Source organism: Syntrophobotulus glycolicus DSM 8271 (assembly GCF_000190635.1).
In the GTDB taxonomy this organism is placed as follows: domain Bacteria; phylum Bacillota; class Desulfitobacteriia; order Desulfitobacteriales; family Syntrophobotulaceae; genus Syntrophobotulus; species Syntrophobotulus glycolicus.
In genome coordinates, this window is the sequence record NC_015172.1 from 517,241 (window position 1) to 978,613 (window position 461,373).

General features: G+C 47.5%; 467 protein-coding genes, 12 pseudogenes, 1 CRISPR repeat array, 3 riboswitches and 1 other annotated feature (2 of these 484 only partly in view). Of the genes and pseudogenes, 406 read left to right on the forward strand and 73 right to left on the reverse strand.

Features of this window, described 5'->3' with window-relative positions; translation table 11 throughout:
- Both SGLY_RS02670 and SGLY_RS02675 read right to left on the reverse strand, forming a co-directional pair.
- On the reverse strand, nucleotides 1-955 hold the 5' portion of the coding sequence (locus SGLY_RS02670) for a 4Fe-4S binding protein (protein ID WP_013623750.1). 377 nt of this gene lie to the left of the window's left edge; the window shows 955 of its 1,332 coding nt (coding positions 1-955); it begins with the start codon at nucleotides 953-955; the stop codon falls past the left edge of the window.
- Entirely contained in the window at nucleotides 942-1,394 is a 453-nt protein-coding gene (locus SGLY_RS02675) for a hypothetical protein (protein WP_013623751.1), read from the reverse strand. The genes SGLY_RS02670 and SGLY_RS02675 overlap by 14 nt, the downstream gene beginning before the upstream one ends.
- A gap of 311 nt (nucleotides 1,395-1,705) precedes the next feature.
- On the opposite strand from SGLY_RS02675, the gene SGLY_RS02680 reads away from it, so the two are divergent.
- Both SGLY_RS02680 and hemA read left to right on the forward strand, forming a co-directional pair.
- Nucleotides 1,706-2,344 carry a precorrin-2 dehydrogenase/sirohydrochlorin ferrochelatase family protein gene (locus tag SGLY_RS02680; RefSeq protein ID WP_013623752.1) on the forward strand — a complete coding sequence of 213 codons (639 nt, stop codon included), beginning with the start codon at nucleotides 1,706-1,708 and terminating at the stop codon, nucleotides 2,342-2,344.
- Nucleotides 2,320-3,150: a glutamyl-tRNA reductase gene (gene hemA, locus SGLY_RS02685; RefSeq protein ID WP_013623753.1), complete on the forward strand. Its 831-nt coding sequence runs from the start codon at nucleotides 2,320-2,322 to the stop codon at nucleotides 3,148-3,150. The genes SGLY_RS02680 and hemA overlap by 25 nt, the downstream gene beginning before the upstream one ends.
- 632 nt (nucleotides 3,151-3,782) lie before the next feature.
- Here hemA and SGLY_RS16940 read toward each other — a convergent pair.
- Nucleotides 3,783-4,217 (reverse strand): helix-turn-helix domain-containing protein, encoded by a 435-nt coding sequence (locus SGLY_RS16940; RefSeq protein WP_013623754.1) that lies wholly within the window; start codon nucleotides 4,215-4,217, stop codon nucleotides 3,783-3,785.
- A gap of 154 nt (nucleotides 4,218-4,371) precedes the next feature.
- Here SGLY_RS16940 and SGLY_RS02695 point away from each other — a divergent pair, with 154 nt between their 5' ends.
- Nucleotides 4,372-4,614, forward strand: a complete 243-nt coding sequence (locus tag SGLY_RS02695) for a DUF6906 family protein (RefSeq protein WP_013623755.1) — start codon at nucleotides 4,372-4,374, stop codon at nucleotides 4,612-4,614.
- 197 nt (nucleotides 4,615-4,811) lie between these two features.
- Here SGLY_RS02695 and SGLY_RS17770 read toward each other — a convergent pair whose 3' ends face one another.
- On the reverse strand, nucleotides 4,812-4,994 hold the full coding sequence (locus SGLY_RS17770; protein WP_148228055.1) for a hypothetical protein: 183 nt from the start codon (nucleotides 4,992-4,994) through the stop codon (nucleotides 4,812-4,814).
- Nucleotides 4,995-5,124: 130 nt separating this feature from the next.
- Here SGLY_RS17770 and SGLY_RS02705 point away from each other — a divergent pair, with 130 nt between their 5' ends.
- From SGLY_RS02705 to SGLY_RS02840, 28 genes are all read left to right on the forward strand, one after another.
- Complete coding sequence (locus SGLY_RS02705; RefSeq protein WP_013623757.1) at nucleotides 5,125-5,343, forward strand: helix-turn-helix domain-containing protein; 219 nt, start codon at nucleotides 5,125-5,127, stop codon at nucleotides 5,341-5,343.
- A 13-nt stretch (nucleotides 5,344-5,356) separates the two neighbouring features.
- The gene (locus SGLY_RS02710) at nucleotides 5,357-5,668 is read left to right on the forward strand and encodes a hypothetical protein (protein ID WP_013623758.1); all 312 of its coding nucleotides are present in this window, start codon (nucleotides 5,357-5,359) and stop codon (nucleotides 5,666-5,668) included.
- Between the two features lie 158 nt (nucleotides 5,669-5,826).
- Nucleotides 5,827-7,911, forward strand: coding sequence for a Mu transposase C-terminal domain-containing protein (locus tag SGLY_RS02715; protein ID WP_013623759.1), 2,085 nt, complete (start codon nucleotides 5,827-5,829; stop codon nucleotides 7,909-7,911).
- 17 nt (nucleotides 7,912-7,928) lie between these two features.
- The gene (locus SGLY_RS02720) at nucleotides 7,929-8,903 is read left to right on the forward strand and encodes an AAA family ATPase (protein ID WP_041444955.1); all 975 of its coding nucleotides are present in this window, start codon (nucleotides 7,929-7,931) and stop codon (nucleotides 8,901-8,903) included.
- Between the two features lie 20 nt (nucleotides 8,904-8,923).
- On the forward strand, nucleotides 8,924-9,232 hold the full coding sequence (locus tag SGLY_RS02725; protein ID WP_013623761.1) for a hypothetical protein: 309 nt from the start codon (nucleotides 8,924-8,926) through the stop codon (nucleotides 9,230-9,232).
- Nucleotides 9,232-9,744 (forward strand): host-nuclease inhibitor Gam family protein, encoded by a 513-nt coding sequence (locus tag SGLY_RS02730; protein ID WP_013623762.1) that lies wholly within the window; start codon nucleotides 9,232-9,234, stop codon nucleotides 9,742-9,744. Before SGLY_RS02725 ends, SGLY_RS02730 begins: the two co-directional genes overlap by 1 nt.
- Nucleotides 9,745-9,755: 11 nt before the next feature.
- Nucleotides 9,756-10,226 (forward strand): regulatory protein GemA, encoded by a 471-nt coding sequence (locus tag SGLY_RS02735; protein ID WP_013623763.1) that lies wholly within the window; start codon nucleotides 9,756-9,758, stop codon nucleotides 10,224-10,226.
- Nucleotides 10,201-10,587 (forward strand): hypothetical protein, encoded by a 387-nt coding sequence (locus SGLY_RS02740; protein WP_013623764.1) that lies wholly within the window; start codon nucleotides 10,201-10,203, stop codon nucleotides 10,585-10,587. Before SGLY_RS02735 ends, SGLY_RS02740 begins: the two co-directional genes overlap by 26 nt.
- Before the next feature lie 12 nt (nucleotides 10,588-10,599).
- Nucleotides 10,600-12,090 carry an N-acetylmuramoyl-L-alanine amidase gene (locus SGLY_RS16945; RefSeq protein WP_013623765.1) on the forward strand — a complete coding sequence of 497 codons (1,491 nt, stop codon included), beginning with the start codon at nucleotides 10,600-10,602 and terminating at the stop codon, nucleotides 12,088-12,090.
- 18 nt (nucleotides 12,091-12,108) lie between these two features.
- A complete protein-coding gene (locus tag SGLY_RS02750; protein WP_013623766.1) occupies nucleotides 12,109-12,438 on the forward strand; it encodes a Mor transcription activator family protein in 330 nt (109 codons plus the stop codon).
- Nucleotides 12,439-12,558: 120 nt separating this feature from the next.
- Entirely contained in the window at nucleotides 12,559-12,993 is a 435-nt protein-coding gene (locus SGLY_RS02755; RefSeq protein WP_013623767.1) for a hypothetical protein, read from the forward strand.
- Between the two features lie 12 nt (nucleotides 12,994-13,005).
- A complete protein-coding gene (locus tag SGLY_RS02760; protein WP_013623768.1) occupies nucleotides 13,006-13,302 on the forward strand; it encodes a hypothetical protein in 297 nt (98 codons plus the stop codon).
- A gap of 4 nt (nucleotides 13,303-13,306) precedes the next feature.
- A complete protein-coding gene (locus tag SGLY_RS02765; RefSeq protein ID WP_013623769.1) occupies nucleotides 13,307-13,621 on the forward strand; it encodes a hypothetical protein in 315 nt (104 codons plus the stop codon).
- Nucleotides 13,621-14,181, forward strand: a complete 561-nt coding sequence (locus SGLY_RS02770; protein WP_013623770.1) for a DUF3486 family protein — start codon at nucleotides 13,621-13,623, stop codon at nucleotides 14,179-14,181. The genes SGLY_RS02765 and SGLY_RS02770 overlap by 1 nt, the downstream gene beginning before the upstream one ends.
- Nucleotides 14,174-15,934: a phage terminase large subunit gene (gene terL / locus SGLY_RS02775; RefSeq protein WP_013623771.1), complete on the forward strand. Its 1,761-nt coding sequence runs from the start codon at nucleotides 14,174-14,176 to the stop codon at nucleotides 15,932-15,934. The genes SGLY_RS02770 and terL overlap by 8 nt, the downstream gene beginning before the upstream one ends.
- Nucleotides 15,935-15,948: 14 nt before the next feature.
- Nucleotides 15,949-17,562, forward strand: a complete 1,614-nt coding sequence (locus SGLY_RS02780) for a DUF935 domain-containing protein (protein WP_013623772.1) — start codon at nucleotides 15,949-15,951, stop codon at nucleotides 17,560-17,562.
- On the forward strand, nucleotides 17,555-18,298 hold the full coding sequence (locus SGLY_RS02785) for a phage head morphogenesis protein (protein ID WP_013623773.1): 744 nt from the start codon (nucleotides 17,555-17,557) through the stop codon (nucleotides 18,296-18,298). The genes SGLY_RS02780 and SGLY_RS02785 overlap by 8 nt, the downstream gene beginning before the upstream one ends.
- Before the next feature lie 137 nt (nucleotides 18,299-18,435).
- On the forward strand, nucleotides 18,436-19,491 hold the full coding sequence (locus SGLY_RS02790) for a phage protease (protein WP_013623774.1): 1,056 nt from the start codon (nucleotides 18,436-18,438) through the stop codon (nucleotides 19,489-19,491).
- 1 nt (nucleotide 19,492) lies between these two features.
- Nucleotides 19,493-19,903, forward strand: coding sequence for a hypothetical protein (locus SGLY_RS02795; RefSeq protein ID WP_013623775.1), 411 nt, complete (start codon nucleotides 19,493-19,495; stop codon nucleotides 19,901-19,903).
- 27 nt (nucleotides 19,904-19,930) lie between these two features.
- Complete coding sequence (locus SGLY_RS02800; protein ID WP_013623776.1) at nucleotides 19,931-20,818, forward strand: Mu-like prophage major head subunit gpT family protein; 888 nt, start codon at nucleotides 19,931-19,933, stop codon at nucleotides 20,816-20,818.
- Nucleotides 20,819-20,832: 14 nt separating this feature from the next.
- Nucleotides 20,833-21,282: a gp436 family protein gene (locus SGLY_RS02805; RefSeq protein WP_013623777.1), complete on the forward strand. Its 450-nt coding sequence runs from the start codon at nucleotides 20,833-20,835 to the stop codon at nucleotides 21,280-21,282.
- The gene (locus SGLY_RS02810) at nucleotides 21,283-21,783 is read left to right on the forward strand and encodes a phage virion morphogenesis protein (RefSeq protein ID WP_013623778.1); all 501 of its coding nucleotides are present in this window, start codon (nucleotides 21,283-21,285) and stop codon (nucleotides 21,781-21,783) included.
- Nucleotides 21,784-21,785: 2 nt separating this feature from the next.
- A complete protein-coding gene (locus SGLY_RS02815; protein WP_013623779.1) occupies nucleotides 21,786-22,298 on the forward strand; it encodes a hypothetical protein in 513 nt (170 codons plus the stop codon).
- Nucleotides 22,288-22,506, forward strand: a complete 219-nt coding sequence (locus SGLY_RS02820; RefSeq protein ID WP_013623780.1) for a hypothetical protein — start codon at nucleotides 22,288-22,290, stop codon at nucleotides 22,504-22,506. The genes SGLY_RS02815 and SGLY_RS02820 overlap by 11 nt, the downstream gene beginning before the upstream one ends.
- Entirely contained in the window at nucleotides 22,507-23,937 is a 1,431-nt protein-coding gene (locus tag SGLY_RS02825) for a DUF2586 domain-containing protein (protein ID WP_013623781.1), read from the forward strand.
- A gap of 19 nt (nucleotides 23,938-23,956) precedes the next feature.
- Nucleotides 23,957-24,394, forward strand: coding sequence for a hypothetical protein (locus tag SGLY_RS02830; RefSeq protein WP_013623782.1), 438 nt, complete (start codon nucleotides 23,957-23,959; stop codon nucleotides 24,392-24,394).
- Between the two features lie 34 nt (nucleotides 24,395-24,428).
- Nucleotides 24,429-24,809, forward strand: a complete 381-nt coding sequence (locus SGLY_RS02835; RefSeq protein WP_013623783.1) for a DUF6848 family protein — start codon at nucleotides 24,429-24,431, stop codon at nucleotides 24,807-24,809.
- Between the two features lie 17 nt (nucleotides 24,810-24,826).
- Nucleotides 24,827-25,015, forward strand: a complete 189-nt coding sequence (locus tag SGLY_RS02840; protein ID WP_013623784.1) for a hypothetical protein — start codon at nucleotides 24,827-24,829, stop codon at nucleotides 25,013-25,015.
- A gap of 16 nt (nucleotides 25,016-25,031) precedes the next feature.
- Here the strand turns inward: SGLY_RS02840 and SGLY_RS02845 are convergent, their stop codons facing one another.
- Nucleotides 25,032-25,271: a hypothetical protein gene (locus SGLY_RS02845; RefSeq protein WP_013623785.1), complete on the reverse strand. Its 240-nt coding sequence runs from the start codon at nucleotides 25,269-25,271 to the stop codon at nucleotides 25,032-25,034.
- 87 nt (nucleotides 25,272-25,358) lie between these two features.
- Between SGLY_RS02845 and SGLY_RS02850 the strand changes: the two genes are divergently transcribed.
- From SGLY_RS02850 to SGLY_RS18045, 15 genes are all read left to right on the forward strand, one after another.
- Nucleotides 25,359-27,761, forward strand: a complete 2,403-nt coding sequence (locus tag SGLY_RS02850; RefSeq protein WP_242822953.1) for a phage tail tape measure protein — start codon at nucleotides 25,359-25,361, stop codon at nucleotides 27,759-27,761.
- Nucleotides 27,762-27,763: 2 nt separating this feature from the next.
- Nucleotides 27,764-28,357 carry a splicing factor 3b subunit 2 gene (locus SGLY_RS02855; protein WP_013623787.1) on the forward strand — a complete coding sequence of 198 codons (594 nt, stop codon included), beginning with the start codon at nucleotides 27,764-27,766 and terminating at the stop codon, nucleotides 28,355-28,357.
- Between the two features lie 16 nt (nucleotides 28,358-28,373).
- Entirely contained in the window at nucleotides 28,374-29,129 is a 756-nt protein-coding gene (locus SGLY_RS02860) for a serine/arginine repetitive matrix protein 2 (RefSeq protein ID WP_013623788.1), read from the forward strand.
- A gap of 17 nt (nucleotides 29,130-29,146) precedes the next feature.
- Nucleotides 29,147-29,431 (forward strand): hypothetical protein, encoded by a 285-nt coding sequence (locus SGLY_RS02865; RefSeq protein ID WP_013623789.1) that lies wholly within the window; start codon nucleotides 29,147-29,149, stop codon nucleotides 29,429-29,431.
- Nucleotides 29,431-29,844 (forward strand): hypothetical protein, encoded by a 414-nt coding sequence (locus SGLY_RS02870; RefSeq protein WP_013623790.1) that lies wholly within the window; start codon nucleotides 29,431-29,433, stop codon nucleotides 29,842-29,844. Before SGLY_RS02865 ends, SGLY_RS02870 begins: the two co-directional genes overlap by 1 nt.
- Entirely contained in the window at nucleotides 29,837-30,967 is a 1,131-nt protein-coding gene (locus SGLY_RS02875; protein ID WP_013623791.1) for a baseplate J/gp47 family protein, read from the forward strand. Before SGLY_RS02870 ends, SGLY_RS02875 begins: the two co-directional genes overlap by 8 nt.
- Nucleotides 30,968-30,971: 4 nt before the next feature.
- Nucleotides 30,972-31,811 carry a hypothetical protein gene (locus tag SGLY_RS18235; protein ID WP_013623792.1) on the forward strand — a complete coding sequence of 280 codons (840 nt, stop codon included), beginning with the start codon at nucleotides 30,972-30,974 and terminating at the stop codon, nucleotides 31,809-31,811.
- Nucleotides 31,812-31,813: 2 nt separating this feature from the next.
- Entirely contained in the window at nucleotides 31,814-32,137 is a 324-nt protein-coding gene (locus SGLY_RS02885) for a hypothetical protein (RefSeq protein WP_013623793.1), read from the forward strand.
- The gene (locus tag SGLY_RS02890) at nucleotides 32,121-32,435 is read left to right on the forward strand and encodes a hypothetical protein (protein ID WP_013623794.1); all 315 of its coding nucleotides are present in this window, start codon (nucleotides 32,121-32,123) and stop codon (nucleotides 32,433-32,435) included. Before SGLY_RS02885 ends, SGLY_RS02890 begins: the two co-directional genes overlap by 17 nt.
- A 31-nt stretch (nucleotides 32,436-32,466) precedes the next feature.
- A complete protein-coding gene (locus SGLY_RS02895) occupies nucleotides 32,467-32,697 on the forward strand; it encodes a PDZ domain-containing protein (RefSeq protein ID WP_013623795.1) in 231 nt (76 codons plus the stop codon).
- Nucleotides 32,678-33,013 carry a diversity-generating retroelement protein Avd gene (avd, locus tag SGLY_RS02900; protein WP_013623796.1) on the forward strand — a complete coding sequence of 112 codons (336 nt, stop codon included), beginning with the start codon at nucleotides 32,678-32,680 and terminating at the stop codon, nucleotides 33,011-33,013. The genes SGLY_RS02895 and avd overlap by 20 nt, the downstream gene beginning before the upstream one ends.
- 220 nt (nucleotides 33,014-33,233) lie before the next feature.
- Nucleotides 33,234-34,400, forward strand: a complete 1,167-nt coding sequence (locus SGLY_RS02905) for a reverse transcriptase/maturase family protein (RefSeq protein ID WP_013623797.1) — start codon at nucleotides 33,234-33,236, stop codon at nucleotides 34,398-34,400.
- Nucleotides 34,327-36,195, forward strand: a complete 1,869-nt coding sequence (locus SGLY_RS02910) for a hypothetical protein (protein WP_242822952.1) — start codon at nucleotides 34,327-34,329, stop codon at nucleotides 36,193-36,195. Before SGLY_RS02905 ends, SGLY_RS02910 begins: the two co-directional genes overlap by 74 nt.
- Nucleotides 36,195-36,383: a hypothetical protein gene (locus SGLY_RS02915; RefSeq protein WP_013623799.1), complete on the forward strand. Its 189-nt coding sequence runs from the start codon at nucleotides 36,195-36,197 to the stop codon at nucleotides 36,381-36,383. The genes SGLY_RS02910 and SGLY_RS02915 overlap by 1 nt, the downstream gene beginning before the upstream one ends.
- Entirely contained in the window at nucleotides 36,383-36,520 is a 138-nt protein-coding gene (locus SGLY_RS18045; RefSeq protein WP_013623800.1) for a CD1375 family protein, read from the forward strand. Before SGLY_RS02915 ends, SGLY_RS18045 begins: the two co-directional genes overlap by 1 nt.
- Before the next feature lie 201 nt (nucleotides 36,521-36,721).
- Here the strand turns inward: SGLY_RS18045 and SGLY_RS02920 are convergent, their stop codons facing one another.
- The 10 genes from SGLY_RS02920 to rfbG all read right to left on the reverse strand — a co-directional run bounded on the left by SGLY_RS02920 (nucleotide 36,722) and on the right by rfbG (nucleotide 48,639).
- Entirely contained in the window at nucleotides 36,722-37,180 is a 459-nt protein-coding gene (locus SGLY_RS02920) for a hypothetical protein (protein WP_041444568.1), read from the reverse strand.
- Between the two features lie 76 nt (nucleotides 37,181-37,256).
- Entirely contained in the window at nucleotides 37,257-39,065 is a 1,809-nt protein-coding gene (locus SGLY_RS02925; RefSeq protein ID WP_013623801.1) for a B12-binding domain-containing radical SAM protein, read from the reverse strand.
- Nucleotides 39,066-39,129: 64 nt separating this feature from the next.
- On the reverse strand, nucleotides 39,130-40,263 hold the full coding sequence (locus SGLY_RS02930) for an FkbM family methyltransferase (protein WP_013623802.1): 1,134 nt from the start codon (nucleotides 40,261-40,263) through the stop codon (nucleotides 39,130-39,132).
- A 52-nt stretch (nucleotides 40,264-40,315) separates the two neighbouring features.
- Nucleotides 40,316-41,452 carry an FkbM family methyltransferase gene (locus SGLY_RS02935; RefSeq protein ID WP_013623803.1) on the reverse strand — a complete coding sequence of 379 codons (1,137 nt, stop codon included), beginning with the start codon at nucleotides 41,450-41,452 and terminating at the stop codon, nucleotides 40,316-40,318.
- A 17-nt stretch (nucleotides 41,453-41,469) separates the two neighbouring features.
- Nucleotides 41,470-42,990: a glycosyltransferase family 2 protein gene (locus SGLY_RS02940; protein WP_013623804.1), complete on the reverse strand. Its 1,521-nt coding sequence runs from the start codon at nucleotides 42,988-42,990 to the stop codon at nucleotides 41,470-41,472.
- 6 nt (nucleotides 42,991-42,996) lie between these two features.
- Entirely contained in the window at nucleotides 42,997-44,034 is a 1,038-nt protein-coding gene (locus SGLY_RS02945; protein ID WP_013623805.1) for a radical SAM/SPASM domain-containing protein, read from the reverse strand.
- Between the two features lie 2 nt (nucleotides 44,035-44,036).
- On the reverse strand, nucleotides 44,037-45,038 hold the full coding sequence (locus tag SGLY_RS02950; RefSeq protein ID WP_013623806.1) for a radical SAM/SPASM domain-containing protein: 1,002 nt from the start codon (nucleotides 45,036-45,038) through the stop codon (nucleotides 44,037-44,039).
- Between the two features lie 9 nt (nucleotides 45,039-45,047).
- Nucleotides 45,048-46,073, reverse strand: a complete 1,026-nt coding sequence (locus tag SGLY_RS02955) for a radical SAM/SPASM domain-containing protein (RefSeq protein WP_013623807.1) — start codon at nucleotides 46,071-46,073, stop codon at nucleotides 45,048-45,050.
- 47 nt (nucleotides 46,074-46,120) lie between these two features.
- Nucleotides 46,121-47,458, reverse strand: a complete 1,338-nt coding sequence (locus SGLY_RS02960; protein ID WP_013623808.1) for a glycosyltransferase family 4 protein — start codon at nucleotides 47,456-47,458, stop codon at nucleotides 46,121-46,123.
- 80 nt (nucleotides 47,459-47,538) lie between these two features.
- Nucleotides 47,539-48,639 carry a CDP-glucose 4,6-dehydratase gene (rfbG, locus tag SGLY_RS02965; protein WP_013623809.1) on the reverse strand — a complete coding sequence of 367 codons (1,101 nt, stop codon included), beginning with the start codon at nucleotides 48,637-48,639 and terminating at the stop codon, nucleotides 47,539-47,541.
- Between the two features lie 341 nt (nucleotides 48,640-48,980).
- Here rfbG and flgM point away from each other — a divergent pair, with 341 nt between their 5' ends.
- The 7 genes from flgM (at nucleotide 48,981) to csrA (ending at nucleotide 53,549) form a co-directional block, all read left to right on the forward strand.
- The gene (gene flgM / locus SGLY_RS02970; RefSeq protein ID WP_013623810.1) at nucleotides 48,981-49,268 is read left to right on the forward strand and encodes a flagellar biosynthesis anti-sigma factor FlgM; all 288 of its coding nucleotides are present in this window, start codon (nucleotides 48,981-48,983) and stop codon (nucleotides 49,266-49,268) included.
- On the forward strand, nucleotides 49,269-49,748 hold the full coding sequence (locus tag SGLY_RS02975) for a flagellar protein FlgN (protein WP_013623811.1): 480 nt from the start codon (nucleotides 49,269-49,271) through the stop codon (nucleotides 49,746-49,748). It begins immediately after the preceding gene.
- A gap of 79 nt (nucleotides 49,749-49,827) precedes the next feature.
- The gene (flgK, locus tag SGLY_RS02980; protein ID WP_013623812.1) at nucleotides 49,828-51,309 is read left to right on the forward strand and encodes a flagellar hook-associated protein FlgK; all 1,482 of its coding nucleotides are present in this window, start codon (nucleotides 49,828-49,830) and stop codon (nucleotides 51,307-51,309) included.
- A gap of 61 nt (nucleotides 51,310-51,370) precedes the next feature.
- Nucleotides 51,371-52,285 carry a flagellar hook-associated protein FlgL gene (gene flgL / locus SGLY_RS02985; protein WP_013623813.1) on the forward strand — a complete coding sequence of 305 codons (915 nt, stop codon included), beginning with the start codon at nucleotides 51,371-51,373 and terminating at the stop codon, nucleotides 52,283-52,285.
- Nucleotides 52,286-52,300: 15 nt separating this feature from the next.
- Nucleotides 52,301-52,858 (forward strand): DUF6470 family protein, encoded by a 558-nt coding sequence (locus SGLY_RS02990; protein WP_013623814.1) that lies wholly within the window; start codon nucleotides 52,301-52,303, stop codon nucleotides 52,856-52,858.
- Between the two features lie 14 nt (nucleotides 52,859-52,872).
- Nucleotides 52,873-53,304, forward strand: coding sequence for a flagellar assembly protein FliW (locus tag SGLY_RS02995; RefSeq protein WP_013623815.1), 432 nt, complete (start codon nucleotides 52,873-52,875; stop codon nucleotides 53,302-53,304).
- Nucleotides 53,280-53,549: a carbon storage regulator CsrA gene (gene csrA, locus SGLY_RS03000; protein WP_242822969.1), complete on the forward strand. Its 270-nt coding sequence runs from the start codon at nucleotides 53,280-53,282 to the stop codon at nucleotides 53,547-53,549. Before SGLY_RS02995 ends, csrA begins: the two co-directional genes overlap by 25 nt.
- An 83-nt stretch (nucleotides 53,550-53,632) precedes the next feature.
- On the opposite strand, the pseudogene SGLY_RS18590 reads toward csrA, so the two are convergent.
- Nucleotides 53,633-53,779 (reverse strand): annotated as a pseudogene (locus SGLY_RS18590) (IS3 family transposase); the annotation flags it as partial.
- 25 nt (nucleotides 53,780-53,804) lie between these two features.
- Here SGLY_RS18590 and SGLY_RS03005 point away from each other — a divergent pair.
- From SGLY_RS03005 to SGLY_RS18485, 85 genes and pseudogenes are all read left to right on the forward strand, one after another.
- Nucleotides 53,805-54,416: pseudogene (locus tag SGLY_RS03005) on the forward strand (transposase); the annotation flags it as partial.
- Nucleotides 54,417-54,493: 77 nt separating this feature from the next.
- A complete protein-coding gene (rfbF, locus tag SGLY_RS03010) occupies nucleotides 54,494-55,270 on the forward strand; it encodes a glucose-1-phosphate cytidylyltransferase (protein ID WP_013623817.1) in 777 nt (258 codons plus the stop codon).
- A 21-nt stretch (nucleotides 55,271-55,291) separates the two neighbouring features.
- Complete coding sequence (locus tag SGLY_RS03015) at nucleotides 55,292-57,604, forward strand: glycosyltransferase (protein ID WP_013623818.1); 2,313 nt, start codon at nucleotides 55,292-55,294, stop codon at nucleotides 57,602-57,604.
- 205 nt (nucleotides 57,605-57,809) lie between these two features.
- Nucleotides 57,810-58,631, forward strand: coding sequence for a flagellin N-terminal helical domain-containing protein (locus tag SGLY_RS03020; protein ID WP_013623819.1), 822 nt, complete (start codon nucleotides 57,810-57,812; stop codon nucleotides 58,629-58,631).
- Nucleotides 58,632-58,739: 108 nt separating this feature from the next.
- On the forward strand, nucleotides 58,740-59,111 hold the full coding sequence (locus tag SGLY_RS03025) for a flagellar protein FlaG (protein ID WP_013623820.1): 372 nt from the start codon (nucleotides 58,740-58,742) through the stop codon (nucleotides 59,109-59,111).
- A gap of 18 nt (nucleotides 59,112-59,129) precedes the next feature.
- Nucleotides 59,130-60,629, forward strand: a complete 1,500-nt coding sequence (gene fliD / locus SGLY_RS03030) for a flagellar filament capping protein FliD (protein WP_013623821.1) — start codon at nucleotides 59,130-59,132, stop codon at nucleotides 60,627-60,629.
- A 156-nt stretch (nucleotides 60,630-60,785) separates the two neighbouring features.
- Entirely contained in the window at nucleotides 60,786-61,196 is a 411-nt protein-coding gene (fliS, locus tag SGLY_RS03035) for a flagellar export chaperone FliS (RefSeq protein WP_013623822.1), read from the forward strand.
- On the forward strand, nucleotides 61,196-61,690 hold the full coding sequence (locus SGLY_RS03040; RefSeq protein ID WP_013623823.1) for a hypothetical protein: 495 nt from the start codon (nucleotides 61,196-61,198) through the stop codon (nucleotides 61,688-61,690). Before fliS ends, SGLY_RS03040 begins: the two co-directional genes overlap by 1 nt.
- Nucleotides 61,691-61,935: 245 nt before the next feature.
- Entirely contained in the window at nucleotides 61,936-64,197 is a 2,262-nt protein-coding gene (locus SGLY_RS03045) for a chemotaxis protein CheA (protein ID WP_013623824.1), read from the forward strand.
- Between the two features lie 81 nt (nucleotides 64,198-64,278).
- On the forward strand, nucleotides 64,279-64,725 hold the full coding sequence (locus tag SGLY_RS03050; protein ID WP_013623825.1) for a chemotaxis protein CheW: 447 nt from the start codon (nucleotides 64,279-64,281) through the stop codon (nucleotides 64,723-64,725).
- Nucleotides 64,709-65,845, forward strand: a complete 1,137-nt coding sequence (locus tag SGLY_RS03055; protein WP_013623826.1) for a protein-glutamate methylesterase/protein-glutamine glutaminase — start codon at nucleotides 64,709-64,711, stop codon at nucleotides 65,843-65,845. The genes SGLY_RS03050 and SGLY_RS03055 overlap by 17 nt, the downstream gene beginning before the upstream one ends.
- 2 nt (nucleotides 65,846-65,847) lie before the next feature.
- Nucleotides 65,848-66,330 carry a flagellar basal body rod protein FlgC gene (gene flgC, locus SGLY_RS03060; protein ID WP_013623827.1) on the forward strand — a complete coding sequence of 161 codons (483 nt, stop codon included), beginning with the start codon at nucleotides 65,848-65,850 and terminating at the stop codon, nucleotides 66,328-66,330.
- Nucleotides 66,331-66,336: 6 nt separating this feature from the next.
- Nucleotides 66,337-66,660 carry a flagellar hook-basal body complex protein FliE gene (gene fliE / locus SGLY_RS03065; RefSeq protein ID WP_013623828.1) on the forward strand — a complete coding sequence of 108 codons (324 nt, stop codon included), beginning with the start codon at nucleotides 66,337-66,339 and terminating at the stop codon, nucleotides 66,658-66,660.
- 20 nt (nucleotides 66,661-66,680) lie between these two features.
- Nucleotides 66,681-68,285 (forward strand): flagellar basal-body MS-ring/collar protein FliF, encoded by a 1,605-nt coding sequence (gene fliF, locus SGLY_RS03070; protein ID WP_013623829.1) that lies wholly within the window; start codon nucleotides 66,681-66,683, stop codon nucleotides 68,283-68,285.
- Complete coding sequence (gene fliG, locus SGLY_RS03075; RefSeq protein ID WP_013623830.1) at nucleotides 68,286-69,287, forward strand: flagellar motor switch protein FliG; 1,002 nt, start codon at nucleotides 68,286-68,288, stop codon at nucleotides 69,285-69,287.
- On the forward strand, nucleotides 69,271-70,077 hold the full coding sequence (locus tag SGLY_RS03080) for a FliH/SctL family protein (RefSeq protein ID WP_013623831.1): 807 nt from the start codon (nucleotides 69,271-69,273) through the stop codon (nucleotides 70,075-70,077). Before fliG ends, SGLY_RS03080 begins: the two co-directional genes overlap by 17 nt.
- Nucleotides 70,049-71,362 carry a flagellar protein export ATPase FliI gene (fliI, locus tag SGLY_RS03085; protein WP_013623832.1) on the forward strand — a complete coding sequence of 438 codons (1,314 nt, stop codon included), beginning with the start codon at nucleotides 70,049-70,051 and terminating at the stop codon, nucleotides 71,360-71,362. Before SGLY_RS03080 ends, fliI begins: the two co-directional genes overlap by 29 nt.
- Nucleotides 71,359-71,811, forward strand: a complete 453-nt coding sequence (locus tag SGLY_RS03090) for a flagellar export protein FliJ (protein ID WP_052298592.1) — start codon at nucleotides 71,359-71,361, stop codon at nucleotides 71,809-71,811. Before fliI ends, SGLY_RS03090 begins: the two co-directional genes overlap by 4 nt.
- Nucleotides 71,808-72,014, forward strand: coding sequence for a flagellar FlbD family protein (locus SGLY_RS03095; protein ID WP_013623834.1), 207 nt, complete (start codon nucleotides 71,808-71,810; stop codon nucleotides 72,012-72,014). The genes SGLY_RS03090 and SGLY_RS03095 overlap by 4 nt, the downstream gene beginning before the upstream one ends.
- On the forward strand, nucleotides 72,011-72,448 hold the full coding sequence (locus SGLY_RS03100; RefSeq protein ID WP_013623835.1) for a flagellar basal body-associated FliL family protein: 438 nt from the start codon (nucleotides 72,011-72,013) through the stop codon (nucleotides 72,446-72,448). The genes SGLY_RS03095 and SGLY_RS03100 overlap by 4 nt, the downstream gene beginning before the upstream one ends.
- Nucleotides 72,449-72,520: 72 nt before the next feature.
- Nucleotides 72,521-73,519: a flagellar motor switch protein FliM gene (gene fliM, locus SGLY_RS03105; RefSeq protein ID WP_013623836.1), complete on the forward strand. Its 999-nt coding sequence runs from the start codon at nucleotides 72,521-72,523 to the stop codon at nucleotides 73,517-73,519.
- Nucleotides 73,509-74,630, forward strand: a complete 1,122-nt coding sequence (gene fliY / locus SGLY_RS03110; RefSeq protein WP_013623837.1) for a flagellar motor switch phosphatase FliY — start codon at nucleotides 73,509-73,511, stop codon at nucleotides 74,628-74,630. Before fliM ends, fliY begins: the two co-directional genes overlap by 11 nt.
- A gap of 15 nt (nucleotides 74,631-74,645) precedes the next feature.
- A complete protein-coding gene (locus tag SGLY_RS03115; RefSeq protein ID WP_013623838.1) occupies nucleotides 74,646-75,008 on the forward strand; it encodes a response regulator in 363 nt (120 codons plus the stop codon).
- 1 nt (nucleotide 75,009) lies between these two features.
- Nucleotides 75,010-75,477, forward strand: coding sequence for a flagellar biosynthetic protein FliO (gene fliO, locus SGLY_RS03120; RefSeq protein WP_013623839.1), 468 nt, complete (start codon nucleotides 75,010-75,012; stop codon nucleotides 75,475-75,477).
- Nucleotides 75,474-76,226, forward strand: a complete 753-nt coding sequence (fliP, locus tag SGLY_RS03125) for a flagellar type III secretion system pore protein FliP (protein ID WP_013623840.1) — start codon at nucleotides 75,474-75,476, stop codon at nucleotides 76,224-76,226. Before fliO ends, fliP begins: the two co-directional genes overlap by 4 nt.
- A gap of 27 nt (nucleotides 76,227-76,253) precedes the next feature.
- The gene (fliQ, locus tag SGLY_RS03130) at nucleotides 76,254-76,526 is read left to right on the forward strand and encodes a flagellar biosynthesis protein FliQ (protein WP_013623841.1); all 273 of its coding nucleotides are present in this window, start codon (nucleotides 76,254-76,256) and stop codon (nucleotides 76,524-76,526) included.
- 14 nt (nucleotides 76,527-76,540) lie between these two features.
- A complete protein-coding gene (fliR, locus tag SGLY_RS03135) occupies nucleotides 76,541-77,320 on the forward strand; it encodes a flagellar biosynthetic protein FliR (protein WP_013623842.1) in 780 nt (259 codons plus the stop codon).
- Nucleotides 77,308-78,375 carry a flagellar biosynthesis protein FlhB gene (gene flhB / locus SGLY_RS03140; RefSeq protein WP_013623843.1) on the forward strand — a complete coding sequence of 356 codons (1,068 nt, stop codon included), beginning with the start codon at nucleotides 77,308-77,310 and terminating at the stop codon, nucleotides 78,373-78,375. Before fliR ends, flhB begins: the two co-directional genes overlap by 13 nt.
- A gap of 37 nt (nucleotides 78,376-78,412) precedes the next feature.
- On the forward strand, nucleotides 78,413-80,491 hold the full coding sequence (flhA, locus tag SGLY_RS03145; protein ID WP_013623844.1) for a flagellar biosynthesis protein FlhA: 2,079 nt from the start codon (nucleotides 78,413-78,415) through the stop codon (nucleotides 80,489-80,491).
- Nucleotides 80,481-81,671, forward strand: a complete 1,191-nt coding sequence (gene flhF, locus SGLY_RS03150) for a flagellar biosynthesis GTPase FlhF (protein ID WP_013623845.1) — start codon at nucleotides 80,481-80,483, stop codon at nucleotides 81,669-81,671. The genes flhA and flhF overlap by 11 nt, the downstream gene beginning before the upstream one ends.
- 4 nt (nucleotides 81,672-81,675) lie before the next feature.
- Nucleotides 81,676-82,539 carry a MinD/ParA family protein gene (locus SGLY_RS03155; RefSeq protein WP_013623846.1) on the forward strand — a complete coding sequence of 288 codons (864 nt, stop codon included), beginning with the start codon at nucleotides 81,676-81,678 and terminating at the stop codon, nucleotides 82,537-82,539.
- Between the two features lie 19 nt (nucleotides 82,540-82,558).
- Entirely contained in the window at nucleotides 82,559-83,200 is a 642-nt protein-coding gene (locus SGLY_RS03160) for a flagellar brake protein (protein ID WP_013623847.1), read from the forward strand.
- 1 nt (nucleotide 83,201) lies between these two features.
- Complete coding sequence (locus SGLY_RS03165) at nucleotides 83,202-83,798, forward strand: chemotaxis protein CheC (RefSeq protein WP_013623848.1); 597 nt, start codon at nucleotides 83,202-83,204, stop codon at nucleotides 83,796-83,798.
- Nucleotides 83,795-84,274 (forward strand): chemotaxis protein CheD, encoded by a 480-nt coding sequence (locus tag SGLY_RS03170; protein WP_013623849.1) that lies wholly within the window; start codon nucleotides 83,795-83,797, stop codon nucleotides 84,272-84,274. Before SGLY_RS03165 ends, SGLY_RS03170 begins: the two co-directional genes overlap by 4 nt.
- The gene (locus SGLY_RS03175) at nucleotides 84,274-84,678 is read left to right on the forward strand and encodes a hypothetical protein (protein ID WP_013623850.1); all 405 of its coding nucleotides are present in this window, start codon (nucleotides 84,274-84,276) and stop codon (nucleotides 84,676-84,678) included. Before SGLY_RS03170 ends, SGLY_RS03175 begins: the two co-directional genes overlap by 1 nt.
- On the forward strand, nucleotides 84,668-85,420 hold the full coding sequence (locus SGLY_RS03180; protein ID WP_041444572.1) for a FliA/WhiG family RNA polymerase sigma factor: 753 nt from the start codon (nucleotides 84,668-84,670) through the stop codon (nucleotides 85,418-85,420). Before SGLY_RS03175 ends, SGLY_RS03180 begins: the two co-directional genes overlap by 11 nt.
- 70 nt (nucleotides 85,421-85,490) lie before the next feature.
- Nucleotides 85,491-86,864 carry a flagellar hook-length control protein FliK gene (locus tag SGLY_RS03185; RefSeq protein WP_013623852.1) on the forward strand — a complete coding sequence of 458 codons (1,374 nt, stop codon included), beginning with the start codon at nucleotides 85,491-85,493 and terminating at the stop codon, nucleotides 86,862-86,864.
- A 26-nt stretch (nucleotides 86,865-86,890) separates the two neighbouring features.
- Nucleotides 86,891-87,325, forward strand: a complete 435-nt coding sequence (locus SGLY_RS03190; protein ID WP_013623853.1) for a flagellar hook capping FlgD N-terminal domain-containing protein — start codon at nucleotides 86,891-86,893, stop codon at nucleotides 87,323-87,325.
- An 87-nt stretch (nucleotides 87,326-87,412) separates the two neighbouring features.
- On the forward strand, nucleotides 87,413-88,312 hold the full coding sequence (locus SGLY_RS03195) for a flagellar hook-basal body protein (RefSeq protein WP_013623854.1): 900 nt from the start codon (nucleotides 87,413-87,415) through the stop codon (nucleotides 88,310-88,312).
- Nucleotides 88,313-88,406: 94 nt separating this feature from the next.
- A complete protein-coding gene (locus SGLY_RS03200; protein ID WP_013623855.1) occupies nucleotides 88,407-89,177 on the forward strand; it encodes a flagellar hook-basal body protein in 771 nt (256 codons plus the stop codon).
- 3 nt (nucleotides 89,178-89,180) lie between these two features.
- The gene (gene flgB / locus SGLY_RS03205) at nucleotides 89,181-89,579 is read left to right on the forward strand and encodes a flagellar basal body rod protein FlgB (protein ID WP_013623856.1); all 399 of its coding nucleotides are present in this window, start codon (nucleotides 89,181-89,183) and stop codon (nucleotides 89,577-89,579) included.
- Between the two features lie 31 nt (nucleotides 89,580-89,610).
- A complete protein-coding gene (locus tag SGLY_RS03210; RefSeq protein WP_013623857.1) occupies nucleotides 89,611-90,384 on the forward strand; it encodes a flagellar hook-basal body protein in 774 nt (257 codons plus the stop codon).
- A gap of 88 nt (nucleotides 90,385-90,472) precedes the next feature.
- Nucleotides 90,473-90,761: pseudogene (locus SGLY_RS03215) on the forward strand (chemotaxis protein CheW); the annotation flags it as partial.
- A 157-nt stretch (nucleotides 90,762-90,918) separates the two neighbouring features.
- The gene (locus tag SGLY_RS03220) at nucleotides 90,919-91,371 is read left to right on the forward strand and encodes a hypothetical protein (protein ID WP_013623858.1); all 453 of its coding nucleotides are present in this window, start codon (nucleotides 90,919-90,921) and stop codon (nucleotides 91,369-91,371) included.
- 165 nt (nucleotides 91,372-91,536) lie between these two features.
- A complete protein-coding gene (locus tag SGLY_RS03225; protein WP_013623859.1) occupies nucleotides 91,537-92,160 on the forward strand; it encodes an adaptor protein MecA in 624 nt (207 codons plus the stop codon).
- Nucleotides 92,161-92,745: 585 nt separating this feature from the next.
- Nucleotides 92,746-93,801 carry an LCP family protein gene (locus SGLY_RS03235; RefSeq protein WP_427916601.1) on the forward strand — a complete coding sequence of 352 codons (1,056 nt, stop codon included), beginning with the start codon at nucleotides 92,746-92,748 and terminating at the stop codon, nucleotides 93,799-93,801.
- A 92-nt stretch (nucleotides 93,802-93,893) separates the two neighbouring features.
- The gene (locus SGLY_RS03240; RefSeq protein ID WP_013623862.1) at nucleotides 93,894-95,828 is read left to right on the forward strand and encodes a FapA family protein; all 1,935 of its coding nucleotides are present in this window, start codon (nucleotides 93,894-93,896) and stop codon (nucleotides 95,826-95,828) included.
- A gap of 170 nt (nucleotides 95,829-95,998) precedes the next feature.
- A complete protein-coding gene (locus SGLY_RS03245) occupies nucleotides 95,999-97,498 on the forward strand; it encodes a TldD/PmbA family protein (protein ID WP_013623863.1) in 1,500 nt (499 codons plus the stop codon).
- Nucleotides 97,495-98,820: a metallopeptidase TldD-related protein gene (locus tag SGLY_RS03250; RefSeq protein WP_013623864.1), complete on the forward strand. Its 1,326-nt coding sequence runs from the start codon at nucleotides 97,495-97,497 to the stop codon at nucleotides 98,818-98,820. Before SGLY_RS03245 ends, SGLY_RS03250 begins: the two co-directional genes overlap by 4 nt.
- A 31-nt stretch (nucleotides 98,821-98,851) precedes the next feature.
- Nucleotides 98,852-99,610, forward strand: coding sequence for a histidinol-phosphatase (locus SGLY_RS03255; protein WP_013623865.1), 759 nt, complete (start codon nucleotides 98,852-98,854; stop codon nucleotides 99,608-99,610).
- A gap of 139 nt (nucleotides 99,611-99,749) precedes the next feature.
- Nucleotides 99,750-99,911: a hypothetical protein gene (locus SGLY_RS18050; protein ID WP_013623866.1), complete on the forward strand. Its 162-nt coding sequence runs from the start codon at nucleotides 99,750-99,752 to the stop codon at nucleotides 99,909-99,911.
- Between the two features lie 152 nt (nucleotides 99,912-100,063).
- Entirely contained in the window at nucleotides 100,064-100,234 is a 171-nt protein-coding gene (locus tag SGLY_RS03260) for a DUF362 domain-containing protein (RefSeq protein WP_013623867.1), read from the forward strand.
- Nucleotides 100,235-100,430: 196 nt separating this feature from the next.
- Nucleotides 100,431-100,847, forward strand: a complete 417-nt coding sequence (locus tag SGLY_RS03265) for a Fur family transcriptional regulator (RefSeq protein ID WP_013623868.1) — start codon at nucleotides 100,431-100,433, stop codon at nucleotides 100,845-100,847.
- A 61-nt stretch (nucleotides 100,848-100,908) separates the two neighbouring features.
- Nucleotides 100,909-103,032: a glycoside hydrolase family 2 protein gene (locus SGLY_RS03270; protein WP_013623869.1), complete on the forward strand. Its 2,124-nt coding sequence runs from the start codon at nucleotides 100,909-100,911 to the stop codon at nucleotides 103,030-103,032.
- Between the two features lie 108 nt (nucleotides 103,033-103,140).
- Nucleotides 103,141-103,338, forward strand: coding sequence for a DUF1858 domain-containing protein (locus SGLY_RS03275; RefSeq protein WP_013623870.1), 198 nt, complete (start codon nucleotides 103,141-103,143; stop codon nucleotides 103,336-103,338).
- A 142-nt stretch (nucleotides 103,339-103,480) separates the two neighbouring features.
- Nucleotides 103,481-104,755 carry a patatin-like phospholipase family protein gene (locus SGLY_RS03280; protein ID WP_013623871.1) on the forward strand — a complete coding sequence of 425 codons (1,275 nt, stop codon included), beginning with the start codon at nucleotides 103,481-103,483 and terminating at the stop codon, nucleotides 104,753-104,755.
- Nucleotides 104,756-104,912: 157 nt separating this feature from the next.
- The gene (gene mraZ, locus SGLY_RS03285; protein WP_174260708.1) at nucleotides 104,913-105,344 is read left to right on the forward strand and encodes a division/cell wall cluster transcriptional repressor MraZ; all 432 of its coding nucleotides are present in this window, start codon (nucleotides 104,913-104,915) and stop codon (nucleotides 105,342-105,344) included.
- A gap of 17 nt (nucleotides 105,345-105,361) precedes the next feature.
- Nucleotides 105,362-106,294 carry a 16S rRNA (cytosine(1402)-N(4))-methyltransferase RsmH gene (rsmH, locus tag SGLY_RS03290; RefSeq protein ID WP_013623873.1) on the forward strand — a complete coding sequence of 311 codons (933 nt, stop codon included), beginning with the start codon at nucleotides 105,362-105,364 and terminating at the stop codon, nucleotides 106,292-106,294.
- A 28-nt stretch (nucleotides 106,295-106,322) separates the two neighbouring features.
- Nucleotides 106,323-106,847 (forward strand): septum formation initiator family protein, encoded by a 525-nt coding sequence (locus SGLY_RS03295; RefSeq protein ID WP_013623874.1) that lies wholly within the window; start codon nucleotides 106,323-106,325, stop codon nucleotides 106,845-106,847.
- 42 nt (nucleotides 106,848-106,889) lie between these two features.
- On the forward strand, nucleotides 106,890-108,938 hold the full coding sequence (locus SGLY_RS03300; RefSeq protein WP_013623875.1) for a stage V sporulation protein D: 2,049 nt from the start codon (nucleotides 106,890-106,892) through the stop codon (nucleotides 108,936-108,938).
- A gap of 86 nt (nucleotides 108,939-109,024) precedes the next feature.
- On the forward strand, nucleotides 109,025-110,509 hold the full coding sequence (locus SGLY_RS03305) for a UDP-N-acetylmuramoyl-L-alanyl-D-glutamate--2,6-diaminopimelate ligase (protein WP_013623876.1): 1,485 nt from the start codon (nucleotides 109,025-109,027) through the stop codon (nucleotides 110,507-110,509).
- Nucleotides 110,499-111,914 (forward strand): UDP-N-acetylmuramoyl-tripeptide--D-alanyl-D-alanine ligase, encoded by a 1,416-nt coding sequence (locus SGLY_RS03310; RefSeq protein ID WP_013623877.1) that lies wholly within the window; start codon nucleotides 110,499-110,501, stop codon nucleotides 111,912-111,914. The genes SGLY_RS03305 and SGLY_RS03310 overlap by 11 nt, the downstream gene beginning before the upstream one ends.
- 14 nt (nucleotides 111,915-111,928) lie before the next feature.
- Nucleotides 111,929-112,930, forward strand: coding sequence for a phospho-N-acetylmuramoyl-pentapeptide-transferase (mraY, locus tag SGLY_RS03315; RefSeq protein ID WP_013623878.1), 1,002 nt, complete (start codon nucleotides 111,929-111,931; stop codon nucleotides 112,928-112,930).
- Between the two features lie 26 nt (nucleotides 112,931-112,956).
- Nucleotides 112,957-114,321, forward strand: a complete 1,365-nt coding sequence (gene murD / locus SGLY_RS03320; RefSeq protein ID WP_013623879.1) for a UDP-N-acetylmuramoyl-L-alanine--D-glutamate ligase — start codon at nucleotides 112,957-112,959, stop codon at nucleotides 114,319-114,321.
- 18 nt (nucleotides 114,322-114,339) lie between these two features.
- Nucleotides 114,340-115,446 (forward strand): putative lipid II flippase FtsW, encoded by a 1,107-nt coding sequence (gene ftsW / locus SGLY_RS03325; protein ID WP_013623880.1) that lies wholly within the window; start codon nucleotides 114,340-114,342, stop codon nucleotides 115,444-115,446.
- 11 nt (nucleotides 115,447-115,457) lie between these two features.
- Entirely contained in the window at nucleotides 115,458-116,567 is a 1,110-nt protein-coding gene (murG, locus tag SGLY_RS03330) for an undecaprenyldiphospho-muramoylpentapeptide beta-N-acetylglucosaminyltransferase (protein ID WP_013623881.1), read from the forward strand.
- A gap of 52 nt (nucleotides 116,568-116,619) precedes the next feature.
- The gene (gene murB / locus SGLY_RS03335) at nucleotides 116,620-117,507 is read left to right on the forward strand and encodes a UDP-N-acetylmuramate dehydrogenase (RefSeq protein WP_013623882.1); all 888 of its coding nucleotides are present in this window, start codon (nucleotides 116,620-116,622) and stop codon (nucleotides 117,505-117,507) included.
- An 18-nt stretch (nucleotides 117,508-117,525) separates the two neighbouring features.
- The gene (gene murA / locus SGLY_RS03340) at nucleotides 117,526-118,791 is read left to right on the forward strand and encodes a UDP-N-acetylglucosamine 1-carboxyvinyltransferase (protein WP_013623883.1); all 1,266 of its coding nucleotides are present in this window, start codon (nucleotides 117,526-117,528) and stop codon (nucleotides 118,789-118,791) included.
- Nucleotides 118,792-118,828: 37 nt separating this feature from the next.
- Complete coding sequence (locus tag SGLY_RS03345; protein ID WP_013623884.1) at nucleotides 118,829-119,548, forward strand: cell division protein FtsQ/DivIB; 720 nt, start codon at nucleotides 118,829-118,831, stop codon at nucleotides 119,546-119,548.
- A gap of 20 nt (nucleotides 119,549-119,568) precedes the next feature.
- Entirely contained in the window at nucleotides 119,569-119,898 is a 330-nt protein-coding gene (locus tag SGLY_RS03350) for a small basic family protein (protein WP_013623885.1), read from the forward strand.
- Nucleotides 119,899-120,103: 205 nt separating this feature from the next.
- A complete protein-coding gene (gene ftsZ, locus SGLY_RS03355; protein WP_013623886.1) occupies nucleotides 120,104-121,165 on the forward strand; it encodes a cell division protein FtsZ in 1,062 nt (353 codons plus the stop codon).
- 391 nt (nucleotides 121,166-121,556) lie between these two features.
- Entirely contained in the window at nucleotides 121,557-122,462 is a 906-nt protein-coding gene (locus SGLY_RS03360; protein ID WP_013623887.1) for a sigma-E processing peptidase SpoIIGA, read from the forward strand.
- Nucleotides 122,459-123,211, forward strand: coding sequence for an RNA polymerase sporulation sigma factor SigE (gene sigE / locus SGLY_RS03365; RefSeq protein WP_013623888.1), 753 nt, complete (start codon nucleotides 122,459-122,461; stop codon nucleotides 123,209-123,211). Before SGLY_RS03360 ends, sigE begins: the two co-directional genes overlap by 4 nt.
- A 57-nt stretch (nucleotides 123,212-123,268) precedes the next feature.
- Nucleotides 123,269-124,042: an RNA polymerase sporulation sigma factor SigG gene (sigG, locus tag SGLY_RS03370; RefSeq protein WP_013623889.1), complete on the forward strand. Its 774-nt coding sequence runs from the start codon at nucleotides 123,269-123,271 to the stop codon at nucleotides 124,040-124,042.
- A 44-nt stretch (nucleotides 124,043-124,086) separates the two neighbouring features.
- A complete protein-coding gene (locus SGLY_RS03375) occupies nucleotides 124,087-124,344 on the forward strand; it encodes a YlmC/YmxH family sporulation protein (protein ID WP_013623890.1) in 258 nt (85 codons plus the stop codon).
- Nucleotides 124,345-124,436: 92 nt separating this feature from the next.
- Nucleotides 124,437-125,258 carry a peptidoglycan editing factor PgeF gene (gene pgeF, locus SGLY_RS03380; RefSeq protein WP_013623891.1) on the forward strand — a complete coding sequence of 274 codons (822 nt, stop codon included), beginning with the start codon at nucleotides 124,437-124,439 and terminating at the stop codon, nucleotides 125,256-125,258.
- Nucleotides 125,259-125,347: 89 nt separating this feature from the next.
- Complete coding sequence (locus SGLY_RS03385; RefSeq protein WP_013623892.1) at nucleotides 125,348-126,274, forward strand: biotin/lipoyl attachment domain-containing protein; 927 nt, start codon at nucleotides 125,348-125,350, stop codon at nucleotides 126,272-126,274.
- Nucleotides 126,275-126,381: 107 nt separating this feature from the next.
- Nucleotides 126,382-127,071: a YggS family pyridoxal phosphate-dependent enzyme gene (locus SGLY_RS03390; protein WP_013623893.1), complete on the forward strand. Its 690-nt coding sequence runs from the start codon at nucleotides 126,382-126,384 to the stop codon at nucleotides 127,069-127,071.
- Between the two features lie 33 nt (nucleotides 127,072-127,104).
- A complete protein-coding gene (locus SGLY_RS03395; protein WP_013623894.1) occupies nucleotides 127,105-127,629 on the forward strand; it encodes a cell division protein SepF in 525 nt (174 codons plus the stop codon).
- A 40-nt stretch (nucleotides 127,630-127,669) separates the two neighbouring features.
- A complete protein-coding gene (locus SGLY_RS03400) occupies nucleotides 127,670-127,957 on the forward strand; it encodes a YggT family protein (protein WP_013623895.1) in 288 nt (95 codons plus the stop codon).
- A gap of 91 nt (nucleotides 127,958-128,048) precedes the next feature.
- Nucleotides 128,049-128,276 (forward strand) — a binding site (T-box leader).
- Nucleotides 128,277-128,335: 59 nt separating this feature from the next.
- Nucleotides 128,336-131,110, forward strand: a complete 2,775-nt coding sequence (gene ileS, locus SGLY_RS03405; RefSeq protein WP_013623896.1) for an isoleucine--tRNA ligase — start codon at nucleotides 128,336-128,338, stop codon at nucleotides 131,108-131,110.
- 158 nt (nucleotides 131,111-131,268) lie between these two features.
- Nucleotides 131,269-131,580 (forward strand): hypothetical protein, encoded by a 312-nt coding sequence (locus tag SGLY_RS03410; protein ID WP_013623897.1) that lies wholly within the window; start codon nucleotides 131,269-131,271, stop codon nucleotides 131,578-131,580.
- A 270-nt stretch (nucleotides 131,581-131,850) separates the two neighbouring features.
- Complete coding sequence (locus SGLY_RS03415) at nucleotides 131,851-132,174, forward strand: nucleotidyltransferase domain-containing protein (RefSeq protein WP_013623898.1); 324 nt, start codon at nucleotides 131,851-131,853, stop codon at nucleotides 132,172-132,174.
- Nucleotides 132,167-132,571 (forward strand): HEPN domain-containing protein, encoded by a 405-nt coding sequence (locus SGLY_RS03420; protein ID WP_013623899.1) that lies wholly within the window; start codon nucleotides 132,167-132,169, stop codon nucleotides 132,569-132,571. The genes SGLY_RS03415 and SGLY_RS03420 overlap by 8 nt, the downstream gene beginning before the upstream one ends.
- 293 nt (nucleotides 132,572-132,864) lie before the next feature.
- Nucleotides 132,865-133,725 (forward strand): methyl-accepting chemotaxis protein, encoded by an 861-nt coding sequence (locus SGLY_RS18485; RefSeq protein ID WP_013623900.1) that lies wholly within the window; start codon nucleotides 132,865-132,867, stop codon nucleotides 133,723-133,725.
- A gap of 15 nt (nucleotides 133,726-133,740) precedes the next feature.
- Here SGLY_RS18485 and aguB read toward each other — a convergent pair whose 3' ends face one another.
- The gene (aguB, locus tag SGLY_RS03430) at nucleotides 133,741-134,625 is read right to left on the reverse strand and encodes an N-carbamoylputrescine amidase (RefSeq protein ID WP_013623901.1); all 885 of its coding nucleotides are present in this window, start codon (nucleotides 134,623-134,625) and stop codon (nucleotides 133,741-133,743) included.
- Nucleotides 134,625-135,662, reverse strand: a complete 1,038-nt coding sequence (locus SGLY_RS03435) for an agmatine deiminase family protein (RefSeq protein ID WP_013623902.1) — start codon at nucleotides 135,660-135,662, stop codon at nucleotides 134,625-134,627. Before SGLY_RS03435 ends, aguB begins: the two co-directional genes overlap by 1 nt.
- Nucleotides 135,663-135,812: 150 nt before the next feature.
- Here SGLY_RS03435 and SGLY_RS03440 point away from each other — a divergent pair, with 150 nt between their 5' ends.
- The 13 genes from SGLY_RS03440 to pyrE all read left to right on the forward strand — a co-directional run bounded on the left by SGLY_RS03440 (nucleotide 135,813) and on the right by pyrE (nucleotide 149,166).
- Entirely contained in the window at nucleotides 135,813-136,544 is a 732-nt protein-coding gene (locus SGLY_RS03440; RefSeq protein ID WP_013623903.1) for a 2-phosphosulfolactate phosphatase, read from the forward strand.
- 58 nt (nucleotides 136,545-136,602) lie between these two features.
- Nucleotides 136,603-137,181 carry a phosphate propanoyltransferase gene (gene pduL / locus SGLY_RS03445; RefSeq protein ID WP_013623904.1) on the forward strand — a complete coding sequence of 193 codons (579 nt, stop codon included), beginning with the start codon at nucleotides 136,603-136,605 and terminating at the stop codon, nucleotides 137,179-137,181.
- 12 nt (nucleotides 137,182-137,193) lie between these two features.
- Entirely contained in the window at nucleotides 137,194-137,640 is a 447-nt protein-coding gene (gene lspA / locus SGLY_RS03450) for a signal peptidase II (RefSeq protein WP_013623905.1), read from the forward strand.
- On the forward strand, nucleotides 137,637-138,575 hold the full coding sequence (locus SGLY_RS03455; RefSeq protein ID WP_013623906.1) for an RluA family pseudouridine synthase: 939 nt from the start codon (nucleotides 137,637-137,639) through the stop codon (nucleotides 138,573-138,575). Before lspA ends, SGLY_RS03455 begins: the two co-directional genes overlap by 4 nt.
- 144 nt (nucleotides 138,576-138,719) lie before the next feature.
- A complete protein-coding gene (gene pyrR / locus SGLY_RS03460; protein ID WP_013623907.1) occupies nucleotides 138,720-139,265 on the forward strand; it encodes a bifunctional pyr operon transcriptional regulator/uracil phosphoribosyltransferase PyrR in 546 nt (181 codons plus the stop codon).
- A 146-nt stretch (nucleotides 139,266-139,411) separates the two neighbouring features.
- Nucleotides 139,412-140,350 (forward strand): aspartate carbamoyltransferase catalytic subunit, encoded by a 939-nt coding sequence (locus SGLY_RS03465; RefSeq protein WP_013623908.1) that lies wholly within the window; start codon nucleotides 139,412-139,414, stop codon nucleotides 140,348-140,350.
- Nucleotides 140,337-141,656 (forward strand): dihydroorotase, encoded by a 1,320-nt coding sequence (locus SGLY_RS03470; RefSeq protein ID WP_013623909.1) that lies wholly within the window; start codon nucleotides 140,337-140,339, stop codon nucleotides 141,654-141,656. Before SGLY_RS03465 ends, SGLY_RS03470 begins: the two co-directional genes overlap by 14 nt.
- 73 nt (nucleotides 141,657-141,729) lie before the next feature.
- A complete protein-coding gene (gene carA, locus SGLY_RS03475; RefSeq protein ID WP_013623910.1) occupies nucleotides 141,730-142,827 on the forward strand; it encodes a glutamine-hydrolyzing carbamoyl-phosphate synthase small subunit in 1,098 nt (365 codons plus the stop codon).
- On the forward strand, nucleotides 142,820-146,008 hold the full coding sequence (gene carB / locus SGLY_RS03480) for a carbamoyl-phosphate synthase large subunit (protein WP_013623911.1): 3,189 nt from the start codon (nucleotides 142,820-142,822) through the stop codon (nucleotides 146,006-146,008). Before carA ends, carB begins: the two co-directional genes overlap by 8 nt.
- A 20-nt stretch (nucleotides 146,009-146,028) precedes the next feature.
- On the forward strand, nucleotides 146,029-146,856 hold the full coding sequence (locus SGLY_RS03485) for a dihydroorotate dehydrogenase electron transfer subunit (protein ID WP_013623912.1): 828 nt from the start codon (nucleotides 146,029-146,031) through the stop codon (nucleotides 146,854-146,856).
- Complete coding sequence (locus SGLY_RS03490; RefSeq protein WP_013623913.1) at nucleotides 146,843-147,757, forward strand: dihydroorotate dehydrogenase; 915 nt, start codon at nucleotides 146,843-146,845, stop codon at nucleotides 147,755-147,757. The genes SGLY_RS03485 and SGLY_RS03490 overlap by 14 nt, the downstream gene beginning before the upstream one ends.
- A 69-nt stretch (nucleotides 147,758-147,826) precedes the next feature.
- On the forward strand, nucleotides 147,827-148,552 hold the full coding sequence (gene pyrF / locus SGLY_RS03495; protein ID WP_013623914.1) for an orotidine-5'-phosphate decarboxylase: 726 nt from the start codon (nucleotides 147,827-147,829) through the stop codon (nucleotides 148,550-148,552).
- A 35-nt stretch (nucleotides 148,553-148,587) separates the two neighbouring features.
- A complete protein-coding gene (gene pyrE / locus SGLY_RS03500) occupies nucleotides 148,588-149,166 on the forward strand; it encodes an orotate phosphoribosyltransferase (RefSeq protein ID WP_013623915.1) in 579 nt (192 codons plus the stop codon).
- 5 nt (nucleotides 149,167-149,171) lie between these two features.
- Here pyrE and SGLY_RS03505 read toward each other — a convergent pair whose 3' ends face one another.
- The 6 genes from SGLY_RS03505 to SGLY_RS03525 form a co-directional block, all read right to left on the reverse strand.
- Nucleotides 149,172-149,423 (reverse strand): hypothetical protein, encoded by a 252-nt coding sequence (locus SGLY_RS03505; RefSeq protein ID WP_013623916.1) that lies wholly within the window; start codon nucleotides 149,421-149,423, stop codon nucleotides 149,172-149,174.
- 209 nt (nucleotides 149,424-149,632) lie between these two features.
- On the reverse strand, nucleotides 149,633-149,755 hold the full coding sequence (locus tag SGLY_RS18490) for a cyclic lactone autoinducer peptide (protein WP_083811171.1): 123 nt from the start codon (nucleotides 149,753-149,755) through the stop codon (nucleotides 149,633-149,635).
- 2 nt (nucleotides 149,756-149,757) lie between these two features.
- On the reverse strand, nucleotides 149,758-150,315 hold the full coding sequence (locus tag SGLY_RS03510; protein ID WP_013623917.1) for an accessory gene regulator ArgB-like protein: 558 nt from the start codon (nucleotides 150,313-150,315) through the stop codon (nucleotides 149,758-149,760).
- The gene (locus SGLY_RS03515; protein WP_013623918.1) at nucleotides 150,293-150,790 is read right to left on the reverse strand and encodes a hypothetical protein; all 498 of its coding nucleotides are present in this window, start codon (nucleotides 150,788-150,790) and stop codon (nucleotides 150,293-150,295) included. The genes SGLY_RS03510 and SGLY_RS03515 overlap by 23 nt, the downstream gene beginning before the upstream one ends.
- 14 nt (nucleotides 150,791-150,804) lie before the next feature.
- Nucleotides 150,805-152,628 carry a two-component system sensor histidine kinase NtrB gene (locus SGLY_RS03520; protein WP_013623919.1) on the reverse strand — a complete coding sequence of 608 codons (1,824 nt, stop codon included), beginning with the start codon at nucleotides 152,626-152,628 and terminating at the stop codon, nucleotides 150,805-150,807.
- Between the two features lie 227 nt (nucleotides 152,629-152,855).
- Nucleotides 152,856-154,703 carry an Rqc2 family fibronectin-binding protein gene (locus SGLY_RS03525; protein ID WP_013623920.1) on the reverse strand — a complete coding sequence of 616 codons (1,848 nt, stop codon included), beginning with the start codon at nucleotides 154,701-154,703 and terminating at the stop codon, nucleotides 152,856-152,858.
- 115 nt (nucleotides 154,704-154,818) lie between these two features.
- Here SGLY_RS03525 and SGLY_RS03530 point away from each other — a divergent pair, with 115 nt between their 5' ends.
- From SGLY_RS03530 to SGLY_RS03610, 18 genes are all read left to right on the forward strand, one after another.
- Entirely contained in the window at nucleotides 154,819-157,545 is a 2,727-nt protein-coding gene (locus SGLY_RS03530; RefSeq protein ID WP_013623921.1) for a calcium-transporting P-type ATPase, PMR1-type, read from the forward strand.
- Nucleotides 157,546-157,620: 75 nt separating this feature from the next.
- A complete protein-coding gene (gene dapF / locus SGLY_RS03535; protein WP_013623922.1) occupies nucleotides 157,621-158,469 on the forward strand; it encodes a diaminopimelate epimerase in 849 nt (282 codons plus the stop codon).
- Between the two features lie 132 nt (nucleotides 158,470-158,601).
- Nucleotides 158,602-159,480 carry a YicC/YloC family endoribonuclease gene (locus SGLY_RS03540; protein ID WP_013623923.1) on the forward strand — a complete coding sequence of 293 codons (879 nt, stop codon included), beginning with the start codon at nucleotides 158,602-158,604 and terminating at the stop codon, nucleotides 159,478-159,480.
- A gap of 14 nt (nucleotides 159,481-159,494) precedes the next feature.
- On the forward strand, nucleotides 159,495-159,770 hold the full coding sequence (gene remA / locus SGLY_RS03545; RefSeq protein ID WP_013623924.1) for an extracellular matrix/biofilm regulator RemA: 276 nt from the start codon (nucleotides 159,495-159,497) through the stop codon (nucleotides 159,768-159,770).
- A 2-nt stretch (nucleotides 159,771-159,772) separates the two neighbouring features.
- Complete coding sequence (gmk, locus tag SGLY_RS03550) at nucleotides 159,773-160,372, forward strand: guanylate kinase (protein WP_013623925.1); 600 nt, start codon at nucleotides 159,773-159,775, stop codon at nucleotides 160,370-160,372.
- A 13-nt stretch (nucleotides 160,373-160,385) separates the two neighbouring features.
- On the forward strand, nucleotides 160,386-160,589 hold the full coding sequence (rpoZ, locus tag SGLY_RS03555) for a DNA-directed RNA polymerase subunit omega (RefSeq protein WP_013623926.1): 204 nt from the start codon (nucleotides 160,386-160,388) through the stop codon (nucleotides 160,587-160,589).
- On the forward strand, nucleotides 160,589-161,782 hold the full coding sequence (coaBC, locus tag SGLY_RS03560; RefSeq protein WP_013623927.1) for a bifunctional phosphopantothenoylcysteine decarboxylase/phosphopantothenate--cysteine ligase CoaBC: 1,194 nt from the start codon (nucleotides 160,589-160,591) through the stop codon (nucleotides 161,780-161,782). The genes rpoZ and coaBC overlap by 1 nt, the downstream gene beginning before the upstream one ends.
- Nucleotides 161,783-161,802: 20 nt before the next feature.
- On the forward strand, nucleotides 161,803-162,990 hold the full coding sequence (gene metK / locus SGLY_RS03565; protein WP_041444582.1) for a methionine adenosyltransferase: 1,188 nt from the start codon (nucleotides 161,803-161,805) through the stop codon (nucleotides 162,988-162,990).
- A gap of 24 nt (nucleotides 162,991-163,014) precedes the next feature.
- Nucleotides 163,015-164,280 (forward strand): phenylacetate--CoA ligase family protein, encoded by a 1,266-nt coding sequence (locus SGLY_RS03570; RefSeq protein WP_013623929.1) that lies wholly within the window; start codon nucleotides 163,015-163,017, stop codon nucleotides 164,278-164,280.
- A gap of 23 nt (nucleotides 164,281-164,303) precedes the next feature.
- Complete coding sequence (locus tag SGLY_RS03575) at nucleotides 164,304-164,705, forward strand: ACT domain-containing protein (protein WP_013623930.1); 402 nt, start codon at nucleotides 164,304-164,306, stop codon at nucleotides 164,703-164,705.
- Between the two features lie 253 nt (nucleotides 164,706-164,958).
- Nucleotides 164,959-165,513 carry a manganese catalase family protein gene (locus SGLY_RS03580; RefSeq protein ID WP_013623932.1) on the forward strand — a complete coding sequence of 185 codons (555 nt, stop codon included), beginning with the start codon at nucleotides 164,959-164,961 and terminating at the stop codon, nucleotides 165,511-165,513.
- A gap of 29 nt (nucleotides 165,514-165,542) precedes the next feature.
- Nucleotides 165,543-166,895: an aminotransferase class V-fold PLP-dependent enzyme gene (locus tag SGLY_RS03585; protein ID WP_013623933.1), complete on the forward strand. Its 1,353-nt coding sequence runs from the start codon at nucleotides 165,543-165,545 to the stop codon at nucleotides 166,893-166,895.
- Nucleotides 166,896-167,298: 403 nt separating this feature from the next.
- Nucleotides 167,299-167,823 carry a DsrE/DsrF/DrsH-like family protein gene (locus tag SGLY_RS03590; RefSeq protein ID WP_013623934.1) on the forward strand — a complete coding sequence of 175 codons (525 nt, stop codon included), beginning with the start codon at nucleotides 167,299-167,301 and terminating at the stop codon, nucleotides 167,821-167,823.
- A gap of 80 nt (nucleotides 167,824-167,903) precedes the next feature.
- A complete protein-coding gene (locus SGLY_RS03595; protein WP_013623935.1) occupies nucleotides 167,904-169,286 on the forward strand; it encodes a citrate/2-methylcitrate synthase in 1,383 nt (460 codons plus the stop codon).
- A 307-nt stretch (nucleotides 169,287-169,593) separates the two neighbouring features.
- Nucleotides 169,594-169,767 carry an oxoprolinase family protein gene (locus tag SGLY_RS17365; RefSeq protein ID WP_013623936.1) on the forward strand — a complete coding sequence of 58 codons (174 nt, stop codon included), beginning with the start codon at nucleotides 169,594-169,596 and terminating at the stop codon, nucleotides 169,765-169,767.
- Between the two features lie 498 nt (nucleotides 169,768-170,265).
- Nucleotides 170,266-172,062: a hypothetical protein gene (locus SGLY_RS16950; protein WP_052298594.1), complete on the forward strand. Its 1,797-nt coding sequence runs from the start codon at nucleotides 170,266-170,268 to the stop codon at nucleotides 172,060-172,062.
- A 61-nt stretch (nucleotides 172,063-172,123) separates the two neighbouring features.
- Nucleotides 172,124-172,954 (forward strand): PRC-barrel domain-containing protein, encoded by an 831-nt coding sequence (locus SGLY_RS03605; RefSeq protein WP_013623937.1) that lies wholly within the window; start codon nucleotides 172,124-172,126, stop codon nucleotides 172,952-172,954.
- An 8-nt stretch (nucleotides 172,955-172,962) separates the two neighbouring features.
- On the forward strand, nucleotides 172,963-174,078 hold the full coding sequence (locus tag SGLY_RS03610) for a VanW family protein (RefSeq protein WP_013623938.1): 1,116 nt from the start codon (nucleotides 172,963-172,965) through the stop codon (nucleotides 174,076-174,078).
- Between the two features lie 137 nt (nucleotides 174,079-174,215).
- Here the strand turns inward: SGLY_RS03610 and SGLY_RS03615 are convergent, their stop codons facing one another.
- A complete protein-coding gene (locus SGLY_RS03615) occupies nucleotides 174,216-174,773 on the reverse strand; it encodes a hypothetical protein (protein WP_013623939.1) in 558 nt (185 codons plus the stop codon).
- A gap of 200 nt (nucleotides 174,774-174,973) precedes the next feature.
- On the opposite strand from SGLY_RS03615, the gene SGLY_RS03620 reads away from it, so the two are divergent.
- From SGLY_RS03620 to glk, 15 genes are all read left to right on the forward strand, one after another.
- Nucleotides 174,974-175,345 (forward strand): YerC/YecD family TrpR-related protein, encoded by a 372-nt coding sequence (locus SGLY_RS03620; RefSeq protein ID WP_052298595.1) that lies wholly within the window; start codon nucleotides 174,974-174,976, stop codon nucleotides 175,343-175,345.
- A gap of 69 nt (nucleotides 175,346-175,414) precedes the next feature.
- On the forward strand, nucleotides 175,415-176,584 hold the full coding sequence (hisZ, locus tag SGLY_RS03625; RefSeq protein WP_013623941.1) for an ATP phosphoribosyltransferase regulatory subunit: 1,170 nt from the start codon (nucleotides 175,415-175,417) through the stop codon (nucleotides 176,582-176,584).
- 49 nt (nucleotides 176,585-176,633) lie between these two features.
- Entirely contained in the window at nucleotides 176,634-177,716 is a 1,083-nt protein-coding gene (locus tag SGLY_RS03630) for a 6-phosphofructokinase (protein WP_013623942.1), read from the forward strand.
- 195 nt (nucleotides 177,717-177,911) lie between these two features.
- Nucleotides 177,912-178,613 carry an ATP phosphoribosyltransferase gene (gene hisG, locus SGLY_RS03635; RefSeq protein ID WP_013623943.1) on the forward strand — a complete coding sequence of 234 codons (702 nt, stop codon included), beginning with the start codon at nucleotides 177,912-177,914 and terminating at the stop codon, nucleotides 178,611-178,613.
- Nucleotides 178,610-179,890, forward strand: coding sequence for a histidinol dehydrogenase (gene hisD, locus SGLY_RS03640; RefSeq protein WP_013623944.1), 1,281 nt, complete (start codon nucleotides 178,610-178,612; stop codon nucleotides 179,888-179,890). The genes hisG and hisD overlap by 4 nt, the downstream gene beginning before the upstream one ends.
- Nucleotides 179,887-180,951: a histidinol-phosphate transaminase gene (gene hisC, locus SGLY_RS03645; RefSeq protein WP_013623945.1), complete on the forward strand. Its 1,065-nt coding sequence runs from the start codon at nucleotides 179,887-179,889 to the stop codon at nucleotides 180,949-180,951. Before hisD ends, hisC begins: the two co-directional genes overlap by 4 nt.
- Nucleotides 180,952-180,963: 12 nt before the next feature.
- Nucleotides 180,964-181,548, forward strand: a complete 585-nt coding sequence (hisB, locus tag SGLY_RS03650) for an imidazoleglycerol-phosphate dehydratase HisB (protein WP_013623946.1) — start codon at nucleotides 180,964-180,966, stop codon at nucleotides 181,546-181,548.
- Between the two features lie 31 nt (nucleotides 181,549-181,579).
- Nucleotides 181,580-182,206 (forward strand): imidazole glycerol phosphate synthase subunit HisH, encoded by a 627-nt coding sequence (hisH, locus tag SGLY_RS03655; RefSeq protein WP_013623947.1) that lies wholly within the window; start codon nucleotides 181,580-181,582, stop codon nucleotides 182,204-182,206.
- Complete coding sequence (hisA, locus tag SGLY_RS03660) at nucleotides 182,184-182,933, forward strand: 1-(5-phosphoribosyl)-5-[(5-phosphoribosylamino)methylideneamino]imidazole-4-carboxamide isomerase (RefSeq protein WP_013623948.1); 750 nt, start codon at nucleotides 182,184-182,186, stop codon at nucleotides 182,931-182,933. Before hisH ends, hisA begins: the two co-directional genes overlap by 23 nt.
- Nucleotides 182,923-183,681 carry an imidazole glycerol phosphate synthase subunit HisF gene (gene hisF / locus SGLY_RS03665; RefSeq protein WP_013623949.1) on the forward strand — a complete coding sequence of 253 codons (759 nt, stop codon included), beginning with the start codon at nucleotides 182,923-182,925 and terminating at the stop codon, nucleotides 183,679-183,681. Before hisA ends, hisF begins: the two co-directional genes overlap by 11 nt.
- 164 nt (nucleotides 183,682-183,845) lie before the next feature.
- Complete coding sequence (gene hisIE, locus SGLY_RS03670; protein WP_427916606.1) at nucleotides 183,846-184,505, forward strand: bifunctional phosphoribosyl-AMP cyclohydrolase/phosphoribosyl-ATP diphosphatase HisIE; 660 nt, start codon at nucleotides 183,846-183,848, stop codon at nucleotides 184,503-184,505.
- 134 nt (nucleotides 184,506-184,639) lie between these two features.
- Nucleotides 184,640-184,957, forward strand: coding sequence for a MazG-like family protein (locus tag SGLY_RS03675; RefSeq protein WP_013623951.1), 318 nt, complete (start codon nucleotides 184,640-184,642; stop codon nucleotides 184,955-184,957).
- Between the two features lie 21 nt (nucleotides 184,958-184,978).
- Nucleotides 184,979-187,216, forward strand: coding sequence for a DNA helicase PcrA (pcrA, locus tag SGLY_RS03680; RefSeq protein WP_013623952.1), 2,238 nt, complete (start codon nucleotides 184,979-184,981; stop codon nucleotides 187,214-187,216).
- A 13-nt stretch (nucleotides 187,217-187,229) separates the two neighbouring features.
- Nucleotides 187,230-189,245, forward strand: coding sequence for an NAD-dependent DNA ligase LigA (gene ligA / locus SGLY_RS03685; protein WP_013623953.1), 2,016 nt, complete (start codon nucleotides 187,230-187,232; stop codon nucleotides 189,243-189,245).
- A gap of 69 nt (nucleotides 189,246-189,314) precedes the next feature.
- Nucleotides 189,315-190,301 carry a glucokinase gene (glk, locus tag SGLY_RS03690; RefSeq protein ID WP_013623954.1) on the forward strand — a complete coding sequence of 329 codons (987 nt, stop codon included), beginning with the start codon at nucleotides 189,315-189,317 and terminating at the stop codon, nucleotides 190,299-190,301.
- Here the strand turns inward: glk and pgmB are convergent.
- From pgmB to SGLY_RS03710, 4 genes are all read right to left on the reverse strand, one after another.
- A complete protein-coding gene (gene pgmB / locus SGLY_RS03695) occupies nucleotides 190,292-190,927 on the reverse strand; it encodes a beta-phosphoglucomutase (RefSeq protein WP_013623955.1) in 636 nt (211 codons plus the stop codon). The two genes, glk and pgmB, sit on opposite strands and share 10 nt — an antisense overlap.
- Nucleotides 190,923-193,250: a glycoside hydrolase family 65 protein gene (locus tag SGLY_RS03700; protein ID WP_013623956.1), complete on the reverse strand. Its 2,328-nt coding sequence runs from the start codon at nucleotides 193,248-193,250 to the stop codon at nucleotides 190,923-190,925. The genes pgmB and SGLY_RS03700 overlap by 5 nt, the downstream gene beginning before the upstream one ends.
- 31 nt (nucleotides 193,251-193,281) lie before the next feature.
- Nucleotides 193,282-195,495, reverse strand: coding sequence for a bifunctional alpha,alpha-trehalose-phosphate synthase (UDP-forming)/trehalose-phosphatase (locus tag SGLY_RS03705; RefSeq protein ID WP_013623957.1), 2,214 nt, complete (start codon nucleotides 195,493-195,495; stop codon nucleotides 193,282-193,284).
- Between the two features lie 139 nt (nucleotides 195,496-195,634).
- A complete protein-coding gene (locus tag SGLY_RS03710; RefSeq protein WP_013623958.1) occupies nucleotides 195,635-196,369 on the reverse strand; it encodes a hypothetical protein in 735 nt (244 codons plus the stop codon).
- A gap of 301 nt (nucleotides 196,370-196,670) precedes the next feature.
- Here SGLY_RS03710 and gatC point away from each other — a divergent pair, with 301 nt between their 5' ends.
- From gatC to SGLY_RS03770, 12 genes are all read left to right on the forward strand, one after another.
- The gene (gatC, locus tag SGLY_RS03715; RefSeq protein WP_013623959.1) at nucleotides 196,671-196,955 is read left to right on the forward strand and encodes an Asp-tRNA(Asn)/Glu-tRNA(Gln) amidotransferase subunit GatC; all 285 of its coding nucleotides are present in this window, start codon (nucleotides 196,671-196,673) and stop codon (nucleotides 196,953-196,955) included.
- Nucleotides 196,956-196,979: 24 nt separating this feature from the next.
- On the forward strand, nucleotides 196,980-198,446 hold the full coding sequence (gene gatA, locus SGLY_RS03720; RefSeq protein WP_013623960.1) for an Asp-tRNA(Asn)/Glu-tRNA(Gln) amidotransferase subunit GatA: 1,467 nt from the start codon (nucleotides 196,980-196,982) through the stop codon (nucleotides 198,444-198,446).
- Between the two features lies 1 nt (nucleotide 198,447).
- Nucleotides 198,448-199,896: an Asp-tRNA(Asn)/Glu-tRNA(Gln) amidotransferase subunit GatB gene (gene gatB / locus SGLY_RS03725; RefSeq protein WP_013623961.1), complete on the forward strand. Its 1,449-nt coding sequence runs from the start codon at nucleotides 198,448-198,450 to the stop codon at nucleotides 199,894-199,896.
- Between the two features lie 83 nt (nucleotides 199,897-199,979).
- Complete coding sequence (gene nifV / locus SGLY_RS03730; protein ID WP_041444586.1) at nucleotides 199,980-201,128, forward strand: homocitrate synthase; 1,149 nt, start codon at nucleotides 199,980-199,982, stop codon at nucleotides 201,126-201,128.
- Nucleotides 201,125-201,805, forward strand: a complete 681-nt coding sequence (locus SGLY_RS03735; RefSeq protein ID WP_013623963.1) for a CPBP family intramembrane glutamic endopeptidase — start codon at nucleotides 201,125-201,127, stop codon at nucleotides 201,803-201,805. Before nifV ends, SGLY_RS03735 begins: the two co-directional genes overlap by 4 nt.
- Nucleotides 201,806-202,094: 289 nt before the next feature.
- The gene (locus SGLY_RS03740) at nucleotides 202,095-203,651 is read left to right on the forward strand and encodes a class I SAM-dependent RNA methyltransferase (RefSeq protein WP_013623964.1); all 1,557 of its coding nucleotides are present in this window, start codon (nucleotides 202,095-202,097) and stop codon (nucleotides 203,649-203,651) included.
- Nucleotides 203,652-203,882: 231 nt separating this feature from the next.
- On the forward strand, nucleotides 203,883-204,872 hold the full coding sequence (locus SGLY_RS03745; RefSeq protein ID WP_013623965.1) for a nucleotidyltransferase family protein: 990 nt from the start codon (nucleotides 203,883-203,885) through the stop codon (nucleotides 204,870-204,872).
- A 293-nt stretch (nucleotides 204,873-205,165) separates the two neighbouring features.
- Nucleotides 205,166-206,290 carry an IS630 family transposase gene (locus SGLY_RS03750; RefSeq protein WP_013623966.1) on the forward strand — a complete coding sequence of 375 codons (1,125 nt, stop codon included), beginning with the start codon at nucleotides 205,166-205,168 and terminating at the stop codon, nucleotides 206,288-206,290.
- A 141-nt stretch (nucleotides 206,291-206,431) separates the two neighbouring features.
- Entirely contained in the window at nucleotides 206,432-207,433 is a 1,002-nt protein-coding gene (locus SGLY_RS03755; RefSeq protein WP_041444590.1) for an RHS repeat protein, read from the forward strand.
- Complete coding sequence (locus SGLY_RS16955) at nucleotides 207,405-208,670, forward strand: RHS repeat-associated core domain-containing protein (RefSeq protein ID WP_013623967.1); 1,266 nt, start codon at nucleotides 207,405-207,407, stop codon at nucleotides 208,668-208,670. The genes SGLY_RS03755 and SGLY_RS16955 overlap by 29 nt, the downstream gene beginning before the upstream one ends.
- Before the next feature lie 19 nt (nucleotides 208,671-208,689).
- The gene (locus SGLY_RS16960) at nucleotides 208,690-209,502 is read left to right on the forward strand and encodes a hypothetical protein (RefSeq protein ID WP_013623968.1); all 813 of its coding nucleotides are present in this window, start codon (nucleotides 208,690-208,692) and stop codon (nucleotides 209,500-209,502) included.
- 288 nt (nucleotides 209,503-209,790) lie between these two features.
- On the forward strand, nucleotides 209,791-211,026 hold the full coding sequence (locus SGLY_RS03770; RefSeq protein ID WP_013623969.1) for an IS256 family transposase: 1,236 nt from the start codon (nucleotides 209,791-209,793) through the stop codon (nucleotides 211,024-211,026).
- A gap of 178 nt (nucleotides 211,027-211,204) precedes the next feature.
- Here the strand turns inward: SGLY_RS03770 and SGLY_RS03775 are convergent.
- Nucleotides 211,205-212,168 (reverse strand): annotated as a pseudogene (locus tag SGLY_RS03775) (IS3 family transposase); the annotation flags it as partial.
- 45 nt (nucleotides 212,169-212,213) lie between these two features.
- On the opposite strand from SGLY_RS03775, the pseudogene SGLY_RS17790 reads away from it, so the two are divergent.
- The 3 genes and pseudogenes from SGLY_RS17790 to SGLY_RS03795 form a co-directional block, all read left to right on the forward strand.
- Nucleotides 212,214-212,793: pseudogene (locus tag SGLY_RS17790) on the forward strand (helix-hairpin-helix domain-containing protein); the annotation flags it as partial.
- 234 nt (nucleotides 212,794-213,027) lie between these two features.
- Complete coding sequence (locus SGLY_RS03790) at nucleotides 213,028-213,666, forward strand: sensor histidine kinase (protein WP_013623971.1); 639 nt, start codon at nucleotides 213,028-213,030, stop codon at nucleotides 213,664-213,666.
- A 267-nt stretch (nucleotides 213,667-213,933) separates the two neighbouring features.
- Entirely contained in the window at nucleotides 213,934-214,617 is a 684-nt protein-coding gene (locus tag SGLY_RS03795; protein ID WP_013623972.1) for a response regulator, read from the forward strand.
- Between the two features lie 39 nt (nucleotides 214,618-214,656).
- Here SGLY_RS03795 and SGLY_RS18305 read toward each other — a convergent pair whose 3' ends face one another.
- Nucleotides 214,657-214,770, reverse strand: a complete 114-nt coding sequence (locus SGLY_RS18305) for an ATP-binding protein (protein ID WP_345786554.1) — start codon at nucleotides 214,768-214,770, stop codon at nucleotides 214,657-214,659.
- 383 nt (nucleotides 214,771-215,153) lie between these two features.
- Between SGLY_RS18305 and SGLY_RS17375 the strand changes: the two are divergent.
- Nucleotides 215,154-215,869 (forward strand): annotated as a pseudogene (locus tag SGLY_RS17375) (transposase).
- Nucleotides 215,870-215,905: 36 nt separating this feature from the next.
- On the opposite strand, the pseudogene SGLY_RS03805 reads toward SGLY_RS17375, so the two are convergent.
- The 5 genes and pseudogenes from SGLY_RS03805 to SGLY_RS16975 all read right to left on the reverse strand — a co-directional run.
- Nucleotides 215,906-216,152: pseudogene (locus tag SGLY_RS03805) on the reverse strand (DDE-type integrase/transposase/recombinase); the annotation flags it as partial.
- A 110-nt stretch (nucleotides 216,153-216,262) separates the two neighbouring features.
- Nucleotides 216,263-216,487, reverse strand: a complete 225-nt coding sequence (locus SGLY_RS18595) for an HNH endonuclease (protein WP_427916607.1) — start codon at nucleotides 216,485-216,487, stop codon at nucleotides 216,263-216,265.
- 85 nt (nucleotides 216,488-216,572) lie between these two features.
- Nucleotides 216,573-216,818 (reverse strand): annotated as a pseudogene (locus SGLY_RS03810) (reverse transcriptase/maturase family protein); the annotation flags it as partial.
- Nucleotides 216,814-217,308: pseudogene (locus tag SGLY_RS18310) on the reverse strand (IS3 family transposase); the annotation flags it as partial. The pseudogenes SGLY_RS18310 and SGLY_RS03810, both read right to left, overlap by 5 nt.
- 625 nt (nucleotides 217,309-217,933) lie before the next feature.
- On the reverse strand, nucleotides 217,934-218,791 hold the full coding sequence (locus SGLY_RS16975; protein WP_052298601.1) for a helix-turn-helix domain-containing protein: 858 nt from the start codon (nucleotides 218,789-218,791) through the stop codon (nucleotides 217,934-217,936).
- Nucleotides 218,792-219,105: 314 nt separating this feature from the next.
- On the opposite strand from SGLY_RS16975, the gene SGLY_RS03830 reads away from it, so the two are divergent.
- The 32 genes from SGLY_RS03830 (at nucleotide 219,106) to SGLY_RS03980 (ending at nucleotide 239,828) form a co-directional block, all read left to right on the forward strand.
- Nucleotides 219,106-219,486 (forward strand): hypothetical protein, encoded by a 381-nt coding sequence (locus tag SGLY_RS03830; protein WP_013623975.1) that lies wholly within the window; start codon nucleotides 219,106-219,108, stop codon nucleotides 219,484-219,486.
- Between the two features lie 22 nt (nucleotides 219,487-219,508).
- Nucleotides 219,509-219,706: a hypothetical protein gene (locus SGLY_RS03835; RefSeq protein WP_013623976.1), complete on the forward strand. Its 198-nt coding sequence runs from the start codon at nucleotides 219,509-219,511 to the stop codon at nucleotides 219,704-219,706.
- 14 nt (nucleotides 219,707-219,720) lie between these two features.
- Complete coding sequence (locus SGLY_RS03840; protein WP_013623977.1) at nucleotides 219,721-220,032, forward strand: hypothetical protein; 312 nt, start codon at nucleotides 219,721-219,723, stop codon at nucleotides 220,030-220,032.
- A 68-nt stretch (nucleotides 220,033-220,100) separates the two neighbouring features.
- Nucleotides 220,101-222,152, forward strand: coding sequence for a Mu transposase C-terminal domain-containing protein (locus tag SGLY_RS03845; RefSeq protein ID WP_013623978.1), 2,052 nt, complete (start codon nucleotides 220,101-220,103; stop codon nucleotides 222,150-222,152).
- Nucleotides 222,153-222,167: 15 nt separating this feature from the next.
- The gene (locus tag SGLY_RS03850) at nucleotides 222,168-223,124 is read left to right on the forward strand and encodes an AAA family ATPase (protein ID WP_013623979.1); all 957 of its coding nucleotides are present in this window, start codon (nucleotides 222,168-222,170) and stop codon (nucleotides 223,122-223,124) included.
- 11 nt (nucleotides 223,125-223,135) lie between these two features.
- Nucleotides 223,136-223,291, forward strand: coding sequence for a DUF6906 family protein (locus SGLY_RS18055; protein ID WP_013623980.1), 156 nt, complete (start codon nucleotides 223,136-223,138; stop codon nucleotides 223,289-223,291).
- A complete protein-coding gene (locus tag SGLY_RS03855) occupies nucleotides 223,284-223,703 on the forward strand; it encodes a hypothetical protein (RefSeq protein WP_013623981.1) in 420 nt (139 codons plus the stop codon). Before SGLY_RS18055 ends, SGLY_RS03855 begins: the two co-directional genes overlap by 8 nt.
- Nucleotides 223,703-224,047 (forward strand): hypothetical protein, encoded by a 345-nt coding sequence (locus SGLY_RS03860; protein ID WP_013623982.1) that lies wholly within the window; start codon nucleotides 223,703-223,705, stop codon nucleotides 224,045-224,047. The genes SGLY_RS03855 and SGLY_RS03860 overlap by 1 nt, the downstream gene beginning before the upstream one ends.
- Before the next feature lie 294 nt (nucleotides 224,048-224,341).
- The gene (locus SGLY_RS16980; RefSeq protein ID WP_013623984.1) at nucleotides 224,342-225,220 is read left to right on the forward strand and encodes an N-acetylmuramoyl-L-alanine amidase; all 879 of its coding nucleotides are present in this window, start codon (nucleotides 224,342-224,344) and stop codon (nucleotides 225,218-225,220) included.
- Nucleotides 225,217-225,417, forward strand: a complete 201-nt coding sequence (locus SGLY_RS03875) for a hypothetical protein (RefSeq protein WP_013623985.1) — start codon at nucleotides 225,217-225,219, stop codon at nucleotides 225,415-225,417. The genes SGLY_RS16980 and SGLY_RS03875 overlap by 4 nt, the downstream gene beginning before the upstream one ends.
- A gap of 14 nt (nucleotides 225,418-225,431) precedes the next feature.
- Nucleotides 225,432-225,602, forward strand: a complete 171-nt coding sequence (locus SGLY_RS18060) for a hypothetical protein (protein ID WP_013623986.1) — start codon at nucleotides 225,432-225,434, stop codon at nucleotides 225,600-225,602.
- Nucleotides 225,586-225,846: an AbrB/MazE/SpoVT family DNA-binding domain-containing protein gene (locus SGLY_RS03880; RefSeq protein WP_013623987.1), complete on the forward strand. Its 261-nt coding sequence runs from the start codon at nucleotides 225,586-225,588 to the stop codon at nucleotides 225,844-225,846. Before SGLY_RS18060 ends, SGLY_RS03880 begins: the two co-directional genes overlap by 17 nt.
- Nucleotides 225,839-226,504, forward strand: coding sequence for a hypothetical protein (locus SGLY_RS03885; RefSeq protein ID WP_013623988.1), 666 nt, complete (start codon nucleotides 225,839-225,841; stop codon nucleotides 226,502-226,504). The genes SGLY_RS03880 and SGLY_RS03885 overlap by 8 nt, the downstream gene beginning before the upstream one ends.
- Before the next feature lie 55 nt (nucleotides 226,505-226,559).
- A complete protein-coding gene (locus SGLY_RS03890; RefSeq protein WP_169312006.1) occupies nucleotides 226,560-226,940 on the forward strand; it encodes a phage protein GemA/Gp16 family protein in 381 nt (126 codons plus the stop codon).
- A gap of 48 nt (nucleotides 226,941-226,988) precedes the next feature.
- Entirely contained in the window at nucleotides 226,989-227,300 is a 312-nt protein-coding gene (locus tag SGLY_RS03895) for a Mor transcription activator family protein (protein WP_013623990.1), read from the forward strand.
- Nucleotides 227,301-227,496: 196 nt separating this feature from the next.
- On the forward strand, nucleotides 227,497-227,946 hold the full coding sequence (locus tag SGLY_RS03900) for a hypothetical protein (RefSeq protein ID WP_013623991.1): 450 nt from the start codon (nucleotides 227,497-227,499) through the stop codon (nucleotides 227,944-227,946).
- 17 nt (nucleotides 227,947-227,963) lie between these two features.
- Nucleotides 227,964-228,287 carry a hypothetical protein gene (locus tag SGLY_RS03905; protein ID WP_041444608.1) on the forward strand — a complete coding sequence of 108 codons (324 nt, stop codon included), beginning with the start codon at nucleotides 227,964-227,966 and terminating at the stop codon, nucleotides 228,285-228,287.
- Between the two features lies 1 nt (nucleotide 228,288).
- Entirely contained in the window at nucleotides 228,289-228,582 is a 294-nt protein-coding gene (locus tag SGLY_RS03910) for a hypothetical protein (protein WP_013623993.1), read from the forward strand.
- 7 nt (nucleotides 228,583-228,589) lie between these two features.
- Nucleotides 228,590-229,150, forward strand: a complete 561-nt coding sequence (locus SGLY_RS03915; RefSeq protein ID WP_013623994.1) for a phage protein Gp27 family protein — start codon at nucleotides 228,590-228,592, stop codon at nucleotides 229,148-229,150.
- Nucleotides 229,143-230,798: a phage terminase large subunit family protein gene (locus tag SGLY_RS03920; protein WP_013623995.1), complete on the forward strand. Its 1,656-nt coding sequence runs from the start codon at nucleotides 229,143-229,145 to the stop codon at nucleotides 230,796-230,798. Before SGLY_RS03915 ends, SGLY_RS03920 begins: the two co-directional genes overlap by 8 nt.
- A 13-nt stretch (nucleotides 230,799-230,811) precedes the next feature.
- Nucleotides 230,812-232,071, forward strand: a complete 1,260-nt coding sequence (locus tag SGLY_RS03925) for a phage portal protein family protein (RefSeq protein WP_013623996.1) — start codon at nucleotides 230,812-230,814, stop codon at nucleotides 232,069-232,071.
- Nucleotides 232,061-232,888, forward strand: coding sequence for a minor capsid protein (locus SGLY_RS03930; RefSeq protein WP_013623997.1), 828 nt, complete (start codon nucleotides 232,061-232,063; stop codon nucleotides 232,886-232,888). Before SGLY_RS03925 ends, SGLY_RS03930 begins: the two co-directional genes overlap by 11 nt.
- Nucleotides 232,889-232,903: 15 nt before the next feature.
- Nucleotides 232,904-233,914: a hypothetical protein gene (locus tag SGLY_RS03935; RefSeq protein ID WP_427916602.1), complete on the forward strand. Its 1,011-nt coding sequence runs from the start codon at nucleotides 232,904-232,906 to the stop codon at nucleotides 233,912-233,914.
- A 13-nt stretch (nucleotides 233,915-233,927) separates the two neighbouring features.
- On the forward strand, nucleotides 233,928-234,299 hold the full coding sequence (locus SGLY_RS03940) for a hypothetical protein (protein ID WP_013623999.1): 372 nt from the start codon (nucleotides 233,928-233,930) through the stop codon (nucleotides 234,297-234,299).
- Nucleotides 234,300-234,458: 159 nt separating this feature from the next.
- Nucleotides 234,459-235,790 carry a major capsid protein gene (locus SGLY_RS03945; protein WP_013624000.1) on the forward strand — a complete coding sequence of 444 codons (1,332 nt, stop codon included), beginning with the start codon at nucleotides 234,459-234,461 and terminating at the stop codon, nucleotides 235,788-235,790.
- A 57-nt stretch (nucleotides 235,791-235,847) separates the two neighbouring features.
- Nucleotides 235,848-236,276, forward strand: coding sequence for a phage protein Gp36 family protein (locus SGLY_RS03950; protein WP_013624001.1), 429 nt, complete (start codon nucleotides 235,848-235,850; stop codon nucleotides 236,274-236,276).
- Nucleotides 236,273-236,869, forward strand: coding sequence for a phage virion morphogenesis protein (locus SGLY_RS03955; RefSeq protein ID WP_013624002.1), 597 nt, complete (start codon nucleotides 236,273-236,275; stop codon nucleotides 236,867-236,869). The genes SGLY_RS03950 and SGLY_RS03955 overlap by 4 nt, the downstream gene beginning before the upstream one ends.
- A 1-nt stretch (nucleotide 236,870) precedes the next feature.
- On the forward strand, nucleotides 236,871-237,344 hold the full coding sequence (locus SGLY_RS03960; RefSeq protein ID WP_013624003.1) for a hypothetical protein: 474 nt from the start codon (nucleotides 236,871-236,873) through the stop codon (nucleotides 237,342-237,344).
- A 21-nt stretch (nucleotides 237,345-237,365) separates the two neighbouring features.
- Nucleotides 237,366-238,775: a phage tail sheath C-terminal domain-containing protein gene (locus tag SGLY_RS03965; RefSeq protein WP_013624004.1), complete on the forward strand. Its 1,410-nt coding sequence runs from the start codon at nucleotides 237,366-237,368 to the stop codon at nucleotides 238,773-238,775.
- Between the two features lie 12 nt (nucleotides 238,776-238,787).
- On the forward strand, nucleotides 238,788-239,057 hold the full coding sequence (locus SGLY_RS03970) for a 4Fe-4S binding protein (RefSeq protein ID WP_013624005.1): 270 nt from the start codon (nucleotides 238,788-238,790) through the stop codon (nucleotides 239,055-239,057).
- The gene (locus tag SGLY_RS03975) at nucleotides 239,035-239,469 is read left to right on the forward strand and encodes a hypothetical protein (protein WP_013624006.1); all 435 of its coding nucleotides are present in this window, start codon (nucleotides 239,035-239,037) and stop codon (nucleotides 239,467-239,469) included. Before SGLY_RS03970 ends, SGLY_RS03975 begins: the two co-directional genes overlap by 23 nt.
- 20 nt (nucleotides 239,470-239,489) lie before the next feature.
- Nucleotides 239,490-239,828 (forward strand): hypothetical protein, encoded by a 339-nt coding sequence (locus SGLY_RS03980; protein WP_013624007.1) that lies wholly within the window; start codon nucleotides 239,490-239,492, stop codon nucleotides 239,826-239,828.
- 194 nt (nucleotides 239,829-240,022) lie between these two features.
- On the opposite strand, the gene SGLY_RS03985 is transcribed toward SGLY_RS03980, so the two are convergent.
- Complete coding sequence (locus SGLY_RS03985) at nucleotides 240,023-240,250, reverse strand: hypothetical protein (RefSeq protein ID WP_013624008.1); 228 nt, start codon at nucleotides 240,248-240,250, stop codon at nucleotides 240,023-240,025.
- A 70-nt stretch (nucleotides 240,251-240,320) separates the two neighbouring features.
- Here SGLY_RS03985 and SGLY_RS03990 point away from each other — a divergent pair, with 70 nt between their 5' ends.
- The 14 genes and pseudogenes from SGLY_RS03990 to SGLY_RS04045 all read left to right on the forward strand — a co-directional run bounded on the left by SGLY_RS03990 (nucleotide 240,321) and on the right by SGLY_RS04045 (nucleotide 249,950).
- The gene (locus tag SGLY_RS03990; protein ID WP_013624009.1) at nucleotides 240,321-242,387 is read left to right on the forward strand and encodes a phage tail tape measure protein; all 2,067 of its coding nucleotides are present in this window, start codon (nucleotides 240,321-240,323) and stop codon (nucleotides 242,385-242,387) included.
- A 22-nt stretch (nucleotides 242,388-242,409) separates the two neighbouring features.
- Nucleotides 242,410-242,979 (forward strand): LysM peptidoglycan-binding domain-containing protein, encoded by a 570-nt coding sequence (locus SGLY_RS03995; protein ID WP_013624010.1) that lies wholly within the window; start codon nucleotides 242,410-242,412, stop codon nucleotides 242,977-242,979.
- 11 nt (nucleotides 242,980-242,990) lie between these two features.
- Nucleotides 242,991-244,055, forward strand: a complete 1,065-nt coding sequence (locus SGLY_RS04000; protein ID WP_013624011.1) for a phage late control D family protein — start codon at nucleotides 242,991-242,993, stop codon at nucleotides 244,053-244,055.
- A gap of 23 nt (nucleotides 244,056-244,078) precedes the next feature.
- Nucleotides 244,079-244,342: a phage baseplate assembly protein V gene (locus SGLY_RS04005; RefSeq protein ID WP_013624012.1), complete on the forward strand. Its 264-nt coding sequence runs from the start codon at nucleotides 244,079-244,081 to the stop codon at nucleotides 244,340-244,342.
- 11 nt (nucleotides 244,343-244,353) lie between these two features.
- Nucleotides 244,354-244,755 (forward strand): GPW/gp25 family protein, encoded by a 402-nt coding sequence (locus SGLY_RS04010; RefSeq protein WP_013624013.1) that lies wholly within the window; start codon nucleotides 244,354-244,356, stop codon nucleotides 244,753-244,755.
- Entirely contained in the window at nucleotides 244,745-245,854 is a 1,110-nt protein-coding gene (locus SGLY_RS04015) for a baseplate J/gp47 family protein (RefSeq protein ID WP_013624014.1), read from the forward strand. Before SGLY_RS04010 ends, SGLY_RS04015 begins: the two co-directional genes overlap by 11 nt.
- Entirely contained in the window at nucleotides 245,847-246,392 is a 546-nt protein-coding gene (locus tag SGLY_RS04020; protein WP_013624015.1) for a putative phage tail protein, read from the forward strand. Before SGLY_RS04015 ends, SGLY_RS04020 begins: the two co-directional genes overlap by 8 nt.
- A gap of 5 nt (nucleotides 246,393-246,397) precedes the next feature.
- Nucleotides 246,398-247,945 (forward strand): Kelch repeat-containing protein, encoded by a 1,548-nt coding sequence (locus SGLY_RS04025; RefSeq protein WP_427916608.1) that lies wholly within the window; start codon nucleotides 246,398-246,400, stop codon nucleotides 247,943-247,945.
- Nucleotides 247,945-248,277: a hypothetical protein gene (locus SGLY_RS04030; protein ID WP_013624017.1), complete on the forward strand. Its 333-nt coding sequence runs from the start codon at nucleotides 247,945-247,947 to the stop codon at nucleotides 248,275-248,277. Before SGLY_RS04025 ends, SGLY_RS04030 begins: the two co-directional genes overlap by 1 nt.
- A complete protein-coding gene (locus tag SGLY_RS04035) occupies nucleotides 248,277-248,414 on the forward strand; it encodes an XkdX family protein (RefSeq protein ID WP_013624018.1) in 138 nt (45 codons plus the stop codon). The genes SGLY_RS04030 and SGLY_RS04035 overlap by 1 nt, the downstream gene beginning before the upstream one ends.
- A gap of 224 nt (nucleotides 248,415-248,638) precedes the next feature.
- A complete protein-coding gene (locus tag SGLY_RS18065; protein ID WP_013624019.1) occupies nucleotides 248,639-248,797 on the forward strand; it encodes a hypothetical protein in 159 nt (52 codons plus the stop codon).
- Between the two features lie 210 nt (nucleotides 248,798-249,007).
- Nucleotides 249,008-249,256 (forward strand): annotated as a pseudogene (locus tag SGLY_RS04040) (transposase); the annotation flags it as partial.
- Nucleotides 249,240-249,434 (forward strand): annotated as a pseudogene (locus SGLY_RS17385) (transposase); the annotation flags it as partial. The pseudogenes SGLY_RS04040 and SGLY_RS17385, both read left to right, overlap by 17 nt.
- A 72-nt stretch (nucleotides 249,435-249,506) precedes the next feature.
- Entirely contained in the window at nucleotides 249,507-249,950 is a 444-nt protein-coding gene (locus SGLY_RS04045; protein WP_013624020.1) for a GNAT family N-acetyltransferase, read from the forward strand.
- Between the two features lie 344 nt (nucleotides 249,951-250,294).
- On the opposite strand, the gene SGLY_RS04055 is transcribed toward SGLY_RS04045, so the two are convergent.
- The 3 genes from SGLY_RS04055 to SGLY_RS04065 all read right to left on the reverse strand — a co-directional run bounded on the left by SGLY_RS04055 (nucleotide 250,295) and on the right by SGLY_RS04065 (nucleotide 251,546).
- Nucleotides 250,295-250,576 carry a type II toxin-antitoxin system YafQ family toxin gene (locus SGLY_RS04055; RefSeq protein WP_013624021.1) on the reverse strand — a complete coding sequence of 94 codons (282 nt, stop codon included), beginning with the start codon at nucleotides 250,574-250,576 and terminating at the stop codon, nucleotides 250,295-250,297.
- Complete coding sequence (locus SGLY_RS04060; RefSeq protein ID WP_013624022.1) at nucleotides 250,573-250,851, reverse strand: type II toxin-antitoxin system RelB/DinJ family antitoxin; 279 nt, start codon at nucleotides 250,849-250,851, stop codon at nucleotides 250,573-250,575. Before SGLY_RS04060 ends, SGLY_RS04055 begins: the two co-directional genes overlap by 4 nt.
- A 278-nt stretch (nucleotides 250,852-251,129) precedes the next feature.
- Nucleotides 251,130-251,546, reverse strand: a complete 417-nt coding sequence (locus SGLY_RS04065; RefSeq protein ID WP_041444615.1) for an allophanate hydrolase-related protein — start codon at nucleotides 251,544-251,546, stop codon at nucleotides 251,130-251,132.
- A 107-nt stretch (nucleotides 251,547-251,653) separates the two neighbouring features.
- On the opposite strand from SGLY_RS04065, the gene SGLY_RS04070 reads away from it, so the two are divergent.
- From SGLY_RS04070 to SGLY_RS04165, 20 genes are all read left to right on the forward strand, one after another.
- Nucleotides 251,654-252,475 carry a MerR family transcriptional regulator gene (locus SGLY_RS04070; RefSeq protein ID WP_013624023.1) on the forward strand — a complete coding sequence of 274 codons (822 nt, stop codon included), beginning with the start codon at nucleotides 251,654-251,656 and terminating at the stop codon, nucleotides 252,473-252,475.
- A gap of 232 nt (nucleotides 252,476-252,707) precedes the next feature.
- Nucleotides 252,708-253,034, forward strand: a complete 327-nt coding sequence (locus tag SGLY_RS04075) for a P-II family nitrogen regulator (protein ID WP_013624024.1) — start codon at nucleotides 252,708-252,710, stop codon at nucleotides 253,032-253,034.
- 27 nt (nucleotides 253,035-253,061) lie between these two features.
- Entirely contained in the window at nucleotides 253,062-253,418 is a 357-nt protein-coding gene (locus SGLY_RS04080; protein WP_013624025.1) for a P-II family nitrogen regulator, read from the forward strand.
- A gap of 88 nt (nucleotides 253,419-253,506) precedes the next feature.
- Nucleotides 253,507-254,559, forward strand: a complete 1,053-nt coding sequence (locus tag SGLY_RS04085) for an ABC transporter substrate-binding protein (protein WP_013624026.1) — start codon at nucleotides 253,507-253,509, stop codon at nucleotides 254,557-254,559.
- Nucleotides 254,560-254,574: 15 nt separating this feature from the next.
- Entirely contained in the window at nucleotides 254,575-255,366 is a 792-nt protein-coding gene (locus tag SGLY_RS04090; protein ID WP_013624027.1) for an ABC transporter permease, read from the forward strand.
- Entirely contained in the window at nucleotides 255,367-256,206 is an 840-nt protein-coding gene (locus SGLY_RS04095) for an ABC transporter ATP-binding protein (protein WP_013624028.1), read from the forward strand.
- 15 nt (nucleotides 256,207-256,221) lie between these two features.
- A riboswitch (guanidine-I (ykkC/yxkD leader) is annotated at nucleotides 256,222-256,329 on the forward strand.
- Nucleotides 256,330-256,413: 84 nt separating this feature from the next.
- Nucleotides 256,414-257,130, forward strand: a complete 717-nt coding sequence (locus SGLY_RS04100; protein ID WP_041445023.1) for an urea amidolyase associated protein UAAP1 — start codon at nucleotides 256,414-256,416, stop codon at nucleotides 257,128-257,130.
- A gap of 90 nt (nucleotides 257,131-257,220) precedes the next feature.
- Nucleotides 257,221-257,874 carry an urea amidolyase associated protein UAAP2 gene (locus tag SGLY_RS04105; protein WP_013624030.1) on the forward strand — a complete coding sequence of 218 codons (654 nt, stop codon included), beginning with the start codon at nucleotides 257,221-257,223 and terminating at the stop codon, nucleotides 257,872-257,874.
- A gap of 13 nt (nucleotides 257,875-257,887) precedes the next feature.
- The gene (uca, locus tag SGLY_RS04110; RefSeq protein WP_013624031.1) at nucleotides 257,888-261,532 is read left to right on the forward strand and encodes an urea carboxylase; all 3,645 of its coding nucleotides are present in this window, start codon (nucleotides 257,888-257,890) and stop codon (nucleotides 261,530-261,532) included.
- A 41-nt stretch (nucleotides 261,533-261,573) separates the two neighbouring features.
- On the forward strand, nucleotides 261,574-262,917 hold the full coding sequence (locus SGLY_RS04115; protein WP_013624032.1) for an allophanate hydrolase: 1,344 nt from the start codon (nucleotides 261,574-261,576) through the stop codon (nucleotides 262,915-262,917).
- 83 nt (nucleotides 262,918-263,000) lie between these two features.
- On the forward strand, nucleotides 263,001-263,561 hold the full coding sequence (locus SGLY_RS04120) for a biotin transporter BioY (RefSeq protein WP_013624033.1): 561 nt from the start codon (nucleotides 263,001-263,003) through the stop codon (nucleotides 263,559-263,561).
- A 14-nt stretch (nucleotides 263,562-263,575) separates the two neighbouring features.
- The gene (locus tag SGLY_RS04125; RefSeq protein WP_013624034.1) at nucleotides 263,576-264,328 is read left to right on the forward strand and encodes an energy-coupling factor ABC transporter ATP-binding protein; all 753 of its coding nucleotides are present in this window, start codon (nucleotides 263,576-263,578) and stop codon (nucleotides 264,326-264,328) included.
- Complete coding sequence (locus SGLY_RS04130) at nucleotides 264,316-265,080, forward strand: energy-coupling factor transporter transmembrane component T family protein (protein WP_013624035.1); 765 nt, start codon at nucleotides 264,316-264,318, stop codon at nucleotides 265,078-265,080. Before SGLY_RS04125 ends, SGLY_RS04130 begins: the two co-directional genes overlap by 13 nt.
- An 11-nt stretch (nucleotides 265,081-265,091) precedes the next feature.
- Nucleotides 265,092-266,090 carry a biotin--[acetyl-CoA-carboxylase] ligase gene (locus SGLY_RS04135; RefSeq protein WP_013624036.1) on the forward strand — a complete coding sequence of 333 codons (999 nt, stop codon included), beginning with the start codon at nucleotides 265,092-265,094 and terminating at the stop codon, nucleotides 266,088-266,090.
- 83 nt (nucleotides 266,091-266,173) lie between these two features.
- On the forward strand, nucleotides 266,174-267,709 hold the full coding sequence (locus SGLY_RS16985) for an AAA family ATPase (protein WP_013624037.1): 1,536 nt from the start codon (nucleotides 266,174-266,176) through the stop codon (nucleotides 267,707-267,709).
- A 35-nt stretch (nucleotides 267,710-267,744) separates the two neighbouring features.
- Entirely contained in the window at nucleotides 267,745-269,628 is a 1,884-nt protein-coding gene (locus tag SGLY_RS04145; protein WP_148228063.1) for a vWA domain-containing protein, read from the forward strand.
- A gap of 261 nt (nucleotides 269,629-269,889) precedes the next feature.
- Nucleotides 269,890-271,362, forward strand: coding sequence for a DUF3375 domain-containing protein (locus tag SGLY_RS04150; RefSeq protein WP_013624040.1), 1,473 nt, complete (start codon nucleotides 269,890-269,892; stop codon nucleotides 271,360-271,362).
- A gap of 24 nt (nucleotides 271,363-271,386) precedes the next feature.
- Entirely contained in the window at nucleotides 271,387-271,995 is a 609-nt protein-coding gene (locus tag SGLY_RS04155) for a DUF4194 domain-containing protein (protein ID WP_013624041.1), read from the forward strand.
- Nucleotides 271,992-275,396, forward strand: coding sequence for an ATP-binding protein (locus SGLY_RS04160; RefSeq protein ID WP_013624042.1), 3,405 nt, complete (start codon nucleotides 271,992-271,994; stop codon nucleotides 275,394-275,396). Before SGLY_RS04155 ends, SGLY_RS04160 begins: the two co-directional genes overlap by 4 nt.
- Nucleotides 275,377-276,555 (forward strand): DUF3322 domain-containing protein, encoded by a 1,179-nt coding sequence (locus SGLY_RS04165; RefSeq protein WP_013624043.1) that lies wholly within the window; start codon nucleotides 275,377-275,379, stop codon nucleotides 276,553-276,555. Before SGLY_RS04160 ends, SGLY_RS04165 begins: the two co-directional genes overlap by 20 nt.
- Nucleotides 276,556-276,713: 158 nt before the next feature.
- On the opposite strand, the gene SGLY_RS18600 is transcribed toward SGLY_RS04165, so the two are convergent.
- Nucleotides 276,714-276,860: a hypothetical protein gene (locus SGLY_RS18600; RefSeq protein WP_427916609.1), complete on the reverse strand. Its 147-nt coding sequence runs from the start codon at nucleotides 276,858-276,860 to the stop codon at nucleotides 276,714-276,716.
- A gap of 75 nt (nucleotides 276,861-276,935) precedes the next feature.
- Here SGLY_RS18600 and SGLY_RS18315 point away from each other — a divergent pair, with 75 nt between their 5' ends.
- The 9 genes and pseudogenes from SGLY_RS18315 (at nucleotide 276,936) to SGLY_RS04210 (ending at nucleotide 283,870) form a co-directional block, all read left to right on the forward strand.
- Complete coding sequence (locus SGLY_RS18315; protein ID WP_242822971.1) at nucleotides 276,936-277,211, forward strand: TetR/AcrR family transcriptional regulator; 276 nt, start codon at nucleotides 276,936-276,938, stop codon at nucleotides 277,209-277,211.
- A 173-nt stretch (nucleotides 277,212-277,384) separates the two neighbouring features.
- The gene (locus SGLY_RS04180; RefSeq protein ID WP_013624045.1) at nucleotides 277,385-277,780 is read left to right on the forward strand and encodes an RNA polymerase sigma factor; all 396 of its coding nucleotides are present in this window, start codon (nucleotides 277,385-277,387) and stop codon (nucleotides 277,778-277,780) included.
- Between the two features lie 251 nt (nucleotides 277,781-278,031).
- A complete protein-coding gene (locus SGLY_RS04185) occupies nucleotides 278,032-278,424 on the forward strand; it encodes a hypothetical protein (protein WP_013624046.1) in 393 nt (130 codons plus the stop codon).
- 216 nt (nucleotides 278,425-278,640) lie between these two features.
- Nucleotides 278,641-279,924 (forward strand): 4Fe-4S dicluster domain-containing protein, encoded by a 1,284-nt coding sequence (locus SGLY_RS04190; RefSeq protein WP_013624047.1) that lies wholly within the window; start codon nucleotides 278,641-278,643, stop codon nucleotides 279,922-279,924.
- A 113-nt stretch (nucleotides 279,925-280,037) separates the two neighbouring features.
- Nucleotides 280,038-280,469, forward strand: coding sequence for a DUF4829 domain-containing protein (locus SGLY_RS17395; protein ID WP_013624048.1), 432 nt, complete (start codon nucleotides 280,038-280,040; stop codon nucleotides 280,467-280,469).
- Nucleotides 280,470-280,697: 228 nt separating this feature from the next.
- Nucleotides 280,698-280,784: pseudogene (locus tag SGLY_RS18605) on the forward strand (hypothetical protein); the annotation flags it as partial.
- Nucleotides 280,785-281,469: 685 nt separating this feature from the next.
- Complete coding sequence (locus SGLY_RS18325; protein WP_242822972.1) at nucleotides 281,470-282,183, forward strand: hypothetical protein; 714 nt, start codon at nucleotides 281,470-281,472, stop codon at nucleotides 282,181-282,183.
- 170 nt (nucleotides 282,184-282,353) lie between these two features.
- Entirely contained in the window at nucleotides 282,354-282,830 is a 477-nt protein-coding gene (locus SGLY_RS04205) for a hypothetical protein (protein ID WP_013624050.1), read from the forward strand.
- 413 nt (nucleotides 282,831-283,243) lie between these two features.
- Nucleotides 283,244-283,870, forward strand: coding sequence for a class I SAM-dependent methyltransferase (locus SGLY_RS04210; protein ID WP_013624051.1), 627 nt, complete (start codon nucleotides 283,244-283,246; stop codon nucleotides 283,868-283,870).
- A 240-nt stretch (nucleotides 283,871-284,110) separates the two neighbouring features.
- Here the strand turns inward: SGLY_RS04210 and SGLY_RS04215 are convergent, their stop codons facing one another.
- The 8 genes from SGLY_RS04215 to SGLY_RS04255 form a co-directional block, all read right to left on the reverse strand.
- A complete protein-coding gene (locus SGLY_RS04215; protein ID WP_013624052.1) occupies nucleotides 284,111-284,755 on the reverse strand; it encodes an ABC transporter ATP-binding protein in 645 nt (214 codons plus the stop codon).
- A 23-nt stretch (nucleotides 284,756-284,778) separates the two neighbouring features.
- Nucleotides 284,779-285,531 (reverse strand): hypothetical protein, encoded by a 753-nt coding sequence (locus tag SGLY_RS04220; RefSeq protein WP_013624053.1) that lies wholly within the window; start codon nucleotides 285,529-285,531, stop codon nucleotides 284,779-284,781.
- Between the two features lie 792 nt (nucleotides 285,532-286,323).
- Nucleotides 286,324-287,124 carry a hypothetical protein gene (locus SGLY_RS04230; RefSeq protein ID WP_013624055.1) on the reverse strand — a complete coding sequence of 267 codons (801 nt, stop codon included), beginning with the start codon at nucleotides 287,122-287,124 and terminating at the stop codon, nucleotides 286,324-286,326.
- Between the two features lie 768 nt (nucleotides 287,125-287,892).
- Nucleotides 287,893-288,300: a hypothetical protein gene (locus tag SGLY_RS04235; RefSeq protein WP_013624057.1), complete on the reverse strand. Its 408-nt coding sequence runs from the start codon at nucleotides 288,298-288,300 to the stop codon at nucleotides 287,893-287,895.
- A gap of 510 nt (nucleotides 288,301-288,810) precedes the next feature.
- Complete coding sequence (locus tag SGLY_RS04240) at nucleotides 288,811-289,461, reverse strand: response regulator transcription factor (protein ID WP_013624058.1); 651 nt, start codon at nucleotides 289,459-289,461, stop codon at nucleotides 288,811-288,813.
- A gap of 15 nt (nucleotides 289,462-289,476) precedes the next feature.
- A complete protein-coding gene (locus tag SGLY_RS04245) occupies nucleotides 289,477-291,819 on the reverse strand; it encodes an ATP-binding protein (RefSeq protein WP_013624059.1) in 2,343 nt (780 codons plus the stop codon).
- A gap of 61 nt (nucleotides 291,820-291,880) precedes the next feature.
- Entirely contained in the window at nucleotides 291,881-292,042 is a 162-nt protein-coding gene (comX, locus tag SGLY_RS04250; RefSeq protein ID WP_013624060.1) for a competence pheromone ComX, read from the reverse strand.
- A 110-nt stretch (nucleotides 292,043-292,152) separates the two neighbouring features.
- The gene (locus tag SGLY_RS04255) at nucleotides 292,153-293,067 is read right to left on the reverse strand and encodes a polyprenyl synthetase family protein (RefSeq protein WP_013624061.1); all 915 of its coding nucleotides are present in this window, start codon (nucleotides 293,065-293,067) and stop codon (nucleotides 292,153-292,155) included.
- A 182-nt stretch (nucleotides 293,068-293,249) separates the two neighbouring features.
- Here SGLY_RS04255 and SGLY_RS17400 point away from each other — a divergent pair, with 182 nt between their 5' ends.
- Nucleotides 293,250-293,381: a 4'-phosphopantetheinyl transferase superfamily protein gene (locus tag SGLY_RS17400; protein ID WP_083811178.1), complete on the forward strand. Its 132-nt coding sequence runs from the start codon at nucleotides 293,250-293,252 to the stop codon at nucleotides 293,379-293,381.
- Nucleotides 293,382-293,528: 147 nt separating this feature from the next.
- On the opposite strand, the gene SGLY_RS04260 is transcribed toward SGLY_RS17400, so the two are convergent.
- On the reverse strand, nucleotides 293,529-297,845 hold the full coding sequence (locus SGLY_RS04260) for a non-ribosomal peptide synthetase family protein (protein WP_013624062.1): 4,317 nt from the start codon (nucleotides 297,843-297,845) through the stop codon (nucleotides 293,529-293,531).
- A gap of 190 nt (nucleotides 297,846-298,035) precedes the next feature.
- Nucleotides 298,036-299,976 (reverse strand): ATP-binding response regulator, encoded by a 1,941-nt coding sequence (locus SGLY_RS16990; RefSeq protein ID WP_013624063.1) that lies wholly within the window; start codon nucleotides 299,974-299,976, stop codon nucleotides 298,036-298,038.
- 308 nt (nucleotides 299,977-300,284) lie between these two features.
- Here SGLY_RS16990 and SGLY_RS04275 point away from each other — a divergent pair, with 308 nt between their 5' ends.
- Entirely contained in the window at nucleotides 300,285-300,866 is a 582-nt protein-coding gene (locus tag SGLY_RS04275) for a hypothetical protein (protein ID WP_013624064.1), read from the forward strand.
- 192 nt (nucleotides 300,867-301,058) lie between these two features.
- On the opposite strand, the gene SGLY_RS18610 is transcribed toward SGLY_RS04275, so the two are convergent.
- The gene (locus tag SGLY_RS18610; protein WP_083811180.1) at nucleotides 301,059-301,175 is read right to left on the reverse strand and encodes a 4Fe-4S binding protein; all 117 of its coding nucleotides are present in this window, start codon (nucleotides 301,173-301,175) and stop codon (nucleotides 301,059-301,061) included.
- 495 nt (nucleotides 301,176-301,670) lie between these two features.
- Here SGLY_RS18610 and SGLY_RS04280 point away from each other — a divergent pair, with 495 nt between their 5' ends.
- The 31 genes from SGLY_RS04280 (at nucleotide 301,671) to SGLY_RS04435 (ending at nucleotide 338,786) form a co-directional block, all read left to right on the forward strand.
- The gene (locus SGLY_RS04280; RefSeq protein ID WP_013624065.1) at nucleotides 301,671-303,470 is read left to right on the forward strand and encodes a type I restriction-modification system subunit M; all 1,800 of its coding nucleotides are present in this window, start codon (nucleotides 301,671-301,673) and stop codon (nucleotides 303,468-303,470) included.
- Nucleotides 303,467-304,798 carry a restriction endonuclease subunit S gene (locus SGLY_RS16995; RefSeq protein ID WP_013624066.1) on the forward strand — a complete coding sequence of 444 codons (1,332 nt, stop codon included), beginning with the start codon at nucleotides 303,467-303,469 and terminating at the stop codon, nucleotides 304,796-304,798. Before SGLY_RS04280 ends, SGLY_RS16995 begins: the two co-directional genes overlap by 4 nt.
- Nucleotides 304,799-304,801: 3 nt before the next feature.
- A complete protein-coding gene (locus SGLY_RS04295) occupies nucleotides 304,802-305,818 on the forward strand; it encodes a hypothetical protein (RefSeq protein WP_013624067.1) in 1,017 nt (338 codons plus the stop codon).
- A complete protein-coding gene (locus SGLY_RS04300; RefSeq protein WP_013624068.1) occupies nucleotides 305,815-308,805 on the forward strand; it encodes a type I restriction endonuclease subunit R in 2,991 nt (996 codons plus the stop codon). Before SGLY_RS04295 ends, SGLY_RS04300 begins: the two co-directional genes overlap by 4 nt.
- A 714-nt stretch (nucleotides 308,806-309,519) precedes the next feature.
- Nucleotides 309,520-309,978, forward strand: a complete 459-nt coding sequence (locus SGLY_RS04305) for a helix-turn-helix domain-containing protein (protein WP_013624069.1) — start codon at nucleotides 309,520-309,522, stop codon at nucleotides 309,976-309,978.
- Nucleotides 309,979-310,053: 75 nt separating this feature from the next.
- Nucleotides 310,054-310,135, forward strand: a riboswitch (ZMP/ZTP riboswitch).
- Nucleotides 310,136-310,240: 105 nt separating this feature from the next.
- Nucleotides 310,241-311,131: a protein adenylyltransferase Fic gene (gene fic, locus SGLY_RS18540; protein ID WP_013624070.1), complete on the forward strand. Its 891-nt coding sequence runs from the start codon at nucleotides 310,241-310,243 to the stop codon at nucleotides 311,129-311,131.
- A gap of 375 nt (nucleotides 311,132-311,506) precedes the next feature.
- Nucleotides 311,507-311,683, forward strand: a complete 177-nt coding sequence (locus SGLY_RS18070; RefSeq protein ID WP_169312007.1) for a hypothetical protein — start codon at nucleotides 311,507-311,509, stop codon at nucleotides 311,681-311,683.
- A gap of 98 nt (nucleotides 311,684-311,781) precedes the next feature.
- Nucleotides 311,782-312,624: a DUF1616 domain-containing protein gene (locus tag SGLY_RS04320; RefSeq protein WP_013624071.1), complete on the forward strand. Its 843-nt coding sequence runs from the start codon at nucleotides 311,782-311,784 to the stop codon at nucleotides 312,622-312,624.
- Nucleotides 312,625-312,725: 101 nt separating this feature from the next.
- A riboswitch (cyclic di-GMP riboswitch) is annotated at nucleotides 312,726-312,832 on the forward strand.
- A 202-nt stretch (nucleotides 312,833-313,034) separates the two neighbouring features.
- Nucleotides 313,035-314,465: an ATP-binding protein gene (locus tag SGLY_RS04330; protein ID WP_013624072.1), complete on the forward strand. Its 1,431-nt coding sequence runs from the start codon at nucleotides 313,035-313,037 to the stop codon at nucleotides 314,463-314,465.
- Nucleotides 314,419-315,078 (forward strand): accessory gene regulator ArgB-like protein, encoded by a 660-nt coding sequence (locus SGLY_RS04335; RefSeq protein ID WP_013624073.1) that lies wholly within the window; start codon nucleotides 314,419-314,421, stop codon nucleotides 315,076-315,078. Before SGLY_RS04330 ends, SGLY_RS04335 begins: the two co-directional genes overlap by 47 nt.
- Nucleotides 315,062-315,193 (forward strand): cyclic lactone autoinducer peptide, encoded by a 132-nt coding sequence (locus SGLY_RS17410; protein WP_013624074.1) that lies wholly within the window; start codon nucleotides 315,062-315,064, stop codon nucleotides 315,191-315,193. The genes SGLY_RS04335 and SGLY_RS17410 overlap by 17 nt, the downstream gene beginning before the upstream one ends.
- Nucleotides 315,194-315,212: 19 nt before the next feature.
- On the forward strand, nucleotides 315,213-315,971 hold the full coding sequence (locus SGLY_RS04340; RefSeq protein WP_013624075.1) for a LytR/AlgR family response regulator transcription factor: 759 nt from the start codon (nucleotides 315,213-315,215) through the stop codon (nucleotides 315,969-315,971).
- A 338-nt stretch (nucleotides 315,972-316,309) separates the two neighbouring features.
- On the forward strand, nucleotides 316,310-317,503 hold the full coding sequence (locus SGLY_RS04350; RefSeq protein ID WP_013624076.1) for a geranylgeranyl reductase family protein: 1,194 nt from the start codon (nucleotides 316,310-316,312) through the stop codon (nucleotides 317,501-317,503).
- A 42-nt stretch (nucleotides 317,504-317,545) separates the two neighbouring features.
- Nucleotides 317,546-318,274: a glycosyltransferase family 2 protein gene (locus tag SGLY_RS04355; RefSeq protein ID WP_013624077.1), complete on the forward strand. Its 729-nt coding sequence runs from the start codon at nucleotides 317,546-317,548 to the stop codon at nucleotides 318,272-318,274.
- Nucleotides 318,275-318,303: 29 nt separating this feature from the next.
- Nucleotides 318,304-319,479: a glycosyltransferase family 4 protein gene (locus SGLY_RS04360; RefSeq protein ID WP_013624078.1), complete on the forward strand. Its 1,176-nt coding sequence runs from the start codon at nucleotides 318,304-318,306 to the stop codon at nucleotides 319,477-319,479.
- A 44-nt stretch (nucleotides 319,480-319,523) separates the two neighbouring features.
- Nucleotides 319,524-320,672 carry a radical SAM/SPASM domain-containing protein gene (locus SGLY_RS04365; RefSeq protein ID WP_013624079.1) on the forward strand — a complete coding sequence of 383 codons (1,149 nt, stop codon included), beginning with the start codon at nucleotides 319,524-319,526 and terminating at the stop codon, nucleotides 320,670-320,672.
- Nucleotides 320,673-320,693: 21 nt separating this feature from the next.
- Nucleotides 320,694-321,683 carry an NAD-dependent epimerase/dehydratase family protein gene (locus SGLY_RS04370; RefSeq protein WP_013624080.1) on the forward strand — a complete coding sequence of 330 codons (990 nt, stop codon included), beginning with the start codon at nucleotides 320,694-320,696 and terminating at the stop codon, nucleotides 321,681-321,683.
- Nucleotides 321,684-321,716: 33 nt separating this feature from the next.
- Entirely contained in the window at nucleotides 321,717-322,976 is a 1,260-nt protein-coding gene (locus SGLY_RS04375) for a polysaccharide pyruvyl transferase family protein (protein ID WP_013624081.1), read from the forward strand.
- Nucleotides 322,976-324,703, forward strand: coding sequence for a YccS family putative transporter (locus SGLY_RS04380; RefSeq protein WP_013624082.1), 1,728 nt, complete (start codon nucleotides 322,976-322,978; stop codon nucleotides 324,701-324,703). Before SGLY_RS04375 ends, SGLY_RS04380 begins: the two co-directional genes overlap by 1 nt.
- An 81-nt stretch (nucleotides 324,704-324,784) precedes the next feature.
- The gene (locus tag SGLY_RS04385; RefSeq protein ID WP_013624083.1) at nucleotides 324,785-326,095 is read left to right on the forward strand and encodes a lipopolysaccharide biosynthesis protein; all 1,311 of its coding nucleotides are present in this window, start codon (nucleotides 324,785-324,787) and stop codon (nucleotides 326,093-326,095) included.
- A gap of 49 nt (nucleotides 326,096-326,144) precedes the next feature.
- Nucleotides 326,145-326,690 (forward strand): metal-dependent hydrolase, encoded by a 546-nt coding sequence (locus SGLY_RS04390; RefSeq protein ID WP_013624084.1) that lies wholly within the window; start codon nucleotides 326,145-326,147, stop codon nucleotides 326,688-326,690.
- Nucleotides 326,691-326,721: 31 nt separating this feature from the next.
- A complete protein-coding gene (locus tag SGLY_RS04395; RefSeq protein WP_013624085.1) occupies nucleotides 326,722-327,795 on the forward strand; it encodes a mannose-1-phosphate guanylyltransferase in 1,074 nt (357 codons plus the stop codon).
- Between the two features lie 14 nt (nucleotides 327,796-327,809).
- Entirely contained in the window at nucleotides 327,810-329,207 is a 1,398-nt protein-coding gene (locus tag SGLY_RS04400; RefSeq protein WP_013624086.1) for a phosphomannomutase/phosphoglucomutase, read from the forward strand.
- Between the two features lie 36 nt (nucleotides 329,208-329,243).
- Complete coding sequence (locus SGLY_RS17000) at nucleotides 329,244-329,675, forward strand: type I phosphomannose isomerase catalytic subunit (RefSeq protein ID WP_052298604.1); 432 nt, start codon at nucleotides 329,244-329,246, stop codon at nucleotides 329,673-329,675.
- A 29-nt stretch (nucleotides 329,676-329,704) separates the two neighbouring features.
- Nucleotides 329,705-330,214, forward strand: coding sequence for a class I mannose-6-phosphate isomerase (locus SGLY_RS17005; RefSeq protein WP_148228065.1), 510 nt, complete (start codon nucleotides 329,705-329,707; stop codon nucleotides 330,212-330,214).
- A 31-nt stretch (nucleotides 330,215-330,245) separates the two neighbouring features.
- The gene (locus SGLY_RS04410; RefSeq protein ID WP_013624087.1) at nucleotides 330,246-331,433 is read left to right on the forward strand and encodes an ABC transporter permease; all 1,188 of its coding nucleotides are present in this window, start codon (nucleotides 330,246-330,248) and stop codon (nucleotides 331,431-331,433) included.
- A gap of 19 nt (nucleotides 331,434-331,452) precedes the next feature.
- A complete protein-coding gene (locus SGLY_RS04415; RefSeq protein ID WP_013624088.1) occupies nucleotides 331,453-332,121 on the forward strand; it encodes an ABC transporter ATP-binding protein in 669 nt (222 codons plus the stop codon).
- A 184-nt stretch (nucleotides 332,122-332,305) separates the two neighbouring features.
- Nucleotides 332,306-332,575: a hypothetical protein gene (locus SGLY_RS04420; protein ID WP_013624090.1), complete on the forward strand. Its 270-nt coding sequence runs from the start codon at nucleotides 332,306-332,308 to the stop codon at nucleotides 332,573-332,575.
- A 986-nt stretch (nucleotides 332,576-333,561) separates the two neighbouring features.
- On the forward strand, nucleotides 333,562-335,295 hold the full coding sequence (locus tag SGLY_RS04425; RefSeq protein ID WP_013624091.1) for a TerB N- and C- terminal domain-containing protein: 1,734 nt from the start codon (nucleotides 333,562-333,564) through the stop codon (nucleotides 335,293-335,295).
- Nucleotides 335,296-336,624, forward strand: a complete 1,329-nt coding sequence (locus SGLY_RS04430; protein ID WP_013624092.1) for an ATP-binding protein — start codon at nucleotides 335,296-335,298, stop codon at nucleotides 336,622-336,624.
- On the forward strand, nucleotides 336,621-338,786 hold the full coding sequence (locus SGLY_RS04435; protein WP_013624093.1) for a DEAD/DEAH box helicase: 2,166 nt from the start codon (nucleotides 336,621-336,623) through the stop codon (nucleotides 338,784-338,786). Before SGLY_RS04430 ends, SGLY_RS04435 begins: the two co-directional genes overlap by 4 nt.
- Before the next feature lie 412 nt (nucleotides 338,787-339,198).
- Here the strand turns inward: SGLY_RS04435 and SGLY_RS17010 are convergent, their stop codons facing one another.
- From SGLY_RS17010 to SGLY_RS04465, 6 genes are all read right to left on the reverse strand, one after another.
- Nucleotides 339,199-339,771, reverse strand: coding sequence for a hypothetical protein (locus tag SGLY_RS17010; protein WP_013624094.1), 573 nt, complete (start codon nucleotides 339,769-339,771; stop codon nucleotides 339,199-339,201).
- A gap of 353 nt (nucleotides 339,772-340,124) precedes the next feature.
- A complete protein-coding gene (locus SGLY_RS04445) occupies nucleotides 340,125-346,478 on the reverse strand; it encodes an S-layer homology domain-containing protein (protein WP_013624095.1) in 6,354 nt (2,117 codons plus the stop codon).
- 18 nt (nucleotides 346,479-346,496) lie between these two features.
- Nucleotides 346,497-346,859: a hypothetical protein gene (locus tag SGLY_RS04450; protein WP_013624096.1), complete on the reverse strand. Its 363-nt coding sequence runs from the start codon at nucleotides 346,857-346,859 to the stop codon at nucleotides 346,497-346,499.
- Nucleotides 346,860-347,009: 150 nt separating this feature from the next.
- Nucleotides 347,010-348,995 (reverse strand): sensor histidine kinase, encoded by a 1,986-nt coding sequence (locus tag SGLY_RS04455; RefSeq protein WP_013624097.1) that lies wholly within the window; start codon nucleotides 348,993-348,995, stop codon nucleotides 347,010-347,012.
- A complete protein-coding gene (locus SGLY_RS04460) occupies nucleotides 348,992-349,720 on the reverse strand; it encodes a LytR/AlgR family response regulator transcription factor (RefSeq protein WP_013624098.1) in 729 nt (242 codons plus the stop codon). The genes SGLY_RS04455 and SGLY_RS04460 overlap by 4 nt, the downstream gene beginning before the upstream one ends.
- A gap of 29 nt (nucleotides 349,721-349,749) precedes the next feature.
- The gene (locus SGLY_RS04465) at nucleotides 349,750-349,923 is read right to left on the reverse strand and encodes a helix-turn-helix domain-containing protein (protein ID WP_013624099.1); all 174 of its coding nucleotides are present in this window, start codon (nucleotides 349,921-349,923) and stop codon (nucleotides 349,750-349,752) included.
- A 247-nt stretch (nucleotides 349,924-350,170) separates the two neighbouring features.
- Between SGLY_RS04465 and SGLY_RS18495 the strand changes: the two genes are divergently transcribed.
- From SGLY_RS18495 to SGLY_RS04475, 3 genes are all read left to right on the forward strand, one after another.
- Nucleotides 350,171-350,296 (forward strand): hypothetical protein, encoded by a 126-nt coding sequence (locus tag SGLY_RS18495; RefSeq protein ID WP_282432413.1) that lies wholly within the window; start codon nucleotides 350,171-350,173, stop codon nucleotides 350,294-350,296.
- Between the two features lie 157 nt (nucleotides 350,297-350,453).
- Entirely contained in the window at nucleotides 350,454-351,131 is a 678-nt protein-coding gene (locus tag SGLY_RS04470; RefSeq protein ID WP_041445043.1) for a response regulator transcription factor, read from the forward strand.
- On the forward strand, nucleotides 351,128-352,234 hold the full coding sequence (locus SGLY_RS04475) for a sensor histidine kinase (protein ID WP_013624101.1): 1,107 nt from the start codon (nucleotides 351,128-351,130) through the stop codon (nucleotides 352,232-352,234). Before SGLY_RS04470 ends, SGLY_RS04475 begins: the two co-directional genes overlap by 4 nt.
- 286 nt (nucleotides 352,235-352,520) lie before the next feature.
- Here SGLY_RS04475 and SGLY_RS04480 read toward each other — a convergent pair whose 3' ends face one another.
- Nucleotides 352,521-354,347 carry an LTA synthase family protein gene (locus tag SGLY_RS04480; protein ID WP_041444629.1) on the reverse strand — a complete coding sequence of 609 codons (1,827 nt, stop codon included), beginning with the start codon at nucleotides 354,345-354,347 and terminating at the stop codon, nucleotides 352,521-352,523.
- Nucleotides 354,348-354,628: 281 nt separating this feature from the next.
- On the opposite strand from SGLY_RS04480, the gene SGLY_RS17425 reads away from it, so the two are divergent.
- From SGLY_RS17425 to SGLY_RS04510, 7 genes are all read left to right on the forward strand, one after another.
- Nucleotides 354,629-354,802 carry a type II toxin-antitoxin system HicA family toxin gene (locus SGLY_RS17425; protein WP_013624103.1) on the forward strand — a complete coding sequence of 58 codons (174 nt, stop codon included), beginning with the start codon at nucleotides 354,629-354,631 and terminating at the stop codon, nucleotides 354,800-354,802.
- Nucleotides 354,803-354,957: 155 nt separating this feature from the next.
- A complete protein-coding gene (locus tag SGLY_RS04485; RefSeq protein ID WP_013624104.1) occupies nucleotides 354,958-355,914 on the forward strand; it encodes an ATP-binding cassette domain-containing protein in 957 nt (318 codons plus the stop codon).
- On the forward strand, nucleotides 355,911-356,735 hold the full coding sequence (locus SGLY_RS04490) for an ABC transporter permease (RefSeq protein WP_013624105.1): 825 nt from the start codon (nucleotides 355,911-355,913) through the stop codon (nucleotides 356,733-356,735). The genes SGLY_RS04485 and SGLY_RS04490 overlap by 4 nt, the downstream gene beginning before the upstream one ends.
- Nucleotides 356,736-357,250: 515 nt before the next feature.
- Nucleotides 357,251-357,844, forward strand: a complete 594-nt coding sequence (locus tag SGLY_RS04495; protein WP_013624106.1) for an NAD(P)H-dependent oxidoreductase — start codon at nucleotides 357,251-357,253, stop codon at nucleotides 357,842-357,844.
- A gap of 465 nt (nucleotides 357,845-358,309) precedes the next feature.
- Nucleotides 358,310-358,792, forward strand: a complete 483-nt coding sequence (locus SGLY_RS04500; protein WP_013624108.1) for an RNA polymerase sigma factor — start codon at nucleotides 358,310-358,312, stop codon at nucleotides 358,790-358,792.
- Complete coding sequence (locus SGLY_RS04505; protein WP_013624109.1) at nucleotides 358,785-360,026, forward strand: hypothetical protein; 1,242 nt, start codon at nucleotides 358,785-358,787, stop codon at nucleotides 360,024-360,026. The genes SGLY_RS04500 and SGLY_RS04505 overlap by 8 nt, the downstream gene beginning before the upstream one ends.
- Nucleotides 360,027-360,172: 146 nt before the next feature.
- Nucleotides 360,173-360,889: an SIMPL domain-containing protein gene (locus SGLY_RS04510; protein WP_013624110.1), complete on the forward strand. Its 717-nt coding sequence runs from the start codon at nucleotides 360,173-360,175 to the stop codon at nucleotides 360,887-360,889.
- A gap of 448 nt (nucleotides 360,890-361,337) precedes the next feature.
- Here SGLY_RS04510 and SGLY_RS04515 read toward each other — a convergent pair whose 3' ends face one another.
- Both SGLY_RS04515 and SGLY_RS18340 read right to left on the reverse strand, forming a co-directional pair.
- On the reverse strand, nucleotides 361,338-362,570 hold the full coding sequence (locus SGLY_RS04515; RefSeq protein ID WP_013624111.1) for a multidrug effflux MFS transporter: 1,233 nt from the start codon (nucleotides 362,568-362,570) through the stop codon (nucleotides 361,338-361,340).
- A complete protein-coding gene (locus tag SGLY_RS18340) occupies nucleotides 362,567-362,734 on the reverse strand; it encodes a hypothetical protein (RefSeq protein ID WP_013624112.1) in 168 nt (55 codons plus the stop codon). The genes SGLY_RS04515 and SGLY_RS18340 overlap by 4 nt, the downstream gene beginning before the upstream one ends.
- A gap of 327 nt (nucleotides 362,735-363,061) precedes the next feature.
- On the opposite strand from SGLY_RS18340, the gene SGLY_RS04520 reads away from it, so the two are divergent.
- The 20 genes from SGLY_RS04520 (at nucleotide 363,062) to SGLY_RS04620 (ending at nucleotide 389,058) form a co-directional block, all read left to right on the forward strand.
- Nucleotides 363,062-363,706 carry a DNA alkylation repair protein gene (locus SGLY_RS04520; RefSeq protein ID WP_013624113.1) on the forward strand — a complete coding sequence of 215 codons (645 nt, stop codon included), beginning with the start codon at nucleotides 363,062-363,064 and terminating at the stop codon, nucleotides 363,704-363,706.
- A gap of 1,060 nt (nucleotides 363,707-364,766) precedes the next feature.
- Nucleotides 364,767-365,435, forward strand: a complete 669-nt coding sequence (locus tag SGLY_RS04525; protein ID WP_013624114.1) for an LPS-assembly lipoprotein LptE — start codon at nucleotides 364,767-364,769, stop codon at nucleotides 365,433-365,435.
- Between the two features lie 454 nt (nucleotides 365,436-365,889).
- A complete protein-coding gene (locus SGLY_RS04530; RefSeq protein ID WP_013624115.1) occupies nucleotides 365,890-366,597 on the forward strand; it encodes a GNAT family N-acetyltransferase in 708 nt (235 codons plus the stop codon).
- Nucleotides 366,598-366,676: 79 nt separating this feature from the next.
- Nucleotides 366,677-367,204 carry a hypothetical protein gene (locus SGLY_RS04535; RefSeq protein WP_052298606.1) on the forward strand — a complete coding sequence of 176 codons (528 nt, stop codon included), beginning with the start codon at nucleotides 366,677-366,679 and terminating at the stop codon, nucleotides 367,202-367,204.
- A gap of 641 nt (nucleotides 367,205-367,845) precedes the next feature.
- Nucleotides 367,846-368,847 (forward strand): helix-turn-helix transcriptional regulator, encoded by a 1,002-nt coding sequence (locus SGLY_RS04540; protein ID WP_013624116.1) that lies wholly within the window; start codon nucleotides 367,846-367,848, stop codon nucleotides 368,845-368,847.
- A 396-nt stretch (nucleotides 368,848-369,243) separates the two neighbouring features.
- Entirely contained in the window at nucleotides 369,244-371,760 is a 2,517-nt protein-coding gene (locus SGLY_RS04545; RefSeq protein WP_013624117.1) for a CRISPR-associated helicase/endonuclease Cas3, read from the forward strand.
- A 12-nt stretch (nucleotides 371,761-371,772) separates the two neighbouring features.
- Entirely contained in the window at nucleotides 371,773-372,492 is a 720-nt protein-coding gene (cas5c, locus tag SGLY_RS04550) for a type I-C CRISPR-associated protein Cas5c (RefSeq protein ID WP_013624118.1), read from the forward strand.
- Nucleotides 372,489-374,453: a type I-C CRISPR-associated protein Cas8c/Csd1 gene (gene cas8c, locus SGLY_RS04555; RefSeq protein WP_013624119.1), complete on the forward strand. Its 1,965-nt coding sequence runs from the start codon at nucleotides 372,489-372,491 to the stop codon at nucleotides 374,451-374,453. The genes cas5c and cas8c overlap by 4 nt, the downstream gene beginning before the upstream one ends.
- A 67-nt stretch (nucleotides 374,454-374,520) precedes the next feature.
- Nucleotides 374,521-375,387 carry a type I-C CRISPR-associated protein Cas7/Csd2 gene (cas7c, locus tag SGLY_RS04560; RefSeq protein ID WP_013624120.1) on the forward strand — a complete coding sequence of 289 codons (867 nt, stop codon included), beginning with the start codon at nucleotides 374,521-374,523 and terminating at the stop codon, nucleotides 375,385-375,387.
- Nucleotides 375,388-375,393: 6 nt separating this feature from the next.
- Nucleotides 375,394-376,086 (forward strand): CRISPR-associated protein Cas4, encoded by a 693-nt coding sequence (cas4, locus tag SGLY_RS04565; protein ID WP_013624121.1) that lies wholly within the window; start codon nucleotides 375,394-375,396, stop codon nucleotides 376,084-376,086.
- Nucleotides 376,083-377,114, forward strand: coding sequence for a type I-C CRISPR-associated endonuclease Cas1c (cas1c, locus tag SGLY_RS04570; protein ID WP_013624122.1), 1,032 nt, complete (start codon nucleotides 376,083-376,085; stop codon nucleotides 377,112-377,114). The genes cas4 and cas1c overlap by 4 nt, the downstream gene beginning before the upstream one ends.
- A gap of 10 nt (nucleotides 377,115-377,124) precedes the next feature.
- Nucleotides 377,125-377,430, forward strand: a complete 306-nt coding sequence (gene cas2, locus SGLY_RS04575; protein WP_013624123.1) for a CRISPR-associated endonuclease Cas2 — start codon at nucleotides 377,125-377,127, stop codon at nucleotides 377,428-377,430.
- Between the two features lie 151 nt (nucleotides 377,431-377,581).
- Nucleotides 377,582-380,622: a CRISPR direct-repeat array (repeat unit 32 nt; unit sequence GTCGCACCCCGCAGGGGTGCGTGGATTGAAAC).
- A gap of 717 nt (nucleotides 380,623-381,339) precedes the next feature.
- On the forward strand, nucleotides 381,340-382,617 hold the full coding sequence (locus tag SGLY_RS04585) for an O-acetylhomoserine aminocarboxypropyltransferase/cysteine synthase family protein (protein ID WP_013624125.1): 1,278 nt from the start codon (nucleotides 381,340-381,342) through the stop codon (nucleotides 382,615-382,617).
- Between the two features lie 245 nt (nucleotides 382,618-382,862).
- Nucleotides 382,863-383,312, forward strand: a complete 450-nt coding sequence (locus tag SGLY_RS04590; RefSeq protein ID WP_013624126.1) for a MarR family winged helix-turn-helix transcriptional regulator — start codon at nucleotides 382,863-382,865, stop codon at nucleotides 383,310-383,312.
- A gap of 124 nt (nucleotides 383,313-383,436) precedes the next feature.
- A complete protein-coding gene (locus SGLY_RS04595; RefSeq protein WP_148228067.1) occupies nucleotides 383,437-383,730 on the forward strand; it encodes a hypothetical protein in 294 nt (97 codons plus the stop codon).
- The gene (locus SGLY_RS18615) at nucleotides 383,640-383,831 is read left to right on the forward strand and encodes a DUF362 domain-containing protein (RefSeq protein WP_083811183.1); all 192 of its coding nucleotides are present in this window, start codon (nucleotides 383,640-383,642) and stop codon (nucleotides 383,829-383,831) included. The genes SGLY_RS04595 and SGLY_RS18615 overlap by 91 nt, the downstream gene beginning before the upstream one ends.
- A gap of 559 nt (nucleotides 383,832-384,390) precedes the next feature.
- Nucleotides 384,391-385,161, forward strand: coding sequence for a sulfite exporter TauE/SafE family protein (locus SGLY_RS04605; RefSeq protein WP_013624127.1), 771 nt, complete (start codon nucleotides 384,391-384,393; stop codon nucleotides 385,159-385,161).
- Nucleotides 385,162-385,432: 271 nt separating this feature from the next.
- Nucleotides 385,433-385,831 (forward strand): BlaI/MecI/CopY family transcriptional regulator, encoded by a 399-nt coding sequence (locus SGLY_RS04610; protein WP_013624128.1) that lies wholly within the window; start codon nucleotides 385,433-385,435, stop codon nucleotides 385,829-385,831.
- Complete coding sequence (locus SGLY_RS04615; RefSeq protein WP_013624129.1) at nucleotides 385,824-387,506, forward strand: M56 family metallopeptidase; 1,683 nt, start codon at nucleotides 385,824-385,826, stop codon at nucleotides 387,504-387,506. Before SGLY_RS04610 ends, SGLY_RS04615 begins: the two co-directional genes overlap by 8 nt.
- 271 nt (nucleotides 387,507-387,777) lie before the next feature.
- Nucleotides 387,778-389,058, forward strand: coding sequence for a M14 family metallopeptidase (locus SGLY_RS04620; protein ID WP_041445048.1), 1,281 nt, complete (start codon nucleotides 387,778-387,780; stop codon nucleotides 389,056-389,058).
- A gap of 292 nt (nucleotides 389,059-389,350) precedes the next feature.
- Here SGLY_RS04620 and SGLY_RS04625 read toward each other — a convergent pair whose 3' ends face one another.
- Together SGLY_RS04625 and SGLY_RS04630 are read right to left on the reverse strand one after the other, a co-directional pair.
- A complete protein-coding gene (locus tag SGLY_RS04625) occupies nucleotides 389,351-390,370 on the reverse strand; it encodes a D-alanine--D-alanine ligase family protein (protein ID WP_013624131.1) in 1,020 nt (339 codons plus the stop codon).
- A 337-nt stretch (nucleotides 390,371-390,707) separates the two neighbouring features.
- Nucleotides 390,708-391,271, reverse strand: coding sequence for a TetR/AcrR family transcriptional regulator (locus SGLY_RS04630; RefSeq protein WP_013624132.1), 564 nt, complete (start codon nucleotides 391,269-391,271; stop codon nucleotides 390,708-390,710).
- Nucleotides 391,272-391,472: 201 nt separating this feature from the next.
- On the opposite strand from SGLY_RS04630, the gene SGLY_RS04635 reads away from it, so the two are divergent.
- The 6 genes from SGLY_RS04635 to SGLY_RS04660 all read left to right on the forward strand — a co-directional run bounded on the left by SGLY_RS04635 (nucleotide 391,473) and on the right by SGLY_RS04660 (nucleotide 396,618).
- Nucleotides 391,473-392,165: a flavodoxin family protein gene (locus tag SGLY_RS04635; protein WP_013624133.1), complete on the forward strand. Its 693-nt coding sequence runs from the start codon at nucleotides 391,473-391,475 to the stop codon at nucleotides 392,163-392,165.
- A 510-nt stretch (nucleotides 392,166-392,675) separates the two neighbouring features.
- Entirely contained in the window at nucleotides 392,676-393,455 is a 780-nt protein-coding gene (locus tag SGLY_RS04640; RefSeq protein ID WP_013624134.1) for a DUF4368 domain-containing protein, read from the forward strand.
- A 276-nt stretch (nucleotides 393,456-393,731) separates the two neighbouring features.
- The gene (locus SGLY_RS04645; RefSeq protein WP_013624135.1) at nucleotides 393,732-394,232 is read left to right on the forward strand and encodes an HD domain-containing protein; all 501 of its coding nucleotides are present in this window, start codon (nucleotides 393,732-393,734) and stop codon (nucleotides 394,230-394,232) included.
- Between the two features lie 252 nt (nucleotides 394,233-394,484).
- Entirely contained in the window at nucleotides 394,485-395,018 is a 534-nt protein-coding gene (locus SGLY_RS04650) for a ferritin (protein WP_013624136.1), read from the forward strand.
- A gap of 383 nt (nucleotides 395,019-395,401) precedes the next feature.
- Nucleotides 395,402-395,956 (forward strand): nitroreductase family protein, encoded by a 555-nt coding sequence (locus tag SGLY_RS04655; RefSeq protein ID WP_013624137.1) that lies wholly within the window; start codon nucleotides 395,402-395,404, stop codon nucleotides 395,954-395,956.
- A gap of 50 nt (nucleotides 395,957-396,006) precedes the next feature.
- Nucleotides 396,007-396,618 carry a DNA-3-methyladenine glycosylase gene (locus SGLY_RS04660; protein ID WP_013624138.1) on the forward strand — a complete coding sequence of 204 codons (612 nt, stop codon included), beginning with the start codon at nucleotides 396,007-396,009 and terminating at the stop codon, nucleotides 396,616-396,618.
- Between the two features lie 52 nt (nucleotides 396,619-396,670).
- On the opposite strand, the gene SGLY_RS04665 is transcribed toward SGLY_RS04660, so the two are convergent.
- Entirely contained in the window at nucleotides 396,671-398,053 is a 1,383-nt protein-coding gene (locus SGLY_RS04665) for a glutamate-cysteine ligase family protein (protein ID WP_013624139.1), read from the reverse strand.
- A gap of 52 nt (nucleotides 398,054-398,105) precedes the next feature.
- On the reverse strand, nucleotides 398,106-399,290 hold the full coding sequence (locus SGLY_RS04670; protein WP_013624140.1) for a M20 metallopeptidase family protein: 1,185 nt from the start codon (nucleotides 399,288-399,290) through the stop codon (nucleotides 398,106-398,108).
- A 691-nt stretch (nucleotides 399,291-399,981) separates the two neighbouring features.
- Here SGLY_RS04670 and SGLY_RS04685 point away from each other — a divergent pair.
- Both SGLY_RS04685 and SGLY_RS18350 read left to right on the forward strand, forming a co-directional pair.
- Nucleotides 399,982-400,779 carry an NUDIX hydrolase gene (locus SGLY_RS04685; protein ID WP_013624141.1) on the forward strand — a complete coding sequence of 266 codons (798 nt, stop codon included), beginning with the start codon at nucleotides 399,982-399,984 and terminating at the stop codon, nucleotides 400,777-400,779.
- A gap of 249 nt (nucleotides 400,780-401,028) precedes the next feature.
- The gene (locus tag SGLY_RS18350) at nucleotides 401,029-401,283 is read left to right on the forward strand and encodes a GNAT family N-acetyltransferase (RefSeq protein WP_282432423.1); all 255 of its coding nucleotides are present in this window, start codon (nucleotides 401,029-401,031) and stop codon (nucleotides 401,281-401,283) included.
- An 82-nt stretch (nucleotides 401,284-401,365) separates the two neighbouring features.
- Here the strand turns inward: SGLY_RS18350 and SGLY_RS04695 are convergent, their stop codons facing one another.
- The gene (locus SGLY_RS04695) at nucleotides 401,366-402,559 is read right to left on the reverse strand and encodes a trans-sulfuration enzyme family protein (RefSeq protein ID WP_013624142.1); all 1,194 of its coding nucleotides are present in this window, start codon (nucleotides 402,557-402,559) and stop codon (nucleotides 401,366-401,368) included.
- 234 nt (nucleotides 402,560-402,793) lie between these two features.
- Here SGLY_RS04695 and SGLY_RS04700 point away from each other — a divergent pair, with 234 nt between their 5' ends.
- The 30 genes from SGLY_RS04700 (at nucleotide 402,794) to SGLY_RS04840 (ending at nucleotide 425,722) form a co-directional block, all read left to right on the forward strand.
- Nucleotides 402,794-403,171, forward strand: coding sequence for an MGMT family protein (locus SGLY_RS04700; RefSeq protein ID WP_242822974.1), 378 nt, complete (start codon nucleotides 402,794-402,796; stop codon nucleotides 403,169-403,171).
- An 85-nt stretch (nucleotides 403,172-403,256) separates the two neighbouring features.
- Nucleotides 403,257-404,045: a hypothetical protein gene (locus SGLY_RS04705; protein WP_013624144.1), complete on the forward strand. Its 789-nt coding sequence runs from the start codon at nucleotides 403,257-403,259 to the stop codon at nucleotides 404,043-404,045.
- Nucleotides 404,046-404,487: 442 nt separating this feature from the next.
- Nucleotides 404,488-405,369 carry a hypothetical protein gene (locus SGLY_RS04710; RefSeq protein ID WP_013624145.1) on the forward strand — a complete coding sequence of 294 codons (882 nt, stop codon included), beginning with the start codon at nucleotides 404,488-404,490 and terminating at the stop codon, nucleotides 405,367-405,369.
- 269 nt (nucleotides 405,370-405,638) lie between these two features.
- Nucleotides 405,639-406,457 carry a DNA (cytosine-5-)-methyltransferase gene (locus tag SGLY_RS04715; protein ID WP_013624146.1) on the forward strand — a complete coding sequence of 273 codons (819 nt, stop codon included), beginning with the start codon at nucleotides 405,639-405,641 and terminating at the stop codon, nucleotides 406,455-406,457.
- A 316-nt stretch (nucleotides 406,458-406,773) separates the two neighbouring features.
- Entirely contained in the window at nucleotides 406,774-407,289 is a 516-nt protein-coding gene (locus tag SGLY_RS04720) for a DUF5680 domain-containing protein (RefSeq protein ID WP_013624147.1), read from the forward strand.
- Nucleotides 407,290-407,308: 19 nt separating this feature from the next.
- Complete coding sequence (locus SGLY_RS04725) at nucleotides 407,309-407,488, forward strand: hypothetical protein (protein WP_041444636.1); 180 nt, start codon at nucleotides 407,309-407,311, stop codon at nucleotides 407,486-407,488.
- A 71-nt stretch (nucleotides 407,489-407,559) separates the two neighbouring features.
- Nucleotides 407,560-408,159, forward strand: a complete 600-nt coding sequence (locus tag SGLY_RS04730; RefSeq protein ID WP_013624148.1) for a transglutaminase domain-containing protein — start codon at nucleotides 407,560-407,562, stop codon at nucleotides 408,157-408,159.
- A 268-nt stretch (nucleotides 408,160-408,427) separates the two neighbouring features.
- Nucleotides 408,428-410,185 (forward strand): ABC transporter ATP-binding protein, encoded by a 1,758-nt coding sequence (locus tag SGLY_RS04735; protein WP_013624149.1) that lies wholly within the window; start codon nucleotides 408,428-408,430, stop codon nucleotides 410,183-410,185.
- Complete coding sequence (locus tag SGLY_RS04740; protein ID WP_013624150.1) at nucleotides 410,182-411,912, forward strand: ABC transporter ATP-binding protein; 1,731 nt, start codon at nucleotides 410,182-410,184, stop codon at nucleotides 411,910-411,912. Before SGLY_RS04735 ends, SGLY_RS04740 begins: the two co-directional genes overlap by 4 nt.
- Nucleotides 411,913-412,207: 295 nt before the next feature.
- On the forward strand, nucleotides 412,208-412,996 hold the full coding sequence (locus SGLY_RS04745; RefSeq protein WP_013624151.1) for an ABC transporter permease: 789 nt from the start codon (nucleotides 412,208-412,210) through the stop codon (nucleotides 412,994-412,996).
- A gap of 3 nt (nucleotides 412,997-412,999) precedes the next feature.
- On the forward strand, nucleotides 413,000-413,797 hold the full coding sequence (locus tag SGLY_RS04750) for an ABC transporter permease (protein WP_013624152.1): 798 nt from the start codon (nucleotides 413,000-413,002) through the stop codon (nucleotides 413,795-413,797).
- A 60-nt stretch (nucleotides 413,798-413,857) separates the two neighbouring features.
- Nucleotides 413,858-414,841, forward strand: coding sequence for an ABC transporter ATP-binding protein (locus SGLY_RS04755; RefSeq protein WP_013624153.1), 984 nt, complete (start codon nucleotides 413,858-413,860; stop codon nucleotides 414,839-414,841).
- 139 nt (nucleotides 414,842-414,980) lie between these two features.
- Nucleotides 414,981-415,235 carry a hypothetical protein gene (locus SGLY_RS18355; protein ID WP_242822975.1) on the forward strand — a complete coding sequence of 85 codons (255 nt, stop codon included), beginning with the start codon at nucleotides 414,981-414,983 and terminating at the stop codon, nucleotides 415,233-415,235.
- Nucleotides 415,236-415,253: 18 nt separating this feature from the next.
- Complete coding sequence (locus tag SGLY_RS18360; protein WP_242822976.1) at nucleotides 415,254-415,454, forward strand: hypothetical protein; 201 nt, start codon at nucleotides 415,254-415,256, stop codon at nucleotides 415,452-415,454.
- Between the two features lie 57 nt (nucleotides 415,455-415,511).
- Nucleotides 415,512-415,952: a GNAT family N-acetyltransferase gene (locus tag SGLY_RS04765; protein ID WP_013624154.1), complete on the forward strand. Its 441-nt coding sequence runs from the start codon at nucleotides 415,512-415,514 to the stop codon at nucleotides 415,950-415,952.
- A gap of 80 nt (nucleotides 415,953-416,032) precedes the next feature.
- Nucleotides 416,033-417,256 (forward strand): winged helix-turn-helix domain-containing protein, encoded by a 1,224-nt coding sequence (locus SGLY_RS04770; RefSeq protein WP_013624155.1) that lies wholly within the window; start codon nucleotides 416,033-416,035, stop codon nucleotides 417,254-417,256.
- A gap of 46 nt (nucleotides 417,257-417,302) precedes the next feature.
- Nucleotides 417,303-417,761: a GNAT family N-acetyltransferase gene (locus SGLY_RS04775; RefSeq protein WP_013624156.1), complete on the forward strand. Its 459-nt coding sequence runs from the start codon at nucleotides 417,303-417,305 to the stop codon at nucleotides 417,759-417,761.
- Between the two features lie 39 nt (nucleotides 417,762-417,800).
- Entirely contained in the window at nucleotides 417,801-418,256 is a 456-nt protein-coding gene (locus tag SGLY_RS04780) for an NUDIX hydrolase (RefSeq protein WP_013624157.1), read from the forward strand.
- Between the two features lie 161 nt (nucleotides 418,257-418,417).
- Nucleotides 418,418-418,549 (forward strand): hypothetical protein, encoded by a 132-nt coding sequence (locus SGLY_RS18500; protein ID WP_013624158.1) that lies wholly within the window; start codon nucleotides 418,418-418,420, stop codon nucleotides 418,547-418,549.
- Between the two features lies 1 nt (nucleotide 418,550).
- A complete protein-coding gene (locus SGLY_RS04785) occupies nucleotides 418,551-418,940 on the forward strand; it encodes a VOC family protein (RefSeq protein WP_013624159.1) in 390 nt (129 codons plus the stop codon).
- A gap of 440 nt (nucleotides 418,941-419,380) precedes the next feature.
- A complete protein-coding gene (locus tag SGLY_RS17435) occupies nucleotides 419,381-420,337 on the forward strand; it encodes a GNAT family N-acetyltransferase (RefSeq protein ID WP_013624160.1) in 957 nt (318 codons plus the stop codon).
- A gap of 172 nt (nucleotides 420,338-420,509) precedes the next feature.
- Nucleotides 420,510-421,046 carry a GrpB family protein gene (locus SGLY_RS04800; protein ID WP_052298607.1) on the forward strand — a complete coding sequence of 179 codons (537 nt, stop codon included), beginning with the start codon at nucleotides 420,510-420,512 and terminating at the stop codon, nucleotides 421,044-421,046.
- A 113-nt stretch (nucleotides 421,047-421,159) separates the two neighbouring features.
- On the forward strand, nucleotides 421,160-421,642 hold the full coding sequence (locus SGLY_RS04805) for a flavodoxin (RefSeq protein ID WP_013624162.1): 483 nt from the start codon (nucleotides 421,160-421,162) through the stop codon (nucleotides 421,640-421,642).
- A gap of 18 nt (nucleotides 421,643-421,660) precedes the next feature.
- Complete coding sequence (locus tag SGLY_RS04810; RefSeq protein WP_013624163.1) at nucleotides 421,661-422,089, forward strand: GNAT family N-acetyltransferase; 429 nt, start codon at nucleotides 421,661-421,663, stop codon at nucleotides 422,087-422,089.
- A 151-nt stretch (nucleotides 422,090-422,240) separates the two neighbouring features.
- The gene (locus SGLY_RS04815) at nucleotides 422,241-422,822 is read left to right on the forward strand and encodes an NUDIX hydrolase (RefSeq protein WP_013624164.1); all 582 of its coding nucleotides are present in this window, start codon (nucleotides 422,241-422,243) and stop codon (nucleotides 422,820-422,822) included.
- A 139-nt stretch (nucleotides 422,823-422,961) separates the two neighbouring features.
- Nucleotides 422,962-423,270, forward strand: a complete 309-nt coding sequence (locus tag SGLY_RS04820; protein ID WP_013624165.1) for a hypothetical protein — start codon at nucleotides 422,962-422,964, stop codon at nucleotides 423,268-423,270.
- Between the two features lie 10 nt (nucleotides 423,271-423,280).
- On the forward strand, nucleotides 423,281-423,811 hold the full coding sequence (locus SGLY_RS04825; protein WP_013624166.1) for an HD domain-containing protein: 531 nt from the start codon (nucleotides 423,281-423,283) through the stop codon (nucleotides 423,809-423,811).
- A 13-nt stretch (nucleotides 423,812-423,824) separates the two neighbouring features.
- Entirely contained in the window at nucleotides 423,825-424,040 is a 216-nt protein-coding gene (locus SGLY_RS04830; RefSeq protein WP_041444643.1) for a class I SAM-dependent methyltransferase, read from the forward strand.
- 3 nt (nucleotides 424,041-424,043) lie between these two features.
- Nucleotides 424,044-424,967 carry a S66 peptidase family protein gene (locus tag SGLY_RS04835; RefSeq protein WP_013624167.1) on the forward strand — a complete coding sequence of 308 codons (924 nt, stop codon included), beginning with the start codon at nucleotides 424,044-424,046 and terminating at the stop codon, nucleotides 424,965-424,967.
- 107 nt (nucleotides 424,968-425,074) lie between these two features.
- Complete coding sequence (locus tag SGLY_RS04840) at nucleotides 425,075-425,722, forward strand: HAD family hydrolase (protein WP_041444645.1); 648 nt, start codon at nucleotides 425,075-425,077, stop codon at nucleotides 425,720-425,722.
- Between the two features lie 14 nt (nucleotides 425,723-425,736).
- On the opposite strand, the gene SGLY_RS04845 is transcribed toward SGLY_RS04840, so the two are convergent.
- Complete coding sequence (locus tag SGLY_RS04845; protein ID WP_013624169.1) at nucleotides 425,737-426,858, reverse strand: MalY/PatB family protein; 1,122 nt, start codon at nucleotides 426,856-426,858, stop codon at nucleotides 425,737-425,739.
- A 280-nt stretch (nucleotides 426,859-427,138) separates the two neighbouring features.
- Between SGLY_RS04845 and SGLY_RS04850 the strand changes: the two genes are divergently transcribed.
- The 24 genes from SGLY_RS04850 (at nucleotide 427,139) to SGLY_RS04965 (ending at nucleotide 450,436) form a co-directional block, all read left to right on the forward strand.
- Nucleotides 427,139-428,137: a D-cysteine desulfhydrase family protein gene (locus tag SGLY_RS04850; protein ID WP_013624170.1), complete on the forward strand. Its 999-nt coding sequence runs from the start codon at nucleotides 427,139-427,141 to the stop codon at nucleotides 428,135-428,137.
- Between the two features lie 198 nt (nucleotides 428,138-428,335).
- On the forward strand, nucleotides 428,336-428,884 hold the full coding sequence (locus tag SGLY_RS04855) for an RNA polymerase sigma factor (RefSeq protein WP_052298608.1): 549 nt from the start codon (nucleotides 428,336-428,338) through the stop codon (nucleotides 428,882-428,884).
- Complete coding sequence (locus SGLY_RS04860; RefSeq protein ID WP_013624172.1) at nucleotides 428,877-429,827, forward strand: DUF4367 domain-containing protein; 951 nt, start codon at nucleotides 428,877-428,879, stop codon at nucleotides 429,825-429,827. Before SGLY_RS04855 ends, SGLY_RS04860 begins: the two co-directional genes overlap by 8 nt.
- 83 nt (nucleotides 429,828-429,910) lie before the next feature.
- Entirely contained in the window at nucleotides 429,911-430,570 is a 660-nt protein-coding gene (locus SGLY_RS04865; RefSeq protein WP_041444647.1) for a hypothetical protein, read from the forward strand.
- A 1,079-nt stretch (nucleotides 430,571-431,649) separates the two neighbouring features.
- A complete protein-coding gene (gene ligD / locus SGLY_RS04870) occupies nucleotides 431,650-434,091 on the forward strand; it encodes a DNA ligase D (protein WP_013624174.1) in 2,442 nt (813 codons plus the stop codon).
- 218 nt (nucleotides 434,092-434,309) lie between these two features.
- Complete coding sequence (locus tag SGLY_RS04875; protein ID WP_013624175.1) at nucleotides 434,310-435,344, forward strand: uroporphyrinogen decarboxylase family protein; 1,035 nt, start codon at nucleotides 434,310-434,312, stop codon at nucleotides 435,342-435,344.
- A 203-nt stretch (nucleotides 435,345-435,547) separates the two neighbouring features.
- Complete coding sequence (locus SGLY_RS04880; RefSeq protein ID WP_013624176.1) at nucleotides 435,548-435,985, forward strand: MarR family winged helix-turn-helix transcriptional regulator; 438 nt, start codon at nucleotides 435,548-435,550, stop codon at nucleotides 435,983-435,985.
- A 28-nt stretch (nucleotides 435,986-436,013) separates the two neighbouring features.
- The gene (locus SGLY_RS04885) at nucleotides 436,014-437,405 is read left to right on the forward strand and encodes an MFS transporter (protein ID WP_013624177.1); all 1,392 of its coding nucleotides are present in this window, start codon (nucleotides 436,014-436,016) and stop codon (nucleotides 437,403-437,405) included.
- Nucleotides 437,406-437,634: 229 nt separating this feature from the next.
- Entirely contained in the window at nucleotides 437,635-437,961 is a 327-nt protein-coding gene (locus tag SGLY_RS04890; RefSeq protein WP_013624178.1) for a P-II family nitrogen regulator, read from the forward strand.
- 17 nt (nucleotides 437,962-437,978) lie between these two features.
- A complete protein-coding gene (locus tag SGLY_RS04895; RefSeq protein WP_013624179.1) occupies nucleotides 437,979-438,335 on the forward strand; it encodes a P-II family nitrogen regulator in 357 nt (118 codons plus the stop codon).
- Nucleotides 438,336-438,348: 13 nt separating this feature from the next.
- Nucleotides 438,349-439,137: an ABC transporter permease gene (locus tag SGLY_RS04900; protein ID WP_013624180.1), complete on the forward strand. Its 789-nt coding sequence runs from the start codon at nucleotides 438,349-438,351 to the stop codon at nucleotides 439,135-439,137.
- Nucleotides 439,138-439,186: 49 nt separating this feature from the next.
- Nucleotides 439,187-440,035, forward strand: a complete 849-nt coding sequence (locus SGLY_RS04905) for an ABC transporter ATP-binding protein (protein ID WP_148228070.1) — start codon at nucleotides 439,187-439,189, stop codon at nucleotides 440,033-440,035.
- A 31-nt stretch (nucleotides 440,036-440,066) separates the two neighbouring features.
- The gene (locus tag SGLY_RS04910) at nucleotides 440,067-441,122 is read left to right on the forward strand and encodes an ABC transporter substrate-binding protein (RefSeq protein WP_041445059.1); all 1,056 of its coding nucleotides are present in this window, start codon (nucleotides 440,067-440,069) and stop codon (nucleotides 441,120-441,122) included.
- Nucleotides 441,123-441,155: 33 nt separating this feature from the next.
- Complete coding sequence (speB, locus tag SGLY_RS04915; protein WP_013624183.1) at nucleotides 441,156-442,169, forward strand: agmatinase; 1,014 nt, start codon at nucleotides 441,156-441,158, stop codon at nucleotides 442,167-442,169.
- 43 nt (nucleotides 442,170-442,212) lie between these two features.
- On the forward strand, nucleotides 442,213-442,518 hold the full coding sequence (locus SGLY_RS04920; RefSeq protein ID WP_013624184.1) for a P-II family nitrogen regulator: 306 nt from the start codon (nucleotides 442,213-442,215) through the stop codon (nucleotides 442,516-442,518).
- Nucleotides 442,519-442,567: 49 nt separating this feature from the next.
- Nucleotides 442,568-443,746: a helix-turn-helix domain-containing protein gene (locus SGLY_RS04925; protein ID WP_013624185.1), complete on the forward strand. Its 1,179-nt coding sequence runs from the start codon at nucleotides 442,568-442,570 to the stop codon at nucleotides 443,744-443,746.
- A 24-nt stretch (nucleotides 443,747-443,770) separates the two neighbouring features.
- Nucleotides 443,771-444,073, forward strand: coding sequence for an urease subunit gamma (gene ureA, locus SGLY_RS04930; RefSeq protein WP_013624186.1), 303 nt, complete (start codon nucleotides 443,771-443,773; stop codon nucleotides 444,071-444,073).
- Between the two features lie 13 nt (nucleotides 444,074-444,086).
- A complete protein-coding gene (locus SGLY_RS04935; RefSeq protein WP_013624187.1) occupies nucleotides 444,087-444,464 on the forward strand; it encodes an urease subunit beta in 378 nt (125 codons plus the stop codon).
- On the forward strand, nucleotides 444,461-446,176 hold the full coding sequence (gene ureC, locus SGLY_RS04940; protein WP_013624188.1) for an urease subunit alpha: 1,716 nt from the start codon (nucleotides 444,461-444,463) through the stop codon (nucleotides 446,174-446,176). The genes SGLY_RS04935 and ureC overlap by 4 nt, the downstream gene beginning before the upstream one ends.
- 14 nt (nucleotides 446,177-446,190) lie before the next feature.
- Complete coding sequence (locus SGLY_RS04945) at nucleotides 446,191-446,643, forward strand: urease accessory protein UreE (protein ID WP_052298610.1); 453 nt, start codon at nucleotides 446,191-446,193, stop codon at nucleotides 446,641-446,643.
- Nucleotides 446,622-447,326: an urease accessory protein UreF gene (locus tag SGLY_RS04950; protein ID WP_013624190.1), complete on the forward strand. Its 705-nt coding sequence runs from the start codon at nucleotides 446,622-446,624 to the stop codon at nucleotides 447,324-447,326. Before SGLY_RS04945 ends, SGLY_RS04950 begins: the two co-directional genes overlap by 22 nt.
- 60 nt (nucleotides 447,327-447,386) lie before the next feature.
- Nucleotides 447,387-447,995 (forward strand): urease accessory protein UreG, encoded by a 609-nt coding sequence (gene ureG, locus SGLY_RS04955; RefSeq protein WP_013624191.1) that lies wholly within the window; start codon nucleotides 447,387-447,389, stop codon nucleotides 447,993-447,995.
- Nucleotides 447,996-448,007: 12 nt separating this feature from the next.
- Nucleotides 448,008-448,775, forward strand: a complete 768-nt coding sequence (locus SGLY_RS04960; protein ID WP_013624192.1) for an urease accessory protein UreD — start codon at nucleotides 448,008-448,010, stop codon at nucleotides 448,773-448,775.
- Nucleotides 448,776-448,957: 182 nt separating this feature from the next.
- Nucleotides 448,958-450,436, forward strand: coding sequence for a methyl-accepting chemotaxis protein (locus tag SGLY_RS04965; RefSeq protein WP_013624193.1), 1,479 nt, complete (start codon nucleotides 448,958-448,960; stop codon nucleotides 450,434-450,436).
- A 125-nt stretch (nucleotides 450,437-450,561) separates the two neighbouring features.
- On the opposite strand, the gene SGLY_RS04970 is transcribed toward SGLY_RS04965, so the two are convergent.
- The 6 genes from SGLY_RS04970 to SGLY_RS04995 all read right to left on the reverse strand — a co-directional run bounded on the left by SGLY_RS04970 (nucleotide 450,562) and on the right by SGLY_RS04995 (nucleotide 456,723).
- Nucleotides 450,562-451,716, reverse strand: coding sequence for a S1C family serine protease (locus SGLY_RS04970; protein ID WP_013624194.1), 1,155 nt, complete (start codon nucleotides 451,714-451,716; stop codon nucleotides 450,562-450,564).
- A 56-nt stretch (nucleotides 451,717-451,772) separates the two neighbouring features.
- Nucleotides 451,773-452,927, reverse strand: coding sequence for an ABC transporter permease (locus tag SGLY_RS04975; protein ID WP_013624195.1), 1,155 nt, complete (start codon nucleotides 452,925-452,927; stop codon nucleotides 451,773-451,775).
- Nucleotides 452,928-452,934: 7 nt separating this feature from the next.
- A complete protein-coding gene (locus SGLY_RS04980) occupies nucleotides 452,935-453,606 on the reverse strand; it encodes an ABC transporter ATP-binding protein (RefSeq protein WP_013624196.1) in 672 nt (223 codons plus the stop codon).
- Between the two features lie 13 nt (nucleotides 453,607-453,619).
- Nucleotides 453,620-454,621, reverse strand: a complete 1,002-nt coding sequence (locus SGLY_RS04985; protein ID WP_013624197.1) for a permuted SH3 domain-containing protein — start codon at nucleotides 454,619-454,621, stop codon at nucleotides 453,620-453,622.
- 130 nt (nucleotides 454,622-454,751) lie between these two features.
- Nucleotides 454,752-456,044, reverse strand: coding sequence for a sensor histidine kinase (locus SGLY_RS04990; RefSeq protein WP_013624198.1), 1,293 nt, complete (start codon nucleotides 456,042-456,044; stop codon nucleotides 454,752-454,754).
- Nucleotides 456,037-456,723: a response regulator transcription factor gene (locus SGLY_RS04995; RefSeq protein WP_013624199.1), complete on the reverse strand. Its 687-nt coding sequence runs from the start codon at nucleotides 456,721-456,723 to the stop codon at nucleotides 456,037-456,039. Before SGLY_RS04995 ends, SGLY_RS04990 begins: the two co-directional genes overlap by 8 nt.
- A 282-nt stretch (nucleotides 456,724-457,005) precedes the next feature.
- Between SGLY_RS04995 and SGLY_RS05000 the strand changes: the two genes are divergently transcribed.
- The 6 genes from SGLY_RS05000 to SGLY_RS05025 all read left to right on the forward strand — a co-directional run.
- Nucleotides 457,006-457,347, forward strand: a complete 342-nt coding sequence (locus SGLY_RS05000; protein ID WP_013624200.1) for a cupin domain-containing protein — start codon at nucleotides 457,006-457,008, stop codon at nucleotides 457,345-457,347.
- Between the two features lie 56 nt (nucleotides 457,348-457,403).
- Nucleotides 457,404-457,760, forward strand: coding sequence for an arsenate reductase family protein (locus tag SGLY_RS05005; protein ID WP_013624201.1), 357 nt, complete (start codon nucleotides 457,404-457,406; stop codon nucleotides 457,758-457,760).
- A gap of 365 nt (nucleotides 457,761-458,125) precedes the next feature.
- A complete protein-coding gene (locus SGLY_RS05010; RefSeq protein WP_041444652.1) occupies nucleotides 458,126-458,491 on the forward strand; it encodes a PilZ domain-containing protein in 366 nt (121 codons plus the stop codon).
- A gap of 328 nt (nucleotides 458,492-458,819) precedes the next feature.
- Nucleotides 458,820-459,248: a DUF4395 domain-containing protein gene (locus SGLY_RS05015; RefSeq protein WP_013624203.1), complete on the forward strand. Its 429-nt coding sequence runs from the start codon at nucleotides 458,820-458,822 to the stop codon at nucleotides 459,246-459,248.
- Nucleotides 459,249-459,270: 22 nt separating this feature from the next.
- The gene (locus SGLY_RS05020; protein WP_013624204.1) at nucleotides 459,271-459,867 is read left to right on the forward strand and encodes a TatD family nuclease-associated radical SAM protein; all 597 of its coding nucleotides are present in this window, start codon (nucleotides 459,271-459,273) and stop codon (nucleotides 459,865-459,867) included.
- 199 nt (nucleotides 459,868-460,066) lie between these two features.
- Nucleotides 460,067-461,373, forward strand: the 5' portion of a protein-coding gene (locus tag SGLY_RS05025; RefSeq protein WP_013624205.1) for a nitrogenase component 1. Its footprint extends 154 nt past the window's final position; the window shows 1,307 of its 1,461 coding nt (coding positions 1-1,307); its start codon is at nucleotides 460,067-460,069; the stop codon falls past the right edge of the window.

Genomic DNA, 461,373 nt, shown 5'->3' on the forward strand with positions numbered 1-461,373 from the left:
GGAAACTGGAGAGAAATAGGGCCAAAATCGGGAGCCCCATGGCAATAATAAAGGTGATCGTAAAGGTGACAAAATAGTTTGTTGTTCCTGTAATCCTTTCCAATGTCTGGAGAAGCGGCTGCCAGATACTAAGCATGGTAATATTCTGGACGAAGACAATGCCCATAATGACGATCGCAAGGAAGGACTCTTCAAAGACCGGTTTTTTGATCCCCCAAAGCTCCTTTGTCGGAATACGCGTTTTGACCGTGATGCTGTCATTCGGACAAGTTTTCACACAATAACCGCACAAGTTGCATTTGGCGTTTGTGTCCATGGTTCTGGGAAATTCAAACATTGGACATCCGGGAGCCTTTTCATTGCCATGATAACAGCTGGCGCTTTTGCAGGCAGCGCATTTCTCAGGAGTAGCCCTTAATTCTAAAGCGCCGGAACGCGAATAGTTGCCTGAAAGTCCGCCTAAAAAGCAAAGATACCGGCACCAGGTACGTCTTTCAAAGAATGCTCCGCTGAATACGACGCCGACCACGATCAGCATCAGCAGGAAAGCAGAACCGCGGGGATTCTCCACGATACCGAAGACGTGATCAGACCAGGTAATCAAAATAAAAACTGCGTCTATGATCCAAATCCCATATTTTTTTAGAAATTTTGGAACGGGCTTATTGAGGCCGACAAATTTTTGAACAACATCGCTTAACGTGGCAAAAGGGCAGATACCGCACCATAAGCGGCCAAATAAGATAAATAAAAGAGGGAGTACCGGCCACCACAAGACCCAGGTCATCGCGGTTCCAAAATTATCATGAGCCAGGATAGGGCCAAAAGCCAGTACAAAAATAATATAGGCAAATAAAAGGAGAACAGGCCATTGAATGATTCCGGGATAAAGCGGGTGAGCCAAAATCTTTTTCAGGAGATTGCTTTTTTTTGAGCTGTCTTTATTTATTGACAAGATGATCTCCTCCTCGCTGTTTCCTTTTTAACACTGCCGCAATGATCAGAATTGCGGCAATAACCCCGCCGAAGGCTCCTATGATCAGCCAGTTAGGACCACTGTCGGCGGTTTTGTCAGGATCACCTGCGGCATGAGGGTTGCTTGCTCCATGATCCATCCCGTTCATATCCGCGCCGGAATCCATTTGGCTATGATCTGTGCCGGAATTGACCGTGCCATGATCCATATTGTGATGGTCCGGATCAGAGTCCGGCTGGGGATCACCTGTTGCTTTGTTTTCTCCTTCCATATTCATGCCATGATGAGCATCTGTACCCGCAGCAATTTTTATCGGGAAAGACAGAAAAGTCGATTCAGTTTTTTCGGCGGCCAGAGCAGTTGCTGAAGTGAAAATAACGAGCAGCAGACTGAGAATCACAGGAATAAGTTTTTTCATTTTGGTCGCTCCTTCCATCATCTTTTGATGGAGATATTGTACTATTTAAATTTGGAGACTCTGTGAACGAAATGTGAAAGATTTGTAAACTTCCTTAATGTTCACAAATCTTTTTAATCTTTTCTAAAATTATTGTTTACAAGCGCTTTTCAATCTGACTCCCTAAGGCATCGTTTGCCGCTTTGTCAGAGACGAAAGATTCATATATAATGGAAAACAGATCAGATATCATCGAAATAGATCAAAGGAATGGAATAGATGAAGTTAGCCCAATCGACAAGTGAATTGGCTGAAGAAGGTGACGTGAAGAAATGACCAGCTATTATCCGATCAGCGTAGACATAGGGAATAAACCGGTTCTGGTCGTAGGGGGCGGACCGGTGGCCTGTCGGAAAGTAACCACACTGCTGGAGTATGGTGCACAGATCAAAGTAGTTTCTCCGGAAATTTGTGAGGAGCTTCAAGCTTTGGTTGATCAAGGATATTGCAGCTGGGCTGCAAAAAGTTACACCATAGAGGATATTCAGGAAGAGGTTTTGGTTTTTTCCTGTACGGACATGGAGCAGGTGAATGAGCAAGTCGCCCGTGATGCCCGGGCAAATTTCCGGCCGGTCAATGTCGTGGATGATCCCGGGAAATGTTCTTTTTTTGTTCCGGCGGTTCTGCGCAGGGGGGACCTGACCATTGCCGTTTCCACAGGTGGCAGCAGTCCTTTGGTCGCCCGTCAAATCCGGATAGACCTGGAGAAAATCTATGGACCGGAAATGAAAGAGTATTTAGAGCTTTTACGTTTTTGGCGTCCCAAAATCAAGTCGGCCCTTGTACCGGCAAAGAGAATTGCGTTTTGGGCAAAGGTAACCAATGGGGAAGTATTGACACTGATTAAAAACGGTCGTCTGCCCAGAGCAAAAGAGGTGATCGAGACTTGTTTCCAGTCGTTGTTGGACTAAACCACCGGACAGCTCCTGTTGAAGTGCGGGAGAAATTAAGCTTTCACCACTCGGAGATCAGAGGGGCGCTTCAGGAGCTCTATCAAGACCCTGTTATTGAAGGGGCAGTACTGCTCAGCACCTGCAACCGCTTGGAAGTACATGCGGTTGTTGCGGAGCTGGACAGAGGGATACAATCTGTGAGGGAATTCCTGTGCAGGCACCACAGGGGAAAACCCGGTAATCCCGATCAGAGCACCAATATCGGGCCGTATTTGTTTGTCCATGTTCTATATCCGGCCATCAGGCACTTGTTCAGGGTGACCTCCGGGCTGGACTCCATGATCCTGGGAGAAACAGAAATACTGGGACAAGTAGCTAAAGCCTATGAAATTGCAGTTGCGGCAGGGGTGACCAATAGAACCATTAATGTTTCTTTTCAAAAAGCTTTAGCTGTTGGTAAAAAAATAAGGCTTGAGACAGGTATTGATCAAAATCCGACTTCAATCAGCCATATTGCCGTAGACTTAGCCAAACAACTGAACGGCAGTTTAAAGGATAAGAAGATCGTTGTTTTCGGAGCCGGGGAGATGAGCTCCCTGCTGATGAAGTACTTGGCCTCGGAAGGCGCCTCTCTGGCTATTGTGTCCAACCGTTCATTAACCAGGGCCAGGGAACTGGCCCTGGAATGCCGGGGGATTGCTGTTTCCTATACCGAAATGGAAAACCGGCTGGAAGATGCCGATATTGTTTTTACGGCGACATCGGCGCAAAACTATGTGCTCGGCAGGCTGTACTCAGACAAGATAATTGACAAAACGGGATAAGACGGGATGTGTCGGGAGACACCGAGAAAAGACAGTATTTATGCGGGTTTGTGAGGGATATGGAAGGAAATCCGTGACAGAAATATTGAGAACGGCATCGAGTGAATTGATGTCGTCTTTTTTATGCCTTGAGGGGGCGTGGTGGTCGTGGAGTTGTCGGGCATCGCGTCAATTATCAACTAATCAACGAGGCCGGAAAACCGCATAAAATAAGCATTTTTACAAAGTGTGAGCCACTCAGATAGTCCCGGAAGCCCCAGCAGCAAGGGGGATAAAGGACATCATCGCGGCTCATATTTGCATTATAACATCAAAGGACAATGAAGTCGAGACGGTCGGCGTGCTAACGGAGCGTTAGTGAGTGTTAAATGCAGCGGCGGGGCGTGCGAAGAAGTGCGAAAATACGGCATTTCTCAGGTGTCAGCGCGTTACTTTCCCCGTGCGCGCCCGTGCGGATAACCCTCAAAAAGAGGCAAAAAGGCGGCTCATTCAAAGTGACAAAGCTATGTAATCGCAAAAAAGCTGTCACATTGCCGTAATATCAAGGGTTTTCGGCACTTACATCGGCGCGTCAAAGGCGATTTTCAATGTGACAAAAACAGATAGATAAATCTATCAAAGAAGCACAAAAATTAAACAGCTTCACTTGCGGCTGCCTCTTCCCCTGTTCCTCCACTCATCGAGCCGGATAACGTTCCCTTTTTAACTGCTTTACTGTAAAGCATCTCAATAGTGCTATTAACATACTCCTTGTCGCGGTCGTCCAGCGCGCGAAACATAGCAATAAGGTCGGCCTCCTTTTTGGTTAGTTCCATTAAGCCCGCCCTCTCATTTGTTGTATTAACCCTCCCTTGTTTGTTCTCACCTGTTAGAATCCATTCCATCGAAACACCCAAAGAAGAAGCAATTTTATAAAGCGAGAGCGTGTCAGGCGTGCGCTTTCCTGTGACGTACTGACTGATAGCGTTGTTAGACATTCCAGTTGCTCGGCAAAGGTCGGCCTGTATTTGATTGAGCTCTGCGAGACGGGCCGCTATCCTTTCCCCTACCTTTTCAATTTCTATCATCGTTTATCCTCCCTTCTTACAACAAGTGAGAGATTTATGCTTGACTTCCTCTCAGTTGTTGTATAAAATAAGACTGATAGAGAAATATATCAAGGAAATCATACCACACCTGAGAGGAAGATTAAAGAAAATTGAACAGGAAGGAGGTAAAATTTTGAAACACGGAAAGCGTCCGACACGGGCTCAGAAGATACGCCTTAAAGAGGCCGGACTGAATTATGAGAACTGGCTCGTCGTGAAGGCGACGACCGAAGGGCTCGAAGTGGTACACAAATACTCGGGTAAGACAAGAACAATCCCCGCAACGCTCGGAAAACAGAGCGGCGGCGAAAGGAGGAAACGGAATGAAAACAATCCTTCAGTACCTCAAAGAACAGAAAGATATGGCATGGCATAACCGCCTTTGTTATTCCAAGACCTATGGCATGGATACCCCGAAGGAAGGCTATGAGAAGGAGTTCGCCGAGGCGGTCAGAGACTGCGAGATTGTCGAGGAGCTCATCGCATTGGTGCAAGTAAAAGAGACGCCTTCGGAACAGACGTCTCCTTGCGATTGCCCTTTCGAAAAAGACGGCGCGAAGTTGTTGAAGTTTCTCAAAGAGATTGAGAATTATGTTTTGGGTGACTCTCCCGCTCATGTTTCTCAATCGCCAGAGATGCGATAAGCGAAATTGCGCCGACCATTTGAGGAATTAACTCATTTTCTTCCTTGAAGTATTCAGGGTACATCTTTTTGAAGTCGGCAACCAATTCACGAGCAAAAGCTTTAGCATCCATTATTACCACCCCCTCTCTATGATATGGCCGCAATCTCATTATAGAGCCAAAAGGTGGAAGTAACTACTCGAAACACTTCACAAACTTTGAAACGGAAGTAATTCTAAGAGCGCAGGAAGGAGGATGCTTGATGCAGCGCAACAAGAGACAACTGACCGCCTTCGGCGTGTTGGTTAAGAAAACGCTCATAGAAAAAGGCATGACACAGGTGCAGCTCGCACAAGAGGTCGGAACAAGCAACAAGTACCTCAATCTCATCCTATACGGAGACAGGTCGGGGGATAAGTACCTCCAAGGTATCGCGAGGGTGCTTGATTTAGACCCGGAATCGTTTAAAAAAATAGCATGAAGGAGGAATAACTTTGAAGAATGTCAATGAATTTCTTTTTGAGCTGGAAAGTCTCAAGGCCGGGATGGGGATGAGCGGTAAGACGCTCACCGATGAGACCAAGCTCATCATTCTGGAAAGGAAGCAGAACGAGCTCAAGCGGCAAGCCGAGCAGGTTCAAAAGGAAATCCAGAAGGATATTGAGGACTTGTTCGATTGCATCAGCTTAAAACAGGCAAACATCGAAACCTTGAGCGACATAAACACCTATCTTCATGAGGAGCTCAGGAAGGTTGAGGAGCACATCGGCAAAATCAAGTCGGCAAAGGTGACAAAAAGTGCGTGACCGGGGGGATGGCATCATGAGGAATCAGGTCAAAAGGAAAGAGAGCCATACCGACACCACTCGAACAGGCTCTCTTACCAGAAGACTCACGAAAAATCTTCTCCTGCCATTATACCACGGCAGCGGACACGGTTCAATGTGAAAGGAGGGAGAGGGGTTTGCCGGAAACATTCGTCACACTGGAAACAGCGGCAGAGCTTGAAGGAATCAAGTACAACACATTAGTCCAAAGAATCAAGCGCAATCCAAAAGCGTTCAAGACATTAACGGAGCCGGGAGAGAACGGCGGCAAAGACCGGGTAACGGTCGCCCTGTCCTCCCTCTCCACCAAAGCAAGGAAGGCCCACAAGGCAGCAAAAAAAGTAGACGGGAGGGATGTTGTTATCGAACAGAAGGCACAAGAGGCCCCGTGGTATCTCGATATCGACCTCAATTGGTACATAGAGAGTCACAAGCGGGAATATTATGAGGCGGTCGAGCTCTCAAAGCAGATTCAGGAGTTCGTCGCTTATGGAGAAGGTGAGCGCACGGCTTTCGCCGAGGAGTTCGCCGCAAGGCTTGGAGTCAGTCAGCGGACGCTCTACCGCTACGCCGAGGGATACCTCGAAGCGAGCGCGTGGGCTCTGAAGCTTGAAAAGGAAGAGGGCCGGAATTTCGACTTCTTCAAGGTGCTCACCCTATGCCGGAAACCGAAGCAGTCGTACACCTTTCCAAGCTTGACGGACAAGCAGAAGGCTATTATTGAGAACATTTGGTTTAATAAGGACTTCGCACAGAATCAGGGCACGATTGAGATGCTTTACACGAAATTCGAGGAGGTCGCCAAGGAGAGCGGATGGGAAGGCTATCCCTCCATCAAGACAGTGGCCCGGTATATCAAGTACATCATGGACGAGCTCCGGGGACGCAACGCCCACTATCTCGCCGCCAACGGAATGAGAGAGTTCAAAAATGCCCGGATGCTCAAGGGTAAGCGTGACGCTTCGGCCCTCGCGGTCATGGAGTTCGTACAGGGCGACGGCCACACCTTCGACTGCTGGGTGCAGTACACAAGCCCGAACGGGAAAATCAAGGCAATCCGACCGAAGCTTGTTGCATGGGTTGACACACGGAGCCGCTGCATCATGGGCGATGTGATGTGTGTCGACGCCAACTCGCAGATACTCAAGGAAAGCCTCGTCAAGATGCTCTACTCCAATCCGGGCGGCGTGCCGAAACACCTGCACATTGACAACGGCAAGGACTACACAGCGGAGACCAACACAGGGCAAAACCGCAAGGAGCGCAAGATGCAGGAACTTGACTTCGACAGCGAAACAAAAGGCTTCTACCGCTCCATAGGGATTGAAGACTGGTCAAGGTCTCTCCCTTATGAGCCGTGGGGCAAGGCGCAAATGGAGCGTTTCTTCGGGACGGTGTGCAGTATGTTCACAAAATGGATGGCCTCCTATGTCGGCACACTCACCGGGTCGAAAACTTCGGGTAAGCGGAAGAAGGACATCCCCGGAATGCTTGAGCGCGGTGAGCTCCTCACAATGGAAGAGTTTTACGCACTCTGGACAAAGTGGAAGAACGAGAAGTACCACGTCCGGGAACACCGGGGCCTTAAAGATGCTCGCGAGAAATGGGTCACTCCGATTGAGCTCTTTGAGAACGCCGAGCGGTACGTCAAAGCAGCTCCTCTGAGGGAATATGCAGCGATGCTCCTAATGAAGGCCGACACCGCCCTCGTCCGCAATCAAGGGATTATCAAGTTCGGCACGCTCTACACGGATTATGAGCTCTGCCACTACATCGGGCAGACCGTCAACATCAAATGGGACATCGATGACGTCACCAAGCTCTATGTCTTTGACAAGAACGGCAAGAAGATTTGCGAGGCTGTCTCGGCTGAACTACTACAGTTCGCGCCCCGCATGTCACAGGCCACGCTCGAAGAGCACCTCAAGAAGCAAAAGCGGCAGATTCGCGAGACGAAAGAAGACCTTGAGTGGTATCAAACACCATACGAGCTCCGGGTGCAGGACGGACAAGGCACTCCCGCCGTGGTCGGCGGTTTAGACCTCGCGGTCAGGGCTAAGAGGAACGACAACCTTATCCAGCTCCCGGACGATAAGGAGTTCCGTGAGGAGCTCAAGGCCGGAAGTGTTTCTAAGAAGCAAAAGCAGCACAAGGACTCCGATGACGAGTTCTTCAATCAAAAGGCTCAATCAGTCCTTGAGAGACTGAGAGCACTCGGATAATGAAAGGGGATAACAAAATGGAAGCAACGGCAGCAAAAGCCTACACAGGCGAAATTAAAACTCTTGCAGACAAGGTCAACGAGTACATTAAACGCGAAGGCAAGACCATCACAGACCTCGCGAGCACCATCAACTATTCACGGACGACGGTCTCCCGGTATCTTTCCGGGAAATACGACAGCGACGCGACGGAGCTTGAAGCGAAGCTCACCGCCTTCCTCGCGGAGGTAACGGGTGAGGAGCTCGTTGCCGCAACTGCCGAAAGAGCGAAGGTCGTCAATTTCACAAAGCGGAAGAGCTTCTTTGAGAGCCGGGACGCGCAGAACATCATCGGCGTATGCAATTCCTGTCAGGAGTACATCGGGCTCGGCATCGTGGTCGGAAAGTCTGGCTTCGGCAAGACCCACGCCCTCAAGTATTACTCCAAGATGCCCCGGGTCGCCTATATCGAATGCGACGACACCATGAGCTCAAGAGACCTCGTGGAGTCCATCGAAAGGGCTCTCGGCATCCCTACCACCTACGGGACGATATGGAAGCGCGTTAACGGAATCAGGGAGTTCTTCAACGTCAATCGCGGTTATCTGCTTATTATCGACGAGGCGGACAAGCTCATCTCCAAGTACACACAAAAGAAGATGGAAATTCTCCGGGCCATATTCGACCAGTCCGATGTCGGCATGGTCATCGCGGGCGAGCCGAAGCTCGAAGCGCAGATAAAGTCCTACCTCACCCGCTTCGCGAATCGCGTCGACTTTTACGCAAGCCTCAAGGGGCTCTCCGGCAAGGAGGTCGATAACTTCCTCGAAGGTTACGAAGTCGAGGAGGACGCCCTTGCGGAGCTGAAGTCCCGGGCGTGCAACCATCAAACAGGCTGCTTCCGACTCCTCGACCGCACGCTCAACAACGTTTTCCGCATCATGAAGGAGCGCGGGGAGTCCAGAATCACGCTGACCATCATCAATCAAGCATCTAACATGATGATGCTTTAAGGACGGAAGGAGGATAAACAATGAGAAGCACAGCGGCATTAAAAATCGACGAGGCCGTAACGGTCGGCCTCACCTGCCTCGAACAAGGGCTCGACAGCAAGGCGACGGTCAAGCAGAACATTCTCACAGCGGTCTCGATGAACTGCCTCCCCATCAGGGAGGCTCAGTCCGTTGAGGAGCTCCCGGTCGAAGTCTTTGAACTGTTTCACAGGCAGCTCGGCCTCGGGTTCGAGGTTCGGGCCGGGAAGGTCGTCGGGGTGAGCTTCACTACCCCGGAAGGCAAACTCGCAACCGTCACACTATCAGACATCGAAAGAGGTGAAAAGTAATGGCAAGGACAAGAATCAAGGAGGCCCCGGTCTATAAGACATGGGAAGAGGTCGACGCCGCCCTCAAGGAAATCGCCGAGGCTGAGCTTGACCTCGTGGACATAGAGGGCGAAATGAACAAGCAGATTCAAGGCATTAAGCTCACGGCGGCGCAGGAGGCGAAACCTATTCAAGACCGCATCGCCGCTATCGGCAAGGACATCAAGGCGTTTGTTGAGGAGCACCGGGGAGAGCTCGACGGCAAGACAAAGACGCTGAACTTCGGAAAGACGGGCTTCCGCATGAGCACGAAGGTTATACTCCCGAAGGCGAAGGAAAAGCTCGCGGCAATCATCAAGAGCCTCAAGTCCCGCAAGATGAACGACTGCATCGTTGTTACCGAGACCATCAACAAGGACATACTCAAGAAGTACACCGAGGACGAAATCCTCCGGGTCGGAGCGTCGCTGAAAAAAGAAGACACCTTTTGGTATGAGACCGACCGGGAGAAGCTGCAAGCTTTACAGCGTTAGGAGGCGGTGTTATGGCAGGGAAAGCATATGGGGGGCGCAATCGCCCCCGCTATTCTATCCGCACCATTTGGGGGCTCGCGAAGTCCCCGGAGCTCTCCCTTGACGATGAAGACCTGTACGGCATCATCGGGCGGGAGACGGGCAAGGACAGCATGAGGAAGCTGACGCAGGGCGAAGTCGACAAGGTGTGCCGGGTACTCTCCAACATGAAGGACGATGTCAACCGGGCTGAGCGCGGCAAGCGGACGGACGAGGGCGGCAATCCTCAGACCGAGAAGCTCCGCCGCAAGATTTACGCCCTCACCGGGGAGCTCGGATGGAACAACAACAATGACCGAATCAACGGCTTTGTCAAAAAGATGTTCAAGGTCGACCGCATCGAATGGCTGACAGTTCCGCAGAGCCACAAGCTCATTGAGGCCCTCAAGAAGATGGTCGACAGGAAGGAGGAAGGCGATGCCGGGGAAAACAAAGAAACCTAAGAAAATGACCGCACGCGAGAAGGCGGCCCGGGCTGAGGCTAAAAAGAGACTTCAGGAAAAGGGCGTCATCCCTCCCGACAAGCCAAAGCTCAACCGCAAGAAGTTTGCAAAGGAAATCCTCACAGAGTGGGAGGCCGCCGAAGAAAAAGCAGACCTCGCATTCTACCTTTACCAGGCCGTCTTCAACATGGTCGGCAAGGACATGCGAGAGGTCACGCCGGAGCAGGTCGGAGTCCTCAAGGCCCTCAAGATTGCGCTTGAGACAAGGAAGTTCACGGAGGCCCTCAAAGCGGAGGGTCGCGCACAATACACCATCGGAGAGTATGTCGATAAGGTATTTGCTCCAATTATGAGATTATAAGGAGGAATCGGTATGAAAAAAGTAACCATCGACCCCGGCCACGCTCCGGGGAATGTGAATAAAGGCCCTACCGGGTATTATGAATATGCCGGGATGTGGAAGCTCTCAAACTTCCTCAGAAACGCCCTCATCAGGTGCGGGATTGATGCCAGTCTGACAAGGTCGGAAAACGAAGACCCGAGTCTTGATGAGCGCGGCAAGCGTGCCAAAGGGAGCGACGTCTTCATCAGCGAACACTCCAACGCCGCCAATGGTCAAGCCCGTGGAGTAGAGTGCTTCTATTCAGTCCGCATCGCCCAAGACAAGGCTTGGGCCGGAAAACTTTCGGCAGCGGTCTCAAAGGTCATGGGGAATAATGACCGGGGAGCCAAGACAAGAGAATCGGAGACAACCAAAGGATATGATTATTACGGAGTTATCCGTTCCGCCGTGGCTGCTGGCGTGCCGCACGTATTCCTGATTGAAAACGGGTTCCACGACAACGCAGTGGACGAGGCGTTCCTGAAGGTGGACGCTAACCTTGAAAGCATGGCTGAGGCTCAAGTAAAGGTCATTTGCGAGCTCCTCGGCGTGACGTACATTGAAAAGGGCGCAGTTCCCGCAGAGCAGCTCTACAGGGTGCGGAAAACTTGGGAGGATGCAAAGTCTCAGGTTGGAGCGTACAGAATCCTTGAGAATGCAAAGGTGGAATGCGACAAGAATCCGGGGTACAGCGTGTTTGATGAGAAGGGCCAAAAGGTTTATCCTCTTTCCTCCTCTGTACCGCAGCCGCCGAAGGAAGAGCCAAAGGAACAGGGGACGCTCATCATGGGCAAGACGGAGGCGACGGCGGCGCAGATGGCAGCCTACGCGCTGAAGGTAAATCCAAAACCTCTCCTTCCCTCCTGCACTATTGAGGAGCTGGCGAAGATATTCGTCGAGGAGGCAGAAGTTGAAGGTGTGAGGGCGGATGTTGCTTGGGCTCAGTCCCTCAAGGAGACAGGGTGCTTCAAATATGGCGGCATCGTCCTTCCTGAGCAAAACAATTACGCAGGTATCGGAGCCTTAAACGGAAACAGCCAAGGACAGGCCGCAAGCTTTGAGAGCCCGAGACTCGGAGCCAGGGCACAAATACAACACCTGAAGGCGTATGCCAGCACAGAAGCGTTAAAACAGGCGTGCGTCGACCCTCGCTTCGGTTTAGTCAAGAGAGGCTCCGCAATATATATTGAGTGGCTGGGAGCCGGAGACAATCCCAACGGGGCCGGATGGGCGTATCCGGGCAACGGCTACGGAGCCGACATCATCAAGATACTCAATGCCATATTGAAGGAGCCCGTTGTCCTCCCTCCTCCCCAAGAAACGCCGCAGGAGGAGTCAAGCGTTCCCCGGTGGCAGCGCGACGGCTTTGACAAGCTGGTCGCGGCGGGCGTCATCAGTAGCCCGGAATACTGGTCGGCCAAGCTCGGGGACACAATCACAATCGGGGAGGTCTTCGGGATACTCGGCAAAATGTGTAAATAAGATTCAGGAGGTCGCGGTATGGACGCATTAGCAAAAGAGCTCACGCTCGAACAGATTCCCGAGGGCCTTTACAGGGAAATAGCGGAAGCAATCGGCGTCGAGAATCTCGTCAAGCTCACACAGCTCGTCGGCGGTTCAACGATATACCTGCCGAAGACTGAAAGTGTCGTCCGCCCGGTCAGAGACGCGAGGATTAGAGAGGAGTTCAACGGGTACAATCACATGGAGCTCGCCAAGAAGTACGATGTAACCGAGCGATGGGTACGACAGTTATGCGGCGACGGCCACGCCGAAGGTCAGCTTTCCCTCTTTGATTTGCCCGGCCCGGGGGATGAAAAGGCCGTGTAATAAGAATCAATTCTCAGAAGTGCTACACATATAAACTTCACAAGGCATAAGGTAACATTAACCATAGGAGCTTCGCTCCTATGGTTATTTTATTCCCAAAATTGCAAAGGAGGAGTCAAGATGGAAACCATTCAGACAATGGCAAGCGATGTCGTCGTCACCCTCGTCCTCGCCCTCATCGGTCTTCTTGCGGCGTATGCTACATACGGCATCCGAAAGCTGACCGAAAAGGTGAAGGCGCAAACCGCGCAGCTCAAAGACGAGGAAGCGCGCCGCCTGCTCAACAACGCCCTTCAGGATGTCGAAGAGCTGACGACCGTCACCGTGGCCGCCATTGAGCAGACCACGGCAAAGAGTCTCAGGGAAGCCGTCAAAGACGGCAAGGTCGACCGTTCCGAGCTTGTCGCCCTGTCAAAACAGGCGGCGGAAGAAATCTCGGCGGCATTAAAGCCGGAGGCTCAAAAAATCATCGAGGAAAACCTCGGCAGCTTCAAGGACTATCTCTCCAAGCTCATTGAGGAGAAGGTGCTCGAACTGAAGGCGATGACGCAATAAAGGAGTGAGGGCATGGAAGCAAGTCAAATTTTCATGTTCGCGCTTCAGACCATCACGACGCTTGTCATCGCGCTCATTGGTTGGGCGGTCAAGACCGCAATCGGTGACATGAAGGACGCAATCAAGAAAAACTCGGATGACATTGAGAAGGTCAAGACCGAGCTTTCCGAGCTGAAGAGTGACCTCCCTCTTGTCTATGTCTTAAGGGAGGACTTCATCCGAACGCTCAACAACGTCGACAAGCAGATGGGCGACATGAACGCAAAGCTTGATAAGATACTGCACTACAAAGTAACAAAGGAGGGGTGACAACATGGATGAGATGAATGAGCTTGAGGTTAGCCGCAATAAGGCGATTCGCGGCTATATCATCAGGAGCCTCGTCAAGGGTCATCAAAACACGCTGCTCCTCCGGCAGATAACGAACGCACTCGTCGCGGACGGAATGATTGTCTCCCCGGACATCAGCAAGCATCTCGATTATCTGAAGGAGGGCGAATACATCGCTTTTGTCGACAGGTCGGTTAATGCGTACAACGCATACCGCAAGGATGCGGTCATCAAACTCACGAAAAAAGGAGTTGACCTCGTCGAAGGGACAATCGACGACCCGGGAGTTGATGTGTAATGGCCGAGAGAAGACGGACAAGGGTCAGCTCAAAAATCACACAGCTCCCGGACGACATCAAGGAGCAGCTCGACGCGCAGCTCCTCGACACGTCCAACACCTACGAAGAGATTGCAGCATGGCTCAAGTCGGAGGGTTACAACGTCAGCAAAAGCGCGGTCGGGCGGTATGCTATCCGTGCGAATCAGGCGGCGCAGCGTGTCGCCGAGACCCTTGAACGGACAAAAGCAATCGCCGCAGCCGTCGAGAAAAATCCCGACCTCGACTTCACAAAGGCGTCGAGGATGGTCTTGATGGACGGCTTGATGCAGAGGGTGTCAACGGCGGAGGATGACTTCGCGGAGATGCCGCTTGACAAGGCCGGGCGGCTCATCGCCTCCCTTTCCCGTGTGGGAGTTTATGAGCAGAAGGTCAAACGGGATTATAAAACTAAGATGGAGCTTGCTTTCGAGGCCCTTGAGGACGACCTGACAAAGGCAATCAAGTCAGACCCGCAGCTCACCCGAGAGCTGCACGCAGTCCTCCAAAAGGCCCGTGAGAAGATACTGACAGATGATTAACCTCAAGGAATACATCGAAAAACTTGAAGAGCCGGAAGACCGCGAGGAGGTCGCCAATAGGCAATATCAGCGGGAGCTTTTCGAGACATACGCGACACGGGAAGGCAAACACCAAAAGGAACGGGCGCAGCTCTTCAAGGAGTACCAAGACGGAGCCGAGCTCACAGGTGAGAAGGGACTGAGGAAACGCCTCGGGGCCTTCGACCTTGAATATTTTGGCCGGGCATACCTCCCCCACTATTTTGTCAGGGAGTCCCCGAAGTTTCACGGGGAGCTTGACGACATTTGGGAGGATGGCGTGATGAAGGGCAAGAACGCAATCCGGGACGCGAAAGAAATCTCCCGGGCGGAAGGATGCCGGAGAGCGATTGAGGCTCCCCGTGGTCACGCCAAGTCGACGACGTTCACCTTCAAGGACACCGTCCACGCTTCGGCCTACGGTTACAAGCATTACATCATCATCCTCTCGGACAGCTCCGAACAGGCCGAGGGGTTCCTCACCGACATCAAGACGGAGTATGAGGAAAACGCAGCTCTCCGGGAAGACTTCGGGGATATGCAGGGCAAGGTTTGGAAGGCCGGAGTCATCCTGCTTTCAAACGGCGTGAAGATTGAGGCTATCGGCAGCGGCAAGAAAATCCGTGGACGGCGTCACAAGCAATGGCGTCCTGACCTTATCCTTTGCGACGACCTCGAAAACGACGAGAACGTCAACACCCCGGAGCAACGGAAAAAGCTCCGCAATTGGTTTTATAAGGCCGTGTCGAAGGCGGGCGACACCTACACCGACATTGTATATATCGGGACGCTCCTCCACTTCGACGCGCTGCTCGCCAATGTTGCGAAGAATCCGCAGTACAAGACGGTCAAGTATAGGGGCGTCATCAGTTTTGCAAAGAATGAAAAGCTCTGGTCGGCATGGGAGGCAATTTATACCGACCTAAACAATGACGACAGGCAGGAAGACGCGAAGGCGTTCTTTGAGGCGAATCGCGAGGAGATGCTCGAAGGGACGGAGGTTTTGTGGGAAGCCAAGCTCTCTTATTACGACCTCATGGTTATCCGGGTATCTGAAGGCGAGAGCAGCTTCAACAGTGAAATCCAGAACGACCCTATCGACCCCGAAAGCTGTGCATTCAACGAGGAATGGTTCAGTTATTACAAAGACGACGAGGTCGACTTCTCGGATGGCCGCTTCCTCTTTGTGGGGGCGAATGACCCATCCCTCGGCAAGAACAAGAAGAGCGACACGTCGGCAATCATCGGCCTCGCGAAGGACACCCGCACGGGCTATATGTATGTGGTCGTCGCCTCTATTGAGAAGCGCAAGCCGGATGTCATCATCGAAGACGCAATCGAGACCTCAAAGCGGCTCCGGCGTGACTACAAAAAGCCCTTTGCCAAGTTCCGGGTCGAGACGGTGCAGTTTCAGCACTTTTTCAAGGACGTCATGGCGCAGCGCAGCGCGGAGGCCGGAGAGTACCTCCCGATTGAGGAGGTCAACAGCATCCAAAACAAGGACTTGAGAATTCAGTCCTTGCAGCCGTTCGTCAAGAACGGGTACATCAAATTCAACGAGAAGCACAAGACCCTCCTTCAGCAGATGAAGGAATACCCGATGGGCAAGAACGACGACGGGCCGGACGCTCTTGAGATGGCCGTGAGGGCCGCCCTTGAGCTGAAGGTCGGGACAAAGGTCGATTACAAGTCCGTCATCAGCCGGGCTCTCAAATTCAGAAACGGCTCGTATTAAGGAGGTGAGACGGATTGAGCAAAAAGAAACAAAGGCAGCAGCAGACGAAAGCTCCGGCCCTGAGAAGGCCCGACCTCACGGAAATCGCGGTCGCACAGGTACAGGACAAATATTCGGACTACCCGAGCAACGGCCTCACGCCCGTCAAGCTGGCAACCATCTTCAAGGAAGCGGACGCCGGGGATGTCCTCCGGCAGATGGAGCTCTTCGAGGAGATGGAGGAAAAAGACCCGCATCTCTTCTCGCAGCTTCAGACCCGCAAGAACGCCGTCACGGGCCTCGACTTTGAAGTTATCCCCTTTGATGCGGATGACGAGCGGGACAAGGAAATCGCCGAGTTCGTGGCGCAGGAAATCGAGAGCCTCGAAAACTTCGAGGACATGGCGATGGACTTGCTTGACGCAATCGGCAAAGGCATCGCGGTCTCTGAAATCATATGGGACTATGACGATGGCCGAGTCGTTGTCAAGGAAATCAAGAACAGACATCAGAAGCGTTTCTTTTGGGATGCGGAGGACAACTTCAAAGTCGTCACCAAGGAATACCCGAGCGGCATCATTGTCCCTGAGAACAAGTTTATAATCCACCGCTACAAGGCCCGCAGCGGACACCCGTCAAGGGCGGGCGTTCTGAGGGTCGTCGCGTGGATGTACCTCTTCAAAAACTACGACCTGAAGGATTGGGTCAGCTTTTGCGAGGTCTTCGGGATGCCCCTTCGCCTCGGCAAGTACGCCCAGGGCGCAAGCGAGGAAGACAAGGCCGCTCTCATGCGAGCCCTCGTTCAGATCGGCTCCGATGCGGCGGGCATCATCCCGGACGGGACGGAAATCGAGTTCAAGGAGTCCAGCAAGACATCAAGCCTCGACATATACGAACGGCTCGCCCGGTACTGTGACGAGCAGATGTCAAAAGCTATCCTTGGACAGACGCTCACCAGCGACTCCGGGGGCGGCAGCTACGCACAAAGCAAGACGCACAACGAAGTCCGTCACGACCTCACGGTCGCAGACTGCAAGGCTCTTGCCGCGACGCTCCGCCGTGACCTTATCCGACCCCTCGTCCTCTTCAATTTTGGCGAGGACAGGCGCATTCCGTACATCCGTTACGATTGCGAGGAGGCCGGAGACCTCAAGGAAACGGTCGACATCTATGAGAAACTGATTTGCAGTATTGGGCTCAAAGTCCCGACCTCTCACCTATATAAGAAGTTCTCCATCCCGAAGCCGGAAAACGGTGAGGAAGTGGCAGCTCCGAGCAAAGGCTCCGCCCTACCCATCCCGATGAAGGAGCAAACGGCGGAGGTCGTCACCAATGAAGCAACGGCAGCCGGAGCCGAAAAGGTCGAACTCAAGGGACAGGCAGCCGGAGAGCCGGGAACGCAGCAGCGCATCGACGGCCTCACGGCAGCGGCAATCAAACAGAGCTCGGGCCTGTTCAAGAAGCTTTTCGCTCCCGTTCTCAAGATGCTTGACAACACCGAAGACCTCGACGCTGTCAAGAAACTCTTTGAAAACGAGGAGCTCGTCGAGCGGCTTGCCGGGGAAATGGATGTCAAAGACATTGAGGAGCTCCTTCAAAAGGCGATGCTATATGCAGACCTTGAGGGGCGGGTGATACGGGATGAATGAAGTTGAGAGCGTTATCTCCCGGAACAAGGAGATAACCTTCGAGGAGGCGGTCGAATACTTCAGGGGTAAAATCCCTGTCACAGCGAAGCAGTTCTCGGAAATCGCGGCGGAGTATCAGTCCCTCGCCTTCACCGTCTCGGGCTATACAAAGGTTCAAGTTCTCAAGAAGTTTCACGACGAGCTCCTCCGGGCGATTGAGGAAGGAGAAACGATGCGGAGCTTCCGGGACAGAATGAACGGGTTCCTTGAGGCTCAAGGGTACGAAGGAATTACGAACTTCCAAGCGGACAATATCTTCAGGACGAACATTCAAACGGCGTATCAAGTCGGGCACTACAGGCAAATGACCGACCCGGATGTCCTGAAGCTCCGGCCTTATTGGATATATGACGCAGTGAACGACACGAGCACCCGTCCCTCACACCTTGCGATGGACGGAAGGGTCTTCCCGGCAGATTCCCCGGTATGGGACACATGGTATCCGCCGAACGGCTTCCGATGCCGCTGCACCGTGCGCTCGCTCTCCAAAAGACAGGTCGAGCAGCGGGGGCTCAAGGTGGAGACAGAGAATCCGAAGGCGGCAGAGCTCCGGGACGGACGCTTCGTGAACATCCTGCCCGACCCGAGCTTCTCGACGAATCCCGCGAAGGTGCAGTTTACACCCGACCTCAAGGGATACCCGGAAACCTTGAAGAAGGCATTTGAGAGGAGCGTGAAAGCCAAAGACAAACAATAAGCGTTAAAAGGCCCAATTTAGTAGTTTATCCATCGAGTAAGGCAAAATATACCTAAAAGAATTCTAACGGGCGTTATAACGCGTGCTAACGGGGTTAGAAGCGATTCTAAGAAGCAAGGTGATAGCGAGGTGAGCAAATGGCAAAATTATTCGCCTGTAGAGGCGGTCAGTCAGAAGTAAACGGAGCACCCGAGAAGGTGAAGCTCCTCCCCCTCGGACACGTCAAGAGTCAAAAGGGCGACTTCGACGTCGATGAGGAAAGCTTCCGTTTGATGAAGCAGACTTTTCTCGAACGGGGTAACGACATCGTGATTGACTATGAGCATCAGACGCTCAAAGATGTACAGGCTCCGGCGGGCGGATGGATTAAAGACCTATCCATTGAGGACGGAGCGATTGTGGCTAAAGTGGAATGGACTCCGCAGGGAAAGAAGTATCTCGAAAACCGGGAATACCGCTATCTCTCGCCCGTTGTCCTCGTCCGCAAGTCGGACGGCAAGGCAATAGTCCTACACTCGGCAGCATTGACGAACACACCCGCCATTGACGGGATGTTTCCGATAATCAATTCCATCAAACTTGATGATTATGAAGGAGGTAACGACATGGACATCATTAAAAAGCTCGCGGCTCTGCTCGGACTCGGTGAGGACGCAACCGAAGAGCAGGTCACGGAAGCCCTCAAGGCAGCCGTCGCGGATGCCAAGAAGTTCAAGGAGGGCACAGAGAACAAGAATCCTGAAGGCGGTTCGGAGGATGAAGGCAAGGTCGTCTCAAACAAGGTGATTTGCGAGATGCTCGGGCTGAAGGCCGGAGCCAAGACCGAAGACGTGGCCGCCGCAATCGTGGCGCTCACAAACAAGAAGCCGGAGGGCTCTGTTTCTGAGAAGGAGTTCAAAGAGCTCAAGGACAAAATCGCCCGCAGGGATGCAGACGACGCCGTCCTCATGGCCCTGAAGGCCGGGAAACTGACTCCGGCTCAAAAGGATTGGGCGACGCAGTACGCACTCAAAGACCCGGAGGGATTCAAGTCCTTCGTTGAGAAGGCCCCCCAGGGCGTCCCGATGGGCGAGCTTGACATCGAGACCAAGGCGAACAAAGAGGAAACCTTCGACGAGGCGACGCTGCTCATTTGCAAGCAGCTTGGCGTCAGCGAGGACGACCTCAAGAAGTACGGAAAGGATGTGAGATAACATGGCACTCACAGCAGGAAGGAACACGCCGGAGCTTGCAGAAGGCGGGAGAATTGTCGTCCTCCCGGTGGCGGCAGGTGCGGTCATTTATGACGGCGGGCTTGTCGTGCTCGATGCGAGCGGCAACGCAAAGGCCGCTGTCAAGGCCGAGGGCCTTACGGCAGCGGGCCGCGCCGAGGAATACGTCGACAACACGGGAGGCGCAGCCGGAGACAAGACCGTCAAGGTCAGAAGAGGCGTCTTCGTTTGGGACAATACCACGGTAGCAGCCAACAAAATAAAAGCCGAACACGTCCTCAAGGACTGCTATATCGTCGACGACTGCACCGTGACCGCATTGGCGACAGGCAGCTCCCGGGCAGGAAAAGTCATCGCAGTAACAGACGACGGCGTCGCCGTCGAAACCCTATAACAGGGAGAAAAGGAGGATTAAAGCACTATGATAGTTAATCAGCAAGCACTCCGGGGCATTTTTACCGGGTTCAAGACCATCTTTGCCAAAGCCTTTGACGAAACAAAGCCCCTCTATGACAGGGTGGCGACGGTCGTCCCTTCCGTTACAGGGGAAGAGAATTACAAATGGCTCGGCACTATCCCCATGATGCGGGAATGGATTGGAGACCGTCAGATTAAAAGTTTGACGGCATCCGATTACACCATCAAGAACAAGGACTTCGAGGTAACGGTCGGCGTTCCCCGCAACGACATCGAGGACGACCGTGTCGGGCTCTACACTCCGGCGATTCAGTCCCTCGGTCAGAGCGCGGCCCTGCATCCCGACGAGCTTGTCTTCGTACTGCTCCCGGGCGGATTCACAAACAAATGCTATGATGGGCTGCCGTTTTTCTCGGACGCCCACAAGGTCGGCAAAAAGACCTTCAGCAACAAGGGAACGGCCAAACTTTCGCCGGAATCCTATGCAGCGGCGAGGGCGGCAATCATGTCGGTAACGGACGAACACGGCAAGCCTCTCAAGATTGTCCCCGACCTTCTCGTCGTTGGCCCGGCCTTAGAGACCGAAGCGAGGAAGATTCTTCTCGCCGACCAGATTGACGGCACAACCAACATCCTGAAGGGAACGGCGGAGCCGCTGGTTGTTCCCGACCTGGCCGGAAATGATTCGATGTGGTTCCTGCTTTGCACCAAGAAGCCCATCAAGCCTCTCATTTACCAAGAGAGACAGAAGCCGAAGTTTGTGAGCCTGACCAACGAGACCGACGAGAACGTCTTCATGAGAAAAGAATTCCTCTACGGAGCCGACTCTCGCGGAAATTCCGGGTATGCCTTCTGGCAAATGGCCTACGGCAGCGACGGTACAGCACAGTAAAGGAGTGAGTCGGCGTGGCATATTGTGAGACCGCAGAAGTCCGCTCCATGATTAAGGATGATGCCCTCAACACCATCATCGGCAGCGACTACATAGAAGACGAGGCCGAGCGTGAGGCGAAAATCATCCCCATCATTGAAGGGGCAATCGCGGACGCAGGGGCGGAGATTGACGGATACCTCGCTAAGAGATACCCTCTCCCTCTCTCCCCTGTCCCACAGGTTATCAATAAGTTCGCAAAGGACATCGCCGTCTATAACCTGTATTCCCGCATCGGTATCGACGAGAGTGACAGAGAAAAGAACTACTTAAACCGCTACAAGGCGGCGATTCGGTTCTTTGAACTGCTGGCGGAGGGTAAGGTCGAAATCGGAGCCGTCGACACCACCACCGCAGCGCGAACAGGCTTCTCGGTCGCATCAAGTCCGCGCCTCTTCTCCCGCGACAAGCTGAAGGGGATGTAAATGTACAGCATCAGACTTGACGGCGACACAAGAAGCTTGATGAAAAGGCTCCGGCAGCTCGCGGACATCGACAAGAAAGGCATTAACGCCTCCATTGCCGAGGCTATCCGCGAGTCGACCGTCGAACGGTTCCGAACGGAAAAAGGCCCGGACGGGAAGAAATGGAAGCAATCCATCAGGGCGGCGCAGGAAGGCGGCGTCACGCTCGTCAAAAGCGCAGGGCTTAAGAATTCCATCAAGACTACGTCCGACGCCTCCGGGTTCGCGGTCGGCACGAACAAAATATATGCATCGACGCATCAGCTTGGGGCCAAGAACAGGAGAATCACCATCCGGGCCAAGACCTCGAAGGGCCTTGTCTTTCAAGTGGATGGCCGCTGGATACGGAAGAAGCAAGTCACCGTCAGAATCAACATCCCGGCCCGTCCCTTCCTCGGCCTCAGCGATGACGACATGCAGGAAATCAAGGGCACTCTTGAGGATTACTTCAGGGAGGATTAGAAATGTTTACGGAATGCAGGGAACACCTCATCGAAAAGCTGAAGGGAGCAGGAATCCGCTCGAAGCCCTACACAAGCATGAAAAAGCTCCGGGCATCACAGGAGGCCCATATCGGGGCCGTGCTCTTCGAGGAGGAAACCTTCGACCGAAGCGGCGCAAAAAAACTATACAGTGACCAAACAGGCGCGCAGCACAAGAGGCGAAAGGTTTTCTCCCGGGAGACGACCTTCAGCGTGATAATCGGAGACCCCGACCCCAAGAAGACGGAGGAGTTCTTTGAAGCGTTTCTCAGAGCCCTTGACAAAGGCATCTATATCGACGGGAACTATACCCCGATTGAGGTCGTGGAGGCGGAATGGGTTGACGAGGATGACAGCATCCTGAAGGCAAAAGTCGCCGTCAATGTCAAAGTCAAATTCATGGGCGGCGTTTATAAGGACACAGACTTCGCGAAGCTCACGGACGTCGAAGTCGAATCAGTTATCAAGGGAAAGGAGACTCAAGATGGCGAGTAAAAACCAACAGCCGGAAACGGCTGACACAGCAGCTCCGAAGCTATTTAGCATTGAGGAGCTCAAAGACAAGAAAAAAACGCCCGCCCCCATCTTCAGCGGTATGTGTGCCGCCCTCGGATGGAAGCCGGGCAAGATGGTCACGGAGGAAGACTTCGACGCAGCGGTCGGAAAATTCTCCGGCAGTCCCATCGGAAAGAAGGTGAAGTAAATGCTTAGAGATGTCACAACAAACATTACTGACGGATTGCTCGGACTGGCAACCGAAAAGGGCGAGGGTGTCCATGTGAAAATCGGTGTCTCCCCCGTTACGTCGGACACGCCTATCATCATTACGGGCAACATGACGGCGGCGAAAATCAAGGAACGCCTCGGCCTGAGCCCGCTTGCTGACAAGGTCATGGATTCGGTGGAGAACGGTTCCAACCGGATTTACTGCATCCCGGTCTCGGCATCCACGGCAGGAAGCCGGGGAATGGTCGAAAAGACAGGCACGGGCTCGGGTTCCCTAACCGCTGACGGGAGTCCTTACAATGCCTTTGACGTAATTGTCAGAATCACCGGGCAAGGCCGCAGAAATACCGCCCTGTTCGTGTATTCGATTGATGGCGGGTACAGCTATTCCGACGAGTCCACCGTGCCGCTGACGGGAGCCTTCGAAATCCCCCTGACGGGCCTGACTGTGACGTTTACGGAAGGTGCGCAGCCGAATGAGGAGACATCCTTCCTTGTGGGCGACGTCTTCCGTTTCAAGACAACGGCCCCCACCATGACCAACGCCGACGCGCTGGCGGCCATTGACAAGCTCAAGAACTTCAACGAGCCCTATGAATTGGTTCATATCGTCGGGGAATCGCAGAAAGCATTATGGTCGGCGGTATCGGAGCAGCAGCGGGAGCTCGCGGCAACCTATCACAAGCCCCTCCTCTTTGTGCTTGAGGCATACGTCCCGGACAACGAGGAGGATGTCGCCGACTACGCCTTGAGGCTTGAGGCCGACAAGAAGGACATCAAGAACACCGACATTCAGGTCGTGGCAGCGCGCTCCCTCTATGTCGGCATGGACGGCATCACAAGGGAAATCAACAACGCCGGAATCGTGTGCGGCCTGTACTCCAAGACCAAAGTTCATCAGAGTATCGGCAAGACCCGGGACACGGCGGGCATGGGAATCTCTAAAAGCAAGATGCTAGAGCTCCGGCCCGCGGGGATTGAGGAATATATCGAGCTGCTTGATGCCGCAAAATACCTCACCTTCCGGGAATACGACGGGCTTGAGGACTACTTTGTCACCAATGCTCGCGTGATGTCCCCGGACGGCTCGGATTACCGTTATGCCGAGGATGTCCGGGTCAAGAACAAAATCATCAAGGAAGTCCGCAAAGAGGGCCTTCAGCTCTTGCAGGACGACATCGACCTTGAAGATATGCAAAACGAGCTCGAAACAAGGGCGAAGTTCATGCAGACTCCTCTCGACGAGATGGTCAAGCTGAAGGAAATCTCCTCGGCCACAATCACAGTCCCGGAAGGACAGGACATCATCACGACCGAGAAAATGCCCGTCACCATCCGCTATGTGTCCAGAGGATACATCAGGGAAATCGAAGTCGACCTCGGCAGAACGAAGCCGAGCGCAAGCTAAGAAAGGAGGCTTGATTAGGATGTCATTGAAAGTAAACGGCAAAACATACGATTGGGCCGACGTCGATATTAAGCTCCCGGGTCTCACGATTGAGTTTCAGGAAATTTCCTACGACGACGAGCTGGAAAAGGAGCTCGCCTACGGCAAGGGTCAGAAACCGAGAGGCTACGGAGAAGGCAACTACAAGGCCGAAGGCAAGGTCAGCCTCCTCCGCGACGATTATGACGCGCTGCTTGACTACTGCAAAAGCAAAGGGACACCGCTCTTCAAGCTGGTCATCCCGAAGATTGTCGTCTCCTACGCCAACGAGGGAGACCGCACAAGGAGCGATGTGCTCAATACCGTCACGTTCACCAAACGCAGCAACAAGGCGGCGCAGGGAGACAAAAGCATCAAGGTTGACCTTGACATGCTTATCGTGGACGGAATCGAGAGCGACGGCGTTAAAGCCCTGTAATATCTCAAAATAAATGTCAAAGGAGGATTATGCAATGGAAGACAAGAGCATCAAAACCAACGAGGCCGAGGTTAAAAAAGGCGGGTCTGGAGCACTTAACACCGAGGAGCTCAAGACAAAACACGGCAAGGTTTATCAGCTTGATTTAACCCTCACCCCGGACGATGACACGGAGATTGAGGTCTCCTATATCTTCAAGAAGCCGACCACGGCGAGCTATGACCGTTATGTTAAGACGGCGGCCAACGGAATGACGAAGGCGCTCAAGACCTTCATGTTTGACAACATCATCCCTGAGCACCGCGACAGATTGGAGGCCGACCTTGAGGAATACCCGGCCCTTACCTTGAGCGCGGGCGAAAAGCTGCTCTCCATGCTCGGGCTGTCTAAGACCGCAAATTTAATGAAGCTGTAGAAGAGCAGCTCGGGAGGGTGAGGACGGACTTTGTTGAGGCGGCGACGCTTGAGATTTACAGGTTCGTCCCCCCTGCTCTTCTGCCGGATAATATCGGGGAGCTGCATTTTGATGAATTCCTTGCGCTCCTCGCCCGGGCAAGGTACATCGAAGAGGTTGAGGAGGACATTGTTGCGAGAGCTATCTCGAAGGTGTTCTCGGAATAAAAAACCGACCTCTTTATCAAAGGGTCGGTGTTTGTCTGGTAATCCATGCTTTATATAGTTTGGTCGCGTTCCTCCCGGCCTGGAAGATGCTCTCTTTGTCCTTGTCCTTCTGCCTTCCCATCGTGTTTTGATGGCCTACCCATAAGGCATAGGGAATCGTATAGACCATAAGCGGAACATATACAAGGACGGAGATGGCAGCTCCGGCGCACAGGGCGAATATGAGAACTTTGAGCATTACGATTATCAAGGTCATGGTAATCCCTCCTTTGCCTAATTATACCATACGAAAGGGGTGAGGAATAGTGTGAGCTTAGAATCCGTTTTCAAGCTGTCCCTCATTATGAACATGGTCGACCACCTGACAGGCCCGATGGGCCGTGTGCAGTCTTCGGTCGGCGGCTCTGTCTCGAAGCTTCAGAGCATGGAGCAGACCTTCGGCGACATGACCAAGACCGGGGCGGCGATGGCGGGTATCGGCGCACAGATAACCGCCTCAGCTCTCGCCCCGGTGGAGGCAACCTTCGCGACAAAAAGGGCTCTCGGTGAGCTTGCCTCGGTGGGCGTCAAAGACCTCGGCGTCCTTGAGGATGCGGCGCGCAGCTTCTCCGAACAGTGGGCCGGGACATCGAAAGCCGACTTCATCACGGCGGCCTATGACATCAAGAGCGGCATCTCCTCCCTTACGGATGCGGGCGTCGCCGGGTATACGGAGCTTGCAGGTATCACCGCGAAGGGAACAAAGTCCAGCATCGCGGAGATGACAAACCTCTTCGCCACGGGTTACGGCATATACAAGAACTTCTATTCCGACCTTTCGGATATGGAGTTCGGGGAAGTGTTCTCGGCGGGGATTGCGGCTTCGGTCAAGAACTTCAAGACCACGGGCTCAGGGATGGCACAAGCGATTCAGACCCTCGGGGCCTCGGCAACGACGGCCAACGTGCCCCTTGAGGAGCAGCTCTCTATATTGGGTATGCTTCAGGCCACAATGAGCGGAGCCGAGGCGGGAACGAAATACAAAGCTTTCCTCCGCTCGGCTGTCAAAGGCGGCGAGGAGCTCGGCCTCAAGTTCACGGACGCGAACAACCAGCTCCTCTCTATGCCGGAAATCCTCGGTAAACTCCGGGGCAAGTTCGGAGAGACGATGGACGCAGCCGAAAAAATGCAACTGCAAAAAGCTTTCGGTGATACGGAGGCGGTCGCCCTCATTGACCTCATGTACTCCAAGACGGGAGACTTGCAGAACAACATCCTCGGCCTTTACTCGTCGATGGGCGAAGGAGTCGGGGCCGCCCGGGAAATGGCGTCGGCTATCAACGACACGGAGCCCGAGAAGTACCAGCGGTTACAGCAACGCATCCAGAACGTCAAGGAGTCCATCGGCAACAGCCTCCTCCCCACCGTCAACGAACTGCTCGGCAGGGGCGAGGAAGTCCTGACAAAGGTTGGCTCATGGATTGAGAAGAATCAGGAGCTCGTCAAAGTCATCATGATTATTGTGCTCGCACTGGGAGGCTTCCTGATGGTGGCCGGGACGACAATCGCGGTCGTCGGCGGCGTGGGGCTTGTGTTCACCAAGACGGCGGGACTTGCGACAGGTTTTTACCGGGCGATACGGGGAATCCCCGACCTGCTTACAACTATCCAAATAAAGGCCCTGTATGCCGGGGACGGTCTAAAGAGAGGCTTCAGCGCGGTTAAGACCTTTGCCTCGTCGGCGGTTACTGGCATCAGAAACGTCGCCGTCAATATCGCAAGCATGGCGAGGACGGCAGCCATTAACGGGGTCACGGCATTAAAGAACATGGCCCTCGGCCTTGTGGGGATGGCAAAGCAAGCAATCACGACGGCGGTGACAGCGATGCCCGAGCTTATCGCCTCGGTGTGGAGCTTCACGGCGGCCCTGCTCGCGAATCCTATCACGTGGATTATTATAGGCATCGTCGCTTTAGTGGCCGCGATTATTCTACTCTGGCGGAATTGGGACTCGGTGGTCTCGTGGATACAAGGCGTTTGGAACGGCTTCGTCAACGGCATAAAGGCCGGGTTTGACTGGATTCGGAATCTCTTCTCGGGGATGCCGACCTGGCTGCAAATAGCAATCGCCGCATTCCTGCCGTTCATAGGGATTCCGATGCTCATTATCACGCATTGGGACTCAATAGTCGCCTTCTTCTCGAATATGTGGACCCGCATCAAGGAAGGCTTTGTCAACGGCATCAATGCAATCAAGGAATTCTTTATGGGTGTTCCGGCGTTCTTCAGGGAAAGCGGCGCGAGAATCATCGACACCCTCGTTGAAGGCATCAAGAGCGCGGCCATGAAGCCCGTCGAGGCGGTAAAAGGCATCTTCCAGAAGGTTAGAAAGCTTCTTCCGTTCTCGGATGCGAAGGAAGGGCCTCTCGCGGAGCTGACGCTTTCGGGGCACAGGACAATGTCCACGCTGGCGCAGGGCATCGAACAGGGTGCAGACCTCCCGGCTCAAGCCGTGGAGAAGGGGCTCGGCAAAATTGACACGACAGGAGGCCGGGAGCCTGTCAAGAAGGTCAACCTCAAGGAAATCTCCCGGGAGAAAGAAACATCGGAGACGACCACGGAAAGAGACAGGCGCATCATCATCGAGAAACTGCTCCTAAACGTGGACTTCTCCAAAATCAAAGAGCTCCCGCTGCTCCTCAAGCTCCTCAAGGAGATTGAGGACTACGTCAACAGCAACGGGCTCGTCGCTGAAGGGGAGGGATAATCTTGATATTTGTCGACGACAGTTCGATTAAAGTGAGCGGGGTTATCCTCCCCGGCCTCATCAAGAGTATAGAGGTCAGGGATGACGCTCTCATCGAAGAGCAGACAGTCGAAGGGAGCTCCGCGAAGGCGAAACAGGCAGAGGGGTACGAGGACGCAAAGGTGACGATTGAGCTCATCCTAGAAGACGGCCCCAACGCCACGAGGAAAGAGAAGCTCGACAAGATACAAAACCTTTTCAAAAAGGCAGGACAGGAGAAGCCTGTCGTTCATGAAATCATCAACGAGCACACGGCAGCGCGCCGGGTCAAGAAGGTCATCTTCAAGAGCCTCAGCTCGAAGGAGGAAAGCAAAAAGGAGCAGCTCACGGTGAGCCTTGAGTTCTGGTCGTACAATCCAATGACCATCACGGCGACAAAATCCAAGAGCGGCAGCTCGCAGACGAGCACCTCATCGGCGGTAAGCAAGCTCGACCCGGCATATCAAAGCTATTTGAGCGGCAGCCGGGGGACGGCTCCCAAGACCAACAACTCCCCCGCTGTGGATGACGTAAGCACGACGGCCTATGCGAACAGGCTCTCAATGATGCCGTACTAAGGAAGTGATTCTAAGAGTGGAAACGGCTGAATTATTCTATCCCGAAATCAGCGTAGAGCTCGGGAAATACACCTTCAGGGAAGGCGTAGAAATCGAGGTTTATTCAAGCAAAGACAGTTACTTTGATTGGGCGAAGGTGAGGTTTACCCGGCAGTTCAAAGAGAAGCTCACTCTCGACGTCAAAGAAAAGGCCCTCATCCAGCTCGGTTACAACGGGGTTTTCGACGATGTCTTCGAAGGATATATCACCAAGCCGTATGACAGCGGCGGTTACATGAACGAAATCCTCCTCAAGGACGACATGATTCTCCTTGAGGAAACGGCCATTAACAACACGTTTTTAGATGCGACGCCGCAGGAGATTATCTCCTTTTGCCTCGCAAAGGCCGGGGTTCAGAAGATGAAGCTTTCGGCGGCGGCACATCCGGCAAAGGCGCGAATCCCCATCTTTCAAAAGAACGTGGTCTCGGTCATTAACGAGATACACGCCGCATGGGGAATCGCTGAGAAGTTTTTCTTTTCGGGCGGAGTCTTCTATTGGGGAGAGAAGCCCGAACAAACAAAGGTTTTCTCGTTTGAGTACGGGACGAACATCATCACCCTCAACAGGCCGGGGGGCGTGTGGGAACTCGAAACGGTCTCCGCACCGTTCATCAAGCACTCGCACAAAATAAGCGTTTCACACCCGCAGGTGTCCGGCGAGTTCGAGGTCAAGAAGGTCGTCTTTACTACCAACGAGGCGGGGTTCATCCGCACCTACATCTATTTTTAACCGAAGGAGGGAGAGCAATGCTTGAGGAAATGGTCAAAAGTGTAATAGCAAAGCAGCTCGCCGCCGACTTCCCTCACTTGCAGCTCCCCGGCCTTATGCGTGCAAGGGTCACAAGAGCAGCGTCCACGGGCGAGTGGTACGAATACAGCCTCAAGATTCTTGACAAAACGGGCGAGATTGACGAACGCTTCCCGGAGATTCCCGGAGTGCTTTCCAAGGTAAACGTCGAGCTCGGGAAAACCGTCGCGGTCGGCCTTCTGTACGGTGAGCTCAATCCGTGCATTATCGGGGAGGTGGTTTGATGGCAGGGTTAAACGACACAGACATTAAGCTTGACCCCTCGTGGCAGCTCACCCAGGCGGCCACTGGCGACGCGCCTCTTGTGTCCGGGTTCGACTGCATCATGCAGGACATCCGGCTTGAGGCTATGACACAGGCGGGCGAGCTCTTCTATGATACTGAGTGGGGATGGTCGCTTCTCGACTTCGTGCAGAGCGAGGACGACGAGCTCACCATCATAGAGGTCGGGGAGCGCATAAGAGAAAAGCTTGAAAGAAGAGAAATCGTCGACTCTGAGACCATCTCAACCGAGGTAAAGCTTGAGGATGACGCGCTCAAGGTGTTCACTACCTTTTGCTTTATCGGGGATTCTCAGACCTACAGCGTGAGCGTCACGGTCGACAGGGTAAATGTGGAGGTGATTGAAATTGATTGATGAAAAGGTTCTTGACGAGATTCTTCCCGTCCCGGACATCGAGAAGCTCAAGGAGGAGACGGTCGCGCAGCTTAAAAGCGAGGGCTTCTCAATAACGAACTTCAGCTCGGGCGGCATCTTTTACACCCTCTTGATGATAGTCCTCCGCATCCGCATCGAGCTCATCAACCTCCTCCGCCGTGTGCTCAATAACATGTTTGTCGCTCATGCTGAGGGGATATGGCTCAAGCTCAAAGCGGCGGACTTCGGCAAGAAACAAAAGGAAGCCCTCAAAACGCAAGGCTATGTCACTGTGACAAGGGGAGAAGGCGCGGAGGCCGTTCGCATTGCCAAAGGGCACGTCTTCAAGACCATCAAGGACGTCAACGGCGAGGAGCTCCGATTCTTTGTCCTGAAGGATACCGTCCTTCAGAAGGGCGCGGAGACGGTCGGCGTCCTCGTGGAGGCCGAACGGGAGGGCTCAAGGTACAATGTACCACCCGGGCAGATAACGCGCTCCCTGACGCATTTAGAGGGCGGCTGCACGGTCTCCAATGGTTCTGACTGGATAGTCCGGGAAGGCAGCGACATTGAGGACGTTGAGAGCCTCCGGGAGCGCACCCTCCGCTCGTGGTCTGAGCTTGCCACAAGGCCCATCGCCGAGAAGTATCAAAACGCTTGTGAACAGGTTCCGGGCGTGCTCTTTGTCAAGGTGAACGATATGCACCCGAGAGGTCAAGGAACGGTCGACATCATCGTCACAGGGACGGCGGGAGAAGCGACGGAGGGCCTCCTTGCACAGGTGCGGGCCGAGGTCGACAAGATTATCGGCAACTATGACGACGTGCTCGTGAAGAGCTCTACGACCATAGAGCAGCCTGTCTCCGTAACCGTGACCATCCCGGACACCGTTTCGGATGACGGCATCGCCGACAGCGTGAAGGCTGCTATCTCGGAGCTGCTTCAGATACGGAAAAACCGGGAGCTCAACGAGCTCACTCACGCCGACATCGTCCACGCTGTCAAAAGCAAGGTCGCATCCGTCCGCAATGTCAAGGTTACGGTTCCAAGTGAGGACGTCTTCCTTGACAGCGACAAGGTCATCATCCTCGGTGAGGTATCGGTGACAGTGGAAAGGACGTGAGGCGATGGCGAGATTTGAGAGGTTCGGCGAGTACATGTTCAGCCTCCTCTTTACTCCGCTGAGGAAAGGGAAAAAGGCAGCGAATCAGTTCTATATCTTTTTCAAGGTCGTCGGGAAGCTGTTTGACGACACCAAGAGGGACATCTTCCGGGTGCGGGCCGAGTCAATGGTCATCAGCGCAAGCGAGGTCATGCTCCCGGAACACGGTAAAGACCGGGAAATGCCCCGGCTCAAGGGCGAGGATGCCGAAGCCTACAGGACACGGCTTTCCATGAAGGCCATTATCGCGGAGCAGGCCGGGACAAGGCCGGGCGTCCTCCTTGCCCTCAAGGCTCTCGGATATGAACAATCCTACATAGAGCCGTTTTATAAGACAGACCCGGAGAGATGGGCTGAGTTTATCATCTTCCTCCGGGGCAAGAATCCGAGTGGCGTCAATGACATCCGCATCATAGACGCCGAGGTGATGAAGGTCAAGGAAGCGAGTGCAAAGCCTAACTACGGTGTGGACAGCGGAAACGTCATCGGAATCCGTTCCAAGGAGCAGACGGGATTTTCCCGTTATCCCCTTTGCGGGACTATCGTGTGCGGCGTCTTCCCGATCGCGGTGTGTGTCGGCCATATGGTCGCCTCGGCGGGCGTGGCTCAGTCCCAAAGCGGCGGAGCTATCAAGGATTATCCTCTGACAGGCCGGACAATGACATCGCGGAGGATATACCACGAGGAGAATTGTTCGCTTTATTATGGCTTTGATTCCGTCTCGGAGGTCAAGTCTTCGGCCCGCGATGGTGAAGTGACTTATCCTCTCGCATCAGAGAAAACCATGACGAAAGGAGATGAATGACCATGAAGACATTGACGGGCATCGGCCTAAACAAACAGGCCCAAAGGTTCGCGAGCTCTATCCATCATGCGGCGTACAGCCTCAACGGAGCTCCGCAGACAAGGCCGATTTTCAAGTCTATCGTTGAAGGAGACGTCGTGAAGATTTACGTCTACTTTGACGATGCGGTTGTCGGCAGCGTCTCAAACGTGCAGCTCGTCGACAATGACGGCGATGTGGTCGCGCTGACCGACAGGGTCTTTACGAAACCACAAAGCAAGGGGCTCTATGTAGCCTTTAAGTACCGCTTTACAGAAATGGAGGTTGAAAGTGTTGAATCCTTATAGCAAAGTCGGATGGAAAGACCATGTCGTCGACGAGGAAACGGGCGAAGTCATCCAGAACGGGACGCCGCTGAGCGAGAACAATCTCGGTCATATGGACGACGGCATCCAGGCAGTCACCGCGCAGACCATAACTCAGGATGCCTCTATTGCACAGCTTCAGGCTGAGCTCAAGGTCGTCAAGGATGCAACCTTGAATAATATGACCAACAACGTGTTTATTGAGAACTTCAGCTCGCTCAGCAACATCAAGCTCAGCAACGGCATCTATGACCCGGTGGCGCGGAAAATCTATGTATAAAGTGGCGTGCCCGAGGAGGGAGCTGAGCTGCATGATAGGGAACTTGTTCAGTGAATTGGTTCCTTTATGCGACGGTGATTGCTCCGGCCTCAAGGATGATGACTTCATCATCTCCGGCATCATCACAGGGACAGACAAGAAAGCGACAATCAAGCTCACCGACTACGGATGCGAGTATTACGGAGACGTCCAAGAACTTGAGAGATTGCGGGAAAAGAGGTGTTTGATTCGTGGAGCCTTCCATGCTTCAGAAGAAAGCTGAAATCTTCCTTGACAGGATTTATCCCCTTTTGAGGAACTTCCCGCAGTCCGAGAAGTTTTGCCTCTGCCAAGAGATAAAACAGGCATGTTACAGGGTCATCCGAAACACTATGATGTACAGCGCACTCAAGACGGATGACCGCATCCATTACCTCCGGGAGGTGGACGCAGACCTGAAGCTCCTGCTCATTCATTTTGGGATGGCGAGGAATCAGAAGTACATCACCCAAAAGAAAGCCTATGAGCTGCAAGAGAAAATCTCCGAGCTCGGGCGCATATGCGGGGGTCTGATAAAGGCCCACTACGGGAAAAAGTAACTACTCACAGGGTTGTCCCTGTTTGACCGCTAACCGTGCGATTCGCGGCTACAATTCGGCCCGCTATTGGAACAACAATGGGCAGTCGAATCGCAACGACAACGTCGGCTGGCGGCCCGCCCTGTAAGTCTTTCGTCCGATGCGGTCACGGCTTCATCGGCGAGTCCTTGTTATACTTCAAGGGAGGGGCAATCCTTCACTGTGGAAACGGTGTAAACACATGAACAATGTCATAACTGCCAAGCCGCTTCATGAAAGGGATGCCATTATGACGAACACTACTAAAAGCCCGCTGTTTGACGCAGTTGTTGACTACGACAACATAGCGAAAGGATACCGTGAGACACAACGAGGAGCGCGGAAATTCCAAAAGGAAGCCGTCATCTTCGATATGTGCAGGGAGAGGAATCTCGTCCACTTGTGGCGAGACCTCAAGGATGAAGAATATGAGGTCGGGAAGTACATTCGATTCAAGGTTTTCGAGCCGAAAGAGAGAAATATCTCCGCTCCTCATATTCGGGACAAGACCGTGCAATTCGCGGTTCACAGCGTTCTCAAGGAAGTCTATAAGCCGGTATTTATCAAAGGCTCGTTTGCTTGCCAAGAGGACAAAGGGAATCACAGGGCGGTCGAACACCTTCAGCATAACATGAGGTTGTGCAAATGGAAGCACGGCGGAGGATGGATTCTCAAAATAGATGTCAAAAAGTTCTTTTACTCTATCGACAGGGACATCCTGAAGAGAATCCTTCAAAAGAAAATCAAGGACGAAAAACTTCTCCGGCTCCTTAACAAAATCATTGACTCAAGCCCGGAAGGAGAAAAAGGAATACCGCTCGGGAACGTGACCTCGCAGGACATGGCGAACATCTACCTCGACAAGCTCGACCAGTATTGCGTGAGGTTCCTCAAGGTGAAGTATTACACCCGGTACATGGACGATGTTTGCATCGTGACGCCAACGAAGGAACAGGCCCAGGAGTACCTCAAAAAAATCAAGACGTTCCTTGAGGAGCGACTCGGGCTTGAGACTAACCAAAAGACCAAGATTTTCCCGTTGGAGCAGGGCGTCAATGCCTATGGCTTCAAAATCTGGACGACTCACCGCCTATTGAGGGATAAATCAAAACAGGCGATGAAGCGACGCATTAAGCGTATGGACGAAAAGCAAAAGGCCGGGGAAATGACCAAGAAGGAAGTCGTTCAGGCCGTGAGCTCATGGCTCGGATATGCACGCTGGTCATGCAGCTTCAACCTCTGCAAGAAGATTTTCGCACCATACCCCTATATCAAAGTGGAAGGAGAGATTTATTTTGGCAGAATATCTCGGAACAATCAATCTCGGCGGCCTGTACAAGAGCGGAGTAATCCAACCTCGCCCCACTAAACCGTGGCGCATCAGCTCCGCGCCGACAGGTCAGAGTACAGTCGGAGACATTGCCGACTTTAACACCTTGACCACGATGTCAAGCTGGACTATCGGCAACACTCCGGGAACTGAAGCGAATCAGCTCAAATGGCACAAAATCAAGGACGGAGACAAGACCCTTCTTATTTGTGACAGGGTCATCCTGGCTAATGTGTCGTGGGACGACCTCAACGGCGACAATCGTATTTTTGGCAAAACCATCACTATTGACGGGGCCGAGTACAAGCTGAGAGCTCTGACGGGCGGCAGCAACTACAGGAGCGGAACGGACGCCTACTCCGGCGGTTCTCCGGCTACAAACGAGTGGGACAGATTCGTCACCCGCGAGGAGGTCATCACAGGGCTCCCTGCTCCCACTTCGGCAGACCTTGACTCTACCCTTGCAACGGCTGACTACACGAGCACTCATGGCGATTTTTGGCATTGGGCGGGTATGTATTCATGGTGTCAAGAGACCTACACAGGCAACACCGCTACCCGTGCGCTTCGCGGCTACATTTCGGCCCGCTATTGGAACAACAATGGGCAGTCGAATCGCACCGACATCGTCGGCTGGCGGCCCGTCCTTGAAGTACTGAATACTGCCCCATTGATTTCTGACATAGACCGAAATCTCGGGGACAAAAACGCGGACTTTGTAATCACCTACACGGTCAATGACACCGATGCGTCCGACGTGCTCACAGTAACGGAATACCGCGACGGCGTGCAGACAAACACCTTCACGAATGCAGTCCGGGGGCAAACATACAGCATCAACGTCCCGGTCACAAGCCTCAGCCTCGGCACTCATACCGTCTCCGTAACGGTCAATGACGGCAAGGGCGGCACGGCTACAAGAGTATGGACGTTCCAAAGAGTGAACGCAGCTCCGACCGTCTCGGGAAGTGACCAAAACCTCGGGGATAAAAACCTCGGCTTTCAGATTGAGTACACGGTTAATGACACGGACGGAGACACACTGACAGTTGTCGAGAAACTCAATACTGAAACGCTCAGAACGATAAACAACGCCCCGAAAGGACAGACGCTCACGCTTGAAATCACGAACGAAAAGCTCTTCAGCTTAGCTCTCAACTCGGTCAACACGGCTCGGATTGAGGTCAGCGACGGCAAGGGTGGCACGGCGTACAGGACATACACTTTCAAGCGCGTAAACGCCGCGCCGAGCATCTCGGGAGTGGATGAAGACCTCGGTCAACAGACGGGAGCCTTCTCAAAGACCTACATTGTGAACGACGTCGAAGGCGATGCGGTGATTATCACCGAAAAAATTGACGATACTGTCATCCGAGCATACACCGCAGAGCTCGGCACAGAGGCCACAATCACCCTCACGGAGGAAAAGTGGCTCATGCTGACAAACGGGTCACACTCCCTCAAGATTGAGGCTGTAGACACCAATTTTGCGACGTCGATTAGAGTCTTCAACTTCAGCAAGAACGAGACGGAAATCCTGTTCGAGTTCCCGACTCCGTTCGAGACCGATGCGATGGCAACCAAAGTCCTTGTCACTCCAACATGGCACATCGAGGGCGCGGAGGCCTACGTGTACGCTTGTAATAACGCTTTTGACGACAATCCGACATGGGAAGACATCACAGCGCAGGTCTTCATCAACCGAGTCTATAACTTCATCAATGCGGAGAAAACGGCGACAAGATGGGGCGTAAACATCCGCTTCCATATTGTCAAAAACCCCGGATATGAAGGCGAAGTCTCAATAAATGGATTTGGAGGTGCGTTTGAGTAATGCCTGAATTGTTAAATCCAAAGCCTCTCTCTGAAATCAAGAGGGAAAAGGTAGAAAAGGCCCAAGAACTAAATATCGACCTCTATGAGGCCGTGGCCGGACTGTTTGAGGAATTGCTTGAAGCAAATGCAAGGATTGCCGCGCTTGAAGAGCGTGTCAATACACTAACACAAGGAGGCGGGCAGTAATGGCAGCAGTCAAGAATTACATGATTCCCGTATACGCTGCACTCATTAAGAGGGAGAAAAGGGACATCGAGTCCCTCCCTGAAGAGTACATCGTCCCGGTGGCTGAGTATCTGGCGGCTGAAGTGGAAGGCGCATAGACCGCTTAAACCGGGCAAGACAAAAGGAGGGGCGGCCTCGCGGCTGCTCCCTCCCGGATGTCTTAAATGGCCTCGCTCTTTTGCATGAATCACCCCCTCCGGGGCGGTCGATGCAAGCGAACGATACCTCGGAAATACTTCTGAGAAACGGTGTAATTTTTGCCAAAAATCTTGTCCCTTTTTGCCAAAAATTTTGTCCGGCTACATAAATGCGCTTATATATTTGTTATATATAACAGCGCTCTCCCTATCTGAAAAAAATTCTTTGACCTTAGTTATTTTTTGTTGGACATTTTTATCCGAAGCCGAATAATTTTCAAAAATACGAACTGGAAAATATCTCAATATACTTTTGAATCCTGATTCAGTCAATAAATTTTCAATTTGGGCATAATCATTTTTTGTGCCGGCCAATGCAATGATTATTGTTATTTCCTCTTTTTCTGCTTTTGTAAATTTTTCTTCAAGCTGTTTTGGGGGTATTACAGGAATGTTATCGTACATTTTCCCTTCGAATGTGTTTTTATCGAAAAAGAATTTGACGTAAATGTGATTGTTTTTTAATATTTGATAAAGCTGTTTTCCCGCCCTGCCGTTGCCGTATATCACTACAGCCTTGCCAGATAGGCTTTCTATAAGATCACTACTATCCCCGTTCAATTTTCCCCATCTCCTGTTTCATTATTTTATGTCATATCAAATTTAAACCGAACAGTCTTAAAAGCTCTGCTCTATTTTATTCTATTGGTTTAATCAATTCGCCCGCAAAGTAAATATTTTGAACATTAGGATAGGTATGCTTTATAATATCGTAAATTTCACTTGCCACTGATGTAGATATGGGAATAATAACTGATTTTATATTCATTGAACGGATTACTTCGGGAGAGTAAACCTTTTTCCCAAATATCTCGTTACCTTGTTTAAACGGAGAAGAGTCTACTATGTAAGCATCAGTACTTTGCAATGAAGGAGCCTTTGCAAAAACATTTACAAGCGTGTACGTCACCGGCCAGACTGCAACCTTTCCTCTTTTCAAAAGGAGCTTTATATTATCATCAAATGTATTGTCAATATAATCTGCAACTAAAATGTTCATCACTTTTTTGCAGTCGCCGCAAACAATATTAGTCATAGGCCAGAACACGTCAAGATTAGTCCACTTGTTTTCACTTTCACAATTAGGGCATGAGCTTATGATATCCACCTTTCCATAACTTTTATAATGAATTTTGACATTGCTTTTGAAATTAATTCTGTTTGGAGAGATGGTATCAAGTTTTTGGGAAAGCTGTTTAAATTCGTCGTCAGACATTTTGGAAACATTAATATATGGGCACCCATCCTTGATATATTGAACTTTATCTTTAATTATGCCCTTTTCGCAAGCAACCTTATAAAGATATGAACCCGGATAAACCACAATCCAGTGCAGATGAATTTGATATTGTGGATGCGCCTCCCACCATCTTATGGTGTTGCTTGCCGTCTCAAGGGTTTCCTCAAGGTCACCAAAGATAAAATTACCCTGCGCGTTGAGCCCAACTTCATACAAAATAGATAATGCGTTGTCTATCTGTTCAATAGTAATATTTTTACGCATACTTTTTAATATCCGGTTATCCGCACTTTCAAGTCCGAGATTAACTGACAGGCAGCCACTATCCCTCAGCATTGTAGCTAGTTCCTTGCTCACAATATCAACTCGCAGGGAAACAATCCAACCAATGTTGTACTGTTTTATGCGTTTGCAAAATTCAGCCGCATATTCAAAATTCCGAGCAAAAAGTTCGTCGGTAATTGCCAAATTATTTATCGTATAATTGCTAATCAGATAATCAAGCTCGGTAAATACACTGTCAAGTGAGCGCTGACGATATTTTGAACCGCTTGGATGAAAGCAGAAGGTACAGTTATAAGGGCAAGATCTACCAAATGTCATGGTAAGTACATTACTGTCCATAAAAGAATAGATATCCGATGGTTTCTTTGAAAGAACTTCACCATACTCAAATCCCTCATAGTCCGGATATGGCAATGAGTCAAGATCCATAATTTCTTTTCTCGGTTTAGTAATAGACCACTCAGTGCCGTTATGAAATACGATTCCATCAACGAGAGTTAGGTCCGTATGATTCTCTAACACCCCTGCAAGCTCACACATGGTTATTTCTCCTTCTCCGATAACTCCATAATCGGCAGTCTCTAGTGCTTGCATCCCCGGAATAGGGTCGCTCGTAATAATCCCGCCGCCGACAATTGTGATAATGTCCGACTTGATAGATTTTGCGGTGTCTACTATTTCTTTAAGCATGTTATATTGCGAAGTCAGTCCACCAACTGTAATAACATCAATGTCATTATTGAGTATCGTCTGCTTTAAGATATCTAAGGGGGTCTCCTTATAATTAAGATTAAGCGTAGTAACATTGCGCCCGCTAGCTTTAAGGCTTGACGATACATAGGCTGTCCCTATAGGAAATATATAATACTGATCCTTTATTTGTGTAATTTGCGGCATTACAATTAAGTAATTTAAGTTCATGATATTCTCCTTAATTCTCCGTATCTTGCTTATTACCAAATTAATAACAAATTGCCAGCTTCAGTTAGCATGTAGCATAAAGGACGGTTTGAATTGTCGCTATGTAATGGCATCTCATATAGAGCTTATATTCTGGTACAATCTCGTGAATCATCAGGGGTATTCGCCATAAATCTGTTAAACGGTGATAAACGCAAATTGCTAAATCAGGCTTACTATTTTTTATGATATCTTTGCAACCCTTCAACGCATCAATTTCCGCACCCTCTATATCCATTTTTATCATTGTGGGGTTTACATTTATCAACAATTCGTCAAGCTTTACCACCAGAACGGTCTGCTTACCATCTTCACTCAAACTGCTTCTTGCATTTAGCTCGGCATCAAAGCTCGTATAAAAGGTTTTATCCCCTACGGCACATGGGTATAAAAATGCGACAGTATCCCCAGCTTCGTTCTTCACCGTGTCCAGTAGCCGCTTATATATTTCACCGCTGGGCTCGAACCCAATATAGGAATCCATGTTATGATGTTTCTTTATATCCTGAAAGGTGTCGCCAGTAAAAGCACCGCAATCAACAAAACGTGCAAAGCCCTTATTCAGGGTTAGCCCGGGCCTTACATAATCTATGCAGCCTTTGCTCATAAAGGTATGGTCAAATTCTGAGGTCGCATATGCACGCAGATAACTGCAAAACGCCTCCCTGCTATGGTCATCCTCTAAAAGTTCAAGCGCCTTGTTAATTTCCGATTCCTCTTGTTTTAGATCAACTATAGGTATGTTAAATGTGGTGTTGATATTGTAATAATTTGCCTTACATAAAAGATGGTTACTATAAATTACATCTTTAAAGCCAAGATCATTTAAATAAGAAACAATTTCATTTATATTGCATTTAAATCTATCCAGGGCAATTATTATTCTATGATCCTTATAACAGCGAGGTACTTTTTCACTATCTGCACAATGTACCGGCAAATCAAAAAGCATTTGAGCAGGTTTCGCCGCTCTGTCGAGAAACGCAACCACACTAATGCCTAAAAATCTGAGATAACTGTAGAACAGCTTTCCGTTCCCGCCTGCTCCGTAAATGATAATATTTTTACCTTGAGTAATATCTTCTTTCAATTGATAATTTGGAGCAGATTGCATTTGCATCGATTCTGAAATGTGATTCCTTGCTTCTGCAATATTCATGTTCTATATCCCTCTTAAATTATAAAAATATATCATGGTAAAAGTAATTATGTTAGTGTGTACCATACAGCACAGTCTCAAGAGTGGCTATACTATGGCATCTCATATAAAGCTTATATTCCGGCTCGAATTCGTGTATAAGCAGAGGAATTCGCCACAGGTCTGTCAAACGGTGATAAACACAAATCGCTAAATCAGGTTTGTTCTCTTTAATTATGCCCTTGCAGCCATTGAGCGCGTCTATCTCAGCACCCTCGACATCCATTTTTATCAGGGTGGGATTTGCGTTTTTGAGTACATCGTCCAGCTTCACCACCTGAACGGTCTGCTTGCCTTTTTCACTCAAGGTGCTTCCCCCGTTCAACTCGTCGTTAAAACTGGCGTAATAAGCCTTGTCTCCAACCGCGCAGGGGTATAGAAAAGCGGTCGTTTGATTGTCGTCACTGCTCTCTACAGTCTCTGTCAGCTTTTTAAAAATTTCTGCGTTTGGCTCAAAGCCAATATAAGTATTCACTTTGTAATATTTCTTTACTTCCTCATAGGTATCTCCCGTATAAGCGCCGCAATCGACAAAACAAGAGAAACCCTTGTTCAGGGTAATACCCGTTTTTACATAATCAACATAACCCGCACTGATGACCGTATTATCGAACTCCGAAGTGGCATAAGCACGCAGAAAGCTGCAAAACACATCCCTGCTCTGGTCGTCCCCCATCAGTTCAAGGGCCTGTAATATTTCTTTTTCTTCTTGTCTCAGATTGACTCCCGGGGTGTTGTACGTGTTGTTGAAATGGTAGTAATTGGACATACACATAACAGAGTGGCTGTATATAACATCTGTAAAACCGAGCTCGTTAAGATAGGCTGTAATATCCCCTATGCTGTACTTAAAGCGGTCAAGGGCTATGATTACCTTGAAATTCTTATATTCTTGAGGCATATTCATATCATCGGCCTTATATACCGGTAGGCCGTAAAGCAGCTGCCCGGGTGTTGCCGACCGATCAAGAAAGGCGGCGACAGGAGTTCCCAGAAACTTCAATATATTAAATACCAGCTTGCCGGTAATACCCGCACTGTAAATCAGAATCTTTTTACCCTGTGCTATATCTTCTTTTAAGTGATAATCAGGCGGAACCTGAATTTTTATGGACTCAGCTACATGATGCCTTGCTTCAATCAAATTCATTGGCTTACAACTCCTATTTATTTTTCAATGTAAAACAAGTAATCCTTTATTGTTAACCGGACAATCGATTCATTTGAGTCTGCTGCAAATTGAGCGCCCTCAATAAGAGCAGTTATCAAGTCTTCTATATTTTTGTCTATATTATGCATTTCAAAACCGGTTTGAACATTTGCGAATCTAAAGCTGCCAAGTATCTTGATAAAATCATCAATTAATATATCCACAGGAGTCTCGGTGTCACAGAGATCGTTTCTGCCTAATGTTGTAAACAGTTTGCGCACGTCATTGGTATTTCTGAGCTTAATAAGCAGTTTTCCACCCTTTTTTATCAAGGATAAAAGTTTCTTAATCAAATTCAAAGGGTTTGGATAAAGATTTACCGGCTCACCCAAAATCAGATAATCAAAAGATTCTGCCTCGAAGTGTTCCTGTATAGCATCAATCCGGTCACTATATACTTCACCGTCACAGATTGTCGCAAGTTCGGAATAATAGATGGCTTTTGTGGTGAAAGCGGAAGACCTTGTCTTTAAAACACCCGATTCACGAAGCTTGTTTTTAATCTCCAAAATCGGGGTGCCCATCCGGATATCGACGCCCAATATTTGAGGACAGTTATTTTGCGCGGACGGCTGGGGAAGCATATTTATAAGCGGTCTCTCAAAGTTATTTACATCGTCCCAGGCATCAAGACCGTGGTATTTGTCCTTATAATTCTGTCTGCCCATATTCAATGAATTTTGAAATTCAACCGGATCTTTATCCTCCATGTTTCGAAAATCATGGTCGTGATGAATATAAGTGTCTTCGCATAAGATTAATTTATAACCGGCACGTCTTATGCGAATAGCCAAATCATCCTCCGCAAAGTCATGAAAATAACCTGCATCTGTTTTGCCAACAATATCCAGTATCTCGCGAGAAAATATAACGATTGTGGTTATTAGTCGCATTCTTTCCTTCCATTTGAGAGAGTTAGAGTGATTATATTCTTTTGCCACTTCCTCCATTTCTTCAAGCGAGTCAAACCTCCAACCTGGGTCCTGCAAATTGCTCACGTTTGAAGACAACGGTATAACCATACCGATTCTAACGTCGGACTCAAAACAAGTCAGCAAATTGGACAACCAATGATGCGTGACAACGATGTCATTACTTACAATAACAAAATATTTGCCTTTAAAATTATTATACAAATAAAAACTGGGGAACGCTGCACCGACATTTTTGGTAACACGCACAATTTTTTTATCATGATAATCCACCGACTGAAAGAATTCATAAGTGCCGTCGGTTGAACCATTGTCAACCAGGATAAGCTCAAAGGAAACATCGGTTGTGTATTTCAAAATGTTTTCCACACATCTTTTTGTTTTGCCTAATCTGTTATAGGCCTGCACAATAATGGATGCGGTCGGGGCATTGGCGTCGAGCAGCTCATTGTAGACATTTTTTCTTGAAGTGTAAAGGTCATTTCCCACTTTGGGAGCTTCAATCGAATCCGTGTTCAGTATAATGGGTTCAACAAAAGTATTCACTGGAAGTTACCTCTTATTTCTAATTAATAGAGCCTGAAACAGTTTCTTCAGATGTTGTGCATTTTCATCAAGAACATCCTCTTCATACATACCGTAAATATATAAATTGCATTTCTCACAAACTCTGGAAGCGTTTTGATTGCCATCAAGCAATGCCAGCCTAAATTGATTAAAATTTTGGCCGTTCCAAATTCTCTCTACATTTTGCTTGTTTGTGTCGCCCATAACAATCGGGTATTCCATTGAGCAACACGGCACAACCTTGCCGTCGGCATTAATCTGCATCATATAAAACGGCTCGGGGCATATTTGAGAATCGAGCAGGCGCTCGGCATTTTGGGGCTTGTCGGTTTTCATTCCTCCGGATAGTGTATCATAATCAATTTCTTTGATGGTAGGGGTTAAATGTTCAACGCTAATCTGATCACAGATTGGAGAAAAAAGTTCAAAGAATCTTTGCCGGTCCTCAAGGTCCTGAACCATATAATCAATTATCTTTATATAAACCTGAGTCTCCTTGGCCTGCTCGTGGAAATAACGAATTTGCGAAACCATATTTTCAAAATTTACGGTTGCCTTGCTGTTTCTTTTATAATCTTGGTCGGAAAGGCCCTCAAGGGAAATCCGAAGTTTGGTAAGCCCTGCCGAGATGAGCGCATCTGACAAAGACTTGGTTAGTAACGAGGCGTTGGTAACAATATCAATACTTTGGGCAACCCCCGCCTGTTTGGAATAAGCCACCATTTCATCGATACGCGGATGAAGCAACGGTTCTCCGATCCCCGCAAACCGGATCATTTTAAGCGGACGATTAAAGTTTTTCATGTCGTCTATACACTTTTTATAAAGTTCAATATCCATAAAAGTCACATCGGAAATATAACCATGCTTTGATTTATCCAGAGCATAGATGCAATAGCCGCACCGGAAATTGCAGCCATAAACGGGAAAAATCTGAATCATAAACGGTGTTTTAAGAGGCAGTACTTCAGCAAGGTTTGTCCGTACGCCACCTGGTGTAGGCCCATTTTGAAGCGTTCCCATCGTTATAACCTCTCTAAAATTCTCGTCGCCTGCTCATCAAGCGCATCCTCGGGATGAGAAACATCGTCCGGCGCGCAACAAACCCCGCAGCTTTTATTCTCACAGCGTTTTTTCAAAAGCTGCCGCGTTCGGAATTCCCGGAGCTCCTTGCCCTGCCACATTGCCAGCAATTTTTGGTGATAGATATTCCCGAGTATAACGGGCTTATAGATGGCATCACACGGCTTAACATCGCCGTTAGGCAGTACGCCCATCATATAAAAACAAAGCGGGCAGACCATACGGGGAGGATGCTCGTGACCATACCGGTCAGCCGTTGTTTCAATATCTCTGGTCATTTCGACGCCGGAATAGACCGGCCGGCACTGCTCAATAAACATCCGGTCCGAGATATGCCCGAAAAGCTCATAAAATTTGTTTTCCTCGCCAGCTTCCAGCGCAACGTCCATGATTTTAACATAAAGTTTGCATTGTTGTTTGTTGTTAAAGAAATAGGATATGTTCTCCATTAAATGATCGAAATTTATTTGGTATCTGCAAATATGCGCATATTTGGCGGCTGAAAGGCCTTGCATAGAAATTCTCAGACAGTCAAGCCCGGCCGCGATAAGCCGATCCGATCGTTTTGGCGTTAGAAGGGAAGCGTTGGTAATAAATTCAATTCGCTCCGCTATATTGTTTTCCTTCGCGTAAGCAATCATTTCGGGAAGCTGAGGGTTCATAAGCGGCTCTCCATGCCCTGTAAGCGATAACACCTTAAAGCGCTCCGGGAATTCCTTCATCTGATCAACGACAGTCTTAAAGGTGGCAAGCGACATCTGCTCGGGCTCAAAATCATATTCTTCTTTCATTTTTTTATAACCGAGAGATTGTCCGCAATAGCTGCATTTGAAATTGCAGTAATTTGTTGGAAACACATAAATTGTAAAAGGGGTAGCCAAGGGTAAGACGTTACTTAATATTACACGATTTTCATCGCTTATCGGCTTTATTTCTGACAGCATGCTTACACCCTATTTCTTAAATTTCTTGAGCGCTTCGTCTATATGGTCATCAAGGTCTTCTGCGGGATCGGCTATACAAATGCAGGAGGAACATTCACGGCATTCCTCAATACTCATCCTGCCTTCTCGCAAATTTTTGCATATGAGTTCGTTGCGTGGCCTGTCATTCCAAATTTCAAGCAGGGACTTTTCTTTTGCGCAGCCCATTGAAAAACCATTCGGCAGCCCCGGAGTTGAGCAGGGAAAAGTCTGCCCGTCAATATTCACCTGCAGAAAATAGAACATAATACTGCATATCTTACGGGGCGCGACTAATTCATTATTTAGATTTCTTGTGAAATCAACCATCCCTTGGTGATCTCCCATTTGCTTTTGCATCACAACCAAATGCTCTATATAGATCGCGTCACATAGATTACCAAATAGTTCATAAAACTTTTTTTCGTCATTTTTATTCTTCAAAAGTGAATCAATTATTTTTATAAATACTGAAGCATTGCCTTTATGCTTGTAAAGATAGCTGATATTATCCAAGAGCGCCTTAAAGTCAATGTCAACCCCGCTGTTTTCTTGATAACCTTCCTTATTTACCGCCTGAATAGAAATCTGTATTCTTGAAATGCCTGCCGCCACTAACGCATCCGCCATCTTGGGCGTCAATAACACGCCATTGGTCAAAACGTCGATTCTGCCGGTGAACCCGGCATCTCGAAGTTCCTTTATCATATTAGGCAGATCTTTATTCATCAAAGGCTCCCCCAGACCGGAAAAAGCGATGCGTTTTGGCGGCTGAGGAAAAGCCATAATATCCTTAATTATTTTTGTGTATAATTCACCGCTCATATTCTCTATTCTAAAGCCTTCTCTGTCCAACTGGCCGCCGGCAACCCCTCTGGTGGCATGCATACAATAAAAACATTTGAAATTACATCTTCTTGTTGGTTCGATATACATTCCGAGCGGAGCCTCCAGCGGAATTATATCAAGAAGTTTTTGCCTTTTTTTATCATAACTGGGTTGAATTTCAGCCTTCATTTCTACCTCCACCATAGAACGTCATAATTTAAACCGCGGCATATCTCCTATTGCGATTGCACCATCCCTCTCCAGAAAGATAAAACATTGTCATTCGGATATGTTTCGGCAAATTGCAAAACAGAGCTTTTGCCTTGGCCTCTTAATATCGGGCGGCAATTTTGGATTGCGTCAATAATTTCAGTTTTTCGGTTGCGATTCGTCATTAGACCTTGGTCTAAGCTGTCGCAGAACATTTTTTTATCCTCTCCGAGGCAGGACAAAAACCATTCGTAAGGCTCAATTCCGAAAATAGAGTTAAAATCAAACAGACGCTTCGGTCTGCTTATTTCGTTATAAAATACCTTCCGCATTCCCTCAACATTTCTCTTGATGGAATATTTATTCAAAACGGTTTCTTTAGCGTTCTCGCCAATACGAACACGTTCGTCCGGAGAATAATACAAATACCGCATGAGCTTTACATATTCTTCTGCGTTATTTGCCAAAAGGCCGTCGGTCTTATGGGTAACAATATACTTTTCCGTACACTGGTTGAGCATCACAACGGGGAGACCTATAGACATTGCCTCAAGTACCACATTTTCAGTCGTACCGAAATGATAGGGATTGAGTGGATAACCGAAAACATCCAATGTTTCCAACTGTTCATCAACGCGGTCAGTGTAGCCCACAAACTCAAATCGCTCAGCAATCCCGTAATCTTGGATGTCCCTGAAAATCTTTTCGTTTCCGTTTAAATCACCAACCAAAATAAATCTGGATGACGGGATCTCCTTCAGGACTGCCTTGCAAAAAAGCGCAAACTCGGGATGTATTTTGCTCTCACTAAGAGTGCCGACATAACCTATGCGAAATTCTTCACCAGAACTGCGGAGCGTGACTGGCTTATGGGAGACTGCGTTTACGCCAAGCCCAAACAGGACCGTAGATTGCTCCTTTATTTTGTTCCTTTCTTCCGAGCTCCAAGCTGAGTTGTCATAGGAAAAAGCCGTCGTAAAAACCGTTTTATGCGGCAGCAAAGCCAATTCGGCCGGAAACGAAGGATATGTGCAGCCGGAAACGTGTACCCATAAGACTAGCCCAATCTCTATTGGGGGGAATTTTCTCAAAAAACCTGACATAACAGGATTGTGCCACCAGTGGAGGACGACCAAGTCTGCTTCTTTAAAATCATCATAAAAATTGGTGTTCTGATCTTTGATCAAGACATCAATGCCATTATTCTCGCAAATTTCAACAAACTGTTTTTTTTTCGGTTGTTCCAACAGTATTATTTTATGTTCAAACGGTGAACGGTGCGTTTTTTCGTAGATTAAGGTTTCCGACAGGAACTTGCCGATTCCTCCGCCCATATGTGTCGTAATATGCAGCACCTTTGGCATTGAATTCACCTCTTGCTTCATCATTTCCTGCAATGTTCAATATAATCTTTTTCCCTTATACAAAGCATACAGATTATTCGTTATCCCACTTCCAAATGAGCTTTATTCCTTTTTACCTCTTTAAATGCACTTAAGAAGGCTCTAAATTGCATCTGGGTCAACTTTTCAATTTCCTGCCCATTCGCCAAAGCTTTATACCAATCGCCGGTCATATTCAGCGCTTTTTTAATATTCCAGGTTGTCTCCCAATTTAGGAGCGATTTCGCTTTTGTAGAATCCAATCTCAGAAAAGAAGCTTCATAAGGACCGTTATCGTTAAGATTTTTCCACTTTTGTCCTTCACCCCACTGTTTACAGAACAGATCGACCAAAGTCGCTGTTGTTACACAATCCCTGGTATCAGGACCAAAATTATAGCTTCCTTCATATTTCTCTTTATTTTCATACTGTTTCTGAGCCAGAAGCAGATATCCTGACAAACATTCCAAAACATGTTGATAGGGTCTGATTGAATGGGGGTTCCTCACAACAATATCTTCATGTTTTTGCGCCGCCCGTACACAATCCGGTATAATCCGGTCGGGAGAAAAATCCCCTCCACCGATTACATTGCCTGAACGAGCTGTTGATATCGCTGTTGAATCATCATTGTTAAAAAAAGAATGGACGTAACTATAGGTAACGAGTTCGCTGCAGGATTTACTATTGGAATAGGGATCATGGCCACAAAGTCTGTCATTCTCTTTGTAGACCCTGTTTGATTCATCATTTTCATAAACCTTATCGGTTGTAACATTTACAAATGACCTTACCTTTCCATAAAGCCGGGTACATTCAAGAATGTTTACCGTTCCCATGATATTTGTGTCATAAGTATTTACGGGATTCCTATATGATTCTCTGACAAGCGGCTGGGCCGCCAAATGAAATACAATATCAGGACCCGCCTCAAAAAAGACCTTCTTTAACTTATCAAGATCACGGACATCACCTTGTATTGAATACATGTTCTTTGCTAATTTTAATAGTCCAAAAAGATTTGGCTTTGTTGGAGGAAACAGTGAGTAACCCGATACAAGTGCTCCTGCATCGAGTAATATACTAGCAAGCCATGATCCTTTGAATCCTGTATGACCTGTAATAAGTACTTTACGACCTTTCCAAAAACTAATGTCGAACATAAAAACTACCCTGCCCTTCCAGGATGCATTGACTATTTCCTAATCCGTTAGGAGAATGACTTTATCATAAGCGTGAAGTCTATAGATGCTTGATACTTCACAAAATCCATACTTACCTTATGCTTTAATTATAAACTTCTTTACATACAATATCGTATATAAATCGCAATGGCTAAAGAGCTTTAATTGATGGACATCATATTTTAATACTTATTGATAACCGCAGTACAAACAGTAGCAATAATGAAAGAACATAAAAAAATCAAGAAATTTCTTCAGAGTAGGATTGGTTTATACGATATAAATTATAGAATAAGAGCTTAAGGGTTAGGTGAGTTTAAATGAAGATTGATCCATTATCAGCAATCAAACCGGTGAGGAGTATTAGACCGACCGACCGTGACTCTGGAATCGGCGACAATGGGCAGGCTTCTCAATCGGACAAGATCGCAGTATCCGGCAATGCGCAGGTTTTTCAAAATTTGCTGCAAAAAGCCAAAGTCTTACCGGAAATCAGAGAAGAAAAAGTAAACCAGATTAAAACGCAGATTGAAAATGGGAAGTTCGATCTTGACGGCGTTTCTCTTGCTGAAAGTTTATTATCTCCTGAAAAAATGGAGGAGAATTAATTGTCCGAAGAGATTAAAAATTTTATAAACAATTTAAAAGAGCAATTAAACTTATATAAAGAGCTTCGGGAATTAGAACGGCAAAAAAAAGATGCTCTGATTTTAAATAATCTGAAAGAAATTGAGTTAATAACTTCAGCAGAAGAACAGGCTTTGCATAAGGTAAGTTCTTTGGAAGAAGAAAGACTGAAAGATGCTGAATTTTTTGGGACAAAATTAGGGAAAACAGCTGAGAAAATTACCGTGTCGGATATGATGGAGATCGAACCGTCATTAAAAGACATTTATAATGAACTGGAAAATGAGATTGCGGAAATTAGTAATCTTAATAAGATAAATACCAAGCTCTTAGAAAACGCCGTCAATATTGTGAAAGTTACCATGAACGCACTCACCGCAGAAAAAAAAATTACGTATAAGAGAACCTCGAATACAGAGGATTCTCAAAATAATGTTTTTTTTATCAACAAAAATGTCTGAACAATATACATCAAGTACGTCCTTAGTTTTCAGAATGATTGAATTTACGGGTTTCTTATGAGGTGAAGGAGGAAGGTAAATGGGATCAACTTTTGCGGGCTTGGAATTAGGAAAACGTGCTTTGTCTGCTCAGCAGCTCGCTCTTAATGCAGCAGGTCATAATATCTCAAATGCAAGCACCCAAGGATACACTAGACAGGTAGCAAACCTTGCGACGACCATACCGGACCAGCTTTATTTATTTGGTCACACTCAGAGTGTGGGAACCGGGGTAGCGGTTGCCACGATTATACGTGTGCGGGACAACTTTATAGATCGCCAGTACCGTTGGGAAACAGCAAGGCAGCAATATTGGACAGAAAGACAAAACAGTCTGCAACAGGTTGAAGGAATACTGAATGAAGACTCGGCGGACAGTCTGCATAATGATCTGGATAAATTTTGGGTAGCATGGAGCGATCTCTCGACCAGTTCTGAAACCTTAGGAGCCAAGGCGGTTGTCCGTGAACGGGCTATAGCCCTTACCGGAACGTTAAACCATATATCCAAACAGATTACGGATATGCAAAATGATCTGGACAATAAGGTTAATGTTCAAGTCGGGTTGATCAACAATATTGCCCAGCAAATAAAAGATCTCAATATGCAAATTAAATCGGCGGAGGTAGCCGGGGATAAACCCAATGATCTCTACGATGTACGAGATAATCTTGTGGATGAATTATCTAAAATTGTAAGTGTACGAGTAATCGAGTCGACAGATCCCATGTTTACGGACCGTCAAGTAGGGATTTACAAGGTTCAAATTGGCGATGAGGCAGCCGGGCAATTACTTGTTGATGATAGCCAAGTGACCGAGTTGGCTTGGATAGACTCAGTCACTAATACAACCCAAGATTTGGATACAACCCCTGATGGCATACCCGATGTTGAATTTGGTCCAGGTTCAGGGATTAAGCTTCAACTCGGTTCTCAAATGGGCTCTTTGCAATCCCTGATTGATACGCGTTATACTTATTTGCAGAATTTACAGGGTAAGCTGGATAATCTGGCGGCGGGAATAGTGACGGCAGTAAATTCTCTGCACCAGGATACAGACCCTGCTACCACTGACTACTTCTTTGATCCCACTAAGCTTACGGCTTCGGACATTACTTTGTACTCAGATATTGAGGACGATGCCGGCAGAATCATTACAGGGACCACTGGATCTGGCGACGGGGATGTGGCATCTAGTATCGCGGCGCTGGCGCACGGATGGTCTTCGGCCGCCACCCCAGCGGAGATGGGCTCGGCGGCATCTCTTGGCGATTACTACAATGGGAATATTGTTGCCGTTTTCGGCGTTGATGTCCAGCAAGCTCAACGGATGACGGCGGTAGAGGATGCCTTGATAAACCAGTTAAGCAATCGGAGAGATTCGGTTTCAGGAGTGTCTATTGATGAAGAAATGACGAATTTGATAAAATTTCAGACAGCGTATTCCGCGGCAGCGCGGATGGTCACAATTATGGATGATATGCTGGATAAAGTCGTTAACGGTATGGGTATCACGAGATAGGCTGTTTGACGGGCCAATTGAGTAACGAAACGGACAAGCCAATTCTAGCGAGGTAAAAAATATGCGAATGACGAATAATATGTTTTCACGGAATTTATTATTGAATCTTACAGCTGCCCAGGGGAAACTTGATAAGTTGCAAAATCAAATGTCCACCGGACTGCGTATCTTCAGACCTTCAGACGATCCGGTAGGGATTGAGAATGCCCTGCGCCTCAAAGGTAACCTCAGTATGGTTGCCCAGTATCAGAAAAATGCCGGCGAAGCTTTAAATTATATGAATACCACCGATTCAGTTTTGGGCGATCTAACAAAAATGATTCAAAGAGCTCAGGAATTGGTGCTCAGTGCCAATAACGGCACGAATTCCTTAAATGAAAGAAACGCCATTGCCCAGGAAATTAGTGAGATAAATGAGCAGGTTAAAGCATTGGCCAATACAAAAGTGGGCAATAAGTATTTATTTGCCGGCACAAAAACGGAACAAGCACCAATGTCCGGGGGGACTTGGTCAGGGAATACAGATTCGGTGCAATTTGATGTAGGTGAGAACATCAAAATTTCCATCATGGTAGATGGACAGCAGTTGTTCACAACACCAAACGGTACTTACAGCTTACTAAGCGCCACAATTACTACTCCTGCAGGAACTTCCGATGGTATCTTTGATCAGCTTTTGACCGAACTTGGCGGAAGTGATTCTATATCGGGAGAGGTCTTGGATTCTCTTGATCAGAATCTGCAAAATGTTACGGCTTTGCGGGCGGAACTCGGAGCCCGCACCAATAGACTGGAATCAATTCAGTCTCAGCTGGCTTCTATGAATTACAATTTGCAGGCGAATCTGTCAAATGTAGAAGATGTTGATATGGCCAAAGCCATCACTGATTTTACCAACCAGGTGAATGTTTATCAATCGGCTTTAGCCGTAGGGGCCAGGATTATTCAGCCCTCACTTGTTGATTTTATGAAATAAACCGGGGTAATCGTTATGATAGATCTACAAGTTCATCAGCAATTTGGACGTATTGGATTGCAAATTTCCCCTTATGAATTTAACCTCAAAATCAAACCCGCTGATTTTGAGGTTAAACAATATCCCGCCCAGATTGAAGTAGAGCAGCCGGCAGCGGTTTTGGACATTGACTATACGGCGTTTCGGGAATCATTAGGGTACCGGAACATTGAGGCACAAGCCGAATACTTCCGGCAGGATTCCCAACAGACTTGCGCACAAGGTATTATGCGCCGTGCCCAGCAGGGAGAGGAACTGAGCGATTTGAGCAAAAAAATCAGTATCGCTCAAATTGCTGAACAGTCAACCCAACCCAAAGAACGGAATTTGCAGCTGGTGAGACTGGAACCGGTTAAAATCAGTGTTACAACGAAAGATCTGCAGTGGAGAGTAGATGCCGGAGGGGTTGATATAGAGTTTACGCCGCCTGATATTCAGGCAGAATTTCGACAAGGTGATGTAAAGGTTTACATAGAGAAAGAGCCTTACATTAGATTCGAGGCAGTTGGCTCGAATCTGGATATTAAAAGATAAAAGGAGTTTAGGTTATGGAAGAGAAACAAATAAAAATAAAAATTCCTTTAGGAATTCCCGGTTTTGAAACTTATCATGAGTGGAACCTGATTTTGGAAAAGGATACTCATCTGGCCCAGCTTGTTGCCATAAACAGCGAGTATGTAGGGTTTGTTTTAACACATCCTGAAGTTTATTTTCCATTATATATAGAAGAAATTGAATTAGATTTTGAGGGTGAGCAAATACTTAGTGTTCAATGTGATACTAAGCTTGAGGTGTGGAATATTTTATGCTTGGACAATGATGTATTGAAAACTACAATTAATTTAAAAGCTCCAATAATTATTAATTTAGAAAAGCAATTAGGTTATCAGTTAATTTTGAATGAAGAAAAGTATAATTCGAAGGTATTGTTATTCTCACAAAAGGAAGAAAGAAATTGTTCAGAAGGGGTGACAGGTTAATGCTTGTTCTTTCCCGGAAGGTTAATGAAAGAATAAAAATCGGAGAAGGGGTTGAGATTACCGTTGTATCGATCTCTGGTGATACTGTAAAGATTGGTATTGATGCTTCAAAGGAAGTAAAAATACTGCGCAGTGAAGTTTATGAAGAGATCAGCCGTCAAAATCAAGCAGCAGCCGAAACAAGTGACTTAGAACAAAGTCTGGAAGCAATCAATGCCCTGCGGGCTAAAATGGTTAAAGAGTAACGACTAGTATAAGATCTTAAACAAAATATCGAGTCATAATAAGCTGAAAATCCAGAATGCGATTTATCGAGCTGATTTAGGATTTTTCTCATCCAATCAACTTCAACTGTCAATTGGCTGACTTTTCGCTCCAGGTCCGCGATGTGTCCATCTTCTTCAACTAGCTTTTTTCTGATTCAGACGGGCCCTTTCTTAAATATTTCAGCTGCTCTTTCCATAAACTCTGCTTTTCAGCGCCCACTCGTAAGTCATGAAATTTATCGGCAACAACATGAAATGTTCAAGAAGGGTAAGCACTCCATAGAGGATCGCATTGTCAGCCTGCATATGCCTTTTGTCAGACCCATTGTACGTGGCAAAGCGAGTGCCGATGTAGAATTTGGAGCAAAGCTTGCGATTAGTGTTGTCAAAGGGTTTAGTTTCATGGAGAATCTAAGCTTTGACGCTTTCAATGAGAGCAAAACATTGATGCAATCGGTTGAACACTACTACAAAAGGTATGGGTTTTATCCTGAAGCCGTGATGGCTGACAAGATCTATCGGAATAGAGACAACCTCAACTACTGCAAGAGGCTAGGCATTCGACTGAGCGGCCCACCACTCGGAAGACCATCCAAAGATCAAGGACTATTAAGAGAACAAAAGAAACAAGAACGTCTGGATGCTGGAATTCGAAATGCTGTTGAAGGAAAATTCGGAGAAGGAAAGCGGTTTTATGGGCTCGGACGTATCATGGCACGTCTTAAGGGAACCAGTGAAACTGTTATCGCCATGCAACTATTGGTGATGAACCTGGAGCGTAGACTCCGGATTCTTATACTCAATTTTATTGAAGGATATTTCAGACTGATCAGGTTAGCTTATTGAAAAAGCAGAGATCTGTTCAGCAATCTCTAAGTAATTTTAAAAGTGAATTCTAAAATTCTGAAAGGATGAAAGTACCTATGAAAACCGTTATTTTAGCCGGAGGATACGGTACACGTATAAGTGAAGAATCTCATTTAAAGCCTAAGCCCATGATTGAAATAGGAGAACGACCTATTTTATGGCATATTATGAAGCTTTATTCCCATTATCATTTTAATGACTTTATTATTTGTCTTGGTTATAAAGGTTATGTCATCAAAGAATATTTTGCTCAATATTTTTTACATGGCTCAGATGTCACGTTTGATTTGGCCCAGAACAAAATGAGCATCCATTCCAGCGAAGAAATAGAACCCTGGCAAGTCACCCTTGCCAATACAGGGATTGATACGTTAACCGGCGGGAGAATAAAAAGAGTCAGGCAGTACATAGGGAATGAAACGTTTATGCTTACTTATGGCGACGGAGTATCGAATGTTAATATAAAAGAACTATTAGCTTTTCATAAGGATCACGGTAAACTTGCTACGGTTACGGCGGTTCAGCCAAGCGGAAGATACGGTATACTTGGACTTAATGAAGACGTCAGCGTACTAGAATTTATTGAAAAGCCCAAGACCCTTGACGCTTGGGTCAATGGCGGTTTTTTTGTACTTGAACCTGAGGTGTTGGACTATATAGAAGGGGACAGCACAGCTTTTGAGGGAAGTCCTCTGATGAAATTAGCTGAAGCCGGGCAAATTATTGCTTATAAACATCCGGGTTTTTGGAAATGTATGGATACACAAAGGGACAAATATGTGCTGGAAAGTTTGTGGGAAAGCCAACAAGCCCCGTGGAAAGTGTGGAAATAAGTATACGTTAGGAGGCAGACGATGATATTAAGTATCTGTATGATGGTCAAAAATGAAGAACGAAATTTAAAAAGATGTCTTGACGGTCTCAAGCCTTTAATGAGAAATCTGGAATCAGAATTAATTATTGTGGATACCGGTTCCACTGACCATACAGTAGACATTGCCAAAACCTATACTGAACGGGTCTATCTTCATCCTTGGAACAATCATTTTTCCGAAATGAGAAATATCACGATCAGTTACGCCACGGGCGAGTGGATTCTGGTTATTGACGCAGATGAAGAGCTTACCGACGGCACCGATATGATAAGTTTTTTAAACGATCCGAAACAGAGAGTCGCTTATAACGGATGCGCGATTCAAATTGCCAGTTTTACAAACCTTGGTAACAAACAGGACAAAGTAATGATCGCTTTACCTCGTTTGTTTAAAAACGATGGATTTTTTCATTTTAAGGGTAAAATTCATGAACAGCCCCAGTGGAAAGATTCCCCCAATGGCATTTTTAATTTAAATTCCCTTTTTAAGCATTATGGCTATGATCATGCGGATAAAGGCTTAATGGAACTAAAATTTCAAAGATCAAGAAGATTACTTGAAGAGGAATTAACCAAAAACCCGGATAACATTTATTACCGCTACCAACTGAGCAATACCTATGGCATGTATGGGCAAACAGATAAAGCTTTAGAGGAAATACGGAAGACCTATCATTTAATGGCTAAGCAGAAACGGCATAGACGTTTATTAATAACCGTCTATGAAAGATATACCTCTTATGCCATTGATCAAAATCATTTAGAGGAAGCTGAAAAGATTTGTCTTGAAGGAATTGACCTGGAACCGGAATATGTTGATCTGCATTTTATTTTAGCCCGCTTATATGCTTCGCAGGGCCGAGATTCCGCCGCGATTAAATCCTATCAAGATTATTTAGAATTAATCGGGAGATATGATAGGCTTAAGATCGTCAATGATCCCTCGATTCCAATCTATTATTCTAATAAGTCAGATGAAGCCATGCTCGACTTGAGTAAATTATATTGCAGAACCGAAGATTATAACTCTTCTATGCAGATAACCGAGCAGTTAATTGGTGCGGGCAGTGATTTACCCACACCTGTACTGGAACAAGGTCTGGCGGTTTATGTTGAGGCCGCGTTAAAATCTAAAAAGTTTTCCAAACTGAAAGAATTATATTTAAGTTTAGCTAAGCTTGAGGGAAAAAAATATTTTCTGGAAAAGCTGGAGGTTTCTCGGATCGCTTTACCGGAGAACGAACAGACGGGTATTATAGACCTTTTTGCCCAAAGCGAAGGCATTTATGCCGATTTAAACAAAATTAGAGTTGCGTTTCGGGAAAAACGCTTACCTGAAAGCAAAGAGAAAATACAGAGGCTTGCGGCAGATCTGGACTTTAACTCCGAATCCGACTTCTATGCGGATTTGTTTTTCTTCCAAATATCCCTGAAACAATCTTTGCCGGATGTTTTCAATAGGCTTACCAAAGAAAAAGCCGATTCACTCTTTAAATATCTTTTGCAAACCCGGAAGTCTGTCAGCGGTCTTGTTCGAGATTATATTCTTGATTTAGCTGATTCTCAAGGGTTTGCAGAGCTGCGACTAAGCAGGTCATTACTCAAGCACACCTTGCTTTACGGCGAACTGAGCGATAATGACTACTCAGAACTGTTAAAAATGCTCATGCAAATAGGTGTAAAATACAGTAAAGCTTTATATAACCGGAGTGTAATGGAAACACAGCAATGGCAGTTTCTGGACAGAGAAGACGGATTCCTGCTCCAACTGACCCAAGCCAAGGAAGAAAAAGACCGGGGCAATTTCAGTCAAGCGCTTAAGCTCTTGAAAAATTCTCTGAAAACATATCCCGAGCTAAACCGGGGAGTTGAGATACTGACCAAGGAGTTGCAAAATTCTACAGATGCGCTCCGAGAGTATGCAGAATACGCGCGACAGATCAAAAAAAACATTGAAGACCTAATCAATAAGGATGAACTTGATTCAGCGGTTTCTTTACTTACTGAAGTTGAAAGGATCGTGGGCCGGGATTCGGAACTGGTCTCAATGAGAGCGGTGATCAACTTAAAACAAGGGCAATTAGAGGAGAACAAACAGCTTCTGCAGCAGGCCCTAAACAGAGATCCCAGGAATTTTGAGTTGCTTTATAACCTTGGCAACACTCATGAGCTTGACCAGAATTTTCCCGAGGCTTTGGACTATTATCAGAAGGCCAAGGAGTTCTGTCCCGATCAAGCCATGAGTGAAGCTATAGAGGAATATATTACAATTTTTAAGGATAAAACAGTTTGATAAATGTTAAAAGGATAAAAGAGTTAGAATAAACAAGAAAATTAAATAAAAATAGAAATAATGCGCTTTGTTAGTGGGATTTGAGTCTAAAGACTCTAAAATATCTTGACGATAAAGGAAGAGAAGAAGTAAAATCCTCTTGCCGGCAGAGGAAAAAAATGTACCACATGGATGTGGGCATAATGAAAAACATGGAGGGATAATCATGATTCTGAACACGAATATTGCGAGTTTGAATACTCAGCGCAATCTGTTCAACACCAACAATGCTATGCAGAAATCTTTGGAAAAGCTGTCTTCAGGCTACAGGATTAACCGCGCGGCCGACGATGCCGCGGGTCTGGCTATTTCCGAAACGATGAAGGCCCAGATTAATGGCCTGAATCAAGCTAAAAGGAATGCGCAGGACGGCATTTCTCTCATCCAGACGGCGGAAGGTGCTCTGAATGAGACGCATTCTATTCTTCAGAGGCTGAATGAACTGGCTAACCAAGCTGCCAACGGAACTTATGACTCAACCACAGACTTGGCAAACATTCAAAAAGAAGTAGATTCATTATTGACAGAAATTACTCATATTGCGACAAGCACAAAGTTTAATGGCAAGTCTTTGATTAGTTCAACGGGTGGTACGATCACCCTGCAAATTGGGGCAACCTCCGCTTCCGCCGATCAAATGGCTATTACCCTTACAAGTGCTGATGTGGGTGCCTTGTCAGTTTCTTCTCTCAGTCTTAGTACTCAAGCAAGTGCGCTCAGTGCCATTGATAAAATTAGCGACGGCATCAAATCGGTTTCAACTCAGAGAGCTGTACTCGGTGCCTATCAGAACCGCTTAGAGCATACCATCAATAATCTTGGCACGACTTCAGAAAACCTGTCTGCTGCTAATTCCCGTATCCGTGATGTGGATATGGCTGCGGAAATGTCTGAATTCACCAAGAGTCAGGTTCTCAATCAGGCTGGTGTCGCGATGCTGGCCCAGGCTAATCAGGCTCCACAATCGATTCTTAAATTATTGGGTTGATCTTAGCTTTCAAATCTGCAAGCCGGTCGGCATTCTGCCGGTCGGCTTGGATTTTAATAAGCTTATCTCCGATGTCATTGAGGTGAAGAAGCGAAGGAGGCTAAGGTGATGATCAGCCAAGTCCAGCCAAATGGCCAGCAGGTCCCTATTCTGCCTGTTGATGCCTATCCCGGCCAAAAACTGGAAGGGGCCCGGGAAATGCCGCGTCTTGTGGTTGACAGCAAAGAACAGGCTTCTGCGGCGAAAGAGGAAATCCCCAGAGAAGAAGTGGAGAAAGCAACTGATAAACTGAATCGGCTGATGGGTCTGATCGAAAAGAGACTCCGGTTTTCGATTCATGAAAAGAGCCAGCGGGTCATGGTCAAGGTCATTGATCAGGAGACCGGTGATGTGCTCCAGGAGATACCGCCCAAGAGAGTCCTGGATATGCTGAGCTCTCTGGCGGATCTGATCGGGGTATTTATTGATAAAAAGGTTTGAAAAGGGAGGGATTGAATAGTGGCAGTTTCCGGCATAAATTTGTCCGGTCTTTCCGGGTATGATTTCTCGGGAATCATTGAGGCCATGGTAAATTCCTATAAGATCCCCCAGGCCAGGATGGAGGATCAGAAAACTGAGCTGACAACCAAAAAATCAGCCTGGCAGGAGATCAATACAAAATTGTCCGCTGTGGATACAGCTCTGGATGCTCTGAAAAAATCAACGACCTGGAACGCAACGACAGCCACAACACCGGCGAATCAGACTTATTTTACGGTCTCCGGTTCAGGGGCGGGTGTACAGGGCTTGTATAATGTCAATATCAGTCAGATTGCCAAGTCGGAAACAGATGTCAGCAGGGAGCTTACTAATTCCTCCCTGGCGGCGTCCATGTATGCCGCGCTGGGAACCGCTTATTCAGATGACGGTACTGCGTCCAACTGGGATTTCACCTTAACTGTCAATGGGACAGAGAAAACGGTGCATGTACTGAAATCGGGCACAACAGGAGGGGCTGAGCCAACACTGCAGGATGTGGTCAATTCGATCAATCGTTCCGGTGCCGGGGTAAAAGCAAGCCTTATTCAAACCAGCAGCGGCAATTACCGTATCGCCTTCAATTCCACCCAGACGGGAGCGGAAAATGCGATCACCTTCGGCGATCCCAATAATTTCTTAACGGCCATAGGAGTTCTCAATGCCGGAGGAGAGGTTGACGATTATTCGGGGACAGGGCTTTCCGACCCCGCGCTGGGGGGCAAAATACAAAATGCTCAGGATGCGGCATTTACAGTCAACGGTCTCAGCGTAACCAGCGCGTCCAATACGGTGTCCACAGCCATTCAGGGCGTGACCTTGACGCTCAATGCGGCTGGGGAATCTACAGTTTCCGTGAATGCGGATTCCGATACTGCCTTAAAAGCTGTGAAGACGTTCATTGAAGCCTATAACGGCGCGCAGGATTTGATTGCCAAAAATCTTGCTTATGACGCCGATACGAAAACTAAGGGAACGTTGCTTGGTGATTCTATGCTGATGTCGATTCAATCCACTCTGAGACAAAAGGTAGGTTCGGCTTTAGGGACGGGAGCGTATAAATTTTTAAGCGAGATCGGGATCGGGACTTCAAGTGCAGATTACGGCAAAAGCGCAAGTTTGGTTCTTGATGAAACGAAATTTACCAATGCCCTGACCGCCGATCCGGAAGGTGTGGCCAATCTTTTTGGGGCCGCTTACGGTTCGGAATGGGGAACAGGGGGAGGACTGGCTGCCGAAATAGGCGATTATCTGGATCCCCTAACGAAATACGGCGGAGTCATTTTCGATAAGACAACCGGTTATAGTGACCAGATCAAATCTATTTCCGACAGAATCGCGGAGTTTGAAAAAAGAGCCGAGACTTACGAAGAAAACTTAACGAAAAAGTACGCTGCTTTAGAAGCGACCTTATCCGGACTGAATTCCCAATTAAGCTGGCTGACGGCGCAAACCAGTGCGTTATATTCGTCCTCTGATTGATGAAAACAGGATTAGTGGAGATTCAGGGAAAAAAGCAGTCAGGCGATAAACCGGATAACCGATCATAGAGCTTTTTTCCCTGAGCACCTTATATCAGGTCTGAAAAACAATCAGTACATTCTCTGGTTATTCATATACAGGAACAGGAGGAACATCATGAACACGCTGTCTAACCCCAGAATTTACGGCAATCCGCAGCAGGCTTACAGACAAACGGCCGTCGGGACGGCATCTCCGGAAAAACTGCTTATTATGCTTTATTCGGGAGCCGTGAAATATTTGCATTTAGGGAAAAAAGCGATTGAAGAGAAGAAATATGAAACCGCAAATGAAATCCTGGTCAGAGTCCAGGATATGATCATAGAGCTGAATACGACCTTGAATATGGAAGCCGGCGGGGAAATCGCGAAGAACCTGCGCCTGTTGTATGATTTTTATGAAGATGAGGTGATGAAGGCCAATCTGAAAAAAGACGCTGAGTTGCTCGTTCCGGTTATCCATTTTTTTGAATCGTTCCGGGATGTCTGGATTGAGGCGGCAAAACGAGCGCGTTCGGAGGCCAGATAATGTCCGGATTACTGGGGGATCTTGAAGAATATTATCTCAGGGATCTTGAAGACTATCGACAGTTATTAGAGTTTATGCGCACCTTTGAAGAGTTCTTGGATAAAGAGCAAAGCAGGAATACAGATGGTATTTCGTCTCAGGAAAGTGATGAGTCAGAAGAAACCCAGAGGATTGTCGAAATGTTAAGGGATTTCTCTCAAAAGCGTGAAGAGTGGTTTGCGGTAATTATGGCGAGAAGGCAGGATTCTGATCGGCTGAAAAATCAGCTTAAAAAAAAGGGAGAAAAACCGGATAAATTGTTTGATTCTACTGCACAATTAAATATTCTCACTAAAGAGATCTTAGCCATCGATGAAAGCGTGATTGCGAAAATCAAAATGGAGATGGAATTTGTTAAAAATGAGCTTAATCGCTTGCGATCGGGCAAGAAAGCAAAAAATGTCTATGGACAAAATCATGTTGCCGAAGCAAGATTTATTGATAAAATCAAATAGAAAACAAAAAAATTCTGATGTTCAGGATTTTTTTTTGCCCAAAAGTCCTAGTAATCCCGCTTGCAATTCGTTTACATAATAATTATATTAATGTAAAATAGAGGGAAAGGCTGGAAAATAGCATTATTTATGATATTTTGGAGGATTATAATAATAAATGGCGAATTGTATGTAGTAAAATATGGGTTTGTTGATAAACTGACGGATATGGAAGAAATACTTGGAAATAAGGAGCGCGAAGAAGCATGAGCCAGGATGATACCAAAAACAATGGATTTGATGTGGAAGAGTTCCTGGAATTTTTTTTGCAGGATTCCCAAGAACAGATAGAAAAGCTTGGCTCCGGTCTTTTGCAGTTGGAAAGGGAAGGGGAAAACTTGCCTCTGATTAACGAGCTTTTCCGCTGTGCGCACAGTCTCAAGGGTGCCTCGGGCACCATGGGATTTACCTCTATTGTGAAATTAACTCATGCGGCTGAAGACATTCTGGATAAATTGCGTCAGGGCAAAATCAATCCAAACCATGATGTGATTGATATTCTCCTGGCTGTCACCGATAAGGTGAAGGCTATGCTTGCCCAAGTCGAACAAAGACAGGAAATTTCTGGTGATTATGAGGATATTATTGAACAACTGAAAGCCCTGTCCGAAGCTCCCGCTGCGGATACCGCAGACTCGAGTGAACGGGAAGGCGACAAGGAACAAGATCGTGAGGAAAAGGAAAATCCTGAAGAGAACAGCGGCAAAGAAATTTCCGCGGAAGAGATGAAAGGACCGGAAAAGCAACAAACGTTTGCGCAAAAGGACTTCAGCTTAACCGGGGAAGAGAAGGCCGGTTTAACGGAAGCGGCTTACAGCGGAAAAAATATTTATCAAATCGATGCCGTATTTGTTCCCGATACCTTGATGAAAGCCGTAAGAGCCGTGATGGTTGTCCAAAGGCTGGAAAACATGGGCAAGGTTGTGAAAGTGCTTCCATCTCTTGATGAGCTGGAAAACGGTCAGGCGGAAAGCTTCTCAGCGCTGTTTTTTTCCAACGAGCCGGCTGATGAAGTCCTGGCTGAAATCATGCAGGTGTCCGAAATCGACAGTGTGAAGATCAATCACTATGGGATTGCCGATACCAAGGCGGTGAATGAGGTTCAGACGGAACTCGTTCAGCAAGAAGGAGTGCAAAAAGCGGAAGTTGGCGGGCAGCATGAACTTACAGAACATCGTCAACCGGATGCGGCTAAACCGGCAAGTCATGAAGGAACTGTTCGGGAGTCAGCCTATCCTCCTGCTGCCCCTAAACAGGAAGTGCGGCAGGATACCAAAAGCGCTCAGGTACATACAATAAGAGTGGAAACGGCAAGACTCGATAACCTGATTAATTTGGTCGGGGAAATGGTCATTACCAGAACCAGATTAGTAAAGATTAGTAATGATTTAAAGGATCACTACCAAGCGGATTCGATGATCGGTGATTTAAATGAAACAAATATCTATCTCGGCAGGCTGATGAGCGATTTGCAGGAAAGTGTAATGCGGCTGCGGATGGTTCCTGTCGGGACGGTATTCAGCAGGTTTCCCCGACTGATCAGGGATTTTTGCCGGAAGACCGGGAAAAAGATCGATCTGGTCATTAAAGGGGAAGAAACAGAGCTTGATAAAACAGTGATTGAACTGATCGGCGACCCTTTGACCCATCTATTGCGCAATTCCGTAGATCATGGACTGGAAACACCAGAAGCCCGAATTGCGGCCGGGAAAAAGGAAACGGGCACAATTACCCTGGATGCTTACCATGAGGGCAACCATATCGCCATTATTATTTCTGACGACGGCCAGGGACTTGATCTGGAGAAGATTTATCAGGTGGCCGTGAAAAAAGGATTAATCAGTACCAGGGACGAGCTGCCGGAAAGAGAAATCGCCAATCTGATTTTCCTTCCGGGCTTCAGCACTGCCGATAAAATCACGGATATCTCCGGCAGAGGAGTCGGGATGGATGTCGTGAAAAAGGCCTTAAACAGCCTTGGCGGTCTGATTGATATTAAGACCAGTAAAGGAGAAGGGACATCATTTATTATCAGATTGCCCCTGACCCTCGCCATAATCCAGGCTCTTCTGGTGGAAGTAAGCAATGAGGTTTATGCGGTGCCGCTTTCTTCTGTCCTGGAAACTTTGCTCATCAAAAGGGCCGATATTAAGTCGGTCGGCGGTATTCCGATGGTTCAGCTCAGAGGGAATACCCTGCCGCTGATTTCGCTTGCGGAAAAATTTAATCTCCGGGAAAAGGCAAACGGTCATGAAGAGACCTTTGTTGTCGTAGTAGGGCTGGGGGATAAGGCGATCGGCCTGATCGTTGATGAGCTGCAGGGACAGCAGGAAATTGTCATCAAATCTCTCGGTGACTTTCTGAACAATCTCCCGGGAATTGCCGGGGCCACGATACTGGGTGACGGGCAAGTGACCTTGATTTTGGATATTGGTTCCCTGATTCAGGATGTTTTAATCGCTTATTAAAAACAGAAAAATAAATGGAACGATCCTGGAATATGAGTACTTATGATCAAAAAACGATTGATGATTAAGGAGGAATCGATTATGGACGAAGAACAGCTGGTCACATTTTCGCTGGGGACCGAGGAATTTGGCGTCGATATCATGAAGGTACAGGAAATCATCAGGATTCCTTCGATTACCAGAGTGCCGAAGGCTCCGGAATATATTGAAGGAGTAATCAATTTGCGCGGAATCGTGATTCCCGTTGTCAACCTGCGGATCAGATTTGGCATGCCGACGGCTGAAGAAAGTGATCTCGGCAGAATTGTCGTGTTGCAGGTTGAGGGGAAAGTCTTCGGAGTGCGGGTAGATGGTGTCACCGAGGTGCTCAGATTAAACAGTGAATCCATTGAACCGCCGCCGCCGGTCGCCCTGGGGATGGATGCGTCCTTTATCCGCGGAGTGGGGAAAATCGGGGAAAGGCTGCTGATCCTGCTGAATATTGAACAGATTATGGGCGGTGAAGTATTAGATGAGCAAACCGCTTAACAGGCCAATCAGAGTGCTGATCATTGACGATTCCCCTTTTATCAGAATGACCCTGAAAACCATTCTCAGCCGTGATCCCGATATTCAGGTTGTTGATATGGCCCGGGACGGCAGTGAGGGTATTCTTAAACTGAAAGAGCACAGGCCGGATGTGATCACCTTGGATGTCGAGATGCCGGTCATGGATGGCCTGCAGGCCTTGAGAGAAATTATGCGCTGGCAGCCTACCCCGGCCATTATTGTCAGCTCCCTGACGACCGAGGAGGCGTCATTGACCATGAAGGCTTTTGATTTGGGGGCGGTTGATGTCGTCGCCAAACCGGTGGGTAACCGGGGAAATGATCTCAACACCCTGGCTAGTGATCTTATTCTTAAAGTCAAGTCAGTAGCTGAAATCGATCCCCGAAAATTATTCCGGGCCCGGACAGCCGGGCAGCAGACGATTTCAGCCGAAAGGTCCGCGGGAAAAAATTCTGAAAGACCACAGGAAAAAAGAAACGGCGGCGGTTATAGAGGCCCGGCAAAGGATATGCCCAAACACCGGATTGATATTGTGGCAATCGGCACATCTACGGGAGGCCCGTCCGCTTTGCAGACAGTGCTCGGCGGCCTTAGTGGCGATATACCCGTCCCGATTGTGGTGGCCCAGCATATGCCGCCGGGGTTTACAGCTTCCCTGGCAAACAGGCTGAATGGAATATGTGCCGTTTCGATTAAAGAAATTGAGAATGGGGAGCTGCTCAAACCGGGAATTGCCTATATCGGACAATCCGGAATGCAGATGATGATTGAACGCAGCGGAGGTGATCTAATTGCCCGGGTCAGTGATCAATCTCCCATTTCAACTTTATATAAACCCTCGGTGGATGTCATGTTCATGTCTTTAGCCAAAGCGGTGGGAGCGGGAGTATTGGGCGTGGTTTTAACGGGGATGGGCAATGACGGGAGAGCCGGGATGAAGGAGCTTAAGGCGGAGGGGGCTTACTCCATTGCTGAATCAGAGAAAACCTGTATTGTCTATGGTATGCCCCGGTCTATCGTGGATGCGGGGCTTGCGGATAGAGTCGAACTTCTTTCGGATATTTCTAAAATTATCATGGAATGTACAGCAAGGAGGTAACAATGAGTCTTTTTTCAGGAATGGATATCAGCGCATCAGGATTAACGGCACAGAGATTGAGGATGGACCTCATTTCCAGTAATATTGCGAATATGAACACCAATCATACGGAAGCAACCACAGCTGCCGGGAATCCCATCCCATACCGCAGACAGATGGCGGTATTTTCCACCAGAAATTCCCCCAATGATTTTCTTTCCGCTTTTCGCAGTGCCGGTGAGTCTGAAGTCGGGCAGGGGGTTTCTGTTACGCAAATATTGGAAGATGAATCTCCGTTTAAGATGGAATATGATCCTGAATCTCCGGAAGCGGCCAAGGTCGCTGAGGAGGGTGTGCCCGTTGGTTATGTAAGGCACCCTAATGTCAATATCGTACAGGAAATGATCGATATGCTTTCGGCCTCAAGGTCATATGAGGCCAATGTGACGGCGTTCAATGCCAGCAAGGCTATTGCCGCCAAAGCTTTGGAAATCGGAAAGGGGTAATTTTTCATGAGTGGTTTGGTCCCTATTACTGCGATATCTCCACTAACCCCCCTGCAAAGTATTGAGCCGATGAGGGGCGGGGATTCCGCTTCTGTTCAGTTTGGGAATTCTAGTGATTTTTCAGCTTTTCTGCAGAACGCGGTTGACAATCTTGAACAAACCCAGTCTGAGGCCTCGGTCGCCGTTGAAGGATTGACGACCGGAGCGATCAGTGACTTTCATGTTCCGGTCATCGCTCTGCAAAAAGCCGCTTTATCACTGGATTTGACTGTAAATGTCAGAAACAAAATTCTTGATGCCTATCATGAAATCATGCGTATGCAAATTTAAGGTCGGGGTGGAGGAGAAAATTGAATTTTTCTTTAGCTGAAATCATCAAATCAGTCCGGGGTTTTTGGGAGAAACTTTCCAAACCGCAGCGGGTTATTTTGATTGCCGCTCCGCTGGTCGTTTTAACAGCTCTTACCATCCTGATTGTTTGGGCGAGTACACCCAGCTATGCCGTGCTTTTTTCCAAACTGAGTTCGACCGAAGCGGGTGCGATTACAACCAAGCTGAAGGACTTGAATTATAGCTACAAGCTTGAAGAAAGTGGAGCGACAATTCAGGTTCCGGAAAGCCAGCTGGCACAGATCAGGCTCGATTTGGCCAATGCCGGACTTCCGCAGAAGAGCACTTTTAGTTTTGAAAATCTTAATGAGGTTCACCTCGGGGAAACGGATAAAGACAGGCAGCTCAGATATGTTCTCGGTCTTCAGAATGAACTGGAGACCACAATCCAGACCATGGATGGCATAGAATATGCCAGAGTGCATATTGTCATCCCGGAACAATCTCTTTTTACGGAAAAACAAACAGAATCAACGGCGGCGGTCACAGTGAAAAAGAACCCGGGAACTGAGCTGTCGGCGGATCAGGTCAGAGCAATCGCCAATTTGCTGGTCTATTCGGTTGAAGGCTTACAAATTGAAAAGGTGACCATTGTTGACACCAATGGCAATGTCCTTTCCGATGAACTGGGAAAAGACAAGACGAACCGTATGAGCGTGACAGATCTGCAATTGCAGCAGTCCGTTGAAAACAACATCCAAAAATCTGTGCAGACGATGCTGGACAAGGCGTTTGGGGCTGGGAAAACGATTGTCAGGACGAATGCCGCTCTCAATTTTGATCAGCAAAAAATTACCAGCCAGACCCATACCGATGGAGCGATAGAGAGCAGGCAGGAAACCTCGGAAAGAGTCAGCGACGGGCAGACCACCGGGGGGGTGCCGGGGACAGAGACCAATATCCCGACTTATCCGGCGGATGAGCAGACAGATCAAGGAACGATTTCCGAGAAATACACTTCGACGGAAAACTATCAGCCCAATGTCGTTCAAGAGGAAACCGTAGTCAGCCCCGGGCAGATCAAGCGCCTGACCATTTCCGTAATGGCGGACACAGACAGTATTACTGCCCAGCAGCTGAGCAATATTGAAGCAATTGTCGCTTCGGCGGCGGGTGTGGATCAAAACCGGGGAGACGTAATCCAGGTGGCCGGTTTGCCTTTTGATAAGACGACAACGCTCCAGGAACAGGCAGAGGCAGAGATCGCCGAACGCAATGCGAAAATCCTCCAATATGCGGAAATCGGCGTTGCCGTACTGGCCATTTTGTTGGTCGCCGTCATTTTATTGAGGAATAGAAGGGCCCGAAGGAGAATGTCCGGAGAGGAACAGGTGCTGGCTACTGCGGAAGATATGACTCTGTTAACGGTCGAAGAAGCGGAAAGAATGCTTGCTGACCAGCTTGATGCCGAACGGCAGGCGGAATTAAGGATAGCCAAGAAAAAAGTGAAAAGTCCCGATGAAATAGAAAGAGAAAAGATCAGAAAAGAAGTCGAAAAATATTCAAACGAAAATCCCAGTGAAGTTGCCAGATTGGTACGGACTTGGTTGGCGGAGGAACAATAAATGGCAGAGTATACAGGTATCCAAAAAGCGGCTATTTTATTGATTGCTCTTGGTTCAGAAAGGTCTGCGGAAATTGTGCGTTTTCTGAATGAACCGGAAATTGAGCAGCTCACTTTGGAAATGGCTGAGGTTCGTAAGGTATCTGAAGAAGAGAGAAATCTGGTGATCGAAGAATTTCATCAGATGTGTATTGCCAACAGCTATCTGACCCAGGGCGGGATTGATTATGCCAGGGATGTTCTGGAGAAAGCGCTTGGCGAGCAAAGAGCTTTTGATATCATCAACAGGCTGTCCCGTTCCCTGAAAATGCGCCCGTTCGACCTGGTCCGCAGATCAGATCCGAAGCAGCTTTTTTCCTTTATTCAGGGAGAGCATCCTCAAACAATCGCTTTAATCATGACTCATCTTCTATCAGATAAAGCGGCAATATTGTTATCCAATCTCCCCCATGACGTTCAGGCAGAGGTGACCAAACGCATCGCCCTGATGGGGAGGACAAGTCCTGAGGTTTTAAAAGAGATCGAGGGAGTTTTGGAGAATAAAATCTCAAACCTCGCTCCGGCCGATTATACGACAGCCGGCGGAATCCAGTCGGTGGTGGATATGCTGAACAGGGCCGACCCCGGCACCGTGAAATCCGTAATGGATATTTTAGATATGGATGACCCAGACCTGGCTGAACAGATTAAGAGAAAGATGTTTGTGTTTGAAGATATTGTGATGCTTGACGACAGGTCGATTCAGCTGGTATTGCGTGAGGTGGAAACCAAGGATTTGGCTCTTGCCCTAAAAGGCTCCAATGAAGAGGTCTCGGAAAAAATCCTGCGTAATATGTCAAGCCGTGCCGGTCAGATGCTGCAGGAAGACATCAAATTTATGGGTCCCGTCCGGCTGCGTGAAGTTGAAGATGCCCAGCAGAGCATTGTCAAGGTGATCCGCAAGCTGGAAGAAGCTGGTGCGATAGTTGTATCCAGAGGTGGTGCCGATGAAATTATTTATTAAGGATAAAGTATTAAAAAACTGTTCCATAGAAATCGTCGGTCCCAGAATCGTTGAATCTGTTTTCGAATTTCCCGAATCCGTCTTTCGAGCGGAGACCGAAGCCTGTTTCGAGGAGCTCCCGGGAGAAGAGCCGGATGATCATTTAAATGCAGTCATGGAAGAAACAGAGAGAATACTCGAACAGGCCAAAAAGGAAGCTCTGGATATCCTCACTGAAGCCAAGGAAAAAGCAAGGGCTGTTCTTGCCCGGGCGGAAGAACAGGGGGCGGAAATCAGGCTGAGAGTTCAGGAAGAGGTCCGCAGAGAGATCGTCCCGCAAATCAAGGCTGAAACAATCGCAGGGGCGGAGCAGGAAATTGCGGATACAAGGTTCCAGGCGCAGAGTTATTTTGATCTTGCCTGTAAGGCAATGGAAATTCAGTATGAGAAAGCCGAAAAGGACATCCTCAGTCTGGCCGTAAAGATAGCAGAGAAAATCATCGGTGTTTCCTTGAAAATAGAGCCTGGCAGGCTGCAAAAGATCATTCGGAGCTGTCCTCTTTTAAATATGGGCAAAGAAAACGTCAGAATCCATGTCTCTCTGCCCGATTTTGCCTGGTTGAACGATTTGCCTGAGGGGCAGAAATTACTCTATCCCTTTGTTGCGGATGAGAGTTTGCTCCCGGGAGACCTCTATATTGAAAGTGATGAAGGCGCTTTTGATCTCAGGATTGCTTCACAACTGGAAAAGCTGCAAAATGCGCTCATAGGAGAATTAACGAATGGCGGATTGGACAAACCTGGCCAATAAACTGAAGGATATGGAAACGGTTACGGCGCTGGGGCTGGTATCGAAAGTTACCGGTCTGCTGATTGAAGCCAATGGGCCAAAGGTAAGTGTCGGAAGATATTGCTGTATTGTATCTTCCAAATCGGAGATCCCCGCCGAGGTAGTCGGATTTAAAGATAATAAGACCCTGTTGATGCCTCTGGGGGAATTGGAGGGAGTATCCCCGGGCGACAAGGTGATTCCTCAGAAGGAGAAGCTTGCCGTTAAAGTGGGATCAGAGCTTTTGGGGCGCGTTCTTGACGGATTGGGAAACCCTCTGGAAGGAAGGCCCTTGAAATCAAATATTGATTATCCTCTGCAAAATGCTCCTCCGCATGCTTTGCTGAGACCTCGTGTCAGTGAACCGCTCAGTGTTGGGGTAAGATCGGTTGACGGTCTGCTGACAATAGGGAGAGGCCAGAGAATGGGCATATTTGCCGGTTCCGGTGTCGGGAAGAGTACCCTTCTGGGTATGATGGCCCGCAATACACAAGCGGATATTAATGTGATCGCTCTGGTGGGAGAACGGGGAAGAGAGCTTCGGGAATTCATTGAGAAGGATTTAGGTCCGGAGGGAATAAGCCGCTCAGTGATTGTGGTTGCCACATCTGACCAGCCGGCTTTAGTAAGGATCAAAGCGGCGTTTACTGCTACAGCTATTGCTGAATATTTTCGGGATACGGGAAAAAATGTCCTGCTAATGATGGATTCGGTCACACGCTTTGCCATGGCCCAGAGAGAAGTGGGCCTGACAATTGGAGAGCCGCCCGCAACAAGAGGATATCCCCCTTCAGTGTTCGCGATGCTCCCCAAGCTTTTGGAAAGAGCGGGGATGGCGGAAAAGGGCAGCATCACAGGTTTATATACCGTGCTGGTTGACGGAGATGATCACAATGAGCCGATCGCTGATGCGGTGAGAGGGATTTTAGACGGACATATCGTCTTATCCAGGGATCTTGCGGCAAGAAATCATTTTCCTTCTATTGATATTTTGCAATCTGTTTCCAGATGTATGAGTGATGTGGCGGAACCGGAGATGATCGGGCTGGCGGGAAAAGTACGCGAACTGCTGGCGGTTTATCAAGGAGCGAAAGACCTGATCGACATCGGGGCTTATGTCCGGGGAAGTAATGCCAAGATTGATACTGCTTTAAAATATATGGAAAAGATCACCCTGTTTTTATGCCAAAGTACGGATGAAAAATTTAATGGTATTGATATGGTTGCGGAAATCAAGAAAATTTTTACCGAAGAGGGTAGATCATGATGATTTTTCAATTCAGATTGGAGACCAGCCTGCGGATTTCCAAACAAATGATGGAAGCGGCCCAAGGCGTTTTAGCCGAAGCGATCAGGGAATTGCAGAAGCTTTCTGAAAAAAAAAGCATAGTGAATAATCAATACATAGAGGTGATTGAAAGGCAAAAAAAAGCCTGTCTCAGGGAGCCTCACCAATTAAATGACTGGCAGCGCTTTTCCAGCAGACAGAAAAAACAATTGGATGAGTTAGAGACTTTGGAAAAAGAACAAGAAATTACTGTAGCAAAACAAAGAGAAGAAGTCATCCGGCTTAGGGTAGAGCATGAGAAATACAATAAGCTGAAAGAAAAGCAGTATCAGGCTTTTTTGCGGGAAGAGCTGAGAAAAGAACAAAAGGTGATTGATGAAATCTCTCAGCGCAGTGCAGGGATAAAGGTACGGGAGGTTTTATCATGATTTTTGTGAGAAGGCTGAACAAGAAGGTTTTAGCAATCAACCCCGATCTGATCGAGACCGTGGAAGAGACCCCTGATACTGTAATCATGCTGACGAACGGCAATAAATATGTGGTAGCGGATACTGCAGAAGAAATCATCAATAGAATCGTAGAATTTCGCAAAAGATGTTATCCGGAGTATAAGGGGGATAAGAATGGATGAAATTTAATGTGGGCATCAGGAAAAGTTTGGTTTATGTGCTTGTAGGGCTGGTCTTTTTCGGGCTTGGTATCGGCAGCATGGTTCTTAAGGAAAAGCTTTACCCGTCAAACGAAAAAGTCGTGCTTGCTGATAATAAAAAAGGACCGCTTGTCGAGCTTGAGGAATTTACGGTTAATCTTGACGGAGGCGGGATACTCAGGGCCGAACTAACGGTGGAAACAGTAGATGAAAAGTCAAAGAAAGTGCTGGAGGAAGAGAAGGCCTTTTTAAGAGATAAGGCCCTGACCGTTCTGGCTGCCCAGAAAATCACTGACGTCAGTACCGAACTCGGCAGAGAAAAGCTGAGAAACACATTGCTGATGGAATTAAACAGTATAAGTAACAGTAAGATCAGGGACGTCTTATTTAAAAGTTATATGTATCAACCAAATTAGGAAAAAGCGGGCTCACAAATTGATCACTCCATCAAAAATATCATTTTGTTTTAGTTGGAAAGGGGGGATTGGATGGCTGAAGTATTATCACAATCTGAAATTGATGCGTTGCTGAATGCCTTGTCTGACGGTTCGGTTGACGAAGAGGCAATTGCGTTGTCCAACTCTCACAAAGTCCGGCTCTACGATTTTAAAAGGCCAAATAAATTTTCTAAAGGCCAGCTGAATTCGCTGAGAAATATCCATGAGAATTTCTGCCGGAACCTGGTGACTTATCTGGCCGGTGCGATGCATACTGTAATTGAAGCAAAGGTTCTTTCTACTGAGCAAGTTACCTATGATGAATATACAAGGTCGCTGCCTTATCCGTCAATTCTGGGTATCTATTCTATGGACCCTCTTGAGGGAAATGCCTTAATTGAATTAAGCCCCGGGCTGGGATTTCATATGGTCGACAGGCTTCTGGGCGGGTATGGCAAGGATGCGATGAAGAACAGAGATTTAACGGAAATCGAAAGAAGGATTGTCCAGGGCATGCTTCGTAAAATGATTTCGGTCATTGGCGAGGCTTGGAGTGAAATCTACACGATCACTCCTCAATATGTGGACATGGAGACAAATGTTCAGTTTATTCAAATTGTCGCTCCCAATGAAATGGTTGTCGTCGTGACCATGGAAGTGAAAATTGAAGATTCAATCGGCATGATCAACATTTGTCTGCCCTATATTGTAATGAAACCTATTTTGGACAAGCTAAATAATATCCTTTTATTTTCATCAGCAGGCAAAGCTCAAAACCCGGAAGATCAGAGAACAATCAGAAGGAAAATTGAAAGAGTACGGGTGCCGCTCAAGGTCTTTCTCGGCCAGACTCAAATTACGGTCAGGGAACTGCTGGGCTTGGAAAAGGGAGATGTGATTCCCCTGCAGCAACATATTCAGGAACCGCTGGACATTTATGTCGGGAAATTCAAAAAATTTGCCGGTATTCCCGGCCTGCATAGCAACCGTCTGGCTGTTCAGATATCCGGAGTATTAAATGAAGAGGGAGGGGATAATGATGGGGAGTGAGATGCTTTCGCAGGAGGAAATTAATGCTTTGCTTTCAGGTCCTGCCGACGACATGGAGCAAGAGGAGATCACACAAAAATTTCTGGAGGAGATAAGCTCGCTTGAAAGGGACGCCCTTGGCGAGATCGCCAATATTTCTATGGGAACGGCGGCGACGACCTTGTCCCAGCTGGTTGGGCGCAAGGTAGAAATAACGACGCCAAAAGTGGATATTACAACACCCAGGGAGGTATTGGATGAATATCCTGTTCCATATGTATTAATTGCGGTGAGCTACAAAAAAGGAATTACAGGATCAAATATGCTGATCTTATCCAGAAGCGACGGGTCAATTATCGTGGATCTGATGATGGGCGGTTCAGGACAAAGCCCTTATGAAGAGCTTACTGATTTGCAGGTCAGCGGGATATCCGAGGCGATGAACCAGATGATGGGATCGGCTGCCACCTCGATGTCCACAATGTTCAGTTCAACAGTGGATATTACACCTCCAAATGTGATTATTACTAAAGAAGGTGAAGAGGACGCCTTCCTGCAAACGGATATTGATCCCAATGAGCCGGTAGTCAAGATTTCCTTCAAGATGAATATCGAGGGGGTCTTAGACAGCACGTTGCTTCAGGTAATCCCGTTGAGCGTAGCCAAAAATATGACGGAGAGGCTTTTGAATAACCAGCCGGAACCGCAATCCGGGCCCGAGGCCAGGCAGGAGCGCGAGTATCATTCAGAGCCACCTTTATCCCCTCCGCCGGATATATTTTGGCAGCAGCAATCTTCGATGAGCTCGCAGTCCACGCCTGTTCAACCGGCTCAGTTTTCCCAGCTGGTGACAGGAAATCATCCGGCTATTCCCAATAATCTTGACCTGATTTTTGATGTGCCGCTTCAGGTTAGTGTAGAACTTGGCAAAGCCAATAAAACGATTAAGGATATTCTGGAATTGGGTCCGGGGTCGGTTGTTGAGCTTGACCGGATAGCGGGAGAGCCTGTAGACATGATCGTAAACGGAAAACTGATTGCCAAGTGTGAGGTTGTCGTCATTAACGAAACATTTGGAATCCGCATTACGGAAATTATCAATCAAGCCCAAAGAATGGAAACTTTAAAGTAACAAGGAGGAACAAACGTGTCACACAAAGTATTGTTGGTTGATGATGCAGCTTTTATGAGGATGATGCTCAAGGATATTTTATCGAATAATGGTTACCAGATTGTCGGGGAAGCAGAGAATGGGGCAGTTGCCATTGAAAAGTATGCAGAGCTGAAACCCGATATTGTTATCATGGACATTACAATGCCCGAAATGGACGGATTGCAGGCAATCAAGGAAATTAAGGCCAAGGACCCTCAGGCTAAGGTCATCATGTGCAGTGCCATGGGGCAGCAGGGTATGGTTATTGAAGCGATCCAATCAGGAGCAAAGGATTTCGTGGTAAAACCTTTCCAGCCGGACAGAGTATTGGAAGCGGTCGGCAAGGCCCTGAAATAAGATGAACGGGATAGAAAACCAGCCGGTCAATCTTACGGACCCAATTGTGACGGCCAACACCGGCAATCCTTACCCTACTGGAGGGTTGATTGCCACAATCATATTTTTCTTAGTGATATTGGCTGTATCCTTATGGATGATACGCAGACTGAACAAATATGCGTACAGGGGAATGCAGTCCCCCTGGGTCAGGGTGCTCGACCGCCAAACCTTGGGGGGCCAGCAGATGATCTATCTGGTGGAAGTAGCCGGAAAGATTTTTGTTCTGGCCGGAACCGACCATCACATAACTAAGATCGAGGAAGTTAATGATCCTGAAATCGCGGCGGAAATTCTGGAAGAGATTGCCAATAGGCCGGAGGAAAAGGTTGACAGATTGATGGGTCAGCTCCGAAATAAGCTGCCGCGGAGAAAAAAAAGGGATTTTTCGATTGAACTTGAGCGCTTGCTCAAGGAGGATGAGGGATGATCTTGCGAAAAAAAGAAAATATTTTGGCGGTATTCTTTATTTTGGTGAGCCTCTTGCTGCTCTTACCGCAGGGAGTCCGGGCGGCGGGGATTAACCTTGATCTTGGCAATACTCCTGTAGAACAAACCAGTTCCGCCATCCAGATATTTTTGATCATGACGGTGCTGTCACTGGTACCGGCCATCCTGGTACTCATGACTTCCTTCACCCGTATTATTGTGGTTCTCTCCTTTGTCCGCAATGCGATGGGTACTCAGCAGCTTCCTCCCAATCAGGTCATTATCGGTTTAGCGCTGATTTTAACCTTCTTTGTGATGGCCCCTACTTTTTCTCAGGTCAACACCAATGCCATAAAACCGTATATTGAGAATCAGATCAGCAGGGAAGAGGCTTTGACAAGGGCTGAGGCACCGCTGAGAGAATTTATGATCAAGCAGACCAGAGAGAAAGACCTGGCTCTATTTGTGGGACTGTCCCAGATTCCTCAGCCGAAGACTTATCGCGATATCCCTACTTATGTTCTGGTGCCGTCCTTTGTGATCAGTGAACTGAAAACCGCTTTCCAGATCGGTTTTGCTATTTTTATTCCTTTTATGATTATTGACATGATTGTCGCCAGTACGTTAATGTCGATGGGCATGATGATGCTGCCGCCAATGATGATCTCCCTTCCGTTTAAGATCTTATTGTTTGTTATTGTAGACGGATGGTATCTGATCGTGCAGTCCCTTGTTGCCAGCTTTAAGTGAAAATTATAGCAAATTTGAGGTAGTCTGATGACACAGAATCAAATCATATTCATGGCGAAAGAGGCAATGTGGACGGTGCTGCTTGTGGGAGGCCCTTTGTTGGCCTTGAGTTTGCTGATCGGACTGGTGGTCAGTATTTTTCAGGCCATGACGCAGATCCAGGAGCAGACCCTTTCCTTCATCCCCAAGCTCGTGGTCATTGCTGTTGCTTTGCTTCTTCTGGGACCGTGGATGCTGAATATTATGACGAGCTATACCGTCAATATTTTTCATAATTTAGTGACCTATGCCAGGTATTAGATGGAGGAAAAACGTTGAAACTAGCAGAACTCCTGCAATGGAATCTGACATTGTTCCTGCTCATATTCTGCCGCTGGGCGGGCATGGTCATGATTGCCCCTGTCTTTGGGGCAAGAGGGGTCCCGAATTTGGTCAAACTGGGGTTGGCAATGGCCTTATCCGTCGTGCTGTATCCCACTGTTCTCTCGATGACGGTGCAGGTTCCGGTCGATACTCTTCTTTATATTGGGCTCATTATTAAAGAAGTGACTGTAGGACTGGTGATCGGGCTGGTGATCAATTTATTGACCAGTGTCATGCAAACTGCCGGGGAATTGATTGACTATCAGATCGGGTTTACCCTTGGCAATACCATTGATCCGATCAATGGAATGCAAAGCCCGATGACCGGCAATTTTTTAATGGTTTTGACGACAATGCTTCTTCTGGCCATCAATGCCCATCATTTGATCATTGCCGCCATGGTAAAAAGCTATAGCTATATCCCGGTCAATACCGGAATTTTACCCAAAGGAATGACCTTTTATATTCAAATTGTGGGTCAGGTCATCGCTTTGGGGGCCCAAATTGCGATGCCCATATTCGGAGCTTTATTCCTGGCTGATGTAGGGGTAGGGCTTTTATCCAAAACTGTGCCGCAGCTAAATATTTTTTCCGTGATTTTTCCGGTCAAGATTATCTTTGGCCTGACGCTGTTGTTTCTATCCATCCCTTATTTAGGAAGCACGGTTTCTAATCTGACGGATATTGTGATGAACTGGGTATTCCAACTCTACAGGGGGTGGACGCCATAGCGGAAAAAAGATTTCCGGCCACGCCCAAACGAAAGCAGGAGGCGCGCAAGAAAGGACAGGTCCTGAAAAGTCAGGAGCTTACCTCATCAATCATGCTTTTGGCGATGATTGGAGTATTAAGGTTTTGGCTGCCCTCAGTCCTTGAAAGATTCGCTGATCTAATGAAATATGTTTATTCTCTGCCTACGGAATGGTCCAATATTTCTGTCGCCTCCTTAATGCTGAACATGACCTGGCAAGCGGCACAGATCCTGGCCCCCGTATTGCTTACCACAGTTGCGGTAGCCGTGGCAGTTAATTATATCCAGGTTGGTTCTTTGTTTTCCACTGAGGCGATCATGCCGAAACTTTCCAGACTCAGCCTCATTGAAGGGGCAAAACGAATGTTTGGGGTCAGGGCATGGATTCAGCTGGCAAAATCCCTGCTCAAAGTCATTGCCATCGGATACTTTCTGTATGCGGTGATCAGGGACCATCTGGAGATGTTTCCCGCTTTACAGCAAATCAATGCCCTTCAGGCCACAATGTTTCTGGGGGAAATTCTTTTTGAGCTTGCCTGGAAAATCGCAACCGCTTTTCTTCTGATCTCCATCTTGGATTTTTTGTATCAGTGGTGGGAATACGAGAAAAACCTGCGAATGTCTCATGAAGAAATTAAAGAAGAATATAAGCAGAATGAGGGCGACCCTCAGCTTAAAAATGAGATGAAAAAACGACAACGGGCCGTGGCTATGCGCCGGATGATGGAGGATCTGAAAAAGGCTGATGTCGTCATCACAAATCCTACCCATTATGCGGTAGCCTTGAAATATGATCCGCAAAAATTTGACGCCCCTTATGTGGTCGCCAAGGGGCAGGACCAGGTTGCCTTGAGAATAAAGGAAACGGCCAGGGAAAACCGAATTATCATGATGGAGAACAAACCTTTGGCCAGAACTCTTTACACTCAGGTGGAAATCGGACAGGCTGTACCTGCGGAATTGTATAAAGCAGTTGCGGAAGTGCTGGCATTTGTGATGAAGATGAACCGGAAAAAAAGATTTCATACGGCGTAAGTTCAAGACAGAGTATGGGAATCCAGGAGGGTAGCGGATGGCAATCTCGACGAAGAACGTACAGAGAAAAATATTGGGCAATACCGATGTCCTGGCGGCATTCGGCATAGTCGGAATTGTAATCATGATGGTTATCCCGGTCCCGACCACAGTCATGGATATTTTGATTGCCCTCAATATCACCGGCTCCGTGCTTATCCTGATGCTGGCTGTTTTCACCAAAGATCCTCTGGAGTTTTCCGTGTTGCCGGCCTTATTGCTGACCATGACTCTCTTTCGCCTGGCGCTGAACATCTCGACGGCACGTTTGATTCTGCTTGATGCCGATGCCGGAGATATTATTCAGCAGTTCGGCCTTTTTGTCATCAGGGATAACGCAGTGGTCGGTTTTATTGTATTTTGCATTTTGGTCATCGTTCAGTTTATCGTGATCACCAAGGGCGCGGAGCGCGTTTCGGAAGTAGCGGCCCGTTTTACTCTTGATGCCATGCCGGGAAAACAGATGAGTATTGATGCCGATCTGAACGCGGGAATGATCACGGATGAACAGGCCCGGACACGCAGGAGAGCAATCCAGCAGGAAGCTGATTTCTACGGCTCCATGGATGGGGCCAGTAAGTTTGTCAAAGGCGATGCCATTGCAGCGATCATTATTCTTTTTATCAATATTATCGGCGGTTTGATTACCGGGGTCGTGATGAAAGGCAATTCCATAACCGAGGCCCTGCATATCTACACGATTCTGACCATCGGGGATGGTCTTGTCACCCAGATTCCGGCCTTGCTGATCTCAACGGCGACAGGTCTTGTGGTGACCCGGGCGGCATCGGAAGCCAATTTCGGAGAAGAACTGGCCAAACAGCTTTTCCGTATCCCCAAGGCCCTTTATCTGACCGCCAGTGTCTTAGTTGTTCTTGCTGTTCTTGGTCTGCCCCGCTTTCCCATGTTTCTGCTGGCCGCTCTTTCCGCGGGGGCCGGTTATTATTTGCAAAAGAATACGACCGCGACAGCCGAACAGGAAACAGCGGCCGCAAAAGCTACCGAGATAGAAGAAATCAAAAAACCGGAAAATGTGATGAATGTTCTCCATGTTGATTGCATGGAGTTAGAAATCGGCTATGCGCTGATCCCTTTGGTTGATGCCGGTCAGGGCGGGGATATCCTTGATCGGATTGTCCTGATCCGCAGACAGGTGGCCAATGAACTGGGTTTCATTGTTCCCGTGGTTCGGGTCAGGGATAATATGAACCTGAAGCCCAATCAGTATCTGATCAAAATTAAGGGGGCGGAGGTGGCTTCCGGAGAATTATTGGCCGATCATTATATGTCGATCAGTTCCGGTATTGAAGATGATTCGATTCCGGGGACTCCGACGAAAGAGCCGGCTTTTGGGCTTGATGCCAAGTGGATCAATGCCTCATACAGGGAACAGGCCGAGATGTCCGGATATACCGTGGTGGACGCGCCCACGGTCCTGGCCACCCATCTTACCGAAGTGATTAAGTCCCATGCCTATGAGATTTTAAACAGACAAGATGTCAAAAAGCTCGTCGATCATATTAAAGAACAGGCTCCCGCCGTAGTGGAAGAGCTGATCCCCGATTTGCTCAGTCTTAGCCAGGTACATAAAGTTCTCTCAAATCTTCTGCGGGAAAGGGTATCGATCAAGGATTTGGCGACGGTGCTTGAGGCTCTGGCCGATAACTCCGCGCTGACCAAGGATATAGACCGCCTGACCGAGCATGTCAGACAAGCCCTGTCCCGGCAGATCGTCCAGCCATTATTGGATGAGCAGAAAAAGCTGAAAGTATTGACATTAGATCCGGTGATTGAACAAATGATCCTGGATCATTTAAAACCTTCGGATTATGGGGCATATGTCAATCTGGACCCGCAAGTGATTCAAAAGCTGATTCAAGTTATTGCGGTTCAGGTGGAAAAAATCATGCTTAAAGGCCATAGCCCGATTATTCTTTGTGCACCGGTTGTCAGGATCAATCTCAAGAGAATGATGGAAAGACAGCTTCCCCATATCGTATTTCTTTCTTATAATGAACTTGTACCGGGTATTGAAGTTGAGGCCTTAGGAATGGTGGTAATGAACAATGAGAGTTAAACGTTTTGTTGGGGAAAGCATCACCGATACCATGAACAAAGTGAAACGGGATTTGGGTGCCGATGCTGTCATTATCCAGACCAGAAAGATCAAAGAAGGCGGCTTTTTAGGGTTTTTCGCTAAAACAAAAGTAGAGATTACAGCAGTTTTGGAAGAAAAGAACAAAACATTGAAAAAAGAAAGCCACCGGGAGAACAAGCCTTTGGTCAGTGCGGGGTTAGTCAAAAGAGCGTATGAAACAGTTCAGGGAACAAAAAACGGTCCGGGACGAGAAACTCAAGGGCGAGAAACTCAAGGACAAGAAACAAATGCCCAGATGGAACTGAAACAGATGCGTACCATGCTGCAGGAGATCAGGGGCCATATTGTGAAGAATGACGGAGAAAAACAGCCGCTCCCTCTTCCCATGCAGAAGTATTACGGATTTTTGAAGGAAAAAGGGCTGAGCGAAGGAATGATCCAGTATCTTTGCGAAAACCTGTCCGCTTCATTAGGAGAAAAACAGCTCGAAAACAAAGAAGTCGTGCTTGATGTTTTGCGCAGGCAAATCATGAAAATCTGTTCCAACACGGATATCATCAAGCCAAAAAGTTCTGAAACAATGGTTGTGGCCTTAATCGGCCCGACCGGTGTAGGCAAGACAACGACGATCGGTAAGCTGGCGGCAGGGTTCAGCATCATTGACAGGCGTAAGGTAGCCCTGGTTACGGCAGATACATACAGAGTAGCGGCGGTTGAACAACTTCGGACCTTTGGAGAGATTATCGGTGTTCCGGTTGAAATCGCGATGACCCCTGATGACTTGCAAGAAGCCATTAAGAGGCATTCGGACAAAGAGCTGGTCTTTATCGATACGGCCGGACGCAGCCCCCATCACGAGGCCCATATGTCCGAGCTCCAGAAGTTTCTGGAAAAGGCGTCTCCTGATCTGACCATGCTGGTGATGAGTGTGACGACCAATGCTGATGATCAGGCCAAAGTCCTGGAAAAGTTTAAGAAATATTCGACTCATCTCATTTTGACCAAACTTGATGAGAGTACACATCTGGGCTCAATTCTTGATTTGGTTACAAAAACGCCGCTGCCTATTGCCTATTTGACGAATGGACAAAATGTTCCAGATGATATTGAAGCGGCGACTCCGGAAAAACTGGCTCAATCTATATTGGGGGAGGGCTAAGCTAATGAATGATCAGGCAAGCACTCTGCGCAGCATGGTCAGTCAGAGGGATGCCGGGACACACAATAACATGAGAGTTATTGCGGTCGGCAGCGGCAAAGGAGGAGTGGGCAAGACAAGCTTTGTTGTCAACCTTGCGATCGCGCTTTCTGAGCTCAATTACCGGGTCATTGTCTTAGATGGGGACCTGGGGCTGGCAAATGTGGATGTCGTATTTGGAATGACGGCAAAATATAGTATTCGACACTTGCTTTCCGGGGAAAAGAGAATTGAGGACATCTTGTGTCCTGTGAAAAGGGGAATCAAAGTGCTTCCCGGTGCCTCAGGCATGTTTGAGCTTGCCAACCTGGACCGGGGACAGCTGAAAAATGTGCTTGTCAATCTCGGACGGCTGGAAAAAATGGCCGATGTTCTGCTGATTGATACCGGAGCGGGATTAGGTCATACTGTGCTCAATTTTCTTTGCGCTTCGGATGAGGTTATCGTGATCACGACACCGGAGCCTCCGGCAATGGCTGATGCCTATGGACTGTTAAAGTCGTTGAAAGGACAGCAGGAACAGCTTAACCTCAAGATTGTGATCAACAGAATTCATCATGAATCTGAGGCTGAGATTTGTTTTGAGAAACTTGAACATGCCGCTAAAAAATTTTTAGGACTGAGGGTGAATCTTTTAGGCTGGATTTATGATGATCCTCTCATGGGGAAATCAATTATGGAGCAATATCCTTTAGGTCTGGCCAATCCCGAAAGTCTTGCTTACAAGTATATCCAATGGATCGCTGGAAATGTGACCGGGATGGATCAACGGCCGCCATCCTCAAGCGGGGGGATAAGGAAATTGATTTTTTCCATTCTGAAAAACTGAACAAATAGAGGTGGATTTGATGCTTTACGAAGAGAAAATCTATGAAGGACTGTCAATAGAGCTTTTTGTTGACAATGGTCCTTACCAGGGCAGGTACCGGACAAAAATTGAAGAGGTCGGAAAAGCAATTTTATCCATTGGTGTTCCTTTTTCTGATGGACAATACCTTCCTTTGCGCGAAGGGACAAAATTGGAAATCGAGTTTGTCGATCACATCAGTGCTTATCATTTTAGGTCAATCCTTCTAAGAAGATTTTTAGCACCGGTTCCCACACTAATGATTGAATACCCGAAGTCTATCAATAAGATTCAGAGAAGAAAGCATGTGCGGATCCCTGTAGTCAGTTCCATTACGTATCAAATCATCGGCAAAGAAGGCTTAAGTGAGGAAAATACCGGATATCTTATTGATTTGAGCGGGGGAGGGCTAAAGTTCGTTTCGGAAGAAAAGCTGGAGATGAATGATCTGTTATTGGCTAAAATCAAGACCTATCATGAGGAATTGGATTTGCCGGTCAAGGTCGTAAGGCTGATTGAGGAAGAGAGTAAGAAATATAAGATTTCAGTTGAATATCAGGAGATATCTGAAAAAACGAGGGATAAAATCATTGCCTATATTTTTGAGGTCCAAAGAGAATTGAGACGGAAAGGGCTAATATGAAATGGAGTTAACCGCTATCCAGTTTGAAGTACTGAAGGAAATAGGAAATATTGGTTCCGGGCATGCCGCGACTTCCCTCTCTGATCTGCTTCAAGCCAGAATTAACATGGAAGTGCCCAAGGTTTTGCTTGTCCCGCTGGAGAAGATCACAGAATTTCTGGGTGACGGAGATTCCGTATGTGTAGCGTTGTATCTGAGAATAGAGGGAGAAATTTCCGGTAAAGCGGTGTTTATCTTATCTGTGCAAGGCGCGGAGGAAATTGCGCGCAGACTGCTGAGCCTCTCCCGGCCTCCGGAACTTTTTCATGATGAAATCGCCCAGTCGGCGCTGAAAGAAGTCGGAAATATTTTAGTCAGCTCGTTTGTTATCGCGATTACCCAGTTTACCGGGGTAAAGCTTTTGCCTTCGGTTCCTGCGATAGCCATAGATATGACGGGCGCAATTTTGGATGCGATTTTGCTGGAAGAAGGGGAAATGGATGATTACACCCTGCTCATTGATACCAAGTTAACCGGACTTAAAGATATGGAAGGGAAGTTCTTATTTATTCCAAATCAAGGATCATTAGAAATATTATTGGGAGCCTTTGGAGTATGAGCATAACAATTGTTGTTGGGATGGCGGATTATAAAGTAGGCAGGTCTCCGGATAAGATCATGACGGCTGGCCTTGGCTCCTGTATCGGAATTTGTTTATACGATTCGATGTCTAAAATCGGAGGTATGGCCCATATCATGCTTCCAGAGTCCAAGAATATGAAAGGCTCACCGGCGAAATACGCCGATACTTGTATGGTCCTGTTACTGGAGGAGCTGATGAAGCAAGGAGCGTTGAAAAACCGGCTTAAGGCAAAGATTGCCGGCGGCGCCCAAATGTTTTCTTTTGCGGGGAAAGATCCGATCATGAAAATTGGAGAGAGAAATGCGCAAGCGGTGCAGAGATTATTGACTGAAATGCACATTCCTCTTTTGGCATCCGATGTCGGAGGAACCTTTGGACGGACAATCAACTTTGATATTCAGACCGGCAACCTCCATATTAAGACGATTAATTATGGTGAAAAGGTGATCTAATGCACTCTGAAAACGAGCAATTGGAAAAGTGGTTTTTCCGGCTTGCCGCGGCAAGTTTTTTAGCTGCGGGGTCAATCAGTATTCTGATCGGGGAAAAAATCAGCAAGGTTTTGCTGAGGGCGGTCGTTGCCTTTGCCGTGATTCTGATCTTATGTAAAGCTTTGCTTTTTGTCTGGAAAGCGATTTCTCCCAAGCAATCTGCGGAAGGTAAAGAAAAAAACTCTAGATTTGACATCATCGTGGGAGAAAACACTAGCATGGAACAGCTGGCGGCGACAGCTCTTCCCAAACAGGGAGTTGCCGGGCAGATTAACTTTGATGAGGAAACAGGGATGCCTGATCCGCAAACCCAGGCCGACATCATCAAGAAGATGGGATGGGGTGAAGAAGATCATGTACAATAATCAATACCATGCCATGGCCCGCGGTAATTTATCAGAAGAATATATTGATCAGTATTTGCCTCTGGTCAAACGGCTTGCAGGGAGACTGGCGATGTCACTGCCGTCTCATATTGAAGAGGAAGACCTGATCGGCTACGGTGTGTTCGGCTTAATCGATGCTTTGCAAAAGTATGAACCCTCAAGGGGAGTAAAATTTGAAACCTATGCCTCTCTGAGAATCCGGGGAGCGATGATTGACGGCCTGAGGTCGATGGATTGGGTGCCTCATTCGGCAAGGCAGAAGGTCAAAAAGGTCAGACAGGCCTACATAGACTTGGAGAACCTTCAGGGACGGACACCATCGATCGAAGAGGTGGCGGGCTTTTTAGAGATACAGTTAGAGGAATTGCACACCACTCTTCTGCACGGGCAGTACATGACACTGGTGTCCATGGATCAGCTGCTGGACGGCCATTCCGGTGATTCCGGCATTTCTCCCGTGGACTTAATTATTGATGCTGAGGCCCAGGAATCCTTTAATAATATAGAGAAAGAAGAGCAGAAGCAGATCTTGGCCCGGGAGATAGAAAAGCTGTCGGAAAAGGAGAAATTGGTTATCGCCATGTATTACCGCGAAGAAATGACCCTGAAAGAAATCGCCGCGGTGATGAACCTTTCGGAATCAAGAATTTCCCAGATCCATTCCCAGGCGATTTTAAGGCTGCGGGGATATTTAGGGAGACAAAAAAAGAATATTCTCTGAGATCATCCCTAAAGTATAGGGATGATTTTTTCGATATAGGGGTTAGATTGTCAACTGAGGGGGTGAATTAATGAATGCGGCGGAAGTTCTTTCGACATTGAGTGTGGACAGCGGTAAATCTGAGTATGGCCGGAAGCAAGGCGAAGGTTCAGGAATAGACGGAACGCTCTTTGCCATGCTTTTAGGCAGTCTGCTCACAAATCAGGGAGAGTTGAAAGAACAGAATGAAGATGTTCAGGGTTATGCTCTTGCGGGAGAGATGTTTGGAAACGGAGCATATTCTCAATTTCTTCAGCGTATTTCACCGGCGGGCATGGAGGCCGATTCCGGGAAAACCGGCCGGAATTCCATTCAGGATTATCTGACAAAGCTCACAGGAGAATTGCTTCTGAACCCGATTCAGTTTCAGGGAACCGAAGCAGACGGCGGAGCTCAGATAGTCGGCGATTCGAATTTCCTGGCCGGGTTAGCAGATGCCGTTAAAACAGGGAGTGTTGCAACGGGATCAGGAGAGGGAGTATCCCTCGATTTTTCGGAGTTGGAAAAATATATTGGTATCCTTAATCAGGTTGAAAAATTATCCGGGAAACTGGAACTGAAGGCAGGAGGAGAACCTCGGCAGAGCGCTCAAGCTCCGGTCAATAATCAAGATCAGTCCGGGGATTCCGCTTTTGCGACAGTGGCGATATTCTCCGGGGAAAAATCCGATGACCTGACGGTCAAAGGCAATCAAGCCCGGACAGACAACCAGGTTTGGACAGAGAATCAGGCTGGGACGGAGAATCAAGTCCGGGTAGAAAATCAGCTGCAGGCAGAAAGTCAGGTCCGGATGGATAAGCAAGCTTCGACAGGCGACAAAGACTGGACGGACAGCGACAGCCAGGCAGAGACGAATGACCAGGCAGGGACTGATCGGACACGGGCAGATCACCGGGTTCAGACGGATAATTCCGTTCAGATAAACAACCAGGCATTATTCAAACATAATGAAGCGGTACTTACGGCCTTAACCAATCCGGCCAAGCTTTGGGCGCAAGTCCTGGAAGCTGTTCATGCCCAAAGAGGCACAGGAAACAGGGAAGTCAATGAGATTTCTCTTCAATTGCAGCCGGAGGAATTAGGAAAGCTGCATGTTTCCATGAAAATGGAAAATGGGCAGCTCCATATGATCATCAATGCTTCGGAACAAGCGACCGGGGCTTTTATCCAGAACCACATGGCGGAGCTGAAGGAGAGCCTGTCGCAGGCAGGGATTGAATGCGGTGCTATGCAGATGGGGTTAGGCTCGGAAAACGATAAAAAACAGAATTGGAACGACGGCCAGAGCGGCGGCAGGCAGTTTAGGGCTGCCGAAGAACAGGAATCCGCCAGGACTTTCAGTATGATGGGATATGGGCTGTCTGCTCCCGTTCATGAACAGGGAAGCATAAATGTCAGTGTTTAGTAAGGTTACGGACTGGAGGCAAGACAATGAGCATGGTGAACGGAGCATATTCGATCGGGACGACAGGTTCCGGCGGCAGCGATACCGTCACAAGCACTGCTTCAAAGGATTTGGGAAAAAACGATTTTCTTCAGCTTCTTGTGGCACAGCTTAAATATCAGGACCCCATGTCGCCGATGGACAATACCCAATTTGTTTCGCAAATGGCCCAGTTCAGCGCTTTGGAACAGATGACCAATGTCGCCGATGCGATCGTCACTCTGACTTCCCTGTACAGCCAGTCCCTGCTGTATCAAGGTTCGGCCATGATCGGCAAGACGGCGGCTTACCAGGCCGGCAGTGAAGGCCAGGAGCTGACGACGGGCAAAGTGAATTCAATAAGGATTCAGGATAATGTCCTGCAGGTACAGGTCGACGATCAGTGGGTTGACCTGGGGAATATTTTGCAGGTCAGTGAATAGGCCGAGGTTGAGCAGATCAAAAGGTGAAAGACAAACAGTGATTGAGATCATTGCAAAAAAAGTTCTTTAGCGGGAGGAATACCAGAGATGATGCGTTCATTGTACTCAGCCATTTCAGGGCTGAAAAACGAACAGATCGCCATGGATGTGATCGGCAACAATATTGCCAATGTGAATACCGTAGGGTATAAGTACTCAAGGACAGGATTTTCCACCATGCTGTCCCAAAGCATGCGCGGAGCTTCGGCCCCGGATACGGCAGACCCTTCGACATATGGGGGGACAGACGGGATTCAGATCGGTTTGGGTTCAGCAATCGGTTCTATTGACCAGATCATGACCCAGGGCGGTTCTCAAAGCACGGGAAAAAATACGGATCTGATGCTTCAGGGAGAAGGATTCTTTATGCTGCAGGACAGCAACGGAAATGTCTACCTCTCCCGCAACGGGAATTTTAAAACAGATGGCGCCGGTAATCTTGTCGATGCTTCCACAGGGTTTATTGTACAGGGATATGAGAATGACGGATCCGATCCGTGGGATACTCTGGCAAATATTAATTTAGCGATTGGAAGGTCAGACCCGGAAGGCGGGACTAATACCTTATCCAGTTTTGAAATCAATTCCCAGGGGATCATCATGGGAACATTTACCGATTCTGACTCTACTGACGGTACTACAGATCCGGCTTATACCGTGCCTCTTTATCAAATTGCTGTCGCGACATGCAATAACCCTTCAGGCTTGACACCGGTAGGCAATAATTATTACCAGGAAAGTCCCAACTCAGGGGAGGTAAAGATCAATGTGGCCGGGGAAAACGGCAATAGATCGATTAGCACCGGCTGCTTGGAGATGTCAAATGTTAACCTTTCAGAGCAGTTTACGGACATGATTGTCACCCAGCGCGGTTTCCAAGCCAATTCCAGGGTTATTACCGTATCGGACAGCATGCTGCAGGAGCTTGTGGATCTCAAACGCCAGTAGGGTGTTGAAGGAGCTTTGTAAATCCTTTTGACTGCTGTTTGGCTGAAAAGAAGGATTTTGCTTCGAGAAGGAGAACAATTTAAGGAGTGCAATCATGCGCATATCTGCTGAATATATGAATCTTCTGCAAAGCCGCTTGGATATGGTCGGGAATAATTTGGCGAATGCCAATACCACGGCGTTTAAACAACAGCTCCTTTCTGAGGAGGAAGGGATGGACACCCAGGAGCTCAGCAAAAGCAGGGCCATGTACGGCGGTGTGGCGCCGGGGATTGCCGCAGACCAGACCGCCCTTCCGGTCTACAACGGGAATCGCTTTGATTTCTCCCAGGGGACGCTGGTTCAGTCTGATCAGCCTCAGAATATGGCGATCAGCGGGGAAGGCTTTTTTCAGGTGGCAGCGGCAAACGGCAGGACCGGCTATACAAGAGCGGGAAATTTCGGTCCTGACGGCAATGGCAGGATCGTCAATCCTCAGGGCCTATTGTTGGAGCTGGGAGCTGAAATCCCGGAAAATGCCTCCGATCTTTCCATCGGCAGTGACGGAAAAATCACGGCGGTAGTTGATGATGAGCTGACTGAGCTTGGTCAATTGACGCTGGCAAGATTTGAAAATCCTCACGGATTGCAGCAGGCCGGAGATGACATTTATTTGGAAACGGATCAATCCGGACCGCCTCTTACAGGAAATCCGGGAACGGAGGGTTTCGGGCAAATTCAAGGAGGTATGCTGGAACGGTCAAATACCGACACGGCCAAGGCCATGAGCAATATGATTGAAGCCCAGAGAGCGTACCAGATTGAAATCGGCATCACCAAAGATCAGGATCAAATGATCGCAGAGGCAATTGCGCTTAGGGGGTAAGTGATGAATAACTGGTTGGATACCAGGGTTTTAAATATTCTTGAAGGCGGACTGGATGGCTTGAGCCTGCGCAATAAAGTGCTGGCGGATAATATTGCCAATGTTGACACTCCGAACTTTAAAAAATCGGATGTCAATTTTGAGGCGGTTCTTCAGGAGGCCATCGGCGAGGATCAGGCTTTGCCGATGAAGATGTCACTCCCCGGGCACCTGCCGGGAGTAGGCGCTTCTGCGGGAACGGTCGTACTCCAGGATAACAGTACGACCATCCGCAATGACGGCAATAATGTGGACGTTGATTTGGAAATGTCCAAGGTAGCGGAAAATACCCTCCATTACAATGCCTTGGCTCAGGCCCTGATTTCCCAGTTCACGATGTTAAAACAGGCGATGAGGGAATAAAAAGGATCTCATAACAGAATGGTGGTAAAAGATGATCAGAGGGCTATATACGGCGGCAGCCGGAATGCTGGCAAATAATCAGCAGAGTGATACGATCGACCAAAATATTGAGAACCTGAAAACACCGGGGTACAGGCAGGCCAGTGAAAAATTGCAGGCCTTCCCCGCTATGCTGGTGGAAAGAATGGAACCTTCGTCAACAGAACCGGTTGTGATGGAAAGGACGCCGATCGGGAGTCTGGGGACCGGAGTTCAGATTGAAAGCGTGATGTATCAGGATGGCCCGGGGATGCTCAGGGAGACAGGAAATCAAACGGATGTGGCGATAACCGCGAGAGGCTATTTTGCTGTTTCCACGCCGGATGGAGAAAGATATACGCGCAGCGGCCATTTTCTTTTGGATTCCGCGGGTGGCCTGCGCACGCCCAGTGGTTGTCCCGTTTTGGGACAAAACGGTCCGGTAGGTCCAATACCGGAAAACTTTGAGATTCGTGAAGACGGAACGATGATCAATAAAGAAGACAATATGGAAGTGGATCGCTTGAGATTGGTGGATATCCCGACAGAGGCCCTGCAGCGGGAAGGAGATACTCTTCTTTTCAGTTCAAGCGAGGGTGTTGTGGATATTCCCGCGGGTGAGGTCAGATTAAAACAAGGATATGTGGAAGAATCAAATGTCAACCTTAATGCTCAGATCGTGAAAATGCTCGAAGTGGTCAGATCATATTCGGCAAATCAGAAAGTGGTTCAGACCAATGATTCACTTCTCCAGAAAGCAGTAAATGAAATCGGCAAACTGGCGTAATTGGAGTAAGGTAATGCGGTGGTCGTAAGGAGGTGCTGGTTTGTCCTATCAGGCAGTCATATTTTCATTGGGGCAGGAAGAGTACGGGGTGCCGATCGAATCCGTACAAGAGATCACCAGGTTAAATGAAATTCATCCTGTGCCGAGTTCCCGATTATATTTTAGGACTGGTCAGTCTCAGGGGAAGCGCTTTGCCTCTGATCGACATGCATCAGAAATTTGGTCATAGCCGGGATGATCGTCCCAAGTTCGCGATTGTCACGGAAATCAATCATAATCTGATTGGGATGGGGGTTGATGAGGTCAAAGAGGTAAGAGTATTCGAACAGATCGATCCTCCTCCGCCCCTGCTCACCGCTCCATTTATCGGCGGGATTATTAATCTGAAAGACAGAATGATTGTTCAGATTATCCCTGAGCGCATTTTTAATGAAGATGAGTTAGGCAAAATCAATACAATGAACGAATGAAGAAATTCCCCTTGATTAAGGGGTAATTTTTTATAAATGGACAGAAAGATATTGGGATGTGAAGATGATGGACCTGGTGAACTATTACCGGCAGTTGTTCTTAATCAGCTGGCCAGCCTTTTGTCTCTTTCTGTCAATCATGATTTTTTTTGTTTATCGGTTTGCTTTGAGGATGAAAGCTTACCGTACCGGAGGCAAAAAGACCAAAGCTCTGATCAGGATGTGGGTCATGACCCTGATCTCACTGGCTGTGATGATTGTTTTTGGAACCATGTTTCTGACTGAACACGGGGAATGGCTGGAAAAGCCGGGCTATATGAAAGGGAAAATCAAAGAGATCAACAGTTCGGGAGAAAAAGCTGTTTTGACGATAGACGGTGCACAAAGCACTTTGGATCTATTTGCCGAAAAAAGTATTCAGGAAAAGCTTAATAAGGGAGATATTGTTGAATTATTCTATATCCCTGGGAAAAAAGTAATATATCAATGCAATTTTTTGACCGAAAAATCCGATTAGCGCATATAATATGGCTATAATGGGCTAATGATATAGGATAAAGAGATTCAGGACAGGGCTCAGGAAAAAACAAAAAATGATGACTGAAATCATATTGACTGATTATGCTATAATGGAATAGAGCTTAACCTTAAAAAAAGCTCAACGAAAGGAGAGTGAAATATTATGCGGATTCTTAAGGTAAATGAGAACACAGTGAGGATTTTTATATCATTTAGCGAGCTTTCAGCAAGAAATATTTCACTTGCCGATTTTTTTCAGCGCTCAGAAAGAACCGAACAGTTCTTTTGGGAGATAATTGGCAAAGCAAGAGAAGAAGTTAATTTTAATCTGGATCAGCCTTTTTGGATACAGGCGACAGTGGCTTCGGATGATGAATTTGTCATTACGGTGATCAAACAGGATGAACAAATTGAGGCCGAAATTAATCATATTATTCAAAATAACTTTAATGACAAGAAAAGTACGCCTAAAGTTTCGGTAAAGACAGCCAATTCGGATTGGGTATATGTTTTTTCCGACTTCGAAGATGTGCTGAATTGTTTAAGCCTGATTCCTGATGTGCCGCAGCTTAGCTCGGCCCTATACAAGTATGAACAGGAATATTTCCTCAGCTTGGGTAAGATGACTTCCTCCAGAAAGAGAAAGATCATGGAAGCGATCCTGGACGAATATGGGGAAGCGATTTTGCTGTCCGATATTTTCCTCAAGGAGCATGGAGAAACCATCATTAGTGAAAATGCGATTTCCAAGCTGAAAAAGATCGTTGAGGACAAGACTGTTATCTAAGCTTTAAACAGTAAGCTATTCCATTGAGCAGCAAAAAAGAACCTCTGATCCTTTAACCGGGATCTGAGGTTCATTAATTTACTGCGACTTTTCAGCCGTTCTGGCAAAAATATCCTTCAATATAAAGTTGCCTGATGCTTTTCAGGCAGGTAAAGCAAATAGTTTGCTTTTTAAAAGAAATAAGGTGATTTTCCTTGCCGCAAAAAAGACATTTTTTTCTGGGGTCTGGTAGAGGAGTCTTGAGATGGACCAGGTTGAAAGCGGTATTTTCTTCAGGTGCTACCATTAATGCTGCCCTCCGATAATCTTGTGTAATATTCAATCTTGAATCTATCAATATATTAAATGATCTGCTATGTCGAAAGCATGAATTTTAAAGAGGATGAAAAAATTTTTCAAAAAGAAGCGTACTCAGTTATGGTATAATGCATTTATTGTGAAAAACAGAGAATAGAACAGGGATCAGGATGTCATACTATAAGGATGTTATTCCAGCTGATTTTTTTAGAACTTGGATATTTTTATGATGCTTTTGAATATGAAATTAATCATATAAACGGATCAAGATCGGAAGAATGAAGTGGAGTGGAACAATTGCGAAGAAAAACAATCAAAATTTTGGCAGTAGTTCTGATGATCCTTGTTGCAGCAGGTACGTTAGGTTACTATTTTGTGTTTACAAAGCAGGACAATAATTTAGATATCGCCGACGACGGTTTTTTAAACAACAGGGTTAGTTTTTTACTGATCGGAGCGGACAAAAGACCTCAGGATCCGGGCTTTAATGCCGATTCCATTATTATGGCCAGTGTTGATCCCCAAAGCAAGATCATTTCCATGCTTTCTATCCCCAGAGATACCAGGGTCCGGCTTTCTGAGGATAACTTTGTCAAGATGAATTCTGTGCCCATGCTGGAGAGTACTTCTGTCCTCATGGACAAAGTGACGGAATTGACCGGTGTGCCCCTGCAAGGGTATATCATGACCAATTTTAATGGCTTTAAATCGATCATTGATACTCTGGGCGGTATTGATCTTTATGTCGAAAAAGATATGTATTATGAAACAGGAGACAACGAGGACGGTTATATCAATCTGAAACAGGGAGAGCAAAGGCTTAATGGCGAGCAGGCTCTGCAATACGCCCGTTTCAGGCACGATGCTCTGGCGGATATTTCCAGGACAGCCAGGCAGCAAAAAGTGCTGAGGGCTGTGGCTGATCAGTTGCTGCAAGTCAAGACCATAACCAGGCTTCCGGCATTAATCGCCCAATTTAAGGCGGCTGTTGAAACCAATCTGAGTTTAACCGATTTGTTGAGGATGGCCAAAGCAGCGGCAGCCTTCGACAGTTCCAATATTGTCGCTCAGACTTTACCGGGAGCATTTCTGGACTATGACGGAATCAGCTATTGGGAGGTTAACCCGGAGCAAACCAAAATTACCGTCCAAAATCTATTCTTGGGGATTACATCGGACAAGGTCATAGATAATGAGGTCATTGATCTGCTTGATCCGGGGATAAAAGCCCATATCAAGGTTCCGGGCAACCCTCAGGACCCCAACAGCAAAAAATCTCCCTCATACCAGGATTTTTTAAAAAATTATCCGCTTCCAAGCGCCACTGAACGTAAAAATGACTGAACAGACGCAAATGAACTGAATAGTTTTTAGGAATATTACGATATAATATTAAGTTCAGTTTATGTTTTTGTTAAACAAGGGGGGAGAAAAACTTGAAAGAAATAATTGCCCATGGGAAGTCCCTGGATGAGATTCGTGCAGAATGGGCAGAAAAGTGGGAATGTCAACCGGAGGACCTTGAACTGGAAGTAAAAGCAAAGCCGGGAATTTTTCATAAAAGTTGGACAGTACGGGTTGTTCTGAACGAACAGGCAGCGGCTGCCCCCCAGGAAACAGAGATCACTTGGGACGGAGAAAAATATAAGATTATCCCCGGTAAAGAGGTCGAAACCATTTATCCGTTTACACCGGCCGGCAGACTAAATCACGAAAATCAGGAATTATTTGAGGAGTATACAGTAACCAGAGGAGATTCTTTGGAGTTTTACCCTTTGATGAGAGAAGGCGGCCTCAAATGGAATCTCCAGGTTTCCCCTGACGGCAGCATGGCCGTTGCTTTTGTCAAACATGACCATGCCGGCAAATATATTTTTGTTGAAGAGATTCCCAATGAATCACGTTTTTATCTTGAAAAATATCTGCGCTGGGAACCATCTGAGGATAGGGGAGAAGTATGGGATGAAGAAAAGCTCAAAGAGGAATTAAAAGAAAATCAGATCATTCACGGAATAAAGCCGGATGCCTGGGCCAGAGTTCTGGCCGTCGAAGGAGCGGCCCAAGTGGTTATTGCGGAAGAAACCCCGGCGGTACCTACGATACACGCAAAATTGGAGGATTATATCGGGAAATCCTCCGACCAAATCAATGATGATGAAAAGATCGACTATTTTGCTTCCAAACTGAAGGTTTGCCAGGAGGGGGATCTCTTGGCCAAAAAAATTCCCGGGCAGGAAGGGACGCCGGGGATGAATATATTTGGGGATATCAGGCCCGTTGAAAAAATGATTGATTTTCAGTTCAAGCGAAAACAAAAGCAGAACGTTTGTTTTTCCGAAGATGGGCTGGAAGTCAGGGCCGCCTGTACAGGCACCCCGAAAAAATCTGACAATTACACGTATCATGTAGAAAATGTTTATATTCTGAATAATGATGTTGATCTAACGACGGGAAGCGTAGATTTCCCCGGGAATGTGATGATTAACGGAAATGTGCAGGAAGGACTTCATGTTTGTTCAGGAGGGACAGTCAGCCTTCAGGGGTCGGCCTCTAATGCGGTGATCAAAGCAGGGAGCGGGCTTTTAGTGAAAAATAACATTATTGCCAGCAAGATCATTGTCGGGGAGAAATATGTTTCACGCTCTCAGTACATAAAATTACTCAAAGACCTGACTGAAGACCTGGAGGATTGCGTCACCCAGGTGGAACAAATTGAAAGCAGCGCGGCAGGCAGAAATGTGCCGATTGGGCAGTTATTAAAAATTGTGCTGGAAAAGAATTTCCGGACTCTTCCCAAAAAAGCGGAGGAAGCGGAAAAGAGCCTGGCTGCGCAGGATGAACAGATGTCCGATAAAGAACTTGATATTGCCATAAAATCGATCAAGCATTTTGTGGTGGGAACCGGGCCTTTGCAAATGAAAAGTTTAACTTTCCTCAAAAGCTCATTCAAAGTTGTGGAAAATTTTGTGAAAATGGTCACCGATGTTGTTGCGGAGAATATCGTTTGTGATGTCAATTACGTCCAAAACTCCGACCTGAAATGTGCAGGGGATTTTGTCTGCAGGAAAGGTGTATATAATTCTACAATTAATGCAGAGGGCAAAGTTGATATTTTAGGAGTTTGCAGGGGCGGGGAAATATTCTGCGGCCAGGATGCCTATTTTAAGGAGCTGGGCGGGTCAAACATCAGCGCGACAGTCATTCGGGCCAACAAACAGAGTAAAATCAATGTTGATTATTGCAATTCAAATGTGATTTTTTACAGCGGCAAAGAGATCATCAGAATAGATGAAGATGTTCAAAAATTAAGTATTTATCGAGAAAACGGACTGCTCAAAGCAGATAAGCTGAAATGGGACAAGCAATCGTAAAACCACTTTTACCGGAAGCAGCGGTGATTTTTGAATACCCGCTGCTCTTTTTTTTATCAAGGCAGGATCACAAAGCTGAGGGCCGGAAGGAATATTTACCTGTCTATTGAAAAATAATGAGATAAGGATAAAAGCAAACCAATCTCTCCGGAGAAAAAGGAGGAAAGCGTTTGAAGAACAACCATATTGCTCAGATTGTCCGAGAAACGGCAGTCCTTGCAGATCAGGGGTATTTGATCGTGAGAGCCCAGTCAAATCAAAAATGGAGTGTCAGGTTGAATAACGGAAAGATTGAGAAAATGACCGTAGATCACGATCAAGGAATGGGTGTGCAGGCATGGACAAAAAACGGAACCAGCGGCTTTGCCTGTGAAGACAGGATAACCCGGGAAACCGGGACGGTACTGGTGAGGAGGGCCTGGGAGCTTGCCGAGCAAAATGAAAGATATCAAGGAGAAAAAAATAAAAATATTTTCTTGGCCCCTTTGGTCAATGAGGGACTGGATGTTCATGGCGAAAGCGGTTTTGACAACATAACCCCTGAACAGATCATCGAAAAAACTTCCCAAATTCATCAAAATCTTTTAAACGGGACCTGTCTGAGCAAAGGAACGGTGTCCTGGCAAACAAATTATTTCCAGGTGGAAGACCACTGGTGGATAGGAAGATCCGACGGCAGTCTGGTCTCTTATACAGTGCCTCGTTCGGTCATCATCCATATAGGAACGGTCAAGGCAGATGGGCAGGTTCAAAGTATGCAGGTTCATCGCAGTGCTGCGGGACCGGATCTTTTGAGCTCTGAGCTTGACGATCGGATTTTGGAGAGAAGGGCGTATAACCGGGCGGAATTTGCTTTAAGGGTATTGCAGGCAGGCACAATTTCAGCGGGAAGCTATCCCCTGGTCATTGATTACGGTTTAGCGAAGGGACTGGCCCATGAAGCATTTGGTCATGCTGTGGAATCAGATCTTTTGCAGCAGTCGGTACTGGGAGAAAAGGGAAAGCTGCGCAAAAATCTGAAAATTGCCCCGGAAACTGTGGATATTGTTGATGGTCCGCTCCTTAATGATTGGGCTGATCAGCCTTATTCCGCCAATGGGATACCCAGAAAAAATGTCTATATTGTTCAAAAGGGCGTCCTCAGGGAGCAATTAGGAGATATTTTCAGCGGAGAAACCGGGGAAGGAATTGTCTCGGATGCCGCGAGGACGGAAGATTATGCTTCCATACCCTTGCCCCGCATGACGAATATCAGATTAATCATTAACAATACAGTTGAGCTGAAGCACAGTGAAGATCTCTTTGAGGAGATCAGATCATTGCAGGAAGTAATGCAGAAAAACAAGCTGCTGGAAGAAAAGGATCACCTGCTTCTTTTAGGCTACAGAGGCGGGCAGGTGAATACCAAAACAGGGGATTTTGTTTTCCAATGTGACGGAATCGTCAATCTGGCCGATCCCCGGCTGACCATATATAAGCCGACCATTTTCAGCGGCAGGATATTGTCGGCTTTAAAGGCACTGAAAGCGGGAGTGGGAGAAGAGGTATTCGATGCCATCGGAACCTGTGGTAAAGGCGGCCAGTCTGTTCCTTCAAGCGGGGGCAGCAGCAGTTATGTTCTGTTAAACCGTGATGAGCAGATCCGTCTGGGAGGTGACGCGAACAAATGACCAATAATCTCGTGAATCAATTGAACGATGTTCTTACTGCCGGGCAAAAACATTCGACAGGGCGCGGAGCAAGGATCAGGGAATGGAGAACGAATATCAGCGGGGAAATGGTCTTGTCTGCCGGAATAAAAAATAATATCCCGGGCAGTATTTATACTCCTCCTTCTTTAAAAAGCATCCAACGGGGAAATGTTTATATTGTCTGGAATGATGGCAAGTGCAGTTATGGGACCGTGGAAAGTATCTTTCAAAATAAAGGGTTTGACTGGGAAAAACAGCTTGATTACTGGAGAATGGCGGCATTTGAAGACATTTACATTGCGGGTGTGCCTCAGCCTCAACCCATACCGGAGGTCAAGGTAGAGAACAGATCAATTCGTGAGCTGATTGATGATGATCATGAACCTGTTTTTGCCAGGCTGCAGGAGATCCTGGACAGATGCCCGGCCGGTGTTCATCTCAATGCCAACATCATGTGTTCGGCAGGAATGAACTATGTTCAATCCTCAACAGGCCTGTCCGTTGCATATCCGGATACCGCATATGCTCTTTCCTGGTCCTTAGACAGTATTGTGGGGAACGGGTTTGCGCAAAGACGGCCGGTGACGGAAAAAGAAATAGCCGGCTTATGGGGAGACAGCATTCGGATGAACGAAGCCTTTCAAAGCAGAGGGAACCCGGTTGGAGTTGAGACAGCCGTCATCTTCACCCCTTCTGTAACAGGACAGTTTCTAGCCCAATATATTATGGCTAATTTTAACGGAGAAAGCGTTTTGGAAGGGCAAAGCAGGTTTTCCAGGGAACAGTTCAGGGCAGGGGAACAAGTTTTCAGCAGCGGCCTGGAGCTGGAGATCAATCCTCTTCTCCCGGAAAGATGGGGAAGCTATCCTCTGACATCCGAGGGTATTCCGGCATGCAGAACACCATTAATCCAGAACGGGGCTTTAAACTCTCCTTTTTTAACCGTGAAAAACGCCCAAAGATGGGGGACGGAGCCAACGGCATTACCGGCGGGAGGAGCAGGGCTTATCCTGAAGCACCGGCGGACAGGAACCTGGCAAGACGTCCTGAAAAAGATTGATGATGGGGTAATCGTCCATTCCATTTTAGGGCTGCACACCCAAAACCCTGTTACAGGGGAATACTCACTTTCTGCTCCCTGCAGTCTCAGAGTAATAAGGGGGGAGATTACCGGGAAGGTGGATATCAAGATCAGCGGCAGCTTCTGGGAGATCTTGAAGAGCGAAGAGACAGAAACGGCTTCTTCCGATCTTTACAATTATCCTTATCTGATCACGAAAACCGGAGCTGAAGCCTTGTAAGCAATTGGAATGAGGAAAAGAGGTATGGTCAGTGCTTGATTTGCATGTACATTTGTTAGGTCACCTGGAAAGAACAGGTTCTCAGGAAAACATTCGCGGTTTTTTAGATAAAGCGGTTGAAGCCGGCCTGTCTGAGATAGGCTTTACAGACCATGATGATTATTTTGATCATCTTGATTTTGGTCTGATCAGGGAAGTGGCGGCAGAGTATCCTCATCTGAGGGTCAAGGTTGGTTTGGAAGCGGATTATCGGGAAGGTGAGGAGGGACGGATAAAAAGTCTTTTATCCCGGTTTGATTTTGATTATGTGATCGGTTCGGTTCATGAAATCAGAGGATGGCTGTTTGATATGCCGCAAGAGGAGCAGGCACACTATATCAAGGAGCCGGACAGGATGTATAAAGACTATTTCCGGCTTCTTGAAAAAGCGGCCCGCAGCGGCTTATTCCAGATTATCGGCCACCTGGACCTGATCAAAATATTTGGGGTCAGGCCGAAAACAGATGTCAGGGAACTTGCCGCCGGAGTCTTGGATGCCGTGCAGGAATCGGGGTTAGCTGTGGAAATCAATACCAATGGCAGGTATAAGCCGGTAGGAGAATGGTATCCGGAACAGAAACTGATCGAGGAAGTGATCAGGAGGAATATTCCCCTTGCTCTAGGTTCAGATGCTCATGTCCCTGAAAATGTCGGCAGGGATATTCAAGAAGTCGCCGCTCTGCTCAGAAAAATGGGAGTGGGCCAAATCGTCAGCTTTGACCGGGAAAAAAAAATTCTGATCAATTTATAAAATGATTGCGGTTCCCTGTATAAAAAGAGCGCAAGAAGATCATAATAGAAAATGTGTTATTCTTACATAAATGAGGATTTCTTACTAGCTTGTTCGGAATAACACAAACGAAGAGATTTTCTTTAGGGAGATGCAAATCATGATTGAAAAATGCCGTTCCTGTGGATTTGAACATGGTGACCTGACGAGAGTTGTTTTTCGCCGGAATCATGTCAGCAACCGGATGCTGCCGTACTGTATGTGCTGTATGCGGAGGCTTTATAAAGTTCCTTACAGGCCGGACCGGGAATTGGATATTTAATTCCCCGAAAAGTTAAAGATCAGGCAGGATATTCAATAAAAATTGGAGTATTTATGAAAAAAAGGAGAATGAATAAAAAAATTATTCTTGCCTTTTCCTTTTCTCTTTGATATAGTTGCACTTGAAAAAGAGGAGAAAGGGAGGTTTTTGATATGGCATACGTAATTACAGACGATTGCATCAGCTGCGGGGCTTGTGTTGATGAATGTCCCGCCAACGCGATCAGCGAAGGTGACAGCAAATACGTTATTGATGCTGATTCTTGCGCAGATTGCGGCGTTTGTGTTGATGCATGTGCAGCTAACGCAATTGTTGAAGGTTAATTCAATTCTCCCTTGGGAAGGATCGTAGAGGATGCCTTCCCTTTTTTTGTGCAAAATTTGTTGACGGGTTAAGTGTAGAGGAATATAATTTATTAAGAATTAAAATAATTTTTAGAATAGAAGATCACAAGATAATAGTTATTATAATTAAATGTATTGATTCAGGCGGTATTTTAAGAACGGAGAAGGGATTTCTATGAATGCAGTTGAGATTCTTAAGGGATTAAAGAGCAGAGGAGTAAGGTTTACTCCCCAAAGGCAGGCGATATTGGAATATCTTCTTTCAACACATTCTCACCCTACTGCCGAGGAAATCTATAAAGAGGTCAAAGAGAAATTTCCGGGAGTGAGCCTGGGGACGATATACAATACCCTCAATATGCTCAAGGAACACAGGTTTATCCTGGAATTGCCCTGTGGCGATATGTCAAGCAGGTTTGACGGTAATCCGGTCAACCACTATCACGTGATGTGTTCTAACTGCGGAGTAGTGGTGGATTTTCACGTTTCCTTGATTGATATGGATGATCTGGTTTCCAGAGAAACCGGGTTTAAAGTCGATACCCATAACTTGGTGTTTTATGGGTTGTGCCCAGAATGCCGGAAAAAATAATGGTTTATTCTACATATTTCATGAAAGAGCCTGGCGGGCTTTTTATTTTTTGGTGGAACACATGTTTAAAAGATTAGTTTTAATCATCATTAGTCTATTTGCCTTATCCCTTTTTTCTTTATGTGTTTCATGGCATAATGACCCGGAAGTCGAGCTGTATTCAGACAGCGGTGTCAGTTCCTTTTCCAGACTGGCCCAGGATCTAAGCGGCAAATGGAGTAAATATTCAAGTATAAAAGAAGCTTTTCTGGCCCAAAACGATGCTGGTGATGAGAGCACTAACCTTATGGACAGGCTTTCCGGAGAGGATAGTATTGTCCTGCCTTCCAGCGGAGAATTCAAAGTTGTGGCTAAACAGTTTAAGGTAAACAGCAAATGGGGGGCCAGAAACTCTATTTTAGCTTTGGACGGGGTCTATGGTAAGGTAAGAGTTTACTTAAACGGAATTAACCATGTCAATGTCATTGGCGAGTTTGATGGATATGGTGAGACACATAATCTGGAGATTCAGCCCTCAAGGTTTGATTATGGAAAAACCAATACACTCTTTATTGAAACAATAAGAGGCGGCGCGGCAAATCATCAGGCTTTAGAAAGCATTTTTTCGCCAACGGCAAAGATCACGGGAAAAATTATCTTGGAGGCAGTTACGGAAACAAGTATAGATCTTGAACATACCTCAGTTGACTTTGAGCCGGGGAAAAAACAGCTCCTGGTCAATGCGATGTTATGGCATCATGAATCCTTGCAAAACGGCCCCTGGGTTTTAGAAGGAAAGCTGATCAGGGATAAGACTGTTGTTGCTCAATGCTTGCTGCCTTTGGCGTCCGACGGCAGTTACAGGCAAAAAGCAGGTCTTGTTTTTGATCTGCCTGAGGTTTCCCTGTGGAGTCCGCTTCAGCCGGAACTTTATGAGCTGGATCTGACAGTGTCCAATGCAATGGGAGATCAGGACAGCATCCAATTCCCGGTCGGCTTGAGAACGGCGGAAGAAAAAAACGGCAAGATTCTTTTAAATGGTTCTCTCTGGAATGTTCAGGGGATAGCCTTAACGCCTGGGCAGGAATCAGAGCTCCGGCACAGTAAAGGACAAAAGGCCTGGCTGGCCGAACAAAAGAAAAATGGGTTCAATATGATCTACTTTGTCGATCAGTTCCCCGATGAGAGCTGGCTTTCTTCCGCGGATCAGATCGGGATGGGAATATGGGCCGAACTGCCTGCGGGCCGGATTTTTTCCAAGCAAGAGCTTGAACAGGAAAGCCTGGAGATTTTTGTCGGCAGGGCTCGGCAGCATCCTTCCCTGCTTGCCTGGACAATCATCAAAGGGCTGGATGGTACCGAGGAAGAAAAAGACGGGATTAATGAGCGGAAACAACTTGTCGAGCCGGCGCCCGTCTTTGCTCTGGATTTTAGGGCCGGGGGGATGAGGCAGGAAGGGATTGAGACAGTGAACGCCGGAAATCAAACCTTGAGCGGGGCTTGGGGAAGTATTGCACCGGTGAAGGAAGCGGATCAGAAAAATCATTGGCCTCAGGAAAGGCTTACGGCGATAATCTGGGCTTTGATCAGTATTGTGGTTGCTTTTCAAGGCTTGCGCTCAGTGAATTGGAGATATAAGGAATTGGATAATGGGAATCCAAAAAGAAAATTGCGCAGGGCGTTTTTTTGGAGCGCAATCGGGTTTATCTGCAGGATGTTTACACTCGCCGCAGTGATGACTGATTTGATATTCAGAATTCCCCAGCCTTTAAATTTCTGGCTGCAGGAGGAATTTACTTTTATTGGAGCTTTGCAGTCTCAGCAGCCTTTATTGCTCATCTTGACCACAGGGCTGCTGCTGGCCTTGTGCCGGTTGCTGCAGGTTGGTGTCGCGGCTCCCGCTTTCCCGGGCAGCCCGGAGGCCCTGAGCCTTACCTGCTGGCTGGAACGAAGATATGTATGGTTCCCGTTGGTCGCTGTTTTATGGGTCCTGTTATTCTGGAATCTTCCCATCTATGTGCCGGCAGCGGTCTATGTGCTTCTGACCGTGATCGCATTCCCGATCAGATTTAGAGATTGCAGGCGGATTGGGGCCAAATACCGCTGTCTCTTCCTTGTTCCTTTACTCGGAATATTGTTGGCCATCTTTGGGGCGGCTTGGAACTATTCTGATTTCCTGTATCTTTACAGAATCTTCATGGGTTAAAAGTATTCAATATTATAGCGTATTGGGCCAGGCTGGCAGTTTGATTCTTATCAGGCCATAATCTATAATATAAGAATATGATCAAAACAACAGAGAAGGAGGATCATCATGATCACGAAGGAAATGGTTATCGGGCAGGTTCTTAGAGAATATCCTGAAACAGCTAGATTTTTCCTGGAACTTGGAATGCATTGCTTAGGCTGCCCTTCAGCAACAATGGAGAGTGTTGAAGGCGCTGCTTTGACTCATGGTAAAGACCCTGACGAATTGGTTGCCGAGCTGAACAAAGCTATAGCCGAGAACTAATCCGGACAGGAGTTAAGGCTCTTTTGAAATGTGAGAAAAGATTTTGCATTTTGAAGTACACCCCGAATAGCAGTTGGTTTTTATCCAATATTTGGGGTGGGCTTCATCTTGTGGACTCTTTTCTTTTTTGATCAGGATTGCTATGATTAAAGAGAGGAAAAACACAGGTAAAGAATCCGGGGTGATGATGTTGTACGGACTGGTCCTGGAGGGCGGCGGAGCGAGAGGTTCATATCAGATTGGGGCTTGCCGGGCTCTGAGCGAAATGGGATATGATTTTCAAGTTGTTGCAGGGACATCAATAGGCGCTTTGAACGGAGCAATGATTGTTCAGAATGAATTAGAGAAGGCTTATGAACTCTGGTATAATATCAGCCCTTCCCAGTTGTTTGATCTTGACGAAGAGAAACTGGAAAAGATTTTAAACAGGGAAATCACGCAAGACAGTCTTTTGTATGTGATGAAACAGGCCAGGGACATCATCTCCCAAAAAGGGCTGGATATCAGCCTGATTAAGGCTTTTTTGCAAGAGAATATTAATGAATCCAAATTGCGTTCTTCCAAGATAGAATTTGGCTTTGTCACGGTTTCTCTTTCCGATAAAAAGCCTCTGGAGCTGTATCTGGAGGATGTTCCCAAAGGCAAACTGACCGAATATTTATTTGCCAGCGCTTATTTGCCGGCGTTTAAACGGGAAATGATTGACGGAAAGCATTTTTTGGACGGAGCTTTTTATAACAATCTCCCGATCAGCATGGTAACCCGCAAAGGAATGAAGGATGTCATAGCCATCAAGACCAACTCGCTGGGGATTGTCCAAAAAAAAGAACTTGCCGGTCAACACATCGTTTACATCCAGGCTAATGAAAATCTGGGCCGGACTCTGGATTTCAGCAATGCCCGGGCCAGAGAAAACCTTCAACTGGGGTATTATGACGCCTATAGGACCATACGTGGTCTGGGCGGGAAAAAGTATTATCTGACCTTAAAAAATAACGAAAAATATTTTTTTGAATTTCTTTACGCCATCGAAGAAGAGAGTGTGGTCAGGGTAGGGGAAAGCCTGGGGCTGGCAGATATGCCTTACCGGAGGATTTTGTTTGAGCAGATTATTCCAAGGCTGGCCTATTTATTTGAGCTGAAAAAAGGATCGATGTATGAAGATATTGTGATCGCTGCAATGGAAGTTCTCGCTGAGGAATATGGATTGGAAAGATTCACGATTTACTCCTTTGCGGGAATGCTGGATGAGGTGAGAAGAGCTTACCGTCTGAGGCCTTTTAACGGCGATCTCCAGGAACTGAAAAAGGTTCCGCTCTTTTGGAAACAAGGAACAGTTTTGTCAAAGAAGATGAGAAATATGCTGATCCGGCAAATCGTATTCGGACTGTTTGAAGGACGACTGAAACAGGATTAGCTCATTCTTAAATACCAATACGCAAAAAAGCAGGACTAATTTCCTGTTTTTTTATTTTTTTTCAGCCGGAAGAAGGATTTAGCAAAAGAATAAAGAATATAGTGGTGACAAGTGGAGTAAAGTGGTTGGCAAATTGGCTTTAGTGGAGTGAGTAATGATGTTTATGGGGGAATACCTCCATACAATCGATAATAAAGGCAGACTGATTGTGCCTGTTAAATTTCGGGAGTCTTTGGGTGATCATTTTATTGCCACCAAAGGCTTGGATAATTGTTTGTTCATCTTCCCCCTGAAGGAATGGAAAAGCTTTGAGGAGAAGCTCAAACAACTGCCGATTTCCCGGCCCAATGCCAGATCCTTTGTCCGCTTCTTTTTTTCCGGGGCCGCAGAATGTGAATTGGATAAACAGGGCAGAATCTTATTGCCGGCAAACCTTCGTGAATATGCTTCTCTGGATAAAGATGTCATTTTGGCCGGGGTAATGAACAGGATTGAAATATGGGACAACAGCAGATGGAAGGATTACAGTTCCAATGCGGAGGATCATTATGCCGAAGCCGCCGAGTCTCTGGTGGACCTTGGTATTTGAGATAGGAGATGGCTGGCTTGGCCTTTGAGCATACAAGTGTTCTGCTGAAAGAAACCGTCGATTCTGTTTTGACAAAAGCAGATGGAACATATGTTGACTGTACATTCGGCGGTGGAGGCCATTCCCGGTTACTCCTGGAGAAACTGTCGGATCAGGCAAAATTGATTGCCTTTGATCAGGATGAAAAAGCATATTTAAATGCCCGGTGCAGATTTGCCGGGGACAAAAGAGTGATCTTTTTCCGCAGAAATTTTGTTCACATGGAAAATACTTTAGATACGGAAGGGCTCCTTCCGGTAACCGGAATCATGTTTGATCTTGGTGTTTCATCTCCTCAGCTTGATGAAGCTGAACGGGGATTCAGCTATAGGCATGACGCACCTTTGGATATGAGAATGGACAGATCGGCAGAATTCAGCGCCGCTGAACTCGTCAATGGCTGGGATGAAGCCGAGCTGACGAGGATAATCAGAGCCTATGGGGAAGAAAAATGGGCTTCCCGTATTTCCAAGTTTATTGTCGAAGCCAGAAAAGAACAAGAAATCAAGACAACCGGCAGGCTGGTGGAAATCATTAAAGCGGCTGTTCCGGCAGGCGCCAGGAAAGAAGGACCCCATCCGGCAAAAAGAACGTTTCAGGCGTTAAGAATTGCTGTGAACAGAGAATTGGACGTCCTTGCCGAGGCTCTCGATCAGGCGCTCAGATGTCTTGATTCGGGAGGCAGGCTGGCCGTGATCACTTTTCACTCTCTTGAGGACAGGACGGTAAAAGAAAAAATCCTGGAGTGGCTGGGCAGATGCACTTGTCCTCAAGGATTCCCGGTCTGTACATGCGGAGCCAGAGCTCAAGTGAAACAGATTACCCGAAAACCGGTCATTCCCTCAAATGAAGAGATAGAGAACAACCCTCGCTCACGCAGCGCAAAATTAAGGGTGGTGGAAAAAATTTGAGGTCTAAAGATAAGGGGAGAAGAATACCATGTTAATGGCACAGAGAAAATTTGAGTACAGCACTCCAAATGAATATCAGAGCTATCCTGAGGAGCTTTTTGATCTCAGGCCGAACCGGACCAAAAAGATAAAAAGCGCGCCGAAGAAAAAAGCCTCCACGGCTATTGGGCTTAAAAGCTTGTGCATGATGATTACCGTTGTGACGATCTTCGGATTAATCGGTGCCAAAACGATACATACAACTGTCGTTAAAGGGGCGGAATTAAAGGCGATTCAGAAAGAGATAGACACTCTGAGCGCGGAAAACACTATGCTGCAAATTGAAAAGGATAAGCTCAGCTCTGTATCGAGAATTGAAAAAGCGGCCTTGGCCATGGGGATGGAAAAGCCACAAGGTACAATTTTTATCGCGAGTAATCTGATTAAGCCTGCAAATACGGCAGGGGTAGAAAATACTCAGCAAAACATAGCAACCCCGGCACCTGAAGCACCTAATACCTTAGCAAGCATTTTCAAAGCCTTTACCAGCTTTTTCGCTATAACCCAGAGATAAGCTATTGAGTAAATCTACCCCGAAACAGGGGGTAGATTTTTTATGATCCAATACGTTCGTATGCATAAAAGAATAGTGTTCCTCTTTGCAATATGTTCGATATTTCTACTGGTGTTGGTTGTCAGACTTGGCATCGTTCAGTTAAGAGATGGGCCGTTTCTAAAGGGAATTGCAGATGACTATCACTTTCGGGGAGTGCCTGTTGCGCCGAAAAGAGGCAATATCGAAGACTGCAATGGCAATGTTCTGGCGATGAGTGTCAGCACTCAAACTGTTTATGCAATTCCGGCTGAAGTAAAAAAATCCGGCCGCGGTGATGAAATCGCAGATAAGCTTGCCAAAATTCTCGGGGAAAACAAGGAGGACATTTTAAAGAGGATCACCAAAAGATCTTCCTTGGAGTATGTAAAAAAGAAGATTCCTGCGGAAAACGCAGCTGAAATCAAGCAGGCCAACCTGCCCGGAATTGGGGTAGTCGAAGATAGCAGCAGGTATTATCCCAATCAGACCCTAGCCGCTCATATTTTAGGATTTGTCGGAATTGACAGTCAGGGACTTGAAGGGATAGAATTTTCTAGGAATAAAGAGCTGACCGGGATTGCCGGGAGTATTCTCACAGAGTATGAAGCAAACGGCATTGAGATGCCCAATGCTTTGCAGCAGTATGTGGACCCGATTCAGGGCAATACGGTAAAATTAACGATTGACAAAAATATTCAGGCTTTTGCCCAAAGAGAATTAGATCAGCTCATGTCCGGTCAGGGACAAAATATGGAAGGCAAAGTGCCCAAGAGTGCTTCGATTTTGGTGATGGAGCCCTCTACCGGAAGGATGCTGGCGATCGCAAGCGCACCCACTTTTGACCCGAATAACTACAAGGATGCCGACCAAAGCACCCGCAGAAATGCAGCCATTCAGAATGGCTATGAACCCGGCTCGACATTCAAGATTATCACCCTGGCAGCGGCTCTTGAAGAAAAGGTGATCAGTAAAGAGGAGCGTTTTTATGACTCGGGCTCTTATACTGTTCTGGGGAAGAATATCCACTGTTGGAAAAGCGGAGGACATGGCAGCCAGACCTTCACTGAGGTTGCGGAAAATTCCTGTAACCCGGGATTTATTGAAATGGGGCAAAGGCTGGGTACGGGTAAGTTTTATCAATATTTGACAGCGTTCGGTTTTGGAGAAAAAACGGGGATTGAAATGTCCGGCGAGGCAACCGGTATCCTCCGCAATAAAAAGAAAGCTACGGCCTTGGATCTGGCGACAATGTCCATCGGGCAGACCAATAATGTCACTCCGATCCAACTGCTGACCGCGGTAAGTGCGGTGGCCAACGGTGGAGTCCTGATGAAGCCTCAGCTTGTTCAGGAAATCATCAATCCACAGGGAGAGGTCGTCGTTCCTTTCGCCAAACAAGAGGTTCGGCGTGTAATCAGTAAAGATACCGCAAAATTGGAAAGAGAGATTCTGGAATCAGTAGTGACGAATGGAACCGGGCGCAGAGCTTTTTTGCCGGGATACAGAGTGGCGGGCAAGACAGGCACGGCGCAGAAAGTAGCGAATGGCTCCTATGTGCAGGGAGAATATATTGCCTCCTTTATCAGCTTTGCACCGGCGGATAATCCACGCTTGGCAATTCTGGCCGTTGTAGACGGGGTTTCATTTTATGGCGGTACGGTCGCTGCCCCGATCGTCCAGTCTGTGATGCTGGATTCTCTGAAATATTTGGGAGTAAAACCCGATATGGGCGCCCCTCTCACCCCAAAGCCTCTGTATGGGGTAGAGTTTCCTATCATTAAAAAAGCAGCTGAGGTTCCTTCTGTTTTAGGGCAGCCGCTGGCCGACGCCCAGGAAGCTTTGAAAAAAGCGGGGTTTCAGGTCATGACCGAAGGCAGCGGAAATACGGTGATCGATCAAATTCCTCATGCCGAGGCCAGTGTTGAACAAGGCTCCTCCATTCTTCTTTATCTGGGTACGGAGGCGGGGAAACAAACACTTGGCTCGTGGTGGCGGGAAATTGACGAAGATGTTGAAGCGATAGAATCAATCGGCCCAAGAATACCGCTCAATGAAAATGAGAATAAATAGAATGAGGACTAAAAAATGGAATCAAACCTCATGAATAGGATTGAACCCGGAATGAACGCGGGCATGGCCCCTAATAAGAAAGGATGATGAGGTTGCCGGAGAAAAACAATACTCTGCAGAGCATATCGGACCAAATTGCTGGAGCAACCTCCAGAGGAAATTTGCAGGTCGGGATAACCGGAGCAAAGATGGACTCCCGCAAGGTTATTCCGGGGGACATTTATATCTGTATTCCGGGTTTTCATGCTGACGGGCATGATTTTGCCGAGGCTGCGGTCAAGGCCGGGGCTGCCGCTTTAGCAGTGGAACGGTACTTGCCTCTGGATGTCCCCCAGATCAAGGTAAGGAATATCCGGCAGACGGCGGGCAAGATTGCCGCGGCGGTTTTCGGTTATCCTTCCCAAAAGCTTGAATTGATTGGGGTAACCGGAACAAACGGTAAGACCACGGTCACCCATCTCATCGAAAGCATTGCGCAAGAGAACGGCAAGAAAACCGGACTGATCGGAACTCTTGGTTCAAGAATCGGAAACAGGGGGATACCCGGGCAGCATACGACACCGGAGTCGGCAGAAATTCAAGATCTTTTGAACCAAATGGTTGAAGAGGGCGTGAATACCGCGGTCATGGAGGTTTCCTCACATGCCCTGGATTTAGGCAGAATTGTCGGCTGCCGGTTTGACACTGCGATTTTTACGAATCTGACGCAGGATCATCTGGACTATCATCAAAGCATGGAAGAATATCTCGCCGCCAAGGGGCTGCTTTTTGCGCAAATGAGCGGAGAAAAGCCCGGGCAGAAAGCCATACTCAATGCTGATGACCAGGCTTCGGAATATTTGATGACCAAAACATCCTGCAGGGTTGTGACATACGGCATCGAAAAAAAAGCAGATTACCAAGCAGAAAAGATCGTGCTTTCAGATAAAGGGATATATTTTGACTTGGTCTACAAGAAGATCCGGGAAAAAGTATTTTTCGCGACTCCCGGAAAGTTCAGCGTCTATAATGTCCTGGCTGCTTATGCCTGGGCTTTGGACAATGGCTATGAATCGGAAAAGGTTCAAAAGGCATTATGCAATTTGCAGGGTGTACCCGGTCGTTTTCAAAGTATACGGAAGGGTCAGCCTTTTTTGGTGATTATCGATTATGCCCATACCCCCGATGGGCTGGAGAATGTCCTTAGTACCGCCAGGGAAATTACGGGCCGAAGGCTGATTACTGTATTCGGCTGCGGAGGGGACCGGGACAGGGGCAAGAGGCCCCTCATGGCCGAAGCGGCATCCGGGTGGAGCGATTATGTGATTGTCACCTCAGATAACCCGAGAACCGAAGATCCGGAAAAAATTATCGGGGATATCCTGCCGGGAATGGGCAAGGTGGATTATGAGGTGATTGTTGACCGGCGCCGGGCGATTCACAGGGCCTGTACTATGGCCGGTGAAGGGGATACTGTACTTATTGCCGGAAAAGGGCATGAAGATTATCAGATTATCGGAACAAGCAAAATCCATTTCGATGACAAGGAAGAAGCAAGCGCGGCACTAAGGAGCAAGGGTTATGCTGGATAGCGCGAAGATCGCCGTACTGCTTAACGGCAGGCTTTACGGCTCGGAGAAAGCAGTGTTTCATCGCTGTACGGCGGACAGCCGTCAGGTTAAAGGCGGGGAAATGTTTATTGCTCTGGCCGGTGAAAAAACGGACGGGCATAAGTATATCGCGCGTGCTTTGCAAAGCGGGGCAGCTATTGTCCTTGCCGAAGAAAAACGCTTGCGGAGGGAAGGAGTCCCCGTTCTGCCGGAAAAGAGCTCCATCATCGCTGTCGAAGACTCTCTCAAAGGATTGCAGCAGTTGGCGGCAATATGGCTGAAGGAGATCGGGGCCAGAGTGATCGGGGTAACCGGCAGCAATGGAAAAACAACGACTAAGGATATGGTGGCCGCTGTTCTGGGAACAAAGTTCAGAGTACATAAAAATGCGGGCAACCTGAATACGGAGATCGGTTTGCCGATGACTGTTCTTGGAGCGCCAAGCGATACTGAGGTTATGGTCCTGGAGATGGGCATGCGCGGCCTGGGTCAAATCAAAACCCTTTGTGAAATCAGCTGCCCCTGTGCTGCGGTGATCACCAATATCGGCGCGACCCACCTTGAATTGCTTGGTTCCCGGGAAAATATAGCCCGGGCCAAGTGGGAAATCGTGGAGAGCCTGCCGGAAGAAGGAATCGCAATTCTCAACACGGAAGACAAAATCAGTATGGAAAAAGCTGCTTCTTATCACGGGAAAACACTGTTCTATGGAATTGAAGGCAAATTTGGCCGGCCGGACCTCTGGGCGGAAGAGATCATCCCAAGCGGGGATACCGGAACGACTTTCCGGGCCCGCTACAAGAAAGAGAATGTCCTTATCCGGCTGCCCCTGCCCGGCAAACACAATGTTTTGGACGCGCTGGCCGCTTTAGGGGCGGGACTCCTGAACGGGGTCAATTTAGAATCAGGCTCGCAAGCTTTGGAAGGACTTCAGATTTCAGCGATGCGCCTGGAAATCTTGCCCGGCTGTCATCAAAGTATCATCATCAATGATGTTTATAATGCCAATCCGGCCTCCGTGAAAGCCTCTCTGGCTGTGCTTAAGGAACGAGGCGGGGCAAAGACGGTCGCTGTTTTAGGTGAAATGTACGAGCTGGGGGCAGCCTCGCAGTCCGGGCACAGGGAAGTGGGAGTTGAGGCGGCCGGGCTGGGAGTGTTAGAATTGGTGACAGTAGGGAAACTGGCGGAAGAAATCGCGGCCGGGGCCCTGCAAAATGGTTTTCTCCCTTCCAGAATCCATATTTGTGAGGATTGTGCGGAGGCGGTCACCGCAACCAAAAAAATCATTGATTTGTTGGGGGCCGGCACATGGGTGTTGATAAAAGGTTCCCGGGGTATGCATATGGAAAAGATCAGCAATGAGCTGAAAACAGATAATAAGCTGTAAAGAGAGGAAAGATCATGCCGGAAAAGATCTTTTGGGCCGTGGGAATTGCCACCTTGGCCAGCCTGATTGCCGGGCCGTTTTTCATCCCGTTACTGCGAATCCTCAAATTTGGGCAGAGTATTCGTGATGAGGGGCCAAAATCCCATTTAAAAAAAGCCGGAACTCCAACAATCGGAGGTCTGATTTTCCTGGTGGGGATCACTGTTGCAGTCCTTATTGCGGCGGCAAAACCCATATCTCCTGTTATCTGGATATCTCTTCTGGCCATGCTGGGATTTGGCTTAATCGGATTTTTAGATGATTTCATTAAGGTGCTGAGACATAGAAACCTTGGTTTGCGCGCCTGGCAGAAGCTCGCGGCTCAGCTTATCCTTGCTTTGCTTCTTGCCTTTGCCTCAGTTTATCTGGGAAGGGGAACTGTGGTTGATTTTCCTTTTACATCATTGAAAATTGACTTTGGTGTTCTTTACTACCCCTTGATCGTCGTCTTAGTCCTGGCAGTCACGAATTCAGTCAATTTAACGGACGGCTTGGATGGTCTGGCTGCCGGCTGTACGATGTTTGCCGCAATAGGCTACCTTGTCATCACGATAGCGGCTGTCAATTACGAGACGGCAAGCGGCGGAGGGACAGCGGCCGATCTGCCCGTTTTTGCGGGCGCGCTGGCCGGAGGCTGCCTGGGTTTTCTGCGTTTCAATTTTTATCCCGCCCGTGTTTTTATGGGCGACTGCGGTTCCCTGGCTCTGGGGGGCGCGCTGGGCGCGCTGGCAATTCTCAGTAAAACTGAGCTGATCCTGATCATCATCGGCGGTGTTTTTGTGATTGAGACACTCTCAGTCATCATTCAGGTCATTTCGTTTAAAACCACCGGCAAAAGAGTTTTACGCATGGCGCCCCTGCACCACCATTTTGAGCTTGGTGGCTGGAGTGAAAAGAAGGTCGTGGGCGTATTCTGGTCAGCTTCGGCACTGTGCACACTTTTGGGGATTGGTGCTTATATCGGTATGTTCAGATAAAATTGATCATTTTGGAGGAAAACATCATGAATTGGCCTGAAATGAACGTTCTTGTTGTTGGGGCCGGTAAAAGCGGCAAAGCCGCGGTACAAAAGCTTTTGGATCTTGGGGCGGAGGTTTTTCTCACTGACAGGCAGCAAACAGATCAAATTGAGGGAATAAATGAGCTGGGATTGGCCGGAGACAGGCTGATCCTGGGGCGGGACCCGGATGTGACCGCGATCAAGCCGGACTTAATTGTCCTTTCTCCCGGAATTTCCCCCGAACTGGCTTTCATTCGGGAAGCCACAGAGAAGGGAATTCCTGTTTGGAGTGAAGTAGAGCTTGCTTTGCGGGATTGTCAAGCCTTAGTGGTGGGGATTACCGGAAGCAATGGCAAAACGACCACAACCACCCTGATTGGAGAACTGGCCAAGAAAACAGGGAGACCGGCAGTTGTCGCCGGGAATATCGGGACAGCGATCAGCGGCAAGGTTGAAGGCCTCGGCTCCCGCGGAATTGTAGTCGCGGAACTGTCCAGTTTTCAATTGGAGTTGATCGACCGGCTGAGAGTGAATATTGCGGTGCTCATTAATATTACACCTGACCACCTGGACAGACACGGTACACTGGAGAATTATGCCGCGGCCAAAGCCAGGATCTTTGAGAACCAGACCGGTAAAGATCTGGCTGTTTTAAGCTGGGATTATCCCATGGTCAGAGAATACGGAAAAATAACTCAGGCTCGTGTGACCTATATCAGTACGGAAGAATTATTGGCAGATGGGATCGGCTTATCAGGCAATGATCTCGTTTGGTCCCGGGATGGAAAGACAACGAAAATCATCGCGAGAAATGAACTGCAATTGAGAGGAAAGCATAACCTGGAAAATGTCATGTGCGGGATAGCGGTCGGGCTGGAAATGGGCTTATCCGGACCTCAGATTGCCGAGGTCCTCAGGGGATTTGCCCCTGTCGCCCACAGGCAGGAGGTTGTCGGCAGCTATGACGGCATATTATACATCAACGATTCCAAGGGAACCAATCCGGATTCGGCAATCAAAGCCTTGCAATCTTATGAGGAACCGATTGTCCTGATTGCCGGAGGCAAAAATAAGGGTTTAGATATGACGGAATTTCTGGAAGAAGCCAAAAAGAGGGTCAAGAGTCTGGTTTTAGTCGGCAAGGCGGCGGATGACCTGGAAATCATTGCTAAAAAAATCGGAATCAAAAACATCATCAAAGCAGTCGACTTTGAAGATTGTGTGGATAAAGCTATTGCTGAGGCTGCGAAAGGGGATGTTGTTTTACTGTCGCCTGCTTGTACAAGTTGGGATATGTTTAAAAGTTATGAAGAAAGAGGGGAATTGTTTAAGACGTTAGTGCGTAAGCATTATAGCAAGCCCATTTGATTTAGAGGGGGAGGTATAATGCTGAAAAGCCGTTTGAGGAGGATCGACAGGGTACTCCTGGGAGCAATTCTGTCCTTGCTGGCGATCGGAGTCATCATGACTTACAGTTCCAGTGCGGTCAAAGGATATCTTTATTATGATGACCCATACCATTTTTTTAAGGCGGAGTTATTATGGGTAACGCTTGGTTTGACAGTGATGGCTTTTGCCCTGGCAGTAGATTGGAAGTTGCTGTATAATTGGGCTAAACCGATATTATATGTTGCTTTATTTCTCCTGATTTTGGTTAAGGTGCCGGGGATAGGGCGTAATGTAAACGGGGCTGTGCGCTGGATTGGTCTTGGGCCTCTCTCCATTCAGCCCTCGGAAGTCATCAAGTTAGCAATGATCCTCATTGTTGCCCGCCTTCTCTCAGCTCATCCTCACCAAATCGGGAGGTTCAAAAATGGAATCATGCCGGTGCTCCTCCTTTTGGGTCTGGTTTGTCTGCTGATCATGCTGCAGCCGGACCTTGGGACTACCTTAGTGATTGCGGCGGCGACCTTCTTTATGTTGATTGCTGCCGGGGCCAGAGCCGGACATATTGCGGCTTTAGGGAGTGCCGGACTGCTCATGGTTGTGGCGGCGATTGCGGCGGCACCTTACCGGATGCGTCGTATTTTTGCCTTCATTGATCCCTGGGCCGATCCGTCCGGGAAAGGATATCAGACCATCCAGTCTTTACTGGCGCTGGGGCCCGGAGGCCTGTTCGGGCTGGGGCTCGGGCAAAGCAGGCAGAAATTCCTATATTTGCCTGAAAATCATACGGACTTTATATTTGCCATGATCGGTGAAGAATTGGGTTTTATCGGGGCAACAATCGTTGTGGGTCTATTTTTTATCGTCGTCTGGAGAGGGTTCAGGACAGCAATGTATGCGCCGAATCCATTTTTGGCTTTGATGGCGGTGGGGCTGACTTCATTGATCGGAATTCAGGCTATGATCAACATGGGGGTCGTGTCGGGAATTCTTCCTGTCACAGGGATTACACTTCCTTTTTTGAGTTATGGCGGGACTTCCCTGGTGTTCACTATGCTTGGAGCCGGGTTGTTATTGAACATTTCCTCGATCTGCAAAGAATCTTAGGGGGAATCGCAGTGCGTGTAATTGTAACCGGTGGCGGCACCGGCGGACATATTTATCCTGCTCTGGCCGTAGCGGAAGGACTGAAGGATAAAATCCCTGAAGTCAAAATTCTCTATGTAGGAAATAAAGACGGCATGGAAGCCAGGATTGTTCCCGAAAACGGAACTGACTTTAAAGGGATATCCGGCAGGGGGCTGCCGCGCAGGCTCAGCCCGGACATGCTTAAAGCAGGGGGAAGCAACCTAAAGGCTCTTTGGCAAGCCAAACAGATTTTGAAAGAGTTCCAGCCTGACCTTGTGGTCGGGACCGGGGGCTATGTTTCGGGTCCGGTCGTATTTGTCGCCGCTTTATTTGGGATTCCGGCTATCTTGCATGAGCAAAATGCCTTGGCCGGGGTAACCAACAAAATGCTGGGTAGGGTGGTCAAGAAAATCCTGCTGACTTTTGAAGAAAGCAGAAAATATTTTTCCCATCAGGAAAAAATCGATGTTGTCGGTCTGCCGGTGCGCAAAGAGATCGGAAGCATCAGCCGTCAGGCCGGAGCCGCGGCTCTGGGAATTGATCCCGCTAAAAGAACCCTTCTTGTGACCGGCGGCAGCAGGGGAGCGCTGAATATCAATAAGGCCATGCTGGAGGTAGCCGAAAAACTGCGAACCAGAGAGGATATCCAGTTGATCTGGGCAACCGGTACGGCAACATATGAGGAGATCAGCAAAGAACTTGAGATCAGGCAAATCGACCGGAGAAGAAGAGGCTGGAGGATGACCAGTTATATCAGAAATATGCCTGAGGCCCTGGCCTGTTCCGATCTTTGCATCTGCCGGGCCGGGGCGGGCACTCTGGCCGAGCTCTCGGCGGCCGGGAGGGCAAGCATTCTGATCCCTTATCCCTATGCCGCGGAGAATCATCAGGAACATAATGCCCGGGCCTTCGCCGACAAAGGTGCGGCGGTTGTGATCAAGGACAATGAATTAAGCGGGACCTTGCTTTGGGAACAGATAGAGGCTATTCTTTCCAACAGGTTTAAGTTTGAGGAAATGGGAGCGCGGGCCAGGGGAGTATTTCCGGCCGGGGCACTCAGCCGGATTGTGGAGTATTGCCGGGAGACAGCGTGGAAATAGCACATTGGGAGTTTCATCTGCATAACATAATGCAGGTGAAAGGAGGATTGACTTGGAGCCGCAAATCAGCGAACGAAATGTAAGAGGAAAAATAGAGCGTGACTTTTCTCTGAAAAAACTCAATACATGGCATATAGGCGGTAATGCTGAACTTGTTTTTTGGCCCGTAAGCTGCGAGGACTTACTAAAGGGCAGATCATGGTGTCAAAAGAATAAAGTGAAAATGCTGCTATTGGGCAGGGGGTCAAATATCCTTCTTCCTGATGAAGGAATAAAGGGAATGGTTATTGTGACCTCCATGCTTAAGAACATAACCTGGCAGGAAAAGAGGATTATGGTGGAAGCCGGATATCCGCTGAGCCAATTGGCACGACAGGCTGCCGACAAAGGATTGGAAGGATTGGAATTTGCCTGCGGTATTCCCGGAACGGTCGGGGGAGCCGTCATGGTCAATGCGGGGGCGCATGGAGCGGAGATTTCCGATTTAGTCCGGCAGGTGCGGGTTCTGGATCAAAAGGGCGAGATCATGACCCTTGATCGCGAGCAGATCGAATTTTCTTACCGGACCAGTTCTCTGCAGGGGAAGTACTGGATATTGGAATGTGTCCTGGAGCTTGTTCCCGGTGAACCTGCGGTACTGAAAGAAAAAATCAGGGTTTTTACAGAACAAAGAAAAAACGCCCAGCCACTGGAATACCCTAACGCCGGCAGTGTGTTCCGCAATCCTCCCCACTTATCGGCAGGAGCCCTGATTGAGCAGGCCGGCTGGAAGGGGAAAACTGTCGGCGGTGCACAGGTTTCCGCAAAGCACGCCAATTTTATTATTAATACGGGAAAGGCAACCGCTTTGGATGTAAAGACGTTAATCAATGCCATTACGGAAGATATAGAAGATAAATTCGGAATCCAGTTGAAGACAGAAGTACAAATATTTTCTTGACAGTTAGGAGGATCAGACATGGCGATGGATCGTTATGTCATAACAGGAAAGCAAAAGCTTGAAGGGGAAATCAGAACAAGCGGGGCGAAAAATGCCTCACTCCCCCTGATGGCGGCCGCTGTTCTCGCTGAAGGCAAAACAATTCTCAGGGGTATTCCTGATTTAACAGATATCAACAGTATGGGGGAAGTGCTTGAACGTCTGGGATGCAGTGTCAGCAGAACAGGTGAAGAGCTGGTCATTGATTCGGCCTCCTTAAATGACTGTACCGTTGATGAAGAGCTGATGCGTAAAATGAGGGCCTCCAATCTAATTCTCGGTCCGATGCTGGCGAAAAAAGGGAAAGTGAGAATTTCACGTCCGGGCGGCTGTGCGATCGGTTCACGGCCTATGGATCAGCATATTAAAGGGCTGCAGGATTTAGGCGTACGAATCAGGGAAAAACATGGGTACATAGAGGCTTATGCGGATAAGATGAGCGGAGCGGAGATTTATTTGGATGTTCCCAGTGTGGGAGCGACCGAAAATTTAGTCATGGCGGCTGTATTGGCCGCAGGGACCACGGTCGTCAATAATGCGGCAAGAGAACCTGAAATTGTTGATCTCCAGAACTTTCTCAATAAGATGGGGGCCCGAGTCCGGGGGGCGGGGACCAATGTCGTCAGAATCGACGGAGTCACCAAGCTTGCCCCCGCAGAATACACTGTGATCCCCGATAGGATAGAAGCCGGGACACATATGGTGGCAGCCGTCATGACAGAGGGGGATCTGGTCGTTGAAAATATCATCCCGGAACATGTCAGTTCCGTTATTGCCAAACTTAGACAGGCAGGAGCAGAGATCACGGTTTATCCTGACAGCGTAAGAGTGAAACAGGAGGGAAGGATTAAAGCTACGGACCTGAAAACTCTGGCTTATCCGGGATTCCCCACTGACCTGCAGCCTCAGTTTTTAGCAATGCTTTGTATGGCGAAAGGGACAAGTATCATTACAGAAACGATTTTTGAAAACAGATTTCAACATATCGCCGAACTGCGGAGGATGGGAGCAAGGATCACCACAGATGGAAGAACAGCAGTAATATGCGGGGTGAAGTCCCTGGAAGGAGCCTTTGTGGAAGCGACTGATCTCAGAGCGGGGGCCGCGTTGTTCCTTGCGGCGCTTGCTGCGGATGAAGGCACCGTGCTGGAAAGGATCGATCATATTGACAGGGGCTACGAAAACCTTGAACAGAAGTACAAAGCCGTAGGTGCCAAACTGCAAAGAGTTGTAAAAAGCTGCTGAAGTATTATAATAAAGAGATAAAGCCGGATGGAGGATTATGTTCAGGAAAAGAAGTGCAGCCCTAGTCTATTTATCATTATTGACCTGCCTGGTTGTCGTAGGAGGGTTTCTTTTCCTGCGTTCAGCCTTTTTTACAGTTCAGAAGATTGAAATTGACGGGCTGAACAGGATTGCCAATGAAGAAATCAGTAAGCTGATCGGAAATGTGAAAGGGGAAAACATTTTTACGATTGACACCGCGGATCTAGCCACTAAAATACAATTGCACCCATTTGTCGAGCAGGCGGCAGTGGAAAGAAAGCTGCCTTCCACCTTGAAAGTGGCGATTAAAGAACGGAAAGCCGCTGCCTTAATTGTGGCTGGGGAAAAGGTTGTTGAGGTGGATTTGTCCGGGATCGTTTTAAAGTATTATGAAGGATGGCCCAAAGAGGACAGCCCGGTTTTGACGGGTGTTTCCATCCCGGAGAGCACAGGTCCGGGTCAGAAGGTGTCCAGCCCGGAAATCGATGCTCTGATGAAGTTAGTTGGACAAGTTCCCCCGGAGTTATTGCCGAAAATCAGTGAGATCAGCTATAAGCCTTCCAAGCAGATCAACCTTTATCTCCTGAACGGGATTGAGGTCAGGCTGGGTTATTCCGGGGATTATGCGGAAAAAATCAAGCTGCTGAACGAACTGCTTAACAGCGCTGATTTTCAAGCAGTGGAAAAAAGTATCAAATATATTGATCTGACAGCCGGAAAACCGGTATTAGGATAAACAAACGGAGGTATTCTCACATGTGGCTGCCAATTTTCGGTTTGCTCATCGGGTTAATTATCGGCGCATTCACTCCTTTTACCATACCTGTTGAATATGCTAAATATCTTTCGGTTGCTATTGTTGTGGCGCTTGACACAGTAATGGGCGGGATCAGAGCCTATCAGGAAGAGAGTTTTGACAGCACGGTTTTTCTGAGCGGATTTGTTGTAAATATTATTGCCGCCAGTTTGCTGGCCTTTATTGGGGACCGCATGGGGGTTGACCTGTATCTTGCCGCCATAGTGGCCTTTGGTTCAAGATTATTTCAAAATATCAGCATTATCCGCCGCCATGTCATCAAAAAGTAAGATGCAGGCCGGAGAATGCCCGGGGCAGTAAATATTTTTTATTTCCTGCGGTAAAAAAAGAGGAATAACGGCTTTTAATCTAGAAATTCCTTAGTTAAGTTTTTTCTTTAAAAATAACAGTTGTATTGGAAAAACAGAAAGAATTGATCATAGAGAAGACCGAATCTAAATCATATGAGTCTAAAGAGAGGCAGGGTAAATTAAGATGCTGGAATTTGATACAGACAGTATGCAATTTGCGCGAATTAAAGTTATAGGTGTTGGCGGAGGGGGCAATAACGCTGTAAATAGGATGATTTCCGCCGATCTTAAAGGAGTAGAATTTATCGGTATTAATACAGATGCTCAGGCTTTGCAAATGTCCAGGGCTGCCGAAAAAATACAGATAGGAAACAAGCTGACAAAAGGACTCGGGGCTGGTGCCAATCCTGAGATTGGCCAGAATGCTGCGATCGAAAGCAAGGATGATTTGGCCCAGGTCCTGATGGGAGCAGATATGGTTTTTGTTGCCGCGGGAATGGGCGGAGGTACCGGGACGGGCGCAGCCCCTATTGTTGCCGAAATCGCCCGCAGTGTCGGGGCGCTGACAGTTGGGGTGGTCACAAGGCCGTTTTCTTTTGAAGGCAGGAAAAGGGCGCTTCAAGCCGAACGCGGGATATTGGAGCTGAAAGACAAGGTGGATACCTTGATTACGATTCCGAATGACCGTTTGCTTCAGGTGGTGGACAAGCATACGACGATTCAGGAGGCATTTAAGATTGCCGATGATATCCTTTTGCATGGGGTTCAGGGCATTTCAAATCTCATTACGATTCCGGGCCTGATCAATCTTGATTTTGCCGATGTCAAAACAATTATGTCCGATACAGGTTCGGCCCTGATGGGAATCGGGGTATCCACAGGTGACAACAGGGCGGTGGAAGCGGCCAGAAGGGCAATCTCCAGTCCTCTTTTGGAAACCTCTATCGAGGGAGCAAAAGGGGTCTTATTAAATATTACGGGCGGTTCCAATATGACCCTTTTAGAAGTCAACGAAGCTTCCGAGGTTGTCGGCGAGGCGGCCGATCAGGAAGCCAATATCATATTCGGGGCTGTTATTGACGAATCCCTTAAAGATGATGTCAGGGTTACGGTGATTGCTACCGGCTTTGACCAGAGAAGTACCCCCCAGCATAAAGGAACGACCAATTCCGATCCCATAGGGCAAAAGAACAATATCTTTTCAGATAATGTGGATATTCCTAATTTCCTGAAATTCAGAAAGTAACAGCGGACAGCCATTGGATCAAATCAGGGGAAAAGGATAACGGCTGTAATTTGTTTTCATTTGTAATGAAGGCGTACCGAAGCTTTGTGCTGCGTCTTCGTTTTGTTGTCTTTAAAATTTAATTTGAGACGGGACCAGACAGGCTTGTAAACAGAGAATGACGCATTCCAGGCAATATTCTACTGTTTATTTTTTTTGCTGTTCTTATTGATTTTCACAATGCCTGCTTATCCTACAGAAAACGGGCTTTCCGGCAAAAAATAGCCTGTTTTTACCTAACCAAAACCGACAGGATTTATTTCCCTTTAAAGGTATAATTTTTACATAAGATCCAAAATGGAAAGGGATACAGCCACAAGGATCACCCGGATGATTGAAGGGATACGGCCAAATGTATTACCTGGATATTGTTTTATTGATTAATGGGCTGATGGATGCCCTGATCCTCCTTTTTGCTTCCAAGCTTCTCCACCGCAGGATCTATCCCGCTTTCCTTATTTCAGGCGCTCTGCTCGGAGAAATCCCCATCCTGCTTGCATTGTTCCCGTACAATCCCCTGGTTCATTTAAGCAAAGTGATCATTCCTCTGGCCGTAGCGGGGATAGGCATGCGGGCAAGGTCCTGGGGCGATCTTTGGGAGTGCTTTCTCTATTTTACCGTTCTCACGGCCATGACCGGCGGAGCGGCTTACGCAGGAATCGTTTGGTTTGGATTAGCCGATACGGCTGCCGGCTTCAGCCTGACGCTCGATAATATCTGGCTGCTCCTGGCGCTGATCCTGGTGCTTTGCTTATGCTACAGGTTATGGGGGAAAAACAATGGTAAACAATCTTTTTTTAGTCAGGTGCTGTACCGGATCGAATTGGATTTCGGCGGCGGGTCTGTTCTGAAAACGACGGCTCTCCTCGATACCGGAAATGAGCTGAGGGATCCCCTGACAGATAAGCCGATGATATTGATTCAGGAAAATGTTTCCTTAACAGCTTTGCCCCGGCCAATTGCCGAATTTCTGCAATGTCCGTGGCGCGATCTGGCCGACCCCTGTTCTCTGCTCTGGAACAGCAGCAATAACATCGCGGAGAGGGTGACCTTCATTCGGGTAAAAGGAGTAAACGGCCAGAGCTGGCTGCCGGGTGTCAGATCAGTCCGGTTAAAAATAACAGAGGACGGTTCCGTCCGGGAAAAAACCGTAACAGCGGTGATTGTGCCGCAGTTATTGAGCTCGGATAACAAATTTGAAGCTCTTCTGCATCCCGATCATGTCTGCAGGGAAAAATACAGGGAGGAAATCGCATGATGATGTGGGGAAAGAATATCATTAATCTGTGGGGCAGAAAAACAGCAAACCTGTTTAGAAATGCTGCCGGCGCGGTGTTGAATAAAATCAGGAGAGTAAAAACTGTTTTCTATGTGGGAAGCAGTGAAGCACTGCCTCCGCCTCTAAGCTTTGATGAAGAAGAAGAACTGATCCTCAGACTGGAAAAGGGCGATCTGAGTGTGAAAGGGACATTAATCGAGAGGAATCTTCGTTTGGTCGTTTATATTTCCCGCAAATTTGAAAATACAGGGATCAGTATTGAAGACCTCGTTTCTATCGGCACAATAGGGCTGATTAAAGCAGTGAATACGTTTGACCCCACAAAGAAGATCAAACTGGCAACGTATGCTTCTCGCTGTATCGAGAATGAAATCCTGATGTATTTGCGCAGAAATAATAAAATCAGGTCGGAAGTCTCATTTGACGAACCGCTGAATATCGACTGGGACGGAAATGAATTGCTTCTTTCCGATGTATTGGGAACAGAGAATGATATCATCTCCAAGCCTATTGAAGAAGAGGTTGACAGACAGCTTCTGGCCCAGGCGATGTCTTCGCTGAGTGAGAGAGAACAGCTGATTATGGAACTCCGGTTCGGGATGGGCGGCAAAGAGGAAAAGACCCAGAAGGAAGTGGCGGATAAACTGGGAATTTCCCAATCCTATATTTCCCGTCTGGAAAAAAAAATCATCAAAAGACTGCGTAAAGAATTTGTGCGTTTGGAATAAACAAGAGGCTCTCAGGGTATACTCTCCAGAAGGATAACCGCACGGAGGGTATTTGATATGGTTTTGAACAAAGTGGAAATATGCGGAGTGAACACATCGAAACTGCCTGTCCTGAGTGGTGCAAAAATGAAAGAACTGTTTACAAAAATGCAAGCGGGCGACGGCACGATACGTGAGCAGTTGATTAAAGGCAACCTGCGCCTGGTTTTAAGTGTGATTCAGAGATTCAGCAACAGGGGAGAGCATGTCGACGATTTGTTTCAGGTAGGCTGTATCGGGCTCATGAAAGCAATTGATAATTTTGATCTCAGCCAGAATGTCAAATTTTCAACTTATGCTGTTCCTATGATCATCGGAGAGATCAGAAGATATTTAAGAGACAATAATTCGATCAGAGTCAGCAGGTCTTTAAGGGATATCGCTTATAAAGCCCTGCAGATCAGAGATAAATTGGCGACAGAATGCTCCCGGGAACCGACCATCCAGGAAATCGCGGCAAAATTGGAGACACCCCAGGAAGAAGTGATCTTGGCCCTGGATGCCATTCAGGAACCGGTTTCCTTATTTGAACCGATTTACCATGATGGCGGCGATCCGATCTATGTCATGGATCAGATCGGTGATCATAAGCAATCCGACCGGATCTGGCTGGAAAGTCTGTCAATCAAAGAAGGGATTGAGCGGCTGGGGGAACGGGAAAAAAGAATTATCTCTCTCCGGTTTTTTCAAGGCAAGACTCAAATGGAAGTAGCTGAAGAAATCGGGATATCCCAAGCCCAGGTATCGCGTTTGGAAAAAGCGGCCCTTAAGCACATGCGTAAACATGTATGACAGCCGTTTCTCTCTCATATGATAGAGGGAGAGGAGGGCTGGCAATGAAAGTGTCTGAAATGCGTATGCTGGATATTATCAATGTTGAAGATGGCCGCAGGCTGGGGCCCATACTTGATCTGGATATCGATCTGGAGAAAGGGATCATGAAAGGTCTTGTCGTTATGGTCACAGCCAAAGGCCGAAGCTTTTTTGGAAGCAACCGGGGAGGGGACGCCTTTATTCCCTGGGAGAGAGTGGTCAAGATCGGGGTTGATGTGATCCTGGTAGATGCTAAGGATATTGTCAGTTTAAACGGCTAGAGTTTAAAATAACTATAGAAATTGACTTTTTTCGACGATAATATACATAAATAACAAATAACAAAGAACAAAGTGATTGATCAGAGGTGAAAATGGGCTGGCAGTGGCAAAAAGGTAAAACATTAAATTATTTAATCATTGAGGAGTGGGCGGAAAAAGGTGTCACGGCTGCTTTTTCGTCGCGTAGCGGAGGGCTCAGCAACGGTCCCTATACGTCCCTCAATATCGGTCTTCATGTGGAGGACAAGCAAGAAACAGTCCTGGCCAACCGCAAAAGATTATTGGATGAATGGAGCATACCTTTTGAGGACTGTGTGGTGGCGGACCAGGTTCATGGCCGTCATATCCAGTTTATTACGGGTGAAGACAGAGGGAAAGGTATGGAAAGTACCGGGACGGCTATTCCTTCAACCGATGGGATGCTTACGAACAGCGGGATCGCTTTAATGGCTTTTTTCGCAGACTGTGTACCTGTGTTCTTCTTCCATCCAGATATCAGGATCATTGGTCTGGCTCATGCGGGCTGGAAAGGCACTGCGTCAGGAATTGCCGGCAAAATGATCGAAAAAATCAGCAGTTATGGCGGTCATCCGTCACGTTGCCTGGTCGGAATCGGTCCCTGCATCGGCAAGTGCTGTTATGAAGTCGATGAAAACGTGATTGAGGCGATTAATGAAAAAGTTCTCAATATCGCCCGTGTGGCAGCCCCCGTCGAAAAGAATGAATCAGCAAAGAAAAAATACAAGCTGGACTTGGCGGCGGCAAATAGAGAAATTCTTCTCGCTGGGGGAGTTCATCCCTCAAACATTTGGGAAAGCGGAATGTGTACTTCATGCCAGGAAGAAGATTTTTACTCATACCGAAGAGACAACGGCCGGACGGGCAGAATGGCCGGACTGATCAAGATGTGTTAATCAGATAAAAAACGGTTGACGAATTAAGCTGTGCTGATCAGGCAAAATGACCGGACTGGCTGTTGGGGCGGCCGGTAAGAGGTGGTTGAATGGCCGGTAAGAAAAAGGCCCGGGGTAAAATAAAATATTTTGTTTTGTTTGCGCTTGGCTGTACCTTGTTTTACTGGGCATATGATACAGCTTGGTTTCCCCGCAGCCTTCAATATGCCGTTGCTGAACAGGGAAACCTCAATCATGAAACGAAGACCAAAGCAACTTTTGCTAACCGGGAAACTGTTTTAACCGCTCCCATCGAAGGCCGGGTGACCTACCTCTGTGACGACGGCCAGCGTTTAAGCAAAGGGGAAGAGACCATGTCAATTCTGCCTGGAGGGGTAGATTACGGTGTCAAGTTACAGGCAGTCACGGTCAATGCACCTGTTACAGGCCTTTTTTCTCAAGAATGTGATGGCTTGGAGGAAATAATCACCCCGGAGAATTTAATCAATATGGATTTATCCAGGCTGTTATTGGAAATGAACAAATCAGGGCAGCCTCAAACGGAAAATAACAGCCTGATTCCGGTGAACAGCGCCGTTGGGAAAATTATTGACAATCTTTCACCAAGCTATGCCTTTATTGAGCTTCCTTCAATTCAAGGCTTAGCATTGAATCAAAGCATTAATCTGACAGTGGATCAGGAGGAGCATCTTTCCACAATCGTGAGACTGTCCGATCATCCGGTTGGTATTGTGGTCAAATGCGCCAGTTTTGTCAACGGGTCAATGAGGCCGAGAGTCAGGGAAATTACGGTCAGGACGCAGAAGGCATCGGATGGGACAATTGTTCCTTTATCCGCTCTGAGCACAAAGGGTCAGACCCAGGGAATTTATGTGGAAGAAAATGGAGTTGTCAGATTTAAAGAGGTGGAGATTATTGATCAAAATGAAACTGAGGTTTGTGTAAAGGGGATTTCAGCAAAAACCCAGGTTGTCGTAAACCCGCAGGAAGGGATCGAGGGGACATTAGTGAGATAAAACAGAAAAAAAGACTGATTTATTGTCAATTTTTCGCTGGCAGGAAGGGAAAACCTTAATCGTGTAGAACTTAAATTGAATAGGCTGAATGATTTGGAGTGATCGCTTTGTCAATTAAGCAAAATCTTTTGGATATCAGGGCAAGGATTGTCAGGGCAGCTGCAAATTCCGGACGCAGGATAGAGGACATTAAGCTTGTCGCCGTATCAAAGACAGTTGCCATAGAGGGTTTAGCGGAAGCATACGCGGAAAATCAAAAAGTATTCGGGGAAAACCGAGTTCAGGAATGGCAGGATAAATACGAACATCTTGCGGCAGATTGTGAATGGCATATCATTGGAAGCCTTCAGACAAACAAGGTAAAATATTTAAACAGCAGGATTGTCCTGATTCATTCTTTGGACAGGCTTCCCCTTCTGGAAAAGTTAAATTCCGAAGGAGAAAAAAAAGGCGGGGTGTGGAATGCTCTGGTTCAGGTCAATGTAGCCAGGGATGAAGCGAAGGCCGGTCTGGAAGTGAATGAAGTCAGGGACTTTATTGAAAATGCCGTTGCTTTTCCGAAAGTTAAAATTAAGGGACTGATGACCATAGGGGCACTGAATGCCACAGCCGGAGAAACCAGGGACTGTTTTCACCAGCTGCGGGAGCTTCGTAACAGTCTGCAAACAGTCAAATACCCGGAAAAGATTCAGGAGCTCTCGATGGGGATGAGTGATGATTTTGAAACGGCTATCGAAGAAGGAGCCACAATTGTCCGGATAGGAAGCAGAATTTTTGGACACCGGAGTGAGAAATAAAAAACGAATGAGATAATCATTGGGAGGTTTGAAATGGGAAACTTGCTGGACAAATTTATTGGAATTATGGGCTTTGGTGATGATCAGACAGATGATGAACTGGCAGCCGCCGAATTTGAAGAAGATTACGAAGATGAGGAACCGCGCTTTAAAACAAATACAACCCGGGACAATTTTGTCAGAGAATCGGCGCCGAGGGAAACAGCGCTCAGAGACGCAAAGGAAGTCAGACATAAATCTTCACCGGTCGTCAGTATTCATACCCAAAAACAAGTGCGTGTCATGATTGTGGAACCTTCTTCTTTCGAAGAAACACAAAATATCGCGGAGCATTTAAAATCACGCAGGGCGGTAGTGGTTAATCTCGAAAAGACAGATTCTTCAATTACTCAGAGAATTGTTGATTTCGTCTGTGGAACAACCTATGCTTTGGGTGGCAATATGCAGAAAATTGGCAATGGGATTTTCATGTTTGTACCCAATAATGTCGACATCAGCGGTGAAACGAGCTTTAAAATGACCGACAGGGAAATCATCTGGCCGAAAATGAATCATTAATATTTTCAAGCTAAAACATTAGGGAGGGTATTCATATTTTATGATCAGCACTTTATACAGTATTATCTATATGGCTTTGGAAATTTTACAATTGCTCATATTGGTATATTGTATCGTTTCATGGATACCGAGCATCTCGAATCATCCTATTGTCAGGACGCTGAATGACTTTATCGAGCCCTTGCTGAGGCCTTTCAGGAGAATCAAGTTTGGCGGGGCAGGGATGATGATTGATTTCGCACCTTTGCTTGCGCTTTTGTCTATCTGGGTGTTGCAGTCATTCGTCTTGAAATATTTATTTATCCTGCTGATGAATATTTCTTCTTAAGTGTCGTCCTTTCTTAGGATCAATCTTTGTTTTCTTTGCATTTTCAATTCTTTTATATATAATAGTAAAGTAAAAGAATAAAATATTGGTGCAGAAAGCATGGATGAGGACAGTACGTTTATCACCTTCCTCCAGCGAGCAGGGTATGGTGGAAGCCTGTGGAAGAAATATTCGGAAGATCACCTCGGAGCGGCAGACTGAAAGGTTAATCAGGGTAAGTCTGTCCGGATTGTCCCCGTTAAAAGACTTGGAGATGCCCGTGACGCAGTTTTGGAACGGGCAATTAAGGTGGTACCGCGAGACTAGACTCGCCCTTTGAGGGCGGGTTTTTGTTTTTCGGACAGGGATTCAGGAAGAATATGTTCAGGAGTGATGACAATGGATTACCGAGAAACATTAAATTTGCCTCAGACAGATTTTCCTATGCGCGGGAATCTGCCGCAGAGAGAACCGGATATTTTGCAAAAATGGGAAAACGGAGATATCTATGGTCAGGTTCAGGAGTCCCGCCGGGGACGCCGGAAGTTTATTCTTCATGACGGGCCTCCCTATGCCAATGGGGATATTCATCTCGGTCATGCTTTAAATAAAGTCCTTAAGGATATCATTATCCGTTTTAAGACGATGCAGGGATATGACGCTCCTTATGTTCCGGGCTGGGATACCCATGGCCTGCCGATCGAACAGCAAGTGATTAAAAAACTGGGGCTGAACAGACATGCCGTTTCCACCCTGGAATTCAGGGCCCGGTGCAGTGATTATGCCAAGGAGTACGTGGAAATCCAGAAAGCCGAGTTTAAAAGGCTTGGCGTACGTGGAAACTGGGACAATGCTTACTTGACCCTGCATAAAGAATATGAAGCGGCGCAAATCGGTGTTTTCGGAGAAATGGCCAAAAAAGGCTATATCTACAAGGGTTTAAAACCGGTATACTGGTGTCCTTCCTGTGAAACAGCCTTGGCCGAGGCAGAAATTGACTATGCCGATAAAAAATCCACGGCAATATTTGTGAAGTTCCCGGTCAAAGAAGATCAGGGTTTATTGGGAAAAGACAACACTTCTGTGGTGATTTGGACGACGACACCCTGGACATTGCCGGCTAATCTGGCGATTTCCGTCCATCCGGAATATGAATATGCTCTGGTCCGGGACGGGGAAGAATATTTGGTGGTTGCCAAGGAACTTATGGAAGCTCTGAACAAAACCTGGAACAGGGAGCTCACAGCGGTAAAAACCGTGAAAGGCAAAGAACTGGAAGGAATCGTTTGCCGCCATCCCCTGATGAGCCGGGATTCCGTATTGATCTGCGGTGAACATGTTACTCTGGAGCAAGGGACCGGCTGTGTCCATACTGCTCCGGGCCATGGCGAAGACGACTTTATTGTCGGCAGGCAATACGGCCTGGATGTCCTTTGTCCTGTTGACCATCAGGGCAAGTTCACCAAAGAAGGCGGGCAATATGAAGGAATGAAGGTGGAGCAGGCTAATGCAGTGATCCTCAAAGATTTGCAGGAAGCCGGCATGCTGATCCATCAGGATAAAATCAAGCATTCCTACCCCCATTGCTGGAGATGCAAGAACCCGATTATTTTCCGGGCCACTGAACAATGGTTTGCGTCTATAGATGGATTCCGGCAGGCAGCCCTTGAGGAAATTGATCGGGTGGAATGGATTCCGGCCTGGGGCAAGGATAGGATTTACAATATGATCGCCGACAGGGGAGACTGGTGTATATCCAGACAAAGAACCTGGGGTGTGCCGATTCCGATCTTTTACTGTGAAGATTGCGGAAAGGAAATCATCAACGAACAAACCATTGAGAAACTGCAGGAGATTTTCCGGCAGGAGGGTTCGGATGCCTGGTTTGCACACAGTGTCGAGGAGCTTCTGCCTGAAGGACTGAAATGTCAATGCGGGGGGACTGAATTCCGTAAAGAAACCGATATCATGGATGTTTGGTTTGATTCCGGAACCAGTCATGTCGGGGTTCTCAAGCTTAGACCGGAGTTAAGCTATCCTGCCGACATGTACCTGGAAGGGTCGGACCAGCACAGAGGGTGGTTCAATTCCTCTCTTTCAACCTCAGTGGCCGCTTATGGCCAGGCTCCCTACAAAACTGTTCTGACCCACGGTTTCCTGGTTGACGAGAAAGGACGCAAAATGTCCAAGTCTCAGGGTAACGGGGTAGATCCTCTCCAGGTGGTAAGGGACATGGGCGCGGATATTTTGAGACTATGGGTTTCTTCAGCGGATTACCGCAACGATGTAGCGGCATCTCCCCGCATTATGAACCAGATGGTTGAAGCGTACAGGAAAATCCGGAATACCCTGAGGTTCCTCTTAGGCAATCTCTATGACTTTAACCCCGAACAAGACAGGGTAGAGTACAGCAAGCTGCAGGAAATTGACCGTTGGGTGCTGACCAGGCTGGCCAGGGTCATAGAGAAAGTCATCAAAGCTTATGAAACCTATGAGTTCCATGTTGTTTATCATACGGTTCATAATTTCTGTACTGTTGAACTGAGCGCAATTTATCTGGATATTGTCAAGGACAGAGCGTATGTGGAAGGCAAAGAGTCCTTGCTCCGCCGTTCCGCCCAGACAGTGATGAATGAGATTCTGAATGCTTTGGTGAGACTGCTGGCTCCGATCCTGGTATTCACAGCAGATGAAATCTGGGCGTATATACCGGGAGCAGATCCCGAAAGCAATGTTCAAATCGAGGAAATGCCGAAAATCAAACCGGAATGGGTTAACGAAGCGTTAGCCGCTAAGTGGGAAAAGATCTTGGCGATCCGAAATGATATTACCAAGGCCTTGGAAACCGCCCGTCAGGAAAAACTGATCAATCATTCCCTGACAGCAAAGGTGGATGTCTATGTTGACCCTGAGCAATATGCCTTTGTCAGTGCCATACCCAATCTGGAGGAAATCGTCATCGTCTCCAGATTCATTGTGCACGAATTAAAGGACAATGTTCCTGAAGGGGCCTCAGCATCAGAATTTTTCCCCGGCCTGAAGATCCTTGTCTCCAATGCCCCCGGGAAAAAGTGTGAAAGATGCTGGATCTATTATGAAGATTCGGGTACAGATACGGAGTATCCTGATCTCTGTCCGCGTTGTGCCGCTGTTGTCCGCAGTATCGGAAAATAAAAAATGGACGATAGGATGAAGGGGAGCATTTTGCTCCTCTATTCTTTTGCCAGCACGGACAGATTTTTCTTTTTTCGTTCACCTCAAAGGATGAAGGGACATATATTGCTAGTGGGACGAGCAACCAGCTGGAAATATTGAAAAGAGGTTAGAATAAAATGATAAAACTTTATTTCACTTCTCCCTCAGCCTTAACTTTATATTCAATCGCGGGCATAAGTGCAATCAGTTTTTTGGTCAAAAAATACCCCCAGGTTAAACAATATACCGATATTGCTGTCCATTTGACATCCTATATTGGGGACAATTATACATCCTGGGGGATAAAAAGCAACGAAATCGTCAATTATTTCGTCAAAGATTTCATTAATAGGTATTACAATAATTTCGGAGTCATTTCAGTGCAGGAAATTCTTGTAAATGCGATGGGAATTGCTGAGATTCCGCAAATTAAAATTGTACCTTCGTGATGGATAGAGGTTGAATACAGATTGAAGCATATGATTCGGGGTTTGGTTTGATTGATGGGCAAACAGTCCTTTGCAGAATAGGTCAAACCATACCCCTTTTTGATTTCACTGATATTTCTCACCACATTGAAAATATGGCCGGATAGTACAGATCCCCAGCTGTTAGTTTAATTTAGAAAATTTTAACTGTTAAAGAGATTATGCTATAATGATAATAAACAATAAGACCTGAGAATAACCGGCTATGCTGGCAAAAAGGGAGTTATTGGTGTGGAAAAAAAAATACAGGATGAGTTAGATATCCTTAAAGATATCATATTAAACACAGTTCCTGTGGAGCAGATATTTCTGTTCGGCTCTTATGTATATGGTGAACAGCATACTGATTCGGATCTGGATATCTATGTGGTGATGGATGAAAATACGAAGATAAGAGAAATCGATGCAATAAGGTTGATTCGTAAAGCTATTCGTGATAAGAAAACAATGCCGGTGGATGTGGTTGTCCGTAAAAAAAATAAGTTTAATCAGCTTAAATACACCCCTTCGATTGAGCGGCAAATTGCTCAGGAAGGTGTGATGCTGTATGGGTAACCTAAAACAGGCACAGCAATGGCAGAGATTTGCTGCAATGGATTTAAAAAGTGCCGAGTACCTTCTCAGTATGCATCCTGTTCCGGTGGAAGTTATTTGTTATCATTGTCAGCAAGCTGCTGAAAAGTATCTTAAAGGCTATCTTGTTCTGAACGGAATGAATCCGCCTAAGATACATGATTTAGACGAATTGTGCAAGCATTGTTTGGAATTATCCAATATCTTTAACAATATAGCTGACCAATGCTCGGACCTGACAGCTTACGGCGTACAGCCGAGATATCCAATGGAGCCCATGTTGGAGGAACAAGATATGCAGCAGGCGTTGAATAGCGCGAAAACGGTTCGAGATTTAATTCTAAAGATTGCGCCAGAGATGGCTCATCAATCAATTTAGAAAATTATTTCATACAGTATTAACAATAAAAAATAGACGATAGGATAAGGGAGAGGATTTTGCTCTCCCCTATCCTTATTTTTTGCATTATCCCGTACCCTTGCCTTAATTTTTTTAATATTGAAAATATTTATAATATTAATAGACAGGTAAAATGATTAGTTGTAAAATAAAGGGCAAATATATTTTTAGGGATTCTTTTTACATCTTTCCTGGGATTATGGTTTATTTTAAAGGTCAATGAGAAGAAGTGATTCAAAGAACATCTTAATACATACCGGGGGGGAAATGAAATGAATATTGATAAGGGTATTGCCAATGAGATTGTCAATTTTATTTTCGAAACAACAGGTTATCACGGAATTATAAGCAATAGCAAATCAGGAACAATCATTGCCGATTCTTTCGGCAAAAGGGTCGGTGTTGTTCATGATGGGCACGTAAAGATCATGAACAGCGATCTCAAGGAGATCGCTGTCACGGTAGAAGACGAGATGGCGGCCAATCACAGACAGAAAGAGGGGTATAACCTGGCAATTGAGCTTGACGGAGAAAAAATAGGCTGTATCGGACTGGCCGGGCCGGTCGATATTGTCAAGAACCTCGGCAGGGTTGCGGCGGGAATGGTTGTGTCCAAGCTCCAGGCTGAAGAGTTGAAAAAGACTTTACAGGGTATGGTTTACAGGCTGAATGAGGCCATTGAGCATGCTGCCAGCGCGGTACAGGAGGTTGCGGCTTCTTCTCAGGAAGTGGCGGCGATCAGTGAAACGGTCTTAAAGGCGGTAGATGACGGGCGTGATCAGGTTAAGCAAACCTCCAGCATTCTCGAATTTATCCGCAGGGTGGCTAATCAGACCAACCTTTTAGGTCTGAATGCCGCGATTGAAGCTGCCCGGGCCGGGGAAATGGGCAGAGGCTTTTCCGTGGTGGCCGATGAAGTGCGGAAATTGGCTGTTGACAGCAACAGGTCTACAGATGAGATTGCAGAGATCTTGAAACAGTTTGAAAACGTGATTTTGAAAATCAGTGAAGGGGTCAAGCAAAATAATGAGATCATTCATGAACAAGCCAACGCAACCCAGGATATTACCAGAATAGTGGAGGATGTCCAGCAGGTAGGGCGTGAGCTTGATAAAATGGCGGCCAAGCTGTAGAAAACCGGACCTGTCTTAATGGTCTTTGATGATAAGCTCACCGTCAGAGGAGGTAATCACCCGGTATAAATCCGGCCTCCTGTCCCTGAAGATTCCCCATTCCAGCCTTTGAGTCGCCAATTGATCCAGATCAAAGTCGGCCACAAGAACGGTTTCTTCGGTACGGCCTGCTTCGGCAACCTTATTTCCTTGCGGGCCGGCAATAAAGGAAGAACCGTAGAACGTGATCCGGGAATCCTCGTCCGCTTCAACCCCGACCCGGTTGGAAGCGACGACAGGGAGGAGATTGGCGGCGGCATGGCCAAGCATACAGGCTTGCCAGTGCTCCTTGGAATCAATACTCTTATCCTGAGGTTCTGAACCGATGGCAGTGGGATAGAAGAGGATTTCCGCACCCATCAGGGCCATACACCTGGCCGCTTCCGGGTACCATTGGTCCCAGCAGATACCGACCCCGATTTTTCCATAGCGGGTATTCCAGACCCGAAAACCGGTATCTCCGGGATTAAAATAAAATTTCTCCTCATAGCCAGGTCCGTCCGGTATATGACTTTTCCGGTATTTTCCCAGGATTTCTCCTCCGGCATCAATGATGGCGACAGAATTATACCGGGCATAGTTTTTCTTCTCATAAAAACTGATTGGCAGAACGACCTGAAGCTCTCCGGCAACCTGTTTAAAATGGTTGACGGCTTTATTTTGTTCCAGCTCGGTTGCATAGACATCATAATCCGACTTCTCTTTTTGACAGAAGTACGGTGTTTCAAACAACTCCTGTAAAAGAATGATCTGAGCGCCTCCGGCAGCCGCCTGGCGAACCAGGCCGTCGGCTTTGGCGATGTTTTTGTCTATGCTCCCGGTGCAGCTCATCTGGGTTGCCGCTACTTTAACGTTTCTCATCACTTTTCCTTCTTTCCTGACGGCAGTTGCTGAGTTATGCAGTGAACATTGCCGCCCTCTCTGATCAGGCCCATCCCGTTGACGGTGCGGAGCTGTCTTTCAGGAAACAGTTCGCCCAAAACCCGGATCGCTGAATGATCGCTTTTCTCCGCCTGACCGCCGAAAACGGGTAAGATCAATCCCCCGTTGACAAAATAAAAATTCAGGTAGCTCAATGTTAACCGGCGGCCCCGGTCAGACATCTTTGGGGGCTGTTGGACAGGGATGATGTCCAGTTTCCTGTCCCTGGCATCGGTTGCTCCGGTTAAAACCTTGAGATTCTCTCTGGTGATCGCATAATTTTCATCTTCCGGATCATCGCATACCTGCAACAGGATTTTGCCCGGAGCGGCAAAACAGGCCACATTGTCCACATGGCCGTCGGTCTCGTCACCGGACAAGCCGCTTTTCAGCCAAATCACTTTCCTGATATTTAAATATTTTTTTAATTGGTCTTCAATTTGTTCCCTGGTGAGGCCCCTGTTGCGGTTGGGATTTAACAGGCATTCTTCCGTAGTAAGGACCGTGCCTTCCCCATCGACGTGAATTGAACCGCCCTCCAAAATCAGGGGGGAGTCAAACTGCTTCAGGGCAAAATGGTCAAGAATGGCGGGGGCAGCCTGATTATCCAAATCCCAGGGCGAGTATTTGCCGCCCCAGGCATTAAACTGCCAATTGACCCCGGCAACATCTCCCTGATCACTGACCAGAAATGTTGGTCCATTGTCCCTGAGCCAGGCATCATTGTGTTCAATAGGCAAATATTGAATCCGCCCCTCCTGAAAAAGAGAAGAAAACGTTGATAAATCAGGGGAATTGACCATAACCGTAACCGGTTCGAATTCTGCAATTGCCCGGATGATTTCAGCATAGGCCTGACAAACGGAAGCGTAATCTTCCGGATAACACATGGATTCCCGGACAGGCCAGGAAATCAAGGTTTGGGCATGTCCGTCCCATTCCGGGGGCATTCTATAATTTAGATCCTTGGGGTACATAACCGTCCCTTTCCAAAATCTTTATTATCACAAAATATGATTACTATTTTAGGTGAACTTGACTGATTTTACAAGGATAGGTATTGTTAAAGAAAAACGAATAAGCCGACCTGAATGAGGAAACACCATTTAAATCAGGAGGGGTTAACCATGTACATCGAAGTGATCCCCAGTGCCCAATCTCATTACCAGGGAAGCCTGGAGAACAAAATTGCCATTGTGATCGATGTTTTTCGGGCGACAAGTACGATGGCGACAGCGCTGGCCAATGGAGCGGCGGCTCTGATCCCGGCGGCTTCGGTTGAGGAGGCTTTAGCCAGGAAGCGGGAGAACCCTGAAGCTCTTTTGGGCGGGGAAAGGCAGGCTGTATTGATTGAAGGATTTGATCTGGGCAATTCCCCCGATGAGTATACAGTGGAGAAAGTAAAGGGGAAAAAAGTGATCATCACGACAACAAATGGGACCATGGCCATTAAAGCGGCAGCTCCGGCGGAAAAAGTCCGGATGCTTTCGTTTTTGAACATGGACAGTGTTGTACGGAAAGTGGATCAGGAAATCAGGGAATGCCCCGGTATTGACGGCATAATCATCGTCTGTTCCGGGACGGAGGAGCGTTTTGATTTGCCTGATACATTGTGCGCGGGGATGTTTATTGAACAGTTCGGCAGAGGGATAAACGTCAATGATCTTGGTTTAGCCGCTCAAATGTTGTACAATAGTTCAAAACCCAATCTTCTGGAAACCCTGAAAAATACCGAACATGGTCAGGTCTTGATTACACTGGGGTTTCAGAAGGATGTGGAGTATTGTTCCGCGGTCAATCGGTTGTCCGTTGTTCCGGTGCTTCGGAACGGGGAAATTGTTTGGCGGGAAGACAGATAACCCAGTGAGCAAAATGCGGAATTTTGGCAAAGAATTTAGATAAAGGGGTCTGATTTCCATGAAAACGTTCCATGTCTCTGTGGGAGTATCAAACCATCATGTTCATCTTACGGCCAAAGATATTGAAGCATTATTCGGGGCGGGCTATCAGCTCGCGGTGAAGAAAGAGCTCAGCCAGCCCGGAGAATTTGCCGCTGAAGAAACCGTTACTCTGGTCGGCCCCAGAGGACAGGTACCCGGTGTCCGGATTTTGGGCCCGGCCAGGAAAAATACTCAGGTCGAAATCACCATGGCGGATAACATTAAACTGGGTATTACCGCTCCTGTTCGTGATTCCGGTAATTTAGAGGGATCGGGGAGTGTGGTGATCGAGGCCAATGATCAAAGGATAAGCCTGAAAGAAGGGGTTATTGTGGCCGCGCGTCACCTTCATGCAAGCACCAGGGATGCCGCGGAATATGGCCTGCGGGACAGGGATGTCGTTCAGGCCAAAATCGACGGTCCCCGGGGCGGCATTTTGGAGAACATCCTGGTCCGCGTTTCGCCGACTTACAGCCTGGACTTGCATCTTGATATCGAAGAGGCGAATGCCATGGGGCTTAAAAATGGGGATAAAGTGACCATCCTGGCTGATTAGGAGGAAAACCATTTGTATATTTGGGTTACGGTGTTTGTGGTTCTGGCATTGGACCGCCTGAGTAAGATGATCATTCAGGCCAACTTGGATTTGGGACAAAGTATTCCGGTGATTCCCGGTTTTTTTGATCTTACTTATATCCTTAATTCAGGGGCGGCTTTTGGGATGCTTCAGGGCAAGACAGGATTTTTTATCCTGACCTCCCTGCTTGTCTTAGGGGGGATTTTCTTCTTTCAGCATAGATTGCCTAAAGAAGAAAAACTGATGAGGATATGTCTGGGCATGATTGCCGGGGGGGCGATCGGGAATCTGACCGACAGGCTCCTGACCGGCAAGGTGATTGATTTTCTGGATTTCAAAATTTGGTCTTATATTTTTAATGTGGCCGACAGCATGATCGTGGTCGGCGGATTGATCCTGGTTTATCTCATTTACAGATCGGAAAAGGAAGAAGCATGAGTATTTTTGAAGAAGAAGACTTCGCTTATGAGCAATGGCTTGCTGTTGAGGGTAAGCCTGAGGTGAGGCTGGATGTATGCCTGACGGAAAAAACCGGGACAAGCAGGAGCTTTATCCGGAATATGATTGAAGAAGGCCGTGTTCTGGTAAACGGAGAAACAAAGAAAGCCAATTACCGGATCAGGGCAGAGGATAAAATCGGGATTAACTTGCCCAAACCGCGGGAATTAAAGGTTGTTCCTCAACAGATTCCTTTGGAGATCATCTATGAGGATGATGATCTGCTTGTGGTGAACAAACCTCAGGGCATGGTCGTCCATCCGGCTCCCGGAGTCTGGGAAGGGACACTGGTCAATGCCCTTCTGTATCATTGCAGGGACCTTTCCGGGATAAACGGGATTATCCGGCCCGGTATTGTGCACCGGATTGATAAGGACACCTCTGGTCTGCTGGTTGTCGCTAAAAATGATGAGTCCCATAATCAGCTGGCAGGGCAGTTGAAGGAGCATAAAATGCAGAGAAAGTATCTGGCGGTCGTGCACGGGGTGCTTTCTGAGCCATCGGGGACAATCGACGCTCCCATTGGCCGCGATCCCAAAGACCGTAAAAAAATGGCCGTAGTGTTTAAACATTCCCGGCCTGCCGTCACCCATTATGAGGTTGAGGAACGGTTTATTGGCTATACAAAGATCAAGGCAGTTTTGGAAACGGGCAGGACACATCAGATCAGGGTGCATATGGCGTATATCCGGAACCCTGTTCTGGGCGACCCGCTTTATGGTCCGAAAAAAAATATTCTGGGGTTGACAGGTCAGGTTCTGCATGCGCATACACTGGCATTCCTGCATCCGCGCGGGGGAAAGCTGATGGAATTCAGCGCCGATCCGCCCCGGGAGTTCCTGGAGGCGGTTGACAAATTACGGGAGTTAACCTAAAATCAAAAGAGGTGAGAACATTGCCTTTAAAAATTGTCCGGAGAGACACTTAAGGCAGATCGGTTCATGAATGTATTTGTCATGTGCACTGTCTGCTTAAGCAGGCAGTTTTTTCATCCCCTTTAAACGAAAGGCGGGATTTCAATGAAAGGGATTCAAAAAAGCAAGATCATGGATGAAGATGGGATCCGCAGAGCGGTGACCAGGATAGCCCATGAGATCGTGGAAAAGAACAAGGGAACCCAGGGCCTGGCTCTAATCGGGATCAGAACCAGAGGAGTTCCGCTGGCCGAACGTATTCACGAGAAAATCTTGGAGTTCGAGAAGGTGGATATTCCACTCGGTTTGCTTGATATCACACTGTACAGGGATGACTTAAGTACGATAAATGTTCAGCCCATCGTGCACGAAACCAAAGTTCCTTTTACGATTGACGGCAAGACGGTGATTCTGGTGGATGATGTTTTATATACGGGACGCACGGTCAGGGCCGCCTTGGATGCGCTGATTGACCTGGGCAGACCGCAAAAAATTCAATTGGCGGTCCTGATTGACAGGGGCCACAGGGAATTGCCCATCCGGGCCGATTATGTAGGAAAAAATGTGCCGACATCAAACAGGGAAATCATCTCAGTTTGCTTAGGTGAGACAGATAAACGCGAAGAAGTTCTTCTTTTGGAAAAAACTTAATCAAGACAGATCATTCCATTGCACCTTTAAATGTTATCCTGTGAGATGGCCAAGGGAGAGACGGATTGAACAATCTCCTCCTGCCCATGGCCGGAGGTTTTTTGGTTTTACGGCAGAAATTGCGGCAATCAAGGAGGTGGCCCGTCATGAAATGGATGTATAAGGATCTTCTGGATATGGATAAGCTGGAAGGAAAAGAAATTGAACTGATTTTGGAAACCGCTGTTTCCATGAAGGAAATACTGGGACGCCCGATCAAAAAGCTGCCGACACTCCGGGGAAAGTCGGTTTTGCTCTTGTTTTATGAATCAAGTACCCGTACCCGGACATCTTTTGAAACAGCGGCCAAGATCCTCGGTGCGGATACCGGAAATATTGCCGTGGCCCAGAGCAGTGTGACAAAAGGGGAAAGCCTTTTGGACACGGCCCGGACCCTTCAGGCCATGAATGTTGATTTGGTTATTGTCCGGCATTCCGGCTCCGGGGCGGCCCAATTTCTGGCCGATGAGCTCAGTGCTTCGGTAATCAATGCCGGCGACGGCCAGCACGCGCATCCCACCCAGGCTCTTCTGGACTTTTTGACCATGAAGGAAAAATTGGGCGGTTTTCAGGACAGGAAAATTGTGATTGTCGGGGATATTCTGCATTCCCGGGTGGCCCGCAGCAATGCCATAGGCTTAAAAAAGCTGGGTGCTGAGGTTGTTCTGGTGGGACCGCCTACCCTCCTGCCCCCGGAAATGAGCTACCTTGGGGTTCAAACCTCCTACGATTTGGACAGTGTACTGGAGGGGGCGGATGCCGTGATGGCCTTGAGGCTTCAGCTGGAGCGCCAGCAAAGCGGCTTGTTTCCGTCGCTCAGAGAATACCGGGAGCTTTATTGCCTCACCCCGGAAAGGCTGAGAAAAACCGGCAAGGAGACGATTATTATGCATCCCGGACCGATGAACAGAGGAGTGGAAATCGCCGGAGAACTGGCGGACAGCCCTCTTTCAGTGATTGAAGAACAGGTCACAAACGGAGTAGCAGTGCGGATGGCTTTGATCTATCTGCTGATCGGAGGGGGAACAAACAGTGTGGTGGATTAAAAATGTTCATCTGGTAGACCCTGCCCAGGGAATATCGGGAATAAGAGATATTTTGGTCAAAGACGGGCTGGTAAGAGAAGTTTCTGAAGACATCCCGGCAAACAGGGCTCAGGAAATCCTGGGCGCGGATTCGCCTGAGGAGATCGGGCTTGTAGACGGTCAGGGAAAGTATTTGTTTCCCGGCCTGGTGGATGTCCATGTTCATTTGCGCGAGCCGGGATTTGAAGACAAGGAAGATATCGCAAGCGGCTCCCGGGCTGCCGTGCGGGGAGGCTTTACCTCAATTATGGCCATGGCCAATACTTCGCCGGTTGTAGATCACCGGGCTCTGGCTGAATTTGTGCTGCGGCAGGGCCAGAGAGCGGGAAAAGCCAGGGTCTATACGGCCGCAGCGGTGACCAAGGGACTGCGGGGAGAAGAGCTTGTGGAGATGATGGATCTCAAGGAAGGCGGAGTATCGGCTTTCTCTGATGACGGCAAGGGGATTCAGAGCGCGGAAATGATGAGGCTGGCCCTGGAGTATGCCAAGCTGACCGGGCTGCCGGTCGTTGCCCATTGTGAGGATGAATCACTGGCGGCCGGGGGAGCCATACGGAAAAGCGAGACAAGTGCGAGGCTGGGGTTTAAAGGAATTCCGGCCGGTTCGGAAAGTGTGATGGTGGTCCGGGATGTGATCCTGGCCGGGGAAACCGGCGGTAAATTGCATATTGCCCATGTTTCCACCAAAGAAAGTGTGGAGGCGATTCGGACAGGCAAGGCCCGGGGCTTGGATATTACGGCTGAGGTCAACCCTTATCACCTCATATTTACCTGTGAGGATGTGACCCTGACGGACACATCATATAAGGTTAACCCGCCCCTCCCTTCAAAAGAAGACCAGGAGGCCCTTTGGCAGGGTATCCTGGACGGGACGATCGATATGCTGGCGACTGACCATGCTCCCCATACCAGGGAGGAAAAGGCCCGGCCGTTTGGAGAAGCCCCTTTTGGCATCAATGGTTTGGAGACAGCTCTGGCGGCGGTATGGCAGGCCTTTGTAGCCAAAGGGATTCTTTCTGTGGAAAAATTGATTGAATTATGGTCTCTGAATCCGGCGCGCCGCTTTGGCTGGGAGGCAGGGACGTTGAAACCCGGACATCCTGCGGATATGGTGCTTTTTGATCCGGAGCGCAGGGAAGTGATCGATCCGGCCGGGATGGAATCCAGGAGCGTCAACACGCCGTATTTGGGCAGGGAAATGCGAGGTCTGCCCGAGATGACCTGGGTGGCGGGCAAGCTGGTGATGAAGGACCGCAGGGTCATTTAAATCAAGGTCATTGAAATTCAGAAAAGATCAAGATTGAACATGATGTAAAATCGGGCAGGAGAGGTGAGCAGTTATGGCATGGCTGGTTCTCAAGGATGGCAAGGCCTACGAGGGCGAAGCGTTTGGTTTTTGGAAGGACAGTGAGCCGGTAACCGGTGAGGTGGTTTTCAATACCTCCATGTGCGGTTACCAGGAAATGATCACTGATTTATCATATTCCGGTCAGATTCTGACCTTTACCCATCCGCAGATGGGCAATTACGGCTGGCATAATGAAGAAAGCGAAGCCGGCAAGGTGCTGATCAAAGGTGTGGCGGTCAAAGAATTGTCCGAAGGTGAAGGCAGCTTTCACGCGGACCGGAGCATGGAAGAATTTTGCCTGAATAACAAAATCCCCGGAATCAAGGATATTGATACCAGAGCCCTGACCAGACACATCAGACGAAATGGGACAATTTCCGGGGTGCTGGTGGCCGAGCTTGAGCAAGGAATCAAATTCTGGCAGGAACATTCCGAACAGGATATTCAGCCTGACCGGCATTGGGTATATCAGACGACAGTCAGTGAAGAATATGAGATACATGGCGAAGGACCCCTTCTGGCAGTTCTGGATATGGGGATCAAACGCAATATCCTGCGCTGCCTGCAGAAAAGAGGGTTCAGACTGCATGTTTTTCCGGCCTCAGCTTCCTGGGAGGAAATCCTCAATGTCAACCCGCAGGGACTGGTGCTGAGCAATGGCCCCGGAGACCCCGACGGTATTCCTGAGATTGCCCGCAATGTCGGCAATCTGATCCCCAAGCTGCCCGTTCTGGGCATTTGTATGGGCCACCAGATCATGGCCATGGCAGCGGGAGCTTCCACTTATAAGCTTCCGTTCGGGCACAGGGGGGGCAACCATCCTGTTCAGGATCTGGCCACAGGCAAGGTGACCATGACTTCCCAGAACCACGGTTATGCCGTCCGGGAAGAATCCTTGGAAGGGACAGGGTTTAAAGTCAAGTACGTTAACCTTAATGACGGGACCGTCGAAGGACTGATTCATGAGAAATATCCGATCATTACCGTGCAGTACCATCCGGAAGCCGCTCCGGGGCCTGAAGAAAATTCCGGAATATTTGATTGCTTCGCAGAATTTGTCAGTGGGAAGGGGATCAACAGACATGCCTAAAAAAGACTGGAAAAAGGTCATGGTGATCGGCTCCGGACCTATCGTCATCGGCCAGGCGGCGGAATTTGACTATGCCGGGACCCAGGCCTGCCGGGCATTGCGGGAGGAAGGACTGGAAACCGTTTTGGTGAACTCCAATCCGGCGACAATTATGACGGATGCTGAGGTCGCGGATAAGATCTATATTGAGCCTCTGACCATAGAATTTCTGGAAAGAATTATTGAGAAAGAGAAGCCGGACGGACTCTTGCCGACCATGGGCGGCCAAACCGGTCTCAATCTGGCCTTTCAGTTATCCCAAAGTGGTATCCTGCAGCGTTGTGGTGTAACGCTATTGGGTACTCCCCTGGACAGCATCAGCAAAGCTGAGGACAGGGAACATTTTCGCAACCTGATGCACGAAATCCGGCAGCCGATCCCGGAAAGCACGATTGTTTCCGAGGTCGGGGAGGCCGTCGCCTTTGCCGAAGAGATCGGCTATCCCCTGATTGTCAGGCCCGCCTTCACCCTGGGGGGAACCGGGGGCGGGATAGCGGGAGACAGGAAAACTCTGGAGGAAATTGCCGCCAGTGGGATCAATGCCAGTATGATCGGCCAAATCCTGATCGAGAGAAGTGTGGCCGGCTGGAAAGAAATTGAGTTCGAAGTGCTCAGGGACGGCATGGACAGCTGTATCGCGGTTTGTCATATGGAAAATATGGACCCTGTAGGTGTTCATACCGGAGACAGCATCGTCGTCGCCCCCTGCCAGACGCTGACGGATAAGGAAATCCAGATGCTGCGCACAGCGTCTTTCAATATCGTATCCGCTTTGGGGATTGAAGGGGGCTGTAATGTGCAGTTTGCTTTAAACCCGGTCAATGATGAATACTATGTAATCGAAGTGAACCCCCGTTTGAGCAGGTCCAGCGCCCTGGCGTCCAAAGCGACCGGTTATCCGATTGCCAAGATCGCCGCGAAGATCGGTATAGGCTATACGATGGCCGAACTGAAAAATTCGGTGACAGGCAAGACTTCGGCCTGCTTCGAGCCGGCTTTGGATTATGTGGTTGTCAAGATTCCCCGCTGGCCCTTTGATAAATTCTCTGATGCCGACCGCACTCTGGGGACCCAGATGAAGGCGACAGGCGAGGTTATGGGATTGGGCCGCAATTTGGAAACGGCCCTGCTGAAAGCGGTGCGCTCTCTGGAAACAAAGTCTTTCGGCATCCTGAACCCGGAAAATGAACGCCTGGCGGACCGGGAGCTGGAAGCAAAGTGCGCCCAGGCCAGTGACAATATGCTTTACCTGATTGCCGAGGGCTTTCGCCGGGGCTGGAGCGTGGAAAAAATCAACAGGATCAATCAATGGAACCCTTACTTCCTGAAAATAATTCAAAGAATTGTCGATTTCAGCGCGGAAATCAAAAACCATCCCTGGGATGGGGCAATCTTGAGAAAAGCCAAAAAGCTTGGGTTTGCCGATCAAAACATTGCCCGGCTTTGGGCGGCGGAGGAAGAAAAGGTTTTTGCTTTCCGCAGGGAAAACGGGCTCCTGCCTGTTTTCAAGATGGTGGATACCTGTGCCGGGGAATTTGACGCGATGACCCCCTATTTTTATTCCAGCTATGATCAGGAAGATGAAGGAGAAGTGACCTCCAGGCGTAAGGTTGTGGTGCTGGGATCAGGGCCGATCAGAATCGGCCAGGGGATAGAATTTGACTATTGCTCGGTTCACGCGGTCAAGGCCTTGCGCAAAGCCGGAGTGGAGAGCATCATCATCAATAATAATCCGGAAACAGTCTCCACCGATTTTGACACTTCCGACAGACTGTACTTTGAGCCCCTCACTCTGGAGGATGTCTCGGAGGTTCTGAATAAGGAAAAACCGGAAGGGGTCATTGTCCAGTTCGGAGGGCAAACGGCGATTGGTCTTTGCAAAGGCCTGGCAGCCAGAGGCTACCGTATTCTGGGGACGACCGTCGAAGATACGGACCGGGCTGAGGAGAGAGGAATCTTCGACCATGTGCTCCAGGAGCTGGGGGCGAAAAGACCTCAGGGAGGGTGCGTTTCTACGGTCGAGGAGGCCGAGAAGCTGTCCGAAAAAATCGGATTCCCCCTGATTGTCCGTCCGTCTTATGTGCTGGGAGGAAGGGCCATGCAGATCGTTTATGACCGGGCGGACATCAAAAGGATTGTTCAAAATGCCTTTGCCGAATTCCCGGGCCAGCAGATTTGGATGGACCAGTACCTGGAAGGAAAAGAAGTTGAGGTAGATGCCATCTCGGATGGGGAGACAGTATGTATTCCGGGAATTATGGAACACCTGGAACGGGCAGGGGTGCATTCCGGCGACTCCATTGCGGTCTACCCCCCGCAGACTCTTGCCCAGAAGATGGAAAACAGGATCAGCGATTTAACGGTTTCCATCGCCCGCAGTCTGAGGATCAAGGGACTTTTAAATATTCAATATGTAATCTACAAAGATGAGGTTTATGTTCTGGAGGTGAACCCGCGCTCCAGCCGCACAGTGCCTTTCCTAAGCAAGGTAACCGGAGTGCCTGTTGTCGATCTGGCCACAAGGGTAATCCTTGGCCAGTCCCTGGCGAGTATGGGTATCTCATCCGGGGTGTGGCCGAAGAGTTCTTACGTTGCCGTCAAAGCGCCGGTATTCTCCTTCTCCAAGCTGCTGATGGTTGAGCCTTCCCTGGGGCCGGAGATGAAATCGACCGGGGAAGTAATGGGCACGGACAGCACCTATGAAAAGGCCCTGCATAAAGCCTTGCTGGCCGCGGGGATGCATATCTCGGCCCACGGTACCCTTCTGGTCACCCTGGCCGACAGGGATAAGGCCGAAGGCTTGCAGCTGGTGCGCCGGTTCTATGATCTGGGGTTCCATATCGTCGCTACGGCAGGAACAGCCCGGGCCATAGAAAAGGAAGGCCTGGAAGTCGAAGAGGTCAGGAAAATCTATACAGGCTCCAATGAGATTACGGAGAAAATCAAAGGCGGACAGATTCAGTGTGTGCTCAATACAACCACCCATGCCAAAAATACAACCAGTGACGGTTTTGCCATCCGCAGGGCCGCGGTTGAGCAGGGAATCCCCTGCTTTACCAGCCTGGATACGGCACAAGCTCTGCTGCAGGTTCTGGAAGCCAATTCACCCAGCATAATTCCGCTGAATGAAAAGCGATTCTGAAAAAGGGAAGTAATACTGTTATGATGCTGATAAAGGAAAAGGTCATTGAAAATAAGCAGATCGGCAATCCCGAGCAGGGACTGTTCAGGCTGGTTTTACAGGGTGAGGCCGCCCTGGCGGCCAGACCGGGGCAGTTTGTCCATATCAGGGTCGGTGAAACCTATGATCCCCTTTTGCGCAGGCCGGTCAGTATAGCGGCGATGAACAGGGAACGGCGGGAACTGACTCTGTATTACAGGGTTAAAGGCAAGGGTACGGCGCTGTTAACCCAAATAAGGCCGGACGAGATGGTCAGTATTCTTGGACCGCTCGGCAATGGTTTCCAGCTCCCTTCCTCAGGTCGATTATTGCTGATCGGGGGAGGAATCGGAGTATTCCCCCTTTTCTCCATTCTGGAGGCAGTTGACCGGAAAAAAGTGGATGTGAAGCTTTTATGGGGCGGCGAAAATCAATGCTTTATGGAAAGCGCCGGACTGGATGGTCTGAAGAAGAGCGGGATTGATTATGAACTGGCCACCATGGATGGCAGTACAGGCTACAAAGGATTGGTGACAGACCTTCTGCGAACAGAGCTGGAGTCTCCTCAAAATAAGAGGGATTCGCCTGCAAAAACGCTTTTGGCCGCTTCCTGCGGGCCCGGCGGCATGATGAAGGCAGTGGCCGCGATCTGCCGGGAAGCAGGAGTACCTTTGCAGGTATCTCTGGAAGAGAGAATGGCTTGCGGGGTAGGGGCTTGTCTGGGCTGTGTCTGTACAGTCCGGGAAGCGGGCGTTCTTCAGCGGAAAAAGGTTTGCAAGGACGGGCCCGTTTTTGACGGAGAGGAGGTAGTCTGGGATGCCGAATGTTGACTTGCAGGTTGAGCTGGCGGGAATAACCCTGAAAAATCCGGTCATGACCGCTTCCGGGACCTATGGTTTCGGGGAAGAATATGCTCCCTTTTACGATCCCGCCCTGCTCGGCGCGATTACAGTCAAAGGGATCACCCCTTTGCCCCGCCTGGGCAATCCGGTCCCCCGGCTAGCGGAGACTCCGGCAGGTATCTTAAATTCCGTCGGCCTGGAAAATCCGGGCCTGGAGGTTTTCCTTCAGGAATACCTGCCCCGCCTGAAAAATCTGGATACAGCCGTCATTGTCAATATTTCCGGGTTCTCCCTGGAAGACTATATGATGATGGCTTCCGCCTTTCAGAAAGGGTGCGGAATAGCTGCTTTGGAAGTCAATATCTCCTGTCCGAATATCAAGCACGGGGGCATGGCTTTCGGTACAGATCCCCGCAGTGCCGAAGAGGTGATCGCGGCAGTGAGGAAAAATACCGGCCTGCCTTTAATTGCCAAGCTTTCCCCGAATGTGACAAGCATTGCGGATATGGCCAAAGCCGTGGAAAGCGGGGGAGCGGATGCGGTATCTTTAATCAATACTTTGCTGGGGATGAGCATTGACATTCATGCCCAAAAGCCCCTTTTGGCCAATAAAGTGGGAGGATTATCCGGACCCGCCGTCCGGCCTGTGGCCGTAAGAATGGTTTATCAGGTTTTTGAGGCGGTCAAAATACCGATCATCGGTATGGGAGGGATCATGACCTGGCAGGATGCTGTGGAATTTATGCTGGCCGGAGCCAGCGCGGTCAGTATCGGTACGGCAAATTTCACCGACCCTTTGGCCCCTTTGGACGTGATCAAAGGTCTGGAGGAATATGCTGAAAGCAGAAAATGCGCTTCAATCAGGGAAATTATCGGTGCCGCTCATTGAGGAGCATGGCAGAGAGTGCGCAAGGATGAAGAGACCGTAAAGGTTAAAAAGACGCAAGGAGGTCAAGAGATGCAAAGAGATCAAGGAGTGCCAGGAAGTCAAAGCAGCCCGGCAGATGAGAAAATTGCCAGGGTGATGGCAGCTTTGGATGTTGATTCAGCGGATAAAGCGGCAGAAATAGCAAAACAGCTGGCAGGCACCGGCTGTTGGTTAAAGATCGGTTTGGAGCTTTACGCTCTTTCAGGTCTCAGTCTTGTTCAGAAGTTCAAAGAAATGGGCTTTTCCATTTTTCTTGATCTCAAGCTTCATGATATCCCCAATACCGTTGCCAGAACGATGCAGGTTTTGGTGGATTCGGCAGTGGATATGATCAATGTTCACTGTGCGGGCGGATATGAGATGATGGCCAGGGCCGCCGAGATCGGCCGGAAGAGCGGCAAGAAAATCATCGGGGTTACCGTCCTGACCAGCATGGGGCAAGAGGAGCTGTCCGGAGTCGGGGTGAACCGCATGGTCGAGGATCAGGTGATTAATCTGGCCCTTTTGGCCCAAAAAGCCGGGCTGGACGGAGTGGTCGCTTCAGCCAGGGAAGTGGTTTCCCTCCGCAGGGAATGCGGTGCGGATTTCCTGTTGGTCACCCCGGGAATCAGGCCTGCAGGCAGTGAACAAAATGACCAGGTCAGAGTGCTGACCCCCAAGGAAGCGCTGGAAAACGGAAGCTCCTATCTGGTGGTGGGCAGACCGATTACTGCTGCGGTCAATCCCCGGGAAGCGCTCTTCAAACTCTTTGACTAAAATTTTGTGCAGAAAAACGATTGGAGGATAAAAAAATGAATGAAGATATCCTGAACGTATTTACGGATACGGGGGCACTGTTAAACGGCCATTTTCTTTTGACCTCAGGCAAACACAGTGCCCAGTACATGCAGTGTGCCCAAGTGCTTCAATATCCCGATAAAGCGGCTTTTCTTTGTGCGCTGCTGGCGGAGAAATTCGCCGGGGCCGGAGCGGAAACCGTGATCGGACCGGCGATGGGCGGGATTATTGTGGCCCATGAGGTAGGCAAAGCATTAGGGACCAGGGTCATTTTTACGGAAAGGCAAAATGGTGAAATGTGCCTGCGGCGCGGCTTTGAACTCCGGCCGGGTGAGAAAGTCCTGGTCGTGGAAGATGTCATCACAACCGGCGGGTCAGTCCGGGAAGTCATTGAAATCGTCCGGAAATGCGGGGCCGTCCCGGTCGGGGTGGGTGTACTGGTTGACCGCAGCGGCGGTAAGGCCGATTTTGGGGGATTGCCTCTGCAAAGTCTTGTACAGCTGCAAATTGAGACCTTTGAACCGGACAACTGTCCGCTTTGCGGCCGGGGAATCCCGGCAATCAAGCCCGGCAGCCGGGGCAGCGGCAAATAAGGATTTCAGCAGCCTTTCAGGGCTTCAATAATCTCTTCCCATTGAAAATCCTCACTTGATTTATATTCCTTGGCATAATAAACTTTGCCACAGCCTTTGCAAATGACCTTAATGCTATGCACAAAGTCTTCCATATAAAGTTTCCCGGCCAGTTTAGGCATGTTCAGGCTGGCTTCGCAGACGATCTGCGAACCACAGGCGGAACAGGCCAAATCCTTTTCCCGGTCATCATTGATCTGATCTTTTTCTGTATTCATAAGGGTCCTCCTGGTTATGACAATCTAAACATCTCGATAAGATAAGGTAATATCAAATATCCGGGGTTCCGGAGGTTAAACAGAACAGTCTTGAACAGGATAGTTTTCTTTACATAAGCGGACCCGGAGGAATGATTCCGGGTCCATTTGAATTCTGGCTTTCATGTTATGTGATCAGTACGAATTAATGAAACATGAAGCAGGAAACGTTAGCGCTGCAGAGACTTGGGAGTGTTGGGCTGATGAGAGAAAACAAAGCAAGCAAAAACAGAGCTGGCTGAGGCAAAGAGAAGTACAACTGAAGAGATAGCGGTGAAAAGTAGTCTTTTCATTTTTAGGACCCTCCCTTTCTTAGATTAAACAAAGGCAGCAGGGTCACAGTCTGATAGGCTATGCCCAGGGCCGCGCTTGTTCCGAGAATGATGTTTTGGGACAAGAAAACCAAAATGCTTGTCACGAGGACAAAAGCGATGGAGACCGATTTTAATTTTCGCCGGAAGCTCCGGGAATGGATGGGCTTGGCCGGACAGTCAACCGGGGCCAAAATGGCGACAACCGGGAGGCAGAGCAAGAGAATCACTAGATTCAAAGTTGAGCCGGCCAGGTTGTAAGCGATCAGGCTTTTGGCCGATAAGCCCAGAAAGGCGTAGACGACTGTTCCGATCGCCAGGCATTTGAAGGCGGAGCCGGCATGCGCCCCCCCAGAAAGCTTCCTTAAGCCCCCGCCGAAAAGGAGGGTCAAAGCTGTAAGAAGCAGAGTATCTAAAAAATAGGCCGCAAGGAGGATAGAAGCTGTACCGATGACGGCCAGAAAAATTAGTTCAAAGCCGTAGGTCAATTCTTCTTCTTTCTCTTCGTTTAAGTCCAGACTACTGCTTAAAAGATTGCTCATTTGTTTGCTCAAGTGAGTGATCATAGCGGATATCCTTTCTTTTTCGATAATATTTAATCAAGAAAGCAAAAAGAAACATCAATGAAACATGAGGCAGACCGGTAATAATTCTCAAAGACTGGCTCGACAGATAGCCTTGAGAAGAAAGGCCGAGAAGTTCAATAATATGTATACAAGCTGCTTCTGTCAGACAAAGTATGAGGAAACTTAGTAAAGTAGCAACAAGAGAAGTAAGGACACTGGCCCTGCCGACCTTGAACAGATAGAAAAAAAGAAAGGTAATCATGACAATGGTATGCAATCCAACATATACGGGATAAAATCTGATCAAATAAACAATCAAAATGGAAAAAAACGCTCCCACAATAATTTTCCGCCAATTGAGGTCGATTTTGGCCAGGACGAAGGCTAAAGTATAGATTGCGATTCCTTCGGGAACGCCTTGAAAGATCAGTACTATTAATGGGATACGCATGGGTTTTCCTCCTGTTAATCTGTTTGTGGTTCTTCTTTTTGTTCTTCATTGGATAAAGCAAAGCGGATATAAAAGGTGGTTCCCTTCTCCCCGGTATCGTATTTGATGGTCGCATTGTGCCTGTTCAGGATTCCGATGGAGATCGCCAAGCCAAGACCGGTCCCGTTTTCCTTGGTCGTCAGGAAAGGCGTACCGAAGCTGTCCCGGACCTTTTGGCAAAGGCCGTGCCCGGCATCCTTAATTTCCAGAACCAAAGTGTTTTCCTCAAGATATGTACTGATCTCCATAGAGGCGCCGGGAGGAGAGGCTTCCAGGCCATTGCGGATAAAGTTAAGCAAAACCTGTTTGATTTCCGATTCATTGAGCAGAATTTCCGGGACCTCGCTCAGCTTCAGGTCAATGTCCTTATTGGAGTTATAGGCATCGGCCCGGACCAGGGGAAAGATCCGTTCAATGATTTGGTTGATGTTTCTCAGTTCATGGTTCTGGGTGGAGGCTTTGGCCAGGGAGAGAAAATCGTTAATGATGGCGTTGGCCCGGTCGATTTCCGAAATCATCAGGGTGATGTCTTCCTGGAGCTCCTGGCAGGTAGGATTGACGAAGAAAATCTGCAGGAAGCCTTTTACGGTAGTCATGGGGTTTCTGACCTCGTGGCTGATCCCGGCGGCCATCTGTCCGATCAGGTTTAAGCGTTCCAGGCAGATCAGCTCCCTGGCCTGACGGTTGATGGCCGTGGTATCGCGGAAGAAGACCGATATCCCCTGAGAAAACGGATAGGCATTGAACTCAAATTCCCTGTTGTCCGGCAGGGTCGTTTCCCAGAACAGGGGTTTGTTGTTCTGGACCGTGCTTTGCAGGATGGTCTCCAGCTCAGGGAAGAGATCGTGGAAAACCGAGCCGCGAAAGTTGCGGCCGACAAACTCTTCTTCAAAGGTCTTTTTGATGGTGTCATTGACAAACCTGAAATTGAGGTCGCTGTCGAGGGAGAAGAAGCCGTCGGAAATGCCGTCCATAATGGTCAGAAGCTCGTCATGAAGATTTCTTAAGCTCACACTGTGGTCTTGAATCTGCCGGAAGACAGGGGCCAATTCAGGCAGCTTGTCCATGGCAAACTCATTTCTCTGATTTTCATTGGAGGTGATATTTTGGGAAAAGGCCACTAATTCACCTTTGATTTGGCTGATTAGCCTTCTGATCAACAAAAGAATCAAAATAAGCAGCAAAATACTTGATCCCAGCAGAACAGCAAGGTTCAATTGGGTGTGATAAAAAATATAGGCTGAATTAAGTTTGGCCCAAACATAACCGGCATTTTGATTTTCGATATTGAGAGCCAGGAGGTTGGCAATGCATTTATTGGCGGAAGAGTCGGTATAGTTGTATTCCATAAGGAACTCCTCCGGAGACGGTCTAACTCCGGGGAAGGAGGGATCATTTGCAATATCATTACTGATCCTTAAGCCTGTATCAAAATTAATATAGCCCAAATTGATCGTAGGATATTTCTGTGTGTATTCATCAAGGACAGGACTGATGAGAACAGAGATTTCCCGGTTTTTTTCCTCCAGGGTGAGATCCCGGTAGTGGTCGGAATCATAAAATTGATCCAACTCTTTTGATATTGTTTGGTGCAAATTAAAGGTGATATTGCTTAATTCCAGTTTTTTCTGGTACATTTCCCGATTCCAATAGCTGTTATACATAAACATATAGAGAAAGATAAAAATGAAAAATACAACCAGGGATACTTTGACCAGAGCGGATTCAACAATAGAGGTTCCTTTAGCCTTGCGGGGATTTACCGGTAAAAGGTTTCTTTTCTGTGTGAAAATATTCATTATCTATACTCCAATATTTCTTATAACCATTTTATACGATTTAAAGCAAAAAGGGTGTCGAAATATTTGCATAATGAAAAAATAAACTGAGAATTTTTTTACTTTTCGGCAACTTTTTATTTTTTTTGAAAAAAAAGCTGAAGATTAATCATAATCTTTATTGTAAATGAATAATCGTCATATGGAAACACTTCCGGCAAAGATATTGGGCAAATTCCGAAAGTTATTTAGGAAATCCCGCTGTCCAGCTCCGCACCGGTCTCTGTCGCCAGGAGGGCGTCAATGGTATCCTGACGGGGGGTGATCAATAGAGACCAGTTCTGTTCATAGACGACCATCCCCGGCTTGGCCCCGTTGGGCTTTTTGATCTGCCTGACATGGGTGTAGTCCACCGGGATATGGGAAGACCCTCTGGCCTGACTGAAATAGGCGGCAAGGGCGGCTGCTTCCAGAAGAGTGGTGTCATCGGGAAATTCTTCCCCTTCTTGCAGGGGGACAATGACATGGGAACCCGGGATTTGCTTGACATGAAGCCAGAGATCATGAGGGCGGGCCTCGCGCCAGGTCATCCGGTCATTTTGCTTATTGTTGCGCCCGACAATGATGGGGTGTCCGCTGCCGGAAGTGTAGACATGGGGCAGGGAAAGCTTTTCCGGTTGTTTTTTCTTGGTCCCATGCTTTTTGTCGGCTTTATTCCTGGCCGGAAGGTTTTTGCCCGCGATATATTTCTGTTCGATCAGTTCATTATGGATTTCCTTGAGCTCGTCCGGGGAGGAAGCCTGGTCCAGGCTTACCCGCAGTGAGGAGAGGTAATTGATTTCTGTTTGGGCTTCAGCTTGCAGGGGCTTGGTTTTGAGAATGGTTGCTTTGGCTTTGTTATACAGCTTGAAATATTTTTGGGCATTGCCTGTCGGGGTGAGACGGGGATCAAGCTCGATCCGGACAGCTTTCAGCTCAGGGTCGGTGTAATCTTCCAGCTCAACCTGTTTCGCTCCGGCGGGAATCCGGTAAATATTCGAGGTAATCAGCTCCCCGGACTTGCGGTAGGCCAGTCCTTTCTCAGCCCGTTCTATGGCATCCTCATAAATGTTCAGCTTTTTCACCATGTGAGCCAGGTGGTCCTGGACGATCTTGCGCAGGGAACCGCGCATGGCTTCGGTTGTATGGAAATCCTGTCTTTTTTGATGGTAAAGGCCGACCGCTTCATTTAAAGAAGGGTTTTTTTCCAGAGGATAGGGAGAGTACTGGGCATAAGGGATAAAGGTAAAGGCCTGGGCCAGAATTTTGGTCTGGTCCTGGAAATAAACACAAGGCTCCGGGGAAGCCCAGGCTTCATTTAAGGTGTCGATCAGAAAGAAGGAATAAGCCTGATATAAACGGCTGAGGTCAATATCGCCGCAGTGCTCCAGAACAGCGCCGTCATCCAGGCCCGCACGCAGAAGGATTTCTTTGGCCAGCTCCGGGCTGATGCCGTTGAAGGAGGCCACCAGGATAGTTTTGAGACTCTGTTCCAGGGGCTGCAATAGGATCAGTTCTTTAAATTTTTCCTCAGTCCTGACCGGCTCGTGCTTATTTTGAGAAGGGGGGGCGATGTAGATCCGGCCCGGTAAGACCTCGCGGTGCCTGCTGACAGAATGGGAATAGCGTTTTAACCCGTCAAGGATTGTCTGGGAGGCGGAATCGAGGAGGATCAGATTGCTGTGTTTGCCCATGATTTCCAGGATGAGCTCGAATGACTGCAAATCCCCCCGGTCATTGTAATTTTGGATGATGATCTTGACCACCCGTTCCAAACCCTGCTGATTGATCTCCAGGATTTTTCCGCCTTCCAGGTGTTTGCGCAGGATCATGCAAAACATGGGAGGGGAGAGGGGATTTTTTTTGTTCTCAGAAGTCAGGTGCAGTCTGGCATGATTGGAGCTGCAATTGAGCAGCAGTTTGAGAGGCCGGTTGTTGCGGATGATGATGTGGACTTCCTCTTTTTCCGGCTGGTGGATTTTATCTATGCGGCTTCCGGTAAGCAAAGGCCGGAGCTCATTGATCAGATGATGGAGGGTAATGCTGTCTAAAGCCATTTTAAGGCTCCTTTCAGGAGAATACTGAATCTTTAGTATAACATATTTTGGAGTAATTTTTTTCGGACGGAGCGAATAGCATGTACTAGCGGAGTATGTAGAGGAGGAACAGAGCATGGAGAGGCAAGTATGGCATATCCTTTCAGGAGAGGAGATATGCAGAACACTGAATGTCAATCCGGAAAAAGGACTCGGCGAAAAGGAAGTTGAGCGCAGGCTTTCGCATTTTGGACAAAATGTTCTGGCGGAAAAGAAGGGGGTTAACCCGGTTTTCTTGTTTTTGGGCCAGTTCAAGGATTTTATGGTGATGGTGCTGATGGTGGCCACCCTGATTTCCGGGCTCCTGGGAGAGGTTGCGGATGCCATTACAATCCTGGCGATTATTTTTCTCAATGCCGTCCTGGGCTTTGTTCAGGAATACAAGGCCGAAAGGTCGATGGAATCCCTGAGGTCTTTGACAGCCCCGGAGGCTTTGGTTGTACGGGAGGGGTTGGACATCAGGATACCGGCAGCCGACCTTGTTCCTGGTGATATCCTTATCCTGGAAGCGGGAGACCGTTTGCCGGCAGATATCCGGTGGCTGAAGACGGCCAATATCAGGGTTGATGAGGCGGCCCTGACCGGAGAGTCCCAAGCCGTGAACAAGACAAGCCGGTCTCTGGAGGATGAGCTGACCCCGATGGCTGACCGCAGAAATATGGGCTATATGGGCACGGTCATTGTCAGCGGCCATGGGACAGGAGCGGTGGTCGCGACAGGGATGAAGACGGAGATGGGGGATATCGCGGGAATGATCCAAAATGTCAAGGATGAAGAAACCCCTCTCCAAAAAAGGCTCGACCAGCTGGGAAAATGGTTGGTTACGATCAGTCTGGCTGTTTGTATCATCGTGGTGATCACAGGAACTTTACAAGGGGAAAGTTTCAGCAAAATGTTTTTTGCCGGGGTTTCTCTGGCGGTTGCGGCGATTCCTGAAGGGTTGCCGGCTATTGTAACGGTTTCTCTGGCCTTGGGGGTGCAGAGGATGGTCAAACGCAAGGCCATCATCAGAAAGCTGCCTGCTGTGGAGACTTTGGGCTGTGCCACGATAATCTGTTCGGACAAGACAGGGACGCTCACCCAGAATCAGATGACTGTCCGGCAGGTTTATTGTGAAGGGAAGACGGTCACGGTTACGGGAAATGGCTATGATCCCAAAGGGGATTTTATCGGAGAGGCGGATTTTCGGGAGAAGAGTGTTTTCCATGCCTTGTTTCGGGGAGCTGTTTTATGCAATAACGCTTTCTTAAGCAGAAAAGGGATCAAGGTAGCCGGGATTTTCCGGGGCAGGAATAAGAGCACAGCCTGGGGGATAGAAGGAGATCCGACAGAAGGGGCTTTGCTTGTAGCGGGAGCGAAAGCGGGAATCTGGCGGGAAACGATTGAGCGCAAAGAAGAAAGAGTAGGGGAAATCCCTTTTGATTCGGAAAGAAAAATGATGTCGGTCATTTATAAGAATAAGGAAGGTCTGAAGGCTTATGTGAAGGGGGCGCCGGACAGTATTTTAAGGCTATGCACCGCTGAGCTCACCAGGGAAGGGGTGATTGAGCTCACCCCCCAGCGAATAAAGGAAATCATTAAGGCCAATGACGCCATGGCCGGACAGGCTTTGAGGGTCCTGGCCGTCGCCGAAAGAAAATTAACTGACCTTCAAGAGGAAAGTGTGGAAAAAGAGCTGGTTTTTGTCGGGCTTCTGGGCATGATTGACCCGCCGAGGCCAAGCGCGGTCAAGGCAATTAAAATCTGCCGCCAGGCCGGGATTAAACCGGTCATGATTACCGGGGACCATAAGCTTACGGCTCAGGCGGTAGCCAGGGAGCTTGGCATGATTAAAGGAAGAAACCAGAGGGTGGTGACAGGACAGGAATTGGACAAAATGAGTGAGGAGGAACTGGGCAGGATCATCCTGGATATCTCGGTGTTTGCCCGGGTCGCCCCCAAGGATAAGCTGCGGATCGTCACAGCGTTGAAGAAGAAAGGGGAAATTGTGGCCATGACCGGGGACGGGGTCAACGACGCTCCGGCGGTTAAGGAGGCCGATATCGGAGTCGCCATGGGGATAGCGGGAACGGATGTGACCAAGGAGGCCTCTTCGATGATTATCTCTGATGATAATTTTGCGGCGATTGTGGCCGCCGTTGAGGAGGGAAGGGGCATATACGACAATATCAGAAAGTTTATCCGTTATTTGTTGTCCTGTAATCTGGGTGAAGTCCTGACCATGTTTATCGGCACCCTGGTCGGGCTGCCGCTGCCTTTACTGCCGATTCAGATTTTATGGGTGAATCTGGTGACAGATGGACTGCCGGCAATGGCTCTGGGTGTGGACCGGGCGGAACCTGACATTATGCGGCGTCCTCCCCGCAGAACTGATGAGAGTGTTTTTGCCAGGGGGCTGGGCCGGAAAATCGTCATTAATGGGACAATGATTGGTTTTGGGACACTGTTTGTTTTTATTTTCGGACTTTGGAGCGGCTGCGGACTGCCGACCGCCAGAACGATGGCTTTCACCACTTTAGTGATGGCCCAGCTGTTTCAGGTTTTTGACTGCAAATCAGAGACCAAGGGGATTTTTGAAATCAATATCTTCTCCAATCTCTTTCTGATCGCCGCCGTCCTGATTTCTTCCCTTATGCAGCTGGCGGTGATCTATCTGCCGCTGATGCAGGAGATTTTCCAGACTACGGCCCTGAACTCCTGGCAATGGCTTATTGTTCTGTTGGCCGCAGGCGGCCCGACAATGGTCCTGGGGGTTTTGAGATTGGTCCGTAACGTCGTATACAGCCGGGAGCAGTATGTTTAATCTTGACCCTTGTTGTCCGGCATAGTATTCTGGAAAAAAGGGAGAAACGGAAGCACGGAACAGGAGGCTGAGAACATGGACTTCATCAAAATGCATGGCTTGGGAAACGATTTTGTTTGTCTGGACCGTTTCCTTGATCCCGCAGAAAACAATCCGGCAGAGACGGACTATTCTGAATTGGCCCAACGCCTCTGTCACAGACAGCTGGGGATCGGAGGCGACGGGCTGCTCCTTATTCTGCCGTCTGAGAAGGCTGACGCCCGGATGCGGATCTTTAATGCCGACGGTTCGGAGCCTGAAATGTGCGGAAACGGCATTCGTTGTTTTGCCCGCTATATTTATGAACAAGGCTACGTGCAAAAGGACCAATTAACTGTGGAGACGCTGGCCGGGATTAAACCTATCCGGCTTCAGATGAAAGACGGCCGGGTTTACGGTGTGACTGTGGATATGGGCAAGCCTCGTCTGAGCGCGAAAGAAATTCCGGTTAACGATCATTCTGACCGGGTTGTCAATAAGAGGTTGGAGGTCCTGGGTAAAGAAATAGGGATTACGGCCGTTTCCGTGGGGAACCCTCACTGTGTGCTGTTTTTGGATGATTTTGCCGAAACGGATGTGCTGGCAGTGGGTGCGGCACTGGAGAAACATCCCTTTTTTCCCGCCAAGACAAATGTAGAATTTGTCCGGGTGGACAGCGGGGAAGAAATCACGGTCAAGGTCTGGGAAAGGGGTGTCGGCCCTACCCTGGCCTGTGGGACGGGGGCATGCGCCTCGGTGGTCGCCGCGGTTTTGAACGGCAGAACCGGCCGCCGGCTCACGGTTCATTTGCCGGGAGGGGATTTGCAGATTGAATATGCCGAGGAGGGCCGGATTTTGATGACCGGACCGGCTCAGTATGTATTCCGGGGCCAATTGATCGATTAGATTGCTTTTCCATGAATGATCTGGCATGATAAAACGGAGAAATTTTTCTCCGTTTCTTCTTTGTTCTCTCGGATAGTCGTCTTATGGCTATTCGTTTGTCTTATTGAATGATTAGATAGGGAGGTCTGACTTATGCCTGAAAGCATGACCGGATTTGGCCGGGGCAAGTCCGAAGGAGCGGGCTACCGTTTTGAAGTGGAGATGAAAGCGGTAAATCACAGGTACCTGGAGATCGTGATCAGAAATCCTCGCAGTTTTAGTTTCGCGGAGGATCCCATCAAAAAAATCATCCGGGAAAAGGTGTCCCGCAGCAGAATAGAAGTATATGTTAATGTTAAGCAAACGGAAGAAAAATTGAGATTGGTTAAGGTTGACAAAGATTTAGCCCTGTCGTATGATAAGTCTCTAAAGGAATTGGCAGAGGTCCTTCAAGCTGAATATATCTCCGATATTTACCGTCTGGCTTCTTTGCCCGAGGTTTTAGCGACCGATGAAGAAGAGACGGATGGCAAGGCTGTCTGGCCTGTCCTGGAGGCTGCTGTGCGGGAGGCCCTGACAGAGTTGTTGGAGATGAGGAAAAGAGAAGGGGACAAGTTAGTCCGGGACCTGGTGGAGAAGACTGGCGGAATGCGCGGAATCGCGGCTGAGATCGCGGCCAGGGCGCCGCAGGTGGTGGAGGAATACCGGCAAAAATTAAAGGACAGAATAGCCGCCCTGCTGGGAGATGTGACAGTGGATGAAACAAGGCTGGCCACAGAAGTGGCCCTTTTTGCGGACCGGGCGTCCATAGAAGAGGAACTGGTCCGGCTGAACAGTCACTTTGACCAATTTGAACATGCGCTGAGGCTTGCTGAACCTGTCGGCAGAAAACTGGATTTCTTAATTCAGGAAATGAACAGGGAAATCAATACGATTGGCTCAAAGGCCAATGATTTTTTGATTTCACGGGCAGTGGTGAATGGAAAGAGCGAGCTGGAAAAGATCAGGGAACAGGTTCAAAATATAGAATAACAGGAGGCACGGATATGGACATTAAGTTGATCAATATCGGCTTTGGTAACATTGTATCGGCAAACAGGATTATTGCGATTGTCAGTCCGGAATCGGCGCCGATCAAAAGAATTATTCAGGAAGCCCGTGATGAAGGGCTGCTGATTGACGCGACATATGGGAGACGGACCCGTGCGGTTGTCATTTGTGACAGCCATCATGTGATCTTATCGGCGGTCCAGCCGGAAACCGTGGCGCACAGGCTGAATGTGAAGGAAGCCAGTGTCAGCACTGAAGACCCGGCTGATTAAGAATGGGCATGTTGAAGAATGATCAGGGTATCCTTCTTGTGGTTTCCGGGCCTGCCGGAGTGGGAAAGGGAACGCTTTGCCGGGAGCTGATGGCCCAGGCCGGGGATCTGGAATATTCGGTATCGGTGACCACCAGGGCCCCAAGACCCAAGGAACAGGAAGGCCGGGAATATTATTTCCGGAGCAGAGAAGAATTTGAACGAATGATTGAGGGCAGGGAGCTTTTGGAATGGGCCGAGTTTTGCGGCAATTATTATGGGACCCCCCTTTTTCATGTCCAAAAGGTCCTTGCCGAGGGAAGAACCATTCTTCTGGAAATAGATATTCAGGGAGCCAAGCAGGTTAAACAGGTTTTCCCTCAGGGAGTATTTATTTTTATTGCGCCGCCTTCGTTTGAAACTCTTTCGGAAAGACTCCACAAGCGGGGCACCGAACCGGAAGAAGTGATTCAAAAAAGGCTGAAGACTGCTGAAGGGGAATTAAGGCAGATTCAGGCATATGATTATATTGTGGAAAATGACCGGATTGATTTAGCTGTGGAAAAGTTACGAAGTATCATCATCGCTGAAGGATGCCGGGTGAAAAATAATCTTATTGTTTGAGGAGGAATATCAGGTGAAACAACCTTCACTGGACATTTTGATGACCAAGGTGGACAGTAAATACACTTTGGTTGTTACGGCGGCCAAACGGGCCCGTGTGGTAATGGATAAATTTGATGCTGAAGAGCTGGATGAAAATAAACCGGTCAGTGTGGCGCTGGCGGAAATTGCCGGAGGCAAAATCAGCTATGAGTTAGTCCGCGAGGGAACAAAATAATGCTCCGGGGTAAAAGGATTCTTTTAGGGGTCAGCGGGGGCATTGCGGTCTATAAGGCTGTGGATCTGGTCAGCAGGCTGAAGAAAGCCGGAGCGGAAGTCTTTGTGGTCATGACAAAATCCGCTGCGGAATTTGTGAGTCCGATAACTTTCCGCAGCCTTTCTCATCATCCGGTTTATCTGAATCTGTTTGAAGAGCCAAGGATTTGGGATGTCGAACATATCGGGCTGGCGGAAAATGTGGATGCCGCGGTAGTGGCTCCGGCGACAGCCAATATCATCGCCAAAATGGCGGCAGGCCTGGCTGATGATTACCTGTCCACGGTTCTTTTGGCTGTCACACAGCCTATTTTTGCCGCCCCGGCAATGAACCACAAGATGTATCATCACCCGGCAACCCAGAAAAACCTGGAGGTCCTTCAGAAACGCGGGGTTCGGATCATCGGCCCCGGTTCGGGATTCCAGGCCTGCGGGACTTCCGGTGACGGCAGGATGAGTGAACCGGCGGAGATTGTCTCTGAACTGGAAAGGTTCTTTGTCCGCAGTAATGGATTGGCAGGAAAGAAGGTTCTGGTGACGGCCGGGGGAACAAAGGAGCCTTTGGACCCGGTTCGCTATCTTGGCAACCATAGCTCCGGAAAGATGGGGTTCGCCTTGGCCCAAGCCTGTGCGGAGGCCGGTGCGGAGGTCGTTCTTGTACATACACAGGTTGAATTGCCGCTTCCTTTGGGCGTCCGCTCTGTTTTCGTGCGGACGGCCGGAGAAATGTATGAGGAAGTCACCGGGAGGTTCCCGGAGACGGATATTGTGATCAAAGCGGCGGCGGTTGCTGATTACCGTCCTCTGACCTGTTCCGAACAGAAAATCAAAAAAAGCGGCAGTCACTTAACTCTGGAGCTGGTGCCCAACCCGGATATCCTTGCGGAGCTCGGGCGGAAAAAGCAGCATCAGTTTTTGGTCGGGTTTGCGGCCGAAACTGAAAATGCCGTAGATAATGCGTTCAGCAAATTACAACGTAAAAATGCCGATCTGCTTGTGGTAAACGATGTGACGAAACCCGGTGCGGGGTTCGGAACAGAGACGAATATTGTCAGTCTGATTTTTCCTGACGGCAGCAGAGAAGATCTTCCCCGGATGAGCAAATTGGATATCGCCCGGGAGATCGTCAGGGTCATTGTTTCTCGTCAATCTTGAGAGAGGAAGGGGTAATAGAGATGAGTTCTAAACTGTTTACGTCCGAATCGGTGACAGAGGGGCATCCGGATAAAATCTGCGATCAGATTTCCGATGCCATTTTAGACGCGATCCTCAAAGAGGACAGGAAAGCCAGGGTGGCCTGTGAAACTGTAGTCAAGACAGGTCTGGTCCTGGTTTGCGGGGAGATCACCACAAATTGTTATGTCGATATCCCTAAAGTCGTAAGGGAGACCATCCGCGATATCGGTTATACAAGGGCCAAATATGGCTTTGATGCCGATACGTGTGCGGTTTTGACCTCTATCGGAGAGCAGTCTCAGGATATTGCCGTGGGTGTTGATCAGGCTCTGGAGATCCGGGACGCAAAAGATACCGACAGTGAAGAAGAGATGGGGGCCGGGGACCAGGGCATGATGTTCGGATATGCGACAAATGAAACGGAGTCCTTCATGCCCATGCCGGTGGATTTGGCCAATAAATTGGCCCTGAGGCTCACCGAAGTGCGCAAAACGGGTGTCCTGGATTATTTGAGGCCTGATGGAAAAACTCAGGTGACAGTTCGCTATGTCGATCATCAGCCGGTAAGTGTGGACACGATTGTGATTTCTACTCAGCATCATCCGGACATTGCTCAAGAGCAGCTGCGCAGGGACTTGTTGGAGCATGTCGTGTCTCCGGTTATCCCGCCCGGGATGCTGAGTGATCAGACCAAATATTTTATTAATCCTACAGGCAGGTTTGTGATCGGGGGCCCTCAGGGGGATTCCGGGCTTACAGGCCGCAAGATTATTGTGGATACTTATGGCGGTATGGCCAGACATGGCGGCGGCGCTTTTTCCGGCAAAGATCCGACTAAGGTGGACCGTTCCGCCAGTTATGCGGCCCGTCATGTAGCCAAAAATGTTGTTGCCGCCGGATTGGCGGACCGTTGTGAAATTCAGATTGCCTATGCGATCGGAGTAGCACAGCCGGTCTCGGTTTCGGTAGAAACTTTTGGTACGGCAAAGATCAGTGAGGAAAAGATCGCTGAGCTGGTCAAGACCAGCTTTGATCTTCGCCCGTCCGGGATTATCAGGGAGCTTGACCTGCGCAGGCCAATTTACAGGCAGGTCGCCGCTTATGGGCATTTTGGCCGCAATGATCTTGACCTCCCGTGGGAACGTTTGGATAAAGCGGAAATCCTTCGTCAGCAGGCAGGACTATAGTAAGGCAGTATGGAGGAGAACAGGATGTCGAACGAGGAATTGCTGGCAGGACTGCGCAAAACGGTTGAGCAGGTGTTAAAAGCGCCTTACTATAAAAAGAAGCTGGCCGGGGTAGGGATTGATTATCCTGATGATATTCAAACACTGGATGATTTCAGAAAGATTCCGTTAACAGAAAAGGAAGATTTGCGTCAGAATTATCCTTTTGGCCTTTTGGCCGAGCCGATGGATAAGATTATCCGGATTCACGCGTCTTCCGGGACGACAGGAAAACCGACTGTCGTCGGTTATACCAAAGAAGATATCAAGCTTTGGGCCCGGATGGTCGCCAATGGATTAAGACGGGTCGGAGTCACGTCCAGCGATATTGTGCAGATTGCCTATGGTTATGGTCTGTTCACAGGCGGGATGGGCCTCCATTATGGCTGTGAAGAATTAGGGACGATTACCATCCCGATTTCCGGGGGAAATACGCAGCGTCAGCTGATGATTATGCGGGATTTCGGGGCAACGGTGTTATGCTGCACACCTTCTTACGCCTTAAACCTGGCGGAGAATCTCAAGGAAGCCGGTATTGCCAAAGATGAACTTAAGCTGAGGATCGGCGTCTTCGGCGCTGAGCCCTGGACTGACGGCATGAGGGCGGAAATCGAAGAGAGACTGGGGATCAGGGCTGTCGATATTTACGGTCTTAGTGAGATCATGGGGCCGGGCGTTTCGATGGAGTGTCTCAAATGCCGGGGGCTGCACATCGATGAGCATTTTTATCCGGAAGTCCTTGATGAAAACGGCAATCCCGTACCTGAAGGGAGCAAGGGGGAGCTGGTGATCACCAGCCTGAATAAGCAGGGGTTCCCAACACTAAGGTACAGGACAAAGGATATTTCCAGCATCAGATATGGCGACTGTGTCTGCGGGCACAGAGGCTGGACCATGGACCGGGTATCGGCAAGAGTGGATGATATGCTGATCATCAGAGGGGTGAATGTATTTCCAAGCCAGATCGAGGAAGCTATTCTGGCGGTCGGCGGCATTGAGCCTTTGTATCTGATCATGGTCGACAAGGAAGGAAACCTGGATACGATAGAGGTCCTGGTGGAAGTGAGCATTGACAGCTTTGATGATGAGATCCGGGAATTGGAAGATTTGCAGCTGAGACTGCAAAAGAAGATTGAGGACATCATCGGAATTTCCGTTAAGGTCAGGCTTGTCGAACCGAAGAGTATTCCGCGCAGCGAAGGCAAAGCCCAGCGCGTCATCGACAGGCGGAAGGAAAAAGGCGGAGCATAAGGAAAAATAAAGGGGGATAAGACATGCTTCAACTCTCAATATTTTTGGAAAATGCCAAAGGACGCCTGGCTCAGGTTTTGAATACCTTGTCCGAATTGGGTGTGAATATTAAAGCGTTGTCCCTGGCCGATACCAAGGATTATGGCGTCCTTCGAATTATTGTTGATCACCCCGAAAAGGTAGCGGCCCAATTGAAGGAACGCAACTTTGTGGTGAAGCTGACACCGGTCTGGGTTTTGGAGGTGTCCGACCAGCCGGGCGGCCTGGCTCAGGTCTTGAATAAGCTGGTTGATGAAGGTGTTATTGTGGAATACATGTATGCTTTTCTGGAAAAAGAGACCGGGCTTGTGCAGGTCGTGATGAGAGTTCGCGAGGAAGAGATCATGATTAAGGCTGTTGAGAAATACGGTTTTTCTAAAATGTGATGAAACGTCTCCAAAAAGAAATTGGGGAACAGTCCCGGACCACACTGGTTTATGCCAGAATGGTCCGGGATTTTTTAGTGAAGCAGAAAGTGGGAAGGATGTTAAACCAAGTGTTTTTGATAAAAGAGATAAAGGTGGCCAATGTCGATAAATGGAGAGTGATTTTTCATTGAGGAAATGGAGAGTGACCTTCCAGGCCTGACGGAAATATACTAGTGAGGAATAGCAAAAAGGATGAAAGGAGGAAGACAGGTTGTTCAGTTACCAAAGAAGGCTCTTTTTTCCTGTCGCCATTGAAAGAAAAGATCCCGATGCGGCAAATATCCTGCGGGAGAGTTATGGGGGGAAGTTCGGGGAATTATCCACCGCAATACAGTATCTCAATCATAAATCAAAGATGACCAATAACTACATCCGAGACTTAATGGGCATGATTGCTGCCGAAGAGCTGGGACATCTGGAGTTATTGGAAAATGTGATTTATAAACTAAGCGGAGAACACCCGGACTATCTTGACCGTCAAAAGACTGGCTGGGAAATGAACCATGTGATTCAGACGGGAAGCGAGGTGGAAATGCTGGAACATAATGAGGAGTCTGAGTTTTACGCCAAAAAGGAATACATGAACAGTATTGATTTGATTCAGGACCCCGCTGTACATAAAATTCTGTTTTTTCTGGTGAACAGGGAAGAGGTTCATCAAAGACTGATCAGGAAAGCTAAGCTTCTCTTGCTGCAGGGCGGGAGCAATGAAAAGTTTTCGGCATTAATTCATGAGTATAAAATGAGCATCAGAATTATTGAATAGCGGACAACCAAAAGCAAAGGAGGCTTGTCATGAGGCTTTTGATGTCGAAAGCAAGTTACAGAAACCTTGTCATCGGAGTTGATACCCTTGTTCCTTTACATAATGGTCAGCAGGTGACGGCAATCAATTTTGATAATGCGGCGACAACACCTCCTTTAGTAAGGGTCATGGAGGAGATCAACGCTTTTGCCCCTTATTATTCCTCAATACACCGGGGGGCCGGGTATAAATCGGCGCTGTCCTCTGAAAAGTTTGAAGAGGCCCGCCAAACGGTGCTGGATTTTGTCGGCGCCGACAGCCGCAAGGATACTGCGATCTTTGTCAAGAATGCGACTGAAGCAATTAATAAACTGGCTTTTCGGCTATGCTCCGGTTCTGATGAACAAAAGAGCAGGTTTTCCCCTGAAAAAAAGGGGGTTGTGCTGTCCACAAGCATGGAGCATCACTCCAATGATCTGCCCTGGCGGGGGAGGTTTGCGCTGGATTATGTGGAAATTGATCAATGGGGGAGGCTCCACTTAAGTGATTTAGAAAATAAGCTGCAGAAATACGCGGGCCGGGTAAAGCTGGTGACCGTATCGGGAGCCTCAAATGTCACCGGCTATGTGAATCCTGTACACAGAATAGCGGAGACGGCGCATAAATACGGGGCAAAAATCATGGTAGACGGCTCCCAGTTGATCCCGCACCTGCCGTTTGACATGCGGGAACACGGGTCTAAAAGGCATATAGACTACCTGGTCTTCTCCGCTCATAAAATGTACGCCCCATTTGGGACAGGGGTCCTGATCGGCCCCAAGGATACATTTGTTCCCGGGGACCCCGATATTACGGGAGGGGGAACGGTACAGGTCGTCACTCATGAGGATGTGATATGGAATCCCCCTCCGGCCAAGGAAGAGGCCGGAACACCAAATCTGATGGGAGTAGTGGCTTTGGACGCGGCAATAAAAACCCTCCGGGGGATCGGAATGGACAATATCGGCAGGCATGAAAAGGATTTGGCGGACTATTTGCTCAAAGGGATGAAAAGTATTCCCCATCTCGATATCTATGTTCGGGAGACAGGAGATGAACGGCTTGGGATCATTCCTTTCAATGTAAGAGGAATATTTCATGAAACAATGGCCGGAGTTATGGCCGGTGAAGCGGGGATAGCCATCCGCAACGGCTGCTTTTGCGCCCATCCTTATATCCATAGGCTGCTCAAAGTGCCGAACATGGATATCGTCAGAATGATCAACAGTCCGGGAGAACAGAAACCGGGGATGGTCAGGGTAAGCTTTGGCTTATATAACGAACGGAGAGAAGTGGATGTTCTCTTGTCCCTCCTGGAAAAGGTCAGCCGGAACAGAAGGATGTATTTGCGGAAGTACAGCTGATCAAGATAGAGCCGGAGACATCAACAGGATTCTTATAAGACTCTCCCATTGCCGAACGTCCAAGATGGATTTCTTACAATAATCTTACATAACGATAAGATGAAGATAACCTAAAAACACCGACAAGTTTTTTATTTTTAAACGATAGAAGGGTAAACAAATCCAATAACAACCCGAATAGATATAAGTAAAAAAAGAATACATTTAAAGAACTCAGCAAGAGGGCGGATTGGATTGTTGAGTTCTATTTTTGTCCGTGAATAGTGAACAACGCAGGGAGTATTTGGAGAAGAAAAATTTAGTCTGCTGAGTATAAACACCTGTTCAATAACCGAAACTAATTTCATGGAAATAGTCTGATTTAGAGATTATGCAGAAAACCAATTGGTTAGGCGGTGTTGAAATGGAAGAAAATGTGACAGGTCAGGTCAAAGAACAAGGACAGGCCGGAGAGAGAAAAAAATTGAGTCTCCTTCTTTTCAGCGGTGAATATGATAAGGCCCTGGCAGCCTTGATCCTCGCCAACTCAGCAAAAGAAATGGATATTGAGGTAAGTATTTTTTTTACTTTTTGGGGACTTTGCTTGATCCGCGATCCTCAGAAAATGCACATGGAAGATAAGAATACTTATGAAAAAATGTTTGGATTAATGGCCCCTGCCGGTCCTGAAGACCTGCCCTTATCCAACATGAATATGGCTGGTATGGGGAAAGCCATGCTCAAGCAGATGATGAAGGATAATGAGGCTCCGGTCTTGGGGGATTTTTTAAAGGGTGCCCAAAACAAGGGCATTAACTTCTACGCCTGCAAGTTGGCTATGGAGGTCATGGGACTGCAATTAGATGAGATGCTGCCCGATGTGAAGATCCTGACAGCTCAGGAATATCTGCGGGATGCGATGGAATCGGATGTCCAGCTTTTTATTTAAGACGGATTGACACCTATGATAAAATTGAATTACAATAATAATCCAGTATTGCTTAAAAACAAGATAAAGGAAGAATGAAAATGGAAAACGGTAAATTTCTGAAATTTGAAGAAAAATTACTGGACAATTTATGTAATATTGCGCAAAAACGGAATTATATCAAGCAGGATCTTTATAGTAAATATGACGTAAAAAGAGGGCTGAGGGATCAGGACGGGAGAGGGGTTCTGGTCGGACTGACGGAAATCGGGGATGTTCATTCCTATATTTTAGATGAAAATGAGATGGTTCCCGTACCAGGCAGGCTGCGGTACCGCGGTTATGATGTCAATGATCTCGTGCGCGGGTTTATGACCGACAAAAGATTCGGCTTTGAAGAAATTACTTATTTGCTGCTCTTCGGAGGTCTTCCGACAAAAGGAGAACTGGAGGAGTTCGTTTCCCTTTTGGCCAACTACCAAAGGCTACCTGAAGAGTTTGCCCGGGATATGATCCTGAAGGCCCCCAGCAAGGACATCATGAATGGGCTGGCCAGAAGTGTCCTGGCTTTGTATTCTTATGACGACAATCCTGAGGATACCTCAATTAGAAATGTCCTGCAGCAATGCCTGAAGCTGATTGCTCTATTTCCTTCAATCGTTGTCTATTGTTTCCAGGCGTTTTCCCATTATCATGGAAATAAAAGTCTTTATATTCACAGCCCCAATCCCCAGCTTTCCTTAGCGGAAAATATTCTTTATATGCTTAGGCCGGATATGCAGTACACTCCATTGGAAGCTGATCTTCTTGATTTGGCTTTGGTTTTGCATGCCGAGCATGGCGGTGGAAATAACTCTTCTTTTGTAACCCATGTTGTTACATCCACCGGAACGGATACCTATTCCGTAATCGCATCTGCTCTGGGCTCTTTAAAAGGCCCCAGACATGGGGGAGCAAATATTAAGGTCATCCAAATGATTGAAGATATTAAAGCAAATGTGGGAAATTGGGAGGATGATGAAGAGCTGACAAATTACCTCTCGAAGATTCTTTCCAAGGATACTTTTGATAAATCAGGGCTGATTTATGGAGTCGGACACGCCATTTACTCGATTTCCGATCCGCGGGCACTGATTCTTAAGGATTATGCAGGCAAGCTGGCCAGTGAAAAAGGACTTTCCAAGGAATATAACCTTTATGCGAGTATAGAGAGATTGGCGCCTCCGCTGGTCATCGCGAAAAACAATTTGGGCAGCAAGGTAGTCTGTGCCAATGTCGATTTTTATTCCGGTTTTGTTTATAAAATGCTGAATATTCCGGTGGAAATGTTTACTCCGATCTTTGCCATCGCGAGAATTTCCGGCTGGGGCGCGCACCGGATCGAAGAAATTGTCAACTCAGGCAAGATCATCAGACCGGCCTATAAGAGTGTAGCGCCTCGTCAGCAGTATATTCCGATCAATCAGCGGAATTGTGCAAAATAAGCTTTAATCATCTGATCAACCTAAATAGTCCTTAATAGGTTGTCGACAATCTGTTGACAATCTATTAAGGATTTCATTAGTTTAATGATTATTTTGTTGAAAAAAGTGATAGATTGTCTTTATATGTTCTGATATAATAAAATTGTTTATTTATAATATACAATTTTATTATTTCTTTCTGCTTCTTTTATCAAGGGATGAAAGAGAACAACAGTTAAATTTCTGGATTATTTAGGTCTTATATACTAAAAGGATTTTATGGCGCTTGCACGAAGAGAATTTTTGACAAAAAAGTGAGAATGTAATCATGAATATATTTAAAGAACTGGATAAAAGTCTTGCTATGCTGGATGAATTGAGAATTTTGGCCCAGGCTGAGCATATCATATACAGACAAAAAGGGGAAAGCCATACGGCAGACAGGTTTAAGCAGCTTGAAGAGAAGCTGCTGGAAGCGATACGGATATTGAGCCAGGAATAAGGAGAATATTCAAAAGAATCATTGTAGAGAACATGACATAGGAATACAGGACTGGAGCATAAGATTCCATAGGGAAGGATATCTTCCTGAAACTGAAAAGAATACCATCTGGACAGATGATGATTAAGAAAAAAACATGATATGTATGGGTATCATGTTTTTTAGGCAGAAACAAATAGGCAATATATGATTTTTCGCAGCAGCAGGAAAATCATATGTTGCCTTTATTTTATTCTTTAACTGGAAGGATGAGAGGCATATTTGAGAAGGATTTAAAATAAAAACCAATTTTTCTGATATGGCTGAATGACAGAAGAAGGAAAATAGATAATCTTGTCGAAACATTAACCCTACATAGCACTAAAACGGGATGAAAACCAAAAGTCAAAAGATATAGTTTGTGAAGAAAATATTTGATTACTGAGATGCGTATTTTCAAAACCGTTGATCTGAATCACCTCAAAATTATTCAATTTATATAGATTAAGGATGTCTGTAGTGCAAGTTTATATCATCACGGCAGTAATATGCAGCGTGCTTTTCCTGATTTGTTCATATTATATTTCTCACCGTTTAAAATTATCAGCTAAGGTTGTTATCACTTGTGATCTATTCATGTGTCTGGGGACTGTCCTGTTCCCGGTGTTTTTAATTAAGAATTTTGTTTGGCTTTGGGTTTTCGCGGTGATCAGTTATCTTGTGATCTTAAGTATGATCATTTATAAATACTATGGACAGAAGCAAACTGAAGCAATAGGGATAAGTCCACTTGACTTTGAAGATTTGACAAAAATGTTTGAGGAGAGAGAGTCGGCCGTACTCCCGGAAATAATGGCAGAGGAAATCAGGAAAGAGATAGAGGAACTCGGAGGGGAAACCGGGGAATCTGAGGAAGAGATCAAAGAGCTCGGAGGGGAAAAAGAGGAATCTGAGGAAGAGATCGAAGAGCATGGAGAAGAAACCGGGGAATCTGAGGAAGAGATCGAAGAGCTTGGAGAGGAAACCAAGGAATCTGAGGAAGAGATCGAAGAGCTCGGAGAGGAAACCGAGGAATCTGAGGAAGAGATAGAGGAACTCGGAGGGGAAACCGAGGAGTCCGAGGAAGAGACAGAAGAGCTCGGAGAGGAAACCGAGGAATCTGAGGAAGAGATCGAAGAGCTTGGGGAGGAAACCGAGGAGTCCGAGGAAGAGATCGAAGAGCTTGGGGAGGAAACCGGGGAATCTGAGGAAGAGATCGAAGAGCTTGGAGAGGAAACCGGGGAGTCCGAGGAAGAGATAGAAGAACTCGGAGAGGAAACCGGGGAGTCTGAGGAAGAGATAGAGGAACTCGGAGAAGAGGAAACTGAGGAGCCCGAGGAAGAGACAGAAGAGCTCGGAGAGGAAACTGAGGAGCCCGAGGAAGAGACAGAAGAGCTCGGAGAGGAAACCGGGGAGTCCGAGGAAGAGATCGAAGAGCTTGGAGAGGAAACCGGGGAGTCCGAGGAAGAGATAGAGGAACTCGGGGGGGAAACCGAGGAGTCCGAGGAAGAGATCGAAGAGCTTGGAGAGGAAACCGGGGAGTCTGAGGAAGAGATAGAAGAGCTTGGAGAGGAAACCGAGGAATCCGAGGAAGAGATAGAGGAGCTCGGAGGGGAAACCGGGGAGTCTGAGGAAGAGATAGAAGAGCTTGGAGAGGAAACCGAGGAATCCGAGGAAGAGATAGAGGAGCTCGGAGGGGAAACCGAGGAGTCCGAGGAAGAGATCGAGGAGCTTGGAGAGAAAACCGAGGAATCTGAGGAAGAGATCGAGGAGCTTGGAGAGAAAACCGAGGAATCTGAGGAAGAGACAGAAGAGTTCGGAGGGGAAACCGAGGAATCTGGGGAAGAGATAGAAGAGCTTGGAGAGGAAACCGAGGAATCTGAGGAAGAGATCGAAGAGCTTGGGGAGGAAACCGGGGAATCCAAGGAAGAGACAGAAGAGCTTGGAGAGGAAACCGAGGAGTCCGAGGAAGAGACGGAGGATGTCAAGGAACAAAGCACGAAGCCAGTGAATGTCGAGGATCTGATCGATTCAGGTTTTGCGGCTAAATCCAGAGGATCATTCCATGAAGCGGCAGAGCTGTTTGTTCAGGCTTTGGACTTAAGGCCTGCCCCGGATCTGGCCTATTATTTGATTATTGATGCCTATGACATGTGTGTGGCTGCGGGTGATCCCAATAGGATAATCAGGAGATTGAATCAATATTGTTTAGAATACAAAGATACCTTGCCCTCCGGCATGAAGGAAAACTTTGAAAAGTGGTTAAAAAAACCTTGAGTTTTTATAAAATAATATTATGAATACGATGTATATGATCAAACAAAGGAGGATTTTTGTTTTGAAATCGATTAAGGAAATTATAGGGTTGAAAATCATTAGTATTGCGGAAGGCACTCAGGTAGGTACAGTGAAAGACCTGGTTTTAAATCCGGCAGGCGGATTATTGGACTTTTTTATTATTGATAAACAGACCGATTCTATAGGAGCGCGCACAAAAGCGATTGCTTTTAAGGATATTCAAGGGTTGGGGGAATTTGCCATAACGATACCTGATCAAAAGGTGATTCAAAATATTATTTCTAACAGTCAAGTACTGGAATTGATCGATCAGAATGTAAAGGTGATCGGAGCTAAGGTCCTGACGATAAAAGGAACGATTATCGGTGAGGTGACTGAAATCTATTTTGATGAAGAAACCGGAAAGATCAATAAATGTGTTTATGAAGATAAGACCAAAGAACAGAAAGAGATTAATGCTGAGTCAATTGTTACGTACGGAGAAAATTTGCTGATTGTGAACGACGGATCAAGGCAAAATAAGTCTTTCGGGCAGGAAGCCGTCATTGAAGACAAATTGCCGCCCCAAATTCAGGCGCAGGAAGTGCAGGAGGTTCAGGAAGTGCAGGAAGAGCAGGAAATACCAGCTCCTCCGGGTATCACCGAAGCCGCAGCAACCAGCGACAGCGCCGAGAATAGTCCTAATGATGGGTTTAACCTGTTTGAACAGCGCCAGCTTCAGTATTTTGTCGGGAAAAAGGTCGTCAGAAATATCAAGCTTGATAATGGGGATATCCTGCCTATCGGTCAGATCATTACAAGCGATACAATAGGAAAAATAAAGACAAGAGCAACGTTGATGGAGGTTACTTCACATTTAGAAAAGGGATAATATAATTTATGCAAAAAAGGTATTTGCTGATCTTACTGTTTTTAGTTTTACAGATGACGATCACAGTCGGAATAGGCATTGCAACAGCTTATGCCTTTGATCATGAGCAAGCTCCTTATGGCGTCAGGGTCGGGCAGTTGAATCTGGAGGGCTATAGTAAGGATGAGGCCTGGGAGCAAATAGAAGCAATCATGCCGCAAGAAGTTGTTTATAACGGACAGGTGTACAAGCTATCCATAGTGGATTCAAGGGAAAATGCGAAGAGCTGGCTGGAAAAACAATACCGCTTTGAAGGATCTGTATGGCTGGAAAAGGTCGCTGAATATGTGAAAAAGCACACGGGAGAAAAAATCCTTCCTGATGTATTGTTGGGGGAAGAGATCATCCCGCAATTGGAAATGATTAAGAAAGAGATTGACCGGCCTGCTTTTCCCGCGCAGTTTATTGACGAGGGAGAACAGTCGGTCATCAAGCCGGAAGAAACAGGTTATGGACTTGATGTGGAAGGCTCATGGCAAAAGCTGAGAGCAAGTTATACCAACCGGCCGGTTTCTTTGGTTGTCGAGCCGCTCAATGTGCGTCCGACGAAACAGGAATTGGCATCAGTAAATGAAATCCTGGGTGATTTCACCACATTTTTTAATCCCGGTGATCTGAATAGAGCAAATAATTTGCGTTTAGCCGCTAATGCGCTGAACAATACATTGGTGGCACCCGGAGAAGAATTCTCCTTTAACCGGGTTGTGGGGGAACGAACTGAGGTAGCCGGTTATAAGAAGGCATATATCTATGTGAATAAGACAGTGCTGCTGGGTGACGGAGGGGGGATATGCCAGGATTCAAGTACTTTGTATCAGGCGGTCCTCCGGGCTAATTTGCCGATATTGGAAAGGCATACTCATACATTAGCGGTAAATTATGTGCCGACAGGGGAAGATGCGACAGTCGCCTATGGATTGCTGGATTTCCGTTTTAAAAACGATACAAGGGGCTATTTATTAATTAAGGCCAGGACCGGAGATAACTGGTTAAGAACGCAGCTCATCGGTTTGGCCGATTCCAATCATCCCGTGCAGGAATTTCCGGAAGGCTATCCGGCATCTTTGGCCAAATGGGAAAAATAACCGCCTGAACGGCCGGAGATTTTGCGCCGGAGATCGGATAAAAGCAGACTAAATATGGGGATGCCCCAAAAGCAAAAAAAGCTTTCCGGGCATCCTTTTCTGTGCGGTAGTGTCAGCTCCCGCAGATACGATATTTTTTACCTTAGATCAGACAAGGTGCTGACGATACCGGCTTCATCATAGACCTTGGCGTCCGAGATTTCCGTTTCTGTATCTATGACAAAAAGAAACGAATTTTTCTGGGTAAAATTTTCTCTTAAAACGGTGTTGTCTTGGAATGAAATTTCAATTCCTTTCAGATTAACATCAATTACCTGATCAGAGCTGGCAACCCACTTTGTATCCTTGTAATCCCCATAGACAATTGTTTTCCCGTCCAGAGTTACCTCGTACAATGAAAAACAGGGACTCATAACTGAGTCACCACTTGACACAAAAACAGCTTCTCCCTCGTCAATAATAAATAAATCTATTGGAAGATGTCCATCGCCTCTGTATTTCTCTGCAAGCACATATGTACGATGATCTTTTTCGTATACATTCAGGATATGCAATTGGCCCTTATTGTTTTTATCGTTTGTCGTGTAATAATTTTCTATAACGGCCTGGATATCTTGTGGAGAGGAGGAACAACCTGAACAAATCAACGGAAATAACAGGATAAAGATCAATTTTCCGATACGACCAGTTTTCATCGATAAACAACTCCTAAAAAATATTCACATTAATGATATCATGCAGTTCGGAAAATTCCATAAGATCACATGGCTTTGCTGTTAAAAAACACATAAGTAAACAAACAAGGGCAGGCATAAAAATGCGACAATCTCCATTTGTAAAAAAAATTCTGCCGATACAGACTTGACAGATCTTTCATACTTTAATAGATTAAAGTATGAAAGATATCTTTATTCTCAAGGAGGAAAGGACTGTGAGTCTGGACGAACGATTAAAGGACGGGCTTAATGATGCCTTGTTCGATGCGATTCTCCTTCTTCAAACCAAGGATGAGTGTTACAGGTTTTTTCATGACTTGGCGACAGTGGCCGAAATCCGGGCTCTCGCCCAGCGGCTGGAGGTAGCCAAGATGCTGCAGGAAAATGTGACTTATTCCAGAATCGCTGAGGTTACCGGAGCCAGCTCGGCCACAATCAGCAGGGTAAAAAGGTATCTGACTCTGGGAGCGGACGGTTATACCATGATTCTGGAAAGGCTGGGCGAGAAAGAAAAGAGCTCCGGAAAGACCGGACAGGAAAGAAAAGAGTAAGGATTGTGGAGAATTGAATACCGAAAAAATAGAACAAAATGAGATCAAGGACAAAAAGGAGTGTTCAGCATGGAGCGTTCAGCTTTGGGATTGAAGATACCGGAAGGGATGAGAGACAGGCTTCCCGAAGAGCTGGCTCTTTTAGAGGAATTGGAACTGAAGGGGATTGGCTTGCTGAAAAGCTGGTCATACAGAAAGGTGTTAACACCGGCCCTCGAATATAAGGCCTGTGTCGAGCCGGACCCCAATCAGCAGGATGATCTTTTTAAATTTTTTAATCAGGACGGGCAGATTATCGCTTTAAGGCCGGAATTTACAACTCCGATTGCCCGGATGCTGACAACCGGAAAAACGGAAGCTTTGCTTCCTCTGCGTCTCTGTTACAGCGGGGATGTTTTCAGGAATGATCCTTCACGCTACCGGGAATTCCGGCAGATCGGGGTGGAACTGGTCGGTTCCGGGGTTGACCTTGCGGATGCGGAGGTCATTGCACTTGCGATGGAGCTGATGAAGGCTCTGCAAGCCGGCGGGTTTCAGCTCAATCTCGGACATATGGGGATTTTCACCGGCCTGGTCGAGGAGTTTCAGATCGAGGATGAGCTGAGACTGGAGCTTGAGGATGGGATCGGACGCAAGGACATGGTCAAACTGGAGAAGACGGTTTCTCAGAGCAGCCTGCCTGATCTGTGCAAACAATTTATGTTATCCATGCCGCACTTAACCGGCAGAGAAGATGTTTTGGAAAAGCTGGAGGGCTGGTGCGCAATCCCGACAATCCGGAGAGCGGTGGAAACTTTGCGGACCATTTTTGTTTTTCTGCAGGAATTTGGGGTGCGCAATTCCGTCCAGCTTGATCTTGGTATTCTGAGAGGGTTTTCTTATTACACGGGGACAATTTTTGAAGGCTATATCCCGGGGATGGGGGTTCCGGTTTTGGAGGGGGGGCGCTATGACCGCCTGTACGCCGATTTTGGCCGTAATTTGCCGGCGACCGGTTTTGCCGTAAATCTGGATATGATTGCCGAACAGATTGAAGAATTTGAACTGGACAGTGTGGATGTCCTCGTTTTCGGACAGTCTCCAAGTGATGTGATCAAACGGACCCGTGAATTGCGCAAGGGCGGCAAAAAAGTGGAGATGGCCCTGGATTTTATCAGTGAACAGGATGCCTTAAGGGTGGCTTCCCAAAAAGGGATAGTTGATGTGGAGAATGTCAGTAAATTTCGGAAACGCGGTTAGAAATTGAAAGAAAAAGACGATGAACATAAGAAAGCAAGGGGGGCGGGAGATGAGTGAGAAGATCGCCGTACTGACCGGAGGGGGAGATTGCCCGGGTCTGAACGCTGTGATCCGGGCGGTAGTCCGGTCCGCGCATCACAAGGGCCTGGCTGTGGTCGGGGTCAGGGATGGCTTTAAAGGAGCAGTGGAGGGGGATTTTTTTCCGCTCGGGCTGAAAGATGTATCCGGTCTTTTGCCGCGCGGGGGAACGATTCTTGGCACGACCAACCGGGACAATCCATTTTCTTATTTCATAGAGGAAAACGGTAAAAAGGTCCAGAAAGACTGCTCCGGCCAGATTCTGAAAAATTTCTCCGACCGGGGGATCGACAGTCTGATCGCGATCGGGGGCGATGGCAGCTTAGCGATCGCCTCCCAGCTGACGGAACAGGGACTCCGGGTCATCGGGGTTCCCAAAACCATCGACAATGATCTTCGGGCAACGGATTTAACCTTTGGTTTTCAGACAGCGGTGGAGACGGCCCGGGACGCTTTGGACAAGCTGCATACAACGGCGGAATCCCACCACAGGGTCATGATCCTGGAGGTCATGGGACGCTATGCGGGATGGATCGCCCTTTACGCCGGAATAGCGGGCGGGGCGGACATTATTCTGCTTCCTGAAATCCCTTATGATTTGGCAAGGGTGGTGCAGGCTATACAAGACCGGGTGGCAAACCATAAAAAATTCAGTATTATTGTCGCTGCTGAAGGGGCGAGGTCACAAACCGGGGAAATGGTTATTGAACGCAGGCAGGAAGACCGCCCGGACCCGATCAGGCTGGGCGGTATCGGAGCTAAAGTCGCGGGCGATCTGGAATCTCTGATTGACCTGGAGACAAGAGTGACTGTACTGGGCCACCTGCAGAGGGGAGGTTCTCCCAATGCGTTTGACCGAATCCTGGCTACCCGTTATGGTGCGGCTGCGGTGCAGGCGGTGCTGGAGAAAAAGTTCAATACCATGGTGGCCTTAAAAGGGCAGGAGATCACAACTGTTCCTTTAAAAGAGGCGATCAGGGAGCTGAAGCGGGTGGACGCGGACAATCAGGTTCTCCTGGCAGCCCGGCAAATCGGGATCAAATTCGGGGACTGACGGAGAATTGGGATACAGGAGTATTTACAAAGGTGAATACTCCTGTTATACTTCAAAGTAGTTTAACGCTTTAATGTAGTAAAGTATCAATGAGGATTGAAGATCAGATCGAAAAGTCTGCTTCGATTCGGATTTTCGTTCAGAGAAAAAAGATTTTTATTGAGAGAAAAAAGAAGAAGAGAGGAGCTCCCGCCTGTGGCTCAAAATGATTTAACCATAGCCCTTCCGAAGGGCAAACTGCTGGTTGATTCCCTGAACCTGCTCCAGAAAGCCGGATTGCGCTGCGAACATGTCGGCGAGGATTCCCGGCAATTGACCTTTGACCTGCCCGAGGACGGGGCCAGGATCATCATCTGCCGTCCGACCGATATTCCCACCTATGTGGAATATGGCGCGGCGGATATCGGTTTTGTGGGGAAGGATACTCTGCTTGAACAAAATTGTGATGTGGCTGAGCTTCTTGATTTGAAATTTGGATTTTGCCGTTTTATGGTGGCGATGCCGGAAGAGTCTCTTCCGCCGAGGCTGGCGGACGGCAGCTACGATTTGAGCGGGCTGAACCATAAAAGGGTAGCCACCAAATTTCCGCGTGTCGCGCAAATGTTCTTCAGTGAAAAAGGGATGCAGGTGACACCGATCAAGCTGCACGGCAATATTGAGCTGGCTCCGAGAGTAGGCCTGGCGGAGATGATCATGGATATTGTCTCCACCGGCACGACCCTGAGACTGAACAGGCTGATTGAGGTCGCCCCAATCATGGAAGCAACCACCAGACTGATTGCCAACAGGGTTTCTTACCGGATGAACTATGAACGGATCCAGGGACTATGCACAAAGATCAGGGACTTGCTTGAAGATCTCGGCGATCCGGCCGCCGGAGGGGAGAAGGAGCAATGAAAACTATTTTAGAATACGAAAAGATTGATGTGAGAAGCCTGACTCAAAAATCTTATGGTGACGATCAGAAGCTGGAAGGCACGGTAGCCGGTATTCTCAGTGAAGTCAAACGGGATGGGGACAAGGCTCTCGCTGAGCTGACCCTGAAATTTGACGGCGTCGATCTTGCTCAATCAGGTCTCAGGGTAAAGCAAACGGAGATCGATGAGGCCTATACTCTGGTTTCGGAGGACTATATTGCCGCTGTTCGCCGGGCCCGGGACAATGTGCGGGCTTATCACGAAAAACAAAAACGCAATTCCTGGTTTTCCACGGCGGAGGACGGCAGTATTTTAGGTCAGATGATCCGGCCCCTGCAGAGAGTGGGCATTTATGTTCCGGGGGGGACGGCGGCCTATCCTTCTTCCGTTTTGATGAATGCTGTTCCGGCCGTGGTGGCCGGAGTGGAAGAGATTGTGATGGTTTCTCCCCCCCTGAAAAATGGCGGGCTCCTGCCGGAGGTCCTGGTAGCGGCAGCCGAATGCGGGGTGGCGGAGATCTATAAAATAGGGGGAGCTCAGGCAGTGGCCGCCCTGGCTTTCGGAACGCAGTCTGTGGCCAAGGTGGACAAAATTACCGGTCCGGGCAATATCTTTGTCACCTTAGCCAAAAAACAGGTTTACGGCCAGGTGGATATTGACATGCTGGCCGGACCGAGTGAGATTGTTATTCTGGCCGATGGCGGCGCTTCGCCGCGGGAGCTGGCGGCCGATCTTCTTTCACAGGCCGAGCATGACCGGCTGGCTTCGGCCATCCTGATCTCCCCGGACAGAAGCCTGTTGGAAGAAACTTCGCTGGAAGTGGAAAAGCAGCTGGGCCTTCTGCCGCGCCAGGAGATGGCCCGGGCTTCCTGGGAGGGATATGGGGCCTTGATTTCAGCGCCTGATCTGGAGAAGGGGATGGAGCTGGTGAATCTGATTGCGCCGGAACACTTTGAGCTCTGTGTGGAGGAGCCGTTTGCCTGGCTGGGCAGGGTAAAAAACGCCGGGGCCGTATTCTTAGGCAGATACACTCCCGAGCCTGTGGGGGATTATTTTGCGGGACCCAATCATGTTTTGCCCACGGGCGGTACGGCCCGCTTTTATTCGGTGCTGGATGTGGATGCTTTTGTCAAGAAAATCAGTGTGGTGAACTATTCGGAACAGGCCCTGAGGCGTGATGCCGAACAAATCATGCTCCTGGCCAGAAGGGAAGGGCTGGAGGCGCACGCCCGGGCAATCGAGGTGAGGGTAAAATGATGGAAAGGTTTTTACGCCCGGAAATCGCCGCCTTAAGGCCTTATGAATCGGTGGTTGTACCTGGGAATGTGAAGATGGATGCCAATGAGAACCCTTTTCCCTGGCCCCGGGGCATGAAGGAGGAGCTGCTGGCAGAGGTTGTGGAGTGGAACAGATATCCGGACGGGACAGCGGCGGAGCTGCGGGAACGGATCGCCGCCTATGCCGGGACGGAGAGGGAGAATATCTTGGTGGGCAATGGTTCGGACGAGCTGATTCAGATTTTGCTGCATACGTTTGCCGGACCGGGAAAGACCATGCTGATTCATCCTCCGACATTCAGTATGTATGCCGCCGCAGCGCGGATCACCGGGACAAGGGTGGCGGAAGTCCCCCTTTTGGGAGGAAGCCGGCTGGACCTGCCGCAAATGCTGAAAGCCTGTGCCGCAGACAGCAGCATAAAGCTCATTATTGTCTGCAATCCCAATAATCCCACAGGCGCCCAGTTCGCCAGGGAGGATGTCCTGGAACTGCTGAAGGAAACGGATGCGCTGGTGCTTGTGGATGAAGCATATGCCGAGTTTTCCGGTGAAAGTATGCTGCCGCTCATTGATACCTATCCCAAGCTCCTGGTTATGCGCACTTTTTCCAAGGCTTTCGGCATGGCGGCTTTAAGACTGGGCTACCTGGCGGCCAATCAGGAGCTGACCGGCTATTTGAACAGGGTGCGCCAGCCTTTTAATGTCAATTCTTTTTCCCAAAAGGCGGGGATCATTGCCCTCAAGTATCTTGATGAATATCAGGACCAGGTTGAAATCATCAAAAATGAGGTCAAACTGCTGTATAATGGGTTAAGGGAAATACCCCGGTTTTCGGTGTTGCCGACCAGGGCCAATTTTGTTCTTGTTCAGACTGAGGAGGCTCCGGTTATCGTGGGAAAGCTGGGTCAGGCCGGCTATTCGGTCCGCAATCTCGGCCGGTTGCCCGGACTGGGAGCCTGTTTTCGTTTAAGTCCGGCTTTGCCGCAGGAAAATGAACAGTTTTTGCGAACGATAAAACAATTGACCGGAACGAACCTTTGAGGGGGATGAAAAATGCGCAGCGGAAAAATTGAAAGAAAGACACTGGAGACAGAAGTAAACGTTGAGTTGGACCTGGATGGTCAGGGCAAGACTTCTCTGAACACAGGAATCGGTTTTTTTGATCATATGCTGGATTCTTTCTGCCGGTTTGCCCGCTTTGATTTGAACCTTTGGGTGCAAGGGGATTTGCGGGTTGACCAGCACCACACGGTTGAGGATTGCGGGATTGTCATGGGACAGGCTTTTGTCCGGGCCATAGGAGACAGAAAAGGAATCGAAAGGGTCGGGGACTGCTTATTTCCGATGGATGAAGCTTTGGTCCAGGCCGCGGTGGATATTTCCAACAGGGGATTTTTGGCCTGGCAGGTTGATCTGGCAGATGGAATGGTTGGTGATTTCCCAGTGGAAGTGGCCGAGGAATTTTTCCGGGCTTTTGCCGTCAATGCCGGATTGACAGTACATATCCGCCTGCTGGCCGGGAAAAACAGGCATCATGTACTGGAAGCGGTTTTTAAGGCTTTTGGCCGCGCTTTGGGCCTGGCCGCGGGAAAAAACCGTTTTGATCAGGATGTGCCGTCAACAAAAGGGGTTCTATGAAATGCAGGCAGACTCGGGAGGATATGCGAAGATGATTGGAATAGTCGATTATGGCCGGGGAAACCTGCGCAGTGTGGAAAAAGCCCTGGAAAAGCTGGGCTTTGAGGCCGGAATTTTACGGTCTCCGGATGAGCTGAAGAAGACAGATGGATTGATTCTTCCCGGAGTCGGCGCTTTTGCTGATGCGATGGAGGCGTTGAACCGGGAGGGCTGGGTTCAGCCTTTAAGGGACTATGCGGGGTCAGGCAGGCCTTTTCTGGGGATCTGCCTGGGTATGCAGCTTTTATTCGAGATGGGTGAAGAGCACGGGGAACATCCCGGTTTAGGGCTGCTGCCGGGCCGGGTAGTAAAGTTTCCCGCAGGCTTAAAGATTCCCCATATGGGCTGGAATACGCTGCGTTTGGTCAGGGAAAGCCCGCTGACCGCAGGGATTCCGGACAATTCCTATTTTTATTTTGTCCATTCCTACTACGCGCAGGCAGATGAGGACTGTATTGCCGGGGTCAGTGAATATGGGATCACCTTTCCGGCGTTTACCGGCAGGGACAATATCTGGGGGGCCCAGTTTCATCCGGAGAAATCCAGTCCCTGGGGTCTTGTGATGTTAAAGAATTTTGGAAAGTGGGTTGGGGAGCATGAACATATATCCGGCAATTGACCTGAAGGAGGGGAAAGTTGTCCGTCTTCTTCAGGGAATGATGGATAAGGCGACCGTCTATTCGGATGATCCTGTCCGCCAGGCCCAGTCTTTTGTCCGGGACGGGGCCCGGTTTTTGCATGTGGTCGATCTGGACGGGGCGTTTTCCGGCAGACCGGAAAATGACAAGATGATCAGGGCTATTGTGAACAGTGTGCCGCTGAAGGTCCAGGTGGGAGGCGGAATCAGGACAAGCGGGCGGATCGAGGAATTGCTGTCTCTGGGTGTCAGCAGGGTGATCCTGGGAACCGCGGCGGCCCGCAATCCGGAATTTGCGGCGGAAGCGGTGAAACAATACGGTGCGGATCAGGTGATAGTGGGGCTTGATGCCCGCAATGGCAAGGTTGCGGTGCAGGGATGGGCGGAAAGCACGGAACTGAATGCGGAGGAATTTGCGCTCAGGCTGCATGACAGTGGGGTGTCCACTGTGGTATATACGGACATTGCCAAAGACGGTATGCTGGCAGGGCCTAATCTCCCGGCTTCGGTAAAACTGGCCGAAAGCTCCGGCTTGCAGGTCATCGTATCCGGGGGGGTTTCTTCTCTTGCTGATATCCGGGCCATTAAGGCGGAAGCGGATAAGGGCAGGGGAATCGATGGAGCGATTGTCGGAAAGGCCATCTATGACGGGGCTTTGGCCCTGAAGGATGTTCTGGCCGTTACACGGGGGGAAGAAGATGCTGGCTAAAAGGATTATTCCCTGTCTTGATGTGCATGAGGGCAGGGTCGTGAAGGGTACGAATTTTGTTCAGCTGCGGGATGCCGGGGACCCTGTGGAGCTGGCGGCCCTCTATGATGCGGAAGGCGCGGATGAGCTGGTTTTCCTGGATATCACCGCCTCTTCTGACGGCAGAAAAACCATGGTGGATGTGGTGCACAGGACAGCTGAGCAGGTCTTTATCCCCTTCACGATTGGGGGGGGGCTGCGCAGTATTGAAGATATTCGGACGATGCTCCGGGCCGGAGCCGACAAGGTATCCCTGAATACCTCGGCTGTGCAGGACCCGGAATTGATCAGCCGGGGAGCGCATGCTTTCGGCAGTCAGTGTATTGTGGTGGCCATTGATGCCCGCAGAACAGGGGACGGCAGGTGGGAGGTCTACACTCACGGCGGGAGGACGCCTACCGGGATCGATGTGCTGGAATGGGCCCAAAAAGCCGAAGAACTGGGAGCCGGGGAGATTTTGCTGACCTCTATGGACAGGGACGGCACCAAAGAAGGCTATGATAATGAACTGAACAAAGCGGTCAGCCGGGCCGTATCCCTGCCGCTGATCGCCAGCGGCGGAGTGGGCGGTCTGGAGCATCTCAGTGACGGCTTGACCAAGGGTGAGGCCGACGCGGTCCTGGCGGCATCTATTTTTCACTACCGGGAATATTCCATTCAGGAAGCCAAGGAGTATCTCCGGGCCCGGGGGATTGCGGTAAGAAGGTAGTGGCTCAATCGTGTTTCAAGCCAGGGGAATCGTAATGAGTTCAGAATAAGGTCATGAATGTTTAATGTAAGATCATCTGGTGATCAGTTGGGAGGAACGGAAAAATGCCGGAGAAAAGACCGATAGCGGCTTGGCAGGTTTCTTTAGAGCAGGAGATGAGGAGTATGGAACAATCTGACCTGGAAAAGGTCGTCAGTGCGGTAAAGTGGAACAGTGACGGATTGGTTCCGGCAATTGCCCAGGATGTTGAAACAGGCGAGGTTTTGATGCTGGCCTATATGAATGAGGAAGCACTGGTCAGGACCCTGCGGGACAAGCTGGCCTGTTATTACAGCAGGAGCAGACAGTCTTTGTGGGTCAAGGGAGAGACTTCCGGGCATTACCAGCATGTTTTGGACATCAAGCTGGATTGTGACCGGGATGCGGTGCTTCTGCTGATCCGGCAGGACGGAGCGGCCTGTCATGAAGGAGATTATTCCTGTTTCCATTACGGACCGACAGGGGAAAAGACCGGCACAAATCCTGAAAAACCAGCCCTGCCTCTGGGGAGGACTTTGGAATTTCTTGCCGAATTAATTCAAAAGAGGCGTCACGAGCTTCCCGAGGGATCTTATACGACCTATCTTTTCACCAAGGGAATAGATAAAATCCTGAAGAAGGTCGGCGAAGAGTGTGCGGAAGTGATTATTGCGGCCAAAAACAATTCCGGGGATGAGTTGAGGTACGAAACCGCGGATTTGCTTTACCATTTGCTGGTCTTGCTTGCGGAACGGGGAGTGACGCTGGACGAGATATCTGCGGAACTGGAAAAGAGAAAGAAGTAAGGATAATCATTCTTCAGAGTATTGATGAGGCGCTGTTGGACATTATCTGGCAGTGCTTTTCTCTGGATTTTTACATAAACCGGCATGGGAGCTCTGGGATTTTGAGGAGAAGAAATGATAGGGGAAAGAGATTAATGAACGAAAAAGCATCCAAAACAATCACTTTGCCGCGCCTGAACAGGCTCAAGCCTTCTTTAGAAAGCACAGCCCTGAAGATTATGGAGGAATCCGGGGAATTGGCCCAGGCGATCGGTAAATTCAGGGGGTTAAGCGGAGAAAAGCTGACGGTAGAGGAAGCCGAAGCTATGCAGCTCGTCGCCATGGAACTGATGGATGTGGCCCAGACAGCGGTGACCATGATGTTTGTGCTGGAGGAACAGTACAGGATTGATCTGGAGGCCATTATTGAGGCCCACCTGACAAAGCTTCGGAATAAAGGCTATTGTGACTAAAAGAAAGGGGATTGGGACAGCATGTATTCTCTGGAGGATTTAAACCCTGTTCAGCGTGAAGCGGCAGAGTATTTGGACGGCCCCCTTCTTATTCTTGCGGGTGCCGGATCGGGTAAAACAAAGGCCCTGACTTACAGGATAGCCCATCTTATTGCTAAGGGAGTAAACTCCTGGAATATTCTGGCGATTACGTTTACGAATAAGGCTGCCAGGGAAATGCGGGAACGAGTGCTGGCCCTGGTTGGCAGCGAAGGGGAGGGACTCTGGATATCAACCTTCCATTCGGCCTGTGTCAAGATTTTGCGCCGGGAGATCGCTCATCTGGAGGGGTATTCCCGCAGTTTTGTCATTTATGATGCTTCGGACCAGCTTTCCCTGCTGCGCAGTTGTTATAAAGAACTGAATATGGATGAGAAGAAATTTAACATCAGGGCTGTGCAGGGGACAATCAGTGATGCGAAAAACAAGCTTTTGGATGTGAATGCTTTTGAAGCGGCGGCAACGGATTTTTTCAGCTCGGCTGCCGCTAAAGTTTACCGGCTTTATCAGAGAAAACTGAAAGACAACAATGGTCTGGACTTTGACGATATTATCATGCTGACCGTGCGGATTTTCCGGGAGCAGCCGGATGTGCTCGGCTATTATCAGGAAAAATTCAGATATATTCTGGTTGATGAGTACCAGGACACCAATCATGCGCAATATTTGCTGATTAATCTTTTGGCCAAGCGCCGGCGCAATCTTTGTGTGGTCGGGGATGACGACCAGTCTGTTTATGGGTGGCGGGGTGCCGATGTCCAGAATATCCTGGATTTTGAACGGGACTATCCTGAAGCGAAGGTGCTGAAGCTGGAGCAGAATTACCGCTCGACCGGGAAGATTCTGGAGGCGGCCAATGCCGTGGTGGATCACAATCGAAACAGAAAGAAGAAAGCTCTTTGGACGGAAAATCCGGTCGGGGAAGAGCTGGTCCTTTACCGGGCGGAAAATGAGCATGATGAGGCCCGGTTTGTTTGTCGCAGTATCAATCATTTAAAGGATACGGAAGGCCGCTCCAACAGCGATTTTACTGTGCTCTACCGGACAAATGCCCAGTCCAGGGTGCTGGAGGAGCACCTGATGAAGGAAGGTATCCCTTACCGGATTTTTTCAGGGACCAAATTTTATGAGCGCCTGGAAATTAAAGATATTCTTGCTTATCTGAGGCTGGTCTATAACCCTGCGGATACAGTAAGCTTTGCCCGGGTGGTCAATGTTCCCCGCAGGGGCATCGGGGCAGGTTCTCTGGAGAAAATCCTGGAATATGCCCAGGAACAGGGGATGCCGGTTCTGAACGCCTTAAGTGAGGCACAGTATATCCCCGGTCTGCAGACCAAGGGAGTGAAAGCCTTAGACGCTTTTTATCACTTGCTGGAGGATATTCGCCGCAAAGCGGGGGAAGGACTGACGGTCACGGAGCTGACCGAAAGCCTCCTGAGCGAGACGGGGTATTTGGCCGAGCTGCGGGCGGAAGACTCACCTGAAGCTAACGCCAGGCTGGAAAACCTCAATGAATTCCTGTCTGTGACCGAGGAATTTGATGCCAATCTGGAAGACGATACAGAAGAGGATAACGAAAATAACACCGGGGTCCAGGACCCCATGCCAAGGCTGGCCGGTTTTCTGGAGCAGGTTTCCCTTGTTGCGGAAATCGATCACTATGATGAAAATGAAGATGCGGTCAAGCTCATGACGATGCATAGTGCCAAAGGTCTGGAATTTCCCGTTGTGTTCACGGTCGGTCTGGAAGAAAATATTTTTCCCAGCAGCCGCAGCCTCCTGGAGGAATATTTGCTGGAGGAAGAAAGAAGACTATGCTATGTAGCGATTACCAGAGCCAGGGAAAAGCTCTTTTTAACGTATACCATTGAAAGAATGATCTATGGCCGGATTCAAAACAGTCTGCCTTCCCGTTTCTTAAAGGAGATCCCGGAACAGCTGATTTTTAACCAGTCCCCTGCCGCTGCCGGCCGGGAGAAGGAGGCTTCTGCGGCGGAAGGCAAGGTCAGGAGGGATTGGCGCAAGCAGGGCGCGATTATGGCCCAGGCCGATCCGGGCCGGTTTTTTGTCGGCGACCGGGTTGAACACCCCAGGTTTGGCCAGGGTATCGTGATGACGGTCAAGGGAGAGGGTCAGGAAGCGGAATTGACGGTCGTCTTTAACAGTGAGGTCAAGAAGCTGATTGCCGGATATGCCAGGCTGGTCAAAATCAAATCGTAAGGAGAGAACCTTCTTGAGTACCCCGAACAATAACACCGGACAGGGTCCGGAAAGACTGAACCAGCTGAAAACGCAGATTGAAGAGGCGGACTACCGTTATTATGTCCTGGATGATCCGCAGATCACGGACAAGGAATATGATCTGCTGATGCGGGAGCTGGTGGAGATTGAAGGCGCTCATCCTGAGTGGGTCAGTCCGGATTCTCCTTCCCAAAGAGTGGGGGGGGGCCCTTCCGCTCAATTTGCCAAGGTGCGTCATAGGGAGCCGCTTCTCAGTTTGGATAATGCGTTTGGCCGGGAAGAGCTGGCTGAGTTTGACCGCAGGGTGCGCGGTGTCGTGCCTGATGCGGAGTATGTGGTGGAATTGAAGATCGATGGGCTAACGGTTGCCCTGACTTATGAAGAGGGGATTTTGACCCGGGCGGCGACCAGAGGGGACGGGGAAACAGGAGAAGAGATTACCGCCAATGTCAGGACGATCAAGTCCGTTCCCTTGAGCCTGCGGTCCAGGCCGGCAGCCGGCAGGCTGGATATTCGGGGTGAGGGCTATCTGCCCAAAGAATCCTTTGTCCGGCTGAACAGGGAGCGGGAAGAAGAAGGCCAGCCTTTGTTTGCCAATCCCCGCAATGCGGGAGCCGGTTCTTTAAGACAGCTTGATTCCAGGATCACGGCCGGGAGAAAGCTGGGGTACTTTGCCTATCAGCTGATCCAGGCCGAGCAGATCGGCCTGAAAACCCAGGCGGAGGTTCTCCAAACTCTGAAGGAGTGGGGCTTTCAGGTAAATGACAGCTACAAAATCTTCTCTAAGATGGAGAAGGTCATGGAATATTGCCAGGAGATGACGGAAGAACGGCATCAGCTGCCCTATGAGATCGACGGGCTGGTGATCAAGGTGAACCGCTTTGACCAGCAGAGGGAACTGGGGTTTACCGCTAAAAGCCCGCGCTGGGCCATCGCGTATAAGTTTCCGGCAGAACAGGTGGAGACGGTAGTGAAAAGCATAGACATTAATGTCGGCCGGACAGGGGTGCTGACCCCGACCGCGATCATGCAGGAGGTATTTGTCGCGGGGTCAACCGTAGCCAGGGCAACTCTGCACAATCTGGACAATATCCGGGAAAAAGATATCCGGATCGGCGACCATGTCCTCCTGCACAAGGCCGGGGATGTGATTCCGGAAATCATCAAGTCCATTCCGGAGAAGAGAACAGGCCGGGAAATGATCTTCGCGATGCCCGAGTCCTGTCCGGCTTGTGACAGTCCGGTGGTCAGGCTGGAGGGGGAGGCTGCTTACCGCTGTCAGAATATCTCCTGTCCGGCCAGACAGAGAGAGGCGCTGTTCCATTTTGTCTCCCGGGATGCCATGAATATCGAGGGTCTGGGTCCGGCGATCATCGTCCAGCTTCTGGACAAGGGGCTGATTGATGATGCCGCCGGCTTGTACGATCTGAGGCATGAGCAGCTGGAAAACCTGGAGCGGATGGGCAAAAAATCCGCCGATAATCTGATTAAGGCAATCGAAGCCAGTAAGACCCGCGGTCTGGCCCCCCTGATCTTTGCCCTGGGCATCAGAAACGTGGGGATCAAAGCAGGCCGGGTATTGGCCCAGAAATACGGTTCCATGGAAAAGCTGCAGGAGGCCGGAGAGGATGAGCTCTGCGAGGTGCCTGATATTGGCGGCATTATGGCGGCAAGCATCACTTCTTTTTTTCGGGACCGGGCCAACCGGGATTTTATCAGAAGACTGCAGAAGGCCGGAGTTCGGATGACGGACAGCAGACAGGCTTCCTCGCGGCTCTTTGCCGGTCAAAGCATCGTAGTAACCGGAACTTTGCGCAGTTGGGACCGCCGGGAGATAGAGGAGCTCATTGAAACCAACGGGGGCAAGGCCTCCGCGAGTGTCAGCAAGAAGACCTCCTTTGTGCTCTGCGGGGAAAATCCCGGTTCCAAAGCGGATAAAGCGCAGGCACTGGGCGTACCGGTCTATTCGGAAGAGGAGTTCCTGGAGATGCTGGAGGAGAATCCTTGAGGGAAAGATACGAAAGAAAATTGCCTTGATCAAAAGCAAGGATTTTTATAAGAAACAGGATTAAGGGTGATGTGCATGATTTTAACCGGGGATATCGGGGGCACCAAAACAAAATTCGCCTTGTTTTCATGGGAGGATCAGCAATTTAAGCTGATTCACCAGGAAAGGGTTGAGAGCAAATCAATTTCTTCTCTGGAGGACGCGGTGGCAGGTTATCTCGCAGGGAATCATCCCGGACAGTCCGCGGGGATTGAAGCGGCCTGGTTCAGTCTGGCCGGGCCGATAGCAGGAAACAGCTGCCGGCTGACCAATCTTGACCTGACCGTTGATCTGCGTTCTTTGCAAAAGCGGCTGGACTTTATTCCGAGGGTCGGCTGGAGCAATGATCTTGTCGCGATGGGCTACGGGATTGCTGTTTTGCCGGAGGATGCCCTGCTCAGGCTGAACGGCCCGGGAAAACAGGAAGACGACAGAGGTGAGATCCTGAACAGAGCTGTTCTGGCGCCGGGGACAGGGCTGGGGGAAGCTCTGATGATCGGTGATCAGGTTTATCCGACGGAAGGGGCCCATACGGACTTTGCTCCCCATAATGAGGAAGACCTGGAGTTATGGCGGTATTTGCACAGACGCTACGGCCATGTCAGTTATGAGCGGATTCTCTCGGGGGCAGGCCTGAGCAATCTCTATCAGTTTTTGCGGGCGCAAAAAAAGAGCCCTGAGCAGCTTCCGGATCAGTTGCCTCCGGAGGAGATCAGTGCCAAGGGGCTGGCTCGAAGTTGTCCTGTCTGTACAAAGGCCCTGGATATGTTTGTCCGCCTTCTTGGGGCGGAGGCCGGCAATCTGGCTTTGAAATCTCTGGCTCTGGGCGGGGTCTACCTTGGCGGGGGCATACCGCCGAAGATCAGGGAAAAGCTGACGGATGGCACTTTGCTGGCTGCTTTTCTGGATAAAGGCAGGTTCAGCCGATTGCTCAAAGATATCCCTGTTGATGTGATCCTGGAGGAAAACACGCCGCTTTTGGGGGCGGCTTATTTGGCCCTGCAGGCTCAGAGATAAAGCAGAAGATCGGAAAAACGGGATAAGTGATAGGTGGCCTGCCGGTTTCCGGCGGCGTCTCCGATGGCGGCACTGTCCATTTTGGCGGCTGAGGCCGCTTCCAGGCCGGACAGGGCGTCTTCGATCACCAGACAGCGGCTGGGATCAATCCCCAGACAGGCGCTCGCTTTTAAATAAACTTCAGGATCAGGTTTGGAACGGGCAATGTCATTGCCGTCGGTGACGGCGTCAAAGTAGTTTTCCAGGCCGAGTTTCTGCAGAATCAGCTTGGCGTTTTTACTGGAAGAACCGATGGCCAGCTTAAGGCCTTTGGACCGGATCTGATCCAGGGTGGTTCTGACCTCGGGGCTGAGATCTGCCGGGGACATTTTTTGCAGGAATGCGCGGTAACAAAGGTTTTTTTCCTCGGCGTATTTTTTTTTGTCTTTTTCGGAGAAGCGGCCGCTGTGGGAGGACAGGAGGATCTCCAGGCTTTCCATCCGGCCGATGCCCCGGAGACGGTTATTCGCTTTTTCATCAAAATCAATCCCGATTTTGTCGGCGATTTTTTTCCAGGCTAAATAATGGTAAGCATCTGTGCTGCAGATGACCCCGTCCAAATCAAAAATAATGGCTTGATAGTTAATTTGTTTCCCCTCTCTTTCCTTTGCTGATCAAGGGCAGTGCCGGTCTGGCGATCTCAAGGGTATTTTCCAGCAGGTACTCTTGCCCGTATACGGTGATTTTTTTGGCAGTCCCGTTTTCCAGTTTGAACGTGCACCGGTCTGCCGTCACACGAACCAGCAGCCTGCTGTCCTCAAAATGGATTTTAAAGCTGTAAGCGCTCCATTGGCGGGGCAGAACAGGGGCAAGGGAGATGCCCTGCTCTTTGAGGCGAAAACCGCCGAAGCCGTAGACAATGCTCATATAATTGCCGCCCATATTGGCAATATGGAGTCCGTCCGCGGTGTTGTGATGTTTGTCCTGCAGGTCTAAACAGGCAGAGTGCTGAAAGTATTCAAAGGCTTTGTCCACCATGCCCAGCCGGGCGGCGACAATACTGAAGATGCAATAAGAAAGGGAGGAATCATGGGTGGTGATTTTTTCATAGTAGTGGAAGGAATTGAGGATGGTTTCTTCATCCTGGGCGTCTTCCAGGATGAAATGGGCCATCAGGGTATCGGCCTGTTTGCAGACCTGGTGACGATACAGGTAAAGGGGATGATAATGCAGGAGCAAGGGAAAGCGGTCTCTGGGGAGCGTCTCGATCTCTAATCTGCTTTTTTGTAAAAAAGAGTCGTCCTGGGGATTGATTTTCAATTCTTCATCATAGGGCAGATACATCTGATCGGCGGCTTTTTGGAACTCCAGGAGCTCTTCTTCTCTTAAATCGATTTTTTCCCGGAGGAGGGTGAAAGAAGGGAAGGTTTTCAGCAAATGATAGATTTTCACGGCCCAGGACAGGTGGTAGCGGGCGATCACATTGGTGTAATAGTTGTTGTTGACCAGACAGGTATATTCATCCGGGCCGGTGACGTTATTAATATGGAATTTTCCCTGATAAAAGTTACCGGTCTCTATCCATAAGCGGGCGGTTTCGAAAATGATCTCGGCTCCTTTTTCCTGAATGAAGGCCAGGTCTTTGGTGGCGAGGTAGTAGGCAATGATGGAGTAGGCGATATCGCCGTTGATATGGTACTGGGCGGTTCCGGCCGGAAAGTAGCCGGAGCATTCTCTGCCCATAATGGTGCGCCAGGGATAGAGGGCCCCCCTGTCATGGCCCAGGATGCGGGCATTTTCTCTGGCCATATCCAGGGTCGCGTAACGGTACTCGATCAGGTTTTTGGACAGGGCGGGATTGGTAATGGTAAAAAAGGGCTGGGCATACATCTCGGAATCCCAGAAAAAGTGACCCTCGTAGCCGTCTCCGCTCAAGCCTTTGGGGGCAATATTGCTGAACCGGTCCTTGCCGACGGACTGGATCAGTTGATACAAGCTGTACTGGATGGCCTGGTTGAACTGGTCATTGCCCTCAATCTCGATCCGGCAGTAATTCCAGAACTCGGAGAGGTATTCTTCCTGTTTACGGTAGAGCTCCGGCAGGGAAACGGCCAGGGCTTTTTTCAGTTCCAGGCCGCTTTGTTTTTTGCAGGAGGGGTAGCGGATGGAATCACAAAAAACACAATACTTGATGAACCTGATTGTTTCGCCCCGGAGGGCGTGAGTTTTATATTTGCTTATGGCATGATTATGGTCATTAATGCTGAATTCCTGCCGGCTTTTTTGCAATAAGACGTTTTTTACGCAGCTGCACACTTCCAGACCGGACGTTGAAGTCACAGAGGTGATATAAGAAGCTCCGTCTTTGATCTCGCAGCTGAGAGGGGTCAGGTACTGATGGCCTTCATTGGCCAGGCGGGGGTCGTTGGGATTAATATAGTTGAGGACATTGCCGTTATGGCTGGATTCAATCAGGACTCTGCCGGAAAAGTTCAGGGGCAGCACTTCGTATTCAATGGTGAAAAGGGAGAGCTGCTCAAAGGAGGTCATCCGGGTAATGGTGATTTCCGCTTCTTTGCCCTGGGGTGACCGCCAGACCACATGTCTGACCGTAACCCCTTTATCCATATGGAGAGTCAATCTGCTGGACAGGACAGTACCGCTGAACATGCTGAACGGTTCACCATCCAGATAGAGCCTGATGGATTGGGTATCGGCGATATTTAACATGGTCTGTTTTTCTGTGACAAAGCCGAAAAGCTTTTCGGCCTGTTTCATGGGGGTGAAATCATAAAAGCCGTTAATGTACTGACTGCGCACATAATGGTATTGTTCCGGGTAGCCCTCTTCAAAATCGAAGCGGGCTCCGATATATCCGTTGGCATTATGAAAAAGAGCTTCATTCAGGGACAGGTGATACTGGTCCAGCTGGAGATGTTTGATTTCATAAACCGCTTCTTTTTTGGACATAAAAACTCCCTTTCGGTGTGGAAATCGTCTTTCAGTCCCGGGGCAGGGCAGCACTGATCGCGGCGAATTTTTTCAGGATCACGCGCATGGATTTCCAGGATTTGAGGCGATATTTAGCAGAGGTGTTGCCTAAGCCGATTTTAACGGTAAAAGCATCATCGGGCAGAGCGGAAAATAAGTCTTCATCCGTGAAATCATCACCGGCCGCAAAGATAAAGTCATAATCCTGATTCTGAACGAAGGAGGAGGACCCGTATCCTTTGCTGACCCGGCTGTCTTTTACTTCCAGGACTTTATTTCCTTCCTGCAGACCCAGGGTTGTTGATTGAATCATGGATAAGAGGATTTCTCTGACCTCACTCAGCTTCACGGCGGCCATATCCGGATCACACTGTCTGTAATGCAGGGCGATAGAATAGTCCTTTTCTTCAAGCAGGGACCCCGGCATCCGGTCAGTGTATAATTCCAGGGTGTGCCGGATGGATTCAATCCAATCATCATCCAGGGACAGGTTCATGATCCATTCCTGCTGGCCGGAATAGCGGAGCCATAGGCCGTGAGAGGCAATGATATTCAAATCGAGATCCCCGAACCATTCGTCCAGGGTATACCGTTCTCTTCCGGAAATCAGGACAACAGTGTTGCGGGGATCATTGATCAGCTCCCGCAAAAGGCTTTTTAATTCTTCATCGGGTTTGGCCTGGCCGGGTATGGAGTTAAAACCGACTAAAGTCCCGTCGTAATCTAAAAAAAGTATTCTCTTTGCGGCCTTTTCATAAGCATATTCTATGTGATAGCTGTCTCTTTCAATCCCTCTCTGGTAGATGATTTCGGCTGATTCCAGGGAAAAACGGTTCAGCGTATTTAAGAACTCACTGGCCCAGAATCCGACGTGATAACGCTGGATTCTCCTGGACATCATCTTGTTGCGGGCGATTTTTTCCTCCCGGGGCATGGCAAGAGCCTTTTTCAGGCCGCGGGCAATCGCGTTGTAATCATTGGCATTGACAATAACGGCTTCACTGAGTTCACTGGCCGCGCCCGCCGTCTCGCTGATCACAACCATCCCTTCATAATCGGTCCGGGAGGCGATGTATTCTTTGGCCACCAGGTTCATCCCGTCTCTGAGAGGGGTAACGAGCAGGACATCGGAATGCCGGTATAACGTGATCAGGCTTTCCTGGGTAAAGGTCCGGAAGAAAAACCAGATGGGCATCCAGGTGAAGGTGCCGTACTTGCCGTTGATATCACTGACCAGTTCTTTAATTTCTTTTCTTAGCCGGTCATAGCTGTCGACATCAATCCGCGAGGGAGCGACAATCAAGTTCAGGCGAACTTTACCCCGGTACTCGGGGTTTTGGGCCAGGAAACGGCTGAATCCCTTGATGCGCTCCGGAATACCTTTGGTATAATCCAGACGGTCGATCGACAGAATCATTTTGATTCCTTTGGTCTTCTCGATAATTTCCCTGGTTTCCTCCTGTGAAGCGGGGGTTTCATGCTCCCGTGCAAAAAATTCATAATCAATGCCCATCGGAAAGGCGTCTACCTGAACATAGCGGTCTTCATAGCTTACCCGGTTGAAATTGGTTTCCAGATCCAGCAGGCGGCGGATGCTGCTTAAAAAGTGCCGCGCATATTCATAGGTGTGGAAACCGATCAGATCGGCCCCCAGTAAGCCCAGGAGGATTTCCTCGCGCCAGATCAGCAGCCGGAAAATTTCAAAGGAAGGAAAGGGGATATGGAGGAAAAAGCCGATTTGGGCGGCAGGATATTTTTCTTTAATCATTTGAGGCAAGAGCATCAAGTGGAAATCGTGAATCCAGATCACATCATCTTCCTCAATCACGGACTCTATGGTCTGGAAAAATTTCAGGTTCACCAATTTGTAGGCTTCCCAGGATTCCGCCTCATAAGTGGTCTTGCTGGTAAAATAGTGAAACAGGGGCCAGATCGTCCGATTGCAGAAGATATTATAGTAAAGGTCAACCTCTTCTTCTGTTAAAAAAACAGGGAGACATTGATGGTTCTCCAGCAGTTCTTTCTGAACTGCTTTTTTCTCTTCCCGGTTCATTTTTTCGTCCGCGATCCCGGGCCAGCCGACCCAGAGGCCGTTTGATTGCTCATGGTAGCTTTTTAAACCGGTGGCGAGTCCGCCGATGCTCTTTTGATAGGTGAAGCCTTCATTCGTATTTTTTTGTACAGTGACAGGTAAACGGTTGGAAGCAAAGATAATTTTACTCATTAGTATTCTCCTAAGATTAAAGTAATATAAAGTCTTCTTTCATTTCAGGAAAACATTTAATGAATGAAATGGCTATCCCCCAAGACTAAGGCAGACAGCCAATTGATTTTTTGATTGTGTATTCGGTTGAGCAGTTTTGTCAGATGTCCGATTTTCCGGATGAACAGCCAACCGCCTGCGAGCTGAGAAAAACATCTATTTTAGCAGAAGGGATATAATAAAACCCTTCTTTTTTCTGGCTTTCGTTTTCTTCGATCAGATTAATCAGGTATGAGGGATCCACATTCAGCCAATCGCTGAAGCTTTGCAGCCATTTTTCGGGTAAAGGGTTGACAATAAGCAGGTTGGAATTTTTCAGAAAAGATTTCGCCTTAGGTGAAACAGTTTTATAGGTTCCGAATACGGTCCAGATTTCCAGCGGATAATCTTGATGCAGAGTCTTGCTGATATAATAAAGCCTTGCCAGCTGGTCGACAAATTCAGTGATGCTCCAAAATTTTTCAGGGAAATCCAAAAATACCCTGACCGGACAGGTGAGATGTTTTTGCACGGCCCAGGTGGATAAACATTCCAGAAAGGTAATTACTCTGGGGGCGTAATCACAGGCGCAATAGCAGATGCCCGATTTTTGGGGGTTGGCAATCCAGCTGATGTCGGGATCATAGGGGTGAACGATTGTTGTCGGATGTTTGGAGGGTGTAGACCAAATTCGCTTTTCTGAATCTGTCAGGACAAAATTGAAAGATTCATGTTGAAAGAAATTTCCTGTCTGAAGGATGTCCCAAATAAGACGGGTTTTCCCTGAGCCTGCTTCTCCCACAATGAAATGGTTTCCGGGGAGAAAACCTGTAAATGGTTTGATTTGCTGCTCCATGGGCATTACTTCCTTTCTTAATCAAAGCATAAGATTCTCGTTAATGCTTGGTGCCAATCCGAACAATATGAAGCTGTAATTTTTTATGAAAAATTTGCTCATCATCCTTTCTCAGTAAAAATATGCGTAAATTTTCTGTTAAATGTGTTACTTTAAAGATTCTACAAAAAAAGTGTTTTCCCTTTTTGCATTTCTAAATATGTTTTTGCGGGGTTCAGCAAGGCTGAACAGGGATTTTATTGCCCGAAGCGGTCATTTTTGTTATATTTATGTATATGCTTGGGTTAAGGGTGGTGAAAAAATGAAATTATCCAGACAAGAAGTGGAACATGTCGCTTTATTGGCCAGACTTGAACTGAGTGAAGAGGAGATCGGCCGCTACACGGAACAGTTGAATTCTGTTCTTGGACATGCGGAAATGCTGCAGAAGCTGGACACAACGGGGATTATGCCAACTGCTCATGCCGTTGAATTATATAATGTTATGCGTGATGATGAGGTAAAAGCATCTATTGAACAGGAAAAAGCCCTGCAAAACGCCCCTGATTCTGAAGGCGGCTTTTTCCGCGTTCCGAGGATTGTTTAGCCATCATCCGAAAGGAGATTCGGTATGGATTTATTGACGAAATCACTTGATGAGCTGCATCTGATGCTGGTAAAGAGAGAAATCAGCTCCAAAGAACTGACGGAACGGTTCTTAAAGAGAGTGTGCTCAGTAGAGGCCGGGGTGCAGGCCTTTTTGCAGGTAAACAGGGAAGATGCCTTGGCCAGAGCCGAAGAGGCGGATCAGAAAATCGCGGCGGGAGCGGAAATCGGAATTCTGGAAGGAATCCCCATGGCTCTTAAGGATAATCTGTGTACGGCGGGAATCAAAACAACCTGTGGTTCAAAGATTCTGGAGAACTTTGTCCCTCCCTACAATGCAGAGGTAACGGAAAGGCTGGCGAAGGCGGGTGCTGTTCTGATCGGCAAGCTGAACATGGATGAATTCGCCATGGGGTCTTCCAATGAAAATTCCGGGTTTTACCCGGTCAAGAATCCCTGGGACCTTGAACGAGTGCCGGGCGGGTCCTCCGGAGGCTCGGCGGCTGCGGTTGCCGCCCGGGAAGTGGCGTATTCTCTCGGTTCGGATACGGGCGGGTCTATCCGCCAGCCGGCGTCCTTCTGCGGTGTGGTCGGGCTTAAGCCGACATATGGCGCGGTATCGCGATTTGGTCTGGTCGCTTTTGCTTCGTCGCTGGACCAGATCGGTCCCTTGACAAAGACGGTCAGGGACAATGCTCATGTTCTCAATGTCATTGCCGGGCATGATCCGAAGGATTCCACTTCTGTGCCGTATTCAAAGCCCGATTACACAGGGTTTATGATCAATTCCGTGCAAGGCCTGAGAATCGGAGTGCCGAAGGAATTTTTTGCGCAGGGCCTGAATCCGGAAGTGGAACAGGTGATCAGGAAGGCGTTAAGCACTTATGAAAAAATGGGGGCGGAAATCGGAGAGTGCTCCCTGCCCCATATGGAATATGCTCTGCCGGTCTACTATATCATTGCCACGGCTGAGGCCAGTTCCAACCTGGCCCGCTATGACGGGGTAAAGTACGGATTCCGGGCTGAGGCTGAGGATATGATTGAGATGTATAAAAGGACCAGGGCTCAGGGCTTTGGGGAAGAGGTCAAAAGACGGATTATGCTGGGTACATACGCCTTATCCTCAGGTTATTATGATGCCTATTATCTGAAGGCCCAAAAGGTCAGGACCCTGATCAGACAGGATTTTGCCAAAATATTTGAGGATTTTGATGTGATTATTTCTCCAACCGCCCCGACCGTGGCGTATAAGCTGGGGGAAAGATCGGACCCATTGGCGATGTATATGGGTGATGTCTATACCATTCCGGTTAATCTGGCCGGGCTGCCCAGTATTTCCGTTCCGGCCGGTTTTGCCGGCGGACTGCCTGTGGGATTGCAGATTATCGGCAGGCATTTTGACGAAGGAAGACTTTATCAGGCGGCATATGCATTTGAGCAAAGCACGGATTTCCACAAGGCAGTGCCTGCTTTGTCCGGGGAGGTATTGTGAGATGGGATGGAATGATACGTATGATATGGTCTGCGGTGTGGAAGTCCATGTCGAGATGGCCACGAAAACCAAGATTTTCTGCGGCTGTACCACGGAGTTCGGCGGGGAGGAAAATACTCATGTTTGTCCGGTTTGCCTGGGGCTGCCGGGTGTGCTGCCGGTACTGAACAGGGAGGTCGTTAATCTGGCCATCAAGGCCGGGCTGGCGTTGAACTGCCAAATCGCGGAGTACTCCAAATTTGACCGAAAAAACTATTATTATCCCGATCTGCCCAAGAACTATCAGACCTCCCAGTATGACCTGCCTGTTTGTCAGGACGGCTGGATCGAGATTGAAACAAGCGGCGGGATGAAAAGAATCGGCATCATCCGGGCCCATATGGAAGAGGATGCCGGTAAGCTTGTGCACAGTGGGGAAACGATTACCACCTCGGCCAGTTCCAATGTGGATTACAACAGAACGGGAGTTCCCCTTCTGGAAATCGTGTCGGCTCCGGATATGAATTCGATCGACGAGGTTATCGCTTATTTGGAAAGCCTGGTCCAGATTATTGATTATGCCGCAATATCCGATTGCAGGATGGAGCAGGGCTCGGTACGCTTTGATATTAATGTTTCCCTGAAGCCGCACGGCGGCGGGGAGCTGGGTATCAGGACGGAGATCAAGAATTTAAATTCTTTCAGCTCCGTAAGACGGTGTCTGGAATATGAGCTTGAGCGTCAGGCCGATGTTTTGGATGAGGGGGGAGCAGTGATCCAGGAAACCAGAACCTGGGACGAAGGCCGGGGAATGACCCTCTCTCTCCGATCAAAGGAGGAGGCCCATGATTACAGGTATTTCCCGGAGCCTGATCTGATGCCGATCGTGATTGACCGGGAATGGGTGGAAAACATCAGGCAGACCTTGCCGGAGCTTCCGGCTGCCAGGAGGGCCAGACTGGTTTCCCTGGGCTTGTCTGCTTATGATGCCGGGGTAATCACGGCCTCCAGGGAAATGGCGGTCTATTTCGATCAGGCCCTAAGGCATTTTGCTGATCCGAAAATGCTGGCTAACTGGGTGACGGGGGATTTGAGCGCCCTGTTGAAGGCCAATAATGCTGCCTTTGCCGCCAGTCCGGTTGCACCTGAGGGGCTGGCCGAAATGCTTTCCATGATTGCCGGGGGGGAAATCAGCGGCAAGATGGCCAAGGAAGTGCTTCAGGAGATGTATGCTACCGGTAAAACGGCAGGGGAAATTGTTCAGGCCAAGGGACTGGCTCAGATCAGTGATGAGGGCGCTTTAACCAGGATTATTGAGAATGTCCTGGCCGCCAACCCCAAATCTGTGGAAGAATTTAAGGCCGGCAAGGACAAGGTGATCGGCTTTCTGGTCGGTCAGGTGATGAAAGAAACCAAAGGCCAGGCCAATCCCGGCTTAGTGAATAAGATGCTGAAGGATATGATGTCCTGATCAGGGAGCAAACTGATCAGGGAACAAGCTGATCCGGAAAATATTGTTTGAATTTTAATCAGAGAGGTCAATTGGGTGAGCGCATGGCGAAAATACCGGATAGTGGTTTAGTGATTGTGGATACAACACTGCGGGATGGGGAACAAACCGCGGGGGTGGCATTCTCCAATAAGGAGAAAATCAGAATCGCCGAAATGCTGGATGACCTCGGGGTCCATCAGATTGAGGCCGGTATTCCTGTGATGGGCGGCTATGAGTCCGATACGATCTCCGCTATCTGCAAGCTCGGTCTGAAGGCCAGTATTATGGGCTGGAGCCGGGCCTTGATCCGGGATGTCGACGCTTCCCTGGCCTGTGGCTGTGATGCGGTCTCGGTCTCGATTTCTGTTTCGGATATTCATCTGAAGTATAAGCTCAAGACCTCGCGCGCCGCGGTTTTGGAGATGATGGCCAAAGCTGTGGGGCATGCCAAAAAACATGTCGATTATATTTCGGTCAATGCTGAGGATTCTTCCCGTTCCGAGATGGATTTTTTGACGGAGTTTGCCCGGGAAGCCAAGAGAGCGGGGGCGGACCGGATCTGTTATTGTGATACGGTGGGAATTCTTGATCCCTTTGCCGCCTATGAACAGGTGAAGAGCTTGAGAGAGGGGACCGGGATCGAGGTCGAAATGCACACCCACAATGATTTTGGAATGGCGACGGCCAATACGCTGGCCGGTGTCAGGGCAGGGGCCAGGTTTGTGGGGGTAACGGTCAATGGTCTGGGGGAAAGGGCCGGCAACGCTGCTCTGGAAGAGGTCGTGATGGCCCTGAAACACCTGCGGAAGGTAGATACCGGTATAAAGACTGAAAAATTTGTGGAGGTATCGGAATATGTGTCCAGAGCGGCAGGCCGCCTGCTCCCTTCTTGGAAGGCCATTGTGGGAAGTCATATGTTTGCTCATGAGTCCGGTGTTCATGCGGACGGCGCGTTAAAGAACCCGGTGACTTATGAGGTCTTTGAACCGCGGGAGGTTGGCCTGCAGCGCCAGATCATTATCGGCAAGCATTCCGGGACGGCTTCTCTGAAGGGCAAGTTCAGGGAATACGGGATAGAGCTTTCCGATGAACAGGCCGGAAAAATCCTGAAACATGTCCGATCCCTGGCCATAGACATGAAGCGTTCCCTTTTTGATAAAGAACTGATCTATATTTATGAGGATTTAATCCATAGGAAAAATGAAAAATGAAAGAAGCAAAGTGGAATTTCTGGCAGGCCTTATTTGTGATCCTGCTGATCTATGGGGCGGAAGTGTTTTTGGGCTGGATGAATCCTTCCCTCAATGTGGAAATTTTAACGGGGTTTTTGAAGTATTTCGGTATTGGTATCGGGGAAACTTTGCTTGTCCTTCTGGGGCTGTTCTTATTCATCAAAATCATCAGGGCTTCCTTTGCCGATCTTGGCTTAAGCTCCCTCAAACCTGTCCACCTGTTTACCGGTTTGACCGGGGGAATTTTTTTGTTCGCCATTACAGGGCTGCTGGGAACGTTCATTGCCAGTATCCTGGGGACTCCTTCTCCTCAGAGCTTTGCTATGGCGGTAAGCGGTGCGGACAGTATTTGGAAATATGTTTTTCTCTTCATTCTCGGGGGATTGCTGGCCCCTTTTCAGGAAGAGGTCATATTCAGGGGCCTGATTTATCCACCCTTGCGGGGGGATTACGGGAAGTGGAAGGGGATATTGCTGACCGCGACGTTTTTTGCGGCCATGCATTTTGACCTGATGCGTTTTATTCCCCTGCTGGCCGGCGGCATTGTCCTGACCTGGCTGTATGAGCAGAGCAAGAGCTTATGGCCGGCGGTCATCGCCCACTCAACCTGGAACATCTTGATGATCATCCTGATTATCGTGCAGAAGGGGTTATAGGGGCGGAAAGGCAAAAAATTAATTAAATGTAATGAAAAAAATACATGAATGATCAATACATAGAGATAAAAGCATAGAGATAAAAACATAAAGATCATACATCAAGATAAATGAACAGGGATAAAGATCGCAAAATGAGATATCCACAAAAAATATAGGGCCAAGAGATCGGGCAAGATAGCCGTAAAAGGATAAACAGGAAATTGACCGGGTAAGTTTAGATGAGCAGACGATATAGAGGGGTAAGTTTAGCCGGTGATCAGACGATATCCGGATAATAGGTAAAAAAGTGAGTAAAAAGACTGAGCCTGAAAGAAAAACTGAGGAAGTCGAAATCGTCCGCTTATCTTCGGAAGGAGCGGGGGTAGGGCAAATCAGGGGAAAGACAGTATTTGTCCCCGGGATGCTTCCGGGAGAAAAAGGAACTGTCACTGTAACCGAGGAGAAAAAGACCTACCTGCGGGGGAGGCTGGTGAAGCTTGAACGGATTTCCCCCGCCAGAAGGCTTCCTTCCTGTGCCGTTTTTGAACAATGCGGGGGCTGCAGTGTCCAGCATCTGAGCTATGAGGATACACTGCAATGGAAGCAGTCTGTAGTCCGGGACGCGCTCTTGAGAATCGGCAGGCTGGAGGTCGAGGTGCGTCCGGTTATCGGCATGGAAGATCCCTGGGAGTACAGGAATAAGGCCGTCTTGCATTGTGACCGCCGAGGCCGGCTTGGTTATTACGCCAAAAACAGCAATGACCTGGTGGAGTTCCCTCACTGCAAGCTGCTTCCGCAAACCATGAACGCAAAGATCAAGGCTCTCCGCCAGGTTTTGGGAGCCGGCAAATATGATGTTCAAGAGGTTGTTTTCCGGGAAAACAGCCGGCAGGAAACTTTGATCTGCCTGAAGGGCAAGATGACCGGAGAAGAGGCGGACAGGCTCAGCAGGGCAATCCGGCCTTCCTTTCAGGCTGCAGCGGATATCCGGGGAGAATGGCAGGCGGATACCGGGCTGCCGGATGAGAAATGTTCGATCATCATTCAGCAGGGTGACCGGGAAATGCCCGGTCAGGGCCGGCCATCTCTCAAGGGTGATCAGGGTGTGCCAAGCTTTGGCTTGCCGTTTCTGAAAGAAAACATCAACGGCCTGATGTTTAAGGTATCCTATAATGCTTTTCAGCAGGTCAATCTGAGACAGACTGAAGTGCTTTACAATACGGTCTTGCAGATGGCCGGGAGAAGCCAGGGGCAAGCGGACAAGGACAAGAGTAATCAGGAAACGCCTTCCGGTGTGGAGGGAACGGAACAGAGCAGTAAAACGGCGGACAAGGAAATAGCCGATGATAAAGTGGACGATCATACGGTCGTGAGGAAGAGAATAAAGCAGGTCTGGGACCTTTACTGTGGAATAGGGACCATTACACTCTTGCTGGCCGGGATGGCCGAGAATGTGACAGGTATGGAAGAAAATAGTCTGGCGATAGCCGATGCCGCTCAAAATGCCGCAGAAAATAAGATAAGCAATGTGAAGTTCATCGAGGGCAGGGTCGAGGACAGGATCGGGGAACAAAAGGACAGACCGGATCTGGTCGTGGTTGACCCGCCGAGGGCAGGAATGAATAAAAGAGTGATTGCGGCACTGCTGGACAGGAAACCCCAGAGTATCATCTATGTTTCCTGCGATCCCGCAACAATGGCCAGAGATGTCGGTATGCTGGCCAATGGGATGGAAATACCGGAGGGAAAGGGTGCCGGACTCAAGCGGCTAAAAGGGGCTTACCGGGTGGTCGAGGTTCAGCCGGTAGACATGTTTGGGTGGACGGAGAGCGTGGAGTGTGTCGTAAAGCTTGAAAGGCGATAAAAACCTAATTATATAAATAGTTTTAGCCATTGGATGTATGGGGCGCGGGCAAGCAGGTAGCCTGCCTGATCTATCGATCATTTTATCAAAGCATCCTTGTAACCAGCTGAATAAAGCATGTAAGGGCGGCAATTATCTGCCACCCTTTATGTATAAGTAATACGTAACCCGCCTGGACCATACCGCGTGAAAGAGGAATGTGAAAAACATACAGGAAAGGAAAGTGCATCTGTGAAAAAATTAAATGATTTTTTATACTCAGGCGATACCGTTCTTAAGATACTACAGAGATATGCTGAGGATTTGAAACAGTTGGCGAAAGAAACTCATAATCAGATTGATCTTTTGCACTGTAATTTTCTGCTTCAAATTGCGGAACTTTTGCAGCACAACGAATTCCTGACTTCGCAGTCTCAGCGGATTCGGGAATTCTATAAACTTATGGCAAATGAATATCCTTTTCTTGCATTTACCTTTAAGGGTCGAATTAAATCTCTGATACGCGCGGAAGCAAAATTTAACGGATATATCGTAGAATATATTTACGAGTATTATATTAAACATGGCAATTATCCGTCTCTTCCTGAACTGAAAAACTATTTAAACTGTTTTCGGGACCTGATTGCATACAGAATTGTGATTTCTCTTCCTAAATGTCATTTAAAGGAAGGTGAGATTTGCGAGGATGAAGAAAATAAATATTTATATGATGTTGCCAACAAGTTGCTTGGTTTCCTTGAGGAACGCGGATTTACCGCAGAACTGTCCTCATTTACGGGTCAGGAAAAATCTCCCTTGTTAAGAGAAAGCGTAAGCCCATACTATAGAGATTACGTTGCAAATCCAGAGTCTAGTGGCTATCGGTCGCTGCATATAACATTTTACGATAACATTGCCCGTTGTTATGTGGAAGTACAGCTTCGTACAAAAGAAATGGATGATTTTGCTGAAATTGGTCCTGCCAATCATTTGGGTTACGAAAAGCGACAGGAAAGTGAAAGAGTTAAACGAGATGCAATTCCAAAAGGCGAGAATATTTACTTTGATGATGCTTATGAAAGGGGTATCATGTTGCAGCAGCTTGAATTATCAAAGTTGGATGTAAATATGTTTTCAGCTGTGAATAATTCCCTTATCAACGATGGTTGCGGCCTCTACCGTGGAAGACTTATTCTTCCTTACGAGCATCTTTCAAAATTCCAAAATGACCTTATTGATTGAACAGGAGTAGTAAGAACAGATTAATAAAGCAAAAAGAGCAGTTTCACCGCTACCATAGTGAAATTGCTCTTTGCTTTCCCGATATAATCATTTAAAGGTCAGAAGCTGGCTGGGGTCTACATCAAGGGATTTTGCTATTCTATATAGGGCAATCATAGACTTCCGCTTGTCTATCTTGAGGCGACTCTGGGCCGCTAATCTTTATAGGACTAGTACAACATTCTCAAAATAACTACACAAAGATACTAAAATATGGTATGCTATTTATATCTTAGCAAATGAGGTATGGATAGATGGCAAGACCAAAACAAAATGTTGTTGAATTAACCGGAGATGAAATATCTGCATTGCAAAAAATAGTAAGGACTCATACTGCTGAAGCACGCACAGTCCAGCGGGCAAAAATACTTTTATATAGTGCCGATGGAATGAGCGATTCATCAATTGCTGAAAAGCTTGACATAAACCGGCGTTCTGTCTATAACTGCATTGCAAAATATATAGCAGCAGGAATGGAAGCCGCCCTTGAAGATTTAGCAAGGACAGGGCGCCCAGGAACTATTACTGACGAAGAGAAAGTATGGATTATAGATATTGCCTGTCAGAAACCTGCTTCATTTGGTTATCCACAGGAGTTATGGACAATGTCCAAACTACAGCAGCATATACGTGCGAATTGCCAGGCTGCTGGTTATTCCGGTCTTGAAAAAATAGCAGTTTCGAAAATATGGACAATCCTTAATGATGCCGAAATCAAGCCGCAGAAAATCCGGTACTATCTGGAAAAACGGGATCCGGAATTCAAGCAGAAAATGAATGAGGTGCTCATTGTCTATAAACAGCTTGAATTCCAATTTGAAACAAATGAAAATAACGGAACAATCACTATCTCCTATGATGAAAAACCTGGCATACAGGCCATTGCAAATACTGCAGAAGACCTGCTTCCTAATAGAGAACATGGATTTGTAGGACGGGACAGCGAATACAAACGGCTCGGAACGGTATCACTTTTGGCAGGAATGGATTTATATACAGGAGAGATTATTCCGTTAGTAAGTAATACGCACAAAAGTGCTGATTTTATAAATTTCCTTAAAATATTGGATGGAAAATATGATAAAGATTTGATAATAAGGATTGCCCTTGACAATCATAGTGCGCATACTTCGAAAGAAACCATGAAATACTTGGCTAGCAGACCAGGAAGGTTTGAATTTGTATTCACTCCAAAACACGGATCATGGCTAAACCTAATAGAAAGCTTCTTCGGAAAGTTAGCAAGGGTATGCCTGAAGGGCATCAGGGTAAAATCTAAGGAAGAACTCATCGATAGAATCTACCGATATCTGGATGAAGTTAATGAGGTTCCTGTCGTTTACCATTGGAAATATAAAATGGATGAAATTCAAATCTGATTTGCGCAACTAATTTAAGAATGTTGTACTAGCCCTACCGGTGAAGCAACCCAATTCGCCTACGATGGCCAGGAAAACCTGCGCACAGTCACAGATAACGCCGGAAACACCGCTACCTATACCCTAGATGGCAGCGGCAATGTGACAGATGTAGAAGTCAAGCAAAACGGAACAACTTCGGTCTATAAAAACACCTTTGAATACGATCAATCCGGCAATATGACCAAAGAGACCGCCAAACCCAACTTAAGTAATCCAGCAAACGATAAAACCACCCAATATCTCTATGACGAAGCAGGCAGGCTGACGGGGAAAGTCAACCCCGGCGACAGTACAAGTAACCCCAGCGTAAGTCTTGGCTATAAATACTTCGGCCTGGACTTCCTGAAAATCCTGAACGGACCAAAATATACCTTTGACTATAATCAGGAAGGCCAAACCACCAAAGAAGAACTCTTTAACAGCAGCGACACCAAAATAGGAGAGTTCGACTCCGAATATGACGCTCTGGGCCGGATGAATAAATTCACCGAAAAAGACGGCAGCGGCAATGAAATTGCCAGGTTTGAAAAACCGACCAAAGATTCATCCAAGATAGATATGTATGACCAAAGCGGTAACTTTAACGGATTTGACCTGATCTATAAAGGGCAAACCTCTAATTTCATCACCTACCTGTTCACCTATTTAAGCAACAATCTGGTTAAGACAATCACAGCTGCCGGTAAACAGTTCAATCTATACTTCGATGAAGGCGGGTTATTTACATCCAGAGTAAACCCTAACAATACGAGTGATGAATTCAAGTACAATGATGCCGGACAGGTCATTGAAAGCAAGACCAACAGCGTTGTTCCCAGCACGAATGGGAATACCACCACGACCAGTGTTTCTACCAAATGGTCCAGCCAGTACACTTATGACGCTGACGGCAGATTAACAAAGATCACCGATGGGGCTACAGGCAATTCAAGTGCTGTTTACACTTATAATAACGGAACGGAAAAGCTTAATCGATTAACAAAGGCCGTGCTGGCCAATGGCACTTACACCTTCGACTACTCCTATGATTCCAGGGGCAATATTCTAAACATGGATCTCTTAATCGGAGGAAGTGTCCAAGAACCAGACGTTCAGTTATAACGATGACAACCAGATCACCACATCGGGCTTCGTCTACGACAACAGCGGCAACCTGACGAGTGCTGTGGTCAAGGGAGTAACGTATAATTACGTCTACGATAAAGCCAACAGACTGATTGAAGTCAAAGACGGAAGCAATCAGACAATAGCAACTTACACTTACGATTCCCAGGGACAGAGACTGACCAAAACCACAGGCGGCAGCACGATCACTTACCACTATGGGAACGGCGGAGTTCTTTATGAAACCAAGAGCGGCGACGCCAACAATATCCTGCATGCCTTGTATATTAACTCACCACAAGGTAAACCGCTTGCTGTAAGCATGAACTATGATATTAGTAATCCTGGATCAAATATCTGGTACTATTATCATTACAATGCCCATGGGGATGTAGTGGCTGTAACGGACGGAAACGGCAATATATTCAGAGAGTATGCTTATGATCCGTACGGGAATATTATTAGTGCGAAGGATGGCGGCGGACAGACGGTAAATATTTCTACCGATACAGCTTTCGACCATGCTTACACTTACGCGGGTTACAGATACGACAGAGAAACTGGATTATATTACCTCAATGCTCGATACTACGAAGCAGGAATCGGCAGGTTTTTGACGAAGGACAATATTTATAATTTAAACCGTTATGCTTACTGCCTTGGAGATCCTGTAAATTACATTGACCCTAGTGGTGAAAATTCTATTACTTGGGATTCTTTTCGGGCAGGAGCCGGGGCGGCGGCATCAACAGGATTATCAATAACTGCAGGTATGATTAGTTGGGCTTTTGCTCTATCAATAGGTTTTATATTAGCAACTCCAACGTATACAGCCGATGAAAGTATATATATGACTCAGCCAACGTCTGGCGTGTCAAACGGTGATATTGAAGCTGGAGGTGACGGCGGAGGCGGAGGTGGTTCTACTCAACCTCCTAAAAAACCGAAAAAACCGACACATGGTCATCATGCCTACCCAATGGCATTAGGTGGTGCTGCAGCCCAAAAAGTTTATGAGATGCTTCCATCTGTTCATAGATATCTGCATGCGGCACTTTATCAATTTGAGAGAGGTTGGCTGGCACCTAAAAGAGGGTATACTGGTGAGATGATTCAAAGAATATATAGTGCAAAGGAAATTCAACAAGGGCTGATGAGGTTTTACAACAGTCATGAAGAGTTCAAAGTCCTCATTGACCCATTGATGAAAGCAATCGAATTTACAGGTAAGTAAATGTTAGAGGTGAATTACATTGAAGGAAAAAGTATGGGTTAATATACCGCTAAATTATCTGGAGGTACTAAGGGATTGGTCACAATTTTTCGCTTATGAATCTGAGGACGAAGAAAATGGCAAGCTAGTTGTTTATGAGTTTACTACGAATACAAAAGAATATTGTAATTTTGATCAGTTCTTAAAGGAAAACACGATTAAGCATTATATTTTCAGAAGAGTATATACTTTTACAAAGCGTGAAAAGGATAATGCCGAAATACTGTGGCTTTGGACAGATGATGACGCTAAAGAGTCTTATACTCCGGAGCTAATAAACCATGTATGTGATGCATGCGGAAAGAAAATACCGCACCTAGACAGGCATCTGCTTCATGTTGATTACAAAAAAATAAAAAAATATGATATTATGTCCACCTACCATGGGGATACAGAAACCATAGTATCAGAAAAAATAAAGCATTTATTTAATCAGGAGGGTATTACGGGCGTAGAATTTGAACCGATATATCAGATTGGCAAAGAAAATCAGGTGATTGAAGGATTTTATCATTTAATTCTCCGGGAAGGAATTGGAGATGTCGTAGAACCTTCTGAAATAATCAAAAAAGATTATTGTCCTGTATGCGGTTTTTATGATGACTTCAGATGTAAAACAACGCTTAACTTTAAGCGTAATACTTGGAAAGGGCTGGATATTTGCTATACAAAAAATTGGTTTGGCGGGCCTCCAAAATTTAAATCATTAATCATATCAAACAAATTATACAGGGTTTTGGAACAGAATAAGATTAAGCATGTATATTTTCAGCCGGCGTATTTAATCGATTAGTAAGCTCAGGCAAAGCCAAAAATTAGATTAATTCATTCTGCCATTGGTTTTTCGTTCGGCAGAAACAAATTCTAATCCATAATCAGCAGCCTCACACAGAATACGAAGTAAGCGTCAAGGGAAAGTAGCGTAAAGCGAACGAGAATCCGCAGCGTTAAGGCATGCCAACGGTTGACTTGCAGTAAGCCCAGAGGTTTTGGCATGTCAGCGAAGGAGAGACCGTTTCAGATTTTGTGTAAACCTTCATGATGATGTTAAGATAAGAGCATCACATGGAGGTTTTTGTTAATGGCAAAGAGGAGAATCACCCCCGAAAGAAGAGAACAGCGGAAAAAGTTACTGGAAATGCTGCAGGAAGCAGGGATCAACGACGTCTCAGGCGTACAGGACTTATTCAAAGAAATGGTCAGTACCGTCCTGGAAAACGGCCTGGAAGCAGAGATGGAAGACGAACTGGGTTACAGCAAATACGACTACCGGAATAAAGAAACAGACAACAGCCGCAATGGCTACAGCGAAAAAACCATCAAAACCAGCCTAGGAGATATGGATATTTCCGTTCCCCGTGACCGCAAAGGTCACTTCGAGCCGCAGATCATTAAAAAACAGCAGACCACACTCTCCGGAGACATCGAAGAGAAGATTCTGTCCATGTATGCCAAAGGCATGACCACAGGAGACATTGAATCCCATATTCGTGAAATTTACGGCATAGAAGTTTCAGACAGCACCATAAGCCGCGTCACCGACAAAATCCTGCCGGTAGTCAAAGAATGGCAAAGCCGCCCGTTGGAAAACATTTATGCCGTCGTTTTCATGGACGCAATTCATTTTCATGTACGCAGCGAAGGTCAAATTGTCAAGAAAGCAGTCTACATCGCCATTGGCATCCAAATGGATGGCATCAAAGACGTCCTGGGCATGTGGATCGGTGAGAACGAAAGCGCGAAATTCTGGCTTTCCGTGATGAATGGGATTAAAAACCGTGGCACAGAAGATATTCTTATTGCGTGTGTAGACGGCCTCACAGGTTTCACCAGTGCCATTGAAGCAGTGTTTCCCAAGACAGAAATTCAGCAATGCATCATCCACCAGATCCGGAACACAACAAGGTTTGTGTCCTATAAAGACATTAAAGCTCTTATGGCTGACCTGAAGAACGTTTACGCAGCTGTTGATGAACAAACCGCCCTTTATGAGCTGGATACCTTTGATGGAAGATGGGGAAACAAATACCCCAAAATAGCCCTGTCCTGGAAAGCCAACTGGGCTAATTTATCCACCTATTTCAAATATCCACAGGAAGTCCGAAAGCTGATTTATACCACCAACGCCATTGAAGGATTTAACCGTCAGCTCCGTAAAGTCACCAAAAGCAAATCCGTCTTTCCAACCGATGACAGCTTACTCAAAATGCTTTACCTGGCCATGATGGACATAACGAAAAAATGGACAGGCAGGCGGCAGGACTGGGGGCAGATTCATTCCCAGTTGCAGATTTTCTTCGGAGACCGGTTGGAATAATTGGACTAAAACTTTGCTACCCTCGCGCCGCGATTTTTGGGGTTGTCAATTGACAACCCCAAAAATACTTGTATAATGCAGACAAAAGGAGCAACAGCCACATAAATTCTATTGCTCCCATAAAATATTCGCCTTATCTTTCATCAATTTTGAAGTTTACACAGAGTTCGGGATACACCCGGGCATTATCAAGGCATTGCCCTCGGCCATCCATGGAAATTTTCACGCCGGCGCTTTCGAGCAGCAAAATATAATCTGGATTCGTGAAATGGCCCTCCTGGTCACTGTTGATAATTTCGGGCTTTCTATGACTCATGGCACGTTTTAAGCAACTCAGGACAAAAGATTTATCAAGCGTACTGGACAGTTCGTAGTCAACAATATAGCGGCTGTACCAATCGATAATGACGAATAGGTACATGAATCCTTTTTTCATTCGAATATATGTAATGTCTATCCCCCACACCTGATCCGGCCGGTTGATTTCCAGCTTGCGCAACAAGTACGGCCGGATGTATTGGGAATGGTACCGTTTGCTTAGATTGGGTTTCGGATAAATTGTGTAAATCCCCATATCCCGCAGGATGCGGCGAACTCGTTTTCTGTTGATAAGCAAGCCATAGTCTCTTCTCAGGATTGTTGTAATGGTTCGGTAGCCCCAGGTTGGCTCACCCGTGTGGATCTCATCGATCCGGCGCATCACAAATAATTCCGCATCGGAAAGGGTCTTCTGCTCAGAAATACGGCGGTAAACACTGCTGCGGTTAATGCTCAGCAATTGCGCCTGGCGCTTAACGCTAATTCGGGGATTGTCCCGGTCAACGAAACTTTTTCTGCCAGTCGGCTCCGACAATTTGCTCAGATTTTTTTTTGAGCCAGTCCACCTCGTAGGTGAGCTGACCAACCTTGCGTTCAAGTTCTGCTACGTGACGCTGCTGTTTATCAAGTTCTTTCTCGGCATCCGAAGGCCCTTTCTTAAATACCTCCGCGGCTCGTTCCAGAAACTCTTGCTTCCAGCGGCTGATAACAACAGGACTGATACCGTACTTTGCGGCAATTTCATTGACGGTGGAAGCCTCCTGTATTACCTCCAGGACTACCTTGGTTTTAAATTCGGCTGGATAATGGTTTCGCTTATTCATGTTTTCAGTATAACTTATTTTTCCCTGCTTTGTGTCTCATCCTATGGGAGCATTATATACCGCTGTCAGAATATCTCTTGTCCGGCCAGACAAAGAGAGGCCTTGTTTCATTTTGTCTCTAGGGATGCGATGAACATTGATGGGCTGGGTCCGGCAATCATTGTTCAGCTCATGGAAAACAGGCTGTTCCACGATGCTGCCGATTTTTTGTATTATCTCAAACAGGAACAGATGGAAAGTATGGAGCGCATGGAAAAAAATCCGCCGGCAATCTGATAGGAGCTATTGAAGCGAGTAAATCCCGCGGCTTAGCACCATTAATATTTGCACTTGGTATTCGTAATGTCGGAGTAAGGCTGGTAAGGTATTGGCTTAAAAATACGGGGCAATGGAAAAATTGGAACAGGCCCAAGAGGCTGAGCTGCAAGAAATACCTGATATCGGCGGTATTATGGCCGCAAGCATAGCTTCCTTTTTCCATGATCAGGCTAACAGGGAATTCATTCAAAGGCTGAAGGATGCCGGAGTTCAAATGACAGACAACAGACAAGCTTCATCCCAGCTTTTTATCGGCAAAAGCATTGTTGTTACTGGGACTCTCCAGAATTGGGACTACCGGTATATACGGAGGAAGAGTTTAGGCAGATGATTGAGGAATGATTGATAATGAATTATATCAAGGCTTTATTCACACAATTAAGATGCAAAAATTGAGCATTATAGTTACAGAATTTAACTGTTTTCGATTTTTTTAGAGAATATTCCCCTTGAATCTTAAATTGGAAAATACTAGAATTAAATTGTAAAATATACAAAAAAGGAGGGTGTTCTGTACTAAATACTTATGAGAAAGTCTAATTTGAACCATAAAATGATTGAAGAAAATAAAAAAGAAATAGCAAGAGAGATTCATGACGGACCGTTGCAAACTGGATTATATATTAGCAGAAGGTTAAAACAATTAAATGATTCAAAACAAAATACAGTCCGGAATGAGGAGATAACAGAAATTCAAGAGTTGATAAATAATTTAAATGATGAACTCAGGACAATATGCTTTGATCTACGAACGTCTATTTTAAAAAATAAAGGTCTAATTGATTCTATTAGTGTGTTAATGGAAGAAATAATGAAAAAAGAGTCTATAGTAATTTTCTTTGATGTAGAGGGGTTTTCCAATTCACTCAAATTAGAAGAAAAAATTGAAGTGACAATTTTTCGTATTATTCAGGAAGGTATTCGAAATATAGTTAGACACTCTGGTTCCAAAAAGGTTGAGATTAAACTTCGTCAAAAAACTAAATATATTGAAATTGAATTAAAAGACTTTGGTCAAGGTTTTGATATAACTATTCTTGAAAAGTATTTTTTAGAGCACAATCACTTTGGCCTTATTGGAATGAGGGAAAGGGTGCAAAATTTAGGTGGAGAATTTATAATTATGTCCCACCCAAGAGAAGGAACAGTTTTACAGGTAATTTTGCCTAATCAAAAATGAAAAATTACTCAATTATCTCCACCTATTCGAGAGTACCCTAAAAATTTATAAAAAGGAAACTGTTAAATTTTAAACAATTGTTGTGAATAGAAGGCATTGAAATTAGAGTAGACATAGCAGGGAGCTTTAGGGTAGAAACTAATGGGCATTGAAAGTTGACTATTAAAGAATTGGTATTCATGAGCAGTTTAATGAACATCTTAAAAAGATTTAATTTTATAAAAACAAGAGGTGAACAGAAAAATCATAGAATACGGAGGGATATAAGTGATAAATCCTAAAATTTTCATATTAATAGTTGATGACAATAGCCTTTTTGCCGAAGGGACAGCATCTTTATTATCTCTTGAATCAGAGATAGCTATAGCAGGTATTGCTAAAAATGCAACTGATTGTCTCCAACTTGTAATGAGCGTCCATCCTGATGTTGTTTTGTTGGATATTAATTTGCCAGATGCTTCAGGTATTAGTCTTATAAGCAAAATTAAAAGAGCTAAACCGAATACCTGTATCATTATGTTAACCGGTTATAGTTCAAATGAGTATATTGATGCTTCTCTTAAAGAAGGAGCATCAGGCTTTCTTTCGAAGGATTGTTCTAAACAAGATATTATGATTGCTATTAAACAAGGATTAATAGCTGAAAAATATCCTTCGCGTATCCTGTTGAAAAATTTAATGAAGACTAGTAGTAAAGATAAAAGTATTGAAGGTTCTGGATCGCTTGTTTTTCAAAAGTCAAATTCTAATATAATTAATGATACAACTTTACTAACTTCACGAGAAAAAGACTGCCTAAAACTGATTTGTGAAGGTCTTAGGAATAAGGAAATTGCCGAAGAATTAGGAATTACCAATCGTACAGTAGAGTATCACGTTGGTAATATTTTAGAAAAGTTAGGAGTAAAATCTCGTTTGGAAGCGTTATTAAAATATAAAAAGAACATATGATAATTTGTAATTTTTCACCAAAAACTATACAATATTTTATTACCGTGTAAGAGTCTTTTTATGTTGGAGTCTGTAGCTGTTGCCTGTCATGTTTATAATCTCACAGTGATGTATAAGTCCGTCTAAAATCGTAGTTATAATTGTAGCATCTATAAATTAGCCAATTCATCAAATTCCCTTATTTGAGGTAATAATGAGTGATGTTTTCACGGATATTGAGGACTCGAAACCGGGGAACAAGTTGGCTCCTGTAGTTTCAAGAAATAACTGGTACTGGTTGCGGAAATGTTGCTGCAGATTAGATTTCTTACGATGCCAGACTTCTGGGTGGCTATGGATCGCTGGTTTCTATGTAAGTCATTCTTTCAGTGGCTTGTATCGAAAGACTTTGATTGGGTTACAAAAGCCAAACGCAATACCACTTTGTTTATTAAATGAGTGTGAAAAATAATCTGTTCTTCCACCCTTTCCCCAATAGAATAAAGAGGAAAGGCAGTGTTGTACAAATGGCGGAGAAAAGAGAAAAACGTCAACCCATGTTCTCCAGAGAAGTCATGAAAGAATTCATCCGGGAGAACAACATTGTTACAGCGGAAGATGCTCAAATTTGTTCGCCGATACTCTCCAGGAGCTCCTGGAGGCCGAATTAGATCATAGCCTGGGCTATGAGAAGAACGATACCGAAACGAAAGAAACCTCCAATCGCCGCAACGGTCACAAGCAAAAAGACCGTACGCAGTGACTATGGTGAGCTGGAACTGGACATGCCGAGAGACCGGGACGGTGAGTTTGATCCGGTCATCGTCAAGAAACACCAGAAGAATGTTACCGGTATTGAAGATCAAATTCTTGCTCTTTATGCCAAAGGAATCAGTACTCGGGACATTCAGGATCATCTCCAGCAGCTTTACAGTATCGAGGTTTCTCCTACTCTTATCTCCAATGTCACCAACAAATCGTGCATTCCTGGCAGAATAACTGGGCTGAGATCTCCATCCTTTTCAAATATCCGCGGGAGATCCGCAAGATTATTTATACGACCAATATGATTGAAAGCTACCACCGGCAATTACGGAAGGTTACCAAGGGCAAGAGTATCTTTCCAACGGATGATGCCCTGCTAAAAATGCTCTACCTGGCCACTCAGGATGTCTTAAGAAAGTGGACGGGCCGGATCCAGAATTGGAGCCGGATTTTACTCCAATTGTCCATCTATTTCCCGGAAAAGGTAAAGTTGCATATCTACTCTTGAGCAACTGGCATGATGCACCGCAAGAGGCTGTAGATGTAATGCCTGACCTTTGCCATCAATAGAGATTTTCAGCTTTTTCCAGAAGCTTGATGTAGTCAGGATTCGTAAAGTGGCCCCCTTGATCACTATTAATTATCTCTGGCTTGCGCTTATTCAGCGCACGTTTTAAACAGTCCAGAATAAATGACTTTTCCAGGGTGCTCGAAAGCTCGTAATCGACAATGCGTCTGCTATACCAGTCAATAATGATAAACAAGTACATGAACCCCTTTTGCATTCGGAGTAGGATAAGCATTCAGCGCCTTGTTCATTTCTGAATAGGTTTCCGAACACTTTCCTCCGAACCGTACTTACACTTTTCAGTGTATACGGCTCTCCATCTACCATTTAATATCACGAAGCATGGATAATCTGACTGAAACAATGTTCACATACAGGGAGTGTTTTACGCCTCAAATTGATCATGCGAATATTCCACGGCGTATCTGCTATGAGACTGCTTAACTTACGCACATGGTGGATTAAGATTCTAACATTTACCGCATTACAGAGTTCACAGACACCCTGCTTGAGCTTGTACGCAGGGCCGTATCTGCCAAATGGGTATTTGTATTCGATTTTAACGTCATCACATAGTTTGTCTCACTCGCTTTATCTCTGCGGAAACCATTGTGATAATACAGCACGGCTCTTTCTACACCCTTTCCATCATGTATTTGTCTAGTTCATTCAGGTATATATTCGCTAGAATTGGACTGATGATCGACCCTTGGGCAGTGCCGCTGTATGTGGCGTAATACTGCCTGTCTTCCAAATAGCCTGCTTTGAGAAATTTTCGAATGAGTTGAATAAATCGTTCATCTTTTATTCGCTTGCGCAGTATTCTTACCAGAATGTCGTGATCAATGGTGTCAAAATAGGCCGAAATGTCACCTTCAATAAACCACTTTTCTAAGAAGATATGGGCGGATATACTGGGCATGATAACGTTTACTGAGATTGGGCTTGGGATAGATGGTATAAATGCCCATAAGCCGCATCATTCTTCGGATCTTTTTACGGTTAACCAGGATCTCGTCATCGCGTCGAATAATCTTCGTGATTGTTCTATAGCCCCAGGTGGGGTGAGTAGTGTGTATTTCGTCGATTCTGCGCATGATGAACAAGTCCTCGTCTGAAAGGGTCTTCTCTTTTGGAGGATTGCGGTATATACTGTTGCGATTGATGTTCAGCAATTCAGCCTGTCTGCTGATGGTCAGGCAGGGATCACTGAAATCAACGCATTCTTTTCTTCCAGTCAGGTCCGACGATTTGTGTAGATTTTTTTTCCAACCAGCCTACTCGTAGGTAAGCTGGCCCACTTTGCGCTCAAGTTCAGGGATATGCTCTTTACTTTTTTCGAGTTCCTTTTCGGCTTCAGAAGGTCCTTTCTTAAATATACTGACCCCAATGAGTTAAACACGGAACTTAAATGTTGATTAGCAGGAATATCTGCAATTAATAAATTAGATTTTATACCGAGATAAAACGGGAAGACCCTTGATAGTAAGGGATTACACGGGATTAATAAAGTTATTTCTTTTTGCGAGAAATTTTGATCATTATCGTTAGTCATTTTTAAAAAGAAAAAAGGCACTGAAACGCTGGAAGTAGCATGTTTAAAGGAACAGAGCGTTTTTTAATGCCTTTTTTTTATTTTAGCATATTCGTTTGAGGAAAATATACAACTTTGCCGTTAAAAATCAGCGTTAATGCGTTAGTAAGTGGTTAACACTAACGTGAGAAAACCTGATGCTTTCAAGCGTTAGAGCTATTTAACAGATGAAAATAAACGTTAATGTCCAGGCAAATTTATGGTCAAAACGTTAAAAAAGCAATGTGACAAAATGAATTTTTTCAAAAAAGCTGTCACATTGCCCGTATACCAACTGTTCCAGCGCTTTTTGGCATTAAAAATTGTCACATTGCAATATTACAAAAAATTAAAGAAGGCCAGCCCCAAAAGATTGAGGCTGGCTCTTATTATTTGCGGAATTAATTCCACTTTAGGGACTAAAAAAAAGTCTATTGATCTTCTTCTCCATTAAAATCTTGCCTCATCGTTATATTTGCTTCTTCCAGTGGGATTACCCCTACTACCTTACCAAGGACTTTCACTTTCGCCAGATCAGTGATAACAATATCTTTCATTTTATCATTAGCCGGCTTGAGTCTTACCTCATGATCGTATCGGTAAAACTTCTTTATTGTCACGTCACCGTCGACTTTTATTAGCGCCGACTCTCCTTGTTCTACTGTCGGCTGCGGGCTAATAATTATTAGGTCGCCGTCCCGGATACCAGCATCGATCATACTCTCTCCTTTTGCTCTCACAATATAAGTATTTTTTTTAATTTTCTTGGTCGGTACCGGAAGAAACCCTTCCAAAAATTCATCTGCCATGATTGGCATACCAGCGGCTACTGTTCCAAGAACCGGCAGGTATACTTTTTTCTCTTCCTTAATAATTTCTGTTTCATGTCCCGGATCTGAGGCTCGGGTCTTTTTTAATGTTTCTTCTAGAATATCAAGGTTCCTATTTTTTATCAAAAATGCTGTATAAGCCTTTAGTGCTTGCCGACTTTCACCATCTAAAAGATTATAAGCCTCAATCATTCTTTGTAGATCAGGCTCAATAGCAGCCTGATCTACTGCTGATGTCTCACCCGTAAGAACCCAGTCTGAAGAAACACCAAATTCCTCCTTAATAGATATCAAGGTAAAAAGACTAGGTAATGCTTTTCCTGATTCCCAATCACCTATATTACCTGATGATAACCCTAATTTTGCCCCGAATTTAGCCATTGAAAGTCCAGTTTTCTTTCGTAAATGTTTTATCCGATCACGAATGCCATTTGAATAAATATCTCTAAGTGAAGACAAAGTTCTTTCACCTCCAATCTCCACTCTGAATATCAGAGTGATGTTCTATAATATCGGTATAAGTCGACTCTTTATTTCAGTGTGAATCCCTTTACACGCTCTGCATTACAGTATATAATATCTCTATAGGGAATAAATTCCACGATACAAGCGTACCACAGACCCGACAATCTCTCAATGCAAATATTTGTCGGAAGACATGAAGAAAGGAGTAAAAAGAACCCTAATATCCATACGTCGAGGTTCAACGCTTGTCGAAAAATTCCTTTAAAGTAGATTTTTAATAAATAAGAATTTCGAAAGGAGGTAAGTCCGTGAAGCAAATAACTCCAGAGCAAATAGACAGCATTGAGGTAAACGTATTTAAAGAACACTGTATTCCAGCAGTTTTAGACGAAGTTGAAAGAGAATTGAAATTTAATGAAAGACTTTTTTTTCATAGTAAAACCCTATATAGCAGTTCGGAACAATGGAAAACAGTAAAGTCAGTTATATGCGGATGGACTAGTTACTGTTTTAAAAGAGTAAAAAAAGGGGAAGCAAGTGTTGCGGAATTTGCAACCTGTCAGGGATTATTGGAAGAAATACTGGCGGAGTATGGTCGTAAAATCTGGGGAGAAGAATCACAAGATGATTGCACAATTCGAAAAGAGCATGAAAGAGGCGAAAAAAGAAAGCCTCAAGCCTTTTCGTGACCAACATGGGAGGTGGTGAATTATGAGACTTAATGAGCTGACCCCGTTCGGTGTCAAAGTCAAACAGAGACTGCTTGAAGAACGGATGACTCAGGCTGAATTTTGTGAACAGCACAAAATACCAACGAACCGGTTCAGTGAAATTTTGTACGGTATCAGGCCCGGGGTTAAGTACCGGGAAATGATTGCAGATATTCTCAATATTGATGAAGCCGCTTAAGGAGGTGGGGAAACTTGACAAACCTGAACCGGGAATCTAATAGGGTATCGGAAATTAAGGTCCAGATCGCAAAGACAGATCTCCAGGTGGAGTGTTTAAAAGATGTAATCATCCAGAAGCAAGAGGAAGCACAGGCGATGGAAAACGAGATTGCTTTACTGCAAGGCAAATATGAAGGCGTTAGAGAGATCATGAATTTTGTGCAAAAAGAACTTGAGATTCAGTTGAATCTTTTAGTTCAATTACGGAAGAAAGGAGAAAGTCTTGAAAAAAAAGATACTGAGACGCTCGCAACGACTCAGTATCAAGAAGCAAAGTCGGTATAAACCGACACCTAACTTATTAATTTTACTACACAGAATAAGCATCGACAACCAGGGAAGGAGGAAAGAGTTTGCCTGAAGATATCTTTTTAATGATTGAAGACGCCGCTGAGCTGGAAGGGATAAAATATAACACCTTACTGCAAAGAATTTTGAGAAATCCAGAAAATTTCAAAACAAAGACTATGTCAGCATTAAGCGGCGGCAAAGATCGTGTCCTCGTCGGGCTGTCTTCCCTTAGTCCAAAAGCGCGTAAATTATATATTAAAAATCAGATGAACGAAATTATCCCGGGAATGGTTGAGGATAAAACCTTCGGTAGCATCATGCCTTGGTATATGGAAGTTGACGTAAACTGGTATATCGAGAACAACAAGCAGCAATTTTATGAGGCTGTGGAACTCTGCAACCGGATCAGTGAATTTATCTTGTACCGGGGCGCTAATAAAACAGAATTCGCAGAAAATCTTGCAAAAAGCCTGGAAATCAGCAAACGGTCATTGTATGACTACTGCAAAAAGTATACTGAGGCCAATTCCTGGGCTGAAAAGCAGGCTGCGAAAGACGGGCAAAGTTATGATTACTTCAAAGTCCTGGCGCTCTGCAGAAAGCCCAGCAAAAAATACAAGTTCCCGTCACTATCTACAGAGGTAAAAACCTTTATCAACGGGATCTGGTACAACGAAGACTTTTCACGTAATCAGGGTACCGTTGACATGGTCTATACTACCCTTGAGCGTCAGGCGGCGGAGAAAAGCTGGGAGATTCCGTCATACAGCACGGTGGCACGGTACATTAACTTTGAAATGAACGTCAACATGGGAGAACCGGTTAAATATTATCAGACTTTTGGCGAACGGGAATTTAAACGAGATAAGATGGTTAAGGCATCAAGAAATACAAAAGCGCTGCCGGTCATGGGGCTGATTCAGGGAGACGGCCATACTTTTGACTGCTGGGTTAAATACACGCATCCAAATGGAAAAGTATCAGCGGTCAAGCCGGTGCTGGTCGGTTGGGTGGATACCAGAACTAGAGTGATTGTCGGCAAAAGGATCTGTTATCACTCAAACGCACAGGTTATCAAACAGTCTCTGATCGACATGCTCTATACCTATGGAGTGCCGGAATACATGCTGATCGACAACGGGAAGGATTACACTGCTGAAAACATGACTGGCCGCAACCGAAAAGAGCGCATTAGTTTTGATAGTGAGACAGTCGGTTTTTACAAAAGCATTGGTATCAAGGACGATATCCGCAGCCTACCCTATCAGCCGTGGTCAAAAGCTCAGATAGAACGGTTCTTTGGAACGGTCTGCAGCCGGTTTACAAAATGGTTAAGCAGTTACACGGGTACACTGACAGGCCGGAAAACAGCTGCAAAGGTTAAAAAAGATATTCCAAATCTTTTAGAAAAGGATTTACTGCTCTCCATGGAGGAGTTCGCAGCTATCTTTGAAAAATGGGTGAAAGAAGAATATCACCAGCGTAATCATTCCGGACTGAAGAGAATGAAAGAAGCGTATATCAAGCCGCTGGAGCTATTTGAAAAAGCTGTTGAAAAGTATGTCAAAGCTCCACCGCCCAAGTCATATGCGGCAATGCTGATGATGAAGGCCGAACGAGTACATGTCTACAACATTGGAATCCGCAAATTTGGCTATGAGTACAGGGCCGCTGAACTTTGTGATTATATTGACAAGAAAGTAGATATCAAATGGGATGAAAACGATATCACCCGGCTCTATGTCTACAACCTGGACGGTCAGAAAATCTGCGAGGCAGAAAGCCAGGAACTGCTGCTGATTGCGCCTAAAATTCCGCAAAAGGCGTTGGAGGATCACATCAAAATGCAAAAACAACAGCTTAAGAGTATTCGCGACAGGGCAAATAAGTATACCACTCCGCTTGAGGAGCTGGCCGAGAATTACAGATCACATAAAAGTACATTCAGTCCATTGATCAGTAACGAACCTGTGAAAAATGTAGTAACCTTGCCGGTGGATAAGCAGTACCGCGAAGACATTACAGAAAAGAAAACGCGCAGGCAGCGCAAGGAAAACGAATATTTCAAAGAGCAGGCGGAAGAAGCCCTGCAAAAACTAAGAAATCTAAGTTAATGGAGGGAATTTAGGATGGAAGTAGCAACCATTTATCAAAAAAACAATGATCAGGAGTTAATTCAAAAGGCCAATGAGTATATCAAGGCTAGAGGAATGAATAAAGAAGAGTTTGCTAAAGAGATCAATTATTCGAGACCGGCTGTATCTCAGTTTTTAAATGGAAAATACGAGTCCAAATCTGGAGATATCCGGGAAAGAATAGCTAACCATCTAAACATCAGTCTGGACAATTCATTAAACCTGAAACCTGTTGAGATCAAGAAGCCCGTCTTTTTTGAGAGCCTGGATGCAGCAAATATTATTGGGGTTTGTAACTCCTGCCAAAAGTATGGCGGTCTGGGTGCAATCATCGGGAAAAGTGGATTTGGTAAAACTTTCACTCTCGAATATTATGGTAAATTGCCGAAGGTAGCCTATGTTGTGTGTAATGATGCCATGAATTCTAAGGATCTGCTGGCTACGATTGAGCGATCCATCGGACTGCCGATCGGCACGGGGACAAACTCTATGCGTGCTAATAAAATCTGCGAGTTCTTTGATATTAACCGGGGTTATTTGCTTATTATCGATGAGGCTGACAAGCTTCTGGGTAAATACACACAGAAAAAAATGGAGATCCTGCGCGGTATCTTCGACGGAGCAAAAGTCGGGATGATTGTCGCTGGCGAAGAACAGCTAGAAAGCATGATCAAATCCTATATCCCCCGCTTTGCTAACAGAATAGAATTTTATTACAAATTGAAAGGGCTTACAGCTGATGAAATCAGAAAATATTTAGGAAGCCTGGGGCTTCAATTCGCTGAAGAAGTAATCCAGGAGATCATCCGTCGCGGGACAAACATAAGAACAGGATGCTTCCGACTCTTTGATCGGACATTAAACAATATACTCAGGATCCTGGACGGAGACGCAAGCAAGCCCGTCACCCTGCAGGCGCTGGATAAAGCAAGTGAAATGATGATGCTATAGGAGGATTTGACATGAAACACGGCAAAAATCCTACCAGGAAGCAGAAAATCATGATAAAAAAAGTCGGATTGAACCCGGACAACTGGCTGGTGGTCAAAAATACCACCGACCAATTGTGCTTGATCAACCGGGAGAGCGGCAGGACGAAGGAGATTCCATATGGTTGAGAAGGCAATCACCGTCAGCAAGGACATTGAGCAGCTCAGGGACGGGATAGACCAGATCCTGAAGACCTGTGTCATGGACAAGGAAGAGCTTAATTACAAGGAAAAGGAGCTGCAGGATCTGCTCCACGAAATTGAATTCGCCGAAAGCCTTGACCGGAAATACCAGAAGAATTTTATATCAAAGCTTCAGTATCACCGGCGCGATCGGCGGCGGCTCAAGGATGAATTATTCCTCATAGAGCCGGTAGCAAGACTACTTAATGAAAAATATCCCAACCTGATCAATGACCTGAATAAAGCTCTGGGTAAGTGCCGGAAAGATGAAGAATCTCTTAAGAGCAGGATATATAAGCCTAGGACAACTGTTTTAAAGGAACTGCTGGAAAATGCTGAGGCGCGAGGAGGTCAATGATGAGAACCATATCGATTGATATTTCTGAACGGTTAGAAGAGCTACTGACTCAATTCCATCATACGGATACTTTGGCGACAAACAGACCCATTTTTATAGTCAGGGACAGATTGGACCATTGTGAAGAATGCGATGCGGATTGCGACGGAGAACGTTGTATAGAACATATCGACAAATCCTTTCATTTCTCTTTGAATGAGGCCAGAAAATACTTGGAATATCAAGGGCATAATCTTTCAGACCCGTATGTTTTTGGTCATTCTCCAGGCTATGCCAACGAAGGCGACTTTATCCCCTTTTATGATCTGCTCAAGAGCATTGCTGAAAAGCTTGAAAGAAGGTGAAGGTAGTGACCCGGAAAAAGAACAAGAAAGCCAAGACTCTGAATAAATTCCTGAGCAAACAAGAGCCGGTTCAGAATGTACCTCAAAACCGATATTCCAATCCAATTATCGGGTTAGCAAGGTTATTTGAATTTCTGGGAAGCTGCCAGAGCTTTCCTGTCAACGTGAGGACTGCAGCATGTGTTTCTGGGATTCCCGAAAATGAAGTCCGTAGAGTCTTACAAGGTTCCCTATATTACTTTGTTTGGAAAGATGATATTACAAAATGCCGAACGGCATAAGGAGGAAAAAAGAATGTTCAAAGTGTGTATTGATCCCGGTCATAACGAAACCGGAGCAGACCGAGGAGCTAGGTATAAGGATCTGGCTGAAGAGATCCTGACTCTCAAAATTGCCAAGCTGGTAAAGCAAGGGCTGGAGGCACAAGGTAATTTTACAGTGATCATGACCCGTGAAGGGCAGACCGTTAACGGCCCGGCCACTACACTGCTTGACTCTTTGCGTACAAGGTGCAGCATAGCAAACAATGCCGGTGCAGATCTGCTTGTATCTATTCATATTAATGCAGGTAAAGGCACCGGCTCTGAGGTGCTGGTCTATGGTACCGGAGGAAAGGCCGAGGTATGCGGCAAGATCATGGCTCCTCTGATCGCGGACGCTGGCTCTTGGACAAACCGTGGCGTTAAAGTCCAAAATATTCAAGTTTTGCGGGATACTACTATGCCGGCGATTCTGACAGAGAATGGCTTTATCGACAACGACAATGATTACCAGAAGTTGCTCAAAGACAGTGTCCTAAAGGATATCGCTGACGCGCATGTGTTAGGAATATGCAATTATTTTGGCGTCAAGTATAAAACTAGCCCGACAGTTCAGCCGGTCGCTACAACATCCCAGGCCGCTGCTTTGCCCTTCCTGATCATCTATTCCGGGGAAGTCGAATCAAGGATAATGCCTTATTTGCAGGAAAGCCTTAAGGCTCCGGCAATACCGCTTGCGGCTCTATCCGAAACAGTGGTCAATGCAGCTCAGAAGCTAATCGGAATCGGTGGCAAAGCTGAAGATTATGTGGTTGCTGGCAAAAAGCTGACCTTATACAAATTAATCGCCGGCAGTAACAGAATCGAAACGGCTGAAGCAGTTATTAAGGCTGTTAGGGGCGGGATAGCTTGAGCCGTAGGAGTCCGGGGGAACGGATCATTGAGATTCTAAACAGGTTCAAAGAAGACGAAGTGTCAAGGGCGGAAGCCCTGAATGATATCCTCCGGGTTCTGCGGTCAACCTGTGAGAACTGTAAACACCGTACAGAATCGAAAAAGCTTGAATATAAGCGTCAAGAGATATTAAAAGATATTCAGGACGGATTTTAAGGAGGGATTCAAATATGCAGACAGCAATTGCTGAAGAAACACAATATGATCCTAATCGTATCGGGGTCGGCACCTTGCGGGAAGCTTATAGATTAAATGGCATATACGCCTTAGTTGAAGATGGGAAAATTAAAGGTTTCTATTATGAAAAAATGGAGGATGATACGAATGCCGAGGCAAATTAGGAACAAAATCATATCCAAGAGCGGCGGGATTACGATCCCGTCCGACATTCGGCGGGAATATACCAGCTACCTTGGCGGAGAGGCCGTCGATCTAGAAATCCAGGACGGTAAGATCATTCTCTCTCCTCACGCCCCAAGGTGCATGTTCTGTGGCAGTATCGAAGATATCAGGAAATTTGAAGGCCGCCATATTTGCGGTATCTGCATTACCAGGATGGCAAAGGAGGCGAAGTCAAGTGACTGAAGATCAGAAAAAAATAAAGACTATGGTAGATGAAATCGCCAAATGGTCCAAGCTGGCGGATGATTGCAAGCAGCAATTAGAGCGCCTGAAAGGTGAGTTTCAAAAGTTAGGGGCTGCCGAGCTGGAGAATACAAAACTGAAACAGGTAGAATTTTGGGGAAACGGTGCGGCCAAAGTTGTAGTCACCCAGAGTGAAACGGTCAAGGTATTCTCTCACACCTTCCTGTTGCAAACACTGGATCAGCTACTGAAAGACTTCTCAAAGGAAAAGGTCACCTACGAATATACCGAACCGTTCAAACGGATTCTGTCTTCCGTTTGTCAGGGAAATTACAGCGAAGGATCTTTGGATGACGTGATTTCCCAGATAACCGGGGATGATAAAACCAGGAAGGCCTTGAAAAAGAAGCTGAAAGGCAACTGGGAAAAAGATATTCAAGTTCTGTTGAGCCTTACTGAAATGACTGAACAAGAAGCTAAACACTATGCCTACTTCGTCCAGGAAATTATCAACTGGGAAAAGATCGTCCATCTGTTAGAATCAGCCGGTCATCATAAAGATACTCAAAATTTTGATGTTGCGCTCAATGCGATTAAACATGCAGTCATTGTCGAAGAAGGCGTAAAGGTCGGAATAGAAACGGGCGAGGTGGCCTGATATGGCCAGAGCAGCATTAAAAGACCGTAACCACATGATCAGACAAATTTGGGGAATGGCTAAAGAACTGAGCATGACTGAAGATGAACTTCGAGCTGCCATGTATCAGGCAGCTGGTAAAGAAAGTATGCGGCTGTGCAGTGATAAGGATCTTTATCTGATTCTATGCCACCTGGGGCGGCTGAAAGATCTTAAGAAAACCCAGCTTGGATATGCTACTCCCCAGCAGCTCTGGAAGATCCGCGAGCTGGAGAAGCAACTTGGATGGACGGATAATTCCAAACGTCTGAGGAAATTCATGGAGAAATATTCGGAAATTCAAAAGCTGGAATGGCTTAAATTTAAGCAGGCTGGAGATCTCATCGAATCGCTAAAAAAGGTTTTGAAACGTGAACGCAGTAAAAAAGATTCGCAAGAAAAACTGCAAAAAGCATAAAAAGATTGAAATTATCCTGCAAATCCTGTATAAAGGAGGTGGTTGGTTTTGACCTATGAAGATTGGATGGATGAGATAAAAATCGAAGATCTGCCCTCATGTTACAGAGAAATGGTTGAAATGATCGGATTCTCAAATACCCTGAAGCTGGCCGACAAGTACCAGGGTACCGGATTTTACTTTCATAAGATGGACTCAGCCATTCAGGAAGCAAGGAATAAACGGATCAAGGCAGAGTTTGACGGAAGCAATCAAAGAAGCCTGGCTAGAAAGTATCGGCTCTCAGAGGTCTGGATCCGACAGATATTAGCCGGTCAGGGTTTTGACGAAAACCAGCTGACAATGTTTGAGTCCACTTAAGCTTATAAATTAAATTTCTAAACTACTTTTCTCGATCGCTTAACACCTTGAGATATACAATCCCAGTATAAGAACTGGGATTGTTTTTATTAGTCTTATATCTTTGTAGCTTAACCGGTTGGTTAGGGCGGGATTTGATATATTTGCAATCTCAGTAATTACTGAGATTTTTTGTATTTATTAAGGAGGATAACTTATGCAAACGGAAATCGCAACTACCGTTAATCAAGTTTTGACAAATTTGGCCATAGGAGTTTTGGCCCTGCTGGGAGCGCTGGCCTCTTTCTATGTGCAGAAAGGGATCAAAAAGCTGCAGGCCGAGACACGGAAAATTCAGGATGAAGCGACTAGAAACATTTTCGACACTGCGCTTACAAGGCTAAACGATGTTGCTTTAAAGACAGTCAATGCCATTGAGCAAACGGCGAAAAAAGACATTCTGCAGGCTATCACTGAGGGAACGGCTGATCGTGATCAGTTAAAAAATCTTGCCACTGAAGCATATGAAGAAATCGTGGCAACCCTTGAACCTGAATATATGAATCTCATTGAAGATTCAATGGGTGATGCCCAAGCCTATATCATGAACCTCATTGAAGATAAACTTGTTGAAGTCAAACAGAAATACACACAAATAAACAGCTAAGTAAAGGTGAGAACATGATGCCGGATGTAACTTGGGTAATACAAACCCTTACAATGTTAGCCCTGGCCGTTATTAGCTACTTTATAAAAGACCTCAAAAAAAGCATCCAGGAGGATATCGCTGATAACAAACAAAGAATCGAAGACACCAACTGTAAGGTAGAAAAATTAGAGGGCGAATTCAACAACTTTAAAGTTGAACAGGCTAAAGAAATCTCGGCTCAATTCAAAGATTATGTATCAAAAAGTGAATTTGTCCGGGTCACGGCCAATTATGAACGCAAACTGGATAAGATCTATGATGCCGTCATGACATTGAAAACCGGAAACAAGGAGAGCTAATATGGACGACATACAAACAACGAGAAACAAAATGTATCGGGGGCAGGTTATAAAAACGCTGGGTTTTTTCTATCCGGATCCCATGTCGGTCGAAGACCTTAAAGGGGCCTTAATAGCTAGGGGAATTACCATTACGGCCGATACGCTGAAGGTCCTTTATTATCTTGAGGATAAAGAATATATCCGTCTTAAAGATGGCTGTAAGGAATTCAGCGACGATGACATTGTGGAACTGACGGCCAAGGGAATTGATCTGCTGGAGTCCACAATCATAGATCCCGGCGTTATTCTGTGAGGCGCTTATGTCTAAGAAGCGCAGAACTAGAATTTTTTCAAAGATAGACGAGCTGCCGGCAGAACTTCGGGAAGAAGTCAACTGGATGCTGTACAGCCCGGCCTATACTTATTTGGATATCGCCCTATGGCTTCAAGAAAACAACTATGACATATCCAGATCAGCCGTGGGCAGATACGCCCTCCGGCAAAATGCGGTGGCTCAAAAGCTCAGAGAAGCACAGGAACAAACTAAGGCTTTAGTCAATGTCATTAAACAGAATCCGGAGGCCGATTATACCGAGGCCACCATGCAGATGCTCATGAGTGAGCTGACCAAAAAAATTGCCAGCGCACAAGAGGAATTTGACGAGATGGACCTGGACAAAGCCGGACGCCTGGTCGTAGCAATATCCCGCACTAAAGTTTACAAAGATCGGGTCAAGGCAGATTTAATGAAAAAGGTTGACCTGGCCTTTACTAAATTCAAAGACCAGATACCGCAGGTCATCAAGAATGATCCGGACTTAAGCCGGCGCATGGAAGAATTGCTGGAAGAAGCGAAAGCCCTGGTGTTGACCGATGAATGATTTGGAACAGTTTGCCGGGCAGTTTGGGAAAAGTCAGGCACTCTCCTTTCCGGAATATTGCCTGAAGCATATTATCCTGGATGACCTTACACCGTATGATGTCTACAATCGTCCATACATGGCGGAGATTGTAAAGACCAGCTTCAAACATCCGAACTCTGTCGTGTCCAAAGGAGCACAGACGGGTTTCAGTACTTATTATCTGGCGCGGGCTATGTATATGGTGGACGTACTGGGAGCTAATCTGATCTACTACCTTCCTACTGACAAACTCGCAATCCGATTTGGAGAAACCCGCTTTGATCCCTATGTTGACCGCAGTGAATATTTGAAGTCACGCCTTATGGGAACTGATAAGGCGGGTTTGAAACAAATAGGAACTCACTTCTTTTATATGTTAGGTTTGCACGGTAAAGGTGGGGCGATCTCCATTCCGGCAGATGAGATCTTATTTGATGAAGTTGCCTTGATCAACCGTGAAAACATGGATCTGGCCCAGGACAGGATCCTGGCTTCTAAACTCGGTTGGCAAAGATACTTCTCTGCCCCATTGTTCGAGGAAGACGGAATCGACGAACTGTACCGCCAGAGCGATATGCGGAAATGGCTGGTGAAATGCTCAGGCTGTAATCACTACTCAATTGTGGAAGAAGATTTTCCGGATAACATCCTGGAAACGAAAGATTCAGACAAAAGGTCTATTCGGATTATTTGTTCGAAGTGTGGCAAACCTCTGGATGTTGCCCAAGGAAAATGGGTCCCAGAACATCCGGATAAAACGGATGAGACTATAGGTTATCGGGTACCGCAGCTGATCATTCCAGACGCCAGGCTTGACCTTATCTGGAGCCGTTGGAAACGTGCCCAGGGGAAACCCAATAAGCTGGCCCTAGTCCGCAGGTCCGCGCTTGGGATTGCCGACAGCGGGAATATGCAGCCGATCAACTCCACAACATTGCAACTGGTGGAAGCCGCAGGAGATTACTACTTCCAAGACTCTTCTGAAGAAGCTTGCGGGATCGGGATCGACATGGGCGACGCCGCCCACGTTGCGGTGCTGGCTCCCTACAAAGAAGACGGGTTCCGGATTGTGGCCGCCTGGCATGTTGACGTGGAAGATCTGTTGGAGATGATCCCACACCTGGAAGAAACATATAATGTCGGCTGCCTGGTGATTGACGCCATGCCATACAAGACGGAGTCCAAACGGGTGGTCAGGATCCTACAGACAGCTACCGGTTACATCCAATACTTTAAACAGAATTACAAAGAATCGACCGAAGGTGAAGAAGAAAAACAGGTTAACGTCATTCAGGTGGATCGGGATGAGTCCCTGGATGAGACAACGGAACTTTTCGGCTGTAACCCACCCAGGGCACTGCTTTTTAAGCCCAGAAATATCGAGGAAGAGAACACCCTGGAAGAAATACGCCGACAATTGAAGAAGCTCCTGAAGGAAGAGATTATCGGAGCTGACAGCAACAAACGGATTAGTTATAAAAAGAACGTGGAAAATCACTTTGGTATGGCTATCAATTCCGGCCGGATTGCCTTGAATCAGATGGGTGTTCATGGGAAGAAAAAAGGCCCGGCGATAAGCGGCGGTCAGGTAATCGGGCGGAGCTTAGCCTCAGACATTCACTGGTAAACGAGGAGGAAATATGGACAGATCACTGCTCGGACAAACAGGATCACAACTACAGGCAATGATTTACGCATTTGACGGAGCTGTCTACAATCCGGAAGCTATCCGCCTGAAAGAATACGAGCGTATGTTAGATACGGATGAAACCGTAGGTATCGCCTTCGATTTCCTTTCTCTTTCGATCTTAAGCCTAATGGGTACCTATCATCATCCTGACGATAAAATAACTACTTTCATCCATGAATGCCTGGAAGGTATGCAGGACAGCCTACCGATCGCCGCTATGGACATTCTTTCGGCTCTCTGGGCAGGGTTTTCAGCCACTGAAATTGTCTGGAAGCCAGAAGGAAGACAGATTAAGCTTGACTACATGGCAACCTATCACCCTTCTACGATCACTTTTGTACTTAATAACCGGGGCCGCCTGAGTGGTGTGAAGCAGCGCTGGATATTCTCGGCTCTGGATACGGACATCCCGGTCGAAAAATGCCTGATCTATACGCACAATAAACGGTTCAACAACTATTACGGGATCTCTGCCTTTAAACGGCTGCGAAAAAATTGGCTTCTAAAAGACGCTTTTCTAAAGATGTGGGCGCGGGCTTTGGATAAATACGGGACCCCGCTCACCACAGCAATTGTCCCTGAAGGAAATGTAGTCGATCCAGAAACAAACGAAGAAATATCCCAGTTAGGATATGCGACTAAGCTACTGGCTAATCTGCAAAACGGCACCGCTTTGGCTTTATCGGCCAAAGGAGATAAAGATAACCGCCTGCCGGACATCAAAACGACTTTTCCCGGCAGCGGCGTCGGGGATTCTTTTAACCAGGCCGTCGGATACCTAAATAAAATGATCTGCCGGGGCCTCCTCATTCCCTCGCTGGTTCTGGATGAGGGCGCACGCAGCGGAAGTTATGCTTTGGGGGAAAGTCACTTTGACGCTTTTATGTTGGGGATCCGGACAATTTATGTGCAGGTGACAGACATTATCCTGGATCAACTCATTCGGCGTCTGGTTGAATATAACTTTGGACCGCAAGACGAGTATGGCACCTTTCAAGAAAAGCCGCCCGGATCGGACCAGATTAAAGTACTTTCAGAAGCTTTCCAGGCACTGACAAACGGCGGGTATATGGATCCCTCTGTTCAAGAAGATCTGAATTATGTCCGGGTTGCAACCGGCCTGCCGGAACGGGAAGTAAAAGAAGCAACTAAAGAGACAGTGAAAAAGAGTTATTCCCGGTATTTGAGAGGCGATGACAATGGACAGTAAAGCGCTTTTTTGGCAGCTGGATCAAGCGGAATCTCGGCAATTACAGCGTTGGGAATCCTGGATCAAGGCTGTAGAGCGCAGCATCCCCTGGCGGGAAATGGAACGCCTGGATAAAGCATCGGGAACGCAACTATCAAAACTGGCTCTCCTGCCGGAATTTCAGGTTAACATCACCGGCCTGGGAAAAATCATGGCTGACCATGGTGCAGAAATGATCGGCGCCGGCATGGCGCACGGTGACCTCCTTGTGGCCGAACTGCACAAAAAGTATCGTCCGCGCAAGCTCGCTGATCTGCCGGGATGGGATCCGGAGAAGGCAACACCAACGCCGGAAGAAGCAATCAGCGTCATGGAACGCAGATCTCTGGTGCTGTCCGGAGACGTCGGGCTACAAATGGAAGCCGATATCAAAAAAACCATGGTGGAATATTTGATCGGGACCTCGCGCGATGAGACGGAAAGCCGGATCGTGGATCTGTTGCAGGATACACAGGAACGAGCCTCGCTGATCACGACGACGGAAAGCACCTACGCCTATAACCGGGGCCGTCTCGTAAGCTTCAAGGAAAACGATGTGGATTATGTTCGCTTCAGTGCTATTCGGGACGGGCGAACGTCTGAGCAGTGTAACAGCCGCCACGGACTGATCATGCGCTTGGATGATCCAAGATTGGCTGACAATACGCCTCCTCTGCATGGCCGCTGCCGATCGGTTTTAGATCCGTTGTACAGCGAATATCAGCCAGAAATGCTGACAAAGGAAAATCAGGATTGGAGTAAGGTGGTAGCCCTGCCGAAAGGCTGGAGAGCTGCTTAACCTATAAAGGAGGTGATGGAATTGGATAGTGAAGATCAAAAAGGCAAGCTCAAAATCCCGTTTTTTAGACTTGGTGCCTGGGTACACCCCAAATATGGCCCCATTAACGGTACCCAAGAAATGTTTAATCAAATGGTACAAAACTTTAACCAGCATGTTCTTGGTCGCCCTGTCTTTATACGCCTTGGTCATTCAACCGCTGCGGCTCCGGTTTTTGGAAATGTTCCGGCTGAAGCCTGGGTAACGGATTTGAAACAAGATGGTCCCATACTTTACGCTTTGGCCATTCCGACCAATGAGGAAATTCAAGAGGCTGTGCGCAATAAACAATACCGGTTTGCCAGTGCCGAATATGAGCTGAATTATATTGACAAAGAAACAGGTACAAACCATGGAGCTGTTTTAAGTGCGATAGGACTGACAAATGAACCTTTCCTGACTAAGCTACCGGATACTGTGGTGTTATCAGAACAAAATCAAGATGTTTTCTATTTGGATTATAAGGAGGTAGAAAAATCAATGACTGAAGAAAATGTAAACAATCCATTTCAAAAGCTGGCGGAAACTCTCATCAATTTTTTTAAAACTGCCGACGGGACACCCAACATGGCTTTAGCACAAACACAGGTAAAGCCGCCTTTAACGGAGGAGCAGCAAACCCAGCTGGCAGAAGTCCCGAAACTCACTGAACAGTTAAAGCAGACTCAAGCTCTTTTAGAGGAACAGGTTGCAAAGACCCAGGAAGCTATTATCGATCACAAGCTGGCTGAACTGGTTGCTCAGGGAATCCCGCCTGTTATGACGGAAAAAATCCGTCCGATACTTTTAGCCCAGGGAGTTGAGGGCAAAATCAAGCTGGCGGATGGAACAGAAAAACCTCTTGCCGACGTCTTGCTGGAAACCCTGGCAGCTCTGCCGCAGGATCAAAGAGTAAAGCTTTCGCAGGCCGGCTATCAGAGCAGCCGAAAAAATGGCTTGACAGCTAAAGATCTCTATGGGGATATTGTTCCGGGATTAAAAGATTAAGTAGGTGGACCGGATGACTAAGAAGAAACGGCTCACACAGCGCGAGAAGCGTTTGATGGCCGAGGCAAAGAAGGAGCTCCAAAAGAGGGGCGTCCTTCCGCCCGACAAGGCTAGGCTCAACCGCAAGAAGTTCGCGGCGGAAGTTCTCGCCGAGTTTGACGAGTTCGGCGGCATAGAGGACACGCTTTATTTGCACAAGGCTATCTACTGCATGGTCGGCCCAGATATGAGAGAGGTTTCGTCCGAGCAAGTCGGCGTCCTCAAGCTACTCAAGATCGCGATCGAGACTAAAAAGTTCATGAAGGGGCTCTCCTCAGAGGGCCGCTCTCAATACACAATTGGGGAATATATCGACAAGGTCGTCCACCCCATCATGAGACTTTAATCTGAGTGCCAGATCCCCTGTAACAGCTTGCGTTAATACTGCGTTACTGCGCGTTATTTTGCGTTAGAAATCCTCGGAGATAGGAATACCTCAATCCAAACTTCAAACAGCTCTAAAGAGCCTTATAATGAAAATTCAATTAAAGGAGTGTGACCTAAAATGCCGGAAGATATTCAAAGCTTGGACGGTACGGTGTTAACTGAACTTGCTCAGACCTTTGAGAATCACAAAACTACGATTAGAACATTTTTTCCTGTGCGTGAAGTACCGGAGTCGAAGGTAACGGTTGAACGCGTTTACAGCGGTGCAGGGATGGCTCCGCCCGTGGAAAAAGGACAGCCTGATCCTCTGGGCGATGGAGATAGACAGGTAGATTCTCAAACATACGAGCCAGTTTACAGCCGGGAATCCTTTCCTGTCCCCACAGAGAAGCTGAACAATCTGCGTATGCCGGGGACTTTGAACGAAAAATACGGGCGCCAATACATTGCGGATGAAACCAAACGTTATGTATCCCGGAGTGATTTACTCTTTGATTTCTTAGGAACTCAGATGTTTCAAGGTCAAGTAAATTATACCGACCCGCGCACCAAAAAGACTGTAAACATTTCCGCCGGGATACCCTCTGCCCATGTGATCACGACTGTACCAACTAAGCCATGGACGGATCCCGACGCTACCATAATCGATGATATTGACGAGATGAAAAAACTCATTCGCAACAACGGGAAAGTGCCGGCGACTCACATTTTTATGACAACCGACATGTGCAGTATAATGGCCAGAAATAAACAGGTTATTTCCCGCGCGGAATCCGCCAGGGACACCGGGTTTGTTGTATTCAAAGATGGTGACTTGATCAAGATCTGCGGATTGGAAATTATTTTGCAGGATACCGTATATGAAGCTTTAGCGCTGGCAACCGCCCCGAGCGGCACGATTAAAGTTAACACACCGTCTCCGGCAGCTGGGACTGCTGTTGAACTCACGATCGGCGGCGTCAGCAGTGGAACATATACGGCTGTTGATGGCGATACCGCAACTAAGGTTGCTGCAAATCTTTGCAACTTTATTAATAGCAACCCGGTCATGCCGGTAACGGCCACCGTGTCTGGTACAACCATTACGGTGAAACCGAAAAATGAACGCCTTAATCAAGAGATCGAGTTTTCATCAACCGGCGATATTGTAATCCAGATCACCGGATCTCCATTAGAAGTGACAGGCAGCGGTCTGGTTAAAACGGTTACTAAGATGATTCCGGATCACAAGGTTGTGATCTGCTGCAAGGAATTTGCGGGAGAAACTGTCGGACGCACAGATTTTGTAATTGGTGAACATCCGGAGGGCAAACCGGGAATTTGGTCAAGAGCAGCTAATTCTATACCTCCTGCTGCTCCGGGAGTTATAGTACAAATTGGCCGGGCCGGGGCACCTTACCTCCTGCATCCGGATTGGGTTGTTGTCAGAACTGTTTATACTCCAGGTTAAGAAACGGAAAAGAGGTGAAACCGGCTGGATGGTAACTCCATCTAGCTGGGCTGCAAAATGTATTGTACCCCTGAAGATATCCGATCAGAAAACGAACTTTTGCGCGATACCGAAACTTTCCCTGATGGAACGATCCTGCCATATATAGAGCGGTCTCAGACTCGAATAGAAACAAAGCTATCTAAGCGGTACAGAGTTCCCTTAGCGGAACCTGTACCGGAGATTGTCAAAACCATTGCGGTGGAAATGGCCTGTGGGTTTGTCCTGATTGGGGAAACAGCCAGCCGGAGCATCCAAGAGATCATCAATCTCGGCAACAGCAAAATCAAGCGGGCAGACACTGATCTGGAAGAGCTGATTGAAAAAGGACTGATCGATTCCATTCCCGGCATTGTCATGGCGACCGCGCCGGGAAGTGACAACCGGCCCCAGATCGGCAGCACTACTCCGAACAAAAGCCCGATTGAAGGAGCGCTCGACTGGTGAAGTATGAAATCAAATCGGATGATATTGAACCCATTCAAAAAAAGATGGAGATTCTCCTTTCCAGGGGGCTGGACTTAAAGCCGATGATGAGGACAGCCGGAGAAATTATGCGCGCTTCAGCCGGCAGGAATTTTGAGGCTGAAGGCAGGCCATCCAGATGGAAACCATTATCATCGGCTACGAAAGAAATATATTCCGGTAAGCTCCTGGATGAATATTCCCAGACAAAAGGCTACCAGAACGCCAAACGGGAAAGCACTCGAAAAAAGCGCAGCCAGGCGCATGTGCAGGCAAGACTTGGGGGTCGAAAGCTCCTGCAAGGCGAAGGCGATCTGAAGAAGTCTATCGTGATCGGAGAAATCACTTCCAGCAGCGTCAAGGTTGGTTCCTCTCTTCCTTATGCCCGGATCCACCAGCTAGGCGGGACAATCAAGCCTAGACGGAAGAAAGTCCTAATGATTCCCCTGGGCGGCGGTAAGTTTATGTGGTTGAAAAAAGTTACAATACCTGCCAGACCGTATCTTCTCTTTCAAAGCGAGGACCAGACGGCGATCGTTCGGGCGTTGGATAGCTATTTTTTAAGGAGTTTGTAGCATGGCGGCAGTAAGCGATATTATTCGCAAAACGGTAGATGTGTTAAAAGCAGAATCCGGGCTGGCCGAAATCAAGGAATGGCAGGAAGTCAATAACTTAATTACTTTAAAGTCGCCTGGGATCTCAGTCGGATTAGAAAAAGAAACCTTTACGGCATATGACCGCAAAGTTGATAATGCTGAAGCCAATTTAAAGATCTATGTCTGGGTCAAAGATTCGGATCCCGCTAGAGGTGAGGCGGAAGTCAGAACACTGTCCCACATTGTCAGGCTTGCACTGGCAAAGGATCTATATCTCAGCGGGCTTGTTGATTCGGGCTTTGTTTCCGGAATTGAATACCTGACAGCGGATGCCGGAAAAGAAATCCTAATCCACCTGGCGGAGATCGATTACCAAGTAAGTTATCTGGCCGAACGGACCGAATATGCCCCAGCCCTGGATATCGGAGAAATCAAGATTGAAAACGATGATTAAATTTAGAAAGGAGTGTTAGAAATGGCGAATGAATATATTGAGCCCAGGATTGCTATTGATGAGTCGGATGTCGGATCCCAAATTCAACCGGAAGTCAGTTTATCCGGAATAGGTATCGTCGGAACTTTTGAAAAAGGGCCGGTAAATCAGGCTGTTTTCATACAAAGCGCCAATAAATTGAAGTCTGTATTCGGCTCAGACAAAGCTGGGCTAACCGGAATTAAAAGCGCACTAGGAGCGTTGAACCAGGGAGCTAGTGATCTGAAGATTGTCCGGATTGGGACGGCTTCCATCAAAGCCGCAGAGCGAATGTTAAAAGACAGCACTGATACCGACAGTGTTAAAGTTACAGCGGCATCGCCGGGAACTTGGGGCAATGAGATCAAGGTTGCCGTAGCTGAAGGAACTCTAGAGAATACCTTCAGAATCATTGTAGTCTACGGGTCAGAATCAGAAACCCTGGATAATCTCACCTTGAACAATTTGGGCAGTGTTGTTTCGCAGTATGTGACTCTGGACAAAGTTGAAGGTGCTGCCCAGAATCCTAAAAATGTTACCGCTGCTCCGTTGACCGACGGCGATGACGGGGCAACGACCACGGATAGTGATTACGTGGGAGCTGTGGATGAGAATGGGGCCGCATCCGGATTAAGAGTACTGGAGACTGCACAGGTCGGTCTGGTACTCTGTGCCCAACAATATGGCACTACGGTGCAGAACGCCATTATTGCGCATTGTGCCAATGCTTCGATCGGACAAGGGTTGAGGGTCGGGATTTTGAATACGAACAAAGGATTGACTCCCGGCACAGTAGCGGCTCTGACCGCATCCCTGGATTCTGACCGGGCCATTGTTACCTATCCATGGGTTGAACCCAGCGAGGCCGCCGGCGCCTATGTGGCGCCTGACGGTTATTATGCCGGACTCCTGGCAGTGCGCAATTCCAATACCAGTCCTTCCAACAAACCGATGCTTGGGATTAAATCCACGGAAAGAGATCTGACGGATGCGGACGTGAAAGCTTTGACTTTGGCCAGGATCAGCCCGATCACGTTAATGCCGCGCCGCGGCGGGTTTGTGGTCCGCAATGGAGTAACCCTGTCAGCCTCTGACGCCTGGAGCCAAACTTGTATCCGCCGGGCCGCCGATGAGATTAACATGGAAGCCTATGACGCTATTCAGTGGGCAATCAGTGCCGAAAACACACCGGAGCTGAGGGCAGCAGTGGCCGCTCAATTGGATGCCATGTTACTTACTAAAAAGCAAAAAGGCCGGATTTACGATTATCAGTCCACGATCTGTGATGATACAAATAATACAGCAGAATCAATTGCGGCCCGGATTCTCAATGCAGTTATCCGTCCCCGTTTTACTTATCCGGCGGACTATGTGAATCTCTTTGTTCAAAGACAAACCGGATCCGGAAGTTAGGAGGTTCATTAGATGACGATTAGGATACTTGATAACTGCCCGGCGTGCGGTGCCTGCCTGATGGTCTGCCCGGTAAAGGCACTCGCGATATCTGGCAGCAAATTGACTGTAAATGAAAGCTGTATTGAGTGCGGGTTATGTATTCAGCAATGCCCAGTGCAACAGCTGGTACTGCCGAAAGATACCCCTTCTCCCTCCCCTGCCGGCAAGGGGAAAGGAAAACGCTCGGAAGATATCCAGGCTAAGGAGGTGAAAAATAATGCCAAAGTTACAGGGGTTTGATGTTTCGGTGACGATTACCGGGGCAAACGGTCCTGATCTCGTTGGTGAATACCAGGAAGTAGAATTTACGATCAAAGAAGATTCAGAGAAATATTTAGCCTTGGGTGAGCGGATTGCTGAACTTCTGGATGGAGAGATCTCCATTGAGGGGAAACTTAAGCGCGGCCATACTCAGTTGGATATTATCAACCGTATTTGGGGCACAAAAACTCTGAAACGAGGAGAAAAGATACCTTCTTCACCACGTTTCACAATTTCGTTCAATATAAATGCAAAGGATAAAGGCTTTTCTGGAAGGTACCGCCTGCTATCAAGCAAAATTGATGAGCTTGCAATTAAAGCCCAGGCCGGCAAGGATGTAGTCTCGGAGGATTTAAGCTTTAAGTCCGAGGGAATTGAACCTGTTAAATAACTTGGAGGAGGTAAAACCGAATGGAAAACCGGATATTTGGCCCGCTTACCCTACCCAGCGGGAAAGAAATCAAATTTAGGGAGCCGCTGGGAATCGACAGAAGCAGCGTGATGCAGTTTGTAAATATCTCTGAAGACAACATAATCAATAATGCCTTGCTCATTGACGAATACGTATCCGCGAAGTGTATCACTGAGATCGATGGAGCGCCTACTACGGGCGAATATAAGACTCTTTTTGACAACTGGAAATCCAGCGATATTTTATTTTACAAACGGGTTTACGAAAAGTGCGTGGGGATAGGTACTGATCTACAAGAGGAGGCAGACAAGGCCGCAGATTTTTTGCTCAAAAATTAGACCTTTACCGCTGGAGCCAGCTCGCGAAAGCATTCAATGTTTCCCTGACTGAGTGGTTAAATATGACACAGCAAATGAAAAGTGCAGTTTGGCGATCGCTGGAATGGTATAGTGAGCAAATAAAAATAGCTTCTGAAAATAATTAAGCCACCCTGATGGGTGGCAATGAGTAAGGGGCGGTGTCCCCGCCCCTACTAAATTTCCTCTTTAGCTGCTATTTGTTTTGCTTTAATTTTCGCCCAGGTATGACGCATTTCAAAATAAAAAAGTATAAACAAAATAATGAACCATAGCCATAAAGGACCGCCGAAAAAAGCTTGAAATAATGGTGCCAGCACAATAAAGACAAGACCCATTATTATTAAACCAAAAACCAGATTAGGTATTTTATGAAAAAGAATGTCAAAAATTGAATCAAACATTTTAAACACCTCCCATAACTTAATGTGAATTATATACCAAATAAAGGGACTTTACAATAGGAGGATCTAAATGGCTAGTACTACTATGCAGGTGGCCTTAATCCTGACGGCAGTTAATAACTTAGGACCAAATATTAAATCGGCTAAGAATATGATTGTCGGTCTGGGGAAGACGGCGGCTGAAACCCAAAAACGCATCAATGATCTTCAAAACCTGAAGGCTTCCGGAGTGGCAGATATCCGTTCAGGGGCGGCTATGCTTGTGCCGCTTGAAGAGGCTCTTCGCAAAGCGGCCTTATTTGAAGATGTGATGAATGATGTAGGAATCGCCAATTATGATGCTTCTATTCCCTTAAATATGCAAAAAGAACAGTTAGAAGAATTGTCTGACCTGGCGTTAAAATTAGGCGCTGAAACCAAGTTCAACAATACGGATGCGGCTAACGCCCAAATGGAGTTGCTGAAAAACGGGATGGCCTATCAGGATGTTATGGAAGGCGGAGCCAAGGCTTCCATGTATCTTGGGCAAACGGCGAAAGCCGCACCTGAAACTGCGGCGGAAGCCGTCAGCCAGTTGACTAACATGTTTCAATTGAACGGCAACCAGCTGATGCAGGTGGCTGACGATATCAACCGGGCCGCTAACGCCAGTAGCGCCGGGGTACAGGCTATCATGAATGATATGCAGCAAACCGGAGGGACAGCGAAGCTGCTGGGGCTGACAGCCAAGGATACTTCCCTCATGCTGGGGACCCTGCACAACATGGGGTTAGGCGATTCATCCGGAAACTATCTAAATGATATGCTGCTTAACTTGAATAAGGCCACACCAAAGGCCCGCAAAGCACTAGAAGAAATGGGACTGCTCAAAGATGCTACGGTCACATATACGAAATCCGGAACAATGAAAGTCAGTGGCGGTCAAAACAGCGTTTTTAATTCGCAAGGTCAAATTAAAAACGCTCAGAGTCTCGTCGAAAGTTTACGCGCCTCTATGATTGGCGTCGATCTCAGCAGTTTGTATGACACCAACGGAAAGATGCTGCCGGATGATGAAATTGCGTCTATGGTGGAGTCGAGTAATAAGTTAAAAGCACTCCAAAACTTTAAGGATGTTTTCGGGATACAGGGGATGAGAGCAGCGATTGCCCTGGCGCAAACAGGTAAAGGCAGCTATGAAGAAATGGTTGGAAAAGCCGGTAACATGAAAAGCATCGAAGAGCAAGTTATCTCCCAACAAAGTACGCTGATCGGTAAACTTGAAACGTTGAAAGGATCCGCGGAAACGTTAATGACTTCATCAGGAACTCCCATGATCGAGGAATTGAAAAGTTATGCTGATACGGCAAATCAGATCGTAGATACTATCCAAGTATGGACAACAGCTCATCCGGAAGCGACAAAGGCGATAATGAAAACAGTTATAGCTTTAGGTGGGCTGCGTATTGGACTCGGTATTGGTAAGCTTCTTACGTCACAATTCGGATTTATGGGCATTGGTATAGGTAATGCTGCATCGAAGGTAATTGGCTTTGCCTCAACTTACAGCTATTTCCGCCAAGGATCAGGGATTTTTAGATCCCTCTGGAGCGCAATATCTTTCGGTAGTCCTGTTTTAACAAAAGCGGGATCAATCGTTGGAGGTTTTGGTGGTAAAGTACTGACCGCAGGCAGCCAGGCATTGATAGCCGGGGGCCGTATGGCGTTAGCCTGGGTAATCGGCTTAGGTCCTGTCGGTTGGATTGTAGGCGGTGTCACATTAGCTATCATTGCTGCAGTAGCCGCCTGGAAAACCAATTTCGGAGGGTTTCAAGACTGGGTAATTAAATGGGCAACTAAAGTGGTTGAAATCATCAATAAAGTGCGGAATTTTTTTGGGGCGTCTTCCTTGGAATATGACTGGATGGTCCAATCTAGCGACGGAAAAAATCTGCAGGCATTAAATAGCCCAAAGACAACCCCATTTTTGGGAGACGGAAGCAAAACAACCGACAACCGTCAGTTTAATTTCCAGATCCAAAGCACGGATCCCAAAGCAGCCGCTGGTGAAGTTAGTTCGATTTTAGGCGGCAAAGGCATGGATAAATACCAAATGTCCAGAGATCCGCGCTTTTCATCTGATCCGGTATATCCCTGATTTTTAGTAAGGAGGGAATGTTGTGGACGTATATCTGGATAGTTTTAAGTTTAGTCCTGCTCCGCGCCAGAAGATAAGCTATAACAATCCCAGGGTATTAGCGAAGCTGGACATTCCTGGGGCGGCCCCCTCCTATCAGGATATGGGAGAAGACGGGACAGTCGTCAGCTGGTCTGGAGTATTGACCGGTAATGCTTATGCCAGCGCAGTGCAGCTTGAAAACATGAAAAATACCGGTAAACCGGTACAGCTCAGAGTGACGGACTGCCCGGAGCTGAGTATCCCGGTACGGATCAGCAAATTCGAATGGGATTTTGTACGTAAAGATTATGTGTCCTACAGCATTGAATTGTTCGGCGAGCCTCCTGAGTCTCCCCTTGAACCGGTGATTGTATCGAAAAACACATCATCTGTTCAAAGTGTGACGGTAACACCAGTTAAAACATACACCGTGGTCGCAGGGGATACACTTTGGGCAATATCAAGCCGTTTTTTGAGTAAACCCACCCGCTGGACAGAAATTGCGAAGCTAAACGGAATTGCTGACGAAAGAAAGTTACAAATCGGTACCGTATTAAAAATACCCAGTTGAGGAGCAAGATCATGAAAGCACCAAGAGCAATTTTGGAAGTATCGGGGGTTAATGTTAGGTGGCAGGATATCCTGGATATCCGTTTAGAAAACACGCTCTATCTGGCAGCGGACAGTTTTGATGCCACACTTCGGAATGATCTCCTGCTTTCGGATTGGTTTCGGAAACAGCAGGAAGTCAAGATCTATTTTGGTTATGTAGAGAATCCACAGTCTTGGACCAAAGCAGATCTGAAGCATCTTTTTACTGGCCAGATCGATGGAATTAAACCGGAATGGTCCGGTAAAAAAATAGTCAGGCTGATTGGCCGGGACTATTCGTCCCCCCTGATTGACACGGAATACTCGATAGCTTTTGAAAATCAGACATCCAGCCAAATAGCCGGTATCCTGTCTAAAAAATACGGACTGAAGCCTGTGGTCACGAATACAAGCGCCGTAGCGGACAAAGAATTAATGGCCAATAAAAAAGAATGGGAAGTTCTGCAGGCCCTGGCAGATCTGGAAGGCTTTGTGTGCTATGTAACCAAAGATAAAGAATTGTACTTTGGCCCGCGCAAGGAAACAGATGAGGCTGTCATTGCAAAACTTTATAATAACGGTCCTGGTCAGGTCAACTGTACCTTAAACTTTGATGATTCGGCAGTCGGGATTGTGAATAAGGTGACTGTCAGGCATTGGCTGGGTGCAAACAAAAAACTGATCGAAGCATCAACTGTAAATCAAAGTCTGCTCTCCGCTATGGGGGGGCAGGTCAAGGAACGAATTGTCTATGAAAGTAAAGCCAAGACCGTTGCTCTGGCCAAGGAGTACGCCGAAAAAAGGTTAAAGGAATGGTCGCGAAATGTAGTCACAGCTGAAGGCTTCTGTGTCTTAAATTCAGAAATGGTTGCGGAGAAAAAAGTACTTTGTCAGGGGTTCGGTCGATTTACAGGTGAATATTATCTCAATCAAGTCACTCATTCCCTAGCCAAAAGTGACGGAGCAAAAACTGAGTTCAATTTGACAAATCTCCGGCCTGACGATGCGGAGCAGTATCGACAGGATCTGTATGATAACAATGAAAAGACAATGTGATGAAATGCATTGGAGGAAAATCTATGCAAGCTATGTTCCCTCAGCTGGGTGTTCTAACTTCGATTGGCGGTAATACCGCAAGGGTATATCTTCCTCTTTTCAAAGTCGAAACCGGTTGGATCCGGATCAGCTCCAATCTGCTTTATGAACTAGAGGTTACCCTGGCCGGACAGCCTGGGACTTTTGATAAGATCGCGTATGACACCCTGAAAATTGGGGATGAAGTTTTAGTGGTATTTGCCAACGGGGATATAAATCAAGGGATTATTACTGTTCGCGTAGGATAGGTGGGGTATTTATGGCAGATGAAATGGATGGCTTGGGCACATCATTGAGCTTCAGCCTGAATGAAAGTTTGAGAGTAAATTACTTAGGGCACTATGATCTGGTTTCCGGAAACGAAAATGTTCATCAGGCTGTGCAGCTGCGGCTTAATACTCCGGTGGGATCCTTGGTACTGCACCCGGAATATGGTAATGCGATATTTGATATTATCTCCGAACCAATGGATGATGATTTCCCAGTTAAAGCTGAACTGGCGGTAAGAGAGTGCCTGGCTACCGAAACACGGATAAATGTAGCTAGTGTGGCAGTCAAGATGCTTAATGAAAAAAGAACCGCACAAATCTTTATTAAATATTCCATAAATGAAGATGCGGAAATAACTGAGATCATGCTGGAGGTGCCATATGGAATTTAAGGATTATAAACAGGCTAGAGATGAAATGATTGCTAAAGCGGCAGACTCTTCCGATCTCACGGACTGGAGTCCTGGGACAGCAAATTTATCTTTAATGGAAGCCGTGGCAACCGGCTTGGCCGGAGGGTATCACACCATACAGCAATTGATGGAAACGCATTTTATCACTACCGCTGGGCTTGAATACTTAAAGCTTTATGCAGAGGAATTAGACGTTCCTTGGGATCCAGGAGTAGAAGCTGTCGGAGAGATTATTTTTTCAAGGACTTCACCGGCACCTTTCAGTGAAAACATTCCTGCCGGAACAACATTTCGCACTTTAGATGGAAAAATTGAAGTTGAAACGACAGCAGATTGTACATTGGCCCAGGGAGAAACGGAAGTGTCGGCGGCCGCCATGGCGACAATGGTCGGCACCACCGGAATGCTACAGACGGGTACCCAGATGAAGATCTTCGGGATCTCTGTCAGTCTGGTGGAAAGTGTCGTTGTAGCGTCTCCGGGATTTACAGGTGGCTGCGATCCAGAAACGGCGGAGCAACTTCGGCAGAGACTCTTAATCATTCGCCGTTCTCCGGGAACGTCAGGCAACAAGGCGCAGTATATAAAATGGGCGCTCAGCATTTCAGGGGTTGGCGGGGCTTATGTGGAGCCGCTATGGGCCGGGCCGGGAACGGTTAAGGTTTATTTAATTGACACGGCGAAGCAGCCGGCCTCCGCTGGACTGATAGAAATTGTGCAGAATTATATTGATCCACTTCCCCATGGTTCCGGATCCGGGCAGGCGCCGATCGGCGCGGTGGTGACTATCGTCGCGGCGCCGGCGGTGACGATAACCATCACAGCCACAGTGGCCCTTATTCCGGAAATGGACCTGGAAGAAGTCACAGAGAAATTCATTTCCGGTGTGCAAAGTTATTTGAGTGAAATTGCCTATTCCGCCGATCCAACAGTCCGCATTGCTAAGGTAGGCAATATTCTCCTGGACACTCCGGGCATCATTGATTATTCCGAGTTGAACATCAATAGCGGTACCGGAAATATAACAGTCGGTCCGGGATCTGTGGCTATTTTAGGGACGGTGAGCCTGAATGAATAGCACGGAGCAAATGCTGAATCTTTTGCCGGGTTACTACGCAACAGGAGAAAGCCGGGCAATGCTGGACGTTTTTGGAGATAAGCTGGAAGAGTTTCGGGACGGGATCTGGGACGTGGTTGATCAATTCTTTGTAAACACTTCCACCTGGGGACTTGATCAATGGGAAAAAGAGCTGGAGTTAAGCTCATATCTTGGAAAACCTGAAAGCGAGCGCAGGAGCCGGATCATTTCCAAGCTCCGGGGAGTCGGTACTGTAACGGTCAAGCTGATCCAGAACGTTGCCCAATCCTACGATGGTGGGCTGGTAACAGTAGCCGATCATCCTGAAGAAAGTTATTTCGTTATCAAGTTTGTAGATACAAAAGGGATCCCGCCCAACCTGGATGATCTCAAAGATGCGATCGAAGAAATAAAACCGGCGCATTTGGAAGCAGTCTATGAGTTTACCTATAACACCTATGATTATTTGAACCAGTTCACTTATGAGTATCTTGAAAGTTTCTCTTATAATCAGCTCAGAAATGAAAAATTATCTTGAAGGGAGTGATACCATTGGCCGATTATACATTGAACTATAATCTGAAAAAGCCAGCCGGGAATGAAAATTTTGATGTTGCCGACCAGAACGGGAACATGGGGCTGATCGATATAGCCCTTAAAGAAAATGCTGATGATATTGCCTCGGTTGCAGATGAGCTCGCGGCGCACAAGGCGGATGAAGCGACATTATTGGCTGATTACATTCGTCAACCAGGCTATGGTATAACATCCGGCGCAAATACCTACACGATAACGCTGTCTCCCGCTCCCATATCCCTGGATGATGGCATGTGTATAGCTGTTAAAATCGGTACAACCAACACAGGAGCGGCTACACTTAACCCTAATAGTCTTGGTGCAATAAGCCTTGTGAAATCAGACGGAAGCGCCTTTGCCGCAGGGGAACTTGTCTCAGGCAGGATTTACACCTTTCGCCATAGTGGCACATCTTTTATATTACAGGGTGAAGGAAGTGGATTAACTCAGGTTGATTACGTAGGCTTTAGCGGATTTTTAAAAAAATGTGAAAAAGTTTCAAATCCAACAGCCTTAAGCGCGGAACGAAGGGATTTAGCAGCCACAACTGTAGGTGGATATGCTCTTTTTGGCGGTGGGGGCACAGGCACCGTAGTAGACGCCTATGATGCTTCTCTTACTCGAAGCACACCAATAGCCTTAAGCGCGGCACGCCATAGCTTAGCAGCCACAACTGTAGGTGGGTACGCTCTTTTTGGCGGTGGGGGCGACAGCAGCGCCGTAGTAGACGCCTATGATGCTTCTCTTACTCGAAGCACACCAATAGCCTTAAGCGCGGCACGAGGGGATTTAGCAGCCACAACTGTAGGTGGATATGCTCTTTTTGGTGGAGGGTACGGCAGCGCCGTAGTAGACGCCTATGATGCTTCTCTTACTCGAAGCACACCAATAGCCTTAAGCGCGGCACGAAGGGATTTAGCAGCCACAACTGTAGGTGGATATGCTCTTTTTGGTGGAGGGTACGGCAGCGCCGTAGTAGACGCCTATGATGCTTCTCTTACTCGAAGCACACCAATAGCCTTAAGCGCGGCACGAGGGGATTTAGCAGCCACAACTGTAGGTGGATATGCTCTTTTTGGCGGTGGGGGCACAGGCGCCGTAGTAGACGCCTATGATGCTTCTCTTACTCGAAGCACACTAACGGAATTAAGCGCGGCACGCGCACGTTTAGCAGCCATAACCGTAGGTGGATATGCTCTTTTTGGCGGTGGGAGCAGCAGCGCCGTAGTAGACGCCTATGATGCTTCTCTTACTCGAAGCACACCAACGGAATTAAGCGCGGCACGCTATGGCTTAGCAGCCACAACTGTTGGTGGATATGCTCTTTTTGGCGGTGGGTACATCGGTAGTGCCAGTAATATCGTGGACGCTTACCTCAGTGTTATGGATATTCCCGTCACAATCGGCAGTAAATACAATTTCGGGAGCGGAGAACAGACGGCAGCAACAACCATAATAACAGCGCCAGCGCCGATAACCGGTTACATCAAATATAAGAAAGGAACGATAAACTAATGATAAAATTTAAGATTTGGGACAGACAAACGGATTTATACCCCTTGGTTGGAGGCAAGCTTACTCCCGAGCAGGTCTACGAAAAATGGGGATGGACACAGTCCCCCAGCGCAGTAGTACTCATTACAGAAGAAGGAGGGGTCCTTGGGAGTATTGACAATCTGGCTATCCTTAAAGCAAACCATGGAATTACCGCCGAAGATACTGAGCAGGCTATCGCCGAGATCGAAGCCATCATGAACACCCCGGCCCCGGAGCCTGTCGATCAGAATGAGGCGATTGTCGCACGGCTGGATTACATGATCATGATGAATGAGGAGGGAACTTTGTAATGTTAGACTTTAAAACCATTAATAGGTACTACAAGGAAAAATACTGGTCTAAAAAAATGATCTGGAATGCCGTAGTAAAGGGATATATCACCGCCGCCGAATATGAGGAAATCACCGGGGAATCGTACCAGGCGTAATGTCGCAGATGTCGCTTTTAGTAAAAAAATGTCCATATTGTAAAGGCAAAAATCTTTATCTTAAACGGACATGGCCTACAGAACAACATGGTTGCAGGGATTGCGAGAAGAAAATCGCTATCATGCGCAAAAATGGAATGAGTGAAGAGTTAATCAGGAAAGTATTTTCCGTGAGATAACGCTCTTTTACACAATAAAGATGAACAAATATAGGGATGGTTGATATGGTTCATAGATTTTCCAAAAAAATATTATTTCAAATAGAAGATATGAAAATTAAGGGCAATTCTATTAAACAGATAGCTAAAAAGCTTAAAATAACACCTACAGATGTGAAAAATGGGTTAAATAAAATATACGAGCAAGAATTTAGAGAAGGGTAAGATTAGTTCACATATGTTAGCAGAAGATTGGAGCATTGTTAGTTAATAATCATACCCAAGGGAAATTGATTTTTACCCTTGGGTATGATACACAAATGTAGGAAGGAAAAATTAATTTAAAAAAGTAATTTTTGCAGAATAGTTTGCGAATTTTTGCAAAAATTTTTGCAAAGCTACATTAAAAACTAAGTTATAAGCTATAATGAAGGCATGAGTAAAAAAAGAAGAAATCACCAACCAGAATTTAAAGCCCAGGTCGTCTTGGAGTTACTCCGAGAAGAAAAGACAGTGAATGAGCTTGCATCCGAGCACCAGATCAGCCCAGTGCTAATAAGCCGATGGAAAGCTGAGTTTATGGAACGTGCGGCTGAAATATTTAAGAAAGGACCGTCTGATACGGAAAAAGAGCTGGCAGAAAAAGAAGCGCATATCGCAGACTTAGAGAGATGCGGTGGAAGGAAAATTCGGCGAAGGAAAGCGGTTCTATGGACTTGGTCGGATCATGGCCCGTCTTAAGGAAACCAGCGAGACGGTAATCGCTATGCAGCTGTTGGTAATGAACCTGGAGCACAAGCTCCGGATTCTATTACTCAATTTTATGAAAGCCTATTTTAGGCTGAATAGATTGGCCTATTGAAAAATTAAATCTGTTCAGCAATCCCTAAATAAATGATTCGATGACTAAAAGCAAAAGATTGGATGGTGCATTTTGGAGATAAAAAGTATTTGCGAAAACAAAAAGCAGTTCCTGGATTTACTCTTGTTAGCTGATGAACAAGAATCCATGATAGACAAATATTTAGAGCGAGGAGATCTTTTTGCCTTATATGATAGCGACTTGAAAAGTGTGTGCATAGTTACACGGGAAAGTGATGATGTATGTGAGCTGAAAAACATAGCCACTTATGAAAAATGGCATGGTAATGGGTATGGCAGCAAACTTTTGCATCACATTTTTTCACACTACAAAGGCAAGTACACGACTATGATTGTGGGAACAGGTGACAGCCCATGGATATTACGGTTTTACGAAAAAAACGGTTTTAGGATTTCGCATCGGGTTAAGGACTTTTTCATAGACAATTATGACCACCCAATGTTTGATGACGGTATTCAATTAGTGGATATGATTTATTTGAGTAAGGCTCTATAACTTAGTCAACATTCTTACCCAAAGGACGAAGAAACGCAATTATCGTATGAAATTAGAAACGGGTCAATATATTTAGATGTTTTATTAATTAATACCCTCTTAAAATATTAATAATTTTCTGGATATTTGGCCCGGTTGCCGTTCGACTCCCTGTCCTCTCTGAAATTCAGGCCGCGCACAGTGCCGAGCCTTCCTTGTATAACGCTGCCATCCGGTATCTGGATGATCTGAAAGCGTCCGGCGAAGCCGTTACACCCAGGAAATGGCGGGCCGAGAAGGATCACCTGACCGCTGATAGGCAAAGCAAAACGCCGTACAGGGTTTCCCCGGTACGGTGTTTTGCTTCATCTTCCAAACAGATCGCTGTGGGTTCCGGTACGGGCCAGTGTCAGTACAAGAATATCATTATCCACGCGATACACAAGCAGCCAATCGCTTTGAATATGACATTCCCGATGGCTTATCCAATTCCCGGATAGCGTGTGGTCGCGGTTGGTTTCAGGTAGGGGCACGCCCTTGGCAAGCAGACGTATGATATCGTCCAGCAAATTGACATTTTGCCCGCGTTTCATCGCCAGCTTGTAGTCCTTCTTGAATTGGGATGTCCAGACAACGTCCAGTTTCATCTTTTTAGCTCCCTCAACGCTTCCTCTACATCGCTGTAGCGTTTCGCATTGGGGTCGCGGGCAATACGTTCGGCTTCCTGCATCGCCGCAATGGTTTCGGCATTGGGCTGATTGAGCGAAACATCAAAGGGAATCCGGCCTTCCCGAAGCGATTGGCGAACAAAAATATTGAACGCCGTGGAGAGGTTCATCCCCAATTCGTTAAACAGCGTGTCAGCCTGCGCTTTCAAGTCGGCATCCATGCGGATGCTGATGTTGGTAGTGGAGCCAGCCATACAATCATCTCCTTTCGTGCTGGTAGTTATATTATAGATGATCGCACGAAAAACACAACACAATGCACGAAAAATATTTTCATTAAGGAGCTGCGACGAGTTGGAGTTTGACCGCATGGGCGACAGGCGCACATCTTGTTTTTCTGTCTTTCCTGAATATGCCGGGTTAAACTGAACAGTTTGACCATTAAAATTGAACAGTGAGAACGAAAATGACCGTTAACCTTAGAGGGGCGATCATTTTGGTTTTATTGGATAAGAACTTTGTTTTAAACATCTCATCCCTCTATAGGAAGAATATTTCTCCAACCTCCTGCGGCTGTAATATCTTCTGCATCAGCACAAGCATAAGCCTCGCATAAAAACCCCGAAACCTCTGATCCATCCGACAGTTCAATTTTGCCGAACCCAAGAGGAGCAGGGATGGCGTCAACAAAGCTGCCAAACTGAGTGTGAGGCATTTCCCAGATTTCAACCTGGATTGACGCTCCTCCATGGCTTCTTTTCAGCAGGCCTGGTTTGGCCGGGTTTGTCGGCAGTTTAAATAATTGATATTTGGATGCTGTTGATGTCTCGCGGATAAAAAGGGCTTCATGTTCCAGCATCTGTTTTTCCAACGGCAGCCCGCGCATGTGCAAACCGCATACGGCAACAAAGATGTTGCCTTCTTTTGGTTCAAAATGTGTTATTTTCATCACGTTGTCTCACCTCTTTTTAAATTTACTAAGTTGGCTTCTTATTGTAAGATAGTCACATAGTAAACCTTATAGTAAGGATAAAGTCAATACTGGAGGCACTTAAAATGAACCCAAGTATACTAATTGGTGAAATGGCTCAGATACACGGGATATCTGCTCAAACATTGAGGTATTACGACAGGATTGATCTATTTAAACCTTCCTATACAAATGAAGAATCCGGTTACAGGTATTATGGGATTGAACAATTTGCCCATCTGGAATCCATTCTTTTTTTAAAGGGCATGGGAATGCCGCTTAAAGAGATTAAAAATTATTTTCAAAATCGGGGATTGAATTCCATGCTGGAATTATTGCAGAAAAGAATGGATTTTATTAATAACGAAATAGTTAAGTTAAGTAATAAAAAGAAAAAAATAGGTTCGATACTGGAAAAAGTAAATAATTATCTGGATAAGAATATTATGGGGAAATGCCGAATTCAACAGATGCCGCAAAGAGATATGCTGTTTTTTACTTTTGGGACCAGCGATATCTATGTTGAGCATGAGTTTGGCATTAAAAAACTGGGTATGGAGATCAAGAATATTGATGAACTTTACCTGAATCCGTTCGGGTCAGTTATTGACAAAAGCGAAATAGAAAAAGGCGGCAGTTCAAATTACAAAGGAATTACCATGGTATTCGAGAACGAAGTGCCTGATAACGTTGCTACCGTTCCTTTGCCGGAAGGTACCTATGCCGTAATGGCCTTTGCAGGAACATATAAAGATATTGATCTATATTTGCAGGAAATAATAAAGTGGATCAAGGAAAACGGCTGGCGGATCATAGGGGATGCACTGGTCTTGATTATTACAGACAAAGCCTATTCCGATTATGAATATGAGTACATCAGTGAAATACAAATACCTGTAAATAAATGAAAATTTGTAAAAATAAAACCTAAATATCAATAACATAATAAAAAGATCAATATTCGATTATTTTCTATTGACATTATAATTACTATAAGGTTTATATTAGTATCAGGTTATATAGCCAATGGATACGGAGCAAAGGTGCTGCTGGAAAAGCGGGCACCTCTGTTTTTTTTCGGGGACAGCCTGCGGATCAGGTCAGTCCCCGAATTTTATTTTTAGGAGAGGTGATGTAAAAATGGTCATGATCGAAGCATTTGTTAGGCCGGAGAAAACAGATTTTATCCTTGCCTGTTTACTTGAGCAGGGCTTTCCGGCAGTAACACGGGTCAGCGTTCTGGGAAGAGGAAAACAAAAAGGGTTAAAGGCTAACGCTGTTTACTATGGAGAACTGCCCAAAGAATTAATCATTATGATTGTGGAAGACAAGGATGAAGATAAGGTTGTCGAGGCTATGATGAAAAGCGCTAAGACCGGAGATGAAGGGGCTTACGGCGATGGAAAGATCTTTGTAACGCCGGTCAGTTCAGCTTACACAATCAGCAGCGGCAAGGCTGAATTATGATAGCGGCATTGCGGAATGGAGGTTAATATGAAAAAAGTGATGATCATAATCAGGCCGGAGAAATACCGCTATACTAAAGAAATTCTGGAACAAGAAGGTTTCGATGCTTATAGTGTGGTCAATGTCTTGGGCAGGGGCAAAAAACAGGTTGAGTTTTCTCTGGGTGATGAAATCCATAGTACCGGTGACAAAAACGATCATCGTTTAATCACAAAAAAATTAATCACCATTTACATTAACGACGAGGAAGAGGAGAAACTTTGCAGCACTGTCATAAGAAGCAACCAGACTGAACAGGCAGGCGACGGCAAAATATTTGTTGTACCCGTTAAGCGTAGTATCAGAGTAAGGACCGGCGAAGAGAATGAAAATGTCTTGATCTAGACGAAACATGGACCTTGGTCTGGACAGAACATGGACAAAAGACAATATAGTAAAAAAGAAAGAATTAAAATAAGGAAGGATAAAACTCATGAAAAAATTAATCTCTTTATTATTGGTCCTGGTATTGTCAATGATCGGCGGCTGTTCGTCTCAGCAGGAAGCCGGCAGCAATACACCGGCCGACAAGAAAATTACGATAGGAACTTCGCCTTATCCAGCATGGTATGTCTGGTATATAGCCAAAGAAGAGAACCTGTTTGCAAAATACGGACTGAATGTTGATCTGGTATATTTCCCAGTTTATAGTGATAGCTTACAGGCTTTTAACACAGGCAAACTTGACATGCTCAATATTGCCGCTTGTGATACGATAGCTCCTTATAATCAGGGCGTAAAATTCAAAATTATAGATATTAATGACAATTCCAACGGAGCAGATGGCTTGGTGGCTAAAAATAAATATAAAAATATTAAGGACCTCAAGGGCCAGCAGGTTGTTACAGAATATGGTACGATCGAGCATTTCTTTCTGTTGAAGGCTCTGGAATCGGTTGGAATGAAGGAAAATGATATCACTTATACAAATATGACAGTAAACGACAGCGGAATGGCTATGCTTTCAGGAAAAGTGGAAGCGGCTTGTGTTTGGGAACCCTCACTGTCACAAGCTCTTGCCGGCAAAGAAAACCACCTGATTTACAGTTCGGCCGATACACCTGGACTCATACCAGATTTGTTGATCGCCAGCGACGACTTGATCAAGAATAACCGCGAGGATGTATTGAATCTGATTAATGCCTATCTTGATGCCCTGGAGTTCTACAACGAGAATCCTGACAAAGCGGCAGCGGATATGGCCAAACAGGCTGGTGTCTCTGCGGATGAGATGAAACAAATGATGGCCGGATCAAAATTATTCTCTATTCAAGACAACATCTTGGCGATGACCGAAAAAAAGGACAGTTACTTATATTTGCCTTATACGTTGACCGAAACGGCAAAATTTCTTAAGAGTGTAAACATGATCGACAATATTCCGGCTAACCCTGAAGCGATGCTTGATACATCATTTTTAGAAGAAATCAGTAAGAACAGGCCGTCCTTTACTCCTCCGGATACCAGAGCTTTAGCGAAGAAATAAAGGGGGGGCTGTATCATGAGAAAGTTCTTTGCCATCCGTACAAAAATCAATTTGAAAATATTTAACGCTCTTGCGGCAGGTGTCTTTCTGCTGATCCTGATCCTCTGGATGGTGTTGAGTGAACAAGGATCAATCAGTCCCATATTTCTGCCAACGCCCCGGTCAGTTTTTGGATATCTTGCCAATGTAATGACTACCGGTCAAATCTGGTCCGATATCGGCATCAGCTTTTACCGCATCTTTATGGGATTTATTCTTGCCGCTGTCATAGGTATCCCCCTAGGCATTTTGGCCGGAACGTTCAATTTTGCGGAAGCATTGATTCAGCCGGTATCTGAATTTATCCGCTATATGCCAGTACCAGCCTTTGTTCCTTTAATCATGGTTTGGGTGGGGATTAATGAAAGTGCCAAGATTGCGGTAATATTCCTTGGTACACTATTTCAGCTTATTCCCATGGTTGCGGACAGTGTCAGGGCTGTTCCGGATGATCTTTTAAGTGCCGCGTACACCTTGGGGGCTAAGCCGCGTACGGTTATTTTAAAGGTTATTATACCGGCTATAGCCCCCAGGACGATGGATACCCTGCGTATCATGATGGGCTGGGCCTGGACATACCTGGTTGTTGCCGAGCTGGTGGCGGCCAATAGCGGTTTAGGTTATAGCATACTAAAAGCCCAGCGTTTTTTAAAAACAGATGCCATTTTTGGAGGAATTTTAATCATAGGCTTCCTGGGATTAATGACCGACAGACTCTTTGTGCTGGCGAACAGGAAATTGTTTCCCTGGGCGGAGGGAGGCAGCTAGATGTTTTGGAAAAAGAAGAATGTTGCACGTGGAAACAACACTGTGATCGAAGTGCGTGTGGCCTCTAGCAAGATCGTTGTTGACAATCTGAGGAAAGCCTATGGCAGCAAGGAAAAGCAAACGACTGCCATAGACAATGTCAGTATTGAAATCCTGGACAATGAATTTGTCAGTATAGTCGGGCCTTCGGGCTGCGGAAAATCTACTCTGCTCCGTATATTAGCCGGGTTGGATGAGGCAACCGGAGGGACTGCTACGGTTGATGACACTTTAATCGATAGACCAGGAGCGGACAGAGGAATGGTATTCCAGTCCTATACACTCTTTCCCTGGCTGACAGTAGAAGAAAATATTCAGTTTGGGCTGAAGATTAAAGGAATACCCAAAAAACAGGCTAATGAAATTGTTGACCGCTACCTTGACATTATTAAGCTGAAGCCTTTCCGTAAAAGTTATCCCAAGGAATTATCGGGGGGAATGAAGCAAAGAGTGGCGATTGCCAGGGCCCTGGCAAACAGCCCCAAAGTATTGCTGATGGACGAACCATTTGGAGCTTTGGATTCTCAGACTAAATCCGAGATGCAGCTTTTAATGAGACAGATTTGGCAGGTAGAAAAGCCAACCGTGGTTTTTATTACACACGACATTGAAGAAGCAGTGTTTCTCTCTACTCGGATTTATGTTATGAGCGGGCGGCCAAGTGGAATAAAGGCCAATATCCCTATCTATTTGCCATATCGCAGGTCAATCAGTCTTAAGGAAACGATGGAATTTATGGGATATAGACACAAGCTCACTGCTTTGCTGCAGGAAAAAGAAGAATCCATTGGGTTGGAATAAATAAAGTGAACAGCAGCGAATGCCTTCTAGGGTTCCGCGGAATGTATTGCTTACTTCCGGGCTGGTCCAAGAGGAGGCGCGTGCCGATCGGCGCGTACACGGAGGGAAAAAAACCCGGGAGGTCTGGATTTACAGCTTTCCCGGTTTATTTCTGTTCTGAAATCATTTGTTAAGGAGTTGATTAGCTTGACAAGCAATTTAGGGAATATGAATACAGGTTGGAAGACAACCCTGCGTTCCGGTGAAAAATGGTCGGGAATAGTTGGCAGAAACAAATTGTTAAAATTTACGGCGATGGAAGCAGGTGCCAATATTGCAATGCTGCTTTTTAACAGCAGGGATCTAACTGAAAAATATAGTATGCCGGATACGCTTAAAGCCCAGCATACGGCCCATCTTACCAGAGGAAACGTATTGATGAGCGATAATGGGCGTATCTTGGCAAGCCTGGTTGAGGATAGACTGGAATGGCATGATACCATTTCGGGTATCACTACGCGGGTTCAGACAGATGAGAAATATGGCAGGACGGATTATCAACAGAAAAAGAATATGTGGCTGCGCAGCGGCTATGAGAATTTCATGGTAGAGCTGGTTAGGAATGGGCTGCAGCCGCGCGACATGGCAGCTCCGGTTAATCTTTTTTCCAAAGTGCAATGTGATGATGAAGGAAATATGCGTTATATTGAAGGGCATTGCCAACAGGGAGATACGGTTGCCCTGCGTACGGAAATGGATGTTTTAATCATTTTATCCAACACCCCCAATCCGCTTGACGGGAGAACCGCCTACCCTTCCGTACCTGTGGCGATAGAAGTGCTGCCGGCCATACCGGCAGATTTCCAGGATTATTGTGTAAATAACTGTCCCGAGAACCGGAGAGCTTATGAGAATACTCGGGAGTACTATTTATTGCTCGAATGACTGATTGATAGGCTTCCGGTGAGTAACTGGATTAGCGCAGGAGAGATTTCAGTTAAGCTATAGGATGAGTATGATGAGGGAGGAATGAAAATGCAGGGTTCATTTAATAGAAAAGAAAGCAGCAGACGGGAAAAAGACGCCGTTTATACCAAGATTATTCCGGCTGGTGAAGGATGGCTGCATGAACTGGAACCGGAACAAGTATTAAGGATAGTGGACATGGAAGGCAACCAGGCTGTAGATACAATGTTTTATGATGCGGATAATCCGCAAGATCATTATAGTGTTACCCAAACCATAACCGGGCAGGCCAATATATTCCTGACGGCCGGTTCTGTGCTGCGAGCGGAGTCAGGCAAACCTCTCCTTACGATAATAGCCGATACTTGCGGCAGGCATGACACTCTGGGAGGAGCATGTTCCGCCCAAAGCAATACGGTAAGATATTCTCGTGATATCCAGTTCATGCACAATTGCCGGGATACGTTTATCAATGAACTTGCCAAGAGTAACGGTCTTTATCAAAAACGTGACTTAGCTCCCAATATCAATTTCTTTATGAATGTTCCGGTAACACCGGAAGGCGGACTGGAATTTGCCGACGGGGTATCAGCCTCCGGCTGTTACGTTGAATTGCGGGCCGAATGTCGGGTCAGTGTGCTTATCAGCAACTGCCCGCAGCTTAACAATCCTTGCAATGCTTATAATCCGACACCTATACAATTGCTGATTTGGAGTAACTAAAGGAGTTTTTAGGATGTTCACAAAAATTCTGATTGCCAACAGGGGAGCGATCGCTCACAGAATAGAACGGACCCTGCAAAAAATGAAGATAAAGTCCGTCGCTGTGTATACCAAGGCTGACCGTGACAGCCTGCATGTCAGCGGCGCTGATGAAGCCGTGCTCATCGGCGAAGGTCCTGCCAAAGACAGTTATTTAAATGCGGAGCTGATCCTTGAGACTGCCGTTGCCGCCGGTGTTCAGGCTATCCATCCGGGATACGGATTCTTAAGCGAAAATGTTGATTTTGCCAAGGCGTGCGCGGAAAAAGGCATGATATTTATCGGGCCGGCGCCAGAGCAGTTAGAGCTGTTCGGGCTTAAGCATTCTGCACGTGAGATGGCAGAAAAAGCAGGAGTTCCTTTGCCTAAAGGGACCGGTCTGTTGGCGAATTTAGAGGAAGCGCTTACCGCGGCAGGACAAATCGGCTATCCGGTCATGCTTAAAAGTACGGCAGGCGGCGGCGGCATAGGGATGAGAATTTGCCAGAATGCTGAAAGTCTATGTGCAGCATATGAATCGGTAAAATACCTGGCTAAAACCAACTTTAAAGACGATGGTATTTTTTTGGAAAGCTATATTGCCAGGGCCAGGCATATTGAGGTTCAGATTTTCGGCAGCCGTTCCGGTGAGATCATCGCTGTCGGCGAGAGGGACTGTTCTGTCCAAAGGAGGAACCAAAAGGTGCTGGAAGAGACCCCGGCACCAGGCCTTCCTCAGCATATCAGGAAGGAGATGCATGAAGCGGCAGTCAGACTGGCAAAATCAGCCGGTTACCAAAATGCGGGAACAGTTGAATTTCTATATGATACTCAGGCCCAGCAGTTTTATTTTTTGGAAGTGAATACTAGACTTCAGGTTGAACATGGGGTTACAGAAGAACTGTACGGGATCGATCTGGTAGAGTGGATGATCCGAGAAGCGGCCGGAGAGCTTGATCATCTGGCAGGCAGGCTAAACTGGCCGGATGGTCACAGCATCCAGGCCAGAATCTATGCTGAAGATTGCTGGAATAATTTTATGCCGAGCAGCGGCCGCTTAGATCAAGTAACTTTTTCTGAACAGGCAAGAACTGAGACTTGGATTCAGGATAATGTTGAGGTAACTACGCTGTATGACCCGATGCTGGCCAAGATCATCGTAAAAGGGAAGGACCGGAAGGATGCGCTGCAAAAATTAAAAGAGGCTCTTGCCGGTACGGGCATCTACGGGCTGACGAGCAATCTCCAATATATCGAATCTCTGTTGGAAAACGGTGATTATACCCTGGGCAGGCTTGATACGCATATGCTCGATGAATTCTGGCCTGAATCCCCGGCCCTTGAGGTCCTGGACGGGGGGATTCAGGCCACCGTCCAGGATTATCCCGGCCGCACAGGCTACTGGAATGTAGGGGTTCCCCCCTGCGGTCCTATGGATTCCCAGTCTTTTCGATTGGGGAACCTTTTGCTTGGTAACGATGAAGGACTCCCGGGTATTGAATTGACGCTTAAAGGGGGAAGTTACCGCTTCAGAAGCAGGGCCTGGTTTTGTTTGACAGGCGCCGACATGAAGGCAAAGCTTGACCATCAGGAGGTGCCAATGTATACGCCTGTTGAGGCTATGGCAGGGCAGACCCTGGCATTTGGTGAAGCAGAATGTGGAATAAGGACATATTTGCTGATTGGCGGAGGCTTTGATATTCCTGAGGTGTTAGGAAGTTCATCCACTTTTACGTTAGGCGGTTTCGGCGGGGTAAACGGCCGGGCATTGCGGAAAGGGGACGTCCTGCGGTATAAAGGGCTGAAACAGCAGCCGCTGATGAAGACAATACCTGCAGACAGCCGGCCCGGAATAAGGAATGATTGGACAATCGGTGTTATCCCCGGGCCTCATTGTACGGTTGAATTCCTGAAAGCCGGATTTTTAAGGGGACTGGTATCCACAGAATGGGAAGTCCATTTCAACAGCTCGCGTACCGGGGTGCGGCTCATCGGACCAGCGCCTGAATGGAACAGGCAAGATGGGGGGGAGGCCGGACTCCACCCTTCAAATATTCATGATACGGCTTATGCGGTCGGAACGCTGGATATGACGGGCGATATGCCGATTCTGCTTGGTCCTGACGGGCCAAGCCTGGGAGGGTTTATTTGTCCGGTCACAACCGCATCGGCAGAACTCTGGAAGATTGGTCAGCTTCATCCGGGAGACAAAGTGAGGTTTCAGTTGCTGACAATCGAGGAAGCGGAGCAGCTTTGGCGTGAACAGGAAATAACATTAGCCGGAATTGTTAAAGAGATCAAAACAATTCCTACAGGAAAGAAACCTGTGGCAAATCGTCTTCGAGAGGAACAGTTACAGGAGAAACAACTGCTGCCGGAGGACTATCCTGTTCTGTACAGCAACAGTAAGGACTTTCCACTGTCGGTTAAAATACGTTGTGCCGGAGATGCCTGCCTGCTTGTGGAATACGGAGAAATGGAACTGGATCTGCGCCTGAGGTTCCGTGTCCACTCGCTTATGCAGGCGATACAGGAGAAACAGGCCATTCCAGTAATAGATCTGACCCCTGGCATCCGATCTCTCCAGCTTCATATCGACATGAAAAAAACAAAGATCAGAGAAGCAGTTCAGAAAATTATAGAGATTGAGGGAGAACTTCCTCCCTTGGAATCGGTAAAACTGCCTTCGCGTATAGTGGAACTGCCGCTATCCTGGAATGATCCCGGGGCCAGAACTGCGATGCAGCGCTATCAGCAAAATGTAAGGCCGGATGCTCCGTGGTGCCCAGATAATATTGAATTTATCCGGAGAATCAACGGACTGGATCGTATGGATGCTGTTCAGCAGATTCTATTTGATGCGACGTATCTTGTTTTGGGCCTCGGCGATGTTTATCTGGGTGCGCCGGTAGCAGTTCCGCTTGATCCCAGGCACAGGCTGGTAACAACAAAATACAATCCTGCCAGGACCTGGACACCGGAAAATGCCGTAGGGATTGGCGGTGCTTACCTCTGCGTTTACGGTGTCGAGGGACCTGGGGGATACCAGCTTACCGGCAGAACAATCCAGATGTGGAACAGATTGCGTTCCACAGAGAGTTTTGAGAAAGGAAAACCTTGGCTGCTGAACTTTTTTGATCAAATAAGATTTTACCCGGTTTCTGCGGAAGAACTTCTCCAACTGCGGGAAGATTTTTTAAGAGGAAAATTTAATGTGAAAATAACGGAGACCACGTTTGATTTCGGTGAGTATCTTGGCTTTCTCGAAGGAATAAAACAGGAGGCGACTGCTTTTAAGAATCATCAGCAAGCGGCCTTTAATGCCGAGCGGGAGAGCTGGAAACAGCTTGGCTTAGCCGAATATGTTTCGGAACAACCGCCTGTCCCGGATGATGAGGCAAATGTGCTGCCTGAAGGTACGGAGGGAATATACGCCAATGTTCCCGGCAGTGTATGGAAGGTACTGGTCAGGGAAGGGGAACAGGTCAAAAAAGAGCAGCCGCTGGTCATCATGGAAAGCATGAAAATGGAGTTCGCCCAAAACGCTTCAAATGACGCAGCGATAGAAAAGGTATTTGTCAAACCGGGAGATATAGTAAATTCCGGTCAAATCTTAATATGGTTGAAGCCCAGCTGCTAAAAAAGAAAGCGGAAGGTAAAACGAAGAGGAAGTGAAGCAGAATGATTATCCTGCCTGAAAAACTTACGCTGTCCTGGTTAAGAGAGCATTATCTGCAAAGTAAAATTGACCCGGAACAGGTCATAGCTGAGATAAGCTTACGAGCGGAAGCGGCAGCGAATATGAGTATTTGGATCGTCCCTCCTGATCCTGAATGGATCAGGCCGTATTTGGACAGGTTATCTGAACTGGAAATAGACAGTCATCCGTTATGGGGAATCCCCTTTGCGATAAAGGACAATATAGACCTGGCGGGTGTGCTGACTACGGCTGCTTGCCCGGATTATGCCTATATGCCGGATCAAAACGCGGCCGTGGTTGACCGGCTGATCGAGGCAGGCGCGATTCCCGTAGGGAAAACAAATCTTGATCAGTTTGCAACCGGACTAGTGGGGACAAGAAGCCCGTTTGGAGCAGTGCCTAATGCTTTGCGGCAAGAATTGATAAGCGGAGGGTCGAGTGCAGGTTCGGCAGCATCTGTTGCCAAAGGACAGGCCGTTTTTGCCCTGGGAACGGATACAGCCGGTTCGGGGCGTGTTCCGGCAGCTTTAAATGGGCTGTACGGCTGGAAACCAAGCTGCGGCGCTTGGCCGCTGAGTGGTGTTGTTCCGGCCTGCGCCAGTCTTGACTGTGTTACGGTCTTTGCGAATTCCATAGATGATTGCCTGGTTGTCGATCATGCTGTACGCGGACGAGATGCGGAAGATCCCTGGTCACAAGAATATCCTTATCCGGAGCCCCAAAGGCCTGAAAGGATCTTTTTACCGGCAAAGGAACCTGAATTTTTCGGCCCATTTGCCGAAAATTATCAACTGGCCTGGCATAAGACTGTGGATAGAATCAGGAAAATCTGGCCGGAAACATCAACAATTGACGGTTCACTGCTGGAACGAGCTGCCGGCATATTGTACGAAGGCCCCTGGATTGCTGAAAGGTGGGCTGATTTAGGCCGGTTTGTGGAGACACACCCCGGCAGCGTATTGGATGTCACCGAGAAAATTTTGCGCAGTGGGATACATTTTGACGCAGCTTCTCTTTTTGAAGCAATCCATGAATTACAATCGATGAAAGCGCAGGTCAAAAAGCTGCTTCATGAGGCGGTTCTTATCTTACCAACTTGCGGGGGAACATGGACCAGGGAACAGGTAATCGAGGATCCTGTTAAGAAAAACAGCGCCCTCGGCAAGTATACGAATCATTGCAATCTCCTGGATCTGTGCGCGGTTGCAGTGCCTTCCGGCTGGGCGGCAGAAAACCTTCCTTTCGGGATCACTCTATTTGCGCTTGCGGGGAAGGAAGGTCTGCTTGCCGGATTCCTATCAAATGCAGGGAAGCACAAAGGATAGATTTGGATTGCAGCGCAGCCAAATCTATTGTAAACTAAAATATACAAAAATGTTTACAATAAGAGTTGAGGAGCAGTACAAAAATGAGTCAAAGTCAGACGCCTAATCTACGGATAATGGTTTTTGCATGTCTTTTTACGGCACTAATCATGATCGGAGGTTATCTGAGCTTTCCAATTCCGTTCAGTCCGGTCCCTATTGTACTGGCGGATTTCTTCATCATGCTTGCGGGTTTACTCTTAGGAGCATCCTGGGGTAGCGCCAGTGTAGGGTTGTTTCTTTTTTTAGGTGCGCTCGGGCTTCCGGTTTTTGCGGGCGGAAAAGCAGGATTGGCAGTTTTCTTTGGGCCGACAGGAGGGTTCCTGTTCGGATATTTGGCCGGGGTTTTTGTTATCGGGCTGATCGCTGGGAAAGGAAAATCTTCATTGATCAAAGATAGCGTTGCCTTAATTGTGGGCAACATGCTTTTGTACAGTATGGGCGTTACTTGGCTGAAGCTGGCTTTGAAAATTTCCTGGATAAAAGCATCGGCCTTGGGGTTTTTGCCCTTCGTACCAGGGATGATCATCAAAATTATTGTTGCCGCAGCCTTGATTAAACGATTAAGGCCCCTTCTTCAGTCGCTTATCACTGATCAAAGATAAAGAGGGAGGGTTAAATGAGCGGCATTCTTGAAACTCAACAGTTAACACATATTTTTCCAAACGGCAAAGCGGCAATTCAGGAGATCAACCTTTCCATAAAAGGGGGGGAGTTCGTGATTATTGCCGGTCCTAACGGTTCAGGAAAGACCGTTTTGATACGGCATTTTAATGGACTCTTCCTCCCTACGAAAGGGAAAGTATTATTGGAAGGGGAGCCGATCACGAAAGATCTGACTGAAGCAAGAAAAAAAATCGGCTTGATTTTTCAGAATTCGGATAGTCAAATCGTTGGTCAGACTGTTGCTGATGACGTGGCGTTTGGTCCGGAAAATCTCAATTTATCCCGTAAGGAAGTTGATCATCGCGTGAAAGAATCACTGGAAGCTGTAGGATTAAGCGATTTGGCTAACCAACAGCCGCATACTCTGTCCGGAGGTCAGAAAAAAAAGCTGACAGTGGCAGGTGTGCTTGCCATGAACCCCCAAATTATTGTTTTTGATGAACCATTTACTGGATTGGATTATCCGGGAGTACTTCAGGTATTAAAACAAATCGTTGGCCTGCACAAAAACGGGCATACGATTATTTTAGTAACCCATGAGCTGGAGAAAACGCTTGCCCATGCAGGCCGCTTGATTATTATGGAAAAGGGGCGTATTGTCAGGGATGGTGAACCCAGCCAGCTCATTAATGAGGTGGAGTTATACGGGATAAGGAGACCTTATGGACAAAATCGAAGTGTTGAGACGATGACATGGCTGAGTTGAATATTTTTCATTACATCCCCCGGGCATCAATTGTTCATTGCATGGATGGGCGAATAAAGCTGATATGTATGATCCTATTTACTTTGGCGGCAGGGATGGCCGCCAGGGTATTTGATTTGGCCATTTTAACGTCAGTATTGCTTATTACGCTGATAAGCTCCAGATTACCTCTCAGAAACTTATTCAGGGACATAAGGTATTTTCTTTTTTTAATCGGTATGATAATTGTTGTGAATTCCTTTAGCGTCCCGGGTACGCCGATTAAGAATATTCCGATTCACAGTTTTACTTGGGAGGGGCTTAATTCAGGCCTGTTATACGGATGGAGGCTTATGTTAATTATTCTATTATGTGTGATTTTAACAGGAAGCACTTCTATTTCATCATTAAAAAACGTTATTGAATGGTTTCTCGCTCCCATCCCTTTTGTCCCGGAAGCCAGGGTAGCTGCTATGTTCAGTTTGACCTTTGTTTTGATACCGCTCATTTTTGATCAAGCTTCCGAAATGCGGGAGGCCCAGAAAGCACGGTGTATTGATGAAAGAAAAAACCTGTTAAAACGGGTAAAATTATATCTCTATCCACTGTTGCTGCATACGTTTATGCGTGCCGATGAAATGGTACTGGCAATGGAATCAAGGTGCTATTCCGAAGTTCGGACTAAGGCAGTTTTTCAAACGAACAGTAAGGACTGGCTGCTTTTCACGCTTTCAATGCTGATTTGTTCGATGATCTTTTTTCATCGTTTTTAGGGGGGAAAATCATGTCTTTAAAACAATCTATTCTTCAAATATTAGAAGAAAACAGAGAAACAAGCATTTCTGGTCAGCAGCTTGCAAAAAGATTCTCGGTTTCCCGCGCAGCTGTATGGAAAGCCATTAATGCCCTAAAAACAGAAGGATATCAGATTGATTCGGTGACCAACAAAGGTTATCGGCTAGCGGAGGATTGTGATATTTTGTCGGCAGAGGGAATTTTACCATTTTTGAAATTAGAATACAAAGATACTGATCTCTATGTCAGTAAAACAGTTGAATCGACAAATCAAGAGGCAAAAAAATACTCTGCGAAGAAGACTAAGCAGAGGATTCTTATCGTTGCAAATGAGCAAACACTTGGCAAAGGCCGGTTTGGCAGGACCTTTTTTTCTCCTGAAAATAGCGGTATCTATATGAGCATCATTTTGCCATTAAATATCGAAGCGATAAATGCGGTGTTGATTACCACTGCCGCAGCGGTTGCGGTATGTCGCGCCATACAAAGTGTGGCAAATGTCCAGCCTCAGATCAAATGGGTAAATGATATCTTTCTGGAGGGCAAGAAGATATGCGGGATTCTTACCGAAGCCTTTACAAATGTTGAAAGCGGAATAGTGGAAAGCGTCGTAGTGGGAATTGGCGTAAATTTTAAAACAAAACCAGAACAATTTCCGGATGAGATAAAAGAGACCGCAGCTTCCCTTTTTTCTGGAAAGGCACCGAGTGTAACGCGGAATCACCTGATCGCGGAAATGACAAATCAGCTTTTAGAGATTTGCGGCGATTTAAATGATCGTCAATTTTTGGAGGAATACAAAGCGCGTTCAATGGTTTTAGGAGAGAAGATTCAATTTTTTAGGAATAACAGCTGGCACATTGCGAAAGTTTTAGATATTGATCCTAATGGCGGGCTGATCATCGAAGATGAGCAAGGCAAAATTCAAACACTGAATTCTGGAGAAATCAGCATACAATGGATTAAAACAGAGGAGAAGGAAAGGTAAACGGGCTTGCTGAAAAACGAGAAGATTCAGGATGACGGTGTGGCTGGGAGGAATGATTCCAGGATTTAGGGGGTAAAGCGTATATGAACATTTTCAAAGTCTCTTACAAGGTCGTTCGGGAAAACAATGACGAAATCTATAAAGGGTTTGGGTTCAAGCATCACTCCGATGCCACGCAATACTATGTCCACCCGAACAACCAGTCCTTCAAAGGGACAACCACGCTTTGCCAATCTATCGGCGAGGCTCTGGTGCTGTTTTCGCTTTTATGTAACGCCGTGGAAAAAGGCGGCGGGGAGTCAATCGGCGACTACTTCGTGAGCGACGACGGTAGTCAAGTATTTCTCTCTGTCAATGTTCCTGACGACTGGCGGCAAAATGGTGTGGTTGAGCCGAATGTCCATCGCTACGAGGCCCTTATTGACGATGACGAACTGACCGTTGCCGCTTACGACGCTATGGGGCGGTGGATTGACGGCAATATGGAGCATTTACACCGGCTCTATAAACTGCTGCCGTGCTTCTGCGTTTTACTTGCCCGTGAATGCCGTCAGAACAGCGACTACGGCACAATGCTTTTGAACTTCGCGGAAAATCCAGCCGCAGATACATTCGTGAACTTACACGAGGATTTCTATCAGGCACACAAGTTTGATGAATATGATGTCAACTACTCGAACCTAAGCGGTTATGACCGCGGGGGACTTTTGTCATTTTGCGAGAGTTTCGCTGTCATCGCCGAAAACAAGTCTCAAGCGAAAAAGGAGAGCGAGCGGGAAATCACAATCACAGCATTTGTAGAGGACGCTTTCCTGCCCGAATATCGCTCATTGATTCCGAATATGCCGCCGGAACTGGTTATTCCGAAAGCCGTGCGCGGCATTTGCAGTGCGGTTACCGGCGGGGATATCCGAGCCGTCCTCTTCCACGGACCCGCAGGCACGGGCAAAACCATCTCCTGCAAACTGGTGTGTCAGGAAATCGCTCTTCCGATTATGGATGTCATTAACTGCACGGAGAACTTAGACGAATTCGTGCTGGGCAAGTTTATTCCTGAAGAGGACAGGATTATCTTCAAAGAAAGCTATGTCACCAAGGCTATCCGTTCCGGCGGAGCGGTCGTGTTTGAGGAGATTAACTTCGCCAAGCCGCAGTACCTGGCTTTTCTTAACTCGCTCCTTGACGACAACGGCTTCGTCCGGCTCGACAACGGTGAAGTGGTAAGACGGCATCCGAGCTTCCGCTTCTTTGCCACAATGAACCTTGGCTACTTCGGCACGAAAGAACTGAATCAGGCTCTCTATAACCGCTTCAATGTTATTCTGGAACTTGCAGCGCTTTCCGACGAAGCCATCGCCAAGATGCTGACGACCCGTGTCCCAGAGTGTGCTGACAAGGTCGATAAGCTGCTTGGCGTGTACCATAAGCTGAAAAAGAAAATCGACAGCGAGGAACTCGACATCGTAATCTCGCCACGTAACCTTGAGAACTGGGTGCGGCTGGCAAAGTATGAGGGCTACCTTGCGGCCGCCGAAAGGACGATAATCCCAATCGCCAAGTGCGACAGGGCTATGGAGGAAACCATCCGCGGCATCTTGATGCTTTACAAATGGTTGTGAGGGATTGCTGATGGAGGAAGCGAGGTGAGTTGCCTGTGAATAAGGAAATGAAAAAGACGCTACGGCTCTTTCAATGCGATTTCAACCGCAGCATTGAGGAGAATTTCGCACAGGTTCTCACCGAAAACGAGAAGGTGCGCCTGTTTTTTATAAACGAAAACGAAGCTTTTACAGACGGTCGCAACATCGTGGTTGACCCTGCTGTCGGCGATGTATTTTCTGACATCAAGGCGCTCCGCCGTACGGAAGATTATTTGCATTTACGGCATACCATTTCCAATGACCCGTGGTACGCTTTGCGGATGATAACGCGAGGGCAGAATATTCACGAAAGCCTGCATATCCTCTATTCGACTTTCCCCCCGGCAGTAAGAACTGATACCCGTTCGACAACAAAGGCTCGCGCAAAGACGCTGGCTCTAATCTCGAACATTATTGAGGATGCCTTCATCGAAGCGGCGGGGTGCAGTATTTACGACAATTTGGAGTTGTACCTGAGTTTCCATCGAATTGCCCTCTTGTTTTGCAATGCGCCCGTTAACGGAACAGCTGAACGCGCTTTCAAAGAGGAAAACTCCGAAAAGCCCGAACCCCTGCCGATAACCGTTTACCTCAGCTATATGGGAACATTTCTGCTCTATCCGATGATAAAGCAGGAAGACCCGCCGGAAGCGATCGCCGAGTATGTGGAGCAGACAAAGCAGTTGTTTCTTGGCGGCAGCGTGTGCGGCGGGCCGAAAGAGCGATTCAGCTATTCCCAGCGCGTGTTTGACATCATCGAACCGCTGATCCCCGAATCCGAGGCGGACATCGATGACAGGCAACTTCAGAAAATGCTATCCGGCACGAAGACCCATAGTGGCGATGAAAACGCCATAACGAACATAGTGAGCAAAGGCAGAAACGCGTCTGTTTCACGCCGCCTTTTTACCGACCTTGACGGCAAGCCTCTACCCAACAAAGACTTCAACGAGCAAGTATTGGTCATCACCAATGATTTTGAGGACGACAAAAATGCCGCATTGAAAATCGTTCTCTTCCAGCCTGTGGTCGTGACTTGGAAAGGCTCGCAGTTCGATTGCCACAGCATTCATAAAGGTATCGAAATCGTTGAGACAAAACCGAAGCCAAGTTTGAATCTCCGCAAGGCGTACCAGAACATCTACAACAAGTACCATATAAACATAAACTCATATAACAGCCGTTTTACGCAGCTTCTGAAGACTCGCGTTCTGATGCGTGAGGAAAAGAAGCTGTTCGGAGCGGGTATTTCCTCTCGTAACCTTACGGATACAAAGAAGCGGTACTGGTATCGAAACAGCGAGGACTTCGGAGTACCCGACATAGCTGTTCTGCTGCTGATTGACGGTTCCGGCTCTATGGAAGGTTCACGCCGGGAAAGTGCGATGGTATCGAGTGTTATCCTGCACGAAGTGCTGAAAAAGCAAGGGATAAACCACGCCATTGTTGAACACAGGGCTATTTATAATGAGCCGAAGGTTGAGCATAACATTCTGATTGACTTCGACGGCAACGACGAGGAAAAATACAACATTCTTGCGCTCAATGCCGATGAGGGAACGCGGGAAGGGCTGTCACTGTTTTGGGCGGAGCGTTACATCACCAGCAAAACAACAGCGGAGCAACGACTGATTATCGTTTTGTCGGACGGCGTTCCGGCGCACAGCGTGAATGACGACAGTTGCTATGTGCCTCCGGTTTCTATTAAGGACACGGCAAACACTGCCGTTAAGATTATAAAACGCGGCACGGACATTATCGCCGTTGCCCTTGACGATGGCGAAGATTGCGATTGCTACGGACAGTTGTCAGGAATCTACCCGTCGGTGGTGGCTTGTACGGAATTGAAACGGCTGACCGGGCAGTTGCTCGGAATCATATCTAAACACTTGCAATGAGGAGGACATGGTTTGCGGAAAAGAGGTAAATATGGATAAGAAGTATACGCATATCCATCTTTATGTAAAAGAGTACGATAAATGCGAGCAATTCTTAGTCCTCGATTTTGTTGAGCGGATGGTGCGTGTTTCAAGTTTCGCGGAGGGAAAGGAATATCAGACAATCTGTCGAAACCTATAGTTAAATTGGCTTTAATGAACATCACATAAACATACATGAACCAAAGATGGCTGGAATTTGAACGGTTTGAAGGGAGCAGGATGGAGCAGAAAAAAAACGAGTTCTCGGAGCATATGTCCTTTGAATTCCTGGAATTATTGCGCAGGAAAAATCCGGCCTGGCGGTTATTGGCTTCACCTCAGGCACCCTTTGCCGCGGCCTTTCTCTATCAGGAATTCATCGCGGAAAACAGGCGGCTGGTCGCCGAACAGGAATTGATCAGCCGCCTGGAAAGTTTTATCGACCGGTTAAGTCAGGGACGGAGTGAGCGCCTTTTTCCGAGAACAGGGCGGGAATACCTGGATGATTGGGCGAATGACGAGCACGGCTGGCTGCGGAAGTTTTATCCGCCGGGCCAGGACGAGCCCCATTTTGATGTGACCTCTCTGGCCCAGAAGGCCATTGAATGGCTGTTGAGCCTGAGGCAGCAAACCTTTATCGGCACGGAATCACGCCTGATCACCGTATTTGAGCTCCTGCACCAGATTGTGGAGCGTTCCGAAACCGATCCCGGCCTGCGTCTGGCAGAGCTGGAACGACGCAAAGCGGAAATCGAGCAGGAAATCACCCGGGTGCAAAACGGACAGGTCGCCCTGCTGGATGAAACGCAAATCAAGGAGCGTTTCTGGCAGGCGATGACGATCGCCCGGGAGATTCTGGCCGATTTCCGAGCCGTGGAACAGAATTTTCGGGATCTGGACAGGGGCATGCGGGAAACAATTGCCACCTGGGACCGGGGAAAAGGAGAGTTATTGGAAGCCGTCTTTAATGAACAGGACGGGATTAGTCAGTCGGAACAAGGGAAAAGTTTCGCCGCTTTCTGGAAATTTCTGATGTCTTCCTCCTCCCAGGAGGATTTTCAGGAGACCTTGGACAAGGTCTTGCGGCTGAGCGCGGTGCACGATCTGGGTACGGGCCGGAATATCCGGCACATTCACCATGACTGGGTGAACGCCGGCGCCCATGTGCAAGAGACAGTGGCCGCGCTGTCCCAGCAGTTAAGACGGTATGTGGACGAGAATTTTTTGGAGGAGGAGCGCCGGATCAACCAGATTGTACGGGAGATTGAGGGGAAAGCCGTGGCCGTCCGCAATAACCCGCCCCGGCAATGGGAAATGGCAATTGACGGGGTCGCCCCGGAAATCTCCTTTCCTTTGGACAGGCCCCTGTTCACCCCTCCCCGGCGGCCGGAAATCCAAGACGACGCGATCGATGCCGGTGTGGAGGATGTGCCGGCGGAAGCGCTTTTTTCCCAGATTTATGTGGATAAGGAAAAACTAAAGGACCGGATCGGCTGTCTGCTGCAGACCCAGGACAGGATCACGCTGTCTCGGATCATCGAGCATTATCCGTTAGAATTGGGATTAAGCGAGCTCGTCATCTATCTGGTCATTGCCGGGGAGAGCCCGCAGGCTGTTTTCCAGCCGGAGGAGGTGGAGGAAGTTTCCTGGACCGATGAGACGGGAAAGAGAAGGGTGGCCAAGCTGGCCAGGATCATTTTTCAGCGGGCTTAAAAGCCGGTTTAGGGAGGGCAAGGCATGAATATTTCCGATGATTTGGCCTGTTCAAGGGCTCTGGTCGCTCTGTTGAAAAACGTTGTCTTTAAGGAGACGGACCCGGAACACTGGGAAGTGATCCTGGCCCGGAGATATCAGATTGAGGATTATGTGAGCAAAATCGGTCTCACCCTGATGGTCGACGAGATGGACGGTTACGGGTATCTGAAACAGCGTTCTTACGGGGAGGGCGAGGAGGAGATCCCCCGCCTGGTGCCCCGCCATGCGTTGAGTTATCCGGTCAGCCTGCTGCTGGTTCTGCTCCGGAAGCAATTGCTGGAGTTTGATTCAAGCACAGGGGACCAGCGGCTCATCGTCACCCGGCGGCAGATTGCCGAGCGGATGCGTTTGTTCCTGAAGGATACAACCAATGAAGCCAAAATGGTGGCGGACATTGACAGGCATATTGACCGGATCGAAAAAATGGGTTTCTTACGCCGCTTGCGGGGCAGTGAAGAGAGCTTCGAAGTGCAGCGTATCCTGCGCGGCTTTGTCAACGGGCAGTGGCTGCAGCATCTGAACGAGCGCCTGGACCTGTACCGGGTTTATGCCGGCGGCGCGGAGACAGGGGAAGGGGAGGAACAGGAATGAGTTTGTTTAACCTGGAGCGGGAAGAGCCGGGGATGCTTTTTGGAGCGACGCCCGGTTTCCGGCTGGCCAAGCTGGAAGTGTTCAATTGGGGGACGTTTGACGGGAAAGTCTGGACGTTTTCCCCCGGGGGGGAAACAGCGCTCTTGACCGGTGATGTGGGCTCGGGCAAGTCTACCCTGGTCGATGCGCTGACAACCCTTCTGGTCTCGCCGCGGAAGGTCGCCTATAATAAAGCGGCCGATGCCAGCGCCAAGGAACGTTCAGTTACGTCCTACGTCCGGGGTTACTTTGGGCAGAAAAGAAGCGCCGAAGGGACCAGACAGCCAGATTCCCTGCGGGATATCCATCATTATTCCGTCCTGCTGGCCACCTTTCAGGACCCCGGGCTGTCCCAGTCTGTCACCCTGGCGCAGTTTTTCTGGTATCAGGACGCCCAGAAACCGCCGGCCCGTTTTTATGCTGTGGCCGATCAGGAAATGTCGATTTCCCGGGACTTTTCCAAGTTTGAGAAGGACGTCCGGGTGCTGAAAAAACGCCTGAAAAACAGCGGTGTCCGGATATTTGAGGATTATACCCGCTATGCGGAAGTCTTCCGCGGTAAATTCGGGATCGAGCAGGAACGGGCTTTGGATTTGTTCCAGCAGACCATTTCCATGAAAAAGGTAGAAGCGCTTACGGAATTTGTACGGGTCAATATGCTGCAGATTCCCCATACGGAGCAGGAAGTCGAGAAGCTGAAAAATCATTTTCAGGATCTGAACAGTGCCCATGAGGCCGTCCTGAAAGCCAAGCGGCAGATTGAACTCCTGAGTCCAGTGGTGGAACAGGGGGAACGCTGCGGGCAGCTGGCCGGCCGGCAAAGCCTGCTGGAAAAGGCGCTTCGCGCCCTCAGTCCCTGGTTCGCGGAGAAAGCGGAGGCTTTGCTGAGCGCCGAAATCACCGGGCTGGAGCAGGAGCTGCGTCTGGCCGTAGGGGAGCGGGAACAGGCGGAAGCAAAGCAAAAGGAAATCGAAAAGAATATTGAGGAGATCCGGCGGGCGATTTACGCCAATGGCGGCGAGGCGCTGGAAGCCCTGAAAACGGAAATCAACAGCCTGCGGGAGATTCTCCAGCACACCCGCAAGGATCGGGCCGTTTATATGGTCCACGCCGAAAAGCTGAACTTACCGGCGGCGGACACCCCCGGCATATTCCTGGACAACCGGGCCCAATTGCCGGGATTGAAATCCGCCGAAGAAAGCCTGCAGGGCCGTCTGCACGAGGATTTTCGGACGGCCGCCGCGGAAGAGGACAGGGCGGGGAAAGAAGCGCGGAAAGTGGCGGACGAATTGGAATCGCTCCGCTCCCGTAAGACGAGTATTCCCCGGGAATACGTTGAGAAACGGAAGCAGCTCTGCCGGAACCTGGGGATTAAGGAAGAGGAACTGCCCTTTGCCGGCGAATTATTGGAAGTCCGGGAAGAAGAAGCGGCCTGGGAGGGCGCGATCGAGCGGCTCTTACATAATTTCGGCCTTTCGCTGCTGGTATCGGAAGAGCATTATCCGGCTGTTCAGCAGTGGGTGGACCGGACGTCGCTGGGGATGCGGCTGGTCTATTACCGGGTCCGGCCCGAAGCCCGGCCGTCCGTTTCCGGCCGGCCTCATCCTTCGGCCGTATCGGAGAAGCTGAAGATCAAACCGAGCACGCCCTTCGGCCTTTGGCTGACCAGGGAGCTCCGCCAGCGCTTCGCCCACGTGTGCTGCGCGAGCAGGGAGCAATTCAGCCGCGAAACCCTGGCCGTTACCCAAGCCGGCCAAATCAAGTCCAACGGCAACCGGCATGAAAAAGACGACCGCTATGCCATCGACGACCGGCGCCGTTACATTTTGGGGTTTTCCAACCGGAAAAAAATTGAGGCGCTGGCGGCCAACGAACGGGAGCTGCAAGAGGAAATCCGGTTTTACCGGGATGAAATTGAGGAGATTAAGCAAAAGCAGGCGGAAAGCCAGCGGCGCCTGAACGCCGTCGCCGGACTGGAAGGAATCACCGCTTTTGCCGATATCGATACCCGCTCCAGGGAAGAAGAAATTCGCGCGAAAGAAGAGAGACGAAGGAAACTGGAAGAGGGAAGCGATGTGCTGCAGGGGCTGCAGCGCCGGCTGGCCGAGCTGGAGGAAATAAAGAATACGCAAAAAGCAGTGTATGACGGGGCATTTACCCGCGAAATAACGTTACAAACCGGTTTGGCGCGTTTCAGCCGGGACAGGGAGCGCGCCGCCGCAACCGCCGGGGAAGCCGGGCCGGCCATGCGGGAAGCGGAATATCCTTTTTTAGAAAAGCACAGAGGAAGTGCGTTAAAAAATAAAAAACCGACCTTGGAAAACCTGACGACCCTGGAACGGGACTACCGGGATTGGATCGAGGAAGAACGCGGCACACTGGCAAGGGAGCTCAATCAGCTGAGAGGCAGAATCATCAAAGCCATGTCGGAATATAACAACCAGTATCCCGAGGAAACGCGGGAAACCGACCCGAGCATGGAAAGCCTCCCCGACTATGCCCGCATGCTGGCACAGCTGGAAAGCGATGGGCTGCCCCGTTTTGCAAAGCGGTTTAAACAATTGCTGCATGAGAATACCATCAACCAGATTGCCCTGTTCCAGGCCAAATTAAAACAGGAGCAGGACACCATCAAAAGCCGGATTGAGCAGATCAACGGTTCCTTAAGCGCCATTGACTATAATGAAGGCCGGTACATCCGCCTGGAATATGATGAAACCTATGATAACGAGATTAAGGATTTTCGGGTGCAGCTCAAAGCCTGCACGGAAGGGGCCCTGACCGGCTCCGGAGACGAACAATACGCGGAGACGAAGTTTTTGCAGGTAAAAGCCCTTATTGAGCGTTTCCGGGGCAGGCCGGGCGAGACGGAAAGTGATGCCCGCTGGACCAAGAAGGTGATTGACGTGCGCAACTGGTTCTTATTTGCCGCTTCGGAAAGATGGCGCGAAACCGGTGAAGAATACGAGCATTATACGGATTCCGGGGGAAAATCGGGCGGCCAGAAGGAAAAACTGGCGTATACGATTCTCGCGGCCGGCCTGGTCTACCATTTCGGCCTGGAAGGTCAGGATGCCCGGCCTCAATCCTTTCGCTTTGTCGTCATTGACGAGGCTTTTCTGAAAAGCTCGGATGAGTCGGCGCGGTTCGGGCTGGAGCTGTTTAAAAAGCTGGATTTGCAGCTGCTGATTGTCACGCCGCTCCTGAAGATCCCGACCATCGCCCAGTTTATCGCCCATGTGGGTTTTGTGCACCATGACGATATCCAGCATCGGTCCATGCTGCGCAATATCTCCATTGAGGAATACGAGCGGGAGCGGAAGGCCCGGGAGGCGGCGCGCTATGTGCACCAGGTGGTCTGAGCCGCAGTGGATCCGGGAGGAATTAAGGCGGAGATGGGACTCCGGCAGGATTCTGCGGGCGCTGCTGACAGCGGATGATTTGTTTCCGCTCCGTTTGCCGCTGAAACGACCGAAAAGTAACGAGGTCAATGCAAACTTTGCTGAGATTTCCCATTGGATTAAACGGCTCAGAGATCAGAGCAGACAAGGGATTGGTTTTGGCTATGAACTGATCGAAAAGGAAATGGCGCATCGCCAGTCCGGCCGGAATCTTCTGCCGACCCATGCCGTTATTCCGACAGTGCGGGATGCCCTGCGCCTGCTGAAAAAGGAACGGGAAGCGGATAAATTCCTGGAGATTGCCGGGACAGTGGCGGCGGACTGGCCTCCTTTACGGGAATGGGCCGGAAGGTACCCCCATAAAGTTCTGGCCTCCGGAGATGACTGGAACGGAATACTGGCGGTTTTGCGATGGTTTTTCGCTCATCCCCGTTGCGGGCTATACCTGCGCCAGCTGGATATTCCCGGGGTTGACACCAAATTTATTGAACATCGCAAAGGGATTTTAACGGAACTGTTGACGATTATTTTGCCGGAGGAGACGATTGACAGCAGTGCCTTGTCCTTCGAGCAGCGATTCGGATTGCGGGCCAAGCCGGTCCAGGTAAGAATGCGGCTGCTGGATCAGGCGCAATATCTTCAGGGTCTTTCCGATCTGACCATTCCGGTGGAGCAATTGAAAAATTGGAGTCCTGCGGCAGAGCGGGTCTTTATTACCGAGAATGAGATCAACGGGTTATGCTTTCCTGATACAGGGACCAGTCTGGTGATCTTCGGGCTGGGTTACAGTGTGGATATCTTGAAAGAGGTCGCCTGGTTAAAAGAGAAGAACATTTATTATTGGGGTGATCTCGATACCCATGGGTTTGCCATGCTGGACCAGGTCCGAAGCTTTCTGCCGCAGACCTGTTCGATGCTCATGGACGAAAGCACCTTGTTCAGGCAGCGCCAGCTTTGGAGCGTGGAAGACCAGCCTTTCGGGGGACAGTTGACCCGGTTGACTCCGGAAGAGCACCGGCTGCTCTGTTCACTGCAGGACAATACGTGGGGCAAGGGTGTCCGGCTGGAGCAGGAGCGGATTTCTTTTCAGCAAGTGAAGCAATTTCTTTCAGCGCTTTAGTCGAAAAATTAAGATGAGGGCGGAAATATGGACGGCTATCCCTCTCATGTTCATTAATCAAACACCGCGATCAGACAAGAGACGATCAAGTTCGGTTTTCAGGTTATGTGTCGGCAGAGTCGGAGGCATTGAAGCGGCCTTCGGCTTTATTAATTTGGTCATCGCGCTGATTTTTGCCTCCGGCTCTTTGGGGGCCCGTCATTTTCCTGAAGGGCCTGGGTGTAGGTCAAATTCGTCACCGGTGACGAATTTGGACTGGCGGCGGCGCCGGGGAACTCCGGTCCATACGCTTCGCAGAGCCGCATCAGGCTGTCGGTGGTTTGCCGGGAATCGTTCACCGCTTCTTTCAGCCGCAATGACCAGCGGGGTGCGTTCGGGGGTTGGATTACTCATTCTGTTCGTCCGTCCTTTCGTTCGTGACTGTCGTTACAGAATATGTGGACGAGCTTTTGATGGTGAAAGCCAAATATATTGATCTGATAGGTAAAATGATATGTAATATTATTGACCTGAGACGGAATGCGATATTAAATGCGGCATTTAAAGAATTTGCCGAAAGAGGATTTGATGAGGCGTCAACAAACGTAATTGCCAAAGAATCCGGGATTTCCAAGGGGTTAATGTTTCATTATGTCAATAGCAAAAAAGACCTTTGATGAATCTAAATTCAGAAAGGGTCTTGACATTGCAAGGTGCAAACAGCCGATCATGGGTTGCCCGGATTGGGGCAACGATTTATAGAAAAACGTCCTATTTATCCGGGGGGAGCCTAGTGAGAATTGTAACGAATTCTCCCTTTTATGGATATATGGTTTGAGGAGGTGAACGGATGCCGGATATGGAGAGGCTGTATCAGGAATATGCGCGGCAGGTCTATAAATACATATTCAGTCTTTGCCATCACGAACAAACCGCCGAAGAACTGGTGCAGGAGACCTTTTACCGCGCTTTTAAGTCTCTGAACCGCTATGATGGGGCCTGCAAAATCTATGTCTGGCTTTGTCAGATCGCCAAACATCTCTGGTACCAGACCCTTGCCCAGGGCAGCAAGGCTCAGGTCACGGAGCTTTCCCCGGAGATTCCGGCCCCAGGGCATTCGCCGGAGGAACAGCTGATCCTGCGGGACGGGAAGATGACCTTATTCAAAGAATTGCACCTGCTGCCGGAGCCGATGCGGGAAGTCATGTATCTCAGGCTGACGGGGGGATTCAGTATTATAATTTAATATTGACTATTACATTATTAAAGTGCATGCTTAATATAGTTAAATATGGAAGGGGTTTACGTATTGCCAATTGAAGTTATCCCAGAGTGGATGCTAAATTTAGATGACGAAGACGTCTCGTTCGTAAAGAAATTCAGCAAACGAACCATATCTATCATTCATCAAACGATTAGCTGTAAATGGAAAATTTGATTTTGACGCTGCGAAGGTTCTAATTTCCGAGTATAAAAAACATAAAGAGGAATGTTGATATGAGCTCTATAGTTATCATGTTATCTAGCCTTATCCTTTTGGCAATATTTGTTGGAATTGTATTCTTGCAAAAACTTCTTACAAAAAAGCACATATTGTTGGGGCTCATATTTCCTTTAATTTCCTTATTCAATTCGATGATTATTGACATAGAAATCATATCGATGATAAATAATTTCTATTCAGGGCCAAGAACGATGGAGAAATATCAAAACGGGACACTAATTCAAAAGAGTACGATTACCACAAATATTGACATTCCAAACACCATTTTGGTTTTAGCGATTTCTAATATTTCCACAATCGTTCTATTTGTAATGTTTTTTGTTGACCGTAAAAAAATAAAGCGCCAAAAAGAGCTTGCCAAAATGAATATTAGCGATTTAGAATAGACAGTTGGTTTTTTTCTGTCCTCTTTATTACTCCTTACCCATAGTTTGCAAGACCAATGTTTATATTTTGTAAAGATATCCAGCCTTGAAAACAAAAAATTGCAAACAAAAAAGAGGAATGTTGAAAAAACACATTTCTCTTTTTCAGCCGCGCCTGCTGTCTGCGAGATAAACGGGAAACCCCCAATTTGAACGTAATATAAGGACGGTGAATCCATGGGACATATTACAAGCAAAGACGCCTATAAGAATTTAGAAGAAAGAATCAATTGGTTTACCCAGGGGGCGCCGCCATCGGAGAGCCTGTATCATATTTTGCAAGTTCTCTATACAGAAACGGAAGCCAAATGGGTCGCGCGTTTGCCGGTCCGCCCGTTTACCGCCCAAAAAGCGGCAAAAATCTGGAAGACCAGTGAAGGGAAAGCGGAAGCTTTTTTAGAGCAGCTTTGTGAGAAGGCGCTGCTCGTGGATTCCTTTTATAACGGGGTCCGTCAATTTGTCATGCCGCCGCCGATGGCAGGGTTTATTGAATTTGCCCTGATGCGGACAAGAGGCGACATTGATCAGAAATATTTAAGTGAATTGTATTATCAATATATGAATGTCGAAGAAGATTTTGTTAAGGATCTATTTTTCGCCACAGAGACCCGTCTGGGGCGGGTTTATGTGCAGGAGCCGGTTTTGACGAATGATAACACCATTCATATTCTGGATTATGAAAGAGCAAGCCATATCATTGCGGAAGCAACGCATATCGGCCTTGGAACTTGTTATTGCAGGCATAAGATGTACCATGCGGGCCACCCCTGTGAAATAAATGCCCCCTTGGATGTTTGCCTCACCCTTGGAGATGTTGCCCGTTCTCTCGCGGAACATGGGCAGCACGCCAGATTAATTGATAAAAAAGAGGCAATGGAAGTATTGGAACGCTCTTACGCAGCCAATCTGGTGCAAATTGGCGAAAATGTCCGTGAAGACCCGGCATTTATTTGCAATTGCTGCGGTTGTTGCTGTGAAGCCTTGCAGGCGGCAAGAAAATTTAGCCCAATGCAGCCGGTGGCCACGACAAATTACATCCCTAAGATTTCCCAAGAATGCGTAGGGTGCGGGAAATGTGCAGAGGTATGTCCGGTCTTGGCAATTTCCAGGCCAGACAACAAAGAGGGTAGGACGGCAGTTCAAGTAGATCATGAGGTATGTCTTGGTTGTGGGGTATGCGTGCGCAGTTGTCCGAAAAATGCCGTTGAATTTGTGCGCAGAGAGATTCAAGTCATCACACCGGTGAATAGTACCCATCGGTTTGTCCTGCAGGCCATCGAAAAAGGAACCCTTCAAAATCTCGTATTTGATAACCGGGCCTTTGCCAATCATCGTGCGATGGCGGCAGTCCTTGGCGTTATTCTTAAATTGCCGCCGTTCAAGCAGATGCTGGCCAGTAAACAGTTTAAATCCATCTATTTGGATAGATTATTGTCAAAGGAAAAGGAGAAAGGGCTGTAAATTTCTGCGGATAGGCTGAGGAGCCGGAGAAGGGGATTCTTCGGAAGTAAGAACGATTAAGCGATAGGAGCCGCAACAAAGCCGGAAAGTAAGACAAACAGGAGGAAACCCTGATGAAGAAATTCATACCAATAGCTTGTGTAGGATGTTTGGTGGTTTTCGGTTATTTTTTATTGAACCTAAACGCTAAAGGTAATCCCAGTATTGATATTGGAAAATCCACAAAGTTCAGCCAAGAAGAAATACAAGCAGCAGTAGACTGTGTAATTGTAAATTTTAAAGAAGATTTTAAGGGGTGCAATCTCAAAAAAATATGGTATGACGAAGGAGAATCGGATTCTGAAATTGGAACTTATATGATTTTTGGAAGAGGTTCGGTCAATGGAGTTAAAGAGGAAAATGTGATTGTTTTGTTCTCAAACTTTGATGTTGGTACTGGTGCGGATGCCAGTTTAAATCCGAATTCAACGTATAAGGACTGGAATTGGATACTTATCAGAGAGGATAAGACAGGCAATTGGAAAATAGATGATTGGGGATACTAAAGTATTTTTGCGAGGATAGCCACATTTGACTCAATGGCGGAGAACACTTAGCCGGAGTGATTCTTAATGCCGTCAAGCAGCAATTCAAAATGGACAATAAAGGGGTTTTCGCCGATCTGGCAAAGAGACAGCTGGCTTGATTGTAATCCCTCACACTGCAACCCGATCAAAGGCCATTTCAGAATGCCTGAATATATGGCATAATATTCTTATTAATATTGGTACGATAATAATTATATGTACATGATATCCTCAACTTTAAACAAAGAGAGGGTTTTGGATATCGCTAAAAGTAGCAAACCCTATCAAAAGTAAAATATAATGTTCAAATCTTGTCCGGTTTTTACTGTCTGTGATTAAAGGAAGTCTATAAGCTCATCCTAAATTTGTTTTTTAGAAAAAAATTTTCAAAGTAACCAAATCATGTCACAAAATCCTCCTTTAATTTGTTCTATTGTTATAGAAATAAAAATCGTTCCACTAAAAGCCAAGTGTGTGTAACTGACGGATCATACACTTATACCTATCTTCGATATGGCTAAAATAAATATGAAAAATAATGGAGAGGCTGGTGAAGTGATTGAGAAGAGTGCTTATTCTGTTTATACTCATTGCATTATTATTCTATTCGGGTTGTAATAGCACTCCTGTCGAACAACAGGTTTCAACTGATCAAACTGTTAATCAGGCGGCGATCCGAACATTTAGCAACGAATTTATTTTGGAGAACAAAAGTATTCCCGAACTTAAGGATCAATCTTTCAATTACATAACGAAAGAATTTAATGGTATCCAGGGAGTGATTTGGAATCCTATATGTTTCCTGGACAATGATCGGTTTCTTTATTTGGTTACCAATATGGATTATACGGATCCGTGGGTCTATTGCTATAACCTTAAAACGAATAAAGCGGATAAACTCTATCCATCCGAGGGCGGTTTTCAAAATGTATTTATTCAAAATAGCGATAGCTTTTCAATGGTGGACAGTACCGCTCTAGTGTCAGTAGAAAAAAATCAGGTTAAAAATAAGACTCTATTTGAAGATTGGAAACAGAAATACAAACAATATGAATCCTGTGATGTCATTGCCAATCCCCGAACCGGAAAAGTTGTTCTCGTGGACAATCATACAAAAAAATGTACATTAACTGATTTGAATCTGCAAAAGGCAGTGGAGCTGCCTTTAACGGGAGTGTATAGTGCCTGCTGGATCGATGACAACAACATCATCCTGGGAGCCTTTGATCATTTTAAGGAGCGTCAGGGCAGTGCTGTCATTACATATAATATTAAAAACGAAACGACAACAAAAACCTATCTTGGGGAGCGGTTTTTTGTTGGCCCCAGCCGAGACTCCGATGAGTATTGCGGATTTGCGTATTTAGATGATGACCGCGGCCCTCTGAATACTTTTGGGGTGATCGATTATACCAGGAATAAAATAATTTTTCTGGATTTTCAAAATACATCTGATATCAAATTTCAAAGTCATTGGGTCATTACGGCAACAACTGAGAAGCCAATCGATTGGGAAGCGTGGGAAAAGACGACTGAGGGAACGGTACAATTGTGCGTTTATGATGTAGCCGCCAATTCCTATATTATCAGGGACAAGGCTTTACCCCGTCAGGCAGGAATGATCATTTCACCAGACGGCAGGACAATCGTTTATAAAACCTTTGAGAAAAATTATATCAACTGGGAGAAATAATACTATCTTATGATTTAATGATATAGTCAGCCGGACCGGATGATCTTGAGTGGTTGAAGTCGGCAGCTCTTCTTTAGGATATAGATGAAGTATTTTTTGTGTCCAAAGACAGAAATGAATTTTATTTTCAAAATTTGCGCAGGTAATCTGTTTTTAGAGGAATGTGAGAATTGAAAGAGTTTTTAAATCAATGCAGGAAAAGTAACGCCAAAAAAAATCTTAATTCTGAGATAGTAAACACTTTATTGATTTTAATTCTTGGAATTGCCTTAGGGATATTTGCAAAAATCATTGATAACATATCGATAAATGATGAGATTTTATGGCAAAGAATACTTGAAGAAATATCGTTAAGAAATGTACTGTCAAGCTTATCGGGATGGGCATTTCTCGCTCTGATTATTGCTGTTTACAGTAAACGAGCAGGGAGAGCGAGTATAAATGTATTTGGTTTTTTCACAGGTATGTTAATCGGGTATTATTACATTACAATAAACAGTATCTGGATTCTTCCCGAGGACAACTATGCTTTATTGGGGTATCATTACATTAATTACTCCTGTGGCAGCCTTTTTTACTTGGTATTCCAAAGGGGAGGGAATATTTTCCATTCTTTGCTCGGCAATAATCCTAAGTATCTTTTTTGATCAGGCTTTTTCTTTCGGGATCTGGTATATCAATGTTTCTTATTATACAGAATTGATTATTCTGTTTTTATCAATCGCACTGTTATATAGGGACAAAAAGCAGATAAGTTTTTCACTAATTGGAGCGCTGGTTATCGCACCTTTTGTTCAGTTTTGCTCATCATTTATTTTTGGTGAATTGTAAGAATGCATAGGCATTTTTGATGGATTCCCGTTGGTTTAATAAAAATCATCGCTATGCGGCTGCTGGTCATGAACATGGAGCAGAGACTCCGGATTCTTATACTCAATTTCATCGAAGGGTATTTCAGACTGTTCAGACTTGCTTGATTGATCAAGTTTTAATCTGTTCAGCAATCCCTAAGTATCGAAGATGAACTGCGCCAGATTTCAGGTTAAGGGAGTAACTGACTATGCGCGACAACAAAAAATTTTGGGACCGGTATTCCGGGCTGTATGATTTCCAGATTAACCGGTTTAATAAAGCGGCATACGAAGAAATGTACAATTTGATGTCGGAAGTGCTGAAAGCTGATATGCGGGTTTTGGAGGTCGCCACCGGAACCGGTTTAATCGCGCTTGGCATAGCCAAATTTGTCCGGCAAGTTGAGGCGACGGACTTTTCCCCTAAGATGATTGAAACCGCAAAAAAGAAAATTGTTCCGTCAAATGTGAAATTTTCTATCGAAGATGCTACAGCCTTATCCTTTGCGCATGACTCGTTTGATGCGGTCATCATTTCCAATGCGTTGCATATTATGCCGGACCCTGAAGCGGCGCTGGGGAGTATCCGCAGGGTACTGAAACCTGGTGGATTACTGATCGCACCGACCTTTGCACATGGGCACCTAAAAAACTCCACCTGGAATCTGAACGCCAAAATACTGAAACTCATCGGGTTTGAAACTTACTCGAAGTGGACACCGGAGGAATATACCCGGTTTATTGAGAAAAATGGTTTTTCTGTTGGCCGGCGGAAAGGATTAAGAGCCGCATTTCCGCTTGTCTATCTTGAGGCGACTAAAGTCTGTCAATCTTGATGGAATGAGGATACTTTACGCCATGATATACCCGGCCAAGGAAAGCCCTTATTTTGGTTCGCGGGCCGGCAGAAGTCGCAAGCTCATCCCAGCCAAACCTAAGATCTTCCGCTATTTAAGTTACAAGTGGCAATAAATCATAGAAGTTTGTCTTAATAAAGTAATCCTCAAGGCTCAGCTTTCGCCTCTGGGGTTCATTATATAGGCCGGTAACACGGTATACGAAACCTAGATAACTGGTTATACGCTTTTACTCAAAACTCCATTTTCCATACTATATACATAATCACATATCTCGTTTATATCTTCACTGTTATGACTTGCTAATAGAATTGTAACAGATTTAGATTTAAGTTCTAAAAGAAGTTCTCTAATTTTCTTTACACCTTCTGAGTCAAGACCATTCATTGGTTCATCAAGTATTAATAGTTTAGGTTCTTCCATAAGCGCTTGTGCAATACCTAATCTTTGTTTCATACCTAAAGAGTATTTTCTTACTGGTTTTTTATTGTTAGGATCTAATCCAACTAAAGCAATGGTTTCATTTATTTTTTCATCGCTTATTGTATTATTTATACTAGCTAGTATCTTTAAGTTTTTGAAAGCAGAATATTGAAGTAGGAACCCTGGGTTTTCAATGATTATGCCTGTGCTATCAGGGAAGCTGCCATTCTTAATAGGCTTATCAAATACCTTTATTTCACCTTCAGTTATGTTAATTAAGCCACAAACAGCTTTAAAAAGCATACTCTTACCAGAGCCATTTCTACCAACTATTCCATATGCCTTACCACTTTCAAGACCTAAACTAACGTTATTAAGTACCTTTGTGCCTTTTATATCTTTTGTTAAGTTGGAAATTTCTACAACTTTTATATTCTCCATATTTATTTACCTCCAATATTTAATTAATGTAGTATTTGAAATAAATCTCTTTTAACTATAATTCTATTGATAAAAATTAAATTTACAATTATTATAAGGGCTAAAAATAGGAATGACCATTGATAACTGAAATTAGAAATTATATGTTTTGACAGTATTCCTTGATTGAAAGGAAGGTATTTATCAATTTTAAGAATATCTCCAAGTGTAATCGATAAAAAAAGTGTCATTATTAGAACTAAAAATGATTGATTGTGTTTTCTGCTAACTAAACTAATAAAAATATATAAAGTTATCAAGTAATAACTTGAGAGTGATAGTAACCCAATAATTTTAAAAATTTCACTTATTCCATTTAAATTAAAGTTTATATTAATTACGCTAGCACATATAAACATAATAGAAGTTCCAAAAATAAAATATATAATGCAAACTGAAAAAGAAGTAATTTGTAAGCAGATATGCCAATATATTTTATTTCCGAGCCTTGGTAACGTATAAATGCTTCTTCTATCAAGTTCTTTGAAAAAGAAATTACCGATTATATAGATTAAAAAGAATTGATAAAGCCCCCATGTAAATACTTCAATAAGGTTATCATTATTAGATGGCCCACGAAATATTATATTAATAATTTCACTAAAACTATGACCATCACTGATGGAATTAAATTTTACTACAAATATATAAATAAAAATAATAACTGTGCAACATAAACTACCTATTGAAAAAACTGAGCGCAAGTTATTTTTTATGATCCTTAAATATCTTTTCATAACTATTCCCCATAACTACAATCTTTCTTCTTTGTTAATTTATTTCCTATGATATATATTAATACGATTAAGATGAACCAATAAGCTAGTTTTGATATTATATAAGTACCATTAGTAACTTCATTTACTCTAGAGTTCATTATATAAATATTATTGGTGAATGAAAACCTTGATAGATTTCCAGCATCAAAGGCCATGCTTAAAGCATTTAATATAATTACTAATGCAAAAGAGACTGCCCTTTTCTTGAAAATAATATTACATACAATAAAAAACATAGATATGAAAAACAGGTATAACATAGTAAGAAAACTAGTTATCAATACAAGTAATATAGGAGTTATTTCTTGTGTGATCAGCTTAATAACTTCGTTATCATACGACAAATTCACTTTACCGGTCATTGTATAAAAGAAATATGGACTCCATGAGTTAACAAAGCTCATAAAACTTCCCATTATGATACATATAATATTTATAAAAACAACAATTCCTATAGAAAAAACAAATGCAGATAATACATTTGCTCTATAAACTTCTTGCTTTGAACTAAATCTAGTATTTAAGTAATTATAAAAATTTTTTTTATCAAAAATATTGTATATAATAACCAGAAAAAACAAATCTATACTATAGAACAATGATAGATATGAAAAATTATTAATAATAAAGTCATAAATATTATATTTATGACTACTAGAAATTAAGTTTAATAGCAAAGAGAATTGATAAATAACTAATAAAGCAGAAAATATAAATAGTTTGGTTGTTGAAATTTTGAATTGTAGATAATTACAAATTCTTTTCATTTTTTACTATCACTCCTGAATAAAATAAGCCAAACCCCAATATCATTAATAATATTAGATAAATAAATACATGAGATGTACTTACTATTCGATTTAAAGCATAAACTTGTGCCAAATTAAAATTAAAAACTCTATTTATTCCCAATATTTCTACCAATGTCCCACAAAGCATATAATAAAAAAACGGAATTATTAAAACTAAATATCTATTTTTTATCCAAGCTGAAAGCCCCATTGCTAATGCTGCAATAACCATATAACATAAACCAGTAATTAAAATACATATAAGACCATATCCTAATTTATTTGAATAAAATAAACTACTAAACGGTCCCCCTACTGTTACTATATTAGATATTCTATTTCCAATTCCATATGTAGAAATCAAAAATATAAGCATCATAAAACTTGCTGCACTTCCTACTAATGCACTAGAAAGGGCATTTACTATAAATTTTATCCAAACATATTTTTTTATGGACATTCTTGAATATATAAACTTTGCAAATCCAGTTTCTTTTTCTAATAGGTATGAATCTGAATGGATAATTGTTGCTAATAAGGGAAATATTACAACGAGAAATGCAGCCGGTGAAGTACTCCTTATTCTTGTAAAAACATCAATTGCATCAAAATGTTCTTTTGATTCTTTAATCCCATAATGAGGAAAATTGATAAACACTAATAATGGTATAATTAATGCTACTAATGCAATCAAAAAAGAAATCAGAGCATTTTTCCCAAATAAAGCTCTTTTCATTTCGTTTTTAATATAATGTTTCACGTTAAAACCTATCCCTTCATAGCTTGCTTATATAATTAGTGAACCGTCTCTGGTTTGATGGACAAGAAACTGAGATAATATTTTTTTGGAGGTGTCCATTTTTAGTGACAAGGGTAAACGGTATAATCAAGAATTTAAGTTGTAAATAGTCAAAATGATTGTAGAAAAGGGGGCGAAGTGTCCCTAGTGCTTCTGCTGACGTGGGATATCTGAGCAAACCCTATATCGATGGGTAAATCAATATCGAAGAGATTTAAAAGATGCACCGGGTAGTAGAAAACTGTAACCTTCCGACGAAGAAATTCGTCAAATAAAACGCTGTTCCCTCGGAGAGGAAGATGCCATTCTAAAAAGGCAACGGTATCTTCATAAACTACCGGAAGTAAGATTTCCAGTTCATTGATGAATGGCTTCAAGTTCCGGATGGAGAAGATGTGCCAAGTTCTTAAGGTTTCGAGGGTATTTTATGCATGAGTGCAATAGGTCAAAAATTAAACGTCAAGAAGATGAAGATAGGCTTGCGGCAGAGCCCCAAGAAGGTAAGGAATTCAATGAATTAATCGGAAGTCACAGTTTTGCCTGTCTATTTTATCGGGGACAGCTCATTGCTTATCTAAGCTGATGTTACAATCTTTAGTTAATAATTATAATAATGACTCAACTAGCAACCAAAGCAAGTTGAGCCACTATTAACCTATATCAATACATAATTCATTTATGCCTAAGTTTGCTAGAGCTGTATTGATGCTATTATATTCACAATATATCTTATGGATAAATCTTTCCTTCTACATTACACGCATGCCATGTCGAGGAATCTGTTTTCATTGTAGCACCAATCGATTGATTTTTCAGAGTGGTTTCTGATACAATATAGTCAGCTCTTGTATTACCAGTTCCTGCAAAATTTGCTATTTCAGAAACTCTTGATCCATTGTGAGTCATCCAAAAATCTATGCCTGAACCGGCCCAACCTAAATATGAAACGTAGTTCTCCGCATAGCTGTCAGTATTAGTCTTAACTACAACTCCAGTGTTAAGAGAACCAGTGGCTGGCAACTTAAAATTATATTTGATAGCTTCCTGTGCAAGAGTACCTGCAAAAGCAACTTGTCCCATTAAAGAAATTGCCAATGCTGCAAATACGGTAAGACCTATTTTTTTCATTTTATTCATTTTTTTCCTCCCTACATAGATTTGATTTTCCTTGGTTTTTCTCTTGTTTTTATAGAATTGCTAATTTGCCAAAAGAATTTTGAAAAAATTTCCTCCTTCTTCTAAATCTCCCTTCACAAATATCCCCAGCAGGTGTACTATAAAAACACCTACAATTTTGTGTAGGGGCAAACGCTTTCAGATCATTTGGTACTTTGCCGGTATAGATGATCTGGGGGCGTCTTTATTTAAATGCGGTAGCATTTAAATACAATAGTAGAGATAAAGATTTCACATATCAGTTTCTAAATTAAACTTTTTTGGATGTTTATGCAAATAGATTTCCACCAATTTAGACCTCATTTGGGATATTAAACCTTATATCTAATAATTATTTTACTATAATCAAAATACTTTTGCACCGAAAAAATGTTGCAGGATACCACAATTATTTTTGCGGTAAACTACAATCGTATATGTAAGCGCTGCATTTAAAAAGAGCCTCGCGGCTCTTGAATATTTTTTCGTAATCTATATCAGGTCCTCATTTGGAATAACCCCCAGTCTTCTAGCTTCAAATATCGCTTCTGATCTTGAGCGAACATTCAATTTCCCAAAAATCCTAGTCAAATTATATTCAACAACACGCTGACTTATTAACAAATAATCCGCAATTTCCTTATTGCTCTTACCTCTGGCAACTTCTTTAAGAATCGATAGCTCCTTTTCATCGAACGATACTCCTTTTTCGTTATTTCCCGATGCTTTAATCTGTAAATCTTGACGCCTTAGTTGACGTAACAGGGATACGGGGATAACCGTTTCACCACGCAAAGCACATCGAATCGCAGTGACAAGTTGCTCTCTGGAAGCAGTCTTACTGATAAATCCTGAGGCTTGTGCTTCTACTAATATATTAAAGTAAGGTGTAATCTCATATCCTGTATAAATGATTATGGGCGTATTCGAATCGATTTCAGTAACTCTACGAGTTAATTCTAATCCATTGATCTCGGGCAAGTTCAAATCAAACATCAGCACATCAAAAGTCTGACTTTTCAATATCGCTAGGGCTTCCGAACTTGAAGTGACAATCGTTACTTTCATATCTTCTTGTTCAATCATGCTTTTGGTACCTTCACCGACAGAAGGATGATCATCGACTAATAATATGTGAATCATCTTTATCTTTCCTCTCTAAATCACTTGTTCTGTTGCCACGAAATTCGTGTCAAGATCCATCCATATTGAAACTTCAAAGCTTTCACCTAAAGTTGAATAAATACGTGTCTCGCCTCCAAGGCTCGAAACTCGCTCTTTGATTCCGGATAAGCCCATATGATTAGATGTGAATTCCATGGATTGGAGATCCATACCAATACCGTTATCGTGGTAATTTAACGCTAATAGACCATTACTATTATCTAATGTAATATTAATTTCTGTTGCTTTTGAATGTTTTGCTGCATTTGCCAGGAGCTCTTGTACAATTCGATAAATAGCCAGTATATGTTCATAATCTAAATCCAAGCTAAAATCCGTGGCATTGAAATTCACAACATAATCCGTTCGCAACTGAGCATCAGCGATTAAATTCCTTATCGCATCTACGATCCTTGACTCATTTAGTAAAGATGGAAATAGATCATTGCACGTGATCCGAATTTCATGGGTTACATCAAGCAGCCCTTCGGCGATCTTATTTAATTCTTCCCTTAGATCTATAGGTAATCGATCATCCGACGATATTATTTGTAGTTTGCGATACCACAATATTTGCTCTTGAAGTACAGAATCGTGCAGGTCTGATGCAAGTCGGCGTCTTTCCTTTTCCGATAAGCTAAAGAGAAGGCGGGAAACCCAAGGACGTGCAGTGTCTTTTTGGCTGACCGCCTCCTCTAATTTATCGATTAAACCCTCAATCATATGTAGGTTTTCATAAACAACGCTAACATAAAAAGAGATGGTTTTAAGCCATACCCTTTCGTCTTGGTTATAATGGGTTCTATTTATTTTTCCTCTAATCCATAGAAAGTGATATTTGTTCTTCTCTTGACTGACTGTTAGTAAGACCCCATTGTCTATATCTATCAAATCTCCTACCGAAATTAAGTGGACATTGTTTTCTAACCATTCAAGGATAGTTAGTTTTGGCACATCCTGAGTTCCTGTTTTTATTAATAATGAGTAGTCCGAGTCCGTTAAATCCAGTTCCAATAAGGAAATAGATTTGACGGATAAAACTTCTCTTACTTCCGTTATTAATTGTTCTTCTAAATCGGATACTTTCATTACCTTAGTAATATTCTGAGAAAATCGATTTAAACTCGCTTGAAAGTTAAATTTTTCTCTAAATAGTTTAGAACGAAGGCTCAAATCAAGTTCTTCTTTGGCATAAAGAAAGGCTATAATTCCAATATAAGTTACAATACCAACCTGAACTCTCTGGACAAACGTAAATCTCTTGGCAAGGTAGAATAAGAACCAAAGGTAACCTGAAGTGGGTATGAGGCTTATAATGCAATAATACCGTATCCGATTAATGATAAAGTCAATATCGAATAGACTGTTTGCAGTGATTAAATAGAAAAATACAATGGGAATAAAAACTATAAAAACTGCCCCTAAAGCTCCAGGTATAAGTTCTATACCAAAAACAAGGCTCGGGAGACCAACTAAGAAGATAAATGGAAAAAAAGCAAGTATTACACCGACAATAATGATGGCAAAAACCGATCCATGTATAGTATTCCTATAACGAATGTAACGGGTTGTTAAGATGTGAAGACAAAGGAACGTCTCTATTATAAAGTTAGCAAGGAAACAATACCTAATATCTAATAAATATAAACCGAAGATTTGAAAAAACAAGTTAATACTAAAAAGCAACCCATTACCTATGTAAAATATATACAAATATTTTCTATTATATAAAATGAATCCATATCTTTTAAAATAAGCAATTAAAAATTCCACAAATAAAAGGGGTATTAATGAGAATGTAATCCTATTGATGGATATTCCCACAATGTCCATTCTTGAGGATGCTCCAGCACTAATATAACTTAATCCAATAGTAAGGAAAAAAAGAATAAGTATACGTGAGGATTCATCATTACCTTTTTTAAGATACAGGAAAAAAGAAAAGGAGGACAATATACCAAACAAAAATAATGGTATTACTATATCATACTGAACTTGCTTAGGAGTCATATTATTTGACACATTAAATACCATAGATTCATGGTTTTTACTTATAACTAATGTTTTTGCTCGTTCAATAGCATTATACTGTAATACGGTTGGATAATTACTTGGTTGGATTTCATCAATTAATGAAACAATATCTCCAGTTTTGATGCCATGCTGTTCTGCCCATCCTAGTTTATCCACATTAGTTATCTGCCATATACCTGTTTGATTCTTTTTGACACATATCCCAATATATGGGATATTTATTATTACCGACAGCAAGTAGTAAAGCGAAAATAGTATCATTGCAGAAGCTGAGAACGCAAAAACCCTTTTCAAGTCTCCCATTGTAAAATTCCTTCCTAAAAAAGAGTCAGGAGCTATCCTGACTCTTCGTGAAATCATTTATTTACCAATACAATAATGGTGAGATAACATCTGGACTTTGGAGAACATCCAGGACTGCCTTTTGTTCTACTTTCGTTAAGCCGATTAAGTTTAGTTTACCCTCAATTAATTTTTCTTTTTCATCAGGATTTTGTACTAGATATTCAACGACCTTTTGTAACAATACTTTTTCCCCCTTTGTAAATTTATCCAAATAATAACACAAAATTTACGTTTTAACACCGTAAATATAATGCAGCTTACCGCAATTATTTTGCGGTAAACCGCAACTATTTAAAAGTAGTGTAATAATTTATTTTTCCATTCTTTTTGGACACTCATTTTATCGATCAGCTCAATCGCCTGAAGCTGATTTATCCTAATAATGATTTGAGCATATTCAAGAACACCTGATTTCCTAATTATCTCTTCAAGTTCTGCACGATCGTTTAGTAATTCTTTTTTTATAGTCTTTCCGTCAAAATAGTCCCTGACAAACTGATACTGGGGTTGTTGTAAATTTAGCAAATACAAAGTAAGGAGAGTTTTTCTTTTATTAAGCAGATCATTTTTGGGGTCCAATCGAAAGATATCATTGATATCGTTTTTAATTTGAGCGATAATTCCTAAATGCTCTGCATATTTGTTCACAACATCATGATGATTTTCACTTGCTAAAGCCGTTCCTACGAGACATGCAGAAGCCATGAGAGAGCCTGACTTTGATCTTACCATTTCAATATAATCCTTCTCAGATTCAATCAAATTCAAAAGATCAATATGTTGTCCATTAATTGCTTTTATTACACACGAATTGAGGTAATTGGTCCCCATTGCTTTTTTATTTGGTTCAAATGAAGTATGTTCTAGACTTTTTGTACTTAGCATTAATAGACCCGTAGCTATGTTCATAACTATTGCATGATCAATATTATTCCAGGGTACAGAAAAATTGTCATTATCCTGCAAATCGTCAAATATATCCAGTGAAAGAATCATTAGCTCCACCGCAGCTGCGGCTCGAAAAATATCTGTTGACTGACCATCAAACATCTGATAATGCAAAATAACAAGCTGACCGAAAGGAAAGTGACCTTCCATTTTGTATCTAACGAATTCTGACATATACTTTTTAAGTTCTTGAGTTGGGAAATAGTCATGTATTAACTGTAGCATCATTTGTTCGATCATGGCCCAATTATCTTGCAAAAAAGCTACCTCCTAATTCTCGCAAAAGTGAAAATAACCAAGCGCAAGCAGTATTACAATGGATTAATATCCGATTAGCTTTGACAGCCTTTTAAGGATTTGGCTATTTTTCAACACAACCTACTATATCCTTACAGATCAAGTGCGCAGTTTATATTCAGAGATGCTGATACGAACTATTCTTGTACAAATTTAAAATATGGACTCGAAAAGAAAGCTACATTAAAGCTGTTGGTATAGGACTTTCTTTGGGCGTAGAGACCTTCTCAGTATTGGAAGATACCATGGAAAATCAGAAAACCCATGAAACTTAGCATATCAGATCCGTGGATTTACAGGCTAGGTGTCAGGTGGCCGTGTGTACTTCCAAACCCTTTGAATGGGTCCGCATGATAACCTGAATGCTTGCCTGAGCCGGATTGTTATTTGAGGTGATATGAGATTAGGTTATACCCTTCCCGTTATTGCGTTTCTGAGATGCTGCGAAGGAAGTGTTTTTGCAGAAATCCCGCAGCTTCCATGTGATTGATAACCTTTAAGATATATTCTTTATCAATATCAGGCCATTGGAAACCAACCTGACATAAATACTGCAGAGTTGCGGACGAATCAATCTCCAGGTTAGAATCAAAGCCAATCGTGCCGCCAGCATTGAGCGTAGAAATAATACCGCTCAGAATCTCCTTGCCATGGCTAGTCACAGAAAAAGATGTTAACAGATCAGCAAACGAGCTGCGCGGCAAAACCTTGATCTTGATTCCGCTGGTTTTTAAGAATTGAAGCATTTGATTTACCCCAATCATTCGGTGATTAAAGAGATGATAAACCGGGACAGCCTCCTTAATTGCCTGCAATTTCACGATAGCTTTCGCACAATAATCTACCGGGGTAAATTCCAAAGACTTTTTAAGATAATCCTCCGGTACGGATTCCAATAAGAAAATGGCTTTTAAGTGCCGGTAAAAGGCATTTTGTTGGATGTTTATCTGGAACTGACCGTCAGTATGTCTCCCAGTCAATACCCCTACCCGAAAAATAGTGGCATTCAGTCCATTTTCAGCAGCTTTTAAAATGAGATTTTCCGCCTCAAATTTAGACCTGACATAAACATTGGCTTGATAATCCTGCCCGATATAAAAGTCCCATTCGGTAAACTTTTGGTTTAGATGATCATAATTCCTATAGTTGCCAGCCACACTGATTGTCGAGATGTGGTTCAGCTTCTTGGCGTGATTCAAGCAAAATTTCATCACCTCCTCAGTTCCTTTTACATTGACTCGAAAATAGGAATCATAATCACCGTAGTGATTCACCAATGCCGCCGAATGAATCACTCTGTCAATGTTTTTGATCAAATCACTATAGGCCTTCCCCGAGAGCCCAAAGTTCTCAAGGCCAACATCCCCATAGACGACGATGAGTTTGCCAGGCAAGCGTTTCCGAGAGAAAGCCGGAAAGTAATAATCCAGCAGCCGATACAGTTTCTTCTCCGATTCTTCACCGCGAATTAAGCAGTAAATGGTCTCGCCGGTCGTAGAAAGCAGCTCATAGAGGATATGCATTCCTAAAAACCCGGTTGCCCCTGTCAAGAGAATATTCCCAGTGTTCCTAGCGGACAAGTTCGATTCAAAGCCCGACGGTTTGGGAAATATTTGCTCGGTTATCTGTCCAAATACAGGAGCAGAAGGATAACCTGTCATTTTTTCTGAAAGCTTTCGGATCGTTGGGAAATCATAGAAATCCTGGGCGGAAAACCCCCAATCATTTGGATAAAGGCCGGATAGGACCTCTAATACGGACAGGGAATCGCCGCCCAGCGCCAAAAAATCATCGTCGATTCCCACTTGCGTTATTTTCAGCGCCTCCTGCCAGAGAAAGGCCAGTTTCCATTCCAATTCATTCCGCGGGGGAACATAGGCAGGCTTGGGTTCGATTGCAAGATCCGGTTCGGGCAACGCTTTTCGATCAAGCTTTCCGTTTGAATTCAGGGGAAAGCGGTCAAGGATAAGAAAATGCGCCGGAATCATATAAGTGGGAAGAGACTTTGCCAAATGCTCCTTTAAATCAGAGCTTGACGGGCAATTTTGACCATGTTTGGTGACGTAGGCGTAAAGGGACTTTTTATGATGACGGTCTTCGTTGCATAAGACAATGGCTTCTTTCACCTTTTCATGCTGTTGCAAGGCACTTTCGATTTCCCCCAGCTCAATCCTCAGCCCTCTTATTTTCACTTGACGATCGTTGCGGCCCAGGTATTCGATTTCGCCATTGTTCAGCCAGCGGGCCAGATCCCCCGTCTTATACATTTTACGGCCGGGAATAAAAGGATGCGCAATGAACCTTTCTCCGGTTAATTCCTCGTTGTTGAGATATCCCCGTGCCACCCCGTCGCCGCTGATAAAAATTTCTCCCGTTACTCCGATCGGAACGGGTTTCAGACTTTCGTCCAAAATGTAGATTTGGGTATTGCCTATAGGTCTGCCAATGCTGATGGATTCCTGTTCATTGAGGTATTTCACAGTCACATAAATCGTCGTTTCCGTTGGTCCGTAACCGTTGAAGATTTGGGCCTGCGTGACTTTTTTCAGTTCGCTTAACAGGTGTTCCGGAAAACACTCTCCGCCAAGAACAATTGTTGTCAGAGAACCCAGCTTATTTGCATTTGGGTCATGAAGGATTAATTTCATAAGGGAAGGGGTTGTCTGCAGAAAATCAACTTGGTATGTTGTGATGAGATTAAGCAGCAAATAAGGAACAGCAGCTTCTTGCCGGTTCGCCAGGATAATACGCATTCCTTTGACCAGGGGCAAAATTGTTTCGACAAAGAAAATATCAAACGAAAATGAAGTAATCGCTAAAACCGTCCCATCGGAACAGTTTATTGCTCTTGCAAAAGAATGGATCAGATTGTTTAAACTCCGGTGTTCGATCATTACCCCTTTGGGCGTCCCGGTTGAGCCGGAGGTATAAATGATATAGGCCAGATCAGCCGGCTCCGGTCCATCATCCAGCTTCGCTATGTCTTCTTTGAATAGTTCCTGGCCGTGAAGGTTAAAGACAGGCGAGTTCAAGATCAGGTCAGGATTATTGCTGGTATAGGTCAATACCAGCTGGCAATGACTATTCTCCAGCATGTAATTGATTCTATCCGGCGGATAAACCGGATCAACCGGCACGTAGGCCCCTCCGGCCTTCAAAACAGCCAGGATAGCGACAAGCATCTCAACAGATCGCTCCATGACCAGACCAATGATCGCGCCTTTTTCTACTCCCTGGGCCCGTAATGCCCCGGCCAGTTGATTGGACCGCCGGTCCAGTTCCAAGTAAGTTACCGCCCTATTCTCAAAAATCACCGCGATTTTTTCAGGGGTTAACCGCACTTGCTTTTCAAATAGAGTGACGATGGTTTCTTCCCTCGGGTAGTCCTGTTGGGTAGCGTTAAATTTCCAGAGCAAATCAGCTTCCTGCGCGGAAGACAACATCCTGACATCTGAAAGCGGCAAATGCGGATTGTCCATAGCATGACGAAGAAGCGTCACAAAGTATTCATGCAGCCGGTGAATATCAGGTTCCGAGAAGACACCGGTTAAATAATCATAGTCCATCGTGTAGTTTCCGCTGTCTTCACGGTCACTGATGTGGAGCGTCAGGGAATCAAGCTGCGCCCCATTGAATAGCCATTTTTGATCATAATTAATATTGCAGACGTCTAATTTAGCATTCTGAAAAGATAATGAAAGATCAAATAGCTTATCCTGTATGACATGGGCTTCACGAAGATCTTTCAATATCTGTTCCAAAGGGTATTTTTGATGTCTTAGCAATGTTCCCCATCTTTGGATAACCTTTTTAACCAAAGATAGAAAATCAAGATCATTCTTCAATTCGATACGAAAAGGAATCGTACTGATGAACATCCCCATCGTATTCTTTTCTTTTATCCCGCTGCGGTTAAGGACGGGAGTCCCGATAACGAGATCTTTCGTAGAAGTCAATTTCCAAATCATGATTGCTAAGATGGAATAAAAAATACAAAAGGGGGAGACGTTTTCCGCACTGCTGAATTCTTTTACCATAGAGGTCAGGTCCCCCGGCAAAATAAAGGTTTTCCGTTCAGCAGCCGTAGGATTGGAAACGGCTTTATTACTGAAAATCGTGCATTCCGGGGAATCAGAAAATAATTCAGTCCAAAAGGCTCTGTGCTTTTGATATCTTTCCGAGCCATGAAATTTTATTTCAGTCTGAATATAATCTCGATAAGAAGGTCTTTTCGCACACCCGGCTTCTTCATTGTCCCGTAATTTACAGTAGTTCTGCAGGACTTGACTAGCCAGATCCGTTATACTCCAGGCATCAGTCACGATGTGATGAACCTTACCGAAAAAAGCGCCTTCGTGACTGCTCGTCCTGATCATCACAAAGTCATAGAGGTCAGAATCCAATAACTTAAACTGTTCACGGCTTCTTTTCTTTTCCCAACGACTTCGTTCTTCCCGGCCATTGGCATGGTTAAAATCCAGAAACTCAAATTGCTGCTCCAGATATTCGGCAAAATACTGCTGAGGCTCTTTGCCCTTTTCCACGAGACGTATGCGCAGCGCATCATTATTCTGAATGACAAGATTGATCGCTTGATTTAACAAAAGGTAATCGACACATTCTTTGAGGTCTACAATAAAAGAGAGATTGACAAAGGTTGTAGCAGGATGAAACTTCTCAATCAGCCAAATGGATTTTTGAGCATTGGTAAGAGGATATAACGTCATCTTGGACACCATAAACATCCCCCGATCGCAGTTGATTTGTGGGTTAGGGCGATAGGCTGATCAACCCTGACTTTTATAAACGCATCAAAATAGTGATATTCCCCCTTTCTTGCTTTCTTGAGGCAAAGGAATACTCTTTTCGCGGATTGGCCGCAGAGAAACAGCAATGAAACCGGATTGGTCTTTTGTTCAATCTGAAGGCCTATGCCTGAATACACTCTATTTGAATCTCTTCCTCCAAGATTTGTTCTAATTTAACTAAATCCACGGGCTTGGCCACGTGCAGATCAAAGCCGGCTTCTTTGGAGCGTTCCATATCCTCCGGCTGGGCGTATCCCGATAAGGCGATCAGATAGACGTCTTTCAAGCGCTCATCCCTCCGTAAATTGCGTGCCACTTCATATCCGTTCATACCGGGCAACCCGATATCGCAAAATATTACATCAGGCTGAAATTCTTTTGCCCTGGCTAATCCCTTGATTCCATTCGGAGCGGAAATAACTTCATGGCCTAAGTGACCCAGCAGGGAACACAGAATCTCCGCCACATCCGGAATATCGTCAATAATCAGGATCCGCCGTCTGCCGGAATTCTTCCTGCCTTTTTGTTGCGTAAAGCTTTTTTGAGGCTCTTGATTAACCTCCAGAGGAAGCTGGATGATAAACTGAGCTCCTTTTCCTAAACCATCGCTCTTGGCGAAAACTTTCCCGCCGTGTAATTCTACCATCCCTTTGACAATAGCCAAGCCCAGACCGATCCCTCCGCTGCTGTGGGCCAGAGTAAGATCTGCTTGGACAAACGGCAGGAACAAATCTTCCAACAACTCTTGCTTAATGCCCATCCCGTTGTCCTTAACCTGAATAATGGCTGCGGATTTGTCTTCATCTTTAGAAACGATAACCCGAACTTCCCCGCCTGTGTTTGTAAATTTCAGAGCGTTATACAACAGGTTTTCAATAATCTGTATCAGCCTGGCTGAATCAGCAAGGACGTATACCGGCTGAACATAATCTTCGACTTCCAGACTCAGTCCTTTTTCCGTAAACATTTGTTTATAGTTTTTCACTGTCCGCTGGACCAAGCTATTGAGCTCGACTAAGCCTGTATTAAGTTTGATCTTGTTCTGGGTGATGCGGGTTACTTCCAACAAGTCATCCACTAATCTGGAGAGCTGAATCGTCTGCCGTTCGAAGATCTCCATAGCCTGTGCCGCCTGCGGGGAGTCCGGGGCGGCAAGTTTAAAAAGAGAAAGACTCATCATCATTGAGGCTAAGGGGTTCCTCAGTTCATGGGACAGACTGCTGAGAAACCGGTTTTTCTGATAGTCTGCCTTTTTGAGATCTTCGACCAGGGCCAAAGCCCGCTGCTCACTGTGCTGAAGAGCTTTCTCCGCCATGAAGTCCTTTTTTTTCGCGTAATAAAAAAAGTAAGAGATAAACCAGGCTAAGATGATAACAATGGTGCTATTGAAATAATAACCGCGCAAGAGAAGGGGGTTAGTCTGTAATTGGCTTATTCCCACAATGAAGATGATATGAGTTGGAAGATAGATCCACAGGCTCCGTACCGGATGGTGGTAATTCACGATGGCAATCAGGTATGCCCCAAAGAGATAAAGCGTTATTTCCCCGTCAATCCGCTGATCGTTAACTGAAAATAATGCACAGATAATTGCAAGAATAAAATTAAATAGAAAAGCGAGCAGATGATCACGCCTGGTGAACGCGGAAGCTTGGGGCCTGAGTTTGAACCATGAAATACCAAAGAAAACAAGCATAAGTAATAATGTGGATAAATGCAAAAAGAAAAGTACCTTGTATTCATTGCCAACAGAATTGAGGCCATTCCGCATGATTGGCAGATCAAGAGTAAACAAAAGAATAATAATAAAAACGATAATGATTATGCTTAAATTACGAATTCTGTAATAATTGGTACGGATGAGTTCCTGACTAAACTCCTCCGTTTCTTCGGAAGTCAGTTTTCTGCCTTTTGTAAATATAGCCGTATTCACCTCCTCTCGCGAAACAGGTGCGGTAAATTCCAAGGCGCCCCTCAACATTTTGCGCGTGATGTTCATATTGATGACGATCAGAAGGTTTGCCTGAATCAGCATATTGCATCTGTCAGATATATTCAGCAACGCCAGGCCGCTACTTCGCCAGGCCGCGGCAGGGCTGGTTCATCCCCAATCCTGTCCTCATTATGGCATAAAATGCCTGACGAATTCGCGCGAAATCTGTCAAACATAAAAATACTTTTATAGAAATTAGAGGAAGACAAAAAAGTAAAATAAACCACATTCCTTTACGCCTTTTTGAACTTACCTGAAAGGTCAACCTCAGTTCAGCGCAAAACTGATTGAAGATAAACCTTGTAAAAAATAGATTCTTTTAAGCGTCGGCTGTATAATAAGATCATATTTAGAAAAATTTGCGGGAGAAATCATATTTGAATAAGTTAACAAGTAGTCTGTTATTATTGATAGGGATAATGATGATCTTTACGGCAGCATGCGGCAGCATAAAACAAAACGATTCATCGCCGGGTTCTCCGGTCAATGCCCAACAAAATTTTCCTGAAAACAATACAAATGAAACGAACGATGTTCTTCCTCCTTCTGAGAATGTTCATTCTATTAATGGAAGCCCCGCTTCTATAGAACCGCCCTATTTTGGGGTATGGGTCATTGATAGAGTGGTACCAACCAGCAATGTTACAGCTTTAACGACAGAAAAAGCTAATAGCTATATCGGGAAAAAGATTATCGTAAATGAAAAACAAATCGTCACAAACAAAGGAACCATAGAAAATCCGATATATAAGGAAAACATATTGACCGATGATGATTTTTACATGAATTGCAGAATCCATTTCAGCAGCTTGGAAGTTACCGATAATACAATAACCGAAATTGACGTCTCAAATTATCAGAATGAAACAGAAGACGGAATAGGGTCGAATTTAATTCTAACAAACGATGACCGATTGTATACGATTATCGGCGGGGCTTTGTTTAGATTAAGCAAATAGAGGACTATTTAAAAAAGGGCCGGGTATCTTAAGTGACTCCCGGCCCTTTTGGCATTTAAAAATTTGTTCTCACATAATCGGCATAAAGAATCCAAAGGCATCAGGACTCGAAAGTAATACCGGCAAAGAAGCCATCAAGCTGCTTTGCCGGTATTGAAAAGTTATAAATGTATTGAATTAAGAAATACAACCCTATCTCCAGCTTCTTTTAAGAGCATGGACTTGACATGAGTTTATACATTCTCCGCATTGAACGCATTCATTGTAGTTCCAGTTATTGTTTTTATCAATATCAAAATTGAATAGCATCGCCTCTTCAGCGGGGTCGAGCAAAGTACGTCGATGACTTAACGCTCAGTGAAAAAAGTACTAATAGTTTTCTGAAAATTTAATTGAGTAAAAAGGCTTTTAACAAGTTCTTCGAGAATCTTTGATATAATTATATCTATAATTGGAGGTTATATTAGACGAGAGTTTGAGGGGGTAGTCTAAAGCAAAAATTACCGAAATAACATTCGCGCGGATTATTGAAAGACTAATTAGTGAAGATCACCCCATAACTTTATCGTGTTGATAACTCGAATATTAAGAAGCATTGCACTTATAAGTTTAACAGAAGATTGATAAGGACATTATATTTTATTGAAAAGCTAAGAATTACATAAATGTTTCTTGAATAGCGATTGGGAGTCTACCATCTTTCTGTTATGATACATGTGTGAATAAATTAAAGAAAAACTTGCCTATTAAGATGCCCAAAGTCCATGTTGGGTATGGGGAACCTGAAGAAAAGGACGAGCATAAATGAAGAATTTTAAAGAAAAAGCAGACCTGATTTGGAAAGTAGCAGATCTACTTCGAGGTGATTACAAACAGTCAGACTATGGAAAAGTCATACTTCCAATGACTGTGCTTAGACGGCTAGATTGTGTACTCGAGCCAACCAAGCAGAAAGTTTTGGATTACTTGCCAAAAGTGGAGTCACTGAAAGAAAGTGCCAAAGATATAGCTCTCAATAAAATTGCGGGGTTTAACTTTCACAACAGAAGTCAATTAAATTTTGATAAATTAATTGCCGACCCCAATAATGTTTCTGTAAATCTTAGAAACTACATCAACGGTTTTTCCAGTAGTGCAAGGGAAATAATTGAATATTTCAACTTTGACGACCATATTGACCGTATGGATGATCCTAAAACTGATATCCTTTTTAGAGTACTTAAAGCATTTCAAGAGATTGGCCTGACTGATATGGACTCTATGGAAATGGGTTATGTGTTTGAAGATTTAATCAGAAGATTTGCTGAACAATCCAACGAAACAGCTGGGGAGCATTTTACGCCAAGAGAAGTCATTCGTTTGATGGTAAACTTGTTGTTCATAGAAGATAAAGATATTCTCACTCAAGAAGGTATTGTTAAGACACTATATGACCCTGCTTGCGGTACAGGAGGTATGCTTTCTGTAGGCGAACAGTATGTTAAAGAACTTAACCCTAAAGCGGAGCTAAAAGTATTCGGTCAGGAAATTAATCCTGAGTCTTATGCTATTTGTAAATCTGATATGTTGATTAAGGGGCAAAATCCCAGCAACATCAAGTTTGGTAACACTTTTACTGTTGATGGTCTGGAAGAAGAAAAGTTTGATTACATGCTTTCTAATCCTCCCTTTGGTGTGGACTGGAAAAAGGCTGAAAAAATAATTAAGGCTGAAGCGGACAACAAAGGCATGAATGGCCGCTTTGGTGCGGGTTTACCAAGAATTAATGATGGTTCTTTGCTTTTTTTACAACACATGATCTCTAAAATGAAATTAAGTGGCACACGAATTGGGATTGTATTCAATGGCTCACCACTGTTTACAGGAGCTGCTGAAAGTGGTGAAAGTAATATTAGAAAGTGGATTATTGAAAATGACTGGCTGGAAGCAGTTATTGCTTTACCCGACCAACTTTTCTATAACACAGGCATCAGTACTTACATCTGGATTATAAACAACAGCAAAAGTGAAGAACGCAAAGGTAAAGTACAGCTCATTAACGCCACAGGTGCAAAAGACGAAGAACTGACCAAAGAAGGCAAATTAGACTTTAATCGTTTTTGGCAAAAGATGGATAGAAGCCTGGGCGACAAGCGCAAGAAAATTGCTGAAAACGGCAACACCAAAGGTATCGGCTTTATTACCCAGCTTTACGGTAATTTTGAAGAAAATGAATTTGTTAAAATATACCCCAACGAATTTTTTGGCTATTGGCGAATTACCGTTGAACAGCCAATGAAAGAAAATAGCAAAGTGGTAAAAAGCAAAGGACAACCTAAACCGGATACTTCATTAAGAGATTATGAGAATATTCCTTTCTTAAAAAAGGGTTCCGATGGTAATCTTATCCCTCAAACCATTGAGGAATACTTTGAAACCGAAGTAAAACCACACCTTCTAGAAGCATGGATTGACCACAGTAAAACCAAAATTGGCTATGAAATTAACTTTACCAAGTATTTCTATGAGTTTAAGCCATTGAGAGCATTGGCAGATATTAAAGCTGATATTTTAGCTTTGGAAGAGAAGACTTTGGAAACGGAAAAAACGGTGCTAGAATCATGAAAAAATACAATTCATATAAAGACAGTGGTATTGAATGGATTGGAGAGATCCCGGGGCATTGGGAAGTTAAGAAATTCGGCTATATTTCCTATATGAAAGGAAGAATAGGTTGGCAAGGGCTGAAGCAAGCCGAATTTACAAGTAATCCTGAAGACCCATTCTTAATTACGGGTATGAATTTTCATGATGGGAAAATAAGATGGGATGAAGTATATCATATTCTAGAAGAAAGGTATAATGAAGCACCAGAAATTCAGTTGAAAGAATCAGATGTTTTATTCACAAAAGACGGAACCATCGGTAAATTGCTTTATGTAGATTCAATTCCATACCCACACAAGGCATCACTAAACAGTCATCTACTTGTACTACGCCCATTAAATAATTTTTATAACCCTCGCTTTATATATTATCAACTAAAAGGGCTTCCTTTTAAGCATCATGTTGAACTTACAAAAACAGGCACAACATTTTATGGAATAACTCAGGAGGCGATGGGACAATACAAAGCATTATTACCCTCCCTACCTGAACAAACCGCCATTGCTAACTACCTCGACCGCAAAACAGCAGAGATAGACGAACTGATTGCTGACAAAAAACGCCTGCTTGAACTCTACGAAGAGGAAAAAACCGCCATCATCAACCAGGCCGTTACCAAAGGCATTAATCCTGATGCACCTATGAAAGATTCAGGCATTGAATGGCTGGGAGAAATTCCGGAGCATTGGGAAGTTAAGAGGTTGAAATATGTAGCAAATATCGTGCTAGGTAAAATGTTAACAACGGAAGATAAAGGCGAGTACTACCTAAAACCATATTTGCGTGCTGCTAATTTAAATTGGCTCAGTGTTAATGTAGATGATGTAAAAGAAATGTGGTTTTCTGAAAGAGAGTTAAATAAGTATCGTTTGAATAGAAATGATCTTTTAGTAAGTGAAGGTGGAGAAGTTGGGAGAACTTGTATATGGAAAGAAGAGCTTGAAGAATGCTATATTCAAAATTCTGTTCATAAAGTTACACTGAATGATAATTCTGACTCAAATTATTTTTTGCAACTATTTTATTTGTATGGTAAAAAAGGAGCATTTGATTTAATTGTCAATAAAATAAGTATTGCTCATTTGACTGTAGAAAAACTAAAGGAAATTAAATTTATTACACCCCCTTTCGAAGAACAACAATCCATTGTCCACCATATAAAAACCGAATGTGCCAGTATAGATGCCAAAAAATTCAGAAATGAAAAATTGATAGAATTCTTAACCGAATACCGCACAGCTTTGATCAGCGAAGTGGTAACAGGAAAAATAAAGGTGGTGGACTAGATTATGACATTATGTACAGCATGGATACGACAAGCAAACGATACCGAAGAATTGATATTCGCTACTGATAGCTGCTTAACAGGTGGAGAAAAATGGAAGCACGGTATTAAACTGTTTGAACTACCAAGAAAAGATTGCCTGCTTAGCTTTGCAGGTAGTACCATGCGAGCATATCCCCTAGTCCTAAATCTTGTCTCGGCTATTCATTTTGACGATTATTTACAATCTCCATTTGCTAAACTTAATGAAGTATTGGTTTATATTTCTGATTTATTCACTGAATTAGTAAAAAAAATAATATCAGAAATACCGAATGAAGACATTAACGATTTAAGAGGTGGGGCTAAATTCCTTTTTGGTGGCTGGGATTGGGAGAAAGGTAGTTTTCGAGTATGGAAGCTTCATTATTCTTCAGAAGTGGAAGGTTTTATTTTTGATGAACTGAACGGTAATTTAAGTAAAAAAAGATTTTATACTTTTTTGGGAGATCCTTCTCCGGAAATAGGAGAAGAAGCCTTCAAAGCCTATAAAAAGATGGTTTATGATGAAGACAAGCAAGATGACCCCATTGATATGGAACCGCTAAAGATTCTTCGTGATTTTTCTTTAAATAAAGATATTCGTGAAGTAGATGGCAGCTTACAGATTGCAAAAATATACAAATCTAACCGTACAGAGTTTTTTGGAGTCTATTGGGCTTCAAGCAAAGGAAAGCCATGCTTTCAAGGCAGAGAGTACAACGAAGTCAATAAACCATTGGTGCGTTATTTCAATCCTGATACTTTTGAAATCATAGAATCAGACTTACCGGCAAGACTAGCCAATATTACCGAAGAAATATATCAAGATAATTGTGAGTTCATACAAGAATGCTTCGATGAATCAGGTTTTCTGAAAGATAGCTTATCGGAAAAAGCTAAACACGAGCTAAGATTGATTTTTAAAGACGTTGCTTATCGACAGTTTCTTTGCAGACTTGAAGCAGAGCAAAGGCTATTGGATGAAGGTGAAGAAGCATGAGCATAACAACAGAAAATACATTTGAAAGCGCATTAGTACAATCCCTTGTTGAACAGGGTGGTTACACAGAAGGAAATGCCCCCGATTATAGTCCTGAACTTGGTATGTTTAAATATGAAGTGATTAAGTTTTTACAGGAATCCCAACCAAAACGGTGGGATAAAATTTATTCCATTCACGGAGAGGATGCTAATAATCGCGTCATTCAAAGATTATACAAGGAACTGGACTTAAGAGGCAGTCTGGATGTGCTTCGCAATGGCTTTGTTGATTACGGTGTGCGTTTTCAAATGGCCTTTTTTCAGCCTGCTTCGGGTTTAAACCCTGATGCAATTGATCTGTACAATAAAAACAGCCTGAAAGTCTATCGTCAAATTTTTTATAGCACCAAAAATAAAAACAGTTTAGATGTATTGCTTTCGCTCAACGGTATTCCTGTAGCTACTTTTGAACTTAAAAATCAATTTACAGGTCAGGATGTGGGCAATGCTTTAAAACAATACGCCAGCACCAGAGATAACAGAGAAATTCTTTTTGCTTTCAGGAAAAGATCTTTAGTGCATTTTGCTGTTGACCAGGATGAAGTATTTATGACCACCAAACTTGATGGGAGTAAAACCTATTGGCTACCATTCAACAAAGGCGCAAACAGCGGTAAGGGCAATCCCTTAAATCCCAATGGATACCGCACGGCTTACTTGTGGGAAAATATTTTGCAAAAAGATAGTTGGATGGAAATAATTCAACGCTTTGTGCATTTGCAAACAGAAGAAATTGAAGTGGAAGGAAAAGTTTATAAAAAAGAGAAATTGATATTTCCACGATATCATCAATTAGATGCAGTTAGGAGGATAAGCGAAAAGGTATTGGAAGTAGGGACTGGTAAAAACTATCTGATTCAACACTCCGCAGGTTCGGGAAAGAGTAACTCTATTGCTTGGTTGGTTTATCGTTTATCGAGTTTGCACAACGCTACAGATGAACGGATTTTTGATTCTGTAATCGTTGTTACCGATAGAAAAGTTCTTGATCAACAGTTGCAAAACACTATTTATCAATTTGAACACAAAACAGGTGTAGTTCAAAAAATCGATAAAGACAGCTCGCAGTTAGCTTCTGCCTTGGGTTATGGGACGAACATCATCATTACTACTTTGCAAAAATTCCCTTTTGTAGTAGACAAGGTTGGAGAATTACCGGATAGAAAATATGCCGTAATTATCGATGAAGCCCACAGCTCTCAAGGTGGCGAAGCAAGTAAAAAACTAAAAGAAGTACTGGCTGAAAAATCATTGGAAAAAGCAGAAACAGAGGATACAGATGATTATAATGGTGATGATTTTGTAAGAGAGCAAATTGAAAGGACGGCCGCATCAAGGGGGCAACAGCCTAATATTTCATTTTTTGCCTTTACCGCAACACCGAAATATAAAACCCTGCAAGTCTTTGGAGATAAGGATTCCGAGGGCAAACCAAAGCCATTCCATTTGTATTCCATGCGTCAAGCCATAGAGGAAGGTTTTATTTTAGATGTATTGCATTATTACGTCACTTATGAACTCTACTTTAAATTGACTAAAGCAATAAAAGAAGATCCGAATCTAAATAAGAAAAGAGCTGCCAAAGCAATTGGTAAATTCGTTTCCCTGCATCCTCACAACTTAGCTCAGAAGACCGAAATCATAATAGAGCATTTCAGAGAAATTGTTTCCAAAAAAATAGGAGGCAAAGCCAAAGCCATGTTGGTTTGTGGGTCAAGGCTTCACGCCAAACGTTATTTTGAGGAATTTAATAGATATATAAAGACCAAAGGGTATGCAAACGAAATAAAAATTTTGGTAGCCTTTTCAGGTAAAGTGACTGATGACAACTATCCTGATGGAGTTTCTGAACCTCAAATGACAGGATATGGAGAAAAAGAACTTCCAGCCATTTTTGATAAAGACGAATATAGAATATTAATAGTTGCAGACAAGTATCAAACCGGTTTTGACCAGCCCTTACTTCATACTATGTACGTTGACAAAAAGCTATCAGGTGTAAAAGCCGTTCAGACCTTATCAAGGCTCAACAGAATACACCCCGGCAAAGAAGATACCTTCGTGCTTGATTTTGCCAATGATAGGCAAACCATTTTGGATTCATTTCAGCCTTACTATGAGATCACTTCCGTAATAGAAGAAACTGATGTCAACCACTTATATGACCTTAAGGCCAGATTGGATGAATTCAAAATATACTGGAAAGAAGAAATAGAAGCATTTGCTAATATATATTTTGACCCAAAAACTAAACTAAACAATTCAAAACAACAAAAGCTTTTATACGCCTTTACTGATCCAGCTGTAGATAGATACAAAGACATTCCAGAACATGAAAGGCAAGATGAGTTCAAAAAAGGTTTACGTTCCTGGACAAATTTATACGCGTTCCTTTCTCAAATAATGCCCTTTTTTGATGCTGAATCTGAGAAGTTTTATGCTTATGCCAAGCTCTTACAAACAAGACTTCCAAGAAGAGGGCTCTCAGAATCATTGCAATTAGATGATGAAGTCGCTTTAGAATATTATCGTTTGCAAAAGATAAAGGAAGGTTCTATTGAACTTCAAAAAGGTGAAGAAGGCGAATTAAGTGGAACATCAGAAGCAGGACTGAAAAGAGCTAAAGAGGAAAAAGCCTTGCTTTCCGAAATTATTAATATGCTTAATGAACAATTCGGAACAGAATTTGATGAAGCCGATAATTTATTCTTTGATCAAATTGAAGCTGAATTAATGGAAGATGAAACCTTACAGACACAAGCAAAAGTTAATAAGATAGACACTTTTAAATTTGCTTTCGATGATAAGTTTATAGATAAATTAATCGGAAGAATGGATCAGAATCAGGAAATCTTTGAAAAAATACTGGAGGATAAAGCCTTTGGTGATTTAGTTAAACAATTAATGATGAAAAAAATCTATAGGCGAATGAATGAACTGGTTTAGGGGAATCAGCTTCCGCACGTCCTGAAACAACCAAGGGGACAGAAACCATGAAGCATGATTACGCAATGCAAGCTTTACAAAGAGTTTTATTCTCCCAACACGTATTCAATAATGAAGCATGATGACAAAAAGCATTGAGAATTGGATTTATGATGATATATGTCTTCGTCCAGATGAAGTACTTAATGAAAATTTGTGGCTAATGCTGTCCGATAATGCCCAGTTGATGAAGATTTAAGGGAGCTGAATGTGTGCTCACGGATCTGTGGGCATAGTTATCTGTACAGCGTTTTTTTATTAATGGATAGTGAAATTGGATCAAATAAAGCTTTCGAGGGTTAACATGCTTTTGAGGGTTTTACTGCTTACAATTTAGTATGATTGTAAGCAGTAAGCAGGTGGTTAAATCGCTAAAAAATTACTAATATAGGCTGACTATTTCTGAAATATAGGCTGTCGCCAAGGGGATACTAGAGGGATAAAACATCTTTTTTGTCTCCTCAAGGCAGGTGGACAATCCTTGTTCAATTGATGTGACGGATAAGGTAAAATAACTGTATGGAATATGAAGAACTTTATCAAAAATATCAAGCTACTGGAAGAAAACAATAGGCTGAAGATTTCAAAAATCGGCTTGGCTTGACACTGTTTCTGTGCTGTAGCCTTCCTTGATCATGTATCGGAATACCGATATAATGAAGGTGGGTGATAAAAATGACAATACAACAGCTTTTGCAGGATAGGCAAATGTCCCGTTATCGTTTATCGAAAATCAGCGGGATTCCATGGGCAACTCTTGCAGATATTTATTCCGGGAAAACCCATCTGGACCGATGCGGCGCGGGGACGCTTTCCAAATTGTCCAAGGCACTTGGTTTGTCCATTGAGGAACTGCTGGCTCTGGAAGCAGGACCGGAAAAACACACAGCTGCCGGGAACACAAACAAAAAAACTTACTTGGAGACCGGGTTATCGCAGAGTGTCCAAAAAGCAATAAAAGACTATTTACAAGGCGAAAAGGAGCAGGTGGGATATCTTGATTGCTTGTGGAATGAGTTATATGGAGCCATTAATGCTGATCTTTGGGCTGGCTTAATTGCTGAGGAACAGGCAAGTTATCTGCGCGTAAAATATCTTGGGACAGAGAGAAAGGAGGATGACATGACTGATTGATTTTACGCTGTGTGAAATCAATAAATTCAGGGCCTACCGCCTTTATCTATGAAGTAAATTATGGTATATTTGAAATAGAAACTGCGTAACTGACGGAAGTGGAAGAAACCACGGGGAGCGCAGTAGGAGTTGTAAGCCGACCGTCTGGGTAACCGTTTGAGGTTTCCAGGCGGTTTTTTCATTTTTATATCAGTTAAGGGAGATATAATAGATGAAGGAATTGCCGATTGATTAAAAGAAAACAGAGAAGGAGGTTTTCTAAATGAATAAAATATCGATTCGCTTTTTTGACGATGCGGAAGTTCGTGCTGTATGGGACGACGCAAATTCTAAATGGTGGTTTTCCGTGCTTGACATAGTCGGGGTTTTGCGCGGCGAAAGTGATTATGAAAAAAACCGAAATTACTGGAAATACCTCAAAGCAAAGTTAAAGCGTGAAAACAGTCAACTGGGTAGTGTGACTACCCAGTTCAAATTCACGGCGCCAGATGGAAAAAAACGTGCGGCGAATGTTCTTGATTATGACGGCATCATTGCGCTTGCCAAGAATTTTCCAAGCAAAAAAGCAAATCGTTTCATTGAATGGTTCGCATATAGCGACGAAACAATCGACGGCAAAAGCAAGAGCAAGGCATATGCGCTTTTTGACAGTTCCCTGCTTGAGACATTAGAGGTCGGGACGGTTAAAGGCTTGCAGCAGATTCATGGCTATCTGTTCGGCGGGCTTTATGATTTTGCCGGGCAAATCAGAACGCTCAACATAGCAAAAAGCGGATTCCAGTTTGCGATGGCGCGGTTCCTGCCTGAAACGCTGAAGAGCATAGAAAAAATGTCCGAAAGCACCTTTGACGAAATTGCGGACAAATATGTGGAGATGAACGTCGCTCACCCGTTTATGGAGGGCAACGGCAGAAGCACGAGGATTTGGCTTGACCTGATGCTGAAGAAGAACCATAAACTCTGCGTTGATTGGAGTAAAATCAACAAGAAAGACTACCTCGCCGCCATGGAAAAAAGCGTTTCAAATCCGGTACAAATAAAGGACTTATTAAAATCGGCTTTAACCGATAAGATTAACGACCGCGAGGTCTTTATGAAAGGCGTGGATTATTCCTACTACTATGAGCAGGAAGACATTATTTCAGAAGAATAAACCTGTATCCTGACTTACCTGAGAACAGACGAAAACAATGGAACTGTTTCCTCGAACAGATAGCCCCCAAAAAACTACCGTTGACCTATTCCCTTGAACGGGAAAATGGCAAAATACATACCTGACATCAACCTGATGTCATCGTTCCATGTGGAATGGATAAAAATGATGACGGATGTACGGTCAGGAGGAGATAAAGGCGCACCTATAGACCACAAGATGCCGTGGTTTTGAAGCAAAGGAATAAGCAAAGAATAAGCAAAGAATAAGCAAAGGAATAAGAAAAGAACAGGCAAAAACCGGGCCTGAAAACCAAGTTGAATAAGGGGCTGCCGCATCATCGAATTAATCAATTCGCCCGCGGCGGCCTCATTTTTGCGGCTTAAGACAGAAACGAGAGACGGTTTTTTTTCTCAAATCGCGGCGGATTTACATCAGGCTGCTGAGGCGGAGGAAAATGCAAATCCAAACAGGATTTTAGCAGAATTAGACACGATTTTGCTGCTTTATGACAATAAAGATAGACAATCACCTTTGATCTTGCTAACTTAAGGATTACGGAAAAACAGTGAAAACCTTAAACACAACGGACAGGGCCGGAAAGCAGCGCCGTCACCTTTTCGCTTCAGTTTGTTAAAGGGGTTGAATTTTTGTTGAGGATAGAAATAAAAAACGAGTTTCCCTTCATCCTATCTCTTTCTGTTATTCTGGTCGTGTTGATTGGGATGGATGGAAGCGGAACCGGGCGGGTTGTGTTAGGTTTGCCTTTTGTCCTGTTTTTTCCCGGGTATACCTTAATCGCAGCTCTGTTTCCGGCCAGGGGCGATCTCGACGGGATTGAACGGCTTGCCTTGAGCTTTGGTCTGAGTATAGCCGTGGTGCCGCTTCTAGGTGTCATCCTGAACTGCGTCCCGTGGGGAATAGGGCTTTACCCTATCCTGGTGACGCTTTTGGTTTTCACGATCCTGCTGTCCGCTATCGCGATCTGCCGAAGAAAAAAACTTTCTTTGGAAAACCGTTTTGGGCTTTCTTTAAACGTGAAACCAATCAAATGGGGCAGCCTTTCCAGGCTGGACAAAATTCTCGCGGCGGTACTGGCGGCAGTGATTATTTTGGCGATAGGAAGCCTGTATTATACCGCGGCGATACCAGCAGCTGGTGAGAAGTTCACAGAGTTTTATCTTTTGGGTTCGGACGGGAAGGCAGAGGGCTACCCCCGGGTGATGAAAACGGGTGAGACCAAGGAAGTGATCCTGGGAACCGTGAATCACGAAGGCCGCCAGGTCTCCTATACCGTCCAAGTGCGAATGGACGGGGAGGTGAAGAGGCAGCTGGGGCCTTTTCAGGCGGACAATGAGGAAAAAAAGGAAGAGTCCGTCAGCTTCAGGATAAATGAGCCTCATGAAAATCTGAAGGTAGAGTTTTTACTGTTTAAAGATGGGGAGAGCGTTCCCTATCGCTCCTTGCATTTGTGGGTAAACGTTCAGGAGTAGATGACAAATACATATCCAAAAAAATTTTTCCGCGACCCCTCAAAAAGGAAGGGGGGGAGCGTATTAATCATTAAGGGAGTTTCTGCAAGGAAACTGACTGTGAACTGAAAAGGCAAACTTGCCGAAAGGCAAGGACGCAAAGCTACGGGTCTAAAGCCCGGCATTTTCTTGAGAAAAAATGCCGGGCCAGGACCGCCGGGCCGCCGAACGAAAAGCTGATGCTTTCTTTAGATAAAGGAAAGGTTCCGTTTCCGGCGATCCGGAAACGGTTTTTTTTATGCGGAACCTGGGCATTGGCAAATTCGGGCAAGATAATGGAACATTTAGACAAGATAATGGAACTTTTCGACATGACGGGCAGGAACCGGTTTCTTTTTACATAAATACATCTGAGTAAGGGAGGTGACACGTTGGAGAGGCTGACTTCCTTTTCCCTGCTGATCGTATCGTTTCCTGAATCGATCCTGGTGGCGATCCTGGGGTTTCTCATGGTAGGGCTCAAACCTCGGTGGCGCGATTTACTGATGATTGGATTTTTGCAGGCGGCGGTTTCTTATCTCATTCAGCGATCCCCGGTGCCCTTTGGGCTCCACTCCATCCTTGAAACACTCTTATTCATTTTCAATATTCGTCTGGTTACCCGCCTGCCCTGCAGGATAGTGCTGCTGGCGTCTTTACTTGGCCTGATTTTTTACGGCTCAGTTGAAACGATCGCAATACAGCTCATGTTGCATCTCAAAGGGGTTTCCCTGACTGATGTTTGGAATAATAACGCGATGAGAATCTTCTTCTTCCTCCCGCAGGCCCTGGTCATGCTGATCTTTATCGCGGCGTGTAAAATTTTTCATTTCTCTTTGATGGGTTATGCTCAAGAATATAGCCGTTCGGGATATTTATCCAAAAAGGAAATTCAAGACAAGTTAAAGGCAGACATTGTGAACAAACATAATCTTTTTATCTCTGTAGTCGTTCTCCTCCCCTTACTTTTACTGGTCATATTAAACACCGCCTTTGAGGCTGCCATGTTAAACATTTTTCCGGGAGAGCATTTTATTATCTTTAACGGGTTCATGGGAATGTTCATTATTATTTTAACGGTACTCTCCACTGTCGCCGTCAAAAAAATCGGACAAGAGATCGAAAAGGAATACGAGGCGAAAAGAGCGGAGGAAAACTTCAAACAGATCAAACAATTGCTGGACTCTTCCAGAAAGCAGAGACATGATTTCCACCACCAGCTGCAGACGATTTACGGACTGCTGGAAAGCGGCTCCTATGAGAGAGCGCGGGATTACATCAGCAGGGCGTTCGGTGAGATATCCAAAACCGCGGAACTGATAAAAATTGACGATTATAGCATCAGCGCCCTTCTCCACACCAAAATAGGCTTGGCTGAAGCCAGAAAAATCAAAATGGAAATCGCCGTTGAAGGCAGCCTCAAAGATCTCCCGTTAACTCCGCATGAAGCCGGCTCCTTGCTGGGAAACCTGATTGACAACGCGCTTGAGGCCGTAGAAGCTGAAGCCGGTGAAGGCAGGCAGGTAAACGTAAAAATAGCCCGTGAACATGGAGCGTACGTATTCATGGTCAGCAATACAGGGGACCCTATCGTCCCCAGAATCAGAGAAACAATGTTCAAATCTGACTTCACGACAAAAAAAGATCACAGCGGTTTGGGCCTGGCAATTGTCAAAGATATCGTCACCAAACACCGGGGCAACATCGCGATCAGCAGCGACCCTGAAGAAACAGCTTTTACCATTACAATCCCGCTGAAAAAGGAGGCGAAGTTGAATGAATCTAAGTCAAATGGCTGGAGGAGCCGCAAACTACCTGTCTAAAGAACTGGCCCTGGATACCGGCAAAATCGATACGTTGCGTTTCGGCTTAGAAATGATCCTGGCGACGCTCATTAAAGGGGGGATTCTGATCACCCTGGCCTATTTCCTTGGAATACTTCCTGAGGTGATGTTTGCAATGGCCTGCGGGGCGATTTACCGGCTGTTCAGCGGCGGAGCCCACTGCAGCGGATACTGGAGATGCCTTACCCTGGGACTGATCAGTTATCTCACAGCCGGAGAAACAGGATTATATCTGGGAAGCCGTTTATCAGCAGACTTCCTGAGCTATTCCCTGCTGGCCGGATATTTCCTGTCCGTTCTCTGCGTGATCGCCTGGGTGCCGGGGGAAGTACCGTTTAAAAAGATTACAAGCGCTTCTGAAAGAATCCTGTTTAAAATTCTTTCATTGGCCTATCTTTGCTTATGGTTAGGGATCAGTGTCATTATGGTTCACTTTGGCCACGCATCGTTTGCGGCTGCCGGGCTTTTTGCTGTCATGATCCAGACAATCAGTTTTTCTCCGCCGGGTTACAAGGTTATCCACAAAGCGGATGACTTTTTAATACGATTATCCAGAGAAAGGAGGTGTTCAGCTCATGCTGCAAAAGATTAAAAAACTCATGGTGACCCCTGTTGTGATGGCTGCTTTCTTAGTCGCCGCCGTCGGTGTCAAGCCAGCGTGTTTCTTTTGGTTTTATCAGCCTGCTCCTCCCGTAAAATCAGAATAAAAGGAGGGGAGAATTTCGTATGAAGATAACGGTCTTCATTGCTGAAGATGATCCTGACATGCGTCATGTGCTCAAAAAAGTGGTGGAAGAGGTTGAGGATGTTGAGGTCATAGGGGCGGCCGGAAATGGGCTGGAGGCAATAAGGTTAATTCAAGAATTGTCGCCGCAAGTGGTTTTTGCAGATATCGACCTACCGGGAAAGGACGGTGTTGAACTGGCCCAAGAGGTCTTTGACATCAATCCCTTGACGTTTATCGTATTTGCGACAGCTTTCAGCGAATTCAGAGAAAAAGCCTTTGACCTCTATGCTTTCGACTATCTGGTGAAGCCCTTTAAAATGAACCGGGTCCGTCAGACCATGGAGAGGATCAAAGCAGTGTTGTCAGAAAAAGCTTTTGCCAGGACAAGGCCTTACTTTCATGAAAAGGTAAGCAGAAAACAGTTTTTCAGATGTGACAGCAAACTTATTTATTTGAATCTCGACGACATCATCTATGTCACCAGGGAAGGCCGCAAGTCCATGATTTATTTTATTGGCGGACAAATTCAAACCAACAATAAGCTTTCTGTTCTGGAAGCGCAATTGGAAGGATATCCATTTTTCAGAAGCCATAGCGGGTTCATTATCAATTTAAAGATGGTCAAGGAACTGATTCCGGTCAGCAGAAGCAGCTATGAACTGGTTATGGAAAATACAAAGAACAGGCCTTTAATCACAGTTGAAAAATTTAAGGAGCTTGAAGAACTGACAAACGCAAAAGTTCCAAAAATCAGTTAAAGGGTTTGATGTGCTCTGCTCAGACTTGTTTGGCGCTGCTTTGCAGCGCCTTTTTGTTTTGAGCTGATTGATCCGAAAATTCCCTGTGCAAAGTTCCCAAGAGCAAAGGAAGGGTTCTCCATGAAGCCTTCTTTTTTTTGCTGAAATGACAAATCCAGACACGATCTTGCTACTTTTAGACAAATTGCATAGACAATCAAATTTAATCTTGCTACTTTTGGATTGACCAATATCTGAAAATTTTCCTGGAGAGGTGAATCCGATGGATCCAGTCAACTGTTCATCCTGTTGGTGAGGGAAACCAAGGAGGGCACTGATCTTGAAAGGAGGGATTCGGCATGAACTATGACGCGATAGTCATTGGCGGGGGCCCGGCGGGCTGTGAGACAGCCCGGCTTATGGCGAAAAAAGGTTATCAGGTGATGGTAGCCGAGGAGCACCGGAAAATTGGCGAGCCCATACAGTGTGCGGGGCTCGTCAGCCGCAGAACCTTGCAAGCCGCAGCCATACCGGCCGGCCTGATCATGAACCAAATCAATGGCGCTTTCGTCCACTCTCCCGGCGGGGAAGTGCTCTCGATCAAGGACAAAGAAGCATACGCCTTTGTGATCGACCGCTCGGAATTTGACCGTAAGTTGTCAAAACGGGCCCAAGCTGCCGGGGCAGAAATCCTGACCGGGTGCAGGGCCAGTGTAAGCGGGCTTTCCCCGGAAGGGGCCAGGGTAAGGTTAAGATCTGGCGGCACAGAGACGACAGTCCGGACCCGTTTGCTGATCGGGGCCGACGGGGCCAACTCTCAGGTTGCCCGCCGGATCAACGCTCCCGCAGCGGATGGCGTGGTGGCGATGTGCGCGGCTGAAGTGGAATTAAAGTGCCGGGAAAAAGAGATGGTTCACATTTTCCTGGGCAGGGGCATCGCCCCAGGCTGGTTTGGCTGGGTCATACCGGTAGACGAAACGCGCGCCAGGGTGGGGATCGGTGTAAGCGGGAGGGGCAAAAACCCGGCGTATTACTTTCAACATATGGTGGATACCTGGCCGGGACTGTTTCAAGGGATGAAGATTATCCGCAACACGGGCGGAGCAGTGCCCATCGGTTTGCTTTCCAGAATCTATGCCGAAAGAACAATGCTGGTAGGGGATGCCGCCTGCCAAACCAAGCCCATCTCAGGGGGAGGGCTGTATCTTGGACTGCTCGGCGCGGGGCTCTGCGCCAAAGTGGCAGTGCAAGCCCTCTCCCAGGGAAATCTATCTGCCGAGTTCCTTGCAGAGTACCAGCGGTTATGGGAGAAGGAGATGGGGGACGAAATCCAAGCGGCCCTCGGGTACAGGAAGATTTTCCTGACGATGTCGGACCGGGAAATGGACACCTTGATTCGCTTTTTCAGGCATCCCTTATGGCAGGGGATCATATCCAGATACGGCGATATCGATTATCCGTCGAGGTTGGCAGGCAGACTGTCCTTCGCCGGGCCCTGGGCGGAGAAATTTTTAAGGGCGGGATTGAAGAAGGTCTTGGACCTGTGCCAGTAGCCCGGTCCATTGTGGTTGATCTTTATGGGGAGAGTGGTTTGCGTGAAAAACAAACAAGAAAAAAGTTTTACCGGGGAAATCAAATACAGCTTGATTATCCCTGCTTACAACGAGGAAGAAGGATTGCCTGTTGTTCTCAATGATGTCTTCCGGCTGCTGAACGAAAGTTTTGAAATCCTTGTTGTGGATGACGGTTCGACAGACAGGACCAGAGAGGTGGCGCAAGGGTTTCCCTGCCGGGTCATTTCTCACGAACAGAACGCTGGGAAAGGCGCTGCCATGAAAACCGGCATACGGGAGGCCGGCGGAGAAAATATTATTTTTATCGACGCGGACAATACCTACCCTCCGGAAGGAATTCTGGAAGTCGCCAAGGCTCTGGATAGCTTTGACATGGCCTTAGCCTCGCGCAAGACGGGGCAGGGGAATATTCCCGTTTTCAACAGGCTCGGCAATGCCATCTTCAGAAACAGTATCCGGTATATCTATGGTTTTAAAGGCTATGACCCCTTGACCGGTCTATATGGCCTGAAGAAAGCCTACATTGAGAGCATGAATCTGGAATCCAAAGGCTTTGGCATCGAGTCTGAAATATGCATCAAGGCCGCCAGAATGGGCCTGAAAGTCAAGGACATCCACATCAGCTACAGGGACAGGATTGGTAAGGCAAAGCTGAACGGACTGAAAGACGGGTACAGGATTATGATGACCATCATGAAGTATTTCCCGCTCGTCTTCCAGCGGATTGAAAAACCGGGCTTACATGGCTAAAATCAGTTCGCGCAAGAGAGGGATGTTCAATGAGAATATGTGTGATCGGCTCTTCCAAAAAGTTCTTTAGCGGGATTTCCGCCTATACCATAGTGATGGCCAACGCCTTTGCCGAACAGGGACATCAGGTATCGGTCGTTTTGCTGCGCAACCTGGTGCCTTTGTTTTTATACCCCGGCCGGGAGCGTGTCGGCAAGGGGGAATATATCATGGACTTCCGCCCTGACGTAACGGTTTATAACGGGATGGACTGGAACGCGCCCGCATCCTGGTTCAAGGCCCGGCGTTTCCTGGCAAGGCAGAACCCGGAGGTGATCATCATGCACTGGTGGACCTCCTCTGTCGTCCACATGCAGCTGGTATTGGCGGCCTGCCGGCGCCTGAATGGCCTGAGGTCCAAGCTTATCCTGGAAATGCATGAGGTGGTGGATACCCTGGAGGAAAAAATATTACCGATCCGGGTTTATTCCAGGGTGGGAGGAAGAGCGCTGCTCAGGGGATGCGATGGGTATACCGCTCACTCTGAGGAGGCCAGGCAAGCAATGATCCGGACGTATCAGCTCGCTGAGGACAAAATCGATGTCATTCCCCATGGGCCGTATGAGATATATGGAACACCGGACAGGGGGCTTGCCAGAAAGGAAATGGACCTTGACGGGTTTACTGTCCTTTGTTTCGGCTTGATCCGCCAGTACAAGGGAGTGTCCCTGCTGGTCAGGGCGTTCAATACCATACCTCCGGGGTACGCGGCCAATATGCACCTGGTTATTGCCGGGGAAGACTGGGGGGACGATACGGAACTCAGGCCGGAGCTAGAAAGGTCGCCCTACCGGGACAGGATCATCTTCAGGCCGGAGTTCATCCCTGATGAACGTGTCCCGAAATTATTTGCGGCTTCCGATGTGGTGGCCTTACCTTACCTGCGCACCTGTGGCAGCGGTGTCATCCATATTGCCGTGGCCCAGGGCAAACCGGTAATTACGGCGGATCTCGATACGATGAGCGAATGCCTCCAGGATTACGGCGGAGCCCGTTTCTTTCCGGCAGGAAACGTTGACGCTCTGCGGGACAGGCTTCTGGAGGCTTATCACAATTGGGTTGTGAATGGAGTTCAGACCTACCAGTTCACAGGGATGTCCTGGGAAGCCATCGTGAAAAAATACGAAGACATCATCGAAGAGATGGATCAACGTCAGCTTGGCTAATCAGACAGGATAAATTTGCGGCACAGAAGAAAGGATTCAAAACTATGTTAAAAATCGGCTTGATCTCGGATGTGGGCCAGCGCCTGGCAGGGTATAAGGCCCAAAGCTTGCTGGGCTTTCCGCAAACCCGGCCCCTAAGCCTTACGGTCAGCATTACCCAAAAATGCAATAGTCAGTGCAAGACCTGCAATATCTGGAAGGACCCCAGGAATGCTCAGCCCAGTACAGAGCTGACCCTCGAGGAATACGACAAAATCTTCCGGAGCATCGGTTCCTCCATCATCTGGTATACCCTGAGCGGAGGGGAGCCTTTTCTGAGGAAGGATATTGCTGAGATTGTGAGTTTGATCATCAAACATTCCAGGCCAAAGGTCCTCATTATTCCGACAAATGGGCTTTTGAGCAAAAGGACGGTCAGGGAAACCGAGCGGATATTAAAAATGCTGCCGGCGAATGCAACCTTAATTGTCAACCTGTCCCTGGACGGGATTGGGGAGGAGCATGACGAAATCAGGGGCATCCCCGGTAACTTCAAGCGCTTCCTGGAGACGTTCGCGGCGTTAAAAGAACTGAAAAAAGCCTATCCGCATTCCTTTGAGCTTGGGGTGCACAGCGTTGTTTCCAGATTTAATGTGGAAAATATATTAGAGTTGTTTGACTATGTGAAGAATCAATTGGTTCCGGATTCTTATATATGCGAAATCGCGGAAAACAGGGAAGAATTGCTGAATGTTACAGATTCGATCACTCCGTCAATCCATCTTTATGAAAAAACAATCCGGCCTTTGCAGAACGAGATCAGGGAAAGCCTGCTTCATCATAAAGGGATTACAAGCCTGATCCAGGCGTTCAGATTAAAATATTACGATTATGTCATCACGGAAATGAGAGAAAAAAGAAGAATCATCCCCTGCTACGCGGGCCGTGTCTCAGCCCAGATCTCACCCTGGGGAGATGTCTGGCCCTGCTGCATTTTGGCCTATCAGGCCGATATGGGCAATCTGAGGGATTTTGAACTGGACTTTAACAAGCTCTGGTACGCGGAAAAGGCGGCCAGGGTAAGGAACCAGGTGTTTAAGGGAGACTGCTACTGTCCCATGGCCAATGTTCACTACACAAACATGACGCTTACGCCAAAAGCAATGATGGGCGTGATGGGCAATTATCTTGGGGCCAGAATGAAGATGAAATAATGGATTGCTGAGGTTTTGACAATGGAAATTTTGGTTACCGGAGCAACCGGCTTTATTGGCGCCAGGCTGGTAGAAGAGCTGTTGGACAGTGGCTACCGGGTAAGAGTGTTCATGAGAAAGCCAATCGAACATTACCCCAATATGGCCTGGGGGGGAAAAGTTACCGCCGCTGTGGGCGATTTGAAGGACCGGGACTCTATCAAAAAGGCTGTTCAGGGAGTGGATGTGGTTGTCCACCTGGCGGCCCAATTGGGCTCCTGGCGGGCAAAGCAGGAAGATTTTACTGAGGTCAATGACAATGGCACAAAGTTCTTCGTAGAAGAGTCTGAAATGGCGGGGATCAAGCACTTTTTATACATCAGCACCGCGGGGGTATTCGGCAGGTTAAAACAAATTCCGGCTGATGAAACACACCCTTGCAGTCCGCGCTACCCTTATGAACAGACAAAGTTCCGGGCAGAACAATATATTTCCCAAAAAATACGCGAGGGTTTTCCGGCGACCATTATCCGTCCGTCCCATATCTATGGTCCAGGTGATTTAAATATGGTGCCGCTGCTGAAAATATTGCTCAAATTTCACCTGTTCCCGTTAATCGGCGGCGGCAAATCCTTTTTCCAGCCCTTATATATCGACGACCTGCTGAAAGGACTTATTCTGGTGATCGGCCATCGCAATACGGTGTGCGGGAAGCTATACGTGCTTGCCGGCAAAGAGGCCACGACCTTTAGGCAGTATATTCAACTCTCTGCAAAGCTCATGGGAATTCAGGCCCTGATGCCGCGATTTCCCTATGCTTTAGCCAGATTTACAGCGGCGTCCAATGAAGGACTGGCAAAGGTATTCAAGATTGAGCCGGTTCTCACGAGGTTCAGAGTGGATTTTTTGGGCGGACACCAGCGTTATGATATCACACGCTCTCAATATGACTTTGGCTTTCATCCGGAAGTCGGCCTGGAGCAGGGGATGGAAAAGGCCATAGACTGGTATCGTTATCGCAGACTGATTTAAAAATCTGATGAGCTTAGAGGTTAGGTAACTATCATGGGTGGGAAGCAAAAAACAAGAATCGTCCTGTGGAACATGAACTATATCATAGATGCCGGGTCTCCCAATATTGGCGACAAGGCCTTGATGGCTTCCATTATCCATTCGATTAAGGAAACGGGAAGGGAGGTTGAGATCATTGTTTTTGCCAGCGATCCGGATATCGTTCGGCGGGAGTTTGATGTCCGCGGGGTGAAATACAGACCCCGCCAGTTCCAAAGGATCCTTTCCGAGCTGTGGCATTGTGATCTGTTTGTGTTTGCCGGCGGTGAAGTTGTGGTTGACAGGGGCTCCGCTTTATATACTCCGTTTATGCTTCACGCCGCGTTTTTGGTCAAGTTATTCCAAAAAAAGATTATGGGATATGGGATCGGGATTGGGGAACAGCAGGAGATCTCCGGGTTGGGGAAAATTTTGGCGCGCCTCGTTTTCCGCAACACGACCGTAAGTGTCCGGGATAGGAAATCTCAAGAGTCCCTGCTGGCCATCGCCAAACCCAAGCTCGTGCATTGTACTGCCGACCCGGTGATGAACTTGAAACCGGCCGCCAAGGAAGAAATAGAAAGTTATTTGGCCAAGATCGGCGTGGCGAAAAGCGACAGGACCTTAGTGGCTGTTGTCCCAAGGCAGCTTTTAATGCCCCTGAATCAATTTTCTGACCGTGTCTCTAACATTATCCCGATCAAGTTAAGAGAAAAAATCAAATTGACACCGAAAAATTTTCAGGAGAAGATCGCGGCTTTTCAAAAAAACATGGCCGACATCGGTGATTATCTGGTTGACCAATACAAGGCCGAAATCCTGTTTGTGCCCATGTTCAGCGGCTTCATGTCCTATAATGACGATCTCATGTGCAAGGATATCATCAAAAAAATGAAATGGAGCACGAAGGCCAGGGTGGTTGAGAGCAACCTGACAGCGGGTGCCTATAAAGCCCTGTTCGGCAGGATGGATCTTGTGATCGGGTTTCCCTTGCATTCCCTGATTTTCTCTACATCAATGGGCGTACCGGTAATTTCTTTTTCCTATGAATCCAAGGTTGAACGTTATATGAAAACTTTAAAGTTAGAGAGATTTAACTTTGAGGTCAAAGATCTGAACCAGGAAATCCATTTTACTGATGTTGTGGATGCCATCGAAGATGTCATGAAGAACAGGGACAGGATAAAAAGAGAAATCATGCACAACATCACGGCGCTTCAGGAGATTGAACGGGAAAATATCAGATTGTTGCTGCAAGCAGGGGAATTGGAGTAATGTTCAAAAACAAATACGCGAAGATCTTCGCAATCATCACATATTTTATCTTCTCTGTTTTATATTTAGACTATTTGTTATTCCTTAAGAAAGGAATCAGCCTGAATATCGCCTGTTTTTGGGTCATTGTGACCGTGTTAATCGTTACTTTAATTTACCAGATCGTTCAGTTTGATGGAACACACAGGTCGGAGCTTCTGGTTTTACTTGAAGTTGTGATGATGTCGACGGGATTATTGCTGCTGTATGCGATGCCTCATACCGGTCTGTTCAGTCATGACCCCCACTGGGATTATTCTGTCGTCGAGGCCATTTCGGAATATGGCTGGCCCCTGCCCAGTGCCGCTCCAATCATTGAGAGAACGCGCAATCTTGCACAATGGCCTTTGCTGCATATGTTCACGATGATCTTTTCGGAAATCCTTGGAGTGGATTCTAGCGTTGTGGCAAAATATCTGCCCGTTCTTCTGACATCGTTAACCACAATCTTTTTTTACTTCATGATAAAAAACTTGTATCAGAATTTGGTGGCGGCCCTGTTAGGGACATATGTATTCTGCTCTCTTTTCTGGCACGCGTTTTTTCACGCTCTTTTTATCAGAGAAACGATGGCTTATCTGTTTTTCATGATGATTATTTATATTCTGAGTAAACGTCAGGATCTATCCACCAAAATAATATTTATGATTGCGATCTTAGCGGTGACATTTTCTCATCATTTAACCTGCCTGATCTTGATGGTCTTTTCGTTTATTTTGATGATGCTGAAATATTTATTTCCTAAACTGAGCGGCATCAAGATTTTCATGAAATACCAAAAAGATTTTCAGGATAATCATCTCATCAAGTCAAGCAATGCCACTCTTTTGTTTATTACGACATTCATCCTGGCCTATTGGATCTACATCGGTGATTTTACGTTTAAGGTGCTGGGGATTTTACAGAAGGATTTATTCAACCGTTCATACGGCAGTTACAATTTACATCATTACTTTACGGCCAGTACCAGAATGATCCTTGGTTCTTACGGAAACGTTTTGTTTTTGATCTTTGTTTTTATGGTCCTGCTGTACTCCCTGATCAAGGGCAAAGGCCATAAACGGATCGCCGATCTGATTTTCCTGATTTGGGGCGGATTGATTGTAACGACAAGCTATTTATCTACCTCGTTCATGCCCAGGATCGAATTTTCCCGGTTTATTCTTTTCGGTTATCCCTTTTTGATCATCAGTGTTACGGCGGCCCTGGTTAAGCTGAAAAAGCCGATGATTCAATATTTATATATCGTTTTCATGGTTTTTCAATTAATTCTGATCCCGCCGTATCTCTACAATCACTCGTTCACGCCAGAGTATGAATATGGAAGATACAGGGAGTATTTTTTGCCTGAGGAGTATCGGGCCGCAGCTTGGTTCAAAGAGCATGTTCCGTTGAAAAACAACGTTGCCGGGGACTGGACATCCTTTGAATTATTCGGAAGTCAACAGTTTAACGTCTATCACGAAACGGAGGAGGCGGTTCAGATCTTTAAGGGGGACCTTGAGAATCTGGGAACTTATCACTGGCTTATTCTGCGCAGGGAGGATTTTTATGCGGCCAGAGTTGGCAAACCAAGAGTGAATCCCGCGGTAGCGGTTTCGGAAGAAACCTTGAACAGGCTGAACGAGGATCGGAGAATCGCCAAGGTCTATGACAATCAAGAAGTGCTGAACTTTAAGATCAACTGAATTTCTGGAGGAAACGACAGCCGGTTTCTCATTGGCTGAAAAAACTTTTGATGTTTATCTCATTTTTTAGGGGTGGATGATATGGCCAAGCCTGTTCAAGGGACCAACTCAGCGGATTCTCACATGGTCTTAGATTTATGTTTGAAGTGGATCAATAAGCCTCTCTATCATAACGCCATTTATCTGATGCTGAACAATATCATCACTTGCCTGCTCGGCTTTGCCTTTTGGAATATGATGGCCCGGTTTTTTATGCCTGCTCAGGTCGGGATCGGCTCTTCTCTGATCGCGGCCTCAAGTCTCATTGGTGTCCTTGCCGAACTGGGGCTGAGAATCGGGTTGATCCGGTTTATTCCCGAAAGCGGAGAAAACGCGGGACGGCTGATCAATGCCGCTTTCACTTTAGCCGGTGTATCAGCCTTGATCGGGGGCCTGATTTACGTCCTCGGCCTGAAAATATGGTCGCCCGCGCTCAGCTTTATGTGGGGAGACCCCTCGCTTCTAGTCTTGTTCTTGATCTTTACCATCACGAATACCTTGTCCGGCTTAACGGATAGTTCGTTAATCGCGGCCAGGGCGGCAAAGTATGTATTAATGAAAAACACACTGGTTTCGATCGTGAAGATTCCGCTGCCAATCTTTGTTTTGGCCTACCTTGAAGGGTTCGGAATCTTTGCCGGCAATGGCATCAGCTTTGCCGTTGCTGTTTTAACGGCCTGGTTCGGATTTCTGCCCAGAGTATATCAAAGGTATTTGCCGCAGCCGGTAATGGTCAAAGGGATCTTGCAGAAAGTGCTGCCCTACTCATTTGCCAACTATATGGCAAATATGCTCAACCTGTCGCCGCAGTTTATCTATCCCCTGATGGTGTTGAATGTGCTTGGCCCGGAGTACAGCGCGTATTTTTACATTACCTGGATGATGACCATGGTCTTGGTGGTCATCCCGAACGGGGTATCGCAGTCTCTGCTGGCTGAAGGCGCCCACAACCCGCGTGAAATGGGACGCAATGGGCGCAGAGTGCTTTACCTGGCCCTGGGATTATCTGTTCCCGCAGTGGCGGTGATGATGGTGACGGCCGGTTGGCTGCTCCACTTCTTTGGCCCCGGATATGCGGAGAATGGCACTCCTGTGTTTCGCTTTTTAGCACTGGCGATCATACCGCAGTGCGTAAATACGCTTTATATCACGGTGAACCAGATCAGAAAGCAAGGATATCTGATCATTGCCCAGACTGGTTTTCTGGCGATTGTCGCCATTGGGGTGGGGTACTGGTGGTTTGGCCGCGTTGGGCTGGCAGGGTTGGGCATGGCTTATCTGCTGGCCCATTCCGTCCTGGCTTTGGTCGCCATCAGGCCGTTGTTGAAGGCGCTGAAAGAAAAAACAGGGTGACGGCTGCTGGAGGGTGGTGAATTGTTCCTGCAGAGAAAGGGAGGTATTGATGTTTTTATTGGCGCACGCTGGTTTGACGCTCGGCTTTGCCAAGGGTTTGGAAAAGGTCCTGCAGTGCCGGGGCAGGAAAGAATATACGGAATCCATCGATTACAGGCTTGTTTTTGTGGGCTCCATGCTGCCGGACATGATTGACAAGCCGCTGGGGGGACTGATTTTGGGGGACACGCTTGGAAACGGGCGGATATACGGCCATACCCTGTTATTCCTGCTCTTTCTCCTTATTCCAGGCCTATATTTATGGGTGAAGCAGAAGAGGTCGGGCCTGTCTGTTGTGGCCGGAGGCAGCATGATTCATTGTTTTTTAGATGGGATGTGGCACTACCCGGAAACTTTCCTGTGGCCTGGATACGGCTGGAGCTTTCCGAAAGGAGAGCCGGGAGACTGGCTGCGGCTGTGGGTGAGCCTCTTGGCCGAGCCCAGGTACTATATACCGGAACTATTCGGCGGTGCTATTCTGATCCTCTTTTTGACCAAGCTGGTTATTCATAAAAAGTTATCCGGTTTTATCATCAGCGGAAAAGTGAAGCGTTAAAAATTGTGTGGAAGGAAAGGATGTGCGGAGGATGCCTTTTGCGGTAATTATGGCCGGAGGACGGGGGGAGAGGTTTTGGCCCCGGAGCAGGGTGGCTGTACCCAAGCAGTTTTTGAACCTCGTCGGCGATAAAACAATGCTTCAACTTACTGTGGAGCGGGTGCGGGAGGTGGTCGGAATATCCGACACCTACATCGTAGCGGGGCGGGACTTTAAAGAGATGATTCTGGAGCAGGTGCCCCACCTGCCGGAGGAAAACATTCTGATCGAGCCCTTTGGACGGGATACCGCGGCGGCCATTGGGCTGGCTGCTTTGGTCCTGGAGCGGAAAGACCCTCGGGAGGTCATGATTGTCCTGCCGGCGGATCATTACATCAGGGATGTGCCCCGCTTCCAGGAGGTACTGAAAAGCGCGGTGGCGGCAGCCCGGCGGGGGGAAGACATCGTGACGCTGGGGATCACGCCCCACAGGCCGGAGACGGGCTATGGATATATTTTTCAGGGGGAATTGGCTGACACCTTTCATGGGGTGGGGGCATACCGGGTGGCCCGTTTCCTGGAAAAGCCTGACTACGCGAAGGCGGTCGTATTTCTGTCAACAGGAAATTACCTGTGGAACAGCGGCATGTTTATCTGGCGAGTGGATTTGATCCGGCAGCTGATTGAACAGCATACGCCCGGGCTCGCTCAGGGCTTGCGTCTGATTGGACAGGCGATGGGGACAAAACAATACTTGCCCGTATTGGAAGAGATCTATGCCGGCCTGCCTAAAATTTCCGTGGACTATGGGGTTCTGGAAAAGGCGGAAAGGGTCCTGGTGATGCGGGGGGATTTCGGCTGGGACGATATTGGCTCCTGGGCGGCTTTGGAGCGCTACGCGGAAAAGGATGAGCAGGGAAATGTGATCGAAGGCCGGGGGGTGCTGCTGGATACCCGCAATACCTTCATTTATTCCCCCGGCAAGACGGTCGGGGTCATCGGTGTGGAGAATCTCATCGTGGTGAATGACCGTGACTGTCTGATGGTATGCGGCAAAAACCGGGCCCAGGAGTTGAAAAAGGTTGTACAGGCTTTAAAAGACGAAGGCCTGGAGGAAGCGCTATAAGGAGGCATCTCAATATGGGAACGCTGAATGAACAGATATTTCGCCAGTATGATATTCGAGGGGTGGCGGAAAGGGACCTTACGGATGAGACGGTAATCCTCTTAGGGAAAGCTTTTGGAACGGCAGCGATCCAAAAGGGCTCCTATCAAGTCCTGCTGGGGAGGGACAACCGTCTCAGTTCCGAACGCTTGCGGGATGCCCTGGTCAAGGGGCTGATGGCCGTGGGATGCGATGTGCTGGATATCGGTCTGGTGGTCACGCCGGTGCTTTACTATGCCAGGTTTTACTACGCCAGGCTCTGTCTGGGTATTGATGCCGCGGTGATGATTACCGGCAGCCACAATCCGCCGGATGAAAACGGATTCAAGCTCGCCCTGGGCGCCGGGACCATTTACGGAGATGAGATTCAGAAGCTCAAAGAATTGATGCTGGCCGGGGAGTTTCGGTACGGTTCCGGCAGCCTTGAACCGGTAAACTGCATTCCCCCGTATCTGAAGATGCTGAGAGAAAAAATACAGCTTGGTCCCCGCAGGCTAAAGGTAGCTGTGGACTGCGGCAACGGGACGGCAGCCCTGTTTGCCGAAAAAATATTGGCAGACTGGGGCTGCGAGGTGATCCCGCTGTACTGTCAATCCGACGGCTCCTTCCCGAACCACCAGCCGGACCCGGTAAAGACGGCGAACCTGGCAGAGCTGAAAAAAGCGGTGCTGGAAGAGAAGGCCGATCTTGGCCTGGCCTTTGACGGTGATGCGGATCGCATCGGGGTGGTGGATGATGCCGGCAAGGTGATCTGGGGAGATGTTCTGATGTGTCTTTACTGGCGGGAAATCATGCCCAAGTATCCCGGCGCCAAGGCCATCGTCGAAGTGAAGTGTTCCCAGGCTCTGGTGGATGAGGTGGAGCGTCTCGGCGGAAAGCCTTTCTTTTACAAGACAGGCCACTCCTTGATCAAAGCCAAGATGAAGGAAATCGGGGCCGTCTTTACCGGGGAGATGTCCGGGCACATCTTTTTTGCCGACGAATATTACGGGTTTGACGACGCTTTTTACGCTGCCGGCCGCCTTTTGCGGCTCCTCTCTCATTCCGATGGGCCGCTCTCAAAGATGCTCTCGGCAATCCCCAAGTATTATTCGACGGCGGAAACCAGGGTCACTTGCCCGGACTGGGATAAATTCAAGGTTGTCAAGGGGCTGGCTGAGCGTTTTCAGCGGGACTATCCCGTAATTGATGTGGACGGGGCAAGGGTGCTCTTTGGGGACGGGTGGGGTCTGGTGCGGGCTTCCAATACCCAGCCGGTGCTGGTGGCCCGCTGCGAGGCCAAAACTGAAGAAGGATTACAGCGGATTTGCTCGATGATGAAGGAAGCCCTGAGGGAGTTCCCGGAAGTGGAGGACTTTGAATGGGAGGAGTAAGCCTGAGCGGAAAGAACAGAGGAAGAAGGTGCAAAGATGAAACCATATCCCCTTTTATTCGGGCCCTCATTTCAAGAAAGAATCTGGGGCGGCTCGAAGCTGAAAAAAATATTTCACTCTGCTGATTTGGAAGGAAATATAGGGGAAGCCTGGGTAATTTCAGACCATCCCCATGGCAAAAGCTTGATCGTAAATGGGGAGCTCGCCGGAAAAGCATTAAGTGATTTGCTGGACCTTTGTCCCGGGTGGTTTGGCCGTTCGCCCATCAGAAGCTTTCCTCTCTTAGTGAAGTTGTTGGATTCCAGGGAAGACTTATCCGTCCAGGTTCACCCGGATGATGAATACGCAAGCAGAAATGAAAAGGGGGAATCCGGCAAAACGGAATGCTGGTATATTATGGAATCCGAGCCTGGCGCTGAAATTGTATTTGGCCATCAAGCCGCAAAAAAAAAGAATTTATCAAATTAGCGGACGAGGATAAATGGAACGAGTTGCTTGTGCGGATATCTGTACAGCCCGGAGATTTTTTCTTTATTCCCAGCGGTACGGTTCATGCTTTGGGAAAAGGAATTGTCCTCCTCGAAATTCAACAAAATTCTGATCTTACTTATCGAATCTATGATTATAACAGAATAGGGCTTGACGGGAAGAAAAGGAATTTACACCTGGCAAAAGCCCTGGATGTCATGACCTTTGAAGCGGCGCGTTATCATGGAAAACGATCTGCAGGCGGTGAGCCTGGGTTTAAAACGACTTTAGCATCTTGCCGGCATTTTACTGTGGAAAAATGGCTGATCCAAGATTCATGGGATTTATTTTCCCTGGATGGATTTATCTTGATTTGTGTCATTAAGGGCAAGGGAGAGCTTCTTTTCGAGGATAACGCGCTCAGGCTGAGCAAGGGTTCCAGTATCATGATTCCCGTCAATATGGGGACGTATCAAATCAAAGGCAATATTGAAGCGATCGCAAGCTATGTTCACAAAGATGAAGGGATAAGAACATAGATCCTTGTTTTAAAAAGGGAGGCTGAGGAAGGTGTCTTTACTGTTCTTTTCTATTCAAAATGCCTTTCGTAAAAAAGCGGTGGCAGTCCTTGCCGTACTGGGGGTGGCCTTTGGCACCGCGCTCATGACAATCCTTTTTTCCCTCTCCGCGGGGATGGATCACCGGGTGGAAGGCACGTTCAGGGAGCTTTCCAACCGGGTCACGATTTCCGGCAGGGACGCGATCTTTGGCGGGTTGTATTTAGGGATGGGCACCAAACCGATCCCTTCTTCCTCTATTGAGGCCATCAGAGACATCCCCCATGTGGAAAAGGTCTATTCTCAGGTCTCGGTAGTTTTGCGCCCCCAAAATAATGACTACTCCATGCCTTTATTTGGCTATGGCCAGGAAGAGATTCGTGATCTGGCAAATAATCCTTACAATAAAATTATTGAGGGATCCGCGCCCGGCAATGACCAAGAAATGATCATCGGAAAAAGCCTGCAGGAATATATGAATCTGTTGAATTCCCCTTTTGCAATCGGAAAAGTTTATCCCTTTCTTATCCTGGAGGAAGGTCAGGCCAAGAAGCTGGAGTTAAAGGTGGTCGGTCTCTACCAGACCGGCAACGAGGTATTGGACGGGGCCTTCAGCGGTTCTGACAAATTGGCCAGGCAGATCGGCCGCATCCCGGAGGGGAGCGTTTCCGCCATCAATGTCAGTGTGGACGGTGTGGATCATGTGGAGGCTGCCGCCGAGGCCATCAAACAGGAGTTAGCGGGCAAAAAGCCGGAACTGCAGGTGGTGGTGCCCGGAGAGGTTTTAAATCCGGTCAGAAATATACTGGAGGTCTTGGGCAAGTTTTTGATCGCCGTTTCCCTGGTGGCCGTAGTGGCCGGGGGACTGTCCATTATGGTGGTGATGCTTTTGTCCGTGATCAACCGGATGCGTGAGTTTGGTATTCTGAAGGCTCTGGGGTGGACCCCGGCCGATATCATCTTCATGGTCCTGGTGGAGTCTCTGACGCTGAGTCTGTTCGGCGCCGCCCTGGGGATCGCTTTGGGCTGGGCCGGAGTTGCCGTGACCAGGGTTTTCATTGCCGCGGATATCGCCGTTCTCTCAGGGCAGGTCATGCTCAGCGTGTTGCTGGCCGGTATTCTGATCGGAGCGGCGGGAGGGATTTACCCGGCCTGGTGCGCCAACAGCGCGGCGCCGGTCAAGATTCTCAGGGAAGTTTAAGCAGGGAGGTTTTGCTTGGGTGCAGACGGACATTTTGATTTCTGTGAAAAAATTGACCAAGGTTTACGGAAAAGGCAATCTGGCCCTAAAGGTGCTGGACGTGAAAAACCTGGAAATCAGGAGGGGGGAGCTTGTGGCGCTCACCGGTCCCTCCGGGTGCGGGAAAACCACCCTGCTGAACCTTCTGGGCGCCCTGGACCGGCCAACCGCCGGCGACATTTTTTTCGAGGGGCAAAGGCTGGCCTTAAAGAGGGAGGCGGCCCTTTGCGGGTTTCGCCGTAAAAAGATTGGGTTTATCTTTCAGGCCTATCACCTGATCCCCACTTTGAGCGCGCTGAAGAACGTCCTTGCCCCGGCCTTCCCTTTGGGAAAAGATTACCGGCAGCGGGCGCTGGAGTTACTGAGGCTGGTGAGCCTGGCGGGCAAAGAAGGCCGCCGCCCGGGGGAGCTTTCCGGGGGAGAGCAGCAGCGGGTGGCCATTGCCCGGGCCCTTCTGCTGGATCCGGATTTGATCCTGGCGGACGAGCCTACGGGTAATTTGGACTCGGCGACCGGAGCGGGAATCATGGCTTTGCTGAAGAACTTGAACCAACGGGGGAAAACCGTGCTGGTGGCTACCCACGACCAGCGGGTGGCGGAAGAGTGCGACCGGAAGATCAGGATGATGGATGGGCGGATCAGCCAGTAAAGCAGGGTAAAGCCAGACATGATTTTGCAAAGAAGGATACAAGATCTTGCCGGGATGAAACCAAAAGGAGACAGTGATGTGATCGGTGTGATTTTTAGTGATCTGAAAAGAATTTTTTCAGTACCGTTAAGATATTGAGATCAAGCCCGGTGAACAATATGCTTGATCAAGGGGAGGAGAACCGATGATTTCCATCATAAGCGCCATAACCCAGCTTACTGTGAGCACGGTTACCACAGCGACATCCTTGGCGGCCAGGTTCGGCCTGATTGTCACGATAACCCTGATCGCGCTGCTGATCTCAAAGCAGCTGACCGAGGCGGTTTCCATGAATTCAGCCACTTCCGAACTTACTCTGTCCGGCCTATTGGACAGGGTCTTGAATGTTGGGATCGTTCCGCTGTTGATGGTTTTTGTGTCCATTGTGTTCGTCAAAATTTTGCATGTCCTCTAATACTTTGCATGCTCTCTAATACTTTGCATGTTCTCCAGTAAAAAGATCAGGGCAGCTTCAGGCTGTCAGGCATCAAGGCCGTTTGCTTGATGTTATTTATCGAGCAAGCGGCTTTTAGCTTAATATAAAGGAAAAAAATAGATTTTTTAATCTGTGAAATGAACAACTTTAAGACAAATCAGGCGACACCCTACTTGTTTGTTTTTGATGGGAAGAAATTGCTTGCTTATGCAGATTTAAAAACAGCCGATTCTGAGCAAAAAGTCGTCAGGACTTTAATCCCTTTACAGGAAGTACCCTAAGCTGATTAATGTTCACAGACAGCAGTCAAAAGAATTTTGAGGGGGAAATCATCAGTAAAAGAATTATAAGTGTATGACTTGGGGTATCTGGTTGGCCTAGTGCCTGATGCGGGATACACTCATGTTTCCAGAGTTTGCAGCAGGATTGTCCAATGGATCAAGTGGATGAATCAATCTTGATTCTTATACTTCATACACCTTAAGTGGGAATACTTCAAGACTTGAAATTATTGGAATTTTGTGGTATGGTAAGTATGAAAAAAATAATAGAAATGAATAGGAAGTCAGCGGGTGTATTTTCAAAAGAAGATACCTCGCTTTTTACATTGCGAACAGAACGTATGTTTGGTACAATGGACGGAGGAACCAAATTCTCGGGGCATAATCGCAAAGGCCGGCAGATACGGTGGCACACGCACATGAAACAATCGCTTTTTCATCTGCTTCATGGGTATCCAGACAGTTTAAACTGTATCTGATTCAAGAATTCCAGCGTTTGAAAGAGTAAAAGTACAAACGACTTGGCTGGGATTAAGGCCAATCTGGCGAAAATAAATCACCGAATTCATACGGATGCAATCACCGTGCAATCAATCAAATGAAACCTCGGGCAGAAGATTACAGAATAATGGGACTTGAGGAAAAGAGTCGTGAATGATGAGGTATGACGAGGAGTTGTATTCTATGGCAAATATTCATGCGCTCATGACGTTGATCAACAAAATATTCCCCAATGAGAACTGCACCAGGGACAATATCGCTGTGTTCATCCGACGGCTCGCCCTCAAAGATGTCAGTCAGAATCATGAACATTTTGCATCCGTGCAGCCGCCGCAAGAAAATCAGAGCGGCAAGTATTCTCCCGAAAAAATAACACAAAAGCCACCCGCAAGAGGACCGCAATCCGAGCCATACGCGACCTTTAAGAAGATGAGGCAAATTGGCGGTGTTCGAGAGGGATACCTGAGCTATTATGCTGATGATGCTGAGATCTTTTGCAAGCAAGCGCAATTGATGAAGGATTTTACGGATGATGATGACCGGAAGATTCCGCTTGATCCCTACTGCGCCACTTATCTCAAAATGGACGACGCGCAACTGCGCACATATTTTACTTGGCGCACAAAGGTGCGTCAGGGGGTGATTGAGGACACCTCATTATCCTATGCATTTTGTTATGTCTTCGAACTGCTGAATGATGTCGGGGTGAGCAGCCCCGCTGAGGCGATCGGGAAATTGATTGCCCTTTGGACGGCGTTCAGGCGGTATGATGAAAAAATCGATGTCTATTTGCGGGAATGGATACGAGATTATTATGTGGTTCATAAACCACAGTTCGCGGTGGAATTTACGGATCTTAGCCGCGGTTTTCCTGTTCCGTATCACAGCGAAGATGTTGCTTTGCTGGCAAAAGCAAAGTCGTGCAGTTGGGACGATTTGAGAGTGATCGAAGCGTCGTCGTCATTCAGGATCACAAACGGGCAGTTTTACAAAGCCACAGATCAGGCGATGATTGAAAAATGCGCTTGCTTTGTCATACAGGAGCTTGCCAAACTGTTCAAAAGCGGCGGCGTGGATTTGCGAAAAATGTTTTGGGAAAACCGCAGAGAGAAAATATATTCTCTCTTCAGAGGTGCTGTACATAGGAAGACAGCCATACAGCCGATAACGGTACAGCTTGACGACTTTGAAACGATAAAACTGAACAGCAGGGGTTGGTATCGGGAGTATCTCACGTTGACCCAGTACCGGTCTGTGATCGGATACATCCTGAAATCCATCGAAATCAAAATGCGGGAACACTTCGGTTACAAGCGCAGCCTGCAAATGCCGAATATTTCTCAGGTGGAAAATAGTTTGATAAACAGCGAACCGGATAAATTCACTTATTTTACTCGCCCGACAATGGACAGGCTGAAAGTATGGAAAGCAAAGGCCTTCTCCGTCATAAGCGGCACCGAATTTGAGCCGGCAATCGTTCGCGCGATCGCCGAATACTGCAAACTGGCCCATCTCGTCAGCGTAAACGGTGTGGTGAAGGAGATTAAGCCTGTTGAGATAGACTTGAGCAAGCTGAAGGATATCGAAAAAGAACATATGGAAACTGCGGCAAAGCTCATTGTTGAAGAACAGCCGGCGCCGGTGGCTGAAGTCCCACCTCCTGCAGCGGTAGCGCCTGATCTTGAAATTGCGGGAATGGCCGGTTTCGTAGATTCTCTGCCGGAAGAAGGACGAACCCTGTTGATTACTTTGCTGAACGGAGGACAAGTTCCGCCCAACAGCGAATTGCTGATAGAAACAATCAATGCCAAAGCACTTGAGGTGATTGCCGATCACATGATCGACGATTCCGAGAGCGTGCCCTATGTGTATGACGATTATACCGAAGAACTGAAATCATGGTTGGGAGGGCAATAGATGAGTGCAACAAACAAAATTCCGCCACGGGTTGCCGGCACACTGCTGAACGCCTTAAAAGGCGGCGTGGTTCCGCGTACGGGGCTTGGCTACATTACGGTGGGAAGAAAAGATGAGATCGATGCTCTTTTGCACGATGTTGAGACCATTACGATCGGTGGGGCTTCGTTCCGCTTTATCGTCGGGAAATACGGCGCGGGCAAGAGCTTTCTCTTGCAAACAATCCGCAACTACGCCATGGAACGCGGCTTTGTGGTCGTTGATGCCGACCTGTCTCCCGAACGCCGCCTCGTCGGCAATAAGGGGGAGGGCCTTGCTACCTACAAGGAACTGATGAAAAACCTGTCTACCCATACCTCCCCTGACGGCGGCGCTTTGAGCCTGTTGCTCCAGAAGTGGATAGCGGCCCTGAAAACGGAAGTGATGATCGAAAATTCCCTCTCGGCAGACAGCCCGCAGCTCAACGAATTCGTCGAGCTCAAGATCCATCAGACCGTCAATGAACTGGAAACCATTGTGCACGGCTTTGATTTTGCGCGGATTATTTCGCTGTACTGGAAAGCAACGGTCAACGAGGACGACGAAGCAAAGAGGAAAACGCTAAAATGGCTGCGCGGCGAATATCCGACCAAAACAGAGGCCAAACAGGAGCTGGGCGTCGGCGTGATCATCACGGATGACGACTGGTATGAGTACATCAAGCTGTTCTCGATGTTCGTCGTGAAAGCGGGATATAAGGGTATGATTATGATGATTGACGAATTGGTCAATCTGTTCAAAATCCCGAATTCGGTTTCACGGCAGAACAATTATGAAAAGATATTGACCATCTACAACGATGTGATGCAGGGCAAGGCGCAATATTTAGGTGTGATTATGGGCGGCACACCGCAGTGCATCGAAGACACGCGGCGCGGCGTATTCAGCTATGAGGCCCTGAAATCCCGGCTTGAATCCAGCCGTTTTGCCGATGGCGCTACCCGCGATCTGCTGGCGCCGATCATCAGGCTCAAAACCCTTACCCCCGAAGAGATGTATTTCCTTGTGCAAAAGCTGGAATCTATCCATGCGCTTGTGTACAAATATGAGCCGAAGCTAAAATCGGAGTCCCTGCAGTATTTCATCAAAACGGAGTTTGCACGGGTTGGCGCAGGACAAAACATCACTCCGCGTGAAATCATCCGGGATTTTATTGAGATCCTGAATATCATTCTCCAAAATCCTGAAAAGTCATTGGAAGGCATTTTAGGCGGGGAAAATTTTGAATATGCCGCATCGTCTGCAAACGACGAAAAAATCCAGGAGGAGTTTAAAGGATTTGAGATATGAACGCGTTCGAGAAGCTGGCCCCGTTTATTCAAGACTACATTTACCGCAACAACTGGGAAGAACTGCGTGAAGTCCAGGTTGCGGCCTGTGATGTCATCTTGCATACGGATAACAACCTTCTCATCGCGACACCGACTGCATCCGGCAAAACAGAAGCGGCGTTTTTGCCGGTGATTACTGAGCTGTATCACAAACCTTCCAGCAGCGTTGGCGTATTGTACATCGCCCCTTTGAAAGCCTTGATTAACGACCAGTTCGTGCGCATTGAGGAATTGCTGGAAGAAGCCTATATTCCTGTAACCAAGTGGCATGGCGACGCGTCGCAATCCCTGAAAAACAAACTGCTCAAGAATCCGAAAGGCATTATGCAGACCACCCCGGAATCCTTAGAGGCGATGCTGATGAAAAGAAAACAGCAGGCGATGAAGCTGTTTTCCGACCTTCGCTTTATCATTATTGATGAGGTGCATCATTTCATCGGCGAGGACAGAGGGGTTCAGCTTCTTTCTCTTCTGGAGAGACTGCAGAATCTGATCGGCTTTTCGCCGCGGCGCATCGGCCTCTCCGCTACGCTGGGCGATGGGCCGGCGGCAGAACAATGGTTAAACAGCGGGACGCCAAGAACCTGTGTCACGCCGGATGTTGGGACAGAAAGACGCAAGGCGATGATCATGATCAGTCATTTTTATACGTTGCCTGGTTCTGTTGATCAAGAACGCCAAAGTGCCCTGGGATTTTTCGAGTCGCTTTACAGCCTGACGCGAGGAAAGAAAAGCATCGTTTTTTCCAACTCTCGTTCCGACGTGGAACGCAACATGGTGAACCTCAAAGACATCGCGGAAAAACGCCGGGAGCCCGATGTGTTTCTGGTCCACCACGGCAGTATTTCCGCTTCCAACCGCGAGTATGCCGAAACGCAAATGAAATTTTCTGATCTGCCGCTTGTAACGGGAGCGACCGTTACCTTAGAATTGGGGATCGATTTAGGCGACCTGGAACGCATCGTGCAAACCGGCTGCCCGCATTCGGTGGCCAGTCTGGCGCAAAGACTCGGTCGCAGCGGCCGCCGCGGCGGGGTCTCGGAAATGTGTTTTCTTTTTGAGGAAGAAAAGAAATCAGAAGGCATCGAGTTTTATCAAGCCATCAACTGGCTTTTTGTAAAATGTATTGCCCTGATTGAATTATACCGGGAGAACTGGCTGGAGCCGATTGCCGCGGATCGCTATCCCTATGGCGTTTTATACCATCAAACCATGAGCTTTCTTTACAGCCACGGCGAAGCGAAGCCTGAGCTGTTGGCGCAGTCGATATTGAGCGAGGCGGTGTTTGCCGATGTTTCTCAGGAAGATTACAAAATCTTGCTGCGTGATATGCTGGAAAAAGAGCAGCTGGAAAGAACCTCTTCCGGCGGACTTTTAGTCGGCGCCAAAGGCGAAATCCTGACAAATCATTATCACTTTTATTCTGTTTTTGAAAGCCCAGCCGAATATTCGGTGCGAGACGGTTCCCAGGAAATTGGGACATTAAGTAAGCCGCTGCCGCCGGACACCACGTTTGTGTTAAGCGGGAAAACTTGGTCAGTCGTTGAAGTTGATCAAGAACAGAAGATCATTGATGTCACAAGTGCCAAAGGCAAGCCGCCGACTGTTTGGGACGGCACCGGCGGCGGCTTTGAACATACCAGAGTCCTCCAAAAGATGCGTGAGGTTATCGCAGGCCCTACGGAATATCCGTATCTTCATCCGAGCGCGGCATCCCGTCTGAACGAAATACGGCTGACGATACGTCAGACACGGCTGTTAGAAAACCCGGTGTTTGAAATTTCTCCGGACACCTTCGGCCTTGCCTTGTGGCTTGGAACGAAGGCGGCAAACGCGCTCGACCTTGCGCTGACGGTGCTGTTACCCCAGCGACAGTATACGCCCCCCTACTGGCCGTTCCTTATTGTAAAAAACGTCGGACGCGATGCGCTCTTGCAAGCATTAGAGCACATCAAAACTGTGCCGCTGTCCATCAGCGACTTAAGGATCCCTGACGGGATAAAGGTCGAGGGAAAATACAATGATTTCGTTCCGCCGGAATTACTGAGGAAACAATATGCCGCCAAAACCATTGATATTGCGGAAATGCAGCGGGAGATGACCAAGAACAAGGAAGAATGAGGCTGAGAGCAGAATTGGAAGTCTCCTTGTTCTCATTTTGAAAACTACCCGGATACTTTGATCTATACTTTTAAAGAACGCGTTGAATAGATAAATATTTATACCCATTATCGGAGAACCGAATCGTGTAAGCATTGGTAATATACACATTTTTATATGAATCATCAACGTAATAATCAACTGTTAATGTTAAAGTATCATCATTTAGTTGTTCTTTTTTTACTAATTTAGGAAAGCGGGCACCGCCAAATCCACCTAACCCGCTAGCGATAAATTCCTTTGTCTTTGTATCGTAGTGTAAGTAGGCTCCGGTTTCGTTGTTTACTTTATCTTTTTCATTTCTTATCCCCCGGCAGTATAGGGTATTTACCGATTAAAATAGAAAATAATCAATTCGGAAAGATCTGCTCTGTCAGCCTTGCCATAAGTTTTTTACACTGCCTAAGCCGCCGGTGGTTGAACCTTTCTTCGCAAAATGAGAATAAACCTGCAGATGATTCAAATATATCGTTGATAGATCCTGTCTGCCTAATGTGGTCAGATCCCGGATATTGTTTTTCAACATCTCTAAAAAATTACTTCGATCAGTTAGCCCCATAGTTCCCGTCTCTGGTGGCAGAGAGGAAAGGCCGGAGCTTTTATCAGCATGGCAATAGGCCTCTAGAGCGCGCATCTCTACGAGAGAAGCATCGGACGGATTAATATGATTGATGTAAATTTTTTGTTCAAATTTATTTCCCTTTTCATCTACGCCCTTTGCCAGCACGACTGGATTATCCGTTGATGATTCATCTGCGTATTTGATATAGAAAGACAGTCCTGTACCATTTCCGCCGGAATACAGCATATCGTCTGTTTTTAAATAAACGACCTGTTTTTGAATATTGGAGTTCACAGCAGAGAAATCCGCCGTCTTATGATTCCCGAAATTTGCATTTTCTCCAGGCGTTCTTGTAAAATTGATAGAACCAAACGAAATATTCATCCTTTTCCTCCTTGTAGAGCGCACGTTTGTGCGTTTTTGGATATCTTTCGCAGAAAGTTGCAGAATATGATCTTGGACGGTAGGGAAAGTCAATACGAAATCATTATCATTCTTTTCTAAACATTTTGTCAAGATGGTTTATGTTTTGTCCAATTTGAGCAAAGAAAGATAGGAGACAGAGCGATTTTTGCTCTGCCTCCTATCTTTTTTGTCTTAACTGTTACTTGGTTTTTCTCACGCCGTTTTCGTTCACCTCATACTCATCAGCTTTGGTGCTGACCGCTAAAGAACCGTCGGCATTGAAGCAATACCACTTGCGAATAGCGTTTGTTGTTGCCGTTCGCGCCGATGTCTCACCAGCCCCTGAGCATCTTGTTGCCGGAATAGAAGTGCCAGCTGCCTGAATCGTCTTTTACCCAGCCGGTTTTCAGGGTACCGTTGGCATTAAAGTAATACTTCACGCCGTCGATGGTCTGCCAGCCGGTGAGGGCCTTGCCGTCCTTGTAGCAGAGCCACTGTCCGGCGTCGTTTTTCGCCCAGCCCTGCGCCGTGGCGGGGTCGATAGTCAGCTTAATATAGCGGTGGAGCATGGCGCTGACTTCCGCGCGGGTGGCACTGGATTTCGGATTGAAGCGGTTGTTAGCGCCACCCATCATGATACCTGCCTGCTGCATGGCCGTGACCGCCGTTTTGCAGGTGCTGCCGATGCTGCTGTTGTCCGCATAGGCGGTTGCCTCGCTGGTAACGGGCAGGGTGTAACCGGTGGCTTTCGCGTAGTTGGTGAAGATCACCGCGATTTCCTCACGGGTAACGGCCCGTTCCGGGGCAAACTTCCTGTTGCCGATGCCCTGAACGATGCCTTTTTTGTACGCCCACTCAATGTAGGGCGCGTAGTATTGGTCCGTCGCCACGTCGGTGAAACTGCCGGCGGTGTATGCTTTCACATCAATACCGGCCAGCCTGCCGAGGGCTGTCACCAGTATTCCCCGCGTGATGGCGGTGTTGGGAGAGAAAGCGGTATCGGAGGTTCCGCCGAACAGCCCGCGCCCGACCGCATCGTCAATGCTTTCCTTTGCCCAATGCTTTGTGACGTCGGTGAAATTGGTTGATGGAGCTGTATAGCCCACACCGTACACCGAAAAGTGATTGGTGCGGCAGATCACGCTCCCGCTGTTGGTGTCATAAGAGGAATCGGCGATGCGATTGATCCGGCCCTTGGCGTCCACATAGACAGCGTACAGATAGCCCGCCGCCTCATTTTCGCCCGGAGCAGAGGGAATGGAAAGCGTCACGCTGCCGCCGCCAAGGCTTGTGAAGCTTACGGCTTTGCCGTCCTTCACCATGCTCAGGGTAAGATCATAGGCATTGCGAACACCCGTGACCGTCGCGGGCTTCACCGTGATGGTCACGTTGCCCGTACCCTGCTTTTGCAGCTCCGAAAGCACCTGCGCGTCAAAGGAAAGGGAGATGGGCGTGCCTGTGAGCTCAAAGTGCTTTGCCCCCGCGCTCACCAGCCGGTTCAGGGCGGCGCGCTCCAGCGTGACGGTCAGCTCTGCGGCGGAGGGTGTGTCCAGCTCAATCCTTGCGCTCACGCCATAAGCGGCGCGGTTTTGCGCTTTGGCTCCCGCCTGCGCTTTTTCAAGGGCGGCTTTCACTATGCTGTCGGTGACGGCATAGGCGGCTTGTGCGGCGGTTCCCGCCGTTTTTCCTGTGACGCTGCCGATGGTGGGCTGGTCGGGCTGTGCGGTGGGGGTGACGGTAACCTTCGGGGCGCTATAGCTTGAACGGCGGCCGGAATGACTGCCGCCCGTATAGGCAGTCGCCGTAACGGCGATGGTTTTCTGGACCGTGGTCTGGGTCTGGGCGCCCTTGGACACAGTGACGGTAAAGACATAGCTGCCGTTTGTGCCCGCCCGATTGGCCGAGGTGCCGGCCACCGGCGCGGTATAGCTCGCTTTGTTGACGGTTACAGTAACACTGCTGTTGCCTACCGCCGTTTCCGCCGTGGCTTTCAAGGTGTTTTCAATGACAGTCTCGCTGGTTGCCGCCGCCTGGGTCATGCTGCTGTAGGGGGCGTTTTCCGCCGCCGTTTTGGCGGCGGCTACGGTGGCGATATCCGGATCGGCGGCCACCGTCAGTGTGACCGTGGTGTTTACATTGACGGGATTGCTTTTGGCGGCGGCGGTAATGGTGAACGCGCCGCTGACATTCCCCGGCAGCGTAAAGGCGGCGCTGCCGTTCGTCGTATCCGCCGGTGTGACTGTAAGGGCGGTGTTATCCGGCGTTTTCGCCGTGACAGTCACCGCCGGATTCGACCAGGTATCCCAGCCTGTAACGGTGACGGTGACGGTCCGCGCGGACGCGGAGAAGGGCGCGCTGTAGGATATGCCGCTGCCGCTGATACCGGTTTCCGAGGGTGTGACGGTCAGCGCGGAGGTGGAAAAGCTGATCAGGTATACCCCCGGCGCGCCGGTTTGTCCGGCCAGTCCTGTCAGGGTGGGCAGCTTATCCTCCTCCAGCGTCCATATGCTTGAGGTGTTCCATGTATAGGCGCTGTCCCAGTTGGCGGCAGTATTCCAGAAGCCGCCGCCGAACAGGACGACGGAGGTCAGGGCTGTGCCGTCGTTATACGCGCTGCCGGCGCTTGCGCAGGTCATGCCGCCGTAGGCGTAATTATTGCTCAAGACGCTGCTGCCAACATACCCTGCCACAACACGCCCGACAGCGGAGTTGCCGGAAACTGTGGGGTTCAGTGCGGCGCAGTCTCGCACCGTTCCGCCATCAACCTTTCCCGCCACGCCGCCGACAGTGCTTGTGCCGCTGACGCCGCCGGTGCTGTAGCAGCTTTGCACCGTGCCACCCTCAACATACCCCGCCACGCCGCCGACAAACCGGTTGCCGCTGACGCTGCCGGTGCTGTAGCAGCTTTGCACATTGCCGTAAAAAACATACCCCGCCACGCCGCCGACATCATCTGTGCCGCTGACGCTGCCGGTGCTGTAGCAGTTTTGCACCGTGCTGTTAATGCCAACATACCCCGCCACGCCCCCAACACATACGATGCCGCTGACGCCGCCGGTGCTGTAGCAGCTTTGCACCGTGCCACCCTCAACATACCCCGCCACGCCGCCGACATAGCCGCTGCCGCTGACGGTGGCAGCACTATAGCAGTCTGTTACCGTGCCAAAAACAGATCCTGTGATGCCGCCGATACCATTGGTGCCGCTGATACTGCCGGTGCTGTAGCAGTTTTGTACCGTGGCACCGGCGCCGAGATACCCTGCCACAGCGCCGACAGAGTCTTTGCCTGCTATATGGACGTTTATTACACCAAGGTCAGCAACCGTGGTGCCGGAACTGATCCAGCCAAACAGCCCTTGGAGACCGTCGTCGGTGCGGTTGATAATCAGTCCGGTAATGGTTTTACCGTTGCCGTCAAAGCTTCCCTTAAATTGATTAGTGGAATTGCCGACCGGCGTCCAGCCCTTGCTGCTGTCGGCGGCCGCGTAGCCGGACAGGTCGAGATCGTTTGTCAGCTTGTAGTATACCGTGTTGGTGTTGTAGGTGCTCTGCGCTGTGGGATTCCCCTCGTTCACCAGCTTGGCCAGTGCCGCAAGCTGGGCGGCGGTGGCAATTTGGTAGGGGTTTGTGTCTGTGCCCCCGCCGTTGAAATAGATCCCGCTGAGATGCGCGGGCAGGGTATCGTCCTGCCCCGGCATACACTCGGTCGTGCTGCCGCTCTTGAACAGGACGGGCAGCTTACCGGCGGTGTACGACCAGCCGCCCGTCGCCGTAAAGCGGCTGGAAAGCGCGGTATCCGTATTTTCCGTAAGCTGGGCGGCGGTTGTGTCCGCGCCGTTCTCACCATTCGCCGCGCCGCCGGTGACAGCGGAACCGTTCACCGTCATGCCGGCAAAGGCGATGTTGCCCGATAGACTCCCTAAATAACTCATCGCCACACGCCGGACATCGCCGCTGCCGGAAACCGAGGGGTTCAGCGCGGCGCAGTCCAGCACCTTGCCCTGAGAAACATCCCCCGCTACGCCGCCGACAGAGCTTCCGCCGCTGACGATGCTCGTGCTGTAGCAGTTTTTTACCGTTGCGCCGACGTTATAAACACTCCCCGCCACGCCCCCGACATTCTCGCCGCCGCTGACGCTGCCCGTGCTGTAGCAGTTTTCTACCGTTGCGCCGACGCTATAAACACTCCCCGCCACGCCCCCGACATTCTCGCCACCGCTGACGCCGGCCGTGCTATAGCAGTTTTTTACCGTTGCGTTGATATAAACATACCCCGCCACGCCCCCGACAAAGCGGCTGCCGCTGACGCTGCCCGTGCTGTGGCAGTTTTCCACCGTGCCGCCAGAACCGCCAGAAACATGTCCCGCCACGCCTCCGACATTCTGGCCGCCGCTGACGCTGGCATTGACCACGCCGAGGTTTTGCACCGTGCCGCCGCTGCCGATAGCCCCGAACAGCCCCTGATAGTTGGCGCTTCCGCGGCTGATGGTCAGGTTGGAAATCGTATGGTTACCGCCGTTAAACTGCCCTAAAAACTTATTGGCACTATTCCCGATCGGTGTCCAGCCCGCTCCGCTGTCAGCCGTTGTATAGCCGGACAGGTCAAGGTCGTTTGTTAGTTCGTAGTACACCGTGCCGGCATTGTAGTTTGTATTCCCCTCGTTCACCAGCTTGGCCAGTGCCGCAAGCTGGGCGGCGGTGCTGATTTGGTAAGCGTCGCCGCTCGCGCCCGTGCCCCCGGCGAAATACGTTCCGCTGATATGCGCGGGCAGGGTAGCGTCCTGCCCCGGCATTAGCTCCGTGGCGCTGCCGCTCTTGAGCAGGACAGGCAGCTTACCGGAGGTGTACGACCAGCCGCCATCCGCCGTAAACAGACCGGAAAGCACCCCGCCGGTATCCGCCGTGAGGTCGGCGGCGGTTGTGGCTGCGCCGTTTTTATTTCCCGCCGCGCCGTCGGAGATGGTTTGATCGATGCCGTTCACCGTCACCGTCATGCCGGAAAAGGCGATGTTTAAGGAGAGGGAGCCGTAAACAGACCCCGCTACGCGTCCGACATTCGTGCTGCCGGAAACCGAGGGGTTCAGCGCGGCGCAGTCTTGCACCGTACCGCCATAAACCCACCCCGCCACGCCGCCGACATAGTTGGCTGTGCCGCTGACACTGCCGGTGCTGTAGCAGTCTTGTACCGTGCCGCCAGCAACCACCCCCGCCACGCCGCCGACATCATCTGTGCCGCTGACGCTGCCTGTGCTGTAGCAGTTTTCCACCGTGCCGGCAACAAGCCCCGCCACACCGCCAACATCATCTGTGCCGCTGACACTGCCGGTGCTGTAGCAGTCTTGTACCGTGCCGTCATTAACCCACCCCGCCACGCCGCCGACATAGCAGATGCCGCTGACGCTGCCTGTGCTGTAGCAGTTTTGCACCGTGCCGCCATTAACACGCCCCGCTACGCCGCCAACATAGCTGCTGCCGTTGACGCAGGCATTGACCACGCCGAGGTTTTGCGCCGTGCCACCGCCGATATAACCGAACAGCCCCTGAAAGTTGTCGCCGCGGTTGATGGTCAGGTTGGAAATCGTATGGTTATCGCCGTCAAACTGCCCCAAAAACATATTTGTATCAGTCCCGATTGGCGTCCAGCCCGCTCCGCTGTCGGCGGCCGCATAGCCGGACAGGTCAATATCGTTGTCCAGCTTTAAGTACACCGTGCCCGTTGTTGTGCCGAGGAATGTGCTTTCCAGCCGCCCCGCGTTGGTCAGCGCCGCAATTTCGGCCAGCTGTGCCGCAGTGCTGATGAGAAACGGGGCTGTGGACTGCGCGCCGCCCCCGATGCTGCGCAGCAGCATACGCTGCTGCTGCTGCGCCTTCACCACCACGGCGATGTGGGGCGGCTCCTCCGTGGTGCGAAAGCCCTCGGCCAGCTGCGCCGTAAAGATATAAAGGCCTTTGGCGGTCGCGTCATACTCCGGCTCGGCGCTCCACGTCACGGGAACCTGTGCCGCTTCTCCCTCCACGGTGGCGGCAAGGGTCTGTGGCAGGTTCAAATCCTCAAGCGCCGTGCCGTTTTCCACTGACTGCCAGCGGACCTCGTCTTCAAGCGCGTCAAAGGCGGTCACGATCCCGCGGGCCGCTGCCGCGCTCACCGTCGCGCCCACCGTCACGGTGATGACGGGAGGCTCGGCGCTGAGCGTAAAGCCCTCTATTTCGGCGGTGAAGGTATAGGTACCTGCCGCATCGCCGTCATAGTCAGGCGCGGAAACCCAGGTGACCGGAATGGAAATTTCTGATTCCGTGACTTCCGGCGCAGTACCGTCGCCGCTTTCCTCCGACGTGACGGCAGAGCCTGCGGCAGCCTGAGCCGATTCGCCGGAATCCGGAACAGACTCTCCCTGTTCCGCCGGTTCAGACTCCTCCGACTCAGCTTCTTCCTGCGCTTGTGTGCCCGTCGCCGTGGCGATCCGCACCGTGGCGTTCAATGTGCCCGGCAGCGCCAGATCCTCCAAAGCGGTTCCGAGGGCAGTCTGCCTGTCCGCAACCTCCGCCGGCAATGCTTCAAAGGCGATGATCTCGCCGGCCCCGCCGTCGGTTCCGTCAGCCTGTGCCGGAGCCGGCGTCATGCCGAATACCATCAGGGCAGACAGCACAAGGGCTGTCAGCCTGTGGCGTGGTTTGTGTGTATTCATTGGGGTCTCCTCCCTGTTCTATTTGTCTTGGCGCCGCCGTGCCCGGAAAAATCTGAGCTTCCAGAGAAAGGCGGGCGCCGCGCTTTTCACCGCCGCAACATAGGTATCCCGGTCCACCGCTATGTAACCCGCCACCCGTTCCCAAGGCCGGATATGACTGCCGCGCGGCAGCACGGGAACGGTTTTGCCGCCGTCGGAGGCCAGGGTGTCCGGACAGTCCCCCCCGCTTGCAAAGCCGCCGGTTTCCCCGACGACCGTGAAACACCCGTCCGGATACCGCGCTTTTATTTCGGCTATGGTGAGGCAGGGGAATTTGATGCCGCTTTGCTTGTCCGTAAACACCTTTGTCCGTCCGGACTGCGGGTACAGTTGGTAAAGCATAACGCTCACCTCCGTGCTGTGATCTCCCGTTTCAGTATAGCGAAAAAGAACTTCCGCGCGGGCAAACGGCGAAAACAGACCCTTTATCGCCGAAATTGGCGAAAAAAAACCCGCCGCCGGCTTGACAGCGGGGAAGGCATGGAAAAATGATCATTGGTGAGGCGCGCCGCCCGGCGAATCGTGAAGCGGCGCTGCTTCGGCTTTGACGGGGTGTGGGCAAGCGACCATCAGCGTAAATGTCGTTGCGGTGCGGTCGATTTTCACAAAGCCGCCGCAGCTCTTTACGACCCGGCGGATATTCTGAAGCCCGATGCCGTGCGCGCCGCCGCCCTTGGAGGAAAGAAGCTCCCCGTCTTTTATGCTGACAAAGCCGTCGTAAGAATTTTCAATCTTGATCAGAAATTGGCCGCCCGCGGTCCCGGCCTGTACCGCGATAAACCGCCCGCTTTGGACGGCGGGCTTGGCGCAGGCTTCCAGCGCGTTTTCCAGCGCGTTTCCCAAAACGACGCAGAGGTCGCCGTCGCTTAACGGAAGTTCCTTTGGGATAACGCTGACGCACCGGAAGGGAATTTCCTTCGTCCTTGCTTTTAAGGCATAATAGCCCAAAATGGAGTTGGCCACGGTGTTTTGGCAGAACACCGGCAGCGGCTCGGTGTCCGCCCTTTCGGCGTACTCGCCCAGAAAACGTCTCAGCTCGTCATACCGCCCTTCGTCGGCCAGGGTACCGAGTACGTCGATGAAGTGGCGGGTATCGTGACGGATCGCCCGTATCTCGTTCATCTGCCCGTTCAAAGCGTCGTAATATTCCGTCTGCATGGCGATCTGCGCCCGCGCCTGCCGGAACTCGGAATCCGCTACCGCCAGATCACGGTATTGATCGGCAAGCCGCAGCGCGTACGCCAGCCCCACCAGCAGCAGACAGGCGGACAGCATGACCAGCAGCGCCAGGGACAGGTTGGGATAGACGTTGCCGCCAAGATAGTAGCAGTCCGCGATCAGCCCGGCGACGGCAAGGGAAACGCCCCAGTAGATCAGCAGGCCGTACCGCTTGATCCGCCGCCGCCCGCGATACACCTTGATAAACCCGTATACCTCCAGCGCAAAGGCGGCAACGGGAAGGACCAGCGAAAGATACCGGTTGTAAAGGTCAAAGGGCGTGAAAAGGTAGATCAGGTAGATGGCAGCGTAATACAGGAAAAAGAAAGCCTTTTCCCGTTTGGAGAAGGCGACGCCGAACTGTTCCTGAATGAGAAAAATGAGCAGGAATTTCAATATGAACGTCACCAGATACAATAGGGGGTTGCTGTCCTCATAGGATAGGCCGAAAAAGAGGCTGCTCTGCCAGAAGCCGTAAAACTCGGCGCTGAGCATAATCCGCAGGAGAATAAGCAGCATGATGGCGGGGAGATACGCTACGCGCAGCTTTTTTCCTCTGGACAGAACGAACAGGGCGATGAACGCGAAAAACGAAAACAAAACCACGCCGTACAGGATAAAGCGAATGCTCTCACGGATTTCGCTTTGCTGTATTGTGTCATGATAATCGGCCAGAACAGGGGCCATATACAGCCCGGAAAAGCGCGCGGTGGCAAGCTCGATGACGATCTCGTGCGTCTCCGCTCCGGACAGCGTGACCGGATACAGCTTCGCCTGGGGTACGGTAAAAACGTCTTCGATATTTCTCGATACGGTTCCGCTCCCGGCGGTCAGAACACCGTCCACAAATACGCGGTACGCGCTGCCAAAATCCGGGATGTAGGCCGTAACGGGGTTGGAGCGGGAAAGGCCGTCCACGATCAGCCGGTAGCTGGCAACTCCTTGGGCCGGCAAATGCACGCCGCCGATTTGGTACTCCGACCAATAACCCGGCGCCCGGATCAGAAAATCCGGCGGATCTCCGGAGCTTTGCTCGGTCACGATCAGCCGGTCCCAATAAAATTCCCACTCTCCGTCCAAAACGAGAGCGCCGGCCGTGAACCCCGCGCCGTCCATCCTGCCGTTTTCGGCCGCCTGCGCGCCGGTCAGCGGATGATACAGGGCGGTATACAGTACCGGAATATGGGCAAACAGGAGGATAAATACCAGTCCGGCAATCAGGCTCAGCCGGATTTTTCTCTCCGCGCTCACCATCCTCATTCCGGCGCCCCCCTGTCCATATGGGAGAACAGATACGCGTAATACTGTTCCTTTGCGAACTTTGCGTGCTTTTTGGAAATCCCGATCAGCGCCTGGCCCACGCGGAAATAGCTTTCGCCCAACTCCCGGATATGGGCGGTATTGACGACAAAGCTCTGATGGCAGCGGATAAAAGCTTGCTCCGGCAATTCCCCGACCATATCGTCCAGCTTTCCGTAGCGCTGCAGCGTGCCGCCGTCCGCCAAATGGAACAGGATGCGCTTGTCGCTGCTTTCAAGGTACAGGATATCCCGGCAATCCACCGTGTGCAGGGCCGATTTATAGCTGAACCGGATTTTATGCCCGTTTTCCAGATTGCTTTCCCGGATGGCGCGCGCGAGTATCCGGTCAAGCTGCTCTTTGGCAAAAGGCTTGACCAGATAATTGAACGCGAACACCTCGTAGGCCTGCGGGTAATGCTCCCGGCTGGTGGAGACAAAGATGATTTTAACATCCGGTCTTTGCGCCCTGATTTTCCGCGCCGTTTCAATGCCGTCGAGGCCCGGCATATAGATATCCAGAAATAAAATATCCGCCGTGAAGCGGGTGTCTGCAAGCTCGTCCAGCAGTGTCCGGCTGTCCGTAAAAGATGTGATTGCAAAGGCGGGATCATATGCCCGCAGCGCGCCCGATAAGCGGCTGATGTCCTCCTGGCTGTCGTCGCAAATCGTGATATGGATGGGCATGTGATCACCTCGCTTGGTCGTATGCCGGTTTATTTTTTCGGACGTTTTCTTCCGTCGTCGGGCTTGGGAGCGTCTTGCGGCACGGCCCATATATTGCCGATCTTCCGCGCGCCTTCGATTCGTCCGGCTGCGCAATGGTAATTGACCATCCGGCTTGTAATACCCCATTTATCCGCGGCTTCCCTTGCGCTGATGTAATCCATGATCATACCTCTTGCGCTTTTTTTACAGTATACTTCTTAAACGCGAAAATTTCAAGAACGGGAAGGATCTTGTCTGAACCGCAAAAATGAAACTGCCTAAAAACGAAACTGACTGGCTGGCAAGCAATGCGCCGGCATATACCGGAGACCCTTGTTGATGGCAAAGCCCATGCGCGCGAATGCATTGATATGATTTTTTCTCCATGAAAAGTCGTCCTTCCTCTGTTGTTGTCACAAGGCAACGCGAATGGAAGGGCGGCAGGATTTGTGTTATACTTTCCTTGCACCGCCATCCGGCGTTGTGGGCGGCAGCGGCGGCTTTCTCTTTCCGGGGATTGCGCCCCTGCCGGTTCTTTTGACCGTGAAAATATAGGGTGAACGAATCGTTACCCCATGCCGCTTGATTATCCCAGAGGACAGCATGTTTTGCCTTTGTTTAAGCTCTGTTTACATGAGCATGATACGGTGTCATCACTGAGAACGATTTTTATCGTCCCCAAATGCGCCGTTTGGCAGGATAGGTGATGAAAATGAGTAAAATTATGATTGTGGACGACGACCCGAACATCCGTGAGCTGGTGCTCGCCCTGCTGCATCGCAGCGGCTTTGCGGCCTGCGAAGCGGCGGATGGGCGTGAGGCCCTGCAAAAAATGCTGAACGACAACCCGGATTTGGTGATCATCGACGTGATGATGCCGAATATGGACGGCTTTGAACTCTGCCGCCATTTGCGGCGCTATTACGAAAACCTGCCGGTCATCATGCTGACGGCCAAAGGAGAACTGGCGAGCAAAGTGAAGGGCTTTGGGCTTGGCGCCGACGATTATCTGACCAAGCCTTTTGAAGGAGACGAGCTGATCGCCCGCGTGCAGGCCCTGCTGCGGCGTTATAAAATTGAGGCTTCTCAGGTCATTCAAACCGGCAATGTCCTGATCGACAAGAACAGCTACAGCATCACCCTGAATGGGGTACGCGAGGATATTCCCCTGAAAGAATTTGAACTGATTTTTAAGCTGGCGGGCTTTCCCGGGAAAACATTTTCCCGCAACCAGTTGATTGAGGATATCTGGGGCGTGGACTTTGAAGGCAATGAACGGACGCTGGACGTCCATGTCAACCGCCTGCGCGACCGTTTTCCTGAGGAAACGGCCGGTTTTAAGATTACCACCGTCCGCGGGCTTGGCTACCGGCTGGAGGTGATGTCATGAGACAGCGGCCCCAACCGCCGCAGCCGTCGCCGGAAACACAGCAGCCCTGGCCGCGGCGCCCGCATGCCGTGCTGTCCTCCCTGGCCGCTGTCCTGTCGTTTGCGTTATGTTTTGCCGGAGGGTACATGCTGATGACAGTCCTTTACCGGCGGACCGGAACTCCCCCGGAATTCTGGCGGCATATTTTTTCCGGCGTCATGGGCCTCGTGATCTTCGCGGGTGCTATCTCCCTGGTCAGAGTCGCCGCGGTCCGGCATTCCCATAAGTTTGGGGAGCGGCAGGGCATGAACAGCCAGCTGCTGAACGCCATGACCCGCATCGCCCAGGGGGATTTCGATGTTTTTATTGAACCGCGGGATCATTTATTCCGTGATATCGTGGAGGGAGTCAATAAAATCGCCAAAGAACTCGGTTCCCTGGAACAGCTGCGGCAGGATTTTATCTCCAATGTATCCCATGAGATCCAGTCCCCCCTGACTTCCATCAGCGGCTTTGCCGCCTTGTTAAAAAATGACGCCCTGACCGCCGAACAGAAAACCCACTATCTTGGCATTATCGAAACGGAAAGCAAACGGCTGTCGGCCTTAAGCGACAACCTGCTGAAGCTGTCGGCCCTGGAGACCGGCAGCGAGTCATTAGCCCGCAAGGAATACCGGCTCGACAAGCAGCTGGAGGACATCGCCCTGATGCTGGAACCGCAATGGAGCGCCAAGGATATCGCCCTGGAAGCCGACCTGGAAAAACTGACGATCCAAGGGGACGAGGGACTCTTGTCCCAGGTCTGGGTCAACCTGCTGCATAATGCCGTCAAATTCACGCCGGGGGGCGGCGTGATCCGGATTGAATTAAAAGCCGGCCAGGGGAATGTATGCTGCCGGATCAGCGATACCGGCACCGGCATCGCCCCGGAAGACCAGATCCATATCTTTGAGCGGTTTTATAAAGTGGACAAATCCCGCGACCGCGCCCTTGGCGGCAACGGGCTGGGGCTCTCCCTCGCCAAGAAAATCGTGGAACTGCACGGCGGGCAGATTACGCCGCAAAGCGCGATCGGCAAAGGCACAACCTTTACGGTCACCTTGCCCCAGAACCAATCCGGATGATGTTCAGGGTTGTTTACATCCCGTAAATCTGGTAAGGAATCCAAGGGAAATACAAAATGATGATGAAATGCTAGATGATATAGTGCAATAAATTTATCATTTTTATGGTAGACTAAGATCAAAAGAGGAACCATGCGCCAACATGATTCCTCGGCAACAGCCGCTTTAGGGGCGGTCGGCTTAGGGAATAACGAAATAAACCGCTAATCCTTGCACAGGGGCGGTTTATTTCCTTTTCGGAAACGAAAGCATGAACACGGCTAAAGGTGCCTATGGTTGAGACCCTTCAGTTCTCGGCATGGCTTGCTGCCCGCTGACTGATGGCAAAGAAATTGGTCCTGATGATGAGATCAGCGACTTGAAGAGTTTGCCCCACCTCACTGTCCGGGTCCCAATCGTAGTCAATGCGGTCCGGGGTAACGCGAGCCATCTGTTTAATGTAGTCGCCCCGGGGAATGATCGCGAATCCCCCCGCCGGAGTCAGCAGGTTTTTTCCCATGGCATAATGGGCAGCTTCCTGCTCAAATCCCATTAAATAAGCAATGGTCGGCAAAACATCCACCTGGCCGCCGTAGCCCCCGGGCCTTTTTCCTTCAAAATCCGGCTGGTAAATGATCAAGGGCACGGGCATATATTCCCTGACCCATTCTTCGCCGCTAATGGTTTTTCCGGCCCATAGCTCTTCCAATTGCGGTTTGTCTCTTTCAAAAAGCCCGTCGTGATCCCCGTAAATGACCACCAGGGAGTTATCCAGCAGGCCATTTTGTTTCAATTCCTGCATAAAGCCGCCGATGGCCTGATCGGTATACCGTACAGCCTGCAAGTAATTCCCTACATGGGAACCGTCCAAAGCGGGCGGCAATTCAAGAAATTGCTGATCGGAAGGCATCGAATAGGGATAGTGGCTGGTAAGGGTAATGATAAAAGAGTAAAACGGCTGAGGCAGCTCTTTCAGCATAGCCGCTGACTGCTCAAACATAGCCATGTCGCTGAGGCCCATGCCCACCAGATCTGTCTGAGCAAACTTGTCAATATCCCAAAACTCGTCAAATCCCAGGTTGGGATAAACGAGGTGCCGGTTCCAAAAGCTGGCTTCATCGCTGTGAACAGCCACGGTTTGATACCCGTAAGGTTTCAGCAGCAGGGGCAACGAATGATACTGGTTTCCCGGGTAACTGAAAAAGGTGCTGCCTTTTCGAATGGGATAAAGGGAGCTGTTTACCACCAGCTCCGCATCGGAGCTATTCCCATCCACAGTCTGAGGATAAAAATGCCGGTAATAAAAACTATGGCCCAAAAGTTCGTTCAAATTAGGAGTAATGGGCTGGCCGGCCACAGTCTGCCCGATGACGAAATTCTGCAAGGACTCTACCTGAATCACGATTAAATTTTTCCCTTTGCTGCCGCCTTGCAGAGCGGAGAAAAATTGATCCGCATCAGGCTGCTCCCGGTTGTCAAACCAGGCCAGGATCAAATCCTCTGTTTCATCGGTCAGCGCAATGTTTTTATCCATAAGATAATAGGCCGTATCCACCGAATGAAAGCCCAGAGGGCCAAAGTGATGAAAGGTCATGGCCGTATCAAAACGGCGGAAGATATCGTTTTTTTCATAGTAGGTTTGCTGCACCGGATAAAAACAAGTCAAGGCCAGGCCAAGAATCAATTGGAAAGCAAAAATGAATCGGCTTTTGGGGAGTTTGGACGCAGCGGTGAAGAAGAAAAAGACAGGCCAGATCAGCAGATCAGTGAAAAGAAGCAGGTCGCTCATTCGCGCCAGAGCCAATATACTTTCACCCAGCCCGTTTAAATTCGATGTCTGCAGAAAGGAATACGCAGTGAGAGGAATGTTGAAATAGCGGTAATGCAGGAGGTCGGTGAAAAAAAGGAAGGAACAGCTTAGGTTGAGGAGACAGAGAAAACCCCGGCGAAACAAAGGGCGCATCAGATAAGCGCCGGCGGTCAGGACCATAAGCAATCCGCAATTGAACAATAGTATTTTCCAGGGCAGTTCCAGATTGAGATGATACATCATCAAACGAGCTTTAATGAGAATAATTGACAGAGTCAAAGGAATCTCAAGGGTGCCCAAGCGCAATAAATGGTATTTTTTCATCACATCAACACATTCCTTCTGAGTTATCGTAACCCAAGCCGTACCCGGCAGGCGGCCGTTATTTCCTTTGCGGTCCGTCCGCTTGCCTGATCAGTTTAGAAAGATCCGCTATTATATAACTCTGATGTAGAATGATTTAAATTTGTTTTTACTATAAAAGAATTTCAGCAGTAAAGCAACATCCTGGAGATAGAATCTGCATCGACTGTCGTAAAGAGCTTCCAGATGTTTTTGGGGAAGGGGATCGTAATATAATAGGATCAGAGGCAGGTGATACATAAATGAAACGGCGGGACTTGGTAAGAATACGCGAATCTAACGGGTTTAAGAAAGTAAGAGAAGGCGACCACAGTATTTACAAGGCCCCAAATAAAAGAGCCGTTCAAGTTCCAAGGCACCGAGAGATCAACGAGATTACTGCTCAACAAATCCTAAAAGATGCGGGGTTAAAATAAGCTGACCCATACAAGATATTCGCACCTGCAGACTGAATAGAGGCACTTTGTTTACCTCCCGTTTACAAAAAGTTTAAGCTCCGTTTAATTGACAGCGGTAAACTCTTCTTTGTCGTCAATCATTGAGCGCAGTCAATAACAGGAGGTTTATTTTTATGCCTATGATTCTCGTAGAAGAACTGATCAAAAAATATGACAAAGCCAAGACGCCCGCAGTCAAGGGCGTGAGTTTCGCAGTGGAGGAAGGAGAATTGTTTGCTTTCCTCGGCCCCAACGGAGCCGGGAAAACCACCACCATCTCCATCCTGACCACTACCCTGGCCAAGACTTCCGGCACTGTCACCATCGCGGGCTATGACGTGGAGAAAGAAGCGAAGCAGGTGCGCGAAAAGGTGGGGATCATTTTCCAACAGCCCAGTCTCGACCTGCAGCTTTCGGCGGAAGAGAACATCCGCTTTCATGCCTGCCTGTACGGGATGTTCAGCTACCGTCCCACTTTTCGCCTCATGCCGTCCGAATACAGAAAGCGCGTGCTGGAACTGGCTGAGATTGTCGGTATCCAGGAGGCCTTGTTCAAGCCTGTCAAAAAAATGTCGGGCGGCATGCAGCGCAAGCTGGAGATTATCCGCAGCCTGATCCACACCCCGGCCGTATTGTTTCTGGACGAACCGACCCAGGGACTGGATGCCGTCAGCCGCAGAAGCCTGTGGGAATACATCAACAGCATGCGCCAGGAACACGGCACAACGGTGTTTTTAACGACCCACTATATCGACGAGGCCGAGCAGGTGGATAAGGTCTGTGTGATCAATCACGGACGAATCGCCGGCTGCAGCTCACCGGAGGAAATGAAAAGAAGCCTGCTGCGTCAGGAGCTGATCCTGGACGCCGAGGACCGGGAGGGCCTGACAAGCGAGCTGGCTGATTTGGGGCTGTTCTATCAACAGGACGAGCAAAAGAACGGACCGATCGTCGTCCCTGATCAGGACATGACGGTGCAGGAAATTATCGCCGGCCTGAAAACCAAGCTGACGGTACTGAAAATCAATGAACCGTCCCTGGAAGACGCCTATGTGGAATATCTGAGAAAGACGGGAGGCGCAGTGGCATGAGTGAAATCGTCAGCCACCCGGCTGCTCATCAATCAAGATTGGGGCGGGAAATCAACGCCGTGATCAGTATTGCGGCCCGGGATATTACCATCGCGCTCCGGTCTCCCGCGTCCATTATCATGAGCTTCGTTATGCCGCTGATTATGATGGGCATGCTGGGCGGCAGCCTGGCCCAGAATATGGCGGGGGGCTTGGGCTTTGATTACAGCAAATTTATGCTGGTCGGCATGCTGGTCAACATGCTCTTTATGGTCACGACCATAGGGATGACGTCGCTGGTCGAGGACCATACCACGGATTTTACCCAGGAGATGCTGGTCTCCCCGGTTTCCCGCTACGCGATCGTGCTCGGCAAGATATTCGGGTCTTCCTTCGGTGCTGTCGTCAGCATGGCCGGCACTTTAATTGTCGGGCTTGTGATGGGGATTACCTTGAGTCCCGGACAGCTGTTGATGATTCTTGCGCTGTCACCGCTGATGTGCCTTTCGGGGGGCGCGCTGGCCATGATCATTATCGGGGTGGTCAAAAGCAACAAAACGGCCAATATTGCTGTCATGCTGGTCACCATGCCCCAGATGTTTCTTTCCGGCGCGATCATCCCGATCAATAACTCCAGCGGTATTCTCTATGTCTTGAGCCATGCCATGCCGATGACCTATTGCCTTGACCTGGCCCGGGCGGTGGTCTACGCGGGAACGCCGGAATACAGCAGGGTGGTTTTGTTCAACCCGGCGGTGAACTTTATTGCCATCGCCGTGCTGGCGGTGATTTGCCTGGTCATCGGGACGTTTCTTTTTGCGCGTTCCGAGAAAAACAGGTAAAGCAGCGGGTCAGTTGAGATGACGGCAGCTTTATCTGCGCATCTTTATTTGAAGGCTCTTGAACATTCCGGTGTTCAAGAGCTTTCTTGTCTTACCTATCTGTTACACTTGGCTTGCGCCAAAGGAGATGAAGCTCAAAGGCGGTCTGTACCATCATGATTACGCACTCTAGGCATGTGGAATGTTGCGCCAAGATCATATAGTGATAATGAAAATATTGGTAAAATATCGTATAATCAAAATAGTTATGGACAAATAATCGGGTTCTCTATCAGGTATTCGCCAGAAAACAGTCTTTATGAAAGGATACGAAATACTGCTGCTGAAGCCCGGCAAAAGGTGTATGCCTTTGACTTTCCCAAATAGCTGCGCACTGCGTAGCCAATTGAGCTGCTAAAGCAGCTGCAAGTCAAATCCCAATTTGAAGAGGATACTTAGAATGAAGAGTAAAGCGTACTTAAGCATTGTATTGTTAGGATAATTGTGGCGATGTTACGCAAACAAGGAGGTATACAATGAAAATATCAGTTATCTTAGGACATCCTTATGAAAACAGCTTTAATGCGGCTATTGCTGAAACCGTTATTACGACATTAAAAAACAATGGACATACAGCCATGTTCCATGACCTAGGCCAAGAAAATTTTAATCCTATCCTTTCTGATAAGGAGCTAATCAGTGAAAATACAGAAGATGAGCTGGTTCTTTGTCATCAATCGGAAATAAAGGAAGCAGACGGCATTGTCATTATCCACCCCAATTGGTGGGGACAGCCTCCTGCAATAGTAAAGGGATGGATTGACCGGGTATTAAGAAAAAATGTAGCTTACATATTTCCGGAAGGAAATAACGGGGGCGGCTTCCCTATTGGACGATTGAAGGCTAAAGCAGGGTTGGTATTTAATACATCGAACACGCCGGAGGAACGGGAAAACACTGTTTTTGGCGATCCTCTGCACCATATTTGGAAAGATTGCATTTTTGGTTTTTGCGGGGTAAAAATATTTGATCGGGTGATGTTCCGGGTCATTGCAGACAGTACATGCGAGGAAAGAAAACAGTGGCTGGATGAGGTTCGGCAAAAGGTCAATCAGTATTTTCCTCAATAAAACGGCAGATAACCAAGCAGACAGATTCCAATTTACCGGGGAGAAATGAAATGATAGATTTTTTATCTGTGGCTTTACCATTTGTGATTATCGGAATCGCAGTCGCCATTTTGGTATTTGGTTATTTCCTGAAAAAGAGAGAGTTGAAGACAAAGAAGCCGTTGAATTTACGATGAAGATAATGAAGACGATAATGATGCTCTTGAAACATAGTTGGGTTGATGGGGGAAAAGGGATCATGAGTGACATGAGGAATCATAGATACTACCGGAACGTTCGGCGTTTCCAGTAGTATTTTTATTGCTTTTTAATGGGGAAATAGAGGAAAATGATGGCAAGGGAGCTCTAATTCATCGATGATATTTCTGATGTTGAATTTGCTGACATTGTGAAAGTAAAAAAGATGAAAACATTTGTGACTTTTATCGATAATCCTCCGTGTTACCTATGAAAGGAGATTTTGGCATGTCCCAATTGATGATCAGTAATTTCGCACATAAATACAATTTGTATGGCAATATGGTGTTCAGGATAGCAATGGTCAATCTTGGGAATAAAGAAGACGCTGAAGAAGCGATGCAGGAAGCCTTTTATAAGCTTCTGTATAAATCACCGCAATTTAAGGATGAAGAGCATGAAAAAGCATGGCTCATCAAAGTTACGGTTAATCTTTGCCGGGATATCCAGCGCAGCTTTTGGCGAAAAAAGGTAGTTCAAATGGAAGAGATCGAAACAGATAACAGCGATCCTTACGACTCGAATATTTTAAAGGATATTGTCCAATTACCAGCAAAGTATAAGACCGTGATTTATTTTTATTACTTTGAAGACTATTCCATTAAGCAGATTGCGGAAGTGTTAAACATTAAAGAGTCTGCCATTAAAATGCGTTTGCAACGCGGTCGCCAATTGTTAAAAATAAAATTGGAAGGAAATGAAAATGGATAAGCAGGAGATCAAGCGTGTGATTGGAAGGCTCAAGCCTGATGACGCAATGGAAGACAGATTGGCAGAGAAGCTGACCAAGGGTGATCCGGGAAGGGCCTCCTATAGAGCGATCGCTTCGATAGCAGCCGGACTTGTCATGATTATTGGCACGGGCGTCTTGATCTATTCTCATTCAGCTGCGGATGCAAACTTAAGGATAAGCCAAAAGGTGAGCCAGGAGAGTACGATTGCGCAAGGACCTGACGGGCCAACTGGAAAATCAGAGCCAGAAACGCAAGATCATAGAACGCAAGATCATAGCACAGGCGTGATGGAGAAGGAGCGAACCAATACGGACCGGGAAAAGGAAGAAAACGCCCTCAAAAGTGAAAATAGCCCAGTTGAAGATTCCAGCCCGCCGGGGTCTGAAGCGCCCAGGGCGCTGCCGCCCAAAAGTGACGAAAATGCCGATACCGGACCGGTACGCAGAAGCGATAGTGCCGACAGTTCGGAGGCACTCTTGTCCCCAAGCACAAAGGAGCAAAATACAGGCATTTTTATTCCTCAAATTCAATTGCCCGGCGACACTGAGCCGGTGGCGAAAATGATGGGGCTTATTGTGTATCAAGGCAGAATATATAAGCAAAGCTCTTCATCTGAAGAGTGGAACAATGCAGCTGAATTAGTTGGTGAAAAACTCGGAACGACCAAGGGAAATCTGACAGAATGGAGTACGCAAAGGGATGATGCGCCGGAGCTGGCCTCAACGGTAGGAGTGCGGGATGTCTATACGGTAAAAGGGTACGAGAAGAGCTTTCGCATTATGACGTATGACAAGCTCAATGGGCAAACTTATGCCTATTTCTTTGAGTGCTTAAATGGGATGACAGTGAAAACAGGAAATGACGTTTTTGGTAAGTTCAACATCGAGAATAATATAGGTTCTCTGAAATACGAGGACTTTGACAGTTGGGACAGCGGGAAGAATCATTACAAAGCATTTACGGGATTTGATCAATTTGCGCGTTTTCTTGAGGCCCTGGAAAACGCGATTCCGCTTGAACGAGAGAGTTTATCCTATTTATTTGATGAACAGGGTTTCACAAGTCAAAAATTCATGCAAGTAAAACTGAAGGATGGTACTGAAGTGGAGTTAAGACTAATTGAGGGCGGCTATGTTTACTATAACGGCCTGAATATTGTTTTCAAAGTTGAAGACGCCGCTTTTAGAGGTCTTTGGAATGAACTCAATTAACAGATTTACAGTCTAATCGAGCAGTAAAAGGAAAGGGGTGATATCTTTCGAGCAGTCAGCAATGGAGATTCTTGATCTCTGTCCAGTGTAAATTCAGGATGACGAATCTGAGGGCAATCGAGATGAAACAGTGAAGGAGAATTAATTTGAAAAAAAGTTTAAAAGTTTTGCTCAGCGTACTCGCCATAACGTTCCTGTTGGCCCAAAATACATTTGCGGCGGAGTTGCCGCAAGCCGGTGTCATTGAGACCTCGGCAAGCAGCTCAATCAGCGTGGAGCCAGACACGGTTCAACTTAGTCTGACCGTCAGAACAGAAGAGAGGTCCGCCGCATTGGCACAAGAAAAAAATGCAGCCGCTGTGAGCAAGGCGATAGACCTGCTTGTCCGTGAAGGAATTCATAAAGAGCGCATTAAAACGACGACCTACTCCACCTATTCTTACACGAAGACCACTGGCGAGAAGAACGCCGATGAAGTTACCGTATACTCAACGAACAGCAGTTTAGAAGTTAAGCTTAGTGAATTGGATAAAGTAGGTGAAATTTTAAACAAATTAGCTGGCATTAACGAACTTAACGTAAATTCTGTAAATTATTCTGTGCAGGATTTTGCAAAATACAAGGAGCAGCTGATTGCCGCGGCTATCGCCGACGCCAGGCAAAGTATTCAATATAGTGCGGATGCCCTGGGGGTGAAGCTGGATAAAGTAAATTCTCTGAGCGTAAACTTCAGCTCAGATTCAAATGTTCGTCCTTATGTGAAAGCGGATAGCGTTGCGGGAACCACTGTGCCTCAGCCGCAGAATCCGGATCAAATTATTATTTCGGCAACAGTAAATCTGTCCTATTTTGTTCAGCAATAAGTAATTCAGCGGTCGATGGAAGCCCCTCGTTCCCATTTTGCTGTTCTTTGTTTAAGCATCAGATTTGCAAGTATGGTAGTGCGTAACCTGAAGAAATACCCCGTTTTACTCTTTTATCACGCTGATACTCATGCTTTAAGCCGATTTTTCACTACAAGCTCAGCGTGTTTCTGGCAAAGGCTCCGGGGCACCGGGGACACCGTAAAGCCCTTCGGGCGGTAAAATACGTGGCAAGCGGTTCCGCGTCGATGATGGAATCGCTCGCTTATCACAACAGTCCGCGGAGCAGGGTAAGGATGTCTTGAGATCAGCCCTACTTGAAAGACAGGGAATCGGTGTGATGCAGTTCAACACCATTCAGCTTTACAACCAGGATGCTTGCAGAGATTTTGCTTATCATCTCGCGGCTCGTCTCGGCAAACGTATGCAAATCCGTACGAAGCTGTTCCTATTTTATTCCAACACAGGGAACATCTGATTTCATAAATAAATACCAGCCTGCAAGGGCGATGAGAGAAAAAACAGTAATTAAACCACCCAAAGCGATGACAAAATTATTCCAGGAGAGGGAAGCAATTGACATCCCGATACTGCCCATTACGGTAAACAATGTGTTGATTAATGAGGATGTCGATCCGGCAGCGCCCTTGTTCTGCTCTAAAAGGGTGCTGGTGCTGAATGGGCGCATCGTCGTACCGACCAATGACATGATCAAAAATGAGCCCCAGAACAAGAACGGCGACAATCTTCCAACAGTGACAACGAAAATTCCGCTTACGGATGCTGACCCAAAACAGATAACAGGGATATATTTCTTATCCACTTCGTTTAAAAGCTTAACATAGATGGTAGGTCCTAGAATGGAAACCAGAGCGTTCGCTGCAAAGAAATAGCTGTAGACTTGGGCGCTTAATCCGAAATAGTTCATATAGATAAAAGAGGAAAGAGCCAAATAGCCCATAAATGGCAATGCGCTGCTGGAAAATATGATTGCTGGAATAATGAAGCTTCTATTTTTTGCAACAGCAAATAATCGTCCTAATGAACCGGTTAATGTTCCCCTATACTTTTCCTCATCAATTAAAGTTTCTTGATAAAAGAAAGCCAGTATTAAGTTAATTGCGCTAATCATCGCTAAGGTCCAAAAGGTACCTCTCCAATTAAAAAATTGTAAAATCATCGCCCCAATAACTGGTGCGATCATTGGCGCCAAACCAGAAATGGTTTGCGTGATTGCCAGGGCAACCTCTCTTTTTCTCCCGGAATAGCAGTCCTTAATAATTGCAACAGATATTGAGGTAATTCCGCCTGCCCCTATTGCCTGTACAATCCTTGAAAAAATCATAAAATAGATGCCGGCTGATAAAGCGCAGGAAATACTTCCGATAATATAGATGAAGCTGCCCATGATCAGGACCGGTTTTCGTCCGTATTTATCGCTTAAGGGGCCCCACAGCAATATCCCAAGTGCATAAAAAATAAAAAAAGCACTCAAGGTCATATTTGTGATGGCAGAATTGCTGCTGAAATAGTCATTCATCTGAGGCAGTGCAGGTAAATACATATCTGTTGATAACGGCACAAACATATTCATAATGGCCAGATAAGCAATAAGCCCTTTATTTCCCAAATATATTTGCCGGTCATTCTTTGTTCCAACTTCAGTTTCTATTTGATTCACTGGCCGAATTCTCCTACATATTGAATATCTATGTCTCTGATTTTTTTGATGATACCGGTTAACCTTATTTGATGAAAGCCGATGAGGAACCATAGTTGAGACTGTCTTTTTATTTTTATTAATCTTACGGCTTCTGCTTTGAATCGTCTGTCATACGTTTTCATTGCCGCTCCTCTCCCACGCTGTTCTTTATTTTAGCTTATTTGAGGGTGTTTGGCGACTGTATTATCGCAGCACTTATCATGGGCCCGATGTGTGATACTTGGTTGTTCCGGTCATCCTAGGCGCAGGATTCTTATGTAGCGGCAGACAAAAGAGGCGTGGTAAAGGTGAGATCGTTTGCTATCAGGAGTTTTTTAGGATGAATTTTTGAAAGGAATAGCGCTAAGAATCCTCAAGCACAAATCGGGAGATAACTTATTATTAATCGGAGGCTCAGCTTCGGTTGATAATTTGGCTGGTCAAACAGCTGGGGTTGGGAGGGTGACGGAATGGATATTTTTGAAAAGTTCAAATCAGCGGCAGACCCTGAAAAGGCCGCACGGATGAGTGCGTATATGCGTGACCGGTTTCTTTTTCTCGGCATACCGACACCAGAGCGAAAGAAACTGAGCCGTGAGTTTTTCAAAACCATAGACAGGAGGGCTGTTGATTGGGCGTTTATTTTCAAATGCTGGGGACAGCCGGAACGCGAGTATCAATATTTGGCAATAGAGTATCTGGCAAAATTCAAGAGTTTTTTGACACCCTCGGACATCCCTCATCTTCATGAAATTGCTATTGCTAAGTCGTGGTGGGATACGATTGATGGGCTAGACGTTATTGTCGGGGATATTGCGCTGCGATATCCGGAAGTTAATGATATTCTCCGGCAATGGAGTGTTGACGACAATATATGGCTTCGGCGCATAGCCATTGACCATCAGATGAGGAGGAAGGAGAGAACGAACACTGTTTTGCTGGAGCAAATTCTCGTCAATAACTTTGGTCAGAAGGAATTTTTCGTTAATAAAGCTATAGGTTGGATTTTGCGAGAGTACAGCAAAACCAATCCAGACTGGGTTCGCGATTTTCTCGATGAGCACAAGGCCAAAATGGCGCCGCTGAGTATCCGTGAAGCGAGCAAGTATATTTAAGGGTTCATAAAGTGCCGGCGGAATCACACATCGTGTTGTCTATCCGGATTTGGAGGATGTCGCCAAAGCTGTGCAGAGATTTCATGGCATAGAGGAAGAATTGCTTACCGGTAAAAAAGCGTGCGATAGAATGCGGCCGACCTTCCTCAGTTTAAGCTGAGAAAGTGCTTTAGATTTTCAGGTTAATCGTTTTACCGTCAATGGCAATGAAGCTTTGATCAAGGATAATTTTTGAGTCCAGGCTGAAGTTTTTTGGCAATTCCTGTTTTTCTCCTGTATTTAGATTAATCACATAAGCTTCATTAATATGATCAAGAAGCTGTGACGCCCAAAAAACATAATGATTCTGAACAAAATATTTGAAAGAACGGCCTCCCCCATGTCCGCCGCGTGCTATTTCTTTCTGATTCTTATTTTCTAAGTTAATGGCAATTAATTTTGTATTCCCCTGGTTCCAATCTTTACCGGCCAGGTATTCTTCAATAACAATCCAAGGGGCGGTAGCAGGCGAAATATGATAAACCCAAGTTAATCGTTCTGTCCCGTTTTCCGTAATGCTATCTACTAATGGGAGCTCTGTAATAAGTTTTGCGTTCCTTTTACTGAGGCTGTTGTGATCTGAAAGGTAAATTGATGTAGGGGTGACCGGGTAAATATTTCCCTCGGTATCAGGCTTGCGATTGTCAGAGATCGCTTTTTGAGAAGCATAACGGGGATCAATCCTTTGTTTTTCATTCAGACAAAATTTTTAGAAAGTACAAACCATATGGATAAGGTTTTAAGTTCAAAGTAAAAAGAAGAAGGGTTTTCTAATTAATTGTAATTTTTTCCCGTTTCCAGGCAATGCTTTGGAAATATCAGCTTTTGGCTAATTTGGGCTGAAATATTCAGTAAAAAGAATTTAATTTCAAGAGATGGTAGAATATGGGCCAATCCTTCTTTGATTTTCATAATCTTCTATCCTATGATCAAGATCAGCCCCTCAATTCAACTTTGGTCTGCTGAGTAAAAATCAATAATGATGACTGATTCCTAAAAAATAATTTGGAGGGATAAGAGAATGAGAAAAGTGAGCTATATTTTCTTCATCATGCTGGTTACAGCCGGTCTCTTGTCAGGATGTGCCAGGAAAGATTCGCCCGATCCCGAGGCCAATCTCACCAGCGCTCCGGCCATGACCCAATCCTTAAAACAAGCATTAAAATTATCTGATGCAGAACTGGTTGAAAAATACTGCAGCGGCATCGACCTCGTCCTGGCCGATAATCTGCTGTTCGCCCAGGCCAAAGATATTCCCGCGGAAACCCTGTATATATTTTTTTGCTACATAACTGGCTCGCCAGAAGGTTCGGAGAATATTCAGGAAAAATGGTACAATAAAACGGATGACAAATACCATGTGCCGGTGGCCGACATCGAAGAAGTATTAAACCGCTATTTTGACGGTGTTGTTTTCGATCCTACTGAGATTGAAGAAGTAAACAACGAAACCGGAGCCTACTTACACTACGATACAAAGACAAAGGAATTTATCGCTAGCGGGTTAGGAGGATTTGGCGGGGGGCGCTTCCCGAAATTAGCTGCCAAAGAACAGCTTAGTGACGATACCTTGAAACTGACCGTTGATTATTATGATCCCGAATATAAAAATGTTTTCTATACTAAAGCCTATACAATTCGATTTACCGAGGAAGGCTATCAGTATTTGTCCATCAAAATGGTGGTGTAGGGTATCTTTGCCGCTCGGCAGTCAAAACAGGGCTATGGGCTGTTTGCCGGTGTGCTCCCCACCAAGGGAAATCTGAAAAAATTTGTCATCACCGTCATCACAGATCATCGGGGTGGCGGGTTTTTCTTATCCGGCCGGCAGCGTCTGATCTGGTCTCCATCGGTGTCTGGGTTTCTGATAATAGTTAAGAAATCAAATGAAATGGAACAAAACCTTGATTCCTTCCATAGACTATACGGGCAAAAATTGTCTGCGACAAATATTATTTAGCCAAGGAGAGATAATGATGTCGGCATGGGACGATTTGGCTGGTTCGAAGGTAGCGGGTTACGACAGTTTTCCAACCCCAGTGAGTAACAAATACTTGAATAAACCTAACTGCACTTGGTATTGCTGGAATCGAGCGAGTTATCAGGCAGGAAAGCAGCTTGTATAAACGAAAAGGAAAATAAAAATGGAAGAGACAAAAAGCAATCATAAAGGCAATAAGCATGTCCGTAAGATAAAATTGCGATTGGAGCAGCCGGCGGACTATCGAAAGGTGGAAGAACTCACGCGGGAAGCCTTTTGGAATCACTATGTGCCGGGCTGCAACGAGCACTACCTGCTGCATATCATGCGGGATTGCGGAGCGTTCATCCGGGAACTTGATACCGTTGCGGAAATTGATGGAGAGATTGTTGGGAACATCGTTTATACGAAGGGGAAGATACTCGGTGACGACGGAATAAGCCGGGAGGTATTAAGCTTTGGCCCCGTATCAGTGCTGCCTGCACTTAAGGCCGCGGGTATCGGCAGCGCCTTGATTGAATACACCCTCGCCCGCGCAAAAGAATCCGGTCACGGTGCGGTACTGATATATGGCGATCCCGCGTATTATCAGAGATTCGGCTTTATTTCCGCTGAAACGTTTGGCATCGGGACAGCGGATAATATGTACGCGCAACCTCTTCAGGCACTGGAATTACGGGAAGGAACACTTCGCGGCTGCAAGGGGCGGTTCTTTGAGGATGCTGTTTACGATATCGACGAAGAGGCTGCCGCTGAATTTGATAAGACTTTCCCTGATAAAGAGCTTCAGGATGATTTGCCGAGCCAGGAAAGGTTCCGCTGCCTATTGGGATTGAGGCGGCCAAGAGGGGCTGGCGGTGGTAAGGAATGACAAAGACGATTGTTCCGATAATTTTTGATTTCTGCAGCTAGGGGATATTCTAAGACGGGCGCAAGGGCTTTCTTCAAAATTGACAATTCCTTCAGCCGTTCCAAGTATTACCCAGATTTTAGGCAATCCAAATCAAGGCAGCGGTGGTTTTGCCGTAAATATACCGTATAATCATTTGGGTATTGTATCAATAGTATTATTGATCCTCTTTATGCTGGCAGGTGCTTTCTTAAAAGGGGGATTTTTAGGCTGTGTCCTTGCGGGGGTTAACGATCACGAGGTTCGTATAGGCACTTTTATGGCGATGGCAAAAAAATATTTTTTGCGGTTTATTTTACAGTCATCCATCACCTTCATTTTGGTGATTGCTTTTGTACCGTTTTTCTTTATTCCAGGACCGCTGGTCCTATTTCTCTTCATTGGCATAATAATTTTATTTTTTTATCTTATGTTTTGGGATTATATTATTGTTGTTGAAAACGCAAAGCTAATAGATGCTGCCCGAATTTCTTGCAGCCTTGTTCAATCTAATTTAAGAAAGGTGCTCTCTTTGGTAATCCCTGTTTCCATAATAACCGCTCTTTTTGGTATCTGGCGAATGCCCTGATTGCGGCTCATCTTATTTTTGCGGTCATCGCTATTGCCGCCTATGCGTATTACGGAACAGTAGTTATTTTTACAATAATGATATTTTATCTAGAGTCCAGGAGAAAGATGGAGAACGGATACGATGGGGATATGTCCGGGAGCTGAGAGCTCAGTCCCTTGCAGACGTTTGTCGAGGTCGGCCGGTCAAAATGGACACTGGTGTCCAATTTGAAGCCGGTTGAAAGAGGAGAATCAGGAAAGGGGTCCGGAGGGAGAGCGATTTCCGGGCAGGGACGATTAAACAGTGGCCGCCCAAAAGCCCATGGGGCTACTGATGCATGATATTCAAAAACCACAGGAAATGTTTCTAATTTTAATTTGTGGAATAAAAAAGTTCAATATTACGCATTAGTTGTATGATAATTTGTGTTTGCTTTCAGCAAACTCGAACAACTTTTCGGATCAAGACTGGAGGAAGGAACGGCGGCTGAAGATGCTGTCGTTTTTTGTGTATCCTTTTAAAAAAAATTTCCAATTGAGGTAGGATTATGCGGATATTTGTTTAATCATATCTCATATTGTTTATGACAAACTATTGTCGCTGTATTTTTGCCATGGTTTGCCATTCGCGATAGAATAAAAAAAACAGCGGAGGTTGTGATGAATCATACTGATCGTACGGAGCGTCTGCTAAATCTCATCTACACCATCCAAAAATCCCCGGGGATTCAGGCCAAAGAGCTGGCTGAAATTTTCGGACGTACATCCCGCACGATTCAGCGGGATATTTGCGATCTCCGTAAATATGGCTTCTTCATTGATTCTTCAACGGGAGCAGCGGGCGGATTCAGGTCGCGCGGTTCGTATTTTTTAAAACCGCTGGTATTTTCCGGAGAAGAGGCTCTGGCAATCTTTGTGGCGTCAAGAGTATTGCTGGAGCAAAAAGGGTTCCCGTTTCGCGGCGACTTGGAATCGGCGCTGGCCAAAATCTCTCAGGTTATCCGGGAGAAAGACGAGGATTTCTTTAAAAGCCTGGAGCCCCGCACCAGCATCGTAGTGAAACAGATCAAGGATTATTATCCCTGGGGAGAGGTCTTTACGGAGATGAACCGGGCCATCCTGGACCGCGCTATGATTGAGATCACATACGATTCCTACAACAGTGGCACAGTCTCTGTCCGCAAGGTCAATCCCTATCACATTATGTTTAAGGAAGGGTGCTGGTACTTGATCGCTTACTGCCACCAGCGGGAAGAGATCCGGATTTTTCGGGTGGACAGGATCAAGGATTTACATAGGACGGATGAACAATTCCCAAGCCCCGAGGACTTTTCCTTGCAGGAATACTTCAGGGAAAGCTGGCAGATGGGCAAAGGGGAGCCGGTTACGGTAAAAGTCCGTTTCGAGCCGCCGGTATCCAGGCTGATCCGGGAGAATACCTGGCATCCGGCCCAGGAGATCGAAGAACTGGAGGGTGATAGGCTGATCTATACCGTACGGGTGGAAGGAACATACGAGATCAAGCAATGGATATTGAGCCATGGCGCGGCGGCGGAGTGTCTGGAGCCGGAGGGGCTGAGGGAGGAGATCGGGAGGGAGTTGAGAGAGATGGCGGAGAGGTATGCTTTACGAGAGACTCCAGATTTTAGCTTTAAAATATGAGCTGGAGAACACCAAAGATGTTTAATGATTTTTAGAAAAATTGCCAATGGCGGAGATCTGATACGAGAATATTTTTTCATGACATTGTTGCTCCTTAAATATATATAAACTATTTATACTTATTCTTTGCAGTTCGAAAAGGTGAGAGCATACCACTTATTTATCCTGAATATTAATGAGTGTCAGTATAATCTGTGGATTGAAGCAGGATCAATAATTGGTACCTTTTTGAAGGCAAGACTAAGTGAACTCTGCATTTAAGTAGGGTTCACTTAGTCTTTTTGAGACAGATAGGAATTGTCTTTATATATTTAATTTACTGTATTGGCTTCTTATGAAAATGCAAATGTTTGTTTATATATTTCATAGGTTCAATGGAAAGGATGAAAGGATAAGGTGGAATACAATAAATATAAAGATGAGAGTAATCCAAAGTTTATAGCGCATCACCGTGAAAAGGACGGAGAGAAGCAGTTTTTAGAGGAGCACCTTGAAGAAGCATCTGTCTTAGCGGGGAAATTTGCAAAAAAAATTGGCTTGGAAAAGCATGGGGAACTCATCGGTCTGTTACACGATCTTGGAAAAGCAACGTTTGAATTTTACCAATACATCGGATCAGCAACCGGCTTAATTGATCCTGATGAAGATGATTATATAGATGCATCCGGAAAGAAGGGGAAAATTGACCATTCTAGTGCCGGTGCTCAAGTTATTTATAATTACTTCTCTGGTATAAACAAAGAAAGTGCTTTCGCCTCCCAAATCTTGTCCTTGATAATAGCCTCTCACCATTCTGGACTAATTGATTGTTTGAGCCCAGATGGAATTGATAATTATTCGCGTCGGATGAAAAAATCGGATGAAAAGACGAGAACGAAAGAAGCGTTGACGAACGTCAACGACATCATAAAACGCAAGATGGAAAAAATATTGTCCGATGGCAATTTCATCAGCGATTTTAATCTTAAGCTTAAATCGCTACAAGAATTCAATGATTCAGATGATACTTTTATGTTTAAGGCTGGATTACTGACAAAATTTCTCTTTAGTTGTCTAGTTGATGCAGATAGATTAAATACCGCTGATTTCGAGTTTCCTGAGAGGCTTAAACTGAGAAATCAAGGAGATTATGTTCCTTGGCAGATACTTATTGACAAATTGGAAAAGCATTTAAGCGATCTTGAAAATAAGACAGAGATTAAAAATGAAGAGCAGAAAAGGGTAAATAAGCTGCGTAAGGAGATTTCCGATCATTGTTTGAAATTCTCAGAACAGCCCAAAGGACTCTATCAATTAACAGTGCCTACGGGTGGGGGGAAAACCCTTTCAAGCTTACGTTTCGCTTTAAACCATGTGAACCATCACGAAATGGATAGAATTATTTATGTCATTCCATACACCTCGATTATTGATCAGAACGCTGAAACCGTTAGAAAAATAATGGTAGGTGAAATAGAACAAGTGACTGATATGAGAGAGGTGGTCCTTGAGCATCATTCCAATCTCACCCCGGAGGAGGAGACCACCCGTCAAAAATTATTGGCTGAGAACTGGGACGCGCCGATCGTTTTTACCACAATGGTACAACTGTTGGAAACGCTATTTGGATACGGAACTCGAAGCGGCAGAAGAATGCATCAATTGGCCAATACGGTGATTATCTTTGATGAAATTCAAACCTTACCTGTCCAATGCGTATATCTCTTTAATATAGCGGTTCGGTTTTTGCTCAAGACTTGCGGTTCGACAGTAATACTTTGCACCGCGACGCAACCGTTATTAAACAGCGAAATCCTTGGTAACAAAGCTTTATCGATTGGACCACAACAGCAAATGATATCAGATGTTCGAAAGTTATTTGAGGATCTGAGAAGGGTGGAGGTTTTTGACCGGTGCAAAGTCGGAGGGTGGACAATTGAAGAGATAGCTGACTTGGTTGAAACGGAATTAAAAGAGACGGGTAGCGTCTTGGCTATTGTAAACACAAAAAATTCAGCGAGCGCACTCTTTCAACAGGTCCGAAATAATCCGAAAGCCAAAGTGTACCATCTTAGTACAAATATGTGCCCGGCACATCGTTTACAATATTTGCAAGAGATTAAAGATTGTCTAGCTAATGAACAGCCGGTTATTTGCATCAGTACGCAATTAATCGAAGCCGGTGTTGATATTGATTTTGGCAGTGTTATCCGTTATCTGGCCGGACTGGATTCCATTGCCCAGGCTGCGGGGCGCTGCAATAGAAATGGTGCCAGACCGCAGCGCGGAAGGGTTTTTATTGTTAATCCGCTGGTGGAAAAACTCAACAAATTGACAGATATAAAAATCGGCAGAAAAAAGGCAGAACGTATATTGGAGGAATTTAAAACGGATTCTGCGCAATTCGAAGAAGATATTCTGGGGTTAAAAGCCATGGAGCGCTATTATCAATATTATTTTTACGAACGAAAGGAGGATATGAGTTATGTAGTAGGCCCAAAATCTGAAGCTGGCAGGTTGGATAATCTTTTTGGCTTGTTAGCGACAAACCCTAATTCCGTTCAAGAATATCAGCGGGTAAACTCTGTTTCACCGGAAACGTTTCTGCGCCAGTCTTTTATGACAGCCGCCAAAATCTTTCAGGCTATCGATTCGCGTACGCAGGGCGTCATCGTGCCATACGGTGAAGGCAACCGGATTATCAGCGAACTTTGTGAAGTAAAAGATCTTCATACACAATACCATTTGCTAAAAGAAGCGCAGCGGTATTCTGTAAATGTCTATTGCAATCAATTTGATGAATTAATCAAGCAGAAAATTATGCATGAAGTGCAGGAGGGGGCAGGGATATTCTACTTGGACAAGCAGTATTACAGCAAAGAATATGGTATGAGCGAAAGCAAAGTCAATGAGATGGAAACATTAACTTGTTAAGGGGGTGGTAACATGGAAAACAAAGTTGAGTTTAAAGTGTACGGAAAATATGCGCTGTTTACAGATCCACTAACTAAAATCGGCGGGGAGAAATGCAGTTACCAGATTCCAACTTACCAGGCATTAAAGGGAATCATGGAATCGGTGTATTGGAAGCCGACGCTCATCTGGTTTATTGATAAGATACGGGTGATTAAGCAAATTAAAACCCAGACTCGAAGCGCCAAACCTATTGAATACGGCGGAGGAAATTCCTTATCGATTTATACTTACCTTTCTGACGTTGAATACCAGGTGCAGGCGCATTTTGAATGGAACTTGCACCGGGAAGATCTGGCCAAAGACCGCAATGATAACAAGCATTTTTTTGTTGCCAAACGCATGATTGAGCGTGGCGGCAGAAGGGATATATTCCTGGGAACCCGTGAATGCCAGGGATATGTAGAACCTTGCAGATTTGGCGAAGAAGAGAGTTTCTATGACAATTACGGTGAACTTAGCTTTGATTTGATGTTTCATGGCTTTGATTATCCCGATGAGATTGGTAAGGATGAGCTTCAAGCCAGGTTCTGGCGACCGAAGATGATTGATGGCGTAGTGGAATTCATCCGCCCCGAACAATGCGAGATTCGCAAATTTATCAGGCCAATGTCGGCGCGCAATATTGAGTCGATCGGATTGGAAGAGGAAGGCCTCTTGGAAGGATACTCGGAAGAGGTGGTAAAGCGATGAGTTGGTTACAGAAACTTTATCAGACAGCTGAGAATTGCCAATCTATGATTGGATACGGTTCGGATGAAAATGAAGTACCGCTTCTGCCAATCTGCCATACGACTCAGAAGGCCCAGATCGAGATTGTTATTGATCAAGACGGCAATTTTAAACGGGCTAGAGTTATTCCAAAGGAGGAGGCCCGTACTATTGTTCCATGCACAGAGACCTCCGGCGGCAGATCGGGGAGGAAGCCTGAAACCCATCCTCTTTGTGATAAGCTCCAATACATAGCAGGAGATTTTGTGGAGTATGGAGGAGAGGTGACAAGCGGGTATGCCAAAAAGCCCAGAGAGCCGTATGAGAAATATACAAAAATTTTGAGCAATTGGTGTGAATCTCCATATCCCAATACTAAAGCACAGGCGATCTTGAAATATATCAAAAAACTAAATGTTATTAAAGATTTAATCGATTTTCAAATTTTATTTGTTGATGATAATAAGAAACTTTTAAAATCATGGGAAGAAGATGAGGAGTCAGAAAAAAACAAACCTGATATTTTTAAGTTGCTGCCAGGGAAAATAAATAAAAAAAACGGCGAAGTAGAAAGTTGGCAGGCGGATGCCTTTGTCCGCTGGATCGTCGAGATTCCGAATGATCCGCAATCTGCAGTTTGGACCGACGCAAGGTTATTTGATAGTTGGACTAAATATTATTCGTCAACGAAGGAAAGCAAGACACTCTGCTTAGTAACCGGAAAGGAAGTTATGGCGGCCGATCAACATCCTGCAAAGATAAGAAATGACGGGGATAAAGCCAAACTTATTTCAGCCAATGATACTAGCGGATTTACCTTCCGGGGGCGTTTCTTATCAGCAGAGCAGGCCTGTGGCGTTGGATTTGAAGTGACCCAGAAAGCACATAATGTTTTGCGCTGGTTAATCAATCGACAGGGATATAGAAGGGGCGATCAGGCAATTGTAGCCTGGGCCACTTCAGGAAAAGAGATTCCCGATCTCATGGCGGATTCTCTTTCAATGTTAGAATTGGCAGATATGGAGAATGATTCTGAGCCTGTAATATCAACCGTTCAAGATCTCGCACTCAAATTAAGCAAAAAAATTGCCGGCTATAGCGTCGAACTAGGCAGCACCGCTAATGTTGTGGTATTGGGGTTGGAGTCTGCTACACCCGGTCGGATGGCCATGACCTTCTACCGGGAATTGACAGGGTCTGATTTTTTAGACAGACTTGAAAAGTGGCATAAGATGTGCTGTTGGATACATGGTTATCGGTCTAAAGAAATAATTGATTCACGGACTGGTAAGAAAAGAACATTGCATTACAGATTTGTCGGCGCACCTGCACCTAATGATATAGCGGAAGCAGCATACGGTATGCGGGTAGATGATAGACTCCGGAAGGCAACGGTGGAACGTATTATTCCCTGTATCATTGATGGACGGAAACTGCCAAGAGATTTAATGGAATCCGCAGTCCGGCGCGCCTCCAACCGTATCAGCCTAGAGGATTGGGATTGGAACAAAACGCTCAGTATTGCTTGCGCACTTTATAAAAAATATCACGAGAAGGAGGATTTTGATATGGCATTGGATGAAAAAAGGAATACAAGGGATTATTTATACGGCAGATTACTGGCTTTGGCAGATAATATTGAAGAATGGGCAATCAATGATTCCGGGGAAAAACGGCAGACAAACGCAGCCAGATTGATGCAGCGGTTTGCCGATCGTCCCTATTCAACATGGCGTAATTTGGAGTTGGCATTAGGTCCCTATAAGGCTAGACTTGGAGGAAAATCTGCTGGCAGGCAGAAATTAATTTCAGAAGTTATTGATATGTTTAAGCCAGATGATTTTATTAGTGATAAGAAATTAAGCGGGGAATTTCTGCTTGGCTATCATAGTCAACGCGAAGCGCTCCGGAAAAAAAGAGACGAAGAAAAGCAAAATGACTGAGATCTCGTGAAGAAAATAAGCGGAATGATGCGATTAGGTGTCAATAAAAAAGGGAGGATTTAAACTTATGGAAACCTTGAAAAATAAAATTGACTTTGCGGTGATAATTAATGTAAAAAATGCTAATCCCAATGGGGACCCGTTAAACGGGAATAGACCGCGTGTCAACTATGACGGGATTGGGGAATTGACAGATGTTTGTATTAAACGAAAAATTCGGAATCGGCTAATGGAAGCAGGGTACGCCATTTTTGTTCAATCCGACGATAACCGGATTGATGAGTATCCAAGCCTTCGCAAGAGAGTTGAAGGGGAGATCAGCAAAGATGATTGGAAAGATGAGAAAAAATTTCGCGAAGCTGTTTGCAAAAAATGGATAGACGTTCGTGCTTTTGGCCAGGTCTTTGCTTACGAAGGGGGTAAGAAAGGTGAAGGGGTATCTATTGGGGTTCGAGGACCGGTTTCAATGCATTCTGCATTTTCTGTAGCGCCCGTACTTGAACGCATTTCCAGTATTCAAATCACCAAAAGTGTAAGCAGTGAAGGTGATGGAACTAAACGTTCTTCCGATACAATGGGAATGAAACATAGGGTGGATCACGGCGTATACGTTTTTTACGGAAGCATGAATCCTCAATTGGCTAGTAAAACAGGATTCAGCGATGAGGATGCGGAAGCAATTAAGAAAGTTTTGGTGAATTTGTTTGAGAATGACGCTTCGTCTGCAAGACCGGAAGGAAGTATGGAGGTCTATAAAGTCTATTGGTGGAAGCACAATTGTAAGAATGGGCAATATTCGTCCGCTAAGGTTCATGGCGCACTAAAAGTAGAAGTAAAACTTGATGTGGATGTTCCCAAAGATATTGAAAAAGATTACGATATTACACTTCAACCGCTCTCTGAGTTGAATCCGGAAATCATACCTGGAAGGTAATCGCTTATGTCAGTTTATGAGGAAGACGACCTTCTCCTTCTCTCCGGCATCCAGCACATGGCCTTCTGCGAACGGCAATGGGCTCTGATCCATATTGAACAGGTCTGGGCGGAGAGCTCTCGCACGCTGGAAGGAAAATACCTCCACGAAAAAGCCGATGATCCGTTCAAGAATGAGACGCGCAGCGATCTCCGGATTGTCCGGGCCATGCCGATTGTATCCTATCAGCTCGGTTTGCGCGGTGTAGCTGACGTGGTGGAATTTCGCAGGGTGGAGAATCCGCCCGAAGGTATCGCCGTAAAGCTGGACAAGCGTAAAGGCTGGTGGCAGCCTTATCCTGTCGAATATAAACGGGGGCGGCCCAAATCGGATGACCGGGATGCGGTCCAGCTGTGCGCGCAAGCGCTCTGTCTGGAGGAAATGCTGAAAATCTCCATTGACTGCGGGTTCCTGTTTTATGGACAGACCAAGCACAGGGAACAGATTGAATTTAACCGGGTATTGCGGACACGGGTGGAGGAACTTGCCGGCAAGATGCAGAAAATGTTTGCCGAAGGGAAGACCCCCGGGGCGAAAAAGGGCAAGCATTGTTCATTATGTTCGCTGATCGAACAGTGTCAGCCGAATCTTACCGTCCGTCACCGTTCTGTCGAGGCATACCTGAAAAAAATGCTCGTCTGGGAGGAGGTCAACATTTGAGAAAACTGCTGAACACGCTCTATGTGACAATCCCGGATGCCTATCTGGCCCGCGAAGGGGAAAACGTTCTCATTAAAGCGGACAATGAGATAAAGTTCCGCGTCCCTGTGCACAATCTGGAAGGAATCGTCTGCTTTGCATTTACCGGGGCCAGTCCGGGGCTAATGGAGCTCTGCTGTGAAAGGGGAGTATCACTGTCTTTCCTTACCGAATACGGAAAATTTCAGGGCCGCGTGACCGGCAAGGTATCCGGTAACATTTTGCTGAGAAAGAATCAGTACCGCTGGACAGACCATGACGATGCCTGCCTTAGGCTGGCCAAAAGATTTATCGCGGCGAAAATTATAAACTGCCGGGCCGTCTTGCATCGGGCTGTCCGTGACCATCCGGACACTGTGGACAAAGCCTTATTGGTCAATATTATGAAGTTAATGTCTGATCTGGGCAAGAAAGTTGAGAAAGCAAGCGACCTGCATACGCTTAGAGGTGTGGAAGGACAGGCGGCCAGCTTATACTTTTCCGGGTTTAATGAGCTTATCCTCGCTCAAAAGTCCGCCTTTCAAATGACCGGCAGAAACAGGCGGCCGCCCTTAGACAGGGTCAACGCCCTCCTCTCATTTTTCTATACGCTGCTGGCCCATGAAGCGGCTGCCGCTCTGGAAAGCGTAGGGCTGGATCCTCAGGCCGGATTTCTGCACAGGGACAGACCGGGAAGAGCAAGTTTGGCGCTGGATATCATGGAAGAACTGAGGCCTCATTTTGCCGACCGGCTGGCGGTTACATTAATTAATCGCAACCAGATTGACAGTGATGGCTTCGTGATCAAGGAAAGCGGCGCGGTGGTGATGGATGACAGCACGCGAAAAGAAGTCCTGACAGCCTGGCAGAAGCGCAAGCAGGAGGAAATCACGCATCCTTATCTGGAAGAAAAAGTACCGCTGGGATTGGTTCCTTATATCCAGGCTATGTTAATGGCAAGGCATATCAGGGGAGATATTGAGGATTATCCACCATTTATCTGGAAGTAGGTGGTCAGCAATGATGGTATTGATAACTTATGATGTCAATGTCACAACGGATTCGGGGAAGAAACGTCTTTACAGGGTTGCCAAACAGTGCAAGAATTTTGGGCAGAGAGTACAAAATTCAGTGTTTGAGTGTTTGGTGGATCCGACGCAGTTTACCGAGCTAAAGCACCGGTTGGAAAGCATAGTTGATCCTGAAAAGGACAGCTTGCGCTACTATTATTTGGGAAGCAACTGGAAAAGACGAGTTGAGCACTACGGCGCCAATGAAGCTTATGACCCGGAGGGGGTCCTGATCATTGATGCGAACGGGAAGTGAACATTAATTTCCCGGTAAGTTCGCAACGGTGAAAATCTGCGGGAAAGATGTTTGTATGTGAGTATAGGGTGCAAAATTAGCTAAGCAGAAAATAACTTTCGCAAAACAAGGCCTTGAAATGCTTTGTTTATAATATTTCCCTTTAGGGGCTGTCGCACCCCGCAAGGGTGCGTGGATTGAAACCTGTACTTATGAGAATCTATTGATTATCATCCCACGTCGCACCCCGCAAGGGTGCGTGGATTGAAACCCTCATAGGAATCTAGTTTAAATTCAATAAAATCGTCGCACCCCGCAAGGGTGCGTGGATTGAAACTCTATCATTTTTGGCTCAAAAGCATTTCTGAGCGTCGCACCCCGCAAGGGTGCGTGGATTGAAACTGAGAAAAAATGATTGTCGGCCTGTCCATCTTTGTCGCACCCCGCAAGGGTGCGTGGATTGAAACTCGAAAACCCTTGATTGGTAATATTCGTTAAAGTCGCACCCCGCAAGGGTGCGTGGATTGAAACAGCTAATTCGGCTTGTGATAAGTCATTTCCGATGTCGCACCCCGCAAGGGTGCGTGGATTGAAACACTAATCCCGCCCTCTAAAATCCATAATTCCAAGTCGCACCCCGCAAGGGTGCGTGGATTGAAACATACATTTCGATCTGGAACGATAAAATCACGGCGTCGCACCCCGCAAGGGTGCGTGGATTGAAACCAGAAGGGCGTTCGCTATGGCACAGGCCAGGAAAGTCGCACCCCGCAGGGGTGCGTGGATTGAAACAGACCAGGACCCTTCGCGGCCAGGCTTTCTTCAGTCGCACCCCGCAGGGGTGCGTGGATTGAAACAAGAACAGCGCGTCCCAGGAGTACGGAACCGCCAGGTCGCACCCCGCAGGGGTGCGTGGATTGAAACAGGTCCGCTTTGTCGACAGCGAATGGACGGTCGTCGCACCCCGCAGGGGTGCGTGGATTGAAACTGGGTTCCAGGATCACGCCGGTCTGTTTGTTCGTCGCACCCCGCAGGGGTGCGTGGATTGAAACAGGTTGACCTTCCAGAAGCGGTCGGCGTAGGGGGTCGCACCCCGCAGGGGTGCGTGGATTGAAACCAGGGTGTCGATCGCTCTTTTCGTCCTGGCGGTGTCGCACCCCGCAGGGGTGCGTGGATTGAAACCGGCCCCGTTCGTCAGCATGGCCGAAGGCGACGAGTCGCACCCCGCAGGGGTGCGTGGATTGAAACCGGCCTGACCGGAAGAAAGAAGGTGTTAAACATGGTCGCACCCCGCAGGGGTGCGTGGATTGAAACTTCGGCTGGCGAACGGTCCTGAACGAGTACCGGAGTCGCACCCCGCAGGGGTGCGTGGATTGAAACAGCTTGCGTCTTCGCTTCCGCCATTCTGGGCCGGTCGCACCCCGCAGGGGTGCGTGGATTGAAACTTCCTGGCGCTGGCTTTCGCGCCCTTCACAAAAGTCGCACCCCGCAGGGGTGCGTGGATTGAAACATCGTGTTTCCCCCTTTTGACAGAAAAAAGGTCGTCGCACCCCGCAGGGGTGCGTGGATTGAAACTCAGATATGTTTATCTAATTAGATTTTAGTACTTGTCGCACCCCGCAGGGGTGCGTGGATTGAAACTTACCATATCCCAAACAGGAAGAATTATTTTATGTCGCACCCCGCAGGGGTGCGTGGATTGAAACAACATTAAAATCCGAATACCCAATATTTATAGCGTCGCACCCCGCAGGGGTGCGTGGATTGAAACCTCATATCTGTTATTGTCATATTATATCGGGCGCCGTCGCACCCCGCAGGGGTGCGTGGATTGAAACAAAATTACATTGACATCGAAGCCGATAACTGGGCAGTCGCACCCCGCAGGGGTGCGTGGATTGAAACTTGAGATTATTGTTTTGTTATGATTATGATTTGGTCGCACCCCGCAGGGGTGCGTGGATTGAAACCCGCTGCTTGGCCTTTTGGCTGTCTAAATCGTCGTCGCACCCCGCAGGGGTGCGTGGATTGAAACACGTCGAGAGCCAAATCATTCCCGACATCCCCGACGTCGCACCCCGCAGGGGTGCGTGGATTGAAACTCTTTTACCTCCGGCCATTTGCTTTTAGCCATCGTCGCACCCCGCAGGGGTGCGTGGATTGAAACTAACTAGGATCGCTGAAAATAATTGGCCTGGCGTGTCGCACCCCGCAGGGGTGCGTGGATTGAAACTTCTTTGCTAAGATTTTTTAATTCTGCTGTGTCCGTCGCACCCCGCAGGGGTGCGTGGATTGAAACAATCTTAAATTCCTTAAAGGCCTGCAAGATCATGGTCGCACCCCGCAGGGGTGCGTGGATTGAAACTTCTAGCCATTTTTCTATGCACGGCAAACAGGTGTCGCACCCCGCAGGGGTGCGTGGATTGAAACCTCGGTTTGAATCATTTCAGGACGCGCGGGACACGTCGCACCCCGCAGGGGTGCGTGGATTGAAACGGGCATTATACTTTAGGCATACCTATTAGGGTTGTCGCACCCCGCAGGGGTGCGTGGATTGAAACCGCATTATGGTCTGGATAATAGCGCGTTACGAAGTCGCACCCCGCAGGGGTGCGTGGATTGAAACATTTCAAGCCCCGTGTTAAAAAAGCAGTATTGGGTCGCACCCCGCAGGGGTGCGTGGATTGAAACTAGCGAAGTCCATGCTTGACCTTGGCCCCGCGTGTCGCACCCCGCAGGGGTGCGTGGATTGAAACCAGCCGTTCAAAGTAATTATCGTCTACTATAACGTCGCACCCCGCAGGGGTGCGTGGATTGAAACAGCGTCGGTCTCTGCGATTTTGCTGATGTATTTGTCGCACCCCGCAGGGGTGCGTGGATTGAAACAAAGAACAAAGTTTAAGGAATTATGCACTTTTTGTCGCACCCCGCAGGGGTGCGTGGATTGAAACGAAAAAGCGGGATTGATTGTATACTGCAAAGATGGTCGCACCCCGCAGGGGTGCGTGGATTGAAACTTCTTTTTTCCTCCCCTCCCCCACTCCGTAACATGTCGCACCCCGCAGGGGTGCGTGGATTGAAACATAGCTTTCTGCCATGGCTCTGAACCAGTCTCCCGTCGCACCCCGCAGGGGTGCGTGGATTGAAACGAAGTAATCGGTCATCAGAAAAAGTTTGATAGGTCGCACCCTTCATGGGTGTGTGGATTGAAACGGTGAACATCGTAATAAGTATGCCATCAATCTCAGTCTTCATCCTTCATGGGCCGACAGAAAGAGGCCAAGGCCCTGGTCAAACGCGGGGAATGGGGGAAAGGGCCCGAAGACCCGGAAAAGCGCCGAAAGGCTGATGAAACTCTGTAAAGGGTGTGAGCCGAACTCGGTTGACGGGCCAAAATGGACACTGGTGTCCATTTTGACTGATGCCAGGCCCTCCTCTACTGAGGCTGCGGAAGGGGAGCGGAATGAAAAAGAGTGCTTCGGAAGAGAAAGTAATCTTCCCCAAAATACCAAATGGAGGATCTTTAAAGATAAGGTTATTGCTGCTTATGCTGCACAAAGAGATTTGAGAGTCTTTAACCAACAGTCTGTATTTACAATACATAATTCCATCAAAATATTAGAAAAAATTCACGAGGAAATTGGGCAGGCCAACCAGTTCCATCATCAAAGACCTCTTAAACAAATGATTATTCCGGCCGCAAAAAGCGTTAGGAGTGAACTCAACTCTTCCCTTCCCTTCCTTCCCTTTCCTTTCTCTTCTCTTCTCATACTTCTTTTTCGGGACTCCATTCCAGCTTGTTCCGTCTTTTGGGCTGTCTTGTTCTCCGGGTCCATTATAGTTGCCAAGACCGGTCAAATAGGTGTACGATAAAACGACGGAAACAGCAAAACAGCGGGAACGCATAGGGTAATTTGGAGGAGGATCTTTATGTCAGGCAGAATAGAAACAAAATGCATTCATGAGGGCTGGAAGCCGGAGAAAGGGGCGCCCAGGCAGCTTCCGGTTTATCAGAGCACAACGTTCAAATATGATACCAGTGATGAGATGGGAAAACTTTTTGATTTAGAGGCCGAGGGTTATTTTTATACCAGGCTGCAAAATCCCACGAACGATGCTGTGGCGGCCAAAATCTGCGCGCTGGAAGGCGGAGCCGGGGCTATGCTTACTTCTTCGGGACAGGCGGCCAACTTTTACGCCCTTTTTAATATCTGTGAGGCCGGAGACCATTTCATCGCTTCCTCGGCCATTTATGGCGGGACATACAATTTGTTCGGCGTTACCATGAGAAAAATGGGAATTGAATGCACCTTTGTGGATCAGGATTTACCGGAAGAGGAATTGGAAAGATATTTTCAGGCCAATACAAAAGCAGTTTTTGGCGAGACGATTACAAATCCCACAGTATCCGTCTTTGATTTTGAAAAATTTGCCCGGCTGGCGCACCGGCATGGGGTGCCGCTGATTGTTGACAATACCTTTGCCACTCCGGTCAACTGCAGACCGTTCGAGTGGGGGGCCGACATCGTCACCCATTCGACGACAAAGTATATGGACGGGCACGCGGTGGGTGTCGGGGGCTGTATAGTGGACAGCGGCAATTTTGACTGGACAGCCCATGCGGAGAAGTTCCCGGGACTGACGACACCCGATGATTCCTATCACGGGCTTATCTATGCCGAAAGATTCGGCAAGGGGGCCTATATCACAAAAGCAACCACCCAGCTGATGCGTGATTTGGGCGCGATCCAGTCTCCGCAAAATGCCTTTTACTTAAATCTTGGCTTGGAAACCCTTCACCTTCGGATGAAGAGACATTGCGAAAATGCATTGGAAACAGCCCGGTTTTTAGAAAAACATCAGAAAGTAGCCTGGGTGAATTATCCTGGTCTTCAGAGCAGTCCATATCATCACTTGGCCGCGAAGTACCTCCCTGACGGCTCCTGCGGGGTGCTGGCGTTTGGAATCAAAGGCGGCCGAGAACGCTCGATTCAGTTTATGGACAAGCTGAAGCTGGCTTCGATCGTAACCCATGTGGCCGACAGCAAAACCTGCCTGTTGCACCCGGCCAGTCATACACACAGACAGCTGACAGATGAACAGTTAAGAAAAGCAGGAGTGGCCCCGGATTTGATCCGCTTATCGGTAGGGATTGAACATTCCGAAGATATTATTGAGGATTTGAGACAGGCACTGGAACAGATATAAAAATGACACACAGATAGACAGTACCTTTTTCTTGGGATGAGAAGGCTGAACGGAACAGATGGCACAGTGGGAAGGATCACTGCGCCGTCTTTTTTTTGCGGAAAGAATGATTTCCCCATTGCCGGACAGTGTTCCGTACAGCCGGTATATATAGCCAGGCCGGCAAAACGAAAATTTTGTTGACTGGGAAACAAAAAAGTGATAGACTGCTGATATTGTTTCCAAGTAAACAAAAGAGGGATGGTATGAATCAAAAGCTGAGAATCTTAGACACTCTGATCAAAATCCAAGAGCATTCGGACGTATTCGAGCCTAAACTAGCGGGGCTGCTGGATGAAATCAGCCTTGCGGAAGTACACTGTATTGACTGGATTGGGAGGCTTGACCATCCGAATGTAACAAAAATTTCCGAAAAGATGGGCCTGACGCGGGGAGCGATCAGTAAAATCAGCAAAAAGTTACTCAGCAAGGGCTTGATCGAGACTTATCAGGAGCCGGACAATCATAAAGAAATTTACTTTCGGCTGACTGAGAGCGGCCGGTCTGTTTATGGCGAGCATAAAAAGCTCCACAATGAAGTCAGAGAAGAATGGTTGTCCTTTCTCGAACACTACAGTGAGGACGAGCAAGCTGTGCTATTCCGTTTTCTCACTGAGATTGGCGATCTTCTTGACCGTAAATGGGCTGATCAGTAAAAAAAAGAAAAATAATTTGATTTCATTCTATACCGGGCGGTGCAAGAGGCTAAGTAATGGTCCACACAGGCGGCTATCCTTCTTTCCTGTGAAACCATGATGAACTTTTGCCGGTGAGAGCAGGGTGGTTTGGGCGACGCACCCTTGCTTTGCTGCGCCTAAACCGGACAGCGCCGCCGCAGGTTTGCCCGGAAGCTGTGTGATGGATCGATTGTTGCAGAAAGAAGAGGGTGTGAAATGCTCAAGAATATCCTGTCATCTCGTCTCTAAAAGAATGGAGATGGAAAGCCGAAAGGAAATCCGGCCACTGCTCTCTGCCGGTATCAGATTACCCCTGAAAAATGCCGGAGCTGCGACAAATGCAAAAAGGCTTGCAAGGCCGGAGCGATCAGGGGAGAGCGTGGCAAAGCGTATGTGATCGATGAACAAAAGTGCATCAAATGCGGAACGTGTATCAAACGGTGCAGGGATAAAGCCATAAAAAAATTGGAGATGTACTCCGGGGAAGCGAAACCGTAATTATTTTCTCCTGTCCGTATGATCAGATCTGATCTGATCTGATCATCATAGCCATTATTTTAACCATCCCTAAAATGTTGTGTCATACTCATTTTGAATAAGTTGGCCGCTCAAGCTTACACAGCCCTGCGCTCCGGCAATGACCTGCGGCTCATGAAGGATCACGCTGAGTTTATGCTTCAGAAACTCTTGAAAATAAAGGCATAAAGGACACCTTGATCGCTGGAAGCAGAGAAAAAATACATTGGAGGGAGAGCGCATGCTTGATATAATAGGAGGAAAAGTGGGGCTGATCTGATCAATCGCCCCGTCCTCTCGCAAAAAGTTCTGGGCAGGATGAGGCCGTCATCCAGAGAAGATCTTCGAGTGGAGTTTCTTTTGATCGGGAGAGATCATATAAAGAAATAACACCAGAGAAAATCGTTCCGGCAGGAATGTAAAAATGCTTGTGGCGGGGTGGAAGCCGTATAGGCCGCCGGTTCTTGCCGCTGCCCTGCTCTCTGCTGATTGCCCGGCGGCTGATACCATGAGATAAAATTCGGGAGGCCAACATACAGAAATGGGAATAAACATGGATGATTTTCTACAGCTCCTAAACCTGACTCAGATGCAATGCATCATCGTGATGGTCACCGCATTTCTCGTAGGGTTTTCAAAGACCGGGATCAGCGGTGTGCTCATGCTGGTGATCCCTATGCTGGCCAGCGTCTTTGGCGGAAGGGATTCTACCGGGATTTTGCTCCCGATGCTGTTGGTCGGAGATGTGTTTGCTGTCTGGTCTTATCGCAGGAGCGTCAATTGGAAAAAGGTGATTGCCCCCCTGCCCTGGGCCTTGATCGGCATGGTGATCGGCGCTGTCGTCGGCAAAGTGATCAGTGATCAGATATTTGTCATCCTGATCGGGATCATTGTTTTGTTCTGCTTAGGCATTTTATTGTACACGGAAAAAATGGGGAAAAATTTTGAAGTGCCCACCCAGACCTGGTTTTACATCACGGCGGGAATCTTAAGCGGATTCGCCACCATGATCGGAAATGCAGCCGGGCCGATTTTCAGTGTTTACTTATTGGCACTCGGATTGCAGAAAAATCATTTCATGGGAACCAATGCCTGGTTCTTCTTCATCATCAATTCGATCAAGGTTCCGGTGCAGATTTTTGCCTGGCATAATATGGGGATGCAGTTACTGATTCTGACAGCGGTCGTGCTGCCGGTAATCGCCCTGGGCGCGGTTTTGGGATTCTTTATCGTGAAAAAAATCAACGAGAAATTCTTTAGATATCTGATTATCGGCATGACAGCACTGTCAGCCTTGAGACTTTTTATGTGAAAACGCGTGATGTTTGGAACAGCGCGCCGCTCTGACAAGACGCTCCCGCTTCTGGCGGCAGCGTTTCTTTGTTGTTGAGGCCAAGCCGATTTTCTCAACCAGTTCAAAACAAGGATAAGCCCTCTTCCCGTTTTCAGGTCAGCCGGTATTTAATGGGAGCAAATATCTGAAAAAGCAGTTGTCTTCTACTTGGCAATATCATTATACATCGGTATAATGGAAAGCAAGCAGGACATCAAACGCTCAGCCATATTGTGGGGAGGGATATTTGGTGAACGATAAAATCAAGCGATTGGGTGACGCGGAGCTAGAAATGATGTTGGTGATATGGGATACTTCGGAGCCGGTTACGTCCAATTATATTTTGGAACGCTTGCATGGCCGCCGCGGCTGGGCGCTGTCAACCTTAATGACAGCCCTGGCCAGGTTAGCCGCCAAGGGCTTTGTCTATTGTGACAGAACGACCAGAACAAACCTCTATTCGGCCCTGATTTCGGCAGAAGAGTATAAGGCAAAGGAAAGCCGCTCAATTTTAGAAAAACTTTACGGCAACTCTTTGCAAAACCTTGTAACAAGTCTTTACGACAGTCACACGATAAATGACGCTGACTTGTCAGAGCTGCAGAAGCTGATCGAAAAAATTGAGCGAAGGAAGAATAACCATGCTTGAATCTCTTTTTGTTACGCTTCTTGAAGTCTCTGGGACAGCCGGCCTGATGATTTTGGTGTTGAAGCTGCTTTCGCCTCTTTTTAATCAATTCTATGCGTCAAAGCTGAAATATTGGATTTGGCTGGTTTTAGCGGTGCGGCTAATGATTCCCGTCAACTTTTCCATCCCGATGACACCTGTTGAAATGAGTATTCCCGATAGGCAAATGAACGCCTGGACAACCCCCGCGCCTACTCAGCAAAATCCTGGCGGCACGCCGCCGGTAATCAATCATCCCGTTACGGAAGCTCCCCCAATTTCCCTGACATTAATTGAAGCGGCTATGATCATCTGGATCATCGGTTGCGTGGTATTTTTGAGTAATCAAATAGCGGGGTATCTTGTATTGAAGAAAAAGGCCCTGCGTTGGAGCAAAGCCCCGGCAGATCCGCGAATTGTTGCCGCAGTCGCTCCTGCTTCAACCAGCGTTGGCCTGACTAAAACGATTACGTTACGCATAAGCGAGCGTGTAGCCGGCCCAATGATGATTGGCTTTACCCAGCCCATCCTTTTCCTTCCCCATGAGGATTATTCTGATACGGATATTGCCTTTATCATGCGGCATGAACTGACCCACTGCAAACGGCATGATCTGTGGTATAAACTGCTCCTTGTTTTTGTAAATGCACTGCACTGGTTTAATCCATTCGTATATCTCATGTTCCGTGAAGCAAGCGCGGATTTAGAACTCTCCTGCGACGATGAAGTCATAAAAGGGGTGTCCCCTGAGTTGCGGCGGGCCTATGGTGAAACCATTTTGACGGAGATAAAACGGCAGAAAAATTTTCAGACTCCCCTGTCTACCTACTTCTTCGGCGGACAAAAAAGGCTGAAGAGCCGTTTGCAGAATATCCTAAACACGAAAAAACGTGGAAATGGCACGGTTGTTCTTGTCCTCACCGTATTGGCAATTACTCTGGTGAGTGCGCTTGTCGCCTGCCGTGTGTCCGAACAGGGCATAAACGCAGACCAGATCGAGGAAATTAAAATTTCCATGCAGGACAAAGGACTTCAGGTAAGCGGTGATCACGTATATCCGAAGGAAAATCGGCAAGGGATACAAGGAATCGTGGACATCCTGAACAGGGCCTCACCCACCGCGAAAAAAAGCGTAAACGACGTCCCTCCCGATGACCGGGTGATCAAGGTGGAACTATTGCCCAATAAAACAGTGTACCTGTATCAGGACGGGGAAAAATACTACGCCGAAACGCCTTATGAAAGTGTTGCGGAGTTGACGAAAGAGGCGTACGAAACAATACTGGAAATGTTCGGCCCCATCCATCCTTTTCCGGAGGACACCGATAAAACCCAGTTTTTAGCAGCGCTGCAAACTATGCTGGAGCAATATCGTTCAGGCCAGCCCCCGGAAACCGGGATGGAACACAGGTTCGACCCCGCACCGCAGGGGCTGCTGTTGCCCAGTGTGAATTCCGCGGATGATTTTGAGCTTACCGATGGCAGCACGGAAAGCCTGTATGCCGCCATCATCCGCTTTGGGGAAAATGATGCATACAGCGTCAGAATGGCACTGAACCAATTTTCGGAAGACGGGGAAAACCGCTGGGGCGTTACAAGCGTCTATTTCAGTGGACCAGACACCGGCACTGACGAAAGCGCAGCCCAGGGCAGGTGAAGACAAAGGCCATGCTGACGGTATCTGACAGGGAGCCGGCACAGTAGAGGAGAATTCCGCTGGTCCTCATTAATAAGGCAATAATCTGTCTGCCAATTGCACATCGACAAGCGAATAATAAAAAAGTATCCCCGGGCATTTCGGAAAAATGGAAGGGGGTACTTTTTTGATTTGGCACAGGGCTTAACGAAGGAGATTGGTGTGCCGGGGGAATCATTTTTGGGCGGCATAACCCATAGACTATTGTGATACTAAAAAAAGGGTGATGCATGTGCGTATGTTAAAAGTCGGTCTCAGAGGAAATGATGTCGCGGAAGTACAAGCGCTGTTAAAACAACGGGGCTTCGATCCGGGGCCGGTTGACGGTATTTTCGGCACAAAAACGGAGCAGGCGGTCAGACGGTTTCAAAACGCCCGCGGCCTGAGCGCGGACGGAATTGTCGGTCCCCTTACATACCAGGCGCTTCAGGCAACCTCCGCTCCTTCCACGTATACTGTCCAGCCCGGAGACAGCCTATATCTGATCAGCAGCAGGTTCGGGATCAGCCTGGGCGCGCTGATGGCCGCCAACCCCGGGGTAAGCAGCTATGACCTGCAAATCGGACAGCGGCTGAACATCCCGGCCGCCGGAGGGGACATTGTTACCACCACGATCAACTACACCTATGACGTCCTGAACTGGGATATCTGGAGCCTGAAGGACCGTTACCCGGCGCTGGGAGTGGGGGTCGCCGGGCAAAGCGTCCTGGGCAGGAACCTGTACTACCTGAGACTGGGCAGCGGCCCGAATCAAGTGTTTTTTAACGCTTCCCACCACTCTCTGGAATGGATCACGACAGTTCTGCTGATGAAGTTCACCGAAAATTTTCTCAAAGCCTATACCGCGGGGACCGCCATCCGGGGATACCGGCCGCGGGATATCTGGAACAGGTCCTCCATTTACATCATTCCCATGGTGAACCCGGACGGCATCGAGCTGGTGTTAAACGGACTGCGCAGCGGGAACCCCTATGACGAGTCTCTGATCCGCTGGAATAACGGCAGTACAAATTTTTCCCGGGTTTGGCAGGCCAATATCCGCGGGGTGGATTTGAACCATAATTATGACGCTTCCTGGCAGTTGTCCAAGCAAGCCGAAGCCGCCTACGGGATTACCGGCCCGGGACCGACCCGCTATTCCGGCCCTTATCCAGAGTCCGAACCGGAGTCCAGGACGGTGGCTGATTTTACCCGGGCCCGTGATTTCCGTTTGGTGATCGCCTACCACAGCCAGGGGGAAGTCATTTACTGGAACTACCAAAACATGGCCGGAGCAGCGGCCCGGAATATCGGCGAACGCTTTTCCGCCGTCAGCGGCTACGCCCTGGATGAAACGACCGGGATCGCCTCCTACGCAGGGTATAAGGACTGGTTTATCGAAAGATATCGAAGGCCCGGCTATACCGTGGAAGTCGGGAGCGGGACCAACCCTCTCCCCATTTCCCAATTCCCGCAAATCTACAACGCCAATGAAGAATTGCTCCTGCTGGCTTCCGTGATTACGGCCTCATAGCAATCAGTGAGCGAGCCTTATTTCCGGCATTGACAAGTAAAAAAAAACAGGGGGCCATGATCATTTTTGAATGTTGCCCCCGCTCCTATCCTCAGATATATTTTTTGAAAAACCCGATAAATAGGGGTACTACACGCCGAAAAAATAGATACCCCTCTTTGCAGGCGCTCCACAGGGGGAATGGTTGAAGCTCATATAGCTTTCTTAACAAGTCTAAAAGAAAGATATGATTTATTCCCGTTTTTCAAAATGGGCCAATAGTGACAGATGTCCCCGAAAAATTTTAATGGATTTATATTGCGAAAGCTATCTTCTCACATAAATCACTATATGTAATATCATTTGCCAATGCTTCCTGTGGTAATAAACTTGTTGGTGTCATTCCCGGCAAAGTATTCGCTTCCAAACAGTAAGCATTATTGCTTTGATCTAATATAAAGTCTATTCGTGAATAAAAACCTAATCGCAAAAGATTATGAACTTTTACAGCACTATTCTGCAATAAATAACGAATTTCATTCGAAATATTTGCTGGGCATATTTCTCCTGTCAGACCTTTTTGATATTTATTTTTGTAATCATAAAAACCAATTAATGGTTTTATTTCAATTACAGGCAATGCTTCCCCGTTTAAAATCCCGACTGAAAATTCCCTGCCGACTATTTTTTCCTCAATAATAACAGAGTTCTCATATTTTTTAGCAAATTCAATAGCACTATTGAGTTCAGAAGGGGTTTCAACCATGGTAACTCCAACACTTGATCCACAACTACAGGGTTTAACAACACACGGATAATTGATGTCATCAAAATCAGTATCAGTTTGCAAATCAACATATTTCCAATGAGGTGTTAGAATATTATTTGATAAAATCAGCTTTTTCGATAAGTCTTTATCCATTGCCAAAAGACTGCCAACATAACCTGTACCTGTGTATTTTATCCCATTTATATCTAAAACGGCTTGTAATTTACCATTCTCACCGATTGAGCCGTGCAAAGCAAGAAAAACCACATCAGCTTCTTTGCACAAATCTATGATTCCATCACCAATTAAGCTCCCTCTATTATTAACACTCGCTTTAATAGCGTCCAGATCAGGTTCCTCTGGTGGAACCAGGTACGAAAAGGTTTTATTAGATTTTAGATTTATATATGCAGGTTCTATATGTTTGTTATTTATCCCTAAATATAAATCAAGCAACATTACGTCATGCCCTTTTTCGATTAATGCATTTGATATTAACGCACCCGAAGAAAGAGAAACATCTCTTTCAGGACTAAGTCCACCGGCTAATACTATTATTTTCAAACTAAACACCTCTCTTATAATATTATGCATGATATGAATATTATATCTACAGTTTAAAACTTAACCTGCTGGTGACCCTGATATCGCTGCGACCGCTGTTTAAATGAGAAAAGGGATTATTTGACGAGTATTCACTGCCCCAATGCGCAGTGTTCATAAGGAAGCAAATATCCAACACCACAATGATGAGATAGACGGCTAACAGATAGGTAATGTATAGATGGATACCGGCGGGTGTCCATCTTATTTGATATATTCATACTTCGGGCCAAATTTGCCCGAAGTTGTCGAACTTGGGCAGGACGAATCAATAAAGCTGCTTGCTTACTGGTTAGAATTAATCTGCTGATTCCATTAAGTTATTTCCCACCAGTTTAAAAACTATATTTGCCATTTCATGAGGCTTCTGCATTGCACCATTTTTAGCCCATTCAAATAATATGTTCCAAAAACCACCTGATTTAAAAGCAAGAGCATATTGAAAGTAAATTGAATTTGTTGATAAAGGTATTCCGGATTCAAGCGCATTATAAATCTGTGGCAAATACTCATTATATTTGCTTAATAAAAAAGATTGCAAATGATTTTGAATTATGATTAATAAAAAATCAAGATGGTTCTCCCAAAATTCAAAATATATTTTTGAAATAGAGTAAATCGTAAGTTCAGGTTCTTTACTAAGGTTGGACAAATATTCTTTGTATAGATTGTCAATATAATGGTTTAGTATATCTTCCTTAGAAGAAAAATGCCGATAAAATGTCCTGCGGTCTAGTTCAGCTTTCTCTGCAATTTCTCTTATAGTGATTTGACTAAAAGCTTTTTGTTTCATTAAGCTTAATAAAGCATCCACTAGCCATTTTTGAGATTTTATTATAAGAGGATTCATTTTCTTTGTCATAAATAAGCTCCTTATAAATGTCACGTTTATGTTTGAAATGTAGCACTTAATTCCAAACTATTGACCTTGGTTATCCACATCTATTATACTCAAAATAATCAAATAGCACAAGTGAGACATTAATCTCATATGTGACAATAGTTCGTCGCATTATCAAACAAGATATTGGACATATATCCAATACATACCGGGAGGATTTATATGCAAATAGTAATTATTAATGGAAGCCCTAGGTCTAAAGGGGCTACTGGTAAAATATTGAGTATGATAAAAGAAAATCTTATGTCTATAGATAAATCTATTCAGATTTGTTTTTATAATCTTGGGGAAATAAAACCAAGATTCTGTGACGGATGTCTAAGTTGTTATCGAACAGGTTTTTGTCATATTAAAGATGATGGCATAGAAGAGATTAGCAAAGAAATAGAAAATAGTGACGGAGTTATTTTTGGTAGCCCTACTTATGGAAGCAATATTTCCGGGCAGTTCAAAGTATTTGTAGATCGAGCTCATTTGCTGGTTGAACAACTCTTAAAAAACAAACCCTGCATAACGCTTACTACCTATGAAAATGCCGAAGGAGGTGCGGCTTTATCAATTCTTAAAAAGTTAGTCAGAGTATCTGGGGGATATGTCAGCGGCTCATTAAAAATTAAAGTGGAACACAATAAAAATCCAATTGATAGTACAGCAACTCATAAATTAAAGATAATAACAGAACGGTTTTACAAAGATTTACAACGTGCTAAAAAACATAGATTAGGGGGAGGAATATTAAATTATATAGCGTTTCACTTTGTATTGAAGCCACATGCTATTAGAAATAAAGCAAGGTATAATAGAACGCTGGACAGACAAAGGATTAATTCCATAAAATACTTGGTCGACCAATAGTAAAATACAACTATTTGAATTAAACTGCCGATAATCCAAAAGATTATGTGGGTTAGTTAAATGCGCGCTTTTAAGGGCCTTCCAATGGCAGTTATGCGATTGGAGGCCCTTTTATGGTGCGCCCGGTGGGCACACGTTCTAACGGGTGAAAGTCCCCAATCCACCCGGCAGTGGGAAGGATACAGCCGAAGCCAAGGGTGTCCATCGTGAGGTGGAATCTGAAGAAAGGATTAGGCAAAACTCTGGCTTGTTACATCTGAGGCTAAATGCAAGGATAAGGTTGCCATACAAACCAAAGTCCAATAGCTGCACGGAATTGCATTTAGTAGTTATGGAATGAGTACTAAGAGGGAAAGAACGTGTGAGTACCCGGGGAGGTCTCACGGACGCAGGGAGCTTTTTTTACGAACCGCGGTTGAAACAAGATTTACCGTGAGAAGTCAGCAGAGGCCATAGTACCATGCCAGTCGACGGGCATGGGAAGGGCTGAACCTTAGGAGGTGAGAGTAAATGAATGTTACCGAATCCGAGACAAAAGAAAGCACAAAACGTTGCTGTGGCAATGGCTGGCGCCGGAGGGATAGTGCGGAACACGAAGAGGAAGGTGGAGCGCTTATCGGCAGGAGGATAACTGAAAACAACGTCACCAACGCCGACAGAAAAGTAGATGGATTGCTGGAACAAATCGTCAGCTCGGAAAACCTGAACCGTGCATACAAACGTGTGAAAGGGAATAAAGGAGCCGGCGGAATCGATGGGATGGGAGTAGATGAACTTCTGCAATATCTCAAAGAAAGCGGCGAGGAACTCCGGAAATCCATACTGGCCGGAAAATACCGGCCAGCCCCGGTACGGAGGGTAGAAATACCCAAAGAGGGAGGGAAGAAAAGAAAACTGGGAATACCAACGGCGGTAGACCGTGTCATCCAACAGGCAATTGCGCAGGTGCTGAGCCCCATATACGAGCCAAAGTTCGTGGAAACGAGCTATGGATTCAGGCCAGGGAAAAGCGCTCATGATGCCCTCAGAAAGTGTCAGACCTATCTGGAAGAAGGCTATGTTTTATCGGCGGTCATGCACGCCGACGAGCGTAACCGGGCCTTATCGGAACAGCTTCGGAGATACACGGAAATCAAGGAACTGACCCCGGCAATCGTCCATGAATTTATTGACCGCATTATCGTCCATGAGCCGGAACAAGCGAGGGGCGACCGCCGCCAAAAAGTAGAAATTATCTACAACAATGTGGGCGCGGTTAACCGTCTGGCCCTGATGGGCTTAGGGGCGTAAAACTGAATATTGGGCCGAGTGCCGTTACTTTAACGCCGCCGCCCGCCATGAGTTTGCTTGCTTCTTTTAGGACACTGCCCTAATACCCAGGAAATCCGTGGAAAATACGCAGGAAAATTGATTTGACAAAAATGAAATTCATCGCTTAGACATTGTCACACGCATGTAATATAATAAGCATAATTTAAGAGTATAGATCAGCCTGCTTAAGGAAAAAAAGGGATACTCTGGCACCGAACTGGCCTTAGCCTGAGCTTAAATGATTGGATGTGCAAAATGGATAAGATCAATCATGTTCTTAATTCAATGATTTCATATTATGCGGGAGATGCAAGGCGAATTAATCACTTTTTAAAAGTATATGGCTTTGCAAAAGTAATCGGCGCAATGGAAGGACTGGATAATACTACCCGGGAGATTCTTGAGATTACTGCGTTAACCCACGATATTGGAATTAAAAACAGTGAGATAAAGTACCAGAGCTCGAATGGCAGCCATCAACAAATTGAAGGTCCGCCGGAAGCGAAAAAACTGTTGGCAGCTCTTTCGGTTGAGCAAGGGATCATTGAGCGTGTATGTTGGCTGATCGCCCATCATCATACTTATAAAAATATCGAGGGGCTGGATTATCAAATACTGGTTGAGGCAGATTTTCTCGTTAATATTTTTGAAGATGAAATGCCGATCAGTTCAATAAAAAATATTCGTGAAAAAATTTTCAAAACGCGATCAGGCTTAAAAATATTGGACAACTTATATCCGGACAATCTTAAATAAGCTGTTGCTTTTGTTTAAGCATAGTTGTCGTTTTTACAATCTTTGTAATAATCCAGCAGAGAAACAGTGATGATTCTGTAAATAGAGAAAAAAGATGAAAAAGTACAGGGGATTTATTCCGTGAAACCTTATTAAGGATAGTCATTATGATATAATTTAGTTTCAGACGTTGTTGAAGAGGGTTATGGCTTGCTCAGAGTATATTTCCTGCTCGAAGTGAAAATACTAGGATTAATAGGAGGAATTGGAAAGATGATCAGCGAAAAAATGGAAGACTTGTTGAACGAGCAAATTCAGAAAGAATTGTATTCTTCCTATCTGTACTTATCTTTTGAAGCTTATTTTGCGAGCCGGAATTTGGATGGCTTTGCCCATTGGTTCCGGGTGCAGGCCATGGAAGAAAGGGATCACGCTCTGATATTTTTTAACTACATAAACCAGGTCGGAGGACGGGTGAAGCTTCAGGCCATACCGGCGCCGGAATGGGAATTTTCCACCATTGAAGAAGTAATCCAAAAACAGGTGGACCATGAACGGTTGGTAACAGCGTTAATTTATCATATTGCCGATCAGGCCATTGAAGAGCGGGACCATAAAACGAGTTCCTTTATCAAGTGGTTTATCGATGAACAGGCCGAAGAAGAGGCGAACGCGGAACAGAGCCTAAGTAAAATAAGACTTATCGGCGAAAACGACGGACGGGGAATCCTCATGCTGGACGCGGAAATGGGGGCCAGGGTTTATGCCGTAGCGGCCCCGCTGGCCGCCGGCAATCAAGCGGGATAAAGTTGAGGTTTAAGCTGAGCGGAGATAAAAAGTAAAAATGAAAAGAATGACGGACCTGTGAAGGAAAATTAATCAATCCCTGAAATAGGCCGGAATTTCGCCGGACATCTCATCGGATGTCCGTTTTCTTTTTCTCAAATTCTGCTGTCGTTTAAATAAAGCCTGATGCGGCAGACACAAAGTTGAAGGAATAGAGAAACACCGGCTGTTCTTTCCAATCCCGCAAGCGCGGCGCGGTCATCCCAAAGTGCCGGCTTTTTCAGACATAACACGCTCCTGAATTTCAGGCACCAAAATGTGCGTACTTGCATATTTGTGCGCGTTTTCTTATGCTAAGCTTACCAGCTGAAAAAAATTCTTGTAAAGAAAGCGGAGGAATGATGATGGATTTTATCACCCTGGCCAAAGAAAGGTATTCCGTGCGTCAATTTAACCCCAAGCCGATTGAACAGGAAAAGCTCGAGCTTGTGCTAAAAGCCGGACAGCTTGCGCCCACTGCCGCTAATGTTCAACCGCAGCGAATTCTTGTCCTGAACAGGGAGGCGGAGCTGGTCAAGCTGAAAGAATGCACGCCATACCACTTTAATGCCCCGGCGGCGCTGCTGGTCTGTTATGACAAAACAGTCAGCTGGCGGCGGAAATATGATCAGAAGGACAGCGGCGATGTGGATGCCAGTATCGTAACAACCCACATGATGCTGGAAGCGGCGGCCATTGGTTTGGGCTCCACCTGGGTCATGTATTTTGACCCGGAAAAGATGAAAGAAGCCTATCAGATACCTGACCATTTCGTGCCGGTTGCGCTGCTGGTCATAGGATATCCCGCTGATGACGCCGCCCCGGCCAAAATGCACCGGCAGCGCCATGCCATTGATCATACTGTGTTTTATCATGATTTTTCCGGTGGGGAGGGGCAAGAAGAGAAAGACGAAATCTAGCCAACCGCATCCTTAAGCCATGCGGAGATTTTGCGGAGAGGGTCAGTTGAATGAACAGACTTGACAGGGAATTTTATGACAGAGATTCATTAATCGTTGCCAAAGAGCTTTTGGGCAGGGTGCTTGTCCGTGAAGCAGGCGGGCAAAGAATTGCGGCTAAGATTGTCGAGGCAGAGGCGTATATGGGGATCGACGATCAGGCAGCGCACTCCTATGGCGGAAAAAGAACGCCAAGAGTGGAGGTGATGTACGGAGAGTCCGGGTTTTCTTATGTTTTTATGATTTATGGTATGCATTATTGCTTTAATATCGTGACCAGAGAAGCGGGCAATCCTCAGGCTGTTTTGCTCAGGGCCGCTGAGCCGCTGGACGGATTGGACATCATGGCGCAGAGCAGGTTCAACAAGACATATGCTCAGTTGACGAAGAATCAAATCAAAGGGTTAACGGACGGGCCGGGAAAATTGTGTAAGGCGCTCCGCATTGATAAAAATTTAAATGGGGAAGATCTGTGCGGGAGTAAACTGTATGTCGAGGAAGGGGAAAATGAAAAATTCAGGATAGTTTCCGCGAAACGGGTAGGGGTTGATTATGCCGGAGAAGCCAAGGATTATCCCTGGCGGTTTTATATCGAAGGGAACAGATATGTATCCGTAAAGTAAGGAAAAGCAGTGATGGGGAAGTATCCGTAAAATGGTGATTTGCGGGAGCCTTTTAAATTTGGGCATAGCTGCGCACAATGTCTCTGACCTCTGCCCCGTTCTCCAGACTCCTGAGATAGTCCAGAGCGGGGTTTGATTTTCGCCTGACCCGGTCATACAGGGGCTTTAAAAAATGTTCTTCGCCGAAGCCGCGCTGAGACAGCCCTTTTTGGGCGAGGTCAAGAACGGAAAGTTCAAGAAGCCGCAGCTTTTCCTCATCCACGAAGCCGGGCAGTTTGCCCCGGCAGAAAGTCCTGCGCAGCTCGGATGTCGTCAGGCCGTTGCCGCTGAGGACCTTTTCGTCGTCCAGCAAAACCTTAAGCTCGCCCAGCACCTCGGCAAGTCCGACATGAAAAGCGGCAACCGTCATGCTGTCGGCGACCGGCTGGCAGCAGCAGCTCCGGAATTCAACCGTTCCGCGAAAGGTGACGTCCTGAAACTTGAACGTTCTGTGGTATGCTAAATCGCTCAGCTCCGGCTCGATCCGGACGGTCTCATAGGCCCGGCCGTTCCAGTATTCACCCGTGATAGACGGGCTTGCAAAGTATTCCAGCAGAGGTACGGGATGAAAATTGAGATATCTCCCGTTTCTCATGGTGCAATACATGCTTGTCTGTTTAATATAAGCCAATAACTCGCCGGCATTGCGGAATTCCTGTTCATGGAGGCCGACGTTTTTAGGGTTGAGGCCGTGCATGCTGTTTTCCCAGAGCATATCCCTGACGCAGGTCATTCCCGGTTCATCCTCAGGCATCACGGAGTTGGCAAACAGCAGGGCCTTGAGCGGCTCCAGCTTGGTAAAGACATTAACGATATCGACCAGATTGGAATAGTCCACATCAATCTGCACCTGCGAGGCGCTGGTGAACGTTCCGTAATCGGGGTAGGGGTGGAAAAAAGCCGGATGCCTGTGGTTTTGGTAAAGCCCCAGATAATGAAACAGCATGCGGTAGCGTTCATTCAAAATCGGCACACCATGGTTTATTTTTCTGAACGGATTGACGCCCATCCCCGTAAGCGTGTACCCGTAGGGAGCGAAAAAGTCCTGGATAAAGGAATAATAGACCAGGAACCTCTCTTGTATTTTGTTCAGGTCGCGCGCTCTCCCCATGGCAAGCTCAAGATTGTTATAGGAACAGTCATAGGAGAGATCGTCCCTGTTCTCGTCATTGAGAAGGGAACAAATATGGCCTTCATCGTCGATGTTTGTCGGATGCATCTGAAAGTGTTGGGCAAAAGCGCCGGTGAGCTTGTGCACCACCGAAAAATCGACCGCGCTCCCGCTGAGGTTGACAATCGGCATTTCAAGCTCCACTCCGATAAATTTGTCGCGTTTTTTCATGGTCGGAACAAAATATTTTTCATAAACAGCCTCGGAAACAAGTGCCTGATCCATAGAGTTCCCTTCTTTCGCTAGGAATGTGCCCAGCCCGTCCGCACTGGATTGATCACCGGCCCTGAAGAATAAACAGGGCGTATGAACAGAACAGCTCCGTCGCCACCAGCAAAGCTTTTTCGTCAATATCAAACTTGCTGCTGTGCAGAGAGGCTTTTGTGTTCGGGTCGGTGGTGTTGGCTGTTCCGATGTGCACATAGACGCCCTTGGTATCACGCAGGTATTCCGCGAAATCATCCGACCCGAAGCCGATGATGTTGGACTTTTCGGTACTGATGCTGCCGGCTCCCAGGATCTTTTCCGCTACCGCGCAGATCTCCTCAAAGGCCGTATCGTCGTTGATCAGCGGCGCCGTGAAGGTCTCGAACTCCGGCACAGCCCTGCCGCCGTTGCTCCGGGCGGTCTGCTCGGCCAGGTTAATGATTTCCTGTTTCAAAAGGTCCTGCGTTTCATGCTGGAAGGTCCGCACGGTGCCTTCAATGACGGCGTTCCCGGCAATGATGTTATAGGTGGTACCGGAAGATATCCGGCCGACTCCGATGAGGGCTGTCTCCTGAGGGTCGACAACCACCTGCCGGACCAGAGTCTTGAGCTTTGTCACGATCAGGCAGGCAATATACAAAGCATCAATCCCTCGCTTGGGCTTGGAGATATGCGCGTCCCTGCCGTGAACGGTGATTTTAAAATAATCGCAGGAAGCCGCGTCCGCCCCCCGCGTCACTGCGATGCTTCCGACCGGGAAATCAGGTGAAGCATGAAGGCCAAAGGCTCTATCCACGCCTGCGGTGATGTTTTCCTGAAGAAAAAACTTTGAACCATGACCGAATTCCTCCGCGGGCTGAAAAACGAGGAGCACCTTTCCCGCGAAGGCTTCCCGCCCGGCCTGTAATATTTTGGCCGCGCCGATGAGCGAGGCTGTATGCAGGTCATGTCCGCAGGCATGCATCACGCCGTGGTTTTGGGAACTGTAAGCAGCACCGGTCTCCTCGACGATCGGCAAGGCGTCCATGTCCGCCCGGAGCAGTACGGTTTTTCCCTGGCCAAGTCCGCCCTCAATGATCCCCAGAATTCCTGTTTCGCCCACCCGGCGGTAGGAGATACCCATACTTTCCAGCTGCTCCCCGACATAGGCGGAAGTCATTTGCTCTTTCAGGCTCAGTTCGGGATATTTATGCAAGTGTCTCCTGATGGAGACCAAATAATTCATTTCCCTGGAAACAGCAGGTGAGATGTTCATCGATCATACCTCAAATTCATAGATTTCCGGATGCTAAGCGCTCCTTGATTTGTCCGGTTCTTTCTCCTCAGAGTTGTGTTCATAGTTTCTCCTGATCGCCTAAGATCTATAACGTTAGACACGCAAAAGTAAATCCGCATAAACAGCAACCGGAGACATCACGCCGCATAAGGCGCGTAATGTCTCCGGTTGTCTGGTGAACATAATCATTTTCCTGCGATTGCCGCTGCACAATCTTTATATGGTTATGGTATCTTTATATCTTTATATTATATCCTTTTTCGTCCGAAGTGAACAGTACCTGGTCAAGAATGAGGATTTCTATGACGCTGAGCTCCGGCTTAAAAATGATGATTACTGCCTGTATGGTTACCGCGCAGTAAAATTGTCACAATCCATACCTGATGAAATAAGAATAATGCTGACTCCGGGAGGTGATCTCTTGAATAACTTTTGAGGACTGATTGAAAATCCTTAGCGTATATGGTAAGATGACAGCCAAAACATGGCAATACGATAGGTCATATTGGCTGATTAGGGGACTAAAGGCTGAGGAATTTCTTCTGTGGCGAGACAGGGAAAGACCTCAGCCTTTAGTTAGTTTAAGAGGGATTGAGATCAACTTTGGGATTGAGATCAAAGCTTAAACAGGGGATTAGGTGACAGCGGTTGATCGGAAGGAGGTGCTTCGGTGGGCTGCGGCATTCAACTGCAAAAATTTGAGAAAAAGATAAAGGTAAGATTCAGTGCTGAAAAGATTTTTTTGCCAAAGGCGATCACTGCAATCATGGAAGACTATTGGGAGAGCCTGATTGCTGAAGGAGCCCAGTTCAGACGCGGCGAAGTTTTCTCCATAGTAAAGATCAAAGAAGAAAACGATGCGCTGGAAATCTTTGTGCAGCTGACAGACTACGCCCATTACCTCAGTACGATAAATAACATTATTCCCGCTGAATACGCCTGTAGGGTAATTTATACGGCGGCAATTGTCGAAACCAAAGACGGCAAGCTGGTCTTCGGCGAGATGGCCCCCGGCACTTCCACACCCGGAAGGTTGCAGTGCGCCGGCGGGGGATTGGATTATTCCGATATCCAAGGCCAATACATAGATTTGACCCATAACGTAAGAAAAGAGCTGTTGGAAGAGCTGGGGTTGGACGTAAACAATAAGCAAGTTGTCCTGGATCTGAAACCGGAATACTTGAAGGCTGGCGGAATCAATAATTTTTTGGCGGCAATCTTTTCGGTCAGGCTTGCCATCACTGAAGCGGAACTGAAAACACTTTACAGCAAGCATATTGACAATCTGCTGTCACGAGACGAAACGCCTGAGTTCAGTTCTCTGGTCAGTCTGGACCGGGAACCCTCAGCTGTGGAAAAATTTTTAGAATCTGATACCAGGCCTAAAATTGATTTCCTGCCGCCTTTACTGAGGGAGAAAACTGTTTTAGGATGGCAAAGGGGGAGCCGAGGTGACCCGAAAATATGAATCGGCTTAAGATTTTACAGGATAATCATTGAAGAAGCTTTAAAAGACAATCGTTTGATTAATGAAAAGGGTGATGAACAAATGTTTACCTATCGTGAGGGTTTGGATTGCATTAATTGGCCCCAGCTTTTTCATCTCTACGAAATTGTTGGACTCGTCGCAGGTTATGGGAAAAAACAAGATTTCACGAAGATTCAATCTGCTTTTGAACATAGCGACAAAGTTGTTACAGCATAGAATCGTAACAATCTGGTTGGTGCGGCTAGAATGTTATCAGATGGAATCTGTCATGGGATAATTTTTGATGTTGGTGTTTTGCCCGAATACCAGAGGTTGGGGGTAGGTAAGGGTCTGATTACAGAAATACAGAAGGGCAATGGTCATTTATGTATTTATTTAACATCAACCTTTGGAAATGAAGATTTTTACAAAAAGTTAGGTTTTAAAATACATAAAACAGCTTTGGCTAAATATCCGTATCAGTCCGATTATTTGTTGGATTAACTATTGCGGAAATTGCTTAATGCCAGGCCTGTTGCCCCGCAAATCAGGAATTTTTTAACAATATCTTTTGCGGCAAGCGAATTTATAACCCCACCGCGTTCAGCGCCCCGGCCAGATCGGCAATGATGTCCTGCACGTCTTCCAGACCGGCGCTGAAGCGGAAAAAGCCGCCGTGGAATTCCTCGGGATAAAGATACTGCCGTTCATCGTTTTCCCCGAGAAAGACAATCAGGCTTTCATCGTGGCCGAGGGAAACCGCGGAGGTGATGACGCGCAGGGAAGCCACAAAGCGGTTGTGGGTATCGTGGTCGGCTTTGAGTCCGAAGGCCAGCACCCCGCCAAACCCGTTCTGCATTTGCCGTTGAGCAATTTCATGCCCCTTGTGGCTTTCCAGGCCGGGATAGGCCACAAAGCGCACCCCTTTCTGCTCTTCCAGCCAGCGGGCGACGGCCAGCGCGTTGCTGTTGTGTTCGCGCATCCTCAGCGGCAGGGTCACGGCGCCGCGCATAATCAGCCAGGCGTTAAAGGGGCTGATGGCGCCGCCCAGATTGACCATGGCCTCCGCGCGGATGCGATCGATCAGGCTTTTGGCGCCGATAACCGCGCCGCCCATGGCGTCTCCGTGTCCGTTGATATATTTCGTTAGGCTTTCCACCACCAGATCCGCCCCTGATTCCAGGGGGCGCTGGCTGTAGGGAGAGGCAAAGGTGTTGTCCACCGACAAGAGCGCGCCGTTTTCGTGAGCGAGCCGGGCGATGGCGGCAATATCGCTGATCTGGGTGGTCGGGTTGCCCGGCGTTTCCATATGGATCAGCTTTGTATTAGGCCGGATGGCCGCCTGCACCTGCCGCGGATCGGAAGTGTCGACGAGGGTGGTCTCAATGCCGTATTTGTCCGGCAGGAGTTCGTTCAGCAGCCGGTAAACCGCGATATAGGTAATCGTGGAAAACACCGCATGATCTCCCGACTTCAGCAGGGCGAAGAACACGCCGGCCAAAGCAGCGACGCCGCTGGCCAGGACGACGCAGTCCTCACCGCCTTCCAGGGCCTGCAGCTTTTCCTGCAGGTAGTTCTGATTGGCTCCGCCGTTGCGGGTATAGAGGGGCGTTCCCCCGGCGCTGCTCCAGTTCATGTCTGTGGGATCATAAGGGAGCTCATAACTGTTGGCCATAGTGATCGGGCGGCGAATCGCGCCGGTCTCCCGGTCGACATCGTTGCCTGCGTGGACAGCTCTGGTCTGAAAACCAAACTCAGCTCCGTAGGTGCGTTTATCCATGATGGTCGCCTCCAATGCCGCAAACAAGCACCAGATACTGGTATTTGTTTTGCTATTTGTGCTTATTATAGCATGCGGCGGGGTTTTCGCCTAAGGCGGCTCGGCGGGAAAAACGCTTGTTGCGTGAAAATCAAAGGGAGAGCTCTTGATGGATTTTTAAGCGACCAAAAGATAAAAAACAGCCTCTGCATTGTGCGGAAGGCGCTCCATTTGTAAATATTCAGTGGTATAATGGTGTGGAAATTCTCTGAGACCAAGCATGTTTGGCGTGCTTGCATTTATTTTGCCGGGCTTTTCCACAAACAGGAGGAATTCATGAACCCGTTTTTTCAGCAGATATACGATATTGTCGCACAAATACCTTATGGCCGGGTGGTTTCATACGGTCAAATCGCCTGGATGCTGGGACGGCCCCGCGCGGCGCGGGAGGTGGGGCGGGCCATGCGCTGCTGCCCTGACGGTTTGCCCTGGCAGAGGGTAGTCATGCAGGATGGCACGATTGCGGGCGGCATGTATGCGGAGATGCGCAGAGCCCTGCTGGAAACCGAAGGCGTGGCCTTTCTGCCTGACGGCCGCGTCGATATGCAGACATGTCGTTGGTCCGGCTGTTAAATTGATGGATTAAGGATGGACAAACAGGAAGCTGAACAGCTGATGATTGATATTCTCGGAAAATGGCAAGGAGGAAACAGAAAGCATGTCGTTTACGAAGATTATATTTGCCGCGATCTGTTGGCTGTGTTCACTGGTTTTTGGGGTAATCGCTCTTTGGGCGTTCAAACGTCAAGACCCGATGCAATTTTGGTCAGGAAGTACCGTAAGGCCTGAAGAAATAACGGATATTCCCTCATACAACCGTGCGAACGGTTTGATGTGGGCAATTTACACCGTTTGTATGGTTGTGACAGGTATATTGTCACTTTTCAGCCTGATCATAGGTGCTGTTTTATTAGGAATAATATGTGTTCCCGGCTTTGTTGTCTTAATCGTTGCATATAATCGGATTTATCACAAATACAGAAGCACATCGGTTATTGATAAAACTGATGTTTCCACATCAAAAACGCCAAAAGCGGTTATTATCGCGATAACTTCAATTTCCGCGATAATTCTTATTGCAGTAGGTGCGTTGTTTTATTACGGTGAAAAAGATCCTGAGGCAAGCATACTGGATCACCGCATACAAATCAAAGCCATGTATGGATTAAGCATTGACTTCTCTGAAATTGCTGATATCTCTCTGATCGAAGAAAGCATGAGCGATATTGGTATCGGCGCAAGGACGAATGGTTATGGCGGTATCGGAGAAACACTAAAGGGAAATTTTAAATCAGATGCCCTCGGTGAAACTTTACTCTTTGTTCAATCGAGGTCATCGCCTACAATAAAGATTGAACGAACTGACAAGAAAGATATCTATATAAGTTTCCGTAACAGCGAAAGTACGGAGCAGCTATACCGTGAGTTGATGGCAGCCATACCGTGAGTTGATGGCAGCCATACCGTGAGTTGATGGCAGCCATACCGCTAAAATGACCTTCCCCTTATTGGGATTTATCCGCGAATAAGCAGAAGACGAAGCAGCAGCAGAAGAAGAAGAAGAAACCATCCATGCAGGGGAAGGATGAGGACATAGAGCTTGCTTGACTATTTTCCCTGACTGCGAATCAACGATTTTTCAGTAAGAAAGTGATAAACAGGATTTGCCGATCAGTTTTTGAGGAGATCCTGCCTTATCGTTAGGGCTGAAGATATTTTCGCAGCAAAGTGTGCAAAAATTGAAGTAATGTTTAAAACATATGGAAATATATTCTAAATAACCGCACAATAATTAAAAATTTGCACAGATTCAGCCGGAAAACTGGTTTTTAACCTGGGATATTAGCACAATACTTGAAATTTTGCACACCTCACAGTATGATTCTGATATGAAAGAATATTTCAGTTATTTTTCGGCTGCCGCCTTTTGGAATATCCCATATGTTGAAGCCGTGCTCGGTTCTGAAATCGCCGGAACAGACTCGGTCGATTTTACAGTGTTTGAACCCGCTGCGAGATCTCAGAAAAAAGGCCGAAGAATCCACTTATGCCAAATTGCTTTGCCGGCCGGTGCAGTGGGTTCAAGAAACGGTAAAATGGTTGCCTCGCCGGAATTGATGTTTCTCCAGCTTGCCTGCAAATTGAACATCCACCGGCTGATACTGCTTGGCTTGCAGCTTTGTTCCCATCCGCCGGGCTGTCCTTCCGGAGCAATCACGACAAAGCAAAAACTCAAAACTTTTCTCGCGAAAACCTCGGGTCACCGTGGACACCTCAAAGCCTTACGGGCGGTAAAATACATAGAAGATGGTTCCGCATCCGTTATGGAATCGATGGCCTATATGATGCTGACTCTGCCGCATGCTCTGGGAGGGTACGGGCTTGACGGCGCCGTTTTTAACCATGAGATCAAGCTCAAAGACGAAGCCGGCAAACGGCTTGGCCAGAAACGCTGCTTTGCGGATTTGTATTATAGGCCGGCAAAGCTGGCCGTCGAATATGAAAGCTTCGCTTTTCACAACAGTCCATCGGAGCAAGGCAAAGATGTCATGCGATCTGCAATCCTCGGCAGACAGGGTGTTGAAGTCATGCGTTTGAGCACCATTCAACTGTACGATAAGGACGCCTGTATGGATTTTGCTTTTAATCTCGCGTCTCGTTTGGGGAAACGCATCCAAATCCGCGCCAAGAAGTTCGATGAGATGCATGTGCTTCTCCGGGCATTGTTGCCGGTCGGAAATCCTGTCGCCGAACCCGATGGCGGACAATGATAACAAGAAAACCGCTTGGACTTTTTGCCGCCAAAGAGAAGGAAGGGTCCAGGCATAAATTTGGCTTTATTTGCCAGCCAGAATGAACACAGAGGCGGGGGGATGGAACTGATGATAACAATTGCCAATCCGTAATAATCAGAAAGATTCAGCGGCATAGCTTGTTGTAATCCTATTGTCGGTTGGATTGACGAGCAATTTCGATTTTCCGGTTGTTGATAGATAAGCTGAACTCCATTATGATCAAGTCAGAGGGAGAGGGGATATTTATGAACGCCTTAGTGCAAAATATTTCAAAGTACCGGAAGATGAGGGGGTTCACTCAGGAGGAGCTTGCGCAGAAGCTGAATAGATCATCTCAGGCTATCTCTAAATGGGAGACAGGCCAGTCAAGCCCCGACATATCACTGCTGCCTGACTTGGCTTTTGCCCTGGGGACTGACATCAATTCCCTGATGGGGTATGTTTATGATAAAAAGAAAATAACAATTTATGAAGACGAATACAGGCAGGAAGATTATTATTGGGGACTGAAACCATCGCCGATGTGCTACCGTGTCATGGAGATGGCGCCGCCCGTAAAACCCCTGAGATTGTTGGATGTCGGCTGCGGTGAAGGCAAAGATTCCGTTTTTTTCGCGCGGAACGGGTATATCGTGACTGCCTTTGATATGGCGGACACCGGGGTGGAAAAAACGAAAAAGCTTGCCGATTTATATCAGGTAAATGTCAATGTGTTTAAGGCGAATATTTTAGATTTCAGGTTGGAAACAGAATTTGACGTGATCTTTTCGAGCGGCGTTTTTCACTATATCAAGGCGGAGCTCAGAAGTGAGATTCTGGATAATTATAAAAACAATACCGCTGTTGGCGGGATTCATATGTTTAATGTGTTCGTTCCAAAACCGTTCATTCCGCCGGCCCCGGAACAAGAACCGACTGCCCAAAACTGGAAGTCGGGAGAGCTGTTTACCTATTACACGGACTGGCGTTTGCATACCGTCAGCGAAATCGTTTTCGACTGCAACTCGTCCGGCATACCGCATAAGCATTGTATGGATATGATGATGGCGGGAAAGATGGGATAAACGATCAGGCCGGCTTTCATTATTGTGCTTGAAAAATAGAAGGAGACATGGCAAAATGATCCAAAACATGGTAAGATGAAAATTGTCATATTGGCTAATTAGACAACTAAAGGCTGAGGGATTTCTTCCGGCGCGAGGGGAAAAACCTTAGTCTTATATTATTTGCAGCATTACCTGCTGCCTGAGGGAGAAAGCTGTCTTAGATGTCAAATTTATTGGAACGAAGACGGGTTTTTCAGATACTCGCTGGAAGTCCGGAAGACTTGATCTAAATAGGTGTTATTGGTTAAGGTTTTGGAAGGAGGGAGTGAGTGGTATGGCAGGAACAGAGGGTGATTATTTTATGGCTAAGACTGAAATGATTAATGTTCTCACGATCGGACGTACCGAAGGTTATGTGAAGAAAAGTTCCGCTTATAATCCATATGTACCCAGTGACATCTATGATTGGGATTTTAAACTTGTGTGCGGCAATTATTTGTTTACTGATTCCTACCGCGGCTTTAATCCATATAGCGGTGTTGAGAACATCTATATAAAGAATCAGGACGAGCCGATATGGTCATGTGATTATATCGGATATATCTTGGAAAATACGCCTGTTTCAGCAGAAGAGATTTATGGTTTTTTGAAAGAGGGCAGAGGTAATCATTTGTTAGATTGTGTCGGAAGCTTATTTATTGATTATTCCTATAAAAAAGGAAATTTTGAGTATCAAACCAAGTTCCAAGATCATTGCAAAGCGATTTTACAAAGAGAAGAAATTTATTACAGCGGCTCATTAGCAGGGATCCAAATATCTGCCGGCTATCTGCAGGAGAAAAAATATTAATATTTATCAAAAGACTGTCGTGCCGGAGGAAGCGCGGGACCAGCAGAACATCAAGAATTGGCGGGATGAAAACGGGATGGGCTATGTGCCGAAATGGAATCGGCAAATTTTAATCTGCACACTCTGCCGTACCAAGGATAACGCCGGGACAGGGCAATGGCTCAATTTGGCTCAGGAGGTTTTTCAAGTGCAGTTTTGATAAACTGAATATCAAGACCGCTTATAAACAGAAATTTAGCAGTAGGATTTTGGTTTGAGGAGGGATAAAAGGTGAAAGAATTTTTACAAGAAGACCAATATATTGATTATAGTTCTGAGACTATTCAAAATAAAGTGATAGAATTATTTGCATCTGATATGACAGAAATAAAAAAAACAAAAGTGGCATATGAGTTTGTAAGAGATGAAATACCACATTCTTTTGATTGTAATGCTAGAATTATTACGGCAAGGGCTTCAGATGTGCTGTTATATCAGACCGGCATTTGTCATGCAAAAGCTAATTTGCTTGCCGCATTGCTACGTTCCCAAGGTATTCCGACGGGATTCTGCTTTCAGCATATAACGCTTGCAGTGGATGATTCTCTAGGGTATTGTGTTCACGCTTCTAATGCAGTTTTTATAAATAATAAATGGATAAAGCTTGATGCGAGAGGAAATAAGCAAGGCGTTAACGCACAATTTTCTACTGATGAGCCAATTTTAGCATACCCAAATCGCAAGGAATATGACGAATATTTTTTTGATGGTATTTTTGCAAGTCCCCATAAAGCAACAATGCAGATGTTGGAAAAAGCAAAATCTTTGCAAGATATAATGGATAACATTCCTGAAAATGTTACAGAGAAACCAGATATAGGAGAAGGATAAATTTCAAGTCGAAGACCAGGTTTTTACATCGGGCTAAGTTGGTCGGGAATAATATGGTAAGATGACATCCAACATGGCAATAAGATAATGTCATATTGGCTAATTAGGCAACTAAAGGCTGAGGAATTTCTTCCGCGCGAGATGGGAAGGACCTCAGCCTCTATCTTTTATTTGCAAGTGCAATCCTGTTTGCTCGTGAAGGAGTCTGCCCAGCTAAGTTGTAAGGCGTAAGGGCGTAAGGAGAAGAGGATGATTGAGGAGGTATCTGATGGAATTTTTTCGGGATTTATGGTGGTTTTTCAAGCAGGAAAAGTTGGCCTACACCTTGAGCATCGTAGGGGTTGCTGTTGTAGGTTTGCTGCGCCCTGTCGCGGCTTCCACCGTAGGAACTGTTGTCGATAAACTGGCCGCCGGGACGGTTAGTACCGCTGAGCTGGTCTGGGGGGGCGTATTGCTCTTGGGCGTCGGAGTCCTCATTTATGGGATGCGTAATCTCTGGCAGCTTGCGTTATATATCTCCGCCGCCAAACTTTCCCGGTTGTTAAGGGAGCGGCTTTACCTGCACTTTACCCGTCAAACGCCCGGGTTTTATCACCGGCACCGGATCGGTGATCTGATGGCTCATGCCACGAATGACATCCAGACGGTGGAAATGACTGCCGCGGGAGGATTCATGCTTTTATCCGGGTTCATCATCATCGGCGGACTGGTCACTGTTTCCATGGGTGTTCTGGTCAGCTGGAAGCTTACCCTCATCACCTTAATCCCCATGTTTTTCCTGGCTTGGATCAATACGCGTTACGGGTCGCTGCTGAACAGACATTTTCGCCAGGCCCAGGAGGCCTTTTCCACCCTGAACGGCAAAGTCCAGGAAAATATCTCGGGCATTCGGGTCATCAAGTCTTTGGGCCTGGAAAACGCCGAAATCACTTCTTTTACAACCCTTTCGGCGGAAGTATTGGCGAAAAACATGGCGACGGCGCGGGTGAACGCCCTCTATGACCCTACGCTTCAGCTGCTGGTCGGGTTCTGTTTTTTCCTGGCCTTAGCCTGCGGTTCTTGGTTTGTGGCCTTGGGAGAACTGACCATCGGCCAGATCACCCAGTTTACCATGATGCTGAACCAGATCATCATTCCCTTCCTGTCCTTTGGCTATGGGTTGAATCTTTTGGAAAAAGGCAAAGTCTCTTATGCCCGGATCAATTCTCTGCTGCGAACCGATACTGCCGTTGCCGACAAACCCGGGGCGGCGGCAGAAATACCCGGCGGGGATTTACAAGTGCAAATCCGGACCTTCCGTTATCCGGGTGCGGAGACCGCCAGCCTGGAAGACGTTCAGATCAAGGTCCGCCGCGGGGAAACCCTGGGCATTACCGGAAAGACCGGAAGCGGCAAGTCTACGCTGCTGCGGCTCCTGCTGCGGGAGTTCGAGCTGGAAGAGGGCGTGATCGGCATCGGCGGCCGGTCGATCGCTGACTACAAGCTTGACAGCCTGCGCCGGGCCATCGGGTATGTGCCGCAGGACCATTTTCTGTTTTCCGCTACGATTGCCGCCAATATCGCTTGGGGCAAACCGGAGGCCGGCGGCCCGGAAATCCGGGCGGCGGCAAAACTCGCTGCGATTCATGAGGATATCAGGGGATTTCCTCAGGGATATGAGACCCTGGTGGGAGAACGGGGTGTCACGCTGTCGGGAGGGCAAAAACAGCGAATTTCCATCGCCCGGGCCTTGCTTCGAGACCCGGAGATTCTGATCCTCGACGATTGCCTTTCCGCCGTGGATGCCCGGACGGAACAGGCCCTGCTGCAAGGGCTCAGGGAAAACCGCTTGCATAAAACCACCCTGATTGCCACCCACCGGCTCAGCGCCGTCGCCCATGCCGACCGGATCATTGTCCTGGAGGAGGGGAGGATCAAAGAACAGGGGACCCATGCTGAACTGCTGGCCCTGGGTGGCTGGTACGCGCAAATTTACCGACAGCAGCAGTTGGAATCTCTGATCATGGAAGGAGAGGGTTCGGCATGATCCTGCGCAGGCTGTTCCGTTATCTTAAGCCGCAGTCCGCGACCTTGTTCCTGGCGGTGCTCTTTTTGCTTTTAGCAATCGCCGCCGATTTAGCCGGACCGCTGCTGATTAAAAATTTTATCGACGACTATCTCATTCCCCGTTCTTTTCCGCTTTCTGCCCTTTTCCGGCTGGGGGGCGGCTACTTGCTCCTCCTGCTGGCTGCGGCCGTTTTTACATACCTGGAGCTGATTTATTTTCAAAAGCTCGCCTTGCGGGTTATCCAGCAGCTGCGCATTGATGTCTTCAGCCATGTCCAAAGGCTGGGAACGGCTTTTTTTGATCAGACTCCGGCCGGGGTTCTGGTTTCGCGCATCACCAACGACACGGAAGCCGTGAAAGAGTTATTTGTGAATGTGCTGGCAGCTCTTGGCAAAAACAGTCTTTTTGTCCTGGGCGTTTTTGCGGCCATGCTTTTTTTGGACCGGGAACTGGGATTAATCTGCCTGGCGGTCTTGCCGCTCATTCTGGTGCTGATGGCTGTTTACAATAAATTAAGCTTGCCCATATTCCGGGTACTGCGGCGCAAGCTCGGGGAAATCAATACCCATCTCAATGAATCCCTACAGGGGATGGGCATTATCCAGGCTTTAGGCCGGCAGAAAAAGCTGATTGCCGAATTTGACGCGCTCAATCAGGCTTATTACCAAAACACGGTAAAGAGTATCGTTCTGGGCAGCTTGATGCTCTGGTCGGCGGTGGATTTCATCTGCTTTTTGCTCCTGGCCCTGGTCTTAAGCACCTTCGGGATCTTCACCCGCTCCGGCCTGGCTGAAATCGGCGTGCTTTATGCCTTTATCAATTATATATTCCGCCTTTTTGATCCGATCAAAGGGATGATCCAGCAGCTCCCCCAGTTCCAGCAGGCTTTGGTATCCGCTGAAAGGGTTTTCGGCCTGCTTGACGATCCGCGGCTGGCGCCGGGGAAAACCGGCGGCCTGAACCCGGTAATCCGGCAGGGACAGGTGGAATTCAGAGGAGTAAGCTTTGCCTATGATGACGAAAACACGGTCCTGAAAAATATTTCGTTCACGGTGAATCCCGGCCAGACGGCAGCTCTGGTCGGACATACCGGGAGCGGCAAGAGCACAGTTGCCAATCTGCTGTTCGGTTTTTACCGGCCCCAGGCAGGGGAAATCATGCTGGACGGTGCGGCCCTGCCGGAGTACGACGAAAAGGAATTGCGGGCAAAGCTGGGCCTGGTTCCGCAGGACCCTTTCCTGTTCGCGGGGGATATCAAGCACAATATCGGGCTTGGCAATCCCCGGGCCGGCCAGGAAGAGATCGTTGCCGCCGCCCAATTTGTCGGAGCCCATGACTTTATCGCCAAACTACCTGCCGGTTATGACGAAAAAATGAGCGAAAGGGGCGCCACCTTATCCGGCGGCCAGCGCCAGCTCCTGTCTTTCGCCCGGGCCATACTGGCCAACCCCAGAATTTTGGTGCTGGATGAGGCAACAGCCAGTATCGATACGGAAACCGAAACGGCTATCCAGAATGCTTTGGCCAAAGTCCGCCGGGGACGGACGACCATTGTCATCGCCCACAGGCTTTCCACCATCCAGGAGGCCGATCAAATTCTGGTCTTCCGGCAGGGTGAAATTGTGGAAAGGGGAACTCATCAGGAGCTTCTTGCCGGCAGGGGACTTTACTACAAGCTGTACCTGCTGCAGCAAGGCGATTCTTGAAATGAAGCGCGGAGAGGGGGCGAAAAGCGCTCAAAAAGAAATCCTCTAAAGAACACTGGAATAAAGAATATGTGGGAGGTGTCGGCTGCCAAAGGTCAAGTATTATGAGGATGTCAGGAATGCAACTTGAATAATCTTGTCATATATGGTAATATGGCATCCAAACATACCAAGATGATCATGTCATATTGGCTGATTAGGGGACTAAAGGCTGAGGAATTTCTTCTGTCGCGAGACAGGGAAAGACCTCAGCCTCTATTTATTCAAAGGTAAACAGCGGCATTTGAGGTTGAGGATGAGAACCTATTATGAAATCATGAAAATCGCCTGGAAAAATTCATTTGCTTACCGTCTGGATACCTTGATCGGTATTCTGGGCAGTGTGATCGCTTTGTATGTCCAGATTTACCTGTGGCGGTCGCTGTATGGGGACTACAGCATCAGCGTGCTGTCCCTTCAGGATATGGTCACCTATCAAATCATGGGCATTGTTTTAAGCTTGCTGTATGCGGATGCCGTGGCCAGGGAAGTGGGCGGGAAGGTCCTGGACGGTTCAATCGCGCTGGAACTGCTCAGGCCTTACAATTTTGCGGCCGGCATGTTTTTCCGGACCCTGGGGCAGACCCTCAGCGGCTTCGCCACCAAAGGGGCAGCCGTGCTTATTTTTGCCGCGCTGGTCTTTCATTTCAGACTGAACGTCGGCCTGCTCGACGCTTTCCTGCTGATGGTGGCGATTGGCTTAAACATCATGATCTACTGGCTGCTGCATTATATGATCGGACTACTGCATTTTACCTTTCTCAACGCCACCTGGTTTGTCCGCATCCTCCGCGATACGATCCGTATCCTGGGCGGCGGGGTCATTCCTTTATGGTTCTTTCCGGACGTGTTAAGAAAAATCTCCTATTTTCTCCCGTTTCAACTGCTTTACCAATTTCCCCAGAGCTTAGCCGTCCAGAAAATATCGACCGGGGAGCTGCTTTTTAACCTGGCGATGGCCGGTTCCTGGATTGTGCTGCTGGGCCTCGGGACATTCTTTCTGTGGAAAATGGGTGTAAAAAAATTAGTCATCCAGGGAGGGTAGAATATGCTGCATTTGCTTAAGCTATACGGCCTTCACATCTTTTATTTTATCAAAGCGGACAGCCAGTATAAGGCAAATTTCATCAGCGGCATCTTTGCGAATTTCTACACCTACGTATTAATGTACCTGTCCATTTGGATTTTGACGCACCGCTTCCCCACGATTGCCGGCTGGAATTACCAGGAGCTTGTTTTTTTAATGGCGCTCAATCTGTTTTCCTATGCGGTGGCGACGACAGTGCTTTGGAAGCATTACGCCCTGCTGGAGGAACATATCAATAACGGGAACTTCGACAAATTCCTGATTCGTCCTTTGGCTCCGCTGGTCAATCTGCTGTTTCACGGTTTTGACTGGACCGGTTCCGGCCAGATCGTCGCTTCGGGTATCTTTCTGGGGATAAGCCTTTGGAAACTGGGGCTGGACTGGACCGCCCACAAAGTCGGCGTGCTGCTGGTTTGCCTGGCGGGCGGAATTTTGATTCAGGCCGGGGCGATGATTATTTTCCCCGCGTTAAGCTTTTGGCTGAAAAAGTCCAGGAATTTAGGTGAGGTATTGTTTTTTACTTTGCGCAATTTCATCAACTATCCGTTATCTATTTTTGGCGGCGGCGTTGCCTTCATTCTCACTTATCTCCTGCCGTGGGGCTTTATCAACTATTATCCGGCCTTGTACATATTGAATAAGCCAGGTGAACAAAGCGGCTTCTATCTCTATACGCCGCTTGTCGGTTTATTGCTCTTCCTCCTGTCCCTGGGGCTGACGAATAGGGGTATAGCAAGATACAAAGGTGTCGGCAGTTAAAGCAATCTGTGGAAGTAATTCTCTGTTGCGCGCCAATCTGCGGAAGGAAGGTTTTTGGCGATGATCGAAGTCAAGCGCTTGTGCAAGGAATTCCGAATTACCAAACAGCAAAAGGGCGTATTTTCCTACTTATTTCACAATCAATGGGAAACCAAAAAAGCGGTGGACGATATTTCCTTCGGCATCCGGCAGGGAGAAATTGTCGGTTATCTTGGGCCCAATGGAGCAGGCAAATCCACCACGATCAAAATGTTGACGGGAATCCTGGCGCCCACATCGGGTGAAATTTCCGTAAATGGGCTTATTCCTCACAAAAAACGCAAAGAGCATGCCCGCAACATCGGCGTCGTTTTCGGACAGAGAAGCCAGCTTTGGTGGGAGCTTCCTGTGATTGATTCGCTTAATTTGCTAAAGTCTATCTATAAAGTACCCCAACAGGCCTATCAAAGAAACCTGGAATTGTTCCATGAGGTGTTGGGACTCGGTGAGTTTATCAACCAGCCGGTCAGGCAGCTCAGCCTTGGCCAAAGAATGAGAGCCGATTTCGCGGCTTCTCTGGTCCATAGTCCGCCGGTCCTTTTTCTGGATGAACCGACCATCGGACTGGACCTGATCGCCAAGGAAAAAATACGCGAATTTATTACCGCCATCAATAGAGAAGAAAAAGTGACCGTCATCTTAACAACCCATGATCTGGGGGACGTGGAAAAGTTATGTACGCGAACGGTTGTGATCGATCAGGGAAAAATTATTTACGACGGCAATCTGGAACGTATGCGGGCCAGCTTAGGCAGGTACAGGACGCTGGTCGTTAAAATCAAGGGCAATGGTTTTCATTTTACCATGCCAAATGTGGTCCTGACGAAAGAAAACGGCCCCCAAAAGTGGCTGAAATTCGATAAAGACGAGGTATCCCCTTCCGGGATTATCGCGAAATTAATGAAGCAGTATGAAATCCAGGATTTGACTGTGGAGGAGCCGGAGCTTGAGGGGATCATCAAGCAGATTTATCAGGGAGACGCTGAAAAAACGGCGGAAATATAAACGAAATATGCGATATACTTGAGTTTTCAAGCGTATAATTGATAAACTGAATATTAAGACTGCTTTTGTTGCTACCTGTGATGAGCTGTTCATACCGTGTAAAACACGGACAATGTTGGAAGAAGGGGAGAGAGGAAGGATGAGCATCCGGATCATTCAAATAAACGATGAAGCGATGAAATCTCTGTATACGGAGGAGATTCTCCGAAGTCTACCCGAATGGTTCGGCAATGAAAAGGCGCTCCGCGCCTATGTGCAAACCGCCGCCAAATTTCCTTACTGGCTTGCCTTAAATCAGTCTGAAAATGCCGTTGGCTTTATTTCTGTTAAAATCCATTATGGGAATACCGGAGATATTTATGTATTCGGTGTATTACCCCAATACCATAGCTAGGGTATCGGAAAAGCACTTTTGGCTGCGGCGGAAGGGTATTTCAGGCAAAATGGCTGCCAATACGCGATAGTCAAGACCCTGAGTGAAAGAGTCCGCTCTGAACCCTACGCGCGAACAAGAAGGTTCTACACGGGAGCGGAATTTGAGCAGCTCATCACCCTGACGGAAATGTGGGATGAAGAACATCCGTGCCTGATCATGATTAAAAAACTCGATTGATTGCGCCTGCCTGGTCACAGGAGCGGATATATCAACAGGAATTTAGAGGTCTCACTGATGGAAATTATAAAAGTAACAGGAAACAAAAAAATATATATCGACCTGCTGTTGCTGGCGGACGAGCAGGAGGATATGGTAGACAAATATCTTGAGCGCGGTGAGATGTTTATTTTGAACGATCATGGGGTAAAAGCCGAATGCGTGGTTACAAAAGAAGCCGATGGTATTTATGAGTTAAAAAGCATTGCGGTTCAGCCTGCTTGCCAGCAAAAAGGTTATGGAAGGGCTTTGATAGAATTTTTGTTTTCTTACTATGCTGATTGCAAAACCATGCTGGTCGGAACAGGGGACAGTCCTTTCACTTTGAATTTTTATAAAAGGTGCGGTTTTATAGAGTCGCATCGTATCAGTGATTTCTTCACTGACAACTATGACCGTCCGATATACGAAAACGGAAAACAGCTTACTGATATGATTTATCTGAAACGAAACCGCTAAATTCCTGTTTGAAGACCAGTTTTATCGGGCCAAGTCGCCTGATGTTCCGATGCTGTTATCTTAAAAATTCGGAGATAGCCATGATTACATTAACAAACCGACAAGCAAGACAATTTATTCTTCTCAAACACGGTTTGCTGGACGAATACAAATTCATCGGAAAGCAAGGCGCGCTTGACTTTGTGCGGCAGGCGGGCTGTATTCAGTTCGATCCGGTGGACTCCTGCGGCAAGAATGCAGAGCTTACTTTGCAGTCGCGCGTCAAAGGCTTCACAAAACAAACGCTTTACGAGCTGCTGTATCGTGACCGTAAACTTGTGGATTATCCCGATAAAAACCTCTCTGTCATTCCAATCGAGAACTGGCCATATTTTGAGCGTTATCGCCAAGCTTCCCGCGAAGGCGGTTTGCGCTTTGAGGGACTCGCTGAATTAGAAGATCAAGCCAAAGCTTACATCAAAGCGCATGGCCCGGTAAGCTCTGACGAGCTGCCCATACAAGGAAGTATACGCTGGCATTCTTCTATCCATTGGAGCGGCAATCGGGGCGGCAGTACCAATGCGGCACGCGCGGTGTTGGAGCAGCTGTACGCCACCGGCGAATTGATTATTCACCACAAGAAAGGTACACGGAAGTATTACGATCTTGCGGGCAATTATTTACCTGCCGAATTACTGAAGGCCTCCGATCCGTTGCCGGACGAGTTTGCGCATCAGAAATGGCGCGTTCTGCGGCGTATCGGAGCTGTTGGGATTCTGTGGAACCGTCCGTCAGACGCCTGGCTGAATATATGGGGCTTAAAATCGCCGCAGAGAAACGATGTATTCAGAGAATTGCTTGAGGAAGGGAAAATCCTCGAAGTCAAGGTTCAGGATTTAAAGGATATTCTTTTCTGCCATGCGAAGGATGGATCGCTTCTGGAAACCGTTCGGCAAAAGGATCAATTCAAACCGCGCTGCGAGCTGATCGCACCGCTTGACTGCCTAATGTGGGACAGGAGACTGATTCGTGCCCTGTTTGATTTTGATTACACTTGGGAAATCTATACTCCCGCCGCCAAGCGGAAATATGGGTTTTACGTTCTGCCTTTGCTTTATCATGACAGCTTTATCGGCCGTGTGGAAGCAATCGCTGACAATAAGACAAATATCCTGACGGTTAAAAATATTTGGTATGAGAAAAGTGTAAAGCAAACGAAAAAACTTCAAATGATGATAGAGAGAAATATAAGCCGGTTTGCGGAGTTTAACGAATGTAATAAAGTCAACTGCGACAGATCAACGGTAAAAACTTATTGCCATTAAACAATCATGGGACCAAATGGCAAGTGCTTCGGAAAGAAGGAGAAGAATGAATTACCAAATCATTGCCGTCCGTGAACACCCTGTCTGGCTGAACCGCGCCGTCGATTACTTCTCAGCCAAATGGGGAATTGAGCGCAAGCTTTACGAAGACGCGGTTTCAGACGGCATAACGACGGCAAATCCTTTGCCGCGCTGGTTCCTCCTGCTCAAAGACAAGAAAATTATCGGAAGCTGCGGGCTGATTGAAAATGACTTCATGGTCCGTAAGGACTTGTATCCGTGGCTATGCGCTTTATATATTGAAGAAACCGAGCGGGGTCAGGGCCTTGGCGCGAAGCTTCTGGCGCATGGCCGACAGGAAGCCCGGAAATTTGGATTTGACAGGGTTTATCTTTGTACGGAACATACCGGTTATTATGAAAAATACGGTTGGAGCTTTTTCAGTCTGGAGGAAAGCGAATGGGGCGGCCGGACAAGAGTATATGAAATCGCCAGTGGCGTGTGATGGGCGCCTGGTTACAGCGCACTACGAGGAGGATTTGTTATGAGCATTGCTGTTTGTTTTCATCAGGAAACTGATGTACCCGATGAGCTTCTCAAATTCGCCGTAATTGCGGCGAGAGCTGAGGGCAAATGGATATTCTGCCGCCACAAGGAGCGAAATACTTACGAAATTCCCGGCGGACACCGGGAAACCGGGGAAGCTATTGCAGATACGGCGAAACGCGAATTGTATGAAGAAACCGGCGCCTTGAAATTCAAACTGGCGCCTTTAGGGGTTTATTCCGTTGACAATGACGGTCAGATTACCTACGGCAAGCTGTTTTATGCGGAGGTTCAGAAGTTTGGCGAATTGCCGGAGGACTTTGAAATAGGAGAAGTTGTTTTTTCGGATACGCTCCCCCAAGAACTCACCTATCCGGCGATCCAGCCCTATTTGTTGAAGAAAGCGAGTGATTTTGCCTATTGGATCAGGGAAAAAAATAAAATTATTCCTTAAAGCCATCGCGATGAAAGAGCCCAAAAGTTTAAGAGACTTACAGTTAGTGGTAGAACGCATCTTAATAAAAGCTTACAATAAAGTTACATAATATGTTTTTTGGACTTCATGACCGGAACGATGCGATTTTCTTATAGAAAATGATGAGGGAGGACTGTAAGATGCTGAAAAATGCGGTGCGGACAATCGGCAATCTGATCGATAAACAGAGCGTTTCGTTTATCAGTCCTGCAGGCGGCGCCAACAGCGATGAGGCTGCGCGTCTGGAAGGAATTGGACAAGGAGGATGGTAGGATGAGGCTGGACGGCTTCGGTATTTTTGTAAAAGATATGGCAGTTATGGTTCGATTTTATAGAGATGTTTTGGGATTTGAAATAAAAGAAGAGGAAAACACGACGAATGTATATTTAGAAAAGGACGGAACGCTGTTTTTGCTGTATCGACGAACAGATTTTGAAAAGATGACAAACAGGTCATTTGGATATGCAGAAGCAGTAAACGGGCATTATGAAATCGCATTAAGCGTTGAAAACCATAAAGCGGTTGATTTGGCCTTTAAAGAAGTTCTGTCAAAAGGAGCGACACCTGTCTTAGAACCGACAACCGAGCCATGGGGGCAGCGCACCTGTTATATAACCGATCCGGAGGGCAACTTAATTGAGATTGGGTCATTTAATGAATAGTGGCCGAGAAAGGCGTCGGTCGTGAAAAGGTTGATGAAGCCATGCTGCGGGTTGTTGCAGTGTTTGGGATAAATGAAGCGCAGGGCGCAGAAGATTGAGTACTGCTTAAAATTTTGCACATATCAGAAAACTTGAAAAACCTGATGATATATGGTAAGATCACCCAAAATGGCAATACAATCATGTCATATTGGCTAATTAGGCAACTAAAGGCTGAGGAATTTCTTCCGGCGCGAGATGGGAGAGACCTCAGCCTTTAGTTATGAAAAAGGTAAAAAGAAATTCCGGCGGAGGAAAGTGAAGAAGGAAGCTTGATACGAGTCTGGTAAATGATGAATTAGGAGGAGGTGAACGCAATGTCAATTGCCCTTTACCAAGAGCGCCCTGGGCGGTAAATAATGGGCTCTTAACCCGCAGACTGTATGATAATGGAGGTTGGAATGGCTGAAAGATTTCGCTTGGCTAGCCTGGATGATTATGATGAAGTCCTGACAATTTATCAAAATGCCATAGGCTGTCTGTGTTCACAAAACATCGATCAATGGGATGAGCTCTATCCGAGCCCGGACGATTTGCTGGAAGATATCAGAAATCAGCAGCTGCATCTGTTGGTAAGGGACGCCGAGATCCTTGCGGCGGTAGTACTCAATGAAAGTCAGGAAGAAGAGTACCAAAAAGGGGCTTGGTTATCCCAAGGACCCGGGATTGCCGTGGTTCATCGGCTCTGCGTTCATCCGGACGTTCAAAACAAGGGGATGGGCAGGGAAACCATGCGGCGGGCGGAGGGTTACTTAGCGGCAAAGGGCTATGCGGCTGTACGTCTGGACGCTTTTGCGCAAAACCCGCAAGCCATCCGTTTATACGAAAGCTTAAGCTACAAGCGCGCCGGCGCAGTCCGCTTTTGTAAAGGAGAGTTTTATTTGTTTGAAAAACAGTTAAAAGACGCGGCTTCTTTAAGCTGTCACCAAGCGGGAAAAAATGATTTAAAAGGTTTGCTTTTGCTCTATACGCAATTCCGCGATGCGAAAATGCCTGATTTTGATGAGAAACTTTACACGTTATGGGGTAATATTCTGGGTGACAAAAATTATTACGTCATCGTTGGCAAAATCAATCAGACAATAATTTCTTCCTGCATTTTGCTCATTGTTCCAAACATAAACCAAAGCCACAACCAAAGGCCGTTTGCCTTGATCGAAAATGTAATAACCGACGAATCACATAGGAACAAGGGTTATGCGACGCAAGTTTTGAATTTTGCCAAACAAATCGCCGGGAATCATGATTGCTATAAAATAATGCTTTTAACCGGAAGTAAAAAAGAAAGCGTATTAAATTTCTATCGAAAGGCCGGGTATAATTCCGAGGATAAAACCGGTTTTGTACAATGGCTGTAGATAAAACAAGAGCTCCGCTTGACACCATTAGGAACATTTGGATTTTGATGTTCACATTATGATCTGCATACTCTGCCAGTTTTTCCCGGCTGGAAACCTATTATTCAGACCTGCCCAGAGCCAATGACAATTGGTATGGCTCAAACTTCGCGGATTTTTAAAAAGGAGCAGAATGATGCTTGGCTTGAAACGAGGGATCGTCGCGCTTTATGACCATGAAATAAGCTGGGAAGAAAACGCGGCCTTGACAATGGAAAAACTTCAGAAGATATTCGGCGCAGCGGCAAAGGATATGCAGCATGTGGGCAGCACCTCGATTGTCCGCATCAAAGCCAAGCCGATCATCGATATTGCCGTCGCGGTAAACAGCTTTGCGGATGTGTATCCGCTCATACCCTTGCTTGAGGCGGAGGGAATCAGGCACGGCCCGGAAAACGATCAGCCCTGGCAGGTGTTCTTTTTCTGCGGCAACGACAGGGAAGATACCCGCACCCATCATATCCACGTTGTCAAAACGGACAGCAGGGAGTGGCGGGATTATATTAATTTTCGGGACTATCTGAACGCCTGCCCCGAAGCAGCCGGGGAATACGAAACCGTTAAACGGCAGCTGGGACAAAAATATCAGAATGACCGTCTTGCTTATACCGAAGGAAAAGACGCGTTTGTCAAAAAGGTTTTGCTCGACGCCCTGGCGTGGAGGAATTGAGCAAATTAGATCTCAAAGTAATTTGCATAATATATTTTTTCAGTGTCTTAACAAACCGGAGCGGACTTGTTGAAATAACAGATAACAGATGAATTGAAATGGAGGACTCAGCTATGAGCAAGAAACTGATAGCGTATTTTTCGGCGAGCGGCGTTACTCGCAATGCAGCACAGGCACTGGCGGAGGCTGCTAATGCCGACTTGTATGAGATTAAGCCGCAAGTGCCGTACACAAAAGCCGACTTGGACTGGCAGGATAAGAACTCTCGCAGTTCGATAGAGATGGGTGATAAATCCTCGCGTCCGATGATTGCGGACAACGACGCTAACGTCGGCGCGTATGACGTTGTATTTGTCGGATTCCCGATTTGGTGGTATGTCGCGCCGACCATCATCAACACTTTCCTCGAAAGCTATGACTTCGCGGGAAAGACCATCGTGCCTTTCGCCACGTCAGGCAGCAGCGGTATCGGCGAGACGGTGGCGAACCTGAAAGGGAGCGTCGGCGCTTCCGCGACTATCACGGAAGGGAAAATACTAAATGGCACTCCGACGAAAGAAAGCCTTTCGGCTTGGGTAAATAGCCTTGGACTTTGAAAGCTAGGAGTGGATACTGTGACCGGCCCTTCAATCAAAATAGGTACTTACGCCGAACTCGGCACGGCTGCTGACGAACTTCGCCGCCAGGTCTTTATTGACGAGCAGGGGGTTCCTGAAGAAGAAATATTCGATGGGTTAAGCGGTCAAGCGGTTCATACCGTTGTTTTTGACGGCGGTGTACCTGTCGCCACAGTGAGAATGCGGCAAGACGGCGATAGCTGGCGGATTGGTCTGGTTGCCGTAGACAAATCAAGGCGCGGTCAGCATTTAGGCGAAAAAATGATGCGGACGGCAATGGCGTATATTGCAGTGCACGACGGCAGGGAGATTGCGCTGACAGCGCAACAGCAAGCAAAAGGATTCTATGAAAAGCTCGGTTTTAGGCAATGTGGCGAGATTAAAGTCTTGGAATCGGGGTTTGTGCTTGTGCCGATGAAATACTAGGTGCAGAAAGCTTTATACGCAGCTTCTTCTTTGGCTTGGTCGAAAATGTGATAACCGATGAAGCGGAAGGCCGGATATAATTCCGAGGACAAAACCGGTTTTGTCCAGTGGCTGTAAATATTAATAACGAGTCAGGAGTGGCCGATTCAGAGTGGACGTCAAACAAATTTTTGCAGCTTATGATGATCACAGCAATAACGGTTTAGAGCGTTTCAGCTACTGTCCCGGCTGCGGCGGGAAATGCGCCGTGCAAATGGATGCGGGCAGAGAGAGGGCGGTCTGTTCCGCGTGCGGGCGCATTCAATACAGAAATCCTGCCCCGGCTGTTTCCGTGTTGATTGTCGCGGAAGATAAGGTGCTTTTGGGGAAAAGGGCGCCGGGTAGCTTTATGGAGGGAAAATGGTGCCTGCCCTGCGGATTTATAGAGTTTGACGAAGATTTTATTACAGCCGGCAGGCGGGAAGCAAAGGAAGAGACTGGGCTGAATATCCAAGTCCGGTCAGTGATCAGTGTCTGCTCAAATTATTTGGTGCCTGACCTGCATACCCTTGTTATCGTCTTACTAGCCGGCGTAGTGAGCGGCGAGGCCTGCCCGGGGGATGACCTGGACGCTTTGCAATGGGTTAAGCTGTCGGGACCTTGGCCGCCGCTGGCTTTTGCCGCGGACAGGCACATTATTGAGAGGTACCATAAAACACATCCGGAAGGGCTGCCTGTTGAGACGATACTTTAAGGTTCAATTTTAAAATTTGCCGTTTTTGCTGTCGATTCAGCTAGGAGAATAATCAGGTCAAAATAACGAATTTAAACGAAGGCCTTTTCAGGGTTGGCTCACTTGGCCATCAGGGGCATTCAGAAAGAAGGAGAAAAATATGACCGGGAAAATTATTTCCGTCCGGGAACACCCCGCCTACCTAAACCGCGCCGTTGATTATTTCTCCTCCAAGTGGGGAATTGACCGTAAGCTTTACGAAGCTGCGGTTTCCGACGGAATTACGACTGCCAATCCGTTGCCGCGCTGGTTCCTTCTGCTCAAAGACGGAGAAATTATCGGCAGCTACGGGCTGATCGAAAATGACGTGAGTGGGGCGGCCGGACGAGAGTATATGTTATTCCCTAAAAAAGCACGGATTATCAGGCGTGAAAGAAGACCGGATGACCCGTTCAATCTTCAGGAGTAGAGGAGGCAATATGAATCCCCAACGATTTCATCAACAAATTGAGTTTTTGGCAGAAATAGATAAAGTAAAACGTATTGATCGAAATACGGTTCTTATGGATGCATCGAGAAAGGAGAATGACGCGGAGCATAGCTGGCACATGGCGGTGGCGGTGATGTTATTATTGGAGTACTTTGATGAGAAGGCGCTGAATTTAGGCAAAGTGTTTAAAATGGTTCTCCTGCATGACATTGTTGAAATAGATGCGGGAGATGTCTTTGCTTATGGGAACGCTGATTATTCAGAGAAAGCGGAAAGAGAGAAAAAGGCAGCTAAGAGGATTTTTGGCTTATTGCCGCAGGAGCAATGTAAAGAATTTTTGAGCATATGGAACGAATATGAAGAATGTGTCAGCGGGGAAGCAAAGTTTGCTCAGGCCTTAGACAGTTTTATGCCGATCTTACATAATTACCGGACCAAAGGGTTGCAGTGGCGGAAACTGGGTGTGACAAGCGATAAGGTGCTGGCTCGAAACCGATGTTACCCGCAAAGCCGACCCTGAGATTGTCAATAGATTGTATTATCTCCTGCAACTGGATAAAGGAGCCAAAGTTTTGGATATCGGCTGCGGAATGGGAAATTATACAGCGGCGCTGAATCATAAGGGGTTATCCATGACGGGATTGGACATTTCGTCCGCCAAATATCCTATCAGTCTGATTATTTATTGGACTAAATACGGCGAGGATTGGCTCTGGACATCGGGACCCCGCCCATTTGGAGGAGGATAAACAGTGAAAGCGTTACGATTACAGAAGAATGATAAGATAGGAATCATATCGCCATCCAATCCAATAACAAAAGATTTAATTCCTCAATTAAATAAAGGCATCGATTTTTTTCAGAGCCTGGGGTTTGAAATTATATTGGCAAAAAATGCTTTATCCAACACGTTAGGATACTCCGCAACTCCGGAAGAAAAGGCGGAAGATATTAATGGAATGTTTAAAGATCCCTCGATAAAAGCCATTGTATGTTCTCAAGGCGGTGCAACAGCAAATGCCTGCTTGCCATTATTGGATTGGGAAGCGATCAGAAAAAACCCAAAAATATTTTTAGGAATTAGCGATATCACGGTTTTATTAAACGTATTCTATGCAAAAATCGGATTAATCACATTTCATGGCAATGACGTAATATGGGGTTTTGGAAGCGAACCCACACCTTATGATGCGCATGAGTTTATCGAACGGTTGATCAACGGCAGGATTGGTTTGATAAACAATAACGGCGAAAGAGCAACCATCCGCGGCGGCGTTTGTGAAGGAAAATTATTGGGCGGAAATTTAGGCTGCTTATTAAAATTAGCGGGTACCCCGTATCTTCCTGATTTTAAAGAATCGATATTATTTTTAGAGAGCTATGGATTTTCTCCTGAAGAAAGTTATTGTAATTTTGTTCAATTAGAACAAATGGGTGTATTTGATAAAGTGAAAGGAATTATTGTTGGCTACATCTATGATGAATATTCAGATCAAAGAAGTGTTCAGCTGGAGGATGTTTTAGAAAGGACCACTTCAAAATATCAATTTCCAATTCTTAAAGTCAATGATTTTGGACATAATTGTCCGAATACTATTATTCCTGTGGGAGTAAAAATAAAGCTTAATTCAGATAAGAAGACCATAGAAATCATAGAAGAATGTGTAACGTGTTGAGCAAAGCATTTTAAGTGGCTGCCACTCAGGCTACTTACAGCAAGAATGGCTTTGAATCAGGAAGGCAGCGGCCTTCCTGCAAGTGGGAAGGAGGTCTTTTGGTCCGAATGGTGAAAGCGGTTATTTTTGATATGGATGGCGTTATCATTGACAGTGAGCCCATTCACTTTGTATCAGATCAGATGACGCTGCAGGATTATGGCGTTGAGATAACGAATGAGGAATTAAGCAAATATGTCGGCATCTCAAATCCCGTTATGTGGTCGGAACTGCGTGAAAAGTACGGCCTTGCGGCGGCTGTCGAAGAACTTTTGGCAAAGCAGATGTACTATAAGAAATTATTATTTGGCGGCAGGGAATTACAGTGTATTGAGGGGATAGAAAGTCTTTTAAGAAATTTAAAACATTCCGGCCTGAAAATAGGATTGGCTTCTTCATCACCCAGAGAGTTTATCGAAATCATCATAAACAACCTTGGACTTGCCGGATATTTTGAAGCAGTTGTGAGTGGAGAAGAAGTTGAGAGAAGTAAGCCGGCGCCCGACGTATTTCTAAGAGCGGCGGAATTGCTGAAGGTAAATCCGTCGGATTGTATGGTGATAGAGGATTCGGAGCATGGTGTAAAGGCGGCGAAGGCGGCTGGAATGAAATGTATTGGGTACTTGAATACAAATTCTGGACAGCAGGATTTAAGGTTAGCGGACAAGATGGTAAGTTCGCTCAAAGACATTGACTTTGCGGACAGCCTTTCATAGCTGCTGAAATATGCTTATTGAATTACCGAACCAATCCTCTGCAGGGCTTCTGCCAGAAGTTCTCTCCGGCAGCCAAAATTCAGGCGGACATAACCGTCAAGGCCAAAATCGCGGCCGTCGCTTAAGGCGATCTTCGCTTCGTGAAGCAGCCGGCCATGGGGATCTTTGATCCCATACGGCCTGAAATCAATCCATTGCAGGTAGGTTCCTTCAACATGGGTGAATTTGGCCTTGGGAAAACGCTGCGTGAGTTCTTCTTCCAGATAGTCCCGGTTGCTCTGCAGGTAAGCGACGAGTTCGTCCCTCCATTGCCCGGAATTTCCGTAAGCTGCTTTGCAGGCTTCCAGGCCGAAAAATCCGGGGTGGGGCAGAGCGTAGCTGATTTGGGCAAATTTTTTCCTTAAATCCGGGTTGGGAATGATGGCAAAGGCCATCCCCAATCCCGGTATGTTATAGGTTTTGCTGGGGCTCATCAAGGTTATGGAGTGCTGCTTGGCATATTCATCCACGGTCAGGAACGGAATATGCGGCCTGTCAAAAACAAGCTCGCAGTGGATTTCGTCGGCAATGACAAGCAGGTCATTGTCCTGGGCAAAACGGCTGAGCCCGGCAAGCTCGTCTTTTTGATAAACCCTGCCGACCGGATTGTGCGGATTGCAGAGGTAAAAAATATCCGTATCGGAAGTAAGGCGCTGCTCTAAATCAGCGAAGTCCATTTCATAATAGTCGTTCGTTTCTTTCAGAGGAGATAAAATCAGCTCTTTGCCGGCCCGGACGGGACCTTGCAGCAGCATCGGGTAATTCGGCGTATTGGCGGCGGCCTTGCCGGGCGCGATATGAGCGGCAACGGCCAAAGCCGGGACAATACCCGGAAGAAGCCTGATCCAGGACTCCTCCAAAACATAATGATAAGTCTGATAAAACCAGTTCGCGATGGTTTCGTACAACAGGCGGTCCGGCCTGGTATAACCATAGACCTCGTGCGCCGTCCTGTCTTTCAGGGCAGCGACGATCTGGGGTGATGGTTTGAAATCCATATCGGCAATGAACATCGGGATATATTCGTTCCCATAGGTATCCCATTTGACGCTGCCGGTTCCTCTCCTGTTGATTTTCTCATCAAAATCATAATTCATATGCCCAAACTCCCCTTTGAACCACGGTTGGTATTTTAATCCTATCTCAAGCTTTTATAAAACAATAGGGATAATATTTTGACCGGAACTTACAGCAGGAACTGCTATAAAGTATATAGAATGAGTAAAAATTAAACAATAGCCCCGGTATTCCAGGGGTGAATACAGAACTTGAAGCTGACATCAATACCTGGCCGGCAGGAACAGCTATCGAATGGTAAAAAGGGCAAACGTGAGGCTGGATACCGGGATGGAGAATAGATTGGGAGGTGCTCGTTTCATGATCAAAATTCCTGAAAAAATAACGTTGGCAAACCTGCCAACAAAAATAGAAAAGTTGGAAAGACTTTCGCCAAAACTGGGAGGACCAAATATCTATATCAAAAGAGACGATCAAACGGGAACGGAGGTTTCCGGCAATAAAATAAGAAAGCTGGAATTTGCGGTCAAAGAAGCGCTTGATCAAGGCTGTGATGTGCTCATTACCTGCGGGGGAAGCCAGTCCAATCACTGCAGAGCTACGGCAGCGGCAGCGGCAAGGATTGGCATAAAATCAGTTCTCGTTCTAAGGGGAAGCAGCAATGAAGAATCAGATGGCAACTTGTTTATCAACAGGCTTTTGGGCGCGCAAATCCGCTTTATTACTCCGGAAGAATATCGAAATAAACGGGCCGAAATCATGGAGAAAATCAAGGCTGAACTGGAGGAGCAGGGCCGCAGGCCTTATATTATTCCGGAAGGCGCGTCTAATGGAATCGGCAGCTTTGGATACTATACTGCCATGGCAGAAATTGTTCGCCAGGAAAAGGAACTGGGCGTACATTTTGATAGAATTGTAATCGCGGCAGGGTCCGGCGGTACTTATTCCGGGCTTTTCCTGGCAAGCAAAACACTGGGGTACACCGGTCAAATTTATGGGATTAATGTTTGCGATGACGCCGAATACTTCAAAAATCAGATTGATAAAATAGTGCGGGAAAGTATGCAATATATCAATGTGGATTTACAGTTTTCAAAAGATGAAATTCACATGATTGATGGCTATGTGGGTCAGGGATATGCACTGAGCAGGCCGGAGGAGATGCACTTTATTCATGAATTTGCCAGACTGGAAGGAATTATTCTGGACCCTGTATATACGGGTAAAGCAATGTATGGATTGGCAGAGGAAATCAAAAAGGGAAACTTTAAAACCTGTGAAAACATCCTGTTCATTCATACCGGAGGAGCGTTTGGCTTGTTCCCCAAAAAACATTTATTTACACTTCCCCAGGTGTAAAGAGGTGAAGAATAGACAAGAAACGATTCGGCTGGATCAAGACGGGGAAAATCGAGCAGGACGATTTCTACGCTTGGAGAGAAAAGGTCAGAAAAAAAGCAAAGTGCGAGAGCGGGGAGATTGGGTTGCAGGAGTGACAAAAGTGGCTGAAAAAATAGTAGGGAAGTATTGAATTTTTTTGGGTTGAGAGGTAACAGCTTGTTTATTATATTTTTAAGTGCCCTATCCGATAGCGAAAGGGACTTGGTGAATCAGATTTTTAAAGAATACAATATGAAGCTATATCACATATCCTTCAGCATCCTTCATTCACAACAAGATGCTGAAGATGCGTTAGCGCAGGCTTTTCTCAAAATTATAGATCATATTGACCGAATAAAAAAAATACCACGTCACGAAATGCTGCCTTTCTGCGTTATGATAGTAAAAAATACGTCCATTGATATTCATCGTAAGAATAGTAAAACGGTTTCTATGGAATCTATCGCTGAGATACAAGAATTTTCTGCTGATACCACCGAGGAAGTTTTCTTTAGAAATCATGACAGAGAATTGTTGCTTAAACTGATTAAAAAACTATCATCTGAAGACAGATATTTACTTGAATTAAGATTAGGAGAGGGCATGTCATACAAAGAGATTGGAGCGATAATGAATATAACCGAAATTACTGCCCGGAAACGACTTCAAAGGGCTTTGGAAAAACTGCAAAAATTATACTTAGAAGAGGGAGATCTCAATGCATAACGACGCTGTGTTTTTAAAATCAACGTTTCAGCAATCCATCATAGAACAGAGCGATGAGGCTGAGAGCAGATTTGAGGTTGACGGAATAGATATTAACGAATTGACGGAAAAAATTCTACTGCTGCCAGAATACATGAGGTCTCTTTTGTTTATGAAGTATATTTTTTATTTTGATCCTAATGTAGCTGAGGAGATATTATCTATTCGCCATGCAAAGCAAAAGTTAAGGTATGCCGAATCCCTTTTGGCCTATTCACTAAGATTGTCTGATAACCAGTGTGTCGAAAGGACATGTATGGAGCAGGCAGTTCGTCAAGCGTTAAACAGAGAGATATCGAATGAGGATACAAGCATTATTACTTTAAAACCTCATTACTCTAACAAATTCAGGAATCAGTTAAAGGGGATAAAAGCAGCACAAAGATATAGTAATCATCTAACCCTAAAGCGTGTGGGCATAGCAATCATTGCCGTCATCATTAGTTTTGCGATGACGATCACAGCAAACGCGGAACTTAGAATGAGGTGTTTTGACTGGCTGGTGGAAACGTTCCCCCTATTCAGTCAATTTGGTCCCGCAAATGCAATTGAGTCAAGCCCATCGGATTTTGAGAGGCTTAAAAATATGGAATTAAACTATATACCCAGCGGATTTATGCTTATTGATACATTTGAAGCTGACCCAATGGTAGTATATCGTTACGAAGACTCGAATGGAAAAGTCCTGACGATCAACGTCAGTGTACCTACAGGTTCCCCTATTCTGGCCAATACTGAGGACACTCAAATTAATGAAGTAATTCTCAATGAACAAATTGCCTATTGGTGGGAAAAAGACAGTTTTTTCTATTTTATATGGCAGGAAAATGGTTTTGAAATAAACATAGTTGGACAAGTGAGTTATGAAGAAATACTTAAAATTTCTAAAAATATACAAACGTGAATTTTTTAAGAAAATATGTCACATTTACCCTCCTTGTGCGTTATATAGGTAAAAGAACCTATGACGCCGAGGAGGATTTTTTTATGAATTATTACGATATGGCGATAAACGGAGAGGGGAAAACGCATATGAAAAAAAATAAAAGAATTGCAGGATTTATTGCCATGATCTTGGTTTTTATATTGAGTGGTTGTAAAGCTGCTGAAACTTCAGAGGGTATTACCACAATTACGTTTCCTTCTGACAACACTGGGAAAACTGAGTTTAACGCATCAATTTATGAGGTAGGTCCTTTTACTTTATCTTTGAAAATGCCGAGTGATTGGAGCATCGAGAGTGTGGCTCCAAATGAAGGATTCACCTTTCTGCCTGTTTTTTCGAAATCATATATACTTAATGAAAATGATGAATACGTAGGTGTCGTAGGCTACAATACGTATGAGGTTTATGAGGGCGCAGAGGAAGACCCTCGTGCAATTTATAACGAAATTGCGTTGGGGAACGATTATCATTTTGATGTCAGGGATTCCTATAATGTGATAAAGGAAACTCCTGCGGGGTCTGCTGCTGTCGTTGATGTTTACTATTCCGGCTCTATAAATGACGGTGTTGAGAAACAGAATAAAGGAATTGTATCATATAATAAAGATTTATTAGTTTATGTTGCAATGGAGTTTTATCGTGATAAAATTACGCATGAACAGGCCAATATGATTGCCGAAAGCATTAGTATTTCTAAGTAAATAAATATTCTTTTGAGTATATTCTCTGTGTGCCATTTCTCAATACGTCTGAACAAAGTATGGTATAGCCAAAAAATGATTACACATTTTCCCATGTGTGATTTGGTTACGCAAGTATCTAGAGAACTGGTTAAGCTAAGAATCAGTGTAAATCCCCAAACACCGCAGGAAATGTTTGGGGATTTGCCGCTTCGCAGGATTGCTTGAGATCATAAACCCTCAACCGATTTATCCGACAGCCTTGAATTTATTCTGTTCTCTCTCAGAGGTGAACACGCTCGCAAAGAGCCGGGTAAAAAGACGTGATACGATACAAGAGAGGTATTGAGCAGGGATGTTCGAAAGTGTATTGAACAGCCGGAGGAGGCTCTTGACATTTATCCCGGGAAGTAGTAGGTATAAAATAGAAAAACATAATATGAATTTTATTACCATGATCAGGTTTTCACAATCCCGGACAGGATCTGCGCCGAGGATTTGCAGTTTGCTTATCTTTACTGTCTGGAGAGAATAGACAGTGAAGATGCTTACAACATGAGAAAGTCTGGGTCGCTTTCGGCAGATCAGACCTCCTTAAAATGTATTGGACAGATAAAATGTGTTGGATATATCGGATATCATGGCAGATCAATCAATAAATAAATAAGGCAGGTAATGGGATGAGACTTGTCCTCTGTATTCTAATCGTTGTCGCTATTGGGATGATCCTTGCGAGATTCGCAAGGCTGGCCGGTGGAATCCTCAGGTTTTCAGAAAGATATATATGGTTTCGAAAGCTTTTAAAGAAAGTCAGAAAATCAATTCAGGGATTCAAAAAAAATGGTTGGCCGGGAGGATGAAGGTTCGTTTATTCCGCAAAGGAATTGGACGGGCCTTTTCATTGATTAGCTTCCCTGCCCTGACCTGTCAAGGATGCTGACCGCTTAAAAGGATACTTATCATTCAACTGGAAACAATAAATCCAGAGGCGCTTTCATTCAATATGATGACATTGAATTCAACCTGTGAAAGCAGGAAGGCAACAGCCTTCAAGGACGGTCGGAAGAAGACCGAAAAAGAGAAGGAACCGGAGCAATCTGATGGATAGAAAGCTGAACGACTACAACGAAAAAAGGAATTTTGCCAGGACCACGGAACCGGAAGGGGCAAGAGAAATGGCCCGGGAAGGCTTAAGGTTTGTCGTCCAGCACCATCTGGCCCGCAGGGATCACTATGATTTCCGCCTGGAATGGGACGGAGCTCTCTTGAGCTGGGCCGTGCCCAAGGGACCTTCCTATAATACCCGGGATAAGAGGCTGGCCGTCCAGGTGGAGGACCATCCCCTGGAATACAGGAACTTTGAGGGGACGATTCCCAAAGGGGAATATGGCGGCGGAGTCGTCATGCTCTGGGATGAAGGGTACTGGGAACCGGATGGGAATGTGGACGACGGGCTCCGCGCAGGGATGCTGAAGTTTGTGCTCAAAGGACGGAGGCTGAAGGGAAAGTGGGCTTTGGTGCGCTTGAAAAAGAAAGCGGGCGAGACCAAGGATAACTGGCTGCTGCTGAAAGAAAAAGATCAGTATGCCAAAACCGGCGACGAGGTTTCCCAGTTTGCCACCAGCATCAGAACCGGACGCACCATGAAGGAAATCGAAGAAGGGGAGGACGAAAAGATCACCCCAAACCCCTTCGGCAGTACCGGCGTGCAGCTGGCCAAATTAGTGCGGATGGTTCCTGAAGGGGAGGATTGGCTCTATGAGCTGAAATACGACGGCTACAGGATAGTGGCGTATATGGAGGGCGGCAGCGCCCGCCTTCTGACCAGGAATGGCCGGGATTATACGGCGCGGTTTCCGGATGTCGCCTCTTCCCTTAGCGATTGGGCCGGAGGAAGGGCCATGATTCTGGACGGCGAAATGGCCGTCACGGATGCAGCGGGCAGGACAGATTTTCAGGCGCTCCAGAACTATCTGAACAATGCTCAGGCCCAAAGCCTGACCTATATCATCTTTGATCTCCTGGCCCTGGATGGGGCGGACCTCCGGGGACACCGCCTGCTTGACCGGAAGGGAACCCTGGAAGCGTTGCTGAAGGATGCCCCTGAAAACCTCTACTACAGCCGGCATGTGAGCGGAAACGGCAGGGAAAGCTTCGCTGCGGCCTGTGCCGCAGGTCTGGAAGGAATCATCGGCAAAAAAGCGGATTCCCTCTACAGCGGAACCAGAAACGGGGACTGGATCAAGCTGAAATGCGAGCAACGGCAGGAATTTGTGATCGGGGGCTATACCCTTTCCGCGAAAAAGACGAGCGGGGTCAGCTCCCTGCTCCTGGGGGTTTACGAAGGTCAGGGATTGGTCTATGCCGGCCGGGCCGGCACGGGCTTAAGTGAAGCGGGCCGGAGAGAGCTTGCGGAAAAATTTGCGGGCAGAGAGAGAACGGAGCCTCCTTTCCGGCTTCCGCCCAAGGCCAGGGCAAACGAGAAAATCACCTGGCTGGAGCCTGAGCTGGTCGCGGAAATCAAATTTGCCGAATGGACCAAGGATGATCTGTTAAGGCAGGCCAGCTTCAAAGGCCTGCGGACGGACAAGAAGCCTGAGGAGATCAAAAGGGAAAAAACGGATGGGGAAAGACAGCCCCCGCCGTCCGCCAAAGAAACGGAGAGAGCCATGGAAGCAAACACCAACAGCATCATGATCGAAGGAATCAAGATCACAAATCCGGACAAGGTAATCTTTACCGACCCTGAAACCACCAAAGGGGATGTGGTCCGGTACTACGCCCAGGTGGCGGAGCGCATGCTGCCTTATGTGAGCCGCAGGGTGCTCAGCATCGTCCGCTGCCCTAAGGGCATCGCCCAGACCTGCTTTTATAAAAAGCATCCCGGCCCCGGCAGCAAGGGAATCGTCACCATCCCGGTCACCAACAGCGACGGAGAAACCGAGGAATATTTTTATATAGAGAACACCTCCGGACTGATTGCTGAAGCCCAAATGGGCACCCTGGAATTTCATACCTGGGGAAGCCGGGCGGACGAGCTGGAAAAGCCTGATCTGATGGTTTTTGATCTGGACCCGGATGAAGGAATGGATCTGAGCAGGGTGCGCCAGGGTGTGCGGGATATGAAAGATCTTCTCACCGAGCTTTCCTTGCGGGCCTACCTGAAAACCAGCGGCGGCAAGGGGTATCATGTGGTCGTCCCGCTAAAGCCCTCTGTTTCCTGGGACCGGTTTTACGATTTTGCCAGGCGGGTTGCCGAAGTGATGGAGCAGAAATGGCCTGACCGTTACACCAGCAATGTGAGAAAGGCCAAGCGCGCGGGCAAGATCTTTATCGACTGGATGCGCAACGGCAGAGGGGCGACCAGTATTGCCCCCTATTCCCTGAGAGCGAGGGAAGGGACCAGAGTGTCCATGCCCATTGCCTGGGAGGAGCTGGATACGGTGGCTCCGGACAGTGTCAATATGGCGGAGGCGCTGCGGCGGATCGGCGGCAATGACCCCTGGCAGGGTTTCTTCCGGAACGGGCAGCAGCTGAAATGAACAGGCCGTTCGGAAATGAACAGGCCGTCCTGATATCCCTTGACAATAAATGGGGGGTATGAATATAATGAGCAGGATGAAAATATATTAATCATGGGACAAAAAACATGAGATAAAATCGACCGGAAAGCTGGAGATCTCGCGCGTAAGCGCAGGATTTCCGGCTTCTTTTTTTCAGAAGACACAGCCCGGAGAGGGCAAGAAATGGAGGTTTTGGCATGAGCATGACGCCCAGGCAAGTTCTTCAGGCGGTTACGAGCTTCAAGGAACCTGACCGCCTGCCGATCTCAATTTCCGCGCTGAGCATTCTCCAGCACCGGGAGGGTTATACGCAGGAGAGCTTCCTGCGGCTGCCCCCGCAGGAGCAGGCCGAATTCGCATATCAGGCAACGCGGACATACGGAGGAGACATGCTGCAAGTCGGACTTGGCGGTACGCTGGCGGTAAAGGCGCTCGGCGGCAAGGTCAAATTCCGCGCTCACGGTCCGGCAGATGTCACGGAGCCGCTGATCGAAAATATCTCCGATCTTGACAAGATCGACCTTGACCGCGTAAAAGAGGATGAGCATTACCAAAACGCCCTGGAGGTAGCAAGGCACACTTTGCGGCTGGCAGGGGATGAATACCCGGTCTCGGTCGGTTCCTGGGGGCTTTACACGCAGGCCGGCCTGCTTTATGGCGCGGAAAAGCTGATGCGGGGGAGCATCCGCGACAAAGCGGCCATCCGGGCCCTGCTGGATTTCACTTTTGAGCTGCTTAAAGCCACGACCGGTGAAATCGTGGACATGGGAGCGAGCGTCGGTAGCCTGGCGGACCCGACAGCCTCCGGGGACATGATCTCCCGCGAGCTTTTTGCAGAGCTTGCCCTTCCTTATTTGAGGAAGGTGTATGACTGGTACCGTTCGAAGGGCCTTCTGACCTCGCTGCACATCTGCGGCAATATCAACGACCGGATCGGCCTGATCCCGGAAACGGGGGTGAATATCCTGTCGATTGACTATAAGGTTGACATCGGGCGGGCGGCAAAGCTCCTGAAGGGTAAGACGGTGATCGGCGGCAACGCCGATCCTGTCGCGGTCATTATGCAGAGCGACGCCGAAGCTGTCCGCAAAGCCTATCTTGAGATCATCGAAAGGGTTGGAAACGCTCCGTACATCGTAATGGCGGGGTGCGGCATCCCTTCCCGTACTCCGCTGGAAAATATTCAGGCAATGGTCGATATTGCTCATCACACCGTGCCGAAATACAGTTGAGGCTGCCGCTTTCCCATTGCACAGATCAAGAAATCGATTTCAGGCCATGAAAGCCAGGGGCATCAGAACTCTGAATTCTGATGTCTTTGTTTTGATCTTTTTTCCAAGGATGGCGTGAAGGATAAGCCGTAAGCGTTGACAAGGAAACGATTAATTTGATAAATTAGTTTCAAAGGAAACTATAGAGAGGGAGGATTCATTCGTTGGAGAGCATCGGCAGGTACAGTGCGGCGATCTACCGGCTCAGTCAGAGCATATTCAACCATAAGCTGAAGGAGCTGGGGATCAGCAGCGGACAGTATGATTTTTTTCTCGTGATCGCCCGCAATGAGGGGATCAGCCAAAAGGAGCTCGGAGACAGGCTCTATGTGGAGAAATCAACGACGGCCAAGGCGGTCAAGCATCTCCTGAACAAAGGCTACATTCATAAAAAGCAGATCGAAAACGATAAGCGGTATTTTGCGCTGTATCTGACAGAAAAGGGTATTCAAGCCTCGGTGGCTGTTCAAGCGGTCTTTTCGGAAATCCTGGACATCTTTTCCAGCAATATTCCGGAAGAGACGATCGAACAAACGATCGTGGTATTGAAACAAGTGATCGGCAACTTGCAGGAAGAAAAAAGGAAAGACATCAGTGAATAACAGTGATGATTTTACGGAGGCAATGAATATGGAACAGAGCAGCAGTCAGACCAGGATTATTTTGGTGATTGTCATGATCACCTCTTTTGTGACGCCATTTATGAGCAATGCCGTGAACCTGGCCATCCCCTCTATCGGGCTGGAGTTTGGGGGCAATCAAAGCCTGATGAATTGGGTGGTTTTCGGCTTTTTGCTTTCCTCCGCCGCTTTTTTGCTGCCGTTTGGCCGCCTGGCCGACCAGTTCGGGCGGAAAAGAATATTTTTGATCGGCATGGTTTTACTGGCGGCCTCTTCCCTAGCCTGCGCTTTAGCCACCTCTCTGCCCGCCCTGGTCGGCTTCAGGATTTTGCAGGGCTTTTCCAGCTCCATGATATTCAGCAATGCAATGGCGATTTTAACCTCGGTCGTACCGCCCGAATCCAGAGGCAAGGCTTTGGGCTTAAACGCCGCCGCCACCTACATCGGCTTATCCTGCGGCCCGGTATTGGGAGGCTTGATCACCAGAGTATTCACGTGGCGGGGGATCTTTTATTTCAACCTGGTGATGGCGCTCCTGATTATTGTGATCACAGTCTGGAAATTAAAGGGGGAATGGACAGGTGTCACCGCTAAAATTGACGGCTGGGGCATGATCCTGTGTATCGCCGCTCAAGCCCTGCTGTTGTTTGGGCTCAATGATCTGACGGCCGGCCTTCTCTATCAGCTCAGCTTTGCGGCGGGGATTGTGCTGCTGGCCGTATTTTTCCTGTTTGAACGAAACCATCCCAATCCCCTGATTCCGATCGGAAGTATGATCCAAAACCGGCCGTTTGTTTTTTCCAACCTGGCGACCTTAATCAATTACAGCGCGACATTCGCCCTGAGTTTTGTCTTATCCCTGTATCTGCAGACCGCGCTTGGCATTGATACGGCGATCTCAGGACTGATTTTGCTGGTCCAGCCGATGATGATGGCTCTGCTCTCTCCGCTTGCCGGGACATTATCGGACAGGATCAGACCCGGGGTCCTTGCTTCCCTGGGGATGGGCATCTCGGCCCTGGGGCTGTTTTTCTTCATTTTTCTCACTATCCAGACCCCGATTGTGCTGATCATTTTGAACCTGGCCTTTATCGGGATTGGCTTTGCCCTGTTTGCCTCACCCAATACCAATGCCGTCATGGGCTCGGTTGACCGGACACTGTACGGTGTGGCGTCTTCCGTGATGGGAAATATGCGGCTGCTGGGCCAGTCTGTCAGTATGGCCATTGTTTCCCTCATTACCTCGATCCTGATGCGCAATCTCACCGTCAGCTCAGCAGGCTATGTTGATCAGCTGATGGTCAGCCTGAGGATCTCCTTTATCATCTTTGCCGTATTCTGCAGCCTGGGCGTGTTTGCGTCGATGGTCGGGGGCAAGGGGAGGGAAGCGGGAGAAAGCTGAGCGCATCCATAAGTCCGGCTGAAAATCTGATGGAACGTCTCCTGCAAAACCACTGTGCACTGTGCACAGTGGTTTTGGCGTTTCATTCCATTTACACGGCAAATAAGCAGTGCTACAATTCAAGGTGTCAAGGGTTATATGGAGTCACGGAAACAAGGGCGTTTCAAAGCAGTTGGCTTGAATACCCTTGTTTCTTTTTTGAAAATTACTCTGATAAGGGGAAAGCAAAATGAAAATGGTGAAGGCGGTTATCAGGCCGGAAAAATTTTATGATGTGCTATATGCACTGAATGAAGCGGGGTTTTCCGCCGCAACACGGTTTGGGGTGCTGGGGCGGGGCAAGCAAAACGGCTTAAAGGCCGGAGCGGTGTCCTATGATGAAATCCCTAAGGAGATGATGATCATCGTGGTTGAGGATCAGGACGAGCAAAAGGTATGTGATGTGATTATGCAGAATGCCAGGACCGGTCTCAAGGGGGCCTACGGCGACGGGAAAATCATTGTGACGACTGTGGATACGGTTTATACCATCTCCAGCGGAGAAAAAAAACTTTGAAAAGGATGCGCGGGAAGATGAAGGAAGTCATGATTGTGATTCAAAACAAAATGTATCAAGAGACAAAGCAGGCCTTGATCAATGGCGGGTTCGGCGCGTTTTCCAGTTTTCTGGTTTTCGGCAAGGGGAAGAAGCCGGTGCAATTCACGGCGAAGAACGGGCAGCCGCTTGACAATAAGGATACGGGCCAGCCGATGTTGGCCAAAAAAATGATCATGGTCTGGATCAATGATGAGGAAGAGGAAAAATTGGTGGAGATAGTGTTAACGGTAAACCGCGGCGGCAACTGCGGAGACGGCAAAATATTCGTGACCAAACTGAACGGCGCCATGAGGATAAGAACGGGAGAAAAAGGCCGGGACGCGCTGATCTGACAGGAGTGAGGACATGCTGAAAAAATGGTTTTCCATAAGAAAAGAGATTGAAAAAAAACATTATCTTCTGCTCGGCGTCAGCTCCTTTGCCGTCATTATCACAGCCTGGACCATCGCCAGCACCGGCGGGTTTGTCAATGAATTGTTCCTGCCGGCCCCGCTCGATGTGGTGCGCAATATCGTCCAAGGCGCGGTGACCGGCACGATCTGGCCGGACATGTGGATCAGCATTTCCCGTATCATGATCGGCTTTCTGCTGGCGGTCGCTATCGGTATCCCTCTGGGCATTTTGATCGGGACGTTTAAAAGCGTGGAGGCCTTTCTGCAGCCGGTGGCGGAATTTATCCGCTATATGCCGGTGCCGGCCTTTATCCCCCTGATCATGATGTGGGTGGGAATCGGGGAAAACGCGAAAATAGCCGTGATCTTCGCGGGCATATTTTTCCAGCTGATTCTGATGGTGGCCGATGATGTGCGGCTGGTTCCCGGCGATTTGCTCAATGCGGGCTATACCTTGGGGGCGAGCAACAGACAAAGCATCTTTAAGATCCTCATCCCGGCCATGATGCCCAAGCTGATGGACACCCTCCGGGTGCTTCTGGGATGGGCCTGGACCTATGTGACCGTCGCTGAGCTGGTGGCCGCCAATTCCGGCCTCGGGTACAGCATTTTGAAAGCGCAGAGATTTCTGAAGACGGATTCTATTTTCGCGGGGATCTTAATCATCGGTTTATTGGGCCTGATTTTTGACAGGTTATTAAGCTACGTGAATAAAAAGATTTTTTACTGGGTGGAGAAATGATACCGGCAGGCAGCCTTTTCACCCCGATATATTTTTGAAGGAATGATGGATGATGTCAACAGCGAGCATGCCGAAAGAGCATATGCCGATCAGCGCAATGATGAGCAACACCAAAATCCAGATCAATCATGTTTACAAAAAATTTCCCGCCAAAAAGGGCGATGTCACCGCTTTGAAAGATATCAACATACAGGTGCTGGACAATGAATTTGTATGTGTGATCGGCCCCTCCGGCTGCGGGAAGTCGACCCTGCTGAAAATTGTCGCCGGTCTGGAGGAGCTGAGCGGCGGGGAGATCCTGGTCAACGATAAGGTCGTGACGGGGCCGGCCGCGGACAGGGGGATGGTATTTCAGAACTATACGCTTTTCCCCTGGAAGACGGTGGAGGAGAATATCGCCTTCGGGCTTCGTCTGAAAAAAATGGAAAAATCCGCTGTGGCTGACATCGTCCATAAATACTTAACCGTCATCGGTCTGGAAAAATTCAAAAAGAGTTATCCCAAAGAGCTTTCCGGCGGCATGAAGCAAAGAGTGGCAATTGCCCGCGCCCTGGCCAACAGTCCCGAAGTCCTTTTGATGGACGAGCCGTTTGGAGCCTTGGATCCATATACCAAGGCCTCCATGCAGGAGCTGTTGCGAAAAATATGGCAGGACGAGAAGACAACCATTCTTTTCGTGACGCATGACATAGATGAAGCAGTCTTTCTTTCCGAGACATTATACATCCTTTCCGCCAATCCGGGAGAGGTCCAGGCCAGGGTGCCCATTCATCTTCCGCATTCGCGGTCCATCGAGATCAAGGACAGCACAAAATTTTTCCGTATCCGCACCAACCTGTCCAAGGTGATGCAGGGGAAAGAAGACATTGAGGCTATCGATGAAATTTATTCATTCTGACAGTGAAAGCATTTCGTTCAAGGAGGGTAAAATGAAGAAATTGATTGCGGTTTTTCTGATGGTGATCCTGGGCGCCGGTTTCGTGGCGGGATGCGGCAAAAGCAGCTCCCCGGCGGGAGAAAACACCGCCGCGGGCAGTAAGGCGATCCAGTTCGGCATCAGTGCTTATCCCAGCTGGTATGTATGGTTTATTGCCAAAGAGGAAAAGATTTTTGAGAAATACGGGCTGAATGTGAACCTGGTATGGTTTCCGACCTATTCCGACTCCACCCAGGCTTTCCTGACCGGAAATCTGGATTTTGTCTCCCTGGCCCTTTCGGACACTGTCGCCCCTTATGTGAAGGGGGAAGGACATAAAATCGTCCTGATTAATGATTATTCCAACGGGGCGGACGGACTGGTCGCGGCTCCGGACATCAAATCGGTTCAGGATTTGAAAGGCAAGACCGTGGCCACGGAGTATGGTACGATTGAGCACTTCTTCTTATTAAGGCTTTTGGAACAAAATAACATGACAGAATCCGATATTGACTTTACGAATATGACCATCAGTGACAGCGGGGTAGCCTTTTTAAGCGGCTCGGTGGACGCGGCTTCCCTCTGGGAACCGGCCCTGAGCAAGGCGCAGGGAAGAGAGGGGACCAATACCCTGTATACCTCCAGGCAAACCCCCGGACTGATTCCGTCCGTGCTGGTGGCCAACCAGAACTATATTGCCGGCAACGAAGAAAATACGGAAAAGCTGATCCAGGTATGGTTCGACGCCCTGAAATTTTACCAGGACAATCCGGATAAAGCCCTGGAGGATATGGCGAAAAGTACGGAAATCTCCGTGGAGGAAATGAAGGTCGCCATGTCCGGCTCCAAGCTGTATTCTCTCCAGGACAATCTGGACGCCATGACCAAGCAGAGCGACTCTCTGACCTATATTCCGTATACGACCAGAATCACGGCCGATTTCCTGTACGGCGTGAAGCTGATCGAAAAGAAGGCCGATGATTACACCGCCTTATTTGATCCGGCATATTTGCAGAAGGTCAGCAAGCTCCGGGCATCGGAACCGGCTCCCGACACAGAGCTGAAATAACATCAAGATGTGAAGAAAGGGACGATACAAGCAATGAACAATTATTACATCACCTGCGGCAAAAGGGAAGCGCAGAACGATTTTCCCACTCATTTGATCTCCGGGATTCCCTCCTTTTTGAAGGCGGCCATCCTTCCGCCGGTGGAAAGTGTTCTCCGGGAACACCAGGTAAAGGCAGCGGTACTGGGACTGCCCTGGGAGCATACCAATACATGCCGGCCCGGGGCTTCTATGGGCCCAAGGGCGGTCCGCAACGCAACCGATCATTATCTCAGCTATCACGGCGAATTTCAGGTCGATTTATTCAATGCCCTGAATCTGGTGGACTGCGGTGATGTCCAGATCATGCCCGGCAATGCCAAGGTGACGTTTGAAAGAGCGGAGGAGTGTTTGCTCAACATCATCAACGCGGGTGCTGTCCCCTTTGTCTTCGGCGGTGATGACTCCTGTCCCATCCCGGTGACCTCGGCGGTTTCTAAAACCTGTCAAAAGGGCAATATCGGCTACATCCATTTTGACGCCCACCTGGATACGGCCAAGGATGTCGGGGGGGAACTGCTCAACCACGCCTGCCCGGTCAGCCGGACGGCCGAGCTGCCCAACTGCCGCGGCGAGAATGTGGCGATTGTCGGGATCAACGGAGCGCTGAACCCGCCCGAGGAGATTGACTACTGCCGGGAGAACGGCATTCATGTGTATTCGATCTGGGATATTGAGGAACGGGGCGTGGACACGGTCATTGCCGATATCATTGAAAAGGTCTGGGCTCCCGGTGTGGAAAAGGTCGTCCTGCAGACAGACCTGGATTGTATGGACCAGGCCTTCGTGCCGGGAATCACAACACCGGAAACCGGCGGCCTGACCCCCAGAGAGATGCTCAAATTCGTGAGGGCTTTTGCCAAAAAAGGAATCGCGGCCTATGTGATCGCGGAATGCAGCCCAGTGTACGATCCGGCCAATATTTCGGCGAGAGTGGCCGTAAGACTGGCCATGGACGCGATGGGGACAATCGCCAATCCGAACGGGAGCGGCAGGATCAGCAAGTAGAGTCGGCATTCTCAGATTAAGCAAAGGGAATAGGTTGTAAAATATGAAACGGATAGAGGCCCTTATCCCCCGGGATAAGCTTCAGCGATTGGTGGAAGAGCTGGAGGAAAATCACTTTAAAGACATCGTTCACTTTTCGGTGACCGGGCGCGGGAGGGCCGGACACAATTTGCCGGCGGAGCAGGCCCCGACCGAAAGGGTCGAGCTGATGGTGGAAAACGAAGAGGAAAAGCTTGCGGTCAATATCATCAGCCGGATATGCAGAAGAAAAGACAGCGACAGCGGCAGAATCATCATTTACAGCTCCGTCAAGGTGATCACCATTCATAACGGCAATGAAAGCCTTTAGCTTTTCCGGTCCCCGGAATTAATCGTTCAAGGAAACAGAGGGTTTGAGGATGAAGGGATTTGATCTGTCGGATTTGCCGGCATTGTACAGCATCCAGAATATGACGGGAGAAACCGGCCTGGACAGGGAGATGATCAGGATCGTCATGCCGGAGGAGCCTGATGCCGAAAAATTTTTTGCCGGCATCGAAGCCGGTGATTTTGTGATCATCCCCCAGTCCGTCTTGTTGTGCAGTCCGGATTTCTGCCGGCAGCTCCTTTCCCGCGATCAGGGCCGGAATATCGCCGGTATCCTGGTCCATCACAGGGTGAGGGAAAAATGGATCGGGGAAGAGACTCTGGCTCTGGCCCGGTCCCTGCAAACCCCCATCTTCAGTATGGGGGACAGTGCCGATATCATCGACGTGGTCTATGAATTGAGACAGGCGGTCAATCTCTATTCCGGGGCGCATACCTTTGATCTTCTGGACAATTTAATGTACGGCGTCTCCCATAATCATGAGATGCTGATTTCCAGAGCAAAATTCTACAAATATGATTTGTTGCAGCCGCATTACGCCTTCGTGTTAAAGCTGGAGATGAATTACAGCCTGAAAAAAAAATATACCGCGGAGGAAATCATCAGGTTCAGTGAAAATGAATTCAAAAAGCATCTGGGCAATGTGTTATTTACACCCTGCAGCAACGGCCTGATCACCCTGCTGCCGGAGACCTTCTCCCCGCAGAGGCTGGAAGAGGTCGTGCAAAGGATCAAGAAGGAATATCACATCAATTATTACGGCGGGATCGGACATACCTACGATAATCTGGACGGATTCGCGGAAAGCATTGATCAGGCCAAAAAAATTGTCAAAATTTTAAATGAGACCTATAACGGGAAGAATACCATCAAAGACTTTCAATATATGTTCATCTATATGATGATTTATCAGATGATTTCCGATCCCAAGCTGGAACAGTATTACAACTATACATTATCAACGCTGATTAATTATGACAAAGCGAATAACAGCCAGCTGTTTAAGACCCTGCGGGTATATCTGGAGGAGAACCAGAACGCGGTGACCACAGCGGAAAAGCTGTTTATCCACCGGAATACCCTGCGCAACAGGCTGGTCAAAATAGAGGAACTGACCCGGAAGTCGCTGTCCTGCCTGGAGGACCGCTTTGATCTATGCCTGGCCATGTATATCGACGACATCTGGAGGAGTGATTCCAAAGATGAATAAAAGGCCGGCAGGGGAGGGAAGCCCATGTATCTGACGCCGAAGGAAACGGAAAAGCTGATGCTGCATTATGCGGGAGAATTGGCGAGAAAACGCCTGAACAGGGGATTGAAGCTGAACTACCCCGAAGCGGTGGCCCTGATCAGCGCCGAATTATTGGAAGCCGCCAGAGACGGCAGAAGCGTGACCGAGATCATGCATTACGGAACAACTGTTCTGAAGAAGGACCAGTGTATGGAAGGGGTGCCGGAAATGATTCCCGAGATCCAGGTGGAGGCGACCTTCCCGGACGGAACCAAGCTTGTGACCGTCCATCATCCCATCAAATAAGGAGGCGGTCGGTATGATTCCCGGCGAGTATATCATCGGCAACCGGGAGATCGAACTGAACAAGGGCCGGAAAACGGCGGAGCTCGTCGTGGCCAATAACGGCGACAGGCCGGTTCAGGTCGGCTCCCATTTCCATTTTTTCGAGGTGAACAGGGAGCTGTGTTTTGACCGGGAGGCGGCCTTGGGGATGCGCCTCGATATTCCTTCAGGGAATGCCGTCCGGTTTGAACCGGGAGAGGAAAAAAAGGTCCGGCTCGTTATGCTCGGAGGAAAGCAGGCGGTTTTCGGTTTGAATAACCTGACCGCCGGCAGGGTCTGTGATCCCTCTGTCCGGCAAAGAGCTTTAAAAGACGCGGCTGAGCGTCACTTTGAAGGAGCTGATCCCAGTTGAGCTGCACAATATCCGGCAGAGAGTATGCCAATATGTACGGGCCGACCAAAGGAGATAAGATCCGCCTGGCGGATACGGAGTTATGGGTGGAGATCGAACAGGACTGGACGGTTTACGGCGACGAATGCAAATTCGGCGGCGGCAAGTCCGTGCGGGACGGCATGGGGCAGTCCCCTTCCCGGTCCGGGGAAGAGGGCGCGCTGGACCTGCTGATCACCAACGCCGTCATCGTGGATTACAGCGGCATCATTAAAGCCGATATCGGGATAAAAAACGGAAAAATCGAAGGGATCGGCAAAGCGGGGAATCCGGATATCATGGACGGTGTCGCCCCCAATATGGTGATCGGCGCCGCGACGGAGGTCATTGCGGGCGAGGGCCTGATCGTGACCGCCGGCGGCATCGATACCCATATTCATTTTATTTGCCCGCAGCAGATTGAAACCGCCCTTTACAGCGGCATGACAACCATGATCGGCGGCGGGACCGGACCGGCGGACGGCACGAACGCCACGACCTGCACCCCCGGCAGATTCAACCTGCACAGGATGCTGGAGGCGGCGGAAGCCTTTCCGGTGAATTTGGGCTTTTTGGGCAAGGGAAACGCTTCGTTCCCCAAGCCCCTGATCGAGCAGATCGAGGCCGGAGCGCTCGGGCTGAAGCTTCACGAGGACTGGGGGACAACCCCGGCAGCCATCGACGCCTGCCTCCGGGTCGCCGACCAGTATGATGTTCAGGCTGCCATTCACACGGATACCCTGAACGAAGCGGGTTTTGTGGAAGACACGATCCGGGCCATCGGCGGCAGGACGATCCATACCTACCATACCGAGGGAGCGGGCGGGGGACATGCTCCCGATATCATCAAAATAGCGGCGCTGAGCAATATTCTTCCCTCGTCCACCAATCCGACCATGCCCTTTACCCGCAATACTCTGGATGAGCATCTGGATATGCTGATGGTATGCCATCACCTGGACAGCCGGGTGCCGGAGGATATCGCCTTTGCCGATTCCAGAATCCGCCCCGAAACCATCGCGGCGGAGGATGTTCTGCATGATTTGGGCGTCTTCAGCATGATGAGCTCCGATTCTCAGGCGATGGGCCGGGTGGGCGAGGTGATCATCCGCACCTGGCAAACCGCCGATAAGATGAAACGGCAGCGCGGCGCGTTGCCTCAAGAACGCGGCAACGATAATTTCCGGGTCAAGAGGTACATCGCCAAATATACGATTAATCCCGCCGTGACGCACGGGATCGCGGATTATGTGGGCTCGGTGGAGCGCGGCAAGCTGGCCGATCTGGTTCTGTGGAAGCCGGAAATGTTCGGAGTGAAGCCGGAAATGATCTTAAAGGGAGGGGTGATCACCGCGGGCAGAATGGGGGATGCCAATGCCTCCATCCCCACCCCTCAGCCTTTGCTTTACCGGAAGATGTTCGGGGCGTTCGGGCGGGCCAAATACAGCGCCTGCGCCACATTTGTGTCCCAGGAATCCATAGACAACGGGACAATCGGGGGATTGAACCTGAGTAAACAGATTCTGGCGGTGAAAAACTGCCGGAAGATCACCAAAAAGGATATGCGTCTCAATGACAGCATGCCCTCGATCGAGGTCGATCCCGAAACCTATGAGGTCAGGGTGGACGGGGAAAGGATCAGCTGTGAAGCGGCGGAAACGCTGCCGCTGGCCCAGCGGTATTTTTTGTTCTGAAGGGAGGAAGTCCGATGATGGCCGAAAAGATTTTAGGCAATCTGAAGTATTCTGAGCTGAATGGCAGAAGGCTCGATACGGTCAGGATCGACTGGTTTGAGGTGGAGAAACGGATCTGGAAAAAGACCAGTGAGCACGGCGTTGAAGTCGGCCTGAAAATCAGGGCGGGATTGCCCCTGCAAAGCGGAGACATCCTTTACGAGGACGACCGGGTCGTGATGGCCGTGGAGGTTTCGGAATGTGAAGCCATCGTGATTGTCCCCGGGGATATGCGGGAAATGGGGCGGGCCTGTTACGAGATCGGCAACCAGCATGTCCCGTTGTTTTATGAAAACGGGCGGCTGGCCGTTCCCTATGAAGGGCCTGTTTTTGCCCTGCTGGAGGCCGGGGGCTACCGGCCGGAAAGAATCATGCTGAAACTGGAGCACCGGCTTGGCGGTTCCGGATGCCGGCACAGCCTGGCGTGAAAGCCGCGATGAACAGCAATTTCCTGCTGCTTTTGCAGATTACCGATCCCTATTTCCCGATCGGCGCCTATACACAGAGCTTCGGACTTGAGACCTATGTCCAGAAGGGCCTTGTCAGGGATGGGGAGACGGCCCGCCAGTATCTGACCGGCAAGCTGGAAAACAGCTTCTTATATAACGAGCTTTTGGGAATGCGGCTGGCCTATGAATACGCCGCAAAGCGGGAGCTGGGCCTGATCCTGGAGCTGAACGAGCTTTACGGGGCGTCCACTGTCCCCGCTGAGCTCAAAAAGGCCGGCATGAACCTGGGCCGGGGTTTTTTCAGGATGGCGGAGACGTACGGGGGCAGAATGGATTTGCTGAGGGCCTGTCAGGAGGCGGAAAACGTCAATTATTGCCTTGCCTTCGGCATCTTCTGCGCGGAAAACGGCATCCCCTTTCCGGAGGCCGCCCTGGCCTTCACCTACAGTCAGGCTTCCGCCATGATCAATAATCTGGCCAAGCTCCTTCCCCTGAGCCAGACGGAGGGGCAGGCCATTCTTTTTCAGACCGGGGACTTGATCTCCCGGCTGGCCCGCGAAGTGACCGCCCTCACGGCCGGGGATCTGGGACGAAGCACGATCGGGTTTGAGATCAGGTCAATGCAGCACGAAAGATTATATACCAGAATGTACAGCTCATAACGCCGGTGGTTCACGGGCCGGACCGGTGATGAGCAGGGAAGGCAAATCCGAGGAGGGCTTATGTCTTATGTGAAAATCGGGGTCGGCGGCCCGGTCGGTTCGGGAAAGACCTCTTTGATCGAAAAATTGACGCGGAAATTGGCTGGGGAGTACAGCATTGCCGTGATCACCAACGATATCTACACCAAGGAGGACGCCGAGTTTTTAATCAAAAACAGTGTTTTGCCGCCGGAGCGCATCATAGGGGTGGAAACGGGCGGCTGTCCGCATACCGCCATCAGAGAGGACGCCTCGATGAATCTGATGGCCGTGGAAGAAATGGCGGAGAAATTCCCCGGAGTGCAAATGATCTTTGTGGAAAGCGGCGGGGACAACCTGTCGGCCACCTTCAGCCCCGAGCTGGCCGACGCCGCGATTTATGTGATTGATGTTTCCGGCGGAGATAAAATACCGAGAAAAGGCGGACCGGGCGTTACCCGCTCCGACCTGCTGGTGATCAACAAGGCTGATCTGGCGCCCCATGTGGGGGCCAGCCTGGAGGTAATGAAACGGGACTCCCTGAACATGCGCGGGGGCAGGCCGTTTGTTTTTACTTCCCTGAGAGAGGACGAGGGGCTGGAACAGGTGATTGAATGGATCAAAAAAGATGTCCTGCTGGAAGAGCTGTAAGCGGGAGGGCGTATGATCAACCGCTTTGGCCAGGAAAGTAAATTAATCATCGGCACAGGGTGCAGGGAAGGGAGGACCGTTCTGGAGGAGGTCAGCTTCACCGCGCCCTATAAAATCGCCAAGCCCTTTTATGGAGCGGACGGGACGATGAGGCTGACGGTCATGACGGCCTCCGCGGGCCTGATGAGCGGGGACCGCTGCCACATCCAGGCGGAGATCGGCGCGGGCTCCAAGGTGGAGATCGGCACACAGGCCTTTGCCAAGATCCATAAAATGAACGACGGCTTTGCCAGGCAGCAGACAGAGATCCGGGTGGCAGCCGGCGCAAGCCTGAGGTTTTTGCCGCTGCCGGTGCTCCCCTTCGCGGGCTCCGCCATGCAAAACGACACCCGGATCACCCTGGAAAAAGGCGCGGCCCTGCAATATGCCGAGGTGTTATCCTGCGGCAGGTATACAAGAGGGGAAAAATTTCAGTATGCCGCTTACCAGGCGCTGACAGAGCTCCGGTATGACGGCAAGCTGGTCTTCCGGGACAACACCAGGCTGGTCCCCGGAGAACAGGACCTTTCCGGCATCGGCTTTTATGAAGGCTTCCTGCATCAGGCCACCGGAATTTTGTTCAATTCCGGCCGGCTGCCGGAAGCCCTGCGGGACAGGCTGGCGCAAGATCAAGAGATAGAGTACGGACTGACCGAAATCGGCGGCGGAGGTCTTGTGATCAGAATCCTCGGCCGGAGTGCGCAAAGCCTCTATGACATCCTGAACAATCCGGTCGGGTAAACCGGGCCTTTGTCCGGCCCGGGCCGGCGGAGCCGAGCTTTCGAATACGGCGGCAGGAGCGCTGAAGAAATTGCGGAAAATCCTTGAAGAAACTTCGCTCAGAATCTATACTGACGGTATAGGGTGCGGATCTGGTGAAGAATAAAAAAATATCTAGTCTGATTCGAAGGAGAGAAAGCGCAATGAATTTTCTGAAAAACGCGCCGTGTGAAGAAGCTCTGAGTGTGATGAAGAGCGTAGAGGACAGATTGAACGGGAAAAATGTCGACCTGCCGGATGTGAAATACCCCATCCACCAAAAGCTTGTGAACATCTTCAATAAGCTGTTGTCCAGTGAAGAAAAGATGTCCGCGAGTTCCAAAAAAATGATCGGACTGACGTCGGCCTTAAGTAATTTTGATGTTGAAATGGCTCATTCTTCCAACGAATTGATCGAATTCGCCAAAGAAATGTCCAACATCAGCGAATCGAATCTGGCGATCGTGGAAGAGATCAGCGCCAGCATGAGCGAAGTGAACGACACCGTCAGCAATACCTCCGGGATTATGAACAGCCTGCGGGAGTATTCCCGGGAGCTTGTCCAGAAAAATGACGAAAGCATCAGCAGGATTAATGAAATCAACGGGCTGAAAAACGATGTTTCCAAAGACGCTGCCTTGATGAGCGAGCAGATCAGGACCCTGGTGGAGATGGCCGTGAAGGTGAATGAGATTGTGGACGGGGTGGAAAACATCGCCAACCAGACCAACCTGCTGGCCTTGAACGCCGCGATCGAGGCGGCGCGGGCGGGGGAAGCGGGAAAGGGCTTTGCCGTTGTGGCGGACGAGGTCAGAAAGCTGGCCGACAACACCAAAACCAGCCTGGGCGATATGCGCTCCTTTGTCAATAACATTCAGGAGGCGGCGGTAAGCGGGCGGACGAGCATGGAAAATACCATGGATTCCACAGCCAGGATGCATTCCATGCTGGACCTGATCTCGGAAACCATTGTAGAAAATGTCGCGATGCTCAAGCACACCATTGGGGATGTGGAACAAATGACAGAATCACTGGACCATATCAAAGAATCGACCAATCAGATTAACCAGGCCATGGAAGCGTCCACCAAGGACGCCGAGAAGATTAATCAGATGACCGGGACGATTCAGGAGCAAGCGGGCCAAAGCACAAAGAACGCCGAAGACATTTCCAGGATTGACGACGAGCTGAGCGGAATCATAAGGGAGATGGTCACTTCCCTAAACGGCGGCAAAAATGCCATTTCCAACGGGGAATTGCTGGAAAATATCTCAAAAGCCAAAGAGGCCCATTTCAACTGGATCAAAAACCTGAACAGGATCGTAGAGGAAATGACGGTCTACCCGCTCCAGACCAATGCCAAAAAATGCGCTTTCGGCCATTTTTACCACTCGATCGATGCTTCCGGCACGGTGTTGCAGGAAGCGTGGGAAGCGATCGATCAGGTGCACGACCGGCTGCATACAAACGGCAGCAGGGTCATCGAGGCGGTCAGGGAGAATAAGCCGGAATCGGCAAAGAGCCTGTTTATTCAAACGGAAGCGCTCTCCAAAGAGATTTTTGCCAAGTTGAATCAAGTGATGTCCATTATCGAAAACAGTGAGGCAAACGGGGTGCAAATTTTGCAGACGGCCTCCCGTTAGGGCCGGCGGCGATTTCCCGGCAAGAAAGCCGGCTGACGGAAAGATGAAACGGAAAAGGGGGCTCGCGCTTTGCCTTGAGGCAAGGCCGCGAGCCCCCTTTTCGTGTCGGCGCTGATCCGGGCCGGTCAGGAGGGCCTGGCTTCTTCCAGGACCAGCTTGAGGGTGATGGTCTGATTATTGCGCTTGACGGCAAAGCTCAGCTCATCGCCGACCTGGTGCCCTCCGAGCACCTTATTGAGGTCCGCGGAGCTTGTAATTTGAGCGCCGTCAGCGGAAACGAGACAGTCCCCGGCTTGGAAGCCGGCCGTTTGGGCATGAGAGCCGGCAGTGACGCTTTGGACATAAACTCCGGACTGCTGCAGCCTGTAGGCCATCGCCGTCTGGGCGTCCGCGACGTCCACCAGGGTCATCCCCAGTGTGACCCGGCCTTTGACATAGCCGTTGCTCATCAGCTGCTCAATCACGGTCTTGGCGTCATTGACCGGGATGGCAAACCCCAGGCCTTCCACACCCGACCCGGAGGATTTGGCCACCACGATGCCGATCAGCTCGCCGCTGCCGTTAAAAAGCCCGCCGCCGGAGTTGCCGGGATTGATGGCGGCGTTTGTTTGCAGGAGGTTCATGGTTTCGCCGTCCAGTTCGATTTCCCGGTCGAGCGCACTGATGATCCCGTCGGTGACTGTGCCGCCCAATTCCCCCAAGGGATTGCCGATTGCCACGGCTGTTTCGCCGACCAGGAGCTTGTCCGAATCCCCGAATACGGCGGGCTGCAGGCCGGAAGCGTCAATTTTGAGCAGGGCAAGGTCCGATTGGGAGTCGCTTCCGATCAAGGCGGCGGAGTAGGTTGTTTCATTTCTCAGGCGGACCGTGATTTTTTCCGCATTCTCAATCACATGATTGTTGGTGACAAGATAGCCGTCCTGGGTGATCACCACGCCGCTTCCGGCACCCTCAGAGACATATTGTCCCCGTCTGGCGTTGTTTTGCACGGTTTCCGTGGCAATCTCCACCACGGAGTCGGCGGCAAGACCGGCAATATCGGCCACGGACAGGGAGCTGCCGCCGCTTGCCGCGGCGCCGGTTTCCGCCGACTGGTACATGACCGCCACACCGTGGCCGCTGCCCGAGGACTGAAAAGTATCGGCCAGCAGGCCGCCGGCGTAGCCCAGGACAGAGGAGGCCGCCAGGGCTGTCCCGAGGAGGATGGCCGCCGTCTTTTTCGTAAGAAAGCTTTTATCTTTTGCCGGGGCAGGATTAGGGTACTGTTCGTTGTTTTCCACGAGAGGAAACCTCCTTTCATTGACTGGATATCCGATCAATTGTGCGGAAAAATGGGTTAGTCCATCCGCAGGGCGTCGATGGGATTGAGGCGGGAAGCCCTGTAAGCCGGGAATATTCCAAAGACCAGACCGATTGCCGCGGCGAAGCCGAAGGCCAAGGCCGCCACTTTGGCCGAATAAGCGAAGGTATAGCCCAGCAGCTCGGCGGCGCTCCCGATGCCCAGGCCGGCGATGATCCCGGCGATACCGCCTAACAGACACAGGACCAGCGCTTCAGTCAGAAACTGGGTTAAGATATTGCTCCGGCGGGCGCCCAGGGATTTGCGGATTCCGATTTCTCTGGTGCGCTCCGTAACGGAGACCAGCATGACATTCATGACGCCGATACCGCCGACAAGCAGGGATATGCCGGCAATTCCCGCCAGGAGCAGGACGAGGGTATCCTGGATGGTGCTCATGGTTTCCAGCATGGATTGCTGGGTGGTTACACTGATTTCATCACCGGAAACATTCAGTGCCGATCTTAAGAAATTCTCCGCGGTGATCTGGACGGCATTGACCGAATCTTCGTTTTCCGCCCGGAGATAAAGGGATTTGATGTCGGAGCCGCCCGCGGCGGCAGTAAGGGGGATCAGGACCGTGCTGTCGGCGTCGGTTCCCATGGAGGAGCCCTGTTCGGCCAGTGTTCCCACTACCGTATAATTATCCCCGGCGATTTTGACGGTTTCTCCCACGGGGTCCTTCCCGGCAAATAAGTCCGCGCTGACATCGGAGCCGATAAGGCAAACCTTGCTTTTCTGATTGAGGTCGATAAAGGAAAGCTCCCGGCCCGCGGAGAGGTCATAATTGCGGATGGACAGGTAATGTTCATCCACTCCCAGCACAGAGGTCATGCCGGCGGTGGAGCTTCCCTGGGAAACGGTTGCGCTGACACTGGTATAGGGAGCGGTCTCCGCCACTCCGTCCAGCTTGGATAAATTCTCCGCGTCCTCCGGTTTTAAGCCGTTGTCGGCCTCGATGGATACGGTCAGGGTATCTGTGCCGAGGGAGGAAACCTGGTCGGTGATACTCTGGGAGCTGCCTGTTCCGATGCCGACCAGGACAATAACGGAGGAAATCCCGATGATTAACCCCAGCATGGTCAGGGAAGAGCGCAGGGTATTGCTGAGAATATTTTTTAAGGCCAGTTTGACGGTTTGCATCAATTTCATGCCGTACTCACCTCAGTTCCGGAAAAATCCGCCCGTCAACGATATTGACCGCACGGTCGGCCTGGCGGGAGATCTGTGTGTCGTGTGTAATCAGGATGATGGTCTGGCCGAGATCGTTGAGCTCCCGCAGGATCTCCATGATTTCCCGGCCTGTTTTCTGATCGAGAGCCCCGGTGGGCTCGTCGGCGAGGATGATCTGGGGCCGGCAGGCCAGAGCGCGGGCAATGGCGATCCGCTGCTGCTGTCCCCCGGAAAGCTCCTTGGGTGTGTGCTTTTCTCTGTCCTTTAAACCAACCCTCTCCAGATAGTAAGAGGCCAGCTCTTTGGATTCCCTGGCCGAAGCCCCTTTGTACATCAGGGGGACTTCGACATTTTCCAAAGCGTTGAGCTTGGACAGGAGATTAAAATTCTGAAAAATAAAACCGATCTTGTGGTTTCTGATTTGGGCCAGTTCGTTGTCGGTGGAATGGTTGATATCGATACCGTCGAGAAAATACTGGCCGCTGTCCGGCATGTCCAGGCAGCCGAGGATATTCATGAGGGTAGACTTTCCCGAGCCGGAGGGGCCCAGGATGGCCACGAATTCACCGGCGGCGGCCTGGAAGCTGATATCGTCCAAAGCCTTCACTTCGCTGTCGCCCATGAGATAGGATTTTGATAAATGTGTGAGATCAATCATGATTTACGCTCCTTTAGTCAGCGTTTTGCCGGCTGCTGCCATTCGGGCTCTGGTCCGGCATATTGCCGCCCGGTCCTTGCATGGCCCCGCCCTGCATGCCGCCCATACCGCCGCCGAAGCCGCCCGACCGGCCGGAATTTTCCGCAGAGCCGGTTTGAACGGTGTACTGGATGATGTCACCGGCGGAAAGACCGCTTGTAATTTGCACATAGGCATCGTTAGCCAGGCCGAGCTCGACGGAAACAGGAGAGGCCGCACCGTCCTTAACGACCGTGACCACAGCATTGTCCCCGCTGCCGCTGACCGCTTCAATCGGAACCGCGACAGCGTCGCTGACACTGGCGACGACGATTTCCACATCGGCGGACATCCCGATCTTGATTTCGGCGGTTTCATCCAGAGTCAGGGTAACGGTAAAGGTTGAGCTTCCGTTGCTGTAGGTGCCGGTTTCGCTGATGGCCGACACTTTCCCGCTGTGCTTGGCGTCGGGCAGGGCATTGACGGTGATCTCCGCTTCCTGGCCGACGTTCAGATTCTGGAGGTCGCTTTCATCGACAGAGAGCTGGGTGACAAGCTTTTCCGTACTCTGGACGGAGATGGTATTAGCGGCGGCACTATCCGCTGTTTTGGAGGCGCTGCCGCTGTCCGTAAGATTCACGGTGCCGGCCACGCCTTTGCAGGGGGAAACCAGCTCCGTGCCGTCGGTGTAGGACAGCAGGGCCTGACCCTCTTCTACCGCTTGTCCTTCCGTGACCAGGACCTCATCGACCGTTTTGTCTTGGTCCGCGGTCAGTGTTTCCTCGTCCCCGCTTAAGATCTGGCCGGAGCCGGAAACGACTTTGCGAATATCCTGGGTGCCTACCGTGGCGGTCCTGGTTTCACTTGCGGTCAGATTTTGCCCGTCCCTGTTCTGGGCCTTGACATAGTACGGAATGACAATCGCAAAGGCCAGAACGGCTGCGGCAACACCTAAAGAAACCAACAGCTTAGTTTTCCTTTTCTTTTTTGGACTCATGAAAAAATTGCTCCTTTCATCCGCTGTTCGGCGGTATTGACAGGAACAATGATAAGCAGTCAACCTTAAATTAGCTTAAAACCAACCTTAAAAAAACCATAAAAAAGCCCGGTATATTTTGGTATTGGGGTTATTTCGGCAATCTGACGACCACGGTTGTCCCCTTGGGCTTGTTCGGCTCAAGGCGAATGCTGCCGTGATGCGCTTCCACGATCCAGCGGGCAATGGACAGGCCCAGGCCTGTGCCGTTCCGGTTCTGCCTGCGGGCCCGGTCTTCCCGGTAAAAACGGTCAAAGACCTTTTCTCTGGCTTCATCGCTCATGCCGATTCCGGTGTCGGCCACCTTCAGATAAACTTTATTCTCGCTGAATTCTGTCCGCACCGTCACACGGTCCCGGGGGCCGGTGTATTTCAGGGCATTGTCGAAGAGGATGTGCAGCAATTGGTGGATTCTGCTTTTATCGGCGCAGAGATTTGCCGGGCAGTTCAGCTCGAGCTGAAACTGCTTTTCCTGGTTTGCCGCCAGCTCAAGATAGGGCTCGCTGACAGTTCTGACCAGCAGGTCAAGGGAAAAAAGCTCCTTGCTTAACTCCGTGATCGTACCGCCGGAGCGGGTGATGGTCAGCATATCGGCGACCATCTTGGACAGCCGTCCGGTTTCATTCAGGACCAGGGCCAGGGTATCGGCATGCTGAATAATTTTGTGCTCAGGCGTGGTCAGCAACAATTCCACGGAGTTCTGGACAATGCTCAAAGGAGTCCGAAGCTCATGGGAGACGTTTTCCACGAATTCAACCTGCTTTTTCCAGGCCGTTTTCACCGGCAGCATGGTTTTTTGGGACAGGATATAGCTGGCTAAGATGGACAGGGCCGAGAACAGGAGAATCGAGAGAACAATGAGCAGAGACATCTGCTGCAGCAGAGCGGTTTCCCCGTCGGCATTGATCACGAGCTGCAGGTAGGTCTGCCCGCTGTCCGCTGCCGGCAGCGCAATCATCAGGCTGCGGAAAACATACTGGTCTTTGATTCTCACTGTTGTGATGCTGTTCAGGCTGTTCGGATCAAAAGGGAGGTACTGCAGGTATTGTTCGTAATAGGCGCTGTTGACACTGCCGAAATGGGTGATCGTCCCCGCAGCGTTTCTCATCAGGGGAATCACTCTCGGGTTTCTTAGATCGGCGAAACGGCTGGGCTCAAAACTGTCCCCGGCCTCCGGCTGCCGCTCGAAATCGCGGTCCCCGGCAGCCCAGCTTTCCATCAGCTTGCGGGAGACTGTCAGCTCACTGTCCAGCTTGGCATACAGAGTACTGCGGGCCTGATTGAAAACGATCAGGCCAAAGGCGGTAAAAATCAGGAGAAAGGCGATCAGATTGTAGCGCATATTGATCAGCTGCTGTCTGCGGATAATCCGGTCTTCATTCATCGCCGCCACCATTGCCGGTTATCATGTAACCGACGCCCCGGACTGTTTTCAGATATTTGTCATAGCCTTTTTTCTGCAGCGCTTTCCGGATGTTGCTGGTATAGACATCGACAACGGTGATGGTGGTGTCGGAATCAAAACCCCAGATCCGGTCAAAGATTTGTTTCTTGGTCACGATGCTGTTGTGATTGCGGATCAGAAACTCCAGGATGTCAAACTGCCGGCCGGCCAGGGTCAATTCCTCGTCACGGATTTTCACGGTCCGGTTGCTGAGGTTTAAGGTCAGGTCTCTGAAATTGAGGATATTTTCTTTTAAGGCTCCTCCCGAGCGCCGGATCAGGGATTCCAGGCGGGCCAGAAGCTCCTGGCGGTAGAAGGGCTTGACCAGATAATCATCCGCGCCGAGCTTGAAGCCTTTGACCTTATCATCAATATTGTCTTTGGCTGTAAGGAGGAGAACCGGGGTCGATACGCCCTTTTCCCTCAAGGCGGACAGCACCTGGTAGCCGTTCATTTTCGGCATCATGATATCCAGAACGATGACATCATAGATTTCCTGTTCCGCCAGATAGAGGCCTTCTTCCCCGTCAAAGGCCTGCTCGTAAACAAACAGGCCGCCCAGGCTCCGGCAAATGGTAGCGGACAGGACCGGATCATCTTCAATAACAAGTACACGCATCGCTTGCTTCTCCTCCGGCGGACATCAGAAAGGATTTGAAAAGATTGTTATAGTATAACGCGAAGATCAGGCATTTATTCCGGGCGGAGCGGGCGATTCCGGGAGAGGCGGCGGTCGGCCGCAGAACAGGAAACCGGGAAATGCTGAATCGTGATGGATAAAACAGTCTATTGCGCTATAATAGGACTAGGCAGGGGTGCCTGGGCAAAAGGAATAATCCCATGGACAAAGTCATCCCGCAGCCGGCGGATTGAAGAAATCAAAATAACGGAGGGTGGAAAAATGCCACAGCATTTGATGAAAAACATAGACTTTTCCAAGGTTCTGGAGATGGAGGGTCTGGTTCAGTATCAGGAAGGCCAGGTAGTGAGCAGAACTCTCGCTCAGGGTAAGCCGGTGAGCATCACCTTATTTGCTTTCGCGGAGGGGGAAGAGATCAGCTCCCATTCCTCAGGCGGTGATGCGCTGGTCTATCTGCTCGACGGAGAGGCCGAGATCACAATCGGGGAAGAAAGATATCAGATGAAAAAAGGACAGACAATCGTCATGCCTGCCGGTATCCCCCATGCCTTACAAGCGGTGAAACCGTTTAAAATGCTGCTGATCGTTATCTTCAGCCTCTGATCCGCAAGGGGATTAAACAGGGGATAGGTTAGAGAGGAATAGAAAGGTGGAGGAAGATGAAATTTATCTGCTATCCGAAATGCACGACATGCCAAAAGGCGCGGAAGTGGCTTGATGAACAGGGCATTGCCTATGAGGCCCGGGACATCAAGACCGATAACCCTTCGTTTGAGGAGCTGAAAGCCTGGTTTGCCGCCAGCGGACTCCCTCTGCGGAAGTTTTTCAATACGAGCGGCTTGCTGTACAAATCCCTGAAGCTAAAAGAAAAGCTGCCCTCCATGAGTGAGGAGGAACAGCTGAAGCTGCTGGCGACAGACGGAATGCTGGTGAAGCGTCCGCTCCTGATCAGTGACGGCTTGGTATTGGCAGGGTTCAAAGAAAACGAATGGCGGCATGCTATTCATTCCGGATGACCGCCGCCTTCTTTTTGAACGATAAAACTATCGATATGATCCCTGGCGCACGATTAATTGATTGATCATATAACGAAAGGTCTCTCCAACCGGAGAGGGCCTTTCTTCAGTTAGGCCCCCTTTCGCCAGGGGGCCAAAAACGGTTCAGGCGGTATGTTTTTTTCTTTTTTATTGAAATCACTTTTTATGTAAAATATAATAGGATTAGCGCTAGGACCAAAGTAATAAAGATGGATGGGACCAACAGCCCAGAAACAGAGAAGAGTTGACAGTAAACTGTGATAAGGTTTTTGTGGATAAGGTTTTCCTGCTGATGATCATTGATTTGGTCATGAAAGATTGATCGGAGATGAAAAACAACATTGATGGATAGAAAGATGACCAATGAAAAAAGAAAAAGTGAACGAATGGAGTATTGTGCCGCAATTCAGTGTTCAAAGGTAATTTCTGAGGGTAAAGTAAAGAGTTTTGATCCTCCTGTGGAAATGAAGGTAAAAAATATTGCTCCCGAAGGATTATGCATCAGCGCATTGGAGTCATTTGAAGTGGGTTCGCTGCTGAAGTTTGATATGATGCTGAAGGATGTCTGGTATAAAGAGATTACGGCCACAATTATCTGGACCATAAAAAATAAGAATACATATGATTACGGACTGCATATGCAATATGTGACCGGGCGGTTTGGCGTCCAGATCATAGAGATGGGGCGGCAGGTCTTCAAAAAGGTCTGACTGGGGAAACCCTCGCCGGTTATCCATTCCGGCTGAAAACAGAGAGAAGAACGTTCAAGGAAAGTGCGGCGCATCAGGGGTCTTGAAGATGCGGTAAAATTCCTGTTGATCTCTGCTTGACAGCATCAGCCGGCAAGGATTATAATAACGGCAAACCTCCTGATTCCCGAAAACCGATAGGAATTGAAATGATTGTCTGACTGGGAGACTAGAGGCCATGAGAATATGTTCATGGCCTTTTCGACTGCCCGGGGCAGAACTAACGTATTGGCTTTTTTCATCATATTATAGGGAAAATGATCGGATCAGATGAAGAGGAGGATGACTGATGAATGAAATCCCTGTCCCTTATCTTAGGGCCAATCAGACCGGAATGGTTATTTTGGTTATCCTTGCGGCTATTGTGGGCCAGCCTTGGATCATTGCGGTTCTATGGCTCATTGAAGCTGCCGGGTTAGTATTCGGGGTCAAAGGAAACTTGTTTATCCGAACGGCAAAACCTTTTTTGCAAAAAAAGATTGCTCAGGCAGAAACGGAAGCCAGAGAGCTGACCCGTTTTAACAATACGTTAGCGGTACTCTTTCTGAGCATTTCCCTGGTGTTTTTTGTCCTTGGATGGCCTTTGGCCGGCTATATCACGGCCGGTTTGCTGGCTGGAGTTGCGCTGATCGCGATCAGTGGTTATTGTCTCGGTTGTTTTTTGTATTTTCAGGTGAAACAGTTCCGGAGAAAATTCACGAAGACAAAATCAAGTTGAAAGGATCAGGGGAGCAGCCGCGATGATCATGACCTATGAAATAGAAGACAATTTATATGTCAATCTGACCAACCGCTGTCCCAATGCCTGCCGCTTTTGCATCCGGAATAAACCGGAAGCTTTCGCGCATGATCTCTGGCTGGATCAAGAGCCCAGCGCCGGGGAGGTCATCCGGGAGATTTTAGCCAGGGAGTTAAGCCAATATCGCCAGCTGGTGTTCTGCGGCTTCGGCGAGCCCCTGGAAAGGCTTGAGGAAGTGCTGGAGATCGTCAGAAGGGTGAAGGAAAAAAACAAAATCTATGTCAGGATCAACACGAACGGGCTGGCTGGCAAAATCCACCGCAGGGATGTCACTCCCCAATTCGAGACGCTGATCGACGGTCTTTCCATCAGCCTCAATGCGGGGAATGCCGAAGAGTATGATGCTGTCTGTCACAGCGTATTTGGGTTGGAGGCCTTCCCGGCAATTCTCGATTTCGCGGCCAAAAGCAAAGCCTATGTGCAGGATGTGCAATTCTCAGTTGTTGATTGCCTGCCGCCGGACCGGCTGGCAGCCTGCCGGAAAATAGCGGCGGAGCTCGATATCCCCTTGAAGGTGCGCAGGGAAGTGAAAGCCTGAAAATAAACGCTTGACCGCTGAAAATCAAATATTGTATGATGTTATCCGTCAGATCATCTGCAGGAATAATATTCTTTGAATTGAAGACAGTGATTGCCCAGAAAACTGGAGGTCATACCATGGTATGGCCTCTTTTTGTATGATTTGGGGCCTGCAGCCGGATGATTCCGTACCTGCAGGATGAAACGGGGGGGAAATGATGACGGTTAATTTAAAAGAACCGGCGGTAGAATTGAGAGAACTGAGGTTGAAGACAATTACCGGTTATGAGGGGGATGCTGTCGATTTAAACAGCAGGGACGATTTTCGCAATCGGGAACGTTCTTTTACGCAGTGCGGTTCCTGCGGGGCGGACCAGGTGATGAACCTGCTGACCCAGATTCAGGACGCGGCGGTGGTCGAGCATGGGCCGGCAGGCTGCGCCGGTGATATTTCTTTCCGCAATGGGACGTTCCGGACGGGAAATAAGCGCATGGGCTATGCCGTGCATAATGTGAAATACATCAATACCAATCTGGATGAAAACGATACCATATTCGGGGGGGAGGCCAAGCTGGTCAGGGCCGTCCGGGAGGCTTACCGGAGATTTCAGCCCAGGGCGATTTTTGTCACCACCACCTGCGCCTCGGCCATTATCGGCGATGATGTTCCGGGCATCTGCGATGATTTGGAAGAGGAATTGGGAATCCCGGTGGTGGCCACCTTATGTGAAGGCTTCCGGACCAATATTTGGGCCACGGGTTTCGACTCGGCCAATCACAGTATTTTACGCAAGATTGTCAAACCGGCCCGCCAAAAACAAGCGGATTTGATCAATGTGATCAGTTTCCAGCACCGCTTTGTCTATGAAAGTGTTTTCCGGCAGATGGGGCTGCGTCCCAATCACATTGTGCCGCTTTCCACGATCGAACAGCTGGAGCGCATCTCGGAAGCGGCGGCCACAGTCCAGTATTGCCAGACGTTGGGCACTTATCTGGCCGCCGGGCTGGAGCAGCACTTCGGAGTCCCGGAGGTGAAAGCGGCCGCTCCCTTTGGCCTGCGGGCCTCAGATGAACTTCTGCGGGAGATCGGCCGGATCTTTCATAAGGAAGCGGAGGCGGAACAGGTCATCCGCTCGGAACGGGAAAAAATTGCCGAAGACCTGGCCTATCTGCGGGGCCGCCTGAGCGGCAAGACTGCGTTTATCGCCGCGGGGGGACCCCTGGCTTACAGTATTCTGGCCCTGGTGAAGGATTTGGGGATGGAGGTCGTGGGCACCTGTGTCTGGCACCATGATCAGGTTTATGATAACAGGCATGAAAAGCTCAATTTTTTAAACTTTGCGACGGAGCATTATGGGAACTTTCCGGTGGGCGTCTGCAATAAGCAAGCGTTTGAGGTCATCAATGCCATTAATAAGCATCAGCCGGATATTGCCATTTCCAGGCATATGTCGACGGTTTGGGCGGCGAAGCTGGGCATTCCGTCCATTTTTGCCGGCAATGAACCGACCGAAATGCTGTATGA

Excerpts from the sequence above, each read along its gene's own strand:
- SGLY_RS04470 (WP_041445043.1), top strand. The coding sequence starts at position 350,454 with ATGAGTAAAATTATGATTGTGGACGACGACCCGAACATCCGTGAGCTG.
- flgM (WP_013623810.1), top strand. The coding sequence starts at position 48,981 with ATGAAGATTGATCCATTATCAGCAATCAAACCGGTGAGGAGTATTAGA.
- cas5c (WP_013624118.1), top strand. The coding sequence starts at position 371,773 with ATGGAAAACAAAGTTGAGTTTAAAGTGTACGGAAAATATGCGCTGTTT.
- cas7c (WP_013624120.1), top strand. The coding sequence starts at position 374,521 with ATGGAAACCTTGAAAAATAAAATTGACTTTGCGGTGATAATTAATGTA.
- SGLY_RS04485 (WP_013624104.1), top strand. The coding sequence starts at position 354,958 with ATGCCTATGATTCTCGTAGAAGAACTGATCAAAAAATATGACAAAGCC.
- SGLY_RS03915 (WP_013623994.1), top strand. The coding sequence starts at position 228,590 with ATGTCTAAGAAGCGCAGAACTAGAATTTTTTCAAAGATAGACGAGCTG.
- SGLY_RS17770 (WP_148228055.1), bottom strand. The coding sequence starts at position 4,994 with ATGGATGCTAAAGCTTTTGCTCGTGAATTGGTTGCCGACTTCAAAAAG.
- SGLY_RS02885 (WP_013623793.1), top strand. The coding sequence starts at position 31,814 with ATGAAGACATTGACGGGCATCGGCCTAAACAAACAGGCCCAAAGGTTC.
- SGLY_RS02790 (WP_013623774.1), top strand. The coding sequence starts at position 18,436 with ATGGCAAAATTATTCGCCTGTAGAGGCGGTCAGTCAGAAGTAAACGGA.
- SGLY_RS04995 (WP_013624199.1), bottom strand. The coding sequence starts at position 456,723 with ATGCGTGTACTTGTTATTGAAGATGATCCGGTCCTGTCCGCTACCATT.
- SGLY_RS02735 (WP_013623763.1), top strand. The coding sequence starts at position 9,756 with ATGGCAGGGAAAGCATATGGGGGGCGCAATCGCCCCCGCTATTCTATC.
- hisC (WP_013623945.1), top strand. The coding sequence starts at position 179,887 with ATGATGGAAAGGTTTTTACGCCCGGAAATCGCCGCCTTAAGGCCTTAT.
- SGLY_RS04715 (WP_013624146.1), top strand. The coding sequence starts at position 405,639 with ATGAACGCCTTAGTGCAAAATATTTCAAAGTACCGGAAGATGAGGGGG.
- SGLY_RS03040 (WP_013623823.1), top strand. The coding sequence starts at position 61,196 with ATGTCCGGATTACTGGGGGATCTTGAAGAATATTATCTCAGGGATCTT.
- SGLY_RS03280 (WP_013623871.1), top strand. The coding sequence starts at position 103,481 with ATGATTAAAGAGAGGAAAAACACAGGTAAAGAATCCGGGGTGATGATG.
- SGLY_RS04350 (WP_013624076.1), top strand. The coding sequence starts at position 316,310 with ATGAACTATGACGCGATAGTCATTGGCGGGGGCCCGGCGGGCTGTGAG.
- SGLY_RS04360 (WP_013624078.1), top strand. The coding sequence starts at position 318,304 with ATGAGAATATGTGTGATCGGCTCTTCCAAAAAGTTCTTTAGCGGGATT.
- SGLY_RS04990 (WP_013624198.1), bottom strand. The coding sequence starts at position 456,044 with ATGAATGAAGACCGGATTATCCGCAGACAGCAGCTGATCAATATGCGC.
- SGLY_RS03710 (WP_013623958.1), bottom strand. The coding sequence starts at position 196,369 with ATGGAGCAGCAAATCAAACCATTTACAGGTTTTCTCCCCGGAAACCAT.
- SGLY_RS03970 (WP_013624005.1), top strand. The coding sequence starts at position 238,788 with ATGACGATTAGGATACTTGATAACTGCCCGGCGTGCGGTGCCTGCCTG.
- aguB (WP_013623901.1), bottom strand. The coding sequence starts at position 134,625 with ATGAGAAACGTTAAAGTAGCGGCAACCCAGATGAGCTGCACCGGGAGC.
- SGLY_RS05020 (WP_013624204.1), top strand. The coding sequence starts at position 459,271 with ATGATCATGACCTATGAAATAGAAGACAATTTATATGTCAATCTGACC.
- dapF (WP_013623922.1), top strand. The coding sequence starts at position 157,621 with ATGGACTTCATCAAAATGCATGGCTTGGGAAACGATTTTGTTTGTCTG.
- SGLY_RS04850 (WP_013624170.1), top strand. The coding sequence starts at position 427,139 with ATGATCAAAATTCCTGAAAAAATAACGTTGGCAAACCTGCCAACAAAA.
- SGLY_RS03020 (WP_013623819.1), top strand. The coding sequence starts at position 57,810 with ATGATTCTGAACACGAATATTGCGAGTTTGAATACTCAGCGCAATCTG.
- SGLY_RS04080 (WP_013624025.1), top strand. The coding sequence starts at position 253,062 with ATGAAAAAAGTGATGATCATAATCAGGCCGGAGAAATACCGCTATACT.
- SGLY_RS03410 (WP_013623897.1), top strand. The coding sequence starts at position 131,269 with ATGATAAAACTTTATTTCACTTCTCCCTCAGCCTTAACTTTATATTCA.
- SGLY_RS03620 (WP_052298595.1), top strand. The coding sequence starts at position 174,974 with ATGAAAGATATCTTTATTCTCAAGGAGGAAAGGACTGTGAGTCTGGAC.
- SGLY_RS04300 (WP_013624068.1), top strand. The coding sequence starts at position 305,815 with ATGAGCATAACAACAGAAAATACATTTGAAAGCGCATTAGTACAATCC.
- SGLY_RS02960 (WP_013623808.1), bottom strand. The coding sequence starts at position 47,458 with ATGCCAAAGGTGCTGCATATTACGACACATATGGGCGGAGGAATCGGC.
- glk (WP_013623954.1), top strand. The coding sequence starts at position 189,315 with ATGTGCATGATTTTAACCGGGGATATCGGGGGCACCAAAACAAAATTC.
- SGLY_RS03990 (WP_013624009.1), top strand. The coding sequence starts at position 240,321 with ATGGCTAGTACTACTATGCAGGTGGCCTTAATCCTGACGGCAGTTAAT.
- SGLY_RS04215 (WP_013624052.1), bottom strand. The coding sequence starts at position 284,755 with ATGGAGAATATAAAAGTTGTAGAAATTTCCAACTTAACAAAAGATATA.
- SGLY_RS04210 (WP_013624051.1), top strand. The coding sequence starts at position 283,244 with ATGCGCGACAACAAAAAATTTTGGGACCGGTATTCCGGGCTGTATGAT.
- hisH (WP_013623947.1), top strand. The coding sequence starts at position 181,580 with ATGATTGGAATAGTCGATTATGGCCGGGGAAACCTGCGCAGTGTGGAA.
- SGLY_RS04125 (WP_013624034.1), top strand. The coding sequence starts at position 263,576 with ATGAGCGGCATTCTTGAAACTCAACAGTTAACACATATTTTTCCAAAC.
- SGLY_RS04475 (WP_013624101.1), top strand. The coding sequence starts at position 351,128 with ATGAGACAGCGGCCCCAACCGCCGCAGCCGTCGCCGGAAACACAGCAG.
- SGLY_RS04655 (WP_013624137.1), top strand. The coding sequence starts at position 395,402 with ATGGATTTTATCACCCTGGCCAAAGAAAGGTATTCCGTGCGTCAATTT.
- pyrF (WP_013623914.1), top strand. The coding sequence starts at position 147,827 with ATGCAAAGAGATCAAGGAGTGCCAGGAAGTCAAAGCAGCCCGGCAGAT.
- SGLY_RS17425 (WP_013624103.1), top strand. The coding sequence starts at position 354,629 with ATGAAACGGCGGGACTTGGTAAGAATACGCGAATCTAACGGGTTTAAG.
- SGLY_RS04660 (WP_013624138.1), top strand. The coding sequence starts at position 396,007 with ATGAACAGACTTGACAGGGAATTTTATGACAGAGATTCATTAATCGTT.
- SGLY_RS04805 (WP_013624162.1), top strand. The coding sequence starts at position 421,160 with ATGAGCAAGAAACTGATAGCGTATTTTTCGGCGAGCGGCGTTACTCGC.
- SGLY_RS03485 (WP_013623912.1), top strand. The coding sequence starts at position 146,029 with ATGATGCTGATAAAGGAAAAGGTCATTGAAAATAAGCAGATCGGCAAT.
- SGLY_RS02830 (WP_013623782.1), top strand. The coding sequence starts at position 23,957 with ATGTCATTGAAAGTAAACGGCAAAACATACGATTGGGCCGACGTCGAT.
- SGLY_RS04370 (WP_013624080.1), top strand. The coding sequence starts at position 320,694 with ATGGAAATTTTGGTTACCGGAGCAACCGGCTTTATTGGCGCCAGGCTG.
- SGLY_RS03940 (WP_013623999.1), top strand. The coding sequence starts at position 233,928 with ATGACTAAGAAGAAACGGCTCACACAGCGCGAGAAGCGTTTGATGGCC.
- SGLY_RS04865 (WP_041444647.1), top strand. The coding sequence starts at position 429,911 with ATGAATTATTACGATATGGCGATAAACGGAGAGGGGAAAACGCATATG.
- SGLY_RS03905 (WP_041444608.1), top strand. The coding sequence starts at position 227,964 with ATGCCGGATGTAACTTGGGTAATACAAACCCTTACAATGTTAGCCCTG.
- SGLY_RS03345 (WP_013623884.1), top strand. The coding sequence starts at position 118,829 with ATGTTCAGGAAAAGAAGTGCAGCCCTAGTCTATTTATCATTATTGACC.
- SGLY_RS03265 (WP_013623868.1), top strand. The coding sequence starts at position 100,431 with ATGAATGCAGTTGAGATTCTTAAGGGATTAAAGAGCAGAGGAGTAAGG.
- SGLY_RS04890 (WP_013624178.1), top strand. The coding sequence starts at position 437,635 with ATGAAAATGGTGAAGGCGGTTATCAGGCCGGAAAAATTTTATGATGTG.
- SGLY_RS04435 (WP_013624093.1), top strand. The coding sequence starts at position 336,621 with ATGAACGCGTTCGAGAAGCTGGCCCCGTTTATTCAAGACTACATTTAC.
- SGLY_RS02740 (WP_013623764.1), top strand. The coding sequence starts at position 10,201 with ATGCCGGGGAAAACAAAGAAACCTAAGAAAATGACCGCACGCGAGAAG.
- SGLY_RS04295 (WP_013624067.1), top strand. The coding sequence starts at position 304,802 with ATGACATTATGTACAGCATGGATACGACAAGCAAACGATACCGAAGAA.
- SGLY_RS04035 (WP_013624018.1), top strand. The coding sequence starts at position 248,277 with ATGTTAGACTTTAAAACCATTAATAGGTACTACAAGGAAAAATACTGG.
- SGLY_RS18055 (WP_013623980.1), top strand. The coding sequence starts at position 223,136 with ATGAAACACGGCAAAAATCCTACCAGGAAGCAGAAAATCATGATAAAA.
- SGLY_RS04465 (WP_013624099.1), bottom strand. The coding sequence starts at position 349,923 with ATGGATTACATCAGCGCAAGGGAAGCCGCGGATAAATGGGGTATTACA.
- SGLY_RS04965 (WP_013624193.1), top strand. The coding sequence starts at position 448,958 with ATGAATTTTCTGAAAAACGCGCCGTGTGAAGAAGCTCTGAGTGTGATG.
- SGLY_RS02725 (WP_013623761.1), top strand. The coding sequence starts at position 8,924 with ATGAGAAGCACAGCGGCATTAAAAATCGACGAGGCCGTAACGGTCGGC.
- SGLY_RS18050 (WP_013623866.1), top strand. The coding sequence starts at position 99,750 with ATGATTGAAAAATGCCGTTCCTGTGGATTTGAACATGGTGACCTGACG.
- SGLY_RS04390 (WP_013624084.1), top strand. The coding sequence starts at position 326,145 with ATGTTTTTATTGGCGCACGCTGGTTTGACGCTCGGCTTTGCCAAGGGT.
- SGLY_RS04190 (WP_013624047.1), top strand. The coding sequence starts at position 278,641 with ATGGGACATATTACAAGCAAAGACGCCTATAAGAATTTAGAAGAAAGA.
- flgC (WP_013623827.1), top strand. The coding sequence starts at position 65,848 with ATGAGTCTTTTTTCAGGAATGGATATCAGCGCATCAGGATTAACGGCA.
- SGLY_RS04885 (WP_013624177.1), top strand. The coding sequence starts at position 436,014 with ATGGAACAGAGCAGCAGTCAGACCAGGATTATTTTGGTGATTGTCATG.
- SGLY_RS18235 (WP_013623792.1), top strand. The coding sequence starts at position 30,972 with ATGGCGAGATTTGAGAGGTTCGGCGAGTACATGTTCAGCCTCCTCTTT.
- SGLY_RS03050 (WP_013623825.1), top strand. The coding sequence starts at position 64,279 with ATGGACGAAGAACAGCTGGTCACATTTTCGCTGGGGACCGAGGAATTT.
- SGLY_RS02955 (WP_013623807.1), bottom strand. The coding sequence starts at position 46,073 with ATGAAGGCTGAAATTCAACCCAGTTATGATAAAAAAAGGCAAAAACTT.
- fliS (WP_013623822.1), top strand. The coding sequence starts at position 60,786 with ATGAACACGCTGTCTAACCCCAGAATTTACGGCAATCCGCAGCAGGCT.
- SGLY_RS04745 (WP_013624151.1), top strand. The coding sequence starts at position 412,208 with ATGAGAACCTATTATGAAATCATGAAAATCGCCTGGAAAAATTCATTT.
- SGLY_RS04520 (WP_013624113.1), top strand. The coding sequence starts at position 363,062 with ATGGATATTTTTGAAAAGTTCAAATCAGCGGCAGACCCTGAAAAGGCC.
- SGLY_RS04235 (WP_013624057.1), bottom strand. The coding sequence starts at position 288,300 with ATGAATAAAATGAAAAAAATAGGTCTTACCGTATTTGCAGCATTGGCA.
- SGLY_RS04590 (WP_013624126.1), top strand. The coding sequence starts at position 382,863 with ATGAATCAAAAGCTGAGAATCTTAGACACTCTGATCAAAATCCAAGAG.
- metK (WP_041444582.1), top strand. The coding sequence starts at position 161,803 with ATGAGTTCTAAACTGTTTACGTCCGAATCGGTGACAGAGGGGCATCCG.
- SGLY_RS03850 (WP_013623979.1), top strand. The coding sequence starts at position 222,168 with ATGGAAGTAGCAACCATTTATCAAAAAAACAATGATCAGGAGTTAATT.
- SGLY_RS02925 (WP_013623801.1), bottom strand. The coding sequence starts at position 39,065 with ATGAACTTAAATTACTTAATTGTAATGCCGCAAATTACACAAATAAAG.
- hisD (WP_013623944.1), top strand. The coding sequence starts at position 178,610 with ATGAAAACTATTTTAGAATACGAAAAGATTGATGTGAGAAGCCTGACT.
- hisA (WP_013623948.1), top strand. The coding sequence starts at position 182,184 with ATGAACATATATCCGGCAATTGACCTGAAGGAGGGGAAAGTTGTCCGT.
- SGLY_RS03880 (WP_013623987.1), top strand. The coding sequence starts at position 225,586 with ATGCCGAGGCAAATTAGGAACAAAATCATATCCAAGAGCGGCGGGATT.
- fliI (WP_013623832.1), top strand. The coding sequence starts at position 70,049 with ATGGCGGATTGGACAAACCTGGCCAATAAACTGAAGGATATGGAAACG.
- SGLY_RS04525 (WP_013624114.1), top strand. The coding sequence starts at position 364,767 with ATGAGAAAAGTGAGCTATATTTTCTTCATCATGCTGGTTACAGCCGGT.
- SGLY_RS02870 (WP_013623790.1), top strand. The coding sequence starts at position 29,431 with ATGGCAGGGTTAAACGACACAGACATTAAGCTTGACCCCTCGTGGCAG.
- SGLY_RS03375 (WP_013623890.1), top strand. The coding sequence starts at position 124,087 with ATGAAAGTGTCTGAAATGCGTATGCTGGATATTATCAATGTTGAAGAT.
- SGLY_RS04000 (WP_013624011.1), top strand. The coding sequence starts at position 242,991 with ATGAAAGCACCAAGAGCAATTTTGGAAGTATCGGGGGTTAATGTTAGG.
- SGLY_RS04100 (WP_041445023.1), top strand. The coding sequence starts at position 256,414 with ATGAATACAGGTTGGAAGACAACCCTGCGTTCCGGTGAAAAATGGTCG.
- SGLY_RS04895 (WP_013624179.1), top strand. The coding sequence starts at position 437,979 with ATGAAGGAAGTCATGATTGTGATTCAAAACAAAATGTATCAAGAGACA.
- gmk (WP_013623925.1), top strand. The coding sequence starts at position 159,773 with ATGGGCATGTTGAAGAATGATCAGGGTATCCTTCTTGTGGTTTCCGGG.
- SGLY_RS03630 (WP_013623942.1), top strand. The coding sequence starts at position 176,634 with ATGAGTGAGAAGATCGCCGTACTGACCGGAGGGGGAGATTGCCCGGGT.
- SGLY_RS03420 (WP_013623899.1), top strand. The coding sequence starts at position 132,167 with ATGGGTAACCTAAAACAGGCACAGCAATGGCAGAGATTTGCTGCAATG.
- SGLY_RS03950 (WP_013624001.1), top strand. The coding sequence starts at position 235,848 with ATGTATTGTACCCCTGAAGATATCCGATCAGAAAACGAACTTTTGCGC.
- SGLY_RS03190 (WP_013623853.1), top strand. The coding sequence starts at position 86,891 with ATGAGCATGGTGAACGGAGCATATTCGATCGGGACGACAGGTTCCGGC.
- SGLY_RS04455 (WP_013624097.1), bottom strand. The coding sequence starts at position 348,995 with ATGAGGATGGTGAGCGCGGAGAGAAAAATCCGGCTGAGCCTGATTGCC.
- SGLY_RS02850 (WP_242822953.1), top strand. The coding sequence starts at position 25,359 with ATGAACATGGTCGACCACCTGACAGGCCCGATGGGCCGTGTGCAGTCT.
- SGLY_RS04090 (WP_013624027.1), top strand. The coding sequence starts at position 254,575 with ATGAGAAAGTTCTTTGCCATCCGTACAAAAATCAATTTGAAAATATTT.
- SGLY_RS03080 (WP_013623831.1), top strand. The coding sequence starts at position 69,271 with ATGAAATTATTTATTAAGGATAAAGTATTAAAAAACTGTTCCATAGAA.
- SGLY_RS04875 (WP_013624175.1), top strand. The coding sequence starts at position 434,310 with ATGAGCATGACGCCCAGGCAAGTTCTTCAGGCGGTTACGAGCTTCAAG.
- SGLY_RS04505 (WP_013624109.1), top strand. The coding sequence starts at position 358,785 with ATGGATAAGCAGGAGATCAAGCGTGTGATTGGAAGGCTCAAGCCTGAT.
- SGLY_RS04635 (WP_013624133.1), top strand. The coding sequence starts at position 391,473 with ATGCAAATAGTAATTATTAATGGAAGCCCTAGGTCTAAAGGGGCTACT.
- SGLY_RS02905 (WP_013623797.1), top strand. The coding sequence starts at position 33,234 with ATGAACAATGTCATAACTGCCAAGCCGCTTCATGAAAGGGATGCCATT.
- SGLY_RS18495 (WP_282432413.1), top strand. The coding sequence starts at position 350,171 with ATGGAAGGGCGGCAGGATTTGTGTTATACTTTCCTTGCACCGCCATCC.
- SGLY_RS04925 (WP_013624185.1), top strand. The coding sequence starts at position 442,568 with ATGAAGGGATTTGATCTGTCGGATTTGCCGGCATTGTACAGCATCCAG.
- SGLY_RS18500 (WP_013624158.1), top strand. The coding sequence starts at position 418,418 with ATGCTGAAAAATGCGGTGCGGACAATCGGCAATCTGATCGATAAACAG.
- SGLY_RS04135 (WP_013624036.1), top strand. The coding sequence starts at position 265,092 with ATGTCTTTAAAACAATCTATTCTTCAAATATTAGAAGAAAACAGAGAA.
- SGLY_RS03210 (WP_013623857.1), top strand. The coding sequence starts at position 89,611 with ATGATCAGAGGGCTATATACGGCGGCAGCCGGAATGCTGGCAAATAAT.
- mraZ (WP_174260708.1), top strand. The coding sequence starts at position 104,913 with ATGTTTATGGGGGAATACCTCCATACAATCGATAATAAAGGCAGACTG.
- SGLY_RS03705 (WP_013623957.1), bottom strand. The coding sequence starts at position 195,495 with ATGAGTAAAATTATCTTTGCTTCCAACCGTTTACCTGTCACTGTACAA.
- SGLY_RS03540 (WP_013623923.1), top strand. The coding sequence starts at position 158,602 with ATGCCTGAAAGCATGACCGGATTTGGCCGGGGCAAGTCCGAAGGAGCG.
- fliG (WP_013623830.1), top strand. The coding sequence starts at position 68,286 with ATGGCAGAGTATACAGGTATCCAAAAAGCGGCTATTTTATTGATTGCT.
- SGLY_RS16985 (WP_013624037.1), top strand. The coding sequence starts at position 266,174 with ATGAACATTTTCAAAGTCTCTTACAAGGTCGTTCGGGAAAACAATGAC.
- SGLY_RS18060 (WP_013623986.1), top strand. The coding sequence starts at position 225,432 with ATGCAGACAGCAATTGCTGAAGAAACACAATATGATCCTAATCGTATC.
- SGLY_RS03250 (WP_013623864.1), top strand. The coding sequence starts at position 97,495 with ATGACCAATAATCTCGTGAATCAATTGAACGATGTTCTTACTGCCGGG.
- SGLY_RS04450 (WP_013624096.1), bottom strand. The coding sequence starts at position 346,859 with ATGCTTTACCAACTGTACCCGCAGTCCGGACGGACAAAGGTGTTTACG.
- SGLY_RS03295 (WP_013623874.1), top strand. The coding sequence starts at position 106,323 with ATGTTAATGGCACAGAGAAAATTTGAGTACAGCACTCCAAATGAATAT.
- pgeF (WP_013623891.1), top strand. The coding sequence starts at position 124,437 with ATGGGCTGGCAGTGGCAAAAAGGTAAAACATTAAATTATTTAATCATT.
- SGLY_RS02765 (WP_013623769.1), top strand. The coding sequence starts at position 13,307 with ATGGATGAGATGAATGAGCTTGAGGTTAGCCGCAATAAGGCGATTCGC.
- SGLY_RS05000 (WP_013624200.1), top strand. The coding sequence starts at position 457,006 with ATGCCACAGCATTTGATGAAAAACATAGACTTTTCCAAGGTTCTGGAG.
- SGLY_RS04720 (WP_013624147.1), top strand. The coding sequence starts at position 406,774 with ATGGCAGGAACAGAGGGTGATTATTTTATGGCTAAGACTGAAATGATT.
- SGLY_RS03980 (WP_013624007.1), top strand. The coding sequence starts at position 239,490 with ATGGAAAACCGGATATTTGGCCCGCTTACCCTACCCAGCGGGAAAGAA.
- SGLY_RS03920 (WP_013623995.1), top strand. The coding sequence starts at position 229,143 with ATGAATGATTTGGAACAGTTTGCCGGGCAGTTTGGGAAAAGTCAGGCA.
- uca (WP_013624031.1), top strand. The coding sequence starts at position 257,888 with ATGTTCACAAAAATTCTGATTGCCAACAGGGGAGCGATCGCTCACAGA.
- SGLY_RS03900 (WP_013623991.1), top strand. The coding sequence starts at position 227,497 with ATGCAAACGGAAATCGCAACTACCGTTAATCAAGTTTTGACAAATTTG.
- SGLY_RS02820 (WP_013623780.1), top strand. The coding sequence starts at position 22,288 with ATGGCGAGTAAAAACCAACAGCCGGAAACGGCTGACACAGCAGCTCCG.
- SGLY_RS03465 (WP_013623908.1), top strand. The coding sequence starts at position 139,412 with ATGAAATGGATGTATAAGGATCTTCTGGATATGGATAAGCTGGAAGGA.
- SGLY_RS04950 (WP_013624190.1), top strand. The coding sequence starts at position 446,622 with ATGCCGGCACAGCCTGGCGTGAAAGCCGCGATGAACAGCAATTTCCTG.
- SGLY_RS04155 (WP_013624041.1), top strand. The coding sequence starts at position 271,387 with ATGAATATTTCCGATGATTTGGCCTGTTCAAGGGCTCTGGTCGCTCTG.
- SGLY_RS18490 (WP_083811171.1), bottom strand. The coding sequence starts at position 149,755 with ATGAAAAGACTACTTTTCACCGCTATCTCTTCAGTTGTACTTCTCTTT.
- SGLY_RS02770 (WP_013623770.1), top strand. The coding sequence starts at position 13,621 with ATGGCCGAGAGAAGACGGACAAGGGTCAGCTCAAAAATCACACAGCTC.
- SGLY_RS03590 (WP_013623934.1), top strand. The coding sequence starts at position 167,299 with ATGGAAGAAAATGTGACAGGTCAGGTCAAAGAACAAGGACAGGCCGGA.
- SGLY_RS03305 (WP_013623876.1), top strand. The coding sequence starts at position 109,025 with ATGAGGTTGCCGGAGAAAAACAATACTCTGCAGAGCATATCGGACCAA.
- SGLY_RS04860 (WP_013624172.1), top strand. The coding sequence starts at position 428,877 with ATGCATAACGACGCTGTGTTTTTAAAATCAACGTTTCAGCAATCCATC.
- SGLY_RS03960 (WP_013624003.1), top strand. The coding sequence starts at position 236,871 with ATGGCGGCAGTAAGCGATATTATTCGCAAAACGGTAGATGTGTTAAAA.
- flgL (WP_013623813.1), top strand. The coding sequence starts at position 51,371 with ATGCGAATGACGAATAATATGTTTTCACGGAATTTATTATTGAATCTT.
- avd (WP_013623796.1), top strand. The coding sequence starts at position 32,678 with ATGCTTCAGAAGAAAGCTGAAATCTTCCTTGACAGGATTTATCCCCTT.
- ileS (WP_013623896.1), top strand. The coding sequence starts at position 128,336 with ATGGATTACCGAGAAACATTAAATTTGCCTCAGACAGATTTTCCTATG.
- SGLY_RS04430 (WP_013624092.1), top strand. The coding sequence starts at position 335,296 with ATGAGTGCAACAAACAAAATTCCGCCACGGGTTGCCGGCACACTGCTG.
- SGLY_RS04740 (WP_013624150.1), top strand. The coding sequence starts at position 410,182 with ATGATCCTGCGCAGGCTGTTCCGTTATCTTAAGCCGCAGTCCGCGACC.
- rfbG (WP_013623809.1), bottom strand. The coding sequence starts at position 48,639 with ATGTTCGACATTAGTTTTTGGAAAGGTCGTAAAGTACTTATTACAGGT.
- SGLY_RS03490 (WP_013623913.1), top strand. The coding sequence starts at position 146,843 with ATGCCGAATGTTGACTTGCAGGTTGAGCTGGCGGGAATAACCCTGAAA.
- SGLY_RS04395 (WP_013624085.1), top strand. The coding sequence starts at position 326,722 with ATGCCTTTTGCGGTAATTATGGCCGGAGGACGGGGGGAGAGGTTTTGG.
- SGLY_RS03610 (WP_013623938.1), top strand. The coding sequence starts at position 172,963 with ATGCAAAAAAGGTATTTGCTGATCTTACTGTTTTTAGTTTTACAGATG.
- SGLY_RS03910 (WP_013623993.1), top strand. The coding sequence starts at position 228,289 with ATGGACGACATACAAACAACGAGAAACAAAATGTATCGGGGGCAGGTT.
- SGLY_RS03435 (WP_013623902.1), bottom strand. The coding sequence starts at position 135,662 with ATGTACCCCAAGGATCTAAATTATAGAATGCCCCCGGAATGGGACGGA.
- SGLY_RS04710 (WP_013624145.1), top strand. The coding sequence starts at position 404,488 with ATGAAAGAATATTTCAGTTATTTTTCGGCTGCCGCCTTTTGGAATATC.
- SGLY_RS03180 (WP_041444572.1), top strand. The coding sequence starts at position 84,668 with ATGTACAATAATCAATACCATGCCATGGCCCGCGGTAATTTATCAGAA.
- fliP (WP_013623840.1), top strand. The coding sequence starts at position 75,474 with ATGATCTTGCGAAAAAAAGAAAATATTTTGGCGGTATTCTTTATTTTG.
- SGLY_RS04500 (WP_013624108.1), top strand. The coding sequence starts at position 358,310 with ATGTCCCAATTGATGATCAGTAATTTCGCACATAAATACAATTTGTAT.
- SGLY_RS02815 (WP_013623779.1), top strand. The coding sequence starts at position 21,786 with ATGTTTACGGAATGCAGGGAACACCTCATCGAAAAGCTGAAGGGAGCA.
- SGLY_RS04060 (WP_013624022.1), bottom strand. The coding sequence starts at position 250,851 with ATGGCTGGCTCCACTACCAACATCAGCATCCGCATGGATGCCGACTTG.
- SGLY_RS04055 (WP_013624021.1), bottom strand. The coding sequence starts at position 250,576 with ATGAAACTGGACGTTGTCTGGACATCCCAATTCAAGAAGGACTACAAG.
- SGLY_RS03225 (WP_013623859.1), top strand. The coding sequence starts at position 91,537 with ATGCGGATTCTTAAGGTAAATGAGAACACAGTGAGGATTTTTATATCA.
- SGLY_RS04845 (WP_013624169.1), bottom strand. The coding sequence starts at position 426,858 with ATGAATTATGATTTTGATGAGAAAATCAACAGGAGAGGAACCGGCAGC.
- SGLY_RS03300 (WP_013623875.1), top strand. The coding sequence starts at position 106,890 with ATGATCCAATACGTTCGTATGCATAAAAGAATAGTGTTCCTCTTTGCA.
- SGLY_RS03575 (WP_013623930.1), top strand. The coding sequence starts at position 164,304 with ATGCTTCAACTCTCAATATTTTTGGAAAATGCCAAAGGACGCCTGGCT.
- SGLY_RS04160 (WP_013624042.1), top strand. The coding sequence starts at position 271,992 with ATGAGTTTGTTTAACCTGGAGCGGGAAGAGCCGGGGATGCTTTTTGGA.
- SGLY_RS03055 (WP_013623826.1), top strand. The coding sequence starts at position 64,709 with ATGAGCAAACCGCTTAACAGGCCAATCAGAGTGCTGATCATTGACGAT.
- SGLY_RS04385 (WP_013624083.1), top strand. The coding sequence starts at position 324,785 with ATGGCCAAGCCTGTTCAAGGGACCAACTCAGCGGATTCTCACATGGTC.
- SGLY_RS04240 (WP_013624058.1), bottom strand. The coding sequence starts at position 289,461 with ATGATTCACATATTATTAGTCGATGATCATCCTTCTGTCGGTGAAGGT.
- SGLY_RS04030 (WP_013624017.1), top strand. The coding sequence starts at position 247,945 with ATGATAAAATTTAAGATTTGGGACAGACAAACGGATTTATACCCCTTG.
- SGLY_RS03735 (WP_013623963.1), top strand. The coding sequence starts at position 201,125 with ATGAAAGAAGCAAAGTGGAATTTCTGGCAGGCCTTATTTGTGATCCTG.
- SGLY_RS18600 (WP_427916609.1), bottom strand. The coding sequence starts at position 276,860 with ATGCGGCTCTGCGAAGCGTATGGACCGGAGTTCCCCGGCGCCGCCGCC.
- SGLY_RS03505 (WP_013623916.1), bottom strand. The coding sequence starts at position 149,423 with ATGAATACAGAAAAAGATCAGATCAATGATGACCGGGAAAAGGATTTG.
- SGLY_RS03930 (WP_013623997.1), top strand. The coding sequence starts at position 232,061 with ATGGACAGTAAAGCGCTTTTTTGGCAGCTGGATCAAGCGGAATCTCGG.
- coaBC (WP_013623927.1), top strand. The coding sequence starts at position 160,589 with ATGCTCCGGGGTAAAAGGATTCTTTTAGGGGTCAGCGGGGGCATTGCG.
- SGLY_RS16980 (WP_013623984.1), top strand. The coding sequence starts at position 224,342 with ATGTTCAAAGTGTGTATTGATCCCGGTCATAACGAAACCGGAGCAGAC.
- SGLY_RS04280 (WP_013624065.1), top strand. The coding sequence starts at position 301,671 with ATGAAGAATTTTAAAGAAAAAGCAGACCTGATTTGGAAAGTAGCAGAT.
- SGLY_RS04375 (WP_013624081.1), top strand. The coding sequence starts at position 321,717 with ATGGGTGGGAAGCAAAAAACAAGAATCGTCCTGTGGAACATGAACTAT.
- SGLY_RS18485 (WP_013623900.1), top strand. The coding sequence starts at position 132,865 with ATGAATATTGATAAGGGTATTGCCAATGAGATTGTCAATTTTATTTTC.
- carB (WP_013623911.1), top strand. The coding sequence starts at position 142,820 with ATGCCTAAAAAAGACTGGAAAAAGGTCATGGTGATCGGCTCCGGACCT.
- murA (WP_013623883.1), top strand. The coding sequence starts at position 117,526 with ATGGCGATGGATCGTTATGTCATAACAGGAAAGCAAAAGCTTGAAGGG.
- SGLY_RS17395 (WP_013624048.1), top strand. The coding sequence starts at position 280,038 with ATGAAGAAATTCATACCAATAGCTTGTGTAGGATGTTTGGTGGTTTTC.
- SGLY_RS02810 (WP_013623778.1), top strand. The coding sequence starts at position 21,283 with ATGTACAGCATCAGACTTGACGGCGACACAAGAAGCTTGATGAAAAGG.
- SGLY_RS02750 (WP_013623766.1), top strand. The coding sequence starts at position 12,109 with ATGGACGCATTAGCAAAAGAGCTCACGCTCGAACAGATTCCCGAGGGC.
- gatB (WP_013623961.1), top strand. The coding sequence starts at position 198,448 with ATGGGATGGAATGATACGTATGATATGGTCTGCGGTGTGGAAGTCCAT.
- SGLY_RS03965 (WP_013624004.1), top strand. The coding sequence starts at position 237,366 with ATGGCGAATGAATATATTGAGCCCAGGATTGCTATTGATGAGTCGGAT.
- SGLY_RS04340 (WP_013624075.1), top strand. The coding sequence starts at position 315,213 with ATGAAGATAACGGTCTTCATTGCTGAAGATGATCCTGACATGCGTCAT.
- SGLY_RS03585 (WP_013623933.1), top strand. The coding sequence starts at position 165,543 with ATGAGGCTTTTGATGTCGAAAGCAAGTTACAGAAACCTTGTCATCGGA.
- SGLY_RS04800 (WP_052298607.1), top strand. The coding sequence starts at position 420,510 with ATGATGCTTGGCTTGAAACGAGGGATCGTCGCGCTTTATGACCATGAA.
- SGLY_RS02825 (WP_013623781.1), top strand. The coding sequence starts at position 22,507 with ATGCTTAGAGATGTCACAACAAACATTACTGACGGATTGCTCGGACTG.
- SGLY_RS03985 (WP_013624008.1), bottom strand. The coding sequence starts at position 240,250 with ATGTTTGATTCAATTTTTGACATTCTTTTTCATAAAATACCTAATCTG.
- SGLY_RS17010 (WP_013624094.1), bottom strand. The coding sequence starts at position 339,771 with ATGAATATTTCGTTTGGTTCTATCAATTTTACAAGAACGCCTGGAGAA.
- SGLY_RS04305 (WP_013624069.1), top strand. The coding sequence starts at position 309,520 with ATGACAATACAACAGCTTTTGCAGGATAGGCAAATGTCCCGTTATCGT.
- SGLY_RS02865 (WP_013623789.1), top strand. The coding sequence starts at position 29,147 with ATGCTTGAGGAAATGGTCAAAAGTGTAATAGCAAAGCAGCTCGCCGCC.
- SGLY_RS02835 (WP_013623783.1), top strand. The coding sequence starts at position 24,429 with ATGGAAGACAAGAGCATCAAAACCAACGAGGCCGAGGTTAAAAAAGGC.
- SGLY_RS04420 (WP_013624090.1), top strand. The coding sequence starts at position 332,306 with ATGATTTCCATCATAAGCGCCATAACCCAGCTTACTGTGAGCACGGTT.
- SGLY_RS04900 (WP_013624180.1), top strand. The coding sequence starts at position 438,349 with ATGCTGAAAAAATGGTTTTCCATAAGAAAAGAGATTGAAAAAAAACAT.
- SGLY_RS03530 (WP_013623921.1), top strand. The coding sequence starts at position 154,819 with ATGGAGAGGCAAGTATGGCATATCCTTTCAGGAGAGGAGATATGCAGA.
- fliY (WP_013623837.1), top strand. The coding sequence starts at position 73,509 with ATGGGGAGTGAGATGCTTTCGCAGGAGGAAATTAATGCTTTGCTTTCA.
- SGLY_RS04480 (WP_041444629.1), bottom strand. The coding sequence starts at position 354,347 with ATGAAAAAATACCATTTATTGCGCTTGGGCACCCTTGAGATTCCTTTG.
- carA (WP_013623910.1), top strand. The coding sequence starts at position 141,730 with ATGGCATGGCTGGTTCTCAAGGATGGCAAGGCCTACGAGGGCGAAGCG.
- SGLY_RS03935 (WP_427916602.1), top strand. The coding sequence starts at position 232,904 with ATGGAATTGGATAGTGAAGATCAAAAAGGCAAGCTCAAAATCCCGTTT.
- SGLY_RS04945 (WP_052298610.1), top strand. The coding sequence starts at position 446,191 with ATGATGGCCGAAAAGATTTTAGGCAATCTGAAGTATTCTGAGCTGAAT.
- gatC (WP_013623959.1), top strand. The coding sequence starts at position 196,671 with ATGAAATTATCCAGACAAGAAGTGGAACATGTCGCTTTATTGGCCAGA.
- SGLY_RS17365 (WP_013623936.1), top strand. The coding sequence starts at position 169,594 with ATGAATATATTTAAAGAACTGGATAAAAGTCTTGCTATGCTGGATGAA.
- SGLY_RS03155 (WP_013623846.1), top strand. The coding sequence starts at position 81,676 with ATGAATGATCAGGCAAGCACTCTGCGCAGCATGGTCAGTCAGAGGGAT.
- SGLY_RS04425 (WP_013624091.1), top strand. The coding sequence starts at position 333,562 with ATGGCAAATATTCATGCGCTCATGACGTTGATCAACAAAATATTCCCC.
- SGLY_RS03440 (WP_013623903.1), top strand. The coding sequence starts at position 135,813 with ATGTACATCGAAGTGATCCCCAGTGCCCAATCTCATTACCAGGGAAGC.
- rfbF (WP_013623817.1), top strand. The coding sequence starts at position 54,494 with ATGAAAACCGTTATTTTAGCCGGAGGATACGGTACACGTATAAGTGAA.
- SGLY_RS03750 (WP_013623966.1), top strand. The coding sequence starts at position 205,166 with ATGGCAAGACCAAAACAAAATGTTGTTGAATTAACCGGAGATGAAATA.
- SGLY_RS05010 (WP_041444652.1), top strand. The coding sequence starts at position 458,126 with ATGGATAGAAAGATGACCAATGAAAAAAGAAAAAGTGAACGAATGGAG.
- SGLY_RS17000 (WP_052298604.1), top strand. The coding sequence starts at position 329,244 with ATGAAACCATATCCCCTTTTATTCGGGCCCTCATTTCAAGAAAGAATC.
- fliQ (WP_013623841.1), top strand. The coding sequence starts at position 76,254 with ATGACACAGAATCAAATCATATTCATGGCGAAAGAGGCAATGTGGACG.
- SGLY_RS02995 (WP_013623815.1), top strand. The coding sequence starts at position 52,873 with ATGGAAGAGAAACAAATAAAAATAAAAATTCCTTTAGGAATTCCCGGT.
- SGLY_RS03095 (WP_013623834.1), top strand. The coding sequence starts at position 71,808 with ATGATTTTTGTGAGAAGGCTGAACAAGAAGGTTTTAGCAATCAACCCC.
- SGLY_RS04015 (WP_013624014.1), top strand. The coding sequence starts at position 244,745 with ATGGAATTTAAGGATTATAAACAGGCTAGAGATGAAATGATTGCTAAA.
- SGLY_RS03165 (WP_013623848.1), top strand. The coding sequence starts at position 83,202 with ATGGAGTTAACCGCTATCCAGTTTGAAGTACTGAAGGAAATAGGAAAT.
- SGLY_RS03510 (WP_013623917.1), bottom strand. The coding sequence starts at position 150,315 with ATGAGCAATCTTTTAAGCAGTAGTCTGGACTTAAACGAAGAGAAAGAA.
- SGLY_RS03100 (WP_013623835.1), top strand. The coding sequence starts at position 72,011 with ATGAAATTTAATGTGGGCATCAGGAAAAGTTTGGTTTATGTGCTTGTA.
- ftsZ (WP_013623886.1), top strand. The coding sequence starts at position 120,104 with ATGCTGGAATTTGATACAGACAGTATGCAATTTGCGCGAATTAAAGTT.
- SGLY_RS03175 (WP_013623850.1), top strand. The coding sequence starts at position 84,274 with ATGCACTCTGAAAACGAGCAATTGGAAAAGTGGTTTTTCCGGCTTGCC.
- SGLY_RS03270 (WP_013623869.1), top strand. The coding sequence starts at position 100,909 with ATGTTTAAAAGATTAGTTTTAATCATCATTAGTCTATTTGCCTTATCC.
- SGLY_RS03525 (WP_013623920.1), bottom strand. The coding sequence starts at position 154,703 with ATGGCTTTAGACAGCATTACCCTCCATCATCTGATCAATGAGCTCCGG.
- fic (WP_013624070.1), top strand. The coding sequence starts at position 310,241 with ATGAATAAAATATCGATTCGCTTTTTTGACGATGCGGAAGTTCGTGCT.
- SGLY_RS04670 (WP_013624140.1), bottom strand. The coding sequence starts at position 399,290 with ATGAACATCTCACCTGCTGTTTCCAGGGAAATGAATTATTTGGTCTCC.
- terL (WP_013623771.1), top strand. The coding sequence starts at position 14,174 with ATGATTAACCTCAAGGAATACATCGAAAAACTTGAAGAGCCGGAAGAC.
- SGLY_RS04605 (WP_013624127.1), top strand. The coding sequence starts at position 384,391 with ATGGGAATAAACATGGATGATTTTCTACAGCTCCTAAACCTGACTCAG.
- SGLY_RS04770 (WP_013624155.1), top strand. The coding sequence starts at position 416,033 with ATGATTACATTAACAAACCGACAAGCAAGACAATTTATTCTTCTCAAA.
- SGLY_RS04495 (WP_013624106.1), top strand. The coding sequence starts at position 357,251 with ATGAAAATATCAGTTATCTTAGGACATCCTTATGAAAACAGCTTTAAT.
- SGLY_RS03025 (WP_013623820.1), top strand. The coding sequence starts at position 58,740 with ATGATCAGCCAAGTCCAGCCAAATGGCCAGCAGGTCCCTATTCTGCCT.
- SGLY_RS03195 (WP_013623854.1), top strand. The coding sequence starts at position 87,413 with ATGATGCGTTCATTGTACTCAGCCATTTCAGGGCTGAAAAACGAACAG.
- SGLY_RS04120 (WP_013624033.1), top strand. The coding sequence starts at position 263,001 with ATGAGTCAAAGTCAGACGCCTAATCTACGGATAATGGTTTTTGCATGT.
- SGLY_RS04540 (WP_013624116.1), top strand. The coding sequence starts at position 367,846 with ATGAATCATACTGATCGTACGGAGCGTCTGCTAAATCTCATCTACACC.
- nifV (WP_041444586.1), top strand. The coding sequence starts at position 199,980 with ATGGCGAAAATACCGGATAGTGGTTTAGTGATTGTGGATACAACACTG.
- SGLY_RS04755 (WP_013624153.1), top strand. The coding sequence starts at position 413,858 with ATGATCGAAGTCAAGCGCTTGTGCAAGGAATTCCGAATTACCAAACAG.
- SGLY_RS02845 (WP_013623785.1), bottom strand. The coding sequence starts at position 25,271 with ATGACCTTGATAATCGTAATGCTCAAAGTTCTCATATTCGCCCTGTGC.
- SGLY_RS04260 (WP_013624062.1), bottom strand. The coding sequence starts at position 297,845 with ATGGTGTCCAAGATGACGTTATATCCTCTTACCAATGCTCAAAAATCC.
- SGLY_RS04020 (WP_013624015.1), top strand. The coding sequence starts at position 245,847 with ATGAATAGCACGGAGCAAATGCTGAATCTTTTGCCGGGTTACTACGCA.
- SGLY_RS04085 (WP_013624026.1), top strand. The coding sequence starts at position 253,507 with ATGAAAAAATTAATCTCTTTATTATTGGTCCTGGTATTGTCAATGATC.
- SGLY_RS03860 (WP_013623982.1), top strand. The coding sequence starts at position 223,703 with ATGAGAACCATATCGATTGATATTTCTGAACGGTTAGAAGAGCTACTG.
- SGLY_RS02795 (WP_013623775.1), top strand. The coding sequence starts at position 19,493 with ATGGCACTCACAGCAGGAAGGAACACGCCGGAGCTTGCAGAAGGCGGG.
- pduL (WP_013623904.1), top strand. The coding sequence starts at position 136,603 with ATGAAAACGTTCCATGTCTCTGTGGGAGTATCAAACCATCATGTTCAT.
- SGLY_RS03700 (WP_013623956.1), bottom strand. The coding sequence starts at position 193,250 with ATGTCCAAAAAAGAAGCGGTTTATGAAATCAAACATCTCCAGCTGGAC.
- SGLY_RS03400 (WP_013623895.1), top strand. The coding sequence starts at position 127,670 with ATGATCAGCACTTTATACAGTATTATCTATATGGCTTTGGAAATTTTA.
- SGLY_RS04695 (WP_013624142.1), bottom strand. The coding sequence starts at position 402,559 with ATGGATAAACGCACCTACGGAGCTGAGTTTGGTTTTCAGACCAGAGCT.
- SGLY_RS16945 (WP_013623765.1), top strand. The coding sequence starts at position 10,600 with ATGAAAAAAGTAACCATCGACCCCGGCCACGCTCCGGGGAATGTGAAT.
- flgK (WP_013623812.1), top strand. The coding sequence starts at position 49,828 with ATGGGATCAACTTTTGCGGGCTTGGAATTAGGAAAACGTGCTTTGTCT.
- SGLY_RS18610 (WP_083811180.1), bottom strand. The coding sequence starts at position 301,175 with ATGCTATTCAATTTTGATATTGATAAAAACAATAACTGGAACTACAAT.
- SGLY_RS03835 (WP_013623976.1), top strand. The coding sequence starts at position 219,509 with ATGAGACTTAATGAGCTGACCCCGTTCGGTGTCAAAGTCAAACAGAGA.
- SGLY_RS03395 (WP_013623894.1), top strand. The coding sequence starts at position 127,105 with ATGGGAAACTTGCTGGACAAATTTATTGGAATTATGGGCTTTGGTGAT.
- SGLY_RS04650 (WP_013624136.1), top strand. The coding sequence starts at position 394,485 with ATGATCAGCGAAAAAATGGAAGACTTGTTGAACGAGCAAATTCAGAAA.
- SGLY_RS03015 (WP_013623818.1), top strand. The coding sequence starts at position 55,292 with ATGATATTAAGTATCTGTATGATGGTCAAAAATGAAGAACGAAATTTA.
- SGLY_RS04910 (WP_041445059.1), top strand. The coding sequence starts at position 440,067 with ATGAAGAAATTGATTGCGGTTTTTCTGATGGTGATCCTGGGCGCCGGT.
- ureA (WP_013624186.1), top strand. The coding sequence starts at position 443,771 with ATGTATCTGACGCCGAAGGAAACGGAAAAGCTGATGCTGCATTATGCG.
- sigE (WP_013623888.1), top strand. The coding sequence starts at position 122,459 with ATGATGATGTGGGGAAAGAATATCATTAATCTGTGGGGCAGAAAAACA.
- SGLY_RS04065 (WP_041444615.1), bottom strand. The coding sequence starts at position 251,546 with ATGAAAATAACACATTTTGAACCAAAAGAAGGCAACATCTTTGTTGCC.
- SGLY_RS03770 (WP_013623969.1), top strand. The coding sequence starts at position 209,791 with ATGGCAAAGAGGAGAATCACCCCCGAAAGAAGAGAACAGCGGAAAAAG.
- SGLY_RS03350 (WP_013623885.1), top strand. The coding sequence starts at position 119,569 with ATGTGGCTGCCAATTTTCGGTTTGCTCATCGGGTTAATTATCGGCGCA.
- mraY (WP_013623878.1), top strand. The coding sequence starts at position 111,929 with ATGCCGGAAAAGATCTTTTGGGCCGTGGGAATTGCCACCTTGGCCAGC.
- SGLY_RS04785 (WP_013624159.1), top strand. The coding sequence starts at position 418,551 with ATGAGGCTGGACGGCTTCGGTATTTTTGTAAAAGATATGGCAGTTATG.
- SGLY_RS04530 (WP_013624115.1), top strand. The coding sequence starts at position 365,890 with ATGGAAGAGACAAAAAGCAATCATAAAGGCAATAAGCATGTCCGTAAG.
- sigG (WP_013623889.1), top strand. The coding sequence starts at position 123,269 with ATGGTTTTGAACAAAGTGGAAATATGCGGAGTGAACACATCGAAACTG.
- fliM (WP_013623836.1), top strand. The coding sequence starts at position 72,521 with ATGGCTGAAGTATTATCACAATCTGAAATTGATGCGTTGCTGAATGCC.
- SGLY_RS17410 (WP_013624074.1), top strand. The coding sequence starts at position 315,062 with ATGCTGCAAAAGATTAAAAAACTCATGGTGACCCCTGTTGTGATGGCT.
- SGLY_RS04005 (WP_013624012.1), top strand. The coding sequence starts at position 244,079 with ATGCAAGCTATGTTCCCTCAGCTGGGTGTTCTAACTTCGATTGGCGGT.
- SGLY_RS04070 (WP_013624023.1), top strand. The coding sequence starts at position 251,654 with ATGAACCCAAGTATACTAATTGGTGAAATGGCTCAGATACACGGGATA.
- SGLY_RS04335 (WP_013624073.1), top strand. The coding sequence starts at position 314,419 with ATGAATCTAAGTCAAATGGCTGGAGGAGCCGCAAACTACCTGTCTAAA.
- pcrA (WP_013623952.1), top strand. The coding sequence starts at position 184,979 with ATGTATTCTCTGGAGGATTTAAACCCTGTTCAGCGTGAAGCGGCAGAG.
- flhF (WP_013623845.1), top strand. The coding sequence starts at position 80,481 with ATGAGAGTTAAACGTTTTGTTGGGGAAAGCATCACCGATACCATGAAC.
- SGLY_RS04920 (WP_013624184.1), top strand. The coding sequence starts at position 442,213 with ATGAAACGGATAGAGGCCCTTATCCCCCGGGATAAGCTTCAGCGATTG.
- cas2 (WP_013624123.1), top strand. The coding sequence starts at position 377,125 with ATGATGGTATTGATAACTTATGATGTCAATGTCACAACGGATTCGGGG.
- SGLY_RS02990 (WP_013623814.1), top strand. The coding sequence starts at position 52,301 with ATGATAGATCTACAAGTTCATCAGCAATTTGGACGTATTGGATTGCAA.
- hisB (WP_013623946.1), top strand. The coding sequence starts at position 180,964 with ATGCGCAGCGGAAAAATTGAAAGAAAGACACTGGAGACAGAAGTAAAC.
- SGLY_RS04490 (WP_013624105.1), top strand. The coding sequence starts at position 355,911 with ATGAGTGAAATCGTCAGCCACCCGGCTGCTCATCAATCAAGATTGGGG.
- SGLY_RS02915 (WP_013623799.1), top strand. The coding sequence starts at position 36,195 with ATGCCTGAATTGTTAAATCCAAAGCCTCTCTCTGAAATCAAGAGGGAA.
- SGLY_RS05005 (WP_013624201.1), top strand. The coding sequence starts at position 457,404 with ATGAAATTTATCTGCTATCCGAAATGCACGACATGCCAAAAGGCGCGG.
- SGLY_RS02755 (WP_013623767.1), top strand. The coding sequence starts at position 12,559 with ATGGAAACCATTCAGACAATGGCAAGCGATGTCGTCGTCACCCTCGTC.
- SGLY_RS16940 (WP_013623754.1), bottom strand. The coding sequence starts at position 4,217 with ATGATAGAAATTGAAAAGGTAGGGGAAAGGATAGCGGCCCGTCTCGCA.
- SGLY_RS04365 (WP_013624079.1), top strand. The coding sequence starts at position 319,524 with ATGTTAAAAATCGGCTTGATCTCGGATGTGGGCCAGCGCCTGGCAGGG.
- SGLY_RS04750 (WP_013624152.1), top strand. The coding sequence starts at position 413,000 with ATGCTGCATTTGCTTAAGCTATACGGCCTTCACATCTTTTATTTTATC.
- hisF (WP_013623949.1), top strand. The coding sequence starts at position 182,923 with ATGCTGGCTAAAAGGATTATTCCCTGTCTTGATGTGCATGAGGGCAGG.
- SGLY_RS04095 (WP_013624028.1), top strand. The coding sequence starts at position 255,367 with ATGTTTTGGAAAAAGAAGAATGTTGCACGTGGAAACAACACTGTGATC.
- ftsW (WP_013623880.1), top strand. The coding sequence starts at position 114,340 with ATGCTGAAAAGCCGTTTGAGGAGGATCGACAGGGTACTCCTGGGAGCA.
- SGLY_RS04380 (WP_013624082.1), top strand. The coding sequence starts at position 322,976 with ATGTTCAAAAACAAATACGCGAAGATCTTCGCAATCATCACATATTTT.
- SGLY_RS03185 (WP_013623852.1), top strand. The coding sequence starts at position 85,491 with ATGAATGCGGCGGAAGTTCTTTCGACATTGAGTGTGGACAGCGGTAAA.
- SGLY_RS02930 (WP_013623802.1), bottom strand. The coding sequence starts at position 40,263 with ATGAATATTGCAGAAGCAAGGAATCACATTTCAGAATCGATGCAAATG.
- hisIE (WP_427916606.1), top strand. The coding sequence starts at position 183,846 with ATGGAACAATCTGACCTGGAAAAGGTCGTCAGTGCGGTAAAGTGGAAC.
- fliE (WP_013623828.1), top strand. The coding sequence starts at position 66,337 with ATGAGTGGTTTGGTCCCTATTACTGCGATATCTCCACTAACCCCCCTG.
- SGLY_RS16995 (WP_013624066.1), top strand. The coding sequence starts at position 303,467 with ATGAAAAAATACAATTCATATAAAGACAGTGGTATTGAATGGATTGGA.
- SGLY_RS03455 (WP_013623906.1), top strand. The coding sequence starts at position 137,637 with ATGAGTATTTTTGAAGAAGAAGACTTCGCTTATGAGCAATGGCTTGCT.
- SGLY_RS04115 (WP_013624032.1), top strand. The coding sequence starts at position 261,574 with ATGATTATCCTGCCTGAAAAACTTACGCTGTCCTGGTTAAGAGAGCAT.
- SGLY_RS03855 (WP_013623981.1), top strand. The coding sequence starts at position 223,284 with ATGGTTGAGAAGGCAATCACCGTCAGCAAGGACATTGAGCAGCTCAGG.
- flgB (WP_013623856.1), top strand. The coding sequence starts at position 89,181 with ATGAATAACTGGTTGGATACCAGGGTTTTAAATATTCTTGAAGGCGGA.
- SGLY_RS02675 (WP_013623751.1), bottom strand. The coding sequence starts at position 1,394 with ATGAAAAAACTTATTCCTGTGATTCTCAGTCTGCTGCTCGTTATTTTC.
- SGLY_RS18065 (WP_013624019.1), top strand. The coding sequence starts at position 248,639 with ATGGTTCATAGATTTTCCAAAAAAATATTATTTCAAATAGAAGATATG.
- SGLY_RS04775 (WP_013624156.1), top strand. The coding sequence starts at position 417,303 with ATGAATTACCAAATCATTGCCGTCCGTGAACACCCTGTCTGGCTGAAC.
- SGLY_RS04185 (WP_013624046.1), top strand. The coding sequence starts at position 278,032 with ATGAGCTCTATAGTTATCATGTTATCTAGCCTTATCCTTTTGGCAATA.
- SGLY_RS04105 (WP_013624030.1), top strand. The coding sequence starts at position 257,221 with ATGCAGGGTTCATTTAATAGAAAAGAAAGCAGCAGACGGGAAAAAGAC.
- SGLY_RS18355 (WP_242822975.1), top strand. The coding sequence starts at position 414,981 with ATGAGCATCCGGATCATTCAAATAAACGATGAAGCGATGAAATCTCTG.
- SGLY_RS03275 (WP_013623870.1), top strand. The coding sequence starts at position 103,141 with ATGATCACGAAGGAAATGGTTATCGGGCAGGTTCTTAGAGAATATCCT.
- SGLY_RS03310 (WP_013623877.1), top strand. The coding sequence starts at position 110,499 with ATGCTGGATAGCGCGAAGATCGCCGTACTGCTTAACGGCAGGCTTTAC.
- SGLY_RS03515 (WP_013623918.1), bottom strand. The coding sequence starts at position 150,790 with ATGCGTATCCCATTAATAGTACTGATCTTTCAAGGCGTTCCCGAAGGA.
- SGLY_RS02895 (WP_013623795.1), top strand. The coding sequence starts at position 32,467 with ATGATAGGGAACTTGTTCAGTGAATTGGTTCCTTTATGCGACGGTGAT.
- SGLY_RS04245 (WP_013624059.1), bottom strand. The coding sequence starts at position 291,819 with ATGGGAGACTTGAAAAGGGTTTTTGCGTTCTCAGCTTCTGCAATGATA.
- SGLY_RS03160 (WP_013623847.1), top strand. The coding sequence starts at position 82,559 with ATGCTTTACGAAGAGAAAATCTATGAAGGACTGTCAATAGAGCTTTTT.
- cas8c (WP_013624119.1), top strand. The coding sequence starts at position 372,489 with ATGAGTTGGTTACAGAAACTTTATCAGACAGCTGAGAATTGCCAATCT.
- SGLY_RS04645 (WP_013624135.1), top strand. The coding sequence starts at position 393,732 with ATGGATAAGATCAATCATGTTCTTAATTCAATGATTTCATATTATGCG.
- SGLY_RS04585 (WP_013624125.1), top strand. The coding sequence starts at position 381,340 with ATGTCAGGCAGAATAGAAACAAAATGCATTCATGAGGGCTGGAAGCCG.
- SGLY_RS03570 (WP_013623929.1), top strand. The coding sequence starts at position 163,015 with ATGTCGAACGAGGAATTGCTGGCAGGACTGCGCAAAACGGTTGAGCAG.
- cas4 (WP_013624121.1), top strand. The coding sequence starts at position 375,394 with ATGTCAGTTTATGAGGAAGACGACCTTCTCCTTCTCTCCGGCATCCAG.
- SGLY_RS18340 (WP_013624112.1), bottom strand. The coding sequence starts at position 362,734 with ATGAAAACGTATGACAGACGATTCAAAGCAGAAGCCGTAAGATTAATA.
- SGLY_RS03615 (WP_013623939.1), bottom strand. The coding sequence starts at position 174,773 with ATGAAAACTGGTCGTATCGGAAAATTGATCTTTATCCTGTTATTTCCG.
- SGLY_RS04150 (WP_013624040.1), top strand. The coding sequence starts at position 269,890 with ATGGAGCAGAAAAAAAACGAGTTCTCGGAGCATATGTCCTTTGAATTC.
- SGLY_RS03170 (WP_013623849.1), top strand. The coding sequence starts at position 83,795 with ATGAGCATAACAATTGTTGTTGGGATGGCGGATTATAAAGTAGGCAGG.
- SGLY_RS04130 (WP_013624035.1), top strand. The coding sequence starts at position 264,316 with ATGGCTGAGTTGAATATTTTTCATTACATCCCCCGGGCATCAATTGTT.
- fliO (WP_013623839.1), top strand. The coding sequence starts at position 75,010 with ATGAACGGGATAGAAAACCAGCCGGTCAATCTTACGGACCCAATTGTG.
- SGLY_RS04640 (WP_013624134.1), top strand. The coding sequence starts at position 392,676 with ATGAATGTTACCGAATCCGAGACAAAAGAAAGCACAAAACGTTGCTGT.
- SGLY_RS02730 (WP_013623762.1), top strand. The coding sequence starts at position 9,232 with ATGGCAAGGACAAGAATCAAGGAGGCCCCGGTCTATAAGACATGGGAA.
- SGLY_RS04975 (WP_013624195.1), bottom strand. The coding sequence starts at position 452,927 with ATGAAATTGATGCAAACCGTCAAACTGGCCTTAAAAAATATTCTCAGC.
- SGLY_RS04825 (WP_013624166.1), top strand. The coding sequence starts at position 423,281 with ATGAATCCCCAACGATTTCATCAACAAATTGAGTTTTTGGCAGAAATA.
- SGLY_RS02760 (WP_013623768.1), top strand. The coding sequence starts at position 13,006 with ATGGAAGCAAGTCAAATTTTCATGTTCGCGCTTCAGACCATCACGACG.
- SGLY_RS03260 (WP_013623867.1), top strand. The coding sequence starts at position 100,064 with ATGGCATACGTAATTACAGACGATTGCATCAGCTGCGGGGCTTGTGTT.
- SGLY_RS03595 (WP_013623935.1), top strand. The coding sequence starts at position 167,904 with ATGGAAAACGGTAAATTTCTGAAATTTGAAGAAAAATTACTGGACAAT.
- SGLY_RS04935 (WP_013624187.1), top strand. The coding sequence starts at position 444,087 with ATGATTCCCGGCGAGTATATCATCGGCAACCGGGAGATCGAACTGAAC.
- SGLY_RS02800 (WP_013623776.1), top strand. The coding sequence starts at position 19,931 with ATGATAGTTAATCAGCAAGCACTCCGGGGCATTTTTACCGGGTTCAAG.
- SGLY_RS02935 (WP_013623803.1), bottom strand. The coding sequence starts at position 41,452 with ATGAATTTGATTGAAGCAAGGCATCATGTAGCTGAGTCCATAAAAATT.
- SGLY_RS04780 (WP_013624157.1), top strand. The coding sequence starts at position 417,801 with ATGAGCATTGCTGTTTGTTTTCATCAGGAAACTGATGTACCCGATGAG.
- SGLY_RS03925 (WP_013623996.1), top strand. The coding sequence starts at position 230,812 with ATGGACAGATCACTGCTCGGACAAACAGGATCACAACTACAGGCAATG.
- SGLY_RS04615 (WP_013624129.1), top strand. The coding sequence starts at position 385,824 with ATGCTTGAATCTCTTTTTGTTACGCTTCTTGAAGTCTCTGGGACAGCC.
- SGLY_RS02950 (WP_013623806.1), bottom strand. The coding sequence starts at position 45,038 with ATGCTGTCAGAAATAAAGCCGATAAGCGATGAAAATCGTGTAATATTA.
- SGLY_RS18045 (WP_013623800.1), top strand. The coding sequence starts at position 36,383 with ATGGCAGCAGTCAAGAATTACATGATTCCCGTATACGCTGCACTCATT.
- SGLY_RS04460 (WP_013624098.1), bottom strand. The coding sequence starts at position 349,720 with ATGCCCATCCATATCACGATTTGCGACGACAGCCAGGAGGACATCAGC.
- SGLY_RS04180 (WP_013624045.1), top strand. The coding sequence starts at position 277,385 with ATGCCGGATATGGAGAGGCTGTATCAGGAATATGCGCGGCAGGTCTAT.
- pyrR (WP_013623907.1), top strand. The coding sequence starts at position 138,720 with ATGAAAGGGATTCAAAAAAGCAAGATCATGGATGAAGATGGGATCCGC.
- pyrE (WP_013623915.1), top strand. The coding sequence starts at position 148,588 with ATGAATGAAGATATCCTGAACGTATTTACGGATACGGGGGCACTGTTA.
- SGLY_RS04820 (WP_013624165.1), top strand. The coding sequence starts at position 422,962 with ATGACCGGGAAAATTATTTCCGTCCGGGAACACCCCGCCTACCTAAAC.
- SGLY_RS02680 (WP_013623752.1), top strand. The coding sequence starts at position 1,706 with ATGACCAGCTATTATCCGATCAGCGTAGACATAGGGAATAAACCGGTT.
- SGLY_RS04985 (WP_013624197.1), bottom strand. The coding sequence starts at position 454,621 with ATGAGTCCAAAAAAGAAAAGGAAAACTAAGCTGTTGGTTTCTTTAGGT.
- SGLY_RS03360 (WP_013623887.1), top strand. The coding sequence starts at position 121,557 with ATGTATTACCTGGATATTGTTTTATTGATTAATGGGCTGATGGATGCC.
- SGLY_RS03675 (WP_013623951.1), top strand. The coding sequence starts at position 184,640 with ATGAACGAAAAAGCATCCAAAACAATCACTTTGCCGCGCCTGAACAGG.
- SGLY_RS03220 (WP_013623858.1), top strand. The coding sequence starts at position 90,919 with ATGATGGACCTGGTGAACTATTACCGGCAGTTGTTCTTAATCAGCTGG.
- SGLY_RS03890 (WP_169312006.1), top strand. The coding sequence starts at position 226,560 with ATGGCTAAAGAACTGAGCATGACTGAAGATGAACTTCGAGCTGCCATG.
- SGLY_RS04075 (WP_013624024.1), top strand. The coding sequence starts at position 252,708 with ATGGTCATGATCGAAGCATTTGTTAGGCCGGAGAAAACAGATTTTATC.
- SGLY_RS04765 (WP_013624154.1), top strand. The coding sequence starts at position 415,512 with ATGGAAATTATAAAAGTAACAGGAAACAAAAAAATATATATCGACCTG.
- SGLY_RS02720 (WP_041444955.1), top strand. The coding sequence starts at position 7,929 with ATGGAAGCAACGGCAGCAAAAGCCTACACAGGCGAAATTAAAACTCTT.
- murD (WP_013623879.1), top strand. The coding sequence starts at position 112,957 with ATGAATTGGCCTGAAATGAACGTTCTTGTTGTTGGGGCCGGTAAAAGC.
- SGLY_RS04905 (WP_148228070.1), top strand. The coding sequence starts at position 439,187 with ATGATGTCAACAGCGAGCATGCCGAAAGAGCATATGCCGATCAGCGCA.
- SGLY_RS05015 (WP_013624203.1), top strand. The coding sequence starts at position 458,820 with ATGAATGAAATCCCTGTCCCTTATCTTAGGGCCAATCAGACCGGAATG.
- ligD (WP_013624174.1), top strand. The coding sequence starts at position 431,650 with ATGGATAGAAAGCTGAACGACTACAACGAAAAAAGGAATTTTGCCAGG.
- speB (WP_013624183.1), top strand. The coding sequence starts at position 441,156 with ATGAACAATTATTACATCACCTGCGGCAAAAGGGAAGCGCAGAACGAT.
- SGLY_RS04010 (WP_013624013.1), top strand. The coding sequence starts at position 244,354 with ATGGCAGATGAAATGGATGGCTTGGGCACATCATTGAGCTTCAGCCTG.
- SGLY_RS03520 (WP_013623919.1), bottom strand. The coding sequence starts at position 152,628 with ATGAATATTTTCACACAGAAAAGAAACCTTTTACCGGTAAATCCCCGC.
- SGLY_RS04630 (WP_013624132.1), bottom strand. The coding sequence starts at position 391,271 with ATGACAAAGAAAATGAATCCTCTTATAATAAAATCTCAAAAATGGCTA.
- SGLY_RS03045 (WP_013623824.1), top strand. The coding sequence starts at position 61,936 with ATGAGCCAGGATGATACCAAAAACAATGGATTTGATGTGGAAGAGTTC.
- SGLY_RS04445 (WP_013624095.1), bottom strand. The coding sequence starts at position 346,478 with ATGAATACACACAAACCACGCCACAGGCTGACAGCCCTTGTGCTGTCT.
- gatA (WP_013623960.1), top strand. The coding sequence starts at position 196,980 with ATGGATTTATTGACGAAATCACTTGATGAGCTGCATCTGATGCTGGTA.
- SGLY_RS03090 (WP_052298592.1), top strand. The coding sequence starts at position 71,359 with ATGATGATTTTTCAATTCAGATTGGAGACCAGCCTGCGGATTTCCAAA.
- SGLY_RS02785 (WP_013623773.1), top strand. The coding sequence starts at position 17,555 with ATGAATGAAGTTGAGAGCGTTATCTCCCGGAACAAGGAGATAACCTTC.
- SGLY_RS03945 (WP_013624000.1), top strand. The coding sequence starts at position 234,459 with ATGCCGGAAGATATTCAAAGCTTGGACGGTACGGTGTTAACTGAACTT.
- SGLY_RS03975 (WP_013624006.1), top strand. The coding sequence starts at position 239,035 with ATGCCAAAGTTACAGGGGTTTGATGTTTCGGTGACGATTACCGGGGCA.
- SGLY_RS03385 (WP_013623892.1), top strand. The coding sequence starts at position 125,348 with ATGGCCGGTAAGAAAAAGGCCCGGGGTAAAATAAAATATTTTGTTTTG.
- SGLY_RS04980 (WP_013624196.1), bottom strand. The coding sequence starts at position 453,606 with ATGATTGATCTCACACATTTATCAAAATCCTATCTCATGGGCGACAGC.
- SGLY_RS17435 (WP_013624160.1), top strand. The coding sequence starts at position 419,381 with ATGGCTGAAAGATTTCGCTTGGCTAGCCTGGATGATTATGATGAAGTC.
- SGLY_RS04705 (WP_013624144.1), top strand. The coding sequence starts at position 403,257 with ATGTCGTTTACGAAGATTATATTTGCCGCGATCTGTTGGCTGTGTTCA.
- SGLY_RS04840 (WP_041444645.1), top strand. The coding sequence starts at position 425,075 with ATGGTGAAAGCGGTTATTTTTGATATGGATGGCGTTATCATTGACAGT.
- SGLY_RS04735 (WP_013624149.1), top strand. The coding sequence starts at position 408,428 with ATGGAATTTTTTCGGGATTTATGGTGGTTTTTCAAGCAGGAAAAGTTG.
- SGLY_RS04960 (WP_013624192.1), top strand. The coding sequence starts at position 448,008 with ATGATCAACCGCTTTGGCCAGGAAAGTAAATTAATCATCGGCACAGGG.
- hisZ (WP_013623941.1), top strand. The coding sequence starts at position 175,415 with ATGGAGCGTTCAGCTTTGGGATTGAAGATACCGGAAGGGATGAGAGAC.
- SGLY_RS03200 (WP_013623855.1), top strand. The coding sequence starts at position 88,407 with ATGCGCATATCTGCTGAATATATGAATCTTCTGCAAAGCCGCTTGGAT.
- SGLY_RS04400 (WP_013624086.1), top strand. The coding sequence starts at position 327,810 with ATGGGAACGCTGAATGAACAGATATTTCGCCAGTATGATATTCGAGGG.
- SGLY_RS04165 (WP_013624043.1), top strand. The coding sequence starts at position 275,377 with ATGTGCACCAGGTGGTCTGAGCCGCAGTGGATCCGGGAGGAATTAAGG.
- flhA (WP_013623844.1), top strand. The coding sequence starts at position 78,413 with ATGGCAATCTCGACGAAGAACGTACAGAGAAAAATATTGGGCAATACC.
- SGLY_RS04665 (WP_013624139.1), bottom strand. The coding sequence starts at position 398,053 with ATGGATCAGGCACTTGTTTCCGAGGCTGTTTATGAAAAATATTTTGTT.
- SGLY_RS02705 (WP_013623757.1), top strand. The coding sequence starts at position 5,125 with ATGCAGCGCAACAAGAGACAACTGACCGCCTTCGGCGTGTTGGTTAAG.
- SGLY_RS04220 (WP_013624053.1), bottom strand. The coding sequence starts at position 285,531 with ATGAAAAGATATTTAAGGATCATAAAAAATAACTTGCGCTCAGTTTTT.
- SGLY_RS02945 (WP_013623805.1), bottom strand. The coding sequence starts at position 44,034 with ATGGGAACGCTTCAAAATGGGCCTACACCAGGTGGCGTACGGACAAAC.
- ureG (WP_013624191.1), top strand. The coding sequence starts at position 447,387 with ATGTCTTATGTGAAAATCGGGGTCGGCGGCCCGGTCGGTTCGGGAAAG.
- remA (WP_013623924.1), top strand. The coding sequence starts at position 159,495 with ATGGACATTAAGTTGATCAATATCGGCTTTGGTAACATTGTATCGGCA.